We start from the raw sequence: 461,373 nt of genomic DNA, 5'->3' as shown, positions 1-461,373 counted from the left end.
CGAACCATATTAGCTTTACCATGAGCTGAACTTGCGCCAAAACGTACTGAGCGAAATATGCCGGTTAAGAAGGTCGTGTAGTAATCTTCAAGTGTGCCTTCGGTAATAACATTTTTCGCTAGCAATTGACGGATCATATAAAGACCTAATATATCAGCTTTGCCTTCTTCTAAAGCTGAAGCATGCTCTTTTAATGATTGGCGAACGCTGCCTTTGTTATTAATGGTGTTTTTAATACCGAGTCCGTGTGCGACTTCATGGAACATAGTATTGGCAAAAAAGGCCGTGAATGTTACATTCTTACGTTGTTCGGGTACGATCAATGTTTCGGCAATAGGGCTCATTATAGCGTCAAACTTTGCTCGCATAGCATTCTTTAATTGTAAGCGTCGAGTCCCCTTTTCTAATTGAACCTGTTCGTCATTTGGCAGGTTTATAGCGATTGTTTTACCACCAGCATTAGCATGACCCGCGTAATAAATAACATCATAAGCATTTAGGTCAGCATCTGAACCAGGCACTTCGGCTTTATATTTTTTGCTAACGGGTAAGCCACGTTGTAGCTCAGGCAAATACTCAGCGTATTTTGCAAGTTTTTCACTCCATGACATATCTTTGATCAGTACATATGATTCAAACGCTGCGCGATAACCAAAAAGCTGATCTTCATAAGTCTCAATCGGACCTATAACAATATCAATTGGGTTGCTTTTCATGTCCATCCAAGCAAAATCTGATGCTTGAAAGTCGTCATTACGAATCGCTTTAGCGCGCATATTTAGATAGTTAGCAAATTCTTTATTATCTGCGAAAGTAGCTGCTTTTTCTAAAATGACGGCAATACGGTTAATTTCATCACTGTAGGCTTCTGAAAAAGCAATGGTACTTAATTCACCATTTTTATTTCTGAGTACTAATGAATACAAGCCATTTTTATCTTCGAATGTGGCTTTTTCAAATTCTGCTTTGCTCATGTCGCTAGGGTAAAATTGAGCTCCAGGGCTTTTAGCTTTTATATTACTTAAAAAAGCTTGGTCGCCATTTAAGCGATCCCAAGGTCCATAATTAATACGAGCAAACTCTCTTACTTTTTCATCACTTATTGATGCTAAAAAGCTGTTTTTATCTTGTCCGAATGCTTGTTGCCAAAATAAACCATCAATAATGTCTGAAGCTTCAATCAGCAAAGACAGCATTTTTTTCTGATTACTGGATAGGTGCGATAGGTCAGCTGTCAAAGTAACGGTTTTATATATATCTAAGCGATCTTGATATTGAGGTAAAAGGTTAACAGTAGCCGATGTTGTTATTTCGGTGTTGTTGCCACCGCAAGCGGTTATTGTGCCAGCGATGAGTAGCATTGAAGCTATTTTTGAAAGTTTCATGTAAAGTTCTCTTTATAAATACCGGCTAGAGATTAACAAAATCTTTGATAAGCGCAAGTTTCAAGAGAAATTAAATACTATGGTTGAGGATTTTTAGACATAAAAAAACCGGCATAAGCCGGTTTTTTAATTCTTTATAAAAATTAAAGCGCTTTAATAGCAGCGTTTAAACGGCTCTTACTACGAGCGGCTTTATTTTTATGAATAAGACCTTTGCTTGCATAACGATCTAAAATCGGTGCAGCAGCAGCAAATTCTGTAGATGCTTTTTCTTTGTCACCGGCTTCGATAGCAGAAATTACTTTTTTAAGTAAAGTACGCATCATTGAGCGACGGCTTGCATTGTGTTGACGGCGCTTTTCAGATTGTATTGCGCGCTTCTTAGCAGACTTTGAGTTAGCCAAGGTGAACTCCTAAAATTGAATAAATATTGCCTAAATTTAAGGCGACGAAATATGCCTGTTTTTAACTGGTTTGTCAAATAATTTACTGCTTTAATTTGACCGTTCGGATAATTACCCGTTTGTATAAATAAAACCAATGGCGCATTCTAAAGTTTTTAGTTAAAAGTTGGAAGTGTTGTTGTACTTTGATTTAAACATTTTTTTAATTATTTTTAATTTTTATATGCATTTTATTAATAAAACTCCTGCTAAGCCTTATTTGGTGGGAGATCATGTTATTTATGACACAATAATTGTTAGGGCATTAAAGTATTGTCTATCAATTTGTAAAAGCCTCATAATAGGTGAATATCAGCTACTGGGCGGCAATTTACGGTTTTCTCGATTACACAATCTTGATATTAGCTGATTAATTAGGCGTTCCTATATCAAAAATATATCAAATAAAAAAATTAAAAAATAATGTTGAGGTTATCTGTTTGAGTAAAAAATTAATTAAGTCGGGACTTATTGTTAGTGCAATGACATTAATTTCTCGTGTTCTTGGCTTAGTACGAGATATTGTTATTGCCAACATTATGGGAGCGTCTGCATCGGCAGATGTGTTCTTTTTTGCAAATAAAATACCTAATTTTTTCCGTCGACTTTTTGCCGAAGGCGCTTTTGCTCAAGCCTTTGTTCCGGTATTAAGCGAATATCACACGCTTGATGAGGAACACACCACTAACGAAACTCGAAAACTTATTGCTCAAGTGTCAGGAACCTTAGGTGTTATTATCACACTGGTGACTTTATTTGGGATGATAGCTTCGCCGTTAATAGTGGCTTTATTTGGCTTTGGTTGGTTTTTAGATTGGCTAAATGATGGTCCCGCAAGTGATAAATTTGATCTAGCCAGTGTCTTACTAAAAATTACCTTTCCTTATTTGTGGTTCGTTAGTTTTACTGCACTTTCAGGGGCAATATTAAACACCTATGGCCGTTTTGCTGTATCAGCATTTACGCCTGTATTATTAAACGTAGGTATTATTGCCTGTGCTATTTACCTAGCACCTAACATGGAAAATCCTGCTTTCGCACTTGCTTGGGGGGTGTTTTTAGGTGGTTTTATTCAATTTGCATTTCAATTACCTTTCCTCTATCGCGCAGGTGCTTTGGTTAAACCTACTTGGTCATGGCACTCTCCTGGCGTAACAAAAATACGTAAGTTAATTCTTCCTGCTCTGTTTGGTGTCTCGGTAACACAAATTAATTTACTCCTAGATACTATTATCGCCAGTATGCTGATTACTGGCTCTATCAGTTGGTTATATTACGCGGATCGCTTATTAGAATTTCCTTTGGGTTTATTTGGCATTGGTATTGCGACTGTCATACTGCCCAGTTTAGCTAAACTTCATACAAAAAAAGACACGCAAGAATTTAGCGATACGGTAGATTGGGGACTAAGAATTGTCTCACTATTTGGCTGGCCGGCTCTAGCGGGGTTAATGGTGTTAGCACAACCCATCATTATGGTGTTGTTTATGCGTGGTGAGTTTACACAGTTTGAAGTTCTACAAGTGTCATACGCCTTGTTCGCTTATCTTTCTGGCCTGTTAAGTTTTATGTTCATTAAAGTGCTAGCGCCAGGTTATTACGCCCGCCAAGATACTAAAACACCCGTTAAGATAGCTATTAAGGCTATGGTGGCCAATATGGCCTTTAATTTAATGCTAGCACCGTTTTTTGGTTATGTAGGCTTAGCGATAGCGACCACGTTATCAGCCACACTCAATGCTATGATGCTTTATCACGGTTTAAAATCGGCTAATGTTTTTCAACTTTCAGGTAAAACTTGGTGGTTTATTTCTCGGCTGATCTTTTCAGCAGGGGTAATGGCGTTGATTGTAAATTATTTGTCACCTGAGTTTGATATTTGGCTTTCATATGGTTTCGTTAAGCAAGTTACACAACTTTTGATCTGCATTACTAGTGGTGTAGTGAGTTATGTCATTTGTTTAATATTATTGGGTGTGAGACTTTCAGATATTAAAGTGGCACAAAAAAACAGCTAATTAGCTTAATTTTTATCGTAAAATAAGTGCGGCTAAAGGCTGATTCTTATGACGGACTAATATATAATTCAGCGGTTTTTATTCTTTAATGATTTCGCGAGTAGTAAAGCGCTATGAGCAGTAAGGTTTTTTAATTTCATGCAATTAACACGTGGCATTCATAATATGCGTATTAGTGACGATAATAATCGTCAGGGTTGCGTGTTAACGATCGGTAATTTTGACGGCGTACATTTAGGTCATAAACAAGTCATTTTAGCGTTAGTTGCTAAAGCAAAAGAATTAAATTGTGAAGCAGCTGTGTTGGTATTTGAACCACAGCCACAAGAGCTTTTTTCTCCAGAAACCGCACCCGCAAGATTATGTCGATTACGCGATAAATATGTCTTATTAAAAAACTTAGGTATTGATAGATTAATTTGTATCAATTTTAACAAGAAATTTGCTAGTCTAACCGCCGAGACTTTTATTGAAGAGTTGTTAGTCAAACGCTTAGCTATTAAACACTTGATCGTTGGAGATGACTTTCATTTTGGTCAATACCGCCAAGGTGATTTCTCTATGCTTAAAGCCGCAGGCGAAAAGTTTGCTTTTTCAGTATCAGATACAGCAAGTCACAAGCTAGCGGGTTGCCGAGTTAGTAGTACAGCCATTAGGCAGTTGCTAGAAAATGATGACTTAAGCGGTGCGCAAACCATGTTAGGGCGTCCATACTCTATTATTGGAAAAGTATTTCATGGCGATAAACGTGGCCGTGAAATGGGCTTTCCAACCGCTAATATAAAATTAAAACGCCGTGTATCGCCTGTTTCAGGGGTTTATGTGGTACAAGTAAAAAGCCAATTTGGTGAGCATTATGGTGTTGCCAATATAGGTTCAAGACCGACAGTTGCCGGAATTAGGCAGCAATTAGAAGTACATATATTTAATTTTGATAACAATTTGTATGGTGCAATCATCGAAGTGGTTATGTTGAAAAAACTACGTAGTGAACAAAAATTTAGTTCGCTGCCTGCATTGATTGAACAAATTGGCATTGATACAGAACAAGCTCGCACTTTTGTGCAACATTTAGCGACAACTTAACACAACTATTTCAGATTGATAAACTAGTGATATGTTAAGTACCAGAATATAACACCACACTGAGCCAAGCTTTAGTGAGACTATGACAACGGATATTTATTTTAATGAGTGATTACAAGCAAACCCTAAATTTGCCCGCTACTTCTTTTGCAATGAAAGGTAACATGGCGAACCGTGAACCTAACATGCTAAAAGAATGGGCTGAAAAAGACTTATATGGTCAAATTCGCGCTGCTAAAAAAGGCAAAAAGTCATTTATATTGCATGACGGACCACCTTATGCCAATGGTGATATTCATTTAGGTCACTCTGTTAATAAAATTTTAAAAGACATTATAGTTAAGTCAAAAACTTTATCAGATTACAATGCGCCATACGTTCCAGGTTGGGATTGTCATGGTTTACCGATTGAATTGATGGTTGAGAAAAAAGTTGGTAAACCCGGTCATAAAGTATCAGCGAGTGTTTTTCGTGAGAAGTGTCGCGAATATGCTGCTAAGCAAGTCAGTGCACAGCGTGAAGATTTCAAACGTTTAGGTGTTTTTGCTGATTGGAATAATCCGTATCGTACGATGGATTTTGATACCGAAGCCAACATTATACGTTCATTAGGTAAAATTGCTGAAAATGGCCATTTACACCAAGGGTTCAAACCTGTGCATTGGTGTACAGATTGTGGTTCTTCTTTAGCTGAAGCTGAAGTTGAGTATCAAGATAAACAATCACCAGCGATTGATGTAAAATTTACTGTTGTTGATCAAAGCGTTGCTGACAAATTTAATCACCCAGAAGATCATCCAGGTGAAGGTTTAGTCTCCGTTGTTATCTGGACAACAACTCCATGGACCTTACCTGCTAACCGCGCAGTTTCAGTTAATGCAGAGGTAGAATACACCTTAGTACAATGTGATACCGAGCAAGGGAAAGAGCGCTTTATCTTAGCCTCTGATCTAGTGACTTCATGTATGGATCGTTTTGGTATCAGTAAATACCATGCATTAGGTTTTTGTAAAGGTAGCGATTTAGATTTAGTGCAACTTAAACATCCATTTTATGATTTTACCGTGCCGGTTATTTTGGGTGAACATGTTACCACTGATTCAGGTACCGGTTGTGTACACACCGCACCAGGTCATGGTGTAGAAGATTTTGTTGTTGGTAAGCTTTATAACTTAGAAGTTGCTAACCCTGTAGGCGCTAATGGCGTTTATTTAGAAGATACGCCATTGTTTGCTGGGCAACATGTTTTTAAAGCCAATGCAAATGTCGTTGAAACTTTAAAAGAACATGGCACATTAGTGCATCATCATGCGCTAGAACATTCTTATCCTCATTGCTGGCGTCATAAAACGCCATTGATTTTCCGTGCGACCCCGCAATGGTTTATCAGTATGGATAATAAAGGTTTACGTAAAGACTCTTTAAGCGAAATTGAAAAAACTCAGTGGATCCCTGATTGGGGTCAACGCCGAATCGAATCTATGGTAGAAGGTCGTCCAGATTGGTGTATATCACGCCAACGTACGTGGGGCGTGCCAATGGCATTATTCATTCATAAAGATACCGGTGCCTTGCATCCTCGCAGTATCGAACTGATTGAAACCGTTGCTAAGCGTGTTGAAGATAAAGGCATTCAAGCATGGTTTGATTTAGAAGCTTCAGAGCTGATAGGCAATGACGCACAAGAATACGTTAAAGTGCCTGATACCCTTGATGTTTGGTTCGACTCAGGTACAACGCATTACTCCGTTGTAAAAGCCCGTGAAGAATTTGATGGCATTGCTGATTTGTACTTAGAAGGCTCAGATCAACATCGTGGTTGGTTTATGTCTTCAATGATTTCGTCTGTGGCGATGAATGGCAAAGCACCTTATAAACAAGTGCTAACGCATGGTTTTGTGGTTGATGCTAAAGGTCATAAAATGTCGAAATCTTTAGGCAATGTAATTACACCTAAAGAAATTACCAACACACTAGGTGCTGATATTTTACGCTTGTGGACAGCATCGGTAAATTACACACAAGAAATCACTGCAGGCGATGAAATATTTAAACGCCAAGCAGATGCTTACCGTCGTATTCGCAATACGGCACGCTTTTTACTGTCTAACTTAAATGGCTTTGACCCTAAAACAGATTCAATTGCTTTAGATGATATGGTTGCACTTGATCGTTGGGCTTTAGATAAAGCTGCACAGTTACAAGCCGATATTATTGCCGCTTACGATGAATATGAATTTCACGTAGTCGTGCACAAGTTAATGAACTTCTGTACAACTGAGCTAGGTGGTTTTTATTTAGATATTATTAAAGATAGACAATACACAGCTAAAGAAGACAGTGTTGCACGACGTTCATGTCAAACGGCGATGTATTTAATTGCCGAGGCAATGACACGTTGGATGGCACCAATTTTGTCTTTTACTGCACAAGAAATTTGGCAGGCGCTACCAACAGCTTCAGATGAGACTCGTGAAGAATTTGTCTTCACTGGTGTTTGGTTTGATGGCTTACCAAAAACTTCAACCGACAGTGCTTTAAATAACGATTATTGGAACGAGCTTTTATTAGTGCGTACTGAAGTCAATAAAGCCTTAGAAAATGCTCGAAAAGAAAAGCAAGTAGGTAAAGCGCTAGAAGCCGCTGTAACATTGTATGCGACAAGCGAACTTGCAGAAAAACTACAGCAATTAGGTGAAGAGTTACGTTTTGTCTTAATCACTTCTAAAGCCGTTGTTAACGTCGTTGAAAGTGCACCTAAAGACACACTAGCTACTGAAGTCAAAGGTTTATGGTTAACTGTTGCACCAGCTGAAGGTGCAAAGTGTGATCGTTGTTGGCATGTTACTGAAGATATTGGTCAAAGCGAACAACACCCAGAGTTATGTGGACGTTGTATTAGCAACGTAGATGGCGAAGGCGAAGTACGTAAATTCGCTTAAGTTCAACCTGTGTTAATGCGATTAAAACTAAAACGTGCAGTGCTTTAAATAAGTCTGCACGTTTTCTAGTTATTAAAAGCTTGAAGTATTGCGTATTGAGCGCGAATAATAAAAGTGAAGTTTTTGTGTTATGAAAAATTTATTTACCCAAACAGGCTTACGTTGGTGGTGGTTAACCGCTATTTTTTTAATAGCTGATCAAGTAACTAAGCAATTAATAGTCAGTAATATGGACTTATATCAATCTATCGATATTTTGCCATTTTTCAACTTAACTTATGTACATAACCTTGGTGCAGCATTTAGTTTTCTTGCTGATCAAGGCGGTTGGCAACGTTGGTTTTTTACCGCAATCGCTGCCATTGCTAGTATCGTTTTTATTGTATGGTTAGCAAAAACACCTAAACAACAAGTGCTGTTGTCGGTGGCATTTGCGTTCATGTTAAGTGGCGCTGTTGGCAATCTTATTGATCGAGTATTATTTGGCTATGTAATCGACTTTTTAGATTTTTATGGCTTTGGTTATCATTTTCCTGCTTTTAATATTGCCGACTCCATGATTTTTATTGGTGCCGCTTTGATGATTTTTGATTCATTTAAAAACGGTGAGTCAAGCAAAACAAAACAAGATATTAACTCTTAAAGAGAACATTACATGACAAATTTAGTGACGGCATCATCAGAAATTATTGCTCATATTACAATGAAGCTAGCCGATGGCTCTGCGGCGGACAGTACCAAAGTTAATAAAAAGCCAGCAAAAATTATTATGGGTGATACTAGTATTTCACCAGCATTTGAAGCACAGTTGCTTGGTATGTCAGCAGGTGAAAGTAAAGAGTTTGTGCTAGCAGCAGTTGATGCCTTTGGTGAACCCTTACCAGAAAATATTCATTATATGGATATCAGCAAGTTCAGTGAAGAAGCACCAGCGAAAGTGGGCAATATTATAACTTTTACCCAACCGGGCGGTGAGTTACCTGGCATGATAAAAGACGTTTCAGGAAGTTCAGTGACTATCGATTTTAATCATCCTTTATCTGGACAAGAAGTTACTTTTGTAATTGACGTAGTCGACGTTATATAAGTAATCTAGTTAATTAAGTTAAGCAATTATTTAAGTTAAGCAATTATTTAATTTAAGACCTTATTTAAGTTACGCAGTTTAATAAGTTAAGCAACAATGAGAATGTTATGGAAATTATTTTAGCTAATCCTCGTGGATTTTGTGCTGGTGTTGATCGAGCGATAAGTATCGTTGACCGAGCATTAGATTTATTTGAAGCACCAATTTATGTCCGTCATGAAGTCGTTCATAACAAATTTGTGGTCAATGGTTTAAAAGATCGCGGTGCAGTATTTGTTGATGAATTAAATGAAGTGCCAGACGATAGTACCGTTATATTTAGTGCTCATGGTGTGTCTAAATTAGTGCGTAATGAAGCAAAAAATCGTGGATTAAAAGTTTTTGATGCAACTTGCCCATTAGTCACTAAAGTGCATATGGAAGTTTCAAGAACGAGTAGAAAAGACATTGAATGTATTCTTATCGGTCACGCTGGACACCCAGAAGTTGAAGGTACTATGGGGCAATATGAAAGTGTAGAAGGTGGTATTTATTTAGTTGAATCTACTGAAGATGTGGCAACACTTGAAATAAAAAATCCTGAAAAACTTTATTACTGTAGCCAAACTACATTATCTGTTGACGATACAAGCGATGTTATTGACGCACTAAGAAAGAAATTCCCATTAATTCAAGGTCCGCGTAAAGATGACATTTGTTATGCAACGCAAAATCGTCAAGATGCAGTAAGATCTATTGCAGAACAAGTGGAGTTGTTACTTGTTGTGGGTGCTAAAAATAGTTCAAACTCTAATCGATTACGAGAATTGGCTGAAAAAATCGGCACCACTTCTTATTTAATTGATACCGCCGCTGATATTGATGTTTCATGGTTAACTGATGTTAAAAAAATTGGTGTAACCGCTGGAGCTTCAGCACCTGCAATACTGGTTCAGCAAGTGATAGAAGCGCTAAAATCCTTTGGTGGACAAGAGGTTATTGAATACCCAGGGAAAGAAGAAAATACTGTATTTGCGGTGCCGATAGAATTACGCTAGTCTTAGGGTATATTATTTGCAGCTATTGCCTGTATTGGTTTTCTAAATTTTTTGAAATAAGAGACCATTTATATCTGCAAATTAACATTTTCGAGTAGTAAGGGCTAAAGTAAGAGAAATTACTCGTCATAATAAATTAAGGTATGGGTTAATGAAGTTCACCAATGTGATTTTTAACACATATAAATTACTGTTAAGTAGTGATTTTTCAAGTCCCTATCAAAACTTTTCTTTGTCTAGAATAAACCCTTTTAATCTATTTCTTTTTGCAATAATAACAACATTGTCTATATTTTATTTATTCATATTTGAAGGGAGATTAAATATTGAACAATACATTTTCACGTGTTCCCTCTAAAAAACCCTCGGTAAATAAAGGACTTACATTTATTGAAGTGTTGGTCGCTGTTTTCATTTTAGTAACCGGAATTTTAGGTGCTGTGGCTATGCAGGCATCAGCAAAGAAAGGCAGTTTTGATGCAATGCAACGTTCTGTTGCATCAGCGTTAGCACAAGATATTGTTGAGAGAATGCGAAGTAATAATGCAACGGCTCTCGCCGGATATGCAGCGACAGACTATGGTGTACAACTCGATACACCACCCGATAAACGATGCAATACAATTGCGGGACTATGCTCTCCAGCCGAAATGATGGGGAATGATAGATATGAATGGGAAGTTTCTCTTATGGGGGCTGATGTTGTTAATGGCGGCAATAACCGTGCTGGCTTAACGGGCGTTCGGGGATGTATTAGCCAAGCAGCAAATGCGGTAACTGTTGTTGTAAGTTGGGAAGGTCGAACAGATATTGCTGATGCTAAAAAAGATAGTTGTGGCACCGCTAGTACCAAAAGGCGACAAGTTATTGTTAAGGCGTTTATAAATTAATATGAAAAAACAACTCGGTTATACCTTAATTGAAATATTTATTTCCTTGGCTATTGGCTTAGCACTTTTTGCTGGTATTTTAAGTGTTTTCGTGGGTATGAAAACGACTACTCAAGAAACAGCAACTTATGGCGAATTACAAGAAAACGGTCGTTTTGCATTAAGTGTGCTAAGTGATGACTTATTAAGACAAAATTTTTGGGGCGATTATACCGGTACATTAGATAACTCAATGCTAAATTCAGTGCCGGGTGCACCAGGTAATGAATGCCTTGGTGAGGGCTTAAATAATGGTACTTTTCCTAACGCGATAGGGCACTTTAGAACTATATGGGGCCAAGAAGTAACATCTAGCGCTATTATGGGATGTATCGACGATGCAAAAGTAGGCTCTGATATTATTCAATTAAAACGCGCTATATCTAATCCATTAGCATTAAGCTCAAACGATAACTATTATATTGTTTCAAACCTAAATGAAGCCGAAATTTTCACAGGTGGAGCGATTCCATTGGTTGCTAATAGTCAGCTGTGGGAATATCAACATCATATATACTACGTAAGAGATGAAGCGCAAGGTACTAATATAGTACCCGTTTTAATGCAAGGTCGCTTAACGACTAATATGACATTCGATCCTATTATTGATGGTATTGAAAGAATTCGCTTTATGTATGGCATAGATACCGACATTCCAGGAAATTCTGGTTATGGAATTGTTGATACCTTTGTATCTGCAGATAACATGACGTTAGCCCAATGGGATAATGGTAATAATAACCGGATATTAGCCGTACGAATTTATGTGTTGGCCAGAAGTATTCTCCCTGATATCAAATATACTAATACCAATACCTATAATCTGGGTGATGTGCCCGTTACGTTTAATGACAACTATCGTCGATTACTCTTTAATTCAACCATAACTTTATATAATGCAGGAGTCGACTCATGGTAAATCATAATTATGAGCGTAATGTATTTAATAATAATCGAAGCTTAGGTAAACAAACTGGAGTTGTGTTAATTGTTGCGCTTGTTTTTTTAATTGCGCTAACCGCAGTTGCTGCGGCTTTGATGCAAAATTCAACCACTGATATGAAAATGTCAGGTGCAAGTGAAGAAAAAGTTGTTGCTACACAAGAAGCTATAAGTGCTAGTGACGAGGTGATATTTCGACAAGTGAATGCCGATGTCGGAAATAATAGATTTGCATCACCTGTCGTTCGTTTTCAAGACGACGATTTTAGAAATGTTACTGGTAGTTTAGGTATTACAAATACTGGTAATGATACTACGGCAAATATCGATATTGCCAATAATGAACTTGAGCTAGAACCGGATTGCCCCCACTCCAGATCTGCTTCATCAGCCCAAGTATTTACTTGTAATGTTATACGCGTGCAAGTGGTCCGTAAATATGGACGAAAAAACACCAACGAAGTTGAAGTAAATACAGGTGTTGCCCAGCAACTTTTACGATAATTTTTTGGTGTTCAGCTAAATACTGGAGTTAATAAAATGAAAAAATTTCTGTCTACTAGTCTACTGCTTTTAGTCTCAACTGTATCTTTTAGTGAGGATATAGAATTATACGTTAGCAATGCTGTAAAGCTTGCTGGTAGTAAAACCCAAGTCCTGATTATTTTTGATAACTCAGGTAGTATGGGGACCACACTTTCTGTAAATGAAGACTATGATCCTTCGGTAACTTACCCCGCGATCGGCAATGACAACTCATTAGATGAACGTTTTATTTACTTTACAAAAGGCGGAAGTGATGGAGGCTCAGGTTTACCTGTACCGGATAAAAATAATGAATCCCGTCGTTTTCTAGCATCCATTAATAGTTGTGAAACAGCGAGAAAAATTTTAGATGAAACTGGATTTTACTCAGGGCATATTCGAGAATATAGCTTTAAAGGCACATCGGGTAGTTGGAATGAAATTCCGGATAATAATGGCGCTAATATAGATGTTATTGATTGTGAAGATGATGTTTTAAAATCCGATCCTAACAATATTGACAGTTTACCTGATGGTTACCCGATTGATTATCTTGGTACTAAATTTCTCCCTATTTATCATAGTCCTTTACTAGCAACTTCTAACGTTGAATGGTCTGGTCAGTATGTAACACTTTATTCTGATAATTATTTACGTTGGCATCATGGCGAAACTATTGCACAAACACTGACAACGCGCATGGAAATCGCGAAAAAGAGTATTGCTAATGTAGTTAAAGCTGCGCCATCGATCGATTTTGGCTTAGAAGTGTTTAATTATAACTACGGTGATGCTGCTAACCATCCTAACGGAGGGCGTGTTGCTTTTGGTATCCAACAAATGAACGATACTAGCGAAGCTAATTTTCTCGATATTGTAAATAATAAAGTTTCTGCGAGAACTTGGACGCCTTTGTGTGAATCGCTTTATGAGGCTCAACAGTATTTTGCGGGTAAAAATGTTGAATTTGGTGATGATGATGTTGACCTTTATTATCAAGGTGGAGGTCTTGCCTATAGAAAAAATGTTCCGCCTCGGGATACTACAATAGAGTCATCAGGAAAATATAATAGCCCTTTTTCAAGTTGTAGTAGTAAAGCCTTTGTTATTTTAATTACTGATGGTGCTCCTACTTATGATAATGGTGCCGATAGTAAAATTGAAGCATTAACCACCGTTGATGAAGGTAAAACAGTTAACTTTAGTGGTAGTAAGTTTGGTGGTAACTATTTAGCGGGTCTTGCTGAATGGATGAATGAGAATGATCTCAATACTACTCTACCAGGTAGACAAACAGTTTCAACTTACACCATAGGTTTTAGTGAAGGGGCACTTGATGCTGCGCCGTTATTAAAAAGAACAGCTAGATTAGGTGGAGGAGACTATTATCCTGCTACAGATAGTGCTCAACTTACCTCAGCACTTTTGAATGCATTAGAAAGTTTAGAGCCTAGTAATGATAGTTTAACTTCTGCATCTGTAGCTGCGAATAACTTTGACCGAACTGAAACCTTAAATTCGGTTTATTATGCCATGTTTCAACCTGAGAACGGACCGCGTTGGCAAGGTAACCTTAAAAAATATAAGGTGGTTGACGGTAATCAAATCGGTAAGCATGGCAACTTAGCGCTTGATGCAAGTAGTGGTCATTTCTCTCCAGATGTAACGAGCTTTTGGTCGACAGATAATGCCAAAGATGGTGATGATGTGCCAGATGGTGGCGTTGCAGATATGCTACGTAACAAAACTAATCGCGTAGTTTATAGTGATATTGGCACAAGTGGTGCTTTGGCATTATTAACAAAAACACAGGCAGAAACTTCGTTTGGAGGTAGCACAGAGCTAGCTACAGAAATGGATGTGCATGTTGATGATGTAGATTCTTATTTAAGTTGGGCCAAAGGTACTAATGTCGATAATGTAAAATTACCCGATGGTACTGAGCCCACTATTCGTCCCGATGTTTTTGCTGATCCTCTTCATTCTAAACCCCTTGTAGTTAATTATGGTGATAGCATTCGTATTGTTATTGGTACTAATGCCGGTATGCTTCACATGTTTGAAGATAAAGGTGACTCAGTAGATGAAAACTGGGCTTTTATGCCAAAAGAGTTTCTCAAAAACATTAAGCCATTAAGACAAAACTATTCTACAGCTGAAAAAATTTATGGTGTAGATGGCAATATAACGTCATATACACAAGATAAAAATGGTGATGGTATTATTAATGGTACAGATAAAGTTTGGATCTTTTTTGGTCTTCGTCGCGGAGGCACTTCATATTACGCGTTAGATATTAGTGACCCTAGTGCGCCAGGCAAACTTTGGCATATCGATGCTTCATCAACTGGCTTTGGTGACTTAGGGCAATCATGGTCTCAACCTAAGCTCGGTTATTCTAAAGCAAATATTTCCGGTTCAGGGGATTCTGCTGTTGCCGCACCGGTACTGTTTTTCGGTGGTGGTTATGACGCAGGCAAAGATGCAAGCGGTCCTGGGACCCCAGATACCAAAGGTCGTGCTATTTATATGGTCGATGCTCAAACCGGAACGCTAAAATGGAGCTTAGCAGCTGAGAATGCAAGCACAACGTTCAGTGGCACCGATAGTATTCCATCGAGCATAGCGATTCTTGATAGTGATGGAGACGGTTTAACAGACAGACTTTATACCGGTGACACGGGTGGTAATGTTTGGCGTGTCGATATGCCAAGTGGAAATCCAGGTGACTCAGAAGACCCATGGACAGTGTTTAAATTAGCTGAGTTGGGTGGAACTACCAATAGTAATGATTTACGCTTTTTTAATGAACCATCTATTGTACGTACTTTTGTTAGTGAAACTATTGAAACTACCGTTACAGATAAGGATGGTCAAACTCAAACAATCGTGAGTCACCAAGAAAAACCCTACGATGCCGTTCTTATAGGTAGTGGAGACAGATCCAACCCGTTGGGTGACGACACAAGTGATACATTTTTTATGATTAAAGATGAGCACATAAAGACTAAATCATTTTTTACTTCGGTTGAACCTGTAGCACCGGCTGCGCTTTTAAAAAGTGATTTGTATGACTACACAGATAACCCTTTTGGTCAAACTCTGACTACTCAAGCGCGAGAAACATTAGCTATTGCAGTGAGTAAAAAGTCTGGTTGGTATATCGAACTAGAAGGCTCAGGTGAAAAGAGTACGGCAGAAGCCATTGTTATCAATGGTGTCGCTTTTTTTACAACATTTATTCCACCTAATTTAGATCCTAATATTGTGCGATGTGAGCAGCCTAACGGTACTGGCCTGTTATACGCTGTTGATTTAGCTCTAGGTACGGCAGTATATAACTGGAAGACAAATGATGGAACTGGTGATGGTACTGGCGTTGGTGATGGTACCGGCACTGTTGAAGGTCCGCCTGCAGATGCTACAAGGAGTATAGTTATTAGTGAGCAATTTTTAGGTGCACCTACACTCATTGTGGTTCCTGATGCAGCAGGGGAAACTATAGGTAATATTATTGTTGGCCGAAAAGTTGTAAATACTCCTTTTACCCTGCAAACGATGAGAACCTACATGTATATTAAAGAGGAGCAATAATGCAAAAAGTAAAACGGATTAATGGTTTTACATTAATAGAGTTGTTAATAGCAGTTGCTATAGTTGCTATTCTAGCCGCTGTAGCATTTCCTTCTTATACTGACTTTGTCGCCCGCTCAAATCGCACAGAGGCTCAGCGAGAGTTACTAAGAATTGCTAATATGCAAGAGCAGTTCTTCGTTGATACCAGAGCATATACCTCAGATATGAATAACCTGGGGTTAGGTAACGATCCATTTATCACTGAAAATGGTTATTACAGTATAGATGCGGCCTTAGCTAATGGTGGTTTTGTACTAACGGCAACGGCACTTGAGCCGCAAAAAACTAATGACAGCAATTGCCCAACCTTATCCGTGAGTGAAACGGGGCAAAAATTACCGGCAAGCGCCTGTTGGGAGCAATAACATGAAAATGAAAATATACTTAATTACCTTAATCGTTTTAATAAATGCGAGTTTTGAAGTTTCTGCTGCTAATAAAGTGGATAAAAATTATAACGTAGATGCTAAATGCTATGTAGAACTTGCTGATGGTGAAAGAGTAATTTATTTGGCTACTGTAAAAGAAAATCAAGTTAATAAATTAGTTGATACCTTAGCGGGTAAAAAAATACCGACACCTTATGCTAAAAAGAAGCAGCAGGTTCAACTGGCATTTGAATGCGTATTACTTGAGTCAAAATTCAACTCAAGTAAAGCAAATGAATTATTTGAAAAGCAACCGAGATAAGTCGTCGATATTGTTAGTTGTTACTAAATTAATTTAGTTAACGTCGTTATTATAAATGCCCAGTAACATTACTGGGCATTTATGTATTAACTACATGAAACTGATGTGCCATTTCTATTATTGTCTTTACCATCACTATTCGTATCTGTCGTCGCATAAACGCGTCCAGACAAGGATACCTCAACACCGCGAGAAAAATCATTATTGTCTTTAGGGCAGTAACTAAAGTTGCCATTACCGCCTGATACTAATCGACCCGTCGGGGCAAATATTATAATATTTTGGCTAAACTGTAGCGTATCACCGTTGGATATTTTTCCTTTCACCTTTATTAACTCTTCATTGGCGCTAACATAATTACTGTTATTCGCTAATGTATTATCACTATTAATAAAGACACTAATTTCATTTTGCCAGTTTGTAGTACATATTGTGCCACTTAATGGGCAAATAGTGACATTTTTACCACTATTTATAGCACTATTTCTTGCGGCTAATAATAGCCGATGTATTTCGCTTACTTCATTATCGACTCTTGATTGCACCATAAACTGACCTAAACTTGGTCCTGCAATAGCGGTTAATATGCCAATAATAGCAATGCCAATAAGCAACTCGGCGATTGTGAATCCTTTAATAAACTTAGGACTTATAGATTTTTTTATAGATAACTTAGACATAACTACAGCTACAGTTAAGGTTGATGCTTTATTTATAACATTGTTACTTATGCTCAGCTAGCAAATTCTATTTAAGGAAGTGCTGTTAATCTGGGCCTGATGCTAATAATTTATACTTAAGCTTAATAAATATTATTTTCTAGTCTCTGATTTTTAGCTTCTGTTAAACAACGGCTGAATGGTTGTCATACTTGTCATAGCAGCTAAGTTTATTACTAATAATCATTAGAAAAATGTAATATATTTATCTCTTTTAGCACATAGCAAGTGTCATTAAGTTTAGTTATAACACTTAATTTTTGCACCGCTACGTCTAATGTTTTTACTGTTACTTTTATTTGCAGCACTTGCATAAGCTCTTCCAGAGGTAGCTACTACAATACCTCTGTTTTTGTCATTATGATATTCAGGGCAGTAACTAAATGTGGCGTTTTGTCCCCAACCTGATAAATGGCCAGTGGAAGCATAAGTTAAGCCAATGCGTGTTTTGCCATATTGTAATTTATCACCGGTTTTTATTGCCGCTTTATTTGCGACAATTCGTTCATTTAATTCAGGTTCAAATACTTTGTTATTATTACCGTCAGTAAATACACTTAACTCTTGATGCCATAGGTTTTTACATTTGCTTTGGCCATTTAATGGACAGAGTGTAACACTGGTGTTATGAGTTAAAGCGCTATTTCTAGTAATTAAAATCAGCCGGTGGAGGGTTGATATTTCATTGTTAACACGGGTGACAACAATGAAATTATTGAGGCTAGGTATACCAATGGAGAGTAAACTCATTAAAATCGCTAGCGCGACCATTGTTTCGATAATTGTGAATCCATTACACTTTAACATGACAACTATTCCTTTAGTTGAATAAACTTTTCAGTGCTAGGTATAGTCAAAAATATCGAGATTTTCCAAATTTAATTAACTAATTTTCATATATTGTTGGAATTGCTGTGCGCTTATGTTGAGTTTTCATGTAGATAGCGATAATTTTTTCTTCTACTAATTTATCCGTGTTTTTACCTTCTAAAAAGTCATCTAACTGATCATAACTTAGGCCTAAGGCATCTTCATCTTTTTTACTGGGGGCTAACTCTTCTAAATCAGCTGTTGGTGCTTTATCAGTTAATTGGCTAGGAGCGCCTAAAGTGCTAGCAATTTGTTTGACTTGACGTTTGGATAGTCCAAATAATGGTGCCAAGTCACAAGCCCCGTCTCCCCACTTGGTAAAAAAGCCTGTAATATTTTCTGCCGAGTGATCTGTACCTAATACTAAGCCACCCAATATACCTGCAATATGATATTGCATTACCATGCGAGAGCGTGCTTTAACATTTCCTTTAGAAAAGTCTATTTGAGCGGCAGATGCTGAGAGCAGTTCTGCATTTTGAAGAGCATTAATGGTCTCATTATGAATACCTTCAGTACCAGCCAAGATATTAGTGGTTAAACTATGTGTAGGCTTTATAAACTCAAGAGCCAACTGTGCGTCATCTTCATCTGCTTGGATATCAAAGGGAAGTCTTACAGCAATAAATTGATAAGTATTCGGGCTTTCACTGTTTAAAGCGTCAACAGCGAGTTGAGCTAAACGGCCACAAGTAGAAGAATCAACACCACCACTTATACCTAAAACTAGTGATTTAAGGCCTGATTGAACTAGCTTGTTTTTGATAAAATCTACTCGACGTTCAATTTCAAACGTTGGATTAATTTCAGGTAATACTTTCATTTCATTGATTATTGCCTGGGTGCCCATAATATTTCCTTTTGGTGAGAAGTAGATTATAAATTTTAAGCTGCTTAAATGCCGCAATTAAGGCAGTGTAGCAAAGTCTTACTTCGATTAGAACTTTTGCACTATAGCTGTACAATTACTTGATATTATGTAGATAATGATAATTATCAAAATGCTCCGATGCGTAAATCAACTTATAGGCTAGAAAGATGAAAAAAATAGAAGCGATAATTAAACCATTTAAAATGGATGATGTACGTGAAGCACTTGGCGAAATTGGTGTTACGGGTATGACCGTGTCTGAAGTTAAAGGCTTTGGACGTCAAAAAGGGCATACCGAGCTTTATCGCGGCGCCGAATACATGGTGGATTTTTTACCGAAAGTAAAGCTCGAGATTGTGGTGAAAAAAGAAAATGTTGAACGCTGTGTAAATACTATTTTAGAAACTGCGCAGACGGGTAAAATTGGCGATGGTAAAATTTTTATAACCGATGTAGAACGCGTAATACGTATTCGTACTGGAGAAGAAGACGAAGAGGCTATTTAAGTTTATTAATTCCCCCAAAAAAAATACCAGCAATTGCTGGTATTTTTTTTGGGGTTATTGATGTCTATGCAACAATATTTAACCTAGAGCTGAGACTTTTATCTAGAAACTAAAGGGTTATTTGGGTAGTTTGCAGCTAATACTTGTTTAGCATTAACTTGCAAATCATTTAAGCCCAGCTTTTCGTAACAGACAATCATAATCTCTAATGCTTCTTCTGTTTCTGCGCTAGGAGAAAAGTATTCAACAATATATTTTCCACGGTTAGCTGATGAAACATACGCTTCACGCTTCAAGTAATAACGTGCAACAGATAATTCATACTTCGCTAATCGTGATTTAATTGCGATCATGCGTTGACGTGAGTCAGCAGCATATTTACTGTTAGGGTATTTCTCTAATAATATCTTTAAATCTTTAAATGCATCGCGAGCTGCTGAAGGATCACGGTCTGAACGGTCAATACCTGCCAGATTTTGGAATAAATTTTCTTGAGTAGCAACATTGATTAACGCACGCATATAGTAAACGTAGTCTATGTTTGCATGTGAAGGGTTAAGTCTTAAGAATCTATCTGTTAAGGCTAGACCTTGCGCAGCATTACCACTTTTATAATAAGCATAAATTAAATCTAATTGTACCTGATGAGAGATAGGACCATAAGGAAATCGAGAATCTATCGCCGATAATATTTGTATAGCCTTTTGATATAATCCATTGTCAAGTGATTGTCTAGCATCAGAAAATAATGCTTGAGCAGACTTGTCCGGCACCTTTTTTATATCTTTTTCGTTTGTGCCCGAGCAACCAGTTATTGCTAACACGAGTGCAAGGCACATTATTTTTATTGTCACTTTTTCCATAGACTTCAATATCACTACTTTGTTTTAGTTAAAATAAATATCTTCCTCGCTATAATTACTTAATGTAATTGCTTTAGCAAAGAGGTAAAATAAGCACTGGCATTCTAACCTAGCAATCCTGCCTTGCACAGTGCTAATTAATAGAGAGTTTAATGGCTGAGATAATTCAACACCGGGACACGGTTCCCGAATCATGCTTAGGTAAACGTTTCGACCAGACTTTGGCCGAAATGTTCCCTGATTATTCACGATCACGTTTAAAAGAATGGATTTTAGCCGGTCATGTTACGGTTGACGACGTTGTAGTCGATGTACCCCGCGAAAAAATGTTCGGTGGTGAGCTTGTTGCCATCAATACAGAAGTTGAATCGGAAGTGCGTTTTAAAGCGCAAGATTTACCACTAAATATTGTCTACGAAGATGACGATATTTTAGTGATCAACAAACCTGCTGGCTTTGTTGTGCACCCTGGTGCGGGTAACCCAGATGGTACAGTGCTTAACGCCTTACTTCATCATTGCCCTCAACTAGATGTTGTGCCACGTGCCGGTATTGTTCATCGTTTGGATAAAGACACAACCGGCCTAATGGTCGTAGCAAAAACTATTGCTGCTCAAACCAACTTGGTTGAATCACTTCAAGCGCGTGAAATTACTCGTGAATATGAAGCTATTGCCAGTGGTATTATGACCGCTGGTGGTTTAGTTGATGAGCCGATTGGCCGTCATTCTACAAAGCGTACACATATGGCAGTAACCTTTTCAGGCCGTCCTTCGGTGACGCATTACCGTGTAATGGAAAAATTCAGGTTACACACACGTTTACGTTTGCGTTTGGAAACTGGGCGCACACATCAAATACGCGTGCATATGGCACATATAACGCACCCACTTGTGGGTGACCCTGTGTATGGTGGTCGACCTCGTCCACCTAAAAATGCATCAGAAGAATTACGTGAAATGTTACGTCAATTCAAGCGTCAGGCCCTGCATGCTGCAATGTTATCTTTGTATCATCCGATATCGGGCGTGCAAATGACATGGCATGCTGATGTACCTGATGATATGGTCGCGTTAGCTGAAATGTTACGTACAGACACAAAAAATAATCTTGTCGATAGTGACTTTTAACGCTTCAGACAATATACAGTATATTAAATGGCCAACAGAACGCGTGTTGGCCTTTACTACCAACCGATTACCAACTCAAAAGAAACTGCTGCCTAGTAAAGCAGAGTCTTCATCGCCCATAGTCACAAATGAATATGAAGCTTCGACAACTTTGACACCAGAGTTTGATGCTTTTAATTTGGGTGATCATGTTGGTGACTGTCCTGATCTAGTTATTCAAAACAGAAAGCTACTTTTAAAGTACCTACCTTCTGAAACTAAAATTCAATGGTTAACTCAAGTTCATGGTAATAAAGTAGCTAAAGTTGAACATCATGATAATAACCCGATTGTAGCTGATGCAGCGATAACTCGCAGCCAAGGAATTGCTTTAGCAATTATGACTGCAGACTGCTTACCTATTTTATTATCAAACAGGGATGGCAGCGAAATTGCCGCAATTCATGCTGGTTGGCGACCTTTAGCTGCAAACATTATTGAGGAAACCATTACATTAATGCAAAGCTCAGTAAATGACATTGTAGTGTGGATGGGACCTTGTATTGGGGAACAGGTTTTTGAAGTTGGACAAGAAGTAAAACAAGCTTTCTGTCAGGTTTCCACACAGTTCGAGCAAGCTTTTAAACTTATAAAATCGCTCGATGACGATCCAATAAAATATTTAGCAAATTTACACTTGATTGCTCAATTGCAACTTTTGAATTTAGGTGTAAAAAATATTACTACATTGAATGAATGTACTCATACCTTGCGTGATAAGTACTATTCTTATCGCCGGGATGGCCAGACCGGGAGAATGGGCAGCATCATAGTTATAAAATAAATTGTTTAATTTCAAGCTCCCTAATATTCCATTAATTGATCTTCATCAAAGTTTTAGTTTCCCAATGCTTGAAAATACGTCTAAGTGTCCTTATAACATAGTTAACTATACTGTAAGCCCAGTAACATGGCATTAGGAGAACGTTAATGCGTTTAGATCGATTTACACAAACATTTCAAGTAGCAATATCTGATGCACAATCTATAGCATTAGGTAAAGATCACCAATTTATAGAGCCTATCCATTTAATGCTTGCGTTATTAAACCAAAACGCGAGTAGTATTATTCCACTTTTAAAAAGTGCGGGTATAAATGTTCGAACGCTCAGAACACAAGTTGAAGCTGCTATTGATGAATTAGCACAAGTGTCTGGTACCGGTGGCGAAGTACAATTGTCATCGGCGATGGGTAATATTTTAAACCTTTGTGACAAGTTTGCACAAAAGCACGGCGATAAGTTTATTTCTTCAGAAATATTCATGCTGGCAGCGTTACAAGACAAAGGTAAACTTGGACAGATCCTTAAAGGTTTAGGGGCGAGTGAGCAACGCTTGCAAGACGCAATTGTCCACATTCGTGGTGGTAAAAATGTTGACGATGTTAATGCCGAAGAAGTACGCCAAGCGCTCGATAAATATACCGTAGATTTAACCGAGCGAGCAGAGCAAGGTAAATTAGATCCAGTTATAGGTCGAGATGATGAAATCAGACGAACTATTCAAGTATTGCAACGACGCACAAAAAATAACCCGGTACTCATTGGTCAACCTGGTGTTGGTAAAACCGCTATTGTTGAAGGGTTAGCTCAACGTATTGTTGATCACGAAGTGCCTGAAGGTATTCGAAACAAGCGAGTCTTATCACTCGATATGGGCGCGCTTGTTGCTGGTGCTAAATATCGTGGTGAATTTGAAGAGCGCCTTAAAGCTGTACTTAGCGAACTAAACCAGCTTGAAGGGCAGGTCATACTATTTATTGATGAATTGCATACTATGGTCGGCGCTGGAAAAAGTGACGGAGCTATGGATGCAGGAAATATGTTAAAACCTGCGCTAGCAAGAGGGGATTTACATTGTGTTGGTGCTACTACCTTAGATGAGTATCGTCAATATATTGAAAAAGATGCGGCTTTAGAGCGTCGTTTTCAAAAAGTACTGGTTGATGAACCTAGTGTAGAAGATACGATTGCCATTTTACGTGGTCTTAAAGAACGTTATGAGTTACATCATAATGTTGAAATAACCGATCCTGCTATTGTTGCCGCTGCAACATTATCACATCGGTATGTAAGCGACCGTCAGCTGCCTGATAAAGCGATTGATCTGATCGACGAAGCCGCGTCGAGTATTCGTATGCAAATGGATTCAAAGCCTGAGAATTTAGATAGATTAGAGCGACGTTTAATTCAGCTAAAACTTGAACAAAGAGCATTATCAAAAGATTCTGATAGCGCCTCCAAAAAACGTTTGGAGCTGATTTCAGAAGATATAGCAACTTGCCAATTAAGTTATGACGAATTAGATGAAGTGTGGAAAACCGAAAAAGCTGCACTTCATGGTACGCAGGCGATTAAAACAGATCTAGAGAAAGCCCGCATTGAACTCGAAGCTGCTCGAAGAGTCGGCGATCTAAATACCATGGCAGAGCTACAATACAGTCGTATCCCCGATCTTGAAAAACAGCTTGATCTTGCTTGCCAAGCTGAGATGCAAGAAATGACTTTACTTAGAAATAAAGTCACTGATGTTGAAATTGCAGATGTATTGAGCCGTGCTACAGGTATTCCAGTAGCAAAAATGCTCGAAGGTGAAAGCGATAAATTACTACACATGGAAGACAATCTTCACAAACGTGTTATCGGACAATCTGAAGCTGTGGTATCCGTATCAAACGCTATTCGAAGATCAAGAGCAGGTTTGGCGGATCCTGATCAACCTATAGGTTCCTTTTTATTCCTCGGACCAACTGGCGTAGGTAAAACAGAATTAACCAAAGCATTAGCTCATTTTCTTTTCGATAGTGAAGATTCATTAGTGCGTGTTGATATGTCAGAGTTTATGGAAAAACATTCTGTTGCGCGTTTAGTTGGTGCACCTCCTGGTTATGTTGGTTATGAAGAAGGAGGGTATTTGACTGAGGCGGTAAGGCGTAAACCTTATTCTGTTATATTACTTGATGAAATCGAGAAGGCACACCCTGATGTTTTTAATATCTTACTGCAGGTATTAGATGATGGAAGACTAACGGATGGTCAAGGGCGCACTGTTGATTTTAAAAATACTGTGATCATTATGACTTCAAATATTGGTTCCGATATTATTCAAGAGTTTGGCGATGACAGTCAATACCAACAAATGAAAACGCGTGTGATAGCTGAACTGAGTCACCACTTCAAACCTGAGTTTATAAACCGTGTCGATGAAACTGTAGTTTTTCATCCGTTGCTCTCTGAACAGATTAAAAGTATTGCGAGTATTCAAATATCAGCTTTAATCAAAAGATTAGAAGTAAGAGATATCAGCATGACTGTTTCAGATGAAGCATTATCGTTTATTGCCGCTGCAGGGTTTGACCCAATTTTTGGTGCTAGACCGTTAAAACGAGCTATTCAACAGGAGATAGAAAACCCACTTGCACATAAATTGTTAGCGAACGAGTTTTCAGCAGGGGACCATATTTTTGTAGAGCTAAGTGACAATAGCTTAAACTTCACTGTTAATACTGTGAAGAGTTAAGCTATTTAATTTAGGTTTTAGCTAGTTTTAAACTAAGCAGGTAGGAGTATGGAGTTTGTTACTCAGTACAATAAACTTCTACCTGCTTTTCATTCATTGCTAATTGTTGTTGTTTTTCTAAGGCACCTAATACTTTCACATTACCTTTTTCATCTTTATATTGAATTTTATCAAAATTCTGTAAAGTGCTTAAATTATCTCGTGCGGTAATACACTTATCCTGGTTAATATTATCAATTGCATCACTATTCTCTTGTGCGGTAACAATAGACTTATCAGCAGATTGTGAATTTAAAGCAGACGTATCTTTTTCAATTGTGGCTGCAGATTTTTGATTTTTTGCCATACTAATTTCAATATAGTCATCATGTGGTGGTTGGTTTTGACTAAAATGAACAACATCTTCCTTGTCAATCCAACGATAAATGGTGATCTGCTCGGCTGCGAAAACATCGGAATACACTAATATCATCGAAAAAAACAACAATGTCTTAATGTTCATAACGGTACCTACCCATAAATTAATACTAACATTACTAACATTTAATCTCGTTTGAAATGAATACGCACGATATAAATGTAATATCTACTGTGTTTTATAGCAACACAGAGGCGAGTTTACAAATTTTTATCTTTTTATTAATCATTCATTTGTACTACAGCTACCGTTAATAAATAAACTTATGCTAAATTACCACTATATAATTCATTTTAACTTATTTCGGTTTAATTTATGCCAGACAAAAACAATGAAGGCTCGCTTCAAACTCGCGGTATTTATCTGTTACCTAATTTACTCACTACAGCAGGTCTATTTTCTGGGTTTTACGCTGTCGTATCATCGATGAATGGTCACTTCATCAGTGCAGCAATTGCTATATTCATTGCCATGATTTTTGATGGCTTAGATGGCAGAGTTGCAAGAATGACAAATACGCAGAGTGAATTTGGTGCAGAATACGACAGCATGGCAGATATGTTGTCGTTTGGCATAGCGCCAGGAATAGTGGCATATAATTGGGCGCTTTCGAGTTTTGGTAAATTTGGCTGGTTAGCCGCATTTGTTTATGTTGCTTGTGCGGCCTTACGTCTTGCTCGTTTTAATACCCAAGTTGGCATTGCTGATAAACGCTACTTCCAAGGGTTAGCTAGTCCAGCTGCAGCAGGCGTTGTTGCCAGCCTTATTTGGGTTGGCAGTGAATATCAAATCAACGGGCAAGATTATGGCTACATTATTGGTTTAATTACTATCGTGCTTGGTCTGTTAATGGTCAGCAACTTTAGGTACAACAGTTTTAAAGAAGTGGACTGGAAAGGTAAGGTTAATTTTGTTGTCGTACTATTAATAGTACTCGCCTTTGTGGTTGTCGCTTCTAGCCCTGAAAATATTTTGCTCATTATATTTGGCTTATATGCTTGTTCGGGGCCGTTCACCACTATCCGCTCAGTAAAAAAATTAAAGTTAGAGCATGTGCTTGGCGACGATCAGGACGCGGACTTTATGCGCGATAGCGAAACTAAAGCGCCAGGGAATAGTGATGCAAATGAAAAATCAACGAATAATGACCTAAATAAATGAGCTTGGTAAACCTTTTGCTCTAATAGAGCTAAATTTACAATGCTCAATGAAAGTATAATTTCGTTCTAATAAAATAACAAAAGCGCTTTAATAGCGCTTTTGTTATTTTATTAGAACGAAAATCCAACGGCTTGCTTAATTAAAAAGCAAACAGACACATTATCGAAATTAAATGCACTTTAGGTGTTGACGTGAGACGAGAAATCTCTAAAATGCGCTCCAGTTCCAAGGGGTCACCCCAACGAACTGTTTTAATAAGTTATCTAGCGCGGTTTAGGCTGAGTTGGTTAACTTAACGTTTTAAAGATAGGTTTTGAAAGTTTTAAAAACTTTTAAAATAAATTCAAATAAAACGTTGACATTAAAACTGAGTTGCGTAGAATGCGCATCTCGCTTCAGGCAAGGCCTGCAGCAACGAAGCAAAGCGAATGAGATTTTGTTTCGGTTAGTTTTTTACTTCGAGTATCGACTAACGTTCTTTAACAATTAGTTATCATGCAATTTGTGTGGACACTCACATTAACGTTGATTTTACATAGTTACCTTCGGGTAACAAAAAAACAGCTTAATATGATGTCACACAAAAAATAAGTATCATTTAGACTTTCGAGTTTAAATATACGTTTTATGTAGTTACTTTCTTCTTTAGTCGGATAGGAAGTAACACGACAGAATTCATTGAGCAGATGTATTTTCTTAGTTAACTTCGGTTCGTTAAGGTGAGCATCACAAACGATTTTTAATTGAAGAGTTTGATCATGGCTCAGATTGAACGCTGGCGGCAGGCTTAACACATGCAAGTCGAGCGGTAACAGAGATAGCTTGCTATCTGCTGACGAGCGGCGGACGGGTGAGTAATGCTTGGGAATATGCCTTTGAGTGGGGGACAACAGTTGGAAACGACTGCTAATACCGCATAACGTCTACGGACCAAAGGGGGGGACGCTTCGGCACCTCTCGCTCATTGATTAGCCCAAGTGAGATTAGCTAGTTGGTAAGGTAATGGCTTACCAAGGCGACGATCTCTAGCTGGTTTGAGAGGATGATCAGCCACACTGGGACTGAGACACGGCCCAGACTCCTACGGGAGGCAGCAGTGGGGAATATTGCACAATGGGCGAAAGCCTGATGCAGCCATGCCGCGTGTGTGAAGAAGGCCTTCGGGTTGTAAAGCACTTTCAGCGAGGAGGAAAGGTTAGTAGTTAATAACTGCTAGCTGTGACGTTACTCGCAGAAGAAGCACCGGCTAACTTCGTGCCAGCAGCCGCGGTAATACGAGGGGTGCAAGCGTTAATCGGAATTACTGGGCGTAAAGCGTGCGTAGGTGGTTTGTTAAGCAAGATGTGAAAGCCCTGGGCTCAACCTGGGAACTGCATTTTGAACTGGCAAGCTAGAGTTTTGTAGAGGGTAGTGGAATTTCCAGTGTAGCGGTGAAATGCGTAGAGATTGGAAGGAACATCAGTGGCGAAGGCGGCTACCTGGACAAAGACTGACACTGAGGCACGAAAGCGTGGGGAGCAAACAGGATTAGATACCCTGGTAGTCCACGCCGTAAACGATGTCAACTAGCCGTCTGTAGACTTGATCTGTGGGTGGCGTAGCTAACGCGCTAAGTTGACCGCCTGGGAGTACGGCCGCAAGGTTAAAACTCAAATGAATTGACGGGGGCCCGCACAAGCGGTGGAGCATGTGGTTTAATTCGATGCAACGCGAAGAACCTTACCATCCCTTGACATCCAGAGAAGAGACTAGAGATAGACTTGTGCCTTCGGGAACTCTGTGACAGGTGCTGCATGGCTGTCGTCAGCTCGTGTTGTGAAATGTTGGGTTAAGTCCCGCAACGAGCGCAACCCCTATCCTTATTTGCCAGCGCGTAGTGGCGGGAACTCTAAGGAGACTGCCGGTGATAAACCGGAGGAAGGTGGGGACGACGTCAAGTCATCATGGCCCTTACGGGATGGGCTACACACGTGCTACAATGGCAAGTACAGAGGGCAGCAATACCGCGAGGTGGAGCGAATCCCACAAAGCTTGTCGTAGTCCGGATTGGAGTCTGCAACTCGACTCCATGAAGTCGGAATCGCTAGTAATCGTAGATCAGAATGCTACGGTGAATACGTTCCCGGGCCTTGTACACACCGCCCGTCACACCATGGGAGTGGGTTGCAAAAGAAGTGGCTAGTTTAACCCTTCGGGGAGGACGGTCACCACTTTGTGATTCATGACTGGGGTGAAGTCGTAACAAGGTAACCCTAGGGGAACCTGGGGTTGGATCACCTCCTTATCTTGAAGTAAAACAGCTTAATGGAAACCTCGGTTTCAGAGTGTTCACACAAATTACATGATAACAAATTAGAAGAAGAAAACGTAAAACCCTAGCATAATAAGGGGCTATAGCTCAGCTGGGAGAGCGCCTGCCTTGCACGCAGGAGGTCAGCAGTTCGATCCTGCTTAGCTCCACCACTTATTATGTAGTATCGATTTTTGATACGATGCAGGTCTGTAGCTCAGCTGGTTAGAGCGCACCCCTGATAAGGGTGAGGTCGGCAGTTCAAGTCTGCCCAGACCTACCAATTCTTCTTCATAAAGAAAGAGACCAAACTTAAACTATCTCAAGTTGATAAGTTAAGTTTGGTTTTTTAAACCAAGATTTATACCGAATGCGCGTATGAATTTAGTTCTTTAACAATCTGGAAAGCTGATATAAATACCGGTATTTATATGGCAAACACGGTGTCGCGCTGTTGTTTGTAAATTATAAATACCAAGCTGTTGTTGACGGGAATATCGCCTGTTAATGATGGTGATTACGGTTCCTCCTCGGAAACGTAATCAACCCGGTAGTAAATTTACTTTTACGAGTTGAATTTATTACCACTCTTATTCAAGACACACTTTGTGTGCGTGAAAATGTCAGACTTTACAATTGAGCAGGTTTTGTCACCTGCTTGTACCAAATAGGAAACTACTTGGGGTTGTATGGTTAAGTGACTAAGCGTATGTGGTGGATGCCTTGGCAGTTAGAGGCGATGAAGGACGTGTTAATCTGCGAAAAGCTTTGGTGAGGTGATAAAAACCGTTATAGCCAAAGATGTCCGAATGGGGAAACCCACCCAAGGTAACTTGGGTATCATTAAGTGAATACATAGCTTAATGAGGCGAACCGGGAGAACTGAAACATCTAAGTACCCCGAGGAAAAGAAATCAACCGAGATTTCGTTAGTAGCGGCGAGCGAACGCGAATTAGCCCTTAAGTGGTTTGTAAGTTAGTGGAATCTACTGGAAAGTAGAGCGATACAGGGTGATAGCCCCGTACACGAAAATAAACTTATCATGAAATCGAGTAGGTCGGCACACGTGAAACGTTGACTGAACATGGGGGGACCATCCTCCAAGGCTAAATACTCCTAACTGACCGATAGTGAACCAGTACCGTGAGGGAAAGGCGAAAAGAACCCCTGTGAGGGGAGTGAAATAGAACCTGAAACCGCATACGTACAAGCAGTGAGAGCCGGATTTAGTCCGGTGATTGCGTACCTTTTGTATAATGGGTCAGCGACTTATATTCTGTAGCAAGGTTAACCGAATAGGGGAGCCGTAGCGAAAGCGAGTGTTAACTGCGCGTTTAGTTGCAGGGTATAGACCCGAAACCCGGCGATCTACCCATGGGCAGGTTGAAGGTTGAGTAACATCAACTGGAGGACCGAACACACGTATGTTGAAAAATGCGGTGATGACTTGTGGGTCGGAGTGAAAGGCTAATCAAGCCGGGAGATAGCTGGTTCTCCCCGAAATCTATTTAGGTAGAGCCTCGCACGAACACCATTGGGGGTAGAGCACTGTTAAGGCTAGGGGGTCATCCCGACTTACCAACCCTTTGCAAACTCCGAATACCAATGAGTGATATGCGGGAGACACACTACGGGTGCTAACGTCCGTTGTGAAGAGGGAAACAACCCAGACCGCCAGCTAAGGTCCCAAAGTACTAGTTAAGTGGGAAACGATGTGGAAAGGCATAGACAGCTAGGAGGTTGGCTTAGAAGCAGCCATCCTTTAAAGAAAGCGTAATAGCTCACTAGTCGAGTCGGTCTGCGCGGAAGATGTAACGGGGCTAAACTAGTCACCGAAGCTGCGGATTTGTTCTTAGGAACAAGTGGTAGGGGAGCGTTCTGTAAGCCGTTGAAGGTGAGTTGTAAAGCTTGCTGGAGGTATCAGAAGTGCGAATGCTGACATGAGTAACGATAAGGGGAGTGAAAAACTCCCCCGCCGAAAGACCAAGGTTTCCTGTCCCATGTTAATCAGGGCAGGGTAAGTCGGCCCCTAAGGCGAGGCGGAAACGCGTAGTCGATGGGAAACAGATTAATATTTCTGTACTTCTATATATTGCGAAGGAGGGACGGAGTAGGCTAGGTGAGCACGGCGTTGGTAGTCCGTGTGAAAGTATGTAGGCGGTTGTCTTAGGTAAATCCGGGACTTCATTCAACGCTGAGATACGAGACGAGACTCTACGGAGTTGAAGTCATTGATGCCATGCTTCCAGGAAAAGCTTCTAAGCTTCAGATATATAGGAACCGTACCCCAAACCGACACAGGTGGTTAGGTAGAGAATACTAAGGCGCTTGAGAGAACTCGGGTGAAGGAACTAGGCAAAATAGTACCGTAACTTCGGGAGAAGGTACGCTCTCTCGTGTGAATCCCTTGCGGAGTAAGCACAGGAGAGTCGAAGTAACCAGGTGGCTGGAACTGTTTATTAAAAACACAGCACTGTGCAAAATCGAAAGATGACGTATACGGTGTGACGCCTGCCCGGTGCCGGAAGGTTAATTGATTGGGTTATCTTCGGAGAAGCTCATGATCGAAGCCCCGGTAAACGGCGGCCGTAACTATAACGGTCCTAAGGTAGCGAAATTCCTTGTCGGGTAAGTTCCGACCTGCACGAATGGCGTAATCATGGCCACACTGTCTCCACCCGAGACTCAGTGAAATTGAAATTGCGGTTAAGATGCCGTATACCCGCGGCTAGACGGAAAGACCCCGTGAACCTTTACTATAGCTTGACAGTGAACATTGCTCCTACATGTGTAGGATAGGTGGGAGGCTTTGAAACCGTGTCGCCAGATGCGGTGGAGCCAACCTTGAAATACCACCCTTGTATGCGTGATGTTCTAACCTAGGGCCCTTATCGGGCTTGGGGACACTGTCTGGTGGGTAGTTTGACTGGGGCGGTCTCCTCCTAAAGAGTAACGGAGGAGCACGAAGGTTGGCTAAGTACGGTCGGACATCGTACGGTTAGTGCAATGGCATAAGCCAGCTTAACTGCGAGACAGACACGTCGAGCAGGTACGAAAGTAGGTCATAGTGATCCGGTGGTTCTGTATGGAAGGGCCATCGCTCAACGGATAAAAGGTACTCCGGGGATAACAGGCTGATACCGCCCAAGAGTTCATATCGACGGCGGTGTTTGGCACCTCGATGTCGGCTCATCACATCCTGGGGCTGAAGTCGGTCCCAAGGGTATGGCTGTTCGCCATTTAAAGTGGTACGCGAGCTGGGTTTAGAACGTCGTGAGACAGTTCGGTCCCTATCTGCCGTGGGCGTTTGAGAATTGAAGAGGGCTGCTCCTAGTACGAGAGGACCGGAGTGGACGAACCGCTGGTGTTCGGGTTGTTATGCCAATAGCATTGCCCGGTAGCTACGTTCGGAACTGATAACCGCTGAAAGCATCTAAGCGGGAAGCAGGCTTTGAGATGAGTTCTCACTGGAGCTTTAAGCTCCCTAAAGGGTCGTTGGAGACTACAACGTTGATAGGTTGGGTGTGGAAGTGCTGCGAGGCATTGAGCTAACCAATACTAATTACCCGTGAGGCTTAACCATACAACACCCAAGTGGTTTTGTTGTATGAAGTTTGACAAAAAGTGTAGGAATACACACATCACGCATGACAATTGTGTGAATAAGAGAAGCGTCGTTCTTTGGCATCCATGCCAACACGACATTAGTGCATCCGTGCACGTCAAAACGTATTTATTATCATTGAGACACGTCTTAATGAACGGCTTTCAAGATTGTACCCTTTTTGTCTAGCGACAATAGCGACATGGCCCCACCTGATCCCATTCCGAACTCAGAAGTGAAACGTGTTAGCGCCGATGGTAGTGTGGGAGTTCCCATGTGAGAGTAGGACATTGCTAGGCTTCTATTTAGAGAAACCCGTAGCTGACGCTACGGGTTTTTTGCTTTCTGGCATTTTAAAAAAATAAAGTTATGAAAGTATCGTGACAACAGTAGTGTGGCTTATATAAGTTAAGCCCATGTGAGGTCTTTCCTGCACATCCATGTGCTCACGGCATTAGTGCATCTCGGTAATTGCTCCTGCATTACTCTACTAACCTACATCCATGTAGGAACTTGCACGTCATTGCTAGGCTTCTATTTAGAGAAACCCGTAGCTAACACTACGGGTTTTTTGCTTTCTGAAGAGGTAAACAACATACGAAAATTTCTATGGTTTAACTTGTTCTAAGAGAAAATAGAGAATTCAATTCAAATTTAATCCTTTAAGCTGATAATAAACGCACATTAATTGTTATTTTTAGTAATTACATCTACGCAAATGACGTCTGTCGAAGTAAAATACTGATACATAAGTATTCTATCGTAAGTATTATGAATAACACCGAAACTACTCTTCAACCTTTAATTGACTCAGATACAAAAATTGCCATTATTGGTGGTGGTGTTGCGGGTTCAACTATTGCTTTACGTTTTGCTGAGTTAGGTATTGATACTACGTTAATAGAAAAAGGGCCGAGTTTAGTTAATGGCCCTCCTTTTTGTCACTTACATGCTGGTGGAAATTTATATCGTGAAATATCAGAACAACAATGTTTTACTTTATTAAAGCAATCGATAGATACAATAAAAGTATATCCACATAGTATTAACTTTCGTCCAACTATAATCGCTTTACCTAAAACGGATAAAGGTGAAGTTGTTGATTTTTTACCACGTTTAAAAAAGCTCAGTGAGTATTATGCTCAGTTGGTATCACAAGATCTTAGTAATAAAGTGTTAGGTGATCCGGCACAATATTTTTTGACCTTTGATCGTAGTGATCTAGACCGATTAAGGAAGAAGGAACAGCCAACAATAGCTAACAGTAACGAAGACTGGTTAGTAGCTTTTGCCCAGCAGGTTGATCTAGATAAATTGAAATACCCTGTGTTATTAGTGCAAGAGTATGGTTGGTCTGCTTTTCGACTAGCAGCTATCGCAACCCTAGCCATTGAAAAACTGCCTCGTTGTCAAATTAAGCTTAATAGCCAAGTTATAAAAGTCACTCAATTGGTTGATGATGAAAAGTGGCGGCTAACTTATAGCGTTGATCAAATTAATGACTCAATTGATGAAGATTTTGATTACATAATTAATGCCTGCGGTTTTAAAAGTGGTGAAATTGATGACATGCTACAAGCGAAACGCCAACGTATGGTTGAATTTAAAGCCGCATATGTTGCACATTGGCCTGAATGTAAAGGACTATGGCCTGAAGTTGTTTTTCACGGTGAGCGTGGTACACCTAATGGCATGGCACAATTGACACCATATCAAAATGGTTATTTTCAATTGCATGGTATGACTCAAGACATTACCTTATTTGAAAAAGGTTTGGTGACGAGTGGTGAGCAAAGTGCCCAACCTATATTAGCTGAACGATTTATAAAAAAGATTGATCAACAATGGCCATCAACGATAGTAAACGATAGAACATTAGGCTCTATCGGACATCTTGCGAGATATATTAAAAACTTTTCACAAGCAAGGGTTGCGGCAAAGCCTATGTTTGGTGCTCAACAAATACCGGGTGATGATGCTAGTTTACGTGCAGCTGATGTATCTTTTCATGGTAAACATTACGCGCGTACTGAAATAGTAAAAGCATCCTCAGCATTAGCGGCTGCAGATGAAATTTTGCAAAACTTACAAAATGTTGGTTTAGTTAATAAAACTCTATTGGGCAAGCATCTTCATGAACACTATTTCCCCGTTACATTAAAGTGTACAGATGCTGAGGTAACAAATTTAGCGGTTACTTTAGCTAAGCAACGCCAATACCCTGAAGAGTTAGCTAAAAACTTTATCTAATAATGGTATTAATTCAGGGAATGTATCTAAACACCAGTCAGGCTTATGTGTATTAATATCTTCGCCATAGTTATACCCGTAAGTTAACCCTATGCTCTGCATATTTGCGGCTTTAGCTGCTAATATATCGTTTTTAGAGTCACCTATCATGATACATTCATCTGTGGAAACGTTTAACACCTTACAAGCGTGCAACAACGGGAGAGGATGTGGTTTACGCTCTTTCAAACTGTCTCCGCCAAGTTGTAACTCGAATAAATCAGTTAAGTTATAACTCGCTATAATAGGTGCAATAAATATTGTTGGTTTATTAGTAATAATCGCTAAACGATACCCCTGTTTTTTTAACGCTAATAAGGTTTTTTTTACACCGTTATATAATACAGACTCAACACAGAGCTTCTGTTGGTAGTATGTTAAAAATATTGCTAAGGCGTTATTTATTTCAGCTTCACTAAATTTTCTATTTTCAGACTGGTTATTTATAGAATGTAATAAAGCACGCTCAACTAAGGTTTTAGCACCATTACCTACCCAACCACGGATAACTTCTTGTGAAAATACTTTTAAGCTGAGTGAAATTAACATTTCATTTATTGCTGCAGCAAGATCTGGTGCACTGTCAAGCAAAGTACCGTCTAGATCGAATAGCAGTACAGTTTTATTGCCTTTTTTCATCTGTACATTCCTGTATGTTCATGAAGAGTTCTTTAAAAATAAACACTTTGTTATCACTTAGTGTTGACAACGTAGTTGTATCTAGCTGGAAATTAATTGTTGTCACGAGGTTCAAATCATCCTTGCCAGTAACGATAGACAAGTCAGTTTCAATAACTGTTTAAAGGCAAGTTAAATTGTAATATGAGTATTAGATCTAGACCATCTTTATAGTGTCCTAATGTTTAATTAGATTCAATACAATATCCTTTGTTTAGGTTGATATGATCTTCAGAATCGAGCCAAGGGATGTTTTAAGCAGCTAAATGCCATGGAGGCTAGGTATTATTACTGTTTGAATGGAAAAGTGTGGCATTTATAATGAGCAAAAAAAAGAGAAAGTACATTGTACTTTCTCTAATTACTACACTAGTTGGGATCTAGTTATCAATTATTTATGGATTGTACGTAACATCTAAGCTAACACCACTTGCTGCAGAGTATCCGTAAATACCTATGTGCCATGTATCAGCTACTGGATCAGTAAATGCACATGCTTCTGAGTTACCGCTTTTATATGGGCGACAGTCATATGTAGATGTAGTTGGCTTAGCACCACGACGGATGTATAAATCTGCATCACCTGTACCACCACTCATATTAAAATCAAGTGTAGACATACCAGCTGGTACATCAATTGTGTAGTAAGTCCATGCACGACGAGCTACAGAAATATCAGTTACAGAAGCACTACCACCTGTAGCAACACCACCTGTTGTAGGTTCAGTAAAGCTACCAGTCAAGCTAACACCAGTAAAAGCTGAATAACCAATAACTTTCACATGGTAATTTCCTGCTTGTGCTGTTGCAATTGGACAAGACTCTGCATTACCACCTTTGTATGGACGACAGTCATAACTTGATGTTGTAGGAGCAGAACCAAATTTAACGTAAAGGTCAGCATCGCCCGTACCACCAGCCATATCAAAGTTTAGATTTGTTGCACCGGCAGGTACAACCATTGTAAAGCTTAGTTCTTGTGAAGCTGAGCCAGCTAAGTTTGTTATAGCAACACTATTTGAAAGCTCATTACCACCACCTGTAGGAGGAGGAGTGGTTGTTCCACAGCTTGCTGCTAATGCATCAGATGCCGCTTTAGCTTGTACTAAGCCAAAACCGGTTTTGTCATCACGTCCAGCTGCACCTAAGTCAATCGCTGTTGCTTTTAATGCATTTCGAACTTCTGTTGCACTACAGCTTGGGTTATTACTCCAAACAATAGCAGCAACACCTGAAACATGAGGTGTAGCCATTGAAGTACCGTTGTAATAAGCGTAATTTTGATTACCTACTACATTCAAATTAGCCGATACGCCTAACTGGTTCATAAGTTGTAAACCTAAAGCACGATTTATTGAAACTGTTGGTACAGTTACATCAGTGTTAGCATCAACTAAAAATGGGTTTTGTAAACCTGGACGAGCACTATTACTATAAACAATAACACCAGAGGCACCTGCATCAGCACAAGCTTTTGCTGGGTTTATTTCTGGGTAGTTACTACCTTTTTGGTTGTCATTACGTTCAGCCAAACAAATATTACCTGAAACGTTTGAACAGCTATAAGTGCTTCCTGAAAGTGTACAAGCGGATAAAACACCATTAGCCGAGCTATTTACATTGCTTACTGTAAAGCTACCTGCGCTTTGTACATAATGTGTTTGAGGTACAACTTCATCATTACCATATGTAGTAGAACCCAATGAGATATAACCTAGACGACCGTCACCGGCAACCGTAGACAAAATAGCTTCACCTGGAGCTGAAATTTCAACTTGTGGTGTATATTGAGAGAATTCTGCATGTTGACGACCCTGATCAAGTGCACCTACCGCCATAACAGCATCGTATGAAGCAGGGTAAGATAGAGTTGCATCACCGTCATTACCTGAAGCAGCGATTAGTAAAACGCCTGAATCTGCAGCCGCTTGTAATGAATTTTTTTCAGCAACACTTGAACCAGCGCCACCTAAACTCATGTTAATAACTTTAGCGCCATTATTAACACAGGTATCAACAGCATCAACTAGTTCACCAACATAACCCCAGCCAGCCTCGTTAAATACTTTGATAATGTGTAAGTTTACATTAGTATTAGGCAAAATACCGACAACACCTTCAGAGTTATTTACAGCAGCAATAGTACCTGCAACGTGTGTGCCGTGTGAACCACCATTTTGGTACCAGTTACCTGTACCTGAGTTATTAGTACCTGAGGCATTGTTAGCATTTAAATCTGGGTTAGAACGTTGATAGCCTGAATCAATAATACATACAGTCATGTTTGCTGCATCATTATCAGTAAGTTGATCAGACTGAGTATCAGCGATACCCCAAGGCTGATTTTGTGCCATTAAGTAGCGTTTAAAATCTGGTTCTGCAAACTCTACGTCTGCATGACTATTAAGCTCAAGCGCCATCGCTTTTACGTCATTAATATGTTTTTGCTTGCCGATTGAAATAACATGGCGACCATTTTTAAGCTTCTTTAAATGTTTTAAGCTCTGGCCTGCTTTTTTAGCTAGACCTTTTGGCATCGCTTTTTCTGAAGCAAAGCCATTCAGTGCTTGTGCTTCAAAACCATTTTTATATTTAACAATAATGCGGTCAGTAAAGTTATGGCTTTGAACTTTTTGATCTTCGCGCCATTGGGTAAAGTCAGCATTAACTGCTGTCATCGTATTGTTTGCATTAACAGGGGTAAGCTGTAATTCAGTTGCTTGAAAAGTCTGCGCGTTGCTCGTTGCAGCAATTATAGAAAGTGTTAAAGCACTTAATCCTAATGTTCTGTTATTTATCATCTAAAGGTAACTCCAATTGTTTTTACGCTGAATCCAGTAATTTAATACTACATCGGACGTATTATTTTTCTCGTAGGATGATTAATCATCGAAATTAAGCTTGGCGTTTTTAAAGAGATTGTAATAGCAATTAAAAGACTTTTTTTAATAAAAAAACGACAAGTAATATAAATGCTAATTTATTAAAGTCATTGGTTCTATTGTGTTTTATTAATTATTGTCGCTTTTTTATGAAAAAACGTCGCGTTTATACTAGAGGGTTTTTGTGTTGCTGATAGTATCGAGTAGTACTTAAGACAAGTTTCTTAACAGCAAAAAAATAATAATAAGTTATTTACTACATAAACAGCTGGAGCATCTATGAAAATTTCTAAATTTACAAACTCTATAATTGCCATTGCAGTAACATCTGCATTTACAGCCCAAGCAGCTGATGATAGATACATCATCAAAGTTGATGAAAGTAAAAAAGGAATTGTGAAAGCGTTAGCTAAAAAACTTAATGCTGACTTGAAAATCGATGGTAACGGATTTATTGCTGCTTCTTTTGCTGGAAAATCATTAGCAGAAGTTAAAGGGTTAATGAACAATCCACATATTCAAATGATTGAAGAAGATCAACGCCGAAGTGCGAGTGCTTTATACAACGACGATATTGGTAACGCGATGACTGAACAGTTAACGCCTTATGCGGTATATCAGTCACAGGCAAATCAAGTGGTTTTTAATGCTAATGCAGGCATGAAAGTGTGTGTTATTGACTCAGGTCTAGATCGTTCTAATTCTGACTTTATATGGAACAATATTACCGGTGATAATGATTCTGGTACTGGTAATTGGGATGAGCATGGTGGTCCTCACGGTACACATGTGGCAGGTACTATTGGTGCGGCAGATAACAATATTGGTGTGGTAGGAATGGCGCCAGGTGTTGATATGCATATTATAAAAGTATTCAACGCTGCAGGTTGGGGTTACTCTTCTGACTTAGCATTCGCTGCTGACAAATGTAGTGCGGCAGGTGCAAATATCATTAGTATGAGTTTAGGTGGTGGTGCTGCAAACAGCACTGAAGAAAATGCCTTTAAAGCTTTTACTGACGCTGGTGGTTTAGTCGTCGCTGCTGCAGGAAACGATGGTAATAATGTACGCTCTTATCCCGCAGGTTATTCTTCGGTGATGATGATCGGTGCAAACGATGCCAATAACAATATTGCTGATTTTTCACAATTTCCTAGTTGTACAGTAACTACAGGACGTGGCAAGAATGTAAAGACCACAACTGATGAAACCATTTGTGTTGAAGTAACAGCCGGAGGTGTGGACACACTTTCTACATATCCTGCAGGACTTGCAACAAATGCCTCAATGAGTGCAGACGGCACAGCATATGCTTCTTCTTCTATGGAAAATATCGGAAATGTTAACGGTAGCACTTATTATATGGGGACTGCTGAAACAACGGATAGCGCTGCCAATGGTAATGTCTGCGTGATTGACCGTGGTGTTATTTCATTCCACGACAAAGTTCAAAACTGTCAGAACTCTGGTGGTATTGGCGCTGTTTTGATTAACAACGAAGCAGGTATGTTATACGGAACTTTAGGTGATACAAATGCTACAACGATTCCTGCTGTAGGCGCGGCGTTTGAAGATCGTAGTGCTCTGTTAGCAGCTACAACGGTTAATATTTCTATCGGTGCAACAGATTATGGCTTTATGAGTGGTACATCGATGGCGACACCGGGTGTTTCAGGTATTGCCGCATTAGTTTGGTCAAACCACAATGAATGTACAGGTACAGAAATTCGTGAAGCGCTAAAAGCAACAGCAGAAGATAATGGCGCTGCCGGTAAAGATGTATATTTTGGCTACGGTATTGTTAAAGCGGCAACTGCAGATGCATACTTAACTACTAATGGTTGTGCCGGTGGTGTTACGCCTCCTCCAGCAGGCGGTGATATTAGCTTAACTACTAATGGTTATCGCTCTAAAGGCAAAAACAAAGTTGATTTATCATGGTCTGGAGCGGTAACAAGTAATGTTGATATCTTTAGAAATGGCTCATTAAGATCAACAACAGCTAATGATGGCTTATTTACTGACAGTTTTAAAACTTCAGGTACATATACTTATAAAGTGTGTGACCAAGGTACTGATAACTGCTCTTCAGAATCAAGTGTTTCATTTTAGTTAGTTAATAGTAAGTCATTAAAATATCCAGCTTTAAATTACGCTGGATATTTTTGTTTACTCAACAGGGGAAACAAATGTAATTATCTAGTTAAAAGATATTAAATGGTGTGATAGTGTTTACAAATCGCTTGAGAAAAAGTGATTAAATAAAGTGATATTGACATGACTTAAGTCGTTGTTAGTGTATGTAAACAAATGAAGTTATTCACCTTACTGTTTTTAAATAAAGTTTAAAAAGATGTAACGGGCAAAGGGGATTAAAATGTCGTTCACTTCGAACCAAAATAAAATAAGAAATTTTTCAATCATTGCAGGTTTATTTACTTTGGCAATGGTCATAGGTTTTAAATCTGTAGCTGACACAGATAAAGTCGCAAAGTCTTATATAATAAGTGCTAAGAATTTTTCTGTATTGAAAAATAACCTAAAAGCATTAGGTGTTACACCTACGCATGAGTTAAAAATAATTGACTCAGTTGCCGTAGATTTAACAGATAAGCAACTAAGCAACTTACAAAATAAACAAGAGATCACTGTAAGTTCCAACTATAAAGTTGAGTTAAGTGGGCTGTCTTATGGTCAACGTAGATGGCAGCCTCAATCGGTTGTTACTGAACAAGTTGATGCCACCTATGTTCACCAAATGGGAAACTTTGGTGAAGGTGTAACCATTGCATTTTTAGATACGGGTCTTGAACATTTATCCGGTTTATCCACAGACTTGCAAGGTCGTGATAAAGCTTGGGGCACTTATGATGCGATTAATGATACTGTCAGTAATACTGGTAGTGAAGAAAGTGGTCATGGTACACATGTGGCTAGTATCGCCGTTAATAGTGATTATGATAGTTCTGGCAGAATATATGGTGTTGCGCCCAATGCGGCACATGTCGGTATAAAAGCTTTTGATGCTGAAGGAAAAGCAACGTATGCAGATGTTATTCGCGGCATAGGTTGGGCACTTGAAGTTAAAGAACAAATAAATTTACGTATATTAAATATGTCGTTTAGCGGTCCAGTTCGCTCCAATTACTGGGAAGATCCGTTAAACAAAGCAGTAATGAAAGCCTGGCAAGCTGGAGTGGTTGTCGTTGCGTCAGCAGGTAATAAAGGCTCTGAACCAATGACCATAGGCGTGCCAGGGAATGTACCTTATATAATTACTGTAGGTGCCATGACCGATGACTATACCGCTTTTAATTATTCAGATGATAAAGTAGCAAGTTTTAGTGGCGCTGGACCTACTGCTGAAGGGTTTGTTAAGCCAGATATTATAGCTCCGGGTGGACACATTTCAGGATTAATGGCGTTTGATTCTCAAATTGTTATAGATCACCCTGAATTTCATGATGGTGGACGTTACTTTGAAATGTCAGGTACATCACAAGCGGCGGCAGTCGTTTCAGGTGTGGTAGCTTTATTACTGACTGACAACCCAGCGTTAACACCAGATCAAGTTAAGTGTAAGCTTATAGCCAGTGCTTACAGTGCGAATAATAGTGATGGCAGCAGCCGATATAGTGTGTTTCAACAAGGTGCGGGTCTAGTTAGTGCCTATTATGCGATGGCTAGCGCTGAAACTAATTGTGCTAATAAATCATTAGATATAGCTAAAGACTTGAATGATGAAGAACATTATTCAGGGCCTGCTAATATAAATGAAGATGGTAACTTTTATGTTGAAGGCTTAGGTGAAGAATTTATTTGGGATATAAATGATCCCAATTTTGTAGGTGATGGTATGCTTTGGAAAACTTCTCTGCAACCATATAGTGCTTGGCAGGATACGGCTACTACAGATGGTATGTTATGGAAGACTAACTTTGAAACTGACGGCATGTTATGGAAAACAGGTTTTGGTACAGATGGTATGCTATGGAAGACCAGCTTCGAAACTGATGGTATGCTATGGAAAACGACAATAGACATTAATAGTTGGGTTGAGCCACAATAATGCAATAGAAGCTAAAAAAGTCACTTATCATAAGTGACTTTTTTAGTTAAACACTTAACTATTTTATTAGATTTATGTGTTTTAAAATAGTTAGGCTTTACTTCACTTTTAAGCAAGGTAATATTCTTCATAGGATTTATTTAAGCTGATGTGTTTGCTGTTTAATGCCATCCTTTATAAAATTGATATTACTTTTTCTTTAACTAAAACACTTTCACACAAGGTGTTTTATGCCAGGCAATAATTCCAATAAGTCATATAAAGTAACTTCTAAGTTTTTCTATTCAAATTACAGGTTAAAACTAACTAATGCTTAAGAATTTCTCCTTCTGTTTTACTTTACTATTTTGCAATATGCTTTTTGCCCAAGAAAGTAAATTGTTTAAGAGTTTTGCAATTGATAACCCAATGTCCTACAAATTTGTCATGACTATTGCTCAAGATAAAGACGGCTTTATGTGGTTTGGCGGTCAGGAGGGGTTACACAGATTCGATGGTCACCAATTATTGAGTTTTTACCATGATACATCAATTGAAGGCTCATTAAGTTCGAATGTTATCGGACGTATAATTATTGATAAGAGCCAACGAATTTGGATTGGGACTCGTGGTGGTGGCCTTAATCTTTACTACCCTGAGTCTAAAAGTTTTCGACATTTAACGACCAAGACAAAAAATGCTCAAATTAGTAACGACGGTATTAATACTTTATTTGAAGATAGTGAGGGTAAAATATGGATCGGGACAGAAAATGGTTTAAATATTTTATCAATCAAAGGTGAAAATTGGGATGTAGTTCAAATACAGCAAAAATTGGATAACAAACATAGCCTATCTCATAATATTGTACACGCGATCATTGAAACAGATGAACATGAAATTTGGGTCGGTACAAATGGTGGTGGAATATCGGTTTTTGATTTAGCTGGTAACTTTAAACGTACAATAAAGTATGCTCCTAAAGAGGATGATAGTTATATCAATAAATATATCAATGCGCTCTTTAAGGATAAACAAGGAAATATCTGGGTTGGTACAGTTGATAATGGATTATTAAAGTATTCGGTAAATGACAATAATGTTGTGCATTTTAAGTATGACGAGAGCGATACAAAATCACTCAGTAGCAATACTATTCATAATGTGTATCAAGATTTCGAAAATAATATATGGATAGCAACGGATAATGGTTTATCTATTTATGATATTGAAGCTAAATCATTTGAAAGGTTTAATCATTCTGCAAGTAATGCTTATAGTGTAAGCAGTAATTACATTATGAACTTCTATGAAGATCAAAATAATTTGATGTGGATTGGTACTAATAATGGCTTAAATCGTTGGGATTCAACGATGACAACATTCAGACAATATACCGCTAGGGAATATCCAGCTCTTGATCGATCTAATATAACCAGTTTTTCACAAGCATCATCCCAGAAGATATTTTTTAGTGCTTATAATGGGCGAATATATCAATTATCAGTAAGTAATAATGAGATTATTGAACTCGATTTAGAAAAATATTTTGAAAATCTAAGGGTGATGAATTTATTTTATGATGGCAAATATCTTTGGGTAGGTACAAGAGCATCAGGTTTGTATCGAGTGAATTTACATGATAAATCAATTAAGTCCTTTATCCACAATGAATTTATTTCCTCATCAATATCAGCAAATAGTGTAACTGACATTATTAAAGATAGAGAAGGAAGGTTATGGGTATCTACATTTAATCAAGGCCTTAATCGACTTAATGAAGATGGTAGCTTTACTCGATATATTAGTAATAAAAATACTCCTGAAGAGGGCCCAAATAGTAATTCAATTTTACATCTATTAGAGGATGAGAAAGGAATTATATGGGTCGCTACTTATGGCAGTGGACTGAGTCGATTTGATCCAACAACAGAAAGTTTTCATCATATTACTTATGATGAAAGTGATCCAAATAGCCTATCCAGTGATCTGTCTTGGTTTATATTTTTAGATAACGATAAAAACCTCTGGGTCAGTACTCAAGCAGCAGGATTAAATGTATTATCCTATGAGAACAGAGTTGCGAAAAACTATAAATTTAAACGCATCGGCACAAACGATGGCATGAAAAGTCAAACAGTTTATGGCATGATTCAAGATAGCTATAACGATATATGGTTAAGCTCAAATCAAGGTATAACAAGGTATTCAGTCAACTCTAAAGTTTTTAAGCACTTTGATCTAAGCCACGGATTGGTTGATTTAGATTACAATCATGGTGCAATTTTTAAAAGTGTCGATGATGTGATTTACTTTGGCGCAGGGAAAGGCGTTTCAAGTATTCAACCCAGTAAAAATCGAAATAAAATACAGCCTCCACAAGTACGATTAACCAATGTATTTAAGCTTAATGAACCTATGGCGTTATCAACAGCCATCACAGATCTTAAAAGCTTAGAACTTGATTATGATGATCAATTGATTTCATTTGAGTATGTTGGGCTTAATTACGCTTATCCTGAGTCTACTAAATATAAGTATCGCTTACTTGGCTTTGATCAAGCTTGGCTAGATGCAGGCAAGTCACGCCGTGCTACTTATACCAATCTGCCTGCAGGTATGTTTCAGCTGCAAATAATAGCGGGCAATAGTGACAATGTATGGAGTGAACCAGGCTATACCTTAGATATAATTGTGAAACCAGCACCATGGAATACGTGGTGGGCCTATATTTTATATACTTCTGCTGTGGCGTTAGCTTTATTGTTTTATTCTCGTTTATTAAATCGTAAATTAGTTGTTGAGCAGCAACAAAAACTCTATTTAGAACAGCAGGTTTATGATAAAACTGAGAAGTTTACATCTAAAAACTTAGAGTTAGCTCAAGCCAATAAACAATTAGAAAAAGCGGCAATTGTTGATAAAGTTACGGGCGTAAAAAGCCGTCGCTATTTAGATATATATATTGAACAAACTAGTCAATTAATGAACCAAATGCACCAAAATTTATTACCTGTGCAAAGAGAAATGTTGCCACGGCTTTATATTTTAATGGTACGTCTTAAGAGTAAAGAAGCGGTGAGTAATAGCCAGTTAATCAATCTTACTGATTTATTGCATTATAGTAGAAACAACGATGATCTCGTTATTCGTTGGTCGAATGATACTTTTGCGGTTATTGGCTATGAAAAGGGCAATAATGCCAATGAATTAGCTGCGCGTTTATCAGGTAGATTAAAAAGCGTGGTTGATGTTGATGACGCTACGGCCATTAATATGGCCTATTCATTCTTTCCATTTAGTCGAGAAAATCCTCTAGACTTATCTTGGGATCAAATCAGTGTGATGATAGAACAAGCATTAAATTATACTGATGAAAATAAGCAGCTTTCATGGTTAGGCTTATGTGGACCAAAATCTAATGTTTTTGACTATTTACAGTTGATGAAAAAAAGCAGCCTCACTAACTTAAAAGAACAAATAATTATTAAGTCAGGCTTAGTCTGATGTTCGTTGCTCTTTTTGCTTCTGTTGCTGATATTGCTTCGGCGTGGAGTCAAACATTTCTTTAAAGCAACGGCCAAAATAAGTCTGCGACGAAAAGCCAACATCAAGTGCTATACGACCAATTTGAGAGCCATTTTGTAATAGCACTTTTGCTTTGTTAAGGCGAAATTCTTTTATGAAGTTATTCGGTGTTATGCCTATTAATGCTTTAATTTTACGTTGCAACTGACGCTCGCTCATTGCCATTCTGGCTGATAACTGTGTAATGTCTAGATCAGTATCTGTATATACCTCAGCGGTTATCGATTCGAGCTTTTCTAAAAATTTATTGTCAAGTGTGACATCCTCATCACTTGTATAAGCTAAGTCTGCGACGTTTTCAATGCTATTAACTTTTCTACTTGTTTGCAGGTTTTTATTAAAGCTTTGTAAATAACTTTTTTGTAATTCTTCTCTATTAATAATTAAGTTATCAATGCGTGTTAATAGCTCTTGATGGTTAAAAGGTTTACTCAAGTACTCATCGGCTTGTAAATTTAAACCATGTAAGCGGCTATCAAGATCAGAACGGGCTGTTAATAATATCACCGGAATATGAGAGGTTAATTCATGGCTTTTAAGTTGTTGTAACACGGCAAAACCGTCAATGCCGGTGAGCATAATATCGCAGACGATAACATCAGGAATGTATTCTTGGGCAAGTGTTAATCCAAGTTCACCGCTACCCGCTATCAAGCTATGATGTTGCTGCTCTATTACTTGTTTAATATGGCTTTGCATATCCAAGTTGTCTTCTATAATTAAAACAACCTTTTGACTATGGTTTCTAATATCTTGAACTGAATTGTGAGGTTCAATTAACAAAGAAGATACTTCAGTTTGAGAAATACTTGTTGGTGTTAGCTTCTCGTCAGATATGGCAGTGGCACTAGGAATAATTAAGGAAAATTTACTACCTTTACCATACTCACTAAAAACATTAATTTTCCAATGATGTGCTTTAACCAGTTCATTCACCAAAGATAAACCAATACCAACACCGAAAACGCCTTTGTTTTGTTCGTCATCTGCGCGTTGAAAACGCTCAAATATTTTACTTTGTGAGGCTGTATTTATACCTATCCCGGTATCAATAATATCTAAGATAAAGTTGTCATTGTTGCTGTGAGCAATAACTTGAATACTGCCACCCGCTGGCGTGTATTTAATGGCGTTCGCTATTAAATTAAAAATAATTTTTTCAAATGCTTGGGCATCACAATCTAACCAAATATGTTCTGGGATATCGCAGGTTAAGGTCAAGTTGTTTTGAGTGGCAAGACGCGAAAACGAGTCTGCTGGCATCGACATTAATGTTTGCAGTCGATAGGTCGCCATAGTTAATTGTGGGTTATCAGATAAGCGAGATAGCTCAAGGAGTTGTTCAACCATACGAACTAAACGTAAACCATTGCGCTTCGCTGTTTTAAGCTCTTTACTCTCTTCCTCTGTTTGAGCTTTAACCAAGTAGCGATCTAAAATTCCATTAATAATTGTTAACGGAGTCCTAAACTCGTGGGAAATATTGGCAATAAACTTATCTTTTAAATCTAACGCTTGTTGTTCTGCAAGTTTACGTGCAGTGAGGTTAATAAAGGTAATCACAACTAAGGGTTGCTCTTCTCTTTCTGCCCATTGTAATTCTGCTTGTACAGGGAATTGAGTACCGTCTTTTCGGGTAGCCGTACACTCTATCGATATGCCAGCCTCTTTTCGTTGTAAAGTATAAACATTACTTTTGAAGTCAAAAAAGTAATGCATTTGATCATCTGTCGAGAAAAAATCGCTAACACTTGTGGCAATAATTTCACGCTCTAAACATTGAAAAAGTTGTACAGCGGCGGGGTTTGCTGAAAGTACTGTCCCATCTGTGCTAGTGGTTAATATGGCATTACTTGAGACATTAACTATCGCTTTGTCTTCACTATTAAGCATTGCACTGGTTAACACTTGATTAAGCTTCACTAATGTTTGCTGTTCGGTATTTTGTAACTCTATTTTCTTTTGATTTTTATACCCTAAACGATTTTTTCGATAAACAATCGTCATTAATAACGTTAAAGCAATACCGAGCCAAGTGGCAATTAATATCGACTGCAAATACGAGTTTATATTGTAATGCAGGTTTAACTCGGTACCCGCTAAATGCATGAATACTGAACAAGCTATTAATAAAATCAAATAAAGCTCAGACGTAAATTCTGGTGTTACTTCTGTTGGCGGCTCATCAGTTATTACAGAGTTATTAGCTGCAATAATGAGCGAGCAATACGGAATAAGCACTAACAACGTTAGTAAGTATTCTGGTAAATAAATGATGAACCAATTGTTCAGATAATCAATCATGTTATCTAACAATAATGCAGCCGCGGAAATTGCGAGAACGCCATAAATTTTGCGCCAAAAATTACTATGACATTGAACACAATTTGTCGCTAAACGAATGAAAATAAGTACAGCTATTAGCAAATGGAACAATTGAGATGAAGCTACTTTATTTTCAATCTTATTTGAAAACTCTATAGGGAGTAAAACGAAATAACTAAAACATATCAGTGTGAAGAATATGGCGGCTACACGGTTACTGATATTTTTATTACTTTTAGTTTCATTATTATGAGGGTTAGTTTCTATTGCTAGAATGACAAAAAAATAACTGCAAAGTGTGAAGAAATCTCGGATCAAAAGGTCATCACGTAAGAGACTAAAACTGAAAAGTAAGTTAGATATCAAAGCAGAAAGCAGGGCGAGGGTTATAAACTGCCAAAAAAGTTTTAGTTCTCGTGTGTTAATACGCAGGTAGCTATTAACAATGAACCCTACACTGAGCAGTTGTAAAATAAGTAGCGGGCCTTGTAAACGCCAGACATCACTTAAATTAAACATATCGTTTATTAAAAAATATGGCAGTAAAGTGAGTACAACACTAGCAGTGAGCAATAGTTTTCTATTTTTTATCTGCAAATTTGCAACCCAATATTATATGACAACAAGTGTATTTTTATATTTAATTTGTTGGCATTTATTTAACTTTTTACATTATACAGTATGTTAATGCTTTGTGAATAATCATAATTGATTTAGTCATTACCCAAAGCATATTACTCATTTATACAAAGTAAAAAGCTTCGCTAGGGTTAAGGTGATTTGTAAATACAGCCATTTGTTTCAAGCTCTGTAAGATAAATACGCGTCATTAATTCTAATTGATGATAATTAGGTAACATATGTTGGCACAGTTGATAAAAAGCCTTGTTGTGGTCTTTTTCTTTTAAGTGAGCAAGCTCGTGTACCACGATCATATTTAATAAAGATAGTGGCGCACGTTTGAACATACTACCAATACGAATTTCATTTTTACTTTTTAATTTACTTCCTTGCACACGAGAAACATAAGTGTGTAACCCTAATGCATTGTTAATAATATGAATTTTATCGTCATACTTTACTTGGCTCAAGGGCGCAGATTTTTTTAGGTATTGTTGCTTAATCGCAAGAGAATACTCTCGTAATGCTTTGTCTGATGTAATCTCATGTGGTTCAGGAAACTGGGTTAATAAATAAGTCTTTAAATTACCATCATTAATAAGCTGAATAACTTGTTGTTGAGTTTCAGCGGAGTAATGAGATAAGTACTTTAACGGAGTGGTCATTGGACTATTAATATTTCTAAATTTTGGTTTCAGCGATTATTACACAGCTTACGCTATTTTTATTTTAACGTTCAGTATTTTTTTTACTGAGTTTTAACCTAGTTCTGACCCACTACTAGATAAAAGCTAGAGCATAAAATGTTTAAAAACCTGTACTAGTTGTACAGGGGAAGAGTGCCCCAAAAGAATTAAAAATTGAAAGTGATGATATGGTGGAGTCCATTCGCAGTGGCGGTACTTATGTTGGCTATTTAGTGTTTGACGATGAAGGTCACGGCTTCAGTAAAAAAGCGAATTGAATCAGTGCTTCAAATAAGTTTTTAAGCTTTTTAAATGATCACTTATAAGTTTTTAAAAGTGTGATGTAAAAATAGCGAACATAGTGTTCGCTATTTTTTTCTGAGGCTATTGAAAGTTTATTACTTATAACTTTGATAAAAATTAATTAAGCCAATGGTCGAGCTGTCATGCTGATCATTTAAGTTTCCAGATGATAACTCTGCTTGAATATTGTTGGCTAAACCTTTACCAAGTTCTACACCCCATTGGTCGAATGAACAGATTTGTAAAATAATGCCTTGCACAAATATTTTATGCTCATACATAGCAATTAAACTGCCTAGTGAACGTGGTGATATCCGTTTCATTAATATGGTGTTGGTAGGGCGGTTACCTTTATGAACTTTGTGTGGGGCAACTTTATCAATGTAATCTTGTGTACGACCCTTTGCTTTTAAATCCGCACGCACTTGAGTTTCATTAACACCCTGCATAAGTGCTTGAGTTTGAGCGAAAAAATTTGCCATTAAGGTTTCATGATGACCATGTACGGGCGTAACACTCTCAACTGAGCCAATAAAGTCTGCAGGCACAACATTATTGCTTTGATGTAGGTATTGGTAAAAGGCATGTTGACCGTTAATTCCTAATTCACCCCAAATCGACGGTACAGTGGGATATGAAATAGAGTCACCATCCCACGAAACAGACTTACCGTTACTTTCCATCTCAGCTTGTTGTAAATATGCTGACAACATGTGTAAAGTCTGGTCATAAGGCAAAATAGCTTGAGATTGCGCACCGAGAAAAGTACAGTTCCAAACACTGAGTAGTGCCAAAATAACAGGTGCATTTTCTGCTAGTGGAGTATTACAAAAGTGTTGATCAATTTCATGCGCGCCTTCCAGTAATTCAATAAAGCGTTCAAAACCTAAGTCGATAGCGATAGGTAAACCAATAGCAGACCAAAGTGAGAAGCGACCACCTACCCAGTCCCACATATCAAAAATATTTTCTTCAGCGATACCAAATTCCATGGCATTCTTTTTATTTGATGATACGGCAACAAAGTGCTGAGCAATGGCTGATTGATCAAAAGATGAAGATACGAGCCATTTCATAGCCGTTCTGGCGTTGGTCATTGTTTCTGTGGTAGTAAAGGTTTTACTTGAAACAATAAATAAGACCTTTTCTGGATTCAAAGGTCTAAGTACATTAGCTATTTGGGTACCGTCAACATTGGAAACATAATGGACATTCACGCTATTATCACTGTATTGGTCTAGTGCTTCAGTGACCATTTGTGGGCCTAAATTTGAACCGCCCACACCAATATTTACTACATCAGTAATACGCTTTCCTGAATAACCACTCCATAAACCTTGGCGAACTTTCTCACTAAAGGTTTTCATCTTATCTAGAGCTAATCGCACATCAATATTAATGTTTTTACCATCGAGCATTATTGGTGTTTCGCTGCGATTTCTTAACGCTGTATGCAATACTGCACGGTCTTCTGTGCGGTTAATACGTTCTCCGCTAAACATTTTTTCTCGCCAAGCTTCAACATCGCACTCTTTCGCTAAATTGAACAGCATATCCATTGTCGATGCTGAGATAAGGTTTTTTGAATAATCGAGAAGAAAAGGCGCAAGTTGAATTGAGAATTGCTCAAACCGTTTTGGGTTTTGTTTAAATAACTCACTCATATGTTGAGACTTCATATCAAGTGCATGATTTTCAAGTTTTTTCCAGCTAGGTAATGAGGTTCTATCTTGCATTACGGCTCCATTGTTTAGTTTAATTACTTAATTATAATTTGTTAAATAATATAAAGTTTAGGTCGATAAAATTATTGCGCTATAACAATACTATTTACTATATTTAGCGAAGTGGCTAATAATTAATTAGTATAGTTAGCTAGAGATTGGTTATGTAAAAATATGTATTTAACTTATTGTATTATAATAGTTATATTTTTATTTTTATATTCTTATTTAATGTTTCTAGGATGATTTATTACAACAGGGGTTACAAAACTTACACTCGCTAGAATTTCTAGCGAAAAAATATTTTTACTTTGTTGTTAATCAATTAACCACAAAATTTCATTAATAAGGTGGGGTGTTTTTAATCTGTCTGTTTAAACGATTGTCGCTTTGCTGAAATATGGCGGAGAATAATCAATAGGAATAACTAACAGGTTGAAGTTGAGGCTTTAAATACGGCCATTAAATTTTCTACAAAGGCTATATTGTTGTGTTCAGATACAGATACTGTAATGCCAAATGGTGCAAAATGTAAGGTTTCAGCTAAGTCATCTGCTGTTAACCCCGTTTTTTTAAGTGTTAAACGATTAGCTGATATTTCTTTTTCAATTCTCAAACGAATACTTTTTTTGATAGCACCTTCTTCTGCTTGAATAAGATCCTTACAAAATGCCTGACCCGCGTGTAACAAGTTAGATCTCACGAGATTACTAGACACGTCGTTAAAGAAGCCTTCACAACGTTGAATAATTAGCGCTTGTGTTTCCTGCCAAAAGTTTTTTTCAGACTTACGGTATAGATCAATCAAAATATTGTGTTTTTGAAAATGTTTCTCTACAACCGCTCTAAAAAGTACCTCTTTTGATTTGAATTGTTTATGTATCGTCACACGAGATACACCTGCATGTCGACTTACCATCGATATGTTTGCGGTATCATAGCCGTGTTGAAAAAAACACTCCATTGCGGTATCTAAAATTTTATCGGTAGTACTGGGCAAATTTTCTACTCTTTATATATTAATGACTATTATATTAACGTGAGTTGTTACATTACACAACAGGTTTACATTAGTTGTTAATGTGTAAACCTGTGTTATGATTAGTGTACTTATTTTAAATTTTACTTATATTTTGAGGTTACCGTGAATCGAATTTTTATACTTGCTACAATTTTTGTACTGCAAGCTTGTTCAGAACCAACAGAAGTAAAGAAAGAAACTGCTCCGGTTGTTGTTCAATTGACGAGTGCTCATGTAACAAGTTTAGCGAATAATTATGAGTTTCCAGCGATTGTTTCTGCAGTGAAGAGTGTTGACCTTAAATTTGAAGTGTCAGGGCGCTTAATATTTGAAAACTTGATTGAAGGCAGTGAAGTTAAAAAGGATCAAATTTTAGCTAAAATTGACCCTAAGCCTTTTCAACGTAAAGTAGAAGAAAGCCGAATTCGTCATGAAGACGCTCAACGAAATTTAAAACGTATTAAAGATGTTTTTGATAAAAATGTTGCTTCACAACGCGACTACGATGAAGCTAAATCTCAGTTTTCTATTACAAAAATAGTGTTAGAAAATGCGGAACAAGATTTAAGTTATAGCACGATAAAAGCACCATTTAATGCTGTTGTGGGCGCTAGGTATATCGAGAATGATAGCTTGATTAGAACCGGAGATTCACTGGCTAATTTACAAGATAGATCAGAGCTATATTTTACCTTTGAGGTACCTGAACGTATTATGACCGCTAATGTTGGTAATCGTGATGTTAAAGCGACGGCTCATATTATTGGTCAGGAATCAAAAGTATATGATATTCAATATGTCGAACATAAAACCACGCCAGATCCTATTACACAAACCTATAGCGTAACCTTTGCTCTGAAAAATGAAGTTGCTAATGCCTTCTATCCCGGCTCACGAGCCATTGTGAATATTATGCCAAATAACAACCAATTACAGGCTTTGATTGTGCCATTAAGTGCGTTGATGGGTAACAATGATTCAGGCTTTAGTGTTTGGCGATACAATGAGCTAGACAGTAAGTTAACTAAAACTAAGGTTAATATTTCTAAATTCAAAGGTGAATTCGCCTTAATATCTTCTGGCCTCACGGATGGTGATAAAGTGGTCTCAGCTGCGGTAGGTCAAATGCGCGAAGGGTTAGTCGTTAGAGAATATAAGGCGACATATTAAGATGGATATAGCACGTTATTCTCTGACTAAACCCGTTAATATCTGGCTGATGTCAATATGCTTTATTATTGGTGGCATTGTTGCTATGAGTAAAATAGGGCGTTTAGAAGATCCCGCATTTACCATCAAACAAGCGGTTATTTTTACCTACTACCCAGGTGCAAGCGCAGAAAAAGTTGAAAAAGAAGTAACCGAACAGCTTGAAATAGCGCTGCAACAAATGTGGCAATTAGATATTTTACGATCTGTTAGTAAGCCCGGTTTTTCTCGTATTACCATGGAAATACAACCTCATATTGACGGACCATTATTACCTCAAATATGGGACGAATTACGTAAACGTTTACGAGATATTCAGCACGACTTACCCCTTGGCGCTAGTGCGCCTGTTGTTATAGACGATTTTGGTGATGTTTACGGTATTTATTATGCGTTATCGGCACCTGACTTTAGTGCAGACCAAATGCGGGAGTTTTCAAGGATAATACGCCGTGAAGTGTTAACCGTTGACGGCGTTGCTAAAGTGAAAGTAGGCGGCATTTTAGAAGAAGAAATTGTCGCAACTATTGATAGTTATCAAATTTCTGGTTTGGGTCTTTCTTTTCCTGACCTTCAGCAAGTACTCGCCAGTAACTTAAAACCCTTCAGTGGTGGTCGGTTATATGTCGGTGATAAACAGATCAGGATACCCATCGAAAGTTCCACCAATAAAATAGAAGAAATCGAAAACTTATCTATTGTTGTGCCAGGAAAAAATGCCTCTATAAAAATAAAAGACATTGCTGAGTTAACGCTTCAACCTGTTGCTATTCCAACGGGCTTAAAGCGTTTTAATGGTGAAAGTGCAATAACCCTCGCCATTTCGGCACAAAATGATATTAACATTGTCGATGTTGGTCATAAAATTGATGCTAAATTAGCTGAAGTGTTGGCAAAGTTACCTACGGGTATTAATGTTTCAACAATTTATAACCAAGCCAAAATTGTTGATGAATCAGTCGATGGTTTTATCTTGAATCTTGAAATGTCAGTGGTGGTTGTAACTCTAGCACTGTGCTTATTTATGGGGTGGCGTTCGGGTATTGTTGTTGGCGGCACTTTATTGATTACCGTTTTAGGTACGGTACTTATAATGTGGCTTTATGACCTTCAACTTGAGCGAATTTCCTTAGGTGCTATGGTGATAGCAATGGGCATGTTAGTCGATAATGCTATTGTAGTTGCCGAAGGTATGATGCTGCGAATGGAGAAGGGCAAGTCAGCTATGGAGTCAGCTAGCTTTATTGTTAAGCGAACTCAATGGCCATTACTTGGCGCAACCGTAATAGGTATAGCAGCATTCTCTGGTATTGGTTTATCAGATGATGCAACCGGTGAATTCTTATTTTCATTGTTTGCGGTAGTACTTATTTCTTTAATGCTCAGTTGGATTCTTGCCGTAACATTAACTCCTTTACTGGGTAAGTATTTTTATAAGGTTGGAGATAAAGAAGGGGCTGAAGAGTCGCATTCTTTATTTCATAAAGCTTACTTAGTCGTTTTGCGTAGTGCCTTGCATTGGCGAGGTGTTACCTTGGTAATATTGGTAGTTATTACCATAGGTGCATACGCGAGCTTTGGACTTATCAAACAAGGATTTTTCCCACCTTCCAATACTCCAGTATTTTTTGTTCATTATTGGGGACCACAAGACTCAGATATACGAGCCACTGAAAAGTATATGAAAGCGGGTGAAAAGTTAATACTTGAAACCGAAGGTATTGAATCATTAGCAACGTTTATTGGTGAAAGTTCTGAGCGCTTTACGTTGGTATTCGCACCTGAATTACCCAATGAAAGTTATGGATTGTTTTTAATTCGTGCCAAAAATGCTGCAGAAATACCTCGTTTAGCGCAGGAAATTTCAACTAAGTTAAAACAAGCAAACCCTAAGGTAAATTTTTACGCCGAAATTATGCAGTTTGGGCCAGGCGCTGGCGCAAAAATACAGGCAAGATTTTCTGGTGAAGACCCAGCGATTTTAAGGGAATTAGCAGAACAAGCCAAAGCGATATATTTCGAAGATGGAATGGTTAGAGATATTCGTGATGACTGGCGTGACAAAGGTATTGTTTTAGCCCCTGAATATGATGATATTGCCGCTGGTATCGCCGGAATTTCAAGAAGTGACTTCAGCCAAGCTATTAAGTTTTATACTGATGGTTTGCAAATCGGTCAACTTCAAGATGGCGATTACCTTTATCCCATCATCGCGAGGAATAGCAATAACAACCAAGATCAACTGGTTGGTTTAGAAAATAGCTTGGTGTGGAGTAGTAGTCAAAGAACCTATATTCCCTTTAAACAAGTTAGCGGAAAAATGAACTATTCAAGTGAAGAATTGCTAATTAATCGACGCGATCGCGTACGCACAATTACGGTTAAAGCTGAGGCTGGTTATAGTGAAACCACAGGTGAAGCATTTAGTCGTACACAAGCAAAAATTGAAGCAATCCCTTTACCTCAAGGTTACAAACTTGAATGGGGTGGAGAGTTTGAATCTTCGCGCAAGGCACAAGCAGCTTTAGGGCAAGGCCTACCATTGGGCTTTTTAGTTATGTTTATTATTAGCGTATTACTTTTTGGTAAGGCAAGACAACCGCTTATTATTTGGCTAATTGTACCAATGGCAGTTGTAGGTGTGGTGGCTGGTTTATTAATAGCAGACTTACCTTTCGGCTTTATGTCATTACTTGGTTTTTTAAGTTTATTTGGAATGCTAATTAAGAACGCCATTGTGTTGCTAGAAGAAATAGACTTGCAAATAGCCGAAGGTAAAGAAAAAGCATTAGCAATTGTAGAAGCTAGCTTAAGTCGTTTAAGGCCAGTTTCATTGGCGGCTATCACGACTATTCTAGGGGTTATGCCGCTAATACTCGATCCTTTCTTTGCTGACATGTCGGTAACTATAATGGGCGGTTTAGCGTTTGCCACCATCTTGACCATGATTGCAGTCCCTGTACTTTACAGTGTTCTCTATAAAATCAAGGTGGATAAAATTTAGCTTGTATAGCTTGTATAGCTTGTATAGCTTTTAGGTAAAGTTAACCTTCTAAGCAATCGATGAAAACGAGCAATTATTTGCTCGTTTTTTATTTACGCTATTATTTAATTGATTCACTCCATGGTGAATCTTAACAATGACTTAAAAATTAGAATTGAGTTGTTAAGTGTAATTACTAAGGTAGGTCGTTTATGGACTCTAACTTAATACACTAAACTGTTAGCGTTTAAATAAGTTGAAAGAAAAGTTAATTGCTTTAGGTCTTATTTGTATACACTAAATATAATTAAAAAAGAGTAAGGATTTATGTTATGACAGGTCGCCAGGGTTTTGTTGCGTTTGCCATTGTTACACCAATAATTATTTATGCACTTAGTTTTCTTAGCCCAAGTTTTTTTTGGGCTTTTTTAGTGGTAGGCCCTTTAATCGTCATCGGCCTTTTCGATATGTTTCAAACAAAACACACGATTAAACGTTTATATCCGATATTTGGACGACTTCGTTATATATTGGAATCTTTTCGTACTGAAATTCAACAATATTTTGTTGAGTCTGATCTTGACGGAACGCCAATACCTAGAGAGTTTCGCTCGTTAGTTTATCAACGCGCGAAAGGCAACAGAGATACTCGTCCTTTTGGTACTATTTTTGATGTTAACGCTGCAGGTTACGAGTGGGTTAATCATTCGATACACGCCAAACATTTATCAGATTATAAGCCAAGAATTAAGTTTGGTGGTGATGAATGTACTAAACCTTATATGGCATCACCGCTTAATATTTCAGCTATGAGCTACGGAGCCTTAAGTAAAAATGCCATTATGGCCTTGAATAGAGGCGCTAAAATGGGGGATTTTTCTCACAACACAGGTGAGGGAAGTATGAGTCCTCACCATCTAAAACATGGTGGTGATATAGTTTGGCAAATTGGTACGGGTTATTTCGGCTGTCGCGATCATAAAGGCAACTTCAATCCTTTAACTTTTCAAGAAAATGCGATTAAAGACGTCGTAAAAATGATCGAGATAAAACTGTCTCAAGGTGCTAAACCTGGTCATGGCGGCATATTACCTGCAGCAAAATTAACTAAAGAAATATCTGAAATTCGAGACGTTCCCATGGGAGAAGATGTTATCTCTCCTCCCTCACATTCTGCATTTTCTAGTCCTAAAGAGTTATTGCAGTTTATTGAACAATTAAGAGAGTTATCAGGTGGTAAACCCATTGGCTTTAAATTGTGCGTGGGTCGAAAAGATGAGTTTCTCGCTATATGTAAAGCGATGCTTGAAACAGGAATAAAACCCGACTTTATCACCGTTGACGGTGGTGAAGGTGGCACAGGGGCGGCCCCCGTTGAGTTTACTAATTCGGTTGGTACACCGATTAAAGACGCATTAGTTTTTGTTAATAGCGCGCTTATTGGCGTTGGTTTAAGAGACCAAATTCGTATTATCGCCGCAGGAAAAATGTTGTCTGCATTCCATATTCTTCGAGCTATGGCATTAGGTGCAGATGCTGTTAACTCAGCTCGAGGTATGATGCTTGCCTTAGGTTGTATTCAATCACGTACATGTAATACCGACGAATGCCCCACAGGTATTGCAACGCAAAATCCCGGACGTAATAAAGGCTTAGTTGTGACAGATAAAGCGCAACGCGTCGCTAATTTCCACCGTGATACCGTTAAGAGTTTAGTCGAGCTAATTGGTGCTGCTGGCTTAAATAATTTAAATGAATTACGTCCTGAACATATTAATCGACGAATACAAGGAACAGATGTAAAAAACTATGCTCAGCTATATCCTGAAATTATTTCAGGCAGTCTTTTACAAGCAAGCACTGTTGATCCAAGCTGGAAATATGATTGGGATAAAGCCAATGCGAGTGCTTGGTAGACACCCAATGGTAATACAGCGTTTCACTATGTACCAATTAGGCATCTTTTAGATCAGCGTGTGGAAGTAATAGATTGAAATGACTATCTTTATAATCGTGTTATGTCTTATCTTTGCCTTAGGTTTTTTAGCTCAATATACCGGTCTTTGCATGGTGAGGGGCGTGAATGAATGGAAAAATGGCAACCCTTCCTTTTTGCTTGCCATTATTTTTAGTGGTGTGCTGTCTTGGGTGGCTGTTGTTACTGCATTTATTTTAGATCTGCCGCTTCAATTTAAAGTTTATGAACCCAGTATCTTGTTCGCGATAGGCGGGGTTTTGTTTGGTTTGGGTAGCGCTATTAATAACGGGTGTGGTATTTCTACTTTAACTCGCTTATCAAAAGGAGAGTTTGCCTATAGTGCTACGATTGTAGGCTGGTTAATCGGGTGGTCTATTTTGGCTACTTGGCGTCCTGATGTGTCTGTAATAGCGCTGCCTTTACCTACTAATGTGACTTATGGCGCTTTGATAATAATTTCATTAATGATCAGTGTTTGGGTGGCTTTTGGTAATAATGCCCGTAAAAAGGTTTGGTTTGGCATGATGGGAATAGGCTTACTTAGCGGCTTTATTTTTTTATATCAACCTAAGTGGCCACCGAGTGCGCTTTTACATGATTTAAGCAATTTGATAACAGGTCAAGATAATGCTATTTGGCCAGATTTAACGCGGTATTTGCTCTTTATAGCGTTATTAATTGGTATGTTCTTTTCTGCATGGAAAGCAAAACGATATTTTATCGTTTTACCACACATTAAATACTGGTTAATACACTTATTAAGCGGTGTACTTATGGGGATAGGTGCATCACTTGCAATGGGTGGGAATAGCTTTCAACTTTTAATGGCTTTACCTGTATTTTCAGTTGCTGGAATTATTGCTATTTTGGGAATAATCGTCGGTATATTTGTTGGTGTAGATATTAAGCGAAAGTACTTATAACTTTGATTATCAGCTTTGGCTGATGTTTTTAACCCACCGTAATTTTAAGCGTTTGAGTCTGAAGATAACTTTATTCTTAAATTGTTGAAATAATTTATCAATTTCCCCTCTCTTTTACTAAAGAATCATTTGTGAAGGCGAAAATACCCAACAGCCTTACAGAGCCTGAAACACAATGTCTAAACTTATAATAACAATGCTTCTATAATATTTTGCTTTTCTAGACTAACTGTAATGCAATAAAACTGTAGTGTTAGTTCTGTGAAACTTTTAATTATAATACTCAGAATTTAAGAGAGATCCTTATGAAAACAGTTTTAATTTTTTTAATCCTTACATTACCGACCTTTTTATCCTTTGGTGAAAATGTTTTACATATGGCTGAATCTAAGTCTATTACAAAAGCGGAAGTAGAATCGCTTCCTATTGCAATGCATGGATATGACGTATTGAGCTACCATGTCGACTCGGGTGCTATTGTCGGTTCAAGTACATATCAGGCGGTATATAACGGTCAGCGTTATTTGTTTGCTAGTAAAGAGAATCAAGAACGTTTTTCTAAAAATCCTGAAAAATTTCTTCCAGAGTTCAATGGTTATTGTGCACAATCTTTGGTAGAAGATAAATTAGTTGAAGCGGATCCAAAATTATTTTTAATTGACGAAGGAAAGCTTTACTTCTTTAGTAAGCCTCAGGCTTTAGCAAAGTGGCAATTGGAAAAAGAGTCAAATTATACTCGTGCCAATAAACGCTGGAAATATGAAGCAGTTAAACTTGCTGAGCAGAAAGAAGCGAGAAAAAAGTGGATGAATGAAGGTAAGGTGCAATTATTTACTTTTTAAAGGCACAACTATTTATATAGGCAGGATCAGTCTAAATTTAGCACTTTAAAATGGACCTAAATGTTGTTTAAAGTAGTGCTACTGTTCTTAAACTTTCTCTGATTTTGGCTGTGTTAGCAAATTACGTGAAGGCATTGTTTAACAACTATATCATTGAACTTAATAAAAAAAAGGTGCTGTATAACAGCACCTTTTTATTTAATTGAGGTAATTCAATAGTAAGAACTTACTAACATCTGACAATGTTAAGGACGAGGCGGTGGGCCACCTGCACCCGCACCTGTATCACAAGAGCCAAATGAGTTATCAGGTATTTCACCTTTAAATCTTGGCCCCATCATAAAAGGAAATGAAGGAGTTAAAACGCCAGCGTCTTCTGATAGCGTTAGGTGGTAATGGTAACCTTTACCATCATTGGTATCATGACCATTATGCTCATCTAATACTGCGCCTGTAACTTCAGCTTGAGCGTAATAATAATCTTCCAAATAATAACCATCTGTAGCTGGTATAGAATTTCCTGATAATGTACTAACGCTTTGACCTATCGTTGGTCCATCGCTGGTTGCATCAACTACACCTTCAGAGATATCGTATTGGTTTACTAACACACAAGTACGCTCGCCCGCAGTACCACAACCGCCTTCAGTTGTAGCCGCTGCATAGTCACGTTTTTGCCAACCACTTACCGCTAACTGTTCATCACTTTCATAAGGGCCATATAATGGGTAACCATCAGCGGCAAAACCATAAAGAGGAGAATGGTCATCGCCTGCATCACCTAAAAGGGTTGCTAAACAACTGGTATAAAAATGATGATGATACTCACCGTTAGCGGCATGACCACCACAAATACCTACATCATATTGTTCAGCAAAAGGTGCTAAGTTATACCACTCGTTTGTGCCATAGCTCATGCCATCGCCCCAATTGAAAATTGCAGCACCATTGACCATTAAACCAATAGTACCTAAACCTGTTTCACAAACTTCATCTTCCGCTAACTCAGTCGGTTCATTGACAATATAGGCTTCCACCGTTTGCTTTGTAGGGCAGCCTGGGCCTGGAGGCCAATAGCCATCTCCACCCGTGTCAGGACAGTTTTCAGTACTACTGTTATAACCAATATTTGCACCAAACTCTACAAGTTCGCCAGCCACAGCGGTAGTTGCACCAGCAATAAAGTCTGAAGAGGCACGAGGGCGACTATTTAAAGTATCAATCATGTCTTGTGTGATAGTAACGTTATATTTAGGAATGCCAGTAGATTCAACGTAAGTGTACTCTACATTATCCACGGTTACAGTTTCAGCCGACTGCACATCTTCAACGGCATTATCCATATAGGTTGAAGTGGTTGTATTATTAATTATCCAAGGAGAAGCAGTGGCAACAGTATCAATATCTGAAACAAGGATACTTACGGTATCGGTTACCGCAGTATTAACTCCATCATCAACACTAGCTTGAAAAACAAGAGTGGTATCTGTGTCAACACTTGGTGCAGTGAAGGTTGGTGAATTAACACTGGTATCAGACAAGATAACACTAACACCTGACTGTTGTGACCAGGTTACTGTTATAGTGTCGTCATCTGTTACGGTTAAGTTTAATGTTACAGATGCTCCTTCATCAACGGTTTGGTCAAGCCCTGCATCAACAACGGGTGCTAAATTATCTGTAGTATTATCAGTAGTAGTATCATCAGATGATGAGCCACCACAAGCTGTTAAAGCCAATAACAACACACTACTAAATGCGTATTTTAAAAAAGTATTTTTTATCATTTTACTGCCCTAATATATAAGTCGTAATGATTGTAGAATATGAATGTGTAAACAAAGTGCACATGGCCAAAAAAACTCAGTTGATTATTGATTTATTTTCTTAATCGGAAAACTTTCAAATATATAGGTAACAAAAGGCGTTTTATCTTGATCTACATAAAGAGTAGCAACTACCTTTTTGTCTTTAGCAACCCAATACATATGCCCATGATTATTCAATGTGACCGAAATAGTATTAACGCTAGATTTAAATAAACTGTCAGGTAAGTGTATATTTTCCCCGTATATGCGTTGAATTTTAACCCCGTTAATATATAAATGAGCATGGCCCTCAATAAACCCTGAAGAAGGAGAAATGGCGGCAGACATTAAATCAGCCATTGAGAAACCTTCCGGAGGAGGCATTAACTCATAACGCTGTAATTGTAATGTTAAGTTATATCCAGACATTGCATCTTTACTCAGGTGTAGACTTAAAGCCGGAATTTTTGCATTAGTTGGAACATTAATTGGCATATGAGAGTGGTCCATAACCATCTCTTGTCCTGTAACGTTAAAAATACTCATGAATAATAAAATAAAACCAATAATAAACTTCATAACACTCTCTTAACTCTTTAAATACCAGCGTGACATGAGTATATAAGATGAATGTGCAAAAAAAATGCAGATGTGGAATATTTAAATTAATAAAAATTTAAGTTAATAAATATGATTAAATAAGAACTCTAGAATGACAAATAAGGGCTCTAGGATGTTGGATTTGTGTTGGTGATAACGAGTTACGCTAAAGGCTGTAATATTTGATAAAACGACTGGTAATTAATAGCTTGGAAAGAGCGCTATTCAGCCTTTTCCTTTACGGTGTCAGGACAAAATGGGTCAATCTCTTGATTTTCCGGAAGGTACTTTACCACCGAGGCTTAAGTCGACTGCACTCTGAGCGCTACTAAAGCTAGGAACGCTTGCAAGTGCTAAAGCGTTTTTACATAAAGTGCTTTGCAATTTTCATTCACCGAACAATCTCCGCTCATTGAGTATTTAGGCTTTGATTATTCAGGGTTTGAGTTAATGGGGTATTTATATGATTTTAATAGAATACCCCAGCTGACTTTACGTGATTAGTATAAAAAATTTATTGACCATTTAAATATGTTTCAACTGCTTCAGCTCGACTTTGTGCATGTTGATTAAGTTGCTCAACTGCATTGTAAAAGTCATTGCTACTTTCCAAATAAGAGTAGCCCGATATTTCAGTTGTAGCATAAGGTTCAATAAGTGCAGAATAACTGTCATAAGCGGCTTGCATACTATTAGTATTAAACGAATCGCCTATCACTGCTAATACATAATCGTTATAGCGAGTCTTGTAAACATCATCAGCATATAGTTTTGAAATTAATGGCCAGCTACTTGAATCAAGATTAGAAAAATCTAGGCTTAATGCACCACCTTGTTTTCCATCTTGCAATGCTTCGTTATTGTCCCACGGGATCCACGTTAGTTTCGATGTTTCAGGGTTGTTATACAAATAGTAGTTATGAGTCATTCTGCCATAGGTATCCCAATTTTGAATAATGCCATTGACTGCTAGATACTTTAAAAATCCATCAACGTCGAAAACAGCCTCTAGGTTTTCTCTCCATGTTGCAGGCGCTGTGGTTGCTGTATCGTCATGTAATGCATCAAAAAGTGCGATTATATCAGACCAGTCTTCATCATCTTCGTTAGTCTTTTTCTCAAAATTCTCTTCGTTGAACGAACCTTCAACAAAGTTTGCTCCACCGTCTTCTGGCTTATATAAATTGCCATCATCGCTAGTAAACTGTGTTTCGATAAGCGTATCGTCAATTTCTTCAACTAAGGTATATAAACCAAAGTATTCTGGACCATTGCCATGATCAACATAGAGGGTGTAAAACCCGGTATTAGATACTGCTAGGCCAGCTTTTTTAAATACGTCAGATGCCACTTTTTCACGTAAAAGAGATTCGTCGTCAAAGTTGTTTTTTAAGCTGAATTTTTTGAAACCATAAAAACGCTGGTTATCAATTTGTGGGTAATCGTCTTCGAACTCATCAAAATCTAACTTAAAAGATAGTTTCAAAATACCTGCTTGCCAACTGCTTTGTAGCGAGGAATTACCTTTAAATCGAATTCCAACTCGGTACCATTGAGTGTCTTGATAATAGACATCAGCGGGCACAAATATTGGATTTTCATCGCTATCAATTAAGCCGTTGTTATTAGATCGTTGCCCAAATTCGCCATAAGTTGCCGTCATATCATCGAGCATACTTTGCCAACGTTCTTCAGTGACGACAAAATCCAAACGTTTCACTTGGTTATCGTCAAACACTTCTTCGAAATTTGGATCGACGTTCTTACTATGAGTTTCTTCAGTCCAATCAGTTGCAACAAAGTCGGTATCAGTAATTTCAGTCGACGTATCAGTCGGCGTTTCTGCAATGATATCTTCGACGACTTCCTCATCAATTGAGCTATCACTGCCTCCACAAGCAGTTAGCAAAAGTAATGAACCTAATGTGATAACAAGAATATTTCGTCGTAATGTTTTACTCAAAGTATGAGAAGAGCTTAAATTTAATCGATTTAACATTAAAAATCCTAGGGTTGTTTTCAAGCATTGTGCAATTGCATTAAGACGCATAATGCGATGTGCCGTAGAAGGTACTAAACAAATGTGCAGACACTGTGCAAAAAAAGTGAAAAGAATAAGGAAATTATGGATGGTTAAAGGTCAAAATGTATTTTAGTCTCCAAGCAATAGCGTAAGGGTTTTGACCGGGAATTTAATGAGGAGGTGCGCTAAGATAATTTTATTTCGTTATATAATCAATGGATTGGCTGGTAATCCAAATGCAATCAGGTATGTAAAATTAACACTATTTACTGCCAGTGTTAAGTGCTAATCACTGGCATAGACAATAGAATTATGTAGAAATTAAAGTATTTACCTTTGCTGTCATGCAAGCTCGGAAATACTTTATCTATCTCTAGTAAGTTAATCAATTAGTCGATATTCAGCACTTTTTTCAATGGCCCTAAATACGGTTCAAAATAACGCCATTGCTCAGTGGCACTTTTATATATAGGTTGACGAACTTGCTCTGAACTTGGCGTTTTGATGTTACGTTTTGTTTTATGAAAATCGACACACGATTGTTCAAACTCTAAGCCTACAAAATCAAGCATTCTTCTGACTTGTGTTTCTAAATCATCGACTACATCTTCATGGTTCACGGTTAGCACATGGCCCGGCAATACGGCATCCCAGTGCGCCATTATTTTTAAATATGCTTGGTAGTAACGGCCAATATCTTCAAGGTTGTAACTAAAATCTTGTCCTTCAGCAAATAACTGTTTAAAACCACTAAAACAACAAGCCATAGGAGAGCGTCTGGCATCAATAATTTTCGCATTCGGCAGTATTAGTCGTATCAAGCCAATGTGGATAAAGTTGTTTGGCATTTTGTCGATAAATAAAGGTGCTTTTTCTCGGTAGACTTGTGTTTCATCAATAAACTGTTGACCAAAGCGCTTGAAATAGTCGGGATTAATTTCAGCTAAATTTTTAGGGTATTGTGCTTCTTCATCATTTTGGCTTTTACTACGGCCACGTAATCTTGATGCTAAGCCTAATATATTGTGCAACTCCATTGTGCCATCAACTTGGCTATGAGAAGCCAATATTTGCTCGAGTAGGGTTGAGCCTGCACGTGGTAAACCCAAAATAAAAATAGGGTCGGGCACGTTAAGCCCTAAGTTGCCGCGGTTTTTAAATAGCTCAGGTGTACAATATTTAATTTGTTCGGCGACTTGTTGCTCAAATTTCGTTATATCAAAGCCATTATGTGCATGCTGTAATTCATTACCTTTTTGGTAGGATTTAAAGGCTTGATCATAGTCTTTTCTATCTTCAAAGGCTTTACCAGTAGCAAAATGTAGTTGAATGCTATCAAGTAATGCTAAGTCTTCATTATTTTGTTGAGTTTGCATTTGAGCAATTTCGCTATCGCTAAAACGATAGGTTTTAGTATTGGCTAAACTCCAAAACGCATCGCCATAACTTGGACTTATTTGATAAGCTTTTTGGTAAGAAGAGATGGCCTTTTCAATTTCACCTTTGGTTTTTAACGCATGGCCTAACTGTAAATGAAAACCCGGCACTTGATCGTTTTCTGCAACCACTTGCTCAAACAAGCTTTTGGCTTGCTCTATTTCACCTAAGCCTGTTAAAGCACTTGCTTTGGCTATTTTAAAACTTAAATTGTCAGGTTGAGCTATGAGTAAAGGTTCAACTTGTTGTGCTGCTACTTTGTATTTACCTAAACGGATAAGTAAATTGAGGTATAGCGAACGGGCATGAATATGGTTTGGGTCTAATTCGAGAGCACTGGCTAACAAAAACTCGGCATCGTCATAAATTTTTAGCTCTATGCCAATTTCAGCAAGCATACACATGCCATCAACATGGCGTTTGTTGTTTTGTAAAAAGTGTCGACAAATTTGCTCTGCTTTTAATAGTTTACCTTCATGCATTAACTCAGTAACCGCGAGTAAAGCCGGGGGAAGTTTTTTTAGTTTTTCTAGATGATTTGCCGCTTTTTGGATATTGTTTTGTTGATTTTCGTCACGGTATAGTTGAATCAATGCCTGCCAACTAGCGACTAAGCTTGGGTTGAGCTCTACAGCTTTTTCAAACGATTTCTTAGCCAGTGTTGTTTCATTTAACGCTAAATAGATAAAGCCTTTTTCTTGATTTGCTCGACTGTGTTTATTTTCAAGTTTAAGTAATTCATTAATACTGGTTAATGCCAGCGGTAATGTTTTTGCATAGCGCTGGGCAACGGCAATTAAATACCATAGCTCAATATTATCTTGTGAGTCTGTGCTTTGCGTTTGTAACTGTTTACATTGTTTTATAGCTTCGTCGAACTTTGTCGTTTGGATTAATTTTTGAATTGATTTTAATTGGCTTTCAATTGAAGGGTGAGATGTATTGTCCAATGACTTAGCTCCGAAGCAAGTGAGGGTATTATTTATATTTTAGATTTGCGGGTACTTTACAATAAAAAACCGCTTGATACAGATATCAAACGGTTTTTATTTCGATCATATTAACTTTTTAGATTTCGATTACAGCTTAATAAAAGTCGTAAGAGAATCTAAAACCAATAGTACGTGGTCTGTTAGATACAACTTTTGGCGTGTATTGTTGAGTATCAACATACAATATTGCACTTTTATCTGTTAAGTTGTCGATGAAAAACTCAGCTTTCCATTCGTCGTTTGTAACACCAAAGCTTATGTTAGCCAAAACATAACTATCTTGCACATAACGACCACCTGCAAAGGTTTCGCCGTTACTATCTTGGTAATTAACACCAGAAAATACGTCAGATTCTTTTTCAATGCTTAAACCAGAGCCTGTGCCATAGATTAAATTGGTAGCATCTTCAATCATATAAGCGTCCATCACCATACCCGCAAGTCTTTCGCCGGTATAACTAATTGAACCGTTTACATAGCCTGTCATATCTCCCGAAATAGGGTAGAAGTACTGTGCTTGTAAGTTACCTGAAAATTTAGCTGAATAAGGTAATCTACTGCCTTCTGGAGGCGCAATGCCGTCAAGTTGTGCATTGATTGACGTTAACTCAGTATCAATTAAACTAAACGCACCAGATATAACTAAATTATCTGTAGCTACCCAGCTGAAATCACCGTCAATACCTTTAATTTCTGCATCACCTACGTTGTCAGTAAATACTAAAAAGCTAATGTTTGTTGGGTCATAGCGAGAAGTTTGTAGATCAGATATTTTTGAATAATAAGCTGTGGCATTAAAGCGCAGGCTTTGATCAAGTAAAGTTGATTTAAAACCAATTTCAACGTTATCTAAGCTATCTGTTGTTGAGTAAACAGGTATACGGAAACCTTCAAATGCACCTTCTTGGTTAGCAGCAGAACCACCACCAACACGGTTAGTAACCGGCGGTCTAAAGCCTTCTGAATATGATGCAAATACCATTACATCGTCATTTATTTTCCAGTCAATAGAGGTTTTGATGATAGTGTCATCAACCGTTAGCTTACCGTTGCTATCAAGTAAGTCAGTTTCTAATTGACCACTAGCAATAGCTGCTTGGATAGCTGCGGCTTCATCAGCGCCAAAAAATTCAGTTAAAGCAGCATCGCTACCGTCGCCGAATGCGCGTAATCGACCACTTACATCAGCGGTAGTTGTAGCGCCTTTATAAATGTCATCAATTTGATACCAACGTGCACCAAAACTTGCGGTAACCGTATCAGTAATGTCGTACTCTAATTGCCCAAATACGGCGATTTGATCAATAGTGTGTGTAACATCGTTAACAAAGCTCACCTCAGAAGAGAAAGGACCGCCATTACTGTTAATTCCTTCAGTACCTGCTAATTCTCTAGCTAGGTTAGGGAAAAGTTCAGTGTTGGCTATTTTAAATTGACCAACAGTTGATAGCTCTTGCGTGTCATAAAAAACACCAGCCGTAACGCGCCAGCGGTTTTCAGCTGAAGTATTCATACGTAATTCGTGCGTTGTGCGTGAGCTACTTGTTTCTTCTTTGTAAAACTTCGTTGGGTCAAAACACTCTTGTACATCAGGCGCACTTGCATAATTACAAACGTAATAAGAAGAGAATTGGCCACCATTAGTGTAACCGGTGTAATCAATAGTTGAGTTGATATCACGGTCTAAATAACCACCAGTATAAACAACAGTAAGGTGTTCAAGACGACCTTCTAATGTCCAAGTAGTTAAACCAAAGTCATCGTTGTTGTTTTCAGGTGTGAAACGGTTGGTTGATGTTTCACCGTCAAGGTTAGGATCGTAAGAAAACACACCTTCAGTATCAAGAGACTGTTGAGTATGTTGAACAAGAAGATCCCATTCGTTGTTAATCATATAAGATAAACCGAAACGTGCGCCCGAGTAATCAGCAGTGTTGAAGTCATCTTCTACTAATGCATCATTTTGCGGTATGTTAACTGGCGTGTTTGCAGGATCTGCTAATTTAGAGAAACCAGCTGAGATTCTATCAATAACTATGGCACTACCGGTATAACCACCATTGCTTGGGTCGTTTTGAATATTATCAATCCAACCACCTTGATGGTCGTTATAAGCTGCAACACGCACAGCAAGATTGTCAGTTAAAGACATATTAAAATATGCTTCAACCGAGTTACTCATATCGCCGCCTTTGGTGAAGCTAGTGCTGGTATCAAAACCTGCAGCAAAACCATCATGTGTCGGCTTGTTAGTAATTAAGCGTACAGTACCCGATTGTGAGCTAGCACCAAAAAGTGTGCCTTGTGGCCCCGGAAGTACTTCTATACGCTCAACATCAGTCGCGTAAATATCTAAGTTACGACCTTGCATTGAAACAGGTTGTTCATCTAAATAAAAGGCAACAGACGGTTGCAAAGCTTGTACTGATGAAACAGAAATATTGGTTTGAGTCGTTGCTGCACCACGAATATAAATTTCATTTTGACCAGGGCCTGTGCCTTGGAAAACTACATTTGGTAAAAATTCTACATATTGATCGAAATTAGAAACACCTAATATTTCTAGGCTGTTACCTGTTAATGCTGTAACCGTAACAGGTACATCTTGAATTGACTCTGAGCGTTTAGTCGCGGTAACTTCAATAGTTTCTATTGATGCTTTCTTTGTAGTTTCTTCTGCGTAAATAGTACCTGACGATGCTAGTGCTGTTAGCACTGCACAATGCAGTTTAGTAAGTTTCATATAGATTTTCCCTAGGTGTTTTTTTTTGGTAGATAAGTTGTCAAATATAGTTAGTGTTCTAATTATTGTAATAGTTAGAGCACTAACTATATTTGGACTGGTGCTATGTTAACAAAATATACATTTGTTTACAAAAAACATAACTAATAGCGGTTTCTTACGAGAAAGGGTAAAACTAACTATTGTTTACATTGGAGGCTATTTACAGCTTGATTAACAAGATATAATATCAATACAAATAAAAATAAGGGGAAGGCTTTGTCTTTATCCGCTAGTAGTCAATTAAATAAAAAAGTATTTGTTAGCGCTTCAGCTATTATTATTGCTCTTTTATTGTATACCGCCGCATTACCTAAACAGGCACAAAGTTTGTTTAGTATTATACAGTCCAGCATTGTTGATAATGGCAGTTGGTTTTATGTGTTAACCGTTGCATTCATTTTCTTTTTTGTGATCTTTTTAGGGTTCTCTCGTTATGGTGATATTCGCTTAGGACCAGACCATGCCACCCCTGATTACTCTATGTTGACTTGGCTTTCTATGTTATTTGCTGCAGGAATGGGCATTGGCTTGATGTTTTTTGGCGTAGCAGAGCCTCTAATGCACTATTTGTCGCCACCTACAGCTGAAACTGGCTCTGTTGCTGCGGTTCAAGAAGCAATGAAAATGACCTTTTTCCATTGGGGTCTACATGCTTGGGCAATTTATGCCATTGTTGCCTTAGTACTTGCTTATTTTAGTTATCGACATAACTTACCTTTAACATTACGTTCTGCCTTATATCCACTTATTGGAGATAGAATTTATCAGTGGCCAGGACATTTAGTTGATGTTTTTGCCGTTGTCAGTACTGTTTTTGGTGTTGCTACTTCTTTAGGGCTAGGCGCATCTCAAGTTAATGCTGGTTTTAGTTATTTATTTGGTATTGATGTTTCTACTACCAATCAAATTATTATCATGACAGGTATCATCGGACTTGCCGTTATATCTGTTGCTACTGGCTTAGATAAAGGCATTAAAATACTCTCTGAAACGAATATGGTTTTAGCCGTTATTTTATTAGTATTGATTTTTGTTCTGGGTCCTACGGTATTTTTACTACAAGCTTACTTACAAAATATAGGCGATTATCTCGCTGATATAGTTCATAACACGTTTAACTTATTCGCTTATAAGAAAACCGAATGGATAGGTGGTTGGACAATATTCTACTGGGGTTGGTGGTTGGCTTGGGCACCTTTTGTCGGTTTGTTTATTGCGAGAATATCTCGTGGTCGAACGATTAGAGAGTTTATTGTTGGCGTGATGCTAATTCCCACCGTTTTTACATTATTTTGGATGACTATCTTTGGCAATAGTGCCATTGATTTAGTGCATAACCAAGGCGTTGTTGAACTAGGTGAAATGGTTAGTAAAGACTCTTCAGTGGCGTTATTTGTTTTCTTAGAGAACTTCCCATTATCAACATTACTGTCTTTTTTCAGTGTGTTAATGATCGTAATATTTTTTGTCACCTCATGCGACTCGGGCGCAATGGTTGTAGATATGCTGTGTTCTCATGGCAGTAACAACACACCGTTATGGCAGCGTGTTTATTGGGCCATAGGCATAGGCTTAGTGGCTGCTATTTTACTCCTTGCTGGCGGACTTAATGCATTACAAACCATGACTATTGCAAGTGCATTACCTTTTGCTGTGGTATTGCTGCTTGCTATTGTTGGCTTAATTAAAGCGTTGAGGGTTGAGGCTTTTAAGCAAGAAAGCCAACTCATAGCCGCAGTTCCTTATGCCAGTAATACCAGTAATTTAAGTAACGATAGTTGGCAAGCACGGTTAAAAAATATTGTTGATTATCCTAATAAAAGCAATGTGAACAAGTTTATCAGTCAAACGGTTTTACCTGCTTTTGAGTCTGTTGCTGAAGAGTTACAAAAAAATCAGATTAATGTGGTTGTTTCCCAAGAAGATGGACTGAGTTTACTGGTTGATCATGGAGAAGAACAAAAGTTTGTCTATCGTGTGCTTGCGCGTAAGCATTCACAGCCTGACTTTGTTGTTGAAATAGACGAAGATGAAGATGAACAAAGTTACTACCGTGCTGAAGTTCATTTAGGAGAAGGTGGACAAGATTATGACATTATGGGTTGGTCAAAAACGGCAGTGATCAATAATGTTATTGATCAATACCATAAACATTTACACTTTTTACACTTGTTGCGTTAACCCTTGGAAGCGTCAGTTTTATTTATATTACTGACGCTCATGGTATTTTCTAAGTGCCGCATGAATCTCATCTGCGGCCTTCACTTTAGCTTTTTCTCGATTGAAGCCAGTAATAATGATTACAGCTATGGCGCTACATTAGCAATTTTTTTCAATGAAACGTTCTTACTGGGTATTCAGTAAAATAATCTTTTGCTGAGGTAAAGTCCCATATCTTTCTCTTAGGTACCACAAACTATGGCATCTTGACTGATATTGTCTAATTTATGCAGAACATTAGTGATAGCTGCAGAGTTCAAATTAATTTTTCACTGCTGACTTAAGTTTTATGCTCTAGGTTTGTCTAATAAAAGTTTTTAGGTTAGGAAGAGGGAGGCTATTTTTTTGCTTGTTTTTAAACGCAACATTTTAGTTATGAGTACAAAATAGTCCTATGTAATAAACCTACGATATGCCGAAAAAAAAGGCCTTTGAAGGCCCTTTAAAATTGCTTATATGTCGTTCCAATATTATTGTGCGGGTTCAGTCACAACATTTTGATCTAATGTCACTGCTGTTTGTGATAATAATCTGCCATTGACTTCTGCACCTGTATTTAGCGTGATGCCTTTTTCAGCCAACACTATGCCTTCAAAATGAGCTGTAGTACCAATAGCGACACCTGTGCCACCACCAACCTGCCAAAAGATATTTTTTGCTAATGCACCACCAGCTAAAACAATGCTACTGGCATCGGCTTGGGTAATATCTCCAGAAATTTGAAAAATCCAAACATCATTAGCGCCACCAGACAGTGTTACATCCGTTGAGATCAACAAACCTGAACTCCATTTATAAAGACCAGGTTCTAATGTCATACCACTGATATCACCAGCACCTAATTCGGTGAAATCTGGTAAAGTTCGGCCTGCAGCATCGCTATAAGCCGTTCCCATATCAAGTACCGCATTGGCAACTAAGGTATTATCTGCAGCTGCGCCAGCAAAACAAGTTATAGCACCGCTACCGGTATATGCTGCATCTGACCCATATATTGTTCCACTTATTTCACTACAAAATACGTTATCCATCGCAGCGGCAGTGATAGGGCTAGCGCCAATATTACCGGTTATCGCTGAAGTCGGTACATTGGTGATGCCGGTTTTAGATAAAATGGCGAAATCAGCACTGGTTTGTAAATTAATTGGGTTAGGCCCCGCGGCAACGCTTGCACTGGTGGTAAAACTCCAACTAAAGTTAGCCGCCATTGCATTGCTCGGACTCGCTAAATCAGTGACCTCAGTGGTTAATGTCGCGGTGTAGAGAGTATTAATCGCTAAGTTTTCATTCGGATTTAATGTCGCAGTAGTACCCTGAAAACTAATAACGCTTGCTACTTCATTAGCACCATCACTTAAGGTAAAGCTATCTGTATTGACACTATCAGGGTCGAGCGCTTCATTAAATTCAACGGTCAAATTTCTATTGATAGCAAAATCAACACTTAAATCAACAGGGTAGTTTGACACAACCACAGGCGCGGTAATATCTGGCGCTGCAGAAGTAGTGAATGTCCAGGTAAAATCATTAGCAAGCGCAATACCTGCCACGTTAGTGACATCAGTGGTGATTAGTGCCTGATATGAAGTGTTAGAAGTAAAGTCGCTGCTGGCTGCAAATACTGCCATTTTACTACTTTCATCGTAGCTGACCGTTCCTGCAACAGTTGTGTCGTTCGGGTCGGTGACAATAAAGCTACTATTAATTATCGTTGCACCATTCATTGCTTCACTAAAGGTTGCGGTGATCTGTTGATTGATCGGCACATCAATAGCTAGGTTACTCGGATTGTTAGCGCTAATGCTTGGTGGAGTATCCGAACTACTATCACTGCTACCATTATTACAAGCACTGACTAATGTAAGCAGCACTATAGTGCCAGCCCAAATCTTTTGCTGAAAATATTTACGTTTCGTATTCATAATATATCCTTTAAAAATATCTAAGGTCACAATATAAAAATATCGTTGACGTAGAATTGGCTTAATTTTTTATTTAATTGATGTTCAATTGTTTGACATCATTTATCGGTTGAAGAGACAAGTGTTTAGCTACCTGTCTCCTCTATTACTATGTGACGTTCACTATTAACTTATTGTGCTTTAGTAACGGCGTTAGCATCTAAAGTAACCTGTTCCGTAACCGCTAATAGTCGACCACTTACGCTGGCGTTAGTCAGCACATTCACTTGTGACCAAGCGAATACGTTGCCAGAGAAACTTGTGCCCGTGCCAATAACAGTTGCGCCGGCGGTTCTCCAATATACATTCTTTGCCTGCGCGCCATTGATAAGAACAATGTCGCCGCCTGGAGCACCCGAAGTTAAGTTGCCTCCAATGCTGAAAATGAACACAGAATCAGCTTCTCCTTGGGCATCGAGAGTCAAAGTACCGGTCTGAATAGTTACGTCAGCTGCTGTTTTGTATACACCACGAGTTAGTGTTAGATCACCGAGTTCAATTGGGAGAACCTGAGTAGCAGCGTTTGGATTAGGATCCGCCGCGAGGAAGTTATAGGCGATACTGAGATCGGTTCTCGACTGGTTGATAAATGCAACCATTGATGCATAAGGTACAGGCACGCTATATGGCGGCGTAGTATCGTCACCAGCATAAGATAGACCATTGCTTAGCTCAACAAATTCACCGGCATTAACATCTGCGGTAAAGCCGGCGTAAAACGAACGTGCTTGGTCAAGAATAGCCATATCGCCGTCGACAATGGCAGAGCCACTGGTAGTGGTTATGGTTTGCGATGCAAGGATAACAAAACGTTCTACTTCACCTAATTCAGGTGCTAAAGGATTGTTCAGTAGCGCAGCTTCGACAGTTAACGTCGATGAAGCCGTAAGTCCTTCGAAAGTTGCTTCAATGAGTGAAGTGCCAATTGCAATACCACTAGCGCGACCACTGTCTACTTGTTCATTAGCATTCATTGTTGCGACCAGAATATCCGAAGAAGACCAGATGACTGATGCAGTGATATCAGCGCTACTCGCGTCGGAATAATTACCGGTGGCTACAAAATTTTGTTGAGTGTCTTTAAGTATACTCGGGTCGATAGGTGTCACATCAACAGACACCAATGTCGCCGCAGTTACCATCAGTAACGTACTGTCTGACAATGTATTTAGCGTAGCCGTAATATCTGACTGACCGGCAAGCTTACTGGTAACAAGGCCATTAGCGTTAACGGTTGCAACTAGTGTATCTGCAGATGTCCAGGTGACCGACGTTGTAATATCAGCAACAGAGCTGTCGGAATAATTTCCTGTAGCAGCAAACTGTTTATTCACCCCAACTGGCATACTAGGCTCAAGCGGTGAAACCACAATTGATACTAAAATTGCTGATGTGACGGTAAGGGTACTACTAGCGGATTGCTCGCCTGAAGTAGCGGTAATTATCGCTGTACCTGCATTAGTACCACTTGCCAGTCCTGTCGGATTTACCGTTGCAACGTCGGTATTTGCAGATGACCATATGGCTGAATCTGTGATATCAACTATCGTGTCATCAGAGTAAGTCCCACTAGCGGTAAACTGCTCGGTACCACCTTTGGAAATGCTAGGATCAATGGGTGTCATTGCAATTGAACTTAAGGTTGCATCGGTAACCGTTAACATTGAAGTTGCTGATTGAGTTTCAAAAGTAGCACTAATAACCGCTGTACCGCTGGCAAGAGTACTAGCAAGACCACTTGCATTGATTGTTGCAATTTGCGTATCTGACGATGACCAAGTCACTGAACTGCTGATGTCTGTCGATATACCATCTGAATAGATACCGGTCGCGGTAAATTGTTGGCTGATACCTTTAGCAACACTTGGATCTACAGGCGTTAATGTAATAGAATTCAACACTGCATTGGTAACCGTTAGCGTTGCCATGGTTGACTGATTTTCAAATGTAGCGCTAACTACCGCTGTACCTGTGCTAATCGCACTCGCAAGGCCATTAGCATTAACCGTTGCTACGAGCGGATCTGAAGAAGACCAAGTCACAGATGAACTCACATCAGGTGAGGTCCCGTCTGAATAGGTACCTGTGGCGATAAACTGTTTTATCAAACCACTGGCAATGCTTGTTTCAGCTGGGGTAATAGCCAGAGCACTTAGCGTGGCATTGGTAATGGTCAGCTCGGTCGTTGCTGTTTGCACGCCTGAAGGTGAGTTACTTGATGCAGTGATTACCGTAGAGCCTATCGACAAGCCCGTGGCTAGGCCACTAGCATCTATTGTTGAAATAGCTAAGTTTGCCGATGACCAGCTTACCGAGTTGGATATATCAGACGATGTGCCATCATCATAAGTACCCATCGCGGTAAATTGTGCACTTAAACCGTTCGGAATACTGGCATTATCTGGTGTGAGCACAATGGCAGTAAGCTCAGCACCATTGTCGTTGCTACCACCATCATGATTACAACCAGCTAAGAGAAAAACTCCTATTAGCATAGTAAATATAAGATAAGTCTTTTTGATTAATTTATTCATATAACTCTTCCTTAAAACTTAGTGACATTATGGTTATTTCTCTGTCCTAGCCCGCACCGATTGCATTTACTGTTTTTTGTGAATAATGAATACTAAAAATCAGCTGTCTTATCATTTAAAAGGTTCTTTTAATAAAAAATAAGCGTTAAAACGGCTCTTTCTGGGGTAATTATTGAGAATGTTAGAAGGGGTATTGCAACTTAGCGGCCAAAGTGTATTTAAAGATGAGATTTATAATTTAAACTATTTAATAACAAAAGCTTATTTCGTTAATTTGCAAAGTTATGAGTTTGTATACTAGTTACTAATCCATCATATATGAAGGAATTGTCATATTTGACTGTTTCTGTTTTTGTGGGTGGTAAATAATGCGGTTATTGTTGGGATAACTTTAGTAGTCAGCTAGCAATAAATGCTATATTCGATCGACAAAACATAACGGCCAGTATCAAAAGTGTACTGCGTTATCGTTCTAATAATACTCAGATCCCGGAAATTTCGTTTTGACTCTGGGCCGCCATGTAGGTCATATCGACCAAAATCAACGGATGGTCATTGAGATAAATAATGAAAAATAGTAATAAAAGTAGAAAGTCGCCTGCCACGAAGCAAGTGGCTCGAGCTGGAAAAGAAACATTACAGAGTGAGATAAAGGCGAAAAAAAACCAGTTAGGGGGGAAAGATAGCACTGATGTTGACTTACATGATGCTGCAATTGAAGAAATCACCAAACGCCGACAAGCTGAAGAGGCGCTTTTAAACGCTGGAGCGCTGCAACGAGCTATTTTTAACAGCGCCAATTTTTCCTGCATTGCCACTGATGCTAAAGGGGTAATTCAAATTTTTAACGTCGGTGCCGAACGGATGTTGGGTTACTCTGCCGATGAAGTCGTAGACAATATTACCCCTGCCGAGATCTCTGACCCATTAGAGGTTATCGCTCGTGCTGAAGCGCTGAGTGAAGAGCTCAATACGCTAATAACACCAGGGTTTGATGCCCTAGTGTTCAAAGCACGCCGGGGAATTGAAGATATATACGAACTGACCTACATCCGTAAGGATGGTAGTCGTTTTCCTGCGGTAGTGTCAGTCACGGCGCTGCGCGATGAGCAGGAAACTATCATCGGTTACCTGTTAATTGGCACCGATAATAGTGTTGGTAAACAAGCAGAAGAAGCGTTGCAAAAAGCCGGAGCCTTGCAGAGCGCTATTTTCAACAGCGCGAATTTTTCCAGTATTGCGACCGATGCCCATGGCGTAATTCAGATCTTCAATGTCGGGGCAGAGCGCATGCTCGGCTATGCGGCGGAAGAAGTGATGAACAAGATCACGCCAGCTGATATCTCAGATCCACAAGAAGTAATCGAGCGCGCTAAAGTACTCAGTATTGAACTTGAAACCGCTATCACCCCAGGTTTCGATGCCTTAGTATTTAAAGCGCGTCGTGGTATTGAGGATATCTACGAGCTAACCTACATCCGCAAGGACGGTAGCCGCTTCCCTGCGGTGGTATCGGTCACGGCACTGCGTGATGCACAAGGCGCTATTATTGGTTATCTGCTAATTGGTACAGACAATACTGCTCGTAAGCGCATTGAGGAAGAGCAAAAGGAACTGGGTCGACGTTTACAAGATCAACATTTCTATACCCGTAATTTGATTGAATCTAATATTGATGCGCTAACTACCACGGATCCGGCCGGTATTATTACTGATGTTAATAAGCAAATGGAGCAGCTTACGGGGAATTCTCGTGACGCCCTGATCGGGACACCATTCAAAGACTATTTTACTGATCCTGCCTTTGCTGCGGCCGGAATTAAAAAGGTGCTAAGTGAAATGATCGTCTCTGATTATGAACTTACTGCCCGAGCAAAAAATGGCACAGAAACGGTGGTTTCCATTAATGCGACCACATTTTATCACCGAGACAATAAATTACAGGGGATTTTTTATGGCGCCCGTGATGTTACTGAGCGCAATCGGCTAAATCAAAAATTGTTAGATAAGAACATCGAACTGGAAAATGCTAAGGCCGTGGCCGAGAAAGCTAATCTTGCCAAATCGGACTTTCTCTCCAGTATGAGTCACGAGTTGCGTACACCGCTAGGCGCTATTCTTGGTTTTGCTCAATTGATGGAGTCGAGTACACCAGCACCAACTGTCGCGCAAAAACGTAGCATTGGTCAGATCCTCAAAGCCGGCTGGTATTTACTAGAATTGATTAATGAAATACTCGATTTAGCGTTGATAGAATCCGGTAAGTTACCGATGTCTATGGAAGCTGTGTCGTTAGCCGAAGTCATGAAAGAGTGTGTATTAATGAGTGAGCCTCAAGCTAAAAAACATGACATTAAAGTCGTTTTTAGTCGCTCCAAAACACCTGATTTTATTAACGTCGATCGAACTCGACTTAAGCAGGTCATTATTAATCTGCTCTCCAATGCGATTAAATATAACCGAGCTGGGGGCAGCGTTTTCTTGGAAAGCCACCAAAGTAGCACTGATATGATGAGGATCAGCGTTCGAGATACTGGCGCAGGATTATCCGCGGAGCAACTTGGGCAACTCTTCCAACCGTTTAACCGCCTTGGGCAGGAAGCCAACAACCAAGAAGGCACAGGGATCGGTCTGGTGGTCAGTAAACGTTTGGTCGAATCGATGGAAGGTATCATCGGCGCAGAAAGCACCGTTGGCGTTGGTAGTGTGTTCTGGTTTGAACTCAAGCGGACCGATGAACCCGTATCAGACCTTGAAAATGACGCATCAATTATCAAGGCCGCGCAACAATATCAAGATCCAGACCTATGGCAAACCTTACTCTATGTCGAGGATAATCCGGCCAATTTGATGCTAGTGGAGAATATCATTTCTCGTCGGCCCAATCTGGGTTTTCTCAGTGCAGCGGACGCAGTGCAGGGCATCGAGATGGCGCATAGCCATCAGCCCGATGTTATCCTGATGGACATTAATCTGCCGGGGATCAGCGGCTTAACCGCGTTGAAAGTGTTAAGCGAAGATCCTAATACTGCGAGAATTCCGGTGGTGGCACTTAGTGCGAATGCCATCCCTCGTGATATAGCCAAAGGTCTAGATGCCGGCTTCTTCCGTTATCTAACCAAACCGATCAGGATAAAAGAATTCATGCAAACGCTAGACATTGCGCTTGAATATGCCAAAAGCAAAGACCGAAGACAATCTACCAGAGATAAGGACTGAAGATGACAATAACCGCCGCCGATATTTTCCAAGCCAAAATTCTCATTGTCGATGATCAAGAGCCGAATGTACTTTTGCTCGAACAACTATTGTTTGAAAGTGGCTATACCAGCGTGACGACTACCATGGATCCTCAAGCTGTCTGTGCGCAACATCAGGAAACAGACTTCGATCTGATCTTACTGGATCTGCAGATGCCAATAATGGATGGTTTCGAGGTCATGGCAGCGCTGAAAGCTGACGATGCTAACGGCTACCTGCCTGTGCTTGTGCTTACTGCTCAACCTAATCATAAATTGCAGGCTTTACAAGCGGGCGCTAAAGATTTTATCAGCAAACCTTTTGATTTAGTTGAAGTTAAAACTCGCATATATAACATGTTGGAAGTACGTTTGTTGTATAAGCAACTCGAGCATACGAATAATACCCTGGAAGAAACGGTGCAAAAACGAACAGCAGAGCTGACTCGGAGCAATTTGCAACTAACTCAGGAAATAGAAGAGCGCAAAAAGGCCGAAGCTTCATTGCGCGATAGTTATACTCAAATCAAGCAATTGAAGGACAAACTGCAAGCAGAGAACGTTTATCTGCAAAAGGAAGTATCGCGGCAGTACAATTTTGACGAAATCATTGGCAGTAGCGAACTACTCTCGCAGGTTTTTCAGAAAGTAGAGCAGGTTGCGCCGATGGATGCAACTGTGCTGTTGCTAGGTGAAACAGGTACAGGAAAAGGCGTTATCGCTCGTGCTATTCACAGCCGAAGTGTACGAAAAAATCGACCCTTGATCACGGTTGACTGTACTACCTTGCCGGCAACGTTAATAGAGAGCGAGCTGTTTGGCCGAGAACGAGGCGCTTTTACCGGTTCAGATAGTAAACAAATAGGCCGATTTGAGCTAGCCGATGGAGGAACGCTCTTCCTGGACGAAATTGGCGAGCTGCCATTAGATATGCAAGCAAAACTGCTTAGGGTCATTCAGGATGGTGAGTTTGAGCGTTTAGGCAGTCCACGCACTATTAAGGTTGATGTTAGAATTATTGCCGCGACTAATCGTAATATTATTAATGAAGTACGTAACGGTATGTTCCGTGAAGATCTATTTTACCGCCTCAATGTTTTTCCGATCACATTGCCACCACTGCGACAACGTAAGGAAGATATTCCACTACTGGTCAAACATTTTGTTATTAAGTTCAACAAGAAAATAGGTAAGCAGATTGATATTATCAGTACAGAGGCACTAAATGCTTTACAAGAACACCGTTGGCCTGGCAATGTGCGCGAGCTGGAGAGTGCGATAGAACGAGCGGTAATCCTCAGTGAAGGTAACTCATTGCAGGTTTTAGATCGCTTTGAAACTTTTGATAAACAGCCTGATAGCGAAGAGACTTCGGTTAAAGCATTGGTTGATCTTGAACGTGACCATATTGTTAACGTATTAAAGCAAACTAGCTGGCGTATCGAAGGACCTAAAGGCGCCGCATTGATCCTAGGGCTCAACGCCAGCACATTACGTGCCCGCATGCGTAAATATGGTATCGTGCGGGAATAATGTCCATATATAAAAAAAGTGTACGGCCATAGCGATAAGTAGCCTAAGTCAGTGCTACTTGTCCCATCATCTATTTAAAGTTTCGATGGCAGTAAACCAAACTAAGTAGCAACAGAGGTTGTTCATGGTCAGGTATGGACCTAAATAAGTGTTGCAGACAGAACGCTAGTATAGAACTTTCTCCTTTGGCCTTGTTTATACGCCTTTAGTTCACCTTATGCAGGTTAAGTACAACCTATCACATATGGTAGATCTCGCTAATATTTCTGCCAATAATGATGGTTTAGTCATGTAGATATTTCATCATGTGTTCAAGTTTATTTAAAATACACTTTAATATCAGACAGTTAATTTCGTTCTGTTGAACTGATTATGTTGGCGTGTTCGTTGCAATCCTCTTGTTAAGACGAAAGTGTTCGTAATGCGAACACTGTCAAATTTAACGTTCCTGTTGGAGGAAGTATTGATGAATATGCTAAAAAATAATACCAAAAAGTTACTGTTGCCATTAGTTATTGCTGGCTTGTTTACCGGAAATGTTATGGCTGCGGGTCCGTCAGCTGTTGATCTTAGAAGCGCTGGTGCATTCGCTGTGTTGAGTCAATCTGGCATTACCGATGTCTATCGTTCAGCCATTGTTGGCGATGTGGGTACTAGCCCAATCACCGGTGCTGCCTTGTTACTAAGTTGTGATGAAGTGACCGGTGATATATACACGGTTGATGTTGCGGGCCCACTTCCATGTGCAATATACTCTCCTAATCATTTGGACTTGGCTATAGGTGATATGGGCAACGCATATGATGATGCTGCCGGACGAGTATCCCCTAATTTTATTGAGCTTGGCGCGGGTGAAATTGGCGGGTTAACGCTGGAACCAGGCCTTTATAAATGGTCTACCGATGTAACAATTAGCACCGATATTACACTCTCGGGCAGTCCGACTGATGTTTGGATCATGCAAGTTTCTGGTAATTTGAACCAAGCTAATACAACGAGAATTACACTAGCTGGCGGTGCTTTAGCTAAAAATATTTTCTGGCAAGTAGCTGGTTCTACTACTCTTGGTACCAATGCCCATTTTGAAGGTGTTGTTTTGAGTAAAACCTTAATTGCCGTCAATACAGGCACTTCGGTCAATGGTAGATTATTGGCGCAAACGGCAGTAACTTTACAGATGAATACTATTAATCAGCCTGCAAAATAAGCAGGCACTACTATCGCTCGTCAATAGTAATATAATCGCTTGCTTAGTTTTGCGCTAAGACCTTTTTCAAGTTCAAATGGAATGGGTCTTAATCTGTATATACTGACTTCATACTGAACTAAATTTAGTAAAGCATAAAGCTATCATAAAGGAGAATATTAAACTCCTGCTGTTGTCTTTGTAGCTTTCAATCAATTGGTTCGAGAAAGATGACTTAATAGAGGTATAAATCATAGATACGCGTTCTATCCTTGCTTAGCCTTTAAATTTGCTCTTTAGACTCGTGGGCATAAAGCGCTCTAACAAAATACTGCTAGTTTTTTGTAAAATCAATCATTGTAATTAAGTCTTCACAACGGGACTATGTCGAGGAGGTTGTCGACGATGAATAAAGGTATTTATTATTGAGCAGAAGTGCATTTAGGTAAGAGGTGGCTAAGATTATGACATTATGGGTTGGTCAAAAACGGCAGTGATCAATAATGTTATTGATCAATACCATAAACATTTACACTTTTTACATTTATTGCGTTAACTTTTAGGGGCGTCAGTTTTATTTATACTGCTGGCGCTCATTGCATGCAACTCTAATAGTGGTGCGGCATCTATTTCATCCGCATTCATCATTTCTGATAATCGTTCCATTGAAGACAACAATTGAGATTGCTCCCATTGAGCCAAGCTAGAAAATTTTTCTATAAAATGTTCTTGCAAAGCTTGTGGAGCATTAAGTAATAATGCTTTACCGTCATCAGTTAAATATAAACCTACTTTACGTTTATCTTGTGTGTCACGTACTCTTAAAATCAGCTTTTTGTTTTCTAGCCTATCAAGAATATTAGTGACAGTTGCAGGGCTTAAATTAACATTTTTTGCCACTTGGCTTGAATTTATACCTGAGGCTTTGTCAATTTCTAACATAATTAATAATTGCGGGCTGGTTAAGCCTGATGTTTTATTAAGATGTTTTGAATGTAAATCAATCGCGCGAATCACTTTTCTTAAGGCGATTAATAGTTCCTGGTGTTTTTCCATAACAATAGGCTTATATCAGTGAATTGCGGTAGTTTAATCAAAATTATAAGATGCGACTAGGGTATTTGTGTAATTTAGCAGTATTACTTGGTTATTGGCTTTCATGGTAATAATAATTAGATGAATAAAACAGGCTTATGCTTATCCTCTTTATGACAAGATAAGCCATTAATTAATACAGTTTATCTCACTAAAATCCTTTAACATTTATTGATATGATAAATAAAAGCACAACTGACATATAAAAATAATAACAATCACAAGGTAGGTAAATATGAGACTCCCAAAAATAGGGCCAGCATTTTTAGTCACGGCAGCGTTTATTGGTCCAGGTACTATTATTACTGCATCAATGGCAGGTGCAAATTATGGTCTTTCATTAGTGTGGGCTTTATTATTTGCTATGGTTGCGACCCTTGTTCTACAAGAAATGGCGGCAAGACTAGGTATTGTTAGCCAGCAAGGCTTGGGTGAAAACATTCGACATGCCATCAAACAACCATTGATTAAGGCATTGGTGATTATGCTAGTTGTTAGTGCTATTGTCGTCGGTAATGGTGCATATCAAAGTGGTAATATCTCAGGTGCAAGTTTAGGCTTGGTTAGTGTGGTTGAGCAACTAGGTTGGGAGGTATCTTACGTTAATTGGTTATTTCCATTATCGATTGGTGTAATTGCCTTTTTGTTATTGATCACGGGTAGCTACAAAGTTATTGAAAGTGCTTTAGTACTTTTGGTGGGCTTAATGAGTGTGGCGTTTATCGTCACGTTTTTCTTAAGTGACCCACAGTGGCTTGAGTTAGGTAAAGGTTTTATTGCCTTTGACTTACCTACAGGCGCAACCCTCACCGTTATTGCACTTATTGGTACTACAGTCGTCCCCTATAATTTGTTTTTGCATGCTTCCACAGCAAGTAAAAAATGGCATTCAGTAGACGACATTTCAAAGGCTCGACAAGATTTGTTTGTGTCCATTCCACTTGGTGCTCTAATCTCGGTAGCTATTTTATCCACCGCTGCTTCTGCGTTTTTTGGTAAACAAATTAGTTTGCAAAGCGCCGCCGATATTGCGCCTTCTTTACAACCATTGTTTGGTGACGCTGCCAGTATATTTTTAGGCTTTGGACTTTTCGCTGCAGGTATATCATCAGCGATTACAGCGCCTTTAGCTGCGGCTTTTGCATTGAGCGGTATTTTAAATTTAGATAAAAGCTTAAATGGCTTTGGCTTTAGATTAACGTGGATAATTATCTTAATTTTAGGCGTGCTAATCAGTAGTGCTGGCTTTAAACCGGTAACCATCATTTGGTTTGCGCAAATTGCGAATGGCCTGCTTCTACCTTTGATCAGTATATTTTTATTATGGATTGTTAATACTCAAGCGTTAGGGGAGTACCGAAATAATCGCTGGCAAAATATTGCAGCAACAGCGGTTATTTTTATTACTTTGTTATTGGGCGGTCGCAGCTTGATGTCAGCTTTTGGTTTGCTATAACTATAACTATTAAAAAGTATTTAAAAGAGCAAATACATAATGTTTATATTGGCTCTTTTTGAAAATAATAACCTAGCACGAACTTAAGTTTGGTAGCCTACTCACCTTTAGCCATAACCTAGTCATATTTAGCAAAGTAAATTATTTTTCACTGTCAAAAGCGGCTTTCAAGTTATTTGCAAAGGCGATAAATTTTTCTTTAATCGTTCTTTTAATTGAAACACTTAACGAGCCTAATACGACTTTACCTTCAATCGTAATAACCGGCGCTTGCTTATTCGCCATGGAAGGGGCTTTATTTTCAATGCTACTAATAATACCAAAAGATTTACAAACAACATTAATGTTTTCAGGTACATAAACTTTGTTGCTGCCTAAGATGCAGTTTAACTTAATTGTCACATGCTGGTGTTGAAAAATAGCATCGGTAAAGTCGAGTACCGCTTCCCCTAAAATACTATTGATGATGATAGTTTTTGGCACATTCCATTGGCCGCTTCGTTCGACATTACCTAAAATACTATTCAGGTTTAAATTGTCGTCGCTGTCTCCTTTCGTATAACTAGGCGTAAATTGATGCTCTTTATTGTCATTATATTTAGTGTCAGCTTTTAACGTTAAATCAGCAACGAGATCGACAATTTCTTGGTGAGTATCACTACTCATCGCATCATCTAGCCGGCGCTCGAACGCTTCTGCCGAAATAACGCCGTGACTATAGTTAAATATTAACTGATCTATCGTTTCTTCTCGTACTTGTTCAATTGGTCGATCTTCAAGAATTACTGACATGTGCTACTCCGTTATTTATATTTTATTTTCCAAGTATGCCTATGTAATTAATAGTAGCAAAGATAACGCCAAAAATTAAAACATATAAAATACAATTAGTTAATTTAATAGATTTTTTGAGTTACTGTGAAATACACCAATATTTAGTAGAAAAGTTAATAATTTATCAGTTCGATATTATATTTTTTAAGGCTGTGAACCTCTATTTATTATTTAGATTACTTACTTTATATTTACTTAGCGTGCTAACTAATGTTAAAATTTTACATATTAGTTAGCACGCTAAGTAGTTAGAGGTAGTTATGGTTATACCCACACAAGTTCCTTATCACGAATCCCTTGATTTAACATTATGCGGCGATATGGGCCGTGTACATCGTTTATGCCGAGATGTAGTGACAATTGCCGTTGAGCCACTTGGTTTAACGCAATCTCGTTGGACAGCTTTAATACATATTAATATGCTTAACGAAGGTGTTACCCAGCAACAATTAGCCCATAGTTTAGGTATAGAAATGCCTTCACTTACTCGTACAATAAAACAATTAGAAACCCAGTTACTCATCACCCGATGTGTAGATGAGCATGATAAACGCAGCAAAAATATCTACTTTACTGAGCAAGGCCATAAAACTTTACATACACTAAAAGAGAAGATCGCTGAAGTTAAAAAACAGCTTTATCATGGTTTCACCATTTATCAATTAGATTTAATGGCCCAAGGCTTAATAAAAATGGAAACAAACGCTCAAAACTGTATTGAAAATCACCTTAAGAATAAGGCAAATAAATGACACCAGATGAAACGTTTTCGCGTTACGTAAGACTTTCCCTTATCGGATTTGTTTTCGTATTCATTTACTATTTAATCGCTGATATATACTTACCTGTTACGCCGCAAGCACGTGTTTATCATCCTGTAGTGCAAATATCGCCACAAATTAATGGTCGCGTAGTTAAAGTGTTAGTTAGTAATAACCAACAAGTAAAAGCAGGTGATGTATTATTTAGCATAGATCAAGGCCCATATACCCTAGCATTAGAGCAAGCAGAGTTGATGCTTGATGATGCCAAACTTCAAAACAAACGTCTCGATACCAATGTAAAAGCGATTGAGGCAAACATTAGTGCCGCAAAAGCCAAACAGCATGAACAAAAACTGTTAAAAAATAGAGGAGAGCAACTCTATCAAAATAACTCTATATCGGAGCAAGCGCTTGAAAGCATTCGAGCTAACTTTGAGGCAAGTAGAGCCAATGAAGCTGCATTAACTGCGCAATTAGCTGAAGCGGTTTTAGCACGTGGTGAATCAGGTGAGCATAACCTAGCAATACGACATGCTGCTAATAAACTCGCCCAAGCTGAGCTTAACTTGTCTTACACGCAAGTACGCTCGCTGAGTGATGGCGTAGTGACTAATTTACAGCTGCTTGAAGGTGCATATGCTTTAGCTGGTAACCCTTTACTCGCCATTGTGGCAAAAAAGGCCGACTTAGTGGCTGACTTTAGAGAAAAGTCATTACTCAATATGAAACCCGGTAGTTTAGCTAGAGTGGTTTTTGATAGTCGCCCAGGCGAGGTGTATAACGCGAAAATTATGACTTTTGAAGCGGGTGTTAGTAATGGTCAATTAAGTGCGAACGGTATGCTAAGCATAACTGAAACTAGCAACCGTTGGGTACGTGATGCACAACGCCAACGTATTCACCTTAAACTAATAAATGATGAAGAGTTGATCACCAATATGCCAAGTGGCTCGCGCGCAACGGTGCAATTATTACCTGAATCAATTATTGGCCAGTGGTTTGGTGCTGCACAAATTAGATTTATTAGTTGGTTACATTACATATACTAATGGAACATTATGAGTAAAGTTGCTAGCAACTCACCAGAGTTAGATGTTAATGGCTTGCGCCAAGCATTGCGCATTGCAGGAGGCTGCACTCTTGGTTTTGCCTTAAGTAAATTGATGAATTGGCCTAATGGTATATTTTTTACTGTTTATCCTATGCTGTTATTAGGTATGGTGCCAACGCTCAACCGAAGTATTATTCGACAATTCTTTGCTTCTGCCGCGTTTAGTGCCTTTATGGTGTTGATAATACAAGGCTTATTTTCTCATGTACCCGTAGTGATGACGTTATTTGCCTTTAGCGCATTTTGCTTTTTATTTCATAAAATGAGTAATGGCAGTGCATTTTTATTTGGTGCGCTAGGGGTTGTTAGCTTATCGATACAGCTGAATTTCTCTAGTTATATCGATCAAACTAGCAGTATTTATCCTATTCTTTTAAGTAATGGTTTGGCCATTTTTATGACCGTGATTATTGCCGCGGTCATGCATGCTATATTTCCTGATGCTACTGCGAGATTGCCACGCCCCATGCCCGCTAAAGCAAAAGAAAGTATTCGCCATGAAGTTATACTCTGCGCGACTGTCGCTACGCTTTCTTTTGTTGTTTTTCAGGTGTTAGATTTAAAAGATTCTATTTCAGCACAAGCTGCATCGGTACTGATTTTATTTTCACTGTGTTGGAAAGCGGCAGGTATGGCTGGTTGGCAACGGGCTATTGGCACATTAATAGGTTGTAATGCCGCGCTTTTATCGCAATTGTTTTTATATAACCATAGCGATTTTTTATTATTTCCTGTTTTTATTTTATGGATTTTGTCATTTGTATTTTCTCGCTTTCATATTTTGGGAGGTGGTGCACCGGGTATTGGATTTGGCGTGTTAACTACATTTGGGATTCTATTTGGGCAATCTTTAGGGCCAGGGCAAGACTTAATTTATAGTGCGTTATACCGTTTTACATCTGTGTCTGTGGCAATTGTTTTAAGCTTATGTGCGATATATATTATGCACCATTTTCTTAACCGCTTTAGTGTTACTCGCCATCATACTTTCGAGTAAGCTCTTGTCAGGCTCTAAAGCTTTAAAAGCAACAAGTGTTTAAGCTGAGCTTTCTACTAAATAAATGAATAAATAAATAAAGCGTACTCTTATCAAATGAAGGTTGCTGGTGATAAATATCACAACCAAATAACTCAACTATCACTTGATACAAAAAAGCCGTTAAATCATAAGATTTAACGGCTTTTTAATCGTGCTAGTTAAATGTTAAAAGCCACATTGCTTGCCTTGGTTTTTATCTTTCAACCAAGTGTGTAAAGGTGCGAAGTAATCCAAAATGGCAGTTGCATCCATTTGCTCACTACCCGTTAGCACTTTATAGGCTTGCTGCCATGGTTGGCTTGAACCCATTTCAAGTACAGTATTTAGAGCAGCACCGGCATCTTTGTTGTTATAGATAGAACAACGATGGATAGGGTCGGTATTACCTGATATTTCACACAAGGCACGGTGAAATTCAAACTGCTGTATATGGGCTAAGAAGTAGCGTGAATAAGGCACGCCACCAGGAACATGATATTTAGCACCGGGATCAAAGGCATTTGTTTCACGCTCAACTGGTGCTCTAACACCTTGGTATTTTTCACGTAACTCCCACCAAGCTGTATTGTAATTTTCAGGAGTAACTTCACCAGAGTAAACTTTCCAACGCCATTGATCGACCATTAAACCAAAAGGAATAAAGGCGACTTTATCCAATGCCATTTTCATGAGTAAACCAATATCTTTAGACTCATCTGGAATGGTGTTAATTAAGCCAATTTCTTTTAAGTACTTAGGTGTTACCGAAAGGGCTATAGTGTCACCAATGGCTTCATGAAAACCGTCGTTAGCACTGTTTTGATAATAAACTGGTTGGTTTTGGTATGCGCGTTGATAAAAGTTATGTCCTAGCTCGTGATGTATAACTGAGAAATCTTCACCCGTTTTTTGGATACACATTTTAATGCGAATATCGTCTTTAGAATCTAAATCCCATGCTGATGCATGACAAACAACATCTCTGTCGGCAGGTTTAGTAAATAATGAGCGCTGCCAAAATGTTTCTGGTAAGGCTTCAAAGCCAAGCGATGTAAAAAAGCTTTCAGCTCCTTTTACCATTTTAATTTCGTCGTAATTATTTGCGGCGAGTTGTTTGGTAAGATCATAGCCAGGATCGGCATTTTCTGGCGCAACTAAGTCGTAAATATTACCCCATGATTGAGCCCACATATTACCCAGTAAATGCGCAGGAATAGGTTGATCTTGTGGTACTTTATCTTCACCATAAGTTTTGCCTAGCTCTGTGCGCACATAACAATGCAGATCATCATATAAAGGTTTAACTTGTCCCCATAAGCGGTCAAGTTCTGTGGCAAATTCATTTGCTGACATATCGTAATTAGAACGCCACATTGCGCCTAAGTCTTCATAGCCTAAACCTTGTGCACCTTCGTTACCCAATTCTGCTTGTCGAATATAGAGAGGTTTCATGTCAGGACTAATTGTTCGCCAGCCTTGCCACATTTCTAATAACTCATCGTAGTTACGTGACGTTGCCATTGTTGCCGTCATTTGGCCTAAGCTTAACGTTTCACCTGATTCAGCCTTATATTTTCCTTTGCCATACATGCTATTTAGTTCAGCACCAATTTTTGATAAGTCTGCTGATTTTTTAGCATCTTGAGGGGCTGGCATCACTAAACTTTGTTTTAATATATTCAGCTTTCGGCGTTGATCTGTATTGACTTCAACAGCATCAAAGTTAGCCGCTTGCATGGCAAAACGAACACCAGCTTCAGTCGATTTTTGATCGGCAGCGGCGGCTAGCGCAGAAGTATCTTCAGTAATAAAGTTAGCATTGATCCAAGCGGCACGAGCACCCACGGTATTAAGTTGAATTAATTCCTTCTCAGTGGCGGCCAAAAATTTATCCGCATCTTTCATGGTTAACGTTTTGCTAGGTTGGCTAGTGGCTTTAGTGTCAATTTTTACTACTTTCTCGCCATTACAGGCACTTAAGCTAGTGGCAACTATAATCGCTGCTGTGGTTAATTTAAACGTTGGTTTCATAAGTATCCATTTTATTTTTGTTAGCGCTTATTTCGCGATTTAGTCAACTTAATATAAATTCTTGATTAGTGTAGTTTGAGATGAGTATCTTGGCAACAGAATTGCTCTGTTGGTGTTGTGTATAGGGTAAAATCCTGAAGTTACTAAATTTTAGACAAAAAAAAGCTCAGCGAAAGGGATGCTGAGCCATTATATAAATATACTAGGGAAAGTATGAAATTTGCGTTTCACAAAGCTCTTCATGCAACGCCAAAATATAATAGCTATTTTAGGTGTTTTTAACTGTGTTTTTTGTGTAAAACTTTGTAATCATATAACGGCTAAAGCCTTATTTATAAGGTAAGTGGAGTGGGATAACTCAATAAAAGCCAACAAAATAATTTAAACGTTATAAGTAAGGATAATATTGTTATCTATTTTCTAGTTTTGAGCGAGTAATAATTTGTAAACTAACTATTGTTAACATAAACATTTAAGGCTTTTCTTGTCTTTTATTTTATAAGGTTTTTATTCTGAGTTGCGTTATTTTAAACGCTTGTTTAAACTGCTTGTATTAATTTTTTATTAAACCAGAATTACGGCGCTATTTATTTATGAGTACGAAGAATAAAATACTAGATGCAGCAGAAAGCTTGTTTGCAGATAAAGGTTTTAATGGCACCTCTCTGCGTGAAATCACCAGTCAGGCTGAAGTAAATTTAGCCGCAGTTAATTACCACTTTGGTTCGAAAAAGGAATTAATTAAAGCCGTTATGTCACGTTACATGAACGAGTTATCTCCACGGTTAGAGCTAGCCTTAACTGAAGTTTGTGAGCAAGAGTCACCAAGTTTAATTGAAGTGTTTTCTGCTTTTATTGATCCATTATTATCATTAAATGACTTTAAAAATAACGGTACAAGTAATTTTCTCCAGTTACTCGGTCGAGGTTATACCGACAGTCAGGGTTTTTTACGCTGGTTTTTAACTACTCAATACCCCGGTGTAATTGATAATTTTGTCATCGCCGTACAAAAAGCCTACCCAGAACTAAGTGCTGAAGAGATGTTTTGGCGATTGCACTTTACTATGGGGACGGTGGTTTTCACTATGTCATCAAGTGATGCTTTAATCGATATTGCGAAAAGTGATTTCAAACGTGAGCTACAAATATCAGATGTGATCAGAAATGTTATCCCTTATGTAGCTGCTGGTGTTGGTGCTCCCATGCCTAAAAAAATTAACGACTAACCACTTTATTTGAAAACGTAGTGTATTTTCACGCTACGTTCAGGATGTTTTAGGCATATTTTAAAATTACTAAAGGTATAAAAAAACTTAGGTTGATGGTTGATATATTTAACCAAGCAACTTTGTTTATTGATGTTATTTAGGTAGAGTAGCAGCATCTTAACTTTTCAAAGTGTTGTTATGGGTCCAGTCATGCTTGATGTGCAAAGCACATCATTGTCTCAAGAAGATAAAGAAATTATTCAACATCCATTAGTGGGTGGTTTAATATTATTTACGCGCAATTATCAATCCCCTGAACAAATTGCTGATTTAAACCAACAAATTCGTGTTGCCGCCAAAAAGCCCATGTTAATAGCCGTAGATCACGAAGGTGGTCGCGTACAGCGCTTTCGAGATGGTTTTTCGTTGATCCCGGCAATGGGTAAACTGTGGAAAATGTCAGATGCGAATCTTGATTTAGCGAAAGAACTTGCTAAACAAAGTGCGATATTAATGGCATTGGAAGTGCAAGCTGTTGGTATCGATATTAGCTTTGCACCTGTACTAGATATTAATAATATTAGTGACGTTATAGGCGATCGCTCTTTTCATCAACAACCTCAATATGTAACCGAGTTAGCTGAAGCTTTTATTAATGGTTTACATCAAGTTGGTATGAAAGCAACCGGAAAACATTTTCCGGGTCACGGTAGTGTTAAAGCCGATTCACATGTCGATTTACCTATAGACACACGCTCAAAAGCAGAAATATTTCAACAAGACTTAGTGCCTTTTCAGCAACTTATTGCTAAACAAAAAGTTGATGCGCTGATGCCTGCACATGTTATTTTTCCTGATGTTGACAGCCAAGCTGTTGGTTTTTCTCGTTATTGGCTGCAAGACATTCTACGAGAAAAACTTGGCTTTAATGGTGTGATTTTTAGTGATGATTTATCTATGCAAGGCGCTGCAAGTGCAGGTGGATATGTTGAACGCGCTGAAGCAGCACAAGATGCTGGCTGCGATATGTTGTTATTGTGTAACAACCGAGACGGCTGTGTTGATGTACTCGATAATGCCAATATTTCAAACTTATCAATCAGTAGTGAACGACTTAAAACGTTATTGAAAAAAGATAATAATCATTGGTCTTCATTAAAGAGTAATACTTCATGGCAACATGCCAGCCAATACTTGAAAACCTATAAATAACATCGTTTTGCAAATTAATGAATTGGTTTGTTATCAAAAAACAAGTCAAAACCGTAGATATAAATAATAAATAATAAATAATAAATAATAAATAATAAAAAATAGAATAAATTTATGAAAGTAACTCGACAATTATTCATTCCATTGGGGCCTATTTTAGCAATATGTTTCTACTTCTTCTTACAAGCCTTAGGCATGGAGAGCAAAGCATCTGTTGCCGCGGCTATTACCCTGTTAACTGTAATTTGGTGGGTTACAGAAGCACTGCCTATACCCGCAACATCATTAGTGCCATTTGCCTTGTTGCCACTTTTTGGCGTTGTTGATCACAAAACGGTCGCATCTGCTTTAGGAAGCCACGTCATATTGTTGCTTATGGGCGCATTTATGCTCTCAAAAGCTATAGAAAAAAGTGGGGCACATGAACGTTTAGCTGTTTACATGGTGAGAATGGTTGGCGTAAATAGTGGCAGGCGCATGGTGCTAGGGTTTATGGTAGCAAGTGCATTTTTAAGTATGTGGATCTCTAACACCGCAACAACCCTCATTATGTTACCCATAGCTTTGGCTATTCTCAAACATATTGACAATAAGAAGCTTAAAGTGGCTTTAATTCTTGGTATTGCATATGCCGCCAATGTTGGTGGTGTTGGTACACCGATTGGTACACCGCCAAATGTTATTTTTATGGGTATTTACGAGGAACAAACTGGCATTGAGTTTGGCTTTTTAGAGTGGATGAAAATAGGCGTACCTATTGTCGTTCTAGCGGTGCCCATTATGGCTTTTTGGTTAACTAGAAACGTTAAGCTTGAACAAGAGATACATTTACCAGAATTAGGGGCTTGGCGTGTAGAAGAGTCTCGCACATTATGGGTTTTTGGGCTAACAGCACTTGCATGGATAACCCGTTCAGAACCTTTTGGCGGTTGGAGCGGTATTTTCGGCGTTGAAATAGCTGGCGATAGTACCATCGCATTATTTGCCGTTGTATTGATGTTTATCGTACCGAACGGAAAAGGCTCTCGCTTATTGGATTGGGACAGCGCCAAAACTATTCCTTGGGGATGCTATTACTATTTGCTGGTGGTATTGCATTAGCTAAAGGTTTTGTAGCATCTGGATTAAGTGACTTATTGGGTCAGTGGCTTGCTACATTTTCCAATTTACCAGCAATCATTATGATTGTGACTATTTGTTTGGTGGTGACTTATTTAACAGAAATAACCAGTAATACCGCAACGGCAACTTTATTGATGCCAATTTTAGCGGCAGCGGCCATTGCTTCAGGCTACGATCCCAAGGTGTTAATGGTACCTGCAGCAATATGTGCGAGTTGTGCTTTTATGTTACCAGTAGCAACGGCTCCAAATGCTATTGCTTATGGAACGGGTGAAATAGAAATTCAACATATGGTGAAAGAAGGGGCTGTACTGAGCTTTATTATTGCCTGTTTAGTGGGAATTACCTGTTATTTATTACTGCTTTAAAAGCAATGAACTAAGCTGAAATATAAGTGTATAGAGTTTTGCTATGTTAGATAGCTTGGATAAGCTCAAGGGTTAACAGTGACCAATAACATAAGTATTGGTCACTGTTGCTTAATTATTAAAGCCTTTTTTCTTTTAGTAATCTTGTTAACAAAACGATAGTAAAGGCAGTGCTATAAGCTGCAAATATAACCAGCATAACTTGTGGCATACTAAAACCTAAAAAATCCCACTTAATATCACCACAATCACCACTGGCTTCAAATAAAGCCGGTAACCACTGATGCAAAGGCGCCCATGAAGGAAAGTTTGGTACTATTTCACAGCTAAACAAAAATGACATAGTTGAAGATTGCATATCAACATGCTCTAAAGCAATGATAAAGCCCCAAATAGCCGCTGTAGCCCATAAACCGTAAGCGACAATACGCATTACCAAGTGTTGGCAACCGAATGCGCCAATAACACCAGCTAAGAATATTCCCCATACTGCCGTTCGTTGATAAATACACATAATGCAAGGCTCAAGCCCCATAAAATATTGAAAATATAATGCGATGAGTTCAAAACATAATGCGCTAATGGCGAGCAATTGCCATGCTCTTTGGTTTAAAGATAATTGGCTTATAAAATTCACGAAATGGTACCTACGACTGAGTTGTTGTTAATCCACTTTGGATCATGGGTTTAGGAAGTATTAATGCATGCTATCAATAAACAAAAAACGCCACAAGGGCGCTTTTGTTAGATTTTATATCTACTTATGACTAGGGTAACACTTAGTGTCCACCTGGTGCCTTAGTTACTGCTTTGCCATCATGATGTTGTATTAAATCTATCTCATAAAAGTAATCAGTATATTTGCTTAACTGTCCTGTTGAAATAGCCAACAAACCTACAATAGTTAACACTATTGTGTACGGGAAAGCCATGATAACCATACGACCATAAGACAATCTAATTAACGGTGCTAATGCTGAAGTTAATAAGAACAAGAATGCAGCTTGACCATTTGGTGTTGCTACACTTGGTAAGTTAGTACCTGTGTTAATTGCAACGGCTAATAAGTCAAATTGGTCTCGGGTAATTTGCCCAGCAGATAACGCTTTTGTAATTTCTGTAATATAAACTGTACCAACGAAAACGTTATCACTAACCATAGATAATAAGCCGTTTGCTAGATAGAACATAACAAGCTGCATATTACCTTCAAACGTTAACACCCAAGTAATAACTGGTGTAAATAAGCCTTGGTCTACAATCACAGCAACAACAGCGAAAAATACGGCTAATAAAGCAGTGAAAGGCAACGCTTCTTCAAAGGCATGGCCAATTTGATGCTCTTCAGTTACACCGGTAAAAGCGGTTGCTAGAATAATAACAGATAAACCAATAATACCGACCGGCGCTAAATGCATTGCCAGACCAACAATTAACCAAACGGCAATAGCACCTTGGATAACAAGCTTGGCATTATCAAGTGTATTGCGTTTTTCACTTTCGGCAATATCAAACTCATTAAGTACGTTATAAACATTTTCTGGTAAGGCAACACCGTAACCAAACCATTTTACTTTTTCTAATAAGAAACAAGTAAACAAGCCAGCAAAAAATACCGGGATAGTTACTGGTGACATACGAATAGCAAATTCTAGGAATTCCCAACCAGCTTGTTGACCAATAACTAAGTTTTGAGGTTCACCAACGATAGTACATACACCACCTAACGCCGTACCAACACCTGCATGCATCATTAAATTACGTAAGTAGCCGCGAAATTGCTCTAAGTCATCACGTGAATATTCAGCTAATTCGTTGTCACTAGTGTGATCATGTTCAATCAGTACATCTTTACCTGAAGCAACTTTGTGATATACAGAGTAAAAGCCAATAGCAACACTGATGATTACAGCAATTACTGTTAAGGCATCAAGGAAGGCTGATAAAAAAGCGCCTGAGAAACAAAAGAGTAATGAAACCATTACTTTGGATCGGACTTTAGTGACTATTTTAGTAAACAAAAACAGTAATAAACTCTTCATAAAGTAAATGCCGGCAACCATGAAGATTAATAATAATATTACTTCAAAGTTTAAAATCATCTCATGCATTACTTGCCCTGGGCTGGTCATTCCGATAGCAACTGCTTCAATGGCCAACAAACCACCTGGCTGTAATGGGTAACACTTTAATGCCATGGCTAAAGTAAAAATAAATTCAACCACTAAAGCCCAACCGGCAATATAAGGGTCTACAAAGAAAAACAATACGGGGTTAATGACTAAAAATGTAATTATTGCGAGTTTGTACCATTCTGGCGAATTGCCAAGAAAGTTTTTGTAAAACGCATTCATGAATGATTGCTGCATAATGAACCTTTTGAAAAATTAAGAGCTTGGGTTAGTGCGACTGTGCTTTTTATAATTATTTTATATAAATTTAATGCTCTCATGAGTTTAAGCGTAAAATTAACTATTGTAAATATGTGTGATTAACCAGTTTTATTTTGTAATAGCCTAGAGAGTGGCTTTTTAACTGAGGAATATATAATAATGCGATTAAACCTGTCAAAAAAGTCCAAATAACAGTGATTATAGCGATATTGTATCGTTAAATATCTTGATAAAAATTTGTATTAATATAATTAAAACGCTTAATTTAAGCCTTGAAAATAGACAAATGTGCGTTCAAAAAAGCTGAAAGGGTTAATGATTCATAATTAATGAGATCGTTAATTAATTTGGCTAACTTAATATAGTGTCAAAAAAGGCAAATGTTCTGTTTAATATTAGTAGTATAACGGCATTGATAACTAGAACTCAGTAATTCTGATTATTAAAAGAGAGACAGTACTGAGCAATATTTCAGTGCTAAGTACTGTCGATGTAATCGCGAAATTAGTTTCTTCGACTAGATTTAGTTTATTTATCTTCGAATACAACCTGGAAAGCTACATAACATTTCAAAGATTAAGTTAGCTGCTAATAAAGACGTATTGCCGGTTGTATCATAAGGTGGAGAAACTTCTACTAAATCAGCTCCGACCAAATTAGTACCATAAACACCACGAATAATTTCTAATCCTTGTGATGATGTTAATCCGGCAGGCTCTGGTGTACCAGTTCCTGGCGCGAAAGCTGGGTCTAATCCGTCAATATCAAAGGTGAGGTAAGTTGGCGTTTCTTCGCCAATTAACGCTCGAACTTCAGCCATTAAAGGTGTTAATGATTTAAACCAACATTCTTCGGCTTGAACGACACGAACGCCACGATCAACTGCCCATTGAAAATCTTGTGAACTATAGCCAGTTGCTCGTTGGCCGATTTGCACCATTTTTTTCGGGTCAACTAAACCTTCTTCAATAGCGCGTCTAAAAATTGTGCCATGACACTCTTTTTCTCCAAACATGCTGTCATTAATGTCGGCATGAGCATCAATATGGACAAGCGCCATGGTGCCATGCTTTTTATATAACGCACGTAAGATAGGTAAGCTAATGGTGTGATCGCCACCAACAGTAACAGGCTTAATATCTTTGGCCATAATATCGTCGTAGTGCGCTTCAATAATTTTAATCGAATCAGCTAAGTTAAAAGTATTAATTGCGGTATCGCCAATATCGGCCACTTGAAAGCTGTCAAATGGCGCTGCTTTGGTATACATGCCATAAGGTCGCACTAATACTGATTCATTACGCACTGAACGAGGACCGTAACGTGTACCACTGCGGTTACTTGCACCAATATCTAATGGTACACCAACAATGCCGATATCAAGTTCGGCGGCATCATTGCTGTTTAAGTCACAGGCAGGTAAACGAAACATGGTACCTGGGCCGCCAAAACGTGGCATTTCATTGCCACCCATAGGTTGGTTAAATCTAGGCTGGTTAATTGGGGGCTTATTCGCGTTACTCATTTTATTCACCTTCTTCACAAGTATTAGTGGTATATATTATGGCTTTTGTTTCAAGGAATTCTTCAACACCCATAGCGGTGAATTCTCTGCCATTGCCTGATTGTTTGTAGCCGCCAAAGGGGCTGAATAATTAAATTCACCACCATTTATCATGCACTGTCCGGCGCGAATTTTTGTGGCAATTTTAATTGCCGCGTTATCATCTTTGGCAAATACCGCAGAAGACAAACCAAAAGGTGTATCATTAGCAATTTCAATAGCTTCATCCATTGTTTGGTAAGGGATCATACACAAAACAGGACCAAATATTTCTTCTTGAGCTATGCGAATTTTATTATGCACGTTAGCAAAAATTGTTGGCTTAATGTAAAAACCTTTATCTAAACCTTCAGGACGTTCAAGGCCACCGCAGACTAATTTTGCGCCTTCATCAATACCCAATTGAATATAGCTTAGTACGCGATCTTGATGTGCTTTTGAACTTACTGGACCTAAAAAAGCATCTTCTGTCATACCAAGTTTTAATGACTGAGCTATGGTTTGAGCTAATGAAACAGCTTCATCATAAAGCGCTTGTGGTACTAGCATTCTGGCCAGTGTATTGCAGCTTTGGCCACTGTTTAACATTACATCTTCAACGCCATACTTTACCGCATCAGCTAAGTTTGCATCTGGAGTAATAATAAAAGGTGACTTGCCGCCAAGTTCCTGCATTACCCGCTTTACTGTCGGTGCAGCGGCTTGCGCCACTTTAATCCCTGCTCCAGTAGAGCCAGTAAACGAAATCATATCAATATCTGCATGACGACTTAAGGCATCACCAACAACAGGACCTGTGCCTGGCACCAAATTAAATACGCCTGCAGGGGCGTTAAACTCTGCTAATACCGAGGCAATAATTTCGGCCATGATAAAATCTTGTATAGGCGTTTGTTCAGAGGGTTTAACCACCATAGTACAACCTGCAGCAAGCGCAGCGCCAACTTTACCGACAAACTGATGCAAGGGGAAATTCCAAGGGTTTATAAAACCACAAACACCAATTGCCTCTTTAACAATAATGCACTTATCGCCTTGCTCTTGAGTTTCGGTTATCGCAGTGTGATCAGCAAATAATGCCATGGCGTAAATAGCGCCTTCAATTTGCAACCAGCTAGCAATGTGCTCAGGGCAACCCATAGTTTGTGATACCGCCGTTACTAATTCATCTTGACGGCGCTCCATTTCACTGGCTATTTTTTTAATAATATCACTGCGTGTTTTTGATGATGTATTTAACCAAACGGGAAAGGCTTTTTTAGCTGAACTTACCGCTGCATTAACGTGCTCAATATCACCACAAGCCACTTGAGCGATAGCAACTTCAGTGGCAGGGTTTATAACATCGAGGACATTACCATTGGTGTTATTAAGCCATTGACCATCAATATAGTATTTATTTAAATTAAGCATTTAGCTTGAGTCCTTATCTATGTGATTGCACCATAAACCACCCACAGCATCTAGATATTTATTACCATCGGTATCTTCAATATGTATGCCTGATGCTTTTTCGATAGGCAAAGCCCCTTCGGTTTTATAAACATCAAATACAGTCCAAGGGTGCATAAAATGTGCTTTGTCTTTTTGCACAATTTCTTGCGTATAATTTTTACTTGGCATATTTACTTTATCCTCTTGAAGGTTTGGCATTACCGTATAAATATTATAGGAGCGGAGCGAGGGGAGATAAATCCCCTATATAGGGGATTCATTCAGGTGAGTTTAGGTATTATTGTTTAGTAATAGTCATACTTGAATGTAACACCAAATGTTGCCGGTTTTTGACGATACACTGTACGTCCTGCGAAACCAGTAAATGAATAGGTTTCAGCGTCGTTATCTAGTATGTTTCTTGCCCAAAGTGATACTGACCAACCTGCATCATCTGACGTTAAGGAAACTAAACCATTTAAGGTACTGATTGAACCATACTTAGCATTACTATCTGCAAGCTGTGCGTATTGCGAACCAGAGTAGCTATAGCTTGTTTGGAATTTTAAAAACAAGTCATTCTCTAGTGGCATATCATAAGCAACTAAGGCGTTATAACTCCACTCTGGTGCTTGAGATAATGCTGTGTTTTTATTTAATTCGTCGGCAAGTGCATCGACAAAACCAAATCCGTCTTCACTAGCTTGATCATTCACTGAAGGGTCGGTGTTAATGCCACGCAAATCTTCAGTATTTGGCGCTTTAGTTACTTTCGAGTCTAAATAAGCAACCCCTGCCTGAATGGTTAACTCGTCAGTCGGTAACCAACGTAAGTCAAGTTCAAAACCTGAAGTTTGAGATTCAGGAATATTGGCTAGCGTGGTATCAGCAACAGCGAAGCCACTAAAATCACTAAATTCATCAGCGACATAGGTTAATAGTGATTGACGGTTCTCATACTCTAACGCAAAGAGTGCGCCGTTAAGTTGCATACTGCCGTCTAGTAAAGTCCACTTAAAGCCTAGTTCAGAAGAGAGTACATCTTCTGGTTTTACATAACTCCATGCATCAGAGTCTAGTATTGCTCCACCATAGTAAACGCCACTTTTGTAACTTGTTGATACATTACCAAAGACCAATAAATCATCATTTACTTTCCAGTCAAGACCGATTTTACCTGTTACAGCACTCTCATCATTTGTTTCATTTAATGATGTTACAGGGAAGGTATCACCAAAACTTTCATTGGTTGCAGTACCATTAAAGCTTCTTTCATCATACGAATAACGAATACCTGCAATGAATTTCCAATTGTCATTAAGCTGAGTTTCAGTGTGCAAATATAAACCATAAGAATCTGTTTCTTGTACATAATCGGCAATAAATCTATCTAAACCAAAAGCATTAATATCTTCTGGGTATAAAGTGCCGTCAAATGCTGAGTCGGTAACAAAGAAAGAGTCATCAAAGAAGTCATAAGCTTCGACGTTTTCATTGGAAATATTAGCACCCGCTACCCAAGTAAAATCGTCATTATCTGTGCTAATAAAACGTATCTCTTGTGACCATTGCTCTAATTTATCATCTTGCACTAGCGTCATAGTTGAAACAGCACTTCCATCATAATTATCAACAACGGCACGGTCATATTGATCCCATGAGCTAATTGAAATCACGTCAAACTTGTCAAAACTATAATCTAAGGTTAATGCAACGCCAGATCCTGATTCATCACGACTAACGTCAAGTGCGCCAACACTAACGTCGTCAGCAGCGGCAGGAGAATTTAATGCTGCAAAAGAGTCATCACCAAAACTATCTTTAATGCCTTCACTGTCAGGAGTCAAAGGCTTTGATTTATCTTGATTGGCATAAACACGGAATAAGGCAGTGCCACTACTGCCCAATTCAAAGCCAAGTTGACCTCTAACCGCAAACGTATCGATTAAACCAAATTCTTCACCGGTACTATTGTCTGTTTGCCAACCCTCATTAGATTTAGCGTAGTTAAGAGAAAAGCGACCATTAACTGTATCAGTTAACGCACCACCTACAGCGGTTGTAATTTCAAGTGTTTGATAACTACTGTAATCAGCTTCGATAAAAGCTTCAAAATCTTCAGTAGGTTTACGGGTAATAAAGTTAATGGCACCACCTGTTGTATTTTTTCCGTATAAAGTTCCTTGCGGGCCTTTTAATACTTCAACGCGTTCAATATCAAATAGTTGACCGCCTAAATATGCAGGGCTACTAGCAAAAACTTCATCAGTATATACACCAACACCACTTGTATTGTTCGGGCTGAAATCGTCAAGGCCAATACCACGAATGGCAAAAATAGGTGTACTGCCTGACGTTGAGTTAACGGCGACTAGGCCTGGAGTGTGATCACCTAAATCAACAGCACTTTCAATGCCTAACTCTTCAAGCATTTCACCATTAAAAGCGGTGGTTGTAACACCCACTTCATTGATGCTTTGTGTACGTTTTTGCGCTGTTATTTGAATTTTTTCAATTTCAGCACTATTTGCGGCAGGTGCTAATGTGGTAATAATTGCCAGTGCGATGACTGACTTAGAAAAAATATGATGTGTTTTCATCGTCTCACTCCAAGGTATAGTATTTTCTGTAAATTCAGTCGTTAATCATTATTAGTAGCAACTAGGTGATTTTGCTGAATATGTTTTTTATGTTCTTCTTAGACTATTACAGGTTAAGCTATGTTTGTTTATCCCCTAAAAAGGGGAGCACATGTATTGTGTAAACTACGTTATGTTTTTGATTTTAAAATTAGGATAAAAAAGGCTTATATGAATAGTTCGAGTAAGTTAATTAACTGGCATGAGTCATTAGCAATGGTGATAGCTAAAGATTTTAGCTCAGAGGCTATTGCAGAACTGTTAAAAGGTATTGAAAATTTAGTCAATGGTAGTAGTGGCTTAGTGACTATTTTTGAACATTCACAACCCCCACAAACTTCTCACCATCGTTTACTTGCCAATGAAGATCCGCAATACCAAATTGATACTTATGACGCTGGTGCGTATTTGTTAGATCCATTTTACCGTAAAGCCTTAGATGAAAGAGTTGAAGGACCTTTTACCGTAAATTGTGTTGGCCCTGAAGGTTTTGAAGACTCAGAGTATTACGATTTATTTTACAAAAAATTAGGTTTTATTGACGAGATGTGTCTTTTATTTCAGTTTGAAGATAAAGCTATTGTCAGTGTTTCAATGGTTAAGCATGCAGGCGAAAACCCTTTTTCTAAAGCTGATTTGAAACAAGTTGCTATCATTTTTCCTTTGATCAAAAGTATATTGATCCGGTGGCGAAAAAACATTACAAAAACTAAAGCACCCAACTTAGAGTGGCAACTGGACAACGCTTTAGTCAACTTTGGTAATTCACTATTAACGCCAAGAGAAAGTAAAATACTTCATCTTGTTTTGCATGGTTATTCTATTAAACACATAGCTGAAAAGTTAACTAATAGTGTTGAAACAATAAAGCACCATCGTAAAAAAATATATAATAAACTTGATGTTAGCTCACAATCTGAGTTGTTTTATTTATTTATAGCGTCATTGAAAGCCATGCCTGAAGGCGCGATAGTTGACCCCTTAACTTTTTTGAAATAATCGTTTTACCAGTAAGCTTCACCTTATGAGGGGATATTTAAATTACTCATTTTTTGAAATAGTTGTTTCATACTTAATGTAATCCATTTGAACGAGTAACGACCCATGACAACTAATTTGCATGCTAAACAGGCACTATTAAAAACAAAGTTTTTCCCTTATTGGTTAGATAATGAAGCTGCACCTGAGCCAGAGCCTGTGTTAGAGGCGAATATAAAGTGTGACTTACTTATTGTTGGTGCTGGTTTTACAGGATTATGGGCTGCTATTCACGCCAAAGAAGCAAACCCAGAACGTGATGTTGTTATTATTGAAGCCCAATCTATTGCTATTGGCGCTTCAGGTCGCCCTGCAGCGATACTTTCTACCTCAGTAATGCATGGTTTAGCAAATGCCAACCGCTTATTTCCTGAAGACATGGATGAGCTTGAGCGCCTAGGTAAAGAGAACATGGATTGCTTTCAAGCGACCATTGAACGTTACAATATTGATTGCGATATTGAGTGGGGCGGTGAATTAACGGTCGCCATTGGTGATGATGGTTTACCCGATATTGTGAGTGAACATAAGCTGTATACAAAATATGGCCATGACGCGCATTTATTGGATAAAGAAGCTACTCAAAAAGAGATCAACTCACCTTTATTTCATGGTGGTTTATGGTCAAAAAAACGTAGCGGAACAGTACACCCAGCCAAGCTTGCATGGGGATTGAAGAAAGCTGCAATGAAGTTAGGGGTTAGAGTCTTTGAAAACACCCCACTAGAGTCGTCAACCCATCTTAAACCAGGTGTGCTAGTGGTTACTCCACAAGGCAGTATTAAAGCTAATAAAGTATTACTTGCTACAAATGCTTTCGCCGCGGGTAGTAAAAAAATTACCCGAAGAGTGTCAGCAATTCGTGATCGTATTGTGGTTAGTGAGCCGTTAACCGCTGCTCAAATGAAAGAAATTGGCTGGCAGAATCGTCAAGGTGTATACGATACACGAACGCAATTAAACTATATGCGTTTAACGGCTGATAATAGAATATTATTTGGTGGACGTTTAGGTTATTTCTTTAACAATAATACCGATCCAAAAGCAGATAAAACTGCCGATAATTTCTACCCATTGGTTGAAAACTTTTATAAGACTTTTCCGTATCTAACAGGCATTAAATTTTCTCATGCTTGGAGTGGTCCTATCGCTTTAACTACCCGAATGGCAGTGCATTACCAGCATTATTATCAAGGTGATATGATTTATGCCGGTGGTTATTCTGGCTTTGGTGTTACCGCTACGCGCTTTGGTGCGCGAGTAGGATTAGGGGTTTTAGATCAAAGCGGTATACCTGAAGTTAAACTTAAGTTTGCTACTACATTACCTGGGTATATTCCACCAGAGCCATTTCGCTGGATTGGTGCAAAAATAACGATGTATGCCTTAGATACGCTTGACGAAAAAGGTGGCTGGCGTAAACCATGGATAAGCCTAGTTGAAAAAATGGGCTTTCCAGTCACGCAGAATGAACAATAAACATGTACCTAGCTAGTCTAAATCATTTAAAGGAAGCTGTTCTTATCATACTCTGCTAGACACAGATTGAGTTACAGGGTAGGTTCAGTAGGTGGTTGTTTTTAAGTTTTTTTTACAAAAAAATAAGTTGGTTTTGCTAAGTAATCAAAAAATGGTGTTCTATACAAGTCACTCAAAAGGGTAAATAACAGTTAGTTGTTTACTCCTTCGTTACTTATTTTAACCAACGATTATTAACCTTTTAATATGACGTTAGATATCAAATCAATCACTGGAGGATTTATGACAAAATTGGAATTTGCGGACAAATTGGAAACATACTATAAAAGCAAACGATGAATAAGTGGTTATTTTTTATTTTGGGAGTAGTTTTTATTACTTTTGTTTTTATGCCTAGCATTATATTGTCTATTGATGAAAACATGTTTGGATTCACTTCAACAACTCTAGCTATTTTCGGTGGGCTTCTCTTAGGTAAAGCGTGGGATATTAAAAGGGGTACAGAAGAACACGAGCTTTTAGTTAATGCATTAGACTTACTTTCTGATAATAAGGATACTTAAATAGGGTTTTTAAGTCGAACTCTTAACAGTTTGCTCGGTTCCACTTCATTGCACATTATAGCAAGCTATTAATCGTCGCTTAAAACGGCGTTATGTTTTTGTAGAAGCTTGTAGTTCCAAAATCTGTACTTTTATTTTTTCAGCTTCAGCAGTGATCATTGCGTAAGATTTCATATCACCTTTACGCTGGGCATACATAGCTTCTTCAAGTTTACTTTCATAAAGTTTGTCCAACTTTTTAATTGAGCCTTTCTAAATATATGAAAACATATTCATTAACTTTTAATTTAATATCTAAGTTTATAGGTTACGTTACGTAATGTGTTTTGGTATAAATAAATACTAAATAAAATGAGCAAGCTAAATGAAAAAAATCACAGCGTTAATATTTACCGTTTTACTCTCCTCCTGCACATATAAACCTTATGCTCAGACTAACGCTCCTTTTGATGGTGTTAAATTTGATAACATTGAGCCTTTTGAAGATAAAAGTATATTTGATCTACTCAGTTGGAAAATGGGGAGCATGAGTGAATCTACTCCTTGGCCAGATGAAATTGACTCCAAGCAGTTTAAACCTGCTAGCCAAAGATCAGTAGAGCCAATTATTACTGTCATCAACCATGCATCAGTTCTTATTCAGGTTGATAATTTAAACATATTAACAGATCCTCATTATTCACTCAGAGCTTCACCTGTTCAATTTGCTGGACCCAAGAGAGTCATTAAACCTGGTATTGCCTTTGATGATCTGCCTTCAATAGATATCGTTCTTATATCTCATAATCATTATGATCACTTAGATCTTGATACGCTCAAGCGCTTAAAAGATAGAGATGCTCCCAAAGTCGTTGCAGGGTTAAAAACGAAGTCATTTTTAGAAGATAACGGAATTAAAGCCGCTATTGATCTGGATTGGTGGCAAAGCATAACAGCTAATAAAACTAAAATTACTTTTGTTCCCTCACAGCACTGGTCGGCCAGAGGCATATTCGATAAAAGAGAAATGCTTTGGGGTGGGTTCTATATTGAAAATTCTTATAAGATCTACTTTGCTGGGGACACAGGATACGGGAAATTCTTTAAAGGAATTAAAGAGAAGCTCGGTGCGCCCGATCTTTCTTTAATTCCAATTGGAGCTTATGAGCCTAGATGGTTCATGAAAGACGCTCATCTTAACCCAAAGGATGCTCTGCAAGCATTTAAAGACCTAGAGAGTAAAAAGATGATCGGAATCCACTTTGGGACTTTTAAGTTAACCGATGAGGGATATAATGATCCTATAGAAACTCTTAATGAAGAAATTAAGTCATTAAACATGGATCCTCTAAAAGTAATTATTCCTATTTTTGGAAAGGCGTATTCAATTTAGTTTGTATTATAGTTAGCTGATTATTGATAGCACTTATGTATTTTGAGGTTAACAAACATACAAGTTATTAAAGCAGGACAAAAAAAGTTGGCTTATGCTTATTCGTCGCTTATTTTAGCTAACTATTATTTGCCTCTTAAGGAGGCGTTATATTGCCAAGGATGCTCATGAAAAATATTAATGTCTTTGTTATAATTTTACTTTTTTCATCGTTTGTTAATGCAAATGATGAGTGCATTCCTAAAATACAAATTCAAGAAATGCTCACTTCAGGAGCTTTTGATTCAATATTTAAAACCAGAGTTACTCTTGAAGAGCAACTTAGTAACTTGGAAATGATTAACCTTATCAGATCTACTTTAGACTCAAACGATGAAGGTCAACTTTCAGCCTTAATCCTTATCGATCAAAAAACTAACATGGAATTAGAACAGATTGCTTTTGCAGTCACTTTGCAAGAGAATCAAGAATTATTTTTGTCTAAAAAGAAGCGTATTTTACTTGTTACTTCAGCTATAAGAGGCTTAAGAGAAGATTCTAAATCAAAAGTTGTTGTTGATGAAACGCCATTAAATAACCTTGAAAGCCTGTTCGGTGAGTAAGGCCATATAACAAACTGTTCAAGCAGGACAAGTAACTGTTGGCTTATGCTCCTGCGTCGCTATTATAGCCAACAATTTTTTGCTCTTTATTAGGTCGTTAGGGAGATTAAATTGTATCGGATACTTATTCTAATTTTTGTTGCATTATTAAGTGGGTGTACATCTTCAGATTATGGAACATCATCATTTACTGGCTCAAAGCCAATGTATGATCGTTTTGAAAAAATTAGTGATAATACTTATTACATTGAAATATCAGGAAATGGATTTTCAAATTACGAAATGCTTGAAAAATATTTTCTAATTAGAGCAGAACTACTTTGTAAATCAGAATTCACTCATAACTTTAAGCGTACCACTCAGTGGCCAGGTGGGCGCTTACCTGATGTTAATTTAGATTGTGACAAAAAGTGGTGCAGTGGTGACTGGGCAAACTTTCCATTAGTACATGGTAGCGTGGAGTGTACATCTTCTTAACAATGCACTCAAAAAGACAAAAACAGTTGGCTTTTTGCTCCATCGTCGCTAATTCTAGCCAACAATTTTTTTCCTCATAGTGTGGCGTTATGTGCTCGGAGGTGTATTTGAAGTTTCTAGCTGTTTTATTCATATCAATACTTTCAGGTTGTAATGTAATAGTAAATGATAAAACTAATGAGCCAATGGCAATTACCCTTATTGGAAGTTATTTCATGACATCTAAAGATGGCTTTTTGTATGAAGCAAGGTGTGCTGATATTAATGCAACTGTGCAATCAACTGAATGGTGTACAGGAGTTCAAATTTTTAATTCTGGTAACCAATATGCTACAACCCCAGATAACTACCAAGCATATAAATCATCTCAAAAAAAATGGGATGAAAAGCTATTTACAAAGCTAGCTTTTGAAAAACAACGTTCTATAATTTCTCCTTTACCGAGAGGAGCTATTTTAAAAATTACTAAATTAGTTCGATATCCTTGGCGAACAAAACGGCTATTATTGGGCAATTAGAGCTACGACGACTACACCTGAAGGAAATCAATTAGAAATAGAGTTACCAACAAATCGAGTTCTAATTTTTCCTACTTGGCTGCAAGATTATGGCGTTCAGGAATTACCAAGGCTTAAATCAGAACTCTTAACAGTCTGTACAAATGTAAGGTGTACCTAATAAACAAGGATAAAAACAGTTTTCTGTTTTCGTCCCTCAACATTTTAACAAACTATTTTTTGTCTGTTATTATGGCATTAGGCCTTCGGAGGATGAAATGGATATTGACGGAGAAAACAAACTTGAAGCACTATTAAGACTGGCTGCTGATGAGCCAGCTCATCGCCCTGAATTTTGCTCAGTTTTATTACAATCAACAATTTTTGTACTTGGTGATACTGGAGAACAGCCCACAGAATTAGATGAAATAGATCTACTTGCTGGGAGTAAAATAAACATTCAAAATTGGGAAAAACAAGATGGTGACCCCGTTATTCCTTTTTTTTCGTCTTTGGATGTTTTATCTAAGGCTCTTGATAGTGAGCAATCTTATATAGAATTACCAGTAAGATCGCTATTTGAAATGACTATGGGGTCTAATCTTTTCCTTAACCCTAAATCTGACTATGGGAAGGAGTTTATTCCTCAAGAAATCGAACAGCTTTTAAATAACGGTATCAGTCAAGTACCATCTCAAAGAGTTGTAGAAAAAGAAACAAAAGTTCTACTTGGTCAACCGTCTAATTATCCAACCAAAATGGTCGATTCGTTAACTCAACTTTTAGTTAAACATAAAGAAGTTAAAAAAGCCTATGTTGCTCTAATGCATGATCGCTCTATTGATGAAAAACCTCATTTACTTGTTGGGATAGAAGGGGATGGGGATTTAGAATTAGCAATGCGTGAAGTTGGGCATGTCGCTGGTGATACTGCTCCTGCAGGTGAAGCTGTAGATTTATTCATTGTACGGCCAGATGAAGCTGGAGTGAGTCAGTATCTTATTAATTTAGCTCCTTTTTATGAACGAACTTGGGGTAAAAAGTTGCGTTCATTTTTTGGTGTAGGAAAAGCCTGATAAAGTGTTCAAACGGACAAGTAACAGCTGGCTGTTGTTCGTGCCTCACACATTTTAGCCAGCTATTATTTGCCGCTTAACGTGGCGTTATGAGTATTAATTAGCATGAATGTAATCTTCGAAGAGTACCCGCAATTATTTCCACTTTTTTTTGTTGGATTGTGGAGTATTGTCTGCTTTATTTTATCAAAATTTGGCGGATGGAGTTATTTAGCAAAACAATACCCATGTAGGGAGAGTTTTAAAGGGGAAAAGTCTTACTTACGTTCCATGAAAATGGGATTAGTGAATTACAGTAATTGTGTTACCGTCGGTGTAAATAGCTCTGAACTCTACCTAGGAATTATGTTTCTATTTCGTATTGGTCACGAACCAATTAAGGTACCACTAGTTGAGGTAACTGGTAAAAAAATCGAAGGAACTATTTTCGATCACGTAGTATTGAGCATTAAAAACGTTGATATTAAAATACCTAAAAAGCTAGCGGACAAAATAGTGGCCGCTTCAAATGGAACTTGGCATTACGGCGACTTATAACAAGCTAATTAAGCGGGTGTTGATCCTCCCCCGATAAAACTGACACCAAAATCTAATTCTAAGCTTTGTTTGGTGCTTATTACCTAATGTCCGCAATGTGCGCATTGCGGACTCTAGCAGTTTTTATTCTAACGTCCGCTTAACTAATAAAGCGGTCATTAGCATCGAAGATAACCTTGTGACTTCTGTTAGCCAATTGCGGACATTAAGCTTTTGCAAATTCAGGAACATATTTAGGCAATATTAGCTAAGATTTTCTGCTCACTTGTGGGGCTGGTTTAAGCTCAAAGCATACGTTGGTTATGTATTTTTTAAAGTTAACTCTGAGTTCATTTTATGGAGTTAAATGGAACTTGATAAATAGTCGGCATCGTCAAAGCTGACATTTGAATATTCAACGTTTATTCTCACAAAGCGTAAATACAATCGAGTTAAAGTGAAATATTAAATTAATAGTTATTTAGACAATAATAAACGGTATTTATTCATTATACCGCAGGAACCTAATATGAATATTGTTAATCTGATGCTCTCGGTTTTAGCAGGTAATTTACGAATACTTTTGTACTAATCATTTCACAACAACTACCCGAATAAAAAAACAAAGCACAGACACCATTTCCAAAAGTTAATATGAATATATAACCGTAAAAACACTAAATACCGATTGCCTGTCGGTTTTTAGTATGTCAATATCACACCAGAATTTATAGCAATGAAAAAATCTATGCAACTCGGTGAATTAGAAAAACAAGTTTTAGAATATCTATGGAAAATACAACCTGCTGATGCTAAACAGGTATTTAGTTATTTTGAAAAAAATAGAGGTGGATCACTAAATACTATACAAAGTACTTTAGAGCGATTGTTTAAAAAGGATTTACTTGGCAGAGAGAAAAGCGGCCATGCTTATCAATACTACCCCAAAGTTGAACGTCATGAATTAATAGGCCAACTTATCAAAAATGTTACTCATGATTTTGTTTCTAAAGATGAGAATAGTGTCATTGCTGCCTTCTCTTCTATTTCAGAAGATTTAGATGAACAACAGCTTGATAAGTTAGAGGCAATGATTGAACAGCAACGTCAAAAACTACAGAAGAATGCCGAATAATGATTTATGACCAATGGGCATTAGCATTTAATTTACTTGCTGTAGGGGTATTAGCCTTTATAGTAGCTAACATATTTGTTTCAGCAGTATTTTGGTCTCTAAAGGGAAGATTAGCTGATTATGCTGTCACTACACGTAAATCATTATTATGGTTATCTGTGCTCACTCCTTGGTTTATTGCTGTATGTGTCACACTTGTTTTTAGTCCATTATTTCAAGATGATTCGACATCTAATTGGCTGACTGACATAGCGCATTGGCATCATTCAGATATTTTCTATTTCCTGAGTTGGCATAGTATTAGTTTGCTCATTTTCGTTGGTTTCAGTCTATATATTTTTACAAAAAAAATAATTGTGCTTTATCACAACCATCAGCAGATCAGTCTTTTGCGTAGATTTGGGACAGAGAAGCGTAAACAAGTATTTATCATTGAGTCACCTCTACCAACAGCATTCACAGGAGGGATGCTCAATCCTTCGTGCTTTATGTCAACGGGTCTTATTGAGCAACTAGGCGCTGATGATATAGAAATCATCCTTCAGCATGAGCTAGCTCATGTACACCATTATGATCCAATGAAAAAATGGCTTTTTTCATTTTTCTCAGCTTATTTTGCAACTAATATTAAGCATTTATTACTATCCATGATGTCTCTATCTATGGAACAAGACGCTGATTCTTTGTTTGTCAAAAACCAACAACAGTCAAACAATGTCGCTAGTACCATGATAAAATTTACGAAATTGGCAGCTAACTATTCAATTCACCCACAATATAACAGTGAGTTATTTGTTCATTTTTGCCGACACGCTATTGAACAACGAGTACTACATTTACTCAATGACAAACAGTTCAAAACATTTCCCAAGGGAGGTGTTTTGATAGCCATACTCTTTTTAGTTTTGATTTCAACAACATCTGTAGATAGCTTACATCACGTTATTGAAACCCTATTTACGCATTAAAACACTCATCTAAAGTCTTACGCTAAGGTATTAACAATGAAACGCTACTTTAAAATGCGCACTTGCAAAAAGCCGATTGGCAGTCGGTTTTTTGCATGTGTTAACCTCAAACATAAGAGCATCATGCTTATATTCATATCACTAGTGCCAACTGCTATTTTTGCTCAACAAAGTCCTTTGCAAACCATTGATTTAGAATCTGCTATTTCACGAACCATCAGTATGCATCCTGAACTTAAATCATTTGCACTTAAAGCAGAGGTTTACTCAGGTTATGCTCAACAAGCGGGAGTTCAGTCTAGACCACAAATCGGCTTTACAATTGAAGATGCCTTAGGTACTGGTGAACATAGTGGCTTTAAAAATGCTCAGTCAACCTTGTCGATATCTTGGTTATTAGATGGGGAGTTAGTGAAACGTAAAATGGCAACGGCTAAACAGTATGGCTCAACTGTTGCCTTAGAGCGTGAAGTAAAAGCCTTGGATTTAGCGGCACAAACGGCACGATACTTTATACAAGTTCTCGTTGATAAAGAACGATTGATGTTAGCAAAATTCAGCCTAAAACAAGCGAATAATTCATTAAAATCCATAGAACAACGCGTGAAAGTGGGAAATTCATCCCGAATAGATAAATTAAAAGCTCAAGCTGAAGTTGCTAAGCGTGAATTGGACGTTGAAGATTTAACTCACGAAGTTGACGTAAGTAAATATCAACTGTTTGCTCAATGGGGTGGACAAGTTCAAGCAGTAAATCTTAGTGAACAGCATAAGAAGAGTAGGGTGATTGGGTCATTATTATCTTTACCAAACTTATCGTTAGCGACTGGTTCTGATTTTAATTCTTTAGTTAATAAACTTAAACAGACGCCTTCTGTTAGCCTTTTCGCCACCAAAAAACGAATTGCTCAGTCTGAAATTGAGCTTTCACGTATTGAGACTAAACCCTTATGGCAATTTTCAACTGGTTTACGTCGTTATCAAACAACTGATGATTTCGGCTTAGTAGCTGGGGTTTCGATCCCCTTTGGTGATACGAATCAAAATGAAGGGAAAATAAGGGCATTACATGCCACTCAAAATGAACTAGAAGCAGAGTCACTAGCCCTCGTTCATAAGCTCAATACACAGTTATATGTGCTGATCGAGCAAATGAAACACAGCCAGCATGTTATTCACGCAGTAACTGAGAAAGTCATTCCATTGTTAGAACAAGCCTTTAATGAAGCCGAGCAAGCTTACAACGCGGGTATGTATAGTTATACCGAGTGGATGAATACGCAACAAGCATTAATAAATGCTCAAGCAGATTTGATAGGCGCTTATCAAAATGCGCATTTAAACAATATTGAAATAGAGCGGTTAACGGGTACGTCCCTAGTTGCCATCAATAAAGCCTCTAATGCTCCTTTTAACAAAACAAGTAACGAGAAATAACCCATGAGATCAACATTTAAAATATTAATGCTAATAGGCACGCTATGCTTTGTTGGCTTAAGTGCGAGTTTCTCTAGCTTTGCCGTTTCAGAGCAAAAAGTAGAAGAATCTGAACCAGAGAAAGGCCCTAATCGTGGTCGAATGCTGAGAAAAGGTGATTTTGCTATAGAGTTAGCCATTTTTGAAACAGGTGTTCCACCAGAATTTCGCGTGTGGGCAACAATGGATGGTAAAGCTATAGATCCATCAAAAGTAGAGCTCAATGTAAAATTAACTCGGTTGGGCGATGGCATAGATGACATAAACTTTTATCAGGAAGGAGAATACCTTCGTGGCGACATGGTTATTTATGAACCTCACTCATTTCTGGTTTCACTTTACGCTAAATATCAGGGACAAACTTATGATTGGCAATATGACAATTTTGAAGGTCGTACCAAAATTGCGGACGATATTGCCCAGGCAATGGAAATTGTCACTGACTTTGTAGCACCATCCACATTTCACGAAACTGTTGAAGTCTATGGCAGGTTAACCTTGCCTGCTGATGCAACTAGCAACGTGTATGCTCGCTTTGATGGGCTTGTTGAAAAAGTACATGTAAAACTGGGTGATTCTGTCACAAAGGGGCAACTACTCTTTACTGTAGAAAGTAATGAAAGTCTGCAATCTTACAAGGTACTTTCTGCCCAAAATGGCATAGTAACGAAGGTTAATGTGACTTCTGGAGAGCAATCAAAAGGTCGTTCATTACTACAAATCACCAACGATAAAACATTAATTGCTGAGCTAGCTGTTTTTCCAAAAAACTTATCAACTATACGCCTTGGTGCCAAAACCACGTTGACGATAAATGGTGTTGAAGCAAAACAAGTCAGCACCATTGATAGTCGAATTCTAAAAGTAAGAGATGATCAGGCGAAACTATTTCGTGTGTTAGTTAACAATCCAGACTCTGTGTTATCAGAAGGTTTATTTGTTAGTGCCGACATTGAAATTGACTCATACGATGTTGCTATGGCAGTTGAACGTAAAGCGTTGCAAAGCTTTCGAGACTTTACAGTCGTATATGCCAAAGTGGGTGACGAATATGAAGTAAGAATGCTCGAACTAGGCCGAGTAGTTGGCGATGAAATAGAAGTGCTAAGTGGTATCTCCATTGGCACTGAATATGTCACAGAGAATAGTTATATCCTCAAAGCCGATATTGAAAAATCTGGCGCCTCACACGATCATTAAGGATTATTAAGGTTTAATTATGCTCGAATATTTACTTAGATTTTCTATCCGTAAAAGTTCTATCATTATGTTAGTCGTACTAGCGCTTGCAGCACTAGGTATTTGGAATTTCACTAAATTACCAATTGATGCCGTTCCTGATATAACTAACGTACAGGTAATGATCAACACAGAATCACCTGGTTATACTCCGCTTGAAGTAGAACAACGGGTAACTTACCCTTTAGAGACTGCGTTAGCTGGCATACCTAATTTAGTAAGCACACGTTCTGTTTCTCGTTACGGTTTATCGCAAGTTACCGCCATATTTAGTGATGAAACCGATGTTTATTTTGCAAGGCAACTTGTTAATGAACGACTGCTTTCAGCGAAATCTGATTTACCTTTTGGTTTAGAGCCTGAACTTGGTCCAATAGCGACCGGATTAGGTGAAATATTTATGTTCACTGTTGATGCCGAGCCAGGCGCACGTAATGATGAAGGTGAACTTATTACTGCGACGGACTTAAGGACTGTACATGACTGGATTATTCGTCCTCAGTTAATGCAGGTTCAAGGGGTAGTTGAAGTTAACCCTATTGGCGGTTTTAAACGTGAAATCCTCGTTGCATTCGACCCTAAAAAGTTGCTGACTTTTGGTGTTAGTCAGCAAGATGTTATTCAAGCAATAGAAAACAATAATGATAATAAGGGTGCAGGGTTTATTGAAAAAAATGGTGCTCAATGGCTATTACGTATTCCAGCACAAGCCAAAAGCTTAAAAGACTTAGCTAACATACCTGTTAAATCTACCAATGGTAGCGTGGTCCGTATTTCGGATGTTGCTAATGTTGGGGAAGGGAAAGAATTAAGAACAGGTGCTGCCACTCAAAATGGTAGAGAAGTGGTGATGAGTACTGTCTTTATGCTCATTGGGGAAAATAGCCAAAGAGTTGCTAAAGCTGTCGGCTTAAGATTGGAAGAAGTGAAAGAAAGTTTACCGACAGGGATAACCGTTACCGCCGTTTATGATCGTACTAAATTGGTCGAAAAAACCTTAGATACGGTAAAAATGAACCTTTTAGAAGGCGCATTATTAGTTATTGTCGTGCTATTTTTATTATTAGGGAATATGAGAGCCGCTTTACTCACAGCTGCCGTGATCCCTTTTGCCATGCTAATGACGATTACAGGTATGGTACAAACTAAAGTTAGCGCCAACTTAATGAGCTTAGGAGCCTTAGACTTTGGCCTATTAGTAGACGGTGCCATTATTATTGTTGAGAACTGTATGAGAAGGCTTAGTGCAGCCTCTTCAAATGGACGTTCTATGGAATTAAATGAACGTTTATCACTCGTATTTGATGCCACTAAGGAAGTTATTCGACCGGCATTATTTGGTGTATTTATCATTACAGCGGTTTATTTGCCGATCTTTGCACTAACAGGGGTTGAAGGGAAAATGTTCCATCCTATGGCAATAACCGTTGTTATCGCTTTATGTTGCGCTATGTTTTTATCAGTAACTTTTGTACCTGCGGCTATTGCTATTTTATTCAAAGGTCCAGTAAAAGAAAAAGAAAACATCATTATTAAATCCTCACTTGCACTTTATCGACCTTCGTTGACTTTTGCGCTTAAGGTTCGTTGGTTTGTTGTTATAGCTGCAATTGGTCTTGTTGGAGTCGCTGGCTTTTCAGTCAACAAATTGGGCAGTGAATTCGTGCCAAATTTGGATGAAGGTGATATAGCTATGCACGCATTACGCATACCTGGTACTTCATTATCACAAGCAGTTGAACTTCAAAAAGTCTTGGAAGAAAAAATCAATCAGATGCCAGAAGTTGAGCGTGTGTTTGCCAAAATTGGTACCGCAGATGTTGCAACCGATGCCGTGCCACCGAGCGTTGCTGATAATTTTATTATTTTGAAACCACGTAGCGAATGGCCTGATCCTAACAAGCCTAAATCGCAATTTGTCGAAGAGCTAGCAGCAGTAGTAGAGCCTATCCCAGGTAATCGCTATGAGTTTCTTCAACCTATTCAAATGCGCTTTAATGAGTTACTTGCCGGTGTTAGGGCTGAGCTTGCCATCAAGGTTTTTGGTGATGAGTTTGAAACATTAACGACATTAGGCAACAGTATCAATGCCGCTATTGCTAACGTAGAGGGAATAGCTGATGTTCAAGTTGAACGAACAACAGGCCTTCCTATGATGACCATTAACCCGAACCATGAACAACTGGCAAAATATGGCATTAGTATAAAAGACTTACAAGATCAGCTGGCAACTGCCTTAGGTGGCACCATTGCAGGTAAGTTTTATCAAGGTGATAGGAGATCCGATATTGTTGTTCGTCTTCCTGAAGATCTAAGAACAGATGTTGACGCTCTAGCTTATTTACCAATAGCACTAAGTGAAGGTAAGTATGTGCCCTTGCAAGAAGTAGCTGAACTTGAATTGGTTGAGGGAGCAAATCAAGTCAATAGAGAAAATGGCAAACGTAGAGTGGTTGTTACTGCTAACGTCAGAGGAAGAGACTTAGGCTCTTTTGTTCAAGATATTCAGGCCGCTATTGAAAGCTCAGTTGAAGTACCTGCGGGTTACTGGATTGAATATGGTGGCACCTATCAGAAACTGCAATCTGCATCAAAAAGACTATCCGTTGTAGTGCCCATTACTCTCGTGATGATCATCGGTTTATTATTCTTAGCACTCGGCTCTTTTAAAGATTCGATGATTATATTTACAGGTGTTCCCTTGGCATTAACCGGTGGTATTTTTGCCTTGTTACTGCGCGATATTCCGTTTTCAATATCAGCAGCTGTTGGCTTTATTGCCCTATCTGGCATCGCCATATTAAACGGATTAGTTATGGTGTCATTTATCAGAGAATTGCGACGTGAAGGTGCTGCACTAGATATCGCCATTATTGAAGGGGCTTTGACAAGATTTAGACCTGTGCTAACTACTGCACTTGTTGCCTCACTAGGTTTTGTACCTATGGCACTTAATACTGGTATTGGCTCTGAAGTGCAACGTCCGTTAGCAACAGTTGTCATTGGTGGAGTAATTTCATCTACTTTATTAACCCTATTTGTACTACCTGCTTTATACCGTTTATTACACAGCCACAAAGAAACCTTTCCTAAAGGGACAACTTCTTCAACCGCTGACACAAAGGAAACAGTGAATGTTTAATAATTATCAGCGATATGGCTTATTAAGCCTTATCGCTCTTATGGCGCTATGGCTACCAATAGAAGCATTTGCTCATGGTGTAGACGATAGTACACGTGCATTTTTACAACAAAATACGGGTGTGCAGATAATTCCATTTTTATACATCGGTGCTAAGCACATGGTGACAGGGTACGACCATTTATTATTCCTTGTAGGTGTGTTGTTCTTTTTATATAGAAGCAGAGATGTTTTGCTATATGTCAGCATGTTTACGCTAGGCCATAGCATAACCTTGTTGTTCGGTGTGATTAGCGATATTCAAGTTAACGCTTACTTAATTGATGCCATTATCGGTCTGTCTGTTGTCTATAAAGGCTTTGATAACTTAGGAGGATTTAATCGGCTTTTTGGCAAATCACCTAATGCTAAATTAGCGGTATTAATTTTCGGCCTTTTTCATGGTTTCGGATTGGCAACTAAGCTGCAAGAATTCCAAATTCCCGATGACGGTTTAATTACTAATTTAATCGCCTTTAATGTTGGGGTTGAATTAGGGCAATTTACCGCCTTGGCTTTTATATTATTAATTATTAATTTTTGGCGTACGCATAGCAGCTTTACTCGCTTTGCGAAAAATACGAACTGCTTGTTAATGAGCGCTGGGTTTATGTTGGTCGGTTTACAACTTACGGGCTATTTCATTAACTAATTGATTAAATTTTACGATTCAAATTTTACCTATTTTAAGAGATAAGACTATGCAAGATAAAGGGCAAGAAAAAATGCAACAAGCAACGCCACAAACGATGGTATTAACAAACTCTGCGCTGCTCAAATATACGATTTTCAGCATAGTATTCGCAGCATTTACACTGTTAATCATTATATTGCCTGCTGAATATGATATAGACCCTACCGGAATTGGGCATGAACTTGGCTTAACTATTTTTCATCAAGGGAAGGATGCAAGTGCCGATCAACTCTTAACACCAGAAGCACCAAAAAAATCAAAAGGAGATTCAGAAACAATAGAAGTGCTTGTTCCTGCCGGTCGTGGTGTTGAGTACAAATTTATCATGGCGCAATATCAAAAACTTGAGTACGAATGGATAACCGATGGTTCTGCATTGTATTTTGACCTACACGGAGAACCTGAAGGCGACAAAACAGGCTATTTTGAAAGCTATGCCATAGCAACTTTGAGTGAGATGAAAGGTAGCTTTACAGCGCCATTTTCTGGCTCTCAGGGCTGGTACTGGAAAAACACTACTGATACACCGATTACTGTACAGCTTATTGTCAAAGGCGAATATGCGCAGCATGGCCTTAAATAATCACTATCAATACACTTTAAATTTGAATTAAACAATTGGAGTTACAAAATGAAAAAACTAATTATAGCCCTATTTATTACATTAATGCTTAGCACAAGCTCAGCATTTGCACATTCTGACCATGGGAAAATAAGCCCCAATGCAGCGATAGAAATTGCAACTAAAGTCACTAAACAACTTACTTTCAAAGACTTGGGCTTTAAAGTTGGAAAGTTAGGTGATAATTGGAAGAATTTGACTACAGAAAATTTCAAACTTCATGCGACAGAAGCTAACCGCTATGTTGTTAGTGCGAACAATGTGTCAGAAAATAAAACAATTTATTTTCTGATGACAATGTCTGGTGATGTATTAAAGGTTAACTCTGAAGCTAAATTCTAATATAGAAAATGGAAGGGGGCAACATGCCCTCCTTCCAATAAAGCTAATGAACAAAAACACTTATAATTAATAATCATTTGAACGTATTATAAATTTAACCAAATGGGAAAGTACAACCATGAAGTGTAACTTACCAATATTAATGACTATTGTAGCTATGCTATACGGCTGTGCAGGTATTCCAATAAATACCGAAATTCTCAATCAAAACTCTCAAACATGGAAGATTGAAAATGTCACTGCCTTCAAATCAGGTGGAGCAATTAATGTAAGTGGCTATTTTAAGAAATCCAAACGCTTTGCTGCTCGTAATGGTCACATTGACGTTAGTGCATTTTCCAATGAAGGGAAATTGCTGCTGCACATTATAGTGCCTGTAGCTCATCGAAGTATGCGTAGAGGTGGTGATTATTTCTCCGTTAATTTGCCAAGAAAGTTACCCGAAAATTTATTAATTAAAGTTGAATTTCATGATCAGAACTCTCCTAACTTTCAAAGTAGCCATTAAATACTTTTCTGTAAGGACACACCAATGTAGAAAAGTGACGAGAACCAGGCTCGCATGAAACAGTTAGGTTGCTGTATAAATGAAATAAAAGCTGACAAAGTAATAAATGTGTATCTCATCTTAATGCGCTATTAGTTAAATAACATAGGAAGAAATTTATACTTGGCATTTTGTTCATTTGTATCTGAGTTTCAAAAAAACAAGTAGACTTTCCGTCAAAAACTGAACCCTAATGACTTATTTGATTCAATAAAGCATTAGGGTTCAGTATAACTGTTTTGTAAATTGGATTTGGACTGACAAATATAAAGCTGTCGGTTGATTGTGAAACTATCTCGATTTTTTGAAATAGAATATTATTCTCGCTAACGGTCGCAATCGCAGGTCCTCCTTGATGATAGGTAAGTGCTGCTAAAGGCGCATTCCATCTTGGCCTCTCAAGTTTAGTGTTTTTGATTGTAAAGTTGATACTCCCGTTAAGACCGGTTGGTAGATTATGTTTACTATTATCAAACTCCGCTTCAACTTTCATTGTTCCAGTTGCCACATTTATAGCGTGCGCCATGCGAGTAATGGTCGCAGATACAACTATCTCCTCATACCCTGTAAACGTGGCATTGATAGTATCCCCAATTGATATTTTACTAACTTCGTTTTGTGGTACGTATGTAATCAACTTCAAATCGTTGATATTTTGTAGTTTATAAAGATAGTTATTTAATGGGTTGCTACCTCCATTGATCATGTCGCCTATCTCAATATTTTTATCGGTAATGTATCCAGCAATTGGTGCCGTTATAATGAGTAATGATTGTTGAAATTGGTTTTGTTCTTTTTGTGCGAACAAACTCGCTATTTTAGCCTTTGATTTTTCTGTTTGAATGGTCAGCCTATCTAATTCAGCTTTGCTAATTAAGTTATCTTTTATTAACTGCTTGGCTCGTTTCAACGTTAATCGATTTAATTCATGCTCGGCTTTGCCAAACTCAATGTCAGCCAGTATTTGTTGCTCTTGCAGTTTAATCTCAGGAGCGTCAATTACTGCAAGTACATCGCCTTTACTGACAGCACTACCAATTTCTACATATTGTTCTTTGATATAACCACTGGCTCTAGAATATAACTTTGTCGTTTGTTTAGCCTGAGAAACAGTTGGCAAACTCACCGTTTTTTGATCTAAAACTTTTGTTAGCTTAGCGGTTTGATAACTTGATTGGGAATTCGTTTCTGCTTGCACAGTCAATGTTGGCGTTAATAAAAGTAAGCCAATAAGTACAATGTTATGCTGAATTTTATGCAATGCAGTACATTGGATATTAGCTTGAGTACTACTTTTTATTTTACATTCTGTCATTTTAGTTTTCCTCGAGATCTTGAAACATTGGCTTAGTTCGAAAGCTCAGTATTAGTGGTACTAATGTCAAAGTTGTTGGTGTGCCAAAAATTAAGCCTCCAATAACAGCTCTTGCAAGAGGAGCGTTTTGTTCTGCTCCTTCTCCCAATGCTAATGCCATGGGGATCATGCCAACCAACATAGCTATAGCTGTCATAATTACGGGTCTAAACCTGGTCTTTATCGCAGATAATGCTGAGTTTTTTGCTAGTTTTCCCGCAAGCATTTCAGCTCTGGCAAAGCTGACAACTAAAACACTATTTGCCGTGGTTACTCCTATTACCATAATCATGCCCATAAATGCGGAGACACTTAACGGCGTATTTGACAGGAATAGAGCAAGCAGAGAGCCAGTAATGGCCATAGGCATTGCGCTTAAAGCCACAAGTGGCAAGGCCCAAGATTGGAAATTTATTACCATCAGTAGAAATACTAAAATTGCAGCCATCGCCATACCCTTAGCTAAGTCACTGTAGGCTAGTAGCATGTCTTGTGCTTGTCCTTCAATGGTGATTTTATTGCCAGCTTTAAGAGTAGCCTTTGTCGACGCAACGTTGTTTGCGATGTCGGTATAAACCGAACCCAAATCGCGTTGATCAATGTTGATCAATATACTGATGTTGGGGGCTAACATTTGACGTTTAATTAACGCTGGACGAGCGCGTTTTTCTACACTCACTAGACTTTTTAATAATAGGGTTCCTTGAGCTGAATTAGTGGCCTTAACTGGTGTATTTAACAAGGTGTTTAACGAGTCTAAACGATAGGGCGGAACCTGAGCCGCAACAATATAACTGATGCCATTATTTGCCCATGTGTTGGGGAATAAGTTTGCACTAGAGCTTAAACTCACTAATAGGGTCTGACTTATGTCAGTCATATTCACACCTAGTTTTTTTGCAAGTATTCTATCAATATTGAGATTGATATCAGGCCAGGCCGTAACTTGATCAATGATAATATCAGCAACACCTTCAACATTTTTTAACTGGCTCATTAGTTTTGTTGCGGCTTGTAAGTTTCCTTTTATGTCTCGGCCCGTAATTTTTACTTCAATGGCAGAACTAGCCGTGCCATTAAGTGTTTGGGAAATAATATCAGCAGGACGAAAGAGCGCTTGGTAGTCAGGGAATTGTAACGCTAACTGAGATCTGATTTTTCGAATATAAAGGTCAGTTGGTGCATGACCAGGGGTTAACTGTACTAATATCTCGCCTTCAGAAGACGTGCTAATCATAGAGCTAATCCAAGTTCGGTTTATAGCATCTGGTGGCCCAATATTCTCAACAATGGCCTGAATTTCGTTTGCAGGGATTATCGTTCTAATTAATTGATGAACATTCGCGAACTGTTTTGCAGCTTCTTCTAATCGCACACCATTTTCAACTCTAAGGTGTAGTCGAATTCCACCCGCGTCAGATTTAGGAAAGTAGTCTTTTCCTAGCATCATAAACGTAGAGGCAAATATGATACTGGCCACGATACTCACACCAGTGAGTACTAAGATGCGGCATCTCAATAGTCGCTTTAAGTTTAATAGATGCACCGCAATAATACGGTCTAATTTGTTTTCAACGTTAATGTGGACTTTATGCACTAACGAATTTCGATTTACATTTTCACGTTCATTCTTCAGTAATAAAAATGCGAGTATGGGCACCAATGTTCTTGAGAGTATAAATGATGCAATCATAGCGAGCAGAACCGCTAAGGCTAAAGGCTCAAAAATGTATGCGCTTGTACCACTTAACAAGAATATAGGCATTAAAACGATACATATGCTCATCGTTGAAACAAGCTCAGGAAATACCACCTGCTTCGCACTATCTATTACGGCTTGTCGAATTGATTTGCCGCAGTCTAAGTTACGGTTAATATTCTCAATTTCAACCAAGGCATTATCAACTAATATACCGATTGCTAACCCTAGCCCTCCTAGTGTCATGAGGTTTAATGTGTGGCCAAAAAGCGTTAACCCTGTAAGAGAAGCCAAAAGGGCTAAAGGAATAGAAGTAAGCACAATGGCCGTGCTGCGAACACTGCCAATAAAAATTAAAACGACTAGAGCAACTAATAGGGCGACTATTACCGCTTCAATTAACACTGCATTTCTAGAAGCCACAACAAATTTAGATTGGTTAAATATAGGTGTTAAGGTTAGGCCTTTAGGCGCAGCGTTTTGTATGTTTGGTAAACGACGGTTGATTTCATTAATGATATCAACGGTAGATGAGTTTCCTAGTTTTAAAATAGAAACAATAACGCCTGCTTGCCCATCTACACGAGCTAAACTCGTTGCAACCGCGCCACCATCACGAACCGTTGCAACATCTTGAAGTTGAATTAGACCATGTTCGCTATTTTTAATGGGATAGCTTTAAACTCAGCTACACCTTCCGGACTGCCATTAGTTGAAACGGTAAATGCCACTTTTCCTTCACGTAAAATACCAGCAGGTAACGTAATGTTTTGTTGCGAAATAGCCATAGCTACTTCTTTTGCTGTTAGTCCATGCACCTGTAATCTATCGGGATCGATATCTATCATTAGTTGTCTAGGGGCACCACCAAAAGGTAGGCTCAATCGTAAGCCCGGTATTGACTGCAATTGTCGTCTTAGTGTTAGTCGAGCGTAATCATACAGCTGTGACTGAGTCATTGTTTGAGAAGAAACGGCGAGTTGAAGTATAGGTACGCTTGACGTCGTATAATTTACTATTAACGGTGGAGTCATTCCGTTTGGTAGCCGCTTTAGTATGGTTTGCGAGACACTGGTAATTTGCGATAGTGCCACAGCTAACTTTGCTCTGGGGTGAAAACTGACTTGGATGAGCGAGTAGCCATTACCATTTTCAGATTGAACACGCTTTACATCGTCAACATTATTCATGATGGCAATTTCACTAAATGATGAAATTTTTGACGCCATTTCAGAGGCACTAAGACCTGGGTATTGCCACAATACGTTGACATAGGGAATATCAATTGAAGGTAAAATGTCAGTAGATGTTTTTTGTAAAGACCTAATGCCAAAAAGCAACAATAATATAACCAATACGCCAACCGTATAACGTTGACGAAGCGCGAGCTTAACTAACCACATTTATTTAGCCTCTGTTAATAAAATATAATTCATCTGACTAAACTCTACTTACCGTCATTTGGGGCAAAAATATCGGCTAATATTGACTCAGGAGGCAAGCCGATTTGTTTATTAAACTCTCCGTTTGCATTTAGATAAAAAGTAGCTGGAGTCGCGCGGGCACCTAAAGACAGCATGGTTTTATAGTTGTTAATTAGCTTGTCACGGATCGTTTTTTCTGGGTTTTCTATTGGTTTTATAGACTGAAATAATCCTGAGCCGGCTAATTTTTTCAATTGTTCTTCAGGATTATCAGCGCTTAATATGGCCGCGGCTTTTCCTAGGCTATCTGCTTTTAAAATGCCGACTAAAATATGACGAATTTGCACTTTTCCTGAATCAACCCAAGGCCGTGCCTTATGCCATAACTGTTTACAATAAGGACAATTGGGATCCGTAAAAGTGTAAACAATACGCTTGGCTGACGCAGAGCCATCTCTTACCCAATGACTGTTCTCAAGGGCTTGCCAATTCTTAACCGCCTTTGGACCATTAACATAAGCATTCAGCTTTTCTTCACCTACAGAATTACCTTCAGCATCCATTAATGGGCCTGTAAATAAGTACTTTTCGTCTTCAGTGACATACAAAGTAATAGTCTCATTTTGAAAGTTAGCGATATAGCCAGTCATATTTGCCGGCGCTTCAAAAGAACTGACCACTTCACCACCTTGCTGAGTGAATAACGTTAAGGGGCAGGGTAGTTAACGGTTTCTGCAGCAATAAGATTTAACGGCAGCAGAAATGTAAAATAAATTGAAATCTTCATAGGTTTATCCTTTTATTTAAAGGTACGACGGAATTAATTTGATTAAGGTAATAACGCAAGCTAGCTTGAGATAATTCGCCCATATGGCTAGTAACTAACTGCCCTTTTTCATTATAAAATAATGTGGTTGGTAGCCCTGCGGCGCCAGTTTCTCGGCTAACGTTGCTAGTAGGATCGATGAAAACATTTTTTAAATCCAACGCTGTTGAATCAATAAAACTTTTAACACTAAGCAGACTTTCACCTTGATTCACAAAGACAAAAACAAGCTCAGGGTTATGTTTTTGAGCGGCTTCTAATACCGGCATTTCTCTACGACAAGGTGGGCACCAAGACGCCCAGAAATTTATAACAACAGGCGTGCCCTTATAACGTCTTAAATCGACTTCATGGCCTTCAATATTGCGTAAAGGTGAGCTGGGCAGTTCGACTGCTGCTTGATAAATAACAGCAAAAAAAGCAGGGATAATTAAACAGAAAAAAGTAATTAATGCCGATGTAAAATAAGCTTTAATGAACAATTTATTACGTCTAGCATAAAATATCAGTACCAAAGCACCAGCTCCCCAACCTGTGCTAGGTATAAAGCCACCGTCACTTATATTTAGTAATTGCCACCAATTCTCTTGATAGCTTTGCCACATAACGATTATAAAGGTCAATCGTGCAGTTAAAAAACCGACAATAATGGCTGTGAATATATAGTCTATAAACTGTTTCTGTTGTGCATTATTACGTGTTTGAAGATAAGTTATTCCCCAAAACATAAATAATCCTACCAGAGTAATTAATTGTGAAATTGAGATAACTATCGGCCCTACAGCTATACTTAGCATTTATTTACCACATCTTTTTTCCATTAACTTACCAATGATAAATCGCTAATATTAAGCCAACATTAAGAAAAACTTCATTCGCTAAACCCGGCTAAAAACTTAATTTATCGCTTGTTCTCCTGCGCTTTTTCACGTTAGTCTTAGCGGCATAAGAATTGTAATTGAGCAAAAATGTATATTTTATTAGTTGAAGATGATGCCGTTATTGCTGATGCCATTAGCATTTTTTTATCGGGTGAAGGTCTGGCTGTGGAGCATGTTGCTTCAATAAGTCATGCAAAAAACATCTTGAATAAAAGCAACTTCGATCTCTGTATTCTTGATCTAAATTTACCGGATGGAAATGGTATAACGTGGCTGACATGGCTGCGAAAAAATCAACACTCGTTGCCGGTACTAATACTCACAGCGAGTAATTCAATTGACGACAAACTAACAGGATTAAAGAATGGCGCTGATGATTATTTGGTTAAGCCATTTGACTTAAGAGAGTTATTAGCGCGTTTGTACAGTATAAAGCGACGCACAACTGACAGGCTAACAAACACCATTTCACATGGCTTGCTGACTTATCATTTAGAACAACACAAATTATTAATTAATGACAAACATATTCCCTTATCTCGGAACGAAGATTTACTTTTAAAAATATTTCTTAACAATCCACAACGTATTTTATCTGAAAGCCAATTAAAAGATGTTTTATACGGCACATGTGACGACGTAGCCAGTAACGCCCTGAATGTACATATATTTAATTTACGTAAAAAAATAGGAACTAAAGGCATCGAAACTATTCGGGGTTTTGGATTTCGACTAGGCTCAATTGAAGTAACTGAACAATGAGCTTGCGCCTTCGCCTAACAATATTAGTGGCAGCCGTATTTATTGGTTTTTGGCTATTAGCCAGTGTTTGGATGGTGACAGGTCTTAGTCATAAATTAGACGTCAGCTTTGATAAACGTCTAGAATCTACCGCTATAATGCTAAGTAATATATTAGCGCATGTGCCACAAAGTGCTATGTCAGCCTCTTTACCAGCAATAATGGAAGCCAATGAAGTGGGCACGGCGAAGGGATTAACCTGTCAAATAAGCTCTTTGCACGGCAGTATTATAGCAACAAGCAATAGCAGTACTTTTCCCAATAGCACAACAGTTGAGTCTGGGTTCCATTATATCCAAGCTGAAAGTACAGCGTGGCGTACGTTCACTTTAATCACCAGCCAACATAAAATAACCATTGCAGATAAAGTTTCTGAGCGTGATTCTTTATATTATGATCTGCTTAAAAGTATTCTTATTCCGCCTGCATTAGCGATTTTGATTACGCTAGGTTTATTATGGTTTGCTATTGGTACGGGTATAAAACCGATAATGCTACTAACTTCTGCACTCGAAAAACGCGGTAGTGAAGACCTTGCTCCCATTCAAATACAGCAACCATTAAAAGAGCTGCAACCACTGATCAACAGCCAAAATGCACTAATGGCACGATTAGCTGAAGTTATATCAAGAGAGAAACAATTTACCAGCAATGCTGCACATGAGCTGAGAACACCGTTAGCCGGCATATTGGCTCAAGCCCAACTTGCTGAACTAACAACCGGAGACAAGCAACAACGAGCTTTATTGCAGGTAAGTAAAAGCACAAAGCGTTTAAATTCTATATTAGACAATTTACTTTTACTGGCAAATATTGAAGCAAGCACTCAAGTTAATACTGACGAAAGTTGGTCTGTTGAATTACTCATTAAAAACATGATAAATGAAACAACGCAAGGCAGTGAACGTATAGCTTATTCACTGCAAGGAAAAGAACTCATATCTGTTATTCCATCGGCTATGATCGCTATTGTTTGCCGTAACCTAATCGATAATGCTTTAAAATACAGTCCTCCAGAAACACCTATTTTAATGGCTATTAACGCTACAGAAAGCCTTTTAAATATTAATGTAAGCAATACGGCAAATGTTAGCGCCACAGACATTTCCAAAATGACCACGCGTTTTTGGCGTAGCGGTACAGCAGGGGGGGCCGGCCTTGGTTTGTCTATTGTAGAAACCATAGCGATAAACTATAAAGGCTCAATTACACTGACAAATAATGGCAATACTTTTGTAGCTCAGTTCTCAATACCTTTGACAGCCAACGAGTTTTCCATTGTATAAAAACGCAGCAATGTTAGATCTATCGGTTATCGAGCTATGTGTAAAACGGGTGATTAATTCCCTGTTAATTTACTAACAAAATGCCCGTAAATTTATTAATTAAAGTTGAATCTCATGTTCGGAATTAGCTTAACTTTCAAAGTAATGATTATGTACTTTTCTATTAGGACAGAGAAAATTATGTAAAATCACGGCGACTAGGCTCGAAATTAACGTTGAACAATAGGAATGTAAGGTGGGTAATAAACTTGTGTGACCATTCCTACAGATATTTTTTTAACTTCCCAAAACACTCATAATAACTTCTAAATACCAACTGTTTTAGGTCACATTTAGCCGTGAATTTTAATGTCTGCTTAGTCGGAACACTTGTCGCTAGATATACCAAGGCTAGCTTCCGCTATCGTATCTTTGTAGCCTAAACGGCCCTGATTTTGAGGTCTAATTTAGGTCAGCAATGTGGCAGATACTGAAGATTTAGAAGCCATCAATTCACGATGCTATTTACAGACGTTTATTGGCATGATTTACTTAACCTGTTTTAGTTAAATCGTTATCTAACATAAACGACATTTATCATAATAAAAAAGGAATAAATATGCTCAGCTATGCAACCATCGGTGTAACCGATTTAGAAAAATCAGAAGCCTTTTATAATGAACTATTAGCACCAATTGGCGCGAAAACGCTGATAAAAATGGAACGCATTATATTTATTGGTAAAAGTATGAAAGAACCCATGCTCGCCATTTGCATTCCATATAACGAAGATGTGCAAAACTGTGGTAACGGCAATATGCTAGCTATTGCTCCAGGTTCGAAAGAGAAGTGTGACGAGATGTATCATAAGGCAATAACCTTGGGCGCAACCTGCGATGGTGAACCAGGACAACGTATTCCTGATGTCTTTTATGGTGCATATTTCCGTGATTTAGATGGTAATAAAGTTGTTTTTAATCACTTCGGTTAATACTTCCTGTTAAATCATAACCTATCGTTGTGCTTGATCTTACTTTATCATTAATCCCCTTTATGGCTAGTCGTTCTCCAACCAATATTTTTTAACCGCCTAGCAATATCCGCTTTAGGTCAAAGAAGTCATTAATCAATGTTTATGACTTCTTTGTCGGATCTGCTGACGTTAGTTATGCAGATTATAACGATAGCTATGTACAAAGTGCTGTTATGTATATGCTTAATTGTCGCGCTGCTCCTACTTATTTTAGCATTGCTATTGCTAATAATTGTTAAACTCCAACGATTATGGCTTAGAGTAAACCTAAACTTGATAACTCTATACATTCAACTAAGCTAATAGAATTTGACCATCGCTATGATAAAAATTAACTCTTCAATGCAATTAATAATGACGGCAGCTTTTACTGTAGAGTTGTATATGATCATACAGATGCTTGTATTTTTATTTGTAGATACAAATTCATGGGTCATTTACCAAAATCAAGAAGTCGCCGAACCATACAAATCGATAATTAACGAACCAGAAGCATATTTACCCTGGTTAATTGGCGAGCAAAAATTAGTGTCCATTTCAAATTACGTATCATTCTTAGGCTTGGCCTTTGGCTATAATTTAGGGGCAATCGCTTGGTTTAAATTATCAGTTGTATATAAAGAAATATCCCACTCGTCAATAGAGCATAAATTGGAAGATCTCAAGCTAGAGCCATGGATTAGTAAGCTTCTAAAAATACAGATTGATAAAGCCTTAAATTCCTTGATCTTCGAGCGTATAGTATTTGTTTTCATTATAAGCCTATTAGCATTAATAGCAGCGCTCATTGTTTTATTCGAAGCTATGTACCCAATGATGCAAGTATCTAACATTACAATGAATACAGTGATTCTATGTATGTTTTCCTTTGTTCCTGTCGCATTTCTTCTTGCTAAGTATTTGTTGAAAACACGCACTAGTGATTGCCACAATTTAATCAACTGGTATAGAAGCACATATCATCGAAGTTCATAGTTCAAATATATATAAAGACATCGACAACTTTTTACTTATACGTAAAAGTTATTCTAAAGGGGGTGACTATTTATTGTGAAGCAGATTGAACTCTACAGATTGGTTCCATTCATTTAGGAGAACATTGAACTCCTTTAATTCATTTTTTGTGGCTGTTTCAGTAATAACTTTTTCAGAAAGAAAATTTAGACGATCAAAATCATCATGATTCATAATTAAACATTCCTTGTTCATCGGTATGAAAATCATGGTTGATAAATGTACTTTTGTCAAAAATCAGTGCAAAAATACATATGGAATCATTAGGTTTAACAGATGTAAATTAATACTCTGTCCAATCAAATTTTAACCACATAAAATACATAGATGCCTAAATCCACTCAACTCTTAGCTCTCCTAATTTGTATTCTGACAAGCTTCTTCAACAAATGAATTACCAAGACCTTGTGACTGCTCTATCCGTTTATTTCGCAGGCATTCCCATTCATCCACAGGATCTAACTTATCCCAAAACAAGTACATTGTAAGTTCATCAGCTGGTATCTGTGCAGCATGAGTTTTAATCATATGGAAATATGTACGTGCAATATTGCCTTTAACACTATCAGGCGGCTCAGTAACATCTTTATCGAAGTCTATTTCAAAGTCGCACTGCCCATAAGCCCTTTCTTCACCTTGAATAACCGCAAAAGAAAAATTAGAGCGGTCACCATTCAGTTCACCTACTGCTGGCGTGAGGTTATTCATATCATCATGGCCTTTCTTAAATGCTGGATTTAGCTTGTACGCACAATCACGACCGCTAATAAATTTACCATTTGATTTTTCACATTGAGAGTAATTTCTTTTATTTTTCCACTCATCTAAATGTCCACCTATAACATGTGCAGGTACGATATGCTCCCATTCAATGCGGCTTACTCTAGAATTTTCTTTACCTTTTTTAGTGATTGGGTTTCTCGGCTTATAGCCACAGTTTTCAGGATATACCATCGTTTCATGTGTATTTCCGTCACCATCTTTATCTTCAATATCATCAAACACATAGTCACAATCACAATAAAATGTTGTGTGCTTATCAAAATACACCGTCTTTTCAGCTTTTGATTTTGCATTAGAAAAGCTGGTTGGGTAATCAGCGTGGGCTGTAAAAGCCATTACAGAGAGGGTTAACAGATATATTCTAAACATTTAAATCACCTTGGATAAAAGTTTTATCACTTTAGTTGTAACGGACTTTTAGTATTGATTGCTTAATTAAATCAATAAGTTTACTACACCTGCTTGATTACAAATATAGTATAAAACAGTAAGGAGGACATTAAATCATACCCTGTGATTGGCGCGTTAATTAGTTATCGTCTAATATCATTATTGAACTCAATAACTGCAAGGATGACAGTATGACTCAATCACCACCACCATGGGCTCTTGTCAAAACATGGTTAGACATAATTCAACAAAAAGATATCCCTCCATTTGTAAAACAAAAGCGTCAAACACTTATAGACTATTATTTCGGCTCAATTGAATTTGCAGACATGTATGTTGAGCAGCATCAATATTGCTATCAAAAGGTGTCGTAGCGCCTGAGACGAATAACCAATTTAAAACTATAAACTTCAATGAAGCTCTTTTTAGGGTGTACATATGCACGTAAGTTATCACTTGTTTGGAGTGTAAAAACAAGTGATAACTTTCTATTATATTCTTTATTGGACAATTACATCAGTTGTGCCACTCAGTATCATCAGAAATACCTGTCATTATTATCTAACTCTGCCATCTTATGACATTTATAGTGACCACTACATAACATTAGGTTTCCACTGATAAATATGATCACTTTGTGCGCATTGAAGAGGTTACAAGTGACTAAATCAATACTTCAGCTCTTAGCCATAAGCAGTCATTAGCTTTTGAGTTACTAATGACAGTTTTGAGCCTAAAGCCGACCTAATTTAGACATGTATTTATCAAAGCAAATAGTTCACTTTACCACCAACAAAACCTTTTAAGCTTATCGGAAACCTAGCTTGAAAGTTAGCTGTTATGCACTTGATATTAAAAGTCAGAACAGTCATCAAGACAAGTCACTGGTTTTGGTAATCTAATTGTACAATCTTCAAAATCTTTACATGAAAAAGATGGTGTTAATCCAAAATTATGTCGAGTTTCTGTTGGCCAGTTAAGAGACTTTGCTGTGTTGAAATGGAAAGTTGTTAATGGTATCTCTCCTTCAGCTTTTGCATTAACCAGCCTTTGGGCAGATACAAAAATATTAATTTCATGGTCTCCAGCAGTTAACTCAAAAATTTCTTTAATAAAAAATAATGAGTCTCTTCTTTCCCCAAAGGACATAAATGCTTCATATGAACCATCAAATACCACACTAACGTCAAACTTAATATTTAAACCTTCCTTAATTCCATCGTCATTATCATCAATCATAGTTATAGTAGCCTGATGCTGATGAACGGTGATTAATGGCCTTTCAAATACTTCAAAAGAATATGATTTAGTTTCACCAATGTACGGAATTTCCTGAAGCCTCCCCAGGAATATTCATCGTCAGCCATTATAACTACATTAACTAACCTCAACTTTCCTGATTGGTGTTTCTTTGCAATATCTTTACCTTTAAATTCAACAATGACTGCGGTATGTGAGCTATCAATAATAGTTTTTTCAAAAGCAATTATATTTGACTCTCTAGCCTGAGATAAATGTTTTTTATTATTAATGACAAAGCTTGTGTTTGTAATGATGTCACCTATGCCGTTGTACTGTTTATTTCCTAAGCGCACCCATACTCTGTATTTTTCGTTATTTCCAATGTTTGCTTTAAAGGGAAGAGTAACCCTAAGTGAGTTCGCTAAACCATTGTCATCTGAATCAATCAACGACTCTATAATCTCACCCGTAAACTTGATTTCAGGGTTAGGTATAATGTAAATGTCTTTACGTCCTATATGGCTAACTTTCCTTCCTTCCATGTTTAAGGATCGTGCCTCAATAACAATTTGATATTTTCCCTTTTCATCTAGCTGGATACTCTTTACAAAATTTCTGCTATATATCGTTTCATCTCCCTCAGTATCACTTTCTGTTGAACTCTGCTCTTTCATTGAATAATCTGAAATAAATTTATTATTCTTATAAATAGATAATGTTACTTGCCAATTCAATTGACTTACTTTTTCCCTTTTCTTAATTTGATAACGGATAGTTCCTGATTTTCCGGTTTTTATTGGCTCTGGCGTTTCAATAAAAAAATATAGCCTTTCCCCTTCAATTATTTTTGACACTTGATTAATATATTGCTCTCTCGCTTTTTCGAAAGCACTTTTTTTGTCTTTTTGTACTTCTTCTGATAGAGATAACGCTGAAAATAAAGTTAATATAAAAAAGATAAGGGTTGTGATTGAAGTATTACGAAAAAAACATTTTTGATACAGATGCGCTTTATATTTCATTCCTTGAGTCCTAAAGTAACTTTTTATGTGATAGTTTAGTTATCATAACAATGCATTCATCTTTTTGCCTAACGCCTTATTTAGACTCAGTGGCGCCCCGAGCAGCATAGCTCTTAAGTCTACTGTCGGTAAAAAGTTATCTTTAAATAGAGCTGTGTTAATGACATCAATGTCGGAAAATTTGTCACTAGATAAGCCAAAGTTAACGTCCGGTTTCGTATCTTTGTTAACATTGAGTTAGTGATTATTGGAGACTTCTTCAGCTAGCCATAAGCAGACATTAGCTTTATATTTAAGTAATTCAACTGCCATTATAGATCAGTGGCCAAATTAACTATGCCACTATAGGGTGACTGAATTTAGATGACTAGGTCATATAGAGGTTTAGCGTATTGTGAATCTGTAATGAACTATTGCTGGTGGATAATCCCTAGCAAACAGGTTGTTTGAAAAATTCCCATGCCGTACGGCAAACACATATGTACCATTACCGCGCACTGTGACTGACTCAGAGGCTTTAACAACCTCCTCATTTACCAAGTAAGCTCCTTTTAGTCCTTTAAGATTAGCTATGTAAATATTTCTTTCGTATTCCTTTAAAGGCGCTATGAAAAAATCTACTGGCTGACCATTCAAAGATACAACATCGACTGAAACCTGTTTACTGCCGTTTACATTAAAGGTAATACGACGATGCTCTTTCTCTCCTACACTAACTTCTTTTTCCGTGGTTTGCCCTACTGGTCGTTTAGAAGATCCTCCACCACCATTAAGTGGGACATCTTTAAACACAAAAATAAGCAAGCCAGCAATAATCCAAGGCCACCAGCTATTCCAAAAACCAGAGCCAGATTTTTGTGGAGCAGACATAATAATTCCTCCAGTAGGAATGTTGGGCTAGTTGATTACAGATGAACATTAATACAAAATTATCGCAGACTTGTTGTTCAAGTGCCTTATACATTTATGAAGCTAACCTAGGATTTGTTAATTGATCCATGGTTATCTGAATGTTAGCGAAACTCCTTTGATAGATATCACCGTATTAGGGTCGCCTCTTTTTAGAATAATTTGAATATAGTAAAATCCCTTTTATCTTACGGTCAAGTAATAACTATAGTTTAGGTAAGTATTTAATCAAATTTAGTTATTAGATTATTATTTAATTCGCCCTTGATAAGCTTTAAAATATGCTGAAAATCAAACTTTTGATACAATAAACCATGCAGGCTTCAAAAGTGGGATAAGTGGCCTTAGTATCAACTTTGGAGTGCGATAAATGTTAGCAATGTTTTCGGCATCTTTACGTCTTTTTATATACCAACAGTTGAAATAAAATTTTGAACGCTGTTTCCGACCGCTTTGTCGGATCACTTGTCGTTAGATAAGCTAAGGCTAATGTCCGTTTTCGTATCTTAGTGATCACTAGGTGGCCTGATTGATAACAAGTCAATCCGTCTGCTTTGGGTTTTAGCTAACCTTTCTATCTCAACCAGATAGTTTCAAATTACCAAAATCGTTGAACCATACTTATAGTCTCTTTAACCAAAGGAGCACTATTATGTATAACATCATTCCTTACACCCCAAAACCTAGCTGGAATAAAGGTAAATTAGTTGGTCAAAAACTTCCTCTTAAGCTTGAAGAAGTATGGTCTATAAGGACAAGACTTGATTTAGCAAATAACCTTCGCGAACTTACTATGTTCAATTTAGCATTAGATTGTAAATTACGAGCGTGTGATTTTATTAAACTTAAAGTCATGGATATCGCTCATGGGAAAAGTATTCAATCTAGAGCAATATTGATTCAACAAAAAACAGGTACTCCTGTTCGATTTGAAATAACTAAAAAGACCCAAGAGTCGCTTAAAGAGTGGATCGCATTAAAATCGCTTCATTCTAATGATTATTTGTTTGGTAGTCGGATAAGAAAGGGGTGCCACCTAACAACCCGTCAATACGCAAGGATTGTCAAAACATGGGTTGCAAGTATTGGTCTCGACATTACATCGTATGGTACTCATTCGATGAGAAGAACCAAAGCATCTTTGATCTATAAAAAAACTAAAAATTTACGGGCTGTCCAAATATTACTTGGTCATACAAAATTGGAAAGTACTGTACGTTATCTTGGTATTGAGGTCGATGATGCCCTTGAATTATCTGAGGCTATAGATATCTAAACTATAAAAAATCAGGAAGAATGGACTCTTCCTTCCACGAATATCTCAAAGCGGTCATTATAGACCCTTCTGAATCACCCCAACAATGGATCACTAAGATACGATACCGGACGTTAGCATTAATAGATGTTTAAGCTGTTTATAGTGTTCAATCTATCTTGTTACTGACTGTGAGCTAAGCCACCATAGCGGTCGTTCATCATCAAATTATTAATGCTAACTTTGTGCGCTAAGCGGACTTTAGCCCAAATAATTTAGTCATATATTTTTTAATAAATTATTTTATATTACTGAAAAGTCTCAGTAATATCTAAGCACAACGGATCTCTTCAACTTTAATCTTTCTAATTTGTTGAAATTTTAAAATAATAAGCTTTAATTAATCATAACTATGGAACGGATATTACTGAGAAGTATCCATAATACACTGTTAGTTGTACCCACTAGTTCCTGTAATATTTCAAATTTGGCATTTGTTACTGTTGTTTTCTGTCAAGCTTATGTTTTATATGGCTATATTGGTGTTTTTTGCTTAACCGTTTTCGCCTTTTGTCAGCTTGGTAATTTCAGCCAGAAAAAGTGTTAAAGGCTCAAATTTAAGGTTGGGCACAATAGTGCTAGTGGGTGTTGTTAAACGATAATTACCTTCAATTTACTTTTACTAATTGTTGCGGGGTTAGCGCTTTTGACTGGCAGCAACTAACAATGATTCCAAGCGGGACAAAATACAATTGGCTTTCTGTTACTCCGAACACTTACTTTAGCCAGCTACATTTTCCCCCATAAATGGGCGTTATAGCTCATCAAGGAGGAAGTTATGAATAAATATAGACTTTTAGCATTAATCTTACTCTCTTTCATTTTAAGTTCTTGTACCGGATACACTTGGTGGAATACTTATGGGAATGATGGACATGGGAATGAGTGGTCGAACAAGAAGTGTTCAACGCATTGTAGGACGTTTTCTGAAGATGGTAATACCTGCATTGTTTATCATCGCAATGTACAACCATATTGTGATATTTGGGTAGATAACTAAGGTGACTATTATGAGATATATAGCTATATTATTTGTTGTTTTTGCATTGTCTGCTTGCGTACATTCAACTTTAGGCTATGCGGATAAAAAAGAGAATGGTGTTTCTAAGGAAAGTTACGAAACATGTATGGCAAATTGCTTAGAGCGTTCTGAGAATAGTGGGCATTGTGTGAAATTCTCATCTGGCATGGCAAAGGTTTGTAAAGATTTTCGCGGATAGTACGTTATAACAAGGCTACCCAGAAGGACAGTTTGTTCGGTTCCGCTGCGCTACACATTTTAGCTAGCATTATTTATGCCCATTATTTTGGTGTTAACGATGCAAAAACCTAATCCTAAACATTGATTGCCGCTTATTAGCTAATGTCTTCAAAGTGAGATGACCTGAACTGTGTTGATGATTGCTCTACTTCCGCTTTTGACTATCAGTTGACCTAAAGAAAAATCAGCATCTATCGCCAGTTAAGATACGATTGCTGAAATTAATGAATTCAAGAGTAAAGACTCCTCCGTGCGCTAAGCGGAAGTAATATTTCAAAATTTTTAGTGCTTATCGAGGTCAACTAAACACCAGTTAGTTGACTTAAGCATGTAGGCAGCCAACTTGATAATCATTGGCATAGCAGACGTTCCAAAAATTGGCTTTGAGACTAATATCATGATCAAAAAATCAAAATACAGTTATAGAACGAGAACAATATTTATGACTGTTCCAAGCTCATTATAGACGGTGGCATTTTTAAACTATGAGCAGCACAGAATAGAATCTGTCATTAAGCTTTTGTGAAATCCTAAACATATTCAGGGCAATATTAACGAAAATTTGCTATTTGTTTATACGGCAATCTCAAGGCTGGATTCTGATTAACATTTAAACTTTAGATGTTAAAATTTTCTTCGCTTTGAACTAACAAACATTAATAGCACACAGAGACCAAGAATCGAAATAGTGCTAGGTTCAGGTACAGTCGCAGCGCTTCTTTGCATCATATTTGAAAAATCAAAACGAATGGATGTACTATCATCTCTTTGATTAGTATTAGGATCTATAAATCTTAAACTCACACTAGAAAAATTATTCAGCGTTTCTGTTAAATTGGTGTCAGAAGGTAGTGTATTCTCTGTTAATGGACTACTTCCGCTATCCCATTTAAATTGTAAAACGAAGTATTCTGCTGTGAGTCCATTGATTACAGGAGCGCTTATTTGGCTTTCTACAGCACTAATTAGTAGCTGATCTGAGTAGGTAAAACTATTAGCATTTCTAATTATTTCAGGAAAGATATTAGCGGTAAATGTATAGAATCCTCCTATTGTAAAAGAAAGTTCACTGCCACCATATTGTACCAAGTCACCAAATGTAGCAGAATTACTAGTCCGGATAATATTATCGTAGTCAATCGCTACGTATCCAGAAATCGCTGTTCCCAGTGCAATGGAAGAAGGTGAATTGCTATTAATTTGTGAAACTGAGCCAGTGAAATCATAGTAAAGCAAGCTGGCTTGTGCTGAACTGCAAAAAAAAACGAGAATAATAAATCTAATTATTGAACTTGTATTAGATGACATGAGAATTCCTTTGCTCAAAAAAATTATGTATTTAGAATATAAATTTAGGTGTTATTTTTGATAAAGCAAACAAACGCCCACATTTATTTACATTTACGGCTAATAGGCAATAGCCTATCTACTGAAACTTCAGAATGGCGGCTATGTGGCTTTGTTGCCAGTCAATGAACTTAAAATTGACGGGGATATATACATCAAGCACACGTTTTTTTATCTATGTAGAACGTCCGCTATCAGTAAGCGGCTAAGGTAATGTGGTTGTAAAGCCATGTCCGCTGTAGATCAAAACATACGATAATTTTTAGTAAAAATTATCGTATGTTAACTTCCGCAAAGTGGCAATTACAGTCTATAAATCTTCTATCCTAATGACCGGTTTGTCGGAATTACTTGCCGTTTTAGTCTAAAACTTCAATGAACGTTTTGGAGGGTTTTTCGACGGTCAAGTTAGGTTTAATAAAATGATATTTACTCAGAGTATGTGTATTTTTGCACGTACTCATGACCTTTAAGGTAAAATGTTTAAATATGTTAATTACTTTAGCATGCCCAAAGCTGCGCAAAATGTAATTGCACCTCATGACTATAATGTCGGGTTAACGACAAAGATGATTAAGTTGGGTTGAGTGTGTAGAAGTCTTAGTAAACCCCAAAAATATGCATTGAATTAAAAAGTTTATATAGTGCATTGCTCATATAAGGCTTTAATAAGTGCACTCCACCTTAGAAACACCCTTAACTAACCATACTTACATGTAGATGAATCAGCACCTTTAATTATGCTTATATGTAGGTGTAACAGTGCCTTAAACCATGTTGGCTGTAATTTACTGGTCAATTGCAAAAATAAAAATTCTCAACCTGCCTCGAATTCTCAACTTAAGTGGCACTCGCCACACTTAATAGGCTCTATTGCGCTTGTGTCAACTGATTGTTCTGGTACAATCAGTTTCAGGTACAGTTAACTTTAAGTGATGTGGAGCCCCATGGTTATAAAAGCGCACAGTCCAGCAGGATTTGCCGAACAATATATTGTTGAATCTATTTGGAATGGTGGATTTCCACCGGGTACAATTTTACCCGCTGAACGTGAATTATCAGAACTTATTGGTGTAACCAGAACAACCCTTCGTGAAGTATTACAACGATTAGCTCGCGATGGCTGGTTAACGATTAAACACGGTAAACCGACTAAAGTTAATAACTTTTGGGAAACATCTAGTCTTAATATTCTTGAAACTTTAGCACAGCTTGACCAAGAGGGTATTCCTGACTTAGTCGAAAATTTATTGTCTGCAAGAACTAATATTAGTGCAATATACGTGCGTGGTGCGATTAAAAATAATCCTGAAAAAACTATCGAGTTATTGTCTGCTATTGAATCAGTGGAAGATACTGGTGAAGCTTTTGCTGAATTTGATTACAAGCTTAACAAAGAACTAGTGGTCGCTTCTGGTAATTCTATTTACTTACTTATTCTGAACGGCTTTAGAGGTTTATATTCTCGTTTAGGTAGTTTGTATTTTGCTCACCCCCGTGGTCGAGAAATAACCAGAACTTACTATAAAAAATTGGTTGAGTTAGCTGAAAATAATCAATTTGATGAGTCTGTTTATGCGGTAAGAAAATACGGTGTTGAATCGGGTAAACTTTGGTATGAGTTAAAAGACGAAGTATTAAAAGAACTCGCTGAGTAATAAATAACTAAAAAATAAATAGTTATTACAAATGGAGGCAACTGTGCTTAATATTAAGCTGAGCAGTTGTCTTTTTTTTATCTGATTGTTTAATTTTCTCCTTTTATCCTAAAACCTAAAAACTAAAAGCTATTCTTACTCAATGATAAGCTATTCAACGATCAACTACTCAATGATGATCTACTTAACGGTGAGCCACTCCATTACTCACGCTAAATTTAAGCAAAAAAAAGCCAGCAATAATGCTGGCCTTTGATATTTAAATTAACGTGCTCTAGCGATTAAGCGAAGTTTGCTGAAGCAAAATCCCAGTTCGCTAATGCCCAGAAACCTTCCATGTAGCTAGGACGAAGGTTACGGTAATCAATGTAGTAAGCATGTTCCCATAAATCTACTGTGATAAGTGGTGTTACACCTTCATCAGTAAGTGGCGTTGCTGCATTTGATGTATTAACGATAGCAAGGCTGCCGTCAGCATTTTTAACTAACCAAGTCCAGCTTGAACCAAAGTTGTTAATTGCGCTATCTGTGAATTTAGCTTTAAATTCAGCAAATGAACCAAAACTTGCATTAATAGCTGTTGCTAATGCGCCAGTTGGTTCGCCGCCGCCGTTAGGGCTTAAGCTGTTCCAGTAAAACGTATGGTTCCAAATTTGTGCAGCGTTATTGAAAACACCAGCAGAAGATGTTTTAACGATATCTTCTAAAGACTTTCCTTCAAAATCAGTACCTTCGATAAGGCCGTTTAACTTAACAACATATGTGTTGTGGTGCTTACCATAGTGAAACTCTAAAGTTTCTTGTGAAATATGTGGTGCAAGTGCATCCATTGCATATGGTAGTGCTGGTAATTCGATAGCCATTATATACTCTCCAGTATGTGATTATAAAAAATTATTCTAATGCTAATTTAAAGAAGTAGTTTGTTTTTGTCTAAAACCTAGTAAACTACTCGGGTATTAAAGCTTTATATAGTCTACCCAAGTATATAGGTATTACCATAGGTTTTATCAAGGCTATTAAGTTTTAATATATAAGTTTTTTGCTTAAGTATTTATTGTTCTGTTTATATTCGTCAGTTTTACTTTAGATATTGAGCACAATAATACCAAAATGAATTAATAACTTTCATTATATGAAATGTTATCATTAGTCTAATTGGTATAAGTATTAATTTTTGAGGATATTATGGAAACAATTGACCGCATTAAAGAACAAATCAGTGAAAACACAATTCTCCTTTACATGAAGGGTTCACCAAAGTTGCCAAGTTGTGGTTTTTCTTCACAAGCTTCTCAAGCGTTGATGGGCTGTGGTGAAAAATTTGCCTATGTTGATATCTTACAAAATCCTGATATCCGTGCAGAATTGCCTAAATATGCCGATTGGCCAACATTTCCACAACTATGGGTTGACGGTGAACTTGTCGGCGGTTGTGACATCATCATGGAAATGTATCAGCAAGGTGAATTACAAACTTTGATCACTGAATCTGCAGCTAAAAATAGTTCGGCAGAAAGTTCAGAGTAACTATTGAATTATCACTTAACGCCACCATACTAGGTGGAGTTAACTTTAGATAACTTAAATTTATTTTAAAAAAATTGGAGAGTATAATGAGTGTATTAGTCGGTCGCGCAGCACCAGATTTTACAGCAGCAGCAGTTTTAGGTTCAGGCGAAATCGTTGATAGCTTTAACCTTGCAGAAGCAATTAAAGGTAAAAAAGCCGTAGTTTTTTTCTACCCACTTGATTTTACTTTTGTATGTCCTTCTGAGTTATTAGCTTTTGATCACCGTATGGAAGAATTCAAAAGCCGTGGTGTTGAAGTTATTGGTGTTTCTATCGATTCACAATTTTCTCATAACGCGTGGCGTAACACAGCAGTAAACGATGGTGGTATTGGTCAAGTACAATACACTTTAGTTGCTGATGTAAAACATGAAATTTGTAAAGCATACGACGTTGAGCATCCAGAAGCTGGCGTTGCATTTCGTGCATCATTCTTAATTGACGAAGAAGGTAGTGTTCGTCATCAAGTGGTTAACGATTTACCACTTGGCCGTAACGTAGATGAAATGATCCGTATGATCGATGCGTTACAATTTCACCAAGACCACGGTGAAGTATGTCCAGCTGGCTGGAACAAAGGCGACAAAGGCATGACAGCAACAACAGAAGGCGTTGCAGCTTACCTTACAGATAACGCTGATAAACTTTAATTCATAAGTTTACTGCAGTAAAAAAAAACCGCTTTTAGCGGTTTTTTTATGTCTGATATTTGCTTATTACCCAGTTAATTAATTATCTGCCTATTTATAATGATCAGAACAAGTAATGATTTAGTAAGGTTTATGTTTTGTTTTTTATTAATTTTAGCTCATAAAAAATTGCTCACTTAATGAGTGAAATGAATATTAAATATTTAAAAAATTTATGTAAAATACTGTTTTACGGCTAATATAATAAACAGAGTAGGAATAAGTATTCCTTTATTAGGTGAGTTAATGTCAAAAAGGACTGTTGATGTATTACCCAAAGTTTATTTATGAAAATTTACCTTACGCATATTTTTTAGTGTGTGCTTATTTACTTGCCTTTTATGATAGTTGGCCAGTATTTGTATCTGTGGGGTTACTTTATTGTGCTGGGTGCATAACCTTAGTTACTCGCTCTGAATATCGTCGGGTTGATCGTCGTAAATCTGATGATGATAATTCCATCAAGAAGAATAAATTACCTGAGTGGATATACGAATATTTACCTTATGGGTATTTTGCAGTTGCTATGGTTATTGTATTAAAAACAACGTCATCAGCTTTACAGTTTATTGCATTTTGTTTAATGATTTTGGCGTTAAGAAATTTGCTTTTCAGGATGAATAATCGTCGAAAAGCAAAATCTTTGTTTTAATAACTGTTTAGAAGCGTCAGTGCTAGGCTTCTTTTTGAGGTGGGGTGTTTAGTTCTTCTTCAGCTTCTACTTCTGTCTCTATTAGTGGCCAGCCGCCTAATTGTTGCCATTTATTAATGATAAAACAAAATAGCTCTGCGGTTTTTTCCGTATCATATAACGCAGAATGTGCTTCATTATTATTAAAATCAATTTTTGCAGCTATGCAGGCCTTTGCTAACACAGTTTGCCCCAAAGCTAAGCCTGATAACGTTGTAGTATCGAAACTTACGAAAGGGTGGAATGGCGAACGTTTAATTAAGCAACGCTCGGTAACCGCGTTAACAAACCCTAAATCAAATGCTGCGTTGTGCGCTACAATGATAGCGCGCTGACAACCGGCTGCTTTCATTTTTTTACGTACAAGTTTAAATATTTCAGTGATTGCCTTTTTCTCATCTACCGCACCACGAAGTGGGTTGGTTGGGTCGATACCGGTAAATTCTAATGCGGCTTTTTCGAGGTTTGCACCTTCAAATGGGTCAACATTAAAGTGTATTGTTTCATCTAAACTGAATTGTCCACTGACTTCATCTAAAGTAAGTGTTGTTGCAGCAATTTCCAGTAAAGCGTCGGTTTGAGCATTAAAACCTGCGGTTTCAACATCAATAACAACGGGGAAATAGCCTCGAAAGCGTTGAGCAAATAATGATTTTTCTGTGTTTTTATTACTTGCTGTTGAATTATCAGACATAAAGGCAGTTGGTATTAGTTATTATAAATATTGCTGGAGATTATCGCAGAAATAATCACTTAAGGCATCATTGAAGATGACAACCATTACATTTAATTTTGGGAATATGCGAATAAACTGTTAAAGTTATTCTTGATTTTGTCGATAGTAAAGATGTCGCTATTAAATCCACATTAATTTTATGAAAATTAATTTTATGAAAAAAATTATAACGCTAGTTACATTATCATTACTCATTTCCCAGACCAATGCGGGTATTAGGCAGTATAGTGCCGATATTGAAAGCTCTTCGTGGCAGCTAACCGATGACTCTCGGCTGCAATGTACGCTGTCACATCAAATTCCTCGTTACGGTAAAGCTAAATTTTATAGTTCAGCAAGCCGTAAAATGAATATGGAGTTTGAACTAGAAATGATGCGGCTGCCAGACAGTTACTCTTTAGCTGAAGTTCGCTCTGAAGCGCCCAATTGGCGACCCGGTGTTGCCGGCAGAGTGCTTGCAGATATGAAGCTACATAAACAGTTTTCTCCAAGTTTACCGAAGAAAATTGCTTGGAATATGCTTAATGAACTTGACCAAGGTATGAGCCCAACATTTTATTATAATGATTGGTATAGCGAGAGTGAAAAAATTACCGTTGGTTTATCAACCGCTCGTTTTCAAAAGGCCTATCAAGCTTTTGTCAGTTGTGTAAGTAACTTACTCGATTTTAATTTTGATGATATTTCTTATACGGTGCTTAATTACCAATTTGGCTCTGACAAGCTAACTAAAGCCTCGCAAAAACGTATGAATATGATCGTTGAATATTTAACGCTTGATTCTCAACTTGAGCTAGTATTAATTGACGGTTATTCAGATAGTTACGGTGGCCGAAATACTAACCTTAAAATGTCAGAACGTCGTGCAAATAAAGTACGTGACCTTATTGTAAGTAGCGGAATTGACGCGAGCAGAATTGAAGCCAATGGCTATGGCGAAAAACGTCATGTAGCTTCTAATGAAACGGTTATTGGCCGCAGTAAAAACCGTCGAGTTGTTATTCGTATGGAACAGCCTTAAAGGTTGGCTCAACTATCCTAATAGATATAATTAGCACTTGAAGAGGCCTGTAGATTCACTGTAATCTACAGGCCTCTTTTGTTTTGGATACATTTTATGAAATTTTCTATTCGTCTTGTCGCCATATTGTGTTGCGTTGTGCAACTCTCATGGGTTCAATCAGCTAGTGCACAAGTTAGCGATGCATTAACTTATGCAAATTATGATCAAGTAAAAATTAGTCACCTTTATTTGGATCTAGATGTCGATTTTGATAAAAAATCATTAAAAGGTTTTGCTGAGTTAAGCCTTGATTGGCTTAGTGATGATGTTGTAAATGTAATATTAGATACACGTGATTTAGAAATTGATCGTGTTATGGCTAAAAATACCAATAATCAGTGGGTAAAATTAAATTACACACTGGCTAAGCGTGATGATGTTATGGGATCAAAACTCACCATAAACACACCTTTTAAAACGCCTACACTTAGAGTGTATTATAACTCGTTACCTCAAGCTTCAGGCTTACAGTGGTTATCACCTGAGCAAACGGCCGGTAAAGACAAGCCCTTTATGTTTAGTCAAAGCCAAGCTATCCATGCTCGTTCATGGATACCCGTACAAGATACGCCAAGCGTGCGTATGACATACAATGCCCGCATAACAACCACAGATGATTTACTTGCTGTAATGAGTGCTGATAATGCACCTGATACATTGCGAGATGGCGATTATTCGTTTTCTATGCCACAAGCCATTCCAGCTTATTTAATTGCTATAGCGGTGGGCGATTTAGAATTTAAAGCCATGAGCAAGCAAACAGGTATTTATGCTGAGCAATATATCTTAGACAGAGCCGTTGCAGAGTTTGATGATACTCAATTGATGATCGATGAAACTGAAAAGCTATTTGGGGCTTATCGTTGGGGACGTTACGATTTATTAATATTACCGCCAAGCTTTCCTTTTGGTGGCATGGAAAACCCTCGTTTATCATTTATTACCCCAACGGTTGTTGCTGGTGATAAAAGTTTAGTTAACCTTATTGCTCACGAACTAGCTCATTCTTGGTCTGGTAATTTAGTCACGAATGAAAGCTGGCGCGATTTATGGTTAAACGAAGGTTTTACCAGTTATGTAGAAAACCGCATTATGGAAGCGGTATTTGGTGCTGATAGAGCCTTAATGGAACGCGCTTTGGATGCACAAAACTTAAGTTATGAAATTGCAGAGTTACCACCAGGTGATACGCAACTATATATCGACCTTCAAGGTCGTGACCCTGATGATGCTTTTTCGGGTGTACCTTATACTAAAGGGCAATTATTTTTAGTGTATTTAGAACAGAAATTTGGCAGAGATAAATTTGATACTTTTATCATGCAGTACTTCGACGACCATGCATTTCAAAGCTTAGGTACCAAGAGCTTTGTTACTTATTTAAAAGCTAATTTAACGCATAAATTCCCTAATGTTGTTAGCGATGTAGAGCTTAACGAGTGGATTTATGAGCAGGGTTTACCGGCTTACACGCCAAAACCTCGCTCAAATGCTTTTGTTAAAATTGATAATATTATTTCGAAATGGACTAGCGACCAACTTAAGCTAGCGCAAATACCAACAAAAAAATGGACATTGCATGAATGGCTTCACTTTATTAATAATTTGCCATTAAACATTTCTAACGAACGTATGAAAAGCTTAGATAAAGAGTTTAATCTAACTAATAGTACCAATGCTGAAGTTGCTCATGCATGGTATTTGCTTTCATTACGCTCTGGCTATGACGCGGTTTACCCAGCAATGGCAACTTACTTAGAATCGATTGGGCGTCGTAAACTCATTGTGCCTTTGTATAAAGAGCTTGCAACATCTGCCAAAGGAAAAACATGGGCACAAGCGGTTTATAAAAAAGCACGTCCAGGTTATCACCCGTTAGCACAGGGTACAGTAGACGCTATTTTATTAAAATAAGCGTTAGCCTAGCTCAACTTAGTCAGGTTTATTTAAACTTAAGTTGAGCCTTCAACAATATTATTAATTAACATTGTTGATAAAACTCAGACATAAAAAAACATCGCAATTAGCGATGTTTTTTTATGTCTGCAACCAACGGATAAAAGCGCTAATACTATGGAGCTATTAGCCGTTTATCGACGATAACATCCACTTGGCGCAATTTATTTTGTTGTGAAATAACCACACGTATTTGCTGTAAATCGTGTTGATAATTTAAGGTTAAACGACCACGTTTACGTTCGCGATCTATCGGTTCACCGTAACTTTTGTTGTAAAAATCTATCACGTTATCTTCGGTGTTAGTGGTGAAGTAGTTGATAACCGCGGGTGTTTGTTCATCAAACTTAGCAAATACGCGCGCGCCTTCAATAACAGGTATATTAACCTTCTCCGTCATACTTTTATCTGTATCAGTGGTTTCTGCGTTGATACTACAGCTGAACATAAGCAATAATAAAGTACGAGATAAAGTTAAACTCTTTGGTATAAAGCGTAATGCAGGCATTACCAGATCCTTTTAAGTTTTTGGGATTATATAAATAAACAAACTAACAATATATTGAGTGTGCACGTTGATGTTTTTACTGTCAAACTTTAGTAAAAATGTCCGCTTAGTTCAATGGTTACTATTTAAACGTGCGATCAAACAAGCAACAAATTATGGGTAAAGCTTATGCTAACTGTTTATTTGTTGCTAACATACTGATTATTATTTGATTTGCTATGCACGGTCAACAAATTCATTGCGGTAATGATCAACCCATAATGCCGTAGCACCACAAATAGCGACTGGCATCACGACTAAATTCACTAACGGGATCATTGAAAAAACCGCGGTGGTTATACCGAAGCTGTAACTTAATCCTTGACGTTGTTTCAAGGCTTGACGCATTCTAGTAAAGCTAATTTTGTGGTTATCAAACGGATAATCTTTATATTGCACTGCCATCATCCAAGCAAGAAATAGAAACCAAAGTATCTGTCCTACAACGGGTAAAATCCAATAAAGTAAAAAGAACCCCGCTGCACGTGGCAAATAATAACCCAGTTTACTCACCTCGCGACTTAGCGTTCTAGGAATATCTTTTACCACATCAAACGCACTACCTTCATGTAAGGGTTGATCTGTTAACAAGGCTTCTACTTTTTCTGAGAGCAGTCCATTAAAGGGGGCAGCTAACCAATTGGCGACAGAACTGAAGATAAATGAAAATACCACTAAAATAAATAATACTGCTAATGGCCAAATGAAATTGCTTAGCCATGAAAACGACTCACCTAACCAATCTTCTAGGGTCAACATGTAACTTTCTAGCTGTAAAAACATATAATAAAAAGCATAGCTAAACAGCACTAAATTTACCGATAATGGAATAAATACGAAGCGACGAATTCCAGGGGTACGGATCAACTCAAAGCCTTTGATAAAATATCCGGCACCACCGTTTGCTAAATGGGGTTTGCTATTATTGTTCATTGTTGTTTTATTAACCTAACTAATTGATATTCATAGCACGATTATAGGATCCTTAGCATGATATGAACAGTATTGTGATGTTACAAAATACATCAATGTCTGATACAGTGTCGATAGTTACTGATGTTTAATGTTAATTCTATTAGGTTACAAAATTTTAACCAATAGATACTGTGATTAGGTTTTTCGATTTAATGCGACTCAAGCATATAAAATTGGCAGGTTTTAAATCCTTTGTCGATCCCACCAAAGTCCCCTTTGAACAACAAATGACCGCAATTGTTGGGCCAAACGGTTGTGGAAAATCGAATATTATTGACGCCGTTCGTTGGGTATTAGGCGAAAGCTCAGCGAAAAATCTTCGCGGCGAAGCCATGACTGATGTTATTTTTAATGGTGCAGCCAGCAGAAAGCCTATTGGCCAAGCTAGCGTTGAACTTGTATTTGATAATACCCAAGGCCGCATTCAAGGTAACATGGCAGATCGTACTGAAGTCTCAGTACGCCGAGTGGTTAACCGTGAAAGTACTAATACCTATTTTTTAAATGGTACAAAGTGTCGACGACGCGATATTACCGATATTTTTTTAGGAACCGGTTTAGGTCCTCGCAGTTACGCTATTATCGAGCAAGGCACTATTTCTCGCTTAATTGAGTCCAAGCCGCAAGAATTACGCATATTTATCGAAGAAGCGGCTGGCATTTCAAAATATAAAGAACGTCGCAAAGAAACAGAAACCAGAATACGACATACCCGAGAAAACCTAGCTCGACTCAACGACATTCGCCTTGAGCTTGATTTACAAATTGATAAACTGCATCAACAAGCACAAGCAGCTAAACGCTTTCGTACACTAAAACAACAAGAACGAAAATATAAAGCTGAACTGGCCGTTTTACGCTGGCAAAAATTTGATCAACAACGTCAACAGCATCAAACACGTATAGTTGCACTTGAAAATAAAGTGGCAAGCCAAAATGCTGAGCAAAGTCAAAATGATGTTGTGATCATTGAACTAAAAGCAACCATGAATGCGTGTAATGATAATAACCAAACGTTGCATCAACAAAAGCTTAATGTCACCCAAGATATTGCTCGTGCAGAGCAGCAAGTTAAATACTTAAAAGAACAATCAGACAAAACTCAAACCGATAATGAACTTACTCAGCAACAATTACTAAATGCACAACAATTAATATTAGCTGAACAAGAACAATTAACGTTGTGCAATACACAACTGAATGAACAACAACCTGAGTTACAAACAATAGAAGCGGCTTTAGAAGCTTGTCAAAGTGAATTAACGCAACATCAAGCTCAACTAAAAGAGTTGCAAAGCCAATGGCAGCAAGAACAGAAAAAACGTAATGCGAACCAACAGCAAAAACAAACCTTGCAGGCTAACATTACTCAACAAGAAACCATTATCGAACAGGTTAAGCAGCAAGTAACTAATTTGCGCGAACAAATCGCCTTGCAACCTTTACTTGAAAATGGCGGAGAGCAAGCGTTACAACAACAGAAAAATAACGTTGTAGCCGCCTTATCAAAACTGAAAAATCTGCATAACGAGTTAGCCGAGAAAGAAACAAAGCTACAAAAAACATCAGTAGACTTAAACCAACAACTTGCGGTGATTTCAGCTCAACTTACAGTGAAATATCAAAAAATAACAGAGTTGCAGGTAAAGCTTAGCGATAAGTCTCCTTGGAGTGAAAAACAAGCCACATGGTTTAATCAGCAAAATATGACCGACTTTGTGACATTACAAAGTCAACTTGATGTAGAAGAAGGTTGGGAGCAAGCGACCGAAGTAGTGTTATCTCACTGGTTAGCTGGGCATGTGGTTAATGGTTTACCTAACGCGGATGCAGAAGGTAACTTAAGTGCGGAAAACTTGTGTTTTATTTACCAGAGCATAGAGCAAGCTATTGACCAAAGCTCTGAGCAAAATAGTGCGAATAATGGTCATAGTAATCCGGTGATAAAAACTAACACTTTAGCCAGTAAAGTCAGTGGAGTTAACGTTTTAACAACATACTTCAACGGTATTTTATTGGCAGAGAACTACCTTGAGGCCAAGCAAAAACTATCAAGTTTAGCGAGCCATGAAAGTGTCATTTGTCCGGATGGAACATGGTTACATCATCATATGTTAACCAAAGGGAAGCTTGAACAAGGCTATGATTATATTAGCTTACAGCGTCAGCTTGATACTGAGCAATTAGCGCTTGAACAGCTTATCAACAGTCAACAAAGCATTGAGCATAATCAAAAACAAATAACTGAAAAGCTAGCCTTATTAACGCTGGAAAAAAATGCTAATAGCGAAAATATCACGCTACAACAAACTAAGCTTAACGAATGCGATAATGCTATTTCACTAGAAGCTCAGGCGAATCAACAACAACAAAGTCAGCAATATAAATTAACTCAGGAAGTAGAAGCACTGCTCAAAAGTGAATTGTCGGCTAAGCAAAAGTTAACTGAATTTCAACGTCAATTAACTCAAGTATTCGATAACACTGCACCTAGCGTTGATGATTTCTCTCAACAACAAACCGAGTTGCAGCAAACAATAGAAGTAATACAAGCACGAAGCCAAACATTACATCAAAGCAGACATCAGCTGAGTTTAGTGGTTGAGCAGCTTAAAAGTCAGCGTTTGCAGCGCGAGCAGAGTATTCGCTCAAATCAAGAAAATGTTAATTTACTAACTCAAAGGTTAACCAGTAATAGCCAAGTTTTTACTGACAACAGCCAACCAATTCAAGAGTTTGAACTGCAATTGCCACAATGGCTTGATAATTTAACGGCCATTAATGAGAAATTGCAATTTAATCAAAAAACCTTGAATGACAGCCAAACACGTTTAGCTGAATTAGAAATACAACAAAAAACCAGTCAAAATAAAATCAGTGGTCTTAATGAGCAATTAGCACGCTTACAGCTAGACAGTGAAGGTTTTAAATTAAGGGCTGAAAGCGCCTTAGAGGTGTTAGCTGAACTACAACAAAGTATCGACAATGTGGTTGAGGCTATGCCTGAAAACGCTAAAGAGTCAATTTGGCAGGCGCATTTAATCAAGTTGGCTAAAGACATACAAATGTTAGGAGCAATAAATTTAGCCGCCATTGAAGAATACGAAACACAGTTTGAACGTAAAAGTTATCTTGACCAACAAGATCAAGACCTTAATAATGCAATAACTACGTTAGAAGCGGCCATAGCTAAAATTGATAAAGAAAGCCGTCATAAGTTTAAATTAACCTTTGATCAGGTTAATAAAGACCTACAGGTGCTATTTCCTAAGGTCTTTGGAGGAGGTCAAGCGTATTTAACGTTAACAGGTGAAGACTTACTGGAAACAGGAGTTACCATCATGGCTAGACCGCCAGGGAAAAAAAATAGCACAATTCATCTATTATCTGGTGGAGAAAAAGCGCTGACCGCATTATCATTAGTGTTCGCGATTTTTCGATTGAATCCTGCTCCATTTTGTTTACTTGATGAAGTGGATGCACCTTTAGATGATGCAAATGTCAGTCGTTTTTGTAATCTAGTGCGAGAAATGTCGCAAACAGTGCAATTTATATATATAAGTCATAACAAAATAGCTATGGAGATGGCGTCACATTTAACCGGAGTAACCATGTTTGAACCAGGTGTTTCACGTATGGTAGCGGTAGATATTGACGAAGCAATCGCCATGGCAGAAGTATAAGAATAGGTTAGGTAATGGAAGATAATTTCAGAAATACATTAATTATTATCAGTGCTATCGTGATAGCAGCCATTTTTATTCATGGTTACTGGACCATAAGAAAAAATAAAAATCCTTATAAATTGAAAGCTAAGGCGGAGCCAGTTGTGCCTCAGTCGCGCGGTTTCGATGGTTCTGGATTTGATCAAGATGGCGTAAGTAAACCTAAAGTGGTCGGTTCAAACGCTCAAGCAGATGGTGTTGTAAAATCTCATCAGGTTGAAAGCCATGCTGATTTCCACAGTGATGAACCTATGCCTAGCGCAATTCCTCCTCGAAATTTTGAAGACAAATTTCATGAACAAGGTGATAACTTTGGTGAGTTACTCAATGATACCGAAGCTGTACCTGAGCATTTAAAACAGCAAGCCTTATCAGATGCACCTAATTACGGCGAAGAGTTACTTTCTGAATCTGAGGTTGATCTTGAAGATAGTAAAGAAGTTATTGTTAAAAAACCGATATATTCTGAACCGGTTTATCAACAGCCTGTGACTCAAGCAAAGCCAGAAATACTAATAAATAAACCCGTTTCACGTAAAAAAAGCGTGCGTAAACCTGTTGTTAAACGCAACCAAATGGAAATTAACTTTGGTGATGAAGCAATAAAGGATATGCCGAGTATATCGGCGACCAATGAAAACAAAAAACCAGCGCCTGTTGAAATTGAGCCACAAGTTATCGTGTTATCTGTTGTCATGCCAGAAGGGCGAAGTATGTCGGGTGCTGCGTTATTACCCTCATTGTTGACCTTAGGCATGAAATACGGCGAAATGAATATATTTCACCGTCATCAAGATAACGCAGGTAACGGTAAAGTTACTTTTAGCTTAGCGAATATGATGAATCCAGGGACATTTAATTTAGATGATATCGAAAACTTTAGCACGCAAGGCATCACACTTTTTATGACCTTACCTAACCCTGGTGATGCTTTTGAAGTATTTGAGCAAATGTTAAATGCGGCAAAACAGCTTGCCGTAGAATTTCGTGGGCAATTACTAGATCACAAGCGCAGTGTAATGACCAAACAAACCGAGCAACATTATATTGGTCTAATTCGCGAGTTTGAGCGCAAAAGTCGTATCGGCTCACTTTAATATTCTTATCGCTAAAATTTATCGTCAATAATATAAGTTAAATAAAAATATATTGTTGACGGTAAAATATTCACCTTCAAAGTAAATAAATCTTATGTCTGAACAAACCGTTATTAATCGAATCACTGAAATTTGTCAGTTGATCAATCACTATAATCATCAATACTACGTGCTTGATGAACCTAGTGTGCCTGATGCAGAATACGACCGATTAATGCGTGAGTTAACAACATTAGAAACAGAGTATCCGCAGTTAAAAACTGTTGATTCGCCAAGTCAGAAGGTTGGAGGAGCAGCGCTAAAATCGTTCAGCCAAGTGACACACCAATTACCAATGCTGTCGCTAGATAACGTGTTTTCTGAACAAGAGTGGTTGGCATTTGTTAAACGTTTAGGCGATCGTCTAACTAAAAGCGGTGTGAAATCAACGCTCGATTTTGCTATTTGTGCAGAGCCAAAACTTGATGGTTTAGCGGTGAGTATACGCTATGAAAAAGGTGTTTTTGTACAAGCCGCAACCCGTGGTGATGGAACGGTTGGTGAAAATATCACTGAAAATGTTCGTACCATAAAGTCGATTCCATTACGTTTACAAGGCAGCAGTTTTCCTGATGTTTTAGAAGTGCGTGGTGAGGTTTTCATGCCCAAAGCGAGCTTTGAAGCGTTAAATAAGCAAGCAATTAAAAAAGGCGAAAAAGGTTTTGCTAACCCACGTAATGCTGCCGCTGGTAGTTTACGACAATTAGACTCTAAAATTACTGCAAAACGAAATTTAGCTTTTTACGCTTATGGCATTGGTTATGTTGGCGCATTAGCCGATATAGATAATACCTTAGCTGGCGAAGCTGAAAGTATTGACGAACGTTGGCTTGCTAATTCTCATCACCAACGCTTATGTCAAATAAAAGCATTGGGTCTACCTATGTGCCCTGAAGTTCGGTTATTGAACAATGCCACTGAGGTGGAAGCTTTTTATCAAGATATTTTACAACAACGTGAAGCATTAAGTTATGAAATTGACGGCACCGTATTTAAAGTTGACGACATTTCATTGCAACAAAAGCTTGGCTTTGTAGCACGAGCACCGCGTTGGGCCACGGCCTATAAATTTCCAGCTCAAGAAGAACTCACCATACTAGAATCGGTCGACTTTCAAGTGGGCAGAACAGGTGCAATTACGCCTGTGGCACGTTTAAAACCGATATTTGTTGGTGGGGTTACTGTGAGTAATGCTACGTTGCATAATCAAGACGAAATTGACCGTTTAGGCATACAAATAAACGACACGGTTATTATTCGTCGTGCGGGAGATGTTATTCCTCAAATTGTTAGCGTTGTACTTGAACGCCGCCCTGATAATGCCATCGCTATTGCTTTTCCAAGTGAGTGTCCAGTGTGTCAATCAGCTGTGTTAAAAGCTGAAGGTGAGGCTGTTTTACGTTGTACTGGCGGTTTATATTGTCAAGCCCAACGTAAAGAAGCAATAAAGCATTTCTCTTCTCGTAAAGCACTAGATGTTGACGGTTTAGGTGATAAATTAGTAGAACAATTAGTTGATGAAGGTTTAATTAAAACCCCAGCAGATTTATTCAAATTGACCGAACTTGATGTTAGTACCATGGAACGCATGGGACAAAAGTCAGCGACTAATTTAATTAAAGGACTAGAAGCGGCTAGAACTACAACGTTGGCAAAATTTGTTTATGCGTTAGGTATTAGAGAAGTCGGTGAAACAACGGCGGCCAACTTAGCGCAATATTTTCTGAACTTTGATGCAATTAAATCGGCAAACGCAGAGCAATTACAAAAAGTTCCTGACGTTGGTGTCATAGTTGCAAAAAACATTGTCAATTTTTTTGCTCAAGATCATAACGTTGAGGTAGTTGAAGAGCTTGAAAATATTATGTCTTGGCCTGATATTGAGCGTAAAAGTGATGATGAGTTACCCTTAAAAGATCAAACTTTTGTGTTAACAGGCACCTTAAGTAAAATGGGCCGAAATGAAGCCAAAGCTGTACTACAAGCGCTAGGGGCGAAAGTTTCAGGTAGCGTTTCTGCAAAAACAGATTATTTAGTGGCTGGTGAAAAAGCGGGCTCTAAATTAGTAAAAGCACAAGATCTTGGTGTCAGTGTTTTAACCGAAGATGAAATGATCACACTGCTAAGTAGCTAAGATAGAGAAACAGTTAAATAGCTAAGCGGATAAAAGCATAAATAAACAATACTATTGGCAAGGGGAGTAACACCGTAAATAGTATTGTTTCACACCACTCTATGGCTCGATAAAACTTAAACAAAGACACATTCTCCTCTCGAGTTGAAGGTAGCACCTGAAAGAAAAACATAAACGCAGCCACTATCAAGCTTTCAATCGCAATAAATAATATTAAGATCGCTAACCAAACTAATACACTCGGTGTTTTAAGTTGAATTTGTGTCTGTAAACCAATAAATAATATGAAGAAAAAACAACTCCACGCTAAAAGTTGCCATTTAAATCGGGCAAATGTAATGGCAATATAATTAAAAAGTTCTGGACTGATGGAAGAAAGCATTAAGTAAAGAATAACTCCTGCTGGATATTTTTTTAGTAAAGAAACATAAACGGGTGAAAACTCAGGTGAGGAGACAAAAGTTTATGTTTTTGTAAAGTTGAAAATATCAACGTACCTGAAGTATATCGATTAACGCGATGAAATGTCAGTGATAGGTTACTATTACAGAATAAAAATTAACTTAGGTGTATATGCTGATGTAAATTTTTTCGTGCAGACTTTCGACTGCTCTTGTCATAAAATAGTAGCATTAACTTGAAAGCACGAGTTTAAAAATATTAACTTAAGTGCATGAATTTGCATCACTCAATAAACTAGGTCATTGAATGAATATTAATTTTAAAATTACGGCTTTATCTGCGCTATTTGTAACGCTTAGTGCTACAAATATTGTGGCTACGGCAAGTGGATATATTGAACAACTTAACGCTGATAAAGAAACTGTCTCGGTTATATCAGAACATAAAAAATCGTTATTAATAAATAACGATATGACTAAAAATGTTGATACTGAAGTAAAGCATAAACAACTTACACAACAACAAAAATCGACACCATTAGCTAGAGCACTGGCGCAGTCGGATAATAAACTGACAGAAAAATCGTTTTACGAAGACAGAACCCTAAACCTTGAGATTAGTGAGCTTAGAGATAACAGCGGTTTAGTTTATTTAGGCGGTAAAGTTTCAGATGCTGAGTTAAGCGGCTATTTAGAGCAATTGAAAGCTGAGTTAGGTGAAGAACAATTTGCTATATATCGACAGCACCAAGCGGCACGTGATCATCAATCTTTCCATGTTACTTTAATAAACCCTTACGAATATCAAACCATTGATAAAGCTAAATTAGCACCAAAGACACAATTTCGTGTTATTTTACATGGCTTAGGACGAGTCGAAAAAGACGAGAAAAAGAGCTACTTTGTTGTTGCCTCTTCACCTGATGGACAATTTATTCGTCAAAACTTATTGTTAAAAAATAAAGACTTCCATGTTACTTTAGGTTTTTATCCAGAAGACATTTTTGGCGTGAGTAAAGGTCGAGACACGCTAATTAACAAATAAATTTCATTACTTTTAAATTATAAAATTGTGACACATTTGTGATAACTCTGTGAAAGTTTAGCAATGTTTGCTTTGCATACTAAGTGCGTAATCATTTAGTCATCAAGGGAAACTTATGAAACTTATTAAAACTGCATCTGCTATTGCACTGGCCTGTTCAAGCTCGGTGCTAATGGCACAAACTATTGATATTCAAATTACCAACCTCACACATGCTCAACACTTTACGCCACGTTTAGTGATAGCGCATGACAATACAGTTGACGCTTTTGAACCTGGTGTTGAAGCAACATCTGCTTTAGCTTGGCTTGCCGAAGCTGGCGTGATTGATGATGCTCAAAATGCTGCATCTTCAGGGCAGAACTTTGAAGCGCTTTTAGGCCCAACTGATACTGATAATAGTTCAAATACTTGGCATCGTATTGATGGTTTAAGCGCACCATCAACCACTGAAAACTATACCTTTGATACCATGGATAAAACGCATCTTTCTATTTTAGCCATGTTAATACCAACCAATGATGCCTTCGCTGGCTTAGACAGCATTAAAATACCTACTACACCTGGCACTTATACTTATATGGTAAACGCCTATGACGCAGGTACAGAATTAAATGACGAATTAAATAGCACGCGAACAGATATTGTAGCGCAGGGCGGTACACCATTAGGTGGCTATGGCGCACCAGGTGTTGCGGGTGCAGGTGCATCTCCAGTGCCATTAGGTGTTGGTGGTATGGGTGTTGCGGCCAAGGTAGGTTTTGCAGAAGATGGTAGTGCCATTGGTGCTAACGAAGTGGTAGATGGTACAGACGGCCCAGTACATATTCATAGAAATGTTTTAGGTGATACCAGCCTTACTGATGGCGCTAGTGATTTAGTGTCAACTGAACACCGCTGGTTAAACCCTGTTGCACGCGTAACTATTACTATCCCAGCCTCTTAATTTAGGGAGAATTGATCATGAATATGAACAAACTAACGTTAGCTTTGCTGCCTTTAATTGCAGTTTTAGCAACTGGTTGTGGTGGCGATGATGGCGAAAGCGGCGCTACAGGTCCTGCAGGTAGTGCTGGTGTTGATGGTACAAATGGTACCGATGGCACAAATGGCTCTGACGGCACTAATGGAAACCTTGCCGTTTTCACTGTACAGGTCACTAATTTAACTTATGCTCAACCATTTTCACCGGCGGCTGTAGTGTTACATGAGTCTGGTTTTAATACTTTTATCGATGGCGAAATGGCCAGTCTAGGTTTAGAACAGCTGGCAGAAGGTGGCGACCCATCAGGGTTAATATCAGAAGCTTTAGCTGCGACTCAGTATTTAGATGCTGTAACAACCCCTGGTGCTACATCGCCTAAATCTATCGGTGCAATGTCGACACTTTTAGTGCCGCTTTTAGATGTTGACGACTTACGCATTAGTTTTACCACTATGCTAGTTAATACTAACGACGCCTTTACGGGACTAAATGCTGCAGACATTAGTAATATGACAGTGGGTCAAACTATGAGCTTTATGGCACCGACTTGGGATGCTGGTACCGAAGCAAATACCGAAACAGCTGACACAATGCCAGGGCCAGCAGCCGGTGCGGCAGGCGGTGGTGGAGCCAGTGCAGGTTTTAATGCTGAACGTGATGATCTTTTTGATAGTGTTCATTTTCATCGTGGTGTTATTACTAACGAGAATGCAGCTGATGAGAGTAAAGAAGGTTTAAGTACCTCGGTACTTACCGAAGCTGATCGTTGGGACAATCCAACCGCGCGTATTGTTGTAACTCGAACACGATAATGAGTAGGGCGTTTTTAAACGCCCTCAGATTTTAAATTATTGATGTCATTGTTATTGAGTTTAAATAACTCGCTTTATTAATAAAATCACGAAAGTATTTCTGTGCTGGCAAGTTCTTATGTAAAAGGCACAGAAATATATCGAATTTTATTTGTAAGACAAAAATCTTTTACATAATTAAAAAATTCTTTACATACCTATTGGAGTTAATTCAGTCTGTGCTAAGTTCTTGTGAAAAAAACATAATAACGGAGCAGAACATGGATACCATTTTGGTAGTTGAAGATGATCAAGACATTGCAGATTTAATCAGCTTAAACCTGCAAGAAATTGGTTTAACCGTTGAGCATTGTTTATCTGGCGAAGTAGCGTTAGAGAAGCTAGCAAATAATCAATATGATCTTGTCATGCTTGATGTCATGTTGCCGGGCATATCAGGCTTAGATGTTTGTCGGCAATTACGTGAACAAAAACCCGAGCAAGTCATTCTAATGGTAACTTCAAGAAACAGTGAAATTGATCGTGTACTTGGCCTTGAGCTAGGCGCTGATGATTATATGACGAAGCCATTTAGTGTTCGTGAATTGCAAGCTAGAGTGCGCAGTCAATTGCGGAGAGTACATTTGTTATCAAAAATTAGCCAACAACAAATAGAAAAGCAATCGCCAGAACAGTATTTGACCTTAGGAGTACTGAAGATAGACTGTGTTTCTCATTTAGTTACATTAAATGGCAATAATGTTGAATTGACATCAACCGAATTTGACTTGCTTTTTTACTTAGCTTCTCACCCAGACCAAGTATTTTCTCGTGAACAATTACTAAGCTCAGTTTGGGGATATCACCATAGCGGTTACGAGCATACGGTAAATTCACACATTAATCGATTACGTAATAAAGTTGAAACTAATGCCACTAAACCTGCAATTGTACAAACTGTATGGGGTGTAGGATATAAACTTTGTCGTCATGGTGTTGCAGCGTGAGATTATCACTTTACCACAGACTATCGTTGTCACTGTTAGTGGTATTTATTGTCATTATTAGTGTGTTTTTTGTTTGGGCAGAAAATTTAGAGCAAACAACACGCTATGAGTCAGAACAAAACTTACATCTATCACTTGCCGCTAATTTAGCTCGTGATAACCCGCTGTTACAGGAAGGGGCTTATGACCATCAAGCCTTAAAAAACCTTTTTCACACCTTAATGGTATTAGGGCCCGCATTTGAATTTTATTTTATTGACCCTAATGGCGTTATTTTAACTCATTCAATTACACCGTCATTAATTAAACGCGATCGTATTGATCTAAAACCATTAATTCAGCTAACACAAAATGAGATCAGCTTACCTATTTATGGTGATGATCCACAGCATGAGAGCCGTGAAAAAATATTCTCAGCAGCCCCTGTTTTTAATGGTAGCCAGTTAATTGGCTATCTGTATGTTATTGTCACCGGAGAGCGTTATGAGTCTGCTTATAACCGTGTAGACTCTGACCGACAAGCTGAACTTTCTATGGTTATGCTGGTGGGAGCATTGGTATTTCTTTTCATTGTTATGCTGGGCATTTTTTACTACTTTACTCGACCACTTCGTCGCCTTAACCATGATATTCAGTTATTAAAAAATGCAGGCTTTGATAAATCATCGCTAAAGTTAACCTCGTGGATGCCTAATAGCAGTAATGAAGTACATCAATTGGGCGTGGCTTTTGAAGAAATGGTTAATCAACTCAATGAGCAATTAAACCTTTTACAACAAAGTGATGTGAAACGAAGAGAGTTGTTAGCTGATATTTCTCATGACTTACGAACCCCCTTGTCATCATTACAAGGTTATATTGAAATGATCGCCCATAAAGGCAATGAGTTAACGGCTGAGGTACGAGAAAAGCACATTAATACCGTACTAAAAAATACCCTACAGTTGAAGTTACTCATTGATCAAATATTTGAGCTTACACACCTTGAAGGTGGTCAAGTTACCTTAAACTTTGAAACATTTAATCTAGCCGAATTGCTCTACGATATTATGGCAAAGTTTAATTTGCAGACCAACGCAAAGCACATCGATATTTCAGTAAAACCCAACAGTTCTTATACTCAAGTTTATAGTGATATTGCTAAACTTGAACGAGTGATCAGTAATTTATTAGAAAACGCTATTCGCCATACTCAAGAGAGAGGAAAAATTGAGTTAATTATCGAAGAGTTAAATGAAAATCAATGTAGCCTTACAATTTCTGACAACGGAACGGGTATAAAAGCAGAAGAGCTATCGTATATTTTTGACACCCGTTATCGCGCAAGTAACGCCATACAAGATAAAAATAAACATACGGGCTTAGGGTTAGCTATTACTAAAAAGTTATTAGAATTATTGAAATCTGATATCAAAGTAAAAAGCACCTTAGGCAAAGGTACTGCGTTTTCGTTTAACTTAAGACGAGTAATACCAATAGAAGAAATTAAGTAACTAAATAAGTAGGTCAATTGATATAGCTTGCACTGACCTTAACGCTTTGAGTCTTTAAGACTGTAATTTTATTATTTTGTCGTTAAAAAATCAGAAAAAAATTCATTGTGCATAAATATAAACAGCAACAGCGATACAAATATATTCGATAGTGAGTTCATATTAGCCGCTCGGTTGAACTCTTACCGCTCATCACTAGACCTTAATCCAATAAATAATAGATATTTAACTTTTCATTACTTAGAATAAGCTATTAACGTATTTATTTTAAAGTAAATTTTTTTAGGAGAGCAGATGAAAATTAAATTGGCGATATGTTTAGCAATAATCACCTTAACCGGTTGTACCAAATCTTCAACAGGTCGTTCGCAGTTAATGATGATGTCTGCAGACGAACTCAATAAAATGGGTAGCGCATCTTTTGAAGAAATGAAAACCAAAGAAAAAATAAGCCAGTCACCTGAAATCAACCGCTATGTGCAATGTGTTGCTAACGCTATTACTGTCAATGTACCAAAGTCTGCACATGACGGCGCGTGGGAAGTGGTGGTATTTGACTCCGAACAAGTTAATGCCTTTGCATTACCCGGTGGAAAAATTGGCGTTTATACTGGCATATTAAAAGTAGCTGAGAACCAAGATCAATTAGGCGCTATTATTGGTCATGAAGTGGGTCATGTTATTGAGCAACACTCGAACGAGCGTTTATCATCAAGTCAAGTGAGCCAAATGGGCCTTTCTATTGTCAGTGTAGTGCTTGAAAGCCAGAATGTAGAAAGTCGAAATATGATGATGGCAGGTTTAGGTTTAGGCGTGCAGTATGGGGTATTGATGCCATATGGTCGTAGCCATGAAAGTGAAGCAGATATTGTCGGCCAAGATTTAATGGCTAAATCTGGTTTCGATCCTAAAGGTAGTATTAAACTTTGGCAAAATATGGCTAAAATCTCAGCAGGTTCGCCACCTGAATTTATGTCGACTCATCCATCAAATGAAACGCGTATAAAGCAGTTAACTGAACATTTGCCGAAATCACTGCCTATTTTTAAAAAATCAACACCGCCTAATTGTGTTAAACCCACTATTTAGCATTACGTTGTAATGTTTAATCGCTTGGTATTTTGATTAGTTAACGTTGAATAAACTAACTTCTTATTGAAAGAAAAAGCCCGTTAATTCGGGCTTTTTGTTGTTAAGTGTAGGAAGAATTAAAAGAGATAAAGGTTATTTTCTGGTAATTCGCCAAAAAGCAAAACTAGCCACGAAAAATAAAATCATAGGGTAGTAGGCATTTGCCACTACGTCTAAAGGGGATATTTTTAAAGTCGCGCCAAGCAGCAAAGCTTGTGCTCCATAGGGTAATAAACCTTGGTTGATACAAGCAAAAATATCTAACATGCTGGCGGAGTGAGCAGGGCTGAGCTCTCCATCTTGTGCTAAGCCTTTAGCCGTTTCACCAGTAACAATAATAGAGACGGTATTATTGGCAGTAAAAAAGTTACAACAAAAAGCTAAAGCGCCTATACCAATGCCTGCGGCACGCTTTTTGTTATGAGGACTAACCTTTAGGGTTAACCGTTCAATACTTGCTGTTAGGGCACTTAATCCGCCTTGGCGTTTAATTAGCTCACTTAAGCCGCCAATAAATAACGACAAAATAAAGATGTCTTGCATGCTGGCAAAACCTTTATTGATATCGCTTACCCATGTTGCTAATTGATAGTCATTGTTCAACATGCCAATAACGGCTGCCAACACTATTCCGATGATCAGCACCATAAAGACATTCATACCTGAAAGTGCCAGTGCCAGAATAACGATATAAGGCAAAAAACCGATAACGTCGAGTTCTTGGCTAGCTACATGGCTTATTGTAACGCCATTAGCTGCGAGTAGTGCTAAACAAATGAGTGCGGCAGGAACAGCGAATTTAAAATTAACTCGAAACTTATCTTTCATTTGCGCGCCTTGGCTTCGCGTCGACGCTATGGTGGTGTCAGAAATTATCGATAAGTTATCACCAAAAATAGCACCCGAGATAATACAGCCGGCAATCAAGCTAGCATCAATATCGGCAGACTCTACAAATCCTAAGGCAATCGGTGCAATAGCGGCAATGGTGCCCATTGAGGTTCCCATGGCTGTAGCAAGAAATGCCGCGACTAAAAATAAACCAGGCAAGAGAAAATAATCAGGAAAAAGTGACAATCCTAATTGTACGCTAGCATCTACACTGCCTGTTGCTTTAGCAACCGCCGCAAATGCGCCAGCGAGCAAATAGATAATACACATGGTTATAATATTTTGGTGCCCAGCCCCCGCTATAAATTGATTGATTTGCTCGTTGACTGTTTCTTTGCCCATATAAATAGCCAGTAATATGGCTGGAATAATGGCAATACTGGCGGGGAGTTGGTAAAAGGCAAAATCAGCCCCTTGGAGCGTTAGTACTATACCCGTTCCAAGAAATATCCCCAGGAAAGCACCAAAAGGTATGAGGCTTTTCAAGCTAGGCGCTGAACTGCTTTTGTTTGATGAGTTTGATGCTGGTATTGGCGAATTATTGTTGGTCATTAATCAAATCTTTTCAGTTATTGTTTTTATTCAAAGTAAACAATAACTTTTTCTCAAGGAATGTCTATGTTGGATTGCATTATATGACGTTTAAATTGCTTGTCAATCTAGACGTCTAGAAGTTTAAATTTGATAATTCATTAGTGATGAGATATTTTTTTTATTTATGCTTTATTTGTATTCGAGCTTTAATGGTAATTTTTATAGCTAACTTAACTATATTGAAACTTGCAGATTTTTGTCTTTGAACAAAGTGATTATTAAAAAGTAATAAATTATTATATATTTATTTTCTATAGGTTATTACCAATATTACAAAGTAACCAATAGCCTTTTTACTTGTTTATTCATTTTTAATGTCACTTTAAGTACGCTATATTTTATGTGCTTATTTGATGGTGGCTCTGTTTTTTATTTTGTTAGTGGTTGTATTTACTATTTAATTTTTACGGTCTTTAGGGCGTGTGTTGTTAAGTGAATACTGTGTTTTATTGTTGTTTAAAATATCACCACGTAACCTGTGTTAACTTTTTGTATTACCAAAATTCATATGCCTTTAATCGTTATTGGTAATGTTGGATTGTAATGTAAATGTAACCAATGTATAAGTAATCCCTAGATTGAAAACTTTTGTATATATTCACATTATTGATATAGCGGCTGGTAGGGTTAGATTTGAAATAGAGCAGGTCAATTTACTGAGCTCATTTATGCTAAATAAATAATCAAATCAACAATATTAGTTCTTCAATAGAAGTTCTATAATAAATACAATGGACATAAAAAGCATAACGACAACTAATGGAGTTAACAACATGACATCGATAAAAAATAATATTGCCCCAGGTGTAATTACCGGCGACGAAGTTCAACAACTTTTTGCCTATGCAAAAGCCAATGCTTTTGCATTGCCAGCTGTAAATGTTACAGGAAGCAATACTATTAATGCTGTGTTAGAAACCGCTAGTGAAATTAACTCACCAGCCATCATTCAATTTTCTGGCAGTGGTGCAGCATTTTATGCTGGTAAAGGATTAAATAACGATAATTTACGTGCTTCTATTGCGGGTGCGGTAGCTGGTGCTAAGCATGTTCATGAATTAGCTCCACTTTATGGTGCACGTGTGATGACTCATACCGATCATGCCGCCAGAAAATGGTTGCCTTGGATTGATGGCTTGCTTGACGCAGGCGAAGCTTATTTTAAGCAACACGGTAAGCCGTTGTTTACTTCACACATGATTGATTTGTCTGAAGAGCCACTCGAAGAGAATATTGAAACGTGTAAGCGCTACCTTGAGCGCATGAACCGTATGGGCATGACGTTGGAAATAGAGTTAGGCATTACCGGTGGTGAAGAAGACGGAGTCGATCATTCTGACGTAGATAGCTCACGTTTATACACCCAACCTGAAGAAGTCGCTTATGCATACAAAGAATTAGGTGAAGTGAGTAACAAGTTTACTGTTGCGGCTGCCTTTGGCAATGTGCATGGTGTTTATAGTCCAGGTAACGTTGAATTACGTCCTACTATCTTAAAAGATTCACAACAATATATTCAGAAAAAATTTGCTACGGGTGAGCAACCGGTCGATTTTGTTTTTCATGGTGGCTCAGGCTCAAGTGCTGCAGACATTAAAGAGGCGATTGGTTACGGCGTAATAAAAATGAATGTCGATACTGATTTACAATGGGCATTTTGGAATGGTGTAAGAGAGTACTCTGCTGAAAAACATGCCTTTCTACAAAGCCAAATTGGCAACCCTGACGGTGAGCATAAACCTAATAAAGGAAATTATGACCCGAGAGTTTGGCTTAGACATGCTGAACAGTCATTTAAAGAGCGCTTAGTTTTGATCTGTAAAGATTTAAATAATATCAACTCGTTAGGTTAAGGTGACATAAATTGCATCAGTACATAAATATATTTAACGACTTTAGCCACGTACAGCAAAGTGAGATATTATTTTGAAAGCCAATGATGACATAGCACTGCGATTACTCGCGAGTGAATACCCGTCAATAGCTTCTGTAACCGATGCAATAAGTAAACTCGAAGGTGAATTGGACCTGCCAAAAGGAACAGAGCATTTTGTTTCTGATTTACATGGCGAGTATGAGTCTTTTTGTCATGTTATTAAAAATGGCTCAGGTTCAATCGCCCAGTTAATTAGTCAATTGTTTCACAAGCAATTAAGTGCTGATGAGCAGCACCAATTAACGGCGTTAGTTTGTTACCCAGAAGAAGTACTTTCGTTTAATAGCGAAGGCAGTGACCAAGATGCAAAATGTTCAATGCAGTCACTGGTAAATTTGGTGCTAATTTGTCGTAAATATAGTCAAGTGTATGCGCGTTCAAAAATTCTAGCATTACTGCCTGATACCTTTACTAAAGAAATAGCAACGCTAATATACGAGCCACAATCGGACATGGGTTTGTCTGAGAGCGGCCATACGACTCAAGACAACTTAGATACTCCTTCAAACAATACTATCTCAGACAATATTATCTCAGACAATATTCTCACAGACAATATTCTCACAGACATTGTTAGCTCAGATCAGACTAAAGCATTTACTTTTGCCGTTGCAGAATTGATTCAAAAGCTAGCAATATCAAAGCTGCATGTTGTTGGTGATATTTATGACCGTGGTCCAGGTGCTCACCACATCATGGATATGCTAATGAAATATCATAGCGTTGACGTGCAATGGGGCAACCATGATATTTTATGGATGGGGGCTGCTGCAGGTAGTGAAGCATGTATTGCCACCGCGATTAGGATTGCGTTGCGCTATACCGACCTTGAAACACTACAAAGTGGTTATGGTATTAATTTACTGCCACTTGCTGCTCTTGCCGTTGAACTTTATGGTGATGACCCTTGTGAACAATTTCAGCCTAAAGTACCTGAAGATCAGACGTTAGAGAATAATGAACGTGGTTTATTAGCGCAAATGCAAAAAGCGATAGCGATAATACAATTGAAACTTGAAGGTCAAATCGTCAAAAGACGCCCGCAATATCAAATGGATGATCGTTTGTTACTCGACAAGATTGATCATGCTGCAGGTACGGTTAGTATTAACAAGGTTTCTTATGCATTAATTGATCAACATTTTCCTACCATTTCGGCTGATGACCCGTATACCCTGAGCAAAGCAGAACAAGTTGTTATTGAACAACTAAAACAGGCATTTTTGAATAGTAAGCATTTACAGAAGCATACACGTTTTCTTTATAGTCATGGTGCAATGTATCATGTTAGCAATGACCATTTGTTATTTCACGGCTGCGTAGCGATGAATGATGATGGTTCGTTTAAATCATTTAAGGTCGCAGGCGAAGAGTTTTCAGGAAAGGCATTTGTCGACAGAGTAGATACACTGGCAAGACAAGGCTACTTTGCACCTGATGGGTCAACAGAGAAAACTTATGGCGAAGATGCCATGTGGTACTTATGGTGTGGTGAACAATCGCCTTTATTTGGTAAACAAAGAATGGCGACCTTTGAGCGCTATTTTATTGCTGATAAAGCCGTACATTCAGAAGGTCGTAATGCTTATTATGACTTGCGTAACGAAGCAGAGTCAGCGAAAAAAATATTGCACGAATTTGGTGTTAACTCTGATGACGGACGCATTGTAAATGGCCATGTTCCCGTAAAGGTTAAAAAAGGCGAAAGTCCGATTAAAGCCGATGGTAAGCTATTAGTGATTGATGGTGGTTTTGCGAAGGCTTATCGTGGAACAACAGGTATTGCTGGTTATACGCTAGTGTCTAACGCTGATGCATTATCATTAATAGCGCACAAACCGTTTGAGTCGATTGATAGCTATATAAAGCGTGGTCCTCAGGTTGATTTTGATATCGAATGTATCGAGACTATGACTCCTGCACTTAAAGTTAAAGACTGTGATGAAGGCATTGAAATCAATAAGAGCATTGTTGAGCTGAAAAATTTACTCAATGCTTATCAAAGTGGACAGCTTTAAAAGCTTTAACAGCAATAAAGTCTATTACTCTACAGATCTTACTAAGCGCTTAATAACCTCCAATCATCATTAAATACCTAACCTTTTTTATATGACATAAAAAAGGTTAAATACGAGACATTTACCGAAAGTCTATCTAACTAGAAGTTTTACTCCTATTATTTGAAAGCTTCAGCTGCATTTCTGCAAACTCCTGAGATTCAATGAGTGCCTCTATTAAATTCTTTTTCTTCAACAACACCTTACATATTTGTAGTCCTAAATAATTGCCAATGGAGGGGAATTCAGGAATATTTACAAATTGAATACCTTGATAAGGACTATTTTTAGACGATGAATTAACAGTACTCGCACGTACAATTTCATGAAAAACAAAGTCACTAAACGGAGCGCTGTTTTTATAATGTGGATTTTTATAGGTTGAATAGCGTGTGCCCGGGGGGATAGAGATCCAGTTACTTTGCTTAGCGACTTCATTTATGTATTTTTTCGATGTTGCCCATTCAATAAAATTTTGGGCATTATCATATGAACTTGATGAAGCCGGTATTGCTAGGGCCCAAGTCCATTGCCAGCTTGCCCCTTCAGCAGTCACTTCATAAGGCGCAGCTGCAAATCCGGTTTTATCGTGTACAGTAGAGTTTTTAGGATTAAACAAAGTACCCGCAGCTACGGTAGCATCGACCCATATCGCACATTTACCTTGGGAGAATAATTCAAGATTTTCTTGATACCCTAAAGTATTAGCGTTTATTGGACCATATTTTTGCATTAAATCTATGTAAAGAGATACTCCTGCTTGCCACTCTTTCGATGTTAATTGTGGTTGCCAACCTTGGTTAAACCACTTGCCACCATAGCCGTTAACAATGGTTGCTATTAAAGCAATATTTTCTCCCCAAGCTGGTTTTCCACGTAAGCATATGCCGTTTATACCTTTGTTTTTATTATTTAACTTTTTAGCCATCGCATAAATTTGAGACCATGTCGGTTGACTAGGCATGTTAATTTTTGCCGCTTCAAATAAGTCTTTACGATAGTATGTCATCGAGCTTTCTGCATAAAATGGTAATGCATAAAGTGTATTTTTATAACTTAAATCATCTTTAATTGAAGAAATAATATCAGAGACTTCATAATCGGGCTTTAGGTCTTTTATTGGATGTAACCAACCCTTTTCTGCCCAGAGCATGGCTTCGTATGCTCCTATAGTTATAATGTCAAATTCGCCCCCAGAAACCGCAAGATCACTCATTAATCGTAATCTTAATACCGACTCGTCTAGAACACGCCATTCTAGTTTTATATTAGGATGATGAGCCAGGTATTGATGAGATAATTCTTTCATCATTAACAGCTCTTTATTGTCAACGGTGGCTATTCTAATGGTGTTTTTATCATGTTGACTTTCAAACGCTAACAAGCCGTGCTTGTATAAAATTTTGCTCACTAATCCAGTTGCACTAATGTGTTTAAGCCCTTGATTAAATGCTGCTAAAATTTTCTCTGTTTCTGAGGCGTTGTGTTTATAAAACGCTAAATGTACACTTAAATAATCGCTGCTAGCAGGAACAAAATCTAATTGACCAATCAAATAAGGCAGTGTTTTTACAATTAAGTCAGACGCTGTGTGTTTATCTATAAGAACATAGTCTAGCCTTCCCACATCTAACATTTTCAGTAACTGTTCGAGACTATTTACTTCTACCATAATGGCGTTTTTAAATTCAGACTTTACTACTTTAAAAGTCGTGCCTCTTAGTACACCAATGTGCTTTGAATCGTATGATTTGAAAGCGGTATTACTTTTTTTCTTCAATAATCCTAACTGAATGCCGGGTAAGGGATCTGAAAGAGCATAGTTTTCAATTGATACTGTGTTTTCTATAACCGGAAAAACACCTAAATATTTTTTACTGTTTTTTATCGATTTGGCTCTAGCGGCAGGAAAATAAGATATTTTTATTTTGTTATTGGATTGCGCAAATGCCGAAGCAATAATTTCTACAATCGCACCTTCTTGTTCCAAGGATGCTCCTACATATGGCTCCATCTCATAACTCGCAAAATTTAATTCTTTACCGTATACCTTCTGAGTAAATATTGATAAGAAAAAAATAATGTAACTTAAGAATATAAAATGTGAACTACGCTTCATATATTTTCCTAAAATGAATAAGCCTAAATGAGCATTTAAGCGGCTAACTTATTGCATGTACTACTGACTATGAATCTCAACTTGTTGGTTTTAATTCGACATTGAGGAGGGACTTGCCAACTAAATAAGAAAAGTTGCTGTAAATTACTAAGGGAATAAAAGATGAGGTTTATGATTTTGATTGGAAAATACTTTTGCTGGGATTTTAATATACTGTTTCTATTTAATAAACTAGCGCGAAAATTAATTTCAGCTAAGTAGGTGTTGAAAGTATTAGCTGTATTGGTATTTTTCATTGGTTAAACTCCCTTTATATTGAACGATAAACCTTAGTTTAATTGACTGAGATTTAAAGTTCATACTGTAGAAAACAGGTCGCTGTTTTCAACCCTTTTAAATCATGACTTTATTTTATTGTAATATAACTACTATTATCACTTACTCTTGAGTATAGCGACGAATTCGTCATTAGCAAAAACTATATTTAGCTTTATGAACAATGTCTTACCCTGTGGTATTGCTAACGGATATTACTTTTTAAAATTTATGCTCTCTACCTAGATTTAGGTTAATTTAACACAAGGTTATGTGATATTTGAGGTTATCTAATTATCCATATTAATGACAATTTATTACTATTTTAATGCATTTTTTAACGAGGTATTGTGAGTGTTAATTTTGTTGGAAAGGTTAAGAGCACAGCCATTAATCTTATTTTTATTGTACTAGCTTACATATTTATAAATAGATAATTGGAGGGGTTAACAATCGATAGTATTGATGAACATTGATTGCGTCATGAAAATTAAATTAGCCCCTATAACAAATGAGTTACAGAGGCTAAAAGTTCTATTTACTTAGTGCTTAATTAACTGATGGTGCGTCTTTTACGGCAAATGTTAATCAAGCCTTTAGTTGAACCATCCATATTTAGCGGCATATCAATATTAGAAAGCTTACTAAATATTTCATTACCCAATGCTTTACCTAATTCTACACCCCATTGGTCAAATGAGTTTATTTGCCAGATCACACCTTGCACAAATACTTTATGTTCATATAAAGCAATCAGGCTACCCAAGGCTTTAGGGGTTAATTTTGGCATTAATAGGGTATTACTAGGTTTGTTACCTTTCATGACTTTATGAGATGACAAATAGCTTATTTCATCAGTGCTACATTTTGCTTTAGTCATGGCTGCAATCACTTGTTCTTGTGATTGACCTTCCATTAACGCTTGGCTTTGACCCAAGCAATTAGCAATGAGCATGTCATGATGATCTGAAATATCAACATGCGGGTTCAGTGGCAAAATAAAGTCGACAGGAATTGGCGTTTTACTTTGATGAATCAATTGATGAAATGAATGTTGCCCATTTGTACCTTCACTACCCCAAATAATTGGTCCTGTATCGTAATTAGTTTCGTGGTTATCTAAATTAACCGATTTGCCGTTACTTTCCATATCAAGCTGCTGTATGTAGGCAGGCAAGCCTCGTAAATAATGATAGTACGGCAATAATACTTGCGATTGAGCACCATGGAAGTTTCGATACCAAACACCTAGAAGCGCCATAATTACCGGCATATTTTCTTCATAAGGGGCTTGTCTAAAATGCTCGTCCATTTCAAATGCGCCATTTAAAAACGCTAAGTAATTATCATAGCCAATGCCTATGGCAAGCGGTAAACCAATGGCTGACCAAATAGAGTATCGACCACCGACCCAATCCCACATTGGAAATATATTTTTCTCGTTGATACCAAAGCTTTTCGCCGCTTTAATATTACTCGAAACGCAGGCAAAGTTATGTTCAATATCAGTAACTTTAGCTTGTTTTAAAAACCATTCTTTCGCCGATTCAGTGTTTCTCAGCGTTTCTTGAGTAGTTAATGTTTTTGATGAGGTGATCACTAAGGTGGTTTCTGGATCTAAAGTCGATAACACATCGTGAATATGACAACCGTCAACATTGGCAACGTAGTGCACATTTAAATGTTTTTGGCGGTAAGGCTTTAATGCCTCTGACATGATTTTAGGCCCTAAAAATGACCCACCAATACCAATAGCCACAATATCTGTAAAAGCTTTACCGCTATAACCTTTTGTAGCACCAGACGAAACATCATTAACAAAGGTTTTAATTTTTTCTAAGGTACCTTTAACCAATGGCATAATATTTTCGCCATCAACATAAACCGGCTCATCAGAAAAGTTACGCAAAGCGGTATGTAAAACAGGGCGGTTTTCAGTGGTATTAATTGGCGCACCAGAAAACATCTGCTCTATTTTTTCTTTAACACCACATTGCTCGGCCAAATCAACCAACAATTTTTTTGTTTCGGGTACTAAATGGTTTTTTGAGTAATCTAGGGTGAGCCCTGATGCTGTTATGGTGAATTTATCAAATCTTTCAGGGTCAATTCGAAACAAAGACTTTAAATGAATTGTTTTACTATCTAAGTAATGAATTTGTAAGTTTTGCCATGCCAGAGAATTAGTTAACATGTTTAATAAGCCTTATAAAATTTAAGTTTGTTTCAAAAAATAAATGAGTAGGTAACTAAAATAATTTATTTCAGTTTAGCTTTACGCGCAGCCAAGCTCATCTAATTTACTTAATACTTCTGCATGTGTTGGCGGTTGACAACCAATTTTAGACACATTGATTGACGCTGCAAGAGAACCATATTTTAATGCATATGCTAAGTGTTCTTTCTCAGCAGCAGGGGTTAGTGCATTATCTCGTAATAACTGAGCCAGCATGGATGAAAAGAAAGTATCTCCTGCACCTACAGTGTCACCCATAGGGACTGCTTTATAAACAGCCTGCTTAATATTTATATTTTCAGTAATGATATGAGCGCCAGCTTCACCTAATGTTAGCACTACCATTCCATTGGTCATATCTTTAAGCATATTACTTGCAAGTTCTTGAGGATCACCGACTAAATCTTGTAAAAGTAAATCTTCGTCACTGACCTTAACAATATCTGCGTAAGTAATTAATTGTGCAATAGCGCTAACATATTTAGCGTGATCAATTTCAACACCTTTGCGCACATTTACATCAATACTAATTTTTACACCTTTAGATTTCAATGCAGTCATTACAGGAATTAATACGTCAAGCATTTCAGGCACAAGCGCTAAAGAACCCGTATGAAAAAGGTCTAAATCTTCAGGTAAATTGCTTAATAATCTATCAGCACTTATATCTAAATCGGCTACAGATTTACGGTATAACCTATAATCAGGGTTACCTTGTTCATTTTTATAAACTAACGCTAAAGACGTGGCTTGAAAAGAGCGGTTATTCTGCGGCAAACGGATGTTTTCAATGGTTGCCGAATTGTAAATTTTATCCCCAAAGCTATCATTAGAGATTGGAGACAAGTAGTTGCAATCGAGCCCTTGTCTAGAAAAACTTCTTGCAACATTATAAGGTGATCCACCAATAAAAGGACGGTAATCGCCATTTTCTTGCTCAATCATATCAAATAGAGCTTCACCGAAAACCGCTACTTTAAATGTCATTTTAATTCCTTATTTTACGCGTTACTATTTTGTTATTAGTGGAGGTTAATTTTTAACTTTTGAAACAACATTAAATACAGTTAATACTAATCTATGCTCAGTAAACGTTCAGCTGTGTATTCATTCGTTATTAAACCATTAATTAATTTTGATCTAAGTGCGCCTAATATGGCAAATACTTTTTCTTCTCCAGCAGCAATGGCATATACCGCTTTATCGGAGTTTACTTTTAGCGGTGTACTGGCAACACGATCGTTAACGGCACAGTCAATTAAATTACCGTTGATATCTAAAACCCAACTAATTAATTCGCCGACTGCACCTTTAGTTTGTAATTCTTTTAGTTCTTCAGGGGTAACAAAACCGTCTATATGAAGTGGCGAGTTAATGGCTAAATTGCCAACGCCGACAAAAGTCACATCTGCTTGCGCGGCTAACTTTAAGTTACTCGCGATATAGTGTTGTGCGTGTAACTGTTCTTTTTCTTTTTTACTGCTTGGCAGTACAGGTAATGGCATTGGGTAATGTTTAGCGTTAATGTGCTCAGCCATTCTCATAACAACGTCATAGGACGAAGCAGAGCCATCCATTGCCATGTTACCCAGCAATGCGACTATTTGGTGTTGCTCACAATTCAATAACGCGAGTTCTTCCACACAAGCACGTAAAACACGACCAGTGCCCATTGCGATTACTTTAGGCTCTGGCGATTTTAAATGTAACTCTATTTCACTCGCACCGGCTTGGGCTAGGCCGAGTGTTGAAGAAGACTCACCGTCAGCGCTTGGCACAACAATACAAGATTTCAGTCCAAATCGCTGTTTAATTTTAACTTGTAGATCCATGCACTTAGCAATAGGGTGCTCAAGCCTTACTTTTATCAAGCCTTCGCTTACCGATAAGGCAACCATACGTTGTGCAGACTGGCGTGAAACATTGAGTTTTTTCGCTATTTGCTCTTGTGTATGCCCAGCAACGTAATACAACCAGCCAGCTTTAGCTGCGTCGTCTAGCTTTCTGATTTCTGCATTAGATCTTTTTAACACCGTCTACTTCTCCGTTCCAATTGATGAACTAAGTGAAGGTACTTGCTCAAATAACTGGTTCCAATGTCCTATTGTACTAACATCGTCAGGTATTTGAGTAGTAATATCTCTATTTTTCAAGTGACTAGCACCCACATATCGTATGACATGCATTTTGGCCGCTAATCCAGCACGGATACCTGCGTTTGAATCTTCAATCACTAAACAGTTTTCAGGCGCTACGCCCATTTTGTTTGCAGCATGTAAAAATAAATCGGGTGCTGGTTTGCCATTTTTTACTTCAGATGAGGTAAATACACGACCATCGAAATACTGATCAAGTTTGGTGTAATATAATGAATGTTTGACTTTTTCAGGGCTACCACTAGTTGCAACACAACTTTTGACGTTAAGTTGAGATAATAGCCACTCTAATTGTTCGGTTTTTTGCAGTTCTTGGGCAAAAGTCTCTATCAATGCTTCACGATAACGTTGTCGAAACTCACTTGTTAGCGTTACACCATAGTCAGTTAAAACCTTAGCGGTAACATGTTCGAAATTAAAACCTAAGAAGTTAGTAAGGAAATACTCTTCTGACGCCACAACACTTAGCTCATTGAGCATGCTAAGTAATACACGTTGACTGAGTATTTCACTGTCTACCAATACACCGTCGCAATCAAAGATGACCAAATTTATAGCATTACTGCTTGATAAAGGCTTAGATTTAGTCATCTTTGTACTTCCTATTGTGTTGTTATTTTAAATAGTGCTTTAGAGTAGCAAGAGTACCCACATCCCAAAGCATTTCCAACCAAAAGGTAAAGTTTTTTGCAAAGTTATCGTTATTACCAAGATTTCCAAATATATCATTCATTTGTAGAAATATTGACGCATTGTCTTTAGCTAAAGTGGCTTGTGTTATTAACCTTGCTGATTGCGGATCATCAAGCGTAAAATCACTTTCAGTATTACCGCCTTCAAAACAAAGACGGCACCATAAAGCAACCACAAGTGCGAGGCCTTTACAGTCTCTATTACTTGCTATGTTAGCCGCTATAATTGGCAAGATAAACTTTGGTAAACGGTTTGATGCATCTTGGCAAAGCCTAGGCACAGTATCGCGTACTTCCGGATTAGCGAATCTTGATTCTATTATCGCAAAGTATTCGTCAAAGCTAACACCAGGTACGGGTGCAAGCGTTGGAATAACTTCTTCACTTACTAACTTTTTAAGGTATTGACTGATCATTGGATCAGCCATTACATCATGTACAAACAAAATACCTAATAGTGCCGCAGGATAGGCAATAGATGCATGTCCGCCATTTAGAATTCTCAATTTCATTAATTCAAATGGGGCTACATCTTTGACAAACTCTACGCCGACGTCCTCTAAAGGAGGGCGACCATTGACAAAATTGTCTTCTAGTACCCATTGTCTAAAAGGTTCACAAAAAACTGGCGCTTGGTCTTCAATATCAAACAATGTTTTTAAACGTTCACGCTCTTGTGCTGATGTCGCTGGCGTAATGCAGTCAACCATTGAGTTGGGAAACGTAACATTTTTGCTGATCCAATTTGCTAATTCAGGGTCAATGGCCTTGGCCATTTCATTAACAGCACGTTGTGTAACATCACCATTGTGTGGAATATTGTCACAAGACATCACCGTGAAAGGCTTAATTTTTTTCGTGCGACGGTTTTTAAGTGCCGCAATAATTAAACCAAATACCGTAGAAGGGGAGTCGACATTAGCAATGTCGGCTTGAATTTCTGGATGAGCCAGGTTAAATGCACCTGTTTTATCATCCATAAAGTAACCACCTTCAGTAATGGTTAAAGATACAATACGAATTTCGCTTTCACTGAGCGCAGCAACTAAGGTAGCTGCATCATTTTCAATAAAATCGGTCATCGCTGCAGTTACCTGAGCGGTAAGATTTTTATCATCTAATTCAACAACGGTAGTTAACCAGTCTTGTTGTATTAGTTTATCGCGCATAGCGGCATCGTATGACTTGATACCGGCACCACGAATGGCCCAATCGTGAGCTACTCCGGTGTTGAATAATTTATGCATGTACATCGCTTGATGCGCACGATGAAAATTACCGACACCGATGTGAATGATCCCAGGTGATAGAGATTCTCTGCTGTAGTTAGGTTTTTTAACCTTACTTGGCAGCGTATCAAGGGTAAGATTGTTTAGCTTAATTGACATAGGTATTTGCTCTTAGTTTCCAACAGGCTATATAGAAATAATGCTAGCGTGTGCTTGTGGCAAAGTGACACCAGCGGCATCAAAATGAAGCATTTTGTTGTCCATAGCACTTAGGAAAATTTTGTCGCCATAAACAAAAGGACAATCACCACCGGCTTTAACGGTGAAGGTGCCGCTGCCTTCAATATGCACATGTAAAAAGGTTTCTGATCCAAGGTGTTCAATTACACCCACTTTACCTGCCCACATGCCTTCTTCTGTTGAAATGTTAAGATGCTCAGGTCTTATGCCTAAGCTGCAAGTTGGGTCACCATCTACCGGGTCAATATCGATAAAATTCATTTTTGGTGAACCAATAAATCCAGCAACAAACTTATTAACAGGGGTGTTATAAAGCTCTAACGGGCTGCCAACTTGTTCGATTATCCCAGCATTAAATACCGCAATACGATCGGCCATTGTCATTGCTTCAACCTGATCATGTGTTACATAAATCATGGTTGTTGCTAGTGTTTTATGTAGCTCAGAAATCTCTAAACGCATATTAACGCGCAAAGACGCATCAAGATTAGACAAAGGTTCATCAAATAAAAATGCAGAAGGCTGACGTACAATGGCGCGACCTATGGCAACACGTTGGCGTTGGCCACCTGATAATTGCCCAGGTTTACGCTCTAGGTAATCAGACAAGTTGAGTATTTTTGCCACATTAGCAATTTTGCTTTCAATTTCTTCTTTGCTCACTTTTGCACGCTTTAATGGAAAAGCGATATTGTTGCGCACCGACATATGCGGGTACAAAGCATAAGATTGAAATACCATAGCTAAACCTCGTTTAGCTGGGGTGTAGCTGTAGCATCTTCGCCATCAATTTCTATGTTGCCGCTTGTGGTGTCTTCTAAGCCTGCAATCATTCTTAATAATGTTGATTTACCACAACCTGATGGACCAACAAATACGATAAACTCGCCGTCTTTAATTTCTAGATCAATTGGCTTAATTACGCTTACATCACCGAAATCTTTAGTTACTTGCTTTAAATTAATACTACCCATTTTCAAATCTCCTATTTAACTGCGCCGAAACTTAATCCACGCACTAATTGTTTTTGACTAAACCAACCAAGTATTAAAATTGGCACAATGGCCATTGCTGACGCTGCAGACAACTTGGCATAAAATAAGCCTTCTGGGCTTGAATAACTGGCGATAAATGCGGTTAGCGGCGCTGCATCTGCGGCGGTTAGAATGAGGGTCCAAAAAGCTTCATTCCACGCTAAAATTACATTTAACAATAATGTTGAAGCGATACCGGGTAAGGCTATCGGTAACAGAACATATAATATTTCTTCGCCGATAGTTGCGCCGTCCATTCTTGACGCTTCCAGTACTTCACTTGGGATCTCTCTAAAGTAGGTATATAGCATCCACACCATGATAGGTAAGTTGATTAAGGTCATCACAATCACCAAACCTATTTTAGTATCGAGTAAACCAAAATTACGGAACAACAAGTAAATTGGAATAAGCACACCTACTGGCGGTAACATTTTGGTTGAAAGCATCCACATTAATAAGTTTTTAGTGCGCTTAGTTTGGACAAATGCCATCGACCAAGCGGCTGGAACGGCAATTAACAATCCTAAAATACTTGAACCCAATGAAATCACGATAGAATTCCAAAAATGGTTAAAGTAAGGAGAGCGTGCTAACACGTCCTCATAGTTTTCTAATGTCCAGTCAAACATGAATAAACTTGGGCTAGAAGATATAGCTTCGGCTTCTGTTTTAAAGCTGGTGATCAAGGTCCATAATATTGGAAAAAATATTAAGCTACTGATTGTCCAAGCTAAAAAGGTATAAATTAATTTTGATTTATGACTCTTATTTATCGACATAACTTAATTCTCCAAGTTCTTACCAATTAATCGCATTAAGAATATTGCAACTATATTGGCGATAATAACGGCAACAATGCCACCTGCTGAACCACCACCTACATCGAACTGTAGTAATGATTGTGTGTAAATTAGATAGGTAATATTGGTTGACTCATAACCTGGTCCACCGCTAGTCGTTACTAGAATTTCAGCGAAAATAGACAGTAAAAATATAGTTTCTATTAAAATTACCGCGGTAATTGCTCGACCTAAATGAGGCATAACGATGTAATAGAACTTACTGAATGGTCCAGCACCATCTAAATCTGCTGCTTCAAGTTGCTCACGATCTAATGATTGAATTGAAGTCAGTAATATTAGCGCTGCAAAAGGTAACCACTGCCATGAAACAATGATAATAATTGACAATAATGGTATTTGAGCAAAGAAATCTATTGGGGTAACGCCAATCCAATCGGCAAAATGAGCGAATAAACCATTAACAGGGTTCATCAACATATTTTTCCACACGAGAGCCGAAACAGTCGGCATAACGAAAAATGGCGCCAGTACCATAATACGGACATAGTTACGTCCCCATATAGCTTGATCAAGCAATATTGCTAAACCAATACCACCGCCTAGGGTGATCAATAAAACACCACCAACAAGTAAGATTGTATTAAAAAATGAAGTAAGAAATGCTGGGTCTGTTAGGAAAAATTCATAGTTTAAAAATCCGATGAATTCATTATTTCCGGGCGTAAGCAAATTGTAATCTAAAAACGAAAAATACAATGTCATGCATAACGGCACCAACATCCAAGCCAACAGCAAAACTACTGAAGGAAATAACATTAACCGAGCGAGTGTGCGTGAGTTTGTTGTCGCCATCACAGAGACCTTTTAAAAGTAAGTAATTGGGTAAGCACTTGCGGCTTACCCACCAATAACCAATGAACTATTTCGGATAACGTGCTTTTCTCATTGCACGTTCAACTAGGCGTTGAGAAGTTTCTAACGCTTCTTTCACTGTCATTGTTCCAGTTAATGCTGCAGAGAACTGTTGTCCAACTGCTGTTCCTATTCCTTGAAACTCTGGGATAGCAACAAACTGCACACCGACATAAGGAACCGGTTTTACGGTTGGGTTTTTAGGGTCTGCTGATTGAATTGAATCTAAAGTAATTTGTGCAAAAGGAGCTGCAGCCATATATTCAGGATTTTTATAAAGTGAAGCTCTTGTTCCTGGAGGAACATTTACCCAACCTTTTTTGTCTGCTACTAATTCAGTGTATTCTTTAGACGTTGCCCAACTAATAAACTTCATTGCAGCGTCAGACTTCTTACTACTTGCAGGTACGGCTAAAGTCCAAGCCCATAACCAGTTACCACGTTTACCTAAATTATTATGAGGGGCTAAAGCAAAACCTACTTTATCAGCGACTAAAGAGTCTTCTTTGTTAGTAACAAATGCACCAGCAACGGTTGCATCAATCCAAATACCACATTTACCTGTTTGGAATAGCGCTAAGTTTTCATTGAAACCGTTTGCTGAAGAGCCTGGAGGACCCGATTCTTCCATAATATCGACATAGTATTGTAATGTGTCATGCCACTCTTGCGTGTCAAACTGTGGTTTCCAGTTTTCATCGTACCAGCGAGCACCGAATGAGTTAGACATAGCGGTAATAAGTGCGATGTTTTCACCCCAACCTGCTTTACCACGTAAACAAATACCGTAAATGCCTTCTTCTTTATCCGTCATTGCTTTTGCTGCTTTGCGAATAAAATCCCAAGTTGGGCTTTTAGGCATTTTAAGACCGGCTTTTTCGATAAGGTCAGTGCGGTACATTACCATTGAGCTTTCACCATAAAATGGTGCAGCAAATAGTTTATTATCAAAGGTTAAACCACTGCTAATTGCAGGGAGTAAATCTTTTATGTCATAGTTAGCGCCTAATTTATCAAGCTCTGTTAACCAACCCTGTTTTCCCCAAATTGGTACTTCATATGTACCTATGGTCATTACATCATATTGCCCACCGCGTGTAGCAACATCAGTTGTCACACGTTGGCGAAGAATATTTTCTTCTAGTGTTACCCATTTCAGTTCAATGCTCGGGTTTTTGTCAGTAAAATCACTACTAAGTTCTTTCATGGTGATCATGTCACCATTGTTTACCGTAGCGATAGTGATTGTTTCTGCTGAAACAGCAGCGCTCATGGTCATAACGCCGCAAGCCAACATAATTAATCTGTTCATCATCTGGTATTCCCCATATTCAAAATTAATGTCTCACTTAAGGGTGATAAATGAGACTGTTATTGTATTTTTAATTTTTTTTAGTCTAGGTAGACTGGAGCCGCATTACAATGCTAAGCCCCTTACTTACTAAGTTAAATTAGCCAACTTAAGTTGGCAGATAACTTAAAACTTAACCGATATTTCTGACGTAAATCCGTCAAAACCTGTACCGATTTGACCGCCTGAGTTAACACCTTCTTCTTGATCAACATATTCAAACTTTAATAATGTTTTGTCATTGAACCAGTAACCAGCGGCTACTTGAATACGCTCTACATTGTTGTCAGTTTGTGCAATTAAATCTGAAGTGTTTTCAGCATCAGAGTAACGAGCTGCTACATAGAATTTGTTAGGAATAATGTAGTGTTGTGCTTCAATGGTATAGTACTCAACAGAAGTATCACCTTTAATTACGGTATTTGAATCAAAGGTTGTTCCGTTAGCATCAGCAACGCCATTATCGCCGAAGTATGTAACACCCGCTACTGCATTACCTGCAGCATCTGCGAAAGTGTAATCATCAGTTGATTTACCAACCATTAAAATAACACTGGTATCAGGGGTAGGTTGATATGCTAAGTTTAACTGAATAATAGATTGTTCTAGTCCAGGCATTACGCCTACATGTGTATCACGTTCGCTAGAAGGGCCAGCAGAGAAGTTGTAGTTTTCACCATCACCAAAGCGGTAATTAGTTGTTGTTACACCAGCCAAGCTTGCTACGCCGTTTTCAAAGCGTAATTGATCGCCTTGATTAGCTTGGAAATAATTTAAACCTACTTTAAAGCCACCTTCAAATTCAAGCGTACCTTGAATACGGTAATTGAAACCACGATCTTCTTGGAAAGCTTCGCCAAAACTTGAAGTAGTAATATGACCTGCAACATTGTAGCCACGGATAGTACCGCTATCATAAGACTCGCTGTAGCTTAATTGCATGCCATTTTCTGCTGTTGCATAGTCAGTGATACCGTTACCAATTAAGGCATTACCTTGGTTATCAGCGCCATCTTGAAAACCTTTAAATTGGAAAGGAGCTGCACCAATGTTACCTAAACGGAGTGTTAGGTTTGCGTTTTCACGTGCTTGACCGCTTAGGCCAAGTAATTCAAATTCGATACCTGCAAAATCTTGGTGAAAGGCAAAATCTCGGTCACCGTTGTTACCGAAATCATTTGGCTCTTCTGCAATGTCGACATCGGCTACGATATGCTCGTTGATGTGAAACTTAAGTTGTAAGTTTACTCTTAAACGACCAAAGCCAGAAGATTGTTCTTCATCAACAGGACGAAAAGCTCCTTCTTTTGCTTGAATTGATTGGTAATTTTGTAATGCTAAAAAGTTAACTTCTGCAAGACCATCTAGAAATTCAGCAGATTGCACGTATGCAGGCGATGATGCTGCCATTACCGCTGCAGCAAGCATACCTAGTTTACCAAATTTCGATGTTGACTTGTTGTTAAGAGCTTTGTGTGTTTTTGAGTTAGACATGTATATTTCCCCTTTCTACCTAATGGCAGAGTTAGTTTTTTTATACCTCATTCAAACTAAAGTATGAATAAGAGCAAAGTATGAATATTTTATATTTTATTAATAATTCTACTGCTTTTACATTGTTTCTATTGATTGGCATAAAGTCCGGTTAGGGCAATTGCTCAATGCATGGTCATATTCCCACGAGGAGTTTTTGTCGTCAACCAGTTTGTTCGAAAAATATGCGGTATATTTGAATTAAATTTTATATTTGTTTTTATTCAGACAGTTATAGTGTTCATTTATTTTCAATTAAACAGATTTATTGTTTTACATAGTTAATATGATGTTAATAGAGGCTTTCTTATATAATAAAAACGTATAAAATTTTAAATTTCACAGTCAAAAATACATAAAGTTACTTGGCATCTCTGGCTGTGATATAAATATATTAAATATAAGTATAGACAGTGATTATTAGCGGATTATAAAAAATTTATTAAGTTAAAATTTGCCAATGTAAATTGTAATAATTTAACAATAGCGAATTAGAATATGAGCAATATGATGTTTGTTTTTGTACCGATTAAAATTACATAAGACTAATAAAATCATGAAAGCCTTCGGCAAGTGTTTTTACATCTTTGGGATAAAATTTTACATGCGGCATTTCAGACATATCAATGTATTCAACACTTATTGGTGACTGTATTTTTATTAACTCTTTACTTGCGGGATGGGGTTTTTGAAATAAACGCAGCAGATCAACTTTAAAGTTAATAACCCCCTTTGTTGTCATGATTTTATTAGGTATGTCAAAATTGAGCTCGGTATAACTTTCGTCGAAGCCAATATGGTAGACCAATGGAAGTTGGCTGTTATCTATTGTTAACGTACCTTCTAATAACAAAAATTTATAACCGACTTGCCAGTTCCAGGCCATTCTACTGTTTGGGTCTAGATCACCTGAAAACATAAGTGAGCCATTTGCTTTTGGGTCTATACCAACACCAAATGTTAATTGTTTAAGGTTACTAATTTCTATTTTTGGGATAACAATTTGGTCGAAAGTCTTATTCCCGTCAAATCTAACAAGATGATAGCTTTCTTGTTCCGTAAGGCTTTTAGCCGGAAAGCTTAGGCGAATATTACTAATGAATAACTGAAAGTCTCTGATTGAAAATTCGCCATTACCACCGGGGTTTTTATAGCTTTGAGTGTTCAGCACCAAAGGTTTATTGCCAACAAAGGGGTGAAAGCGCAAAGTTAAGTCTTGTGGAGAAGGGCGAAGCCAAACTGAAATCACCACTAATACAAGTGCTAGCATTAATAGGCTAAAAAACACTTTGCTCTTATTAATTTTGCTGTTGTTAGATTTAGTCATCACTATTCTCGGCGATAAAAGGGTTTGAAAAAGCACGGTTAGCTAAGAATTCTTCATCAGTTAACGTATGTAAAAATGCAATAATGGCGGTTACTTCATCATCATTGAGGTTTAAGCTAATATGATCGTTTTGTGTTTTTGGAATATTATCTGCTTCAATAATTAATGGGCTGAGCGTTTTACTGCGCTTAATGCCGCCATTATAATGCGCTAAAACCTCATGCAAAGTAGCAAAACGGCCATCATGCATATATGGAGATGTAACCGCTATATTGCGTAATGTGGGGGCTTTGAATAAGCCTCGATGCGCTTCATTTTGCGTTAACGTAAATAAGCCAGGTTGTAATGTTTGATCATTATCTAAGCCATTATTGCTAAAGCCATCAAACATAGTGCCAAAGCCGCTGGTGAGAAATTGGCTATGACAATCAATGCAATTTCCCCCACGTAATACCACTTTAGTATCAGGATGGGCCATAAAAAGCTTACGACCTTGTTCTTCTATGGCGGTTAGAGATATTTCGCCACGTAAATATTGGTCGTATCGTGAATTAGCTGAAATCAACGTTCGCTGAAAGCTTGCTAGCGCTTTCGCTATATTTTGTGCACTTATATTTCCAAAAGCTTGTTTAAATAGCTTTTTGTAGGTCTCATCATTATTTAAATCAACGATCAGTGTTTCGATATTACACGCCATTTCATCATGGTGTGTAATGGGAATAATTGCTTGTTCTTCAAGAGATGAAGCACGACCATCCCAGAAAAAATGCTTGGGTCCCCACATTAAATTCACTAAGCTCATAGAGTTGAAAGCAAGAGTAGTTCCTGACACGCCTACGGATGTTTTTAAACCGTCAGTAAAGGCAAGTGCTTGCTTATGGCAGGTCGCGCAAGACACTTTCTTGTTGCTAGACAATATTGGATCATAAAAAAGCCTTCTGCCAAGTAGTACTGATTCTTGGGTTAAAGGATTACTTTCTGGCACGGTAAAACGGCCAAAAATAAAAGGTGCCGTGAATTCGACAAGGTGAGTGGTCGGCTTTTTATTTTGTAAGTTGTAAATAGTTGCCGCTATAAATAGAAAAGCGATGGCGACAACTATTGCGGTGATTTTCATGACAATTAATGATGATGCGTAAAGCCTGAGCCAAATAATGCTTCAATATTATCGATACCTTTTTTGTACTTTTCTTTGAAGTTTATTTCGCCCAATCGCTCGCCCGTAACAAGATCATGTACGGTGACCGAGTGGTGATTTAGTTTCACCAGAAAATCTATGTCGGTGGGGTCATTGTCTTTAGCGTCACCTAAATTTAATAAATTGTTTTGTACGGCAATGAGCTTGCGACCGGCTGCGGTTTTATAAAATATCATGTGATGCGCACCGCTTTCTGCCTTTATATCTTCGCCTGAAGATACTAAATTGGGTAACTGTTTTAAATCGTAGCGTTTAACTATACCGGGCACGCCATGACTGATAAATAATTCATCTTCATTACCATAAAACTCTAACGGTACTGCTGTACCTGCTGTGGCTCCGTCATATAACTTTTCTGGCGTATTAAACGTTTTAGTTTTCTCGTTATAAGGCACTTTCCAAGTCTCAAAACCGAATAAAGTATTAACCAAAATAGCTGGCTCCACCCCTTCGACAATACTGGGACGAACAAAAAGCACTTCGACAGGCGATGAAGGGAAGCCCACAGGCTTGGCATCTTCAATAACAATAGTTTCGATTGGTTTTAAAGTATTTAAATCGATAATGGTTATGGAATTACCAACTTCTGTGGCAATGGCTGGGTGAGTAGAAGATGTGACTACCATTCTATCCCCATAAGCTGAAATGCCATGTGGGAACATGATATAAGGCTGACCTGCTTCTACTTGAGACTTTCTTGCTTCAATAATTTTAATGACTTCATTCGTTTGGGCATTGAATACGCCGACCGTACCTGCGTCAATTTGAGTTAAATCAGAGCCGCCCATAAAGGTAACGAACATCGTTAGCTCACCATTGACGTTATGCCACATAATATCTTCTCCAACATTTTGTCCGTTGGTGTTTAAGCATTCAAAATTACTAATTATCGGCTCAGCTTTTGCGTTTCTGACCAAGTCAATTTCAGCTAAGCTACATTGAGAGCCCAGCCCCGTGGCATACAAACGTCCGTTAGGGCTGTAATAAAGGTGGTGCATAGGTGCATCAAGTTTGGGGAGTGGGTAGTCATAAAGTATATTGCCAAAATTGGCCGAGTCGGGATCCATATCAATAATAGCGATGCTATCGGAAGTACCTAAGGTTGGCAGACCACTAAGTAATACCATTGCTTGAGTTTCTTCAATATTAATAGCATCATTTTGTGTAGTTGTTTGTTCTTTAGTCGCTTTACTACTCGTTTCAGTTTTATCAATTGTTGCAGTACTCGATGTTTTGCTGGCATCGCCACAACCACTGAATAAGACTATAGCTAAGGCAATTAATATAACTTTGCTCATGATAATGTCCCTTGAGTTATTTGTTTGTATTATATTTTTGAACAAACTCATAAAAACAGATAAACATTACTCCATACCCCTTAATACAATTGAATACTGCAATTAAACGTATTTCTGTTTTTCTAATACTATCTATGTTCTTGTAAATTAGATGTCGTAATTTCATCTATAGTGATGAAACCGTAGTTACAACCCATAAGTTTAGTTGAAATCATGGGTATCACAAATTGTTGTTATTTAAATTTTAGCCCTGAAGCGTCTGATCATTTGAGTATCTTCATGATAAACTTCACCCTAAATTAGAACTAAAAGGATGAGTGATGCATTTTGTTATCGTTGGCTGTGGTGCTGTTGGTGGTTATTTTGGTGGCCGCTTAGCGCAGCACGGTGAAAATGTTACGTTTGTTGCCCGGGGCGAGCAATTTAAAACCATGCAAACATCGGGATTGATGATCAAGAGTATAGAAGGTGATGTTCAGCTAAATAATGTTAATGTGGTTGATGGCGAAAGCTTAACGATTAATAGTTTAGCAACACCTGCCGATGTTATATTTATCTGCGTAAAGTCTTATCAATTAAATACAGCTATTGCACAAATAAAACCATTAATCGTAAATAATACCCGCGTAATACCTTTGTTAAATGGTGTTAATGCTGCTGATATAACGCAGGCTCAGGGCATCCCACGTGAAAATATTATTGGCGGTTTAGCAAAAATTATTGCTGAAAAATCGGCTACGGGTGTGATCAATCATACCGGCGCAAAACCTCATATCACTTTAGGTGCTTTTATTAATAAACCCATAGTAGATAATACGGCTTTAAAAATGAATGAGCAGGGTGCTGCCTTGCAAGCTGATGAAACTGAACGGCTTAGTGCAATAGCTAAACGCTTAAAATTAGCAGGTATTAGTGTCGGGGTAACGAGTGATATAGAACTGGCATTGTGGCGAAAGTACATACTTGTTGCTGCCTGGGGAGCTTTAGCCTCAGCGAGAAAATTGAATTTAGGCGAAATTCGTTCACAAAGTCATATCGCATTTTTATTAGAGCGTATTGTTAATGAATATGCAGATATTGCTCGAAAATCTGGCGTAAACCTTGGCGATAAACATATTAAAGAAACATTGAGCTTTTTATCACGCTTACCCGACAGTAGTGAAACCTCAATGCAACGAGACTTGGCAGCGGGGAATAACTCCGAATTTGATGTACTCGTTGCTTATCCAATGATGCTAGTAAAAGAATTTAATTTATCAGCCCCAGTGTTAACGCAGTGTTATCAGAAAATTACTGAAGGTTAGATAGAGTAAAAGATGATTGCAGGCAAAACGTGTCAAGTACAATTAAAGATAAAAAATTTATAATAAATAACAAAATCGCTAACGCTAGCCCTTCAGAGGGCGTGAAATTTATGCTATTGTATCGCGAATTTTTATCGTATAAATTAAGTGAAGATTAAATAATGTCTGAAAATAAATTTGAAACAATTGAACAACGCGTAAGCTATGGCGTAGGTCGTCAACTAGGTGACCAACTTCGTAACAACCCTTTTAAAGACTTTGACGTATCAGCTGTACAAGCTGGTTTAGCAGATGCTATTGCAAATGCTGACAGCCAAGTATCTGATGAAGATTTAAATGAAGCATTTGGTATTGTATCTAAAAAAATGCAAGAACTAGAGCAAGCTGAAGCTAAAGTTAAAGCAGCTGAAGGCGAAGAGTTTTTAGTTGAAAATGCAAAACGTGATGAAGTAACAACAACTGAATCAGGTTTGCAGTACGAAGTAATCGCAACGGGTGAAGGCGAAACGCCAACTGCTGCAAGCACAGTACGCGTGCATTACCATGGTACATTCATCAATGGTGATATTTTTGATAGCTCTGTTGAACGTGGCCAACCTGCTGAATTTCCAGTAGGCGGTGTTATTGCTGGTTGGACTGAAGCATTACAATTAATGACTGAAGGTTCGAAATGGCGTTTATACGTACCTTACGGTTTAGCTTACGGTGAGCGTGGCTCTCAAGGTGCAATTCCTCCGTACGCAACCTTGATATTCGACGTTGAGTTGTTATCAGTTGTTAGCTAAATAAGATTTTTTTAAAAGCCCTCAGTTGAGGGCTTTTTTATAAGCTTAATTAATCAAATTGGTTTAACCAAGTTTGAGTTATACCCAGTAGGTATTAAGTAACCAATGCAAAAAACAGTTATCGAAAAATTATTTCAACGTTATATCGCGGCGTTTCATCAGCAGAATATGGCAGAAACACAACAGTGTTATCAACTGCCATGTACTTTGCATACACCTGATAAAGTTGTTTTAATTGATAACGAAGAAGCCTTCAAACGAGAATTCATAGATATATTTACTGTACTCAGTCATGCAGAGATAAAACATTTCATCCCATTAAAATCGAGTTTTAGTGTGTTAAAAGACGATTTAGTACTGGCTTGTATTGATTGGCAGTTTATTGACTCTAAAGATGAAGTTTTTACCGATTTCTCTGCTTTTTATCATTTGCTTTTAAAAGAAGGCCAATGGCGAATATTTAATGTAGTGTCACAAGAGCTTAGTCAATCAATTGATTTAAATACCCCTTTTAACATTGCTTATAAGTCAGCTTATAGCATTAGCGTTTAGGAATACGTTTTCATGAAAGTAAAAGTAGCTATTTTAGGTTGTAGCGGGCGTATGGGCCGCAATTTAATTCAGGCAGCAATAGAGCATAAATCTGTTGAGCTTGTTGGTGGTAGTGTTCGAGTTGGTTCTTCATTCGAAAATTTTGATTTGGGCGAAATAGCGGGTATTGGCGCTATTGGCAAAAAAACAACCACAGATTATCAAACATTATTAGCGGCAGATGTGTTAATTGATTTTACCTCAATTGAAGCTACGCTAGAGCACATTAACTGGTGCAAGCAACACAATAAAGCGCTTGTTATTGGTACCACAGGTTTTTCAGATCAACAAGTAGAGACGATTAAGGATGCCGGTAAGAGCATACCGGTTGTTTTGGCTCCAAATACCAGTGTTGGCGTTAACTTATTGTTTAAGTTACTTGAGATTACGGCTAAAGCGATTGGTAGCTATACTGATATAGAAATTTTTGAAGCGCACCACAGATTTAAGAAAGATGCACCGTCGGGCACGGCTGTGAAAATGGGCCAAGTTATTGCTGATACCTTAGGACGTGACCTTAATGAGGTAGCCGTATATGGCAGAGAAGGTATTACGGAAGAGCGCAGCCGAGAAACAATAGGTTTTGCAACGGTTCGCGCTGGCGATATTGTTGGTGAACATACTGCATACTTTGCTGATATTGGTGAACGATTAGAGTTAACCCATAAAGCAAGCTCACGCATGACATTTGCTTTAGGCGCTATGCGCGCTGCTTTTTGGTTAAGTGAAGCCAATAACGGCTTTTATGACATGCAAGACGTACTAGGTTTAAAAGATTAGATAAATTACTTTAATTAATATAAACCTGACTAAATGGTTAGTATTTACGGGTGGTTTTTAGAGTAAAGTGTTGTTTTTGAGGTCTTTGTATCAATTACGTCAAAAACAGAGAGTTTTTTACAATTATTACTAGACGAAAGAAGCTTACAAGCGTAAAATAAGTGGATTTTGTCAAAAATTTACAGTTCATGACGTTCATGAGTAAAGTTTTGGCAATTTTTGTACGTATCGCTTTTATCATTAATGGTTAAGTTATTAGTTGTTTGACCATTAATTTTCTTTCTTCTTAACGGAGGTTACATTGACTAAATCTGCCATTTTAGTGCTTGAAGACGGCACTGTATTTAAGGGCACCGCTATCGGTGCAGAAGGGGCGTCTGTTGGTGAAGTAGTTTTTAATACTTCAATGACTGGCTACCAAGAAATTCTGACTGATCCCTCTTATGCAGAGCAAATTGTTACCCTTACTTATCCACACATAGGTAACACAGGTACCAATAGTGAAGATGAAGAATCTAACACTATTTGGGCAAAAGGTTTAGTAATTCGTGACTTACCATTATTAGCAAGTAACTTTCGCAACGAGCAAAGTTTAGGCGACTACTTAAAAGCAAAGAATATCTTAGGTATTGCCGATATAGACACCCGCAAACTTACGCGTATTTTACGTGAAAAAGGCGCGCAGAACGGTTGTATTATCGCCGGTGATATTACTGATGCAAGTGTTGAAGCTGCTAAAGCGTTATCTCAAGCGCAAGCATTTCCAGGCCTTAAAGGTATGGACTTAGCTAAAGTTGTTTCAACTAAAGAATCATACCAATGGACAGAAGGCAGTTGGCAGCTAGGAAAAGGCCATATTACACCTGAAAAATCAGAGTTTCATGTGGTTGCCTACGATTTCGGTGCTAAACGTAATATTTTACGTATGTTAGTAGACCGTGGTTGTAAACTTACCGTAGTACCTGCACAAACGTCGGCTGAAGAAGTATTAGCGATGAACCCTGATGGCATTTTCTTATCAAATGGTCCAGGTGATCCAGAACCTTGTGACTATGCTATTACGGCAATTAAAAAATTCTTAACAACAGATATCCCTGTATTTGGTATTTGTTTAGGTCATCAATTGTTAGCGTTAGCCAGTGGTGCTAAAACCATTAAAATGAAGTTTGGACACCATGGTGGAAATCACCCAGTAAAAGACTTTGAGCGCAATGTTGTGATGATCACCGCTCAGAACCATGGTTTTGCTGTTGATGAAGATAACTTACCTGAAAATTTAAAAGTGACGCACTCATCATTATTTGATGGTTCTATTCAGGGTATTCATCGTACAGACAAACCAGCATTCAGTTTCCAAGGCCATCCTGAAGCGAGCCCAGGACCAGCAGATGCTGCACCATTGTTCGATCATTTTATCGATTTAATCGTTGCTTCGAAAAAAGCTTAGCCCTTAGACAAGAGAAGAGAGAATAGAAAATGGGAAAACGTACTGATTTAAAAAGTATCTTGATCTTAGGCGCAGGGCCAATTGTTATTGGCCAAGCATGTGAGTTTGATTATTCAGGTGCACAAGCGTGTAAAGCACTGCGCGAAGAAGGTTACCGAGTTATTCTAGTAAACTCGAATCCAGCAACCATTATGACCGACCCAGAAATGGCTGATGCCACTTACATCGAGCCAATTCACTGGGAAGTGGTACGTAAAATTATTGAAAAAGAACGTCCTTGTGCGGTATTACCGACTATGGGTGGTCAAACCGCATTAAACTGTGCGCTTGAGCTCGAAGCTAAAGGCGTATTAAAAGAATTTAATGTTGAAATGATTGGCGCTACAGCAGATGCAATTGATAAAGCTGAAGATCGTAGTCGTTTCGACAAAGCAATGAAAGCCATTGGTTTAGACACGCCAAGAGCTGAGATTGTACATACACTTGAAGAAGCCCACGCAGCAAGTAAAAACTTAGGTTTCCCTTGTATTATTCGTCCATCTTTTACCATGGGCGGCTCGGGTGGCGGTATTGCTTATAACCGCGAAGAGTTTACTGAAATTTGTACGCGTGGTTTAGACCTTTCGCCGACTTCTGAATTATTAATCGATGAATCATTAATCGGTTGGAAAGAGTATGAAATGGAAGTGGTTCGTGACAAAAATGATAACTGTATCATTATTTGTTCGATTGAAAACTTTGACCCTATGGGCATTCATACCGGTGACTCAATCACGGTTGCACCAGCACAAACGTTAACTGATAAAGAATACCAAATTATGCGAAATGCATCGATTGCGGTATTACGTGAAATTGGTGTTGAAACGGGTGGCTCGAACGTTCAGTTTGGTATTTGTCCTGATACTGGTCGTATGGTTATTATTGAAATGAACCCACGTGTTTCACGCTCTTCGGCGTTAGCATCAAAAGCAACGGGTTTCCCAATCGCTAAAATAGCAGCCAAACTTGCCATTGGTTATACGCTTGATGAATTAACTAACGATATAACAGGTGGCGCTACACCAGCTTCATTTGAACCGACAATCGATTACGTTGTGACAAAAATTCCACGTTTCAACTTCGAGAAATTTGCCGGCTCTGAAGACAGACTAACGACGCAAATGAAATCAGTTGGCGAGGTTATGTCTATTGGACGTAATCAACAAGAATCATTACAAAAAGCCTTACGCGGCCTAGAAGTTGGCGTAAACGGTTTTGACCCTATGGTTGATGTGACTCAGCCGGGTGCTAAAACTAAAATCATGCATGAACTGCAAGAAGCCGGTTCTGATCGCATTTGGTATATCGCTGATGCCTTTCGTTTAGGTTTATCAGTTGATGATATTTATCGTTTAACTAAAATTGACCGTTGGTTCTTAGTTCAAATTGAAGATATTGTTTTAGAAGAAGCAAAAGTAGAAGAAGGTGGCTTAAAAATATTAACACCTGTGTACTTGCGTCAATTAAAACGTAAAGGTTTTGCTGACTCTCGATTAGCTGACTTAATTGGTGTTGGTGAAGCTGAAATTCGTAAAAAGCGTCATAAAGCGGGTATTTTCCCTGTTTACAAACGAGTAGATACTTGTGCTGCTGAGTTTAGTTCCGATACAGCTTACATGTATTCAACTTACGATGAAGAGTGTGAAGCTAACCCGACAGACAAAGAATCAATTATGATCTTAGGTGGCGGTCCAAACCGCATCGGTCAAGGTATTGAATTTGATTACTGTTGTGTACATGCCGCATTAGCATTACGTGAAGACGGTTATGAAACCATTATGGTTAACTGTAACCCTGAAACAGTTTCTACCGATTACGATACCTCAGACCGATTATATTTTGAGTCAATTACTTTTGAAGATGTACTTGAAATCGTGCGCATTGAAAAGCCTAAAGGCGTTATCGTGCAATACGGTGGTCAAACACCACTGAAACTAGCTCGTGCTTTAGAAGCGGCAGGCGTGCCAATTATTGGTACTTCTCCTGATGCAATTGACCGTGCAGAAGACCGTGAGCGTTTTCAACAAGCAGTTGACCGTTTAGGTTTATTACAACCGGAAAATGCTACCGTAACATCTCTAGAAGAAGCGATGGCTAAGGCCGAAGCTATTGGATTTCCATTAGTGGTTCGCCCATCTTATGTTCTAGGTGGCCGTGCAATGGAAATCGTTTATGACTTAGATGATTTACGTCGTTATATGACTGAAGCGGTAAATGTATCGAACGACTCGCCAGTGCTGCTTGATCACTTCCTTGATGACGCGATTGAAGTTGATATTGATGTGGTTTGTGATGGTACAGATGTGGTAGTTGGCGGCATAATGCAGCATATTGAACAAGCAGGTGTTCACTCAGGTGACTCAGCATGTTCACTACCAGCGTATAGCTTAAGCCAAGAAATTCAAGATGTAATGCGAAAGCAAGTAACAGACTTAGCATTTGAGCTAGATGTTATTGGTTTAATGAATACACAAATGGCTGTTAAAGACGGCAAAGTGTACTTAATTGAAGTTAACCCAAGAGCTGCGCGTACGATTCCATTTGTTTCGAAAGCTACTGCTGTGCCATTAGCTAAAATTGGTGCTCGTGTAATGGCGGGTAAAACTCTTAAAGAGCTAGGTGTTACTAAAGAAGTTATTCCACCATATTTCTCTGTAAAAGAAGTGGTTATTCCGTTTAACAAATTCCACGGTAGTGACCCATTAGTTGGGCCAGAAATGCGTTCAACGGGTGAGGTTATGGGTGTCGGCGAAACATTTGAAGAAGCTTATGCTAAAGCCAACCTAGGCGCAGGTGTATCGGTTCCTAAAGATGGTCGTGCATTAATATCTGTGCGTAATAGTGATAAAGAACGTGTAGTTGATTTAGCAAAACAAATGGTCGCATTAGGCTATGAAATTGATGCAACACACGGCACCGCTGTTATTCTTGGTGAAGCGAATATACCTTGTCGTTTAGTTAATAAAGTACATGAAGGTCGCCCACATATTCTTGATAGAATTAAGAATGGTGAGTACACCTACATTATTAATACCACAGAAGGTCGTAAAGCGATTGAAGATTCAAAAGTTTTACGTGGTGGTGCTTTACGTTACAAAGTCGCATATACTACAACATTGAATGCCGCATTTGCCGCTTGTCAATCGCACGCAGCAGATGATCGCAATATCGTAAATTCAATACAAGAGTTACACAAACGCTGTAAATAAGTTACTTGAATCGTTAATTTGTTCTGAAATATAAACAAATTAACGATAAAGTCAGTTTAAGCGAATAATTTTCTAAAGGTGGTTACCTTCTATTATTTAGTATAGGTAAACCGCCTTTCTTGTTAGAAAAAGAAGAGTAAAATGACAAAATATCCGATGACATTGCTTGGTGCCGAGCAATTAAAAGAAGAATTGAGAATATTAAAAACCGAAAAGCGTCCACGTATTGTAAAAGATATTGCTGATGCTCGTGAACATGGCGATTTGAAAGAAAATGCAGAGTACCATGCTGCTAAAGAAGAGCAGGGTTTCTGTGAAGGTCGCATTCAAGATATTGAAGGTAGATTATGTAATGCGCAAGTGATAGACGTTACAAAAATTCCTAATACCGGTAAGGTGATTTTTGGCACAACGGTGACTTTACTCAATATTGATACTGAAGTTGAAGTTACCTACAAGATTGTTGGTGATGACGAGGCCGACTTTAAAACTGGACGTATATCACTAAACTCACCTATTGCCCGTGGTTTAATTGGCAAAGAAGTTGATAGTGAAATTGAAATAACTACACCAGGTGGTGTAGTTGAATATGAGATTGTTGGCGTAGAACACCTTTAATCTTTAATCTTTAATATCAGCATTAAATAAGCCTAGTAGAGTAGACTTAATGTCTGCTCTCCACTGTGCAAAATAATAGTTTAAGCCAGTAAGCTCAAATTTATTTAGAGTTTACTGGTTTTTTTGTGCCTGACAAACCTCGTCATGCGATCCACTAATTGCTTTTACATTTTTATAACCAATACGCTGCAATTGTTCTGCCGCTAACGTCGCACGACCACCAGAAGCACAATGCAGGTATATTGGTGTTTCTACATCTGCACAGTATTTAGTGATATTCATTTCTAAAACACCGCGAGGAATAGCGATTGAGTTTTTTACTGGCGAAGAGGCTGTTTCTTCAGACTCTCTAACATCAATAAATATCGCATTTTTTTGAGTGAAAGCGTGTGCTGCACTAACACAACTAACTGATGCTTTAGCTTGTGCGACTAATTCAGGTACTGACAAAATCATTTAAAAGTCCTCATAAAATATAGGTAATGAGAATATTGTATGGCAAGTTACATTTTTTGTATATTAGTTTTTTCTAATGTAGTGTTTGTTACTGATAGCATAACATTCGCTCTATAATTTATAATAAAGGTTTACGATGGCTTGGAATGACAAGTTTATAAAAATAGATCACAAAAAAAGGGCATAAGCCCTTTTTTGAAAAACCAAAGCGTTTTATCACTATTTACATAAAGCCAAAGTAAACTTCAACTAAATAGAAATAACTTAAACTTTCGGAATACGAATTTTCTTTTCTTCCGTTTGACGGAAAATAACTAAGGTTTTCCCGATCACTTGCACTTTAGTTGAATTTGTTTCACGACAAATAGCTTCAACAATAAGTGCTTTGGTTTCACGATCATCCGTAGGGATTTTAATTTTAATTAATTCGTGGTGATTTAAAGCGAAGTCGATTTCGGCAACTACAGCTTCTGTTAGGCCATTGTTGCCTAGCAATACCACGGGTTTAAGGCTGTGTGCTAAGCCTTTTAAATACTGAATTTGTTTTTTATTTAGGTTCATTAACAATTTTCGTTACAAGTTAGCTTGAATTATCACTATTTTACCTCCATCTAGTTTGTAATACTAATATTGTTTACAAACTGTCTGCTTTTTACCGTACTTTTCTGTTTTATTATGGTTAAAATACACCTGTTACTTTTTTGGTGACGCGTAAAGTGAACAAGTTACCAAACAAGTACCTTTGAATAGCAACAATATATAAGTGGATTGAATGAGCAAGAATAAAGTCAGTGTCAGTAGTGCTCGATGGCTAAAAGAGCACTTTGATGATGAATATGTAAAAAAAGCACAACGATTGGGCTTACGCTCTCGTGCTGTTTTTAAAATTGAAGAGATAAATAATAAAGATAAGTTGATCAAACCTGGCATGAAGGTGGTTGATTTAGGTGCGGCTCCTGGCGGTTGGTCTGAATACGCCACGAAAGTGGTTGGTAATAGTGGGCAAGTTGTTGCATGTGACATTTTAGCAATGGACCCTATTGCAGGCGTAGATTTTCTGCAAGGTGACTTTCGCGAAGAAGCGGTGCTAGATGCTTTATTAACTCGAATTAATGGTAAAAATATTGACGTTGTTATGTCTGACATGGCAGCAAACTTTACCGGTAATGATGCAGCAGACGCGGCACGCAGTATGTATTTAGTCGAATTAGCACTAGATATGTGCAATCAGGTGTTAAAGAAAGATGGCGCTTTTGTAGTAAAAGTGTTCCAAGGAGAAGGCTTTGAGCAATTTATGAAAGACGCTCGAGCCGCATTTAAAACCGTTAGAACTCGCAAGCCTGAATCGTCACGTGCTCGCTCACGTGAAGTTTATCTTGTGGCTACGGGCTTTAAATTGTAGTAAATTAGGTGGAATTATTTCATCGCACCATTTTTAACATTATCAAGAGGTCATTAAGTTGAGCGATATGGCAAAAAATCTTATTTTATGGTTAGTTATTGCAGTTGTATTAATGTCTGTTTTCCAAAGTTTTACCCCTGGAAGCGGCAAAGAGCAACAAGTGGATTACACACAATTTGTTCAAGACGTTCGTCAAGGGCAGATTAGAGAAGTTGACGTTGACAGAAATGGCGTTATTAACGGTATTAAACGCAGCGGTGAAAATTTTGTTACCGTTATTCCTGGTGGTTATGATCGTGATTTAATCAACGATCTCGTTAAGCAAGGTGTTAACGCATCTGGCGAATTACCAGAAGAACCTAGTTTCTTGATGACCATATTTGTTTCTTGGTTCCCAATGATACTGCTTATTGGTGTATGGATATTCTTCATGCGTCAGATGCAAGGTGGGGGCGGTAAAGGCGCAATGAGTTTTGGTAAATCAAAAGCGCGTTTATTAGGCGAAGATCAAATTAAAACTACTTTTGCTGATGTTGCAGGTTGTGATGAAGCAAAAGAAGAAGTATCAGAACTAGTTGATTACTTAAAAGATCCGTCACGCTTTCAAAAACTTGGTGGTCGTATTCCATCGGGTGTTTTGATGGTAGGACAACCAGGTACAGGTAAAACGTTATTAGCAAAAGCTATTGCCGGTGAAGCTAAAGTTCCTTTCTTTACTATTTCAGGTTCTGATTTCGTTGAAATGTTTGTAGGTGTTGGTGCTTCTCGTGTTCGTGACATGTTTGAACAAGCTAAAAAATCAGCACCATGTATCATCTTCATCGATGAAATTGATGCAGTGGGTCGCCAACGTGGCGCAGGTATGGGTGGTGGTCATGATGAACGTGAACAAACACTTAACCAAATGCTAGTTGAAATGGATGGTTTTGAAGGTAATGAAGGCGTTATTGTTATTGCCGCTACTAACCGTCCTGACGTGTTAGATCCAGCGTTATTACGTCCTGGCCGTTTTGACCGTCAAGTTACTGTTGGTTTACCTGATATACGTGGTCGTGAGCAGATTCTTAAAGTGCACATGCGTAAAGTGCCTTTAGGCGACGATGTTAAAGCATCAGTAATTGCTCGTGGTACTCCTGGCTTCTCAGGTGCTGACTTAGCTAACTTAGTTAACGAAGCAGCTTTATTTGCTGCACGTGCAGAGCGTCGTGTTGTAGGTATGGCTGAGTTTGAAAAAGCTAAAGATAAAATCATGATGGGTTCTGAACGTCGTTCAATGGTAATGAGTGAGTCAGAGAAAGAAATGACCGCATACCATGAAGCTGGACATGCAATTGTAGGCCGTTTAGTGCCAGATCATGATCCAGTTTATAAAGTGAGCATTATGCCACGTGGTCGTGCACTAGGCGTTACTATGTACTTGCCTGAACAAGACAGATTTAGCCATAGTAAGCAGCATCTAGAAAGTAACATTTCATCTTTATACGGTGGACGTATTGCTGAAGAAATGATTTATGGTTTTGAAAAAGTATCAACCGGTGCTTCAAACGACATTGAGCGTGCTACACAACTTGCACGTAAAATGGTAACACAGTGGGGCTTTTCTCAAAAAATGGGTCCAATGTTATTTGCTGAAGAAGAAGGTGAAGTATTCTTAGGAAGAACATCTTCTAAATCATTAAATATGTCGGATGAAACTGCCCGTGCCATTGATGAAGAAATTAAAGACTTTGTTAATCGTAACTATGAACGAGCAGCAACTATCTTAAAAGAAAATGAAGATATTCTTCATGCAATGAAAGACGCTTTAATGGAATATGAAACCATTGATGCATTGCAAGTTGATGACTTAATGAATCGAGTTAAAGTTCGCCTACCGGCTGATTTTGAAGCAAAAGACTCTGACGATAAGTCAGACAAAAATGCCGATTCAAGCAAGCCATCAGCTAAAAAAGATGAAGAAGTAAAGGAAACTAAAGAGCCTAAAAGCTCAACTGATAACTCAGACATTCCAACTTCGTAGCTGATACAGTAAATTATTAAAGCCTCAATGGGTTAAATCTAACGATTTAATGCATATTGAGGCTTTATTATTTTAACTTTTTAAAACCGCTAGTCTGTTTCAGAAGTTAAAATAATAAAGAACTCGTGATAAAAGAGAATGCAGTGCGTAATCAACTTAATTGCCCTAACTCAGTACTCGATTTAGCAACCCCTCAGGTAATGGGTATTTTAAATGTTACACCTGACTCCTTTTCAGATGGCGGCAAGTTTGCAAATTTTGAACCGGCATTAGCACAAGTTAAGCGTATGATCACCGATGGCGCTACCATTATTGATATTGGTGGAGAATCTACTCGCCCTGGTGCTGCAGAGGTTAGTGAGGCAGACGAACTTGCACGTGTTATTCCTGTATTAGAAGCCATCAAAGAACGCTTTGACGTTTTAGTGTCTATTGATACAAGCAAAGCTAAAGTGATGAGTGCTGCTATCGCGGCAGGTGCTGATATTATTAATGATGTGCGTGCTTTACAAAACGATGGCTGCTTAGCTGCTGTTGCGAACAGTAATATCCCTGTTTGTTTAATGCATATGCAAGGCTTACCCAGAACAATGCAGAACAGCCCAAACTATGATGATGTTATTACCGAGATTATAGTTTTTTTTCAACAACGAATTGATGCATGTATAAGTGCGGGTATTGCGCGAGAGCGAATAATTTTAGATCCAGGTTTTGGCTTTGGTAAAACACTTGAACAAAATTTTCATTTACTTGCGCATTTATCAAAGTTTTCGGTACTCGATTTACCCATATTAGCTGGGATATCACGAAAGTCGATGATTGGTAATTTATTAAATCGAGATGTTGAGCAACGGCTTGCAGGCAGCATAAGCACCGCCATTATTGCTGCTCAGCAAGGAGCTCATATAATTCGTGTTCACGATGTTCAAGAAACTGTGGATGCATTAACTATATTAAAAGCAGTGACTGATAATCGATAATCGATAATCGCTAATCAGCTAGATAAATTAGTCACGATAATTTTTAAGATGAATAAAATAAGCATAGTGAAATAAAGGAAGATAAAAAATGTCACAAAGAAGATATTTTGGCACCGACGGAATCAGAGGTTTAGTAGGCCAATATCCAATTACACCTGAGTTTGTCATGAAATTAGGTTATGCAGCTGGTCGCGTATTAGCGGCACAAGGCACTAAAAAAGTATTAATAGGTAAAGACACCCGCATTTCAGGTTACATGCTAGAGTCTGCATTAGAAGCAGGCTTCTCTGCAGCCGGTATTGATATTGGACTTTTAGGACCTATGCCGACTCCAGGCATTGCATATTTAACTAAAACCTTCCGTGCTGAAGCAGGCATAGTTATCAGTGCTTCACATAACCCATTTTATGATAATGGTATTAAGTTTTTCTCTCAAGATGGTCAGAAATTACCTGATGATGTTGAATTAGCGATTGAAGCTGAGTTAGATAAAGAGATGAGTTGTGTTGACTCTGCTCATTTAGGCAAAGCAACACGTATTGCCGATGCAGCAGGTCGTTATATCGAGTTTTGTAAAAGTAACTTCCCAAGCCAATACTCATTAAAAGGTATGAAAATCGTAGTTGATTGTGCTCATGGCGCAACCTACCACATAGCACCAAACGTTTTTCGAGAGTTAGGCGCTGAAGTTATCGAAATTGGTACTTCACCAAATGGTACGAATATTAACCACGAATGTGGCGCAACATCGATGGCAGCAATTAGTGCAGCCGTAGTTGAGCATCAAGCTGACTTAGGTGTTGCACTGGACGGTGATGGCGATCGCTTAATGATGGTTGATCATACCGGTTATGTTATAGACGGTGATGAAAGTGTTTATGTTATTGCCTGTAATGATTTACAAAATGGCAGTATTGATGGTGGTGTTGTTGGCACATTAATGAGTAATATGGGCTTAGAACTGGCGCTTGCAGATATGGACGTACCATTTGCACGTAGTAAAGTTGGTGATCGCTATGTTATGGAAATGCTTAAACAAAAAGGTTGGAAATTAGGCGCAGAAAACTCTGGTCACGTTATTAATTTAAACCATACTTCTACAGGTGATGGTATTATTGCCGCGTTAAATGTTTTAACCGCCATATGTAATTCAGGCAAAACATTATATGAATTGCGCCAAGGTATGACTAAATTACCACAAGTCCTCGTCAACGTTAGATTCTCAGGAGACAGTGATCCGTTAGTTAATACTGAAGTGTTAGCATCGGTCGATCGCGTGAATGAAAAACTTACGGGTCGTGGGCGAGTACTTTTAAGAAAATCAGGTACTGAACCACTGATTCGTGTCATGGTAGAAGGCCCTGAACATGATGAAGTTACAGCCTTAGCAAATGAAATTGCCGACGCTGTAAAACAAGCTTTTTAGATAAAAAGTTCGATAGAGTTTAAAGTCGAATGAATAATGAGCAATTAAACATGATATTGCGTGAAATACTTGTATCTTGTCGACAGGTTAGTTAATATCTCGCCGCTTTGATTTAGGAATGATAAATGAATAGACTTTCGATAGTTGCAGCAAACTGGAAAATGAACGGCAGTTTGGCTTTAGTCAACTCAATGGTTTCAGAATTACATAACGTAACGTTAAACGAAAACGTTGAAGTAGTTGTTTGTCCTAGCTTTCCTTACTTAGCGGCATTTAGTGCAGCAAGTAAGAGTGTAAATTTATCATCAGCATTTAGTTTAGGTGCTCAAAACTTAAGCGAACATACTAAAGGTGCATTTACTGGCGAAATTTCAACGTCAATGTTGCAAGAAGTTGGAGTTAACTACGTTATTGTAGGGCACTCTGAACGTCGCAGTATTTATAATGAATCAAGCGCTTTAGTTGCAAAAAAAGTTAATGCGGCACTGACAGCAGGACTTAAACCTATTTTATGTATAGGTGAGAGTGAAGCCGAACGTGTAGCAAACCAAACCGAAGTTGTTTTAGCGGCGCAATTACAGCCCGTTATTGATGAAATAGGTATTGAAAATTTTAAAAATGTTGTTATTGCGTACGAGCCTGTTTGGGCAATAGGTACTGGAAAAACAGCATCGCCAGAAATGGCACAGGAAACCCATCAATTTATACGTGAATTTATCGCAAAAGTTGATGAAAACGTCGCAGTTAAATTGCCATTGTTGTATGGTGGCAGTGTCAATGCGAGTAACTGTGAAGAATTATTTGCACAAGCTGATATCGATGGTGGATTAATCGGCGGTGCTAGTTTAAAAGCCGAAGAATTTAAAATAATTTGTTCGGCAGCAAAGGGAAAATAAAATGTTGTATCAAGTGTTAATTGTAGTGTATTTGATCGTTGCTTTATGTTTGATTGGCTTAGTGCTAATTCAACAAGGTAAGGGTGCTGATATGGGCGCATCTTTCGGCGCTGGTTCTTCAGCCACTATTTTTGGTTCAAGCGGTTCTGGTAACTTCTTAACTAAGTCGACCACGTACTTAGCCATAGCATTTTTTGCTATCAGCTTAGTATTAGGTAACCTAACGGCAAACCGTGTTAAAGCAGGTGCCGACTTTGATGATCTAGCTGTGCCAGTAGAACAAAGTATTCCAGCTGATTCATCAGTTGTCGAACCAAAATTTGATAACGCTGATGTACCTGCAAGCGACGCTTCTGCAGAAAAAGGCAGCGACGTACCAAACTAGTTTTAAAATATTTGCAGATATGGCGGAATTGGTAGACGCGCCACCTTGAGGGGGTGGTGCCTTAGGGCGTGAGAGTTCGAGTCTCTCTATCTGCACCAAATACAGGTTCGATTAGAACCGATAAAGACCGGAATAACCTTTATAATAAGGTGTTCCGGTTTTTTTATGTCTTATAGCGTCCTATGACGGTTTGCAATATCCTATATTTTTAGTAACACTACAAGTAACATTGATGGTTCAAAACGAGACGGGTGTTACATAAATGGGTAGATTAACTAAACCACTTACCAATACAGAAGTAGATAGGGCTAAACCCAAAGATAAAGAATACAACTTGAGCGATGGCAGCGGGTTATCACTTAGAGTTAAAAAAACGGGTACGAAAAGCTGGTTATTTAATTACTTTCACCCACAAACTAATAAGCGAAAAAACTTAAGCATTGGTCAATATCCTTCGATTAGTTTAGCTGCTGCCCGAAAAAGCCGCGAATCAGCGAAAGAGTTATTAGCTCAAAAGATTGATCCTATCGAATACAAAGCTGATCAGTTACGTCAAATGTCGATAGAAGCTAGTCTCACATTAGAGGTAGTGGCTCGTGATTGGTTTACCGTTAAAAAAACGAGTATCGCTGAGAGTACAGCTAAAAGCTTGATTCGAAACATCGAAAAGCATATTTTCCCGATAGTAGGCCATCGACCTATCAATAAAGTTTCAGCACCAGAAATTATACAAGCATTAAAGCCAATTGAGGCAGCAGGAAAATTAGAAACATTAAGTAAGTTGATCGGCGTTTTAAATGAGATTATGACGTTTTCAGTGAATACAGGAGTTACTTCACATAATGCACTAAGTGGTATTAGAGCTGCATTTGAGGCCCCAAAACCTGTCCATATGCCAACGATTAAACCTGAAGGACTACCGTCGTTAATGAAGGCCTTATCGTATTCAAGTCTAGATCTAGTGATAAGGTGTTTGGTAGAATTTCAACTGCATACGATGTTAAGACCAGGCGAGGCTGCTGGTGTTGAATGGTCAGAAATAGATTTTGATGAGCAAACTTTGACTGTTAGAAAGGATCGAATGAAAAAAAACCGTACACATATTGTACCGTTAACAAAACAGACTTTAGAGCTATTAGAATTAATGAGACCAATTAGTGGCCATAGAACTTATGTTTTCCCAGCAATAAGGCAGCCTAATCGTTCTTGTACCAATGAGGTTGCTAATAATGCACTAAAACGGATTGGGTATGGAGGCATATTAGTTGCACATGGTATGCGTGCTTTAGCTAGCACAACATTAAACGAACAAGGGTTTAATAAAGACGTAATTGAAATGGCCCTATCGCACGTTGATGACAACAAAGTTCGCAAGGCCTATAACCATGCAGAGTATTTAACTCAAAGACAAGAAATGCTGAAATGGTGGTCATCTCATATAGAACAGGCTAAATATACTCTGATCGGTCTAAATTCTTAGAAAGCTATTGCAAAACATGGCTTATTCTAACTATGCTTCAGTGAATTAAAGTTTAAGAAAGCCTTCTTGGAACACAACATTTTATCAAAGGGTTAACCAATTTTTTAACAATAGTAGATATAATGAAACATTATATCTACTTTCCCTCTCTAGGCCTCACCCTACATACTTCTATCTGACGAAACCACCCTAAGTTATTGTTTTATGTACACAGTTGTGTACAAAAAATAATATAAAACGTCGCTTGAATAAATTATAGAACAAGGCAAGATAGGTGTAGTTCTTAAAAAAACCTCTTAGGAACTCAAACGACATTAGCGGTACTAAAACCACTAAATTTAAAAAATATGTTGGTAGGTGCGCCCCTCGGACGGCAATCTGAGAGGCGCGGGTCTTACTAACAAAAATAAGGAGTCACGCGAATGACACCCAACGCAAATGTACCCGATCCCCGTGTTCAGATCAATGACCTTGATGGTCGAAAAGCTACGAGTAACACCAGTTACTACCATTCAGTAACCGCCAATATAAGCACATCATCAGCAAGTATAAAAGAAGCCTGCTTATCGCGTGCTGGCAGCCTTAGTTTGATTAAAAAGACTGAAGTGCTTGATTTGGCATGTATATCGAAAAGCACCCTACATTTACGTATTCAAAGTGGTCTAATGCCACCATCAATATCACTAGGAGGTAGAAGTGTCGCGTTCGTTCAGCATGAGATACAAGCTGTATTGGCGGCGCTTGTAGCTGGCCAATCAAATGAAGAGATAAAGTACCTGATAACTGTATTAGTCAGTGTACGACAAGATATTTTTTCTAAAGAGGTGCTGCAATGCAATATGTAAACGAAATGATTGCTGCAATGAAGAGTGACGGCTTACTTGTTAATAATTTAATTTTTGATGATCTAGTCCACCGTGTTCCCACGATAGCAAAACCGAACCAAAAAGATGGTTATTATGTTGCTTTTTCAGGTGGTAGTTCAGTGTATTACGGTAATTGGATAACAGGTGTTGAGAAGGCGCATTCGTTTCAAACCAATGTTACCGCTCGTGATAACTCTTTGGCCCTTAGAGCCGCTAGAGCAGCGTATAAAGAAGCACAGCTTAAAAAGCAGCTAGCAAGTGCGAAGCAATGTCGAACTCAATGGGAAAATGCTCGCGCAGTTTTAACGCACCCATACCTTGTGATAAAACAGATTAACCCATACTCGATTCGTGTCGACAAACACAATAATTTGCTTGTACCAATCATGGATGAACAAGGTGAGTTAATTAACCTGCAATATATTTTTCCTCAAGGTGATAAACGTTTCAATACAGGTGGGCGCGTTAAAGGGGGTGCTTTACAGCTAGGCACTTTAACAGAGCAAACAACGCTATTAGTGTGCGAAGGCTATGCTACCGGCTGCTCTTTACATGAAGCTACTGGTTTACCCGTCGTTGTGGCGTTTAACGCGGGTAACTTGGAAAGTGTTTGTATTCGTGTAAAACAGCTAAACCCAAGATTACGTATTATACTTTGTGCTGATAATGATCATCAAACCAAAGTGAAAACCGGTCACAATATTGGCCTAGAAAAAGCTCAATCTATTGCTGATAAAACTAATGTTCAAGTTTTGTGGCCAAATTTCGAAAGTAATAATTCAGGTAGCGATTTTAACGATATTCATTGCCAATTTGGATTAGAAACACTTCGTTCTATGCTGTTATCAGCAATTAATGTAGGTGCGAAATAATGGCCATTAAATTCAAAATGGATTACGCGGACGAAGTGAAGAAGCGCGGCTTAGAACACATGCTTCAACCAACACCTAATTCAAATGCCGAGCCTATTCCTAATCAAGCTGAAACTGAATCATCACAAGTAACTATTGCAAATAACCCATCGCTTGGTGAAATTCCGCCCCAAAATTTGGGTATGAGAACAATACCTAACGACTTTAACCCCGCTGATATTCCCCCGCGAAATTGGATCATAAACAAATATATTCAAGGTAATTACATAACACTTATAGCCGCTGCTGGTGCAACCGGTAAGTCTATATTTACATTAACATTGGCCGTATCTGTAGCACTAGGTAAAGATTTACTCGATATAGGAACTACCGTGCAAGGTAATGTGCTTGTAATCAATAATGAAGATGATGACGTTGAATTAGACCGCAGGTTAGCTGGGATTTTTAAACTTTATCGGATTAGAAACCATGAAGTCAATAATAGGCTTTTTTTGAAAAGTGGTTATGGTAAACGTATTACGATTAGTACTAAGAATGGGCAAACGATGATTAGGTCGCCTGACGTAGATAAAATAATAGCCGAGATTAAGCGTTGTGACATTAAGGTTCTGATTATTGACCCATTTGTTAGTACCCACCAAGAGCAAGAAAATGACAATTCAGCACTTGATGAAGTGATGAGTTACTACCGGCAGATTGCGAGTGAAACAGGTGTAGCGATTGTACTTGTTCACCATACTCGAAAAAATGGTGATGAATCCGATAGGTTCGCGGGTGATGTAGATTCAATGAGAGGTGCAAGCTCGACTAAGGACGCAGCAAGATTGTGCTTCACATTAGCGAAGATGGGGGAAAAGTCAGCAAACGACCATGGTATTGAATGGCGTGAACGTCACCAGTTAATACGCTTAGATGATGCAAAAAACAATTTCACTTTAAATGCAGGTAAACCTAGGTGGTTAAAGCTGGAAAGTGTACTTATTGCCAATGGTGAATGGTTAGGTGTTCCTAGAGCTTATGATTTACCCAAGCCCGAAACTTCCAATAAGGCTACAGCAGAATCAAAAGAGCATACCATTTTTAGCTATATCGTTCGTGGGGTGCTTGCGGTGAATGGCAATGAAGGTGGTGGTGTAAAACGTCCCATACTGTTGGAACAACTGTTAAAAGAAACCACACATGGTAAATCTAAAATCGAAGGTGACTTAAAAGGGTTACCCATCGGTTCATCTAAATCTAGAAGGGTGAACGTAGATGGTATTTTCTATCGGGTTCACCAAGTAGATGGTACACATGCCAACGCAGCTAAGACCGTTTACGTGATTGTTGATTAATAGATACCCAGTTACCCGTATTTTACCCAGTTATATGCGGGTAACGTGTTTTTATTGGCCTAGGGGATAGTTTACCCGCTTACCCACTAAAACCACAGGGTAAGCCCGTGAAACATGCCGTGAAACCACTGTAAATGCTGAATACCCACGTACCCACTTACCCGTCTACTACGTAGATGAGCCTAAGGTGGGTACGGCTCAACTGCCGTAGTAACATGAATGTTATGTGTATCAAATGAATATTAAAAGTAGAGGTGGACCATGCAAGAGTTAAACACTAAACAAACGCGTTTTGTTGAAGAATTTACGGTTGATTTTAACGCGAGTCAGGCAGCCGTTCGCGCTGGTTATTCTGAAAAGTCATCTCGCGCTATTGGTTGTGAGTTGTTGACAATACCTAACATCAAAAAGGCTATCCAAACGCGGGTAAAAGAGCTATCTAACGACGCTTTAGTTAACCGAGAACTCATTATTAGTGGTTTACTTGCTGAGGCGACTAACTATAGCGATAAGAGCTCTCATGCGGCTAGGGTTAGCGCTTGGTCACAGCTTGCTAAAGTGTCAGGCCTTAACATAGAGAACAAGCCTCATGACGATGTTACAGAGTTCTTACGTGACTTAACAGAGCGAAACGCGGCCAGTCGGGCAGTAAAAGGGTTGTTGCCTAAGAACCATATTGATTTAGACAATTACGACAACTATGGCAACCGCATAAGGCAGTAACGTTACAAAAAAGGGTACCCAGCCCCCCCCATGGACCAAATTCAAAAATTTGGCGGGGGCATTTATATGATAGATGGTTGTAGATATATATCGATGCTTTAAGAAACGTCAAAATGTAGTTTTTGGTGTTTTAAGTGTGAACCAGCGAAATAAAAAATATTAAGTATTTAAAGTGGAATAACAATGATTGAATCCGATAATGACTTAGCAAAATGGTTTTCCGAGGAAATATTTGTAGAATTTAATGAAGCTAAAGTGTACCAGAGTTGTTTACCAGAATTTAGCCTGGTAAAAATACGAACAGGTGTAGAGTTGCTTATTGACTATCTTTACGGTGATTATGATAGTGGAAGTAACAATTTGTTGTTCGATAAAATCAATCAACTACATAAAAGTAATATCATAAATCCGAACATTACGTCACTTTTACATACAATAAGAAAACTTGGCAATACTGGTGCACACAAGTTTTCTTTTACAAAAAACGTAGATAAAAATCAAAGTGGCGACATTAATAAAAATGCTATTCAAGCTGTAAAAACATTTAGAATATTATTAGAAGATGTATATACGAGCCAATCAGGCAATTTTATTAATGAATTAAAGGTAGTTCATACGGAACTAAATCTAGAACACTACCTATTAAAGGTGTTCATAATGGGTGAAAGAGATCTACAAACAATTACAGATTTAGTTGTACTTCTATACGCCAAGGCTAGCAGTAATAAAACTAAAGACAAATTTCTATTAAATAGAGCAATAGATATAGCTAAGTCCAGTAATAATAAATGCCCTCAATTGAGCTTTTTGTTAGGTAAAATGATCTTAGATGGTTGTTTTAATGATAGTAGGCTTGATGAAGGCTTAGATTATTTAAGGCTAGCAATATCATTAGGCAATATAGATGCTTGTATACGTTTTGCATTAATTTGTGGCGAGAAAGATATATGTGTTGATGAGGTCAAAACCTATACAGATATAGCCTATGAAGCCAATGTATTTGATTCTTTTAACCTAGTTTGGCGAGTATACAACGGATCTTTTAAATCAGTACCTATGAACATGGACCTTTGTATAGAAGCTCTTGAAAAAGGTGCAAAAGGCACGTGTGAGTGGGCAATTAGCTTTAATTGTCTTTTAGCTCAAATTTTTACAGAAGAACAGTATGGAATTGTTGATTTTAAAAGAGCTTATGAGTGTCTAAATAAAGTTAAATTGTCAGATAAAAAAATGGCCAACAAGATTGAAAAAATAGTTAAAAGCAATTTTTATAAGATAACGGAAAATAAAAAAGTAAAAGAGCTACCAGGATTTAATACAATGTTAAGAGCATCACCTGTATCAAATGCTCTATCACCGTTATCAAATGCTCTATCATTGGTTAATTATAAGCACTACCTTAGGTGATTAAAACTCGATATGCGACTTTAAATTTTAATCTCACCCTCAAAAAAGTTACCACATCGGTCGTTCGACATAAAACATTAAAGGGTAACTTTGTGCGCTAAGCGGAATAAAACCAATCAAAATATCAAACGTCAATTTTCTGATCACATAGCGGACATAATTTATTTGTTCTATCTCACTATGGGGCAAAAGCCCCCTAGGAGATCATCTTACACTTTATGAAAGCTAAAAATTAAAGACCTTCCCCCACTCTCTTTCAATAATTAGTTGCCCAACTATTGGTGGGCACTGCATAATTGTGTATTTTGTGACTGTAATCTACAAAACACCAAGACATTTTGGTAAGTAAAATAGAGCTAAAATCATGATATATTTGGTATAATCACTCAGTGCAGAGGATCGGAGGGCGTATGGTCGAAATCAACAAGAAAAGCTTAGAAGCAAAGAAAAATCATCATCATGTTTGGGCTAGTTATATGAGGCGGTGGGCATCCGATAACAAGAACGTTTTCTACACCACCAAAAAGAACAACAACATTATTCGAAATGACAGCGTTAAAAGCATTGCTGTTGAGCGTGATTTTTATCGAGTTCAGCCACTTACACCTGACCATGTGGAAGTTATAAAAGGATGGTCATCTAAAAGCCCCGAAGACCTACATGAACTGCATATGTCTTATCTAAATGATTATATGAAAATGCAATATATGGAATCCTTGTATAAGCAGAGTGGCATTAAAAACGAAGAAGCAGATAAAATGCTTGAGGCTTGGAAGTGCAACGGTATTGAAAATTTTCACACGGCTCATGAAGATGAGGTTAAAGATGTATTAAAAGCACTGGCAAATCGTGATTTATCTGTACTTGATAACGACCGGAATATGATTTATTTCTTGCAGTTCTTCGGTCACCAGATTGCTAGAACCAAGAACTTTAAAGATTCGATAGGTGCTGGACTGGATAAATCTAGACCTAGTTTAGATAAAGCCACGGAAGAACAGGTAAACCATATAATGAAGCTGACTCAAGAGTCTTGGTGGTTCATTGGATATATGTTTGGAATGAGTATGGGGCGGTCACTGTACTTAGATAGAAAAGACGATATTCATTGCTTGCTTATCAATGATACAGATACACCGTTTATTACCTCTGACCAGCCGATTGTAAATATTCATCAAGTATTGACTGACGAGATTAAAGCACCAGAAGACCATGAGTGCGACTTCTACTACCCAATATCACCAAACGTGGCTTATATGATTAACAAATCGAATCGTTTTCCACGCGGTAGAGTTCAAGTATCGGTTGATGACGTAGAAGAAATGAACATCAAGCTGGCTAAAAAAGCCAATTTTCATATTATTGGTGACAGTAAAGAATCACTTAAGCCATATAAAAAATATGTAAAAACCAACCTCAATGCTATTAAAGACCTTGTGGAGTAAATTTGTACATTTTTCATATATGGTGTAACGGGGCAGGTCTTTAATTTTGAAATAAAATCTTCAATTTGTGGTTTATAAGTCGCAATGGGGCGAAAGCGCCATAGAAAAATCACCTATTATGTCAACTCCCCCTGAAGATAGCTGACATAAAAATAGAGTTGATTACTTTAATAATTAAGTCGGTTTTGTGGCAGTAGTTATCTTTTCAAACTAAGCCGTATCTGTCAGCTTATGGCTATCAGTTAACCTAAAGAATAGCCAACAGCTAACGTCAACAATGCGCACTTTGAAGCCAAAGTGCCAAACGTCCATTTTAGAATCTTAGTTTCACAGATTTTCATGGGGGAAAAATAACTGAAACCGCCCCCCACTACCTCAACCTAAGTCAAAGTAGCGGGGGATTTTGGCCTCGGTCATGGCTGATCTCAGTTTTCGCAAGAGACGGTCAGCCTGACAATCGTTTGAGGGGTAGGAGGGAGTATTTCGACCGAACTTCCGGCAGGAGGCCAATTTCTGACATAAAGATTTAATAAGCGCTTTATTCTCCGTTATTGAACAATAATTTAAATTTAGAAAGAAATTCTTCTTTATTTAAATATACCCTGCTAAAAATTGATTAATTGGTAATCTTCTCCTATATGTTATTTAGTCAAAATTAACACAGAGCCACATTACGAATATTATTTTGCAGAATTAAATTATTATGTCATCGAAACTTCAAATTCATTTAAAAGAGTAAAATTTAATAATAAATAGAAAATCAGTACTTTTAAATACACATTTAACATTTATCATTCACGTTATTTAAGTAGTAAAACCTAATATAGGTGTGCATGAAAAATTTAGAAATATGAGAATATAACTAAAGGAATGCACATGAATAAAATACGCTTGTCATCTCCACAGCTAATTAAAACTAAGATCATTGCTTTAGTGTTAGCTACATTAACTTTAGCAATGGCACCGGCAAAAGCTGAGATTGTAATCAACGAAGTTGACGCCGACCAAACAGGCACAGATAGCGCCGAATTTATTGAACTTTATGATGGTGGTGTTGGATTTTCTGACTTATCAGGCTTATCTATCGTGCTATACAATGGCTCTGATGATGCTTCTTATTTAGCATTTGATTTAGATGGTTTTAGTACAAACGCTGATGGTTATTTTGTTTTGTGTGGTAATTCAGCCAATACAGCCAATTGTGATTTAGATGTTTCACCCGAAACGAATCTTATTCAAAACGGCGCCGATGCTGTGGCATTAGTCACGGGAGATGCCGCTAATTATCCTAATGATACGCCCGTATCAACAACCAACCTCCTCGATGCTCTCGTCTACGATACTAATGATAGGGACGATACTGGGTTACTGGTTTTACTTAACCCAGGCCAACCACAAGTTAATGAAGATGGGACGGGTAATAAGGATACAAATTCGAGTCAACGTTGTGCAAACGGTTCGGGAGGTTTGCGTAACTCAGACACTTACGAGCAACATATACCGACACCGGGGTTTTCGAATACATGCGGGGTTACTGATATTTTGATCAATGAAGTTGATGCTGACCAAACGGGTAGTGACAGTGCTGAATTTATTGAACTTTATGATGGTGGTGTTGGATTCTCTGACTTAACCGGCTTGTCTGTCGTGCTATATAACGGCTCTGATGATGCGTCATATTTAGCATTTGATTTAGATGGTTTAAACACTAATGCGAATGGCTATTTTGTACTTTGTGCGAATGCCGCGACTACGCCAAATTGTGATTTAGATGTTTCACCCGAAACGAATCTTATTCAAAACGGCGCCGATGCTGTGGCATTAGTCACGGGAGATGCCGCTAATTATCCTAATGATACGCCCGTATCAACAACCAACCTCCTCGATGCTCTCGTCTACGATACTAATGATAGGGACGATACTGGGTTACTGGTTTTACTTAACCCAGGCCAACCACAAGTTAATGAAGATGGGACGGGTAATAAGGATACAAATTCGAGTCAACGTTGTGCAAACGGTTCGGGAGGTTTGCGTAACTCAGACACTTACGAGCAACACTCTCCTACTCCTGGTTCAGAAAATGTCTGTGGCACTACTCCTCCTACGAATAACTTTGGCGTATGTAATGACATCGCAACGTTTATCCATGATGTTCAAGGTGCAGGCACAGTTGGTCCATTAAATGGTAATACAGGCGTTATAATCGAGGCAGTAGTAACAGCTAATTACCAAAGTAGTGGTTCGTTAGGTGGGTTTTATGTTCAAGAAGAAGATACTGAAGCTGATGCAGACGCAACTACTTCTGAAGGACTTTTTGTATCTGATATTACAAATGCGGTAAACGTTGGCGATGTTGTTCGAGTTCAAGGTACAGCGAACGAAAGCTTTGGCCTAACAGAGATTAATAATGTTTCACAATTAGCTGTTTGCGGTAATGGAGCCGTGAGTGCGTCTACCATTACTTTACCTGTGATTTCACTCGATGAGCTTGAAAGTGTTGAAGGAATGTTGGTTTCTTTATCTCAACCGTTAACGGTAAATGAGAATTTTAATCTAGCGCGTTTTGGTGAAATAACTCTTTCAGACAGCAGAACATATCAATTTACTCACAACAGTTTACCTAATGTTGCGGGCTATGCGTCACATCTTGCAAGTCTGTCGCTAAATCAATTGATTTTGGATGACGCTAATACATCTCAAAATCCAGAACCCGTTATTTATCCAGCCCCAGGTTTGAGTGCGAGCAATACTTTACGCAGTGGTTACACCACGAGTTTAACAGGGATAATGAGTTACGGATTTAGTAAGTACCGGATTCAACCGACAGAAGTTGTTAACTTTAGTGCAGATAATTCTCGTACTCCTATGCCAGAAGACGTAGGAGGAGACTTCAAAATAGCAAGTATAAACGTGTTGAACTACTTTACAACGATAGATACCGGTGGCGCGCTTTGTGGACCTTCTTCTATAGGTTGCAGAGGAGCAGACAGTGCTTTGGAATTTACCCGTCAACGAGACAAAATAATTAATGCTATTAACACCATTGATGCAGACATCTTAGGGCTGGTCGAATTAGAAAACAACGCAACTGCGTCATTAGCTGATTTGGTCAGTGGCCTTAATGCGGTTGCCGGTGCTGGAACTTATGCTTATTTAAACACCGGTACTATTGGAACTGATGCGATAAAAGTTGGGTTTATTTATAAACCAGCAAGTACTTCACCAAGTGGCGCGTTTGCAATACTAGATAGCTCAGTTGATCCCTTGTTTCTTGATACCAAAAACAGACCAGCACTGGCGCAAACATTTAGTCTGCCTAGTGGCGAAAACTTAACCTTAGCCGTTAATCACTTTAAATCTAAGGGTTCAAATTGTGACTCCATTGGAGACGTTAATATAAATGATGGGCAGGGCAACTGTGCTGGAACTCGTGCAAATGCAGCGACGGCATTGGTCAACTGGTTAGCAACAGATCCAACAGGGAGTTCTGATCCTGATTTCTTAATACTGGGTGATTTAAATGCTTACGCGATGGAAGACGCTATAACTAATATTACTAATAATGGCTATACTAATCTTGTTGATGCGTTTATTGGTTCAACAGCATATTCCTTTGTATTTAGCGCTGAAGCGGGGTATTTAGATCACGCACTTGCCAGTGCAAGCTTAACCGACAAAGTTAGTGACGTTACCGAATGGCATATTAATGCCGATGAACCTCGGGCGCTTGATTACAATACTGAATTTCAAACACCAACACAGCAAAGTAACTTTTACGCGCCAGATGTTTATCGAATGTCAGATCACGATCCTATCATTATTGGGTTTAATTTTGCTCCTATCGTAGTGGAACCTGATACCGACGGTGATGGTGTACCTGATAACTTCGATAATTGCACGCTAAAACCGAACCCTGCACAAGAAGATACCAACGGCGACGGTTTCGGTAACATTTGTGACCCAGACTTAAATAATGACAGTATTGTTAATTTTACCGACTTCAATATGATGCGAGCTGTGTTTTTTACTAATGATCCTGATGCTGATTTGAATAGCGATGGTGTCGTTAATTTTATTGACCTTGGAATAATGAGATCACTGTTTTTCCAACCACCGGGCCCCAGTTTATTGGTGCCATAGCATTACTTAGTCGAACAAAGGCTTAAAAGAAAAGCAGTATATTGCTGAATAATAATATATAAAAACAATAAGTAAGGAAGTGAAATGAAGTTTATAAAACGAATAAAAATAACGAGTGTACTAGTATTGGCGCTTTTAATGAGTCCGTTTGCCGCGCAAGCAGGGTTTATTACCTTGTCGCCGACAACAATAGTGACAAACCTTAATGATGGTGATTTCATCACTATGGACATTTTGATAGACTTTACAGCTGAGCCGACAATAGGTGGAGGCTTTGATATTGTCTTTGACCCTTTGGCATTGGGTTTTCAAAACCTACTCATACCCCCCTTCGCTGATCCACTTTTTTTTCGTCCACCTGATCTTTTTCCTGGGCTGCTTTCTGGGTGGGCATTTGGTGATTTTAATGGCTTAACAGGCTCTGCGGTATTGGGAAGTATTACATTTCAAGTGCTTTCAACAATGGGGGCTAGCACCAGCGTATCGACACAAGAAAATCTCTTCCCTGTGGGGCCTTTTGTAAGTGCAGTTACGTTTCGTCCAATGCCTGTGACGTTCAATAGTATTGATTTAACCCGAGCATCTGCACCACCGACAGTCCCAGAACCATCTACACTAGCTATCTTCGCATTAGGCATTATGGGCTTAGCATCACGTCGCTTTAAGAAAAAATAGCGTATAGCTTTACATGCGAGCCATTTAAGCACCTTAACCGGTGCTTTTTTGTTGGTGCTCTTCTATTATATGAAAAAGGGGCGGGTGACCGCTTAGCAAGTTTAACTAAACAGTTTTATTTTATGAGGTGTTAATATGATTACGTTAGGCATGTACAGACCTTAAAGGGACTCCTGAGTGTTGCATAAGATAAGTTGTCATTGGCAGAGTTGAATAACTGTCTATATCTGAACTAGAACAAACCTTATTTAACGCTTAAATATCGAGGCTAAACCTGACTTTCGTAGTAAGCTCAAAGCTGCAACTAATCTTTACCTCTAAACGCTCACTTATGCCACTTTGCTGACATTAGGAATTAATATTGAAATGAAGTTTTCGATTATATTTTCTATTACTGACTAGTGTTCATGGCTTTTTTAATTCATTTATTTTCTCATATGTTAAAGTTGTTTTTTAATAATTATTTTATCTTGTAAAGGACTACCTATGCTTTCTCCCGTAGAACCAACAAATATACAGTTAGCAGCTTCCTATATAGGAATAGCTAAAGACCTAGGCTTACTATTTGCGGGAGTTACAGCAGGTGTTGTTGCTATCAAAAGTTTCAATAGGTGGAGAGATGAAACTACTTTCAAGGCTAAGTTTGAGTTAGCTAAAGAAGTTATTGAAAATACTTATAAGATACGTGACCACCTGTTAGAGATTAAAACACCTAACTGGTTATTTAGAAAATGTATATCCGGTGTGGGTTATAGCCATTACAACCCAGAAAATATAGCATCAGAAAGATATACCAAGGTTATCGAACCAATCAAAGACACAATGCAACATTACCAATCCTTAAGTTTACAAGTCGAAGCATTACTAGTTGATGGTAAAGCCAAAGATATGAGGGAATTAACCTTTCTAGCAGACCAAGTTATTAGTAGTTTGGATCGCTGTTTATCTGTTGCCGCCTATTCAGATAAGATAAAGCAGAATCTAGAAGAAGCTACTGACGATGAAAGGAAAGCCGTTTGCTCTAAGAAACTTAAGGAGTCTATGGTTACCTTAGACTCCTTAAGAAGAAGGCATATTAACTTGGAGTTGGGTTTTGATACAAGTAGTCATATTCGTCACACTGATGGTTATATGAGGGATAAGCCAGATTGTGACAACTTAGAGTACTGCATTAATAATGTTGTTAATTGTATTAAGCCATATTTAAAAGGTGAGTAATATATGGTAAAAATTTTTGAACAATGTCCCCTTAGCACACTTTGCTGACATTTCACTATTTCGGTTTTATGACTTCTCTGTGCGCATTGAAGACATTAGCCCAAAAGTATTTGCCATATATTTTCTCATGGATCTTTTAGGTCTATTACTAAGCCGGCTCAGTAATAGACCTAAAACACGACAACAAACGTCTATTTTATTGATCTTATTGTAATTAATACATTTTTCTATGAGGGATATTACTGCGCGGGCTTAGTAATCCACTATTTTTGATAAAAAAGTTGATTACAATGGTTTCTAATGCTTTGAAGTTATGGGATATTAATGTGAATTAAATAAAAAATTATGAAACGGATATTACTGAGCCGTATACGTAATAAGCTGTTAGGCATACAAGGAGTATCAGAGAATGTGGGTAACTCAAACGTATTTAGGAACTGTTGAGCCAGAAGCGAAAGTTTTTGTTTATTATCTTTTTGAAGACTACAACACCGATCAATCAGACTTTACTAATGCAGTTCAAATTGAATTAGAGAAAATTGGGGCTGTACATGAATCTAATGTTTCATTACTTATGCCTAATCCAAGGTACGCTGCGCGTATCGAGGCAGAAGTCCGCAGTATAGAAAAACTCTGGTGGTCTTTATCAGGAAAACTTCCGGGCTTGTTAGTTTCAACTAAGCCATTGTCCGAGTTTAAAGAAAGTATAGGTAACTATTATTTTGCTTCATTCGAGAGTACATCTCCTTATAAAGCCGCGGAAACTCTTCAAGAAGTTCGAAAGTTAGCGAATGAACAATTGGCTTGGGAACATAATAACAAGCCCGTAGAAGCTCAAAAATCATTCTTTAAAAAACTATATGACGCAATTGAAGCGAAACCTGGTGTAGCTGGATTCAATATTGATTTGAAAAAATTAAAAGGTTGAGCATAGTATGCCTAACAAGGCACTTAAACGAAACTAAAACAGTGGGTTACGTTTCGCTGCGCTACACATTTTAACCCACTGTTTTAGTCCGCTTAGTGCGGCGTTAGGTTTATCCATCATAGTGGAGTAAGTCTTGAAGTTTCGAGAAATAAAACCAGAAGTGTACGGAATTACATTTGGTGTTTTTGTTGTTGTCCTTTTTGTTTTTCTTATGCAGTTATCTGAAAAAATAATTAATCACCCTATGCTAGATGATTACATTACTCGCCTTTTGGATGGAAAGGAGAGCCTGATACCAATTACAGTTATTGTTGCTGTTACTTTGTTCATGGTTAAGGAAGTACTTGAATATAACCGTAAAGAAAAAGCAAATAGTCGGAAATTAAATGCTTATAGGATGTTACTTGCAGAAGAATTAGAATTAAACTTTGGGGCTTTAAAATCTATAGATGGAACTTGTAGCGAGCTAGAAAGTAATAAAGATGAATGGCGAGGGGCAACATACGAAGCAAAGTTTAAAGAGTCAGACAGTTTGTATGTTCATGCTACCTACAATGGCGATTTAGTACTTTGCAACCCTGTACGTAAAGTCAGGATGCAGTAATATGACAAACTATTGGTGAGTATTGCTGAACTTGATGAGGATTTTTACTTTAAAGTTAAGAATGGCTATAAATATGTTACTGAATTGGAACATCTATATTCAAGCATTATTAAAGGATTACAGGCAAAGGATAATTATGAGCCATTCCCATCGGACATTACTCAATCAGGCTTTTTAGGTTACGCTTTAGCCGAAGTAGGTCGTATTGAACCAGAGCTAAAAAAACTATACAAGGAATGCGCAGGCAGTATTGAATTGAAAGCTCGTATAAGATAAACATAACAACATTTAAACGGAACAAAAACAGTGGGTTAAGTTTCGCTTCGCTACACATTTTAACCCACCATTTTTGTCCGCTTAATGCGGCGTTATAAAGCAAATGGAGATCGTGCATGAGTCAACAATATCTTGATAGTACTATCAGCCTTTATGCAAAAATAGAACTTCAGTTAAAATATTTCGCAAATCGAGGAAATGCTATACAGAACACTTTATTAGTTATTGGTGTTCTAACATCTGGGGGACTTTGGCTCTTGGTGGCTCAAGTTTTGCCTCAAGTATTAATGTGGCTTGGAGCTATATTTAGCACTTTAACGACAGGGTTAACTTTGTATATGTACTCTTCAGGAGTGAATAAAAAGCGCCAAAAAGCTATCGAACTGCACTCAGAAGTATCAGATTTATTGGGTAAAATACGTGGAAATCCTAAACTTACAGATAATGAGTTCTGGCCAATATATAAAGACTTGGAACACAAAATTGATACATTAATGTTTGGGCTTGAGTAATGCTTTATAACAAGTTGCTCAAGTTCGTTCGAAAACTCACTGGGACAATTAACAGTTGGCTTTGCGCTTCGCGCAAGTATAGCCAACAGCCAGTTGCCCCTTAGCAAAGCGTTAGAACACAAGGTTGAATATGAACTCCAAAGAATCGATTAAATATGAGTTAAATAAGCTTGGTACTGATGCGAAAGATATATCTGATATATTGAAAGGTAAAATAACAGATAAGAGTTTTAAAATTGAATATCAAAAGTGGTATACCAAAGCTATTGGGTTAGTCTCATTTCTTGCTCCTGATCGCGCCTCAGAATTTAAATCATATTATGAAATTGATCCTAAAAGAAAATCCTTGTCTTGGGGGACATGGGTAATTCAAGATTATGTCAAAGGAGTCGCTCCAATTCTTAATGGGTTTGATTCAGCAGAACAGGCTGGTAGCTGTTTGTTTAATCAACACTCATTATTGCAGTCACTAAATTCAAGAATCGATGGGGTTTTGGCAAATGCAGAATTAAGCATTTATGCAGAAATTAAAGATGCCGAGTTATCGTCATGTAATCAGTTGATAAAAATCAGCCCTAGAGCTGCTGGCGCCCTAGCTGGAGTTGTGCTGGAAGGCTACCTCCAAAAAGTTGCGGAAAATCATAATGTAGTAATTAAGAAAAAGTCACCAACGGTAGCTGATTTAAATGATCCGCTAAAAAAAGAGGATATATACGATATTCCTACATGGCGTAAAGTCAGCTACCTAGCAGATATTAGAAATTTATGTTCTCACAAAAAAGATGACGAGCCTACAAAAGAGCAAGTTAGAGAGTTAATTGACGGTGTGAATTGGGTTACTAAAAATGTGTTCTAACAAGTCAATTAAAAGGGCTGAAAACCTCGGGATATCTAGCTTCGCTCGTAATTTAGCCCACAACTTTTAGCCTCTTATGGAGGAGTTCTAAGCCTAGTTATAGTTTGGAGTAACATGGATTTATTTAGTCAACAAATAGGACTTGTAGATGACTGTCTCAGAGCTTGTGTCTACTCTGACTTTATCTGGAGACAAAGTCCTTCAGAAGATAGTGCTTGGTTGAGTATTGCTGATATGTGCTATGCCGACCTAGTCATAAGTTGGAATAGTCTATTTGGTCAAAACAGCCAAGAAACACATTGGAAAAACTTTGTTGGTCAAATAACTTTAAATGAAAGCAAAAAATTAAAATTATTTGATAAAGAAATGCTTATTTCTTATCTAAATATTACAGAGTCCGAATGGGCTGCTTACCATAAAGAAATGGTAAATACACGTAATACGCGTGTAGCACATTTAAATGTAGCAAAGTCTATCAAGCAACTTCCCAACTTAACAATCGCCATGCATTGTTGCTATTTGTATCGTGATTGGCTAATGAAGTTATTACAATTAAAACAAAATGACGGTTTAGCTGTAAAAGTCAGCGGACAACGTTCTAAAGATGCTGTAAAAATTTATAGTCAACAAATACAGTCAGCATACTCCGGCTTATAAGTCATTAAAGCAGGAAAATTTGCAGTTGGCTGTTTTCACTGCGTTCAACATTATAGCCAACTATAAATTTCCTCTTAATGAGGCGTTATCGATACAAAAACTAATCTGAATTCAATTCTAGCCAGTAAGTGCTAATGACCGCTTTGTGGCAGTAGTTATCCTTTCAAACTAAGTCTTAATGTCTGCAATTGGCAAGGAGCTGAAGTATTGATTTAGTCACTTGTAACTTCTTCAATGCGCACAAAACAGTCTTCTCTACGCTGCTTCTGTTTTGCAAATTGGCAAAAGTTAGTGTTTCAAAATGTCTTGCCAAAGGCGGCATTGATCTTATTGCTGAGGGTCAGCTTGGTTAGCTTGATATTAAAAAATATCTATTTAAGTCTGAGCTATAACAAATAAATTGGCGTCTAAATTAGACAGAGAAATGATAGAGCTAACCTAATCAACTTTATGTTTAAGTTAGCTAATTTTGAATGTGTACGTTTAGCTAAACTTTAGTACTTACTATTGGAGTAGGTTGATGTTCATGCTGGTGTTCATGTGCACTTTTATGCTCTTCATGGCCTTTAGCATTGTTAGCGAAAGGTTGTCCATTATGATAGTGATAACCTTCGCATAAGCCCTTTTCAACTGACTTCTTACTACAGTTATGACCGCCGTTTTTATCCGTTCTACCACTATGTGCTGATGCTTGACTAGTTAAAAGTACAATAGCAACTAACCCAATTAAGATTTTTTTCATACTTATTCCTTGTGATTATTATAAATAATATCCTATATATTAAGCAGATAACTTTCATACATTTGGAAAAGGATGTCAACAGCTTTTCATTCAACATTTAGTGGCTACGAACAGTGGTATTGTTATAAAGACTTAGCTTTGATCCGCACAGCCATGAAAGAATTTCAAGATACGGACAGTTAAGTTGGTGGCATAAAGATCATACTAACGGCTTGAGTGTTAAAGGTTCGTCATTGTTCCCGCAAAGCGCTACTTACCTTTATATTTTTACAAAAGTGACGAGTAGCATTTTGGAGTATTTAGATATTAAGTCTAAAAGTTTAACGGTTTAACGGTTTAACGGTTTTATGTAGTGGCCAACTCTTTTTGGCCACAAATTTATATTCAAGCCATATCATTTCTCTGACTCATTTTTGTCTAGCACAGAATATAAGGCAAAAAATAAAGGCGACTTGACGGTATACTAAACTTTAATATTATTGCTCTTAACAAACTTAACTATTGACTCCAAGTCACCAAAAGTGTCTAAAAGCATTTTCATTGCGTGCGTCCTTACTTGCTCGTCTTCATCTCTAGCCAGAGTGCACCAAGTTTTAATTAATACGTTAGGGGGATTTAACTGTTGTTTTTTAACCTCGATATGATTACTCATGATAATTCCATTTATTGAGAGTCCATACATAAAAAGTAGTAAACATTTTTCGTTTCTGCAATAGTGATAAAAACTACTAGCTCCGAGGCATGAACATTGAAATCATTCTATTTTCTTCTATTGGTAACAACTTTATTAATTAACTCGGCAAATGCTCATAATGTCCCTAGCTCATGGACTAAGACCAAGCAGACCGCGAGGGATAAAGTGTACTTCGATCATTCAGTCACCAAATATTGCAGTTGTCCTTATGAATCTAAAGGCACTAGCGGCGGTGTTGTCGATACTGAAACCTGCGGTTATGAAGGCTCTCAGGCAAAATATAAGAATGCTATTAACGTCCTCGATTGGGAGCATGTAGTACCAGCTTCATTAACGCCTGCTCGACAAATGGACTGTTGGGTTAATGGCAACCGCAATCAATGCGAAAGAACTTCACAAGAAGCCAAGAATATCATCTTTGATTTGCATAACCTTGTGCCAGCAGTAGGACAAGCTAACCGTATAAGGTCTGACTCTCGCTATGGAATAATCCAAGGTGAAGAAAGGCAGCTTGGGACCTGTGATTTTGAATGGACTAACGAGATCGTAGAGCCTTCTGATGTTATTCGGGGTGACCTAGCGAGGGTGTGGCTATATATGAATCATAAGCACAATGTAGCTATCTCTGAGGATGAACTATTAATGTTCCTTAAGTGGTCACGCATAGATCCGCCTAGTGAATGGGAATTTATTAGGAATGCTAGGATTAAAGAGATCCAAGGTAACTCTAATGTTTTCGTGGATATGTTTTATGATTAACTACTTTCTCTGGCATAGCGGTCGTTCAAGGTAGATGATTTTAAGACTGTAATTGCCACAAAGCCGACCTAATTTAGGCGCAAATTTCTCAAAGTAAATAGCACCATTGCAGACGTTCAAACTTAAGGATTTAAAGGCGATTTATTCGACAAAGAAGACATTAGCTGCTTTTCAGTAACAGTCGTCAAAGTCACATTTCTGGGATTCACAGTAGCAGTAAGAATAATAGCGTGTAGCATCAATTTTAAGTATTAACCGGCTGAAATTATTTGTAGTATTAGGCTCATATATAACATTGGAAGTAATTCATGAGCGTACTACAAGAAGCGAAGGATTTTATAATTAACAGGGTGTTTGAACCAGGGCTTAGTTCCGACAAAGTTTCAGGAAAAATAAAGAATGTAATTAACAATCAACGGCCCTGGGTAAATAGCTTTGCTAAGGTGGGAGACCTATATCAATATCTTGAACACACAGCCTTAAAAGGTTATGAAAACGAAGCATATCAACAATTAACTGGGTTAGGACTTGATACATATGAAAGCGTATTAGGTGAATTTAGAAAGCGTTTTAATGTTCACTTAAATGATAAAACCTTAATTAAAGACTTCCTTATAAATAATGAGTATTCAGCTAGAGAGTTATTATCACCTTTGGGTAAGTATGATACTCGTTTAGGTGGAATCCAGCTTAATAAAGTAAACGGCTTAGTTACTGAAATCGTTATTAAAGCGACTTTGAATAATGGGAAGTATCCTAATCAGTGGTTATCTGAAAATAAATTACTAAAGTACTATTTAAAAAGCATGAAGCAAAAAGTCGAGGGGTTTGAAGAAAAGCAGGATGTATTTAAAGAGTCATTCGAAGATAACGCTGCCATAATTAACTCAGCCAATATCCCTATTTATACATTTGTAAGAAATACTGATAGCGGGCCATTTACCTACAAAGGTGTTTTTAAGTCTTTAGGTCATATAACAGATACAGATGGGAAAATGTGGTTTCAATTAGCTGGCGCTGATACAGATGCAGCTATGTCGATTATAAGCTACCAGAAAAGCTTTCAAGATCAAGTAAAGCAATCTTTAGTTGATTCATCTGTAGAGCGAAAAAAACGCCTTAAAAAGGCGGCTAAGAAGCCTAAGCCAAAAGCTAGGGTAGTGACTACAACTGTTTATGACCGTAACCCTGATGTAGTGGCAGATGTACTGGAAAGGGCTAATGGTTTTTGTGAGGCTGAAAATTGCAAAACACCTAATAGAAAGGCGCCTTTTATACGTAGAAAAGATGATACGCCTTACTTAGAGGTTCACCATAAAATTAAGTTAGCAGATGATGGTGACGATACGGTAAACAATGCGATAGCACTTTGCCCTAACTGCCATAGACAAGAGCACTACGGGTGATATTATTTATGGTATGAGTACTTAGATAAGAACCATTTACAATTGTCTTCTTTTGTTCAGTTCTCTATCCTTCTGAAGCGGACATAAGGGTTAACCAGTTGAAAATGACTCCAAAACGCCACTATGTCGTCTGCTTTAGGTTGCTTTCTAGTTTTAATACGAGGCCTGCAAAGTGCTAGAAGTTAGTCTATCAAGATGATGAAAGCCAAGCAGTTGGCAAGGTTGATTGGGTTGTTAAGTGATAACGAACAGTGAGTAAATTAAACGGCCTATATGGTCGTTTTTTTATGCCTGAAATACGTGTACACGAAATGCCATTTTATATACATGAAAATAGAACGTGCATAGAAAAGCCAATAATTTAAGCATGATAACCGTGACAAAACCGCAATTTAAGATGATTAAAACCCGTAACTTGGGCGCAATTTAAGGTGTTTCACTTGCTGTCAGTTTTGTTAGTGATTGGCTATAGGCTAGTAAGCGCGCGGTGTTCAGCGTGTTACACTTGTTTTTAGTTATTTATGATTTTAATATTTTAGAGTATATACTTCAAACAGGGCTACAGACCAGTGTATATAAGGGTTTGGGTTTAGTTTCTAGGGGTTCGTTAGTTCTGCGCGGTATACTTTGTGGGATTACTTTTGAGCCGCTTGCGGCTTGTTCGGCGTGACATATTGGAAGTTCCTTCCCTTTGTCTCGTCCGACAAAAGTATCACATGAATACAAAGACCGTCAAGGCTTGGGAGTGTGTTTGAATAATTATTTTTTGTACATAAGTGTGTACATAATGTAAGTAAATAGCAGTGGTTCTGAATGTGGAGTTAAGTTTATAACAGTTAATATACTTATGAGTTATACTGTTTTTATTTACAGTGGTTGATGGCTGAAATGAAAGTTATTCCTGTTTACATTGAAGCTGGTATCTCTGGCTTTGAATCTCCTGCGGCTGAATATAAAGAATTAGGTTTGTCACTTGATGAGCTTTTAATTGCTCACCCAGATGCTACCTTTATTGGCTTAGCACAAGGGCAGTCTATGCAAGGTATTGGTATATTCGATGGTGATTTATTACTGGTTGATCGTAGTGAACAGGTAAAAGATGGTGATGTGATCGTAGCAAATTACAATGGTTGCTTTACGTGTAAATTTATTGATAAAACGCATGCTAGGCTTCTATCTGCTTCTGTATTACATAAACCCGTTAGTATTACACCAGAGGATGAGTTTCAAATAGAGGGCGTTGTAACTCGGTCAATTAGGTTACATAGACCGGTAAAGGAGCTAAGTGCATGTATGCGTTAGTTGACGCGGTGTCTTTTTATGCTTCTTGTGAAAAGGTGTTCGATCCGTCAATTAGAAGTAAACCCGTTGTTGTTATGACTAATAACGATGGCTGTATTTGTGCCGTGTGTCCTATTGCCCGTCGTTTAGGCGTGCCTAAGTTTAAGCCGTATTTTCAAATAAAAAATTTTCTAGCAAAGCATAATGTGATTGTGCGTTCTTCTAACTATGAACTTTATGCCAGTCTAAGTGAACAGATGATGAACGTTATCGGGAGATATTGCGATAACCAATATGTCTATTCGATTGACGAGTCGTTTTTACAGTTTAAAAATTACCAAGAGGTAATTAAGGACTGGCATAGTTATGGTGCTGAAATACGCCGTGCAGTTTGGAAAGAAACACGCTTACCTGTTGGTGTGGGTTTTGGCTCTACGCCTACATTAGCAAAAGCGGCCAATCATGCGGCTAAAAAATTACCAGGTTATAACGGTGTAGCTGTAGTTGTCGATAAAGCTTCTCGTAAAGAGGTATTATCTCAAATGTCTGTAACTGACGTGTGGGGTATAGGTAATCGTCTTGGTAAGCGATTAAATGTTATGGGTATCAGTAACGCTTGGGATTTAGCTAACCAGTCACCTAAAGTTATGCGTAGCCAATTTAGTGTTTTGGTTGAACGAACAGTGAATGAACTTAATGGTATCGTTTGTTTAAATTGGGACGAAATTAAGCAGGCTAAAAAAGAGATATACTCAACAAGAAGTTTTTGGTCAGCGAGTGAGTGACAAGCATTCACTTAAAACGGCGCTTGTTTGTCATGGTGTTATTGTTGGACGTAAAGCTAGGAAACAGCAGTCGCTAATAAAAAGGTTGGTTATTTTCGCTGCTAGCTCGCCTCATGATGATAACTATTATAGCAAGTCGATTGTTTATGAGTTTCCCGTTGCCACAGACAATACTTTAAGCATTGCTAACGCTATATCGGCTGCATTTGATTGTATTTTTATAAACGGCGTAAATTTTTATCGTTGTGGCATTGGTGCTATTGAACTTGTAAACCAGCAATTTCAACAACACGACTTATTTTCAATTAACGATGATAAGCCAGAGTTGATGCAATGTTATGACGGCATCAATAACATATACGGTAATGATACTTTGCAATTAGCTGCGCAGGGTAGAGCTGAGAAGTGGCGGATGCGTCGTGAGTTTCTCTCACCAAGTTATACGAGTAAGTGGCGAGATATACCGAAGATCAGTTGTTAATATTCCATAATCATTATAAAATTTTGCTATATAAAAGATTATATAAAATGTTTTCGTTATATAGATATTTCATCAATGACTTTATATTTTAGTAACACTGCAAGTAACACTCTCGTAGTTGTATTTTATTATTTTAATTGTAAAACAGTTGCTTATATGCCTTTTTCGAGTCTCTCTATCTGCACCAAATACAGGTTCGATTAGAACCGATAAAGACCGGAATAACCTATATAATAAGGTGTTCCGGTTTTTTTATGTCTTAATATTCTTACAAAAAGTAACCTAGTGTGCAAAGTAACTTTATAGCGCTATAACTGCTTTTTTACTTTTTGGATATGCATGAAGCCATTGAGCAATTATCACTAAAAATATATACATTATAAATGGTATTAACAAGCTAACGCTCGGTTCAATCAAGCTGTAATTCATGACATAACCTGTGTCAGGGTCATGGCGTAGTATACAAAAATCAACTTATCTTATTTAATAACACCTTAAGTAATATAAATGTGAGAGTTAATGATAACTGAAGAATGTACTTTATTAACTTGATAGGTAAGGCTATGCGCTGTAAATGGATGTTAACGTTGGCTTGCGTTAAAGTACGTTTTTATAAATTTCCGCATCAAATTGTGTTACTTCTTCATAAACATTTTGCCCCAATAATTAAGTGCTAAATGCTTTACGCTCTGCAATGATAATAAGTATGAGTAAAGAGCCTATCAATAGACAAATATTAAGTTGTTTTAACCTAGCGCTAAATACCTCTACTAGATTTACTTTTATTAATAATCATAACAATTGATATGTTGACGTTACGGCTTAAGGGCTTTAAATCGCTGCCAACACAGTTTATTAATGAATTGCTGGGCGCTGTATAAGCGAAGGTGTTTAATGGCTTAAAATTGGCTTCTAGTTTGCCTCGTTATGCTTTTTTATAACGAGTATGATTTATGATTGTTTATATTTATGGAACACTTTACTGAAAAATTACACATTAGGCATGTCAAATTTAATAATACTCTTTATATAATGCCAACTAAGGTGATTAATCTTTTGGATTACAGATAAAACTGAACTGAAATTGCTCAAAGGCGAACGTATTGATAAACGTACTTTTAAGCTGATGAGAAATTATGGGGTTTGTAATTGATACTAAAGAAAGGAAAACTTGGTCGAGATATACTTTATTTGTACTAGAAGCCTCGCTCATATAAAGCCTCATAAAACGAAATACCTATTACACTTCGTTTTATGAGCGCCATCTTACACAACTAACTATATTCGTTATTTAATGCTTTCTAATAACGCTTTAGCTTCATCTCGTTCGGAAAAATTAATATCGCTAGAAAGCGCACGGCCTAATTCTCTTTTTGCTTCCTCAACTCGATTAAGTTTCATTAATGTGTAGCCTAAATGGTAGTTAATTGCGGGATCATTAGAGTTCATGGTATAGGCTCTTCTAAGTAAGGTTAAGCTTTCTTCAAACTCTCCTCGTAAAGCTTTTATCCATCCGTAAGTATCTAATATAGCAGAAGATGTATCATCTAGTGCTAATGCGTTGAGGGCATATTGTTCAGCTAAAGTTAGATCTTCCTTTAATAAAATATTTGCTAAGTTATTTAACACTTGCGCTTTATTTGGCAGTTCTTCGACTTCTTTTAAAATTTCATAGTGAACTTTAGTATTTACTGTATCACCGATATTTAAGTAATGATCTGCTAAAAGGTTACGCATAAAATGAAAATTTTCGTTTTTGCTCAAAATTTCATTGGTGAGACTTTGAAATGCTTCATGACCAAAGCCTAATGTTGTCATTTGGTACAATTTTACTAATGCTTGAATAAAATTGTGGTCTAATGAAAGCGCTGCTGCATATTTTTCACTGGCCAGAGTTAACTTTTCTTGTTTTGCTAGTAAATCACCACGAACTAAAAGAACATTAGGGTTATTTGTATAGGCTTTTTCGATAGCAACAAGCTTGCTGTCGGCTAGTTCTAGCGAATTTAATTGAATATCTAACCTAACTATTTGTAATTGTATCAGTAAGTTTTCAGGGGCTAATATAAGTGCTCTTTTTAATACTGCTTGCGCTTTTAAAGGCTCATTAGTCTTGGAATATAATTGGCTTAGTTCATAAAATGCTCTTGGACCTTCTACTATTCCTTCAAGTATTTCAATTTGCTTTATAGCTTGCTTTGTATCTTTAATAGCTATATAGATTTCAATTCTTTGCTTTATATATTCAGGGTTTAAAAACACTAACTTATTGAGGTTGTCTAATTCGTTTAGTGCTGATTCATAGTCACCTTGTTGCATATAGATATCGACTAAAACCTCAGAGGCTTTGATGTTAGTTTTACTCGCACTGGTTAATTTTGTCAGTTTCTCAAGAGCAAGGGCGGTATTGTCCATGTCTCGATCTAGCTTGGCGTCTAAAATAATTAAGGGAGCAAATGCTGACTGTGTTTCTAAAAGTTTTGTTGTTATAACTTTAGCATCCCCAAATTCACCTAATGCCGCTTTAGCGTTAGCAATATTAAAAAGGCTGTTAAAGTCTCCAGGTTTAATAGATAAAACTTGCTCAAATGTTTTAACCGCGGGGTTCCATTGCTGCTGTTGTAACAACAACACACCTTTAAAGGTTAAAAAATCGGAATTTAATGGTTGTGCTTCTAAGAGAGTGTCGGCAATTTCATTTGCTTCTGCTATTTTTTTATTGGCACGGTAGACAAGACCCTTAGTAAGCAAAAATATACCATTAAATTCTTTTGGTTGATGTTGGTCAAGTAAGGTAATTGCGTTATCAAATTGCTCTATTTTTGATAAGTAATTCACTTTCGCAAATATTAACGCCTGGCTGTTTTTAAATTCGTCTTCTAAGGTTGTTATTAATCGCTCAGCTTTATAAATTTTTTGATTGTTTAAATATAAATCTATTAGTTTTGTTGCTAACGGTAAGTTGTTAACAATCAGTTTTTCTTTCGCTTCAAGTAAATCTAAGGCTTTATCTTGTTGGTTTTGGCGTAAATATATGTCAACTAACATTTTTATAGCGGCAAAGTCTTGTGGTACATCTCTTAAATAGGCGAGTAGTTCTTTTTGAGCCACTTCAAAGTCATTTTGTAAATATGCCGCAGCACCAGCAACATAGGTTAGTGAGGCGTTAGTACTTTTTTGCTCGTCGGTATATAAGGATAATTTTTGGCTGATGTCTATAAGCACGGCTTTAGCTTCTTCAAACTTAGCTGTATTGGCTAAGAGTTCGCTTTGAAGTAATTTTGCCATAGGATCATCAGGTGTATTAATTAAAATTTTATTAACCAATAAGAGTGCTTCTTCAAACTTGCCAGCATTAGTGTAGGCATTGGCGAGTGAGCGCTGCACAATAGGGTCGTTATTATCAATGTTATAGGCAGTTTCGAAGGCATTTAAAGCACTTTTATTATCTTTTTTACTTATGTATAGCTGACCTTTAAGATGCCAAATTCTGCTTTGTTCAGGATATAAAGTAATGACTTGATCAATTAATTTTTCTGCTGAGCTGTAATTTTTTTGGTTTAATTCAAATGCGGCGAGAGAACCCAGCGCTCGATCATTTGTTGGTGCTAGGCTTAGCGCAAGTTTAAAATATTTACGAGTCTCCTCTATGTTGTCTAGCGCACGATAAGCGTTAGCCGACAATAGATACCATGTAAGTTTATTTTCGGTATTTAACGATTTACTTTTCCCTAAATCAATGACTTGTTGATACTCTCGAGCGATAATCAAGGCACTGCCTAACTCATTTAAGAATAAGTTAATATCAGCGCCTTCAATTAATGCTTCATCGAGTATCGCGATGCCGTCACCAAAATATTGTTTATGCATTAATACTTTACCCATTAATACTTTAGCCGAAAGGTTTTCAGGTTCGTCTTGCATAACATTCTTTAAATGAATATAAGCTTCTTCAATTTGATTACTATTATAAGCGGTGAGGGCTTTTTCAAAGTTGTTGGCAGCAGCTGTAATAGAGCTGATAAGAAAAATACTGAATAAAAATAATCGCATGGCAATCCAAAATATAAAGAGTGAATAAACTAACATAAGTAATTATTGCTTAATCTAGCCTATTCTAAAAGGAATAATAAGTTAAATTAACGTGATGAGAAGAGTAATTATAAAGCTTTGGGCATAAAAAAAGATGGCTTAGCCATCTTTTTTCTTAAGAAATATTTATTACTTTAGCTTCTTACGACTAGAGGCAAATAAGCCTGCAATAGCTAAACCAAACAAAGCAATTGAGCTCGGCTCAGGTACGCTGGTTGCTGGAGATTGTGAACTTGTAGTAAAAGTAATGCCAGCTAACTTCATGCCGTCATCACCTTCCCAACTTGTATTACCACCAAATACTGCGGCATTTAATGCACCAATCAACCAGAAATTTGAGCTTGTATTCGCTAAGTTTGAAGCGTTACCACTACCTGTTTGACCAAAGTTAGTATAGTAAGCTTGCTTATCAGTGCCAGAATAACGCATTTGAGACCAGTTTGAAGCGATTGTCTGATTGTCTTTAACATCTTGCCAAGTACTTTGGTCAAGTGAACCTGAGCGTAATGCAGCTACACTAACTTGGTTAGACGCGGTTGCTTCTGATTTAGTTTCTGTATATACATAACCATTTGAGGTGTGTGTGTAATCTCTGTGTCTCCAACTATAATCTGCACTATTTAGTGTCACAGCCTCTGAAAACTCTAATAGGAAAAAATCGTAATCTTGGTAATCACATCCAGAACCAAGGTTATCTGCTGAATGAGAGTAACCGCAGTTACCTGAGCTCGATTCATCAGTATTTTTCATTGACCAACCGTTGCCATATTTTTCGAAATCTACGGCCCGCTCGATAATTGGATCTAAGTCATTGCTGTTTGATGGGTTAGATGAAACATTGCCGGTGTCAGACCAACCAGAAACTTTAACATCGACGCCACCGAAATTAACTTCAAATTGATTGAAGTTGTTACCAGTATCAGAAACGCCACCAAAATGACCTGATGTAGTTGTTACACTTGCCATAGCTGACGATGATACTAATAACGCAGCGATCAAACTTATATTTTTTATGTTATTTAACATATAAACTCCATTTACCTTACTAAGACTACTATTTAGATTTATTTAAACCTAACATAGAGATAAAATTATATATTGTACTTATAAGCAAATAGCGCGCCAAATAAATTAATTCATTTTTATACAATAAGTTACTAGTAATTAATTGTTTATTTTTAAGTACTATTGTAAATTATTCTGACACTTTCTATTTCCATATTTCGGTCAATTATAGCGCAATAATAAATAAAATCATAGTGGTTATACCAGTTGGTGTAATAGTCTTGCTTAGTATTAGACTCTAGTGCTTCTTGCATCCAACACAATAGCAATAAAGTTAGTTACAGTTAAATCACTCATAATGCGTTTTTTGTTTTTTTGCACATGCACTTATTTAACTAGTACTAAGGTAGCACTTCTTTTAGATGCATTGTTTATTACAGTTAACCTTGTTCATTAAATGAACATTCGAAATAACTATAATTAATAAGCGAGCCAAACATGAAATCAATACCCTTAAAAGCATCAAGCAAAATACTACTTTCTCTATTACTGACTTTTGCAACTCAAAATGTTTATGCCGCCTGTGTTGACAGTGTGGTGTTAGTGCATGGTAATACCGGTACACCATCTGACTGGGATAACACCTATGATTTACTTAAGGCAAAAAATTATAAAGACAGCGAGGTTTTTCGGCCATCTTGGGGCGGGTCTTCAGCTAGTTATAACAATCATAGTGGCTCAGAAGAAACGCCCGTTAACAATGCGATTAACAGTGCAATAGCCAGTTCTTGTACAGGTAAAATTGATATCATTGGTCATTCAATGGGCGTTACTCTAGCCGCGCAACAAGTTATAAAATTGGGCAAAAGTAATAAGGTAGATGCCTTTGTTGGTGTAGCTGGTGCATATCGCGGATTATGGACCTGTGGCGCTTATCCTTGGAATGTCTGGACACCTACTTGTGGTGCTAGTGGTTTATCTGTGTCGAGCCCATTTTTAGATTGGTTAGAGGGGAAAACAATTGCAAGCCGAGTTTATTCTATCAAGAGTTGGAGTGATCAAATAGTTTGTGGCAGTGGCACATGTCGTGTTGGTGGTATTCATTCTAGCCAAATTGATAATGAAAATGCGACCTATAGTTATAATTTAGATCATTTTGGCTTGCAAACATATACGGCTCAAAAACAATACGATCTAATTAAATAAGTCTAGTGTATCAAGCTTAACGTTAACTTTTGGCGTTGTGCCCAGGTTAGTGACTAAATTGTTGGCTAATTTTTGTCAAAAGGCATTTTTAGTAATGACAACAACGTCGCAGTTTTATTATCGGCCTTATAGCTGTTAAGGCCGATATCTAAATCTTCATCAGGCTTCTTAGCTTGTGATTTATAACTCCCAAATAACCTGTCCCACCAACTGACACTAAAACCATAATTACTATTAGTTTCTTCAACCACTTGGCTATGATGGATACGGTGTAATACTTGCGTTATCAGTATGGCGCGTAATGGGTACTCTAACCAACGAGGTAGTCGAATATTTGCATGATTAAATAATGCAAAACCATTAAGGGCTACTTCAAAAATAATCACAGCAATAGCAGGTACTCCGAGTAATAGCACAGCTAAGCCTTTGAGTAATATGCTTAACAAAATTTCAATAGGATGAAAGCGCAAACCTGTACTGGCATCGATATGACTATCAGCATGATGTACTTTATGAAAACGCCATAACATGGGCACAAGGTGAAATATTCGATGCTGCCAGTAAATCATTAAATCTAATAACAATACGCTTAAGGTGATGATCAGCCAGTTTGGTAAGTTAATATTATTGAATAGCCCTAACCCTTGTGATGAAGCGTATAGGGCAATGCCGGTAACACCAATAGGCACTAATAATCTAGCGACGACTGACGATATAATTAAAAGTGAAAAGTTACCTAACCAACGTACGCGCTTAGTCAGTTTGCTTTTTCGTGCAGGAAAACAACTTTCTAGCACGAGCATAGCGAGTAAAACAGTAAAAAATATACTTAATCGTATACTGGCATCGGTCATTTAGTTATCCGTTTTTATATTGTTTGTATCTGCATTTTCTTTAGCAGAGGCTTGAATATTTATCGTCTGTAATTTCAAGGTATGATAACCACCATACACCCTTGTAACTATTGTTATACCCGCTAAAAAAGCAAAACCATAGGCGAGTTCAGCAAAATATTGCGGCCATAAACAAAATGCAACGAAGATGGCAATGGTTTCGGTGCCTTCGGTTAAGCCGTTTAAATAATAAAAACTTTTGTAAGCAAATTGGGGTTTTTCTAAGTTGAATTTTTCTGCCGGAATAGCAAAAGCTAAAAAACTAGAACCTGTACCAATAAATACCGCTAATAAAACCGCAGCAGCTAATGCATTATGTTCAGGATTGGCTAGAGCAAAGCCTAAAGGTATAGCGGCATAAAACAAAAAGTCGAGGCAAATATCTAAAAAGCCGCCAGCACTTGTGCTGCTATTTTGGTGCCGCGCTAGTGCACCATCTAAACCGTCAAATATTCGATTTAAAATAATGGCTGCTAAGGCAAGATCCCACAAATTAAAAGCCAATAAAGGCACGGCAAATAAACCGATGATAAAACCAATAACGGTGAGTTGATCAGCCGTTACGTTTTTTTTATCTAAAAGACTCACTACTGGATGTAATAAGGGTTTTATCACAGGTGTAATATATTTATCTAACATGAAATTTCTTCTTAACTACTTTAATGTTTATGGTCATCTGCGTTGATATTAGCTCATTCGCTGACTAATTTATCGACTAGTTCATCGACAAGTGAATAATTTTACCGTTAGCGGCAATCGCATCAGACTCATCATGGGTCACCATTATAGCGGGTAACTTGTGTTGCTTTATTTGTTCAAAAACTAACTGTCGGGTTTCTTGGCGTAATTGGCTATCTAACTTACTGAACGGCTCATCTAATAATATAGCTTTAGGTTGACTTAATAACACCCTTAAAAGTGCCACTCGTGCTTGTTGCCCGCCTGATAAACTGTCGGGATGACGATGATCTAAACCTGCTAAACCAACTTCAGCGAGGGCGAAGCTAATTTTTGTTGCCCGAGCTTTTTTATCACCTTTTGGCATGGCAAAAGCAATGTTATCAGCAACTGATAAGTGCGGAAACAACAATGCGTCTTGATACAGCAAACCCATATGGCGTTGATAACTTGCTGTGTGGGTAATATTAGCGCCATTTAAATGTACGTTACCATCAGCATTAAATCCTTTAGGTAACATTCCCGTTAGCCAGTTCAATAAGGTTGACTTACCACTGCCAGAAGGGCCCATAATGGTTAATACTTCACCACCTTTTATTGTTTCATTAAGTGATAATAGCGGGGCTTTATCTCGTGATATGGTCAAATTTTCGATCTGTAAACTGTTGTTCTCACCAGTGGGGTTCATAAGGTAACCTCGTTTTTCATCTTGTGCGTTCTTTGTTTGTTTTGTCGTGTCGATACTAGCCATATCATTGAAAAAGCAATGGCGGGTAATAGCATTTGTATGAGTGCATATACGGCACTGGTGCGACGACTAGCGCCATTGGCTAAACTTACAGCTTCAGTTGTCACCGTATTCAATCGACCACCGCCCACAAGTAACGTGGGTAAATATTGACTAAAGCTAATGGCAAGTCCTAAAGCACTCGCCATTAAAATAGGCATAAGTAGTTGCGGTAAACTCACCTGTAAAAATATTTTTAATGGTGAGGCACCTAGGCTTGCAGCAACTTGGGCATAACGAGGATCAAGTTTACGGTAACTAGTCGCTAAAGATAAAAATACGTAGGGTAAAACGAACAATAGATGTGCCAAGGCGACATTTATAAAGGTTGTTTTACTGTGCAAGGCTTCTTGCAACCAAACTAAACCAAATAAAAAAGCAATGCTAGGGATCATCAGCGGTAAATATATAATCAAACTACTGTAATTTGAAAGTTGAGCACCATTTTGTTTTTCATACTCTAAGGTTAATAAAGTTAAAATGACCGCAACACTTGTTGATACAAAACCGATACTGAGCGAGTTTATTATAGGTGTTTGCACTTGAAGTAGAGCAGATTTCCAATGCAGTAGCACCCATTGCTCAGGTAAGGCTAGCGGAAACTGCCAGTAGCCAGCAAACGACCAAAACACCATACCAAGTAATGCTAACGCGATAGAGCTGATCAACAAAGCGGTAAAAACACTGATGACTTTAGCCCACACAATATCGCCGTACTGGCGTTGACCATTGCTGAGGCTTTTGCAGGTTATAGCCAGTGTTAACCTTTCTAATATCCACCATGTAATGAGTACTGCAACGGTAATCAGTAGCTGCAATAAAGCTCCCGCAGATGCTTTTATTCGCAAACTTAAATCAACATCATGAAACCAATTCATTATCGCAACAGCTAATGTTGGTGGTGTATTTGGGCCTAGTATTAATGGCATTTCTACACTAGCACTCGCGTAGGCGAGTATGGCTAATATGGGTAAGCGCATTAATGGATATATGTTTGGCAATACCGCTTTGAAAAACGCGGTCATTGGGTAATAACCTAAGCTAAGGGCGAGACGATATTGAGCGCGCAACTTAATATTGAGCGCTGGTTGAGCAATAGCGCTTAACGTCATTAATAATAAAAAGGGCAGTTCTTTTAGTGTTAACCCCATGATAATGCTTATACCGTATGGGTCGTGAGGCAGTAACCAGTCAATTGGGCTTTGCCATCCGGTTATCCATGGCGAAAGTAAACGGGCGATCATACCCGATGGCGTAATTAAAAATGCAATGGCTATTGCAGCTGCCGCATGTGGAATAACTAAAATGGGCCCTAGTAAACGCTGGATGCGCGCTAACCAAGGGCTATCGAAATATGTTGCGATTAATAATAATGTGATAATAAACGCTAGCAAGCCACTGACAATACTGCTGAAAAAGCTCAAGCCTATCATCTGCACTATGCCGGGTGTTTGCATTAATTGCTCAAACCCTTGTAGGTTGAATTGGGTTTTATCCAAAGCAGGAAGCCAGCCAAACGCGGGTAAAATTACGCCGAGTAAGCCGCCAAGTACTGGCAAAATTAATATGGCCATTAACAGTTTAGGGCTAATTTTAACTATCGTGCTAAAAAAGCTATCACGCGTTTTAGTTTTAGTGATCAATGAATTGCTCATAAATTATTGCGCCCCATAGCGTTTCAGCCATTCACGGCTGATGAGTTTAGACCAGCTAGGGTGAGGTTCACTTAATGCTTTTATTTTACTGCTGATTGGTAATGCACTTGGAGACTGCTTATTTGTACTAAACAATAATTGTTGCGGTGACGGTAATTGTGAAACATCGATAACGGTACTATCGCCCCAAACTTCAGCTTGTTGTTTTTTAGCTTGTGCTTCAACGCTGAGCATAAAATTAGCAACTATTTTTGCTGAGTTACTATTCGCTGCATTATAAGGAATAGCAACAAAATGTATATTACTTAAGCTGCCATCTTGCATAACAAAACTTCGGGTGTTTTCGGGTAAGTTATATCGCGCGACAGACGCTGGAATTTGCGCCGCAGAAAAGGTGAAGCCAAGATTTATTTCACCATCACCCACAAGCCTTTGCAGTGCAGTGCCACTGGCAACAAAGTATTGTCCTTGGTGCCATAAGTTAGGGTGTAACTTATCTAAGTAGTGCCATAAAACGGGTAACAACGCAGCTTGGCTTAGTGGTGTTACTGCTTGATACAAACCTGATTTTATTTGCTCTGGTTGAAATTGGTTTAATGCGATAAGCGCATACTTAAGAAAACTTAACGATAAAAAATCAGGCGGTTTGGGGTAAGTAAAACGCCCAGGATTTTGCTCAGCCCAAATGAGTAGCTGGTTTATATCTTTAGGCGCATGTTGAATACTCTCTTGATAGGTACGCTGTGCAAAATTAAATTCATTGCTTTGATGCGTCGGCGTGTAATAAAAAGTCAGCGATGCTTGCCCCCAAGGAGCTTCCATACCTTGTGTTGGTAAGCCAAAATCTCGGGTCATGGCCTCGTTTTCATGCGGATTAGTTAACGAAAAATTAGGTAATTGTGCAACCCAGTCTTTGGCTAAAAGTTGATATTGAGCCATTGATGCAAAATTTTCGCCGTTGATCCAGACTAAATCAACTTGTCCTTGCTGATGATTTTCTGCCGATTTTTCTGCTAACACACGGCTAACAGCTTCACTAGTGTCGGTTAGTTTTACATGGTGTAAGTCGATATTATGTAATTGTTTTACTCGCTTTGCTAACCACTGAATATAACTATTAATTTGTGGGTCACCGCCCCAAGCGTGAAAATATACGGAATGATTTTTACCTGATAACTCAATGGTATTCCAACGAGTTTTTAAGGTTGTTTTGTGGGTTAATACTTCAGGCGATTTTACTGTTGATTTTTCACCAGGCATTTCACCAGATAATTCATCTGATATAGCGGTTTGATCAGTGATTACAGCTGAAGAGATTTCGGCATAACTTAATGATGATAAGGATAGTAGGGCGACTAATATAATGGTTAACTGCCAAAATCTCTCAATAAAGGCTTTTATTTTTGAGGTTGTAGGACGTTGTTCTTTTAAGCCAGATGTTTGTTTACTGGTTAATGAAATAATAAATTTATTCAGACAAACATAAGTAAAAAGAGTCGTTAAACGACTCTTTTTACTACTCATTAAATGCTGTAGCTTACCTAGCTGCATTGAGTGCCCAGTCATAATTTAAAAAGTTATTATCCATATTTTCAGACTTTAATAATGCTTGTTGAGCAGGTGTTAAATTTAATGCTTGATGATAAAGCAAAATAAAAGTCGGTAAAGAGTTACTGCCACGAAAACCTAAAGTGAAGTCATCCCCATACCATTTAAAAATAGCAGAAAGCTCCATTGAACTGTCGTTAAAACGGTTACGGCTTGTATCTGTTAAAAAACGCACCGTTTGTTCGTTTAACTGTTGCTCTAATTTTTCTGCACTATAAGCTTCTTCACGCAAAGCAGGACAACCAATACTGGCACAATTAACGGCAAAATGAATACGTGGGTCACCATATTTATTATCGCCACGAATTAATTGGTGTTCAATATTATCTAAGCTGCGTGTTTCACCCAGTAATGGAATAAACTTTTTACTCCATGGTGAACTAAAAAAGCTACCCAAATCTTTAATTGATGCTAAGTCTGGATATGCGGTTAAAATAAACTCAACGGTCCAAGCATTATAGGCGTTGATTAAAAAAGCCAATTGCTTAGGTGCTGACCATTGATCAAACACGCCTTTATCAACTGAACTAAGAGCAGCTAAATAAGTTTTTAACTGCGCTCGTTCCATTTTCATGCCCGCATAATCTACTTGGCTTGAATGGCCATTATTTATCGGCTTTACATGCTGAGCTAATAACGTCTGCCATGGTTGATGCAAGGTTTCTTGCGCCACACTAACAGCGCTATAAACTGTGCTTAGCAGTAACAATAAAGCTAACGGTAAAGATTTAGCCCTTAACAGGGCTTTGTTTAAGTTAACCATGAGTATTAACCTCTTCTCCACGTATGAAACTTCTCTAACCAGCTTAAAACAGTTTCAGGTGCATGGTTACGTTTCCATTCGCCAGCGGCGTATTTATTACCTTCAGCCCATGTTGGGTAACTGTGAATGGTGCCTAATATTTTGTTTAATCCTAAACCATGTTTCATCGCTAAAACAAATTCTGCAATTAAATCACCTGCATGCTCAGAAACAATAGTGACGCCGAGTATTTTATCTTTACCTTTTGGTGTAATAACTTTGATAAAACCGTTAGCTGCACTGTCAGTAATAGCTCTGTCTAACTCTTCAAAGTCAAAGCGGGTTATTTCGTAGTCAATACCTTGCTCTATCGCTTCTTGCTCATTTATACCAACTCGCGCTACTTCCGGGTCAATAAATGTCGCCCATGGGATAACACGATAATCGACTTTAAACTTCTTAAAAGTGCCAAATAATGCATTAACTGCAGCATACCAACCCTGATGAGCGGCAACATGAGTAAACTGATAAGGACCAACAATATCGCCCGCCGCAAATATATTAGGGTATAACGTTTCTAAGTAGTCATTAGTTTGAATAGTACGATTTGTTTCGATACCTAATTCTTCAAGACCGTAACCTTTCAAGCGGGCAGAGCGGCCAACAGCACACAATAACTCGTCGTATTCAATAGCCATTTCTTCTTCTTGCTCTGAACCTTGCTCGTGCTTAAGGTTTTTAACAATGATGAATTTTTTACCATCGCGTTGCTCACAACGTAAAGCTTGATGTGAGGTCAGGATATTAACACCACTTTTTTGTAAAGACTGACTAGCAAATTCAGAGACTTCCAAGTCTTCTCTGATCATTATGCGCTCAGCCATTTCAATTTGTATGACTTGTGAACCTAAACGAGCGAAACTTTGTGCAAGTTCACTGCCTATAGGTCCGCCGCCTAAGACGACTAATTTTTTCGGCGCGGTATCGAGTTTGGCAAATTCTGTCCATAAAGTATCACTGGTAACGTAACCACTGTCTTCAATACCTGGCAATGGCGGTACAAATGGACGAGCGCCTGTTGCAATAACAATACTGCGAGCAGTAAGTGTTTGCATGGTGCCATCGTTAAGTTTAATTTCTACCGTCCATGGGTTAATTAACTTTCCGTAGCCTTTAATAACTTCTACACCTAAGTCAGTGTAGCGTTCAACACTGTCATGCGGGGCAATATCAGCGATAACTTGATGAACACGAGCCATGACTTTCTTGAAAGAAAATTGTGGTGTAGCATTTTCTAAACCGTAGTGTTCACCATGTTTAATTTGATCGACAATTTTTGCACTTTTAATGATCGCTTTACTGGGTACGCAACCATAGTTTAAGCAGTCGCCACCCATTTCACCCGCTTCAATTAACGTAACTTTTGCTTTTACTGCTGCTGCAATATAACTCGTTACTAAACCACCAGCACCAGCGCCGATAACTAATAAGTTGCGGTCAAAACTTTTTGGTTTTTGCCACTTTTTATAAACTTTACGTTGCTTTATTTTATTAACAACCGCTTTGCCAATTAAAGGTAAAAGCCCTAATAAAACAAAAGAGAAGATAAGCTTAGGCGATAATATACCCGACAAGCTTTCTATGTCAGCCAGCTGAGTACCCGCGTTAACATAAACTACAGTTCCGGCAAGCATACCTAGTTGGCTTACCCAATAAAACGTCCAAGCTTTTATGCCAGTAACGCCCATTAATAAATTGACTAAAAAGAATGGAAAAACAGGTACTAAGCGCAATGTAAATAAGTAAAATGCGCCTTCTCTTTGAACGCCTTCATCAATGGCTTTTAAGCGTTCAGGAAATTTCTTTTTAATGCTTTCACGTAATAAATAGCGTGAGACTAAAAAGGCTAATAGTGCGCCAATGCTTGAGGCGAATGAAACAATAATAAAGCCTTCAACCAAACCAAATAAAGCACCTGCAGCCAAGGTTAAAATGGCCGCGCCAGGTAACGAAAGTGCAGCGACTAAAACGTACAAGGCAAAGAAACCACCAATGATTAATATTGGAGATTGTTCACGCCACTCGCCAAATTGATCCATTGAGCCTTTTAGGCCTTCTAGCGTAAGTAATTGGTTTAAATCGTAATGAAAAAACAATGCCATCAGCGATATGGCGATAACTAATAATAATACTTTCTTAAACATGAAAGGTGTCCTTAAAAACTGTGCGTTAAAGTGAGTTTGGCATTGATAGGCAATTCAGGGAAAACTAATGTTGAGCCAAAATATCCCCCTTCAAACACGGGGCGCCAATTTTTTTGATTAGTGACGTTATTAATATCGAAACGCACTTTAGTGTTTTCGGCTATGGTATAACTGGTATTAAGACCTAAGGTGTATTGATCGCGTATGTTCACCGTTGCCAAATAATCTAGCGGGTAACTAGAAGTATATAACGCGGCAAAACCTGCTTGCCAAAATTCGGTTAGATAAATGCCACCATTAATACTTAAAGATTGCTCTGGAATACCTTGTACACGTCTAGTTGATGGAGCGAATGCAGTAAAGCTTGGCGCACCAACACTGGTACCTTGAATAATATCAGGGCGTGAATTATCAAAGGCATCGGCTATTTGTGATGAGCTTTGACTGCTAGCTGAGTTATCATATCGAGCATCAAGATAGCTGTAACTAACGTTAAACCAGTACGGTGCAGCGTCATAAAAAACTTGCAGTTCAACACCTTTGGTTTTTATACCTGTGTTACTACCGTCGCGATTACGTAGACTACGGCGTTGATTAAATATTGAACCATCAACATACCAAGCACTATTGTCTGGGATATATTTAATACCGATTTCATTGAGGGTGTTTTCAGTGGCAAAGTTCTGCTCACTAATTAAATTGTCAGCGCCAAGTGAATTACCACCGGCCATACTGTTTGATGTTGCTTCGTTGTAGCTAGTTGCCGCATAAATAGTTAAATCAGTATCAAGCTTATAATTAATACTAGCTTGTCCTGAGTGTAATATTTTATTAATGCTATCTTGGGCTGCTACTTGACCTACAGGTGCAATGGGATCTCTGGCTTCTACGTCATAAAAGTCGATACGGTAACCAAAGTTTGTTCTTAAACGTTCGCTCCATTGACTGTCTTGTTGAATAGCAAAGCCTGTCTGCCAGCTGGTAGAGTCGGTAGTATCAGATAATGAAAAATCACCTACGTTGTCATTATTTATATCATATTGTCCACCAGGTGAAACAAACACACCGGGGCTGAGTTCTACAAGTCTAGCTTGTTGTTCAGGTGTAAGTGGAATGCGTCGGTTTTCAATGGGCCCTGTTAAATCGATAGGGTCGTCAGCCTCGGTAGTAAATTGGCTATAACCGCGTACTTTATTGTAACGAACATCAAAGGCGAAAATGGTTTGTTGTTGGTTGTTCCAATCATGACTTAGTTCTAGTCTATTTTGTGCAGTATCTGCGGCATCTATAATTTCCACAAAGCTATTTTGAGCAATTTCATCACGGGTTAAATGTTGATAATAAGTGCTGTTTTTTAGTCGTGTTTGTCCACTTAATTCGCGCGTATATATACTGTGAAGTAAAAATGTTTCGGCTTCGTTTGCGTTATCAGGGTCTGTTAATACAGTACTGCGACTGATTTGCACCTGTCCAGTAGGTGATATGATGGCACCAGCACCGGGTATAAGGCTGCCGTTAGGCTGCACGCCTTGGCCCGTTATATATAAGCCATTATCGATAAGTGCTTGCGTAGGTCGGTTGATACCAGCATTGTCAGTAAATTCAACTTGGTAAAATTCAAAGTTTATATCCCAAGTGCTTTTATCATCTGGTAGAAACCTAAATGCGGCATAAAGACTGTCACTTTCGAAACTTGAATGATCGTAAAAGCTGCCATTATCAATATGCTCAGCGCTGATCCTAAAGCCACTTTCACCTTTAACAATAGGAGCCGATATATCAAGTTGTGCACTGTATTGGTCCCAACGACCAGCAGTAAACTTTACTTTTGCTGCACTTTCTTGCGTTGAAGCTCGTTTAGATTGTAAATTAACAAAACCGCCATTACGTTGGCTACTACCAAATAACACGGGTGGCGCACCTTTTATAACATCAAGCTGCTCAACAGAATTAAAAGAAAGTGGCACACCAAAGCCATTATTACCTGCTTGACGACGCATTCCATCTTGAAATAGTTCGCCAAGTTGCCCACGTAACGTTGGTAGGCTCGGTGCACCAAAACCACTTGCTGAATAACTGCTTGGTGTGATTGCTAATATATCTTGTAAGTCAGTTATATTTAATTGTTCCATCATGGCACTAGTGATTGGTGTCATTGAACGTGCAATATCAGCTAAACCTAAGTCATCACCGAACGGACCATTAATCGCAGTATTTTTGGGTGAAAAGCCATGATTTATAATACGTTCACCTGAGACTTCAATTACTTCAACACCCGTTTTTTCAACTTCTTGAGCAATGGCTGTTTGAGTTTGAAAGATAAAGTGAATACTAAGGGCGATTAAACTGTACTTCATTTGTCTACCTAATTTGTTGTCATTAACCATGGATTGAAAATCAATTTATAATTGCTATGAGAGACTAGACCTGAACTAAAACTAATAAATTTCAAGTACATTTAATTACATTACGGTTAAACTTAATTTTAGTTCACTGAAATGATTAAATATAGCCGTCGCAGGTTTCTAAAATAAAGACCCAGACAAAGGGGGACCGTGATGTTTACTATGTAAAAAAGAAGGAAGGGACTTAAAATTTTATTAGTTTTAATTAAACTAAATATAGAACAATTTGATGAAATTGCATTTTAAAGTGATTGGATTTTTATATTCTAAAGTTTAATTTCTGTCGGTATCCACTTATTTTAATGGGTTAACCTAGTAATTGAAGTTTTTAGTCATTTTTAATGTGGCTGAATTAACAGGAGAAGAGTTTAGCTGTTTTAACGTTATTTCAGGTTTTTTTACTTCTGGCGAAGTGGTATTAATGTTTTGTTGAGTGCGCAATGGATATGAAGATGCTTGCTCATTAATATTAATATTTTTATTAATAAAGTCTAATGTAGATTTACTTACTTTTCTCATCATAATCCTTTTAAATTTATAAAAATACCCAACTTGTTACGGGCAGTAAATTCTGCAAAGTAAGTCGGTTGGGTATGTATTTAGATTTTCGTTTATTCAGAACGCAGTGGATTAATTCACTTCGTTCTGAATAACAAGTCAGTAAAGACTATTTAGTTACTACTTTTTTAGCGCTTGTTTCAATTTTAGCTACTACGCGACGGTTCAACTGGTTAGCCGTACGAGTATTTTCTGTTGATAACAACTGAGACTCACCGTAGCCTTTAGATGTTAGTCGACTAGCTTCAATGTTAAACTTGTTAATTAGAACGCTTTTAACTGCGTCTGCACGCTTCTGTGAAAGCATTAAGTTATAGTTGCTATCACCTGGCGCTGAACTATGGCCTTCTATTTCAACTGAAGTACGCGTGTACTCATTCATGAAATCAGCTAAGCGTCTAATATCATCAACTAACGCCGGTTGAATTACTGAACTGTTATTAGCAAAAGCGATGTTAAGCTTAATTTCAACTGCATGCTCAGAATATAAAGTACAACCTTTAGAGTCTACTTTAACTGTTGCTGGGGTATTAGCACAGCGGTCCATGTTGTCAGCAACACCATCGTTGTCAGCATCTAAAACTTTAACTACCGCTTTTGGAGCAACAGGTTGAGCTACAGTTTCAGGCTTGCTCATTACTGGAGCTTGCTTAACATCACCAAATGCATATTTAACACCTAGTTTTAAACCTTGGTCGATAAAACCATAGTCAACATCTTTGTATACAGCGGCTTCGGTATAAAATGATAAACGGTCATTAACTGGGAAGTTATAGCCTGCACCAACATTTAATGCATTGTAGCTTCTTACGTTACTGAAACGTTTTACACCAGCAAACATATAAATATTGCTGTCTTCTAATTTGTAAATAGCGTCGATACCACCACGAATGCCGTAGTCTTTATCGCCACCGTTATTTACGTCGTAACGAGTTTTAGCAATTTCAACACGAACATCCCAGTAATCATTGATAACTTTTTGTAAGTCAATACCAATTGATTTACCGGCTTCAATTCGGTCCCAATCCAAGTTTGCTTCTTTGTTAGTGCTCGACTTCATATATTCGCCAAACACACCGAATTCCCATGTTTTATCAATGTTTTCGGCAGCTAATGGTGAACTGATAAGTGCTGCAAGTAGAGAGATTTTAAATGCTTTCATTGGTAATTCCTTGTTTAAGTCTACATAAATTTAATTAATTTCTGTCTTGTATAACGAGTGAGTCTGAAAAAAGTCACAAATTAATTTAATTTTTTTAATTTAATCATCTTTTAAAAGTATGTATTAACAATAATGTTATATACAACGGCTGCCAGTACGTTACTACTTTTGAAAAAGATCATATTAAAATAGAAAATTTTCAATTAATTACTGACAAACTTTTTAATAACTAGCGTAGAATCCGTTTCAAGGCATGTTGTGCTTATTTTTGTCACTAAAAAAAATAAAATTATTGTGACTTTTTACTTTAAAAATCGTTGTTATTAATGGCAGCAAAGTTATAGCTAGGGGAAAAAGATGAACAACATAGAACAAAATCTGACAGAAGCGCTTCAATGTGAAGATGATATTTCTTTTGTTACGTCAGATGAAGAATTATTTAAACGTGCTGAGTCTTCAGCCAATGTGCAACAGGGCAGTAAAGATTTAATTTCGCTGGGTATGGCCTCTATTTGGGTGGTATTTGCTGGTTTATTTATCAATGTATTAAAGCCAACATTAAATAATAAGGCTGATACTAGAGGGAAAAGTAATGGACACTGAAAACATTACCGATAAAACTTATAATGGGCTTATCGCCATATGGCATAAAATTGTTACCTTTATGCCGGACTTAATTGTAGCACTTTTATTTTTGCTGGTTGGTTGGGTTATTGCAAACATAATTAAAGGCTTGCTGAATAAGTCATTAATCAAAATTGGTTTTAATACCTTTTTAGACAAACTCGGTTTAGAAGCTTTGCTAAAAAAAATGGATTTAAAAGTTCAAGGTAGCCAAGTTGTAGCCAGTCTTATTTCTTTCTTTATTTTTCTAATATTTTTATTAGCTGCGTTAGATATAGTCGGCCTTGATATGTTGTCGGGCTTAATTGATACACTTGTATTGTTTTTACCCAAGCTACTCGCGGCATTAGCCGTTTTACTTTGTGGTTTTTTTGCCGCGCAAATTGTTTATAACGCGGTGAAAATCGCCTCAAAAAATACGGGTGTTGACTATGGTCGTTCTGTGGCGGAGGTTTGTCGTGGAATAATTATCATCATAACGGTATCACTTTCTATCACACAACTTGATGTAGATGTATGGCTATTAAATAGTATTATTTCAGTAATAATTGCCAGTGTTGGTTTAGCTGCTGCCATTTCTTTAGGTATAGGTACAAAGTCTATGGCACAAGAGATTGTTGCGGGCGTTTATCTTAGGGATATGTATCAAACAGGCGATAATATTGAAGTACAGGAAGTAAAAGGCGCACTTGTTTCTATTGGCAGTGTTGCTACTAAGGTTATAGGGGAAAACGAAACGATCATTACCATACCTAATACTTTTTTATTAGCGAACAAAGTTACTAAGCAATAGGTAACTGTTGATTTGAATTCGTTTAACGAACGCCAACTCGTTGCTTTAGTGCAAGAGGGGTTACCTTATGACACGCAGTTTTTTCAACAGCTGGTCACACCATACTTGCCTAAATTAAAAGGTTATTGTATTAAGGTGCTTGGTAATCAGTCTGATGCTGAAGAAGCAGTACAAGAAACTATCATTAAGGCTCTGACAAATTTGAAAGGGTTTAAGTGGTTAGTGTCATTTCAATCTTGGCTATTTAAAATTGCACATCATGAATGCATAAATAAAATGAGAGAACGTCGTTGGGATATAATGCAATACGATGATGATTACCTCGACAGCCTGGAAGCTAAACAACCTGAAGAAAACGACATAACCACGTTAATTTCAACAATGTTAGAGAGTCTATCTTTTGATGATCGTAATATTATGTTGTTACGTTACCGTACGGGTTTAGATTTTCAGGAAATTGCTGATATTTGTGAGATGAAACTCTCAGCAGTTAAAATGCGTCACAAAAGGGTTCTTGAATTTTTGACTGATCATATGAATTCTGATTAACATCAATGCCAAGCTTACTCAGTCGATTAAAGTAATTGAGTTAATAAATGCAGTGATAGATATTAATTGGCGTACATTTTGATTAAAAGCACGTTGAATCGGGTAGAGTTAAATAAAAAGGGGGCAGATTCACCCCTTGATAAGGTTAAAAGTCTATTACTTCTTAACCCATTGTCCTGCCGAATTTTGAATAAAATGACCTGATTGAGTTTTACTAATGGCTTTCTCTCCTGCTAATGCCATTACTTGCTCCATTGTGATTTCATTTTTACGTGCTAAATTTAGATAAATATTTTTACGTTTTTCGTTAATATCATTAACTAAGCTTTGTGTTTCAGTACTGTTGACCACTACACCTAAGTATCCATTTTTCATTTCGCCAATGAGGCCTTGTTGTTTAGCATCGTCAAGTGAAACAGCCCAAGCAGAAAAAGCCATTGTGGTGGAAAATAGTGTAAAAATAAACTTTTTGGCTATGTTCATGGTTATGTTACTTATAAGTTTGCTCATTAATTACTCCTTAAAATACGTCGCTATTGTCACTAAAAATGTCATCAAGTTGTCTATCAACTTTCACTTTGATCTCATGATCAATTTTTAAATTTAAATTAATCGTGATGGGTTCTTTGGCGCTAACTTCTACCCGGTGAGTACAGCCACTGATTATAACCATAGCTAAAAATGTGGTTAGTATTTTATTCATATTTACTCCTTATTTATTTGTAAACCTTTGATGATTTTCTCTTCAAATTGCTTGGTAATTGACATTGATTCCAGCAAGCCTATTAAGTCATAACTTAAATTTAAGTTGAGGTTTACATCATTATCGATGTCAGGGTTGCGACCTTTAATAACGGTTTCCAATAACATATAGCCATCGTCTGCCATCGAAACATCAGAGGATAGTTGGTTGTAATGTAAATTCTGTAACGCATCAAAAGCTAACTGCAATTGGGTATTACTGGCCTTAAGTTTCGATACCGCCGGATTATTCATTATTTGTATTAGGCCATTACTGACATTATGTAGTTCTCCATTTTCCATAGTGTACTTTTCGCCATCATAAAAAATAGGTAAATGCCCTGAAATATTGCCTGTAACTACAATACCTTGCTTTTCGTCTAACGCCAATACTTGTGCTAAGTCTATATGAGTAAGCTGAACGTCAACTGAATGTTTATAATCGAGAGGCCATTGAATTTTGGGAATAGCGAAACTACCGCCTAAAATATCACCACTGAGTTTGGTGGCTGAAATTTTAAATTCTCTTTCATAATGCCAACGGGTATTAATTGAAAGCTTTGAGATTGGTGTCGGCGTATCTATTAATGCAACCGTAAGATTCTCTTGAGCGGGAGAGTTTTGTTCGCTCAGTGAAGTTAACACACCATTTAAAAGTTGAAAATTTTGCTGCCAATTTAACTCTTGTACCCAAATATTGGCTATTTCACCACTGAGTGACGCCACATCAACAGATAAATCTAAAGTTGAGTTTTGAACATTATTTAAATCCGTTATTTGACCTTTCACACGGTAACTTAATGTACCTTCAACTAATTTTACATCTGTGGGTAATTTAATATTGAGCGCGAGTAGGTCGTTAAGTGGCAATTGTTTTGCTGTTAATTCCAGTTTAGGTTTGTTGACTGCACCGGATACCACTAGGTTCCCCAGAGGTAAGTTGTCGGCAATAACAGCAGCATGTATTTTAATATCATCGATATTACCGATAATATTGCTATTAATAGACAATGAGTTGATTTCAACCACATTTGCATAGCGTAATTTATTAACCTGACTATTCAAATGTAGATTAACATCAATGGTCTGTTTTACTTCTAATTGGTCATTGCTCAGAACGCTCTTTTTTACTTGCCCAGGCATGCTTGTTGCGATGTTCCCCTGTATTTGCATAGCAACTTGTTTGATTGTCAGCTGTTTATTATTTGTTGCTATTTGGTTTGCAGGTATTGATATTTTGTTGCTAGTTAGTGTTGAACTGTCGTCAAAGCTTACGATGATTTTTGTTTGTTCTTGGTGCATAACACCTTGGAGATTTAGTATTACTGGCGAATGAGTAAAGCCTTTCAGTGCTGAAACAAGTAAGGGCATTTCAAACTTAAAATCTAATTCAGCCGTTGGCAATATTTCATCTAATTTTTTTTGCTGGTTATTATCATTGCCTGTACTGCTCAATTGATTTTGTTGTGATTTATTGGCTTTTACTTGGGTGGATAAGCTCTGAGGAAGGAGGCTGTTCTCGCTTTGTAAATAATGATTTAAGTTTATATTAATATTACTTAAGGCAAGCTGATTAACCTTAGTTTCATTATTTTTAATCGCTAAGTTGAACGTTACGCCGGTTAATGAAAGCCTCTTGTCATTTAAATCATAGGATAAATTACCATATGGATTCACTATGACTTGCTGAATAACGTTGTCGTTTAAAAGCGTAATAAGTTCTGGAGAAAGTGATGTTTTGCTAAGGTAATTAAGTAAATGTTGATGACTAAATTTTGCCTGTAAACTGTTTTCTTTTTGAAATTCAATATCAAGTATTGTTGCTGGATTAGTCGATGGTTCAGTCGATGTATTATCTGACGCTAAATTTATTTTGCTATTTAGGTTAAGTGCGCCAGTTAGTGCAAATGGGCCACTGTTTTTAACACCCTCAATTGATGATATCGATAATGCTTTTAATTGACTCGATAAAGATAATTGCTCTGCTTGATAATGTAGTTCACTTTCAAAATCGCCATTAACAGCTATTGATTCTAATGTCTCTAATGTTGCAGGTGGTAAGGGAAGTTCATGTGCTAATAAAAATTGTTTTAAGGGGGCTAACTGACTTACAAAGCCAACCTGAAGTTGATTTCTTGCAAGTTTAGCTGCTATTGATTGGTTAATAGAAATATTAGCTTTTATTACGGTATTTTGTTGATGATCTGCGATTGAAAACTTTAGCGTATTATTTATCGCTGAAAATTTTCCGATATAGTATTTTTGTATTGATGAGTGTTGACTCTTAGTTTGACTCTTAGTTTGACTCTGGATGCCTGTGACGCTTTCAGGTGCAAAAGGTAAATAAGTAAATTCTTTAACATTAATGCTAAAAGGTAAATTAATCTCAGAAAGTTGCGTTAAATAAGCTTTCAGTTGCTGCTTAGCTGTAAGGTCTTGATTGTCCAGTGAGGGCTCTTTTAACGTATTAAAAAGGGTCGTTGTACCCTGAATTGACATGGAAGAGATGTTGATATGCTTAATTTTTTGTTGAGCGGCTAAGTCAAGTGTTAGGCTGATATCTTCGAACTTAAGATCTGCTTGTGGCGTTTGCAGGCATAAACGGTTTATTTTTACCGATAAATCTATGCTTATTGTAAAATCTATACAGTCGATACTGGTGTTGTAAGGCTTAAGTTTTTCTTCGCTTAAGCTTTTTATGATGGCTACGCGTGATAAGTAAGCGAGCACAATAAAGAGAAAAATTACGCTAATAATAAAGGTAAAGGCGAGTAAGCTTTTTTTGGCTAATGTCATTAGTTTAGTTCAGTCCTTCTAACAGGGTTAAGCCCGTTTAAATCCATTTTTAATCAACTTTATACAAACTACTTTATTGCTGTTAACTGATAGTATCAATCAAAGCCATTGATTTAAATACAGGGTTGAAAATAGCGCAGGTTAACTTTGTTGTTTTACCTAGTCAGTGGATATTTTAATTGCACCGAAGACACGTTATGATATCGACATTTTTACAGTAACAATTATAAAGAGAGAAGTATGTCTGCTGCCCCATTAGAACGAATTACCATCGAACCTACTTTACCTGCTACCGCTTGTGTTATTTGGTTACATGGCTTAGGCGACTCAGGTGCAGGATTTTCACCTATTGTGCCAGAGTTAGGCTTACCTAAAAACCATCCGGTACGTTTTGTTTTCCCACATGCGCCAGAGCAACCCGTAACGATTAACCAAGGTTATGTTATGCGTTCATGGTACGACATTAAAAGTATGGATTTACATAACCGTGCTGATATGCAAGGTGTACTTGAATCTGAAGTTAAAGTAAGAGCATTAATTTCTGAGCAAATTTCTGCAGGCATTCCAGCAAGTAATATTGTTTTAGCCGGCTTTAGTCAAGGTGGTGTGGTAAGTATGTTTACAGGTTTACGTTACCCTGAAAAGCTTGCTGGCGTTATGGCGTTGTCATGTTACTTACCTAATGCTGACGCCTTGCCTGAGCAACTTAGTGAAGCTAACCGTGAGACTGATATTTTACAACTGCATGGTGAAAATGATGATGTAGTGCCACTAAGCGCAGGTAAAATGGCGAATAAATTACTTAATGAGCACGGTTATCCGGTTACTTGGAAAACTTATCCTATGGCTCATAGTGTTCATCCAACTGAAATTCGTGACATTGCTTCATGGTTAGTTACGCGTTTAGATTTAGTTTAATAATCATTAATAGCCAAATTTAAATTATAGGATAATAGAATGCCAGAAGTTACCGTGAAGCTCGCTTTTGAAAAAGAGAATAAAAATAGTATCCGATTTAAGGAAGTGCCAGAACCTGGTAAAGCTGAAGCTGTAGGCAGCGTATATTTACAGAAGTGGTTGGCGGGTGATGCTAAAACAATTGAAATTACAGTAAAGATCCCTGATTAGTCATTGAAGTTCACGCTTTAATTCCCAGGGGCATGTTTTAATAAAAGAGGTTTATACTTCAATTTAACGCTCAGCTTTAATGCGTTTTAACCAGACTTATCTATAAAGCAAAAAAATGCGCTAGTTATTATTAGCGCATTTTCATTTCTACAGTGAAGTTTCAATATATTTATCACTTAGCTTATCTTTGTAAATTCCAGTAAACGATTATTAGCAGGCATGACGTGATCGTGTTCCAGAAACAAACCCGCTTGTTCAGCTAATGCTTTTATAGCTTCAAAATCGCGAATAGCACTTTGGCTATCACGCTCTTTAAGCCAGATATCAAAATCGGCATTACTATCACTGCTGTACTTGCCTTGATAATTAAAGGGCCCATAAATACAGAGCTTTCCTTGTTGATTTAAATGTTGAGATACCCCACTAAAGAATGCTTGAACTAAAGGCCAGCTAACAATGTGTAAGGTATTGGCGGTGTAAATGGCGTCAACTTTTTCAATTGGCCATGGGTGGTTAAGATCAAGCTCGATCGGATATAGCAAGTTCCCTGCAGGATACTCCTGTAACCATTGCTTGATAGCTTCATGATTTAAACGTATATCACTGGTTTGCCAACTTAACCACGTCATGTTTGGTGCAAAATATACCGCATGTTGTCCGGTACCTGAGCCAACTTCTAAAACGCTTTTACTTTTACTAAAGGCTTTGGTTAACAAAGCGAATATAGGTGATTTATTATTTTCACAGGCTTGGGAGAAAGGTTTGTTCATGATTTATTACTCAAATTATGACTTAAATTACTGTTGAATTGAATGTTCAAAATTTCACTCATTTTATCTAGGGTGTAATTAACGATTTTCATCGTTCGAATTAAACGGTAATAGCTGTTGGCACTGTGCTTGATAAGTCCGCATTTGCTGTTGTTCTTGTAAACAAAAAGCTTTAATTGCTGGTCTAAAACCCGCATGTTTAATCCAATGGTATGACGTGGTTAGTTTTGGTTCAAAACCACGTTGTATTTTATGCTCGCCTTGCGTACCCGGGTGGAACAAGCTTAATTTATGCTCAATACAAAACTCGATACCTTGGTAATAGCATAATTCAAAGTGCAAATTATTAAAGGATTTAGTGCAACCCCAGTAGCGACCATATAAGTTGTTGTCGTCAAAAAAGAACCAAGCACAGGCAACGTCTTCACCATTACAATTAGCGATAATCAGTAAAATATGTTCAGGTAATTTTTCTATTGCCGATCGAAAAAACTCAAACGATAAATGTGGTGTGTGTCCGCGCTTTAGATAAGTTAGTTGATACGTTAAATAGAAAAAGTCTAACTCTTCTTTACTAATGTCTTTGCCAATTATGCGCCTTACTTCAATGTGTTGTTGTATTATTGAAAGGCGCTCTTTGCGGGTGTTTTTTCTTTTTCTTGCCGTAAAACGTGATAAAAAATCGTCAAAATCTCGGTAGTTATGATTAAGCCAATGAAATTGAACGGTGTTTCGTTGATAAACATCTTTAGCTTGGTGCTGCGTTGGTGAGCAATACAATAAGTGCCAGCTATTTAATTGTTGATGTTGGCAATGATGAGTTAACACGTTAAAAATGTCAGCAAGTACAACCTCACTGGATAACAACTTATTGCTGGTTACTGGAGTAAAAGGGGTAGTAGCCACTAGTTTTGGATAGTAGGGAATATTATGTTGCTGGTATGCATCGGCCCAAGCCCAGTCAAAAACATACTCTCCCCATGAATGAGATTTAATGTACATCGGTAATATAGCGTTAATTTCACTCTCATCGTTATTACGTAACTGTAAATGATGAGGTTGCCAACCTTGGGTATCAGACACTGAGCCACTGTCTTCTAAACATTGAAACAATTGATAATTTGAAAATACCGACGACTCAGTATTTAGTCGCTGCCAGTCTTGTTCAGCAATGTCTGAAATATTATTTAAAATTTCAATTTTCAATGATTATTCTGTTTGTTATTTATGTATAGATGAAGCTTAACAGATGGCTAATTTAATAGGTATACTCTATTTTATACGAGACACAGTATTTGTTTAAGACCCTAGTAAATCATTAAACTTTAGCCTTAACGTTTAGACAAATACAGCAGAATATACCCAAGAGATTAAGAGAATATCATGTGTGGCAGACTTAATATTATTAACCATTCATTATGTAAAATTGTCAGTGACACTGTAGGGTTTAACTTTTACAGCGACAGTAATGATAATTTGTGTCCAAGTGAGACAATAGCCACCATTGTTGAGTCGAACCAACACTTGAGCCAAGTAAATATGCGTTGGGGTATTCAGCCTTCATGGTCAAAGCGTTTATTAATAAATGCTCAAAGTGAAACGGTAGCCACTAAGCCAACATTTAGTCAGGCTTTTGCTGCAAATCGTTGTTTAATCCCTATTAGTGGTTGGTACGAATGGCGAAAAGAGGGCGCTAAAAAGCAAAAATATTATTTTAGTCATGGGCAAGCGTTACCCTTATATATGGCAGGTATAAGTTATTATGGCAATAACACACAACCTCAAGTGGTAACACTAACCACTAAGCCAAATCCATTGTGTGAACAGTTCCATCATCGTATGCCCGTGCTTGTTTTACCTGAGCATATTAACGCATGGTTAGCGCCGGAAAACTCGCAAGCGAATTTATCATCATTAATGTCAGCAATTTCCGATGAAAATCTCTGTGTCACAACAAGCTAGCAGCTAGCATTAAAATTCACGTATAATATATAAAACGTTATTAAGGTATTAAAACCAATGAGCACAGAAACAACTTTAAAGTCATTTTTAAATCAAGTTAAAGACACTCAAGAAATTTGGGCCCTGCAAGATAAAGATAGCCAAGACTGGGTGGTACTTGATTCAGTAAATTTTGAAAACACTGAGGTTATGCCTCTATGGTCAACCGAGGCACTGGCTAAAAGTCATTGTGTACAAGAGTGGGCAGATTATGTTCCTGCTGCTATATCTGTTGCTGAATGGATGGAGTTTTGGGTTGAAGACTTACTCGAAGATGGCGTTATTATTGGCCTTAATTGGCAAGAAAATGAAGCATGTTTTGAATTAGAGCTTCCTGAGTTTACTCAAGCATTAGCAGAAGTGGAAACCTTATAGTCCTTAACGTAAAACCTATGCTAGTTTAAAAAAATACAAAAATTAACACGTATTTATTGGTCAGATTCGGCTATTTATTAGCTTTAGTTATCTAAATGTTTTGAGAGTGCAACAATGTTGTACTCTCAAAGTATTTGTTGAATAGCACTCATTTACCCCTCCCATTGACGCACTTTTTACACTCTACTTATTGTTAGAAAACTATTTCTTATACGTATTAACATGTAAATAATGAATTTTTTGATTAAATAAAAAAATAAATAATTATTTTTTTTTAACGATTTTTATTCAGTTATACATAATTTCATTATTATTTAAGTGTTTACTGCCTCATATCAAAATATATCCCATAAATTCAAAATAATATTTTTTACATTTAGTTTCATGTGTTTACATAAAGTTACATGATGCTAGTGTTACTTTTTATCGCTATTTTATTAATTTTTATCACGTTGAACTGACAAACCGTATTTATATTTCAAAAAAATCATTGATTTTTTTCAGTGTGTTTAAGGCTAAAAAATAATGAAATGGTTATAGAACTTACAAGGTCAAATTAAGCAGTGTCCCATACTTCGATTTAATCCAATTATTTGGGCAAGGCAATTTTGAATTAGATTTGAACTAGAATTAAACATTAAACATTAAACATTACATTTAAGCGAATAGGAAAATAACATGGTGAAAACAATATTGGAAAAAGGTTACAGCATTTTAAATGCGACTAAAAAAATGGACTTCATTGCGCCTCTTTTAATGCGTTTATATTTAGTGCCTATTTTTTGGATGGCGGGTACGCATAAAATAGATGGTTTTGACAATATTGTGCAATGGTTTGGTAATGATGATTGGGGATTAGGTTTACCATTTCCATTTATTCTTGCGATATTAGCTATAGGCGCTGAAGTTATCGGTGCTATTGCTTTGTTGCTAGGTTTAGGCGTGCGCTTAATGGCTGTTCCTATGATGTTTACCATGATCATAGCCATGACATCTGTACACGGACAATATGGTTGGCAAGCGATCGCAGATGCTAATGCGCCGTTTGCTAACGAACGAGTAGAGGCAACAGTTGAAAAGAAAGAGATGATAATTTCTATCTTGCAAGAACACGGTAACTACGAGTGGCTTACCAGCAGCGGAAATATCACCATTTTAAATAACGGTATTGAGTTTGCTGCAACATATTTCATTATGCTATTAGCACTATTTTTTATCGGTGGTGGCCGTTATGTCAGTCTTGATTACTGGTTCAAACGAAAAGTATTACCTAACGCATAAATAATTTTTACATACTTAATACAACACAATAAATGGAGAATAATATGAACACTAAAACTAAATTTCAAGGCGCGGCAGTTGCACTTGCTGTTGCAGGTTTAATGGGCGCTTCAGCAGTATCAGCAGAACCAGCTAACAAAACAGCAAAAGGCAACACTGCTGAAATGGCGCATTGTTACGGCGTGAATAAATGTAATGGTCATAACGACTGTAAAACGGCTGAAAATGCCTGTAAAGGTCAAGCTTCATGTAAAGGTCACGGCTTTGTAGCTATGTCTGAAAAAACCTGTGGCGATATTGGCGGCACGGTTAAAGATGATTGGCGTGGTGAAGTTAATACTGCTGAGCTAACGCATTGTTACGGTGTAAATGTTTGTAAAGGTCATAATGATTGCAAAACGGCTGAAAATGCCTGTAAAGGTCAAGCATCATGTAAAGGTCATGGTTTTGTAGCACTTGCGGCACAAACATGTGACGATGTTGGAGGTACGGTTGGCGAATAATCAACCTATTGACAATATGACAGGAGAGCGCTCGCTCTCCTTGTCTAATGTCCCCGTGCCAGAACATTTTCTTGGCTTTGGTCTTGGCCTAAGAACCGAGCACTTTCAAGATGTTCTTAATGATAAAATTAATATTGATTGGTTTGAAGTTGTCTCAGAAAATTTTATGGTAGATGGCGGTAAACCTAAGCATTATCTGCACAGTATTCGTGAACTTTACCCTATGGTGATGCACGGTGTGTCTTTATCTATAGGCTCAACCGATCCGCTAAACTTTGACTATTTACGTAAGTTAAAAGTACTGACTAATGAATTACAGCCTGAATGGATTTCAGATCATTTATGTTGGACAGGGGCGCACGAAAAAAACAGTCATGATTTATTACCTTTGCCATACAATGATGAAGCATTAAACCATGTTTGTCAGCGGGTTGAGCAAGTACAAGAATTTCTTGGACGGCCGATACTGCTGGAAAATGTTTCAAGTTATTTAACCTATAAAAATTCAGAAATGACCGAGTGGCAATTCTTTAATGAAGTAGCGCGTCGCTCTGGGTGCGAAATATTACTCGATATTAATAATATTTATGTCAGTGCTCGTAATCATGATTTTAATCCACAAGATTATCTAAATGGTATTTCAAAAGATAAAGTTAAACAGTTTCATTTAGCCGGTCACAGTGATTATGGCGACTATGTTATTGACACACATGATCACCCTGTGGCCGATCCTGTCTGGCAGCTCTACGAAAAAGCACTACAACGTTTCGGTTGGATAAGTACCATGATCGAACGAGATGATAATATTCCACCGCTAGCGGAATTATTAGCAGAAGTGGAAACTGCGCGCAATATTGCCACGAAAACGTTAGGCTCGTTAAGATAATCTTATACGAGTGAAAAATGATGAAAAGAATAAGAGCAAATATAGTGTGAGTAAACTTTCATTACATTCTCTGCAGCAGCAGATGATTAATTATTTAACTGACGATAAACCTGAAATTGCGCAACATGTTGCAGAACATGGCGGTATTAGTCGTGAAGCTCGTTTGCATATATACAAAAATGCTTATCAAATGCGCTTTAAAGAAACTATTGATAATGATCACCAAATATTGGGGATGTATTTAGGTGATGACTTATTTGATCAAATGGTCAGCGGCTATATTAAAGCTTACCCATCGAACAAAACATCATTAAGACATTTTGCTGATTTTTTACCTATGTTTCTTGCCAATCAAGCACCGTTTAAAGATTATCCATTGATTAGTGAGTTAGCTCATTTTGAGCGGTTATTAATGGTGGCGTTTGACGCAAAAGACGCGAATCGCTTTACTCGTGAGCGCTTGCTGGAAATTCCACATGAACAGTGGCCTAGTTTAGTTTTTCGTTTTCACCCTAGTGTACAAATTGCTATGTTTAACTTTAATACCGTAGAAACTTGGCAAGCATTAAAGCAAGAGCAAGCGCCAGAGCCTGCAAAGCAAACGGCTAATATTTGGTTGCTATGGCGAAATAATGAACGTTTAACCCAGTTCAGATCAATATCGCAGCAAGAACACAACTTGCTTAATCTGATGCTTAAGGGCCATGACTTTGCAAGTCTGTGTGATAGCCTGTTATCACAAAACCCTAACGAAGATATTAGTCAGCTAGCATTGAATTATTTATTGTCATGGATAGATGACGGTATACTTTCTAGCCACTAGCCACTAGCCACTAGCCACTAGCCACTATTTTCTAAGTTCCTAAGTAAGGTTATTAATAGCGAGAAAATCACTATAGCAGGCTTGATTGAGTTTTGGCTTTCTCATCATTTTAACCTAAGGTTACTTCAGACAAACTTCTCATTAATATACCTTTAGTATTATTTAAATAATTACGGTAATATTATGAAAACAGTAATTTATTACTACTATGAGGAGTGACTGTCTGGTGAACTATGGATAAAATTAGACTGTCAAAAAACATAGTATTAGATTGCTTGAGTAGTGCTTTAATTATTGACAATAATGCTCAAAATATAGTTCCGCTTGATAACCTAGAATTTCAAGTATTAAAATACCTCGTTGAACACAAAGAAGTTGTTGTAACTAAAGACGAATTGCTGGCGCTATGGCCATCACGCGTCGTCATGGATCACTCTCTTGCTCGCGTAATGTCTATTTTGCGCAAAAAATTAGGTGACTCTTCTAAAAATCCTACATTTATTAAAACCCTTAATCGTCAAGGTTATCTCTATATCGGCCTAAACTCAGCGGTTACTGACACGCAAATAGCCAGCGAAAAAATTAAACGTAGCATCCCAATATTGCCGATAATTTTTGCCGTTAGCCTATTGTTACTATTATCGACAATTTGGTATTTCTCGTCAGACAGTCGTCCGAATGAGCAATTTATTTACCAAACAGAAATTATTGTAGACCCTGACACCCAAAAACAAGACTTGAGCATTAATCAAAGTGGCAGCCATTTGGCATATTCGGCAAGAACTTTGGGTCAAGAATATTGGTTTTTAAGAGTGAAAAGTTTACGTACTAATAGCGTTATTGATCACAAGATTGACGATGTAAATACTTTTCACCCCATTTGGCTTGATGACAACACACTGGTATTTCAGCATAAATCAGAAAATGAGTGCTTGATAAAAGAAATATCTTTACTACCGACAGGACAATTATCCGACGTAAGTAACATAACGTCATGTAATAGAAATAGTGCAAGCCAAACCATGGCAGCACTCACCAACAGTTCAGTCTTAGTTGCTGAAGTATCGCCACTGAATGGTAGATCATTAATACACTTGTTAGATATTGCATCGGGGAAAAAAAGCGTTATTGAACAAAGTGAAAATGATGATAGCGAAATTTATTTTCTTCAGACCAGCCCTGATAGAAAGCATTTGGTGACGTTGAGCACCGCTAATTGGTTTAGTACGACGATTAAACTCTATGATATTGATGATTTTAAAAATGAAATTTGGCGTAAAGAAATAAAAAATATTCTTTACACTGTAGCGCTAACCAATGAAAAATTAACCTACATCAACGAATATGGTGGTGTTAGTGTGAGCTATTTCAACAGCAACCAAGTTGAGTCATTAAATGCTATTTTTACGTCTAAGGTCTATAGCCCAATGGCCCATGAAAATAATATTTTTTTATTGGAAGGTTTGTACGCTTCAACTAACCTAACACTGGTTAATTTCCTTACCAACAAAGTTAAAGACATCAGTCACTTCAACGGTGCCAATATGACTTTGCCAAAACAAGTTAATAATAAAAAGTTTTTATTTGTTTCCAATCAATCGGGAAAAAACCAACTGTGGTTAGCCAGTATCGATAGTGGAGAAGCTAAACAACTTACCGTTTTAGATCGTTCCTATAACATCAGTTCGTATGACGTTGATGGCTTATTAAACCGTATTGCCATGACAACACAATTTGGGGTATTAGTGCTAAATAAAGAGAATAATGGCCAATATAAAGTATTAACATCTATCCCTGATGCTCAAGATCCAGTGATATATGAAGGTTTACTCTTTTATACGAAAATCCGATCTGATGGCACGGATATCTATCAATATGATCTGTTAACACAAGTTGAGCAACTCTATATTAAAGACGGTTATAAACTGGTGCAAGATGCAGGATATTTTTATTATATAAAGTACTTTCAGCCTGGCATTTGGCGCGTTAGCATTAATGACAAAAATCATTTCTTTGAAACGCCACTTGAGAGTTTAACGTTAGAACAATGGTATATAAAAAATGGTGAACTTTACTTGTTAAATGAAAGCCAGATGATTAAATATAACTTGGAGCAGCAAACACTACAGTCGTTTGAAAATACACAATGCAGTGAGCCAGAGGTATGGAGAACGAACTCTTGTATAAATATTCAGGACGCGCCACGAGCCAACAGAATTATAAAAATATCTAAAAAACGTCTGCCTAAAGGAAAGTAAAGTCTTTTAAACCATCAACGCCCCAAGTGCTATAACAGCTTTTGCATGAATAACTTGGAATACGCGAGCCTAATGATATTATTGGTCGACGAATTGAGATTATTTGTTGATTTAAAATAGCTTGAATAGATGGTGATTCTATAACAATAACTTCGATGTTGCTTTTTGGCCACACACGTTCTTGTTTTGCATTTATTATCACAGGTTTTTTTGCCATTGCTTGCAGCAACAACGGAAAGTTATCCGACGTTATATCTTCTTTCTCTTCAATTATATCAATAACTTTTGGTAGGTCTGGATGTAGATCTTGATAAGCTTTTGCTAAATATTTGTCTGCTTTTTCTTGATTGTATAAACCAAAGCTCTTATTTAAATACACTATCCCTAATAAGAAAGTAGAGTTCAGAAAATCTTTTCGTGCAGATTTTTCTAAATTGATCATACCTTTTTTTACATTTTTGTATTTTTTATCGCTTAAATAGATCAAGCCCGTTTTATATAAAGCTCTGACATTACCATGTCGGGCAGCTTTTCTAAGGTTTAAAAAACCTTTGTCTTTATCAATATTGGTGCCAAAGCCATGATAATAAAACTCACCCATAGTAGTTAATGCACTGATATGGCCTCGCTTAGCACCTGCTTTAAATTTATTGAAATAATCGACACATTGGTCGGTATCACATGGAGTAAGTTTCATAGCCGTAGCAGGGCTATTCACCATAAAAAGCGTAATGGTTAAAAATAATAATTGAATTGTTTTATTCATTAATTTTCACTTTTAAATAACTTACTATGACTGGACGTTCGGATAAATGTTCACTTGTTCATTTATGAACAGAATATGAGACATTACATAAGCGTTGCTAATGATACTTTTTATACAAGATGTAACATCATATCAAGGTAAAGCTTTGTTGTTGTATTGATTTAACAATAACGTATTAAGATCATCATTAATGGCTAAATCATAGCATTTAACAAATGTTGAATGCCAATATATCTCAAGATGATTAAATGAAAGGGCTCATTCTCAATATCAAAAATATAATCAACCAAGGAAAAATACTTAGCTGATTATATTTACTTTTTAAGGCTAATTATTATCTTGCGGAAATACCACCACCACCTGAGCCAGTTGCATCAACAATCATTAACATTCCTGGAGAAAAACCACTTAAATCTCGACCTAATGACTGATTACAACCGATGATTTCACCACATGACTTACCAGGGATTCTTGAGCCCGTAGTAGTAATAGCCTTGCGAAAAGCGATTAAGTTTTCATTCAAAATCTGTGTTAAAGGAGGTGATGTAATGGTTAAAACTTCAATTTCTTCTTCAGGCCATTCAATAGCGCCGTTGTTAGTCACCACTAGCGGAGTTTTAGCTAATTCTTGAAACAATAAAGGAAAGTTACTGTTATCTAAAGAAACTTTAGCTTTAATATTAGTAATGACTGCTGGAATCTTGGGGTGGCGCTGTTGATATGATTTACTCAAGTATTTATCAGCTAATGCAAAGTTCTGTGGTGTAAATTGATTATTGTAATAAATGGTGGCGAGTAAAATGTTAGCATTTTCATCGTCTTTATTAGCTGCTTTCTCTAAATACTTAATGGCATCGTCAAGATCATAATTTTTTTTACTAGTTAAGTAAATTAAACCTAATTTATATTGCGCATTTGTATCTGCATATCGAGCGGCACGCTTAAGGTACTTAATAGCTTGATCTTCATTGGGCTCTGTTCCGTAACCATTATAATAAAATTGCCCTAAAATCGCCATGGCACCTGAATGGCCTCTTTTGGCTGCCTTTTTATACATCTTGAAATAACTTTTACATTCGTCAAGTTGGCAATAGTCCATAGATGAACTCGACTGACTTTTTGTTACTTGCCCATCACCATACGAAAAAGGTGTAAAGCCAATTAAACAAAATACGGTACCCAATATTATATTTTTCATTTTATTAATTCCATTTGAGTGTAGCTTGCAATGTTATTGATAGTGCTTATGTAAATAAATAGTTCAAACACTAGTGATTAATCGTGTGCGTTATACGCTTTAATGAGCACTACCTAACCTTTACAAAATTAAGGTTGAAATTGAAATGATAAAAGTTAATATTTTCTTATGTAATAGTTAAGTAGCTATAAATTATGAGTTTATTTTTATGTTTTGTTTTCATTTTTAAGAGTGATAAATATTAAATCCTCGATCCAAACGATGATTTTCCGTTGTTTTATGGTGCTCTGTATTTTTATAGTCTTGTAACTATGGCGCTATTAATGAGCCACATTACTTGTCTGTGCAGTAAAAAATTTCATGACCTAAAATAAACTTATTCAATGGTTCTAATGACTCGCTAAGTACATCTTTATACTCATCACGTTCATCATTTTGGCTGGGCAATTCGTAGATATTTTTAAAGCTATGATAGCTAAATGGAACGAGATAGAGCAATACAGTTTCAATAAAAAACTTAGTGCGAGATTGCTCAGCGATTACCGCAACTGTGTATGCTAATTACTTCTGCGTTGCATCAAACATCAAAGACCACCGAGCTTAATAAAGGGTGCCAAGCCATATAAATTTCCGCCCAATGACTGTAAACAACCGATGACCTCACCGCAAGACTTACCTGGAATTCGTGAGCCCGTGGTAGTAATAGCTCTGCGATAAGCGATTAAATTCTCGGTTAGGATCTTAGTTAAAGGTGGAGAGGTAATGGTTATTACTTCAATTTCATCTTCTGGCCATTGAATCGCGCCATCGTTTGCTACTAAAAGTGGGGTTTTGTTTAACTCTTCAAACAGTAAAGGAAAATTACTATTATCCAACGAAACGTTGGCCTTAATATTACCAATAACCGCCGGAATTTTAAGGTGTCGCTGTTGATATGATTTGCTTAAGTACTTATCGGCTAATACAAAATTTTGTGGTGTAAATTGATTGTTGTAATAAATGATACCTAATAAAAGGTTGGCCCTTTCATCGTCTTTTTTTGCGGCTTTATTTAAAAATTTAATCGCAGCATCAAAATCATAATTTTCTTTACTGGTTAAGTAGATCACGCCTAATTTATATTGTGCACTTGTGTCGGCATATCTTGCAGCGCGCTTGAGAAATCTAATGGCTTGTTCCTCGTTGGGCTCAGTGCCATAGCCAATATAATAAAATTGACCCAAAATCGCCATGGCGCCTGCGTGCCCTCGGCTAGCTGCCTTTTTATACATTTTTAAATAGCTTTTACATTCATCGAGCTGGCAATACTTAATCAAAGAGCTTGATTGATCTTTTGATATTTCAATATTAGCGTATGCCGAAGAAGTAAAAGCAATTAAACAAAATACCGTACATAAAATTATACTTTTCATTTTATTAATTCCTTTTGAGTGTTGCTTGTAATGTTATTGATAGTGTTTTGACATAACTAGATTGTTCAAACACAAGGGATTAACTGTGCTCGTTATGTTTTCCTGAACACAACCTTTGCAAAATAACGGTTGAAATTGAAATGATAAAAGTTAATATTTTCTTATGTGATAATTAAGTTTCTGAAAAGTAGTGCTTTATTTTAGTGTTTAATGTTTTTTTTAGTTGTGTGACAATGATAGCTATTAGCATATTCATGCTCAAGTTAAGCGGTATATAAAGTTATTCTTACATTTTAACCACAAAGTAATTATTGCTACTGGTAAAAAATAAGATTACTTTTGTGTATAACAAAGTAGTTAATGACGTAAGGCGATTGATGCATAATAGGGTCAATAATCCATCAGAATTATGTTACGGAAATAAATTAATTCAAATGATCAAATCACTTGCTAAGTACATTCTTTTAACCGTCATGTTTATCGCTTTGCCTGGTTGCAGCTCTTTGCAATTCGCTGATATTTTTCAAGGCTATAGTAGCCAAATGAAATCAGTGAAAGCAGCGCAACGTCGAGGAAACTTTGTCATGGCGCAAAGTCTATTGAACGAGCGGTCAGCTAGCAATGGTAGCTATGTATTAGGTTTGCTAGAAAGAGGGCGGTTAGAATTTTTAGCTAATAACTGGTCAGCTAGCCAGCAAACATTTGCCCAAGCGTATATCGAGATTGAGGAACAACGCAATAAAGCTAAAATTCAAATTAGCAAAGGTATTGAGAAACTAGGCGCTGTGGTGAGTAACGACAATGCTATCTCTTATCAAGTTCCGTATTACGAACAAGGTATGTTACACAGTTATCAAGCACTTAATTACTTATTCCAAGATGATTTATCTGGTGCGTTAGTTGAAATTCGTCGCGCAAATTTAGTGCAAGAAACGGCTTTGAAAGTCTATAAAGACGAAATTTATAAAGCCCAAAATGAGCTGCAAAATTCAGGCATGAGCACCGACAGTTTGCAAGGTGGTTACCCGAATATGGACAAGGCTATTGGTAAAGTAAAAAATGGCTTTCAAAATGCCTTCACTTTTTATTTATCGGGGATTTTGTATGAAGCCAGTGGTGAATTTAATGATGCATATATAGACTTTAAACGTGCGATAGAAATTTATCCAGAAAACCCTTACTTGCAACAGGATGTTTTAAGGTTGGCCAGCAAACTGGGTATGCAAGACGATTTAATTAGCTTTCAACAACGTTTTGGAAAATATCAATCAAAAGAGTCAACAGGACAAGGTAAAATCGTAGTGCTTGTTGAGCGCGATATTGTGAACAGTAAGCAAGATGTCGGCTTAAACTTACCAGTAGGTAGCAGCAGTTATGGCTTAAAGTTCTTTAGTTTTTCTTTACCTGTTTATGAAGGAGCTTTATCGCAACACAATAAGCTTACGCTACAGAATGCGGGACAAAGTTATCAAACGAATGAAATTGTGCGAATTCAGTCGTTGGCGGCGAAAGATTTAAAAGATCAATTACCGTCACTATTAACCCGACAAGTCGTGCGAGTCGTTGCCAAAGAACAAGTTCGCCAAAAACTTAGCCGTGAAGCTGGCAATGTGGGTAATATTTTAGCGAGTATTTATAATATTGCTTCTGAAAAGGCCGATACTCGCAGTTGGAGCACGCTGCCTGACCAAGTTGATATCATTCGTTTCGATACCTCTTCAGGTAAACAAGTATTGCAAATGCAGGTAGATGGCCAACAAAAATCGATTGAAATTGATGTTCAACCTAATAGAATTACTTTAATCAATATTTCAGCTATTGGTAGCCATTTTGGTTATCAAACCGTTAATTTATAACTTACGTTAAATAATAATGAATCAGGAGGTAATATGTTTAATAGCAAAATTACTATGAGTACGGGTCAAAAAATCACCAGCAGTTTAGCGGTGATATTGCTTAGTACTATTGTTACAGCTGGTTGTGCCAATAAACAACCTCCTGTCACTGCTGGTACAGGTACTAGTGCCATGACACAAGGTGATGACTTTAGTAAACACTTAGAGGTGCATAATACCGACTTAGCGAAGCGGTTATTTATAAGCGACGTTAAATCTCGTAAAATTAATGACTTAATGGAAATAAATTTAACACTAACCAGTCGTTATGAGAAATCACAAAAATTACAATATCATTTCAACTGGTTTGACGAAGCCGGCTTTGTTATTGAGGCTGGAAAAACACCTTGGGTTCCTTTGGAGCTTCATGGCAAACAATCAACAACTTTACGAGGGTTAGCTCCGAACATTAATGTCAGCACATTTAGTGTTTATGTTCGCGAAATCCCGGAAAAAGCATACAAATATTAATTGTTAAGGAACTGTATTATGAATAAATTAGCACTAGTAACCACTCTCGGCTTGACCCTAGTATTTGCAGCGGGTTGTGCTAATAAATCAGTTGTTCGCTACGGTGATGCTACCGCAGTTGAAACTACTGATATTAATTTTGGCTCTACAGATTTACAAAAAGTTGCCGCCCAAATGACCGACTCGTTATTGTTGTCACCCGTTGTTGGCACGTTAACGCAAAATACGCGCCCGGTAATGTTTGTTGAACGCTTAAAAAACAAAACCAGCGAGCATATTGACACTGAGTCAATCACAGACTCTATTTCTACTAAGCTTTTACGTTCAGGCAAGTTCCGCTTTGTTGATATGGGACGAGTAGAAGCTGCTCGAGAGCAACTTAAGTTTCAACATGACGGCGGTATGGTTGACCCAAGCAAAGCCACACAGTTTGGTCGCCAAATTGGTGCTCAGTACATGTTATACGGTAACTTATCGAGTATAGTAAAAAGTAACCAAGATAAAACTGATGTTTACTACAAATTCACGCTTCGTTTAATGGACCTTGAAAGTGGCTTAGTTGAATGGGCCGACGAAACCGAAATTCGTAAAACTAAAGCTAAAGAATCTGTAGGCTGGTAAATTTTAAGGTTGAACGTTTTTATCAACGCTATCTTTCTACTAAAATTTATTAAATAAAAGGTGGGAAAAATGAAAGCAATTTATATATCGATAATTTTTTTGTTGGCTATTCCCTTTGCAAATGCAGATTATGAACGCAATAAAGCTGTGCCAGTCGAAAAGGTATTATTTGGTCAGGTGTTGTCAGTTCGTAATATTACTGAACAAGAGCTGATACAAGATAAAAATCAAGGCTGGAAAACTTTTGGTGGTGCACTTATTGGTGGCGCAATAGGAAATCAATTTGGTAGCGGTAGTGGTCGGAGTATAGCCACTATATTAGGCGCAGTTATTGGCGGCTCTATAGCGCATGATCGCAACCCTATATATCAAGAGAAAACGCTGCTTTTAGTTGAATTAATGATAAAGGTAGATAATGGCGATGAATATATGGTGATACAAGACTTAGATCACCGTATGCTCTTCGAGCGAAAAGATGCGGTTAGGATGGTTTATCTCGCCAATGGCACAGTACGTATTGATAAACAAATGTAAATATTTCAGAACCTAAGTGAAAATTAATGATAGTAAAATGGCTGAGTAGTAATACTTAGCCATTTTTTTAGAAATGTTATGTAATTCGCATAGATTTATTCTGTAAAGTTTAAATGCTTACGTTGCTTGATATGTTTTAAATTATTACTTATTAAGGTGTATGCTACCCAAGTTAATGATTAATAAGTCAGTTGTGTATTAAAACTGCTATGTAGTAAAAATCAATTTACACCATCAAAATAGTAATCACCATTCACTTCACTCTGCTGGCGTTGGTACATCATTTTTACTCACTTGTTGTTCATCAGTGATTTTTTCTGACCATTTTACTTCTTCTTTCTCAGGTTTTATGCCTTCTTGTTGATTACCTAACGGTGAAGTAAATACCAACCTTGTTAGTAAAGGAAAATGATCTGAGTCGATAGACGGCATACGTTGAATATCGCGTAGCGTAAAATGCGAACTGTGAAATAAATGGTCTAATGGCCAGCGAGCAATGGGATAACCTGCGTGAAAGGTGTTAAATGCGCCACGACCTACTCTAGGGTCTAACAAACCGCTAATTTTGCGAAACAATCGTGTGGTTGCAGACCATGCTACATCATTAAGATCGCCAGTTACTATCACCGGTTGATGACTTTTAGCAACGCTTTTCGCTACCATGACTAATTCCGCATCTCGCTCTGTTGATTCTTCATTCTCTGTTGGGCTAGGTGGTGCAGGGTGGAGAAAATGAGCACGCACTTTATCACCGGTTCGAAGCGTTAAGCATACATGTATCGAAGGCACGTCTTGTTCAACTAAATAGCATATTTCTTGTTCGTCTAACGGTAGTCGAGAATAAACGTGCATACCATAAAGATTGTCGAGCGGGCATTTCACACTATAAGGCATGTCAGCTTCTAGTACTTGAAGCTGATCTTGCCACCACTGGTCTGACTCTAATGTAACTAGTACATCGGGTTTATGTTGTTTGACTAAATCAATTAAGGCTTTGGCGTTACGATTAGGGGTAAATACATTTGATGTTAGTATGCTGAGCTGTCTTTTAGCTGTGTTGTCACTTGAAGATATTACCTCTTTTCGCCATAAAGGCGTAAAAGGCAATATCCACCACAATTGCCATAGTAAACAGCTTGCAGTAGCAAAAATTAAGATTTGAGCGGTTATTGTTTCTCGGTCTAATAGCAGCAGGTGCCCAATTAACAATGCCGCAGCAAATATCATAAATTGTAAACGCGGGAAGTCCATGCCTCTGATAAACCAATGTGGATGTCGTGATAATGGCAACAAGGTAAGCACGAGAATGAGCAGTGTACAAAGGCAGAGTATTAGTAACATATAGATTTTGTCTTAAATAGTGAGTTTTGTATTATACCTATAGGACTAAATAATTGTGCTATCTAGGTGAATTTAAATATTTTATTGAAAATAACCAACGAATCAATTGTTTTTATAAAAAGTATTCTAAATTAAAACTAAAAAGCATTTTACACCGTATAATCTTTTTTAACGCACTTACTCATTAATGAGCAATTTATTATGTTTTCAATCTTTAAGTCAGACCCATTAAAAAAATTAAATAAACGTTACGAAGCTAAGTTAGAGCTCGCTATGCATGCCCAGAGAAACGGCGATATTAAAGGTTATTCAATGATCACTGCTGAAGCGGAAGAAATAGCAGTGCAAATAAAAGCACTAGAAGTTTCGAAAAAATCTTGAATATATCAAAATATGATTAGGCAAAATTCAGCGTTTAGTGATGAAAGATAGTCTACAAAAGCTTGTTAATGAGTGTTGTTATCTCAGCTTAGTCTTATTTCGCTGAGATAACACTTCACTCTATCGAGGGTTACATTAAACTATTCTGTTGTATCATCTTGCTTCTGATCAGTATTAACACTAATAGGCTGATTAAAAGTGAGGGTACGATAAGGAAAAGGTATTTCAATTCCTGATTTATCAAGTGCTGATTTTACTGCTGCGACAACTTCGTCTCTCGACTCTCTAATGTTTACTGGTTTTGAGCCAGTCCACCAAGTCACTTCAAAGTTTATAGATGAGTCTGCAAACTCGTTAGCAAATATTTGTACTGGTCGAGAATCACTGATAACAGTTTTACAATCGGTAACGGCTTGTTTTATAACTGATCTTGCTTCGTCAACATTTTCACCATAACCAACACCACAAATAATAGTGGTTCTACGCTGATCAAGATCTGTACGAATTGTGAGTGGGTTCTTAAATAATATACTATTAGGCAGTATTACTAACTCGCCATCTGGTTGGCGAATATGTGTTTCACGAACGAGTATGGCTTCAACTGTTCCTTCATACCCTTCACAGGCGATAAAATCATTAATGCGCATTTCTTTTCGAAGTAAGATGATTATACCCGCTAGAAAATTTTCAAATATATCTTTAAAAGCAAAACCAATCGCAACAGAGCCAATACCGAGTCCAGCAAGCATTTTAGTAGGTGTTAGCCCAGGGAAAGCTATAATAGCGGCAATCATGATGCCAATAATCCAAATAGCAATCGAAGAGAATAAAATTAATAAATTGATTAAGCTCTTACGCAGCTTAGTTTTCTTCAAAATACGTTGCGCTATGTTTCTTGCTAATTTAGCGAAAGCGTAAGTTAGTAAGATTATAACTAATGCTATTAATAGTTGAGGCATAACTTCAATAGCACCTCGAGCTATTTCACGAAGTTGGGTTACTAAAATATTAAGGGGTTCCATTTTACTTCCTTTTAATACGATAGAGGCTGTCTTATTTATCAAGACTCTTGATAACGTATCCTAAAATTAATGAATTTCAGCCTTTAAATCAAGATAATTTACGGCATTAAAAACTAAATTCATAATAATTTAGGCATTAATAATAAGTATGATAAGTGATTATAAATCGTTAATCTGGTGTGTAAGAAATACCTACTTCTGCCTGTTCAAATTCAAGACAAGCTTCATTGCTAATAAGCTCTTTAGCGATAACTTTTTAACTTAATAGGTTAACACTCAGTATAACTCCAGTTTTTATTTTTAAAACTTTCATTCTATCGTTATTTATTATGAAAAGTAGCCAATGCTAATATTGGCTATTCAGCACTAGGCGTGATGTGTAATCTATAAAATTATGAGATAATTTCGCCCTCTTTATTCTATCAATCCTTAAAGGATGCATTAGTGTTAGCTAATTCTATTGTTGTGCTCGATTTTGAAACCACAGGTTTATCGCCTGATCAGGGTGATCGGGCGATTGAAATTGGAGCAGTGAAGCTTGAAAATGGAATAATTATAGATAGATTTCAAGCCTTGATGAATCCAGGTCGACGTATTAATAGTTTTATTGAAAATTATACTGGTATCAGTAATAGAATGTTGGCGGTAGCACCCACTTGTGCAAATGTAATGACTGATTTTGCAGACTTTATCGGCGATAGTAATTTACTAGCTCATAACGCTTCATTTGATTCTCGATTTTTGGGTGCTGAGTTAGCACGATTAGGTCGTTCAGTTTTGGGCGAGTTTACTTGCTCGTTATTAATCTCACGTCGTATTTATCAGGATGCGCCAAACCATAAGTTAGGCACTTTAATTAATTATAAAAATATCGTCGCCACTGGCAGTTTTCACCGTGCGTTATTTGATGCTGAAATGACCGCTGAATTATGGATTATCATGTTAGACGATATAAAAACACGCTATGAATTAGAGCACATTCCTTTTAGTTTAATTAAGCGACTGTCTAAAACGCCAAAAGCACAAATAGATAAGCTCTTAACAAATTACATAAATAAAATTACGTAAATAAAATTAATTAATTCAATAAATTTAAGTAGTATTTTTACTATGTAAAAGTCAAAAATGGTAAGTTACTATTTTGTATTATTTGCTGAAAACTATATTCAATAAAGGTTTTATTTTGCTATGGGCAAAAACATTACTAAACAGCAACACCCTCCAGCAAGTCTTGCGACAAAAGAACTGACCAAGTTTCGATATAGTGCAGAAGGTAAAACTCTGCAGCTAGATCAAGTCATAATAGAGCAACCGTTACAAATACGTTTGAAATGGCAGCTAGGTAATGACGAACCTTATCAAAGCCAAATATTTTCCATTACTATGCGCACGCCGGGTGACGATAAATCTCTGATCATCGGTTTGTTACAATCAGAAGCCGTTATTCAGCACTTTCAACAAATTGACAGTATTTTACCTGAACAGCTAGATGATCAAGCTTCAAGTGAAGTCAGTATTGAAAATCAATGGGAAGTTAAACTAAAAGCTGGGGTTATACCGGATATTAAATCACTTGAGCGTTTTCAAGTAACTTATAGTAGTTGTGGCTTGTGTGGTACTACCTCGTTGAAGTCATTGGAAATGAAAACCCCACCAAGCTTAGATGAAAACCAACATTGGTTAGCGTTTGAGGTTATTTCTGCTATGCCAAAAATTATGCGAGCAGCGCAGTCTCAATTTGTACAAACGGGTGGCTCTCATGCTGCAGCTTTATTTAATAAGCAAGGAGTGCTGGTCGATATAAAGGAAGACATTGGTCGTCACAATGCATTAGATAAATTACTTGGCGCGAGCTTAATGCATCGCCATATTAGTCAGTCTCAATACAGTATTTTAGTGAGTGGCCGTATAAGCTTTGAGATCGTACAAAAAACGGTTATGGCTGGCGTTGCTGTGTTAATTGCGGTTGGCGCACCTTCTGAATTAGCAATTTTAGCCGCTAAAAGATTTAATTTAACGTTAATTGGTTTCACTAAAAACAGTAGTTTTAACCTTTATCACGGCGATTGGCGTTTGATGCCTTTGGTCGAAAAAGGTTAAAGGCAATAACGACCCTAATAGCATTTACCTTAGTGTTAATCATCGTCATCGGCTTTCATTGCTTCAATATTAACAATAGTTGAACGGTTCAAGGTTATTTTATATCTTTGCATACGTTGCAAATCTTGTTTATCTGTTTGCATTAATACCACGTTTATTTGGTAGCGACGCTCAACCGCTTGTTTTGTTATTTTACTGCCATCGAGCGAATATAAGCGACCTTCACCTTTTTTTAGAAAACGAATAAAGGGGGTAAGGTTAAAAAATATACGTTGTTGGATTTCATCGTAGCCGGGCATAAAGCTTTTTGCATTTACCTTAGTGTCACTTCTAAAATGCAGTAATTGCGCTGCCTGTTTGTTTTGATGACGCCTATTTTGAAATAACTTATTAACTTGTTTGGGTAAATCTTTATCTCGTATGTATTCTAGCCAAATGGTTTGGCTTGCAATGCGAGTTTTATTAACACTGTTGGTGTATATATTTCTCCACTTGGGTAAGCCTCTTTGAATGCTTCGCCAAATGACTCGGGTAATATCATCTTTAAATATTTCCCTTAATCCATAAATAAAACCTAACATGCCCACTAGAGCAATAGTGACTTCAGTAAAGTTAGCACGCGCATTGAGCACTAACATCATGACAAAAGCCATAATAATGGTCGTTACTGAGCCACTAACAATACGTTTTAAATTTTGATTAAGGCTTTTAACTTCTTGCTGCAATACTACGCCGTATTCAATTAGCCTTTGTAGCAAACGCATTTTATTGGTAATACGATTAGGATCATCTAAGGTTGTTTGCGAGTTATATTGGTTTGTTTCTCGGTACTCATTCTCACTGCGGCAAAGAGCAAATAAAAAGTTTCTCTCAGTGGTAAAGTCGCTACTTTTAGGGCCACGAGATAATAGCCTTAAAAAAGACTGCTCTACTTGCCAGCTAAGATAATTATCAGCATTTTCAAAAAAAGGGCTTAATTTTTTATCAGGTGGAGTGTACCTTCTTAGCTTTTTTAATAAACCTGAAATTTGTTCAGCTAGTACGATAGCTTGAGGATAAAAGCTTTCACTTTCTCTAAGTTTAATGGTTTGTTTTATATCATTATCGAGAGCGATTCTAATTTGATAAGAAAATAAATTAAGGTTAAGCCGATAATCACTTTGCTCACCTTTTGTTTGACTGATAAAGCGGCTTCTCACTAATGGTATGTGCAGCTGGTCTGAGTAATAGGCGCTGTGGCTTTCAATACTGCTATGAAAGTAATGTTCTTCGGCTAAGGTTTTAGGACCAATACCCATTTCAACCGGCAAAGAAAAGTATAAATCTAGTCGTTGATGATCATTCGGCAATAACTGGTAGCTGACCTTTATGGATAGGTTTTCGTCTTGAGTAAGTTTGGTGTTTTTCACTTATATCCTCTGCTCCTTTCAGTTTATTGCCATAACAGGAGTACTAATTATGCCTGAAAATATGTTATTTTCATAAAGATATTATTTACTTATAGTTGAATTAATTTAACCTAAAATAGCTATAAATTAATGATTAACATAGTATGTTTTTTAATTAACTTAGTTACTGTTTCAAGGTAAATTATTCACCTTAAATATCTTATTCGCTTTCTCAATAAGGGGTGGGACAGCGGTGTTGTTGTGCTTGATTTAAACACCCATTAAAAAAGCCGTGTATAATATTTTTTATAGATACTGTATAAATGCAAGCTAAAATTAAATTAGCCCATGATGTTACAAAATTATGTTGAGAACCAATGCGTAAATCAGATAAAAAATTAGATAATCAGATTGTTAAAGCACTCACTCAAGTTTGTCATTCAGCGCTAGAAGATATTGATGGCTTTGAATGGTTAACCCATACCGTTAATTTTGATAACTTTCCTGAAAGCTTAAAAGTTGTTTGTGTTTTTGATCGTAACGCCAAGCTAGCGCATTATTTAAAATCAAGTAATAAGGATAGCTTAGCGATAATGATTACTAAAAGTCTGGTTGATATTGGTGTTGAGTTAAAAAATGCACAAAATCAAATAGAGCTAGACAGCGAGGAGAATTGCACCTTGTATCATGGTGGAAATTGGCGCAAAAGACTTGCCTAGTTCACTATAAGCTCTTAAATAATGACCACGCTATTGCGCACATAATTAGCCCAACGACTATGTCTATCATTCTTTTAATCTTAGCTTGATTCAACCAAGGTGACATTTTAGCTGCGGCTCCCGCTAAACTATAAAACCAAAGTATAGATGCCAACATAGTACCTAAAGCAAAAGCGACTTTTTCATTACCCTCGAATTTTCCTCCTACACTACCCAATATTAATACAGTATCTAGATAAACATGTGGGTTTAATAGTGTTACAGCTAATGTAGAAGCAATAACTAGCCAAGGTTTATTATTTGCTTTTACCGCTTTGTTTTGCAATTTATGATAGTTATTAAGCCAAGCTTGGCGAAAAGACATTGCGGCATATCCACATAAAAACAATATCCCTCCCCAAGAAATAGCTATTACTAAGTTTGGTGAAGTAGCAATAAGCTTAGCACCACCAAACACACCCAGTGCAATAAGTATTACATCACATAGCATACACACTGAGGCCGCTAAAAAGTGATGATTTCTGTTGATACCATGATTAAGTACATGAGAATTTTGCGCACCAAGCGGAATAATCATACTACTTCCTAAAAACAGGCCTTGAAGAAGTGGGGAAAACATTTTTGCACCTAAATATTATTGTCTGTTGAGCGAATATGGTTAATTTAACTTACAATGATATATAAATATAATTAATGTTTTTCATCTTTGATTAGTTTTGCTAATGTTGAGTGCGGTAATTAAATTAATTACGATATAGGAGTAAGTAGCCTTGCTAGATTACAAATTGTTGCATGCACTGAGTGTGGTGGTCGATGAACAAAATTTTGATAAAGCGGCATCAGTTTTAGCTATTACACAATCGGCAGTATCTCAGCGGATTAAAAGCTTAGAGCATGCTATAGGTCAGCCCGTATTAATCCGATCTCAGCCTATAGTAGCTACCCATATTGGTAAAAAATTACTAGCTCATTATCAACAAGTTAAATTACTCGAACAGGATATTATTCCTGATCTTTCTGGTGATAAAAAAAATGAAACTATAACAGCGAATATTGCCAGTAATGCAGATAGCCTAGCTACTTGGTTAATTCCTGCCATTGGTGATGTTTGTCATGAATATAATCTTGCCGTGAATTTTCGTCTTGCTGATGAAAATAGAACCATTAATTATTTAAAAGACGGGGAGGTTTTTGGTGCCTTGAGTACCCATGCTCAAGCTTTACCCGGTTGTACATTAGAAAAACTAGGCGATATGCAGTATTTATTAGTCGCTTCCCCTGGCTTCATTTCACGCTATTTTCCTCAGGGTATTAATGTTCAGGCACTGGCGACAGCACCGGCTGTAGCTTATGATCAAAAAGATGATATGCATATTAAATATATTGAGCGCATTTTTGGCTTAAAAGGAGGCGCTTACCCATGCCATACTGTAAGGTCTTCAGAGGCTTTTGTTAACTTTGCTAAACACGGCATTGCATATTGCTTGATCCCAAAGTTGCAAATACAAGCAGAACTTGCCTCAGGAGAGCTGATCAATTTATTGCCAGAACATACCATTGTAAGACCACTATACTGGCATCATTGGGTATTACTAAAAGGAGTATTTAAAGCGTTCTCAAACGCTATAATTTTACGAGCTCAGCACGCGCTGAGTAATCAATAATGGTATTTAATATTATATGCATTTACTATTCAGCCAACAAAAAAATTAATCAGGAATAAACGTGAGCAATTTAGTCGTAAGAAAAGCAACAGCAGAAGATACTAGTATATTATTTAAATTTATTATCGATCTCGCTATTTATGAAAAAGCTGAACACGAAGTACTCGCGACAGAGCAAACGATTAAAGACAGTATTTTTACTGAAAATAGTCATGTTTATGCTTTAATTTGTGAACTTGATGGTGTGCCGGTTGGCTCAGCTATTTACTTTTTTAATTATTCTACTTGGTTAGCAAAATCGGGCCTTTATCTAGAAGACTTATACGTAATGCCAGAGTTTCGAGGCAAAGGTGCAGGTGTTAAACTTCTAAAAGCAATGGCTAAAATTGCTGTTGAAAAAGATTGCGCAAGATTTGAGTGGAGTTGCCTAGATTGGAATACGCCTTCAAGAGAGTTTTATCATTCTCTAGGAGCTGTCGCGCAAGAAGAGTGGGTTGGTTATCGTATGACAGGTAAAACCCTTAGTAACTTTGCAGCTGATCTGACTGAATAATTGTAATACCTGATGGCGGATGCTCAGCGTAAGCTAACATAGCATTTGCCACCTTTTCTGCTTGAATCAACTGATACTTTTTAGGGATCATAAAAGCGAACGCTTTCATTATTAGGCTTCCTAATTGCTCACCAAGCCTAAACTCATCACGATGACCCGCTAACATTGAAGGGCGAAATAGCCCAAGATGTTGATAACCAATATCACGTAACGCTAACTCTACTTTTCCTTTAACTTGATTATAAAATAGCGAAGAGGATTCATTAGCTGCCATAGCCGTTACGATGGCAAATAACGCGGTGTGTTGTTGGTAAAAGTGCTTGGCGATAATTAAAGGGTATAAATAATCAATTTGATTAAAGGCTGATTTAGAGCCTGCTTTTTTTATCGTACTGCCTAACGTAAAAAATATATGATCAACTTTTGATGGAAAATTTTCTTTATCCGAGGTGTTTTCCTGCTTTATTAAAGGCTGTGATAATTGACTTAACTCGTTAGCTAAATTTTCGAAATCGATTTTCTTTTGTATCAGTTTAGTGTGGCTAATTGGCAGCGGATTACGCACCAAGGCAATCACTTGACTGTAATGGTTACTGGCTAATAATTTTAACAACAAATGCTGCCCGACTAAACCGCTAGCGCCAATAATTAGCGCCACTTTAGGTGTATGTTGATTGTTTTGACTGTTTTGACTGTTTTGGTTGCTTTGTGTTGTCATTGTTAACTAACGCCAATAAATTAAATATCTTAGCACTTTAATCTATTCAGCGACCACTTTGGAGTCAATACTATTTTTTGTAATTTCTGCCCTAACTCAGCTAAGGCAATACTACTATCTTAAATTGATAGTAAGCGAATCTTAATATCTTCTTCTGCAAGTTCTTGTTTTTTGGCTGCTATTGCTACCTGATCTATACTTTCGCTCATTATTTCGATACTTGCTTTTGTTTGAGAGAGTCTTTCGAAGCTAGTGCTTGTTTTATCTATAGTATTGGTAATTGAATTTTTATTGGCATCCAGTGTTTCTACTGCTTTATTTACATCGATTTGCAAGTTGTCAATTTAATTGCTGATATCTTGAGTAGAGGTTTTGGGGCGACCTGCCAAACTTCAAACTTCATCAGCAACAACCGCAAAACCTTTTTCTTGCTTCCCAACTCTTGCTAACGATATTGCTGCGTTGAGTGCAAATAGGTTGTTAACAGATAAGCTGTCTATAAATAAGCATATAAATTTAAAATTGGCCTGTTTTGAGGGCATATTCACTGGTCTGTAATACGAATATCTATTCGTTTTGAAAGCCATTTAAAAAGAAATTGTAAGCGACTAATTTAATATTTTTAGCGTTAGCCGTAGCTGGGTTCAAATTGAAAATAATTATAGATACTAATTTGATGGGAAAATTTGATGGGAAAATTTGATGGGAAAATTTGAAAGGGCCAAAGAGAAATTCTTTATTGGTCTGGCCCTATTTAGTTTGACTAGTTAAGGAAATAGTCTTATCTAATATCATTATAAATTTTAACGATAAAATGCTTCAACAGTACCTTTAACTGACACTAAAAGGGGTTGTCCACGGCGATCTAAGGCTTTAGCCGCTGCAACTTTTATCCAACCTTCGCTAATACAATATTCTTCAACATCAAATCGTTCTTTACCATTGATTTTTATACCAATTTCATGTTCAAAAACGGCAGCGACATGATGTGGGCTACGTGGATTAATAGAAAGACGGTCAGGTAAAGTAGGTTGGGTGTTTGTATCGGTCATTATATATTTCTGTAATTGATAAAAGTGCGTTATTGTAGGCAATATAGCTGTGTCGCTCAAGTACTGAAAGTTGATTTTTAACGTATTAATTTTAATAATACGCTTAGCTCTAGTGTCGCTTTAAAAGAACAATCAATATTATTCTGGAGTGTAGGGCATTACAGTAAACCTTAGACAGTGAAATATTGTTTTTATCCTATCAATATGACCAGCCAATAATGTTAATTTATTTAAGCCTGTTCTTTATGTTAACCTTCTGTTAATACTAACTATTACGTTAATCTTGGTTGTAATTTTTATAACACTTAGGTAAGTTATTTAAACTAGCTATATAAATTTCATTCTATAAAGACTATAAAAGCAATTTACATAAAAGACCAAGTATACATTTTATAGCTAAATCTAATGGTGTTTTTGATTAACTAACTAAAACTATTTTTATTACAGGTAGTTAACTAAATATCTATAATAATTAAGTCTACCATGTAAATTTCTTTACTCATTTGTAAAAATTTCTTCTTGGTTTGTATTTCATGGATGTGTATTTATATTTTGACCAGACTCCTCACTGACCTCAAGTATCATTTTTAAGGTGATAAATAAGTGTTTTTTTATATGATAAAAGAATGGAAAGAAAAACTTTGAACGGAATTCATACACTAGTAAATAGAATGTTGATGTTATTTGTCATTTATTTAATTTCTATTAACTCTGCTTTTGCCAATGATTTGAGCATTACATTAAATAGCATTCAACCATCTCATAATTATGTATGTCCTGTGGATAGTGTACTAAGTGATAAAGTTGAATCTTTCTTAGCTAACTCACCAAATTTATCTAATCAAGCACGCTCGAAACTACTCTGGCAAAAATCTAAAGCTATTTTTTGTGAATTTGGCATGAGTGAAGATTACTTAAGGCAGTTGAAAAATATTACACTTCTACCTATTGATGAAATTAACCATAATATTTTAAGCATCGCTATTTATGATTTGACATTGTTTTATTATCGTTACTCACCCAAAAAAGCATGTGATTTTTTATATGAAAATCGACTTAAATTAAAGAATGTATCACAAGTTTTTTTAAAATATTTAGATATGGCTGATGTTCAGTATTGCTCTGAATTAACGCCGGTCGAAAAAATAAGAACCTTTGTTAGGTTACAACAATTAAATAAAGGTGATGATTTTTTTGTTGGTAATATATACATTTCTATAGCTGAAATTTATTCTTCTATCGGTCAATTTAGTCTTGCGGCAAACGCTTATAAAAGACAGTTGTCTTTCATAACTGACGATTCCGATTTGCATTGGACATATTATGCAATAGCAACAGAGTTGATTGATGCAGGAGAGTTTAAAGAAAGTAAACAATATTTTAAAAAGTTTGAATTAAGTAAAAATTTGCTTATGGATTATCAATATTACCAAGTTTTATTACTGACTTTAAAAATAAAGTTTGCCTACATAGAAAAAAAATTCGATAAAATGTTAACTCTTCTAGATAATTTCGAACCTTATCAAAATAGTACCGAAGCGCGCTATAAAAATAATAAAATGATGCTTTTTAAGGCTATTGCGTGTTTAGAAAATAATAGAATTGAATGTATTAATGAGTTTATTTTGAATAAAGAGTTATTAATTGAGCAAACCAATGAGACAAATTTGCAGTATCTTTACGAGTTTTTAATTAAATATTATATTGCTCAAAACCAAACTCATTTAGCTCAACAATATTTTGAAACGTATATTGATATCAAGCAAAATTCTTTAAACAGCCATCAAAACTCTGTATCTATTCTAGGTTTTGCTGAGTTACAACAAGATATTGTTGCCCTAGAACTTGGCTTGATCTCTACTAAATTAGAACAGTCAAAAGTCACATTACTCTTGTCCGGTGTATTTATTTTTTTGTTAATCGCTATTTGCCTATACGTGTGGCATCTAAAAAACAAACAAACAATATTATCAGAAACCGACGAGTTAACACGTATTTTCAATAGACGTGCAATATTCGAACAAATAAACAATCTTAAACACACCCAAAATAATGATGTTCACGCTATTATTTTATTTGATTTGGATGAATTTAAATCAATCAATGATAAGTATTCACATATTTGTGGCGATAAAGCACTGAGACATATAGTTAAATTAACTAAAATGAATGTCAGGCAACAAGACCTCTTTGGTAGAGTTGGAGGTGAAGAATTTATTGTGTGCTTAAAAGATTTAGAAAAAATCTCTGCACAAATTATTGTCGAGCGCATTCGAAGTAGCTTCGAAAATAATACTATGTTTTTAGATAGTGGCGAAAAACTAACTATTACCGCTAGCTTCTCAATAACTTATGTTGAAAACTCTACATCGAGTTTTGAAATGCTATATCAAAAATTAGATAATGCGCTTTATAAGGCAAAAGACTTGGGTAGGAATAGGGTCGTAGAAGTTTAAGTTAGCTTATGTGCTATTTACCTCAGCCTAGGCTTTGAGCTTTGTAAGTTCATCTTTAGGTGAGTTCTTTAAGCAATTTCTTTAAGCTGAAGTATATTATGAGCCCACTAATTATATTGATATTAATTCGTGGTGCTTTATTCTCGATAGTATCTTGTCTTGTGTTTAAAGCTTCATTTTATACCATCAGCTTAATCGCATTACTTGATGGTATAAAATGATATTTATCTCAATCGTTTATCTCTTTATTTACTGAGCAACTATCTAGTAATGTTATGCGTATATCGTTTTTGCCCAACGGGTTAAACCAGCGGTAACACTACCAAAATGATCGCCAATTACAATCGGTATATCTTGAAATTGCTTTTGTAAAAATGTATTTAGCACTGGTGATTTAGCACTACCGCCGGTGACAAAAACCACATCTGGCTGGCAATTTGCCTGCGTAATAGCGTCTGTCATTAGTACCGCAATAGCATTTAGTTCACGTTTACATGCCGTTTCAAAGTCCTCATTGTTTAGCTTAATATTGAGTCCGTTATCGATATCAGATAAATCTATTTTTTGCTCACTTGTTTCAGTTAAGCCAATCTTACTTTGCTCAGCAGCATTGACCACACGGTAACTCAACTTTTGTTGTTGAACGGTCAATAAACGCGTTAATAGTTCTGGGTTTTCTGAATCACGTATAAGCTGCTCTAAAAAGCGAGTGTTAGCGGCACTGTAGAACTCAGTTTGATGGTTAATGTTGTTAATTGCCATTGCTTGCCAGTAACTATTGCTTGGCATCGGTTTTCCGGATTTAAGTAAACTATTTAAACCAAAGCTAGGCATAATCCCCTTAAGCGCAAAAGCAATGTCGAAATCATTACCGCCAACACGTTCGCCGCTGTGGCTTAGCAGGTCGCGGGCTCTATCTGTTAATAATGCTTGTTTAGGTCCCATTAAAAGCATAGAGCAATCAGTAGTTCCACCACCAATATCGACCACTAAAACTTTCGTTTCGCTCGTTAGGCTTGCTTCATATTCAAAACCAGCAGCTACAGGTTCAAATTGAAATTCAACATCTTTAAAGCCAACTCGCTTAGCCGCATTTGTTAGAATTTTTATGGCTTGTTGGTTACTCTCTTCACCACGTAAACCTTGAAAATTAATCGGGCGGCCGATAACGGTTTGACTTACACTTCTGCCTAATACAGTTTCAGTCAGACTTTTTACGTTACTCATCATTGCAGCAACGATATCTTCAAATAATTCGATTTGTTGGGGTAGTAAGCCGCTGGCACCTAGAAACGATTTAGGTGATTTTATGTAATAGCCTTCGTCAGGCTCTTGCAGATAATTGTTTAATGCTTGTTGACCGAACGACAGATCAGTAGGGTAACCGTCAAGAGTTAACTCACGAATTGAATTTTTACCCTTTTGTAATTGATTCTTTCGTTGTAGTTGAAAATTTAATTGCTCAGATTCTGAAAGGTTTTTGTGCAACCAGTTAACAATAACGTCGCGACTTGGTGCATACAAGCTTGACGAAATATAACGACCATGATCACCTAAAGACAACAGTTTTGGGCTGTTGTTTTCCATAACGCCGACAGCGCAATTTGAGGTGCCGTAATCAAATCCAATCATGTGAACTCCAGTGATAAAAAGGCCGCGTAGAATACTGATATATTGGTCACTAGGCAAGGTATTTTAAGCCCTGCACAGGTAAAACTACTTTTTAAGCGTGCTTTAAAGCTTTGTTTTAAATATATGTTTTAAATAAGTGTTTTCAAATCATTGGTAGAGAATAAATCGCGTTAGCTAATGTGGAGGGAAAGTTATAACAATATATTAACGTTATATAATAATAGAGCTTTGATTTAAGAAAAATAATTAAAAGTAGAATTAACTACCTTTAATTATTTTATGTGTAGCAGGTTGTTACAAATCTAACCAGACGTCATAGCTAATATAGTTTTAATATCTAGCGTTTCTTGATATTGCACAAAGCCTTTAGTGCACTTTACTCTGGCTAACACTGCCATTCTGTCTGAAAGTTCATTCCCTTCATTATTTGAGTGGCCTTTAACATGACTAATAATCAAATTATTTTTTAGTGCTTGGTAAAGGGTAAAACATTGCTTAATAACCTCAAGGTTTTTAATCTCTTCACCTTTACCACGTGTCCAGCCTTTAGCTTGCCATCCTTTTGCCCATTTAGTAATGCATTCAATTGAATACTTAGAGTCAGACAGTACTTGTACTGTTTTACCTTGTGCAATATGACCTTGAGCATATTTAAAAGCTGCAAGCATGCCATTAAGCTCTGCAGTATTATTGGTGCCCATAGGCTCGTATAAACCATACCAAAGTTCTACTAGCTTTTGCTGATGATAAACTGCCATGCCGGTACCAGACTTGCCTGGATTAGGTGAGCATGCACCATCGCAGTAAATATTAATGTCGGAAACTTTAGCTGATACAGGGCTTGTCTCAGCTTTAACATAAGCGGCGGAAGCTGTTGGCTTAGTTGTGCCATCTTTGCTCATTGAACGCTTGGTCAATGCTTTAGTGTAAGTTGACTGAAAAGCAGCTTCAGCTTCTGCCTTTGATGGAAAACCCATATATTGTGCATCTGCACGTCCTTGGGTGTGGTTTTTAACATCATTCCATTGTTCAAATACGCCTGTTTTAGCGCCTTTCCATACTACGTAATATTTTTTACTCATAAAATGTTAACCATAACCTTAATGTTTAATCTTAATTAGTTTTGTTGTTGTTTTTAACTGACCAAATAACTAACAATATACCCGCGATAAAAAATGGAATACTCAACATTTGTCCTGCAGTTAACGCAATGTCAGCGGTATAAGATGCTTGTTTTTCTTTCAACATTTCAATAAGAAAGCGTGCGGTAAAAATTAAAATTAAGAAAATACCTAAAATAGAACCTTTTGGTGTTTGTGCTTTTTTAATCTTATAAATAAACATCAAAACAAAAAATATACTTAAATAAGCAAAAGCTTCGTAGAGTTGAGAAGGGTGTCGGGCAACGTTATCGATACGGGCGAAAATTACAGCCCAAGGTACATTACTTGGTGTGCCTAAAATCTCTGAGTTGACAAAGTTTGCACTTCGAACGAAAAAACCAAATAAAGCGGTACAAATGGCAAGTCTGTCGAGTAACCAAAGAAAGTTCATTTGATACTTTTTACTATAAATACCTGCTGCGATAATAGCGCCTAATCCACCGCCGTGGCTTGCTAGTCCGCCTTCCCAAATGGCTAATATTTTCAGCGGATTAGCAAAGTAATAACCCGGTTCATAAAAGAAACAGTGTCCTAAGCGAGCACCCACAATTACGCCTATCACTATGTAAACCAACAAATTATCTAATGCGGCCAAATCTTGCTTTTCGCTTTGAAAAATCCACTTCATTACTTGCAAGCCAGATAAAATAGCTGTGGCGAATAACACGCCATACCAATGTACAGTTAATGGCCCAATCGAGAAAAAAACAGGATCTAAGTCCCAAACTAAATGATGCAAAGCGTAACCCTTAATATTGCTAATGTTTAATAATGTTAAGTGGCTCTTTATTAATTAACCACATATATGCCGATATTCTATCAAGCTACTTGTTGTTGTGGTTAATTAATTTTACCTAAAGGCATAAGGACAAATAAAGGTTGTTAAATTTTGTTTTAAACTTGTTCAAAGAATAAATGCGTTAAATTGATTTATTAAATGCTCACAGAGGTAAGTAAGTTAAATAAACATAGAGAACATTATTTATAAGATCCGGTTTTAGTGACTATGAAATAGATCTGTGCATACGTATTCAGTGATTAATCATAAGTGTATATATCGTCAGGATTGATGAATAAACGAATGAAATAATTATTTCATTGCCCAATTTAACTAAGGACCAAGGCAAATTGCACTAAGAAAGTGCCTGTTGTTTTACAAACTAATACCCATTTAGTGATATTTTTGAATACGTATGCACAGTCTGTGCATAGATTAATAAGCTCTCTATATTAAAGTTGTTAAGAATTTAATGACGATGAATTAATAAACAAATAACTAATAACAAAAATAAAAACTCAAGATTAATATAGGGGAATGTCTAGTATGTTTAAATCCAAGCCTAACAAGCTCGCATTGGCTATTTCTTGTGGATTATTAACGTTAACTGGGGCTGCATTTGCTCAACAAGTTGATGATGAAAAAGAAATTATAATCACAGAAAGAATCACAGCAGATAACGAAATTGAAGTGATAGAAGTGACAGGTTTTCGGCGTTCACTTATCGAGTCGATTAATCAAAAACGCTTTGCTGATACGGTTTCAGAACAACTAACCGCTGATGATTTAGGCGGTTTACCTGATGTGTCTATGGCAGATGCATTAACTCGCTTACCCGGTATTTCTGCGGTGAGAACTGGTGGGCAAGCGGCCGAGATTAACATTAGAGGTATGTCGGGTGGTTTTATTTCCACCACACTTAATGGTCGCGAACAGGTCTCAACGAGTGGACAACGTAGTGTTGAGTTTGACCAATATCCTTCTGAACTTATTTCTAATGCTGCGGTTTATAAATCACCAAAAGTATCGCTTATTGAAGGCGGGGTTGCTGGTACCGTTGAATTAAAAACCGCGAGTCCATTAAAAAATGAAAAAACACATGCTTTTACCGTTAATGCCCGCGGTATGTTCAATGATTTAGCCGGTGATATCCCTGATGCCGCGTCTAGCGGTCATCGTTTTAGTGTTTCTTATCAAGGTAAGTTTTTCGATGATAGTGTTGGCGTTGCATTAGGTTATGCACGCTTATTCCAACCGAGTGCCACCACACAATTTGTCGGATTAGCGTATAGCAAATCTAAAGATGTTGATAACATTGAAAATGATTCTGGCGGTCCAGAAGATTGCCCTGAGTGTGAGTACATTGGTGAAGGTTTTGAATTACAACATAAAGGTGGTGAAGAAACCCGTGATGGTTTCGTTGCGACTCTAGAGTGGCAGCCAACGGATAATTTTAATTTAAAGTTTGATGGTTTTTATTCTAAATTTGACTCAGAAGAATTTGCCCGAGGCTATCGCGTTAAACTCGAAGGCGATCAAGCCGCCATTAGTAATCCTATTATAGAGAACAATGCCGTTATTGGCGGGAGTTTTAATCGAACGTCAAATAGCTCAACGCGCATAGAAATCGTTAATGATGATAATACTGATTATGATGAAGTAAAAAGCCTAGGCTTAAATGCAGATTGGGATATTACGGAAAGGCTCAACATGAATGTTGACCTTTCTTATTCTTCCGCTACAAGTGAATTTAGAAATGGTTTGATTTGGGCGTTAGTGGCTGAAGATGCAAATGCTGACTCACCTAACTTTGATAACAATGTATCGATAAACTACTTGCTCAATGGTCTTAATTTACCTGATGTCGGCTTGAATCAAGCCGATGCTTTTACTGATTTGAACCGAGTAATGGTCTCAAAATATGGCATTTACCCTTATATAAATAAAGATGAGGTAAGCGCTGTTCGCCTTGATTTTAAATACCAATTAGAAAATGATGTTTTCTCTTCAATTGAAGTTGGCGCAAGATATTCTGAACGAGAATACAGTAATGACCGATCTGTTTTTGAATATGGTAGCGACAGCGGTTTTAATTTATTAGAACCCCCGTTAAATATTACTGAAGATATGGCCACTGTGGTTAATTGGCAAGGAGACTTTTCTTATTTCCCAAGCTATTTAGCGCTTGATCAAGATGCAGTTCTTAATGCTTGGTTTCCAAACGGAATTCCACAACCTGTGCAAACTTGGGGACCCACGGCAGGTGGTGTTGTTAACGGTGCCGGTCGAGGTGAAGGTAATACTGATTGGACACTAAAAGAAAGTGGTCAAGTATTTGAAGATATATTTGCTGTCTACATTATGGCTAACATTGATACTGAGATTGGTGGTTTACCGGTTACGGGTAATATTGGTGTTCGTATGGTTGATACTAAACAATCAGCGACTTCTTTACAGGATGTTGGTGGTGATATTGAACTCGGTGCGCAAAATATTACCGATGAAGTGGGCTTAGTTAATAATCGCTATTTACCGACGGTGATCAGCAACAGTTACATTGATTACTTACCGCAGATGAACTTGAATTTTAAGTTAACGGATAATGATCAAATACGTATTGCCGCAGCAAAAGTAATGAGTCGACCTAATATTGATCGCTTGGCATCAAACAGTAGTGTCAATATCAACAAAGTAATTACTGAAAATGGCTCATTCGCAGAGGTCAGCGGTAATGCCAGGAATAGCCCACATTTAAAGCCTTTTTACGCCAATCAATATGATTTGTCTTATGAGAAGTACTTTGTCGATACCGACGGGTCTTTCGTTGCTGCTGTGTTTTATAAAGATATTGAGTCTGCCGGTATTATAACGCAAACCATCAGCGAATATGACTTCGCTGGTAACGGTTTAGTTGTACCAGATGAATTTATAGACCCGCTAAGTGGTGTCCCCTTAACTATTCGAAATGGTAATTTTGAAACGGCATTTAACGATGATAAAGGCGGATACATCAAAGGTATTGAAGTTGCCTATACGCAAATATTCTCCTTTCTACCTGAACTTTGGTCGGGCCTAGGCTTTACCGCTAGTTATTCTCATACAAAAAGTGAAATACAGCAAATTTCTAAGTTAGGCGCTCAAAATTTACCTATTTCGTTACCAGGGTTATCCGAAAATGTAATTCAAACGACCGTTTTTTGGGAGTATCAAGGTTTTGAAACACGCGTCAATGTGCGTTATCGCGATGCTTTTGTTTCCGAACAGGTGGCGGTTGAAGCGCAAACGGTTAATTACGACGATGAAATGATTATCGACTATCAAGCTTCATATCAAATAAATGAAAATTTTGGCGCTGTATTCCAAATTAATAATGTTACCGACGAGCCTACCAAAAGTTACTTTGGCTTTGAAGCACAAACGGGCACGTTGCAGTATTTTGGTCGTCAATTCTTTTTGGGGCTGACTTATGCGTTATAAGCACAGAGTTAATGGAGTAAATTTTATGTTTAACAAAAACTCAATGTTACAGCTGCTGGCTATAACTTTAATATCGTTCATTTTATCAGCCTGTGGTGGGTCAGAAACAACTAAATCGGGACAACAATTATTAACTTGTGATGTGCCTTTGGTGCCAAATGCAACGGGAGATAGTTGTGTGGCACCTGAGCCTATTCAATGTCCGGTGCCAACGGTACCTGATGCAAAAAATGAATCTTGTGTGGTGGGTGTTGATCCTAATGCACCAGCACCAATATTTTTCCCTAGTGAAAACCAAGCTGTGCTTTATTTTAATCGAGCAGATGCCGCTTATGATGAATACAAACTGCATAATTGGAATACGCCTGAGTGTGACGCCTATGCCCCTGATTCTATAGCTTCAAGTTGGGATAGTGGTCTTGTGCATAGCGGTGTTGATCCTGTTTATGGCGCCTATTGGATTTTGAATCTGATAGATGACTTTACTGAATGTGGTAATTTCATTATTCATAAAGGCACTGATGATGCTGGTAAAGAAATGGGCGGTGGTGACTTTAAAATGCCACTTAAACAAGATGATGCCACGTATCAACGAATGAACTTTACCTTCTCTGGTGTTGCTTCTGTTTTTGAATATCCTGTCGTTTCCTTGGGTGTACAACCGTTGAAAATATCGGGTTATTCTGCACATTGGATTGACAGCAATACTTTTGTTTGGAATGCACCAGAAGAAGTTACAGATGTTAAGTTACACCATTCTGTTAATGCTGGCATTGCTGCAAATGACGACGATGTAGTTAGCGGTAGAATCGTAGCTCTGACTGAAACTATCTTGTCAGATGAACAAAAAGCAATGGCTCCACAAGTTGCACAGTGGCCTGGGTTTTCAGCTGACTGGAGTAAAGAAACGGCGAAAGGTTTATTAAAAAATCAATTAGTTTTAGTTGGTTACAATAGCGAAGGTAAAGCTATTGCTGGAACTTATATACAAACCGCTAAGGTATTAGATAATTTATATACCCAAGGTGATGCTGATGCCGATGAAGCCAACTTGGGCCTTAGCTATAACAGCACCGGCATTAGCGTCGCATTATGGGCGCCAACGGCTCAAAGTGTCAGTATTAATATGTATGATGCTAATAAAAGTAAGTTAACTAGCGCCGTAATGAGTGAAGATACTGATACCGGCATTTGGTCATATCAAGGCGATGCTAATTTAGATCGTATGTTCTACCAATTTGAATTATCGGTATATCATCATCAAAACCAACTAGTAGAAACATTAACAACAACAGACCCTTACTCTGTAGGTTTGTCTACTAATGGTGATTATTCGCAGTTTGTTAATTTAGCCGACAGTGAACTCATGCCTGATGGCTGGGAAAATGAACAAGTTCTCAGCACTAAATCATATGAAGATGCGGTTATTTATGAAGCACATATTCGTGACTTTAGCGCTTTAGATGAAAGTACGGATGAAGCCAATAGAGGTAAGTATTTAGCGTTTACCGAAACAAACTCTCTACCGGTACAGCATCTACAAAAACTGGTTGATAATGGTTTAACCCATTTTCATCTCTTGCCTGCCAATGATATTGCGTCTATTGATGAAGACCCAGCAAAGATTGTCGATTTGACTAATACCGTTGCTGAACTTTGTGCAGTTAGAGCCGAAGCACCTGTATGTGGTGTTGAAAGCGCTGATAAAACACTGTTTTCTGTCCTTGAAAGCTATAACACTTATTCAAATGATGCCGCTGATTTAATCAACGTATTACGTGATGTAGATAGTTTTAATTGGGGCTATGACCCAAAACACTTTAACGTACCTGATGGTATTTATGCCTCAGATGCCGATGGTGTAGCTCGTATTATAGAAATGAGAGCTATGATCCAAGCCTTACATGACTTAGGTTTACGTGTTGTTTTAGATGTTGTTTATAACCATACCAGCTCTGCAGGTATATCAAGTAACTCTGTTCTAGATATGGTTGTACCGGGTTATTATTATAGTCGTGAAATCGAAACCGGAGCGGTAATTCAATCCACTTGTTGTAATGATACTGCACTTGAACATCGTATGATGGATAAGTTGATGGTTGACTCACTGAAAAGTTGGACGCAACATTATAACTTCGATGGTTTTAGATTTGACATTATGAGCCATGGTAGTAAAACACAAATGTTAGCTGCCCGAGATGCTATTCAAACAATTGATAGTGACACGCACTTTTATGGTGAAGGTTGGACACGTGATGACCGCGGTTTTGAGCAAGCCAATCAGTTTAATATGGCAGGTACTGAAATCGGCACCTTTAATGATCGTCTGCGTGATGGTATTAGAGGTGGTAAATTTTTCAGTAACAACAGCGAAGATACTGATGTATTTAAGCAACAAGATATTATTAAACTTGGGCTAGCAGGTTCACTTGCTGACTATGTTTTAAAAAGCGCCAGTGGAACTAGTGTTTTAGGGAGTGCATTTTCACCGAATATGTACGCTAAAGACCCTGCAGATGTTATTAATTATATCTCAAAGCATGATAACGAAAGCTTATGGGATCAATTACAGTTTACCCTTACACCTACCATGGGCATGCAAGATAGAGTCAGAGCACAAAATGTTTCTCAATCCATTGTCTTATTTTCACAAGGCATTCCATTTTTACAAATGGGCGGCGACTTTTTACGCTCTAAATCATTAGACCGTAATACTTATGATGCTGGCGATTGGTATAATTTTGTTGATTTTACTTACAATAGCAACAACTGGAATAAAGGCTTACCACTCGATAAAGGTGGACGTAGCGACGAAGATTTATTGCGCTTTGGGCTCAACGCTGACAGTAATGTTGGCATGAATGAAATATCGTTCGCTTCAAATGTCTTTAATGAGTTTTTGAACATTCGTACATCAAGCCCGTTATTTAAGCTGACTACCAGTGCAGATATAGTTAACCGTGTCGGTTTTCATAATATTGGCAAAAACCAAACTCAAGGGCTTATTGTTATGAGCATTGATGATGGTATTGGTTTTGATGATTTGGACCCTGCTAATGATGCAATAGTGGTGGTGGTAAACGGTTCAAATACAGCATTGTCGCATACTGTGTATACTGCTGAAGGCTTTAGCTTGCATGGTGCGCAATTAGCTTCAGTTGATAGCACAGTTGCCAATGCTAGTTTTAACCAAGGCGAAGGAGAGGGCACTTTCACTGTGCCGGCATTAACAACGGCGGTATTTGTTAAAATACAAGGTGAACAACAAGGCGCAGGTTTATCAGCAATTGCTACGGCAGGTGCTCCTGATGTTGTACCTTTTGGTGACACTACAGTTTATGTGCGCGGTGGAATGAATGGTTGGGGCGAAGTTGACTCCTTTATTTATCTTGGCGAAGGTGTATATCAAACTTCGATTAAACTAACGGCAAACGATTATGAGTTTAAAGTTGCCTCAGGTGATTGGTCGACCGCTAATTTTGGTGCACCCAATACCGGTAATATTGTGGAAGAGGGTGTAGATTTTACTTTAACCTCAGGTGGCGACAACCTAGCGATATCAATTAGTGCAGACTCTACGTATATCTTCACCCTTGATGCCTCAAATATCGATGCGCCGATATTAACGGTGAAGAATGAAGAGCCTTTTGTCGGTACAACTGTGTATATTCGTGGTGACATGAATGGCTGGAATGAGTCAAACCCTTTCACCTATGTTGGTGGTGGTAAGTATTCTGCGACATTTATTGTCGAGGCTGACACTTATAGTTTCAAAGTTGCCTCAGCAGATTGGTCGACAGTTAATATGGGCGCACCAGCGAATGATACTGAAGTGCTTATAACAGAAGAGCAATTATTATTACCTAGCAGTAACGATAATTTAACGATAACTTTCCCGGACACTCAAGAATACACATTCACCTTTGATGCCTCAAATTTGGATGCACCAACGCTTTCTGTGTATAAATCAGAGATGTTTGGTGACACTAGCGTATATATTCGTGGTGATATGAATGGTTGGGGTGAAGTCGACACATTAACTTATCAAGGTAATGCAAGCTATTCGGTTGAGATTGAATTAGCGGCTGCTAGCTATGGTTTTAAAGTAGCATCAGCCGATTGGTCAACCTTTAACTTAGGCGCAGGATCTGATGGAGGGGTTGTTAACCTTGATCAATCTTTAACATTGTCAGCAGGATCAAATGATAATTTATCATTTTCTGTCGATGAAGTAGCAACCTATGTATTTACGGTCACAGGGCCTAACCCGAATGCACCGACGGTAACGGTTACGAAAAAATAAAGCCTTTATTTAAACTCGCGGCTAACGGTATTTAAACCGATAATATTAGTCGCTATTTTATTTTTATCATTGTTCAAGTAATCGCTAACAATGAAAATAAATACTACAGCTAACAAATAAAATTTAAACGCCCTAGCTTGCTAGGGCGTTTTTTTTATTACCACCTAGGCTTTGTATCGGTTTGTATTAGCTAAATCTGCAGATGTTTGCATACGTATTCAAGCTTGTTCAGAGGACATTGAAACTGATGCCTCTGGAAATTAATAGCATTGAGACAAGTTGCCAGCTCATGGATAGGGTAAAACTGAAAATGGTTTGTGTTAATGTAACTTAACTATTGTATTACAAGGACTTTATTTGAGTTTGTCTGGTTTTCGTTATGGGTAATATTTTAAGAGACGTTACTCACTTTGATGTAAACAATTTGGTAAGTTACTTATTAACAGCAGGATAACAAAATACTTTCTTGTTTTTACTACCTTGAGTGCTTGATGAATACGTATGTAAAGTGTATTCATCATCAAGCGTCCGCTTTATATTATGATCGTCTGCAAAAATATGCAGAGACAAATACTAATTAACGACATCAGCGCCGGATCGCTGAATAATAATTAAAGCATGGATGTATAGGGGAGTTCACCAGTGTTAAATTTTAAACCAAGCCGAGTAACTTTGGCATTGTTATCAAGCGGTTTCATCGCACTAAGTATGCCACTGCTTGCTGAAGAAGTAACAGTTGAAACAGCGAAAGAAAAAGAAGTAGAAACAATCACAGTTACAGGCATACGTGGAAGCTTACAAAGAGCTCAAGCAATTAAAATGAGTTCAAGCTCTATCGTTGAAGTTTTATCGGCGGAAGATATTGGTAAATTACCTGATACAAGTATTGCTGAATCATTAGCACGACTTCCTGGTGTAACAGGGGAAAGAAGAAATGGCCGTACTAGTGGCTTATCTGTTCGTGGTTTTAATGAAAACTATGTCGGTACTTCACTTAATGGCCGTGAGTTACTCGGTATGGGTGACAACCGCGGTGTAGAATATGATTTATACCCAACTGAAATCATATCTAATGTTGTTGTTTATAAAACTCCCGAAGCAGGATTAGTGTCACAAGGCATTGGTGGTACGGTTGATTTACAGACAGTGAGTCCACTTAATTCAGATTCTGTCATGGCGTTTAATGTCAATTTTGAACAGAATGAAAAAGATTCAGCAAACCCAGATTATGACAATGATGGACACCGTTTTTCATTCAACTTTGTTGATAAGTTTATGGATGATACCTTAGGCGTTGCTTTAGTCTTATCTTCTTTAGAAACACCACGCCAAGAAGAAAACTTCCGCGCATGGGGTTATGCAGATACACCTGAAGGTAATAAAATATTAGGTGGTCACGACTCATTTGTTCGTTCAGCACTTTTAGAGCGTGATTCAATTGCTGCCATTATCGAATATGAACCAACAGATGCATTAAAAATTCAATTCGACGCTTTATATATAGATTTTAGTGAAAATGATGTTCGCCGAGGCCTTGAAGAAGGTGGCCCAGTTTGGGGTGGCGTAAACTATACAGAAACTAATGTAGAAGATGGTTTAGTTACTTCTGGCTACTGGGATGGCTTTCAATCGGTTGTTCGAAATGATGCCCGTACTCAAGATTCTAAACTAACCACATTTGGTTTAAATGTTGAGTACGTTTTGAGTGAAAACTGGACTGCTGAACTAGATATTTCAACAGGCTCTGTTGAAAAATCAATTATTGATGTAGAGAGCTACTCTGGTGTTGGACGTGCTGGCATTGATGGTCGACCTGGTGCTGCACGCTCTTGGGAAATGACTTCAACAGGCGTTATGTATAGTGATCATCCAACACTAGCGGGTGTTGATTATACTGATGAAAACCTTATGCGTTTAGCAGGTCCTCAAGCTTGGGGTGCTCCTATCATTGGTAGTGACGCACAAGATGGCTTTATTAATCGTCCAGAGTTTGAAGAAGATTTAGACAGTGTTCGTTTACAAGTTAATGGTTTACTAGAATACGGTATCATTTCAGGTATTGAAGCTGGTGTACTTTATTCAGACCGCACCAAAGAAAAAATCAATGAAGGTGATTATTTAACTTCACCTGAATATCCAAATGATGGTCCAATCCCTAATGTATTAGGTGTCGCTGATTTAGGCTTTATCGGTATTAACGGCGTTTTAGCTTACGATAGTATTGGTTTATATAAGAGTGGCTACTACACTGAAACTGCTGCTTCGTTAGTGCAAACTGATCGTTTAGGTGATACTTACACTATTAATGAAGAACAATTATCTGCTTATGTAAAACTAAATTTAGAAGCTGAAATTGGTGATGTGTTCATGAGTGGTAATATTGGCTTGCAAGTCGTTAATATTGACCAAAAATCAACAGGTTTCTCGGTTGTTGATAATGCCACTGGTTTTGTTGATGCTACACCGGTAAGTGGTGGAGATTCATATACTGACATTCTACCCACTTTAAATTTAAGCTTTGAAATTGCTGAAAACCAATTTATTCGTACAGCAATGGGTAAAGTATTAAGTCGTCCTCGTATGGATGATATGCGTCCTAATAATAGAGCAACTTTCTCATTCAACGATAACAATATTAATAGCACGGATCCTGAAAATGGAGCATGGTCAGGAAGTAGCGGAAATCCAACACTTAAACCATTAGAAGCAAATCAATTTGATATATCTTACGAGAATTACTTTACAGAAGATGGTTACTTTGCCTCTACATTTTTCTATAAAGATCTAAAAAATTGGCATCGAAGTGGTCAGGCATTAACAGATTTCTCAGATGTCTACATTCCTGAGTACCATCAAGGGTCAACTGGTCAGGCACCAGCAAGCTTTTTAGGTTTTGTTGATTCAACTGAAGACGGTTTACAAGGTTTTGTACGCGGTTATGAATTTCAAGCAAGTGTGCCATTTCGCTTAGTTCACGAAAAGTTAGAAGGCTTCGGTATTGCCGTTAGTGCAACCTTCATTGATGGAGAATTAGAAGACGGTGGTCGTATTCCTGGTCTTTCTGAAGAAAGCTATTCATTGACAGCATATTATGAATACAAAGGTTTTGAATTCCGTATTGCTGGCACTAAACGCGATGAATTTTTAACTGAAACTCGTGGTTTGAGCCTTGCGCTTGATGAAACTGAAGATTTAGGCTCAGAGATTTGGGATGCCCAAATTAGTTACGACTTTAAAGAGTCGGGTGTTGAGTCTCTTGAAGGGTTGCGCATTACATTACAAGCGCAAAACTTAACAGATGAAGATACATTACAAGCTGAAGCGACTGACTCTCGACAAATTAGGTCTTATCAATCGTTTGGTGCAAACTACTCATTAGGTCTTAATTACAAATTTTAATTATTAGGTGTAATTATTAGGTTTAATTAAATAAACGTTTGTAAAATAAAAACCTGCTAGGCTTCTAGCAGGTTTTATTATTTGGACCCTGATAAAGTTTAATATTGAATTTATGTAGCAGTAATATAGTAGAGAATTACACATGACAAATAAAATTAACAAAGTCGTTGTTCTAGGCGGTGGTACTGCAGGTTGGATGTCTGCCTCATTAATTAAAAAGCTCATGGGCAAGTCAGTTGATGTTGAATTGGTCGAGTCAGAAGACATAGCGAGTGTTGGTGTTGGTGAAGCGACTATTCCTCCAATTCGTTTATTTAATAGTGTTCTTGGTATTAATGAAGCTGAATTTTTGCGAGAGACTAAAGCGACTATCAAGCTTGGCATTAAATTCGAAAATTGGAAAAACACCGAAGAAAGTTATTTTCATACTTTTGGTGCCGCAGGAAAAAGTTTACCTTTTTGTCACTTTCATCATTATTTAAAACGTGCACAAGATGCCGGACTAAAAGATAATTTATGGGATTATGACCTGAATTATCTATGTGCAACCCAAGGGAAATTCGCGCAAATAAAGTCCAAAGATCCCATTATTGATATTCCTTACGCTTTTCACTTTGATGCTGGTTTATACGCACAGTTTTTAAGAAAGTTTAGCGAAAAAATTGGTGTTAAACGTACCGAGGGTATGGTTGAAAATGTTGAGCAATGTCAAAAAACGGGTAACGTAAAATCATTAGTACTAAAAGATGGCGAGGTAATTAAAGGTGATTTATTTATTGATTGCTCTGGTTTTCGCGGTCTGCTAATACAGCAAACACTAAATACCGGTTATGAAGATTGGGGGCATTGGCTGCCTTGTGATCGAGCCGTGGCAGTGCCTTCTAAAAGATTTGCTGAAACCGTGCCTTATACTCGCTCAATTGCACATGCAGGTGGGTGGCAATGGCGTATACCGCTGCAACATCGCAATGGTAATGGTCTGGTCTATAGCAGTAAACATTATAGCGATGAACAAGCTAAAGCACTGTTATTAGGCAATATTGAATCAGAGCCCTTAGCTGAGCCTCGCGTGATAAAATTTACCACCGGGCGTCGACGTAAACAGTGGCACAAAAATGTAATCGCTATAGGGCTATCGAGTGGATTTTTAGAGCCGCTTGAGTCAACCAGTATTCATTTGATTCAATCAGCCATTGTTCGTCTGATTCATATGTTCCCACAAAAGGGTATCAGTACAGCTCAAGTTGATGAATATAATCGTCAATCGAAAATAGAGTATGAGCAAATTCGAGACTTTATTATCTTGCATTATCATGTAAACCAAAGAGATGACAGTCAGCTGTGGCGTGATTTACGTGAAATGGACATACCTGAGTCTTTAGCGGAAAAAATTAAACTCTTTAAAGAAACCGGCAAAATATTTCGAGAGCAAAACGACTTGTTTAATGAAGGTTCATGGTTACAAGTGATGTTAGGGCAGGGCATAGAACCAGAAGATTATCATCCTTTGGCGAATGATATGCCGCTTGAGCAGCTCAACTCAATGTTAGCGAAAATTAAAGCTATCAAACATGAGCCGCTAACAAAGCTGCCAAGTCATGATGAATATTTAACTAATTTTTGTCGGTTGTAGTGATTAGTTATATTACTTATTTTAGTTATTTTTAAATTCCAATTGTTAAACAGAGTGATCAATGAAACACAGTAAACTAGGCAAATCGACTATCGAATCATCACGTTTTATCTACGGCTGTATGCGTATTGCCGGCGACTACAGCACGAGCGATCGTAGTAAAGGTAAACGAGCGATAATGACGGCGTTGGATGCAGGCTATAACCATTTTGATCATGCTGATATATATGGTGGTGGTGCAAGTGAAAGTATTTTTGGAGAGTTATTAGCAGAACAACCGCATTTACGTGAACAAATGATTATTACCTCGAAAGCGGGTATTCGACCAAAAAATAATGATGATAGCTACGCACCTACTCGTTATGACTTTAACCAAAAATATTTATTGGCCAGTGTGGAAGGTTCATTAAAACGTTTAAATACCGATCATTTAGATCTGTTTTTGCTGCATCGACCTGACTATTTATTTGACGCTAATGAGGTGGCAGAAACCTTTGCGCTATTAAAAGCCAGTGGCAAGGTTAAGCATTTTGGAGTCAGTAACTTTAAACCTTCGCAGCTAGCGTTATTAAAGTCGGCTATGTCTATGCCATTGTTGGTTAATCAGGTTGAAATTAATATTCACAATATCGATACCTTACTTGATGGCACGTTAGATCAATGTCAGCAGCATGGTATTACGCCTATTGCCTGGTGTCCGCTGGGTGGCGTTGCTTATTCTGCTTGGGGCAACACTTTTTCAGTTGAAGATGAGCAAAGAATTGAAAGCGAGCTAAACAACCAAAGTAAAAGGTATGGTTGCGCACCTTGGCAAGTTATTCTCGCTTGGTTGTTAAAACATCCTGCCAATATTTGCCCCATTATAGGTTCAACGACCCCAGAGCGCATTGTTGCGGCTAAACAAGCCTTAGCAATAGATTATTCGCGTGAAGATTGGTATCGCTTGCTAGAAGCTAGAAATGGCCAAGCAGTGCCGTAGTGTTTCTTTTTAAATAAAGACTTAAATTAACCATCAAAAAAGCCAATCATTTACTTTTGTACTTTATAAGCATAAGTAAATAAGTGGCTTTAATTTTTTTCACTAACTCATTATTAGTTATCTACAAACCATTATGATATTGAATATTCGTTGATTCAGGCACTAAATTATTAAGTTGTTGTTTTACTGGTGATGCTTCATCTTGTGATTTATTAGACAATAGTTCTTCAAATTGGCTGATCAACAAGGCTTTATCAGGAGAGGCTTTATCGCCGGCGCCAATGTTGGTTAAATCAATCATAAAACTGTCGAATAAATCAGATAAATCTTCAATAATTTCCATATTTAAAAACTGATCTTGGTTATAAATACTAGGATAACCCGCTTTTTGCTTATCAATGGCAAACGACACACCCTTAAGGTTAGTGATGCTAGTCGACTTATCACAAGACAGCATACAACCATTGTCGATGCGTGGTTTCTCACAGCCAACACTTTGTTGGAAGAAACACTGTCGGCTAGTCATCAACAAAATAGGGTGGTAAATGCTGTAAAACAATTTAAAGTTTTCAGGGCGTGCAATATGCTTCATTTGCATGGCATTAATTTCGTTTGAAATAAACGCGCCACTACAGTCAAAGTCTTCTTTCATGGCTAATAACGCATATGAATTGGTGGTGTTTAAAAACGGGCCAGCAATCCATTTTATGCCTAGGGCATTCGCTTTATAAGCAATGCCTGTGTTATTCGTGACGATAAGTTCAGGTTTTACTTGCTCTAAAATCGTTACGGCTGCATCGTAATCTTTACCGATAAGTACGGCAGGAAACCATGGAATTAAACGTGGATTGTCTCGTAAAAAGCCAACATACTTAGTGCAGCCACGTTTGTAAGCATCGGGTAATTTAAAGTAAATATCGGCATCAGTAACCTCTGTAAGCGCAACATCGGCTTCGTCACAAATTAAAATTGATAGTTCAGCTTTGCTTGCCTTTGCAGTATCACTTTTAGGATAACTAACCAACTTAGGTAACGTCACCTCAGGGATAATATCAACCGCATTATTTAACGTGCTAGCAATTTGGTTTTTAAGTGCGGTTAGTTCTTTAAAAGGGATACTTAAACCGGCATTTAACTTGTCGCAGTTTAGCTCGTTAAGTAAAAACTCAGCATTATTAAAGCTTTTAAAGCGTTTTTCGATGGTTGCTTTATCAATACTGGCGTTATCACTGGCGCGTAATAAGCTAGTAGATTGCACGGTAAAGGTGTTTTGCTCAATAGAAAAGCCAGTGGTAGTCACAGTAACCGTTAATGGTTGCTCTAGTTGGCCTGAAAAGCTTAAGGTTAACGGTACTTTTTCAATACTTAAATGCTTTATTTTCTCAACCACTTCCGCTTCAATGTCGTTTTTATCTGTTTGCAGATTTTGCTCTACATCTTGAATTTGAACGACTGAAATTGCTTGGCTTTCGTCAGCTTTAAATTTACTGACCGCATGTACTTTTGAGTTATCGCGCGGATTATCAATAAACATCGATTGATTTAAATCACCGCGTAAAAAGGCGTTGGAGAAATCGCGATTAAATACTTTGTAAAGGCGTTCGCCATCTTGTGTTAATTCACCAGTATTAAGAAAACCATCGATTTGTTTACGGAAACTATCGACGACCGTATGGACGTAATTTGCCCCTTTAATACGGCCTTCAATTTTGAACGAATGCACACCTGCGTCGATTAAAGCCGGTAAATCAAAAAAGGCTGAGTTGTCTTTAATATTTAGTGGGAAGTTATGACCAGACGGTGTTGTTTCATACTCTTCACGACAGGCTTGGCTGCAACGGCCACGATTACCTGAATTACCGACACTAGCTGAAGTTGAATAACAAAGCCCTGAAAAGGCTACACAAAGTGAGCCATGAACAAATACTTCGGTGAGCACATTATATTCATTACAAACTTCTGTGATGGCGGTTATTTCACGTAAGTTTAATTCTCGAGATAAATTAACTCGCGAAGTCCCTAATTTTTTCAAAAATGGAATTTGGCCAATATTATGCGTGGTTAACTGGGTTGAAGCGTGAATATCTAGAGTTGGAAAATGCTTCTTAATAATATTAAACATGCCGATATCTTGCACGATAACGCCGTCTAATGTGGTGTTAACTAATTTACTTAATAATTTAGCAATAGACTTAAATTCACGCTCTAAAATAATAACGTTTAAGGTCAAAAATATTTGGCATTCGTACTGATGAGCAAGACGAATGATGCCAATAAGTTGTTCAAAAGATATATTAGCAGCGCGATTACGGGCATTTAGTGTGTCTAAACCGCAATATACAGCGTCGGCTCCAGCTATAATGGCCGCTTTAATTGCGTCAACATCGCCACCGGGGGCTAATAATTCTATTTTATGATCCATTTGTACAACTTTTTATTCGCTAAATTTCAAAGCAGGGATTTTACCCGTATATTTCCCTAATGAATACCGTTAAAGTTGCATGATTAAAGAAAATGCATGCATTAAGAAGAGCCCATGGCACTCCCAATCCTTTATTCGTTAAGAAACTGCCCTTATGCAATGCGAGCGCGTATTGCTATTTTTAAGTCACATCAACCGGTTGCACTTCGTGACGTGGTGTTAAGTGATAAACCCCCTGAAATGATTTTAGCTTCAGCTAAAGCTACGGTACCAATTTTAGTGATATCTCAAACTGACAACTCAATCAGTAAAGAAAACGCAAAGTGCCAAGTTATTGATGAAAGCTTAGATGTTATGTTATGGGCACTAAATAGCGCTGATCCTAACGATTTACTTCATCGTGATAGCCCTGAAGTACTTACGCAAATGTTAGCGTTTATTACTGAATTTGATGTGGAATTTAAACGTTGTTTAGAAGCTTATAAATGCGCCAAACGCTATCATGAAACTAATATTGATGAGTGCCGTACGGCTTGCGAACATTATATACAAATGTTGGAGTTACGCTTAACTGCGCATAAATTCTTATCATCAGAACGAGAAAGCTTATTGGATATTGCCTTATTGCCGTTTATTCGCCAATTTGCGCGTATAGAGCGACAATGGTATTTACAATCGCCTTATCCAAACCTTAAAGCTTGGCTTAATAACTATTTGCAAAGCCCTATGTTTACTAAAGTGATGGCAAAATATCCGTTGTGGCTAAATAGTGGGGAAGAAGTGGTATTTGTAGGTAAGTAATTAATCGTGGCATTGTTTTACTTAATTCTAAATCAAGTTCAGTTAGCTACTCATATAATTGAGCAGCTAACTGGAGCGATTGGCAAAATATCGCTATTACAATAAATGACTAGAGATTATTTTAGATACTTCTAGCATTGATGTTTTGCCTGAAAACTCAAACCTTACTTTACCTATGGCTGAAAAATAAATTTCTAACTCTGAATCAAGGTCAAAGGTGCCTGATGTTTCAATAGAGTAAGCAACAATATTTTTGTAAGGCAGTGAAGTAAAATCTTTTTTACTGCCGGTAATACCTTGAACATTAACCGCAATGATACGTTTAGTGGTAAAAACCACGCCGTCTCGCATGGTTTTATATGAGTCAACAATCTGCTCATCATCTAAAAGTAAATCTGCTACTTTTTCGCCATAATCGGCATCTTGCTTTAGTTTAAAAAAACCTTTGTTGTCAAAATCTATCATTGAACATCCTTATGTAGGAGAAAGTTTACTTAAGATCTCTTATTGTTATATGAGAGATATAATCGTTATCACTGAGAGAACAACGTTCACGACCTTATCATTATTTAAAAAAATGTTAGGCAAGATGATGAAAATATAACTTATTTTCTTGTAATATCGACTTATACAATTTACAAGGATTTACTCAGTTCTTGCTTAACAGTGTACTTAAATTCACTATTTTTACAAGTTGGTACAAGGAGTTTATCGAGTCATTTGTGAGACGAAATAGTGACTAAATAATTTGAATAAGTCATCAATATAAGCAATTAAAAACTACAAGTTTAATCACAAATGACATGCTTGGGGCTCAATAGGTAGTTCAATAGCTAGCTCAATGGGTAGCTCAATGGGTAGCTCAATGGGTAGTTCAATAGGTCGCTTAATCGGGAGTTTAAAACCAATATCTTGGGTAGTGCCTTAATGGGCTTTTAGATAAATTATTTATCACTAAGGCGATCACTAATAAAATGAGTGTGCCAATGGCAACTGGGGTTATAACAAAGTAATAACCGGAATTGTGTAACTCAGTACTACCAATAACAGCAATTAAAGCGGTTGCGCCTCCTGGGGATGCAGCGTACGTGTAAAATGCATGGCGACAATTGATATTGACACAGCCAGAGCACCTAATAATGCGATATCCAAGGTTAAATACTTTTGCAATGTAACTCCGATGAAAGCTGATATTATATGGCCACCAATGAGATTTCTTGGCTGTGAAAAATCAGCTTGTGGTGCACCATAAATAAGTACTGCAGATGCGCCAAATGAACCGACAAGGAACATGCTTTTTAAAACATCAACTTCAGTCAGGCTACTTAAAATAGCGACAAAGTACATGCTAAGAAATGCACCTAGCCAAGACCATGCAACTTTTGAAATGGGTACACGAGGAGGACAAATATCACCACCTCTCATTCTAGAAAAAATTACTCTTATCATGGTAAAAAAATACGTCCGTTAAACTTATAACCTTGTCACTTAATTTATGGGCGGCATTAACATATAAAACTAATGCTTACTCTAATGACTAGCCATTGTGGCGTGCCATATATCACAAACTTCGCTAATATCACTTATCGTCTGTTTTTTGTGAGTATCGAAGATGGTTACTAACAGATAGGAGTTGTGAGTAACAATTTTCTTAATACCTTTAATTTCAGACAATCTTTGATAAAAAATGTCTTCATCAGCCTGGCATTTAAATACCGCACCTAAAATTGCAATTTCTGTATTCATTGAATCGAACCCAGTAAGTTTGTTTGCATTTTGTAATGATTACCTGTGTCATTACAAAACTTTGCGTAATGTTGCATATTGTCTTAAATATTGAAAATAATTTATCCTTGTTCGTTATCTCAATTCGCTATTAGTAAAAATTTGTAATCAGTGTTCTGTGAAGGAAGAGATAGCGCTATTTTTATACTCATTATGGTTGAAATAGTTAATTGTAGGCATAAAAAAAGTCCACATCTAGCAGCTAGTTGTGGACTTAATAAATTTATACTAGGTGAAAGAGCTTAGCTTTTTTATTTAGTTTTTATTTGGTTTTTCATAAATTGCGAAACCTAATGCTGGTACTTCGATGCTATAAACATTTTCACCTGACTTTATTAGCTTGCTTTGGCCAATCACTAATTTATAAGGTTTCTCTTGCAGCGAAATACTCGCTTTAGCTGGCGCATCAGAAGTATTAAAAATGATTAACATTTCTGAGCTTGGTATAGCCGTATTTTCATGCTCTTTAGTTAAGGTGCGTGTAACGGCAAAAATAGCATTTTCATCAGATTGAAATACAGTTTTTTGCTCGCCTCTGCGCAGTGCAGGGTATTGGTAAAAAATATCTGCATATTGTGCAAAGCGTTGATAAAGCGGATGCTTAGTATCAAAGTTGTCGTCAGCTGTGGTGGCATCGGTTCCTAGTAAGTCGTCGTCATTATAACTATCAACAAGTGATGGCATCATATCTTGGCGCGAAGCTTGGTCGCCGCCATCACCTACAAAGCCTTGTTCGTCGCCATAATAAATAATCGGTACGCCGCGCATAAAGTACGTCATGGCATGTGCAAGCAGCGTACGTTTGATCATTTGATCTTCCGTATAATTAAACGCGCTTTGTTTGAGCATAAAAGTAAAACGCCCCATGTCATGATTACCCGTAAAATTCATTAACTGATTAGCGTTACTGTCATGATCAAGGTAGTCAATATCATTAGTGAAAAGGCTTGATAATACCTTAGTGCCTTTTTGTTCGATTAAACTTTGTACCATAGCGCTTTGAAAACCAAAGTCTAGCACTGACTGCATGTTACCCGTGGTTGTATATTCGCTAAGCTCTTTGCTGGTAAAGCTATAAACTTCGCCAAACATGAAGAAGTTTTTTATGCCTAAGCCCTGCGCATGATTCACTAAAGCGGGGGAGAATTCAGCCCAAAATTCGGTATTAACATGTTTCACTGTATCAATACGAAAGCCATCAGGTTTGAACTCAGTGATTAGGTTTTTGAAAATATCGATCATACCTGCTAATACTTCAGGGTTGTTGGTGTCAATATCGTCAAGGCCTGCGAAGTCGCCACGCTTTGAACTTTCACCTTGCCAGAATGAGTCACCCTGGTTGTGGTAATACTTAGGATCGTTCAACCAAGCTGGCGTTTTTAATTGCTCATGACCTTTTGGAATTATCGGGGTGTATTTTTCGCCATTTGCTAATTGCTCCGACGATTTAAATGGACAACCTTTGTCTGATTTAACTAGCCATTGCAAGCCGTCTTCGCCATGGCATTCAACATATTTAATTACATCGGCGGTATGGTTGGTAATAATATCAAAATAGATTTTAATGTTTTCTGCGTGCGCACTGCTAATAAGATCTTTTAAATCGTCATTACTGCCTAAATGCGGATCAATTTCGGTAAAGTCTAATACCCAATAACCATGATAACCTGAACTGTCAGCTTGCATGGCTTGGTTACGTAAAATAGGTGTTAACCAAATTGCAGAAATGCCGAGCTCTTTTAAGTAAGGTAATTTGTCTTTTAAACCCTGAATGTCGCCACCATGAAACATGCCTTTATGGCTTTTATCAAAGCCACCTGCAGAAATTGGTTGGGTTTTTGAACCTAAATCGTTATCGGTATTGCCGTTATTAAATCGGTCGGGCATAACAAAGTAAAACACTTCTTCTTGCACGTCACGATCGAGATAATGCGGTAAATCTGCGGCAGTTTTATAGTGCTTTTGAGTTGACATTGAAGCAGAACTTGAAGATAGCTTTTGTTTTTCAACAAGTGTTTGTTCAACCCGTGCCTTTTCAGTTTCTGTTTTTTTATCGACTTCATCACTACCACATCCAGCGAATGCTAATGTTGATATTGAGGCTATGAGTAAAGCGGATAGTTTATTCTTTTTAAACATAATTTTATTATCCAAGGTTAACAAATATAGTGGCGATTACGATCGTGGTCTAGCAGCGTTCATTGCTGTGGCTAACTCATTCACTGAATCAGTTGTATCAAATGCTTCAATTGTTACCGGTAATTTTTGCAACCAATTTGGGTGTTCATCAATTGTGCCGGGAATATTAACTTGTTCAACAATTTCTAAGGCATCTTCTAGCGGAATTAATTGAATATGACTTGGTGCTTTTGCCATATATTTTTGTACGCTCAAGCTCAATTCCCTATTCATTTTAGCGGGTGCTTGAGCTGGGGCTTTACTGATATCCATGACATTAAGATCGTATAATGCATCGATAAGTAATTGGCGATCTTTAATGCGGCTGTCACGCTCGTTTTGACCCATTGCTTCATTAGGATAAAGACTAAGCTTTTGACGCCATTCAAGATCTTTACCTGTCCACCAACCTGTTAATGTCGGTAAGTCATGAGTTGATACGGTAACCATAGATTGTGCAGGGTAAAGCTCAGGACGCATAAAAAAGCCTGAATCCCAACGTTCAAAAAATAACACTTTGTAAGATAATAAGCCTGCTTTTGCCATTATTTCGCCAAAACCGTCTGGCACAGTTCCTAAATCTTCTCCAATAACAACACAGTTATTTCTGCGAGATTCTAAAGCGATTATGCGTAAAATGTCTGCTAGCGGAAAGGTGATATAAACACCTTCATCGGCTCTCATTCCTGGAGCGACCCAATATTGGCGCATTAACCCTAAAATATGATCGATGCGCAAGGCTCCAGCATATTGCATATTGCTTCGTAAGGCCTTAACCAACGGCTGATATCCTTGTTTTTGAAGTGCAACAGGATTAATTGGCGTTAGTCCCCAATCTTGTCCTATGGTATTCATTGCATCGGGTGGTGCACCTACCGCAGCACCTGCCACATACACATCTTTGTCTGACCAAACATCAACGCCTGAGCCATCGCAACCTACAGCTAAATCGAGATATAAACCGATAGGCATACCTGATTTTTTCGCTTGCACAGCAATTGATTTTAATTGTCTATGGGCTAGCCATTGTACAAAACAAAAATAGTTAATACGGTTTGAGTGCGTTTGTTGAAATGCTTTTACTTCATCACTATCAGGTGCTTGAAAAGCAACTGGCCAATCGGGCCAACCATAAGTGTTTTCATCAATTTTTCTAAAGTGTTCGTAAAGTGCTTCAAAGGTAGCAAGCTGTAATAAATCATTACCTTGACTGGTTTTAAAGTCAGTAAATTCGGTTTGTTGCTCGAGTGATAAGTTACTAATGTCTTGAAATAATATTTCTAAAATATCAAACTTAATATCGGCAACAGCAGGGTAGTCAATGAGCTCTGTTTGTTTTGCATAGGCAATTTTGTTTTGAATTTCGTCACTGTTAAAGCGTGACTGTGCCGCTTGGCAAGTTGAAAAATTTGGTACTTGCTTTAAGTCAATGTACAAGGTGTTTAGAAAGCAACGACTGGTCGGAGAATATGGACTGCGATGCGCCGGATTATTTTGATATAACGGGTGCAAAGGATTTAAACCAATTGCTGAGGCTTTTTGCTTAGCTGATTTTTCAACCAGTTTGGCTAAATCACCAAAGTCACCCATACCTAAGTTATCTTCACTGGTTAGTGAATATAACTGCGCAGCATATCCCCACATTTTTTCGCTAGAGGCTTCTTGAGGGCTATAACAAGTTTGTGGCGCATATATTAATGGGCAACTGGCACTAGCATCACCATATTGCAGTGTAATTTGATGATAACCCTGCGCTAGATTTGGCAATGGCAGTGTGTATTTATGATAGGTTGCGTCGCTAAACCTAACGGTTTCTTTTAAGGTTAATGACGTTAAAGCCACGTTATGACTAACTTTTTCACCAGACTCATCAGTAATATCATATGACAATTTTGTTAAGGCAGACTCAACAATGCTAATGATGATTTCATGATGCGTGGCTTCAAGTTTTTCTACGTGCGATGGTGGCAGCATGTTGCGCCAGCTAATTTGTTCTAACTCGGTTATGCTGTTAGCTATTTTTTCATCACAAGACAAATCATAACCCATGGCATTAAGTAACGAATGTCTCGCCTCATCTTGAGCGTAAACTTGCTCGCCAAATGAATTGGTGTAGGTTGCATGAAAGCCAACAAGTTCTGCAAGTTTCTCAATTAAATTCATTCTATGTTTCTCTTTGCTTTTCGCTTAGCACGTGTGTGCTAGCGATTTTATTTTTAAAGTGACGACCTGATCACGCAGTCGTGTTATTCATTAGCGGCTGCAATACTTTTATTCGACACAAGGCGCTGAGTTTATTTTCAGCAATAAATGCTTTTTAAAAAAACTGATGAACGGGCATTAATTTTGATTTAACAATCTCGTTACTGATTTAATTAAACTTAGCCGTACATTTTGGATTAACTACAAACTGTGTATTGTCATTGTTAAAACCCTGCAACCGATGGTTTGCTTGTTATCAATTAATCGGTTGCGTTAACATCAGATATCTTTATCACTTAGCTTACTTAAACTTTTTTAGTTCTTTAGATTAGCTCGTTAGATCTGCTAGGAGTTAAGTGCCAAATATTTTTTACGTAATCTTCAATAGATCGATCCGAGTTAAACTTACCCATTAAAGCGGTATTTAAAATTGCCATTTTGGCCCACTTTTGACGATCTTTATATGCCATACCTAATGCCTTATGGGCATTCGCATAGCTTTGAAAATCAGCTAATACTTTGTAAGGATCTCCACCCGCTAAAAAGCAGTTTTTAATGGCTGATAACTCACCAGGTTTGCCTGGGGTAAAATAATCGGTATCTAGCCAGTCTAAACAAGCGCGAATTTCGGTATTATTTTCATAGTAGTGATAAGGGTTATATCCGTTCGCATCAAGCGCTTTAACTTCATCTACAGTTAAGCCGAATATAAATATATTCTCATTGCCTACTTCTTCGGCTATTTCAATGTTTGCTCCGTCGAGTGTGCCGATAGTAACAGCCCCGTTCAGTGCTAACTTCATATTACCGGTGCCAGAAGCCTCTTTGCCTGCGGTTGATATTTGCTCAGAAACATCAGAGGCAGGAATGATTTTTTCTGCCAAACTTACGCGATAATTAGGTAAGAAAATTACTTTGAGCTTGTCTTGAATTCGTTCGTCATTGTTAACTTTGTCTGCAATTTTATTGGTAGCGTAAATAATCTCTTTAGCTAATTGATAGCTAGGTGCTGCTTTAGCACCAAAAATAAATACTCTTGGTTGCATGTCGAGTTCAGGATTTTCTAACAATTGACGGTAAAGCGAAATGATATGTAAAAGGTTTAAGTGCTGCCTTTTATATTCATGTAAACGTTTAATTTGAACATCAAAAATTGCATCAGGACTAACGGTTACACCCGTTAAGGTTTTTATTTCTTTGGTTAAGGCAATTTTATTTTGCTGTTTTATGGTCATAAACGCTTTTTGAAAATCAGCATCATCAGCCAATGCAGCTAACTGACTTAAGCTGTTAAGGTTTTTAGCCCAATCACCTTCTATGGTGTTATCAAGTAAATTAGCGAGTAGAGGATTACAAGCTTTTAGCCATCTGCGAGGTGTAATACCATTAGTAACGTTAGTTAATTTTGTTGGCCATAATTGGTTAAATTCTGGGAATAGATCTTGTTTGACTAAGTCAGAATGAATTTGCGCTACACCGTTAACTTTATGTGCAGTAACGACACAAAGGTGTGCCATGCGAACTTTAGGTTCATGGCCTTCTTCAATTAATGATAATCGGGCGCGCATGTCATCATTATTCGGCCATAACGCGTTAACCTCGTTATTTAGAAATGCTTCATTAATACGATATAAAATCGATAAGTGGCGTGGTAATACTCGCTGAAATAATGTTACAGACCATTTTTCAAGCGCTTCAGGTAATAGCGTGTGGTTGGTATAGGCAAATACTTTTTGACAGATAGCCCAAGCGTTATCCCAATCAATATTATGGTTATCAATCAAGGTGCGCATTAATTCTAAAATAGCGACAGTAGGGTGGGTGTCGTTGAGTTGAATGGCAACTTTTTCACAAAATGTAGACCAATGGTTTTTATCTGAAATACTGCCATATTGATTTTCAAAACGGGCAATAATATCTTGTACAGAACAAGCACAGAAAAAGTATTGTTGAATAAACCGCAACTCTTTGCCTGCATCATGCTCGTCATTTGGGTAAAGCACTTTTGAAACGGTTTCAGCGAAAACTTGTTGTTGATGAGCTTGCAAGTAATCGCCTTGGTTCAACAATTCCCAGTCAAAAGCACTATCTGCACGACATTCCCACAAACGCAAAGTGTTAACGGTTTCACAATTATAGCCAACAATTGGCACGTCCCACGGAACACCTTTTAAGTTTTTACCAGCATGCCATAAGGGCTTAGTGGTGCCATCGGTTTGGGCAACATCTTCTACATAACCATATAATGCAATGTTTTGACTAGATTCTGGGCGACAAATTTCCCACGGGCTACCAAATTCTCGCCACATATCAGGCGTTTCTATTTGTTGACCGTCAACAAAGCTTTGTTTGAATAAACCATGTTGATAATGCACGCCATAACCCATTGCGTTGTAATCTAAGGTAGCAAGCGAATCTAAAAAACATGCCGCTAAACGACCTAAGCCACCATTACCTAAAGCGAGATCAGCACCTTGCTCACACAAGTCTGCTAAATCAAAACCCATTTGTTTTAGCGCAACTTGTGTCGGGGTGTATAAGTCTAAGTTATGTAGGTTGTTTGAAAGTAAACGACCCATTAAGTATTCAAGTGATAAGTAATTAACTGATTTTACTTCACTTTGCTGTTGGCGAGCTTTTGTGCTTTGTAGTTTATCTACAATAATATCATTGAGTGCTAAGGACGTTGCTCGCCAGTAGGCCGATTTTTTATCACAATCGATTTGATCACTCTGGGTGAACTTTAAATGATGCTTTATACGCTGGCTTATGTCAGCAACGCTCAGTTGTGGCGCGCTCTTGTTTGTTGCTGACAGCGTTTTATTAGATGTTTTTGTTTTGGTGATCATATAACTACAAACTCTTTAATCGGACATTGTAATGTCGGTAAATTTTCACTTTATGATTTACGGTAAAAAGTGAAGCTTCGTCATGTCTGTTTTTAATCCGTTAACCAAACAGCATGTAATCAATGGCGCGACCATTGTGTGATTATGTTTGCTCTTTTATAAAGCGTTCCTAAGTTTAGGAATTAAATTAGCGCGTGAATTTATTATGCCGATGTTAGTTATTAGAGCAATGAACTACATACGTATGCACAGAAAAAACATCAGTAAATATGCATGCATACGTATGTATTTATGACTTTTAAAAGCAATAAATATTTAAAACATGAGCAGCGACAATTTTCAGTTAAGCATTTGCCTACTTGTGTTTGTTGCATGAGTTACGTGATGGTTTATTATTAAGCGTTGTCACAGCTAAAGACTTTATTGCAACGCCATCGTCAATTAAATTATGTACTTAGATTAATCCCTCAGTTAATATGAATTAGAGTTTTTCACTTATAGGTTTGCTGTGAGATCAAAACAAACATCATTTGATATCGCTTATAAAGCAGGAGTTTCTCAATCAACAGTATCGCGTGCATTGCGAAACAGTCCGTTGGTTAATGAGGAAACCCGTCGGCGTGTGCAAGAAATTGCCAAAGAGCTAAACTACAAAGTTGATAAAAATGCCAGTAGTTTACGCACTCAACTTAGTGGCACAATTGCCTTATTATTATTTGAAGATCCCACCAATGATGACTCTTTAATTAATCCATTTTTCTTGTCGATGCTGGGAAGTATTACTCGAGCCAGTGCAAAAAAGGGTTACGATTTATTAGTGTCGTTCCAACAAATGAGCAATGACTGGCACGCTGACTTTGAAGATACCCGCAAAGCGGATGGCATTATTTTACTGGGCTATGGCGATTATACCGATTACGAAGAAAAGCTGGTTCAACTGATCAAACAAGAAACCCATTTTGTGCGCTGGGGAGCTGACGTTAAAGGGCTTTCTGTGGTTTCTGTGGGTTGTGATAATTTTCATGGCGGCTACCAAGTAACAGAGCATGTTATTAAGAATAATCGACAACACTTTGCCTTTTTAGGTGGGGTAAGTACCGGCTCTCCTGAGTTTTTAGAACGCTACTCTGGCCACTGCAAAGCATTAAAAGATCATAACCTTAAAGTAGATAGCAACCTGCAAATTGATGCTATTTCTACTGATGAGTCTGGCTATCAAGCGGCTCAACAACTCATTGCCAGTGGCATAAAATTTGATGCTATTTGTACGGCAAGTGATTTAATTGCTATTGGCGCAATGCGCGCGATACAGGAAGCTGGTTATAACGTACCTGGTGATATTGCTATCGTGGGCTTTGATGATATAGCTACGGCTTGTTCAACTTCGCCGGCATTAACCACCGCCAAACAAGACACCGTATTGGCTGGTGAGCTTTTAGTTGATAAGTTACTGCAATTAGTGAGCGGAGAAGAAACACAAACACAATTAATGCCAGCGACATTAGTGGTAAGAAAGTCTTGCGGTAGTTAGGTGATTGAGTGGATTTTTAGCTTTTATTTAATGGCTTAAAGTCTATTGAGTTACGAGTTAGCTATGTACCCGACATTAATGTTCCCATAAAACTATATTCCCATAAGGCTATGCTCCCGAAAATTTAACACCTGCAATCTTAGCATCCATAATCTTTGCATCAGTAATCTATATTAGTGAAAAATCAGCTACCGCGCCTTGATCACACTTAATACAATTAAGTTTTTGCCCCAATTTTTCATCCCTCGTTGACTGTTTTAATACCCATGGACGATTAATAAAAGGAGGTTGGTGTCGAACATGTTGAAAATGTCCGCAAGCTAAACGAGCAACCCAATGATTTTCATCATCGAGGTGATAACCGATAATTGGCGTTAACATTTGAAACTATCCATCGTTATATTGTGCCTAGTTCATCTTTAATTGGGTATTGTACTTACCTATTACTCGATAAAAAATAAAACGTAATATAATTACTGCACCTGATTGCTTAAAGCCTGATATCGATACTTTTCGTTATCAGGCTTTATTGTTTTAACAAGGAGCGAATTGGTTAATATTCTGGCTCTTTAACTCGTAAAGTTAATAAACCTGCAAATAGCATGCTTGCGCCACCAACAACAAGTGCATACACAGGCTGATTGTCGAAAACTTTGGTGATTAAAAAGCCTAGAATACTAGCCGCTAATATCTGTGGTAATACGATAAAGAAGTTAAATATTCCCATATATAAACCCATTTTTTTAGCCGGTAAGGCATTCGCTAAAATAGCGTAGGGCACCGATAAAATTGACGCCCAAGCAAAGCCAATACCAATCATAGAGACAATAAGTAAGGTAGGGTCATTAATGAAAAGGAATGAGATAAAGCCAGCACCACCTAAAAATAGATTGATCATATGGGCAATACGTAAATTAAAGTATTTAACCACCATAGGAATACATATTGCGGCAAAAACTGAGGTTAAGTTGTAAGCTGAAAATAGTACGCCTACCCAGTCAGCCCCTTCATTAAATGCTGCTGATGTTACATCAGAGCTGCCGAAATGAAATTCAGTCACTGCGGCTGTGGTGTAAGTCCACATAGCAAAAAATGGAAACCAAGAGAAAAACTGCACAAAGGCGAGTTGCCTCATGGTTTGTGGCATTGAAAATAGGTCTGACATTACTTGGGCAAAGCCATTGTTACTATTGTTTTTTGCCATTAAGCCAGCCACCAACTGACAAATTGCAAAGAAACAAAAACCACCGGCAAGAATAAATAAACTTTTATCGAGTTGCTCAACATTAAGCGCGATTATCACAAAGCTGATTAATCCTAACAATAACCAAGCAGCAGCACCGGTAAAGTATTTTTTTGCTGTGCGAGGAGTAAAAATTTCTTCACTTAGCGGTTGCTCTTCTGCGTTTTGAAACGCTTCTAGCTGTTCAGGTGAATATTCTTTTGTTGAATATATGGTCCACAACACGGCAAGCAGGAATATTACACCACCAGCATAAAATGAAAATTTAACAGTATCAGGCAGTAGACCTGGCGCTGCGACATTGCTGATATCGAACCAATTTGCCATCATCCAAGGCAATGATGAGGCAACTACAGAGGCAACAGCAATGAAAAAACTTTGCATTGCATAGCCCATAGCGCGTTGTTTTCTCGGTAACATATCGCCAACAAAAGCGCGAAATGGTTCCATTGAAACGTTAATCGAGGCATCCATTATCCATAGCATACCCGCCGCAACCCATAAGGTAGGGGAATTAGGCATTATAAATAAAGATAAACTCGCGGCTATTGCGCCATAGAGAAAGTAGGGCTTGCGTCGTCCGAGCCTATTCCAAGTATTATCACTAAAGTAACCAATAATTGGCTGAACGATAAGTCCAGTAATGGGGGCTGCAATCCACAGAATAGCCATGTTTGAATAATCGGCCCCTAAGGTTTGAAATATTCGACTGACATTTGAATTTTGCAGGGCAAAACCGAACTGTATTCCCATAAAGCCGAAACACATATTCCAAATTTGCCAAAAATTAAGTTGTGGTTTGGTGGTCATAAACTAACTCTTATTGTTATAAATCGAAGTTAACGGTTATTCATTTAGGCTTAGGTATTTGATTTGCCAAAATAGTGGTTAACGGTTGTGATTTCCATCTTAGCAATAGTCTTCAATTTACAACATTAACTGCATACGTATTCACCCTTGGTTCAATATCGCGGCTAAGTTTTAGTCGCAGTTTTTAGTAGGTGAAATAATATTGCGCCATTGCTGTTCGTCGATTGCATCACTTTCATGGTCTAGTCGTTCGATAAAAGTAATACCATCGAGATGATCTAATTCGTGCTGAAAAATTCTAGCTAGAAAGCCGGTCAGCGTTTGAGCATGTTTGATACCATTTTCATCAAGGAACTTAACCTCGATGCTAGTATATCGTGGGACTAGGGCTCGCTTGCCTTTGACACTTAAACAGCCTTCCCAACCTAATTCTTGCTCATTGTTAGTATGAGTTATTTCTGGGTTGATGATCACTGAAGGTGCTAACAATGGTGCGTCAGGGTAGCGCTCGCTAGGCGCAGAGCACATAATAAATAGTCGCAAGCTTTGTCCTACTTGAGGAGCTGCAATACCGACACCTTTTGCCAAAGCTACGGTGCTTTTAAGATCAATAATCAGCTGTTTTATTTCAGCGCTATCAATATTATGTATTGGCTTTGCGATTGCAGATAACACTGGCTCGCCACGTTGTAAAATAGTTAAAGTGCTCAAGTTTATACTTCGCTTTGTTGAATGATTTTTTGCTGAGCATTAGCCACTGCATTGGTGGATGCTTGATTGATTTTTTCACGCTCTTTTTTAAAGTAAAACCAACTAACAGCAAATAAGATAATAATAAAAGGTAAACTGGTGATTACTACAACATGCCAACCGGCTTTGAATAATATCCAACCGGCCATTAAAGAGGCGGCAGCTTGAAAGCCAAAAATTATAAAGTCGTTAAGCGCCTGAACTTTATGGCGTTCGCTAGGGTGATAGCTTTGCGGTAATAATGACGTGCCAGTAAGAAAAAGAAAATTCCAGCCAATACCTAATAAAACCAATGCCCACCAATAATGCATAACTTGTTCACCCGACAAAGCAATAACGGTAACTACCGTATAGATTAAGGTGCCAGCTAACATTAAATTCTTCAAACCAATACGTTTAACTAATAAAGCGGTGAATAGTGATGGAATAAACATAGCGGCAATGTGACTTTGTATCACCCATTTTGTATCGTTTAAACTGTGCCCATGTAGTTGATACATACTCAATGGTGTGGCGGTCATAAGATAACTCATAAGCGCAAAGCCAATGGCCGCTGATAATATTGCGATAATGAAAATGGGCTGTTTTATGATCACACTTAAAGGGCGAATTTCACCATCATTATCACTGAATTTTATTTCTGGATTTTTGAAGCCTAACATCAACACCATGGCAATAATAAATAACCCTGAGAGAAATAAGAATGAGCCAGCATAACCATAAGGGGAGCTTAACCAATCTTTGGCTGTTACGGCAATTTCAGGGCCTAAAAATGCGGAAAAAATACCACTGAGCATTAGAATTGAAAGTACTGTTGGTACTTCATTACTGTCAGTGACACTTTCAATTGCGGCGAATCGTAACTGTTGAATAAAGGCGGTGCTGATGCCGAAAAGCAAACTGGCTAATACCAGTAATTCGAAACTACCATTTAACGCGGCAAAGGTTGCTAGCATCGTACCTGAAAAGCCTAAACTAAAACCGGTGAACACGGCAAAGCGTCGACCTTTCTTTTTAGCCAATAAAGCAGCAGGAATAGCGCCACTAGCAACACCGAGTATCATCACAGTAACCGGTAAAGTAACGAGTGCGGGGTCAGCACCCATGCTAGTAGCCAGTATTCCGCCAATAAAAACAATCACCGGCGATGCTGCCATCACCAAAGGTTGTACTAAAAATAATAACCAGACATTTTTTGGTAGCGTAAACATCCGTTGTAGGCCAATAAAACTTAATATCAATAACGCTAAAGTAATGAATATATTGGTTAGCATGATCGGCCTTATTAATGCTGTCGCTAATGTTTCAATGAAGAAGATTTTTATTAGCACCATCATACTGAAATTTAAAAGTTATGGGTGAAATTACTATGTTTGAAGTGAAAAAATTCTTTTTAATAAGTTATTATCAATCTTTAAACTCAATGATAAACTCCGTTGCAAATATTATTCATTTACTTAACATTAGGTAAATGAAAACCAATTAAGCCAAGAAAGAGTCGTAATGAAATTTAGCCCGTTAGTTCAAGAACTTATTGATTCATTAAAATGTTTACCCGGCGTAGGTGGCAAATCAGCACAACGTATGGCTTTTCATTTACTTGAACGCAATCGTCATGGTGGCAGCAAGCTTTCTCAAACGTTAGCTCGCGCCATGGAAAACATAGGCCATTGTGAGCAATGCCGTAACTTCACAGAAGAAGCGTTATGTGATATTTGTCAAAGTCCAAAGCGTAAAATAGCAACACAGTTGTGTATAGTTGAATCGCCAGCTGATGTTATCGCCATTGAACAAACGGGTGAATTTCAAGGGCGTTATTTTGTTTTGATGGGGCATTTGTCACCACTTGACGGAATTGGCCCTGATGATTTAGGTTTAGATGTGCTAGAAAAACAACTAGCAACAGGTCAGTTTAGTGAAGTTATATTGGCCACTAACCCCACTGTTGAAGGTGAAGCTACCGCACATTTTATTGCGGAGCTTACCCAAATCCACGATGTTGAAATCTCAAGGATTGCACATGGTGTACCCGTTGGCGGTGAACTAGAATATGTTGACGGTAATACCTTGTCACATGCTTTGTCGGGGCGAAAAAATTATATTTTTTAGTTGCTTTAAAATAGACTGAAAAATCATTTTTATTAACTAGGTGTATCACGAGCAGAACATACTAAATCTGCTCGTTTATTCGCTATTTACACCTAACGTTTATCCATTGTTTTTCATACCAAACGCTTCATCTTTCAATTTAAGTTTAAATTAAAGTTAAAGACAACGTTAAAGTTTACGTTTCATTTTCTACAGGCATTTTAGGTACTAAATTGGTTTGGGCGTATTTAAGTAATAATATGCCACAACATACAATAAAAGCAGTGAGATAAAGTGCCGCGTTATAGTTTTTAAATTCTGCGATTAATGCCACACAATATAACGGTGCTACGACTTGTCCAACACCGTATGCCGCGGTGATCAAACCCATAATGAAAACCGGGTTTTTACCTGCCAGTTGGCCGCCATAATTCATAAACAGTGATACAAGGCCAATAAATGTTGCGCCGAATAACATACCGCTAATTAAATTAAGATAAATGTTAGCTGAAAATGTTGGTATTAAAATACCAACAACCTGCAGTGCCATCGCCACCATCATAATATCGATACTGTTATATTTATGCGCTAAACGCATCCATATAATACAAGAGGGAATACCCGCTAAGCCAACCGCTAACCAAGCATAGCCACCGTAGCCGTTTAAACCAGGTAGAGAATTAACAATATCAGGCAAAAATGTTGCTTGTACTACCATGCCTACACCTTCGGTAAAATAGGCAAGGGCGAGTACAATAACTAATGGAGTAAATAACGTTCGATCAAATTTGTGTTTAATAACTTGATCCGCTGTTTGTTTTTCAAAACTTAAAATATAGCCTGAATAACAGGCGAAAAGTGCGCCAGCAATCGCTAACGCTAACCAAGCATGTTGCCAGTTTTCACTGTAGGTAAAAACACTGCGCATGATTAAATCAGAGACTAAAATAGAAAAACCTAAGCCACTAAAATGAATGCCCATTGCTTTGGTTTTATTTGTGTTTTGTAGCTTTGACATGACAATGGCAGAGCCCACCACTAACGCCATAGCTGCACCAAAGCCCGCTAATAATCGAGACAGTAACCAAATAGTGTTATTTTCGCTGAAAGCCAACAGTAGCGAGGTAATAACGCACAAAACTAAGCCAATTCGAAAGTATTTAACCTTGGCATGAATATCTTTAATGAAAATAGAAAAAATCGATCCTGTCAAATAACCCACATAGTTAATTGACGCGAGTACACCAGCAAAAGCAATACTTAAGTGATTTTCTAGCATAGAGGGCAATAACGAGGTAAAAGCAAATCGCGCGACACCAACGCCAACCACTAAAGCTAGAATACCCGCTAGTAAAATAGCGGCATTGTTGTTTCGATCAAAAAACATCTTCAATACCTATGTCATTACTTAAGTAAACATTCATGAAATAAAAGCGCCTGTATCGTCTGGAGGAGGGGCATCAGAAAAACTTAAATGTAAGGAGTAAAGTGATTGAAAGCAAATCATTATTTTTGATGTGGACTATGCAAAAAGGTTTGTCGATAAAACTTAGCGCTTTATATCAACATAAGCAGGGAGAATGTTTAATGTGAAAAATTTTAATCTTTTGCTTGAAAATGTTTTCGCTACCCCCACATGTTAACTATCGAGTGAGTATTGAATAATAATGTTTGATACCCGCGACAAATATTCGTTTTCAACCAGTAAATGTAGGATAAATTTCACATGTCAGAAACAGGCCAAAAAGAAAACCATCAGTTTGCAACTGATAACGCTAAGCTTCTAAAATTAATGATCCACTCTCTTTACTCAAATAAAGAAATTTTCTTACGTGAGTTAGTTTCCAATGCTGCCGATGCCGCTGACAAGTTACGCTTTAAGGCATTATCTAATGCTGATTTATATGAAGGCGAGGGTGATTTACGTGTTCGTGTAAGTTGTGATAAAGAAAACAATACGCTTACTATTTCTGATAACGGTATTGGTATGACGCATGACCAAATCGTTGATCACTTAGGTACGATTGCAAAATCAGGTACTTCAGAATTTTTCTCACAGCTTTCTGGTGATGAAGCATCAGACTCACAATTAATTGGTCAGTTTGGTGTTGGTTTTTACTCAGCATTTATCGTTGCTGACTCGGTAACTGTGCGTTCACGCGCTGCCGGTGTTGCTGCTTCTGAAGGTGTTGAATGGACAAGTACTGGTGAAGGTGAATTTACCACCGCTAAAATTGAAAAAACTAATCGTGGAACTGACATTATTCTTCAATTAAAAGCAGAAGAAAGTGAATATGCTGATGATTGGCGTTTAAAGTCGATTGTTACTAAATACTCGGACCATATTTCTGTGTCTGTTGAAATGTTAACACCAGAAGTACCTGCCGTTGAAGCCGTTGCTGAGACAAAAGACGACGAGGGCAATGTTACTTCACCTGCTATAGAAGCGCGTGAAGCTGTTCCTGCAATATGGGAGCCAGTAAACAAAGCTACAGCGCTTTGGACACGTGAGAAATCAGAAGTTTCAGACGAAGAGTACAAAGAATTTTACAAGCACGTTTCGCACGACTTTGGTGACCCGCTTTTATGGGAACACAATAAAGTAGAAGGTAAAACTGAATATACGTCATTACTTTATATTCCGTCTAAAGCACCGTTCGATATGCACAACCGTGAAAAACAACATGGTTTAAAGTTATTTGTTCAACGCGTATTCATTATGGATGACGCTGAGCAATTCATGCCAAGTTATTTGCGTTTTGTAAAAGGTTTATTGGATTCTAATGATTTACCTTTAAACGTATCACGTGAAATTTTACAAGATAATAAAATCACTGAAACAATTCGCAAGGGTTGTACTAAACGTGTTTTAAAAATGCTTGAAAAATTAGGCAACAAAGATGCTGAGCAATATCAACTGTTCTGGAACGAATTTGGTCAAGTACTAAAAGAAGGTCCAGCAGAAGATTCTGCTAATAAAGATGCGGTTGCAAAACTTCTGCGTTTTGCGTCTACTCATCAAGATAACAGCATGCAAAGTGCCTCTTTTGCGCAATACATTGAGCGTATGAAAGAAGGTCAAGACAAAATTTATTACGTGGTTGCAGATAGCTTCGAAGCGGCTAAAAATAGCCCGCATTTAGAAGTATTTCGCAAGAAGGGCATTGAAGTATTCTTGATGTCTGATCGTATTGATGAATGGTTAGTTAGCCACTTAACTGAGTTTGACGGTAAGCAATTACAATCAGTCACTCGTGGTGGTTTAGATTTAGGTGGTATGGACGACGCAGAAACGAAAGAAGCACAAGAAAAACTTGAGCAAGAATTCGATTCAGTTGTTACTCGCATAAAAGCAGCACTTGAAGGTAAAGCTAAAGACGTTAAAATTTCACAGCGTTTAACTGACTCTCCAGCATGTATCGTTGCTGACGAACATGATATGAGCAGCCAAATGATGAAGCTGATGCAATCGGTTGGTCAAGACGTACCAGACTCATTGCCAATCTTTGAAATCAATGCTGAACATGACTTGATCAAACATGTTGCTGAAGAGCAAGATGATGCACAGTTTAAACAATGGGCAGAAGTTTTATTTGAACAAGCTATGTTAGCTGAGCGCGGTAGCTTAAAAGACCCTGCTACATTTGTGTCACGTTTAAACAAGCTAATGTTAAGCCTGACTAAATAGTACCAACTCAGGTTGAATACTACTTAAGTCATAATGTCGTTAGACTTTAGTCAAAAAAAGGAGCTTTTTAGCTCCTTTTTTGTTTATTTACAGTGCTTACCACTTGTTTGCACCCCTTTGAATATGTATAGTGTTTGCACTTTCAAAAACCAATTCATTTATTAAATAGGGTTATACTAAATGCGCATTATTTTATTAGGTGCACCTGGTGCCGGTAAGGGTACTCAAGCACAATTCTTAATGGCTAAATTTGGCATTCCGCAAATCTCTACCGGTGATATGCTTCGCGCTGCAATTAAAGCAGGCACTGATCTTGGTAAAAAAGCTAAAGCAGTAATGGACGCAGGTCAGCTCGTTTCTGATGAATTAATTATTGGTTTAGTTAAAGAACGTATTGCTCAAGATGATTGTAAAGCAGGTTTCTTACTTGATGGTTTTCCACGCACTATACCACAAGCTGACGCGATGAAAGAGAATGGCGTTGCTGTTGATCATGTTATTGAATTTGACGTGCCAGATGAAGTGATTGTTGAACGTATGGCTGGACGTCGTGTTCATGCTGGTTCAGGTCGTGTTTATCATATCGTTTATAATCCACCAAAAGTGGAAGGTAAAGATGATGTATCTGGTGATGACTTAGCTGTTCGTCCAGATGATGAAGAAGCCACTGTTCGTAAGCGTTTAGGTATTTACCATGAACAAACTAAACCACTCGTTGCCTACTACCAAGCTGAAGCTAAAGCAGATGCTTGTGCTTATTTAACTATTGACGGTACTCAACCCGTTGAACAAGTTAGCGCATTGTTAGATGAAAAATTATCTTAAGTTAAATCCTTTAAGGTTAACTTAAAAATGAAGAAGCTCGCCTAGGCGAGCTTTTTTTGTGCGTAGCGCTCAAATTTGCTATGAAATGTTTATCAAGTAAGCTGTCTAGCTCTACCATTTATTGAGTTAATTGAGACAGCCATAGTTAATATTTTTAAATACTACTGCACTTAATAGTTTGTCAGTATATTTCATTACTGACTTTTAATGGCTTGCTCTATCTCCCCAGATTTCTTCTAAACGACTATCTCGACCACATCTCCAACGATAAGTGTTGTAACGTATAGGGTTGTTCTTATAATAATCTTGATGATAGCTTTCCTCTCCTTTAATGGGATAAAAAGTACTGGTGTTTAAAATAGGCGTAACAACCGTTTGATTAGGAAACTCTGCTTTGACAGCTGTTCTTGTTTGTTCAGCGAGTCGACGCTCTTGCTCGTTAGCTACAAAAATAGCACTTAGGTAACTCGGTCCTTTATCACAAAATTGGCCTTTAGCATCAAAAGGGTCAATATTTACCCAGTAATGATCAAGTATAGCTTGGTAGCTTACTATATTTGGATCGTAAGTTATTTCGACTGCTTCATAATGACCGGTATGATCCCCGTTGTAGGTTGGATTTTTAATTTTTCCACCTGTAAAGCCTGATACAACATCAGTAACGCCGGTGAGTTTTTCGAAGTCTGATTCCATGCACCAAAAACAACCGCCAGCTAAAATGGCTTTTTTGGTTTCATTTGTATGACCCAGCGATGCATACAAAAGTATTGATGAGGTTAAAACTAAGCTTAATATTTTTTTCATAAGAATCTCGCTTTAAAAGGATGAGAGTATCATGGGTTATGTTGTTATACGTAATAGACCTGCTATTGATCAATGGTATTTCATTTTTTGATTATTAATTTAAAAAGTCTGGTTATAATTTTTTTAATCAGAATAATTTCTACAAAGCATTATTTTACTACATACCAGAGTTAACAGGCTGTATAGCATAAAGTGTAAATACTGCTATTAATTTAAGCACTTAATCGGTAGTATTTCGCATAATATGAAACTTAATGACTTATTAAAATAGTACTGAGGAAAAACAATGGTAACGCTTTCATTAACTGGTTTTTATGCCAGTTTATTAGGACTTTTATATATAGGATTATCTATAAATATTATTCGCGTACGTTTGAGTGCGAAAATTGGCATTGGTACCAGTGGCAATGAAACTTTAGCCAAGCGGGTACGAATTCATGGTAACTTCTCAGAATATGTTCCACTAGCATTAATATTACTAGGTTGTTACGAAGTAAATGGCGCATCTGCTTTGATGTTACATATATTAGGTGGTGCGTTATTGCTAGCTCGTTTGTCGCACGCTATAGGTTTAAGTAAAACGATTGGCAGTTCAAAACCACGCCAAATTGGTGTGCTTGTAACATTCCTTGTGCTATTAGTTTTATCGATAGAGAATATTCGTTTATTTATGCTTGCTTAAGCAATAAAAACATTAGCAAATTCATACAAAGCCAACCTTGCTAAAAACAATGTTGGCTTTTTAGTTAGTCATTTTTCCTGCAATATTAGCGTATTTTCAACATAGCGATATGCGGAATATCATCTTCTAAATACATATCACTCACACGTTCAAATCCATGCTGATTGTAGTATTTTTCTAAATGCTCTTGCGCTGATATTTTTACAGTATCATTTGGAAAGTCTGTTAAGCACAGTGCTAAAGCTACGCGCATTAATTCATGACCAAGCCCTGTACCACGAGCACATGGAGCGATTACCACTCGGCCAATACTAATGTAATCTGTATAAGTTAACCCTTTAGGGAGAATACGCAGGTAAGCGGTCATAACACCTTTTTGATAACAAAATAAGTGTTGGGTTAATGGGTGGCGGTCGTGATTGTCTAAGTCAGGATAAAAGCAGGTTTGCTCAACAACAAAGATATCAATTCGTAGTTTAAGTAAATCGTAGAGTTCATCAGTAGTTAGCTCTGAGAAAGTTTTATTTTTCCACATGTTATCTGTAAGCATAATAATTTGATTGGCAATGTTTTTTATATCATTTCACGGTACTTTAATTAAGTACAGCACAGCGATAAGGTATTTTATAATTGAGTTGAAAATACTAATATAACTGTGCAAGCTATATTGATATAAAACTTTGTTAGCAGGATTTTTCGTTGATCAGTAATTGTTCAAAATCAATATCTGACATTGGCTTAGCTAATAAGAAACCTTGACCGTAAAGGCAGCCTGCCTGTATTAGGAATTGTTTTTGTTGCTCAGTTTCAATTCCTTCTGCAATAACATCAATATTTAGCTTACTTGCCATGACAATTATCGCTTCACATAACGCAGAATCTTCATTATCTGCTGACATATTTTGTACAAAACTTTTATCAATTTTCAGGTAATCAATCGTATAGTTTTTAAGGTATGAAAATGAGCAATAGCCAGTGCCAAAATCATCAATGGAAAGCGCAACACCTTTTTTACGAATTTGCTCAAGCACGCTAACGACTTCAGCTTGATTTTCCATTAACAAATTTTCAGTTATTTCAATGGCAATCGCTTTAGGAGAAATGTTTCGCTCTTCTAGAGAATTGACCCAAGCACTTATTTGCTCTCCTTGATTTTTATATTGTACTGGTGAAGTATTTATACTGATCATTAACTCCTGGCAATATGCCTCGCGCCAGTATTTAACTTTTTCAGTGACTTCATTAAATATCCATTCACTGATCTCTACGATTAACCCTGTTGATTCAGCAATCGGGATAAAATCTAGCGGGGAAATTAAGCCTTTTTCAGGGTGCTGCCAACGAATAAGCGCTTCAGCTTTAATTACTTTATTGTTCGATAAGTTAACAATGGGTTGATAGACCATATGAAATTGTTGTTGTGTTATAGCCGTGCGTAAATCTTTTATTATTTCCATGCGCTTTAGAAAGTCAGTGCGCATATTTTCAGTAAAGAAGTGAATGCTATTGCGACCTTGATTTTTAGCGTTGTACATTGCTTGATCAGCATTTCTTAACAGTGAATTAATGTCTATAGCATCATCGGGATAACTGGCAATACCTATACTGGCTGTGCAATGAACACTTTGCTCATTAATGGTGTAGGGTTGTGCAAACGTGGTTAATAAATTTTGCCCAATGTTATCTATATCTTTTGCAGTAGTGGTTCCCAGTAACACTATAATAAATTCATCACCACCTAATCGCGCAACAATATCATTTGCTCTAATACAACTTTTTATACGTTTTGCACTTTCAATTAATAATTCGTCGCCAACATTATGACCAAGAGAGTCATTTATATCTTTAAAGTTGTCGATGTCTAACATGGCAATGGTTAGTTGTTTTTTATCTCGTTTAGCGTTCTCAAGCGCTAAAGTTAGGTGTTCCTTTAATAAGTTACGGTTAGGTAATTGTGTCAAGTTATCAAAGTTGGCTTGATGCCATATAGTTTTATCCGCACTATCTCGCTCAATGGCGATACGTACAAGGTTTGATATTTGTTCAATTAGGGCGAAATCTGCTTTTTTTGGTGTGGATTTTTTACGATGATAAATTGCAAATGTACCAATTAATTCACCTTTACTATCGATAATAGGCTGTGACCAACAGGCACCTAATTGAGCTTTTTTAGCTATTTCAGCCCATGGAACCCAATAAGGATGGCTTGATATATCGCTAACAATAACTCTTTCTTTGGTGAACGCTGCTGTACCGCATGAACCATTTCCTTTACCTATTTGAACACCGTCGACCGCTTGATTATAAAAGTCAGGTAAACTTGGCGCAGCTCCTAGCATTAAATGTTCACCCGTATTATCGATTAGTAAAATACTGCACAACATTTCAGTATGCTCTTTTTCAATGCCATTTATAATAGCAGGTAGTATTTGTGATAGAGGGGCTGAGCTGGCAATTAATTCAAGAATATTATTACGCAGTTTATTTAAATTGTCACTTTGGGATAATTGTCGATTTTTATTCTGCATAAATACAGAAAAAGCAGATGCAAAAACATTGGTTAATATCATGGTTACAATGATTCTAACCAGTATAAAACTATCAAGTTGTTGATGAGTTATATAGCAGATACTGGTAATTAAAACGCCATTAAAAATACTAGCTGTCAAAGTGGGTAGTAAGTAAAAACTCGCTACTATCACCGGAAAAGTCCAATAAATTAATTGTTCACCTTTGAGTTCAACAGCAACTAAAATGATGATTTGAGAAAACACCGCAAGTGAGTAACTAAAAAATTTTGTTATATTTTTTTTATTGGTGAGTAAAACACCCAAAAAAATAATAAATATCGTTATCATACCTGTTAATGACAGGGCTATTTCTGTGATATCTTGAGCGATTATGCTAAAAAATAGAATGGGGATAAAACCAAAGACAGCTGCAGCGCTAGCGGTTAATAGGATTTTGTTTTCTATAGAGCGATGTTTAATTTTAGCTATCATACAACATTAACTTCTTATGCTTGAGTTTTGTTTTTGAAGCGTGGTTAGATTTACTTATACGAATAAAATATCGAAAAAGATCCTCGTATTAAATAAAAATAGCAGAAATAATAAATAGCGTATATAGAAAGGTAGTGAGTTATGTCCAATTAACTTATATGGATGCTTGTTGATTAGTTATTGGCTAGTAACTGATTCGATATCAGTTAAGTTTACGTTCAAACGTTGAAAGTATTCGCCATATTTTTTTCGAGAAATATAATGATTAATTTCTATTGTATATTGTTCAATATCGAGTTCTGGATACTCAATATATATTACATTTTTTAAATCATTTTTTTCTAAATAAAGTAAATATGCTAATGGTAGATATTTAGGGTTAAAGTTTTTTAGATAAACAGTAGATCTAACCTCGGAAGGGGTATAATATTTTTTTTCACCAAAACGACTTTCAAGTGCTGGCATCAATTTAGCACCATATTTTTTGATTGCGCGAAATTTTAACAATGTGCTTTCCTTAGCCTATATTATCGTCATGAAAAAATATTGCGCGAATTATATACAGCAAGACATTGATGGTCAACCTAATCCTCTTTAAGCTCAGACTTATTTTATTTATGTGCGATAGCGTGAATAGTTTAGGTAAATGATGCTGTTGTTTTACCTACTAACAATAGCTTTAAAATAACTAAGTCATTAGATAAATAAAAAAGATAATGAAGGAAATAGCTAACTAAAAAATAGTTAGCTATTATTTGTTTGGTATTACTTCTTTGAATGTCTAGAAGCTAATACTGCCATTACTTCGCTTAAATCAATGTTCTGATCTTGCAGCAATACGATTGTGTGATAGAACAAATCGGCACACTCACCTAATAAATCTTCTTTAGTTTCTGCCACTGCTGCTAAGGCAACTTCAACACCTTCTTCACCTACTTTTTGCGCCATTTTGGTGGTACCACGTGAAAATAAGTGCGCAGTATAGCTGTCTTCAGGGGCGTCATTTTTGCGACTGGCGATAACTTGCTCAAGGTGGCTTAGAAAATTTTGTTGGCTAATTTTTTGCTCAGGGAAACAAGATTCTGTACCAAGGTGACAAGTAGGCCCTTGCGGACGACAGGCAATTAATAAGCTGTCTTGATCGCAGTCAGTTACCACTTGACTCACTTTCAAAAAGTTACCGCTTGTTTCGCCTTTACACCATAATGCTTGTTTCGCGCGGCTATAAAAAGTGGCTAAACCTGTACTTAACGTTTTCTCTAAGGCTTCAACATTCATATAGCCTTGCATTAACACCGCACCAGTATCTTGGTGCTGAATAATTGCTGGGATCATGCCCGACATTTTATCCCATGCCAATTGGCTAATATTGTCATTTGTAATTAGCATAATCTGATCTCTACTTTTTCATTTTTAAGGGCTTGCTTTAATTCGTCCATCGGAATAATACCTTTATGGAAAACACTGGCAGCAAGGGCGCCATCAACATCTGCTTGTTGAAATACATCAACAAAGTGTGATATTTCGCCCGCGCCACCTGAGGCAATTAGAGGGACTTTACACAAATCTCTCACTTGTTTGAGCTGTGTAATATCATACCCTTGGCGAACGCCGTCTTGGTTCATGCAGTTAAGTACAATTTCGCCAGCACCTAGTTTTTGCACTTCTTGGATCCAATCTAAGGTGCGCCATTTAGTTTTTTGCGTTCGGGTTTCATCTCCAGTGAATTGATAAACTTGATATTCACCAGCGCCATTATTAGCGTCTTGATTGAAAAAGCTGTCAACACCGATAACAATACATTGTTGACCAAATACATCAGCTAAGCGCGAAATTAAACTTGGATCTCTTAATGCCGGAGAGTTGATCGATATTTTATCTGCGCCCATCATCAGTATTTGTTTTGCGTCTGCTTCGGTTTTTATGCCGCCTGCGACACAAAAAGGAATATCGATAACTTCGGCAATGCGACTAACCCAGCTTTTATCAACAACGCGGTCGTCTGAACTGGCAGTAATATCATAAAAAACTAGTTCGTCAGCACCAGCTTGTGCATACTTTTGTGCCAGCGGTACGATGTCGCCAATAATCTCATGATTACGAAATTGAACACCTTTTACTACTTTACCGTCTCGAACATCAAGGCAAGGAATTATGCGTTTGGCCAACATGCGATTGCCTCCTCTAAGGTAAATTTACCTTCAAGTAACGAGCGGCCAAGTATTACGCCATCAACGCCAGTAGGAATTAGTTCTTTAATATCATCTAAAGACCCAATACCGCCTGAAGCTTGCCATTTAATGCTTGGGTATTGCTGGCATAACTCTTGATACATACCAACGTTACTGCCAGTCAGGGTGCCGTCTTTACTGATATCTGTACACAGCACATGAATTAAACCTGCTTCAATGTAATCATCTAATAATGTTTCTAAGTTAACGCCACTGTCTTTTATCCAACCGTGTGTAGGGAGGGTTTTATTGCCCATAGCATCAATTTTTACATCTAATGCGAGTACAATTTTTTCACCACCAAATTCTGTTATCCAGGTACGAACTAAATCAGGTTCTTTTATCGCGAGTGAACCAATAACAACACGGTCTGCGCCTAAGTTAAGTAACTGTTGTACGTCTTCTTTACAGCGCACGCCACCACCTACTTGTATGATCATAGTATCGTGCTTGACCAAAGTTTCAAGCAAGGTTAATTGGCGTTTGTTGCTATCTTTTGCGCCGTCTAAGTCAACAAAGTGCATGACCGTTGCACCCGCTTTAGCGTAAACGTTTTGTCGTTCTTTTGCGGTATATTGATAATTAGTCTTTTGCTGGTAATCACCTTGAAATAACCGTACGACTTCACCGTCGATTAAATCAATTGCTGGGATCATCATGGCTTACATCTCCAAAAAATTTTTAATGATTTTACTGCCAAGCGCGCTTGAGCGTTCTGGATGAAATTGGCAACCGATAAAATTGTCTTTTGCTATTGCCGCTGAAAATTCACTGCCGTATTGGCAGCGGGCAACTGTATATTCTGAAATAGGGGCAGCAAAGCTATGCACAAAATAGAAATAATCATCAGCGCTAATACCTTTGAATATTGCATGCTCGCTTACTTGCGTTAGGGTATTCCAACCCATGTGCGGCAAACGTAAACCGTTTGCTTGCAAGGGAGTAATATCGGTTGGAATCAAACCTAAACATTGCACTACTTCGTCTTTACCTGCGCCTTCAACAGACGTACGCGCCATTAATTGCATGCCTAAACAAAAGCCTAATACCGGTTGGGTAAGTTGCTGTAATGTTTGTACTAAACCTTTCGATACTATGTTTTCCATCGCATGGCGAGCACTACCTACACCGGGTAATATAACTTTATCGGCATTCTTAATCACATCAAGATCATCAGAAATAGTGATAGAAAAACCTAAGCGCTCAACGGCAAACTTTACTGATGATAAGTTTGCACAACCAGTATCAACAATCACAAAGTTAGCTTGTTTGTTCTCGCTCATGCTATAGGCACCCTTTGGTGCTTGGTAAGTCGTCACCGGCAACGGTTATAGCTTGGCGAAGTGCACGGCCAAATACTTTAAATAAGCTCTCAACTTGGTGATGACAGTTGCCTTCCGTGGTTGAAAGGTGCAGGGTGATTGCCATTGAGTCAGCTAACGAACGGAAAAAGTGCGAGACCATTTGTGTCGACATTTGGCCGACCATGTTATCACTAAAGTTGGCGTCAAACTCTAACCAAGGACGACCAGAAAGATCAATCGAGCACTCGGCGCGACACTCGTCCATCGGTAATACAAAACCAAAACGACCAATGCCACGTTTGTCACCTAGTGCTTGTTTTAGCGCTTGGCCTAAAGCTAAAGCGGTATCTTCAACACTGTGATGTTCGTCAATGTGGTAGTCACCATCAACAGCTACTTGCATACTAAAACCGCCATGTGCAGCAATTTGTTCAAGCATATGGTCGAAAAAGCCTAAACCGGTTTTAATGCTAATATCGCCCACTTTATCTAAGTTAATAGCGACATTAATATCGGTTTCTTTTGTGGTACGCACTACTTTTGCAACTCTTGGGTTATTCAGTAGTTGTTCAGCAATATCATCCCAATTAAGTGTTTGGCGATTATATTTAATGGCTTTAATACCCATGTTAGCAGCAAGACCAACATCGGTATCGCGATCGCCAATAACATAAGAGTTGGCAAAGTTAACTTTACCTTGTTGTAAATAGTCGCTGACTAAACCGAGTTTAGGCTTGCGACAATTACAATTGTCTGTTTCGAAGTGTGGGCAAAGTAATACGTCATCAAAGGTAATACCTTGTGAAGTAAAAATCGCCATCATTTTATCATGCGGTAGGTCAAAATCGCTTTGTGGATAGCTTGTTGTGCCTAACCCATCTTGATTAGAAACCATGACTAATCGAAAGCCTTTTTTCTGTAAGGCAATTAATACTGGAATTACGTTTGGCTCAAACACTAACTTTTCTAAGCTATCGACTTGTTTATCAGTAATTGGCTCTTCTATTAACGTACCGTCTCGGTCAATAAATAAAATGTTTTCTTGGCTCATATTAATTCTCTTGTGCCAGCGTTTGGGCTGTTGTAGTGGTAAAACTATTAATAATAGTTTGTTGTAATAGTGAAAGTTCGCTTTCACTGCCAATGCTAATGCGTAAACAATTTGCTAAGTTTTGTTGCTTTGATTGGTCGCGTATTAAGATACCTTGCTCTACTAAACCATTAAAAATAAAGTCTTTTAATTCGGTACTTTTACAGCGAAATAAAACAAAATTAGCATCACTGTTAAATACTTCGCTACACCATTGTTGTGCGTTTAACCATGTCGCTAATTGTGTTCTTAGTGTATCAGTTTCATTTACGCGAGTACGCATATGCTCAAGCCCTGGATTTGCTAAAGCTTCACTTGCTATATCAGCAACGGGCGTTGAAATAGGGTAGGGAGCGATAACTTTGCTGAGCATGGTAATAACATCTGTATTCGCAAGGGTAAAACCACAGCGTAAACCGGCCAAGGCAAACGCTTTTGAAAGGGTTCTTAAAATCACCAAATGCGGATAATGTTCAAGCCAATTTGCTACTGTTTGCGCTGGGCTAAATTCGATATAAGCTTCGTCAACCACCACAATAGCTGTTTCAGCAAAAAGCTCAAGCGCGGCTTTAATGTCTTGCTGCGCGAGTAAGTTGCCAGTTGGATTACCAGGAGAGCATAAAAATACGACTTTGGCTTGGCCAACTTGTGCTTTTAATCCTGTTAAATCCAAAGACATTGTCGATGTTAATGGCACCTTAATAATATCAGCACCATGGTTTTCAGCACTAATAGCATACATACCGTAAGTAGGAGGACAAATAATAATGCTGTCTTGATATGCTTGGCAAAAAGTTCTGATGATTAGTTCAATACCTTCATCAGCGCCACGTGTTGCTAACAAGTTTTCTGGCGCTATTTCACTGTATTGGCTATAAGCATTGATCAGCTTTTGTGGCTGAAAGTCAGGGTAGCGATTAATGCTGTCACTGTTAACTTGATAACTACCGGTGCCAGAAGCTTCGTTGGCGTTGAGCCAAACTTTGCCTTGTGTTGCGCCGCCGCTAGCAAAAAGTCTGCGAGCTGACTGATACGGCACCATATCGATGAGTTCTTTACGGGCTAACTTGTTGGCAATACTCATTTACGACTCCGTGCTTATTGTTGATGAATTATCAATTTCAGCTTCTAAGCGAATGGTTACTGCGCGTTTGTGAGCATCTAACCCTTCTGCATCGGTTAACTCACAAATACATTCAGCGATTGAACTAAGGCCTTCGCGTGTTATTTCTTGTACGGTAAAACGTCTTGAAAAATCAGCAAGTGATAAACTACTAATCACTTTGGAATAACCGTAAGTTGGTAATACGTGATTTGTACCACTGGCATAATCACCGGCAGATTCTGGCGTATAAGCGCCCACAAAAATAGAACCTGCGTTACGTAAACTTGTTAATAGCTGCTGAGCATTGTCGGTTTGAACAATCAAATGTTCTGGACCATATTCATTAGACACTTCAACAGCTTGCTCTAAATCTTTGGTTAAGATTAAACGACTTTGCTGTAATGCTTGGCGAGCTATGGTTGCTCTAGATAACGTTGCAAGTTGTGCTTCTAAAGCGAGTTGCACGCCATTTATTAAAGTTTCGCTGTCAGATAATAAAATAACTTGGCTATCAGGCCCATGTTCGGCTTGCGAGAGTAAGTCGGCAGCGACAAAGCTAGCATTAGCATTGGCGTCTGCGATGACCAGTACTTCTGATGGTCCAGCAGGCATGTCAATCGCAAAGCCATTGACTTGCTGTGACAACTGTTTTTTAGCTTCAGTAACATATTTATTACCTGGGCCAAATATTTTATTTACCGCGGCAATACTTTCAGTGCCAAAGGCTAACGCTGCACAGGCTTGTGCGCCGCCGACGCTATAAATTTCATCAATATCACAGAGTGAAGCTGCTACTAATATTTCGTCAGCTAATTGTCCGCTTTTATTTGGAGGACAAACTAATACTTTACGTGAACACTTGGCTAGTTGGGCTGGTACACCTAGCATAAGCACTGTTGATGGTAATGGAGCACTCCCTGCTGGAATGTACAAACCCACGCTATCAATGGCTTCAGTTTTTAAAGTACATACAACACCTGGGGTAGTTTCAACACGAATATCTTCACTGATTTGTGCTTGGTGAAAACGTCGTATTTGACCATAAGCTGTTTCAATTGCTTGCAAACGCTTTACTGTTAGTCGCGCTTTTGCTGCAACAACTTGTGCTGAGGTTACTTTGAGTGTGGTAAGTTTAACGCCGTCAAATTTTTCAGTTAAATCAAATAAGGCTTTATCACCATTTTCTCTAACATTAGCGAGAATGTTTTCAACTTGTTGAGACAATAATCCGCTTTCTGCAATAGCGGGGCGTGCAAGCGCAAAACCCCGTTCGCTATCAGACAAATTTTCCCAAACAATTAAATCTTTTAGTTTGGTTGTGTCTTGGTTATTTATGCTCATTGTTTAGCCCATCATTTTTTCAATTGGCATAACTAAAATAGAGTTACAACCTAACGCGTTAAGTTCCTCCATTGTTTCCCAGAAAAATGTTTCTGTAGCCACAACGTGCACAGCAACAAGATCATCACGACCAGCTAATGGCAGTATCGTTGGCGTTTCTTTTCCTGGCATTAATGCGCTAACTTGAGCAATTTTATCTTTTGGTGCGTGTAGCATAATGTATTTACTTTCTTTTGCTTTCATTACGCCTTGAATACGCGGTAATAAAGTATCAAGAATAGCTTGTTTTTCAGGTGCTAAGGTACTTGCCGTTTGAATTAATGAGGCTTTGGATTGAAATATTTCTTCCACTTCAACCAAGCCATTAGCTTCTAAAGTTGCACCGGTTGACACTAAATCACAAATACCGTCTGATAAACCTACACGTGGCGCTACTTCAACAGAGCCTTTTAATAAACAAAACTCGACGTTTATGCCATTTTTCTTAGCATAACGGTTGAGTAATTGTGGATAAGTTGTCGCAAATCTTAAACCGTCTAGACTTTTTATCCCTTTATAATTAAAACCTTCTGGCATAGCGATTGATAATCGACAACCGCCAAAGTTTAAACCTGTTGTGCGAATGTATTTTGATTTTTGTTCCATTAAGGCACGTTCTAACGCTGCTTCTTCTAAGGTATTGTCGCCGACAATACCTAAATCACAAACACCATCCATTACTAAACCTGGAATATCGCTACTACGCACACGCATAATATCTATTGGCATATTGGTAACATGAGCAAGTAAACGGCGATCAGTAACATTAAGTTTAAGGCCACAACGCTTTAATAGCGCTTGTGTGTCGTCGCTCAAGCGACCTGATTTTTGCATTGCAATGCGTAAGCGTGGTTCTGATGACATGTTATTTTCCTATTAAATTTTTAAATTCTTATACTATTTAGTCACATTTAATATGGTGAAATTAATCATGTATATACAATTGTATAGCCATAAAAATGCGAAAACCCCGAGAGAGGTGAACTCTTTCGGGGTTTAGAAATTAATTTTCATTTATCTTACACCGCTGAAAGGTTCAAAGCCCCCCAGCGAAAAAACCTGAGCAGCTAGTCCGTATGATGGTGATGATGATGGATGGCGTTCAGATTTAAAGTCATGTGTTATTTACTCTTTATGAATAATAATTTAAGTGTGTAAGTTAATTATCTAGCTTCTTATTAAATTAAAGTAGTTACTTTAATTAGTCTTTACATTACGTTGATTTTTGGAGCAGATCAAGGGATTAATACTCACTCGCTATGAAATTTTGAACTAAGCTAGTACTGTTTAGTTCTAAGTAATATAAAACAGCCCGATTAAAGGTTGGATTAGTCTTGTCGATATATGTATAAGTCTAAATAATCTGGCAATAAGGATCACTGATGGATATTTTTACAACAGTACTAACTCGTGTTGTTCCGGTGCCCATAAAACCCGCTGACTTAAAGGTTAAAGCATTAACTAAGGGGCAGCGGCAAATGCTGTTTCTGATGATATAGCTGGTTTGGAAGAGCAACCTTTATATCATACAAAAGTGGCCAAAGAAAAGTCACCTGATAAAGAAGATAATGCAAACGACTCATCAAAAGAAGCCGTTGAGCCATCAACGGTGCCTACCGATAACACGGGTCAGCATATTGATATATTTGATGATAGTGAGAGCACACCCGAAGAACAAGATGATAAACCTCACTTAGATATTTACATTTAACATCACGCCGCTGTTTTAATCCTAAAAATGCAGCACAGATATTATTAACCACCTTGTGGCTTATTTTATTGCTATAGAATAACTATGATTGCCAATATTTCTCCTGTTATTTTTAACTGTGATGATTATAATGAGCGCAAATTAATTAATGCCGTATCCTTATGAGTGCTGTTGAACATGCGTTTTCACATCAAGGAGCTTTAGCAAAAGCTATTAATGGCTTTTCTCCTCGCCAAGCTCAGCTCGATATGGCACTAGAAGTATCTAAAGCTATTGCGCAAAAAAGCAGTTTAATCGTAGAAGCAGGTACAGGAACGGGCAAAACATTTGCTTATTTAATTCCAGCGCTTTTAGCGAATAAAGCCAATGCTGAAAATGATGCCGGACAGATAAAAATTATTGTTTCAACCGGCACTAAAAACCTTCAAGAACAGCTATTTCATAAAGACTTACCTTTAATACGAAAAGCACTCGCTAGTAATGCTCAGGTGGCTTTATTAAAAGGACGCGCTAACTACCTTTGTATTTATCGTTTAGAACAATACCAGCAATCGCGTGGCCAACTTGACGCCCAAACATTAGCTGACTTTGTTAAAGTTCGTGCGTGGGCAAATGGCACACACAGTGGCGATATTGGTGAGTTGGTTAATGTCACTGAAGGCTCTCCTGTTTTCCCGTTTGTTACTAGCACCGTTGATAATTGCCTAGCAAAAGATTGCCCAAATATTGAAGATTGTTATTTAATTAAAGCACGAACAAAAGCCATTGATGCCGATTTGGTGGTGGTTAATCATCATTTATTCTTTGCTGATATGGCGCTAAAAGACAGTGGCTTTGGTGAGTTGATCCCGAAAGCTGATGTTATGATTTTTGATGAAGCGCATCAAATAGCTGATATCGCTAGTGAATATTTTGGTGAAGCGTTTTCTACTCGCCAGATGCTTGATCTTTGTAGCGATGTGTTACAAGTGTATCGCACAGAATTAACCGACGTAAAACAATTAGCAAAAGCAGCAGAAAAACTGTTAAAAACCAGTCAAGAATTTCGCTTGTTATTTAGCTACGATCCAGAGCGTGGTAACTGGCGTGAAAAACACCAGCAGCAACAATTTTCGCATGCCTTTAAACTGTTAAAAACTGATTTAGATTTTCTTTACCAAGTGATTAAACTCTGTGTTTCTCGCAATGAAGCTATTGATAACTGTTTTGACCGAGCGGTAAACCTATTAGCACAATATGAAGTAATGGCTGATGTAGATGCTATGGGTATGAGCTTTTGGTATGAAACTACGCCACGCCATGTTGTGCTGCATAAAACGCCATTATCAGTAGCTGACAAGTTTGGTACGTACGTAAAAGAGTCAGGTGCTGGCTGGATATTTACCTCGGCAACTCTTGCTGTTGATGGCGCATTCAAACATTTCTCTAGCCATTTAGGCCTTGAAGATTCGGCCAGCTTATTACTTGATAGCCCGTTTGATTATGCTAAACAATCGCAATTAATAATACCGCGTTATTTGCCAGCCGCTAATGACATGAACCGTGCTAAAGCGCTATGTGAACTGGCTATTCCTTTGATTGAAGCCTGTGCAGGCGCATGTTTTATGCTATTTACCAGTTATCGCGTTATGCATCAGGTTGCTGAGTTATTAAACGAGCAAATTGATAACCCATTACTCGTGCAAGGGCAAATGGGTAAACGAAAGTTATTAGAAGAGTTTGTTGAGCAAGACAGTGCCGTTTTATTAGCTACGGCGAGTTTTTGGGAAGGCGTAGATGTTAGAGGCGATAAACTAACTTGTGTGATCATCGATAAATTGCCTTTTGCTTCACCCAACGACCCTTTATTACAAGCACGTAGTGAAGATGTAAAACGTCAAGGAAAAGATCCGTTTGCTCAAATTCAATTGCCGCAAGCGGTTATTGCATTAAAGCAGGGCGTAGGGCGTTTAATTCGTGATGTAAATGATAATGGTATACTCGTTATATGTGACGACAGGTTAGTTAATCGACCATACGGAGAAGTATTCCTTAAAAGTTTACCCGATATGAAACGCAGTCGAGATATTACCCAAGCCGCACAATTTTTAGCCCAAATTGCTGATCGAGATTAGTGTTAGTCAGTAAATATTTTTAATATTATAAATTGATACTGGAAAGCCTTTTGGCTAAAGAATTCTGGGATTAATATAAAATAATGTTAAACTCTCCCGCACAGAAAAACAGTAATTTTAAAAGGTTTTTAACGTGAATTTTTTGGCCATTGATGCCTCAACTGAAGCTTGTTCAGTTGCAATTAGATATAACGATAAACAGTTTAGCGAATACGAACTGTGTCCTCAGTCGCATAGTTTGCGTTTGCTCCCTATGATAGACAGCGTGTTAAAACAGGCTGAAGTTAAATTAACTGATCTTGATGGTATTATATTCGGGCAAGGGCCTGGTAGTTTTACCGGAGTTCGTATTGGAATAGGTGTAACACAAGGTTTAGCCTTTTCTGCTCAGTTGTTTGCTCGTGGTGTATCTACCTTACAAGCAATGGCCCAACAAGCTTTTGATGAAAAAGGAGAGCGTAAAGTTATTGCAGCAATAGACGCTCGAATGTCAGAAGTTTATACCTGCTACTTTGAAGTTGATGATCAAGGGATCATGCAACCGCAAACTGAAGAAACCGTGCTTGCACCTAGTCTTGTCGCTCAATATTATCAACATTTAGCACTGCCCGCTTATGGTGTTGGCACCGGTTGGGATGCTTATGCTGAACTCGTCAGTTTAATGTCTAATTCATCCGCTTCACCTGATATTTTATATCCAACCGCATTAGCCATGTTAACGATTGGACAAGTCGACTTTGACAAACACTGTGTTGATGCTGAACACGCACAACCCAAATATGTTCGTGATACCGTTTCATGGAAAAAGCTTCCTGGGCGATAAGTTAACTCGCACTGAACAACGCCACGATGCGTTTAATAGTTTTGTTATCGCTTTTTAATTCAACGTTAACCTGCTTATATCCGTTATCTTAGGAAAGGTAAACGTTAGCTATCGATTGTGTTTAACGCTAAGTGGATAAAAAGTAGTGTTCACTTGAACAAGAATTTGTTAAATTAGCTTTTATGCAAGTAAACAATACCGCAAATTTAGCGGCCCAAGCGGCCCTATCGCTTAGAAATAGTAGCGCTATTCCTGCTCAGGAACAGCGTGTAAGCACAATTGCGCGTGAAAAGTTTAACAATGAAGAAAGTCAAACCCAAAAATCACAGGCCGAAACTGATGGCCGTCAACGTTTAGATATTGACGAACAAGCTATTTCACTTATTGAACGAGAGCAACTTTCTCAATTTGACAGTCGAAATAACTCACAAAGAAATAATCAGCAAGGCGAACAGTCAACTAACTATAATAGTGGTTATGATTCACCTTCTAATCAAAATCGATCAGCTGTAGCGGCATATCAGTCAGTTGGTGCTATTGCTCAACGTGACGATATTCAACAAATTTTTGGCGTTGACCTGTTTGCCTAATTTGTTTACCTGATTTTTATAGGATAATAACTATCACTCCTGCTTTAAAACTCCAATAATGCACATTAAACCTAAATACCATTTTTGGTTAATGTTATTAATCGCATTAATTATTTTACAACTGCCTTTTATTTCGATCCCTTTTAAATGGTTAGAAAGTTATTTTCATGAAATAAGTCATGGTTTAGCAGCACTAATAACCGGCGGCAGTATTGTGAAAATTCAATTGTTTCCCAATGGTGCTGGCTTATGCACAACTCGTGGGGGCTCAGCATTTTTTATTAGCTTGATGGGATATGGGGGCGCGATATTGTGGGGGAGTTTAATCTTCTATTTAGCATCTAGTCATCAAAGAGTTGCCCAAGTGTTTTCTGTTCTGCTAGTGGTATTATTAGCCAGTAGCATTTTATTGTGGGTGCGTGATTTATTAACCTTATTTATTGTATTAATTTTACTGGCTTTGGTATTCGCACAAATAAAATACTCTTCTCATAAATATTTGCAAAAATTATTACAAGTTACAGGTTTGTTAGTGCTGATCAACAGTTTGATGAGCCCACTCTATTTACTTGATGGTCAATCCCGCGGTGATGGAGCGGCTTTAGCTGATCTGACTTATATCCCCGAGATAATTTGGGTTGTTATTTGGTTTTTTGCAGCATTATTTGCAACTTACAGGCTCAGTAAGATTTCATTACGCAGCTCACGTTAGTCAACAGCACAACATTATGGCATACAGCGTTCTCTTATCTCTGTGGTCAATTAAAGGATTTTTATGCCAAGTGATTACACAGTTAAAGCCGTAACATTTGAAGTTAACGGCCGAAAAATTAGTGGTATAAGTAATGGCAATGAGCAGGGTAAATTGCTGTTATGCTTGCACGGTTGGCTTGATAATGCCGCAAGTTTTCAGCCACTACTACCTTATTTAACCAACTATCATGTTATTGCTATTGATTGGCCTGGGCATGGTTTATCTGATCATCGAAGTACTGATGCACATTATCACTTTTTAGACTGGGTCTATGACTTAATTGCGTTATTTCGAACACAGCAATGGCAAGCTATTGATATTGTCGGCCACTCTATGGGGGCTATGGTTGCTTGTTCATTCGCAGCAGCATTTCCTGAGCATGTAAGGACATTAACGTTGATTGATGCCATTGGTGTGTTAACTGCAGATGAAGCAACGACAACAACGCAATTGCGAAAAGGCCTATTAAGCCGTTTATCGCGAAACATAAGCACTAAAAAATATCATAGTAGTCTTGCTTCAGCTGTTGAAGCTAGAATGCAAGTATCAGATTTAGATAAAGCCAATGCCAAAATCATTGTTCAACGTGGTATTGAGCAAACAGTACAAGGATTTAAATGGCGCTCTGACAATCGATTACGTTCGACATCACCTTATCGATTAAGCATGACACAAGCAGAGCAAATTGTTGCCGATATAAAAAACCCTGTACAGCTGATTTATGCCAATAAAGGCATGTCTATGGTTGCTAAAGGCTTGAAACGCTTTGGTCCATTGTTTAAAACGTTAACCGTACATAAGTTAATTGGTGGTCATCATGTTCATATGGAACAACCTGAGCAAGTTGTAACACGAATAAACGCGTTTATTCATCAACAAGAATTTAAAGAAGAGTAGCTAATTTCGATTAAGATCGTTAAGCGTGTTTTCTATCTATTCGACTATAATAAGTTGTCTCATTATCCAGTTAATTTAAACAAGTGTTTAAATTAACTGGATCGACCAGTGAAAATTTGTTAAAAAGTATCATTAATAAAGAATAAGAATTTAAAGAGGAAAGGTACTGTGGGAAAAATTTGGCTTGAGAAGAGTTATCCACCCGGCGTTCCATTTGAAATTGATCCTGATAAATACGCTTCAATTGTCGATATGTTCCATAAATATACTGAGGTTTATGCTCAGCGTACTGCCTTTATTAATATGGGCGCAGAAATAAGTTACTGTGAACTTGCCGAGCAGGCTACAGCTTTTGCTGCGTATTTGCAGCAAGACTTAGGTTTAGTCAAGGGCGATAAATTTGCCATTATGGTGCCTAACTGCTTACAGTATCCAATTGCACTTTTTGGTGCTTTGTTAGCCGGTTTAACTGTCGTTAATGTTAATCCGTTATACACAGCAAGAGAATTAGAGCATCAATTAAATGATTCGAATACTAAAGCAATTTTAATTATTGAAAACTTTGCGAGTATTTTAGAAAAAGTAATTGATAAGACCGCTGTTGAAAAAGTTATTTTAACGTCACTGGGCGACCGCCTAGGCACAGTTAAAGGTGCGATTGTTAATGGTGTCGTTAAATACATTAAAAAAATGGTACCAGCCTTCAACCTTTCAAATATTGTACGTTTTAATAAGGTACTTGCTCAAGGTTCAAAACATCAATTTACAGCGGTAAAACTTAAAGGTGAGGATTTAGCCTTTTTACAATATACCGGTGGTACAACAGGTGTTTCTAAAGGTGCCATGCTTACACACCGCAATATGGTTGCTAACTTAGAGCAAGCCAAAGCGGCGATTGCACCACAACTTGAAGAAGGAAAAGAACTAGTTGTTACAGCGTTACCGCTTTATCATATTTTTGCTTTAACGGCGAATTGCTTGACCTTTATCACGTTAGGTGGCACAAATTTATTGATCACTAACCCGCGTGATATGCCGGGTTTTGTCAAAGAGTTAGCGAAATACGACTTTACCGCTATAACGGGTGTAAATACGCTATTTAATGGTTTATTAAACACTCCTGGCTTTAGTGAGTTAGATTTTTCTAAGTTAAAATTATCACTAGGTGGTGGCATGGCTGTTCAGCGTCCCGTTGCTGAAAAGTGGGAAAGTGTTACAAAAACTCGCCTACTTGAAGGTTATGGTTTGACTGAATGTGCGCCATTAGTCACCTTGTGTCCTTATAATCAAAAGCATTACAGTGGCACTATTGGTTTACCAGCTTCTTCAACCGATATTAGAATTGTGTTAGAAGATGGCAGCGATGCAAAGATTGGTGAAGCGGGTGAAATGTGGGTTAAAGGCCCACAAGTAATGAAAGGCTATTACAACCGACAAGAAGCAACGGATGAAATTCTAAAAGACGGTTGGCTAGCAACAGGTGATATTGCTTGTATGGACGAAAATGGATTTTTCAAAATTGTAGACCGCAAAAAAGATATGATCATTGTTTCTGGCTTTAATGTCTTCCCGAACGAAATTGAAGAAGTTTTAGCGAGTCATGCTGGGGTGTTAGAAGCTGCTGCAGTAGGCATTCCTCATGAAGCAAGTGGTGAAGTGGTTAAAGTGTTTGTCGTGCGCAAAGATCCTAATTTAACTGAAGCTGACTTGATTAAACATTGTCGTGAAAATTTAACCAATTATAAAGTGCCAAAATTGGTAGAGTTTCGTGATGAGTTGCCAAAAACTAATGTCGGTAAAATTTTACGACGTGAATTGCGTTAATACTGCTTTCGCTATTTAACTTTACTGCAAAAAGTTACACAAAAAAGGCCAACATTAGTTGGCCTTTTTTGTGTTTAGAGCTTGCTCAGATAACCTGACTTCCAAGGCACTAGTCAATCCTATGCGTTAATGAATGGTCAGTTTTTTCTGATAAGACTACTGAATTGATATATCAGCAAATAACTATTGTGCGTTTAGTCGTTGGCTGTTAATTGCTTTACTGTCATCGGCCATAAGATATACATACAGTGGCATAATATCTTCTGGAGATGCAATAGTCGTTTTATCTTCAGCAGGGTATGCAACCGAACGCATATTAGTATTTGTAGCACCAGGGTTAATTACGTTAGTTCTCAGTGCACTATTTTCATACTCATCAGCAATAACTTGCATCATGCCTTCAGTCGCAAATTTAGAAATACTGTATGCGCCCCAATAAGCTTTACCTTTGTTACCTACACCTGAAGAAGTAAAAACTAGTGATGAACTTTGAGCTTTAAGCATTACAGGTATCAATGCTTGTGATAATAAAAATTGCGCATTGATGTTAACTTGCATTACGTCTTGCCAAGTTTGATGATGTATTTGGTTAAACGGTGTTAACTCGCCTAATATTGAGGCATTAAGTAATGCGCCATCTAATTGGCCAAATTGACTTTCAATTGTTGAAGCTAAATCAATATAGTTCTGTTTCGTTGCACCTTTTAGATCCAACGGTACTATAGCGGGTTCAGGGTAACCTTTAGCGAGAATGTCATCATAAACGGCTTCAAGTTTTGCAACGGTTTTACCTAATAAAATTACTGTGGCGCCTAACTCTGCATAAGTTAATGCGGCTTGGCGACCTATACCAGCACCTGCACCAGTAATTAAAATGGTTTTGTTCGCTAAAATTTGTGGTGTTATTGCGTATTCAAACATATGATTAATTGCTAAAAAAATTTGTTAATAATTCTACTACTTTCATTAGTAGGCTGACGAGTTTTTTTCGATAGAATTCACCATTTACAGCATAAAACTGTTAATAAATAAAAAAATCACTAGCACTTGATCTATTCTTGAGTTAAGTTTGACTGGTCGAACAAGTTGAAGTTAATGCTAGGATAAGTATAAAAATCAACAATAATGAAGAATAATAAATATATGCTCTGAAAATTTCTTAGCTTATAAAAATAAAGACTAGAACGTGGGGAGATAAAATGAAAAAGCTAGTACTCAGTCTCGCAATAGCCAGCACATTAGGTTTAAGTGCTTGTGGAGACGAAACAATACAAGATGTCGAAAATGAAGTTGCTGAAAATGGCTCAGCCGTAACAGCGACAGCACGTGTTAAATTTGATCCCGCAGCAGGCGCTGCAGGGCTTTCTATTCCAAATGATTTGATTTTCTCTGGCACGCTTGATGGCACTTTAGAAATACCGGTTGATGATCCAACTGATGGTTCTGATCCTTTTGTTGCTATTAGTGCTCTTGATGGCTGGTCTATCTCTCAACCTTTTTCACTGGGTATTGAGTTTCCTGCAGGCACTTCTTTAGAAGCCAGCAGCGCTTCAGAACCAGCTTCGGTTAGAATTTTTGAAGCTATTATGGGCGGCGATGCTAATGACAGCGATTGTACCGCGGTTACACGTGGGCTAGCTTGTAAAATTGTAGCTGAACTAACCTTTGGCGTAGATTTTGTTACAAGAGGCTCAGCGACTGGCGTATCTGTTATTCCAACACAACCTCTAAAAGCTGAAACTACCTACATTATGATGATGTCAAATAATCTTCGTGATAATAACGGTAAAGCTATCGCAGGTTCTAGTACCTATGAATTAGCACGACAAGATATCAACACATTGCCTTTAGGTAATGAGTCACAATTAGGTCTACAAGCCGCAATCAATAGTTACGAAGCTGCGCTTGTTTCTGCAGGCGTAGATAGCAACACTATTATTTATAGTGCAGCGATGACGACACAGTCAACAACTCGAGTTTTGAGTACGGTTAAGTCGTTAATGGCAGCTGGCGTACCGCAAATGGTGGCGAATGCACAAGCGGGTAATCCTGCGGTTGCTGTTACGGATACCGGCATTTCAGTTGCTACAGTATTGACTGGTTTTATTCCAGCAGAATTAGTGCCGCTATATTCAGCAGCTAATTATATTCGCGGTTCTATTACATTACCTTACTATTCAGGCATACCTTCGGCTGAAAACCCGCTTGCACCGGTTAATGATTGGTGGCGTGCGCGCTGTGATTCAGGCGCAACACTTGCCGGTTTAGCAGCTGCTAACCCTGCGGCAATTCCAGCTGGTCCGTTAGATGCTAATGATGGCTTTTGTATGAATTTTGGCTTACGCGATTTAAGTTCAGTTATGGCGATTGATACCGAACGTAACTTAACTAAGTTTAATCCAATTCCAGCTACAAGTGCGATGTTACCTATTGATGTACAAATGACCACGCCAGATTTAGCTTGGGCTAACCCGGTACGTGCAAATATGGGATTACCAGCCTTAGAAGAACCTGAAAATGGCTGGCCTGTAGCTATTTTAGTACATGGTATTACATCAACTAAAGAGCAAATGTTACCAATTACCGGTATTTTATCCGTATTTGGTATCGCTACTATTGCGATAGATCAACCCTTACATGGTAGCCGTGGTTTTGACTTAAACGGTGATTCTGTTGATGATATTAACACCAGTACCGTATCAACCTTACATTATGTGAACTTAGGTAGCATGCTAACTATGCGTGATAATACGCGTCAAAGTACTGCTGACTTATTAGGTTTACGTTTAGGTATGAACTTCCTAGGTGGTGTTCATGTTGAAGGAAATCCGGTTAAAATAGATAGCTCTAAAGTTCACCTTTTAGGTCACTCATTAGGTGGCATATATGGTATGAATACAGTTGGTTTAGCGAATACTGAGTTAAGCCCACAAGTAGACGGCTTATTTAACATTGCTAGCACATCTTTAGCTATGCCTGGTTTAATGTTAGCTAATTTTGGTATTGATTCACCGGCATTTGAAGGTTTAGCTAAATCTAACCTTACCTTGCAGTTATCGCCTGATTTTAAAGCAGCGGTTGACGCAACTTTACCTGCTGGGTATACCCAAACGGAATTGAGTGACTTCTACTTTGCTTTTTACGATGCCTTAACAGTTGAACAAAAAGCAACATTAGATGCTGGTTTTGCGCAGTTTACATTTGCTGCACAAACGGTGACTGACTCAGGCGACCCAATTGCTTATGTGCAAACACTAGCCGCTACTCAAACCCCGACACATTTAATTGAAGTAGTGGGCAATGGTGCTGATAACCTTCCAGACCAAACAGTGACTAATACGGCACCATTTACGCCAATGGGCGGTACTGAACCTGCGATTGCTTTCCTAGGCTTACCAAGTGTTAGCGAAACAACACAAGGTTCTGGTGCGGTAAGGTTTGTTAGTGGTCATCATAGTTCAATATTGAACCCACTTCCTGATGCAGCAGGTGCTTCGCCTGACGCTGAATTAAGTGCTCGAGCTACGCAAGAAATGCAAACGCAAGTTGCGACATTCTTTGCAAGCATGGGACAACTAATTACAGTTACAGACGCTGCAGTTGTAAAACAAGACTAAGTTTACCTTAAGTCAAAAAAAGCCCTCATTAGAGGGCTTTTTTATTGGTGCTTATTTACAAGGTTAACTTTATTGAATAATTTGAGCATAGACCTTTATTTATAAACTAATTACCCCATATTGTTAGATAGAATAATTTTAAAATTAATACATAACAGCAAGGTTATTAAACGTTAGCTTGTTGGTTAGGAGAGAAGCATTGGAATTTTTGTATGAATACGGTTTGTTTTTAGCGAAAGCTATCACCTTCGTTATAGCAGTCATTGCTATCATTATTGCTATAGCATCATCAGCAATGAAACAGGGTGGTAAAAAAGGTGAATTAGAAATTATTGATTTGTCAGAGCAATATAGTGAAGTTGAAGAAGATATTATTCATCACTTATTATCGAAAGATGAGTTAAAAGAAAAAGAAAAGAAAGATAAAAAAGCTGATAAAGAAAAAGCAAAAATTGACAAAAAAGCAAGTAAAGACGAAAGTGAAGAAAAAACACTTACCCCACGCTTATTCGTTGTAGATTTTAATGGCAGCATTGACGCGAAGGAAGTTGGCTCTTTACGTGAAGAAATTAGCGCAATATTAACGGTTGCTCAACCAAGTGATGAAGTATTCGTACGTTTAGAAAGTGGCGGCGGTATGGTACATGGCTACGGTTTAGCTGCTTCGCAACTTGATCGTGTGCGCCAAAAAAATATTCCATTAACGGCCTCTGTTGATAAGGTTGCTGCAAGTGGCGGCTATATGATGGCTTGTGTCGCTAATAAAATAGTATCAGCACCTTTTGCTATTATTGGTTCAATTGGCGTTATAGCTCAAGTACCAAATTTTCATAAACTGCTAAAGAAAAATGATGTCGATTTTGAACAATTTACTGCTGGTGAGTTTAAACGCACGGTAACAATGTTTGGTGAAAATACTGATAAAGGTCGCGAAAAATTTGTTGAGGAGCTTGAGGAAACTCACGTGCTTTTTAAGGATTTTGTTAGTGAACACCGTCCAAGTCTTGATATTGCTAAAGTGGCAACGGGTGAACATTGGTTTGGTACGCAAGCTAAAGAGTTAGGTCTTATTGACGAACTACAAACCAGTGACGACTACCTGCAAGCGCGTTGTAAGTCTCATAAAATCGTTCAAATTAAGTATGCGACTAAAAAAGGCCTTGCTGAAAAGTTTTCAAAAGCAGCATCTTTATCATTTGATGCCATTATCAGCAAAGTTTGGCAAAATAACCGTGTATTCCCTGGTTAATTGTTGTCGTAGGCTAAAAATAAATGCCGTGGCATATGCATAATGAATAACAGCTTTTGGCAGAAATGTTGGGAGCGCAACCTGTTGGGTTTTCATCAGCATGATGTGCACCCATTTTTGGCTGAATACTTCGATAAAAGACTCTTGGCTACTGATAGGCATGTGTTTGTACCTTTATGTGGTAAAACGCTTGATATGGCCTATTTAGCCAAGCTTATGCAAGTGACAGGCAATGAGTTAAGTGACATAGCTTGTCGAGACTTTTTTATAGGAAATAATATTGCCTATCAAAAGCATAACGTAGGTGAATTCGAAAAGTATACATGTCAGCAACTTACCTTGTTGCAAGGTGACTTCTTTAAGCTCTCGGCCAACGCCATTGATCGCATAGATTGGATATATGATCGTGCGGCACTAATTGCATTGCCAACAACTATGCAGCAGCAATATGTAAATCATTTAAAAACTTTCTTTTCGTCGCAGACTCGTTTGTTTTTAGTGACCGTTGAGTTTCCAATAGAGCAACTGATTGGGCCACCATTTGCTATAACCGAAACTGATGTGAAAAGCTTATTCTCGGGCTTTAAGATTGAATGCATAGCCACTCATGAGATAAAAGATAAACAATTTGCTCAACGTAAACTTGATGTAGATTACTTGCTAGAAAAGCTTTATATCATCTCAATCGATGACGCGAACGGGCAATAGGTTATTAAGACAATAGATAAAGAATTTAGATCGTGAGATTAGTAAGGCAGCAAAAAAAATAGCCAATAAAAAAGGTGCCATCGAGCACCTTTTTTAATGAACAAAAACCAACTTATTCAGCAAGTGGAATACTTTTACTGATGGTCTGTCCGTTTATGTTAATTTTAACTTCGTTCATTGCGACTTGAGCACGAGCCGTTTTTTCGATAGGGTTAAATGCTATCGTATTTAACTTAATAGACTCTTCTAAATGTAATTTGGTTGTTGCCATAAGTTCAATGGCGTTAATAGATTGAGCTTCTACTAATTGTGTAGCTTGGCTGCTGTTTGCCATTAAAGCAAACATAGCAATGGTTGATAATTTAATAATGTTTTTCATAAGTCACCTGTAATAAAACGTCAATAGTATTTATAGATGTTTTTGGGACTCTTTCTTTTCAATTGCAAACAAGGGTTGGGAGCCTGTTTGATTATAGCCGATTATGTCGGGGTAAAGATGAAGTCCTTCATCTATTGAGGCTATAATACGGTAATGCTGGTAAATGTTAAACTGACTAATTATAATGACATTCATTAGAAAAACTAATCCGAAATGGTTATGCAAATTATTTGATAAAATATGCATGACATGACTCGTTACTTATACAATTCAATAGGTGTATCTTGGCAAATAGACTCCCTCCACTTAACGCTATCAGGGCTTTTGAAGCTTCTGCGCGACAATTGAGTTTTACCAAGGCTGCTGAAGAATTATTCGTCACTCAAGCGGCTATCAGTCATCAAATAAAAGCGTTGGAAGATAATTTAGGTATAAAATTATTTATGCGTAAAAATAGGTCATTGTTGCTGACTGAGGAAGGGCAGTCTTATTATCTCGATATTAAAGATGTTTTTAATGCCTTGCATGATGCAACCGAAAGGCTATTAGCCCGTGGCGAGAAAGGTGCCATTACCGTTAGCTTGCAACCTAGCTTTGCAATACAGTGGCTGGTACCTAGGCTAAATACATTTAACTTATTACATCCTGATATAGATGTGCGAATTAAAGCAGTTGATCAACCTGAGAACTCATTGACTGAGGATGTTGATTTAGCCATATATTATGGCCGGGGACGCTGGAAAGGTATTCATGCTGAGCAACTACATACGGAATATTTGATCCCCGTTTGTTCACCATTGTTACTTGAAGGTAAAAAACCGTTAAATTGTATTGAAGACTTGGCAAATCACACGCTATTACATGATACTTCTAGAAGAGATTGGAAAAGATGGTTTAAGCATGTTGATGTAAAAGGGGGGAATGTGAACCACGGCCCAATATTCAGTCATTCGGCTATGGTTTTACAGGCTGCAATTCACGCACAAGGTGTTGCCCTAGCGCACAGTGTATTAGCTAAACCTGACATTGATAACGGTCGGTTAGTTTGTCCATTTAAAGAAGTACTAGTCAGTAAGAACTCATATTATATCGTCTGCAGAGAACAACAATTAGAATTAGGTAAAATAACGGCATTTCGTGAATGGGTCTTGCAAACGGTGGCTGATGAACAAACAATACTTGATGAAGGACAATTGTTATGAGCCATAATAAAACGATTGATAATCACGAAATAAACGCAGTTACTCCAGTAAATATTAGTCATGAACTATGCGAGGTTAAAAACGCGAAAGCTTTGGTGATTTTTGCTCACGGTGCGGGTGCAGATATGCATCATCATTATATCGAAGATCTCGTAGAAGAAATGCATTCACAGCAACTGAGTGTTTTACGTTTTAATTTCCCCTATATGGATAAGCGAAAACTCGATGGCAAAAGACGCCCGCCAGATAGAATGCCAAAACTTGTCGACTGCTATAAGTCGATAATCGCTAATTTTAAAACAGATTTACCGATAATTATTGCTGGAAAATCGATGGGAGGCAGAGTAGCGGCAACTTTGGCTGGTGATAAGCCATTAATGGACGCGCATAATATTAAAGGGGTTATTTGTTTAGGTTACCCATTTCATCCGGTAAAAAAACCAGAAAAATTACGTTTAGCACCCCTGCAAGAAACACAATTGCCCGTACTTATATTGCAGGGAGAAAGAGACGCTTTGGGTAGCGAAATAGAAATTAATGATTATGAAATTTCTTCACGTTGCCAATTACATTTCTTTAATGATGGCGACCATGATTTAAAGCCGCGGGTTAAATCTGGTCAAACTTTAGCACAACACAAACGTGCTGCGGTTTTTGGAATGAGGAGTTTTATCGATGAAATTAATAATGACTGCTAAACTACTGATGATATTTGTTGGTATCAGTGGTTGTTTTTCTGTATTATTCGGCGCTTGGTTAGCCCATGGTGGACAATCGCTACCTTTGGCGTCACAAGAACGACTAATGACAGCATTAACGTATCAGTTTTTTCATACGTTGGCGCTTATGCTAACCATTATCTTATACAAGCTTCATTCAAAGGCTATATTATTGAGCGCAGGGATATTATTTGCACTCGGTATCGTTTTTTTCAGTGGTAGTTTGTATATCAAAACTATATTCGATGTTTTGAGTATTGGAAAGCTGGCGCCATCAGGCGGCCTGTCATTTGCACTTGCATGGCTATTGGTCGGATTTGCAGGTACTAAAATGTTTGATCAAAAGTTAGGTAAATAATCAATATGACTGCAATAGTGCTTTATTGTCGCCCCGGATTTGAAAAAGAATGTGGCGCAGAAATTCAAGAAAAAGCTTCATGGAATGAAGTATACGGCTATCTAGAGTTAACTAAAAATCAGGGCGTGGTTTATTTTCATCTAAATAATCCAGAAGAGGGTGAAGCCCTAATGGAGAAGATTCCATTACGCCGACTTATATTTGCTCGTCAGTGGTTCGTTACTGTTACCGAAAAAATTGAATTGCCTGATTACAACCGCGTTGAAGCGATTGTAGAAGCATTAGGTAAAGAGTGGCAATATGCAGACTTGCGTATGGAAACACCTGATACTAATGATGGTAAAGAGTTATCAAAATTTTGTCGAAAATTGGCTGTTCCGTTACGACAAGCATTGAGAAAAGAAGCAATATTGACCGAAAAAGGCAATAAAGATGGCGCAGTTTTACATGCGTTATTTTTGTCAGGAAAAGAGGTCATATTTGGTTTTTCTCTTGCACGAAATACTTCACCACATGTTATGGGTATTCCGCGTTTAAAATTTCCTAATGCTGCACCGAGTCGCTCAACACTGAAACTAGACGAAGCTTTTTTGTATTTCATTCCCAAAGAAGAGTGGGATATACGTTTAACTTCAGGCATGAATGCCGTTGATTTGGGTGCTGCACCTGGTGGTTGGACTTATCAATTGGTGCGTCGCGGCATGATGGTAACATCAATCGACAATGGCCCGATGGCAGAGTCTTTAATGCAAACGGGTCAAGTAAAGCATCGCACTATGGATGGCTTTAAATATGTACCGCAAAAGAAAAACGTTTACTGGTTAGTTTGTGACATGATTGAGAAGCCTCAACGTGTGGCAAAATTGATGAGCGAGTGGTTATTAAAAGGTCAATGCCAAGAAGCTATTTTTAACTTAAAACTACCTATGAAAGGTCGATACCAACAAGTTAATGATGATTTGCAAACCATGAAAGATGCGTTTTCTCATTACAATGTTAAATATGAACTGTTTGCTAAACATTTATATTATGATCGTGAAGAAGTCACTGTTCACGCTAGGTTACTTTCTCCTCCACCAACAGAGTTGTAAGTTAGACTGTTGTAAAAAAAATTGTAAACGCCCGACATGACTACTAACGCAAGTTAATATAACGAGTAATAATGTCGGGCGCTTTTCTATTTTAATTATCAATCTTTCAATAACAAACCAGTACAAGTGGTGTTAATTAATTTTTAATCGCCGAGACAATGGTTGGTTTGTCATAACAAAAAGTAATGTGAAGAACATAAGTACTAATGGTGTCGGTTCACTCACCACTACGGCATTATTTTCAGCTTGTAGCACAACATTTTGAAACGCAATAACCTCGCTATCACTGTTAACTTTAGCTTTTAACTCAATAGTTAATAAATTCCCAGTGGTTAAATTAGGTGAAGCGAATGTGGTAAATTTATTGCCTAATAATGTTGAGTTTACAGTCATGGGGTCGAAAAGTGTGACTGAACTGCCATCGGCTAAATCGTACTGCTGAAGAGTACTATCATTAGTTATTCCCTGAAACAGTCGAGTAAATGGTTTGTTGTCTACACTATAGCGCCATTCGAACCAATCACTACTCTCAAAGTCACCCATTGCAGCCATATCGGCTAAAAATGTAATGGCTGACAAATTGGCAATATTTATTTGCCAAGTCGCTACAGCGTCACTGCTTGTGTTGTCTTGGTTAACAGTATCAACAATACCAAAGAATGCGTCTTTATTGCTTTTAGTTACTATACCTAAGCTATCTTTAGTCACTGCTGTGCCTTTATCTAATAAATTTCTAGGTATATTGAAGGTCTGATCTTGTTGATATATTTGAAATCCATCCTTACTACTGCTAAAAGCATTGGTGAACTGATTGCTATAACTGATATTTGTTGAAGCATTGGGTGCTAATAGGTCGTAACTTATTAATGATGCTTGGCTATTACTTACCATGAAAAAAATGGAGAGTAAGGTAATAACTTTTAAACTTTTTGGTTTCATAACAAAATCCTTTTGTTCTGATTTGTTTGTTTTATTAGCCCTTAAGAAGTTCGCTTTATACGAAAAATGAGTATTTAACTGCATTACTATAACTACTTTCATCCTTGGAGCAGTTCAGTGTTAAGTTTATATAGCGCTAATATAGGAAGTAGCCTATAAAACTTAACAAAGTATAGTGAGGGTTTTAATAAATGCTAATTAGTTACATTTTAAAGATTACGTGATGGGAGCTTTGCTGATAAACGCCGTTCTAAATATTTGGTGATCTTAGCTGTTAGCCAAGTTGAATAACCAATACCATATTATCTGAAATAAGCAGCACATAAAAAAACCAAGTCGTAGACTTGGTTTTTTAGAATGATTATATAGAGTTAACTAAGTGGATTATCGGGTTTATAAACGCTCTAATACCGACTGAGTGAAGTCTGAAGTACCATGTGTACCGCCAAGATCACGTGTTGTACGATCACCAGACTCTATTACTTCTGTTATTGCACGACGAATATTGTTAGCTTTTTCTGCCATACCTAAATACTCTAACATTTGAATGGCGGCTAAAATAACTGAAGTTGGATTCGCTAAATTTTTACCTGCAATATCAGGCGCACTACCATGTACTGCTTCAAATATTGCACAACTCTTACCAATGTTAGCGCCAGGTGCCATACCAAGACCACCGACTAACCCAGCACATAAGTCTGATAATATATCACCAAATAAATTGGTAGTAACAATAACATCAAACTGTTCAGGGTTCATTACCAACTGCATACAACAGTTATCTACAATCATTTCTGTTGATTCTATTTGCGGATAACGAGTGGCTACTTCACGGGCAACTTTTAGAAATAAACCTGAAGTAGATTTTAATATATTTGCTTTATGTACAGCCGTTACTTTTTTACGACCTTCTTTAATCGCGGTTTCGTAAGCAAAAGTTACTATACGCTCAGCACCTTCTCGAGTAACAAGGCTTCTTGCTTCTGCATAGTTTCCGTCTTCTGAAAGCGTTTGACCTAAACCTGAATACATACCTTCGGTATTTTCACGAATAGTAATGATATCAATATCTTCATAACGCGCTTTAGTACCTTTAAATGATAATACCGGGCGAACATTAGCATAAAGTTGAAAATGCTTACGTAATGTCACGTTAATCGAGGTAAAACCATCACCGACCGGTGTAGTTAATGGGCCTTTTAGAGCTATCTTGTTTTTTTCGATCAGTGCTAATGTAGATTCAGGTACTAAATCACCATGATTCTCTAATGCTGTTAGGCCAGCATCTGCATACTCATATTCAAAATCACAGCCGGCTTTATCAAGTATCTTGATCGTTGCGTCTATAATATCTGGACCTATACCGTCACCAGGGATTACTGTTATGGTTTGTTTTGCCATTGTTAAACTACCTTTTGAATATTACTGTTTTAAAGTTGTGAGAAGAGCGCGCTAATGGTAAATATAAAGCAATTTTAATAGGCATATTGATGCCGCGCTGATTATGTTGATTCAATTAAATTGAGTGAGTCATTATAGCAACTAATCCGAGCAGTTAGTAAGTTTTAGCGTTAAACTTTAGTCTACAATCATACTTTCTTAATTTGGACTGAATTTAAACGAAATAGACCTAACAATCGCATAACGATCAACATTAATACTCGATAATAAATATATTGAAAATAAGCTACTCATTTAAGTGCTAAAGCTTAAATAACTGTTCGTTAATGATATTTAAAGAGTTTTGAATTGTTCATACGCCGTGTTACCAATAGCGGTAAGAACGCCATTAGTAAATAACAAAGCGGTGCATTCATCTTGCGTTGTGATGCCGTCAGATTTTACATGTTGAGTTCGGTAAAAGCTGACTTGATAGCTTGTTTCATCAACTAATTTTGCTTCTGTAATATCAGGACTACCTAATTGCTCTATAGCACTGTTGAAATTGAAGTTTTTTAATTCAAGCTTAGCTATAAACTGTCTGTTATATGCTTCTCTATCTTCCCATTGCATTTGTGCTGGGCTGTCATCGTAAAAATTAACCACGAGTGCTACAAATATACCGTATGCTATTAATGCAATTAAGATCCGAGCAATAACTTTTTTATTCACTTAAATTCCTTGAACCTACTTCAACGAGGCTTTGATATTTTTTTGTCATTTGAGTATATAAACTTAACTCAACATAAATATATTGGCTTATAAATCACTATATTTATGTTTGAAATTAGAGATTGGCAATCAAAAATCACCTAGTTTTTTCAACATGACTTTTGTTGAAAACTCAATACACATTGATAGGTTTTGATGTTACCAGATTGTTAACTACTGGCAAGTGCATTTTCACAAGGAAGTCTGATATCTTTTAAATTAAAGCCTAATGGTATATCTATTTTTAATGTTAATAGCCGGCGACTTAGTGATATTTGTTCATTATGCTGCGATAGCTTTTCGCTGATGCTGTTCTTTAAGTCTGTAGCATTGAGAATACTTTTAATGGAGCCATATTGGTTTAATAGTTGAGACGCTGTTACTTGCCCAATACCCGCAACTCCCGGTATTTTGTTGGTGTTATCGCCTGTTAAAGTCCATAAGTCCATTAATTTATCTGGTTTTACGCTAAATTTATTTAGCACATATTCTTCATCTAAATAGCGACGATTAAAGTAATCGTATACCCGTATATTAGGATTTAATAACGATAAAAAACACTTATCAGTAGATACTACCGTTACATTTTGACCGCGTAACGCGACTTTGATGGCTAAAGTTGCAATTAAATCGTCTGCCTCATCAGTTTCTGACACTAAAGAGTCGACGGAGTGGATCATAAAGCGGTCTTGAATATCAGCTAATTTATTGGCCAAATGCTCAGGCATTTTCTTACGGCCCTTTTTATAGTCTGGATAAACATCATATCGCCAGCATGGTGTTTGAGAATCAAAAACAGCAAGTGCGTGAGTCGGTTGTAACTGTTCTAGTATTTTTTCTAAAGCTAGTTCGCATGCTTTCTCGGTATTAAATAAAACTTGTTGTTTGGTATTCTCTGCTAATTCATTATTTAATAAGAATGGTCGCTCTTGCACAGCATAAATTCTTCTGATCAAGTTCAGCGCATCTATTAATACCAAATTTACAGTCATCAATTAGCCTTCAATAACGGTATAACAAGGTATATATTCACTGCCAGGCAATTTCATTCTTTGTTGTTTTACGAAAGATTTTAACAGTGTATCCATTAAGGCCATTATTTTACTGTCACCACTAATTTCAAAAGGACCTTTTTCACGTATTGCCTTAATACCACTTGCTTTAACATTACCCGCGACGATACCCGAAAATGCTCGGCGCAAATGAGCCGCTAATGACGCGATATTTTGTTCGTAATGTAAATTTAATGCAGCCATATTCTCGTGGCTTGGCTCAAAAGGTTGCTGAAATTCAGCTTCGATAACTAATGACCAATTAAAATGGTAAGAATCACCCGTAAGTTTTCGATGTGCGACAACATCTTCGGTGGTGGCTTTTAATGTTTTTGCGACCTGTTCAGGATCGTCAATAATAATTTCATAAAGTGCCTGAGCCGACTCACCAAGAGTAGCACCAATAAAGGTGTCAAGTTGTTGAAAGTACTCAGCACTTTCAATTGGCCCAGTTAAAATAATAGGTAACTTTTGAGATTGATTTTTTGGGTGCAGCATAATACCTAATATATACAGTAATTCTTCTGCTGTTCCTGCGCCACCAGGGAAAATGATAATGCCATGTGACATACGTACAAAGGCCTCAAGGCGTTTTTCAATATCAGGCATAATAACCAATTCATTAACTATTGGGTTTGGTGGCTCTGCTGCAATTATGCTAGGTTCAGTTAAGCCTAAATAACGCCCAGTAGTGTTTCGTTGTTTTGCATGGCCAAACGTAGCACCTTTCATTGGACCTTTCATTGCGCCCGGTCCACAACCTGTACAAATATTAAAACCACGCAAGCCAAGATGGTAGCCAACTTTTTTGGTGTATTTGTACTCAATACTATTAATTGAATGACCACCCCAGCAGGTGATCAAGTTAGGTGAACTGTCAGGTATGATCGCATTTGCATTGCGTAACATATCGAAAGTCATATTGGTTGCGCTATCGGTAGCCTTAGTATTAGCTGTGTAACAATCGCCAATAAATAAAATGTCTCGTAATACGGCTGAAAGGTGTTCTTGAATACCTTTAATAATTACGCCATCAACAAAGGCATGCTCAGGCGGGTGATCTAACGCTAATTTAACACCACGCTCACGGCGTAAAACTTGAATTTGAAAATCTTGAAATTGTTGATATATATCTTCTGCATTGTCGGTATGACTACCCGCATTTAGGACTGCCAGAGAACAATTACGAAATAGGTTATAGAGCTCACTTGTAGCTGACTGCTGTAAATGGTCAACTTCTGCTTGAGACAGTAAGTTCATTTTACCTACGGGATTAACTTGAGTGTGCATAATTCTACTTCCTCGTTTTTTTACCCGTAAACTACTTTGTTTTTACCTTCATGTTTTGCTCGGTATAGTGCGGTATCTGCACGTTCAAAAGCAGAATGAACAATATCATCTCTTTGAACTAAAGTTACACCGATAGATAGCGTTATAGTGACGCGTGTGCCTTTAAAGGTAAATGGTAAGCTTGCTACTTTTTTACGTAACATATTAAGTCGATTCATTACCGTTATTTTATCAACATCTTTAAAAATTAAAACAAACTCTTCACCACCATAACGGCTAATAAAAACATCATTACCCATAACTTTTGTTAGGGTATCAGCAATAACCTGTAGGGTTTTATCACCCGCGGTATGGCCGAAAGTATCATTGATGCGCTTAAAGTCATCCAAGTCGATAACAGTAATGGCGAGATCAAATTGTTTGTGATGAAATCTAACCAGTTCTTTAGCAAAAAACTCATCAAACGATGCTCTATTAGCTAACTTGGTCAAGGCGTCTTGAAAGCTTTTGGCTTGAACTTCCTGTATGCGTTTTTCAAAAATTTTACTTTGTTGTTCTAGTTTTTCAACTTTTGCTGACATGCTGTTGAGTTTTTCATTCAACTCTATATTTTGGCTATTTTCTAATTCAGCTTTATTTTGCAGGGTTTTGGCAATTTGCTGAATTTTATCGTTAACATCGACTTTCATTTCAGTTAACGAACCTGCATCGTTAATGCCGATGCTGACTTCTTTTATCTTTTCAGTTAGCTCTAAATTAATTGCAGCATGTTGATCGTTTGATTCAGATGAAGTTGCAATGGTTGCTGTAACTGACATTTGAACAGATGTAAGTGTTTCGCTAATGGTAGATAAAAACACTTTAGCTCGACTACGCTCTTGTTCAAGATCTTCAATCATGAAATCAAAAACATTGAGACATTCAGTCATTAAGTTCTGGTTCGAAATTTGGCCGTGTAAGCTAGACTTAATTTTACTTATATCCGCTTTATGTTTTTTAGAGATGACTAAGGTATTTAAGATCGAACTAAATCTACCCAGTAATTCCTTTGGGGCCTTTTGTTGAATAGCTACTGTGTTACTTTCTGGTAAGGCTTCAACTTCAACATGATTAATTTTATCAAGTATGACAGGTTTACTGGTATTTGTTGTTTGAGATTTTTCTCCAGCCAGTTTAATTTGACTGTGTATTATACTCTCATAAAAAACGATAATTTCGCTCATTAATGGTATGTATTGAATTAATGACCCATGGCCTTCTTCTGCTTTAGTTATTAGGGTTTGAAGCTGACGACGGCTTTCTTTTGGAAAGTTTTTACTTTTTTGCAGGCCAGTACTGGAATTATTTAATTGTTCATGTATTTCAATTCTGTTTTTATCATTCTTTAGCGAGTACTGTCGAAGAAGTGTGGAAATCTTTTTTATATCTTTTTCAAGAGCTGTAAAACTTGTTGCTGTTTTTAGGGTAGATCTTAAATTTGCTAATTTGTTATCAAGCAATATATCTGTGCCTTTACAAGCTTGAGATAGTTTGCCAATAAAGCTAGTTAACAGGGATGATTGCGCACTAAATTCGTTTTCTAATAATGTGCGAGAGTTTATAGCGGATTTAAGTCGAGACCTTAAATCTTTAATAGTTTTATCTCCGACTGAGTTTTCAGTCATATAAATCTTCCCTAAAATGCAGCACAATGGAAAATTAGCACTGTTAATGCTAATTAAAATAGAGTCTTAACAACAAAAATAAAGCTATATTTTCAGTATATATTAATAATAAACATTCCAGTATAAAAAGCTAGTATTAGTGCATAACTAATGAATTTTAGTTCAAAAAACAAGCACTCTTGTTGGTTATTGTCTCAATGTTCTCAATGCAGGTGCTTTGTTTTGCGTTGTGGAGCGAAAAGGGTTTATGTCTAAACCACCTCTGCGTGTATATCGAGCAAATACTGTGAGGCTTTCTACTTGACAAAAATGCTGAATATCACAAAAAATACGTTCCACACATTGTTCATGAAACTCATTATGTTGTCGAAACGAAATCAAATACTTTAATAAAGTGGCATGACAAATTTTCTTGCCATTGTATTTTATATAAATACTGGCCCAGTCTGGTTGATTTGTAATTAAGCAATTTGACTTTAATAAATGACAAACCAAATACTCTTTTACATTCTCTCCATTGTCGTGACAGGCATTCTGTAATAGCTCAGGCGTTAATTGATATTGATCTATTTCAATATCAATATCATCAATACATACAGCGTTATCAACAGATAACTGCAGTGCAGGACAATTATTTACTGTAAAGAGTTTTACTTCAGCATTTGCGCCAGCGGTAGCGGATAGGTCTTTTACTAAAGCTGACTCGACAGATTGCCATGATGAAAACTTAGTCTGGTTAAAACTATTTAAATAAAGCTTAAATGACTTTGATTCAACAATGTTTGGGCTAGTACAAGGAAAGCTGAACTCAGCAACAGCAACAACTGGCTTACCTTTATCATTGAGCCAAGAAAGTTCGTAACCATACCAAACATCTTCACCTTTAAAAGGTATATTATCCATTGTTAAGCCCAAACTATCTCTATTTAGGCTTCTTGGCACTGCTTGCAGCAATGTTGGGTTATATTGGCTACAATACTCTGTTGCTTTTCCAAGGGTTAATTTACTGAGTGCTTTTGCGTTTGTATAAGTGCTCATTTTTGAGTATTTTCTTCTCTGGTTGTACAATATGAATAAAATTTTCTTTATTTTATAGGAATTAATCGTTAGATGAAAATATCAAATAATTCACTCAATGAACTGGTATGGAATTTTTCACAAGATTACTTACAAGCATATCAACACAGGTTTGAACATTTACCCATAACACATCAAGTTGAAGATTGGCCTTCACCTTGTGAGCAAGGTATTCATGAAGAAGAGTTTTCACTCTGGCATCCCATTAAACTTGAAGAAACATTAACCTTTAATAATGTTGAAGCAGCTTTAGAAGTCACGATTCATCATGATATTAAACAGTACTTTACCACTATGTACAGTGACAGTTTAGACGCTAGCTGTGCAGAAGGGGATTTGTCGCTTTTATTTGCTTGGAGCGCAGAAGACTTTGCTCGTTTACAAGAAAATATTATCGGCCATATTTTAATGAAAACGAAATTGAAACAAAAGCTAACGATCTTTTTTGCCACTACCGATGATGATAACCATATTATTTCACTAGACAATGATACAGGTGAAATTTGGGTGGAAAAAGTGGGCTGTGAACCACATAAAAAAATAGCAGATACGCTGGTTGAGTTTATCTCACAACTTGCGCCAAGGATCCCTCCAAAAGCTATCGAAGAGTAATAACCAATTATTTATTAATCCCATTTAATTTTTACGTACTAATTTAAAATTAATATGCATCTTTTAGATGTTTATATTTAATTAGCTAAGTTATCGGTTAGCGCTTTTACTTGCTGTTTTAATTCCGCAATTTCATCTTTTAGTGGTGCTAAGGCTTCTGCGATAAGCAAACTAAGCTCTTCGGAGCCTGGTTTTACTTCTGTTGATTTTTCAGATGAAGTGACCTGATGTGATGCTTTAATAAAGTCAGGCTCGTGATGCCAGTTCTTTAGAGCAGAAATAATTTTAGGCAAAGGAACCGCTTGACTCAAGTGGCCTTTAATTAATGCAACACTCGGTACTTTTCCTTCATTGGCAAGTTTGTTGGCGATGATTGAAATTTCATCAAATATAGTCATTAAGCTTAACTCAGGTGTTAAAGAGACAATATTTTAGCGAAAATTACCAATTAAGTCTTGCTTTGTTTTTGGTTTTTTTATTAATTTATAATTTAATCAATTGGTTACATAGTTGGTTTGGCAATTGCAATTAAGTTTTTATACTATTACTTTTGATGAGAGAAGAAAAAATGAAAAAATCGTTATTAGCACTAATTATAATCGCGCCATTAACTTTGAGTTTAACTGGCTGTGTTATAGCAGTTGGCGGCGAAGATGGGCATTCTATGTCAGGAAGTTTTGAAGATAAAGAGTTCGAAAATAGAAAGAAAATTGCTAACATTCAGTTAAATACTACATTTTCAGACGTTGCACGTGAGATGGGTGTAGCGGATTTTAACGAATCATATTTAGATGATGGCAAAGCCGTGAAAGTGGTTTATTACCGAACACAACGGTTACATAAAGATGGCTTAACAACAAAAGACGAATGTACAAAATTAGTCTTTGTAAATAATAGTTTGACGGCGATAGAGCAAGGGATTTAATTACAATTTAATTTACTGATTTATTACAAAGTTTAAATAGGAAAGGGCGATATCATTTATTGATATCGCCCTTTTTTAGGTAAAGATAATACTATCTATCAGTATTTTCTAAAGCATCGTTAGCATAAAAATTTATGACTTATGTTTTAGCTTTTTACGACGTTTCTTACCTAGTTTTCTCGTTTGCTTCTACTATGGTGTGAACTGTTATTATGACTTTTTTGTCTGTTATCGCTAGAACGCTTTCTCATGTTTTTTTCACTTTTTGAACTGCGTCTTTCGTGGTATGTATCTTTACTTGTAGTGTTCGGTTTAGCGTAATTATTTTCCGAACTTCTACTATGATTAACTGTTTGTTCACGTTGTTTTACGTGCACTTGTTTATCGACATTTCTTACTGTTTGGCGCTTATCTACATAGTATTTATTTGATGACTTAACAGGCTCAGAACTTCTTACCTTATTACTATGTTTAGTTTGAGATTTATTTTGCTGCCATTCCTTATTTTTATAGGGCTCATGCTTAGCCATAGATTGTTTTTTTACATGTGTTTTGTCAATTTTAACCGCACGATTCACCTGCAGCTTATGCCTAATATTATCGCTTTTATCACTTTTGTATTTACGCTTGTATTTAGAGTTAGCATGCTGAGTAATAGACTTGTTTTTATTACTAAAGTGCTTTTGCTCTGCTCTTAAATTTTTATGCTGCTGAACACTCGGAGTATGACTACGGTATTTTTTTTGTATATTTGAACTACGATAAGCCACACCTTTTCTATGGCGTGGATTGTGCTCCCAACGTTTTGCCTGATAACTTGTTGAGACTTTTTTCTTGCTATGACGTTTGTAATAGCGAGATTTGTGATGATTAACTACCACATGTCGGTTGTTCCAATGAACAGCACCAAAAAATAGTCCTACAGTAAGGTGAACAGGGTTATGCCAGTAATAAGGACCGTGATGCGATACATAGTGAACAGGGTGGTGCCAATACACCGGAGGGTAATGGCTCCAACGCCAATCGCCATAAACTAGCCTAGTATCGTAATATGGCACATAAATAATATCAGGTTGGCTTGATTCAATAATAATTGTTTTGGTTTCACGAACCACATTCACGTTATTCATGTTTTGAAGGTTGCCGGCTTGGTCGGCCTGTTGACGCAATGCTTGAACACTGGCCAGCACTTGTGCTTCATTTTGTAAAAAAGCATCGCCTAAATTGCGCATCCATCGTAAATCTTCACTTAATTTTTTAAGGATGTTTGCAAAAGGTAAAAGTGCTTTAACACTGGCGTCCCAATCTTGATTTTCAGCCGCGTCGGCGAGTTCTTCAGTGCTTAATTGAGTGTTTTTGTTTAACCAGCGTTCGGCGTCAACTACTTCAATAGGGTAAGTTGAAGCAATTAGAATATGGCTAAGCAACGCGTCTGGATATAATGCGATAGGAGCTAGCATTTGTTCAAGCTCAGCCTCAGTAAAACTGTTCACTTGTTCTGTATAAGACTGTTCAACATTTGCCATCACAGGGCTAGCTGTGTTATTCGCTATACTTGGCGCTGAAAATATCAGTGCACTTGATAGTGATATAATTAAATAATTCAGTGACTTGCTAAGTTGTACTTTTTGCATGTTACTTCTCCTAAACATCGTATGATGAAAATCCCCTTGAAAAAATAGCGTCTAGAGTGAGCTACAAGGTGACTTTTTAAGTTATGCATACAATATTACTCTGTGTAAACTGAACGATAGCTGAACAAATTGTAAAGTTAGTCATTAAACTCTTTATGATGGGAAATTCAGCGTAAATTTAGCGCCTTTAAGGTGCTCAGATGTTTCAATAAGCATAGTTCCTTGGTAACTTTTTACTAAGTCACGCACTATGGCTAAACCAATGCCGTGGCCATGTTGATAAGTATCTGCACGAGTTCCACGTTGTAATATACTTTCTCTAAGGGCGGGTTCTATGCCTTTACCGTCATCTTCAATAATAATAGTCATACTATCTTGGTGTTGACTAATATCAAGGTGGATCTCTTTATTTGCTGCTTTACAGGCGTTGTCTAGGATATTGCCGAGTATTTCTAAAAAATCGGCCTCATCACCTTTAAAGTTAGCATCAGGTGCAATAGTTACCGTAAAATTGAGTGACTTGTCTCGATATATTTTGGTTAAACTATTGAGCAGTTTTTGCACGATGGGAGCTACAGCAGTACCTAAGTACCATGAAGATTGTCCTGCACTTTGAGCTTTACGAAGTTGATACTCTATAATGGCATTAATAATATTGAGTTGCTCTTGTGTGAGTACCGATAACTCTTTTTGAGTTTGCATAACAGCTAACGGTGTTTTTAAGCTATGAGCAAGATCTGAAAGTGCGTTACGATAACGCTGACGTTGTTTTTGTTCCGCATTTAATAACAAATTTAATTGTTCTGTTACTTGAGTTAACTCGGTTGGGTAAACTTGCGAAAGTCGTTCTATTTTACCCTGCTCAACGTCACTTAATTCATTGGTTAAGTTTTCTAATGGCTTTAAAGTCCATATTGACCAAAGGTATTGAATGATCAAAAGTACCAACATTAAGCCTGCTAAACCTAGCAGAAGTTGTCGATGAAACTCTGCCATCATCAGTGTTAAATCATTTTGTTGTTTAATTATATGCAATGTCATGGGTAAAGGCTGAGCTTCACTGCCAAAACTTACACTTAAGCTATAGACAAAATGCTTATTGTTATCGATATCAGCTTCATAAAATAAACTTTCCCCTAGCGCAGGTTGTTTAAAGCTTGATGGTTGCCATGGTGAAAGTAATGACTGAGAACTCCATAACTTTTCTGTTAACTGTGGTTTGTTAGCCGTGGAATTTTGTTGCCATAATATTGAGTTGGAGCTGAGTACAGCATATAAGCCTGATTGGCTAACATTAAATTGGTTTTCTAATAATTGTTCAGGCATTACCAGGCGGTTATTATCGACTTCAATTATAGCTAAAATAGAGTATGAATAGGCAGAGAGTTCATTCTCTAAGCTAGCAACCATATGCTTTTCGTAGGCATTACTTATAATGAGCCCAACGATGGGCAATAAAATAAATATCATCAACAAGGCGCTAAATAACACTCTTGTTTTTAATGAATTAAATAACTTCTTTAGCGAATTAAACAACTATAAATTGCCTTTCTTTGATTTATTAAAGTGCTTATACACAAGAGAAAAAATTAAATTAAGTGAGATAAGTCTTTTAATAAGTAGCCTTGACCACGCAATGTTTCAATAAATTGATATTGATTGTCGGGATCGAGTTTTTTTCTCAATCGGCGAATAAACACTTCAATTACGTTTGAATCTAAATCAAAGTCTTGATCGTAAATATGTTCAGTTAATTGAGTTTTTGATTTAACTTCACCTAAATGATGCATTAGGTATTCAAATAGTTTGTATTCATAACTACTTAACGAGATAACTTTTTCATCAACGCTAACTTGCATACTAGAAGTGTTAATCGTAAAAGGGCCATTTTCAATTAACGGACTCGCTTGTCCTGTACTGCGACGAATTAAAGCATTTAATCGTGCTAATAATTCTTCAATATGAAACGGTTTAGTTAAATAGTCATCTGCGCCAGCATCTAACCCAGACACTTTATCTTGCCAACTACCGCGTGCAGTAAGTATTAATATAGGGTAGGTAAAACCTTGTTCACGTAACGATTTTACTACGCTAACGCCATCAAGTTTTGGTAAGCCTAAATCGATAATAGCGGCATCATAGGGAAACTCTTGACCCTGAAATAGCCCTGACTCGCCATCATCAGCGACATCAACGCTATAATTGGCCGAAATTAAATGCTCTTTTACATGAAGTTGTAAGTTTTCATCGTCTTCAATGAGTAATATTCTCATCAATTAATTCCCTGAAATACGGCCAGATTGGCCATCAACACTGACAGAAATTACATGGCCATTATCTTTTAGCAACTTCACTCGATAACTAGGATTTTTTTTAGAGCCACTATTGTTTACTTTCAAAACCTTACCACCGAATTTATTTTTAACTATACGTGCTGCTTGCTGAGCACTAATTGACTTGCCTTTATCTGGCTGACCATATCGAGTGTTTTCTATCTTTATATGATGAGGTACTCCATTAATCTTAGCCATGACTGGGAATGCTAATAGTGAAGCTATTATGCTTAGAATAAATAAGTTTGTTTTCATTTAAGTACCTTCTTAAAACTACTTTATCAGACAGTGTAAAATATTGAATGCTGTAATCCAAGTAAGTGTTATTTTAAAGTAGTTAAGCTGAATGCTCTATGAACATAAATACACTAATTATTGAAAATAATTAACTGTAGTTCCGTTTGATTTAGTGTTCAGCTTCGGTTCAGATTAACTTTGGTTAAATGACAGTCATACTATAAATAGAGGCTACTCTTATGTTTGATAAAATATTTAACACAATGCTTATAAAAACGTTAACGAAGACGTTAATTATTAATTTTACGGCGACATTATTACTGTTAAGCCCAATGTCTTTCGCAGAATCAGCAACTGAACTTGGACATACAAGTCAATCCTTTGGCGGGTTAACAAACAACTTAACGACAAAAGAGAAAAAACAACAAATCTCTCAAACTAACAGTACTATTAAACCAAGAAATTTAGCTTATAAAGGTATGAGCAGAACTGATGTAAATACGGCACGCCAACAGCAAATTAATTCAGTATCAATACTTTCAACAAAGTCTAATGTTGAAAGTAATTCGGCTTTTTATCACAGCTTTGCTATTTATAGTGGTTACAGCCAACTTATTGAAGACATTGATGAAGATGGATATTACCAGACATTTAGCGTGAGCTTCGATGCTGATATTTTATCACCCATAATGAATGAACAAGCTGTTGTTTATGCTGATCTATATTTAAGTGAAAATGGCGGTCCTTGGGTTTTATATTTCTCTACCGATGATTTTGTTATTACGGGTGATGAGACTGCTGATGAGTTTGAAGTTGTTACTCAGTTAGACTCTGGCTACATTCCAAATCACTATGACGTTTTAATAGACTTATATGAAGTGGGTTATAATGATGTTGTCGCAACATTTAGTTCAGATGATAGTAATGAGCTTTATGCCTTGCCTTTGGAAAGTAGTGACTATGATCTTGAGTACATAGAAGTTGAATACTACAGTGAGCATGGCGGTGGCAGTGCAGTGTTATTTTGTCTGATTATACTTTCATTATTCTACAGAAGAGTTTTTGTTAAGCAGTAAACTTGATAAACCTTGTAAGTGTGAATAGTAAAGAGGTTACTTTATTGTTCGCCTTATTGGGTTTCTGATTCAGCGATAAAGTTTGACCTTATTTCTCATATCCTGATATGGTGAAGGTATAAAAATAATAATAATTATCACCATTTATGAGGGATTTTAGATGTCATCAGATGCCATTGATAGTAATCAAGTCGATATAAAAGCCGCTTATCTGTCGGCACAAGATTTAAAGTTAGCTGCATCATTACTTTACCAAGCGTATCATGATGATCCAGTGTTTTTGGAAATATTTTCATCTGACAAAAGTGATTATGAACAACGTCTTCGTGCAGCAATTCGTGAAGAATTAAATGCATTTTGGCAAGCAAAACAGCCAATGGTGGGTTTATATTTAGGCGATAATATTGTTGGTGTCGCTTGCTTAAATAATCCTGAAGATGGTGTTTCTTCTGAACGATTTTGGCACTGGCGCTTAAAAATGTTGCTTGGTGCAGGGTATTTCAGTACCAAACAAATGATTGAAAAAGAGAAAATTGTTTTAGCTGCTGTGCCATTGAAAAAATTTCACATGCTATCTTTTATTGCTATTCATCCACTGCATCAACATCACGGCTTTGGTCATTACTTAATGGCGGCAGTCAATACGATCTTAGATGAACATAAAGAAAGTGAAGGTGTTGCTGTGTATGCAACAAGCAAGAAATACAAAGCTTTTTTTAAGAATGTAAACTATCAATTTATAGAAGAAGTCGAAGTGGGTAATGTCTCAGGTTCTTTGATGGTTTATTATCGAGAAACACCTGAAAGTTAATATTGAATAATTCATTTCACTAACTTATGTAAGCTATAAGCTGCAATCTCTATGAGTTTGCAGCAGACTTTAAAAATAATTTAACGTAATTTATTTAATAACCTCCCAAAAGCTCCCTACCTTTGTAAGACATATCCTACATTAATGTAGGATATAGTGTTCTTTGTATTACTTTAAATCTACCATTCTAGCTTAACTTATTGTAATTAAATGAAAATAATTAAATCGTTCAAGTAAAAAGATAAGTCGTGTTTATTTTTTTGAATTTAAGCACTTTTTAAAATTAGTGCTTAGTCTAATATTATCCCTGTCAGGAAGACAAAGGGATTACAAATAATGGTATGGATAACCAACAGGATGCTTAGATTAGCAAAGAGATTGGATGTCTCACAAGGATAGAAGGAAAAATTGTCAGGGAATTGTTATCAGGATGATAAGAATAGACAATTGATGTAACTAGGACAGTTACTTTTAAGGATAATATGGACAGCAAATGGTTTGCTAGGAAAGGCAAGGGATAGCTCTTTATGGATGAAGCGGGATCATTATATATTTATGCAGGATGCATATAAGCTAGTTATAAAAAAGCGGTTCAATGAGCCGCTTTTTTTTGTCTGAAATTTGATGAAGCCTTTATTAGGCATAATCATTGGCTGTATGTGACTGATGATTAATGACATAACAAGTTTATAAAATCTCTCTACCTGATTAGCGCCTGCCAAAATACCTCATCGTCTTTTATTATTTCTAGTAATTCAAAAGTAGATAAGTAAGTTAGTTTAATGTATAGCACTTTTAGACATAACACTTTTAGGCATAGCACCTTTTATGCACAATAGACTCTTTGCGGCTTGTGACCTTCATTAAGTACTTTATTCTTGCACTTAGAGATCAGCTTAGTATAAAAATAGTTAAAATGGATATTTGCTAAGAATATACGTGTTCATTTGCCTTTGCTTACCTGCTAATATAGCCTTTTGTTATCTGTTTTGAGCCTCTTTTGTCAACAGTATTTTCCGCATCGACCACTACGACTAAAAAAATGAATAAAAACCTTACCTTAAAATCACTTTTCGATCTTCTCGATCAGGTTAAATCATCTGATAAAACGCGCATTAGAAACCGCTTATTAGGCGTTAAAAAAATAACTGATCAAGTGAAACAAGATAAAGCTTTGCAGCAAATAGCTAAAACGATCGAGCAATCTATAGCAAACAAGCAACTTCGCCTGACTAGTTTACCTAAAATTAGTTACCCTGAAGGTTTGCCAGTTTCACAAAATGTTGACGTAATAAGCAAAGCTATTCATGACAACCAAGTCGTGATTATTGCGGGCGAAACGGGATCAGGTAAAACAACTCAAATTCCAAAAATATGTTTAGAATTAGGTCGAGGCATTGATGGCCTTATTGGTCATACACAGCCCAGACGTATTGCTGCAAGAACTGTCGCTAACCGAATAGCGGATGAGCTGAATTCAAAATTAGGTGATGCGGTTGGTTATAAAGTTCGCTTTAACGACCAAGTGGGTGAACAAAGTTATATTAAACTCATGACCGACGGTATTTTACTTGCGGAAATGCAAAAAGATCGTTTGTTACGCCAATACGACACATTAATTATCGATGAAGCGCATGAGCGTAGTTTAAATATAGATTTTATTCTCGGTTATTTACGGCAAATTTTACCTAAACGTCCTGATCTAAAAGTGATTATTACCTCGGCGACAATTGATCCTGAAAAATTTGCACAACATTTTGCTAATGCCAGCGGTGTTCCTGCGCCAATTATTGAAGTGTCAGGCAGAACCTTCCCAGTTGAAATGCGTTATCGCCCACTGAATGAAGACAGTGACAGCGATGCGGATATTATTTCGGGTATTCTCAATGCCGTTGATGAGCTTAGTACAGAAAACCGTGGCTCAGAAAGTGATGGCGATATTTTGGTTTTTCTCAATGGTGAACGAGAAATTAGAGATACCGCACGGGCATTAGAAAAAGCTAATTTACGCCATACTAATGTTTTACCGTTATATTCTCGATTAACTGTTGCCGAACAAAACTTAATATTTAAACCACATAGTGGCCGTAACATAGTGTTAGCCACTAACGTTGCCGAAACGAGTTTGACGGTACCCGGAATTAAATATGTTATTGACCCAGGTACAGCAAGAATTTCGCGCTACAGTTATCGCACTAAAGTACAACGTTTACCTATAGAAGCCATTTCTCAAGCCAGTGCAAATCAGCGAGCCGGTCGTTGTGGTCGAGTGTCTTCAGGTGTTTGTATTCGCCTTTATGCTGAGGACGACTTTTTAAATCGTCCGGAGTTTACCGACCCTGAAATACTTCGCACAAACTTAGCGACTGTTATATTGCAAATGTTGGCCCTAGACTTAGGTGAAATTTCCGACTTTCCGTTTGTACAACCACCCGATAATCGTAACATTAATGACGGCGTGAAATTATTAGAAGAATTGGCGGCGATTGATGCTGATTCAACTCAAGTTAAGTTAACACCAATAGGGCGCTCGTTATCTAAATTCCCTATTGATCCACGTTTAGCTAAAATGATTTTAACCGCGGCTGACTTAGGGTGTATTGAACAAATATTCATTATTGTAAGCGCTTTAAGTATTCAAGACCCACGCGAACGTCCGCATGAAAAACAGCAAGCTGCAGATGAAAAACATGGCCGATTTAAAAACAAACAATCAGATTTTGTGAGCTTATTAAAACTGTGGAGTTATGTTGAGGAACAGCAAAAGCTTTTAACAAATAATCAATTTCGCCGTTTGTGTCAGAAAGAGTTTTTGTCGTATTTACGTATTCGTGAGTGGCAAGATATTTATAGCCAGCTAACGCATTCATTGCGAGAGCTGAAAATACCAATGAGCCGTATCGACCTAGACTTATCAGAAGAGGCTGAAAAAAATGCCACTAATTCGAATCTAGATATCGTACATCAAGCTATTTTGTCAGGTTTGTTGAGTCATATCGGCCAACAAGATGAAAATCGAGAATACAAAGGATCTCGCGGCAGTAAATTTTTTATCTTCCCAGGCTCAGCGCTGGCTAAAAAGTCACCCAAATGGTTAATGGCAGCAGAATTAGTTGAAACTAGCCGTTTATTTGCTCGTATGGCCGCTAAGATAGACCCGTTATGGCTTGAACCTCTAGCACCGCACCTAGTTAAACGCAGTTACAGCGAACCTCATTGGGAGAAAAAGCAGGGCGCTGTAATGGCGTTTGAACAAGTAACACTTTACGGTCTGATTATCGTTGGTAAGCGCAGTGTTAATTTCAATAGAATTGAACCTGATACCTGTCGTGAGATTTTTATCCGTGAAGCTTTAGTTAATGGCGAAAGCACGATTAAAGAAGCATTTTTAAAAGAAAATCGCCAACTGGTTGACGAAATTGAAGTTTTAGAGCAAAAAGCCCGACGTAAAGATTTCTTGATTGAAGAACAGCAGTTAGTCGATTTTTATAATGAAAAACTGCCCGAAACTGCTATTTGTCAGCGTAGCTTTTTAGCCTGGTGGAAGAAACAAAAACAATCTGATGCTAAGTTATTAAACTTCACCAAAGCTTTTTTGTTAAAAGAAAGCGCGGTTAAATTATCAGCTAACGAATATCCGGAAACATGGCAACAAGGCAGTTTAACACTGCCGCTCAGTTATCATTTTAGCCCAGGTGATGCGGACGACGGTATTAGCGTCATGATACCGGTAGGTATTTTAAATCAAGTAGAAAATACAGGTTTTGATTGGTTAATTCCGGCTTTACGACTTGAGCTAATTACCGCATTGATCAGAAGCTTACCTAAGTCATTAAGACGTAACTTTGTTCCTGCACCAAACTATGCAGAAGCGTGTTTGGCGGCAATAACTAACACGGACATAACGTTAATCGCAGCGCTTGAAAAACAGTTACTAAGAATGACTGGCGTTCGCTTACCTGAAGACGCTTGGCAAGGCTCAGAGCTTGTGCCACATTTATTAATGAATTTTAAAATTATTAATGAAAACGGTAAGTTACTTAAAGAAGGGCGTAACCTTGATAGTTTAAAAGATAATTTACAAGGTAAAGTTCAAGCGTCAATTAAAAAGGTAGCTGATAAAGGTATTGAACGTAGCGATATTGCTCAATGGGATTTTAAAAACTTACCTAAAAGCTACGAGAAAAAAGTTGCTAATATCACCATTAAAGCTTTTCCTGCTTTAGTGGATAAAGACAAGTCAGTCGCTATTGAGTTATTTGAACATGAAAGTTTAGCAGAGCAAGCCATGCTTGATGGCGTAAGCCGTCTGATATTGTTGAACATACCTTCACCATTAAAATATTTGCAAGAAAAATTGCCTAATAAAGCCAAGTTAGGTTTGTATTTTAATCCTTTTGGTTCTATCAATGATTTATTGGATGATTGCATCGTTGCTGGCTGTCATTTTTTAGTTAATCAATACGGCGACTTACCACGCGCTGAAACTGAGTTTACGGCATGTAAAGAACATGTTCGTGGCGAAATTGCAGACTGTGTATTAAGTGCGGCAATAAAGGTCGAGCGGGTGCTGAGTTTAGCGCATGACGTTAGAAAGAAAATGAAAGGTAAAATGTCATTAAACCTAGTGCAATCTCACGGCGATATTAAAAACCAATTAGAAAGTATGGTTTTTAAAGGTTTTATCACTAAAGCGGGATATCAACGTTTAGATGATATTGCTCGATACTTAACCGCTATGTTAAGACGTTTAGAGAAATTACAAATAGACCCAAATCAAGACCGTTTGAAAATGATAGAACTCGAAAAGGTGCAAAAAGCGTTAGATGCTGTTGTTGCTCAACAACCTAAGGGCAGCCTTTAAGTAAAGCATTAGCCCAAACTTACTGGATGATTGAAGAATTACGCGTTTCACTTTTTGCGCAAAATTTGAAAACACCGTTTCCAATCTCAGCTAAACGAGTATTAAACTACTTAAAAGAAAATGCTTAATTTCAAGACACAATGATTTGACAGTGATGGTCACGATTAGTATAAGTAATACAAACTATAAAAAACATTGGAGTAGTAATGGTTAATTACGATGACAAGCGCAACTTTTATCGCATGATGCTAAACAGTGAAGTGACCGTAACTATTATTGATGATGAAGCGAACAGTAAAGTGTTGGCTACATGTCGTGACTTAAGTGCGACTGGCATCGCCATTGAGATGGAACACCCGTTAGAAATGAATACGGCGGTACGTATCAGTGTTCAGTCTGCTAACAATGCAATACAACCTTTAGATGCTAAAGGTAAAGTGGTTAGGATAACTGAAGAGAGCGCAAACTGTTATTTGATTGGTGTTAATATTACTGAAATTGATTAAGTCATGATTAACGATAGTATATAGCTGTAGCTAGACTTAATACTCGCTACAGCTGGTAACTTTCAATCACTATTCAACTTGGCAAACAAGGCCTTTAAGGTAATAACCTTCTGGGTAATTTGACGATACTGGGTGATCTGCTGCTTGGTGCAGTCTATCGACAAAATACGCATTTCGTTTCGCATCTAAAGCCGCATCGGCAACCACTTTTTGAAACAAACTAGACTCCATTAACCCCGAGCAAGAGAAGGTTAATAAGATACCATTTGGCTTAAGTAACTGCATTGCTAACATGTTTATGTCTTTGTATCCTCTACAAGCACCGGTCAGTTGAGCTTTTGACTCTACAAACTTTGGCGGATCTAGAATGATCATATCAAAGGTTCGTTTTTCTTCGCGGTATTGACGCAATAATTTAAACACATCGGCTTTAACGAATGAAATATCTTTATCGCCTAAATTATTAAGTTCCACGTTTTTCTTAGCAAGTTCGAGCGCTGACTCAGAAACATCAACATTAATTACTTCTTTAGCACCACCCGCCGCACAATGTAAGGCAAAAGTACCAGTATATGAGAAGCAGTTTAATACCGACTTATCTTTGGCATATTTACCTGCAGCAAGTCTAGATTCACGTTGATCTAAATAAAAGCCAGTTTTATGACCTTGGGCAATATCAACATGAATTTTAACACCGTGTTCTTCAATAACACATTCTGTTGACGCTTGTGGCTCTGTTAACCAACCTGTTACAGGTTCTAAGCCTTCTTTTTTACGTACATCAACATCAGAGCGTTCATAGATATGACAACCCGGGTAGAGTTTCTTAAGGCACTCAACTAAGGTGTAGCGATGATAGTCAGCTCCAGCACTAAGTAATTGGCAAACAATAAAGTTGTCATATTTATCTATTGTGATCCCAGGCAGTCCATCAGACTCACCCGCAATAAGTCGATAACCGGTTAAACCACCTTTTTCGATAAACCAATCGCGTCTTTTTTGTGCGCTTAACAATTTATTACGAAAAAAATCACTGTCAATTTCTTCATCAATATCAAAACTCCAAACACGAATTCTAATTTGAGATTCAGGTGAGTATGCGCCTTTAGCTAGCCAGTTTCCCTTATTGTCATAGACATCGACTGTATCTCCAAGTAAAGGGTTACCTTTAATTTTGTTGATTGCTTGAGAAAAAATCCAAGGATGTTTTCTGCGTAATGATTTTTCACGAGCAACTTTTAAATAAATTCTTGCTGACATATGGCTATACTTATAATTAACAATGATAATGGCGCGATTTTAGTCAATGCAGGACATGGGTGCAATGTTCTATTTTAACTATTTTTCATTTCAAAAAAGATAATGGAATGAAAATCAAAAATAACAACAACAATTAGTTTGTTTTAAGGTGGAATATAATGAATGAATGTTACATGGCACATGTGAGTGGAAAGGTACAAGGAGTTTACTTTAGAGCCTCTAGTCAGCAAATCGCCATCGAGTATAGTTTAAGTGGATATGCGCGTAATTTAGCCGACGGTGATGTAGAGGTGTTAATGTGTGGTGAAATTCAAAATATAGAAAAAATGATCGAATGGCTTGAGGTTGGGCCACCAGAAGCCGAAGTTATAAATGTTGCCGTTAATAAAGTACCATGGCAAGAGCATCACTTTTTTTCAATTAGTTAAGTGTGGTTAAATAAAAAATACGTTAGCGCTGATATTGCAATTCAATTAAGGCAAACTATCAGGTCATTCAATCATTCATTCAATCAATTAATTAATGGGAAAGATATTGCGTTATATAGCATTTAATGAACATCAAGAACTCAGTTTTAAAGAAACTGAAAAGCCCACCATAAATACTGATGAATGTTTGATTAAAGTCAGAGCTGTAGGTGTTAATCGCGCGGATATTTTACAAAAACAAGGCAATTATCCACCACCACCAGGCGAGTCAACTATATTGGGTATTGAAGCCTGTGGCGAACTCGTTGCTATGGGTGATCAACACAGCGATTGGCAAATTGGTGACAAGGTTTTCGCTATTGTTCCCGGTGGGGCATATGCACAATACGTTAAAGTTAAAACGGCTCACTTAATAAAGCTTCCTGAAAATTTAACTTATGCACAAGGGGCTGCAATAGCTGAAGTTTTTTTAACGGCTTATCAGTGTTTATTTACAATTGCTGAGTTAAAACCTAATGCGAAGGTGCTGATTCATGCAGGTGCGAGCGGTGTTGGTACAGCTGCTATACAATTAGCCAAATATTTAAATTGCCATGTAACGGTAACCGTGGGTAGTGATGAAAAAATAGTTGCCTGTAAGGCGTTAGGCGCTAATGAAACGATAAACTATCATCAAGTAGACTTTGTTGAATGGGCAAAACAGCATAAACAAAGTTTTGATGTAGTTTTAGATGTTGTGGCAGGCGAATATGTTAATAAAAATATTAACGTATGCGCACTAGATGGGCATATTGTTATGCTTTCTATGCTAGGTGGACGGTTTGCCAATAACATTGATATAGCTAAAATGTTATTGAAACGAGTCAATTTGCACGCGACGACTTTGCGCAGCAGAAGTGATGAATATAAAACCAAACTCATTAACGCCTTTATTCAAGATTTTTATCAGTGTTTTGAATTAGCTTCAATCAGTCCGGTTATATACAAACAATATAGCTGGCAAGAAGTAGACGTTGCTCACCACGTTATGTTGAATAATGAAAATATTGGCAAAATAGTATTAACGATAGATTAAAGTTATTCATTGGGTTTATTGATGATAACTTTGGTATCTAACTTTCTTACTTTTACATCAACACCCGCTGATACTAAGTTTTCAAAAAAGTCATATATCTGGCAACTGCTAACTTGTTTGCAGATAATTTCATATTTTAGAATTGCGGGTTTATGGCTTTGTAACGAGGCTTGGTTTAGCCAATACAGTGCCTTGTTAAGATCTTTTTCAACATATTGCCCGTTAATATACATTTCTGCTAAGTTTACCTGTCCCGCAGCAAAGTCGTAATTTGCTGATTTAGTAAATAATTCAAATGCTTGTTGCAGGTTAGTTTCACTGAATCGTTCGTTAAGAAAAGCTTCACCTATTAAATTATCTCTGCGCCCTTGTATGTATATACTGCTACGTATTTTTCTTTGTTCTGGACTAATCCGTTGGCCGAAAAGCTTATCGCGCACTGGGCGCATGGCTTGATAAATTGCACCATCATCGAGTTTTTGTAGGATTTGTTGGTGTTTATAATCATAGCGTTTAACTTCGAAATATTTTTTATAGGTTAATTGACCATAGTAAAGGCTATTAATCACCGCGTGGTGGTTTGGATAGTAAAAACGGCCATACGTTAAGGTAATAATATCACCGGTTATATCAACTACCTTGGCAAGTCGGTACTTTTCATTCGGTCTGAGATCATGACTTAAAAGGCGAAAATCTAAAAAATAAATATCATTAACTTTTGGCGAGGAGATTATTTCAAACGTTTGTTGTTTTTCTTGATTGTTTTTATAAATGGTATGGTAGCTGTAATAGGCTAAACAAAGTAATAAGGGGATTATAAATGATTTTCTTAACAATATTATCTGTTGTAATGATTGCAAAAAAGTGGACAGTTTGAGTATTTTTATTGGCTGAAAATCGTTACCTTTGTTCGCACTTACTTTAACCATTGTATGTCCTTATAAATGTTGATTAGCCTAGTGCTACTTTATGGGCAAAGCATCAATTTAACTTGAAGTTGTACTTTTTGTTGGTGGAATAAATAATACTAACATCTTCGTAATCTATAATGAATGTTGAAAAATAATACTATTTTATTAGCTTAAATTTTCTTCATAAATATAGAGTAAGGGCTATTTTTAATTATCTTCATTGGCTTGACGATGCAACTGAATGGAGAATGATCTCTCGCCTTTACCATTGACTATTATCTGCATAATTTTATTACTAATTAGTGGATACTCAAGCTTGTTTGGAAAGTCATGTAATTAGTTTGCAAAGATAAATAATTTATCTTTGCATTCGATTAATTTAAAGGCAATGATGGCTAGCACCTGCCTTTTGGCCATAGTTATTTACCCGACATATTCAAAACGTTTGATTGTCTTACCTTCTCTTTCAATGGTCTCGTCAAACATGGACAGTGGTCTAACCCAAATCGCACGTTCGCCATATTCAGGTTGATATACCACCATAGTTTCTTCGGTTTCACTGTGTGTTGCTAGGTGAAGCACTTGGTAAAAGTTACCTTTAAAATGTTGATAACGTCCGATTTTTAGCATGAATATCTCAATATGTTTAGTTGGCTTGGTCGTTGGTAAGTTTTTTTGACCATTGTTGAGAAACCTCATTGTCGCTAGCTTTGGCTTCTAGCCATTTGCTACCTTGTGAGGTGAGTTCTTTTTTCCAAAATGGTGCTTTGGTTTTTAGAAAGTCGATAAGAAATTCGCAAGCAGCAAATGCCGCCTTACGATGTTGGCTAGTTACACCAATAAAAACAATTTGTTCACCAAGCTTTAAATCGCCAACGCGATGAATAATGATGATTTTATTAAGCGGCCAATGCTCGCGAGCTTCAGTTTCTAGGTTCTGTAACACTTTTTCTGTCATGCCTGGGTAGTGCTCTAAAGATAAGCCTTGAACACCAAGCCCTTCGTTAAAGTCTCTGACTTTTCCGACAAAAGTGACTATGGCACCGTCTTGGTTGTCAGTGGCGAGTTTTTGATACTCATCAGCAACCACAAAATCATTTTGTTGTACGTAAATCATATTAGCCGCCAGTCACCGGAGGGAAAAAAGCAACTTCATCACCTTTATTAATTTTGTGTGACCAGTCAGTGATCTGCTGATTAACAGCAACAAGTAAACTATCTGCAGCCATAACCTTAGCCCATAAATCATCCGTTTTAGCGAGTTGCTGACGAATATCTTCTGTGGTCATGTTTTCGCTTGCGGGTACTTGCATGCTATCGGTTGACAATTGTTCGCGAAGGCGAGCAAAAAATAATACCTTTATCATCATCGCTCCTTTATTTAGTCACTTCATTGTGAAAATAGCTGCCAGACTTTCCACCTTGCTTTTCACATAAGTGAATATTGGTAATTATCATATCTTTTTGTACGGCTTTGCACATGTCGTAAATGGTCAGGGCTGCAGTTGAAGCTGCCGTTAATGCTTCCATTTCTACGCCAGTTTTACCTGATAATTTACATAGCGCAGTAATTTTAACGCGATTATGTTGAGGCTCGGCTACTATATCAACTTCAATTTTGGTTAACATCAAAGGGTGGCACAGTGGGATGAGTTCACTGGTTTTTTTTGCCGCCATAATACCGGCAATTCTTGCCGTAGCAAAAACATCACCTTTGTGGTGTTTACCTTCAACAATCATTGCTAGCGTCTGCGCTGACATTTCAATGTAAGCTTGAGCGATAGCCGTGCGTTCCGTGACTTTTTTTTCAGTAACGTCAACCATATGGGCATCGCCGTCGGCATTAATATGAGTAAATTCGTTGCTTTTCAAAAAATAATCTCTTTTATTGTTAGCTATATAATAGCTTTTCTAAAAATACATCCTTTATATTATACCAATTTGACTAATTAAGTGACCTACTTTTTTATGAGGAAAAATGAATAAATACAAGGTGTAAAATCTATAAATAGTTATTCTACTTATAAATTTTACAATACCGGCGTTTATTATTTTACCCTTTAAAAATGAGCAGATACTTAATCCATTTCGTTTTGCCTTATCTCAGCGCTCTACCTACCACCGCTAACGATACTCGGATTGGTCAACCTATTGCTTGTGTTGATAAGTTTATTTTTGTAGATTTGGACTATCCAGAAAATGTTGCAGAGTCAGGTATAGAAGTACCTTATGAGCCTGTTTTACTGAAAAACATTACCAAATGCATATTATTCAAAGTTCAGGCTATAAATAAAAATCCTTTGTGCCTAGTTGTTCAAAGGGTTTTTTATTGGTAGTGCGCTTAAAATAACTATACATTCTATTGTAATATAAATGTAATCAGTTCTTTAAGTGTGTATATCTATTTCCCATGCTTTTTACTCCTGAACAATAAACATCATCAGCATTATTTATAAGGGTACACCATGTTAAAGATCGTCGACTTTGAGCACAACAAGTTAAGTATTCATGACTGGGAGATTATTGATAATCAAAGTTGGTGTATTTTAGGAAGAAATGGCTCAGGTAAACAATATTTAGATCAAGTTCTAACAAGAGAGCTAGTTGCGGAGTCAGCACAAACGTGTATTTTACCTGACAAAGATAAAGTCGCTTTGATTTCTTTTGAAAGCCAGCAAGCTGTTTATGAACATGAATTAAAAATGGACGCGACTGATTTTATAGACTCTAACGACATTGGTACCATAGCGAGAGACTTTTTACCTAAAGATAAATGGTCTGATCCGTTGATTGTTGAATTTGGTTTAACGCACCGACTTGATAGTGGTTATCGACAGTTAAGTACTGGCGAAGGTCGAAAACTACTTATTTTGAAAGCAATCTTTGAAGGTGTTGAGTTTTTAGTATGTGATAACCCTTTCGATAGCCTTGATAAAGACTCTTGCTTAACATTATCTAAATCATTAGAACAACTTAGTGCTAAAGGTATTACTGTTTTATTGATGTTAAGCAATAGACAAGATATTCCTAAGTGGTGTCAACAAGTTGCTTCAATTGAAAATGGCCGATTTCATAAAATAGGACAGTTAAATGATGCTGAAACTAAAAAGCAGCTAGATAAAATTTTTTCATCGCCTCATGATAATAAAGAATGGCCTATTTCACCTTACAAAATGGTCGAATATAAGCATCAATATTTAGTAAAACTTAATAACGGTAAAGTGCAATATAGTGGTTACGTTATATTCGATAACATGAATGTTAGTATTAAACCCTTACAACACACTTTAATTACGGGTGCTAATGGCAGTGGTAAATCTACGTTAATGCAGTTAATCACCGGTGACTGTACGCAGTGTTATAGTAACGATATTGAAGTGTTGGGCTTTAAAAGAGGTTCAGGAGAAAGTATTTGGCAAATAAAAGAACAAATGGGTATTGTTAGCTCAGAAATGCATCGGCAATATAGAGTAAATGGAAGCTTACTTACTGTAGTGTTGTCAGGTTTTCATGATTCTATCGGGTTATATAAACAACCAGAAAAACATCAAATAGAACTCGCACGCCAATGGTTAAACCAAGTTGGATTATTGGATGTTCAAGACATTCCATTCCAACAATTAAGCTATGGCGAGCAGCGATTGGGCTTAATTGCTAGAGCATTAGTTAAGTCACCCTATTTATTAATATTAGATGAGCCAACACAAGGTTTAGATGAAATAAATCGCCATAGAGTGCTTGATTTTTTAATGGAGTTGTCGGCACAACAGCACAGTACTATTTTATTAGTTAGCCACCGAGAAGATGAATACTTACCCATGTTTAAACAACATATTAAACTTTAATTACATGAGTTAACTGTCTAAACCTGGACCCTGGTAGTGCGCGACCCGACAGGGCCTTATAACTACTTCAATTCATGGTGGCATCCTTATCTTCAGTACGGAAAACTACACACGATGCAATCTGTTACCAAGAGCGTTGTTTCAACGGTTATAGGTATTGCTGTCGGACGAGGTGATTTCCCTGATCTTGATACACCAGTTCTTAAGTACTTTGAGTCGGGCTCAGTGGATAACGTTGATGACAAAAAGCGTCAAATGACCATACGGCACCTACTCATTATGACAACAGGCTTAGAATGGAATGAAGATTATCCATACAGCGACCCCAGAAACACAGCCGCAAACATGCAGGGGGTTCCAGACTGGGTTAAATTCACTATGGATAGGCCTATGTCGAAAGAACCTGGGAAGCCTTTTCAGTACAACAGTGGTGCTACCCTGATTTTGGGTCATCTATTTAGTAAAGCAACGGGTATGGATATCGAGGAATATACTGTTAGATATTTGTTCAACCCCTTAGGAATCGACAACTTTTATTGGAAGCGCACACCGTTTGGTCTCGCCGAGACCCAAGAGGGCCTCTATGTTTCGAGTCGTGACATTGCTAAGATTGCCTACCTGTATTTGAAGCAAGGGATGTGGGAAGACAAAAGCATTGTTCCTAGAACGTGGGTCAATGTGTCGATAACACCATTTGTCTTTATAACAGATAATCGTAGTGTCGAGTATGGCTAAAGTTGGTGGCTCTTGAACTACGAATATAAGAGACAAGTAAGTAGGGCGTTCGCAGGCATCGGCTTTGGTGGTCAGTACCCCATAGTTATCCCTGAGCTGGATTTGGTTATCGTGTTTACCGGCTGGAATATCCTTGCTGAAGGCCCTAGAATGAGTTCACAGGAAGCGATCAAACGTATCTTAGCAGCTGTTATCGAGCCATGAACCCAAAATGAGTGGCAGGAAAGTCTAACCTATGGAGTAATTACATGGATTTAGTTCATATCAACCTAGTCCGGCTATTGAGTCTGATGCTCTATAACTTCTCAACAAATTTGACTCAGATGTCACATCGTTTTATGGTCAAATAAAATATAAGGCTTACCTTCAATGTCGAGTGAAATTACACCGCTGCTAAGAAAGCGAAAAAAGATAGTCAGCTCAAATGCTTTCTACCAACAAATGGTTATATTGTTGTGCTGTGTATTTATCATTTCACCAACCAGCGCCAATGTTAAAAAAGAAAATAGCATTAATCACAAGCTTGATGTGATAGTTGACCTTCCATTTGAAACTGCCTTTGAGCGCAAGGATATTAACCTCCTCAATTGGCAGCATTGGCCTCATAGCCGTTATGCGAGTCATCATCCGCGAGAATTTGTCACGATGGCGACCATTCACTCTGACCCTGAAGCCCCAGCGCTTAAAGAAATTAAACAAGACCCTTTTAACCTCATGACGCTGAAGGTTAGTGTTGGTAGGGAAAAAGAGTTTGGGTTACTAGAGCTTCTAAAGTCAATACAAATGAAAGGCTTTGCTGTAATGCATGATGGCAAATTAGTTTTTGAAACTTACGACCAAGGAATGCAAAAGCACGATATTCAAGTTTTACAATCTTCCTCAAAAACCTTCACTGGTATGTTGATACACAAACTGGTAAAAGATGGCCTATTAGATTTAGAAGCTAATGTGAACGAATATTTACCTAATTTAGGTGCCGGTGTTTTCATAGGTTCTACCTTGCAAAATCTGCTTGATATGGAGGTAGGGTACCCTGATTTTGGCAGTTGGCACAAAGCCGGAGATTATGGTTATATGAGTGAAATTCATATGGGGCTAAAGCCGAAAGTGTTAGGTGTTGAACACCGCTCTATTTTGTCATTTATTCAACAGTTTCAAAAGCCTACTTTCGCTCCTGGCACCCAATTTTTATATAATGATATGAATACACAGGTGTTGGCTTTGGTTGCTGAGCAGGTTACAGGTAAGCGATATGCTCAGTTGATAGCGGAAACCTTCTGGCAGCCCCTGCAAGCTCGCTATGATGGCGCTATTGCAATTGATGATGACGGCAATTCAGGCGCTAGTTGGGGTATGGCATCAACACTAAGAGATGCCGCTAGGTTTGGGCAAATGATGCTAGAGAGAGGTAGTTATCAAGGCAGAAGAATAATCCCAGAAAGTTATTTTCAATCAACACTTAGCGAACCTATTACTGCACCACGACCAACCTATGAGTTGCTTGGGCAAGTAGAGGATTACAGAAATCACGTCTGGATGCTACGAGACGACAACTTGATATACACTTCGGGTTCATTCGGCCAGTATATTTTTGCTGATTACAACAACCAAACCGTAATCGTCTTCATGGCAAACTGGTCAAACAATGGTCATTTAGAAAACAATGAAAATTACCTGCGAATTGTTCGTGCTATTGGCGAACGTATCAGTCAAAAAGATATTAACTAATCGTATGCCAAGATTATCCAAGCCGTTAAACTGAATAGTTCCTGTTAGAGAGCATTTACAAACATTTATAGCGACACTTGAATCTTAGTACCTCTAAGCGGAATTTAGTGTACTTAACCTCAATGCCCACTGACTAAACCTTAGCCGCCTCTCAAAATACTGTGCTGAAATATTCGCTTCTATTTAAAGTAAATATTAACGAGATCAAAACGTCGCTTAAGACAATTTTCTTGTCAGTCAATAACGCAAAATTCAACAAAAGCTAACATCAGCTAACAGGCAGTTTTACGCTTTAACCAAAATTAGCCAACAGCCCCATTAGGCGACCCATCTCCGTTGACTAATTTTGTTTTAATCAACATTCTCAGGTCAAAATCAGACGTTTCATCGGCTCTGGCCCCTCAAGTTTTTTAAAGCGAAACACAATTTCACTCGATATAGACCTATACTACAAGCTAGTTAATAAGCAAAAAACTCGAAGATAACACAACTTGTTGCTCAGAGCAGGGTTGTCAATTATTATTAATACTCTTAAAAAAAGGGAGTGCAAAATGACGACATGCCTTTCGAAAAGCGCGTCTAAAACAATGCGTTTGTTGACCGTTGGTGGCTTGGCGGTTTTGATGTTGGCTTGCGCAGTCCCTCAAAACGACGAGGCAGTCCCTGCTAGCCATTCCGATTACGTTTCAGATATTTCATGGCCGCAAGAAGAATGGGAATACTCAACCCTTGCAGTGGAAGGATTCGATCCCGAGCCCATTAATCAGTTTATCGAGGATCTGGTTGCGGAAGAGTACGGCCGCGTTGATTATTTTCTACTCATACGACACGGCCGCATCGTCGCCGAAAAAAAGATCGAGCGGGACTATGCCTTGCTGGCGGCGAACCTTGCCCCAGACGAGCTATTAACGCCAAACTTTAAAAATCCAATCTACAATTACGACGATGCTAATCTGCATCCTTATTATCAGGGTACCGATCTGCATACTGTCCAGTCAGTTACGAAGAGCATTAATTCCGCTGCATTCGGTATCGCGATCGATGAGGGATTTATCGAAGGAACCGATGTCTTGGCATTGTCCTTCTTTGAAGACTACGTATTCGATAGATCTGACCCGCGCAAAGAGCGAATTACGATTCATGATCTTCTGACCATGCGAACCGGTATCGCGTGGAATGACATCAATGGTTTCGGATCTGAAACCGACAGTACTTACGCGCTTGAAAACTCTGAGACATGGATCCAGTTCATTCTTGACCAACCTATGTATGAAGAGCCTGGCAAAGTATTCAAATACAATGACGGCGTGAGCGTTCTCCTTGGCAAAATTCTGCACGAAGCGACCGGTCAACGCGTCGATGCTTGGGCGAAGGAAAAGCTATTTGGCCCAATTGGTATTGATGAGTTTCATTGGAAAATTACGCCCGATGGTGAAGCCGATACTGAAGGTGGGCTCTACCTTACAGGGCATGACATGGCGCGGATTGGTTACCTTTACTTGCGAAATGGGCTTTGGGACGGCAAGCAAGTCATATCCGAAGACTGGGTGCGCCGTTCTGTAACACCTTATATTGCTGACGCCTCAAGCGAGATAAGCGACGACTTCACTGAATACGGCTATCAATGGTCGATACCTAAGCCGAAGAACGGAGGTGCATTTGTTTTCGGAGGATATGGACTTGGGGGACAGCGGATCATGGTGTTCCCTGAGTACGATGTCGTCGCTGTGTTTCAGGGTTGGGACCCTGTCTCCGAGTATTGGAAAGCCAACAACGCCTTCCAAACGACCGTATTGCCATTGTCTCTCAAAAAACCGGAATAAGGCTGGTTTTCATGCTCCGCAATCGTTTGGTAGCACTACTCGATATTTCATAGCATCAGCTGTGGGATGATTTTGAAACACGACCATTTAGCAGCTCTTATTCTTGCTGCGCTTAGAGAAAGCTAGCAACTCGTTAATCCTAACGTCCGCTTCAAGCTCAAAGGAGGCATTGGTATTTTAGTTCAAACATTAAGCTATGTCACATTGCATTACTTGTAGCCTTGTACTAATGTTTTAATGTTTTAATAAACTGACTATAAAAGGCCTTATTATGAAAAAGTTTCCTTATTACTGCCTAGTTGCACTGATGAGTGTTTCATCATTTGCTTGGACCAGTGATTTAAGTTCAGCAATCAAAGCAAAAAATGATAAATACATAGAGTTGTTCAATGAAGGAAAGGCTGAGCAATTGTCCCAAATGTTTACAGAAGATGCATTATATTTAAATGATGGTTTTTCAATAATTCAGGGGCGTAAAGAAATAGCCAAACAGCTCAAAATGGAAATGTCGGCAGGGCCAGCAACCATAACTTTAAAAACTGTTGAACTAAAGCGTGATAATAGAACTGCAACAGAGGTCGGAGTTTGGGAAGTCACCATAAAAGGTGAAAAATCTAATGAAAAAATATTAGGTAATTACTTAGTCGTTTGGCAAAAACAATCTAATGGCCAATGGCTGATTTATCGTGACGTGATTAACTATTCAGAAAAACATCAAACCCTATAGAGCAACATAGTGCTATGACAGCTATGACTCCTGCAATGTAAAAGGCGAATTAATAAATTCCAACATCAAGTCCGGCAGCCATTGTCATACCTAGTTCTTCACATTGGTCAAGAAACGTTGACTGCCAGCCACCACGGCACACTAATGGTGGTCGAATCCAATTCCAATGCAAACCTGTACAGATCGATTCGACTGCCCGACAAGTACCAGTTCCATCATTCCCAGCACGAACATATAAAGCACAAGGCAATCCCTACTTTACTTCCAGACAAGGGTAATAGCAGCGATCAAAAAAATCTTTCAAAGCTCCACTCATATAACCGAGATTTTCAGTCGTCCCCAAAATTATCGCATCACATACTAATACATCCTCAGGTGTAGTTTCTAAAGGCGGTATCCAGCTTGTTTTAACCTGTTCAATATCAGAATGCTGTGCACCTTTCAAGATCGCTTCAACCATTAATTGCGTATTTTCTGAAGGAGCATGCGCTACAATTAAAAGTTTTTTCATTGGTCAACTCACTTTGACTTAAAACACCCCTTTGGAAATAAAGGTTCATCGAAGCTTAGTCCGTTTATAGTGACATAGTCAATTTAGCCACAAAGTTAGCATTAACAGTTTGATGACGAATGACCGCTGTGGTGGCAAACCCGACTCTTTATTGTGATAAATATGTGTCTAAATTAGGTCGGCATTTGGCAGTAGTGATCGTTCTTAGTAATAATCGTTACGACCGCAAAGTCGGAAGAGTTGTGGCTAGTGAAAAAAGCCAATATTAGCTAAGCTCAGAATGAACTTAATTTATTAGCGGCAAACCGAATGCAACTGAGTGGTCACAGTTAATGTTGTTGGGTGCCCGTTTTAGATGATAATACCTGGCATTTTGATGTAATAGGGTGGCATAACTCATGTAATTAACCAGTTAAGGTAAAATATTGACCCGTTTTCGTATTATTTTATTCGAGGTTATTCCAAGTGTTTAATTATAGTGAAGGTCTAAACTTAGATAAAAGTTATATATTTTAAAATGAGAATAATTGCCATGTTATTGAGTTTGTCACGATGTAGACGCAAGAGGGGGTTTGTACTAAGTTAATTAATCAGATTGGTATTAGTTTTGATTAAGTATTTAAGAGAAGTTTGAAGTTTAAACTATCAATTATTCTTATTTATAATAAGGTTAGATTTTTTGAACTATTGAGGTTGTTTTGATTATTTGAATTATGTTTTTTATTAAAAAGCTAATGTATTAATTAAAATAATTAAATCAGAGAATTGGTTGTGAGAGTAGGATTTGAACTTGCTATCTTTGGCTAGTTATAAAGAGTAGACCGACGAATTGAACTTTTAGACTGCTGAATCACGCATGGGAATAGTCTAATAAGCTAGACAAGCCAATTTATTTTAATTCAAACTTCAGAATTGGTTGCGGGAGCAGGATTTGAACCTACGACCTTCGGGTTATGAGCCCGACGAGCTACCAGACTGCTCCATCCCGCGTCCGAATGGCCTAAGTTAATAGGCAAGCCAAGTTGTTTTAATTCAAACTTAAGAATTGGTTGCGGGAGCAGGATTTGAACCTACGACCTTCGGGTTATGAGCCCGACGAGCTACCAGACTGCTCCATCCCGCGTCCGAATGGTCTAATAAATTAGACAAGTCAAGTTGTTTTAATTCAAACTTAAGAATTGGTTGCGGGAGCAGGATTTGAACCTACGACCTTCGGGTTATGAGCCCGACGAGCTACCAGACTGCTCCATCCCGCGTCCGAATGGTCTAATAAATTAGACAAGCCAAGTTGTTTTAATTCAAACTTAAGAATTAATATTTATTTACATTCTAATATTATAAAGAATTGGTTGCGGGAGCAGGATTTGAACCTACGACCTTCGGGTTATGAGCCCGACGAGCTACCAGACTGCTCCATCCCGCGTCCGATTGGCCTGTTTTAATTCTAGCTTGAAGAATGCTGCTAGGTGGCAATTACTTGCTACCTGAAAGCGAGGCGTATAATAAGGATACATCAGCTGATTTGCAACCTGTTTTAAGTTTATTTTAGGTATTAATTTGATTTATTTTATAGTTGCTGTTTTTTTACTCTTGAATGACTCGTAATTCAGACAATTAGCTGAAAATTGACTAAATTTGAAATAAAACAGCATAACTTCAGAGATAGTTGGCGCTAATTTGTAAAATGCCTATAAGTAGAACGTGTCTTTGTTTATAATCGCGGCATAAATTAGATTGGAAAACCTATATGCAGCAATTTTTAGCATTAACCTCTCCAGGTATAGAAATATTACTGGCGCAAGAACTTAAAGATTTGAAAGCCGAACAAGTTGTTCAAAAGCCTGAAGGCGTTTATTTTACCTCAACTATCGAGCATGCCTACCATATTTGTCTGCGCTCTCGCTTATCAACTCGCATACTCTTAAAGTTGGGCGAAGGTGATGCAGTTAATAAAGACGAACTTTATGCTGTAGCGAAGTCGATTAACTGGTCGGAACTATTTTCTGTTGATAGTACCTTCGCGATTGACTTTGTTGGTACTAGTGATGAAATTCGAAACAGTCAGTTTGGTGCTTTAACAGTTAAAGATGCTGTTGTTGACCATTTTCGTGATTTAAACCAGGAACGTCCGTCAGTAGATAAATCTACTCCACAGATAAGTTTTCAAGCGCGCTTATTAAAGCAAAAAGTAGTTATTTATTTAGACTTCTCTGGTCGTAGCTTATTTAAACGTGGTTACCGTGAGCATTCTGGTGCTGCACCATTAAAAGAGCATTTAGCGGCTGCCATCATCACGCGTTCTGGTTGGTTAGATGATACAACTAAACCTTTAGTTGATCCTATGTGTGGTTCGGGCACGATAGTTATCGAAGCGGTACTAATGGCTGCCGGTTATGCGCCAGGTATTGATAGAGCACAATGGGGTTTTGATTTTTGGTTGGGACATCAAGCTGATGCTTGGAAAGCTGCCAAGTCTGCCGCCATTGAGCAATCTCATGTTGGTTTAACACAACTTAAAGCTAAAGTGTTCGGTGTTGACCTTGATAGCCGAGTATTAAAAACTGCACAGCAAAATGCTAAAAATGCCGGCGTACAAAGGTTTATCGAGTTTTCTTGTAAAAATGCCAATGACATGAAAAACGCTTTTGGTCCAAAGGGTACTATTTTATTTAACCCGCCATACGGTGAACGAATAGGTGAATTACCTGAGTTAGTGGAAAGTTTTGCCTTATTAGGACAAACGTTTAAAGCACAATTTGTTAATTGGCGTATCGCTGTTTTAACCGCTAATGTTGAATTGTTAGCCATGATGAAAATGGTAACTTTAAAACGCTATAAGTTTAAAAATGGTCCATTAGATTGCCAATTTGCGCTTTATAATTTAGATGACAAGCAAGTATCGAGCAGTAATGTTAATGCTGAGTTTGAACAAAAAGATTCAGATTTTGGTAATCGTTTATTAAAAAATAAAAAGAATTTAAAAAGCTGGCTCAAACAAGAAAACATTGAATGTTACCGCTTATATGATGCTGACATTCCTGAATATAATGTCGCTGTTGATGTATATGGCGATCACCTAGTTATACATGAATACACAGCCCCAGCGATTATTGATCCTGAGAAAGTCGCGAAAAGATTACAAGAAGTCGTTTATTTTGCCCCCAAAGTGCTTGGTGTTCCTACTGACAAAGTCATTATTAAAACGCGCGCAAAGCAAAAAGGTAAAGAACAATACCAACGTGTTGAGCAAACCAAAAAGTCGATGGTAGTGCATGAATACGGCGCTAAGTTAAAAGTGAACCTCTGGGATTATTTAGATACCGGGCTTTTCTTAGATCACCGTAAAACGCGTCAAATTGTTGCTAAAAAATCTACCGGTAAATCGTTGTTAAATTTATTTGCCTATACGGGTTCGGTTTCTTTGCAAGCGGCATTACATGGTGCCGATACTGTAACAACGGTTGATATGTCTAATACTTATTTAAGTTGGGCGCAAGATAACTTCGTATTGAATAACCTAAGTGGTCATAAATATGATTTTATCCAAGCAGATTGTTTGCAGTGGTTGAAGAAGAATGAGCAAAAATTTGACGTGGTATTTATTGACCCACCTACGTTCTCTAATTCAAAGCGAATGGGGGAAAGTTTTGACGTTCAGCGTGATCATATTAGTTTAATCACCGATGGTGTTGCTTCGTTAGCTGATGGTGGAGAGTTAATTTTCACCAATAATAAACGCAACTTTAAAATGGATTTTGATGCTATAGCGGCATTAGGATTAAAGGTTCAAGAATTAAGTGATAAAACCCGCGATAAAGATTTTCAGCGTAATAAACAGATTCACAATAGTTGGTTGATCACCCGCAAGGCTAGTTGATATGTCGGTAAAATTTAAACTTTATGGCAGCGAAGGCTGTCATTTATGTGAAGACGCTTTAGCATTATGTATGACCGTTATGCCAGCAGCAGAACTTGATGTGGTAGATATTATCGACGATGAAAAGTTACTTGAGCTTTATCGTATCAGTATTCCTGTTTTAGAGCGTGTATCAGATCAAGAAAAATTATTTTGGCCATTCGAACAGAAACAAATTTTGGAGTTAGTGTAGTTTATGGAATTAATTCGTATTTCCCAAGGTGAATTAGCCTTTGGTGAAGACAAGGTCCTTGATAAAACGGACTTAAGTATACAAACAGGCGAACGAATTTGTTTAGTCGGTAGAAACGGGGCTGGAAAATCTACATTAATGAAAGTATTAATGGGTTTTCAAGTTTTAGATGATGGCCAGATACTTAAATCTAACACTATGCAAGTAGCTATGTTGGAACAAGATCCACCAGAGTCATCAGATATCAGTGTGTTTGATTTTATAGCTCAAGGCGTGAAAGAAAATGCCGATTTAATTAAACGTTATCATGCGATTATTCATGACGTTACTGAAGACCCATCAGAAAAAAATCTCACTAAAATGGCGACCATTCAAGAACAACTTGAAGTGGCAAACGCTTGGCAGGACGAGCAGCGCATCGAACAAGTGATGACAACGTTAGCTTTAAATCCTGATGATAAAATTTGCGATCTTTCAGGTGGTTGGTTACGAAAGTTAGCATTAGCGAAAGCATTGGTAACGGCTCCTGATATATTACTTTTAGATGAGCCTACTAACCATTTAGATATTAAAAGTGTTTTATGGCTAGAAACATTCTTAAAAGACTTTGCAGGTACCATACTGTTTATTAGTCATGATAGGGCTTTCATCAGGGGCGTATCGACACGTATTATTGATCTTGACCGAGGTATTTTGAAAAGTTACCCAGGTAATTATGATTTATATATCGAGCAAAAAGCCCATGACTTGCAGGTAGAGTCACAGCAAAATTCGTTATTTGATAAAAAGCTTGCTGAAGAAGAAGTTTGGATCAGACAAGGTGTAAAAGCCCGACGCACACGTAACGAAGGTCGAGTAAGAGCACTTGAGAAATTGCGTGGTGAACGTCAAGCTCGTCGTGAAGTTCGTAATCAAAGTACGATGAACATTACGCAAGGTGATCGTTCAGGTAAATTAGTCTTTGAAGCGGAAGATATAAGTATCGCTTTTGATGACAAAGTTATTATTAAAAACTTAGATTTACTTATTACACGTAACGATCGCATTGCTTTTATAGGTGCCAACGGAACAGGTAAATCGACCTTAATAAAAATGATCATGGGCAATCTTGAAGCCACAAGTGGAAAAATGCGCTCAGGGGTTAATCTAGAAGTTGCTTATTTTGACCAACATCGCGATGCCTTAGATCTTAAGCAAACTGTACAAGAGATTGTTGGCGAAGGTAAACAAGAAGTTATAGTGAATGGTAAGCCACGACATGTATTAGGTTATCTACAAGACTTTTTATTCAGTCCTAAACGTGCCCGTACGCCAGTAAGAGCATTATCAGGTGGTGAGAAAAACCGCTTGTTGCTCGCTCGTTTATTTCTGCGCCCAAGTAACTTATTGATTCTAGATGAGCCAACCAATGATTTGGACATAGAAACATTAGAGTTATTAGAAGAAGTCGTTGCAAATTATGCAGGAACGGTTATTTTAGTCAGTCATGATCGTGACTTTGTTAATAACTGTGTAAGTAGTTGTTTATACTTTGATGGAACGGGTCATATCTCACAAATTGTTGGCGGTTATGATGATGTTGATAGTTATCTTGAACATAAAGATAAACAGCGTCAAGCCATGGCAAAGCCGATTATTAAAGCTAAAGAAAATGAAAATGCAGGTAAAACTGAACACAAAGTTGCAATGCCAGCCAAGAAAAAGCATTCTTTCAAAGAAAAAAAAGAGTTAGAAGAATTACCAGGGCAAATCGATAAGCTTGAAAATTTGATTGCAGAGTTACAAGAAAAAGTGAATCAAGCTGATTTTTTTAGTCAAAGCCCAGAGCAAAGTAATAAAATATTGAACCAGTTAGCCATTAGTGAGTCCAAACTCGAAGTTGCCTACGCTAGATGGCAAGAATTAGATGATTAATAACGATAGTGAGTTTAGTAGTTACATGAACAAATTTTTAAAATCAATTGTAGCATTAGGTATAACTAGTGCATTAGGATTATCCGCCGTTAATGCAGCAACATACCAAGTTATTGATAAAGGTGATGTTTCTTCATTAAAATATACTTATTCACAAGAAGAAAATAATAACGGTGAAGCTGCTATTTCAGGCACCGATATATATAATTTTCCTGTACAGTTTCAATATCTTGACGAAGATGATTATAACTTCATCGTTCTCTTAGCTGAGAACAGCCATGAAGGTGTTCATGACTTAGAAAATATTGAAGATGAAACCGCGCTTCGGGCAGGTAACCCAACAGCAAACGATCTTTCTTGGGTCATTAATTTTTTACAATCAAGAGCTGGTAATAGCCTGTATCAACAAGTTGGCGATATTTATGCCATGACTAACTTCAATGGTGATACAGAGCTTTTTAATGTTTTTGATGAAAAGTTAGTTGGCACTGATATTTATACCCGCTCAACTAAAGAATATATTAGTGGTATAACTAATGAAGGTTGGGTTTACGGTAATGCGTCAGCACCTTATTTACCGGTAGATTTTACTAATAGTAATGATGAGCAATTAACCTATTGGTTACGTGAATTTACTACGCGTGGTTTTTTCTCTTCGGATGGTGGTGCGAGTATTATTGAAATTATTCCGCCGAGTGAAACCGATTTACCCGAAGAGCAGCGTTTTGGCGGAGAGTCAGCCATATTAGATATCAGCGATTCTCATTTTGCCGTTGGTTATGCTAGTACAAGTATTGATCAAAATGCTATTGATTTTTTTGCTGATGAAACCGGCGGTTGTGCTGATCCTGATGTACTTGATGATTTGCCTTTTAAAGCTTGTGTTCAACAAGTTGTTGAAGAAATTTATAATACAGAAGCAATCAAATGGACCATTGATGAGCAAGGTATCATTACATCAGAAATTTTAGGGCAATTAGTTACTCCGCATGTTGATGACATTCGCGAGTATGTTAATTACGCTCAAGCAATTAATAACCAAGGTGTTGCTGTTGGCTATGCACATGGTTGGGTTGACGAAAATGAAACCAACCCAAGCGCAAGTGAAGCTAGAAGTTTATATGCTGTTGTTTATAAAAATGGTCTAGTTAGCGACTTTACTGAAGATCATGGTAAATATTTTGATTCGCGTGCTTATGATATAAATGACGCGGGTATCGCGGTAGGTCATGTTGCTACCTATGTAAATGGTAACTTACGTACTAAGTTCTATCATGTTGATACTAACGCAGAATCGATGGAAATGATTTTACCAACAGATTTCTTTACTGGTAGTTCGAGTACAGCTCGCTCGATTAATGAAAGCGGTAAAATTGTAGGTGAAGGTGAAGTTGAAACACATAACGACAATACCAGTACGCCAAGAAGAACGCATGCTTTTATTTATGACACTATCAGCAAAACTTTTACTGATTTAAATGACTTTTTAACTTGTGAAACTGATTACACTATTATCGAAGCACGTGCTATTAATGATGATGATGAAATTTCAGCTACCGCATTAATTCGAGTTCCTCGCCATGATTCAAAGGGCGTATTAATGCTTGATGACAAAGGCGAACAGTTATTTGAAGATGTGGTTCGCGCGGTTACTTTACAGCCAATAGCGGGTGAAGTTGAAAACTGTAGTGCTGTTGAAGAAAAAGTTGAACGACGAGGTGCAGGTTTTGGTTTAAGTAGTATTTTCTTGCTAGCACTTGTAGGTTTACGTCGCAGATTTACTTTTAAATTGAGTTAAACTGTTTTTATTCGACTGTCGAATATTGATAAAAATAAAGCCAGCTTTTAGCTGGCTTTATTGTATTTTCAGGCGGGTGGATCGAAGGATAAACTTTAGGCTAGGTACTTATTCGCGAAGCCTATTCGTTAATCCTATAAAGTTACTGCTTTATTCTAAGCGCCTTCTCACCGCGAGCAATACCCACACAGCCTGACCTTACTGACTCTATAATTTCTGTTTCATTCGCCAGCGTGCAAATAAAGGCATTAATTTTATCGGCATTACCCGTTAATTGAATAGTATAGACTTGTTTACCAATATCAATAATGGAGCCCCTAAAAATATCCGTTATACGCATAACTTCACTGCGAGACTTTTCGTTCATCGCCAATACTTTAATCAACAGTAATTCACGCTCTACGTGGCTACGTTCTGTTAAGTCGGTAATTTTAATAACATCAATAAGTTTATTAACTTGCTTTACTATTTGCTCAAGTATCTTGTCATTCCCTTTAGTCACAATAGTAATGCGAGATAGAGTATCGTCTTCGGTTGGTGCAACCGTTAAGCTCTCAATATTAAATGCTCTTTGAGAAAATAACCCAACAATGCGAGAAAGTGAGCCTGCCTCGTTCTCTAGTAATACGGCTAAAATTCTTCGCATTATGCTTTTACTCCTTTTTTAATCCACATTTCATCAATGGCGCCGGTACGAATTTGCATCGGGTATACATGCTCGTTTTCATCGACTAATACATCAACAAAAACTAATCGGTTTTTAATGGAAAAAGCTTCCTTAATCTTTTCATCTAATTCATCAAGATTATTAATTTGCATGCCGACATGGCCATAGGATTCTGCCAATTTAACAAAATCAGGTAAAGATTCCATGTATGAAGAAGAGTGTCGGCCACCATAAACCATATCTTGCCATTGACGTACCATGCCTAAAGAACGATTGTTTAGTGAGATAATAACCACGGGTAAGTTATATTGCAGACAAGTAGATAGCTCTTGTATATTCATTTGAATAGAGCCGTCGCCAGTAATACAGATAACATGGCTTTCAGGAAAAGCTAATTTCACCCCCATTGCAGCAGGTAAACCAAAACCCATAGTGCCCAAGCCGCCAGAGTTTATCCATTGGCGAGGCTTAGCAAAAGGATAGTATTGCGCGGCAAACATTTGATGCTGGCCAACATCAGAGCAAACATAAGCTTCGCCTTGTGTGGCTTTGTACATAGACTCAATAACACGTTGGGGTTTTATTTTATCGCCAGATTGATCATAACTTACACTTTTAACTGCGCGCCATTGCTCAATTTGTTGCCACCATAATTGGTTTTCTTCTTGGTTAACACTAAACTGTTGTTCTTCAAGTTCAACAAGTAACTGCTCAATAACAATATCGACTAAACCAACAACCGGAATATGTGCGTTTATGGTTTTTGAAATTGATGTGGGGTCAATATCAACATGAACAATAGTGGCATCAGGACAGAATTTCTTAACATTGTTCGTTACGCGGTCATCAAATCTTGCACCTAAAGCGAGAATAACATCAGCATTAGCCATAGCTTTATTCGCTTCTAGACTGCCGTGCATACCTAACATTCCGATAAAATTGTCATGTAAACCAGATACGCCGCCTAAACCCATTAAGGTATTGGTTACTGGTGCATTTAATTTTTCAACCAAGGTTGTTAGTAACTCGGCAGCGTTAGCGATGATTATGCCGCCACCAGAGTATACAACGAGCCTTTTTGCTTTTTTAATTGCCTGCACTGCTTTTTTAATTTGGCGATGATGACCTTTTATTGTTGGGTTGTATGAACGCATGCTAACGTCGGCATTAAATACAAACTCTGCAGTAAACTGCGGCATTAAAATATCTTTAGGTAGTTCAATAACCACAGGACCTGGGCGTCCAGTACTGGCGATATAAAAAGCTTTAGCTATGGTATTTGGAATATCAACAACACTTCGGCAATTAAAGCTATGCTTTACGATTGGCCGTGAACAACCGACAATATCGGTTTCCTGAAACGCATCGTCACCAATTAGGCCGGTAGGCACTTGGCCAGATAACACCACCATAGGAATAGAGTCCATATACGCTGTGGCTATGCCTGTAATACAGTTTGTAGCACCAGGCCCTGATGTTGCCAATACCACACCAACTTCACCTGTTGCTCGGGCAAAACCATCTGCCATATGAGTTGCCGCTTGCTCATGACGAACAAGAATATGCTCTACGTCATCTTGTCTAAAAAGCGCATCATAAATATCTAGTACGGTGCCGCCTGGATAACCGAATAGATACTTTACCTTCAATGCTGATAAGGCTTTTACTACCAGCTCAGCACCTGAGAATAGCTCTTTTGTCATATGTAATCCCTTTCTTAATTAAGTCAATGAGTATAAATAGCGATAAAAAAACCCCCGTTCTTTTCAGAGCGAGGGTTAATTGTTGTTATTTTTTTACTTTATTTTTACACACAATATCGTCCACGCTTGGGATTTAAGACCAAGACGAGAATGAGGAGAGAAAAAAGTGTGTTAGCTAAGTTCATATATAAATATTGTGTAAAAGTAATACCTACAGTTTTAAGGGGTTTACCTATTACTGTCAATGGTAAATTGGAAAATATATATAAGTTTTTAAACTTTATTATAGCCAAATGAAAAATAGGGAGTACAAAAGCTAAATATTTGTGTGTCATAAAGTAGAGGTTAGTCCGGTCATTTAGTTAGCGAGGAAAGATTTGGGGAAAGGTTTAAAGTATTAATAAGTTAAATACTGCGTTTAAATTAATAACTCACCTCTGTTATTAATCTTGAATGGTAATTAATAAAAAAATCAATCAAATGGCGTTAAATTTTTAAACAGTTTACCTTGGTATTTATGATAACCTGTAGGGTAAGTTAAACAAATCGAAGTTGTAAGGAAGGATTTATGCTAAAAAATAAACTAATCATGATGTTAGCACTTGTAGCAATCGCTGGGTGTACATCAACTCAACAGGCTAGAGTTGACTTTGATCGCAATAGTGAAATAACGACATCACATTATAAAACATTCGCTTGGCTAAATGAGACAAAGGTTTTAGCTGAATCTATTGATGCTAACCCTGTTATGAAAGTTAGAATTGATAACGCGATTGAACAAGCTTTTATTGCTAAGGGTTATGCATTAGTCAGTGATGCTGAAGCTGCTGATTTTACTATTTCATACACCATGGGAAGCAGAGATAAAGTAAAAGTTGATACCTTACCTCTGATGTATAGAACCAATTTTTTATGGGGACATCGTTACTACGGTGGTATAGGTCTTAGTTCAGATACACGTGTGCGAAACTATACCGAAGGGAAATTGGCGATAGATGTGTATGACGTTAAAAGCCATCAGCCGGTATGGCATGGTTGGGCGATAAAACGCATTAAAACATCAGAGCAAGATAATCCGAGCAAAGCCATTAAAATGGTTGTTGAGCAGGTTGTTGCTCAGTTCTAATTAACACTATGCTAATGCTTCATTAAAAAAGCGCAGATCCTCTGCGCTTTTTTTGGTCAAAATTATAGCTAAAAATACACAACCAAATCACCGAGGTTGTTAAGTTGTGCTTTTTATTTTTTGGGAGAGTAAGCGAACTCAATTCGATTACCACTAGGTTCACGAATTATCATATGAACCGTTGGACCTTTACCATTAAGTTCAGGTGAAAACTCAATGACGATATTGGGTAACAATTTAAAGCGTTGATGTAACTCCTCAAGTATTTTTTCGCTAGTTACCGTTAAGGCAAGGTGGTGTAAACCGACATTGTTCTTTCTATCAAATTCTATAACGTCATGTTTATTTTTGGTCTGCCATAAGGTGACAAAAACTTGCCCATCAGTTACAAATACCGATGGGTATTCTGGATAACCACCTGCAACTTTCCAACCTAAAGTATTCACAAAAAAATCTTTTGAGGCTGATAAGTCCTTAACCGTTAAACCCAAGTGGTTCAAACCTGATGTCATTACTTTAGCGTCATTACCTTTAGCATTTACGCCAGAGGATACTATTGAGAGGAGTACGATGGATATTAAAAAAAAGCGTATTAGCATGTTTTATCTCGTTAAGTTATATTTATGTTTTATATGACTATTGACCGGAAATTTAACCTTAGTTATTCATTTTAATTAATTAACGGGTAATTTTTATTTTAGATAAGATACCCATACATTTTTATCAAAGCACGCTAAACTTATTAAAAGTTAAGCTTTACAGATTGTAGGAACACTTATGAAGTTATTATGTAATATTTTTATGCTGTTAATCGTCATTGCTATTAGCCTGTTTGTTCCGAAAAGTTATAGTTTTAATGTTGCACAAAATATTTGTGAATATATTGCAGTTGATGACAAAGGGCGGTTAAGAAAACTGTTGAAGTCAAATCGATTAAAATTACGCGCAGTGTTTAAAGATGTGAGTTGTGACAATAGCAATATTCTAATCTTTGCCGCGAAAAATAATGCCAATGAAATAGGGCAACTGCTGATCAAAAAGTTACCGAAAGCTGTAATAGAAGTTGAGTTAGAAAATTTAGCTACTCAATCAGCATCTTTAGCTGAAATTGCAAAAGCACGAATTAACTAAATTCATTTAAAATTCAGCTGTTTATCATCGAATTAACCTAAGCCTTAAACGGGTGTTCTACAAGGTTGAACGTAGCGTTATTGTCACCAAAAACATAGACGTAGCATTGTTGCCAAGTGTCAGGGATTTTCCAAGTGTTATTGTTTTCAATGGAATAAAGGTGACGTTTATTTGCACATCGTATATCCATTTTAGTGAGTTTTCCGGTAATGTTTGTCAAGGTAAATTCATTTCGAACTAAGGCATAATGCCAGTACTCATCTTGACGAATATCAGCACTGATCACTAAATTTTTATCTGAACGAATAAACTCATCAATACGCTCAAGCAGTACTTTATAATCAGCTAAATAAGGTTCATCAGCGGCTAGTTTTTCCAAACGTTCAAATGTGTAATATGCAGATTTTAAGTGGTTTAGTTTTATTTGCAGCAGTAATTTTTGTTTAAGGGTAGATATGAGTTGCTGATTATTGCCTGCTTCAATAGGGAATGCTGTTTTGTTCAAGTGCGAAAGTTCGAGAGCAGGATCACCAATTTCATTTGCGTATTGTGCACTCAATAACTGTAAAAAGTTATTTTCAGATAAGTGCATTTTTTTTATTTTGTTAAATCGCCCCAATAACTCTTTGGCTTGAGCATAATCTTTGGCTGTTATAGCCGCTTGTGTTTTACTGTACAAGTGTCTAAAACGCCTAGTAACCCCTGATTCTCCCGCTTGTTTATGCATTCTAAAGTTAAGCATTACACTATTTGCACACTGTTGTATTGGCTCACCATTTTCTAATACAGGATCGTATTGCCATTGCATTACGGCCTTTTTAGCTGCAAGGGTAATGTCGTCACTACCGGAAGTTTCTTTAGTGATAACATTAGAAACGCTACCGTCTTTTTCAATAATAAAACTAAAAGTCGCCCAACCCTCTCGGCCATTCTTTGCTGCATTGACAGGATATTTGGGTTCAACTCTAACTTTAGGTATTGGTGCTGCTGTAGTGCTTAAGTGCTGAGATATTTCGATTGCTTGGCTACTATTGCAAAGTAATAGTATAGGTAAAAACGTAAAGGTAATTGAATTTTTCATTTAAACATCCTTGTTTTTATTTAAGATAATATTTTACTAATATTTTAAATTAGTTGTTATTTTTATTATGATTAACTCGCCAAGAGTTAAAAGCTTTTTTAACGGTGGAAATCATTTCTGGCGACGAGCTTTTACTCAGCGCCATACAATGTTCTGTACTGTCGTTTGGGTGTAACTTAAAACCTACTTTTAAGTCATCGATGCTAAAACCTGTATCTTGCAAGCGATAAATTAAACTTTCTTTCGATTGAATAACAGCATCTATTCTTCCATTAAGTAAGTTTTTTATATTGTTTTCTTCACTCGAAGTAACGATTAAGTTTCGACCTTCAACAAAGCCATGCTCTAGCATGTAATTATGGCTATTATCACTTCTTAATACACCAATAACTGTGTCACCCAAAGTTTCTAACGCAGAGATATCAGCCTTGTTCTTTTTTAGTTTATATATGTTAATGGGTGTTTTGGCGTGTATAGGACAAAACCACTCAAAGTAGGGCGTTCGTTCTTTAGTTTTATAAATGGAATAAATGAGCACATTGGGCTTATTCATCGCTAAATAATAACTACGCGCCCACGGATAAGTCCTAATGGTGTAATCAATGCCTGAAGGCGCTAAAATATCATTAATTTTTTTTGTCACGCTGCCTGAAATATCGTTTCTATTTTCAGGGTTTTGTATTATAAATGGCGGCCAATGTTCACTAACTACTTCTAAAGTTAGTGCAGTTACTTTTACGCTAAATATTGAAAAGATGAGCAATACGCTAAGTAAAAATTTCAACAATAAAACCCTCTTCGACGATTGCCGTTATATTTAAAAACACAATAATAAATTTACACAGTAAGAATAATTAACCTATCAGTAATATGCTTTTATATCAATTTCTGGTGCTTATAATACTCGTTAACTTTTCAGCTGTTTCGTTCGGCTCTTCCATTGGAAAACAATGAGTTTTACCAAACTTTTGCCATTGAATGTTTTTATTAATTTTAGCGGCTCTTTTAACTGCTTTTGGTATAAAAAAATAGCTGTTATGTGCGACTAATATTTCTACTGGTACTTTAATGTTATAAATCGCCCGCCAAAGGCCTTTTGGGTACGAGCCAAAGATTGAAGCTTCCCAGCTTGGCTCACAACTCAGTTGCACGGTACTATCGGCATTAATCGATGAGGAAAATTCACAGTAATCGTTAATCACTTGCGAATGCCAAGTTTTATAAAAGGCTTTACTGGCAATACTCTCGTTCATTGCAGCAATGCTTGGCCATGTATTGGTACGATTAGCGACTGATTTTACTAAAGTGCTTCTACGCCATGCTCCGGTTACTCGCATAAGTTGTTGCGCTATTATCATCTCAGTTTGGAATAACACTGGGTCGAGTAAAATTATTTCGCTGAATAAATCTGGGTATTTAACTGCAGCTAATAACGTTAAAACACCCCCATAGAGTGCCCAATACCTATTAAAGGACCATTTTCTTTAACATTGGCTTGTGCATAAATAGCATCTGCAACCGTATTAGCCATTTTTTGCCAGTCAGGCATACGTTTTGATGGCTGTGTGGAGTTACCATGCCCGGGCACATCTGTTAACCAAATAGACCAGTCTTTTGGTAGTTGCGATGCCATTACCGCTAAGGTCATTGCAGAGAAACCGGTGCCATGCAAAATATGAATACGTTTGGCGTCTTTAGCACCAGCACGATAGTAGCCGTTTACCGTATTTTGACTCTTAGATTTTTGTTGCCATTGCTGTACATTCTCAAGAGAAAGTTTACGAGTCGAGAGTGTTGCTTTAGAAGATGAACTTTCAGACATTAGGAGGCTGTTAAGGAAATAAAAAAGTATAAATAACATAACAATTTACTGGTCTGATGTGAATGGTTTTCTAAATCTTTAATTTATTTTGCAATGGCGTTGCACAAGTTCAGTAAAATGGACTGTTCTGCCTTATATGTTGTCGTAAATGAGCGTAAGTTTACTTATATTTCGCTTTATATAGGAGAATTTATATTCTTTAGGTGCGCTTAGGTTAATTCTATTGATATAATATCTTCAATTATGTTATTTAAATTTTTACTATTTTAGGGGTTTTGTGGATGTCGGAAGTAGAAAACCGTCCTACCAATTTTATTCGTCAAATTATTGATGCTGATCTAGCTAGTGGCAAGCATAGTCAAATACAAACACGTTTTCCGCCTGAGCCGAATGGTTTTTTACATATTGGTCATGCGAAATCTATATGTTTAAATTTTGGTGTTGCTCAAGATTATCAGGGTTTATGTAATTTACGCTTTGATGATACTAACCCTGAAAAAGAAGATATTGATTACGTAAACTCTATTCAAGCAGACGTTAAATGGTTAGGTTTTGAATGGGCTGGCGATATTCACTATTCTTCAGATTATTTTGACCGCTTGTATGGTTATGCTGTTGAGCTTATCGAAAAAGGTTTAGCTTACGTTTGTTTTTTAAATGGTGAAGAAACGCGTGAGTACCGTGGTACGTTAAAGCAACCAGGTAAAAATAGCCCTTATCGTGATACTTCTGTTGAAGAAAACCTCGCTTTGTTTGCAAAAATGAAAGCCGGTGACTTTAAAGAAGGTGAGTGTGCATTGCGCGCTAAAATCGATATGGCATCGAGCTTTATGTGTATGCGTGATCCTATTATTTATCGTGTTAAATTTGCCCATCATCACCAAACAGGGGATAAATGGTGCATTTATCCAATGTACGATTTTACTCATTGTATTTCTGACGCCATTGAAGGCGTAACGCACTCATTGTGTACCTTAGAGTTTCAGGACAACCGTCGTTTATATGACTGGGTTATCGATAATATCTCGATTGAAACTATTCCACATCAATACGAATTTTCACGCTTAAATCTTGAATATACCGTAATGAGCAAGCGAAAATTAAATAGCTTAGTGGAAGATAAGTTAGTACATGGTTGGGATGACCCGCGTATGCCAACGATTGCGGGTTTCCGTCGTAAAGGCTTTACACCCGGTTCACTGCGTGAATTTACCAAACGTATCGGTGTAACTAAAATGGATAACACCGTCGAAATGAGCGTGTTAGATGCTTGTATTCGTGAAGACTTAAATGACAATGCTCCACGTGCAATGGCCGTTTTAGACCCTATTAAATTGGTGATTGAAAACTATCCTGACGGGCAAGTTGAAAACCTTGATGTTAAAAATCATCCAAGTGACGAAAGCCATGGCTCGCGTGTTGTTCCTTTTTCTAAAGAACTTTACATAGAAGCAGAAGACTTTCGTGAAGAAGCTAATAAGAAATATAAACGTTTAGTATTAGACAAAGCTGTTCGTTTACGTGGCGCTTATGTTGTTACGGCTACTCGTTGTGATAAAGATGCAGAAGGGAACGTGACTACGGTTTATTGCCAGTACGATCCAGAAACCTTAGGTAAAAATCCTACTGATGGTACTAAACCTAAAGGTGTTATTCATTGGGTTTCTGCTGAGCAAAGTCTTGATGCAGAAATTCGTTTGTATGAACGTTTATTTACGGTGCCAAATCCAGGTGCAGCAGAAGACTTTCATTCGGTGATTAACCCTGACTCACTAACTATCATCAGTAATGCAAAAGTTGAACCTTATTTAGCTAATGCAAAGCCTGAACAAGCATTTCAGTTTGAACGCCAAGGGTACTTTTGTTTAGATAATAAAATCTCAACAGAAGATACTGCCGCAGGTAAACTCGTATTCAACCGTACCGTTGGTTTACGTGATACTTGGGAAAAAAAATCAGCATAGTTATTATTTAATCACTGGCTAATAGCCATTGATTTAGAAACTAAGAGGCAATAAAAAAAGCTCATAAGTTAAACCTTATGAGCTTTTTTATGTTCAAACCGAACCACTTTTAACTGATAGCTGTTAACTCAAAGCTGCTAATTCAAAGCTTAGTCGCCAGTTTCATCGCGATAACAAAACTCGCTAATTCGGCTAACATTTTGTCATTATCATCGAGATTATTTTCAATTATTTTGACCACAGCAGAGCCACTAATAGCACCTTTTGCCCCTGTGGCTAATGCCGCTTCTACTTGTTCAGGCTTTGATATACCAAAACCAATAACCGAAGGCGCAGCTTGGTGTTTGTCTAAAATATCAATCAGCTTATGACCAGTCATTTCAGCTTCAGTTTCTGTACCTGTTACGCCAACACGACTTAATACATAAGTATAACCAGAACCGTAATCAGCGACTTTTTGTAAAGTTGCTTCACTGGCATTAGGCGGAGCAATAAAAATAGGTGCTACATTATTGGCAATTGCCGCCTGTCTAAAAGGCTCACTCTCACGAATGGGTAAGTCAGCAATTAGCACTGAGTCAACACCCGCAGCAGCCACATCACGATAAAAATTATTAATACCGCGAGCAAATACTAAGTTGCCATAAAGTAACAAACCAATTGGAGTGTCAGGCGAATAGGCACGAACTTTGGCTAAAATATCTAAACAAATGTCGGTATTCGTATTAGCTTTTAATGCACGAAGAGCAGCCATTTGTATGGTTAAACCGTCGGCACTTGGGTCTGAAAACGGTATGCCTAGCTCTAAAGCATCTGCGCCAGCATCAATAAGGGTTTTAATTATTTCAAAAGACTGTTCAGGGTTTGGATCGCCGATGATCACAAAAGGAATAAATGCTCCTTCTTTTTTGGCTGCGAGCTTTTCAAACGCTTGGTCATAACGAGTACTTACATTAGTTATGTTAGTTGCTTGGCTCATTATGCTTCTCCTCTGTGTTTAACGTTACTTTTCTCAGCAGTCTCGGGTGATATAATCGCGTTAACATGCGCTAAATCTTTATCTCCTCGGCCTGATAAATTAACCAAAAAGATAGTTTCCTCGGTTACTTTATCAGCCATTTTTAAAGCATGCGCTAAGGCGTGAGATGACTCTAAAGCCGGAATTATACCTTCGTTACGCGCTAACAATTGAAATGCTTCTAATGCTTCATCGTCATTAATTGGCACGTATTGAGCACGACCAGAATCCTTTAATTGTGCGTGTTGTGGACCTACCGCAGGGTAATCAAGACCAGCCGATACTGAGTAAGACTCTTCAATTTGTCCAGCCTTGTCTTGCATAATGTAGGTGTAGTTACCATGTAACATGCCTTTAGTGCCTGCAACTAAGGTTGCACCGTGGTGTGCGGTATTAATGCCTTTACCGCCAGCTTCAACACCGATGAGCTTAACGTTTTCATCGCCGATAAAATCGTTAAACATACCAATAGCATTTGAGCCACCTCCAACACAGGCAATAACGTAATCAGGTAAACGACCTTCTTCTGCTAATAACTGTTGTTTTGCTTCTTCGCCGATCATTTTTTGAAATTCACGTACAATCGTCGGGAACGGGTGAGGACCCGCCGCCGTGCCTAATAAATAGTGCGCGTTTTCATAATTTGCTGACCAATCACGTAAAGCTTCATTCACCGCATCTTTAAGTGTACCGCTACCAGCTGTTACGGGAATAACTTCTGCACCCATTAATTGCATACGAAAAACGTTCGGTTGCTGACGCTGACAATCAACTGCGCCCATATAAACTTTACATTTTAAACCTAATAACGAGCAGGCTATCGCAGTAGCAACACCATGTTGACCCGCGCCAGTTTCTGCAATTATTTCTGTTTTCCCCATGCGCTTGGCAAGTAAGGCTTGTCCTAACACTTGGTTGGTTTTGTGTGCGCCACCGTGCAGTAAATCTTCACGCTTTAGGTAAATTTTAGCTAATGGGTTTTTAACAATATTACGACACAATGTTAGTGGCGTTGGTCGGCCAGCATAGCTAGTTAATAATTTGTTGAACTCGGCTAAAAAAACTTCATCGGTTTGCGATTCAATAAAGGCTTGCTCTAGCTGTTCTAAAGCAGGCACTAACAATTCGCCCACAAACATGCCACCAAACTCACCGAAGTAGGCTGGTAAGGTTTTTTTAGGCTGATTTTCACTTGTAGATTTTAACATCTTAATAATTCCGTATTTGGGCGAAAACTTCATTGAGCTTTTCGCGACATTTAATGCCTGGGCTAGATTCAACACCTGAGTTGATATCTAAGCCAAATAATTCGTGGTTGTTCAATTGCCCGCACGCTTGGGTGATATTATCTTGTTGTAAGCCGCCAGCTAAAAAACAACGCGATAAGTCTTGCTCGCTATCAGCTAACGCTTGCCAGTTAAAAGCCTGACCGCTGCCAGCATTTTTACCGTCGAGTACAATATGGTCGACATTACTGGGTAAAGTTGGCACCTTGTTTTCAACAGGTAGCGCTTTAAATATTTGACAATGTTGAAACAACTTTTCTCTTAAACTATTAATGTATTCTTGGCTTTCTTGACCATGCAATTGTACCGCTGATAATTGCAATTCATGTGCGAATTCAAGCACAGTATCTTGCGAATGATTAACAAATACACCAACATATTTTAAGCTTGGGTTATCACTGATAATAACTTTTGCCTGTGCTTTATCAATACACCTAGGTGATTTCTCAGCAAAGATAAGTCCGCCAAATTCTGCACCCGCATTAATTGCAAACGAAGCATGTTCCGGGCTTGTTAAACCACACACTTTATTGTGACCAAATATTAATTGCCGACATGCTAAATCAATATCATCTTCAGCCATAACCGAGCTGCCAACTAAAAAGCCATCAACGGCTGGGGCAAGCTCTCTCACTTGTGCATTATTATATATGCCTGATTCAGAAATAACGATGCGATCATCAGGTAATGTTGGCGCTAAGTCAAAGGTACGTGAAATATCGGTTGAAAGATCACGTAAGTTGCGATTATTAATACCAATGAGTTTTGCATTTAAGCTAATCGCGCGTTCGCATTCTTCTTCGTTAGAAACTTCAGTCAAAATAGCTAAGTTTAACGACTGTGCAACAGCTGCCAGCTCATTGTATTCTTCGTCATTGAGCACGCTCAGCATAAGTAATATTGCGTCGGCGCCATAATGTCTGGCCAAATAAACTTGGTAGGTATCAAAAAAGAAATCTTTATTCAGTACTGGGCACTTAACGAAATCACTAACGGTTTTTAAATAGCTAAAGTCGCCTTGGAAATATTTATGCTCGGTCAGTACTGATATTGCCGCCGCGTAATTATCATAAATACCGGCTATTTCTGCGACATTAAAATCAGCTCTGATCAAACCTTTTGATGGTGATGCTTTTTTACATTCTAAAATAAAGCCAGCGTAAGGTTTTTCTGCTGTACGCGTTAGCGCTTGATACATATCTTTTTTTGAAGGTGTTAAATCATCAATAAAGCTTGCTAACGGTAATTCTTTCTTTAAATGCTCTATCTCAATACGTCGATTTTCAACGATTTGCTCAAGAATATTACTCATTATGCTGTTACTCCTGAGTTCGATATTTGTACTAAATCTGCTAATGTTTTTGTTGCTGCACCCGAGGCGAGTACCTGAGTGGCGTGTTGTGCCGCTAACAATAACGTATCGGCTTTACCGTTAAGCTGCTCGCGATGTAAATAAAGTAGTGCTGCACAATTAATAATAACTGCGCTGTTATGGGCAGCTTGGCCTTTACCGGCTAATATGGCTTGAATAAATTTGGCGTTTTCTTCAGGCGTTCCACCTTTTATATCTTCTAGGGTGTAGTTTTCTAAACCAAAGTCTGCAGGCGTAACTTCTTTCTCGGTTAATTCACCATGACTTATCTCAGTAACTTGTGTTTTCCCATGTAACGCTATTTCATCTAAGCCACTACCATGAACTACCCAAGCTTGTTTTACACCAGTTAGCATCAGAGCTTGTGCAATCGGGGTAATTAATTCAGGAATATAAACACCTAACAACATAATGTCGGGCTTTGCCGGATTAACTAACGGCCCTAAAATATTGAATAGGGTTCGAATAGCCATAGCTTTACGCACCGGAGCAGCATGCTTGAAGCCAGTATGGTAAGCAGGAGCATATAAAAAGCAGATATTGGCTTGCGCTAAACATTCACTTGCCACTTCAGGTGACATTGTTAAGTTTACGCCGAGTGCTTCGAGTAAATCGGCAGAGCCAGACATACTTGAGACACTTCTGTTGCCATGTTTTGCCATTTTTAAGCCACAAGCAGCCGCTAAAATAGCCGCAGTGGTAGATATGTTTATGGTATTTGCGCCATCTCCGCCTGTGCCTACGCAATCAGCCACACTTGTGCTCTGGCTCGGGAAAACACTAGCATTGGCGCGAATAGCAATCGCAGCACCAGCAATTTCAGCTGGCGTTTCACCTTTAATTTTTAGCGCAGTCAGTATTGCCGCTAAACGTTCTGGCGCGACAAAACCATTGATCACTTGTTCAAACACATCATGACTTTGCTGTTGTGTTAGTGAATTACCATCAACTAAAGTATTGAGTGCACTATGCGTAATGTCATCGTTACTCACGGGCTGAGTTTTTGGTGAATTTTCGCTACTTAGTTCAGTGGTTGTCATGAGTATGCCCTTGTGCTTTATAAATAGTTTGGTTAGCCAAAGCGGATAAATGATTAAGGCTTTGGGCTAATAAATTGGTGCCATATGTGGTTAATATCGATTCAGGATGAAACTGAAAACCGATGGCCGCATCGCTACTATGCTCTATTGCCATAGGTAAGGTAATTTCATCATTGTCAGTGGATAAATTAACATAGGCTGTCATGGTCAGTTGCTCTGGCATTTTGCTGGCAACAAGTGAATGATAACGCGCTACAGGTAAAGGGCTATCAATATTATCAAAAGCGCCTAATCCGTTGTGGGTAATATTAGACGACTTTCCGTGCACTACTTCAGGTGCGCGTGCTATTACACCGCCATAATGTTGGATTAATGCTTGATGCCCTAAACAAATACCTAAGATAGGAAATTGTCCGGCGCATAATTTAATTAAAGGCATTAAACAACCTGCATGCGTAGGATCGCCAGGTCCGGGTGAAAGCACTAAAATAACGCCAGCGTTATTACTTTGTTGCTTCTCTTGTAACTTTTTAAAAATAAAATCAGCACTGATAGTATGGCGATAAATGGTCAGTTGGTAACCTAAACAACGAAACTCATCGACCAAATTATAAGTAAATGAGTCAAGATTATCTAACATAACAATTTCTGGTAAAGCGATAGGTAAAGCATCAGTTGATTTCATTATTTCGTTTCCTTGTGCATAACATCGCTGTTAGTTAAATTTTTTCTTACCTGATGAGAGATAACTAATACTTTACCTTCTGCTTCTTTAATCGCACTGATCACTGCTTGAGCTTTTTGTCTGGTTTCATTTGTTTCTGATTGTGGGTCTGAGTCAAAAACCACTCCTGCGCCAGCTTGTATTTGTGCGCGATTATTTTGTACGAAGGCTGAACGTATAACGATACAAGTGTCCATATCACCATTGCCGGTTAAGTAACCCACTGCGCCGCCATAACTACCTCTGCGTTTTCCTTCTACTTCACGAATAAGTGAGGTTGCTTTTACTTTAGGTGCACCAGACAATGTGCCCATATTCATACAAGCTTGGTAAGCGTGCAGTGCATCTAATTCGATTTCTAATGTGCCACAGACCCGAGAAACAAGGTGCATAACGTGTGAATATCGGTCGACTTTTAATAGCTCAGCCACATGACGAGTACCAGGCTTGCTAACGCGCGCGATGTCATTACGTGCTAAATCAACCAACATAATATGCTCGGCTAATTCTTTTTTATCTAATCGTAAGTCTAACTCTATTCGACTATCTAAATCAGGCGATAAACTGCCGTCAGCGTTAAAGCCACGAGGACGTGTACCGGCAATTGGGTAAATCTCTACTTGTCGATTACTTTGTTGATACTTAAGTGCTGACTCTGGCGAAGCGCCGAATATACAAAAATCACTGTCTTGCAAATAAAACATATAAGGGCTTGGATTACTGTGTTTTAGTGCTTTATAGGCGTTAAGGTTATTTGAGCAGGTCAGGCTAAAAGTGCGTGACGGTACTACTTGGAAAATGTCACCGGCTAAAATATTCTCTTTTAAGTCATTAACTATTTGGCAAAAAGCCTCATCGTCAATATCACAGCTTAATGGCAGCTGTTCATCTTCTTTTGACGCAGTGTTGTTGTTATCGGCGTTAACTGGTTTAGGTTCAAATGAAGCGGTTATATCAGTACTTAAACGTGTTTTTATTACGTTAATTCTTGCTAATGCTGCTGCTTTAGCTTCTTCGTATCCAGGGCCGGTAAATTGATTGGTAATTACATCACTTGATTGTTTTTCATGGTCAATAATAATCAGCGTTTCAGCGAGATAATAAACAAAATCTGGGCAAGTATTTTCGCCATCAGCAACTTCAGGTAATGATTCGCTCATCGACATCATATCGAATGCAAAAGCACCCCCTAAAAATACCGCAAACGGGTGTTGGGTTGTATTATCTAGTTGACTGAATAAACGTAAGCTTTGAAAAGGGTTAATTGCAAGCAATCGAGAACGTTCATCTAATTGTTCGTTAATGTCAGAAAATGTGGCACTAAATGCCTGATTGTCGTCACTACCGTTTTCGGTGATTGCTGCATTCAATGCTAATGCTTGTTTCGCAAACGACAGGGCATTTTCACCGTTTTTATTTAATGCAGTAAAGTGAACAGTATTACCATTACAAACAATTTTAACGGCGGTGTCGGTAAGCAGTAAACTTTTAAGTTGATGCTTTTTATCAATTTCTGCTGATTCCAGTAATAACGTATTTTCTTTATCAGCACATAGAGTGTGAAAAACAGCTAAGGGATCACTTTGATAGCTTAAGGTATCGGTAATAGTAACAACCGCACCCGGTTGTTGATGGTTTATCACAGCTTCAGGCTGCATTTTTTCAGTTTTATATTCTTGGGTATTGCTCATGGGTATTCCTACTAATAATCTATTTAAAAAACGGTCATCCAGCGTAAATAGGCAAAAGCCACCATAAGAACCAACGTTTAACTTTAATGCGCAACATACTTATTACTCTCGTTCAATTATTCAAAATTTTAAAAACAAAAAACCCGCAATAGGGTGCGGGTTTTCGAAGTTTTTACTTACAAGTAAACATCACAACCCACTTATGTAGAGTTATGCCACCACCAAATCATAGAAATAGTTTGTTTTACTTGTATCATTATCTGTTTTATCTCAGTAAAATTGTTTTATTCACTTGCCTAATTAGTGACTTGACTATGTTATTAGGTAGTTTTAAGTCCCTATAGAAGAACCGATTCGCGTAATGATGTCAACCACTGATTTTACTAAAGATAAAGATTTTTCAAACTTACGGGTTGATCTACACAGCCACACTAATTGCTCGGACGGTGCATTAACACCAAAAGAGCTGATAGAACGGGCGGTTAACTTCCAAATTGACGTATTGGCGATCACAGATCACGACAGCGTTAAAGGCCTTGATAGTGCAAAACAAACTATTTTAGATCAAAATATTCCATTAACTTTGATTAATGGCATTGAAATATCAACCCAGTGGCAAGGTTTTGAAATTCATATTGTTGGTCTAAATATTGACCCTGAGCATACACAATTACAAAGCTTAATATCAGCGCAGCAGCAACGTCGAGAAGACCGCGCAAAAACCATGGGCGAGAAACTCGAAAAATGTGGTTTTAGTGATGTTTACAGTCAAGCCAAAGCAATGGCAGGTGATGGTTCTATTACTCGCGCACATTTTGCAAGAGTGCTTTTACATCGCGGTATTGTCAGTAAAATGCAATCAGCTTTTGACAAGTATATTGGCAAAGGCAAACGTGCTTATGTTAATCCTAATTGGTGCACCATTGACGAGGCCGTAGCAACTATACACGCCGCAGGTGGTGTTGCAGTGATGGCGCATCCTATAAGATATGACTTAACCGCTAAATGGTTAAGGCGTTTAATTGTTGATTTTAAAGCGGCTCAAGGCGACGGTTTAGAAGTCGTGTTACCTCAGATGAATAACGAGCAGCGTAAAATAATGCTAAACTATTGTTCAGAATATGATTTACATGCATCGATGGGCTCTGATTTTCATCAGCCAAGTCGATGGAGCGATTTAGGACGAAACTTAATAATGCCAGAGCAAGCTAACCCTATTTGGCAACTTTGGCAAAGTGAAGGTATTCGGTAGTTATTGATTAACAGTGTATAAGTTAAAATGTTACTCGGTGGATATTACATTATGTTGATAAACTTGAAATTTAGATGGAGCTTATTATGAGCCAGTTTTTTTATGTACACCCAGATAACCCTCAAGGTCGCTTAATGAAACAAGCGGCTGCTATTATCAGCCAAGGTGGTGTTATTGTTTACCCAACAGACTCTGGTTATGCCTTAGGTTGCCATATTGGTGATAAAAAAGCCTTGGAACGAATTTGTAATATTCGTGACATAAATAAAGAACACAACTTTACCCTGATGTGTAGCGATCTATCTGAGTTGTCAGAATATACGCGTGTTGATAACAGTGCTTTTCGCTTATTAAAGAACAATACGCCTGGGCCTTATACCTTTATTTTTAAAGGTTCAAAAGAGGTACCTAAGCGTTTATTAAACCCTAAGCGTAAAACTATCGGTATACGAGTTCCGGATAATAATATCGCTCAAGCGCTATTAGCAGAGCTGGGTGAGCCAATAATGTCGACAACACTTATCATGCCTGGCGCTGAAACAGCAGAGTTTGACCCAGAGCATATTCGCGATATTTTAGAGCACCAAGTTGATTTGATCATCAACGGTGGTCATTTAGGTGAACGCCCGACAACGGTTATCGACTTTTCTAATGATGAGGTTGAAATACTTCGTGTGGGTGAGGGCGATCCAACCCCTTTTCAATAATAATTACCTGAAGTTATAGTTATTGTTATTGTTAATAAAAGTTAAATTATGAAGCATAAAATTCAAATGTTGAAAGTAGCTGATGCCTGATAATTCAGTTAAGTTATCCAAAGATACTATGTCAGGTATAGCGCCAGATAAAACCTCAGGCTCTGGCGTAATGCTACAGCAAGTCTTACCGTTCGCGTTATTACGCGGCGAAGCCATTATAGAAAAGCCTCAAGATCTATTTATACCGCCCGACGCTTTAGAAGTTATTTTAGAAATGTTTGAAGGGCCGCTCGACCTTTTATTGTATTTAATTCGAAAACAAAAATTTGATATTCTAGACTTACCCATTTCCCCCATCACTACGCAATACATGACCTATGTTGATTTAATGAAAGACATTAAATTGGAGTTAGCGGCTGAGTATTTAGTGATGGCGTCAATTTTAGCGGAAATTAAATCACGGTTATTATTACCCAAACAAGCGGTTGAAGAAGAAGAGGGTGATCCACGGGCAGAGTTAGTTAGAAAATTACAAGAATATGAAGTGATTAAAAAAGCGGCTGAAAATATTGATGACCTACCTCGTGTAGACCGCGATAACTTTGTAGCAAAAGTTGAGTTAGCTGAAAACTTTGTCCCTGAAGTTCTTAATAGTCAAGTTGATCTCGCTGAGTTAGTCAATGCTTTACAAGGCATAATGAAGCGTACACAGGCTTATGAACATCATCATATTCAAAAAGAGTCATTGTCGACTAGAGAACGAATGGCGCATATTTTATCGGTATTAAAAAACACAAGTCAGGAACAACCTTACTGTGATTTCAGTGACTTATTTACTATCAAAGAAGGTAAACAAGGTGTTGTCGTTACTTTTTTAGCTATTCTAGAGCTGATTAAAGAATCACTAATCGAATGCATACAAACAAAAATTTATGGCGAAATAAGGGTTTGTTTACCTAAGCAAGTTTAAAGTAAATTATGAGTAAAATTACTAGCAAGAGTGGCTGTAAAAATATGGGTGAAATGAGCAACAATGATCACGGATAAAATACGCCATAAAGATATTGATGATGCCAAACTTAAACGTCTGGTCGAAGCAGCGTTGTTTCTTGCTGAAAAGCCATTGTCGGTGCAATTACTTAAACGCGATTTTTTAATAGAATATCGTGTCAGTAACCTACGTATTCGTGATATCATTATCGCTATCCAAGCTGACTTTAAAGGCCGTGGTGTAGAACTCAATAAAGTCGCTTCTGGCTATCGTTTTCAAACACCGTCAGAGCTTAGCGAAGATTTAGCGCATTTATACAAAGAAAAAGCACCAAAATACTCACGTGCTATTTTAGAAACATTAGCGTTAATTGCTTATAAACAACCGATAACCCGTGGAGAAATAGAAGACATTCGCGGTGTTGCTGTTAGTAGTAATATTATTAAAACGCTAACCGATAGAAATTGGATAAAAACAGTAGGTCAAAAGGAAGTGCCCGGTCGACCTGTGTTGTATGCGAGTACACAAGAGTTTCTTGATTACTTTTCACTGACATCACTCGACCAACTGCCGGCATTAATGCCAATGGAAGATTTTACCAGTTAAGCGTTTTTGAAAGAAACGTTAAACTAAAAAAGCAGGGTATTTACCCTAACCTTAAAGAGACAGAGACGTAAAAGTGAATCAGATAATTCTGATTCACTGTAAAGTTACTGACGTAAGAGAGTTAAGACCTATGTCTGAAAAATTACAAAAAGTATTAGCACGCGCAGGTGCTGGTTCACGCCGAGAAATGGAAACCTACATTAGTGCGGGACGTGTAAGCGTTGAAGGCAAAACCGCTTATTTAGGCGACCGTGTTGAAGGCAATGAACTTATTCGCGTCGACGGCCATCAAATTAAACTAAAACCTTTAGCTGACGATTTGTGTCGTGTTTTAATGTACAACAAGCCTGAAGGCGAAATGTGTACACGTAAAGACCCTGAAGGCCGCCCAACTGTTTTTGATCGCTTACCTAAACTAGACGGAAGTCGCTGGGTTGCCGTAGGTCGTTTAGATATTAACACCTCAGGCATGCTGCTTTTCACTACTGATGGTGAACTTGCCAACCGTTTAATGCATCCTTCTAAACAAGTAGAGCGTGAATATGCGGTACGTATATTTGGTGAAGTTAATGAGGCAATGTTACAAACACTTCGCCACGGCGTTAAGTTAGAAGATGGCCCGGCTAAGTTTCAAAAAATCACATACAAAGGTGGTGAAGGCCGTAACCATTGGTTCCATGTTGTATTATCTGAAGGACGTAACCGCGAAGTTCGTCGCCTTTGGGAAAGCCAAGATGTACAAGTTAGCCGATTAATTCGTGTTCGATACGGTGATATGGAGATGAAACGTCAATTACCTTTAGGTGGTTGGACTGAGTTGAATCTTCAAGATGTAAACTACTACAGAAAACTCGTTGATTTAGCACCTGAAACACAAAGTAAGGTGAAAGTAGACGAGAAAGCGATGGATAACGCGAAAAGTCGTCGTATTCGTCGTTCAGTGAAAAAGCATCAGCATCGCAGCCAACAGGCTACTAGACGCAGACGTTAAAAAGCAACAAATTGCTCGGTACATCATAATGACAAGTTCAACTAATCTCGAACTTGTCATTTTTTATTTGTATTGAACGGTTGAATTACACTCTGATATTGGTTAGAAAATAATTATTAAAATAAGATATGGTAACGGCTAAGCTCAAGCTTATTATTCACTTTAAGGTGGCTAAACCGCACCACCTGTGTTTTTGTTACTTATTTAAGTTATTTGTTTTATATAGGACATGACGTGCAAGCAACTATTGAAAGAATTTATATCGAAGACTCCGAGCAATTACACCTAATTTGTCAGCGCTACGCCCAAGCCAAAATTCTTGCGATCGATACTGAGTTTGTGCGCACACGAACACTTTATCCTAAGTTGGGTCTTATTCAGATAAACGATGGTGAAACCTTAGCGTTAATCGACCCTGTTGCCGTTTCAGACTTAACCGTATTTTGGCAGCTACTAGAAAATCCAAATATTCAAAAAGTATTACATGCCTGTTCAGAAGATTTAGAAGTTTTTTTAACTGCGGGTAATTGTCGCCCAGTAAATCTTATTGATAGCCAAATTATAATGGCCTTTTTAGGACATGGAATTTCAATGGGTTATGCTGCTATGATTGCCCATTATACGGATATTGAGTTAGATAAGTCTGAGTCGCGTACTGATTGGATGAAAAGACCGCTAACACAAAAGCAATTGGACTATGCTGCTGCAGATGTGGAGCATTTATTTAATATATTACCTTTATTGTTTGCTGATATTGAAAAGGCAGGTTGGCTAGATGCAGCACAAGAAGAAAGTAATGTCATGGTTGATCGCAAGTTCAGCCCTATTGACGAAAGCCAGTTGTATCTTAATCTAAAAATGGCTTGGCGCTTAAATCCTGTGCAACTTTATCGACTACAGCAGTTAACTATTTGGCGTTTTCAACAAGCTAAAATAAAAGACAGGCCAATTGGTTTTATTGCCAAAGATCATACCTTATTTGCGTTAGCGCAAGTAAACCCAACGAGTGTGGGAGCTATGTCAGGTATTGAAGGCGTAGAGGTACTTGATATACGCCACAAAGGTAATGTTATGCTAACAGTGCTAAAACGCGCTACCGAAGCAAAAAACGCTACATTACCTGAGCCTATAATTCGACTTGATGAATATCCAGGCTATAAACAAAACTTCAAAAAAGTTAAAAATGCCATTACGGAGTTCAGCACTCAAACTAACTTGTTGCCAGAGAACTTTGCTTCTAAAAAACAAATAAACCAATTTATGTCATGGCATTTTAAGCTCAACGGCGCAGAGAATAATCCGCAATTGGTCGATATTATGCGCGGTTGGCGTAAGTCATTATTTGGTGATAAGTTGCTTGCATTTGTTGAAAATGACTTTAAATAAGTCGCTTTAATATTGACTGATAAGTTGTTGAAAACAATCTTAACAACACCCGAAACCCCTTTAATCATAGGTCTGCATCATGTTGTGTAGTGTTTATAAAAGTTCTAAAAAAGTACAAACTTATCTTTATGTAAATAACAGAGATGACTTTTCTGATGTACCTGAAGCGCTAATGAAAATGTTTGGTACGCCTGTGATGGTAACGGTGCTGAATCTTTCATCAAAAGTTAAATTGGGTTTTGCTGATTTAGAAAAAGTAAAAACAAGTTTAGCTGACCAAGGTTATTATCTGCAGTTAACACCGCAAGAAGAAGACATGCTAAAAGGCCACAAGGCCAGCATGAATAGTGCGGGTGCCAATAAAAGCGAAGGAGAAATATCATAATGCGCTATACCCATTCAGTAAATATCATCGTACTTTCATTATGTTTCGCGCTATTTTCTCAAATAACGATGGCTAATGACAAAAAAACAACATCAGAGGCTAAACCTAGCTTCGAACAATATATTATTAAGTTAAAGCAAGAAGCCATTGCAAAGGGTTATGATCAAACGTTAATTGACGATTCATTCGCTAATGTTATTTTTCATCAACGAGCAGTAAAAGCTGATCGTAATCAACCAGAAACAGTTGAAACACTCGACACCTATTTGCCAAAACGTGTACCTGATTGGAAAATAAAACGTGCTAGAGCAAAATATAAAGAGCATGAAGCACTACTGAAAAATATAGCTGCAGAATATGGCGTGCAACCACGGTTTATCATTGCGCTTTGGGGGCTAGAAACAAATTTTGGCAAAATTATGGGCAACTATAATGTTATTTCTGCGTTATCAACCATGGCCTATGAAGGACGCCGCGAAGCATTTTTTAAAAAGCAGCTATGGGCCGCGTTACAAATATTAAAAGAAGGCCATATTGATATAGCGAATATGAAAGGCTCATGGGCTGGCGCTATGGGACAAAATCAATTTATGCCTACTTCTTTTGTTGGTTATGCTGTTGACGGTGATGGTGACGGAAAAAAAGATATTTGGGGTAATCAAGCCGATGTTTTTGCTTCTATGGCCAATTACCTGAAAAAAGAAGGCTGGAGTGACGAAATAACATGGGGACGTCAGGTTAAACTCCCGAGCGATTTTGATACCTCATTAGCGATACCCAATAATACCGGTGGTCGTAAGAACTGGTTAAAAGCTTGGGCTAAAACCGAAAAAACCTTAGCTCAGTGGCAAGATCTAGGCATTCGACGCACCGATGGTAGTAATCTACCAAAGGTTGATGTTAAAGCGGCATTGGTATTTCCTGATGGTGTTAAAGGGCGTGCGTATTTAGCTTACAATAACTATAAAAGTTTAATGCATTGGAATTTATCTTATTACTTTGTAAGCTCGGTTGGGCATTTATCTGATCACATTAAATTTCCGCCTATTCAGTAATAATTTATCGTCATCTAAATTAAGTAATTATCACAATAAACAGTCATAAGTAGCCATATGAGTAAAAACAATAATCGTTCGAGTGCAAAGTCAAAAAAAGTGGTTGTTGAACGCTTTTGGGAAACTAAATCATTAAATGAAATGTCTCGTACTGAGTGGGAATCATTATGTGATGGTTGTGCTAAATGTTGTCTGAATAAGTTTATTGATGACGATAGCACCACCGATGAAACTGAGCTGATGCCAACCACGCATATTGCTGAAGGTGAGCAAATGAGCTACTCGAACATTGCTTGTCATTTACTCAACGATAAAACCTGTCAGTGTTCTAAGTACGAACAACGAACCGTGCTGGTACCCGATTGTGTGCAGTTAACACAAGAGAACTTGGATGATGTGTTTTTTATGCCGCCAAGTTGTACTTATCGACGCTTAAAAGAGGGCAGAGGTATGCCGTCTTGGCACCCGTTATTGCACAATGGCAAAAAATCAGCCATGCACCAAGCCGGTATGTCAGTGCGTGGTAAAATTATCAAAGATAACGACGTTGAGTTAGACGATTTTGAAGACTATATCGTGTTGTGGCCACTGAACGATATTGATTAAGGTGGCAGTAAAATTTACAGCACTATTATGGCGATAGTATTATCTTATTAAGAAGATAAACTAAAAATACTAATGACCTTTCATTTTAGTTTATTGACTTGCACCAGTTTTTCTAAAAAACAACAGATTAAATAACTCTTTTACACTGATGGTTAGCAACCAATAACTTGAACGCTTTGGTGCTTTTATCTTTGTTGATGTTTTTTTTGTTCTCAAATGATTTTTATCTGAAGATATTTTAGCTTTTTCTGCTATTTTAATATTATCTCTTCGCTCTTGTGCAATATTGGCACGTTCGGTAAAACGTTGTCTAGATTCTGCAGACATGCTTGATAAGAAACTGGCACTTGTTGCGCTTTTTCCTTTAACTTTTGTTCTTGGCTTTGGTGAACTACACATATAAACCTCAAAATTAGCTTTAATTAACGGTGCAAAACTTATAATCGCACTAAAAAACGTAACATTTAATGAAGGTATATTTTTAATCTTCATCAATGGTCTGTATATATAGACCAGACAGTTAACGAAAAAATTCGCATATTAGCCATTAAAGTCGTATTAAAAACAAGAGAGACTTACTCTGTATATTGATATCGATTACAAGTGAGCTCTTAGCGAGGAAGGTAATTGTCTGAACTTTTTAGCTTTAACACTTTAACAATTAAATAAATTCAGACAAAAAATATTGAAGCTAATCTACTTGCTGTAATTCTTTTAAATAGCGTTCGCCATTTTCAACATAGTGCATAGCAGATTTTGTAAACATTTCGCGGGTTGACTCATCAAGTGGTTTAATAATTTTAGCTGGAGAGCCTATAACAAGGTGTCCGTCTGGTACTTGCATATTCTCAGTGACTAAACTGTTCGCGCCTATTAAACAATTTTTGCCAATATTAGCACCGTTGAGTACAACAGCATTCATACCAATTAATGTATTATCTCCAATAGTGCAGCCATGTAGCATAACTTTATGGCCTACGGTGACCTTATTTCCAATCGTCATTGGATATTGAGCATCAACATGCAAAATGGAACCGTCTTGAATATTAGTATGCTCACCAATGTTAATACTGGCGACATCGGCGCGAATGACCACATTAAACCAAATACTGGTGTGCTCACCTAAAGTAACGTCTGCGATAAGTGTGGCATTGGGGGCAATAAAGTTACTTTCATTTACGTTGGGGACTAAATCAGCTAAACGATAAATCATCTATTGTTCCTTACATTAAATTTGTCTCTTCATATTAATCTATTTATATCTCAGAGCAAACTAGACCTTAGGGCTATACCCGATAAAACTATAAACGCTAACATATACTGAAAATAAATAAGCTTGATGTATGAAAATTAAACAATTAATGGTAAAACATTAATCTAGTTAGTAATAATAATAATTTTTAACGTTCAATCGAATCAAATTCTCACAAGTAGCTCAACAGAAGTTAGTTAAATATTGGGTTACTTAGCAAGGGTTTAGATGAAATAAAGGTGATTTATGATTATTGGTATACCCAAAGAAGCATTATCAGGTGAGAACCGAGTCGCTAGCGCGCCAACCGCGGTAGTTTCATTGCTCAAGCTCGGCTTTGAAGTGCAAATACAAAAAGGTTGTGGCACAAAAGCAAGCTTTACAGATCAAGAGTTTATTGACGCAGGTGCAAGTGTCGCGACTAAAAAAACTGTTTGGCAATCCGATATAATATTTAAAGTAAATCCTCCCACTATTGAAGAAATAGCGACCATGAAGGACGGTGCATATTTAATTGGTTTTATTGCACCAGCTCAAAATGAAGATATTTTGAATGCGCTAAAAGAAAAGTCAATTACGTCGTTAGCGATGGAAATGGTGCCAAGAATGACCCGCAGCCAATCAATGGATGCATTAAGTTCAATGGCTAACATTGCCGGTTATCGTGCCGTTATTGAAGCAACTCATCATTTTGGACGATTTTTAACAGGTCAAATAACCGCTGCAGGTAAAATGCCACCAGCAAAAGTTATGATTATTGGTGCTGGTGTTGCGGGCTTAGCAGCCATAGGTACAGCGAGTAGTTTAGGGGCGATTGTTCGAGCGTTTGATACTCGCCCTGAAGTAAAAGAGCAAATAGAAAGTATGGGCGCTGAGTTTCTAGAGCTTGACTACGAAGAACCAGAAGATACTGGCTCAGGCGATGGTTATGCAAAAGAAATGAGCAAAGCCTTTATCGATGCTGAAATGGCATTGTTTGCCGCACAAGCAAAAGATGTTGATATTATTATTACCACCGCGATGATCCCCGGTAAACCTGCCCCTAAGCTTATTACAGCGGCAATGGTTGAATCGATGAAAACCGGTAGTATTATTGTAGATTTAGCCGCTGCGGGTGGTGGCAACTGTGAATTAACTGAAGCGGGTAAAGTGGTTAATGCCAATGGCGTAAAAATAATAGGTTACACCGATTTAGTATCTCGCTTACCTAACCAGTCGTCACAACTCTATGCCAATAACTTAGTCAGTTTGACAAAACTGTTGTGTAAAGAAAAAGACGGTACGCTTAATATTGATTTTGACGATGTCGTTATTCGTAACATGACCGTGGTTAATCAAAACGAAATTACTTTCCCACCACCGCCAATACAGGTGAGTGCGGCTCCAGCTAAACCTAAAGTAGCACCAGTTAAAGCTGCTGAAGTGAAAGTTGAAAAACCCATGAGTCCCACTAAAAAATACGGCATGATGGCAGCTGGCGCATTACTGTTTGGCTGGGTTGCTAGTGTTGCCCCTGCTGATTTTCTGTCGCATTTTACCGTGTTTGTTTTAGCCTGTGTTATTGGTTACAACGTGGTGTGGAATGTTAGTCATTCGCTGCATACACCATTGATGAGTGTAACCAATGCCATTTCGGGCATTATTATCGTTGGCGCAATTTTACAAGTGGGTAATAGTAGCCCGTTAATTCAATTGCTCGCCGGTGTCGCAATACTTATTGCCACTATCAACATTGTTGGTGGCTTTGTTGTCACTAAACGTATGTTAAAAATGTTTAGAAAATAAGGGACACTGTAATGGAATTTTCTCAAGGTTTTATCAGTGCAGCGTATATTGTTGCCGCGTTATTATTTATTTTTAGTTTAGCTGGATTAAGTAAGCAGCAAACCGCTGAAACAGGCAATTGGTATGGCATTGTCGGTATGGCTATCGCACTTATTGCCACCATTGCTGATCCTCGTGTTGACAACGTTTGGATTATTTTAGTCACTATGGTGGTGGGTGCCATTATCGGCTTGAAGCTCGCTAAACAAGTTGAAATGACTCAAATGCCAGAACTTGTCGCTATTTTGCATAGTTTTGTGGGTTTAGCTGCAGTAATGGTTGGCTTTAACAGCTACTTTGAAATGGATCATTCATTAACTGCTACGTTCACCGAGAGCCAACTAATGGCTGTTAACATTCATTTAGTTGAAGTTTTTCTAGGTGTGTTTATTGGCGCTGTAACCTTTACTGGTTCAATTGTTGCGTTTGGTAAATTGCGCGGTGTTATTAACTCAGCTGCATTAATGTTGCCTCATCGTCATAAATTGAATTTTGCTGCTGTCTTGTTATCTTTTATGCTCTTAATCAGTTTTGTTGAGCAAGGTGGTGGTGATAGCACATTATATTTTATGGCCTTAATTGCTTTAGTGTTTGGTTGGCATTTAGTTGCATCAATTGGTGGTGCAGATATGCCCGTGGTTGTTTCAATGCTTAACTCTTATTCAGGTTGGGCCGCTGCCGCTGCTGGTTTTATGCTAAATAATGATTTATTGATTGTTACTGGCGCATTAGTTGGTTCTTCAGGGGCAATTCTTTCTTACATTATGTGTAAAGCGATGAACCGTTCTTTTATCAGTGTTATTGCCGGCGGATTTGGTACCAATGTTGTTATCGACACCGACACTGATTATGGCGACCATGTTGAAATTAATGCAGAATCAGTAGCTGATATGTTAAACGGAGCAAAGTCAGTTATTATTACTCCAGGTTACGGTATGGCTGTAGCGCAAGCGCAGTATCCTGTATATAAATTGACTCAAGCACTAAAAGATAAAGGCATTGAGGTTCGCTTTGCTATTCATCCAGTAGCAGGGCGCTTACCTGGCCATATGAACGTACTGCTAGCTGAAGCAAAAGTGCCTTACGATATAGTATTGGGCATGGAAGAAATTAACGATGACTTTCCTAAAACTGATGTTGTGTTAGTTATTGGGGCGAACGATACAGTTAACCCAGCCGCAGCTGAAGATCCTACCAGCCCCATAGCAGGTATGCCTGTATTAGAAGTATGGCATGCGAAAAACGTGGTTGTATTTAAACGCTCAATGAATACGGGTTATGCTGGAGTGCAAAATCCATTATTCTTTAAAGACAATACACAAATGTTGTTCGGTGATGCGAAGGAAAGTATTGAGCAAATATTTAAATATTTCTAATATTTTCCTTTAAATATCAAGTGGTTATTAATGTGAAGAGTTCAACGGTAAAAGGTTCTACGGTAAGAGGTTTTTGGTGATGCTAAAGACTCTGTTGAAGAGATTTTTAAAGCATTATAACTTGCTGGCTTAATGCCAAGTTAGATAGCTGAAATTGCATATTAAATAGCCGACACCTGTTGTCGGCTTTTTTAATTCCAACATTTAACTGCTTGGCTTCGTTTAATAAGCATTACTCATCACGCATTGCTATTGATTTTATTCGCTATTTCTTCTCTATTTCTTCGCTAATTCGGATAAAAATTACATATAAGGTAAATAATTTTGTTAAAGTACTGAAGATAAGAATTATTAGCATTTAACCCTTCGGAGAGTAACGTGGTAGAAGCCAGTATAATTGAACCCAGCATCATTGAATTGTGGGTCGGAACTATTAACGGTTACTTGTGGGGTAGTATTTTAATTTACTTACTGAGTGCCTGTGGGATCTGGTTTACCTTTCGATTGAAAGGTTTACAAATCACCCGTTTTTTTCATATGTTTACCATTTTAAAAACCAGTCGTAAAAGCTCAAGCCAAGGTATTTCTTCTTTCCAAGCACTTTGTACTTCTTTAGCGGCGCGTGTAGGTACCGGTAATTTAATGGGGGTGGCAGTCGCTATTTCATTAGGCGGTGCTGGCGCAGTTTTTTGGATGTGGTTAATTGCCTTAGTTGGCATGGCAACGGCATTTGCTGAAAGCACTTTAGGTCAGCTCTATAAAGAACGTGATAGCAAGGGCAACTTCCGTGGGGGTCCAGCTTATTATATGAGTAAAGGCTTAAAAAATAGAAAATTAGCGATAACTTTTTCGCTGTGTTTGTTTTTTGGTTATGGTTTTGTCTTTAGTGCAGTACAAGCAAACTCTATTACTAGTGCCTTTAATGGTTCGTATGGTTTTGACCCTCTTTATACGGGGATAGTAATTACTATTCTTGCCGGTTTTATTATTTTTGGCGGACTAAAAAATATTGCCCGCTTTGCTGAACTCACAGTGCCTTTTATGGGCTTGCTTTATTTACTGGTGTGTTTTGCGGTTATTTGGATAAACATTGAAAGAGTTCCTATGGTTATTAGCGATATTTTTGCTTCTGCTTTAGGATTAAAAGAAGCAGGTAGTGGTCTTGTGGGGGCTGCAATTGTGCAAGGTGTTAAGCGTGGCTTGTATTCAAATGAAGCCGGTATGGGTAGTGCACCTAATGCCGCGGCGGCAGCTGAACCTTATCCTCCACATCCGGTTTCTCAAGGCTATATTCAGATGCTAGCGGTGTTTTTTGATACCATTGTTATCTGTTCTTGTACGGCAATTTTGATCTTACTATTTAAAGATACCGGTGGTGAAGCACAAGGTATTCAATTAACTCAACAAGCACTTGCTTATCAAGTGGGCTCTTGGGGCAGCGACTTCATTACTCTTGCTATTTTGTTGTTTGCTTTTACCTCTATCGTGGCAAATTTTGCCTATGCTGATAATAATTTAAAATATTTGAATATGGATAACGTCATCGGTCGTTGGTTTTTACGTATTGGTTTTTTACTGATGTTAGTGTTTGGCTCCGTAGCTACGTTACCTGAAGTTATCGCTTTAGCAGATTTATCTACCGGCTTAATGACCATATTTAATGTCACGGCGTTGTTTATGCTTTCTAAAGTGGTGGTTAAAATAACTAAAGACTACCATAGCCAACAAGACAAAGGCTTGTTACCAACATATGAAGCTGATGAAGCTGAAGAAAAGCGCTTAAATTTAACCAAAGGCATCTGGCTTAAAAAGTAGGATTAACACGCTTAATATTTAATACAAGCAACTGTTACCAAAGCTGCTATAATGCGCGCCTTAATATTTTGGCGCAATACTTTTAGTTATGCGCGTTGTTTACGATAATACAGAAATGGTGATGTAATGAGTGTGGATTCAATAGGTTTATCGGCTAACTTACTTAAAGCGGTAAAAGCCTGCGGGTATAAAAATTTAACCCCGATTCAACAAATAGCTATTCCTGTTATTCGTACCGGTGTTGATGTTTTAGCAAGTGCTCAAACAGGTACTGGTAAAACAGCCGCTTTTACTTTGCCGATTCTTGATAGTTTAGCAAATAAAGTTAAGCCAAACGCAGATGGCTTTGACACTGCCACCACGATTAAGGCCCTTATTTTAACGCCAACTCGTGAGCTAGCAGCACAAGTTGAAAAAAATGTTAAAGCCTACAGCGAATTTTTGCCGTTACGCTCTGGTGCTATTTTCGGTGGTGTAAATATGCCTCCTCAAACTAAAATGCTTAAAAGTGGCGTTGATGTATTAGTTGCAACACCTGGTCGTTTAATTGAACACCTTGAACAACGCAACTTGGATTTATCGCAAGTACAGTACTTGGTATTAGATGAAGCCGATCGTATGTTAGATATGGGCTTTTATAACGATATTGAACGCATTGTGGCAATGATCAAAGCCAAGCATCAAACCTTGATGTTTTCGGCTACTTTTTCGAATAAAGTTAAAACATTAGCAAAAAAAGTACTTAAAACACCAAAAACTATTGAAGTTGCGCGTCAAAACTCTACTTCAGGCAAAGTAAAACAGTCAGTATATTGGGTTTCTGAAACCCGTAAAGCTGAACTATTGTCTGAACTTATTGGCGTTAATAACTGGCAGCAAGTGTTAGTATTTGCTGGTACTAAAGAAAGCGCTAACATTTTAGCGGCAGAATTAAAGCTCGACGGGATAAAAACCGCTTTATGTCATGGCGATAAAACCCAAGGTGCCCGTAATAAAGCACTTGAGCAATTTGTTGATGGCAGTGTTCGTGTATTAGTCGCCACTGATGTTGCTGCTCGCGGACTCGATATTGCGAACTTACCTTACGTGGTTAACTTCCATTTACCTTTCCTACCAGAAGATTATGTTCACCGTATCGGTCGCACAGGTCGAGCAGGTAAGTCAGGTACGGCTATATCATTAGTAAGTCCTAAAGATGAGCAATTTCTTGATAATATTGAAGCATTAATCGAGCGTAAATTCGAGCGTATAGTGGTCCCTGGTTACGAGTTAGACAGACCTTTACCAGCACACTATGATGCTAAAGATGATGCGCCTTTAAAGAAAAGTCGTTATAAAGCCACGCAAGAGAAAAATCAGTTAATTGCGCGCAAAAAAGCTGATGCAACACCTGCAGCCCAACGCAGAGCAAAAGCAAACAAGAAAAATAAGCCGGTAAGTAAAACAGTTAACAAAAAACGTAAATAGTCAGTTAATCTATTATAAACGCTGAAGTTACTTATGTTTGATGATACTTATATCGACGTCCCTTTTAATTTTCGACACCACTGTTGGTTCTGTTCAGAGCCAGCAGGGCATTCTTTTACCTTCCCACATTCAGCCCATTTGGTTTTCGATTGTCCGCACGAAGCACTGACTATACCCAGTTGTTTAGAATGTTCACGTGCGGCAAACAAAGCCGAAGTTCGTTCAATTTGGCAAGTTGAAGAAAGTGTTAAAGTATATTTGATTAACAAATATCGCAAAGACTTAGCAATAGGCCTTAACTGGACAGAAGAGTCTTTAGCTAATTCTGGCTTTGAAGGTGGCAGTTTTGCTGGTTTTCAAAAGAGTGCTTGGTTTATGTATCAAGTAGCAAAAGATAGAGTTAATTTTCGAGGCTGGCCGCTAGTGCTTAATGGTGTTGAATTAATTAACGAAGACGTTGACAGAGAATTTTGCTTTGACGGGGTCAGTTATCCCAATATTGACCAAGCTATTGAGCACTATAGTCTTAATTTTAATTTAGACGCTGATTTTCTTCGCCGAGTACTGGCAAAAATTGGTCTACAATACTTTGCAAAGGCGGTAAGATTTTGCCGCTTGTATGTAGGTGCAACGCCGAGTGAAAAATCACAAGCGTTACGAGAGTTCAGTTAACACTCACTTTTCTGTCATATTTAAGCAAAGTCAGAGGTAAATTGATAACTATCTGGGTATTAATGGCGTTTTGTTAAAGAGCTGCTTCATTGTGCTGCTATTTAACTCATTTGATTAGCTTACCTCAACGTTATCAACTTTGAGAAACAATACTTAACTTTTGTGGAATAGCCCTTTTTTGTGAATATAGAGCATTATCTGCTCGTTTAAAAAAGCTTGTCGCATTATCAGCTCTATTCATGAAAGCTAATCCTAAACTACTGGTAACATTGTACTTTGCTAACAAAGCATCACGCGATATGGCATGATAAATTCTCTGCTCTATAACAGCAAGTGACTGTTCAGTTGCATCTGCTACTATGATTGCAAACTCATCACCACCAAAGCGGAAAACAGAGTCAGTATCACGAACACTTTGACGTAATGCCTCAGCAAACTGTATTAATACATTGTCGCCTATATCGTGACCATAGTTATCATTAATTGCTTTAAACTTGTTGAGATCACTCAAAATTAACCCTGCACGTGTATGTCGACGACAGGCTTGTGCCATGGTACGTTTAATTTGTTCGTCAAAACTACGTCGGTTTCCTAATTGCGTTAAGCTGTCTTGCATCGCCAACTGCATAGCTTGGTAGTACTGAACGGCATTATTTAGTGGGTTAATCAATAAGTCATGTAACTCAGTTAACACTTTAAAGTTGGCGATACTAATCGGCATATTAACAGCGTAAGTAATAATGCCAAAAAACTGACCATTAAGTTTTAACTCAAATTGGCGCTCAGATTTTGCTTGCCTGCTGCCTCTAGCGGTCGCACTTATATCGGCATGCTTGAAATACAGGCCACTAAAATCAAGATACTTGGCTACTTCTATCGCAAAAATGTTGATCAGCTGCTTAACATCTAATGTAGTTTGTAACTGCTCAAGCAAGGCCAAATTACGTTGGCTTTGTTGTTCACTGTGTTGAAATAACGTGAAGGCATTAAATTTTGAGTTAGGGTGATTAACAACATTGACTGTTCGCATAGTTTTTCCCAGCTAATTTTGACGTTTAAACTTTCTGCGTTAACTAAAGCAATAATCATACCTAATATAAAAATGTTGTTAATATTACTTGCGAGCTTAATTAATTACCTCTAATAAACACGCTATACCGCAAGCTTAAAATAATGGAGTATATTGGGGGACTGTAAGTTAAGTCGTCGTTTTTAAGCGCTTTTTCCTAACCTAAATATAAATAATTTAGACAAAAGGGTATCTAGAAGGCTACACTGATATCACTGTAATCATTCATCAACCAGTAAAAATTCACCATTATCTGTTCATCGCTCTGTAAGGAATACATGTGACAAGCCACCTTGAATTACTCGCCATATTATCTAGTGCTGTACTTATAGTCTGGCTATTTCGTCGCTTGCAATTGCCTGCCATATTAGCTTACTTAGTGGCTGGGGTTTTGGTCGGTGAACATGGCCTAGCCTTAGCTCAAGAACATGTAGATTATGAACATTTTGCAGAGCTTGGTATCGTATTTTTGTTATTTACCCTCGGGCTTGAATTCTCATTACCTAAATTACTGGCCATGCGGCATTTAGTGGTTACCGTGGGGAGCTTACAAGTTATTATTTCCCTTGTGCTCTTTATGTTAGTGGCTATGTTTTTTGGTCAAAGTTTTGCTGCGGCCATAACCATAGGCGGTATTTTAGCGCTATCTTCAACGGCAATCGTTATACGGCAATTAAGTGAAAGTGGCGGTATGAAGAAAAAGTCAGGGCAATTATCAGTCGCTGTTTTGCTGTTTCAAGATGTTGCCGTTGTGCCTTTGTTAATTGTTATTCCATTATTAGCCCAAGGTGGCGACTCTTCTTTTATCATGGCGCTACTTTTTGCTTTGGTTAAAGGCGTTTTCGTCGTTTCATTGTTATTATTTGCTGGTAAATGGTTACTGCCAAGACTATTCAACTTAGTGGCGCAAGTTAGAACCGATGAATTATTTGTACTAACAACACTACTGGTAACCCTAGTCGCTTCTGCATTAACGCAATGGTTTGGACTTTCTATGGCCTTGGGTGCATTTTTAGCCGGGATGATGCTTGGTGAAAGCCAATATAAACATCAGCTTGAAGCCGATATTAGGCCATATCGCGATATACTGCTTGGTTTGTTTTTTGTGACTGTTGGTATGAAGCTCAACGTTGGTGTGGTTTTTTCTTCACCTTTGATTATTATTTCGCTATTAATTTGCTTTATGGTAGTAAAAATATTGGTGGTTGTTTTACTAGCAAAGCGGGCTGGAGAGTCATCAAAAGATGCTTGGGCTGCCGGTATTATGTTGGCGCAAATGGGCGAATTTGGTTTTGTGTTAATTGCCTTAGCGAGTCAGGTAGAAGTATTACCAGATACAACCGCATCAATTCTATTAGGCACGGGAGTGTTGAGTATGGCAATTACGCCATACATGATAAACCATGCAAGAACTTGGGCACTTTGGCTTAGCAAAGAAAAGCAGCTAGATACGAAAGCATTAGAAGAGTTACCTCAAAATACTTCATTACATGATCACGTTATTATTTGTGGTTTTGGCCGAATTGGACAAACGGTTAGTCGATTTTTAAAGCAAGAATCTATTGATTTTGTTGCCATTGATATCGACCCATTAAGAACAACAAAAGCACGAGAGGCCGGCGAAAATGTACTTTTTGGTTCATCACGTCAGGCTGAGTTATTACATGCGGCAAAACTATCAAAAGCTAAGCTTGTTGTTATTGCCTTTGGTGAAGACAAACAATCGCTCGATGTTATTCAAAAAGTACGCGCTTTAGCGCCAGATGTGCCTATTTTAGTTCGAACTCGAAATGATGATCAATTAGACGAGTTACATGCTGCAGGTGCAAACGAAGTAGTGCCAGAGAGCTTAGAAGGCAGCTTAATGTTAGTTTCACAAGTACTGTCATTATCTGGCGTACCTTTTTCAAGAATTGTTCGCCGTGTGCAAAAAGAACGTAAGAATCATTACAACCATTTGCATGGCTTCTTTCAAGGTGAACATACCGATATGAGCCCAGATGCGATTGATCGTATCGAGTTTGCTCATGCGATAATTTTGGTCGACGACTCGTTTGCTACCGGTAAATCTATTCGGTCATTAAAATTAGATGAAAGTCGCGTATTTGTTATAGCGCTTAGACGAAACAATATTGAAAGTGAAGAGCCAGATTTAGATACAATACTTTTAGCACAAGACACCTTGATTGTTCGAGGTAAGCCCCGTCGTGTAGAACGCGCTGAACGTTTTGTGCAAGAAGGGCATTAACAATCTACATAAACGTTAACTCACTTTAATCGTTAATGTTTAGCTTCGTTCTCTTTTTAACTTTGCAGAGATTAAGGCGAGTGACGTCAACAGCATATTATAGGTTAGAGAGGTGCAGTCGAAAATCGAACTAATACTAAAAGGAACTACATCGACTAGCTTTATTAGATGTTAAGGAATTGACGTATCTTAGTTTCTTGTTCGAGCGCATCGTTAAAACCTAGTTTTATTAATTCTTTACAGTAGGTTTTCTCAAATAATAAATAGCTAAGCAAACTTGATTCTGCATCATTGCTTATGCCAATTCCGCGCAATAATAACCGAATCGACATAGGCAGTTTATCGTAATGCTTAACGGCAATACTGTTAAAGTTATGGCTAGGGTTTATAACATAAGATTCAATGGTTTTTAAACCTGAGGTATTTCTTTTAGTTTCGTCGGGTATTAAAGACAAGGTATGGTTAACTCGTTCCATACGCTCTATATCACTTTGTAAAGTATCTGAAAAAACAGAATCGAGTAAATGCCCTGCAATTGAAGCTGTGGTTGGCGGATGAGGGTTATTCTCTTGTGCGTGTATAGGCTCTTTGGGTTGTTCTACACCCACAATAAATATTTTATCAGCACCTAAATGAATAGCAGGGCTTAAGGGGATAGTTGATGTACTGAACCATCACCCAAATGATGATTTTTTACTTTTTCAGACGGAAACACAAGCGGAATGGCAGCAGATGCCATTAAGTGTTGGCTGTTTAATTGTGTTGGCTCACCACGTCGCTTAGATCTAAACCATGGTGAAATAGAGTCTTCTGATTGAAAAAAACTAATAGAATCGCCGCTTGAGTAACTTGATGCAGTAACCGATACAGCAGAAAGGTAACGGCGTCTAATGTTTGTATCGATTCGGCTAAAATCTACAACGGTTTCTAGTAGTTGCCTTAGCGGTGCGTTGTTTAATAAACTGCGAGCACTTTTATTGGCATAATCTGCTTGGAATCCACCCAAAAAACCACCAATTATGTGGCTAGATACACGCATAGGATCGGTATGATAAATTCTGCATGGATCTAAGTTATTCCAAACCCACTCTAATTTTTTTACCGCTAATTGGAAACATGAAGCATAGCAAGCGAGTGCAGTTGAGTTTATAGCGCCTGCTGAAGTACCACAAATAATTGGAAAAGGCACTCCGTGAGTACGTGGCATAAACTTCGCTATTGCAGATAAAACACCCACTTGATAGGCTGCTCGAGCACCACCACCGGTTAATACTAGGGCATTATTACTGTCTATATAGCTGCGTTTATTGCTCATTCATGAAACCGATTTTTATTAATAGAAAATATTGACGTGATTTTAGTCAGTTTTCGCTAGCGTTACTAGCTGAAATTAGTTTTTGGTGATTTTCAGGTGAAAAAAAGGCCAGCTAAAGCTGACCTTTTTAATGACACAGAATTATTAACTAATAAAACATAGAACTTACGATAAGTTAAACGCCTATAAGAAAATAAATATCTAACTGCTAACGCGTTCGTTTGCAGCGTCGATTAATGGTTGCGATCCATTTTGAATAAGCGCTAAGTTAGCTGAAATCGTTTTCTTTGGTAATTTACTAATCATCAAAGAGCCGGTTTTAACTGAACCTTTAGTAGCTGCGAATTCTAACAAGTTTTGACCGTTACACATAATACCTGAGAAGATATTACGAATTTTTAATTTATTCGTCTTTAAGAATGAACGCATACGTTTCTTGTCGTCAGCAGCAACATACTCACAAACACTTTGTGCTACGTTAGCAGCTTGTGCTTTCGGGGCGGATACAATAGACGTCATCGTTAAAGCAGTAATGGTTGTAACTAGTAATAATTTTTTCATTTTAATAACCTTTATAATTATAAATTAGAGTTAGTAAAAGAAAAAACCACAGGATGTACCTAATAACACGGTAACTCCGCTGTCATAGATAAACGTTATGTTTATCCTTAGACCGGTGGTTTTGCGTAACACGTTTTCGCGTGTTTTGCCTTTTCTTTGTCAATTTCAGTATCCCTAAAATCTTAACCAATTGCAACCTAAGTGTAACTTTTTGTACAAAAAAAGTAAGGTTTTTAATGATAATATAGCCATTTGAAATAAAACTTTGGGAATAAAAAAGGGGCTGATGCCCCTAGTTATGTTATTGATTTAGTTGCAAGTATAATTTTTACAATTGCATCTCAGGTACTTCACCTTCAACAACAAGTTCACCGTCAGTTAATGAAATTATCTCTTCAACAGATACACCAGGTGCACGTTCTAATAGGTAAAACTTACCATTTTTAATTTCTATAAAAGCAAGGTCAGTTAACACCTTTTTAATGCAACCTTTACCTGTTAACGGCAGGGTACAATTACTCAATAATTTAGAAACACCGTGTTTTGAAGCGTGGGTCATGGTAACTATAATATTATCAGCACCGGCAACAAGGTCCATCGCGCCGCCCATGCCTTTAATTAACTTGCCTGGGATCATATATGAAGCAATGTTGCCGTTTACATCAACTTCAAATGCGCCTAAAACAGTTAAATCGACATGGCCGCCGCGGATCATGGCGAATGATTCAGCGGAGTCAAAAATAGAGGCGCCTTTTGCCATGGTTACTGTTTGTTTGCCTGCATTAATTAAATCAGCGTCAATTTCATCTTCAGTGGGGAATTGTCCCATGCCAAGTAAACCATTTTCCGATTGCAGCATAACTTCCATGCCTTCAGGAACATAGTTTGCCACCAGTGTTGGAATACCTATGCCTAAGTTTACGTAGTATCCATCTTGTAGTTCTTGTGCAACGCGCTGTGCTAGTTGCTCTCTTGATAAAGCCATAAATTACTCCTTACTAACTGCGAATTGTGCGCTGTTCAATGCGTTTTTCGAATGTGCCCAAAATTAAGCGGTTTACATAAATACCCGGTGTGTGGATTTGATCTGGGTCTAACTCGCCCGGTTCAACTATTTCTTCCACTTCTACCACGGTTATTTTGCCAGCTGTTGCCGCCATCGGGTTAAAGTTACGCGCAGTTTTTCTAAACACTAAATTACCATAACGATCAGCTTTCCATGCTTTTACAATCGCAAAGTCACCTTTAATTGCCGGTTCTAAAATATAATGTCTACCGTCAAATTCACGTTCTTCTTTGCCTTCAGCTACAGGAGTTCCGTAACCTGTAGCAGTGAAAAAAGCGGGAATACCAGCACCACCAGCACGCATTTTTTCTGCTAGTGTACCTTGTGGTGTTAATTCAACGTCGAGTTCACCATTCATCATTTGGCGTTCAAATTCGGCATTTTCACCAACATAAGAGGCAATGATTTTTTTGATTTGACGGTCAGGAAGTAAAATACCAAGACCAAAATCGTCAACGCCGCAATTATTTGATACTACGGTTAAACCTTTGGTACCTTTGCGTTTAATTTCATTAATTAAGTTTTCTGGAATACCACATAAACCAAAGCCACCTGCAATAACGGTCATATTGTCTTCAAGACCTTCCATTGCTTCTTCATAGCTTGACACTACTTTGTCAAATCCTGCCATTGTTTGATCCTCAATAAAAATTGTTGTCTTTATTCTTGTTGGCTAACTCATCTAATATTTTCATAAATGAATTAGCAAAATTACTTTTAGTTTTACTTAAGTGCTCAATCTAGCGCAGAAACAAATTAACGTGCTATTTAGCACGATATGCCACCGAAACTTTCGATATGGGGGCTTTACCTAACTTGTCGCTAATAAACCAACCCGCGTTGAGCAATTTGTCGAAATCAATATTGGTTGTTATGCCTAAGCCGTTAAGCATGTACAACACGTCTTCAGTCGCAACATTACCTGATGCACCTTTAGCATATGGGCAACCACCTAGTCCTGCAATAGCACTATCGACTACCTTTACACCCGCGTGTAATGCGGTGTAAATATTGGTTAACGCTTGACCGTATGTATCATGGAAGTGTACGGCTAATTTTTCAACCGGTACCTTAGTACTAACCACACGTAACATTTCACTTACGCTGGCCGGTGTACCAACACCAATAGTGTCGCCAAGTGAAATTTCGTAACAACCCATTTGGTATAGCTTCTCGGCAACTTTGGCAACTTGCTCAGGTGCTATTTCGCCATCGTAAGGACAGCCCACTACACAAGAAACATAACCACGAACGGGAATATTAGCTGCCTTGGCGGCCAGCATAATAGGTTCGAAGCGCTGTAAGCTTTCGTCGATTGAGCAATTAATGTTTTTTTGACTGAAGGCTTCAGAGGCTGCGCCAAAAATAGCCACTTCATTAGCATTAACAGCCATGGCGGCTTCAAAGCCTTTCATGTTAGGTGTAAGTGCCGCATACGTAACACCTTTTTTACGATTAATGCCGTTAAAAACATCGCTAGACGTTGCCATTTGTGGCACCCATTTAGGTGAGACAAAACTGCCACTTTCAATGTAGCTAACACCTGCATCGGCTAATTGTTCAATTAATTCGATTTTATCTTCGGCGCTGATTTGCACTTTTTCATTTTGCAGGCCATCACGTGGACCAACTTCGACAATTTTAACTGACGTTGGTAACGACCTTTGTTGTGTAGGTTTAAATACAGCGCTCATTATTCGTCCTCAGCAGTAAAGGCGACTAATTCAGCGCCACCGTCAACCATATCACCATCGTTATAATAAATAGCATCTATAACACCGTTGCTTGGAGCACGAATGGTATGTTCCATTTTCATCGCTTCCATGATCATTAATGGTTGGTCAGCAATAACACTGTCGCCAGCTTTAATTAATACCGACACCATAGTGCCATTCATCGGAGCGACTAAACCACCGTGGTTATCATCGCTACTATTATCGCCACAATCAGGCAATATATGCGTGAAGTTAAACACGCCATTTTGAAGATAAAGGCTAATTTGGTTAGCATGTTGTGCAATGGTTGCATGGCTGCGATAACCGTCAATACTGACGTGCAATGTATCGTTTTCTATACGACCTTGGCAATCAACAGTTTTGCCATCAACGGTAATTAAATAATAGCTACCACTGCCTTGGCGTTTCTGCTCAACAACAATAGGGTATTCGGTGCCATTATGAGCCAATACGATATGATGAATATTGGCTTCATTTAAGCGCCATGCATTGGTCATATTCCAAGGAGAAAATGGGTCGTTAGTTTTCGCCGCTTTTACTTGCGCTTGTTGTGCTTGCGATAACACTAAATACAATGCAGCCATTGGTAATTCGCCAGCAAGGGCTTGCTCATCTTCATGAAATATTAATGCTTGGTTTTTCTCGATAAAACCGGTATCAATTTCGGCGTTAACAAACGGAGCAGACGTTGCTAAGTTGTAGAGAAAATCAATATTGGTGGTAACACCACTGATACGGTATTCAGATAAGGCTTTTGCCATGCGCTGCAAAGCTTTTTCACGGTTTTCGTCCCAAACAATTAACTTTGCAATCATTGGATCGTAAAACACGCTAACTTCGTCACCTTGGCGAACACCCGTATCTACACGAACAAATTCACTTTCTACTGGAGGTTGTAAAAACTCTAATGTGCCGGTTGCAGGTAAAAAGTCGTTGTTTGGGTCTTCAGCATAAATTCGCGCTTCAAAAGCATGACCGTTAATTTTTAGTTCATGTTGAGCTTTAGGTAATACTTCGCCTGCCGCTACGCGCAGTTGCCATTCTACTAAGTCTTGTCCGGTAATTAATTCAGTAACAGGGTGTTCTACTTGTAAGCGGGTGTTCATTTCCATAAAGTAAAATGAACCGTCAATATCCAGTAAAAATTCAACTGTACCTGCACCTTGGTAACCAATGGCTTGAGCTGACTTAATTGCAGACTCACCCATTTGTGCACGTAGCTCTTCGCTCATGCTAAAGGCAGGGGCTTCTTCAATTACTTTTTGATGACGACGTTGTACTGAACAATCACGTTCAAACAAGTAAACGGCATTTTGATGATTATCACAAAATACTTGTATTTCTACATGACGAGGCTGGGTTAAGTATTTTTCAACCAACATGGTATCGTCGCCAAACGATGATTTTGCTTCGCGCTTAGCAGCAGCAAAGCCTTCAGAAAACTCACTTTCGTTCCATACTTGGCGCATACCTTTACCGCCGCCACCTGCGGTAGCTTTTAGTAATACCGGATAGCCCATATCGTCAGCGGCTTTTTTGATAACAGCTTCAGATTGGTCGTCACCATGGTAGCCAGGTACTAAAGGTACGTTTGCTTTTTCCATGATATTTTTAGCCGCAGACTTAGAGCCCATCGCTTCAATGGCTGCTACAGGAGGGCCAATAAAGGTAATTCCTTCTTTAGCACACATACGACAAAATTCAGCGTTTTCAGAGAGAAAACCATAACCTGGGTGAATAGCTTGTGCACCTGTGCGCTTAGCTGCTTCAATGACTTTTTCAGATAATAAGTAACTTTCACGTGATGGTGAACCACCGATGTGAATAGCTTCATCAGCCATATTTACGTGCAGTGAGTCAGCATCAGCATCAGAATAAACCGCAACGGTTAATATACCCATTTTTCGTGCAGTTTTAATAACACGACAGGCGATTTCACCACGGTTGGCAATTAGTATTTTAGTAAACATGAGTATTATCCTTCGCCTTTATTTGTTGATGTTGCTAAGTTGTTTGGCGCGGATTGCCATGTAGGCTGGCGCTTTTCAAAAAATGCCGTAAGGCCTTCTTGACCTTCTGCTGATACGCGAATGGCAGCAATACGCTCACTGGTATTTTTTATTAATGCTTCGTCAATATCTTGGTAAGCAACATCGAGTGTTAATTGTTTTGCTTGTCGCACGGCTGATGGCCCGTTAGCCAATAAGGTATTTACCATGGCAGTAACGGCGGTATCTAACCCTGATAACGGATAAATTTCATCAACTAAACCTAGTTGCTGGGCTTTATCAGCAAAAAATCGCTCAGCAGTTTGAAAATAACGTCGGCTCGCTTTTTGGCCGATGACATTAACCACATAAGGGCTGATAGTTGCTGGAATTAAACCTAGCTTTACTTCACTCAAACAAAAGCTAGCTTTATCACTGGCGAGCACAATATCGCAACAACTGGCTAGCCCAACGGCACCACCAAAAGCAGCACCTTGCACTTTAGCTATGGTAGGTTGTGGGAGAAAATTTAGATTTTTTAGCATTTGCGCAAGGGCGTTAGCGTCTGACAAGTTCTCTTCATAAGAGTAAGATGCCATGCGCTTCATCCAGCTTAAATCTGCGCCTGCAGAGAAGCTTTTACCTGTTGATGCTAGCACCATGATATTAATATCATCACATTGTGCTATTGCTTTAAATAGTTGGTTTAGGGCGTAAATAATAGTGTCGTCAAACGCATTATGTTTATCGGCATTATTTAAGGTCACGGTGGCAACACCACGACTGTCAACGCTGAACAGTACTAATTCGCTAGAACTTTTTATATCGGTATGTGAAAACATATGTAAATACCCCTACATTCTAAATAGACCAAACTTGGTCTCTTTAATAGGTTTGTTTAATGATGCTGAAATAGCTAAACCAAGTACTTGACGAGTATCTGCTGGGTCGATTACGCCGTCATCCCATAAACGGGCAGACGCGTAATATGGATGACCTTGGTGTTCGTAATCATCAATAATCGGTTGTTTGAAGTTTGCTTCTTCTTCAGCACTCCATTGTTCGCCAAGTTTTTCTTTTTGATCACGCTTAACTTGTGCTAAAACGCCAGCGGCTTGCTCGCCACCCATGACTGATATACGTGAGTTTGGCCACATAAATAGAAAACGTGGGTCGTAAGCACGGCCACACATGCCGTAGTTACCTGCTCCAAAACTACCACCAATTAAAATAGTAAATTTTGGTACTTGCGCGGTGGCAACAGCGGTTACCATTTTTGCGCCGTGTTTTGCGATACCGCCAGCTTCATATTGCTGACCCACCATAAAGCCAGTAATGTTTTGCAAAAACACCAGTGGAATTTTTCGTTGTGCACAAAGCTCGATAAAATGAGCGCCTTTTTGCGCTGACTCACCAAATAATATGCCATTGTTAGCAACAATACCGACAGGATAACCGTAGATATGAGCGAACCCACAAACTAAGGTTGTACCGTAAAGCGCTTTAAATTCGTCGAATTCACTACCGTCTACAACACGGGCGATAATTTCACGAACATCAAATGGCTGACGCGCATCTTTTGGTACGATACCGTAAACTTCGTCGGTGGCATAAGCCGGTTCAACCACTTCTTTAATTGCCATTTGCACGGGTTTAACACGGTTTAAGTTACCGATAGCGCTGCGAGCAATTTCTAAGGCGTGATGATCATTTTGTGCCATGTGGTCGGCAACACCTGAGGTACGACAATGAACATCTGCACCACCTAAATCTTCAGCACTCACCACTTCACCGGTTGCCGCTTTAACTAATGGCGGACCCGCTAAGAAGATAGTGCCTTGTTCTTTAACGATAATAGACTCATCAGCCATGGCAGGCACATAAGCACCGCCTGCGGTACAAGAACCCATAACTACGGCAATTTGTGGAATGCTTTGCGCCGACATATTGGCTTGATTGAAAAAGATACGTCCAAAATGTTCTTTATCAGGAAAAACGTCATCTTGGTTAGGTAAGTTTGCACCGCCTGAATCTACCAGATAGATACAAGGTAAATTGTTTTCTTGTGCAATAGTTTGCGCGCGTAAATGCTTTTTAACCGTTAATGGGAAATACGTGCCACCTTTTACCGTTGCGTCGTTGGCAACAATAATACATTCTTGGCCACCAACGCGGCCAATGCCTGTGATAATACCGGCAGCAGGTACGTTATCTTCATAAACTTGATAGGCGGCTAATTGTGATAATTCAAGAAAGGCCGAGCCGGGGTCTAGTAGGGCGTAAACTCGATCTCTAGGTAAAAGCTTTCCACGCGATAAATGACGTTCGCGGCTACGTTCACCGCCTCCGAGTTTTATTGCCTCTAGCTTTATTTTTAAATCATCAACTTGCACTTGCATATGAGCAGCATTTTCGATGAATTCAGGGCTGCGGGGATTAATTTTCGATATTATCTTAGCCACGGTATAACCTTTTATTGTTAAACGCTGTGTAATGCGTTCTGTTAATCTTTTGCTTCGTCAGAGCATATTAATATTGTTGTCGATTCACTGATTTTAACTTCAGCACTTAGTTTAGTATTTAATTCTCTACTTATATTAGTCAGCTAATTAAGTACTTAGTGCGATATTTCATTAGTCATAAGTGTTCAATAGCAATAGTCACTGAAGGACTTTTTGTATAAAAATTTAACTTTGATCGAAGCCAATGAAGCGAGCTCTCGGAAAATACTACGCATAGTTGTCCGCGTAAGTATTTTGCACCGAGAAGTCGCGCTCATTGGCAATGAGAAAAAGTTAAATTAAACTGATTCGTTGAACAATTCACGGCCAATTAACATGCGGCGAATTTCTGATGTACCTGCGCCAATTTCATATAACTTAGCATCACGTAATAAACGACCTGCAGGGAACTCGTTGATGTAACCGTTACCACCAAGTAATTGAATCGCATCTAGTGCCATTTTTGTTGCTAATTCAGCAGAGTATAAGATGACACCTGCAGCATCTTTACGTGTTGTTTCACCGCGATCGGCTGCCATAGCACATAAATATGCATAAGATTTTGCTGCATTCATTTGCGTGTACATGTCAGCAATTTTGCCTTGAATTAATTGAAATTCACCTATGGCTTGGCCAAATTGTTTTCTGTCGTGAATGTAAGGTACAACTAAGTCCATACAAGCATCCATAATACCTAGAGGACCGCCAGTTAATACCAAACGCTCGTAATCTAAGCCTGACATTAATACGCGCACGCCTTTGCCTTCTTCACCTAAAATGTTTTCAGCAGGTACTTCACAATCTTGGAAAACTAATTCACAAGTGTTTGAGCCACGCATACCTAATTTATCGAGTTTTTGATGACGTGAAAAACCTGGGTAGTCACGTTCAACGATAAAGGCGGTAATGCCTTTTGAACCCGCGCTAGTATCGGTTTTTGCATAAATAATAAATACATTGGCGTCAGGACCGTTAGTGATCCACATTTTGTTGCCATTTAGAATGTACTTGTCGCCTTGCTTTTTAGCCGAAAGTTTCATGCTAACCACATCAGAACCAGCATTAGGCTCAGACATCGCAAGTGCGCCAATATGTTCACCGGTACAAAGTTTAGGTAAGTACTTTTCTTTTTGCTCATGGCTACCGTTTTTGTTTAATTGGTTTAAACATAGGTTAGACATAGCGCCGTAACTTAAACCTACAGAAGCAGAAGCACGTGAAATTTCTTGCATAGCAACCATGTGCTCTAAGTAGCCTAAACCAGAACCACCATATTGCTCATCAACCGTCATACCTAATAAACCTAAATCGCCAAACTTGCGCCATAAGTCGTTAGGAAATTCATTATCAATATCTATTTGAGCTGCACGCGGCGCAATTTCGTCACGAGCAAAAGCGTTTACCGTATCGCGGATCATGTCAACGGTTTCACCTAAGTTAAAATTCATTGATGAGAAAGTAGAAATCATAGTATTACCTTTAATAATTATTTATCGTGTTAACGCATTGTAGCTGGCGCCAGTTGTTACTCGTTTTTAGCTTGTTACTAATCAATTGACGCAAGTGCATTTTGACAGTTAGTTTCTAAGCCGGTTAGTTCAATCAACACCGCTTGAATATCTTCTAACTGTTGATTTAAGTCATTCTTTTTATTTGAAATTAAGTCCATAATTGTTTTTAATTGCGTTGCGCTAGATTTATCGGCATCGTAAAGCTCAAACAAACGACCGGTTTCGGCAAGTGAAAAACCTAAGCGTTTACCACGTAGAATTAACTTTAGTCGAACTCTGTCTCTTTGGTTGTATATTCTTGTTTGTCCTTTACGAGTCGGAAGTATTAGGCCCTGATCTTCGTAAAAACGGATACTACGAGTAGTAATATCAAACTCTCTCGCTAACTCACCAATAGAGTAGGTGACGGGGGTAATATCGCTCATTGTTATTGCTCGAAGTTAATTTGGTTTTTATCTATGCAACACCTTACAATAAGTTTACGTTAACGTAAAGTGTAACTTTGTGTGATTTTATATATTTTATTGCCACTAAAGCACCTACAAAATTTTGTTTTTAATATCTCTAGAAATGTACACTGCTGTAAAGAATGCGTGGCAAATTTGTCAACAACAACGAAAAGTAACACTAAAGGACTATAAAGTTTACGTTGGCGTAAACTAGGTTTTGCGGTAAAGTGTTGCGCAATTCTTATCGATATTTGTAATTAAGCATTTTACTAATATCGAACAACACCTTATCGGAGAGCCTTATGTCTACTCAAGATCCTATTGTTATTGTTGCTGCAAAACGTACCCCTATGGGCGGTTTTATGGGCGGTTTATCAGCAGTTAGTGCTACCACTTTGGGAGCGACTGCGATTCGTGGCGCTATGGATGCAGCTAAATTATCGAATGATCAGGTTGATGAAGTGATCATGGGTTGTGTTTTACCTGCTGGCTTAAAACAAGCACCAGCGCGTCAAGCGGCTCTAGAAGCTAATTTAGACCTTTCAACGGCATGTACCACCATTAATAAGGTTTGTGGTTCAGGCATGAAAGCGGCAATGCAAGCACATGATGCTTTATTAGCTGGCTCTATTGATGTTGCCATTGCTGGCGGCATGGAAAGTATGACTAACGCACCACACTTATTACCTAGTGGTCGCTCGGGTATCAAAATGGGCCATGGCCAAGTGCTTGACCATATGATGACTGACGGTTTAGAAAATGCCTACGACGGTATTGCCATGGGGTGTTTCGCGCAAGCTACTGCAGATGAATCTGCATTTACTCGTGAAGACATGGATGCTTATGCAATTCGTTCTTTAGAACGTGCTAACGCTGCCATTGCCGATGGTGCATTCGTTAATGAAATATCGCCAGTAACAATTAAATCTCGTCGTGGTGATTCAGTGTTTGAAATTGATGAACAACCCGGCAATGCGCGCCCAGATAAAATTCCTAGCTTACGCGCAGCATTTAAAAAAGACGGTACCATTACAGCCGCTAACTCAAGCTCTATTTCAGATGGCGCAGCTGCATTAGTGATGATGAAACTATCAGAAGCACAAAAACGTGGTTTAACACCGCTATGTAAAATTGTTGCTCATGCAATGCACGCTCAAAAGCCTGAAGAGTTTACCGTAGCACCTGTTGGCGCAATGAAAAAAGTATTAGCTAAAGCTAACTGGGCAACAACAGATGTTGATTTGTTTGAAATCAACGAAGCCTTTGCCATGGTCACTATGCTAGGTATTAAAGAACTTGACCTAGACGTTACTAAAGTAAATGTTAACGGTGGTGCTTGTGCATTAGGTCACCCGTTAGGCGCCAGTGGCGCTCGTATTATGGTGACGTTAATTCATGCTTTGAAAAACCGTGGCTTAAGTAAAGGCCTTGCGTCTTTATGTATTGGTGGCGGTGAAGCAACGGCGATTGCTATTGAAATGATGTAAACATTATAATAATTAGGAGCCCACTTATTTGTGGGCTTTTTTGATCTTGTGTAACTGACTTTTCAAGAGAATTTGTTTTATTTTTTCAAAAAACTAATTAAAAAGAAACACCTAGTAACATTTGTTCAAGTAATTAATATTGAACTACTTACGCTTTTTTAGGTATAAAGAGTGAGTAGTTAATAAACCGACCAGTAAAATAATAATAAGGAATTTATTACATTGAATATTCTTCAACCCTCGAAATTAGCACTGCTAACACTTACTTTTACGCTCTCATTTACACAAACTGTTTGGGCCGATAGTTTAACTGATTTACAACAAGCGTTAGTTAAACTCGATGGTAGCCATCCGGTATCTGGTGTTTTAAAGGTTTCATTTTCTGAGTCGAGAGGCGAAGGAAAAGACAAAAAATTAAAGACTGGTGCGATTAAATCAACACTTTCTGAAAGTATGGAAGGTTTAGATATCCGATATTCAAAAGATGTTTTAGTACAAATATCAGAAGAAAATCGTCTTAAATTAGCTGATGAAGAAGTCGACACGCCAGCATTAAATGGTGCAGAGATATTATCGGCCTCTTCATTAATTCCCATACTTTCATCGGCACAGAAAATTTTAGATGCTATCTCAAAAGGTAAGTTAAGAGGAGAGAGCCAAATTGAATATTTTGACCAGCAAGTTAGGGTGCTAGATTTTGAATTACCTTTAGATAGTTTTATCGATGATAAAAAAACCCGTGGTTATGTTAATAAATTTAAAGGCAGCTATAAAGTGTTGATTAATGATCAAGGTGTTCCTGTTGAAACACGTTTAACATATTCAGGTAAAGGGAGTGCTTATCTCTTTTTCTCTATGTCGGCTGAGAGTGAAATAACCTCTCAATTTAAAGTTGAAGGTACGCGTTTGGTTAGAATTAATAAAACCGTTGAGTCGAGTTCTTCTTCTACGTTTAATGACCGTACCTATAGTGGTAGTTGGACATTAGCTTTGCATTAACCTTGCACTAGCTTCAGCTATACAAGTATTCAAGGATTAGCTGTTATGAGTAATTTATGACTATAAAATTCAGTCCGCTTTCAAAAGATGACATTAACTATTTTAATGTCATCGAACTCTATAAGGAAGCTTTCACAACCGTTCGACGTGTACCATCATGGATGCTTAGATACATGATGAGAAAAGGTAAACCAGGTTTTAGCGTGCTTTATGAAAATGATACTTGGATTGGTTTAATCTATATAACTCAGTATAAAGATATTGTATTTGTTCACTTTTTTGCGATCGATGCATCCCATCGTTCAAAGGGCTATGGCAGTAAAGTATTAGATTCAATGAGAGAAGAGTATTCTCAAAGCAGAATTGTACTTAATATTGAAGAGCTTGGAGATCACTTTGAAAACGCGCCACAGAGAGTAAAGCGAAAAGCGTTTTATGAAAATAATGGCTTTAGTTCTTCAGGGTATCTTATTAAAGAGCCTGAAGAGCGACTTGAAATGCTGATACTCGAAGGAAATATCAGCAAAGCAGAAATAAAAGCCATGTATAAGAGCCTTTTTGGGGGAGTGCTTGGCTTTCTTTATCGACCTAAAGTCATTGAAATTTGTAGCAAGGACGATAAGTGATTTTCGTCTTTACAAAAACCACTTATTAAGGATTAGTTACCTGCATTATTAAGCATATGTATTTTTGGGGGCTTTGCTTTTATCTATTCTCCACATTGTGGGTAAGCAACCACTGATAAATGCTCATATCATAATCATCAAATCTATTATCATAAACCGCTTGAGATAAGCCTCCTACTAATGCTTCAAGATTAAAAACAGCATGATGAATCGCATGCTCAGCACCAACCACAATAGATAGTTTAGGTAATACTTCTGGTTGGCAGTTATTTAATATCGAATTGTAAACCTTGATTGAATTATTAAAAGGGATAACTTCGTCATTAGTGGCATGAAACATCCATAGAGGAACACGTTCTATATCGCAAAAGTTATTTATTGTAGGATCTACATTATCAGCAAAAGCGGGTGATACTGCGGCAATAGCGGCAATTTTTTCAGGAAAATCTTTTGCGTAAGCGGCACTTAGAAAGCCGCCTTGACTATAGCCTGTTAAATATACCCTTGAGCTATCAATATCATAGGCACGAATAGCATACTCGACAAAAGCGTTTAGTCTTTCTTTATAACCCGCGCTTGGAACCGCACCTAAATGCGGAGCTAACACGACAAACGGTAAAGTATTATCCCATTCACCATCTTCAATAAGTTTTGGTATGCCATAATTATCAATCACGGCTTCAAGCGCTAACGTTGGATCTTTAGTGTTTGTAAACTCCAAGTTCCCGCCACCGCCATGTAAATAGATAATTAATGGCGCTTGCACCGTTGTTTGACCATACTCAACAGGTAAATGTTCAAGGTAGCTAAAGTTTGCGATAGTACTGCCAATAGGGCGGCGTGAAAAATTTTCTAAGGTATTGCTAATAACACGAATAATGCGCGTTTTTTCTAAAGCTAAATTTCCATCACTGTCAGTTACAGAGTACCTCACTAAATAATCACCCACTGCAGTGGTATTAACTTGGCTATTAATCTCAACTTGTGACGTTATATCTCCATCTTGTTGGTCTTCTGCCATCGCCCCAGATTCTATGTAATTATCTCCAAGAGCAAGTATGACCGTCTTTTCGCCAAGCAATGTAATGTTAGGTCTGTCGGGTTGATCGGAAAAATCGGTAATGGGCGCATCCCACCAAATCTCAACTGGAGGTGGATCAATAATAAGGCAAGCATCTTCTGAGCGGGCACAAGGTCTTTCGTCTGAGCCTCCACCACAACCGGGTACTAAAATGAAAAAAATAAAGATTGCTGATGTTTTAAGCAGAAGGTTGGATATTGATTTCAAGGCTTTAGCCTTTTGTATGTATTGCATTATGAGGTGTCGAGAATTGATCATTAGAATTATTTTCCTTTATGTTGAGCACATCACAGAGTAACAATTTTTTAACATCTTAGCACGAACGGTTATAATTTATAGTTATCAGCTAAACAATATCTCTTGCTGAAATGTTAAGATGGTAAGTGACTAATAAGCAGTGTTAATTTAAGTCATATTTAGCTTAGCAACAGTTTAGCATCAGTTTAATAGCGCAATAATTTTCTCACCATAAAGCTCCACTTTAGTTTTGCCTAAGCCATTAACCTCAAGTAGTTGCTTTGATGTTTTTGGGTTTTTTTTAGCTATATCCATTAATGTTGCGTCATGAAAAACAACATATGCAGGTACGTTTCGCTCTTTTGCCCAGAGTGTTCGTTGTTGTTTAAGTTTCTCAAAGCTCGATATTTCTGCTGTCGTTAATTCATTTTGAATGGCTTGTTTTTTATTTTGAGCTGGTTTGGACTGTTTATACTTTGGCACTTTTAGTTGAATAGTACTTTCGCCTTTTAATAAAGGTCGTGCTTTTTCGGTTAATTTTAACACGCCATAATCCATTTCAACGGCTAAATAACCCATGGAAATAAGTTGTCTAAACACCGTTTGCCATTCCATTGCTTTGAGCTCGTTACCAATATTAAAGGTTGAGAGTTGTTGGTGATTTAAGCTGGTAATTTTTGGGGTTACTTTCCCGGTTAGTACATCAATTTGATGACCAACACCAAATCTTTGACCTGTTCTGTAAACTGTTGAAAGCGCTTTCTGGGCGGCACTGGTGCCATCCCAAGTGGTTGGAGGGTTTAAGCAGTTATCACAATTACCGCAGGGCTCTGCTAATGATTCTCCGAAATAATTTAATAACACTTGTCTGCGACACGAACTGACTTCACAGTAACCCAATAATGCGTCTATTTTACGCTGAGTTATAAATTTAAACTGTTCATTACCGTCACTTTGACTTGCCATTTGTTTTAGTTTTATAACATCTTGCATGCCATACGCTAACCATGTGTTGGCATGTAAACCGTCTCGGCCCGCGCGTCCGGTTTCTTGGTAGTATGCTTCGATACTTTTTGGTAAGTTTAAATGTGCTACAAACCTAACATCTGGCTTATCAATGCCCATACCAAAAGCGATAGTGGCAACAATAATAATACCGTCTTCTCTAAGAAATCGTTGTTGGTTACTATCTTTAACCTCATTAGCCAAGCCTGCGTGATAAGGCAAGGCTGTTTTTCCTTGTTCACATAACCATTGAGCGGTTGTTTCTACTGATTTTCGAGACAAACAATACACAATACCTGCGTCATTTTCGTGTTCGGTATTAATAAACTGCAATAACTGTTCTTTACTATTTTTTTGTTCACTAATGCGGTATTGAATATTGGGTCTATCAAAGCTGTGTACAAACGTTTTAGCACCCGTTAAGTTCAAAACTTGAATGATTTCATCTCGAGTTTTAAGATCTGCTGTTGCGGTTAAGGCAATTTTGGGTGTATTCGGGTATCTATGCCCTATGATAGAAAGTTTTTGGTACTCAGGTCTAAAATCATGACCCCACTGTGAGACACAATGCGCTTCGTCGAAAGCAAATAACGCGATATTGATACGGTCAAGAAGGGAGAGAAAATAGTCACTTAATAGTCTTTCTGGCGCCACATACAATAAATCAACATTGCCTGAGGTTATAAGTTGTTCTACACGGCGCTGTTCATCATGGTCTTGAGAAGAGTTTAAAAACTCAGCTTTTACCCCTTGCAGTTTTAACGCGTCCACTTGATCTTTCATCAAGGCGATAAGGGGCGACACCACAATACCCACACCTTGCAACACAATAGCTGGAATTTGGTAACACAGTGATTTACCGCCACCGGTTGGCATAAGGGTGAATACATCTTTACCATTAATGATTTCACTAATGATATTCGCTTGTTGATGACGAAAATCTGCATAACCAAATGTGTTTTGTAATACGGATTTTGCGGTGTTGATATTCAAATTAAGTCCCTTTGTTAGCCAGATAATTTAAATCAGCTGAGTTGATTAGCGAACAACCAAATTTTCGAAAAAAACCTTCGGATATAAGCCTATTTTAATAAGCTATTTTTGTTCTATTTAATTAGCAATTTAGTTAACAATTTAGTTAGTAATATATAGCATACGAAATACTTGGCGAAGATATCATTTATTTTTCAATAAATGAACAGGGACGAACATTTGCATAGTTGCTGATTATTGTGTGAGCCAGCCTACCGGTTAATGATTATAGCCTGCTATATGAAGTACGTAATCAATAGGGTGGGTGACGTGATATCAAATTTTATAGTGCGTGATATCAAAAGCTTTTAGATGATTTTTATATCAAATATATGCCCAATTAACTGTTCTAAGTATTTACCTTGTAACGTTTATTCAACGTATAACGTTTTAATGGGCTCAATTGTACTGAGGGTTAATTTATCCAGCCTTATTTACATATAAATACAAACACAAGTACGAGTGCAAATAAGATCGATTATCATTTGCGTTTAGTGTTTTAGTTAGTTAATATCTAAATCCTCACTAATTAAGACATTAATATAAAAGTAAAAAACATGAACTCTCAACTAAAACCTCATCAAAAAAACAAAATGACATTAGGTGCACAAGCCGTAGCTGCGGCATTGGTATTTAGTGGTACATCGGCATACGCTGAAAATAACGTAGAAAACTGTGAAACAGACAGTGCAGTTATTTGTGAATCGAAAGAAATTAATAAATCTGAAGAAGCGATCGAATTAATTAAAGTTCATGGCGCTAAAACTTCAGTATATTTACATGATGAATCTGGCGATATTCGTCGTGTTGCCGAACTTGTTGATACACCGCAAATGATCACCGTTTTGACACAAGATCAAATCATAGAAGCGGGTAAAACCGATCTTAAAGATATACTTTCTGCACAAGCGGGTATTACTTTAGGTACAGGCGAAAATGGTAACGCTTTTGGTGATCGTTATATTATTCGTGGCCATGAAGCACGCAGTGATGTTTTTGTTGATGGTTTAAGAGACCCAGGAATGAGCACACGAGAAAGTTTTGCTACTGAACGTGTTGAAATTACGAAAGGGCCAAGTTCAACTTTTGCGGGCCGTGGCTCATCGGGTGGTGCGGTTAACAGCATTACTAAAAAGGCTTCTGTAAACTATAACTTTGGTCGTGTTGATGCTGGTTTAGGTAGTGATGAATATAAACGTGTAACACTAGATTATAATTTACCCTTGTCAGAGAATACTGCAGTTCGACTTAATGCCTTGATTTCTGATGAAGATAAGCCTGACCGTGAAGGCGTTTCAAATGAGAGAAAGGGTGTACAAATATCAGGTGTATATCTTCCAACACAAGCGTTATCAATTACCGCTGATGGTTATTATTTAGATGCTGAAGATGTACCTGATTTAGGCAGTTATTATGATCAAAGTGCACGTGCACCTGTAAAAGATATTCCGGTATATTCACAAGCGTCGGACTTTTTAACATCTGAGGTGAAAACATTTACGTTACGTACTGAGTATGAAGTTAACGACAATATCTCCATATATAATGCTACTCGTTTTGGTGAGACTAAAAATGGTTACATTACGACAGGGGCAAGTGGTACAACTCGCGCCGATTCTGATACTGAAGCTCCTGGTGCAGCAACTATTGGTTTAAGTACACACCAAGGTTATCAAGATGTTTCATACGCGAGTACACAGTTTAACTTGTTCTGGAACACTTCTGTTTTTGACGTAGAAAACAACTTTGTTTTTGGTTTTGAATACAGCGATGAAAGTGTTAACAACGGTGTATATGATATTGAATATAATAACCCAACCAATTGTATAACCTCGGGTCGACGTGGCGATAGTGCCGGCTACTGTATTATCGACGGTGCAGGTGAGCAGCTTGATAACCTTGATCAATTGATGAGACGAACTTATAGCCGTGGCGATAACGACGCAGTACTAGATATTGAAACTGTGTCAGTTTACATGCTTGATACGGTACATGTAACCGATCAACTTGATGTGTTTTATGGCGCTAGATTAGATAATTTTGATTACAGTAATGAAGCAACAAGTGGCGGAACATCAGCGCTCTATGCTTATTCAGATACTATGTACAATGGTAATTTTGGTATAATCTATGACTTTTCTGAAGACGTTAATGTGTATGCAAATTACAGCACAGCAACTAATATTAATGGTGGAGAAACTGATTTAGGCGCGAATTGTGGCTATGGCGGAGTTTGTGGTAATGCAACACAAGTACCAGATTCGGATCCTGAGCGTGTAGAAAACATTGAAATTGGTACAAAGTTAATGCTACTTGACGATAACTTTATGTTCAGTGCGTCTATCTTTCAAATAACTAAAGATGATGTTATGGAAAGTGTAGGTGACGATGATTATGCTACTTTAGGTACGTTAAATACTGGCGAGAATAGAGTTCGTGGTATTGAAGTTGGCTTTGTTGGTAATATAACTGAAAACCTTAGTGTACAGTTCTCTGCTACGTCAATGGACTCTGAAGTGTTAGACTCAATAAATGATGAAAGTATTGGTTTAGCGTTAAGTAACTTCGCTGAAAAAAGTGTTTACTTACAGCTAAGATATGAGCTTAATGAATCGTTTGTTGTTGGTGGTGATTATGCTTACCAAAGCGAGATGTATGCGGGTCAACCAGATACAGCTGCAGGTTATGACAGCGAAAATAGCCGATACAGCGTTGTTGTACCAAGCTACCAAGTTGTTAACTTATTTGCTAACTACTACGCGACTGACGATTTAACCTTTAGATTAAATATTGGTAATGCATTCAACGAAGAGTATTTTACAGCAGCATATCGCTCGGGCGCATTTATGTATTTAGGCAGTGCTACCAGTACAAAACTTACCGCAACATATGAGTTTTAATAAAACTAAATCCATGGTATTAGTTTCTGATAGAAACTTAGTAGAATTGAGTTAAACAGGTAAAGTAATCGTAATGATTGTTATAGAAAAAATATTATCTAAAGAAGAAGTTAATGCTTATCGTCAACAGCTTGCTAACGCCCCTTGGGGTGATGGTGGCAATACAGCGATGGGTATGGCGGCTTCGGTGAAAAATAACAATCAAGCTGATGCCACTGATAACCATGTGCGTCAATTAGCTAACCAGCTATTGTCGCGCATTGGCGAAACACCGAAAGTTGTATCAGCTGCTTTACCTAATAAAATATTTCCACCTTGTTTCAATCGTTTTAGCGAAACTCAAGAATATGGCTATCATGTTGATGCTGCAATAATGAGAGTTCCAGGTAGCTCTGAAGTATTACGCAGTGATATGTCAATGACCACATTTTTGAGTGAGCCTGAAGAATATCAAGGTGGGGAGTTAATTATATCTACCGAATTTGGTCAGCAGTCAATTAAACTGCCTGCTGGCTATGCGGTAGTATATCCGTCAAGTAGCTTGCATAAAGTCACCGCTGTAACACAAGGGCAACGCGTTGCCGCCATTACTTGGATGCAAAGCATGATTTCAGATGCCACTATTCGTCAAAATCTTTATCAGTTAGATCAAACGATACAAAACCTTATTAAAGAAAATAAAACCTCAAGAACTGAATTAGATAATTTGCACAATGTTTACCACAACCTAATTCGACAGTTTGCGCAGTTGTAGTAAAACTTTTGCTTTTTATCGCTAAAAAACAACTCAATACAACGCTAACATCAGTAAAATGCTAATTAAATAAACTATTTACTAGGTTAGCTATGTCGTTAGATATTCAGCGCAAAGCTCAACAATACCCGTTTTCCCGACTCAATTTTAGATACACTGTGTTCATATTTATCTGGGCGAAAAAGATATACCCGATTAAATAAATTTATAATGCAGTTTGAGCATTCAAACACGCCACCGACTTTAGCTTTCACCAACACAAAATTAAGTTTGTAATAACGTCCTTTCTGTACCGGATCACTGTGTTTCATCACACTATGGTGAGTAGGGTAGGTGACAAAATTAATAGAAAAAATTCTACTAGCAAAAATTGCTTTGTTTGTTACTTTGGCGATCATAGCCACTCCATTATTTTGAGCTTAATAGTCAATATCTATAACACTCAGACCCAATAATATTGGGTTAAACAATGTCAATTACAAGCGATGAAACGTCAATGAGTTTATTTAGTTATTTAAGAATGAACCATGGCTTGAATAAACCATGGCTTGAATAAACCTAAGTTGCCGTTATATAAAGCCAGTTAACACCTAGCATAAAAATGCTCAGTGTTGATAGGGTTGTCTGAAATGTCAGAGTCTAACAAACTATTGCGCACAAGATCTAATTTTTATGAGCTATGGCGAGAGTCACGATATTGTTTTGGTGAAATACCGACTAATTTCTTGAACAAGCGAGAGAAATAGTAAGGGTCGCTATAGCCTAAGCCACTAGCAATGTCTTTAATGGCAATATCGCTATTATCGAGTTGTGAACAAGCATGCTGAATTTTCATATTAATAAAGTGTTGAATAGGGGAGCTGTCGGTTAACTCCTTAAACTTTTTCGCAAAATGAAATTTAGATAATTGGCTATAATGCGCTAACGTATCTAAGCTCAATTCTTGATGCAAGCTGTTACGCATCAATGCTTCAACCGCCTCTAAATCAAAGCTCGAACTGTTGTTAAACATGGTTAAACGTAGTTGCAATGCGAGAAAGCTTAAAGCTTGCTGTAAAATATGCACGGCATGAATAACGTTGGTTGCTGTATAGCCGCGCGCCCCCAATGCGAGTAGATGATCAAAATCGCCGACAATATTATTCAGCACACCTACGTGCGCGACACCATTATCCATTTTCATTAGCAGTCGATCGGCAAAGTCTTGTGCTAACGTACCTGTAAAGTTAATCCAGTAAACAATATTGTTAGTCGCTTTGCTATCACGGTTACTGAGTTGCTTTTCACTGTGACTAATTTTAGCGGCGATATGTTTAGATTTTTCAAGCGTAAAGTTAAAAGGGGTGTTGGCATTGATAATAACAAGATCGCCACGTTCTATTATTTTTTCTTTACCTTGGTAGTATAATTTACCCGTACCTGACAAACAATAAATCAAGCGATGGCAATGGCTATTATCGTGTTGCAACTTATAGTTGTTATTGGCCTGTGTTATGCCTAAAGAAACTGGATATAGCCCGTCAGTTAACCGGTGCTTAGATAACTTTTTTAATAAAAATACAGGTATAAATAAACGAATATCAGTTAAATTTTTTTGTTTGATAGTTGACATATCAACCTATAATTATTGTCGGTGTTATCTTGGTGGTCTAATCACAATATAGTCCATTAAATTGACAATAAAATCAATGTTCATTGCATTTTCAGTGTGTTCTAATTTCTACATTAAGTTTCCATTATCGAGTTTTACGACTAAAACTAGTGCATGAGTACTAACTAGGTTGTGAATTTAAGGTAATTATTGCTTCATGATGTTGCTGTTAACTATTTCCAAAACCGAAGCAGCTATTATGAAACAGCGATTTTGACAAATAAGAGAGTATGAGATGAATACTGAAAGATATCAGTTAAAAAATAAAATTCGCATTGTAACAGCGGCATCATTGTTTGATGGTCACGACGCGGCTATTAATATTATGCGTAGAATTTTGCAATCAAGCGGTGCTGAAGTTATTCATCTTGGTCATGATCGAAGTGTTGAAGAAGTGGTAAATACCGCGATTCAAGAAGACGCGAATGCCATTGCCATGACCTCTTATCAAGGCGGCCATAACGAATATTTTAAATATATGTATGACCTGCTCAAAGAGCGCGGTTGTGAACATATTCGTATAGTAGGCGGCGGCGGTGGCGTTATTCTACCTGACGAAATTAAAATGCTGCAAGATTATGGTATCACTCGTATTTACTCACCTGATGATGGTCGTGCTCTTGGTTTACTTGGCATGATTGACGACATGTTAGAACGCTGTGATTTTAAAACTGGCGTAAACGTTAAAAAAGATGACGTTGCCAATTTAAAAAAAGGCGTGCCACTACAAGATAAAAAACAAGCCATTGCGCGTTTAATTTCAGCGGCAGAAAACGCACCAGAAGAAAATAAAAGCGACCTGACTAAAATTCGTAAGATTGCCGCGATCAGTAAAACTCCGGTATTAGGTATTACTGGCACCGGTGGTGCAGGTAAATCATCTTTAGTAGATGAGCTTATTCGACGCTTTTTAATGGCAACCGATGATAGCAAAATAGCTATTGTGTCGGTTGATCCGTCAAAGCGTAAAACGGGTGGTGCTTTACTCGGTGACCGTATTCGTATGAACGCGGTGAATAACGACCGTGTTTATATGCGCTCGCTAGCAACACGTCAGTCTAACTTAGCCTTGTCAGTGTATGTGAACGACACGCTCGATATTTTAAAAGCGACTGACTTTGATTTAATTATTTTAGAAACTTCAGGTATTGGCCAGTCAGACACCGAAATTGAAGAGCATTCTGATGTTTCTTTATATGTGATGACACCAGAGTACGGTGCGGCAACACAACTTGAAAAAATCGATATGTTAGATTTTGCTGACATTATCGCATTAAACAAATTTGATAAACGTGGCGCACTCGATGCACTGCGTGATGTGAAAAAACAATATAAACGTAACCGTGGCATGTTTGAAGCCGGCGATGATGAAGTACCCGTATACGGTACTATCGCGTCACAATTTAATGACCGTGGCATGACCGAGTTATACAACGCGGTGATCACAGCGTTAAATACAAAGTCAGGCTTAACCGTTGGTGATCTTTTATCTACTGAAGGCACGTTAGCGAATAAGAGTAGTGTTATTCCTGGCAACCGTATTCGTTATTTATCTGAAATATCAGAAAGTAACCGTGGTTACGACGCTTGGGTTGAAAAACAAACAACCGTTGCTCAAAAACTTTATGGCATTCATCAAGCGATTGAAACAGCAAAAGAAACTGAGACAGATGTGTCAGCAGGTTTAGTTGCTCAACTTGAAACATTATATACTCATGTCGAGTTAGACTTAGATCCAAAAAATAAACTATTACTAGAGCAATGGGCAGATAAAGTTCAGCGTTATAAAGACCCTGAATTTAAATTTAAAGTACGTGATAAAGAGCTTTCAATTCAAACGCATACAAAATCGTTGTCAGGTAGTGCAATTCCAAAAATCAGCATGCCTAAGTATCAAGGCTGGGGTGATATTTTAAAGTGGAATCTACAAGAAAACGTACCCGGTGAATTCCCATACACCGCTGGTTTGTTCCCATTTAAACGTGAAGGTGAAGATCCAACACGTATGTTCGCCGGTGAAGGTGGCCCAGAACGTACTAACCGTCGTTTTCATTATGTCTCTAAAGGAATGCCAGCTAAACGTTTATCAACCGCGTTTGACTCGGTAACCTTATACGGTAACGATCCCGCTATTCGTCCTGATATTTACGGAAAAATTGGTAACGCCGGTGTTTCAATTTGTTGTTTGGATGATGCTAAAAAACTTTACTCTGGTTTTGACTTAGCCCATGCCATGACTTCAGTTTCAATGACCATTAATGGTCCAGCGCCAATGTTGCTAGGTTTCTTCTTAAATGCCGCCATTGATCAACAATGTGAACGTTTTATCACTGAAAATGGTTTAGAAAAAGAAGTTGCTGCAACGATTAAAAAAATCTACCAAGGCAAAGGCTGTGAACGTCCGCAATATCAAGGCAACTTACCAGAAGGTAACGACGGTTTAGGCTTGATGTTATTGGGTGTTACGGGCGATCAAGTGTTGCCACCAGAAGTCTACAAAACGATAAAAGCGAAAACATTAACCTTGGTTCGCGGTACAGTACAAGCGGATATCTTAAAAGAAGATCAAGCTCAAAATACCTGTATTTTCTCTACTGAATTTGCATTGCGTTTAATGGGTGATGTACAAGAGTATTTTATTGATAAAGGTGTGCGTAATTTTTACTCAGTATCCATTTCTGGCTACCATATTGCAGAAGCTGGCGCGAACCCGATCACTCAATTGGCGTTAACTTTAGCGAATGGCTTTACGTTTGTAGAATATTACTTAAGCCGTGGTATGGACATCAACGAGTTTGGTCCAAACTTATCGTTCTTCTTCTCAAACGGTATTGACCCAGAATATGCGGTAATTGGCCGAGTGGCTCGTCGTATTTGGTCAAAGGCGATGAAGAATAAATATGGGGCTAATGCCCGTGCACAAATGTTGAAATACCATATTCAAACCTCTGGCCGTTCATTGCATGCACAAGAAATTGATTTCAATGACATTCGTACTACTTTGCAAGCGCTTTACGCTATCAACGATAACTGTAACTCTTTGCATACTAATGCTTATGATGAAGCAATCACAACGCCGACTGAAGACAGTGTTCGTCGTGCAATGGCAATTCAATTAATTATCAACCGTGAATTAGGACTTTCTAAAAATGAAAACCCAATTCAAGGCGCGTTTATTATTGAAGAGTTAACCGATTTAGTCGAAGAAGCAGTATTAACTGAATTTGACCGTATTAATGAACGTGGTGGTGTACTGGGCGCGATGGAAACTATGTACCAGCGTGGAAAAATTCAAGAAGAAAGTATGCATTACGAGCACTTAAAGCATTCAGGTGAGTTCCCTATTATTGGTGTTAATACCTTCTTAAGTTCAACTGGGTCACCCACAATTGTGCCTGAAGAAGTTATTCGTGCCACTGAAGAAGAAAAAACCTATCAAATTGAAATGTTAGCAAGTTTAAATAAAGCCAATGAAGCTGAAGTAGAAGTATTACTTAAACGCTTACAAACAGCGGCAATTAAACATGAAAACATTTTTGAACTGATGATGGATGCTTGTAAGGTTTGTTCTTTAGGACAAATTGTAAATTCACTATTTGAAGCAGGCGGCCAATACCGTCGCAACATGTAATCTGTTTTCAATAACCTAATGAGTGCGAATGATGAGTAATTACCAAGCGCCAATGCGCGATATGCAATTTTTGTTACACGAAGTTTTTAACGCTGAACAGCTCTGGACAACCATGCCTGCTGTAGCAGAGTTGATTGATAAAGACACGGCAGATGCCATTTTGTCTGAAGGTGCGAAATTAACCGCTGAAGTGATTGCGCCGTTAAATCGAAACAGTGATGAACAAGGTGCTACTTGGTCAAACGGTGAGGTAACTACACCTGACGGTTTTGCTAAAGCATATCAAATGTATTGCGAAGGCGGTTGGGGGCGTTAAGTGGCGATCCTGAGCATGGTGGTATGGGTATGCCAAAAATGCTGCAATCGTTTGTCGAAGAAATGACCCAATCAGCCTCTATATCATTCGCGTTATATCCCATGCTAACAGCTGGCGCTAGTTTAGCGCTGAGTGCACATGCCAGTGAAGAAATGAAGCAAACTTACCTTGAGAACATGTACTCTGGTAAATGGGCTGGCACTATGTGTTTAACTGAGCCACATGCCGGTAGCGATTTAGGTATTATGACCGCAAAAGCGGAAGCGTTAGATGATGGTAGTTTTGCTTTATCGGGCACCAAAATATTTATTACTGGCGGTGAGCAAGACTTAACTGAAAACATTATCCATTTAGTGTTAGCAAAAATACCGGGCGCACCAGAAGGCCCTCGTGGTATTTCTATGTTCGTAGTGCCTAAATTTTTATTAAAGGATGATGGCAGCTTAGGCGCTAGAAATACGGTTACTTGTGGTTCAATTGAACACAAAATGGGCATTAAAGGTTCAGCAACTTGTGTGATGAACTTTGATACCGCTACAGGCTTTTTAGTTGGCGAAGAAAACAAAGGTTTAAATTACATGTTCACGATGATGAACTATGAACGTTTAGGCATGGGCATTCAAGGCGTTGGTGCGGCTGAAACCTCATATCAACAAGCGGCAGAATACGCCATTGAACGTATTCAAGGCCGCAGCGCTACAGGTGTTAAATCAGCGGATAAAAAAGCTGACTCGCTTATCGTTCATCCTGATGTTAGAAAAATGCTGCTAACCATGCGTGCCGTCAACGAAGGTGGCCGCTGTTTCTCTACCTATGTAGCTAAACAACTCGATATTGTTAAGTTCTCGCATGATGATGTTGAAAAACAACAAGCCGAAGCCTTAGTTGCATTATTAACGCCGGTTGCTAAAGCATTTATGACCGATATGGCTTATGAAAGCTGTAACTTAGGGCAAATGGTTTTTGGTGGTCATGGTTATGTGCGTGAATGGGGCCAAGAACAACTCGTACGCGATGTGCGTATTGCTCAAATTTACGAAGGCACTAATGGCATTCAAGCATTGGATTTACTCGGACGTAAAGTCGTTGCCAATAAGGGTAAGTTTCTTGATGTCTATTTTACTGAGATAACAACATTTATCGACCAACATACCGATAACCAAGCATTGACTGGTTTTGTTCAACCTTTAGCTGTTGCTCTAGAAAAATTAAAAGCAGTGACAGGGTTAATTATTGCTGAGCATGATCAAGATAAAAATATGGTTGGTGCCTCGGCAAGCGATTACTTAGCCGCCTTTGGTTTACTAAGCTATGCCTATATGTGGGCTTTGATGGCAGAAAAGTCATCAGCACATAAAGATGAAGATTTTTATCAAGCAAAGCTTTATGTTGGTGTATTTTTTAATGAACGATTATTGCCAAGAATTGATGGTCATATTCATGCCATTGAAGCCGGTAGTAAATCATTAATGGCTATGCCAGAAAACCTCTTTAATTATAACCATTAAGGTTTGCTAAATCACTGGGCTAAACTGAGCTAAACGGGACTAAAGTTTAATTGTTTTGGTCTATGTTTTATTGAATGCTAATTGATTTTAACATTACGTAAATCTACTTTATTAATGGCTGAATTTCATCACGAAGTTCAGCCATTAATATTATGTATAAAAAGGCGCTTAATATGCTGAACATACCAGAAAAATTCACCGCATTTCGTATTCATAAAAATGATAAAAACATTACCAGCGGTTTCGAGCAGATTAGTCTAAACGACTTAACCGCTGGCGAAGTGGTTGTTAAGGTTGCTTATTCAGACATTAACTATAAAGATGCGCTAGCAGCAACGGGTAAAGGTCGCATTTTAAGAACTTACCCATTAGTCGGCGGCATTGATTTATCAGGCGTTGTCGTTAGCTCTGAAGACTCGCGTTTTCAGACCGGCGATAAAGTGCTAGTTTGTGGCGCGCAATTATCAGAGCTTTATGATGGTGGTTATAGTGAATATGCCCGTGTTAAGGCAGACTCAATCGTTAACTTGCCTATTGGTATGAGTTTACGTGATGTTATGGCGCTAGGCACTGCCGGTTATACTGCGGCGCTTGCGATACAGAGAATGGAAGATAACGGTCAAATACCAGAACGAGGCCCAATTGTTGTTACGGGTGCTACGGGTGGTGTCGGCAGTTTTGCGATTAACATGTTGTCGAATATTGGCTATGAAGTTATTGCCTATACGGGTAAAACAGAACAAGAACCCTATTTAAAAGCGTTGGGAGCAAGCAAGTTAATTAATCGTCATGATATTGAAATGGGTACCAAGCCATTAGAAAATGCCCAATGGGGCGGGGCGATTGATAATGTTGGTGGTGATACTTTAGCTTGGTTAACTCGCACAACAAACATTTGGGGCAATATTGCTTCGATTGGCTTGGCTGGTGGTTACAAACTTGAATCAACGGTTATGCCTTTTATTTTACGTGGTGTTAGCTTGCTTGGTATTAACTCAGTTGAAATGCCCTTATCGGTTAGAACACAAGGATGGAAGCGCTTAGCTAGCGATTTAAAACCTACTAAGCTCGATCTTATTTCTCCTACCACCATTAAATTTGCTGATTTATCTCAAGCGTTTGACGCTTATGTCGAAGGTAGTGTTACTGGACGAACCGTAGTTGAAATTGATGCGAGCCTAGATTAACCGCCATTTATTCAAAATATAATATGTGTAAATACAAAGTTAAGGATTAATATGTCACCGGTAATATTTAGCGAAATAAAGACAAAAAATAATAAGCGCATTGCATTTGCAGAATTAAATGCCCCAAAATCGCTTAATGCTCTTAACATGAGTATGTTTGTGTTATTGCATAAACAACTACTGGCATGGCAAAGCAATGATGAAATTGCCATGGTAATTATTCAAGGGGCAGGAGATAAAGCTTTTTGCGCTGGTGGTGATGTTGTTAGCTTATGCCATGCGCTTAAAGAGGAAAGAGAAAATAGCGCTAACATTGAGTCGAATTACTTAACACAAACATCGGCTAGTATAATCAATGACGAAACTATTATTGCATCTTTTGGGCATGAGTTTTTCTCACTAGAGTATCAAGTAGATCAACTGATACACGAATTTACTAAACCCATTTTAGTTTGGGGTGACGGGTATATCATGGGCGGTGGTATTGGCTTATTTGCTGGTGCGAGTCATAAAGTGGTTACCGAAAAAACCTTGCTAGCCATGCCCGAAATCACGATAGGTTTATATCCCGATGTTGGTGCAAGTT

General features: G+C 37.9%; 365 protein-coding genes, 7 tRNA genes, 3 rRNA genes, 11 pseudogenes and 1 riboswitch (2 of these 387 only partly in view). Of the genes and pseudogenes, 211 read left to right on the top strand and 175 right to left on the bottom strand.

Annotated features, from left to right (window positions below; genetic code table 11):
- Together DBO93_RS12750 and rpsT are read right to left on the bottom strand one after the other, a co-directional pair.
- Positions 1 to 1,385, bottom strand: a pseudogene (locus tag DBO93_RS12750) (Zn-dependent hydrolase); it reaches 273 nt to the left of the window's first position.
- A gap of 143 nt (positions 1,386 to 1,528) precedes the next feature.
- Complete coding sequence (gene rpsT, locus DBO93_RS12745) at positions 1,529 to 1,789, bottom strand: 30S ribosomal protein S20 (RefSeq protein WP_108456683.1); 261 nt, start codon at positions 1,787 to 1,789, stop codon at positions 1,529 to 1,531.
- A 479-nt stretch (positions 1,790 to 2,268) separates the two neighbouring features.
- On the opposite strand from rpsT, the gene murJ reads away from it, so the two are divergent.
- The 12 genes from murJ to DBO93_RS12685 all read left to right on the top strand — a co-directional run bounded on the left by murJ (position 2,269) and on the right by DBO93_RS12685 (position 16,720).
- Positions 2,269 to 3,846, top strand: a complete 1,578-nt coding sequence (gene murJ, locus DBO93_RS12740; RefSeq protein ID WP_108456682.1) for a murein biosynthesis integral membrane protein MurJ — start codon at positions 2,269 to 2,271, stop codon at positions 3,844 to 3,846.
- 138 nt (positions 3,847 to 3,984) lie between these two features.
- Positions 3,985 to 4,932: a bifunctional riboflavin kinase/FAD synthetase gene (ribF, locus tag DBO93_RS12735; protein ID WP_108456681.1), complete on the top strand. Its 948-nt coding sequence runs from the start codon at positions 3,985 to 3,987 to the stop codon at positions 4,930 to 4,932.
- A 104-nt stretch (positions 4,933 to 5,036) separates the two neighbouring features.
- Complete coding sequence (gene ileS, locus DBO93_RS12730) at positions 5,037 to 7,874, top strand: isoleucine--tRNA ligase (RefSeq protein ID WP_108456680.1); 2,838 nt, start codon at positions 5,037 to 5,039, stop codon at positions 7,872 to 7,874.
- Between the two features lie 130 nt (positions 7,875 to 8,004).
- Positions 8,005 to 8,517, top strand: a complete 513-nt coding sequence (gene lspA, locus DBO93_RS12725) for a signal peptidase II (protein ID WP_108456679.1) — start codon at positions 8,005 to 8,007, stop codon at positions 8,515 to 8,517.
- Between the two features lie 12 nt (positions 8,518 to 8,529).
- On the top strand, positions 8,530 to 8,961 hold the full coding sequence (gene fkpB, locus DBO93_RS12720; RefSeq protein ID WP_108456678.1) for an FKBP-type peptidyl-prolyl cis-trans isomerase: 432 nt from the start codon (positions 8,530 to 8,532) through the stop codon (positions 8,959 to 8,961).
- Between the two features lie 107 nt (positions 8,962 to 9,068).
- Positions 9,069 to 9,998, top strand: a complete 930-nt coding sequence (gene ispH, locus DBO93_RS12715) for a 4-hydroxy-3-methylbut-2-enyl diphosphate reductase (protein WP_108456677.1) — start codon at positions 9,069 to 9,071, stop codon at positions 9,996 to 9,998.
- A 326-nt stretch (positions 9,999 to 10,324) separates the two neighbouring features.
- Positions 10,325 to 10,888 (top strand): type IV pilus modification protein PilV, encoded by a 564-nt coding sequence (gene pilV, locus DBO93_RS12710; RefSeq protein ID WP_162533786.1) that lies wholly within the window; start codon positions 10,325 to 10,327, stop codon positions 10,886 to 10,888.
- A gap of 1 nt (position 10,889) precedes the next feature.
- Positions 10,890 to 11,846 carry a PilW family protein gene (locus tag DBO93_RS12705; protein ID WP_108456675.1) on the top strand — a complete coding sequence of 319 codons (957 nt, stop codon included), beginning with the start codon at positions 10,890 to 10,892 and terminating at the stop codon, positions 11,844 to 11,846.
- Positions 11,840 to 12,373, top strand: coding sequence for a pilus assembly PilX N-terminal domain-containing protein (locus DBO93_RS12700; protein ID WP_108456674.1), 534 nt, complete (start codon positions 11,840 to 11,842; stop codon positions 12,371 to 12,373). Before DBO93_RS12705 ends, DBO93_RS12700 begins: the two co-directional genes overlap by 7 nt.
- Positions 12,374 to 12,409: 36 nt before the next feature.
- A complete protein-coding gene (locus DBO93_RS12695) occupies positions 12,410 to 15,988 on the top strand; it encodes a PilC/PilY family type IV pilus protein (protein ID WP_108456673.1) in 3,579 nt (1,192 codons plus the stop codon).
- Positions 15,988 to 16,395 (top strand): type IV pilin protein, encoded by a 408-nt coding sequence (locus tag DBO93_RS19120; protein ID WP_108456672.1) that lies wholly within the window; start codon positions 15,988 to 15,990, stop codon positions 16,393 to 16,395. Before DBO93_RS12695 ends, DBO93_RS19120 begins: the two co-directional genes overlap by 1 nt.
- 1 nt (position 16,396) lies before the next feature.
- A complete protein-coding gene (locus tag DBO93_RS12685; protein ID WP_108456671.1) occupies positions 16,397 to 16,720 on the top strand; it encodes a TapY2 family type IVa secretion system protein in 324 nt (107 codons plus the stop codon).
- A gap of 86 nt (positions 16,721 to 16,806) precedes the next feature.
- Here DBO93_RS12685 and DBO93_RS12680 read toward each other — a convergent pair whose 3' ends face one another.
- From DBO93_RS12680 to nadE, 3 genes are all read right to left on the bottom strand, one after another.
- Complete coding sequence (locus DBO93_RS12680; protein ID WP_108457837.1) at positions 16,807 to 17,400, bottom strand: GspH/FimT family protein; 594 nt, start codon at positions 17,398 to 17,400, stop codon at positions 16,807 to 16,809.
- Between the two features lie 279 nt (positions 17,401 to 17,679).
- Entirely contained in the window at positions 17,680 to 18,246 is a 567-nt protein-coding gene (locus DBO93_RS12675; RefSeq protein ID WP_108457836.1) for a GspH/FimT family pseudopilin, read from the bottom strand.
- A 79-nt stretch (positions 18,247 to 18,325) separates the two neighbouring features.
- Positions 18,326 to 19,159 (bottom strand): ammonia-dependent NAD(+) synthetase, encoded by an 834-nt coding sequence (nadE, locus tag DBO93_RS12670; RefSeq protein WP_108456670.1) that lies wholly within the window; start codon positions 19,157 to 19,159, stop codon positions 18,326 to 18,328.
- A 188-nt stretch (positions 19,160 to 19,347) separates the two neighbouring features.
- Here nadE and glnB point away from each other — a divergent pair, with 188 nt between their 5' ends.
- A complete protein-coding gene (gene glnB / locus DBO93_RS12665) occupies positions 19,348 to 19,686 on the top strand; it encodes a nitrogen regulatory protein P-II (protein WP_077287161.1) in 339 nt (112 codons plus the stop codon).
- A gap of 98 nt (positions 19,687 to 19,784) precedes the next feature.
- Here glnB and DBO93_RS12660 read toward each other — a convergent pair whose 3' ends face one another.
- Positions 19,785 to 20,549: an outer membrane protein assembly factor BamD gene (locus DBO93_RS12660; RefSeq protein WP_108456669.1), complete on the bottom strand. Its 765-nt coding sequence runs from the start codon at positions 20,547 to 20,549 to the stop codon at positions 19,785 to 19,787.
- A 152-nt stretch (positions 20,550 to 20,701) separates the two neighbouring features.
- On the opposite strand from DBO93_RS12660, the gene rluD reads away from it, so the two are divergent.
- The 3 genes from rluD to clpB all read left to right on the top strand — a co-directional run bounded on the left by rluD (position 20,702) and on the right by clpB (position 25,237).
- Entirely contained in the window at positions 20,702 to 21,679 is a 978-nt protein-coding gene (gene rluD / locus DBO93_RS12655) for a 23S rRNA pseudouridine(1911/1915/1917) synthase RluD (RefSeq protein WP_108456668.1), read from the top strand.
- Positions 21,669 to 22,502, top strand: coding sequence for a peptidoglycan editing factor PgeF (gene pgeF / locus DBO93_RS12650; RefSeq protein WP_239059207.1), 834 nt, complete (start codon positions 21,669 to 21,671; stop codon positions 22,500 to 22,502). Before rluD ends, pgeF begins: the two co-directional genes overlap by 11 nt.
- A 146-nt stretch (positions 22,503 to 22,648) precedes the next feature.
- Complete coding sequence (gene clpB, locus DBO93_RS12645) at positions 22,649 to 25,237, top strand: ATP-dependent chaperone ClpB (RefSeq protein WP_108456666.1); 2,589 nt, start codon at positions 22,649 to 22,651, stop codon at positions 25,235 to 25,237.
- 58 nt (positions 25,238 to 25,295) lie between these two features.
- On the opposite strand, the gene DBO93_RS12640 is transcribed toward clpB, so the two are convergent.
- Positions 25,296 to 25,739 (bottom strand): DUF4124 domain-containing protein, encoded by a 444-nt coding sequence (locus DBO93_RS12640; protein WP_108456665.1) that lies wholly within the window; start codon positions 25,737 to 25,739, stop codon positions 25,296 to 25,298.
- Between the two features lie 231 nt (positions 25,740 to 25,970).
- On the opposite strand from DBO93_RS12640, the gene pssA reads away from it, so the two are divergent.
- The 7 genes from pssA (at position 25,971) to DBO93_RS12605 (ending at position 34,961) form a co-directional block, all read left to right on the top strand.
- Positions 25,971 to 26,816 (top strand): CDP-diacylglycerol--serine O-phosphatidyltransferase, encoded by an 846-nt coding sequence (gene pssA / locus DBO93_RS12635; RefSeq protein ID WP_108456664.1) that lies wholly within the window; start codon positions 25,971 to 25,973, stop codon positions 26,814 to 26,816.
- A 740-nt stretch (positions 26,817 to 27,556) separates the two neighbouring features.
- Positions 27,557 to 29,100 (top strand): 16S ribosomal RNA (locus DBO93_RS12630).
- A gap of 103 nt (positions 29,101 to 29,203) precedes the next feature.
- Positions 29,204 to 29,279 (top strand) — tRNA-Ala (locus DBO93_RS12625).
- A gap of 33 nt (positions 29,280 to 29,312) precedes the next feature.
- Positions 29,313 to 29,389 (top strand) — tRNA-Ile (locus DBO93_RS12620).
- Positions 29,390 to 29,797: 408 nt separating this feature from the next.
- Positions 29,798 to 32,690: ribosomal RNA gene (locus tag DBO93_RS12615) — 23S ribosomal RNA — on the top strand.
- Between the two features lie 205 nt (positions 32,691 to 32,895).
- A 5S ribosomal RNA gene (gene rrf, locus DBO93_RS12610) occupies positions 32,896 to 33,010 on the top strand.
- The 16S, 23S and 5S rRNA genes sit together here with 2 tRNA genes alongside, the layout of an rRNA operon.
- Positions 33,011 to 33,482: 472 nt before the next feature.
- Positions 33,483 to 34,961 (top strand): FAD-dependent oxidoreductase, encoded by a 1,479-nt coding sequence (locus DBO93_RS12605; RefSeq protein WP_108456663.1) that lies wholly within the window; start codon positions 33,483 to 33,485, stop codon positions 34,959 to 34,961.
- Here the strand turns inward: DBO93_RS12605 and DBO93_RS12600 are convergent.
- Complete coding sequence (locus DBO93_RS12600) at positions 34,941 to 35,639, bottom strand: phosphoglycolate phosphatase (protein WP_108456662.1); 699 nt, start codon at positions 35,637 to 35,639, stop codon at positions 34,941 to 34,943. The two genes, DBO93_RS12605 and DBO93_RS12600, sit on opposite strands and share 21 nt — an antisense overlap.
- 434 nt (positions 35,640 to 36,073) lie before the next feature.
- Positions 36,074 to 38,479, bottom strand: coding sequence for a S8 family serine peptidase (locus tag DBO93_RS12595; RefSeq protein ID WP_108456661.1), 2,406 nt, complete (start codon positions 38,477 to 38,479; stop codon positions 36,074 to 36,076).
- 360 nt (positions 38,480 to 38,839) lie between these two features.
- On the opposite strand from DBO93_RS12595, the gene DBO93_RS12590 reads away from it, so the two are divergent.
- The 3 genes from DBO93_RS12590 (at position 38,840) to DBO93_RS12580 (ending at position 46,115) form a co-directional block, all read left to right on the top strand.
- Positions 38,840 to 40,672, top strand: a complete 1,833-nt coding sequence (locus DBO93_RS12590) for a S8 family serine peptidase (RefSeq protein WP_108456660.1) — start codon at positions 38,840 to 38,842, stop codon at positions 40,670 to 40,672.
- A gap of 265 nt (positions 40,673 to 40,937) precedes the next feature.
- Entirely contained in the window at positions 40,938 to 42,629 is a 1,692-nt protein-coding gene (locus DBO93_RS12585; protein ID WP_108456659.1) for a S8 family peptidase, read from the top strand.
- A gap of 408 nt (positions 42,630 to 43,037) precedes the next feature.
- A complete protein-coding gene (locus DBO93_RS12580) occupies positions 43,038 to 46,115 on the top strand; it encodes a two-component regulator propeller domain-containing protein (RefSeq protein ID WP_239058983.1) in 3,078 nt (1,025 codons plus the stop codon).
- On the opposite strand, the gene DBO93_RS12575 is transcribed toward DBO93_RS12580, so the two are convergent.
- The 4 genes from DBO93_RS12575 to DBO93_RS12560 all read right to left on the bottom strand — a co-directional run bounded on the left by DBO93_RS12575 (position 46,107) and on the right by DBO93_RS12560 (position 52,855).
- Complete coding sequence (locus DBO93_RS12575; protein WP_108457835.1) at positions 46,107 to 49,040, bottom strand: ATP-binding protein; 2,934 nt, start codon at positions 49,038 to 49,040, stop codon at positions 46,107 to 46,109. The genes DBO93_RS12580 and DBO93_RS12575 overlap by 9 nt on opposite strands.
- A gap of 251 nt (positions 49,041 to 49,291) precedes the next feature.
- Entirely contained in the window at positions 49,292 to 49,807 is a 516-nt protein-coding gene (locus DBO93_RS12570) for a M48 family metallopeptidase (RefSeq protein ID WP_108456657.1), read from the bottom strand.
- A gap of 419 nt (positions 49,808 to 50,226) precedes the next feature.
- A complete protein-coding gene (gene pgi / locus DBO93_RS12565; RefSeq protein WP_108456656.1) occupies positions 50,227 to 51,867 on the bottom strand; it encodes a glucose-6-phosphate isomerase in 1,641 nt (546 codons plus the stop codon).
- A 415-nt stretch (positions 51,868 to 52,282) separates the two neighbouring features.
- Positions 52,283 to 52,855, bottom strand: a complete 573-nt coding sequence (locus DBO93_RS12560; protein WP_108456655.1) for a TetR/AcrR family transcriptional regulator — start codon at positions 52,853 to 52,855, stop codon at positions 52,283 to 52,285.
- 144 nt (positions 52,856 to 52,999) lie between these two features.
- Here DBO93_RS12560 and DBO93_RS12555 point away from each other — a divergent pair, with 144 nt between their 5' ends.
- From DBO93_RS12555 to DBO93_RS12535, 5 genes are all read left to right on the top strand, one after another.
- Positions 53,000 to 54,046 carry an efflux RND transporter periplasmic adaptor subunit gene (locus DBO93_RS12555; RefSeq protein WP_108456654.1) on the top strand — a complete coding sequence of 349 codons (1,047 nt, stop codon included), beginning with the start codon at positions 53,000 to 53,002 and terminating at the stop codon, positions 54,044 to 54,046.
- Between the two features lies 1 nt (position 54,047).
- Positions 54,048 to 57,089 (top strand): efflux RND transporter permease subunit, encoded by a 3,042-nt coding sequence (locus DBO93_RS12550; RefSeq protein WP_108456653.1) that lies wholly within the window; start codon positions 54,048 to 54,050, stop codon positions 57,087 to 57,089.
- Positions 57,090 to 57,400: 311 nt separating this feature from the next.
- Positions 57,401 to 58,984 carry an FMN-binding glutamate synthase family protein gene (locus DBO93_RS12545; protein ID WP_204100622.1) on the top strand — a complete coding sequence of 528 codons (1,584 nt, stop codon included), beginning with the start codon at positions 57,401 to 57,403 and terminating at the stop codon, positions 58,982 to 58,984.
- A 163-nt stretch (positions 58,985 to 59,147) separates the two neighbouring features.
- Positions 59,148 to 59,969 (top strand): YeeE/YedE thiosulfate transporter family protein, encoded by an 822-nt coding sequence (locus DBO93_RS12540; protein ID WP_239058982.1) that lies wholly within the window; start codon positions 59,148 to 59,150, stop codon positions 59,967 to 59,969.
- Positions 59,970 to 60,274: 305 nt separating this feature from the next.
- On the top strand, positions 60,275 to 60,811 hold the full coding sequence (locus DBO93_RS12535; protein ID WP_108456650.1) for a YHS domain-containing (seleno)protein: 537 nt from the start codon (positions 60,275 to 60,277) through the stop codon (positions 60,809 to 60,811).
- 245 nt (positions 60,812 to 61,056) lie between these two features.
- Here DBO93_RS12535 and DBO93_RS12530 read toward each other — a convergent pair whose 3' ends face one another.
- From DBO93_RS12530 to DBO93_RS12510, 5 genes are all read right to left on the bottom strand, one after another.
- On the bottom strand, positions 61,057 to 62,598 hold the full coding sequence (locus DBO93_RS12530; protein WP_108456649.1) for a YHYH protein: 1,542 nt from the start codon (positions 62,596 to 62,598) through the stop codon (positions 61,057 to 61,059).
- An 84-nt stretch (positions 62,599 to 62,682) separates the two neighbouring features.
- Positions 62,683 to 63,198: a hypothetical protein gene (locus tag DBO93_RS12525; protein WP_108456648.1), complete on the bottom strand. Its 516-nt coding sequence runs from the start codon at positions 63,196 to 63,198 to the stop codon at positions 62,683 to 62,685.
- A 535-nt stretch (positions 63,199 to 63,733) separates the two neighbouring features.
- Entirely contained in the window at positions 63,734 to 65,218 is a 1,485-nt protein-coding gene (locus DBO93_RS12520; protein ID WP_108456647.1) for a CotH kinase family protein, read from the bottom strand.
- Positions 65,219 to 65,631: 413 nt separating this feature from the next.
- Positions 65,632 to 67,629, bottom strand: coding sequence for a tetratricopeptide repeat-containing sulfotransferase family protein (locus DBO93_RS12515; RefSeq protein WP_108456646.1), 1,998 nt, complete (start codon positions 67,627 to 67,629; stop codon positions 65,632 to 65,634).
- 136 nt (positions 67,630 to 67,765) lie between these two features.
- Positions 67,766 to 70,414, bottom strand: a complete 2,649-nt coding sequence (locus DBO93_RS12510) for a TonB-dependent receptor (RefSeq protein WP_108456645.1) — start codon at positions 70,412 to 70,414, stop codon at positions 67,766 to 67,768.
- A gap of 258 nt (positions 70,415 to 70,672) precedes the next feature.
- Here DBO93_RS12510 and DBO93_RS12505 point away from each other — a divergent pair, with 258 nt between their 5' ends.
- Positions 70,673 to 72,637: a BCCT family transporter gene (locus DBO93_RS12505; protein ID WP_108456644.1), complete on the top strand. Its 1,965-nt coding sequence runs from the start codon at positions 70,673 to 70,675 to the stop codon at positions 72,635 to 72,637.
- 509 nt (positions 72,638 to 73,146) lie between these two features.
- Here DBO93_RS12505 and DBO93_RS12500 read toward each other — a convergent pair.
- Together DBO93_RS12500 and DBO93_RS12495 are read right to left on the bottom strand one after the other, a co-directional pair.
- Positions 73,147 to 74,598: an ice-binding family protein gene (locus DBO93_RS12500; protein ID WP_108456643.1), complete on the bottom strand. Its 1,452-nt coding sequence runs from the start codon at positions 74,596 to 74,598 to the stop codon at positions 73,147 to 73,149.
- A gap of 170 nt (positions 74,599 to 74,768) precedes the next feature.
- A complete protein-coding gene (locus tag DBO93_RS12495; RefSeq protein ID WP_108456642.1) occupies positions 74,769 to 77,171 on the bottom strand; it encodes an ice-binding family protein in 2,403 nt (800 codons plus the stop codon).
- A 567-nt stretch (positions 77,172 to 77,738) separates the two neighbouring features.
- Between DBO93_RS12495 and DBO93_RS12490 the strand changes: the two genes are divergently transcribed.
- The 3 genes from DBO93_RS12490 (at position 77,739) to DBO93_RS12480 (ending at position 83,150) form a co-directional block, all read left to right on the top strand.
- Positions 77,739 to 80,390, top strand: a complete 2,652-nt coding sequence (locus tag DBO93_RS12490; protein WP_108456641.1) for a PAS domain S-box protein — start codon at positions 77,739 to 77,741, stop codon at positions 80,388 to 80,390.
- A gap of 2 nt (positions 80,391 to 80,392) precedes the next feature.
- A complete protein-coding gene (locus DBO93_RS12485; RefSeq protein WP_108456640.1) occupies positions 80,393 to 81,943 on the top strand; it encodes a sigma-54 dependent transcriptional regulator in 1,551 nt (516 codons plus the stop codon).
- A 466-nt stretch (positions 81,944 to 82,409) separates the two neighbouring features.
- Positions 82,410 to 83,150, top strand: coding sequence for an ice-binding family protein (locus DBO93_RS12480; RefSeq protein ID WP_108456639.1), 741 nt, complete (start codon positions 82,410 to 82,412; stop codon positions 83,148 to 83,150).
- A gap of 531 nt (positions 83,151 to 83,681) precedes the next feature.
- Here DBO93_RS12480 and DBO93_RS12475 read toward each other — a convergent pair.
- The gene (locus DBO93_RS12475; protein ID WP_108456638.1) at positions 83,682 to 84,185 is read right to left on the bottom strand and encodes a MarR family transcriptional regulator; all 504 of its coding nucleotides are present in this window, start codon (positions 84,183 to 84,185) and stop codon (positions 83,682 to 83,684) included.
- Between the two features lie 274 nt (positions 84,186 to 84,459).
- On the opposite strand from DBO93_RS12475, the gene DBO93_RS12470 reads away from it, so the two are divergent.
- Entirely contained in the window at positions 84,460 to 85,680 is a 1,221-nt protein-coding gene (locus DBO93_RS12470; RefSeq protein WP_108456637.1) for an Nramp family divalent metal transporter, read from the top strand.
- Positions 85,681 to 85,821: 141 nt separating this feature from the next.
- On the opposite strand, the gene DBO93_RS12465 is transcribed toward DBO93_RS12470, so the two are convergent.
- A complete protein-coding gene (locus DBO93_RS12465) occupies positions 85,822 to 86,472 on the bottom strand; it encodes a LiaF domain-containing protein (RefSeq protein ID WP_108456636.1) in 651 nt (216 codons plus the stop codon).
- Between the two features lie 308 nt (positions 86,473 to 86,780).
- Here DBO93_RS12465 and DBO93_RS12460 point away from each other — a divergent pair, with 308 nt between their 5' ends.
- From DBO93_RS12460 to DBO93_RS12450, 3 genes are read left to right on the top strand one after another with little or no spacing between them, the layout of a single operon-like run.
- On the top strand, positions 86,781 to 87,266 hold the full coding sequence (locus DBO93_RS12460) for a MarR family transcriptional regulator (RefSeq protein ID WP_108457834.1): 486 nt from the start codon (positions 86,781 to 86,783) through the stop codon (positions 87,264 to 87,266).
- Positions 87,263 to 88,327, top strand: a complete 1,065-nt coding sequence (locus DBO93_RS12455) for an HlyD family secretion protein (protein ID WP_108456635.1) — start codon at positions 87,263 to 87,265, stop codon at positions 88,325 to 88,327. The genes DBO93_RS12460 and DBO93_RS12455 overlap by 4 nt, the downstream gene beginning before the upstream one ends.
- A 9-nt stretch (positions 88,328 to 88,336) precedes the next feature.
- Positions 88,337 to 89,386, top strand: coding sequence for a DUF2955 domain-containing protein (locus DBO93_RS12450; protein ID WP_108456634.1), 1,050 nt, complete (start codon positions 88,337 to 88,339; stop codon positions 89,384 to 89,386).
- A gap of 207 nt (positions 89,387 to 89,593) precedes the next feature.
- Here the strand turns inward: DBO93_RS12450 and DBO93_RS12445 are convergent, their stop codons facing one another.
- Entirely contained in the window at positions 89,594 to 91,438 is a 1,845-nt protein-coding gene (locus tag DBO93_RS12445) for a M2 family metallopeptidase (protein ID WP_108456633.1), read from the bottom strand.
- Positions 91,439 to 92,031: 593 nt separating this feature from the next.
- Between DBO93_RS12445 and DBO93_RS12440 the strand changes: the two genes are divergently transcribed.
- The 3 genes and pseudogenes from DBO93_RS12440 to DBO93_RS12430 all read left to right on the top strand — a co-directional run bounded on the left by DBO93_RS12440 (position 92,032) and on the right by DBO93_RS12430 (position 95,351).
- Positions 92,032 to 92,667, top strand: a complete 636-nt coding sequence (locus tag DBO93_RS12440) for a TetR/AcrR family transcriptional regulator (protein WP_108456632.1) — start codon at positions 92,032 to 92,034, stop codon at positions 92,665 to 92,667.
- Between the two features lie 180 nt (positions 92,668 to 92,847).
- Positions 92,848 to 93,861, top strand: coding sequence for a beta-N-acetylhexosaminidase (nagZ, locus tag DBO93_RS12435; protein ID WP_108456631.1), 1,014 nt, complete (start codon positions 92,848 to 92,850; stop codon positions 93,859 to 93,861).
- Between the two features lie 114 nt (positions 93,862 to 93,975).
- Positions 93,976 to 95,351 (top strand): annotated as a pseudogene (locus DBO93_RS12430) (SLC13 family permease).
- Between the two features lie 118 nt (positions 95,352 to 95,469).
- On the opposite strand, the gene dsbB reads toward DBO93_RS12430, so the two are convergent.
- From dsbB to DBO93_RS12400, 7 genes and pseudogenes are all read right to left on the bottom strand, one after another.
- Positions 95,470 to 95,988 carry a disulfide bond formation protein DsbB gene (dsbB, locus tag DBO93_RS12425; protein ID WP_108456630.1) on the bottom strand — a complete coding sequence of 173 codons (519 nt, stop codon included), beginning with the start codon at positions 95,986 to 95,988 and terminating at the stop codon, positions 95,470 to 95,472.
- A gap of 142 nt (positions 95,989 to 96,130) precedes the next feature.
- Positions 96,131 to 97,720: a sodium/proton antiporter NhaB gene (gene nhaB, locus DBO93_RS12420; RefSeq protein WP_108456629.1), complete on the bottom strand. Its 1,590-nt coding sequence runs from the start codon at positions 97,718 to 97,720 to the stop codon at positions 96,131 to 96,133.
- Positions 97,721 to 98,276: 556 nt separating this feature from the next.
- Positions 98,277 to 99,269: an agmatinase gene (gene speB / locus DBO93_RS12415; RefSeq protein WP_108456628.1), complete on the bottom strand. Its 993-nt coding sequence runs from the start codon at positions 99,267 to 99,269 to the stop codon at positions 98,277 to 98,279.
- Position 99,270: 1 nt separating this feature from the next.
- Positions 99,271 to 99,351 (bottom strand): annotated as a pseudogene (locus DBO93_RS19115) (hypothetical protein); the annotation flags it as partial.
- Between the two features lie 116 nt (positions 99,352 to 99,467).
- Positions 99,468 to 100,721, bottom strand: a pseudogene (locus DBO93_RS12410) (aldehyde dehydrogenase family protein); the annotation flags it as partial.
- The gene (locus tag DBO93_RS12405) at positions 100,722 to 100,931 is read right to left on the bottom strand and encodes a hypothetical protein (protein ID WP_108456627.1); all 210 of its coding nucleotides are present in this window, start codon (positions 100,929 to 100,931) and stop codon (positions 100,722 to 100,724) included.
- 116 nt (positions 100,932 to 101,047) lie between these two features.
- Entirely contained in the window at positions 101,048 to 103,342 is a 2,295-nt protein-coding gene (locus tag DBO93_RS12400; RefSeq protein WP_108456626.1) for a TonB-dependent receptor, read from the bottom strand.
- Between the two features lie 210 nt (positions 103,343 to 103,552).
- Between DBO93_RS12400 and DBO93_RS12395 the strand changes: the two genes are divergently transcribed.
- The 3 genes from DBO93_RS12395 (at position 103,553) to DBO93_RS12385 (ending at position 106,461) form a co-directional block, all read left to right on the top strand.
- On the top strand, positions 103,553 to 104,380 hold the full coding sequence (locus tag DBO93_RS12395; RefSeq protein ID WP_162533784.1) for a helix-turn-helix transcriptional regulator: 828 nt from the start codon (positions 103,553 to 103,555) through the stop codon (positions 104,378 to 104,380).
- 105 nt (positions 104,381 to 104,485) lie between these two features.
- Complete coding sequence (locus DBO93_RS12390; protein ID WP_108456624.1) at positions 104,486 to 105,898, top strand: FAD-dependent oxidoreductase; 1,413 nt, start codon at positions 104,486 to 104,488, stop codon at positions 105,896 to 105,898.
- A gap of 335 nt (positions 105,899 to 106,233) precedes the next feature.
- Positions 106,234 to 106,461 (top strand): hypothetical protein, encoded by a 228-nt coding sequence (locus tag DBO93_RS12385; RefSeq protein ID WP_108456623.1) that lies wholly within the window; start codon positions 106,234 to 106,236, stop codon positions 106,459 to 106,461.
- 90 nt (positions 106,462 to 106,551) lie between these two features.
- On the opposite strand, the gene DBO93_RS12380 is transcribed toward DBO93_RS12385, so the two are convergent.
- Positions 106,552 to 106,704 (bottom strand): DUF6435 family protein, encoded by a 153-nt coding sequence (locus DBO93_RS12380; protein ID WP_239059206.1) that lies wholly within the window; start codon positions 106,702 to 106,704, stop codon positions 106,552 to 106,554.
- A 121-nt stretch (positions 106,705 to 106,825) separates the two neighbouring features.
- Between DBO93_RS12380 and DBO93_RS12375 the strand changes: the two genes are divergently transcribed.
- The 15 genes from DBO93_RS12375 to DBO93_RS12305 all read left to right on the top strand — a co-directional run bounded on the left by DBO93_RS12375 (position 106,826) and on the right by DBO93_RS12305 (position 121,166).
- The gene (locus DBO93_RS12375) at positions 106,826 to 107,833 is read left to right on the top strand and encodes an MBL fold metallo-hydrolase (protein ID WP_108456622.1); all 1,008 of its coding nucleotides are present in this window, start codon (positions 106,826 to 106,828) and stop codon (positions 107,831 to 107,833) included.
- Between the two features lie 167 nt (positions 107,834 to 108,000).
- Entirely contained in the window at positions 108,001 to 108,435 is a 435-nt protein-coding gene (locus DBO93_RS12370; RefSeq protein WP_108456621.1) for a hypothetical protein, read from the top strand.
- Between the two features lie 111 nt (positions 108,436 to 108,546).
- Positions 108,547 to 108,912 carry a hypothetical protein gene (locus DBO93_RS12365; protein WP_162533783.1) on the top strand — a complete coding sequence of 122 codons (366 nt, stop codon included), beginning with the start codon at positions 108,547 to 108,549 and terminating at the stop codon, positions 108,910 to 108,912.
- Positions 108,913 to 109,019: 107 nt separating this feature from the next.
- Complete coding sequence (locus DBO93_RS12360) at positions 109,020 to 109,430, top strand: hypothetical protein (protein WP_108456619.1); 411 nt, start codon at positions 109,020 to 109,022, stop codon at positions 109,428 to 109,430.
- A 257-nt stretch (positions 109,431 to 109,687) separates the two neighbouring features.
- A complete protein-coding gene (sseB, locus tag DBO93_RS12355; protein WP_108456618.1) occupies positions 109,688 to 110,485 on the top strand; it encodes an enhanced serine sensitivity protein SseB in 798 nt (265 codons plus the stop codon).
- Positions 110,486 to 110,590: 105 nt separating this feature from the next.
- A complete protein-coding gene (locus DBO93_RS12350; RefSeq protein ID WP_108456617.1) occupies positions 110,591 to 111,022 on the top strand; it encodes a hypothetical protein in 432 nt (143 codons plus the stop codon).
- A gap of 727 nt (positions 111,023 to 111,749) precedes the next feature.
- Complete coding sequence (locus DBO93_RS12345; protein WP_108457833.1) at positions 111,750 to 112,136, top strand: BlaI/MecI/CopY family transcriptional regulator; 387 nt, start codon at positions 111,750 to 111,752, stop codon at positions 112,134 to 112,136.
- Positions 112,136 to 113,104 carry a M56 family metallopeptidase gene (locus DBO93_RS12340; RefSeq protein WP_108456616.1) on the top strand — a complete coding sequence of 323 codons (969 nt, stop codon included), beginning with the start codon at positions 112,136 to 112,138 and terminating at the stop codon, positions 113,102 to 113,104. Before DBO93_RS12345 ends, DBO93_RS12340 begins: the two co-directional genes overlap by 1 nt.
- A 123-nt stretch (positions 113,105 to 113,227) precedes the next feature.
- Positions 113,228 to 114,541, top strand: coding sequence for a TolC family protein (locus DBO93_RS12335; protein ID WP_239058981.1), 1,314 nt, complete (start codon positions 113,228 to 113,230; stop codon positions 114,539 to 114,541).
- Between the two features lie 3 nt (positions 114,542 to 114,544).
- The gene (locus DBO93_RS12330) at positions 114,545 to 115,780 is read left to right on the top strand and encodes an efflux RND transporter periplasmic adaptor subunit (protein WP_108456615.1); all 1,236 of its coding nucleotides are present in this window, start codon (positions 114,545 to 114,547) and stop codon (positions 115,778 to 115,780) included.
- A gap of 19 nt (positions 115,781 to 115,799) precedes the next feature.
- Positions 115,800 to 118,961 carry a CusA/CzcA family heavy metal efflux RND transporter gene (locus tag DBO93_RS12325; protein WP_108456614.1) on the top strand — a complete coding sequence of 1,054 codons (3,162 nt, stop codon included), beginning with the start codon at positions 115,800 to 115,802 and terminating at the stop codon, positions 118,959 to 118,961.
- Positions 118,954 to 119,652, top strand: a complete 699-nt coding sequence (locus tag DBO93_RS12320; RefSeq protein ID WP_081153518.1) for a HupE/UreJ family protein — start codon at positions 118,954 to 118,956, stop codon at positions 119,650 to 119,652. Before DBO93_RS12325 ends, DBO93_RS12320 begins: the two co-directional genes overlap by 8 nt.
- A 49-nt stretch (positions 119,653 to 119,701) precedes the next feature.
- A complete protein-coding gene (locus DBO93_RS12315) occupies positions 119,702 to 120,277 on the top strand; it encodes a hypothetical protein (RefSeq protein WP_239058980.1) in 576 nt (191 codons plus the stop codon).
- 48 nt (positions 120,278 to 120,325) lie between these two features.
- Positions 120,326 to 120,658 carry a DUF6488 family protein gene (locus DBO93_RS12310; RefSeq protein ID WP_108456613.1) on the top strand — a complete coding sequence of 111 codons (333 nt, stop codon included), beginning with the start codon at positions 120,326 to 120,328 and terminating at the stop codon, positions 120,656 to 120,658.
- Between the two features lie 118 nt (positions 120,659 to 120,776).
- Positions 120,777 to 121,166 (top strand): hypothetical protein, encoded by a 390-nt coding sequence (locus tag DBO93_RS12305; RefSeq protein WP_108456612.1) that lies wholly within the window; start codon positions 120,777 to 120,779, stop codon positions 121,164 to 121,166.
- A 229-nt stretch (positions 121,167 to 121,395) separates the two neighbouring features.
- Here DBO93_RS12305 and DBO93_RS12300 read toward each other — a convergent pair whose 3' ends face one another.
- The 4 genes and pseudogenes from DBO93_RS12300 to DBO93_RS12285 form a co-directional block, all read right to left on the bottom strand.
- Positions 121,396 to 122,520 carry an efflux RND transporter periplasmic adaptor subunit gene (locus tag DBO93_RS12300; protein ID WP_108456611.1) on the bottom strand — a complete coding sequence of 375 codons (1,125 nt, stop codon included), beginning with the start codon at positions 122,518 to 122,520 and terminating at the stop codon, positions 121,396 to 121,398.
- A 1-nt stretch (position 122,521) separates the two neighbouring features.
- Positions 122,522 to 125,661: pseudogene (locus DBO93_RS12295) on the bottom strand (efflux RND transporter permease subunit).
- A gap of 44 nt (positions 125,662 to 125,705) precedes the next feature.
- Entirely contained in the window at positions 125,706 to 126,362 is a 657-nt protein-coding gene (gene dsbG, locus DBO93_RS12290; protein ID WP_239058979.1) for a thiol:disulfide interchange protein DsbG, read from the bottom strand.
- Positions 126,363 to 126,465: 103 nt separating this feature from the next.
- Positions 126,466 to 127,305, bottom strand: coding sequence for a TlpA disulfide reductase family protein (locus DBO93_RS12285; protein WP_108456610.1), 840 nt, complete (start codon positions 127,303 to 127,305; stop codon positions 126,466 to 126,468).
- Between the two features lie 171 nt (positions 127,306 to 127,476).
- On the opposite strand from DBO93_RS12285, the gene DBO93_RS12280 reads away from it, so the two are divergent.
- The 4 genes from DBO93_RS12280 (at position 127,477) to DBO93_RS12265 (ending at position 131,463) form a co-directional block, all read left to right on the top strand.
- Entirely contained in the window at positions 127,477 to 128,151 is a 675-nt protein-coding gene (locus DBO93_RS12280; protein WP_108456609.1) for a response regulator transcription factor, read from the top strand.
- The gene (locus DBO93_RS12275) at positions 128,148 to 129,476 is read left to right on the top strand and encodes a histidine kinase dimerization/phospho-acceptor domain-containing protein (protein ID WP_108456608.1); all 1,329 of its coding nucleotides are present in this window, start codon (positions 128,148 to 128,150) and stop codon (positions 129,474 to 129,476) included. The genes DBO93_RS12280 and DBO93_RS12275 overlap by 4 nt, the downstream gene beginning before the upstream one ends.
- A gap of 598 nt (positions 129,477 to 130,074) precedes the next feature.
- Positions 130,075 to 130,446, top strand: a complete 372-nt coding sequence (locus DBO93_RS12270) for a VOC family protein (RefSeq protein WP_108454964.1) — start codon at positions 130,075 to 130,077, stop codon at positions 130,444 to 130,446.
- 396 nt (positions 130,447 to 130,842) lie between these two features.
- The gene (locus DBO93_RS12265) at positions 130,843 to 131,463 is read left to right on the top strand and encodes a hypothetical protein (RefSeq protein WP_162533782.1); all 621 of its coding nucleotides are present in this window, start codon (positions 130,843 to 130,845) and stop codon (positions 131,461 to 131,463) included.
- A 396-nt stretch (positions 131,464 to 131,859) separates the two neighbouring features.
- On the opposite strand, the gene DBO93_RS12260 is transcribed toward DBO93_RS12265, so the two are convergent.
- Positions 131,860 to 132,654: an endonuclease gene (locus DBO93_RS12260; RefSeq protein ID WP_108456606.1), complete on the bottom strand. Its 795-nt coding sequence runs from the start codon at positions 132,652 to 132,654 to the stop codon at positions 131,860 to 131,862.
- Positions 132,655 to 132,866: 212 nt separating this feature from the next.
- On the opposite strand from DBO93_RS12260, the gene DBO93_RS12255 reads away from it, so the two are divergent.
- Complete coding sequence (locus DBO93_RS12255; RefSeq protein WP_108456605.1) at positions 132,867 to 133,049, top strand: hypothetical protein; 183 nt, start codon at positions 132,867 to 132,869, stop codon at positions 133,047 to 133,049.
- Positions 133,050 to 133,527: 478 nt separating this feature from the next.
- Here DBO93_RS12255 and DBO93_RS12250 read toward each other — a convergent pair whose 3' ends face one another.
- The 3 genes from DBO93_RS12250 to DBO93_RS12240 form a co-directional block, all read right to left on the bottom strand.
- Positions 133,528 to 133,914 carry a hypothetical protein gene (locus tag DBO93_RS12250; protein ID WP_108456604.1) on the bottom strand — a complete coding sequence of 129 codons (387 nt, stop codon included), beginning with the start codon at positions 133,912 to 133,914 and terminating at the stop codon, positions 133,528 to 133,530.
- 32 nt (positions 133,915 to 133,946) lie between these two features.
- Positions 133,947 to 134,939 carry a hypothetical protein gene (locus DBO93_RS12245; protein WP_108456603.1) on the bottom strand — a complete coding sequence of 331 codons (993 nt, stop codon included), beginning with the start codon at positions 134,937 to 134,939 and terminating at the stop codon, positions 133,947 to 133,949.
- A 384-nt stretch (positions 134,940 to 135,323) separates the two neighbouring features.
- Positions 135,324 to 135,809, bottom strand: coding sequence for a hypothetical protein (locus tag DBO93_RS12240; protein WP_108456602.1), 486 nt, complete (start codon positions 135,807 to 135,809; stop codon positions 135,324 to 135,326).
- 691 nt (positions 135,810 to 136,500) lie between these two features.
- Here DBO93_RS12240 and DBO93_RS12235 point away from each other — a divergent pair.
- Both DBO93_RS12235 and DBO93_RS12230 read left to right on the top strand, forming a co-directional pair.
- Positions 136,501 to 137,124 (top strand): tyrosine-type recombinase/integrase, encoded by a 624-nt coding sequence (locus tag DBO93_RS12235; RefSeq protein ID WP_108456601.1) that lies wholly within the window; start codon positions 136,501 to 136,503, stop codon positions 137,122 to 137,124.
- Positions 137,125 to 138,173: 1,049 nt separating this feature from the next.
- Positions 138,174 to 138,383, top strand: coding sequence for a hypothetical protein (locus DBO93_RS12230; RefSeq protein WP_108456600.1), 210 nt, complete (start codon positions 138,174 to 138,176; stop codon positions 138,381 to 138,383).
- Positions 138,384 to 139,048: 665 nt separating this feature from the next.
- On the opposite strand, the gene DBO93_RS12225 is transcribed toward DBO93_RS12230, so the two are convergent.
- Positions 139,049 to 139,732, bottom strand: a complete 684-nt coding sequence (locus tag DBO93_RS12225; RefSeq protein WP_108456599.1) for a PEP-CTERM sorting domain-containing protein — start codon at positions 139,730 to 139,732, stop codon at positions 139,049 to 139,051.
- Between the two features lie 986 nt (positions 139,733 to 140,718).
- Here DBO93_RS12225 and fadR point away from each other — a divergent pair.
- The gene (gene fadR, locus DBO93_RS12220; protein WP_108456598.1) at positions 140,719 to 141,429 is read left to right on the top strand and encodes a fatty acid metabolism transcriptional regulator FadR; all 711 of its coding nucleotides are present in this window, start codon (positions 140,719 to 140,721) and stop codon (positions 141,427 to 141,429) included.
- 281 nt (positions 141,430 to 141,710) lie between these two features.
- On the opposite strand, the gene sodB is transcribed toward fadR, so the two are convergent.
- The gene (gene sodB, locus DBO93_RS12215) at positions 141,711 to 142,292 is read right to left on the bottom strand and encodes a superoxide dismutase [Fe] (protein WP_108456597.1); all 582 of its coding nucleotides are present in this window, start codon (positions 142,290 to 142,292) and stop codon (positions 141,711 to 141,713) included.
- A gap of 325 nt (positions 142,293 to 142,617) precedes the next feature.
- On the opposite strand from sodB, the gene DBO93_RS12210 reads away from it, so the two are divergent.
- The 3 genes from DBO93_RS12210 (at position 142,618) to DBO93_RS12200 (ending at position 144,342) form a co-directional block, all read left to right on the top strand.
- On the top strand, positions 142,618 to 142,959 hold the full coding sequence (locus tag DBO93_RS12210) for a Grx4 family monothiol glutaredoxin (RefSeq protein WP_081180633.1): 342 nt from the start codon (positions 142,618 to 142,620) through the stop codon (positions 142,957 to 142,959).
- A gap of 86 nt (positions 142,960 to 143,045) precedes the next feature.
- Entirely contained in the window at positions 143,046 to 143,651 is a 606-nt protein-coding gene (locus DBO93_RS12205) for a peroxiredoxin C (protein ID WP_081152703.1), read from the top strand.
- A gap of 304 nt (positions 143,652 to 143,955) precedes the next feature.
- The gene (locus tag DBO93_RS12200; protein ID WP_108456596.1) at positions 143,956 to 144,342 is read left to right on the top strand and encodes a hypothetical protein; all 387 of its coding nucleotides are present in this window, start codon (positions 143,956 to 143,958) and stop codon (positions 144,340 to 144,342) included.
- Between the two features lie 22 nt (positions 144,343 to 144,364).
- Here DBO93_RS12200 and rnt read toward each other — a convergent pair whose 3' ends face one another.
- The gene (rnt, locus tag DBO93_RS12195; protein ID WP_108456595.1) at positions 144,365 to 145,075 is read right to left on the bottom strand and encodes a ribonuclease T; all 711 of its coding nucleotides are present in this window, start codon (positions 145,073 to 145,075) and stop codon (positions 144,365 to 144,367) included.
- Between the two features lie 196 nt (positions 145,076 to 145,271).
- Here rnt and DBO93_RS12190 point away from each other — a divergent pair, with 196 nt between their 5' ends.
- Both DBO93_RS12190 and DBO93_RS12185 read left to right on the top strand, forming a co-directional pair.
- Positions 145,272 to 146,138 (top strand): OmpA family protein, encoded by an 867-nt coding sequence (locus DBO93_RS12190; RefSeq protein WP_108457830.1) that lies wholly within the window; start codon positions 145,272 to 145,274, stop codon positions 146,136 to 146,138.
- Positions 146,139 to 146,234: 96 nt separating this feature from the next.
- The gene (locus DBO93_RS12185; RefSeq protein ID WP_108456594.1) at positions 146,235 to 148,094 is read left to right on the top strand and encodes a M1 family metallopeptidase; all 1,860 of its coding nucleotides are present in this window, start codon (positions 146,235 to 146,237) and stop codon (positions 148,092 to 148,094) included.
- A gap of 157 nt (positions 148,095 to 148,251) precedes the next feature.
- On the opposite strand, the gene DBO93_RS12180 is transcribed toward DBO93_RS12185, so the two are convergent.
- Both DBO93_RS12180 and cysZ read right to left on the bottom strand, forming a co-directional pair.
- A complete protein-coding gene (locus DBO93_RS12180; RefSeq protein WP_108456593.1) occupies positions 148,252 to 148,644 on the bottom strand; it encodes a hypothetical protein in 393 nt (130 codons plus the stop codon).
- A 216-nt stretch (positions 148,645 to 148,860) separates the two neighbouring features.
- Entirely contained in the window at positions 148,861 to 149,616 is a 756-nt protein-coding gene (gene cysZ / locus DBO93_RS12175) for a sulfate transporter CysZ (RefSeq protein ID WP_108456592.1), read from the bottom strand.
- Positions 149,617 to 149,810: 194 nt separating this feature from the next.
- On the opposite strand from cysZ, the gene smc reads away from it, so the two are divergent.
- From smc to ligA, 3 genes are all read left to right on the top strand, one after another.
- Positions 149,811 to 153,341, top strand: a complete 3,531-nt coding sequence (smc, locus tag DBO93_RS12170; RefSeq protein WP_108456591.1) for a chromosome segregation protein SMC — start codon at positions 149,811 to 149,813, stop codon at positions 153,339 to 153,341.
- A 14-nt stretch (positions 153,342 to 153,355) separates the two neighbouring features.
- On the top strand, positions 153,356 to 154,480 hold the full coding sequence (gene zipA / locus DBO93_RS12165) for a cell division protein ZipA (RefSeq protein ID WP_108456590.1): 1,125 nt from the start codon (positions 153,356 to 153,358) through the stop codon (positions 154,478 to 154,480).
- Between the two features lie 94 nt (positions 154,481 to 154,574).
- Positions 154,575 to 156,653 (top strand): NAD-dependent DNA ligase LigA, encoded by a 2,079-nt coding sequence (gene ligA / locus DBO93_RS12160; RefSeq protein ID WP_108456589.1) that lies wholly within the window; start codon positions 154,575 to 154,577, stop codon positions 156,651 to 156,653.
- A 13-nt stretch (positions 156,654 to 156,666) separates the two neighbouring features.
- Here the strand turns inward: ligA and DBO93_RS12155 are convergent, their stop codons facing one another.
- Positions 156,667 to 157,035: a hypothetical protein gene (locus DBO93_RS12155; protein WP_108456588.1), complete on the bottom strand. Its 369-nt coding sequence runs from the start codon at positions 157,033 to 157,035 to the stop codon at positions 156,667 to 156,669.
- 326 nt (positions 157,036 to 157,361) lie between these two features.
- On the opposite strand from DBO93_RS12155, the gene DBO93_RS12150 reads away from it, so the two are divergent.
- The 6 genes from DBO93_RS12150 to DBO93_RS12125 all read left to right on the top strand — a co-directional run bounded on the left by DBO93_RS12150 (position 157,362) and on the right by DBO93_RS12125 (position 163,464).
- Complete coding sequence (locus DBO93_RS12150; protein ID WP_108456587.1) at positions 157,362 to 158,099, top strand: hypothetical protein; 738 nt, start codon at positions 157,362 to 157,364, stop codon at positions 158,097 to 158,099.
- A 115-nt stretch (positions 158,100 to 158,214) separates the two neighbouring features.
- A complete protein-coding gene (locus DBO93_RS12145; RefSeq protein WP_108456586.1) occupies positions 158,215 to 159,045 on the top strand; it encodes a spondin domain-containing protein in 831 nt (276 codons plus the stop codon).
- 17 nt (positions 159,046 to 159,062) lie between these two features.
- Entirely contained in the window at positions 159,063 to 159,896 is an 834-nt protein-coding gene (locus DBO93_RS12140) for a spondin domain-containing protein (protein ID WP_108456585.1), read from the top strand.
- Positions 159,897 to 160,156: 260 nt separating this feature from the next.
- On the top strand, positions 160,157 to 160,882 hold the full coding sequence (locus DBO93_RS12135) for a response regulator transcription factor (protein ID WP_108456584.1): 726 nt from the start codon (positions 160,157 to 160,159) through the stop codon (positions 160,880 to 160,882).
- Complete coding sequence (locus tag DBO93_RS12130) at positions 160,879 to 162,375, top strand: HAMP domain-containing sensor histidine kinase (RefSeq protein ID WP_108456583.1); 1,497 nt, start codon at positions 160,879 to 160,881, stop codon at positions 162,373 to 162,375. The genes DBO93_RS12135 and DBO93_RS12130 overlap by 4 nt, the downstream gene beginning before the upstream one ends.
- A gap of 294 nt (positions 162,376 to 162,669) precedes the next feature.
- Positions 162,670 to 163,464: a M48 family metallopeptidase gene (locus tag DBO93_RS12125; protein ID WP_108456582.1), complete on the top strand. Its 795-nt coding sequence runs from the start codon at positions 162,670 to 162,672 to the stop codon at positions 163,462 to 163,464.
- Positions 163,465 to 163,599: 135 nt separating this feature from the next.
- On the opposite strand, the gene DBO93_RS12120 is transcribed toward DBO93_RS12125, so the two are convergent.
- Entirely contained in the window at positions 163,600 to 164,949 is a 1,350-nt protein-coding gene (locus DBO93_RS12120) for a Na+/H+ antiporter NhaC family protein (protein WP_108456581.1), read from the bottom strand.
- An 815-nt stretch (positions 164,950 to 165,764) separates the two neighbouring features.
- Here DBO93_RS12120 and fbaA point away from each other — a divergent pair.
- Both fbaA and DBO93_RS12110 read left to right on the top strand, forming a co-directional pair.
- The gene (fbaA, locus tag DBO93_RS12115; protein ID WP_204100621.1) at positions 165,765 to 166,844 is read left to right on the top strand and encodes a class II fructose-bisphosphate aldolase; all 1,080 of its coding nucleotides are present in this window, start codon (positions 165,765 to 165,767) and stop codon (positions 166,842 to 166,844) included.
- A gap of 73 nt (positions 166,845 to 166,917) precedes the next feature.
- Positions 166,918 to 168,945 (top strand): fructose-1,6-bisphosphatase, encoded by a 2,028-nt coding sequence (locus DBO93_RS12110; RefSeq protein ID WP_204100620.1) that lies wholly within the window; start codon positions 166,918 to 166,920, stop codon positions 168,943 to 168,945.
- A gap of 136 nt (positions 168,946 to 169,081) precedes the next feature.
- Here DBO93_RS12110 and DBO93_RS12105 read toward each other — a convergent pair whose 3' ends face one another.
- From DBO93_RS12105 to DBO93_RS12040, 14 genes and pseudogenes are all read right to left on the bottom strand, one after another.
- Complete coding sequence (locus DBO93_RS12105; RefSeq protein WP_108456579.1) at positions 169,082 to 171,103, bottom strand: extracellular solute-binding protein; 2,022 nt, start codon at positions 171,101 to 171,103, stop codon at positions 169,082 to 169,084.
- Between the two features lie 868 nt (positions 171,104 to 171,971).
- Entirely contained in the window at positions 171,972 to 173,612 is a 1,641-nt protein-coding gene (gene pgi / locus DBO93_RS12100; protein ID WP_108456578.1) for a glucose-6-phosphate isomerase, read from the bottom strand.
- Positions 173,613 to 173,693: 81 nt separating this feature from the next.
- Positions 173,694 to 174,641: a PfkB family carbohydrate kinase gene (locus tag DBO93_RS12095; protein ID WP_108456577.1), complete on the bottom strand. Its 948-nt coding sequence runs from the start codon at positions 174,639 to 174,641 to the stop codon at positions 173,694 to 173,696.
- Positions 174,642 to 174,727: 86 nt separating this feature from the next.
- A complete protein-coding gene (locus DBO93_RS12090) occupies positions 174,728 to 175,687 on the bottom strand; it encodes a sugar-binding transcriptional regulator (RefSeq protein ID WP_108456576.1) in 960 nt (319 codons plus the stop codon).
- Between the two features lie 3 nt (positions 175,688 to 175,690).
- A complete protein-coding gene (locus DBO93_RS12085) occupies positions 175,691 to 176,401 on the bottom strand; it encodes an HAD family hydrolase (RefSeq protein ID WP_108456575.1) in 711 nt (236 codons plus the stop codon).
- 22 nt (positions 176,402 to 176,423) lie between these two features.
- Positions 176,424 to 177,890, bottom strand: coding sequence for a mannitol dehydrogenase family protein (locus DBO93_RS12080; protein WP_108456574.1), 1,467 nt, complete (start codon positions 177,888 to 177,890; stop codon positions 176,424 to 176,426).
- Positions 177,891 to 177,917: 27 nt separating this feature from the next.
- A pseudogene (locus DBO93_RS12075) lies at positions 177,918 to 178,945 on the bottom strand (ABC transporter ATP-binding protein).
- An 11-nt stretch (positions 178,946 to 178,956) separates the two neighbouring features.
- On the bottom strand, positions 178,957 to 179,787 hold the full coding sequence (locus tag DBO93_RS12070; RefSeq protein WP_081149847.1) for a carbohydrate ABC transporter permease: 831 nt from the start codon (positions 179,785 to 179,787) through the stop codon (positions 178,957 to 178,959).
- Between the two features lie 3 nt (positions 179,788 to 179,790).
- Positions 179,791 to 180,663, bottom strand: a complete 873-nt coding sequence (locus DBO93_RS12065; protein WP_108456573.1) for a sugar ABC transporter permease — start codon at positions 180,661 to 180,663, stop codon at positions 179,791 to 179,793.
- A gap of 67 nt (positions 180,664 to 180,730) precedes the next feature.
- The gene (locus DBO93_RS12060) at positions 180,731 to 182,038 is read right to left on the bottom strand and encodes a sugar ABC transporter substrate-binding protein (protein WP_108456572.1); all 1,308 of its coding nucleotides are present in this window, start codon (positions 182,036 to 182,038) and stop codon (positions 180,731 to 180,733) included.
- Positions 182,039 to 182,200: 162 nt separating this feature from the next.
- On the bottom strand, positions 182,201 to 183,568 hold the full coding sequence (locus DBO93_RS12055) for a hypothetical protein (RefSeq protein ID WP_108456571.1): 1,368 nt from the start codon (positions 183,566 to 183,568) through the stop codon (positions 182,201 to 182,203).
- Positions 183,569 to 184,142: 574 nt separating this feature from the next.
- On the bottom strand, positions 184,143 to 184,934 hold the full coding sequence (locus tag DBO93_RS12050; RefSeq protein ID WP_108456570.1) for an MbnP family protein: 792 nt from the start codon (positions 184,932 to 184,934) through the stop codon (positions 184,143 to 184,145).
- Complete coding sequence (locus tag DBO93_RS12045) at positions 184,927 to 186,051, bottom strand: cytochrome c peroxidase (RefSeq protein ID WP_108456569.1); 1,125 nt, start codon at positions 186,049 to 186,051, stop codon at positions 184,927 to 184,929. Before DBO93_RS12045 ends, DBO93_RS12050 begins: the two co-directional genes overlap by 8 nt.
- Positions 186,052 to 186,056: 5 nt before the next feature.
- Complete coding sequence (locus DBO93_RS12040; RefSeq protein WP_108456568.1) at positions 186,057 to 187,430, bottom strand: hypothetical protein; 1,374 nt, start codon at positions 187,428 to 187,430, stop codon at positions 186,057 to 186,059.
- 320 nt (positions 187,431 to 187,750) lie between these two features.
- Between DBO93_RS12040 and DBO93_RS12035 the strand changes: the two genes are divergently transcribed.
- From DBO93_RS12035 to greA, 7 genes are all read left to right on the top strand, one after another.
- On the top strand, positions 187,751 to 188,734 hold the full coding sequence (locus DBO93_RS12035) for a 2-dehydropantoate 2-reductase (protein ID WP_108456567.1): 984 nt from the start codon (positions 187,751 to 187,753) through the stop codon (positions 188,732 to 188,734).
- A 161-nt stretch (positions 188,735 to 188,895) separates the two neighbouring features.
- Positions 188,896 to 189,519 (top strand): FKBP-type peptidyl-prolyl cis-trans isomerase, encoded by a 624-nt coding sequence (locus DBO93_RS12030; RefSeq protein ID WP_108456566.1) that lies wholly within the window; start codon positions 188,896 to 188,898, stop codon positions 189,517 to 189,519.
- Positions 189,520 to 189,624: 105 nt separating this feature from the next.
- Entirely contained in the window at positions 189,625 to 190,071 is a 447-nt protein-coding gene (locus tag DBO93_RS12025) for a hypothetical protein (RefSeq protein ID WP_108456565.1), read from the top strand.
- 12 nt (positions 190,072 to 190,083) lie between these two features.
- A complete protein-coding gene (gene dapB / locus DBO93_RS12020; protein WP_108456564.1) occupies positions 190,084 to 190,890 on the top strand; it encodes a 4-hydroxy-tetrahydrodipicolinate reductase in 807 nt (268 codons plus the stop codon).
- 301 nt (positions 190,891 to 191,191) lie between these two features.
- Positions 191,192 to 192,337: a glutamine-hydrolyzing carbamoyl-phosphate synthase small subunit gene (carA, locus tag DBO93_RS12015; protein ID WP_108456563.1), complete on the top strand. Its 1,146-nt coding sequence runs from the start codon at positions 191,192 to 191,194 to the stop codon at positions 192,335 to 192,337.
- A gap of 29 nt (positions 192,338 to 192,366) precedes the next feature.
- Positions 192,367 to 195,585 (top strand): carbamoyl-phosphate synthase large subunit, encoded by a 3,219-nt coding sequence (gene carB, locus DBO93_RS12010; protein WP_108456562.1) that lies wholly within the window; start codon positions 192,367 to 192,369, stop codon positions 195,583 to 195,585.
- A gap of 141 nt (positions 195,586 to 195,726) precedes the next feature.
- Positions 195,727 to 196,203, top strand: a complete 477-nt coding sequence (greA, locus tag DBO93_RS12005; RefSeq protein ID WP_108456561.1) for a transcription elongation factor GreA — start codon at positions 195,727 to 195,729, stop codon at positions 196,201 to 196,203.
- A 111-nt stretch (positions 196,204 to 196,314) separates the two neighbouring features.
- Here the strand turns inward: greA and DBO93_RS12000 are convergent, their stop codons facing one another.
- Together DBO93_RS12000 and yhbY are read right to left on the bottom strand one after the other, a co-directional pair.
- Positions 196,315 to 196,659, bottom strand: a complete 345-nt coding sequence (locus DBO93_RS12000; RefSeq protein WP_108456560.1) for a rhodanese-like domain-containing protein — start codon at positions 196,657 to 196,659, stop codon at positions 196,315 to 196,317.
- A 264-nt stretch (positions 196,660 to 196,923) separates the two neighbouring features.
- Positions 196,924 to 197,220 (bottom strand): ribosome assembly RNA-binding protein YhbY, encoded by a 297-nt coding sequence (yhbY, locus tag DBO93_RS11995; RefSeq protein ID WP_108456559.1) that lies wholly within the window; start codon positions 197,218 to 197,220, stop codon positions 196,924 to 196,926.
- Between the two features lie 211 nt (positions 197,221 to 197,431).
- Between yhbY and rlmE the strand changes: the two genes are divergently transcribed.
- The 23 genes from rlmE to DBO93_RS11880 all read left to right on the top strand — a co-directional run bounded on the left by rlmE (position 197,432) and on the right by DBO93_RS11880 (position 221,761).
- Positions 197,432 to 198,061 carry a 23S rRNA (uridine(2552)-2'-O)-methyltransferase RlmE gene (rlmE, locus tag DBO93_RS11990; protein WP_108456558.1) on the top strand — a complete coding sequence of 210 codons (630 nt, stop codon included), beginning with the start codon at positions 197,432 to 197,434 and terminating at the stop codon, positions 198,059 to 198,061.
- 67 nt (positions 198,062 to 198,128) lie between these two features.
- On the top strand, positions 198,129 to 200,081 hold the full coding sequence (gene ftsH, locus DBO93_RS11985; RefSeq protein WP_204100619.1) for an ATP-dependent zinc metalloprotease FtsH: 1,953 nt from the start codon (positions 198,129 to 198,131) through the stop codon (positions 200,079 to 200,081).
- 200 nt (positions 200,082 to 200,281) lie between these two features.
- The gene (folP, locus tag DBO93_RS11980; protein ID WP_108457828.1) at positions 200,282 to 201,061 is read left to right on the top strand and encodes a dihydropteroate synthase; all 780 of its coding nucleotides are present in this window, start codon (positions 200,282 to 200,284) and stop codon (positions 201,059 to 201,061) included.
- A gap of 88 nt (positions 201,062 to 201,149) precedes the next feature.
- Positions 201,150 to 202,487 carry a phosphoglucosamine mutase gene (gene glmM / locus DBO93_RS11975; RefSeq protein ID WP_108456556.1) on the top strand — a complete coding sequence of 446 codons (1,338 nt, stop codon included), beginning with the start codon at positions 201,150 to 201,152 and terminating at the stop codon, positions 202,485 to 202,487.
- A gap of 125 nt (positions 202,488 to 202,612) precedes the next feature.
- Positions 202,613 to 203,383: a triose-phosphate isomerase gene (gene tpiA / locus DBO93_RS11970; protein ID WP_108456555.1), complete on the top strand. Its 771-nt coding sequence runs from the start codon at positions 202,613 to 202,615 to the stop codon at positions 203,381 to 203,383.
- Positions 203,384 to 203,387: 4 nt separating this feature from the next.
- Positions 203,388 to 203,768 (top strand): preprotein translocase subunit SecG, encoded by a 381-nt coding sequence (gene secG, locus DBO93_RS11965; protein ID WP_182254733.1) that lies wholly within the window; start codon positions 203,388 to 203,390, stop codon positions 203,766 to 203,768.
- Positions 203,769 to 203,781: 13 nt separating this feature from the next.
- A tRNA-Leu gene (locus tag DBO93_RS11960) sits at positions 203,782 to 203,866 on the top strand.
- A gap of 164 nt (positions 203,867 to 204,030) precedes the next feature.
- A complete protein-coding gene (locus DBO93_RS11955) occupies positions 204,031 to 205,248 on the top strand; it encodes a tyrosine-type recombinase/integrase (protein WP_108456553.1) in 1,218 nt (405 codons plus the stop codon).
- A 422-nt stretch (positions 205,249 to 205,670) separates the two neighbouring features.
- On the top strand, positions 205,671 to 206,093 hold the full coding sequence (locus DBO93_RS11950) for an AlpA family phage regulatory protein (RefSeq protein WP_108456552.1): 423 nt from the start codon (positions 205,671 to 205,673) through the stop codon (positions 206,091 to 206,093).
- Entirely contained in the window at positions 206,081 to 206,986 is a 906-nt protein-coding gene (locus tag DBO93_RS11945) for a toprim domain-containing protein (protein WP_108456551.1), read from the top strand. The genes DBO93_RS11950 and DBO93_RS11945 overlap by 13 nt, the downstream gene beginning before the upstream one ends.
- Positions 206,986 to 208,320, top strand: a complete 1,335-nt coding sequence (locus DBO93_RS11940; RefSeq protein ID WP_108456550.1) for an AAA family ATPase — start codon at positions 206,986 to 206,988, stop codon at positions 208,318 to 208,320. The genes DBO93_RS11945 and DBO93_RS11940 overlap by 1 nt, the downstream gene beginning before the upstream one ends.
- A gap of 261 nt (positions 208,321 to 208,581) precedes the next feature.
- Positions 208,582 to 209,043 (top strand): terminase small subunit, encoded by a 462-nt coding sequence (locus DBO93_RS11935; protein WP_108456549.1) that lies wholly within the window; start codon positions 208,582 to 208,584, stop codon positions 209,041 to 209,043.
- Between the two features lie 183 nt (positions 209,044 to 209,226).
- Positions 209,227 to 210,450: a DUF4145 domain-containing protein gene (locus tag DBO93_RS11930; RefSeq protein WP_108456548.1), complete on the top strand. Its 1,224-nt coding sequence runs from the start codon at positions 209,227 to 209,229 to the stop codon at positions 210,448 to 210,450.
- A gap of 410 nt (positions 210,451 to 210,860) precedes the next feature.
- On the top strand, positions 210,861 to 211,895 hold the full coding sequence (locus DBO93_RS11925) for a DUF4238 domain-containing protein (RefSeq protein ID WP_204100618.1): 1,035 nt from the start codon (positions 210,861 to 210,863) through the stop codon (positions 211,893 to 211,895).
- An 876-nt stretch (positions 211,896 to 212,771) separates the two neighbouring features.
- On the top strand, positions 212,772 to 216,035 hold the full coding sequence (locus DBO93_RS11920) for an ExeM/NucH family extracellular endonuclease (protein WP_162533781.1): 3,264 nt from the start codon (positions 212,772 to 212,774) through the stop codon (positions 216,033 to 216,035).
- Positions 216,036 to 216,119: 84 nt separating this feature from the next.
- The gene (locus tag DBO93_RS18990; protein WP_239058978.1) at positions 216,120 to 216,710 is read left to right on the top strand and encodes a PEP-CTERM sorting domain-containing protein; all 591 of its coding nucleotides are present in this window, start codon (positions 216,120 to 216,122) and stop codon (positions 216,708 to 216,710) included.
- A gap of 486 nt (positions 216,711 to 217,196) precedes the next feature.
- Positions 217,197 to 217,928 (top strand): hypothetical protein, encoded by a 732-nt coding sequence (locus DBO93_RS11910; RefSeq protein WP_108456546.1) that lies wholly within the window; start codon positions 217,197 to 217,199, stop codon positions 217,926 to 217,928.
- 409 nt (positions 217,929 to 218,337) lie between these two features.
- The gene (locus tag DBO93_RS11905) at positions 218,338 to 218,856 is read left to right on the top strand and encodes a hypothetical protein (RefSeq protein WP_108456545.1); all 519 of its coding nucleotides are present in this window, start codon (positions 218,338 to 218,340) and stop codon (positions 218,854 to 218,856) included.
- Positions 218,857 to 218,989: 133 nt separating this feature from the next.
- A complete protein-coding gene (locus DBO93_RS11900) occupies positions 218,990 to 219,460 on the top strand; it encodes a hypothetical protein (protein ID WP_108456544.1) in 471 nt (156 codons plus the stop codon).
- A 15-nt stretch (positions 219,461 to 219,475) separates the two neighbouring features.
- On the top strand, positions 219,476 to 219,736 hold the full coding sequence (locus tag DBO93_RS11895; protein ID WP_108456543.1) for a hypothetical protein: 261 nt from the start codon (positions 219,476 to 219,478) through the stop codon (positions 219,734 to 219,736).
- 116 nt (positions 219,737 to 219,852) lie between these two features.
- Positions 219,853 to 220,248 (top strand): hypothetical protein, encoded by a 396-nt coding sequence (locus DBO93_RS11890; protein WP_108456542.1) that lies wholly within the window; start codon positions 219,853 to 219,855, stop codon positions 220,246 to 220,248.
- 130 nt (positions 220,249 to 220,378) lie between these two features.
- On the top strand, positions 220,379 to 221,104 hold the full coding sequence (locus DBO93_RS11885) for a hypothetical protein (RefSeq protein WP_108456541.1): 726 nt from the start codon (positions 220,379 to 220,381) through the stop codon (positions 221,102 to 221,104).
- Positions 221,105 to 221,218: 114 nt separating this feature from the next.
- Entirely contained in the window at positions 221,219 to 221,761 is a 543-nt protein-coding gene (locus DBO93_RS11880) for a hypothetical protein (protein WP_108456540.1), read from the top strand.
- A 487-nt stretch (positions 221,762 to 222,248) separates the two neighbouring features.
- Here DBO93_RS11880 and DBO93_RS11875 read toward each other — a convergent pair whose 3' ends face one another.
- Entirely contained in the window at positions 222,249 to 222,503 is a 255-nt protein-coding gene (locus DBO93_RS11875) for a YHYH domain-containing protein (protein ID WP_108456539.1), read from the bottom strand.
- A gap of 463 nt (positions 222,504 to 222,966) precedes the next feature.
- Positions 222,967 to 223,155, bottom strand: a complete 189-nt coding sequence (locus DBO93_RS11870) for a hypothetical protein (protein WP_108456538.1) — start codon at positions 223,153 to 223,155, stop codon at positions 222,967 to 222,969.
- Between the two features lie 96 nt (positions 223,156 to 223,251).
- Here DBO93_RS11870 and DBO93_RS11865 point away from each other — a divergent pair, with 96 nt between their 5' ends.
- The 4 genes and pseudogenes from DBO93_RS11865 to DBO93_RS11850 all read left to right on the top strand — a co-directional run bounded on the left by DBO93_RS11865 (position 223,252) and on the right by DBO93_RS11850 (position 227,909).
- Positions 223,252 to 223,956: an endonuclease gene (locus DBO93_RS11865; RefSeq protein WP_108456537.1), complete on the top strand. Its 705-nt coding sequence runs from the start codon at positions 223,252 to 223,254 to the stop codon at positions 223,954 to 223,956.
- A gap of 308 nt (positions 223,957 to 224,264) precedes the next feature.
- Positions 224,265 to 225,362, top strand: a complete 1,098-nt coding sequence (locus DBO93_RS11860) for an HNH endonuclease signature motif containing protein (RefSeq protein ID WP_108456536.1) — start codon at positions 224,265 to 224,267, stop codon at positions 225,360 to 225,362.
- Positions 225,363 to 226,250: 888 nt separating this feature from the next.
- The gene (locus DBO93_RS11855; RefSeq protein WP_108457826.1) at positions 226,251 to 226,664 is read left to right on the top strand and encodes a S24 family peptidase; all 414 of its coding nucleotides are present in this window, start codon (positions 226,251 to 226,253) and stop codon (positions 226,662 to 226,664) included.
- Positions 226,652 to 227,909: pseudogene (locus DBO93_RS11850) on the top strand (Y-family DNA polymerase). The gene DBO93_RS11855 and the pseudogene DBO93_RS11850 overlap by 13 nt, the downstream one beginning before the upstream one ends.
- 1,287 nt (positions 227,910 to 229,196) lie before the next feature.
- On the opposite strand, the gene prsT reads toward DBO93_RS11850, so the two are convergent.
- Positions 229,197 to 231,962 (bottom strand): XrtA/PEP-CTERM system TPR-repeat protein PrsT, encoded by a 2,766-nt coding sequence (gene prsT / locus DBO93_RS11845; RefSeq protein WP_162533780.1) that lies wholly within the window; start codon positions 231,960 to 231,962, stop codon positions 229,197 to 229,199.
- A gap of 168 nt (positions 231,963 to 232,130) precedes the next feature.
- Positions 232,131 to 233,027 carry an exosortase-dependent surface protein XDP1 gene (gene xdp1 / locus DBO93_RS11840; protein ID WP_108456534.1) on the bottom strand — a complete coding sequence of 299 codons (897 nt, stop codon included), beginning with the start codon at positions 233,025 to 233,027 and terminating at the stop codon, positions 232,131 to 232,133.
- A gap of 477 nt (positions 233,028 to 233,504) precedes the next feature.
- Here xdp1 and DBO93_RS11835 point away from each other — a divergent pair, with 477 nt between their 5' ends.
- Positions 233,505 to 234,212, top strand: coding sequence for an alpha/beta fold hydrolase (locus DBO93_RS11835; RefSeq protein ID WP_108456533.1), 708 nt, complete (start codon positions 233,505 to 233,507; stop codon positions 234,210 to 234,212).
- A 65-nt stretch (positions 234,213 to 234,277) separates the two neighbouring features.
- Here DBO93_RS11835 and DBO93_RS11830 read toward each other — a convergent pair whose 3' ends face one another.
- The 10 genes from DBO93_RS11830 to DBO93_RS11785 all read right to left on the bottom strand — a co-directional run bounded on the left by DBO93_RS11830 (position 234,278) and on the right by DBO93_RS11785 (position 246,904).
- Entirely contained in the window at positions 234,278 to 235,066 is a 789-nt protein-coding gene (locus DBO93_RS11830; RefSeq protein ID WP_108456532.1) for a sterol desaturase family protein, read from the bottom strand.
- Positions 235,067 to 235,744 (bottom strand): CDP-alcohol phosphatidyltransferase family protein, encoded by a 678-nt coding sequence (locus tag DBO93_RS11825; protein WP_108456531.1) that lies wholly within the window; start codon positions 235,742 to 235,744, stop codon positions 235,067 to 235,069. It lies immediately after the preceding gene.
- A 76-nt stretch (positions 235,745 to 235,820) separates the two neighbouring features.
- Positions 235,821 to 236,471, bottom strand: a complete 651-nt coding sequence (locus DBO93_RS11820; RefSeq protein WP_108456530.1) for an ATP-binding cassette domain-containing protein — start codon at positions 236,469 to 236,471, stop codon at positions 235,821 to 235,823.
- The gene (locus DBO93_RS11815; RefSeq protein WP_108456529.1) at positions 236,468 to 238,225 is read right to left on the bottom strand and encodes an ABC transporter permease subunit; all 1,758 of its coding nucleotides are present in this window, start codon (positions 238,223 to 238,225) and stop codon (positions 236,468 to 236,470) included. Before DBO93_RS11815 ends, DBO93_RS11820 begins: the two co-directional genes overlap by 4 nt.
- A 3-nt stretch (positions 238,226 to 238,228) precedes the next feature.
- Positions 238,229 to 239,749, bottom strand: coding sequence for an ABC transporter substrate-binding protein (locus DBO93_RS11810; RefSeq protein ID WP_239058977.1), 1,521 nt, complete (start codon positions 239,747 to 239,749; stop codon positions 238,229 to 238,231).
- A 13-nt stretch (positions 239,750 to 239,762) separates the two neighbouring features.
- Positions 239,763 to 240,596 (bottom strand): DUF547 domain-containing protein, encoded by an 834-nt coding sequence (locus DBO93_RS11805; protein ID WP_108456528.1) that lies wholly within the window; start codon positions 240,594 to 240,596, stop codon positions 239,763 to 239,765.
- A gap of 5 nt (positions 240,597 to 240,601) precedes the next feature.
- Entirely contained in the window at positions 240,602 to 242,779 is a 2,178-nt protein-coding gene (locus DBO93_RS11800) for a bifunctional TVP38/TMEM64 family protein/FAD-dependent oxidoreductase (protein ID WP_108456527.1), read from the bottom strand.
- Between the two features lie 11 nt (positions 242,780 to 242,790).
- On the bottom strand, positions 242,791 to 245,136 hold the full coding sequence (locus DBO93_RS11795; RefSeq protein WP_108456526.1) for a TonB-dependent receptor: 2,346 nt from the start codon (positions 245,134 to 245,136) through the stop codon (positions 242,791 to 242,793).
- 360 nt (positions 245,137 to 245,496) lie between these two features.
- A complete protein-coding gene (locus tag DBO93_RS11790) occupies positions 245,497 to 245,706 on the bottom strand; it encodes a hypothetical protein (RefSeq protein ID WP_162533779.1) in 210 nt (69 codons plus the stop codon).
- Positions 245,707 to 245,851: 145 nt separating this feature from the next.
- Positions 245,852 to 246,904: an OmpA family protein gene (locus tag DBO93_RS11785; RefSeq protein ID WP_108456524.1), complete on the bottom strand. Its 1,053-nt coding sequence runs from the start codon at positions 246,902 to 246,904 to the stop codon at positions 245,852 to 245,854.
- 357 nt (positions 246,905 to 247,261) lie between these two features.
- On the opposite strand from DBO93_RS11785, the gene DBO93_RS11780 reads away from it, so the two are divergent.
- The 3 genes from DBO93_RS11780 to sigX are packed head-to-tail and all read left to right on the top strand — an operon-like array spanning position 247,262 to position 248,870.
- On the top strand, positions 247,262 to 247,507 hold the full coding sequence (locus tag DBO93_RS11780; RefSeq protein WP_108456523.1) for a hypothetical protein: 246 nt from the start codon (positions 247,262 to 247,264) through the stop codon (positions 247,505 to 247,507).
- The gene (locus DBO93_RS11775) at positions 247,497 to 248,321 is read left to right on the top strand and encodes a mechanosensitive ion channel domain-containing protein (RefSeq protein ID WP_108456522.1); all 825 of its coding nucleotides are present in this window, start codon (positions 247,497 to 247,499) and stop codon (positions 248,319 to 248,321) included. Before DBO93_RS11780 ends, DBO93_RS11775 begins: the two co-directional genes overlap by 11 nt.
- A 12-nt stretch (positions 248,322 to 248,333) precedes the next feature.
- Positions 248,334 to 248,870 (top strand): RNA polymerase sigma factor SigX, encoded by a 537-nt coding sequence (gene sigX / locus DBO93_RS11770; RefSeq protein WP_108456521.1) that lies wholly within the window; start codon positions 248,334 to 248,336, stop codon positions 248,868 to 248,870.
- A gap of 156 nt (positions 248,871 to 249,026) precedes the next feature.
- Here sigX and DBO93_RS11765 read toward each other — a convergent pair whose 3' ends face one another.
- From DBO93_RS11765 to DBO93_RS11755, 3 genes are read right to left on the bottom strand one after another with little or no spacing between them, the layout of a single operon-like run.
- The gene (locus tag DBO93_RS11765) at positions 249,027 to 249,353 is read right to left on the bottom strand and encodes a YdbL family protein (RefSeq protein ID WP_108457824.1); all 327 of its coding nucleotides are present in this window, start codon (positions 249,351 to 249,353) and stop codon (positions 249,027 to 249,029) included.
- Between the two features lie 37 nt (positions 249,354 to 249,390).
- Positions 249,391 to 249,573, bottom strand: coding sequence for a YnbE family lipoprotein (locus tag DBO93_RS11760; protein WP_108456520.1), 183 nt, complete (start codon positions 249,571 to 249,573; stop codon positions 249,391 to 249,393).
- Positions 249,574 to 249,575: 2 nt separating this feature from the next.
- A complete protein-coding gene (locus DBO93_RS11755; RefSeq protein ID WP_108456519.1) occupies positions 249,576 to 252,407 on the bottom strand; it encodes a YdbH domain-containing protein in 2,832 nt (943 codons plus the stop codon).
- Positions 252,408 to 252,647: 240 nt separating this feature from the next.
- Here DBO93_RS11755 and DBO93_RS11750 point away from each other — a divergent pair, with 240 nt between their 5' ends.
- Together DBO93_RS11750 and DBO93_RS18785 are read left to right on the top strand one after the other, a co-directional pair.
- Positions 252,648 to 253,325 (top strand): alpha/beta hydrolase-fold protein, encoded by a 678-nt coding sequence (locus DBO93_RS11750; RefSeq protein WP_108456518.1) that lies wholly within the window; start codon positions 252,648 to 252,650, stop codon positions 253,323 to 253,325.
- Between the two features lie 39 nt (positions 253,326 to 253,364).
- On the top strand, positions 253,365 to 253,535 hold the full coding sequence (locus DBO93_RS18785; protein WP_204100617.1) for a hypothetical protein: 171 nt from the start codon (positions 253,365 to 253,367) through the stop codon (positions 253,533 to 253,535).
- A 176-nt stretch (positions 253,536 to 253,711) separates the two neighbouring features.
- On the opposite strand, the gene DBO93_RS11745 is transcribed toward DBO93_RS18785, so the two are convergent.
- Positions 253,712 to 254,305 (bottom strand): DUF938 domain-containing protein, encoded by a 594-nt coding sequence (locus DBO93_RS11745; RefSeq protein WP_108456517.1) that lies wholly within the window; start codon positions 254,303 to 254,305, stop codon positions 253,712 to 253,714.
- A 78-nt stretch (positions 254,306 to 254,383) separates the two neighbouring features.
- The gene (locus DBO93_RS11740; RefSeq protein ID WP_108456516.1) at positions 254,384 to 255,511 is read right to left on the bottom strand and encodes a GNAT family N-acetyltransferase; all 1,128 of its coding nucleotides are present in this window, start codon (positions 255,509 to 255,511) and stop codon (positions 254,384 to 254,386) included.
- Between the two features lie 177 nt (positions 255,512 to 255,688).
- Here DBO93_RS11740 and DBO93_RS11735 point away from each other — a divergent pair, with 177 nt between their 5' ends.
- From DBO93_RS11735 to DBO93_RS11705, 7 genes are all read left to right on the top strand, one after another.
- Positions 255,689 to 256,267 carry an SOS response-associated peptidase gene (locus tag DBO93_RS11735; protein ID WP_108456515.1) on the top strand — a complete coding sequence of 193 codons (579 nt, stop codon included), beginning with the start codon at positions 255,689 to 255,691 and terminating at the stop codon, positions 256,265 to 256,267.
- Positions 256,268 to 256,324: 57 nt separating this feature from the next.
- Positions 256,325 to 256,681 (top strand): DUF2750 domain-containing protein, encoded by a 357-nt coding sequence (locus DBO93_RS11730; RefSeq protein WP_108456514.1) that lies wholly within the window; start codon positions 256,325 to 256,327, stop codon positions 256,679 to 256,681.
- Positions 256,682 to 257,359: 678 nt separating this feature from the next.
- On the top strand, positions 257,360 to 257,962 hold the full coding sequence (locus DBO93_RS11725) for a DoxX family protein (protein WP_108456513.1): 603 nt from the start codon (positions 257,360 to 257,362) through the stop codon (positions 257,960 to 257,962).
- 44 nt (positions 257,963 to 258,006) lie between these two features.
- Positions 258,007 to 258,465, top strand: coding sequence for a hypothetical protein (locus DBO93_RS11720; protein WP_108456512.1), 459 nt, complete (start codon positions 258,007 to 258,009; stop codon positions 258,463 to 258,465).
- A 16-nt stretch (positions 258,466 to 258,481) separates the two neighbouring features.
- Positions 258,482 to 259,351: a DUF692 domain-containing protein gene (locus tag DBO93_RS11715; RefSeq protein WP_108457823.1), complete on the top strand. Its 870-nt coding sequence runs from the start codon at positions 258,482 to 258,484 to the stop codon at positions 259,349 to 259,351.
- Positions 259,352 to 259,397: 46 nt separating this feature from the next.
- Positions 259,398 to 260,174 (top strand): DNA-binding domain-containing protein, encoded by a 777-nt coding sequence (locus DBO93_RS11710; RefSeq protein ID WP_108456511.1) that lies wholly within the window; start codon positions 259,398 to 259,400, stop codon positions 260,172 to 260,174.
- 233 nt (positions 260,175 to 260,407) lie between these two features.
- Positions 260,408 to 262,432 carry a winged helix-turn-helix domain-containing protein gene (locus DBO93_RS11705; protein ID WP_108456510.1) on the top strand — a complete coding sequence of 675 codons (2,025 nt, stop codon included), beginning with the start codon at positions 260,408 to 260,410 and terminating at the stop codon, positions 262,430 to 262,432.
- On the opposite strand, the gene DBO93_RS11700 is transcribed toward DBO93_RS11705, so the two are convergent.
- The 3 genes from DBO93_RS11700 to DBO93_RS11690 form a co-directional block, all read right to left on the bottom strand.
- Entirely contained in the window at positions 262,419 to 263,198 is a 780-nt protein-coding gene (locus DBO93_RS11700; protein ID WP_108456509.1) for a sel1 repeat family protein, read from the bottom strand. The two genes, DBO93_RS11705 and DBO93_RS11700, sit on opposite strands and share 14 nt — an antisense overlap.
- A 334-nt stretch (positions 263,199 to 263,532) precedes the next feature.
- On the bottom strand, positions 263,533 to 264,396 hold the full coding sequence (locus DBO93_RS11695; RefSeq protein WP_108456508.1) for a tetratricopeptide repeat protein: 864 nt from the start codon (positions 264,394 to 264,396) through the stop codon (positions 263,533 to 263,535).
- Between the two features lie 584 nt (positions 264,397 to 264,980).
- Positions 264,981 to 265,808 carry a tetratricopeptide repeat protein gene (locus DBO93_RS11690; RefSeq protein ID WP_108456507.1) on the bottom strand — a complete coding sequence of 276 codons (828 nt, stop codon included), beginning with the start codon at positions 265,806 to 265,808 and terminating at the stop codon, positions 264,981 to 264,983.
- 434 nt (positions 265,809 to 266,242) lie between these two features.
- Here DBO93_RS11690 and DBO93_RS11685 point away from each other — a divergent pair, with 434 nt between their 5' ends.
- From DBO93_RS11685 to DBO93_RS11670, 4 genes are all read left to right on the top strand, one after another.
- Positions 266,243 to 267,664 (top strand): hypothetical protein, encoded by a 1,422-nt coding sequence (locus DBO93_RS11685; protein ID WP_108457822.1) that lies wholly within the window; start codon positions 266,243 to 266,245, stop codon positions 267,662 to 267,664.
- A 33-nt stretch (positions 267,665 to 267,697) separates the two neighbouring features.
- Complete coding sequence (locus DBO93_RS11680) at positions 267,698 to 268,174, top strand: YcfL family protein (RefSeq protein WP_108456506.1); 477 nt, start codon at positions 267,698 to 267,700, stop codon at positions 268,172 to 268,174.
- An 18-nt stretch (positions 268,175 to 268,192) separates the two neighbouring features.
- On the top strand, positions 268,193 to 268,795 hold the full coding sequence (gene lpoB / locus DBO93_RS11675; protein WP_108456505.1) for a penicillin-binding protein activator LpoB: 603 nt from the start codon (positions 268,193 to 268,195) through the stop codon (positions 268,793 to 268,795).
- A 69-nt stretch (positions 268,796 to 268,864) separates the two neighbouring features.
- The gene (locus DBO93_RS11670) at positions 268,865 to 269,329 is read left to right on the top strand and encodes a glycine zipper 2TM domain-containing protein (RefSeq protein ID WP_108456504.1); all 465 of its coding nucleotides are present in this window, start codon (positions 268,865 to 268,867) and stop codon (positions 269,327 to 269,329) included.
- A gap of 258 nt (positions 269,330 to 269,587) precedes the next feature.
- Here the strand turns inward: DBO93_RS11670 and DBO93_RS11665 are convergent, their stop codons facing one another.
- Positions 269,588 to 270,670: an endonuclease/exonuclease/phosphatase family protein gene (locus DBO93_RS11665; protein ID WP_108456503.1), complete on the bottom strand. Its 1,083-nt coding sequence runs from the start codon at positions 270,668 to 270,670 to the stop codon at positions 269,588 to 269,590.
- A gap of 201 nt (positions 270,671 to 270,871) precedes the next feature.
- Between DBO93_RS11665 and DBO93_RS11660 the strand changes: the two genes are divergently transcribed.
- On the top strand, positions 270,872 to 271,051 hold the full coding sequence (locus DBO93_RS11660) for a DUF6435 family protein (protein WP_108456502.1): 180 nt from the start codon (positions 270,872 to 270,874) through the stop codon (positions 271,049 to 271,051).
- A 140-nt stretch (positions 271,052 to 271,191) separates the two neighbouring features.
- Here DBO93_RS11660 and DBO93_RS11655 read toward each other — a convergent pair whose 3' ends face one another.
- Complete coding sequence (locus DBO93_RS11655) at positions 271,192 to 272,073, bottom strand: mechanosensitive ion channel family protein (RefSeq protein WP_108456501.1); 882 nt, start codon at positions 272,071 to 272,073, stop codon at positions 271,192 to 271,194.
- A 444-nt stretch (positions 272,074 to 272,517) separates the two neighbouring features.
- Between DBO93_RS11655 and DBO93_RS11650 the strand changes: the two genes are divergently transcribed.
- Positions 272,518 to 273,141 carry a 3'-5' exonuclease gene (locus tag DBO93_RS11650; RefSeq protein ID WP_108456500.1) on the top strand — a complete coding sequence of 208 codons (624 nt, stop codon included), beginning with the start codon at positions 272,518 to 272,520 and terminating at the stop codon, positions 273,139 to 273,141.
- Between the two features lie 120 nt (positions 273,142 to 273,261).
- Complete coding sequence (gene fdhD, locus DBO93_RS11645) at positions 273,262 to 274,173, top strand: formate dehydrogenase accessory sulfurtransferase FdhD (RefSeq protein ID WP_108456499.1); 912 nt, start codon at positions 273,262 to 273,264, stop codon at positions 274,171 to 274,173.
- Between the two features lie 35 nt (positions 274,174 to 274,208).
- Here fdhD and DBO93_RS11640 read toward each other — a convergent pair whose 3' ends face one another.
- Positions 274,209 to 275,582, bottom strand: a complete 1,374-nt coding sequence (locus DBO93_RS11640; protein ID WP_108456498.1) for a hypothetical protein — start codon at positions 275,580 to 275,582, stop codon at positions 274,209 to 274,211.
- A gap of 356 nt (positions 275,583 to 275,938) precedes the next feature.
- Here DBO93_RS11640 and DBO93_RS11635 point away from each other — a divergent pair, with 356 nt between their 5' ends.
- Positions 275,939 to 276,280, top strand: coding sequence for a Fis family transcriptional regulator (locus DBO93_RS11635; protein ID WP_108456497.1), 342 nt, complete (start codon positions 275,939 to 275,941; stop codon positions 276,278 to 276,280).
- A 4-nt stretch (positions 276,281 to 276,284) separates the two neighbouring features.
- On the opposite strand, the gene DBO93_RS11630 is transcribed toward DBO93_RS11635, so the two are convergent.
- On the bottom strand, positions 276,285 to 276,899 hold the full coding sequence (locus tag DBO93_RS11630; RefSeq protein ID WP_108456496.1) for a LysE/ArgO family amino acid transporter: 615 nt from the start codon (positions 276,897 to 276,899) through the stop codon (positions 276,285 to 276,287).
- 151 nt (positions 276,900 to 277,050) lie between these two features.
- Here DBO93_RS11630 and DBO93_RS11625 point away from each other — a divergent pair, with 151 nt between their 5' ends.
- Positions 277,051 to 277,944: a LysR family transcriptional regulator ArgP gene (locus tag DBO93_RS11625; protein WP_108456495.1), complete on the top strand. Its 894-nt coding sequence runs from the start codon at positions 277,051 to 277,053 to the stop codon at positions 277,942 to 277,944.
- Between the two features lie 61 nt (positions 277,945 to 278,005).
- Positions 278,006 to 278,497: a GNAT family N-acetyltransferase gene (locus DBO93_RS11620; RefSeq protein ID WP_108456494.1), complete on the top strand. Its 492-nt coding sequence runs from the start codon at positions 278,006 to 278,008 to the stop codon at positions 278,495 to 278,497.
- Here the strand turns inward: DBO93_RS11620 and DBO93_RS11615 are convergent.
- The 4 genes from DBO93_RS11615 to DBO93_RS11600 form a co-directional block, all read right to left on the bottom strand.
- Positions 278,466 to 279,215 carry an SDR family oxidoreductase gene (locus DBO93_RS11615; RefSeq protein ID WP_108456493.1) on the bottom strand — a complete coding sequence of 250 codons (750 nt, stop codon included), beginning with the start codon at positions 279,213 to 279,215 and terminating at the stop codon, positions 278,466 to 278,468. The genes DBO93_RS11620 and DBO93_RS11615 overlap by 32 nt on opposite strands.
- A 119-nt stretch (positions 279,216 to 279,334) precedes the next feature.
- Positions 279,335 to 279,550, bottom strand: coding sequence for a hypothetical protein (locus DBO93_RS11610; protein ID WP_108456492.1), 216 nt, complete (start codon positions 279,548 to 279,550; stop codon positions 279,335 to 279,337).
- A gap of 57 nt (positions 279,551 to 279,607) precedes the next feature.
- Entirely contained in the window at positions 279,608 to 279,757 is a 150-nt protein-coding gene (locus DBO93_RS19110; RefSeq protein WP_275403651.1) for a methyl-accepting chemotaxis protein, read from the bottom strand.
- 261 nt (positions 279,758 to 280,018) lie between these two features.
- The gene (locus tag DBO93_RS11600) at positions 280,019 to 280,267 is read right to left on the bottom strand and encodes a DUF3297 family protein (protein ID WP_108456490.1); all 249 of its coding nucleotides are present in this window, start codon (positions 280,265 to 280,267) and stop codon (positions 280,019 to 280,021) included.
- Positions 280,268 to 280,893: 626 nt separating this feature from the next.
- Between DBO93_RS11600 and DBO93_RS11595 the strand changes: the two genes are divergently transcribed.
- Positions 280,894 to 282,723 (top strand): GGDEF domain-containing protein, encoded by a 1,830-nt coding sequence (locus DBO93_RS11595; RefSeq protein ID WP_108456489.1) that lies wholly within the window; start codon positions 280,894 to 280,896, stop codon positions 282,721 to 282,723.
- 273 nt (positions 282,724 to 282,996) lie between these two features.
- On the opposite strand, the gene yegD is transcribed toward DBO93_RS11595, so the two are convergent.
- The 3 genes from yegD to lgt all read right to left on the bottom strand — a co-directional run bounded on the left by yegD (position 282,997) and on the right by lgt (position 286,257).
- Positions 282,997 to 284,355: a molecular chaperone gene (gene yegD, locus DBO93_RS11590; protein WP_108456488.1), complete on the bottom strand. Its 1,359-nt coding sequence runs from the start codon at positions 284,353 to 284,355 to the stop codon at positions 282,997 to 282,999.
- Between the two features lie 302 nt (positions 284,356 to 284,657).
- A complete protein-coding gene (locus tag DBO93_RS11585; protein ID WP_108456487.1) occupies positions 284,658 to 285,437 on the bottom strand; it encodes a ribonuclease H family protein in 780 nt (259 codons plus the stop codon).
- Between the two features lie 31 nt (positions 285,438 to 285,468).
- Complete coding sequence (lgt, locus tag DBO93_RS11580; protein WP_108456486.1) at positions 285,469 to 286,257, bottom strand: prolipoprotein diacylglyceryl transferase; 789 nt, start codon at positions 286,255 to 286,257, stop codon at positions 285,469 to 285,471.
- A gap of 585 nt (positions 286,258 to 286,842) precedes the next feature.
- Here lgt and DBO93_RS11575 point away from each other — a divergent pair.
- The 5 genes from DBO93_RS11575 to DBO93_RS11555 all read left to right on the top strand — a co-directional run bounded on the left by DBO93_RS11575 (position 286,843) and on the right by DBO93_RS11555 (position 300,087).
- The gene (locus DBO93_RS11575) at positions 286,843 to 289,773 is read left to right on the top strand and encodes a TonB-dependent receptor (protein WP_108456485.1); all 2,931 of its coding nucleotides are present in this window, start codon (positions 286,843 to 286,845) and stop codon (positions 289,771 to 289,773) included.
- Between the two features lie 25 nt (positions 289,774 to 289,798).
- Positions 289,799 to 294,076 carry a pullulanase-type alpha-1,6-glucosidase gene (pulA, locus tag DBO93_RS11570; protein WP_108457821.1) on the top strand — a complete coding sequence of 1,426 codons (4,278 nt, stop codon included), beginning with the start codon at positions 289,799 to 289,801 and terminating at the stop codon, positions 294,074 to 294,076.
- 642 nt (positions 294,077 to 294,718) lie between these two features.
- Positions 294,719 to 297,475, top strand: a complete 2,757-nt coding sequence (locus tag DBO93_RS11565) for a TonB-dependent receptor (protein WP_108456484.1) — start codon at positions 294,719 to 294,721, stop codon at positions 297,473 to 297,475.
- Positions 297,476 to 297,617: 142 nt separating this feature from the next.
- Positions 297,618 to 299,108, top strand: coding sequence for a tryptophan halogenase family protein (locus DBO93_RS11560; protein WP_108456483.1), 1,491 nt, complete (start codon positions 297,618 to 297,620; stop codon positions 299,106 to 299,108).
- 61 nt (positions 299,109 to 299,169) lie between these two features.
- Positions 299,170 to 300,087, top strand: coding sequence for an aldo/keto reductase (locus DBO93_RS11555; protein ID WP_108456482.1), 918 nt, complete (start codon positions 299,170 to 299,172; stop codon positions 300,085 to 300,087).
- 121 nt (positions 300,088 to 300,208) lie between these two features.
- Here the strand turns inward: DBO93_RS11555 and DBO93_RS11550 are convergent, their stop codons facing one another.
- Positions 300,209 to 302,509: a peptidase U32 family protein gene (locus DBO93_RS11550; protein WP_108456481.1), complete on the bottom strand. Its 2,301-nt coding sequence runs from the start codon at positions 302,507 to 302,509 to the stop codon at positions 300,209 to 300,211.
- A gap of 114 nt (positions 302,510 to 302,623) precedes the next feature.
- Here DBO93_RS11550 and DBO93_RS11545 point away from each other — a divergent pair, with 114 nt between their 5' ends.
- Complete coding sequence (locus DBO93_RS11545) at positions 302,624 to 303,310, top strand: glutathione S-transferase (RefSeq protein ID WP_108456480.1); 687 nt, start codon at positions 302,624 to 302,626, stop codon at positions 303,308 to 303,310.
- Between the two features lie 96 nt (positions 303,311 to 303,406).
- Here DBO93_RS11545 and DBO93_RS11540 read toward each other — a convergent pair whose 3' ends face one another.
- From DBO93_RS11540 to DBO93_RS11515, 6 genes and pseudogenes are all read right to left on the bottom strand, one after another.
- Entirely contained in the window at positions 303,407 to 303,775 is a 369-nt protein-coding gene (locus DBO93_RS11540) for a PH domain-containing protein (protein ID WP_108456479.1), read from the bottom strand.
- A gap of 433 nt (positions 303,776 to 304,208) precedes the next feature.
- Positions 304,209 to 304,603: pseudogene (locus DBO93_RS11535) on the bottom strand (HPP family protein).
- Positions 304,604 to 304,840: 237 nt separating this feature from the next.
- Complete coding sequence (locus DBO93_RS11530) at positions 304,841 to 305,056, bottom strand: hypothetical protein (RefSeq protein ID WP_108456478.1); 216 nt, start codon at positions 305,054 to 305,056, stop codon at positions 304,841 to 304,843.
- A gap of 294 nt (positions 305,057 to 305,350) precedes the next feature.
- The gene (locus DBO93_RS11525) at positions 305,351 to 307,234 is read right to left on the bottom strand and encodes an alpha-amylase family glycosyl hydrolase (RefSeq protein ID WP_239058976.1); all 1,884 of its coding nucleotides are present in this window, start codon (positions 307,232 to 307,234) and stop codon (positions 305,351 to 305,353) included.
- Between the two features lie 36 nt (positions 307,235 to 307,270).
- Entirely contained in the window at positions 307,271 to 309,436 is a 2,166-nt protein-coding gene (gene malQ, locus DBO93_RS11520; protein ID WP_108456477.1) for a 4-alpha-glucanotransferase, read from the bottom strand.
- A 362-nt stretch (positions 309,437 to 309,798) separates the two neighbouring features.
- The gene (locus DBO93_RS11515; protein WP_108456476.1) at positions 309,799 to 312,324 is read right to left on the bottom strand and encodes a glycogen/starch/alpha-glucan phosphorylase; all 2,526 of its coding nucleotides are present in this window, start codon (positions 312,322 to 312,324) and stop codon (positions 309,799 to 309,801) included.
- Between the two features lie 508 nt (positions 312,325 to 312,832).
- Here DBO93_RS11515 and DBO93_RS11510 point away from each other — a divergent pair.
- Complete coding sequence (locus DBO93_RS11510; RefSeq protein ID WP_108456475.1) at positions 312,833 to 313,855, top strand: LacI family DNA-binding transcriptional regulator; 1,023 nt, start codon at positions 312,833 to 312,835, stop codon at positions 313,853 to 313,855.
- A 168-nt stretch (positions 313,856 to 314,023) separates the two neighbouring features.
- Here the strand turns inward: DBO93_RS11510 and DBO93_RS11505 are convergent, their stop codons facing one another.
- From DBO93_RS11505 to DBO93_RS11490, 4 genes are all read right to left on the bottom strand, one after another.
- Entirely contained in the window at positions 314,024 to 314,236 is a 213-nt protein-coding gene (locus DBO93_RS11505) for a DUF3565 domain-containing protein (protein WP_108456474.1), read from the bottom strand.
- Positions 314,237 to 314,408: 172 nt separating this feature from the next.
- Positions 314,409 to 315,908: an MFS transporter gene (locus DBO93_RS11500; protein ID WP_108456473.1), complete on the bottom strand. Its 1,500-nt coding sequence runs from the start codon at positions 315,906 to 315,908 to the stop codon at positions 314,409 to 314,411.
- Between the two features lie 171 nt (positions 315,909 to 316,079).
- The gene (gene def / locus DBO93_RS11495) at positions 316,080 to 316,619 is read right to left on the bottom strand and encodes a peptide deformylase (protein WP_108456472.1); all 540 of its coding nucleotides are present in this window, start codon (positions 316,617 to 316,619) and stop codon (positions 316,080 to 316,082) included.
- Between the two features lie 2 nt (positions 316,620 to 316,621).
- Positions 316,622 to 317,932, bottom strand: coding sequence for an MFS transporter (locus tag DBO93_RS11490; protein WP_108456471.1), 1,311 nt, complete (start codon positions 317,930 to 317,932; stop codon positions 316,622 to 316,624).
- Between the two features lie 229 nt (positions 317,933 to 318,161).
- Here DBO93_RS11490 and recR point away from each other — a divergent pair, with 229 nt between their 5' ends.
- Positions 318,162 to 318,767: a recombination mediator RecR gene (recR, locus tag DBO93_RS11485; RefSeq protein WP_108456470.1), complete on the top strand. Its 606-nt coding sequence runs from the start codon at positions 318,162 to 318,164 to the stop codon at positions 318,765 to 318,767.
- Between the two features lie 175 nt (positions 318,768 to 318,942).
- On the opposite strand, the gene DBO93_RS11480 is transcribed toward recR, so the two are convergent.
- Complete coding sequence (locus DBO93_RS11480; RefSeq protein WP_108456469.1) at positions 318,943 to 320,133, bottom strand: YbfB/YjiJ family MFS transporter; 1,191 nt, start codon at positions 320,131 to 320,133, stop codon at positions 318,943 to 318,945.
- A 339-nt stretch (positions 320,134 to 320,472) separates the two neighbouring features.
- On the opposite strand from DBO93_RS11480, the gene htpG reads away from it, so the two are divergent.
- Together htpG and adk are read left to right on the top strand one after the other, a co-directional pair.
- On the top strand, positions 320,473 to 322,434 hold the full coding sequence (gene htpG / locus DBO93_RS11475; protein WP_108456468.1) for a molecular chaperone HtpG: 1,962 nt from the start codon (positions 320,473 to 320,475) through the stop codon (positions 322,432 to 322,434).
- A 180-nt stretch (positions 322,435 to 322,614) separates the two neighbouring features.
- Positions 322,615 to 323,259, top strand: coding sequence for an adenylate kinase (adk, locus tag DBO93_RS11470; protein ID WP_108456467.1), 645 nt, complete (start codon positions 322,615 to 322,617; stop codon positions 323,257 to 323,259).
- Between the two features lie 204 nt (positions 323,260 to 323,463).
- On the opposite strand, the gene msrA is transcribed toward adk, so the two are convergent.
- Positions 323,464 to 324,063, bottom strand: a complete 600-nt coding sequence (gene msrA / locus DBO93_RS11465) for a peptide-methionine (S)-S-oxide reductase MsrA (RefSeq protein ID WP_108456466.1) — start codon at positions 324,061 to 324,063, stop codon at positions 323,464 to 323,466.
- A 286-nt stretch (positions 324,064 to 324,349) separates the two neighbouring features.
- Between msrA and DBO93_RS11460 the strand changes: the two genes are divergently transcribed.
- Positions 324,350 to 324,745 (top strand): MAPEG family protein, encoded by a 396-nt coding sequence (locus DBO93_RS11460; RefSeq protein WP_108456465.1) that lies wholly within the window; start codon positions 324,350 to 324,352, stop codon positions 324,743 to 324,745.
- Between the two features lie 85 nt (positions 324,746 to 324,830).
- Here the strand turns inward: DBO93_RS11460 and DBO93_RS11455 are convergent, their stop codons facing one another.
- From DBO93_RS11455 to hisG, 11 genes are all read right to left on the bottom strand, one after another.
- Positions 324,831 to 325,295 (bottom strand): GNAT family N-acetyltransferase, encoded by a 465-nt coding sequence (locus DBO93_RS11455; RefSeq protein ID WP_108456464.1) that lies wholly within the window; start codon positions 325,293 to 325,295, stop codon positions 324,831 to 324,833.
- Positions 325,296 to 325,428: 133 nt separating this feature from the next.
- A complete protein-coding gene (locus DBO93_RS11450) occupies positions 325,429 to 327,747 on the bottom strand; it encodes an EAL domain-containing protein (RefSeq protein ID WP_108456463.1) in 2,319 nt (772 codons plus the stop codon).
- A 177-nt stretch (positions 327,748 to 327,924) separates the two neighbouring features.
- Positions 327,925 to 328,254 carry a hypothetical protein gene (locus tag DBO93_RS11445; RefSeq protein ID WP_108456462.1) on the bottom strand — a complete coding sequence of 110 codons (330 nt, stop codon included), beginning with the start codon at positions 328,252 to 328,254 and terminating at the stop codon, positions 327,925 to 327,927.
- Between the two features lie 258 nt (positions 328,255 to 328,512).
- Positions 328,513 to 329,136: a bifunctional phosphoribosyl-AMP cyclohydrolase/phosphoribosyl-ATP diphosphatase HisIE gene (gene hisIE / locus DBO93_RS11440; RefSeq protein ID WP_108456461.1), complete on the bottom strand. Its 624-nt coding sequence runs from the start codon at positions 329,134 to 329,136 to the stop codon at positions 328,513 to 328,515.
- Positions 329,130 to 329,918, bottom strand: a complete 789-nt coding sequence (hisF, locus tag DBO93_RS11435; RefSeq protein ID WP_108456460.1) for an imidazole glycerol phosphate synthase subunit HisF — start codon at positions 329,916 to 329,918, stop codon at positions 329,130 to 329,132. The genes hisIE and hisF overlap by 7 nt, the downstream gene beginning before the upstream one ends.
- The gene (hisA, locus tag DBO93_RS11430) at positions 329,900 to 330,637 is read right to left on the bottom strand and encodes a 1-(5-phosphoribosyl)-5-[(5-phosphoribosylamino)methylideneamino]imidazole-4-carboxamide isomerase (protein ID WP_108456459.1); all 738 of its coding nucleotides are present in this window, start codon (positions 330,635 to 330,637) and stop codon (positions 329,900 to 329,902) included. The genes hisF and hisA overlap by 19 nt, the downstream gene beginning before the upstream one ends.
- A 3-nt stretch (positions 330,638 to 330,640) precedes the next feature.
- Positions 330,641 to 331,261 (bottom strand): imidazole glycerol phosphate synthase subunit HisH, encoded by a 621-nt coding sequence (gene hisH / locus DBO93_RS11425; protein ID WP_108456458.1) that lies wholly within the window; start codon positions 331,259 to 331,261, stop codon positions 330,641 to 330,643.
- A 1-nt stretch (position 331,262) separates the two neighbouring features.
- On the bottom strand, positions 331,263 to 332,333 hold the full coding sequence (gene hisB / locus DBO93_RS11420) for a bifunctional histidinol-phosphatase/imidazoleglycerol-phosphate dehydratase HisB (RefSeq protein ID WP_108456457.1): 1,071 nt from the start codon (positions 332,331 to 332,333) through the stop codon (positions 331,263 to 331,265).
- 1 nt (position 332,334) lies between these two features.
- Complete coding sequence (hisC, locus tag DBO93_RS11415; protein ID WP_108456456.1) at positions 332,335 to 333,456, bottom strand: histidinol-phosphate transaminase; 1,122 nt, start codon at positions 333,454 to 333,456, stop codon at positions 332,335 to 332,337.
- Positions 333,457 to 334,818 (bottom strand): histidinol dehydrogenase, encoded by a 1,362-nt coding sequence (hisD, locus tag DBO93_RS11410; RefSeq protein ID WP_108456455.1) that lies wholly within the window; start codon positions 334,816 to 334,818, stop codon positions 333,457 to 333,459.
- Between the two features lie 3 nt (positions 334,819 to 334,821).
- A complete protein-coding gene (gene hisG / locus DBO93_RS11405; protein WP_108456454.1) occupies positions 334,822 to 335,721 on the bottom strand; it encodes an ATP phosphoribosyltransferase in 900 nt (299 codons plus the stop codon).
- Between the two features lie 640 nt (positions 335,722 to 336,361).
- Here hisG and DBO93_RS11400 point away from each other — a divergent pair.
- From DBO93_RS11400 to fadD, 7 genes are all read left to right on the top strand, one after another.
- On the top strand, positions 336,362 to 336,568 hold the full coding sequence (locus tag DBO93_RS11400) for a hypothetical protein (protein WP_108456453.1): 207 nt from the start codon (positions 336,362 to 336,364) through the stop codon (positions 336,566 to 336,568).
- Between the two features lie 161 nt (positions 336,569 to 336,729).
- Positions 336,730 to 338,682, top strand: coding sequence for an ATP-dependent DNA helicase (locus tag DBO93_RS11395; protein ID WP_108456452.1), 1,953 nt, complete (start codon positions 336,730 to 336,732; stop codon positions 338,680 to 338,682).
- 133 nt (positions 338,683 to 338,815) lie between these two features.
- The gene (tsaB, locus tag DBO93_RS11390; protein ID WP_108456451.1) at positions 338,816 to 339,505 is read left to right on the top strand and encodes a tRNA (adenosine(37)-N6)-threonylcarbamoyltransferase complex dimerization subunit type 1 TsaB; all 690 of its coding nucleotides are present in this window, start codon (positions 338,816 to 338,818) and stop codon (positions 339,503 to 339,505) included.
- 182 nt (positions 339,506 to 339,687) lie between these two features.
- Positions 339,688 to 340,095: a hypothetical protein gene (locus DBO93_RS11385; RefSeq protein ID WP_108456450.1), complete on the top strand. Its 408-nt coding sequence runs from the start codon at positions 339,688 to 339,690 to the stop codon at positions 340,093 to 340,095.
- A 58-nt stretch (positions 340,096 to 340,153) separates the two neighbouring features.
- Positions 340,154 to 340,807: a M50 family metallopeptidase gene (locus DBO93_RS11380; protein ID WP_108456449.1), complete on the top strand. Its 654-nt coding sequence runs from the start codon at positions 340,154 to 340,156 to the stop codon at positions 340,805 to 340,807.
- Positions 340,808 to 340,870: 63 nt separating this feature from the next.
- The gene (locus DBO93_RS11375; protein ID WP_108456448.1) at positions 340,871 to 341,746 is read left to right on the top strand and encodes an alpha/beta hydrolase; all 876 of its coding nucleotides are present in this window, start codon (positions 340,871 to 340,873) and stop codon (positions 341,744 to 341,746) included.
- A gap of 168 nt (positions 341,747 to 341,914) precedes the next feature.
- The gene (gene fadD, locus DBO93_RS11370) at positions 341,915 to 343,570 is read left to right on the top strand and encodes a long-chain-fatty-acid--CoA ligase FadD (RefSeq protein WP_108456447.1); all 1,656 of its coding nucleotides are present in this window, start codon (positions 341,915 to 341,917) and stop codon (positions 343,568 to 343,570) included.
- 183 nt (positions 343,571 to 343,753) lie between these two features.
- Here fadD and DBO93_RS11365 read toward each other — a convergent pair whose 3' ends face one another.
- The gene (locus DBO93_RS11365; protein WP_108456446.1) at positions 343,754 to 344,491 is read right to left on the bottom strand and encodes a YciK family oxidoreductase; all 738 of its coding nucleotides are present in this window, start codon (positions 344,489 to 344,491) and stop codon (positions 343,754 to 343,756) included.
- A 278-nt stretch (positions 344,492 to 344,769) separates the two neighbouring features.
- Here DBO93_RS11365 and DBO93_RS11360 point away from each other — a divergent pair, with 278 nt between their 5' ends.
- The 3 genes from DBO93_RS11360 (at position 344,770) to DBO93_RS11350 (ending at position 349,144) form a co-directional block, all read left to right on the top strand.
- Complete coding sequence (locus DBO93_RS11360) at positions 344,770 to 347,187, top strand: VolA/Pla-1 family phospholipase (protein WP_108456445.1); 2,418 nt, start codon at positions 344,770 to 344,772, stop codon at positions 347,185 to 347,187.
- A 199-nt stretch (positions 347,188 to 347,386) separates the two neighbouring features.
- Positions 347,387 to 348,436, top strand: a complete 1,050-nt coding sequence (gene sohB, locus DBO93_RS11355) for a protease SohB (RefSeq protein WP_108456444.1) — start codon at positions 347,387 to 347,389, stop codon at positions 348,434 to 348,436.
- A gap of 42 nt (positions 348,437 to 348,478) precedes the next feature.
- Positions 348,479 to 349,144 (top strand): thiopurine S-methyltransferase, encoded by a 666-nt coding sequence (locus DBO93_RS11350; protein ID WP_108456443.1) that lies wholly within the window; start codon positions 348,479 to 348,481, stop codon positions 349,142 to 349,144.
- Between the two features lie 112 nt (positions 349,145 to 349,256).
- Here the strand turns inward: DBO93_RS11350 and DBO93_RS11345 are convergent, their stop codons facing one another.
- Positions 349,257 to 349,523, bottom strand: a complete 267-nt coding sequence (locus DBO93_RS11345; protein WP_108456442.1) for a hypothetical protein — start codon at positions 349,521 to 349,523, stop codon at positions 349,257 to 349,259.
- Between the two features lie 284 nt (positions 349,524 to 349,807).
- On the opposite strand from DBO93_RS11345, the gene DBO93_RS11340 reads away from it, so the two are divergent.
- From DBO93_RS11340 to rlmM, 4 genes are read left to right on the top strand one after another with little or no spacing between them, the layout of a single operon-like run.
- Positions 349,808 to 350,725 carry a transcriptional regulator GcvA gene (locus DBO93_RS11340; RefSeq protein ID WP_108456441.1) on the top strand — a complete coding sequence of 306 codons (918 nt, stop codon included), beginning with the start codon at positions 349,808 to 349,810 and terminating at the stop codon, positions 350,723 to 350,725.
- Positions 350,722 to 351,423, top strand: a complete 702-nt coding sequence (locus DBO93_RS11335) for an alpha/beta family hydrolase (RefSeq protein WP_108456440.1) — start codon at positions 350,722 to 350,724, stop codon at positions 351,421 to 351,423. Before DBO93_RS11340 ends, DBO93_RS11335 begins: the two co-directional genes overlap by 4 nt.
- Positions 351,401 to 351,802, top strand: coding sequence for a DUF423 domain-containing protein (locus DBO93_RS11330; RefSeq protein WP_108456439.1), 402 nt, complete (start codon positions 351,401 to 351,403; stop codon positions 351,800 to 351,802). The genes DBO93_RS11335 and DBO93_RS11330 overlap by 23 nt, the downstream gene beginning before the upstream one ends.
- A gap of 5 nt (positions 351,803 to 351,807) precedes the next feature.
- Entirely contained in the window at positions 351,808 to 352,893 is a 1,086-nt protein-coding gene (rlmM, locus tag DBO93_RS11325; protein WP_108456438.1) for a 23S rRNA (cytidine(2498)-2'-O)-methyltransferase RlmM, read from the top strand.
- 132 nt (positions 352,894 to 353,025) lie between these two features.
- Here rlmM and DBO93_RS11320 read toward each other — a convergent pair whose 3' ends face one another.
- The 7 genes from DBO93_RS11320 to queF all read right to left on the bottom strand — a co-directional run bounded on the left by DBO93_RS11320 (position 353,026) and on the right by queF (position 361,027).
- The gene (locus tag DBO93_RS11320; protein ID WP_108456437.1) at positions 353,026 to 353,832 is read right to left on the bottom strand and encodes a hypothetical protein; all 807 of its coding nucleotides are present in this window, start codon (positions 353,830 to 353,832) and stop codon (positions 353,026 to 353,028) included.
- A 393-nt stretch (positions 353,833 to 354,225) separates the two neighbouring features.
- On the bottom strand, positions 354,226 to 355,233 hold the full coding sequence (locus DBO93_RS11315) for an isocitrate dehydrogenase (RefSeq protein ID WP_108456436.1): 1,008 nt from the start codon (positions 355,231 to 355,233) through the stop codon (positions 354,226 to 354,228).
- A gap of 333 nt (positions 355,234 to 355,566) precedes the next feature.
- A complete protein-coding gene (locus DBO93_RS11310) occupies positions 355,567 to 355,944 on the bottom strand; it encodes a DUF3192 domain-containing protein (protein WP_108456435.1) in 378 nt (125 codons plus the stop codon).
- A gap of 209 nt (positions 355,945 to 356,153) precedes the next feature.
- Complete coding sequence (xni, locus tag DBO93_RS11305; RefSeq protein ID WP_108456434.1) at positions 356,154 to 356,975, bottom strand: flap endonuclease Xni; 822 nt, start codon at positions 356,973 to 356,975, stop codon at positions 356,154 to 356,156.
- A gap of 3 nt (positions 356,976 to 356,978) precedes the next feature.
- Positions 356,979 to 358,325: a nucleotide 5'-monophosphate nucleosidase PpnN gene (gene ppnN / locus DBO93_RS11300; protein WP_108456433.1), complete on the bottom strand. Its 1,347-nt coding sequence runs from the start codon at positions 358,323 to 358,325 to the stop codon at positions 356,979 to 356,981.
- A gap of 20 nt (positions 358,326 to 358,345) precedes the next feature.
- Entirely contained in the window at positions 358,346 to 359,989 is a 1,644-nt protein-coding gene (locus tag DBO93_RS11295; protein WP_108456432.1) for a GGDEF domain-containing protein, read from the bottom strand.
- Positions 359,990 to 360,175: 186 nt separating this feature from the next.
- Positions 360,176 to 361,027 (bottom strand): NADPH-dependent 7-cyano-7-deazaguanine reductase QueF, encoded by an 852-nt coding sequence (gene queF / locus DBO93_RS11290; protein ID WP_108456431.1) that lies wholly within the window; start codon positions 361,025 to 361,027, stop codon positions 360,176 to 360,178.
- A gap of 72 nt (positions 361,028 to 361,099) precedes the next feature.
- Between queF and syd the strand changes: the two genes are divergently transcribed.
- Positions 361,100 to 361,678: a SecY-interacting protein gene (syd, locus tag DBO93_RS11285; protein WP_108456430.1), complete on the top strand. Its 579-nt coding sequence runs from the start codon at positions 361,100 to 361,102 to the stop codon at positions 361,676 to 361,678.
- 77 nt (positions 361,679 to 361,755) lie between these two features.
- Here the strand turns inward: syd and DBO93_RS11280 are convergent, their stop codons facing one another.
- Positions 361,756 to 362,076, bottom strand: coding sequence for a hypothetical protein (locus DBO93_RS11280; protein WP_108456429.1), 321 nt, complete (start codon positions 362,074 to 362,076; stop codon positions 361,756 to 361,758).
- Positions 362,077 to 362,246: 170 nt separating this feature from the next.
- Here DBO93_RS11280 and DBO93_RS11275 point away from each other — a divergent pair, with 170 nt between their 5' ends.
- Complete coding sequence (locus DBO93_RS11275; protein ID WP_162533778.1) at positions 362,247 to 362,603, top strand: DUF3192 domain-containing protein; 357 nt, start codon at positions 362,247 to 362,249, stop codon at positions 362,601 to 362,603.
- A gap of 170 nt (positions 362,604 to 362,773) precedes the next feature.
- Here the strand turns inward: DBO93_RS11275 and DBO93_RS11270 are convergent, their stop codons facing one another.
- The 4 genes from DBO93_RS11270 to DBO93_RS11255 form a co-directional block, all read right to left on the bottom strand.
- Positions 362,774 to 364,237, bottom strand: a complete 1,464-nt coding sequence (locus DBO93_RS11270; protein ID WP_162533777.1) for a DUF3300 domain-containing protein — start codon at positions 364,235 to 364,237, stop codon at positions 362,774 to 362,776.
- 153 nt (positions 364,238 to 364,390) lie between these two features.
- The gene (locus DBO93_RS11265) at positions 364,391 to 365,773 is read right to left on the bottom strand and encodes an ATP-binding protein (RefSeq protein ID WP_239058975.1); all 1,383 of its coding nucleotides are present in this window, start codon (positions 365,771 to 365,773) and stop codon (positions 364,391 to 364,393) included.
- Between the two features lie 53 nt (positions 365,774 to 365,826).
- Positions 365,827 to 366,510 carry a response regulator transcription factor gene (locus DBO93_RS11260; protein WP_108456426.1) on the bottom strand — a complete coding sequence of 228 codons (684 nt, stop codon included), beginning with the start codon at positions 366,508 to 366,510 and terminating at the stop codon, positions 365,827 to 365,829.
- Between the two features lie 3 nt (positions 366,511 to 366,513).
- The gene (locus DBO93_RS11255) at positions 366,514 to 366,825 is read right to left on the bottom strand and encodes a PepSY domain-containing protein (protein ID WP_239058974.1); all 312 of its coding nucleotides are present in this window, start codon (positions 366,823 to 366,825) and stop codon (positions 366,514 to 366,516) included.
- A gap of 221 nt (positions 366,826 to 367,046) precedes the next feature.
- On the opposite strand from DBO93_RS11255, the gene DBO93_RS11250 reads away from it, so the two are divergent.
- The 4 genes and pseudogenes from DBO93_RS11250 (at position 367,047) to DBO93_RS11235 (ending at position 374,064) form a co-directional block, all read left to right on the top strand.
- The gene (locus tag DBO93_RS11250; RefSeq protein WP_108456425.1) at positions 367,047 to 367,883 is read left to right on the top strand and encodes a choice-of-anchor H family protein; all 837 of its coding nucleotides are present in this window, start codon (positions 367,047 to 367,049) and stop codon (positions 367,881 to 367,883) included.
- Between the two features lie 160 nt (positions 367,884 to 368,043).
- The gene (locus DBO93_RS11245; RefSeq protein WP_108456424.1) at positions 368,044 to 368,694 is read left to right on the top strand and encodes a GNAT family N-acetyltransferase; all 651 of its coding nucleotides are present in this window, start codon (positions 368,044 to 368,046) and stop codon (positions 368,692 to 368,694) included.
- 1,042 nt (positions 368,695 to 369,736) lie between these two features.
- Positions 369,737 to 373,686, top strand: a pseudogene (gene hrpA, locus DBO93_RS11240) (ATP-dependent RNA helicase HrpA).
- A gap of 78 nt (positions 373,687 to 373,764) precedes the next feature.
- On the top strand, positions 373,765 to 374,064 hold the full coding sequence (locus DBO93_RS11235) for a PilZ domain-containing protein (RefSeq protein WP_108456423.1): 300 nt from the start codon (positions 373,765 to 373,767) through the stop codon (positions 374,062 to 374,064).
- 69 nt (positions 374,065 to 374,133) lie between these two features.
- On the opposite strand, the gene DBO93_RS11230 is transcribed toward DBO93_RS11235, so the two are convergent.
- Positions 374,134 to 375,324, bottom strand: coding sequence for a class I SAM-dependent methyltransferase (locus DBO93_RS11230; RefSeq protein ID WP_108456422.1), 1,191 nt, complete (start codon positions 375,322 to 375,324; stop codon positions 374,134 to 374,136).
- A gap of 158 nt (positions 375,325 to 375,482) precedes the next feature.
- Here DBO93_RS11230 and DBO93_RS11225 point away from each other — a divergent pair, with 158 nt between their 5' ends.
- Complete coding sequence (locus tag DBO93_RS11225; protein ID WP_108456421.1) at positions 375,483 to 375,752, top strand: acylphosphatase; 270 nt, start codon at positions 375,483 to 375,485, stop codon at positions 375,750 to 375,752.
- Positions 375,753 to 375,858: 106 nt separating this feature from the next.
- Positions 375,859 to 376,827: an NAD(P)H-quinone oxidoreductase gene (locus tag DBO93_RS11220; protein ID WP_239058973.1), complete on the top strand. Its 969-nt coding sequence runs from the start codon at positions 375,859 to 375,861 to the stop codon at positions 376,825 to 376,827.
- 2 nt (positions 376,828 to 376,829) lie between these two features.
- Here DBO93_RS11220 and DBO93_RS11215 read toward each other — a convergent pair whose 3' ends face one another.
- From DBO93_RS11215 to moaC, 5 genes are all read right to left on the bottom strand, one after another.
- Positions 376,830 to 377,756 carry a tetratricopeptide repeat protein gene (locus DBO93_RS11215; RefSeq protein WP_108456419.1) on the bottom strand — a complete coding sequence of 309 codons (927 nt, stop codon included), beginning with the start codon at positions 377,754 to 377,756 and terminating at the stop codon, positions 376,830 to 376,832.
- Positions 377,757 to 378,161: 405 nt separating this feature from the next.
- Entirely contained in the window at positions 378,162 to 378,368 is a 207-nt protein-coding gene (locus DBO93_RS11210) for a DUF1653 domain-containing protein (protein WP_081152807.1), read from the bottom strand.
- Between the two features lie 16 nt (positions 378,369 to 378,384).
- The gene (gene moaE / locus DBO93_RS11205) at positions 378,385 to 378,855 is read right to left on the bottom strand and encodes a molybdopterin synthase catalytic subunit MoaE (RefSeq protein ID WP_108456418.1); all 471 of its coding nucleotides are present in this window, start codon (positions 378,853 to 378,855) and stop codon (positions 378,385 to 378,387) included.
- A gap of 1 nt (position 378,856) precedes the next feature.
- Complete coding sequence (gene moaD / locus DBO93_RS11200; RefSeq protein ID WP_108456417.1) at positions 378,857 to 379,105, bottom strand: molybdopterin synthase sulfur carrier subunit; 249 nt, start codon at positions 379,103 to 379,105, stop codon at positions 378,857 to 378,859.
- 10 nt (positions 379,106 to 379,115) lie between these two features.
- Positions 379,116 to 379,610: a cyclic pyranopterin monophosphate synthase MoaC gene (gene moaC, locus DBO93_RS11195; RefSeq protein WP_259366291.1), complete on the bottom strand. Its 495-nt coding sequence runs from the start codon at positions 379,608 to 379,610 to the stop codon at positions 379,116 to 379,118.
- A 593-nt stretch (positions 379,611 to 380,203) separates the two neighbouring features.
- Here moaC and DBO93_RS11185 point away from each other — a divergent pair.
- The 5 genes from DBO93_RS11185 to DBO93_RS11160 all read left to right on the top strand — a co-directional run bounded on the left by DBO93_RS11185 (position 380,204) and on the right by DBO93_RS11160 (position 386,596).
- Positions 380,204 to 381,583, top strand: coding sequence for an ATP-binding cassette domain-containing protein (locus DBO93_RS11185; RefSeq protein ID WP_108456415.1), 1,380 nt, complete (start codon positions 380,204 to 380,206; stop codon positions 381,581 to 381,583).
- Positions 381,584 to 381,697: 114 nt separating this feature from the next.
- Positions 381,698 to 382,318 (top strand): serine hydrolase, encoded by a 621-nt coding sequence (locus DBO93_RS11180; protein ID WP_108456414.1) that lies wholly within the window; start codon positions 381,698 to 381,700, stop codon positions 382,316 to 382,318.
- A gap of 369 nt (positions 382,319 to 382,687) precedes the next feature.
- Entirely contained in the window at positions 382,688 to 384,046 is a 1,359-nt protein-coding gene (locus DBO93_RS11170) for a serine hydrolase (protein ID WP_108456412.1), read from the top strand.
- Between the two features lie 551 nt (positions 384,047 to 384,597).
- Positions 384,598 to 385,869: a serine hydrolase gene (locus DBO93_RS11165; RefSeq protein ID WP_108456411.1), complete on the top strand. Its 1,272-nt coding sequence runs from the start codon at positions 384,598 to 384,600 to the stop codon at positions 385,867 to 385,869.
- A gap of 271 nt (positions 385,870 to 386,140) precedes the next feature.
- Positions 386,141 to 386,596, top strand: a complete 456-nt coding sequence (locus tag DBO93_RS11160) for a nuclear transport factor 2 family protein (RefSeq protein WP_108456410.1) — start codon at positions 386,141 to 386,143, stop codon at positions 386,594 to 386,596.
- A gap of 49 nt (positions 386,597 to 386,645) precedes the next feature.
- Here DBO93_RS11160 and DBO93_RS18980 read toward each other — a convergent pair whose 3' ends face one another.
- From DBO93_RS18980 to DBO93_RS11135, 6 genes are all read right to left on the bottom strand, one after another.
- Complete coding sequence (locus DBO93_RS18980; protein WP_239058972.1) at positions 386,646 to 386,846, bottom strand: hypothetical protein; 201 nt, start codon at positions 386,844 to 386,846, stop codon at positions 386,646 to 386,648.
- Between the two features lie 3 nt (positions 386,847 to 386,849).
- Positions 386,850 to 387,107 (bottom strand): hypothetical protein, encoded by a 258-nt coding sequence (locus tag DBO93_RS18975; protein ID WP_239058971.1) that lies wholly within the window; start codon positions 387,105 to 387,107, stop codon positions 386,850 to 386,852.
- 913 nt (positions 387,108 to 388,020) lie between these two features.
- Positions 388,021 to 388,097 (bottom strand) — tRNA-Met (locus DBO93_RS11150).
- Positions 388,098 to 388,153: 56 nt separating this feature from the next.
- Positions 388,154 to 388,230: transfer RNA gene (locus DBO93_RS11145), tRNA-Met, on the bottom strand.
- Positions 388,231 to 388,286: 56 nt separating this feature from the next.
- A tRNA-Met gene (locus DBO93_RS11140) sits at positions 388,287 to 388,363 on the bottom strand.
- A 90-nt stretch (positions 388,364 to 388,453) separates the two neighbouring features.
- Positions 388,454 to 388,530, bottom strand: a tRNA-Met gene (locus DBO93_RS11135).
- 324 nt (positions 388,531 to 388,854) lie between these two features.
- Here DBO93_RS11135 and rlmKL point away from each other — a divergent pair.
- The 4 genes from rlmKL to DBO93_RS11115 are packed head-to-tail and all read left to right on the top strand — an operon-like array spanning position 388,855 to position 394,928.
- A complete protein-coding gene (gene rlmKL, locus DBO93_RS11130; protein WP_108456409.1) occupies positions 388,855 to 390,984 on the top strand; it encodes a bifunctional 23S rRNA (guanine(2069)-N(7))-methyltransferase RlmK/23S rRNA (guanine(2445)-N(2))-methyltransferase RlmL in 2,130 nt (709 codons plus the stop codon).
- A gap of 1 nt (position 390,985) precedes the next feature.
- Positions 390,986 to 391,216, top strand: a complete 231-nt coding sequence (locus DBO93_RS11125) for a glutaredoxin family protein (RefSeq protein ID WP_108456408.1) — start codon at positions 390,986 to 390,988, stop codon at positions 391,214 to 391,216.
- Positions 391,217 to 391,219: 3 nt separating this feature from the next.
- Entirely contained in the window at positions 391,220 to 393,130 is a 1,911-nt protein-coding gene (locus DBO93_RS11120) for an ATP-binding cassette domain-containing protein (protein WP_108456407.1), read from the top strand.
- A 25-nt stretch (positions 393,131 to 393,155) separates the two neighbouring features.
- On the top strand, positions 393,156 to 394,928 hold the full coding sequence (locus DBO93_RS11115) for a DUF3466 family protein (RefSeq protein WP_162533776.1): 1,773 nt from the start codon (positions 393,156 to 393,158) through the stop codon (positions 394,926 to 394,928).
- Positions 394,929 to 395,070: 142 nt separating this feature from the next.
- Here DBO93_RS11115 and ilvN read toward each other — a convergent pair whose 3' ends face one another.
- Both ilvN and DBO93_RS11105 read right to left on the bottom strand, forming a co-directional pair.
- On the bottom strand, positions 395,071 to 395,574 hold the full coding sequence (gene ilvN, locus DBO93_RS11110; RefSeq protein ID WP_108456405.1) for an acetolactate synthase small subunit: 504 nt from the start codon (positions 395,572 to 395,574) through the stop codon (positions 395,071 to 395,073).
- Complete coding sequence (locus DBO93_RS11105) at positions 395,574 to 397,298, bottom strand: acetolactate synthase 3 large subunit (protein WP_108456404.1); 1,725 nt, start codon at positions 397,296 to 397,298, stop codon at positions 395,574 to 395,576. The genes ilvN and DBO93_RS11105 overlap by 1 nt, the downstream gene beginning before the upstream one ends.
- 568 nt (positions 397,299 to 397,866) lie before the next feature.
- Here DBO93_RS11105 and DBO93_RS11100 point away from each other — a divergent pair.
- Positions 397,867 to 398,424, top strand: coding sequence for a DUF4136 domain-containing protein (locus DBO93_RS11100; protein ID WP_108456403.1), 558 nt, complete (start codon positions 397,867 to 397,869; stop codon positions 398,422 to 398,424).
- Positions 398,425 to 398,537: 113 nt separating this feature from the next.
- Here the strand turns inward: DBO93_RS11100 and DBO93_RS11095 are convergent, their stop codons facing one another.
- Positions 398,538 to 399,023 carry a VOC family protein gene (locus DBO93_RS11095; RefSeq protein WP_108456402.1) on the bottom strand — a complete coding sequence of 162 codons (486 nt, stop codon included), beginning with the start codon at positions 399,021 to 399,023 and terminating at the stop codon, positions 398,538 to 398,540.
- A gap of 178 nt (positions 399,024 to 399,201) precedes the next feature.
- Between DBO93_RS11095 and DBO93_RS11090 the strand changes: the two genes are divergently transcribed.
- The gene (locus DBO93_RS11090; RefSeq protein WP_108456401.1) at positions 399,202 to 399,555 is read left to right on the top strand and encodes a DUF3718 domain-containing protein; all 354 of its coding nucleotides are present in this window, start codon (positions 399,202 to 399,204) and stop codon (positions 399,553 to 399,555) included.
- Between the two features lie 37 nt (positions 399,556 to 399,592).
- On the opposite strand, the gene DBO93_RS11085 is transcribed toward DBO93_RS11090, so the two are convergent.
- The 4 genes from DBO93_RS11085 to DBO93_RS11070 form a co-directional block, all read right to left on the bottom strand.
- Positions 399,593 to 400,636: an energy transducer TonB gene (locus tag DBO93_RS11085; protein ID WP_108456400.1), complete on the bottom strand. Its 1,044-nt coding sequence runs from the start codon at positions 400,634 to 400,636 to the stop codon at positions 399,593 to 399,595.
- 49 nt (positions 400,637 to 400,685) lie between these two features.
- Positions 400,686 to 401,420, bottom strand: a complete 735-nt coding sequence (locus DBO93_RS11080; protein WP_162533775.1) for a transporter substrate-binding domain-containing protein — start codon at positions 401,418 to 401,420, stop codon at positions 400,686 to 400,688.
- Positions 401,421 to 401,517: 97 nt separating this feature from the next.
- Complete coding sequence (locus DBO93_RS11075; protein ID WP_108456398.1) at positions 401,518 to 401,973, bottom strand: hypothetical protein; 456 nt, start codon at positions 401,971 to 401,973, stop codon at positions 401,518 to 401,520.
- A gap of 98 nt (positions 401,974 to 402,071) precedes the next feature.
- The gene (locus DBO93_RS11070) at positions 402,072 to 402,458 is read right to left on the bottom strand and encodes an alpha/beta hydrolase (protein WP_162533774.1); all 387 of its coding nucleotides are present in this window, start codon (positions 402,456 to 402,458) and stop codon (positions 402,072 to 402,074) included.
- 281 nt (positions 402,459 to 402,739) lie between these two features.
- Between DBO93_RS11070 and glnS the strand changes: the two genes are divergently transcribed.
- On the top strand, positions 402,740 to 404,422 hold the full coding sequence (gene glnS / locus DBO93_RS11065; protein WP_108456396.1) for a glutamine--tRNA ligase: 1,683 nt from the start codon (positions 402,740 to 402,742) through the stop codon (positions 404,420 to 404,422).
- Between the two features lie 142 nt (positions 404,423 to 404,564).
- Here glnS and trpA read toward each other — a convergent pair whose 3' ends face one another.
- Genes trpA through DBO93_RS11035 form a run of 6 tightly spaced genes read right to left on the bottom strand, consistent with a single transcriptional unit; the run spans position 404,565 to position 411,520 of the window.
- Positions 404,565 to 405,401, bottom strand: coding sequence for a tryptophan synthase subunit alpha (trpA, locus tag DBO93_RS11060; protein ID WP_108456395.1), 837 nt, complete (start codon positions 405,399 to 405,401; stop codon positions 404,565 to 404,567).
- Entirely contained in the window at positions 405,401 to 406,648 is a 1,248-nt protein-coding gene (gene trpB / locus DBO93_RS11055) for a tryptophan synthase subunit beta (protein ID WP_108456394.1), read from the bottom strand. The genes trpA and trpB overlap by 1 nt, the downstream gene beginning before the upstream one ends.
- A 1-nt stretch (position 406,649) precedes the next feature.
- Positions 406,650 to 408,038: a bifunctional indole-3-glycerol-phosphate synthase TrpC/phosphoribosylanthranilate isomerase TrpF gene (gene trpCF / locus DBO93_RS11050; RefSeq protein ID WP_108456393.1), complete on the bottom strand. Its 1,389-nt coding sequence runs from the start codon at positions 408,036 to 408,038 to the stop codon at positions 406,650 to 406,652.
- Positions 408,038 to 409,138, bottom strand: coding sequence for an anthranilate phosphoribosyltransferase (gene trpD, locus DBO93_RS11045; protein WP_108456392.1), 1,101 nt, complete (start codon positions 409,136 to 409,138; stop codon positions 408,038 to 408,040). Before trpD ends, trpCF begins: the two co-directional genes overlap by 1 nt.
- Positions 409,125 to 409,823 carry an aminodeoxychorismate/anthranilate synthase component II gene (locus DBO93_RS11040; protein ID WP_108456391.1) on the bottom strand — a complete coding sequence of 233 codons (699 nt, stop codon included), beginning with the start codon at positions 409,821 to 409,823 and terminating at the stop codon, positions 409,125 to 409,127. The genes trpD and DBO93_RS11040 overlap by 14 nt, the downstream gene beginning before the upstream one ends.
- Positions 409,823 to 411,520, bottom strand: a complete 1,698-nt coding sequence (locus DBO93_RS11035; RefSeq protein WP_108457817.1) for an anthranilate synthase component 1 — start codon at positions 411,518 to 411,520, stop codon at positions 409,823 to 409,825. Before DBO93_RS11035 ends, DBO93_RS11040 begins: the two co-directional genes overlap by 1 nt.
- A 394-nt stretch (positions 411,521 to 411,914) precedes the next feature.
- On the opposite strand from DBO93_RS11035, the gene DBO93_RS11030 reads away from it, so the two are divergent.
- From DBO93_RS11030 to DBO93_RS10990, 9 genes are all read left to right on the top strand, one after another.
- Entirely contained in the window at positions 411,915 to 412,805 is an 891-nt protein-coding gene (locus DBO93_RS11030) for a PHP domain-containing protein (protein WP_108456390.1), read from the top strand.
- An 86-nt stretch (positions 412,806 to 412,891) separates the two neighbouring features.
- A complete protein-coding gene (locus DBO93_RS11025) occupies positions 412,892 to 413,512 on the top strand; it encodes an L-threonylcarbamoyladenylate synthase (RefSeq protein WP_108456389.1) in 621 nt (206 codons plus the stop codon).
- Positions 413,513 to 413,672: 160 nt separating this feature from the next.
- Positions 413,673 to 414,473 carry a ScpA family protein gene (locus tag DBO93_RS11020; RefSeq protein WP_239059205.1) on the top strand — a complete coding sequence of 267 codons (801 nt, stop codon included), beginning with the start codon at positions 413,673 to 413,675 and terminating at the stop codon, positions 414,471 to 414,473.
- Positions 414,474 to 414,536: 63 nt separating this feature from the next.
- Positions 414,537 to 415,100: an SMC-Scp complex subunit ScpB gene (scpB, locus tag DBO93_RS11015; protein ID WP_108456388.1), complete on the top strand. Its 564-nt coding sequence runs from the start codon at positions 414,537 to 414,539 to the stop codon at positions 415,098 to 415,100.
- Positions 415,101 to 415,230: 130 nt separating this feature from the next.
- A complete protein-coding gene (rluB, locus tag DBO93_RS11010; protein WP_108456387.1) occupies positions 415,231 to 416,091 on the top strand; it encodes a 23S rRNA pseudouridine(2605) synthase RluB in 861 nt (286 codons plus the stop codon).
- Between the two features lie 234 nt (positions 416,092 to 416,325).
- Positions 416,326 to 417,477 (top strand): ribonuclease D, encoded by a 1,152-nt coding sequence (gene rnd, locus DBO93_RS11005; RefSeq protein ID WP_239058970.1) that lies wholly within the window; start codon positions 416,326 to 416,328, stop codon positions 417,475 to 417,477.
- Positions 417,478 to 417,556: 79 nt separating this feature from the next.
- Positions 417,557 to 417,862, top strand: a complete 306-nt coding sequence (locus tag DBO93_RS11000; RefSeq protein WP_108456386.1) for a YcgL domain-containing protein — start codon at positions 417,557 to 417,559, stop codon at positions 417,860 to 417,862.
- A 68-nt stretch (positions 417,863 to 417,930) separates the two neighbouring features.
- Positions 417,931 to 418,917: a lytic murein transglycosylase gene (locus DBO93_RS10995; protein WP_108457814.1), complete on the top strand. Its 987-nt coding sequence runs from the start codon at positions 417,931 to 417,933 to the stop codon at positions 418,915 to 418,917.
- A 57-nt stretch (positions 418,918 to 418,974) separates the two neighbouring features.
- A complete protein-coding gene (locus DBO93_RS10990; protein WP_108456385.1) occupies positions 418,975 to 419,523 on the top strand; it encodes a YcgN family cysteine cluster protein in 549 nt (182 codons plus the stop codon).
- Between the two features lie 90 nt (positions 419,524 to 419,613).
- Here DBO93_RS10990 and DBO93_RS10985 read toward each other — a convergent pair whose 3' ends face one another.
- Both DBO93_RS10985 and DBO93_RS10980 read right to left on the bottom strand, forming a co-directional pair.
- A complete protein-coding gene (locus DBO93_RS10985) occupies positions 419,614 to 420,015 on the bottom strand; it encodes a hypothetical protein (RefSeq protein ID WP_108456384.1) in 402 nt (133 codons plus the stop codon).
- Between the two features lie 199 nt (positions 420,016 to 420,214).
- Positions 420,215 to 420,736: a gamma carbonic anhydrase family protein gene (locus DBO93_RS10980; protein WP_108456383.1), complete on the bottom strand. Its 522-nt coding sequence runs from the start codon at positions 420,734 to 420,736 to the stop codon at positions 420,215 to 420,217.
- 285 nt (positions 420,737 to 421,021) lie between these two features.
- Here DBO93_RS10980 and DBO93_RS10975 point away from each other — a divergent pair, with 285 nt between their 5' ends.
- From DBO93_RS10975 to DBO93_RS10955, 5 genes are all read left to right on the top strand, one after another.
- A complete protein-coding gene (locus tag DBO93_RS10975; protein ID WP_108456382.1) occupies positions 421,022 to 422,560 on the top strand; it encodes a Re/Si-specific NAD(P)(+) transhydrogenase subunit alpha in 1,539 nt (512 codons plus the stop codon).
- 11 nt (positions 422,561 to 422,571) lie between these two features.
- Complete coding sequence (pntB, locus tag DBO93_RS10970) at positions 422,572 to 423,975, top strand: Re/Si-specific NAD(P)(+) transhydrogenase subunit beta (protein ID WP_108456381.1); 1,404 nt, start codon at positions 422,572 to 422,574, stop codon at positions 423,973 to 423,975.
- A gap of 378 nt (positions 423,976 to 424,353) precedes the next feature.
- Positions 424,354 to 425,790, top strand: a complete 1,437-nt coding sequence (locus DBO93_RS10965; RefSeq protein WP_239058969.1) for an alanine/glycine:cation symporter family protein — start codon at positions 424,354 to 424,356, stop codon at positions 425,788 to 425,790.
- A 126-nt stretch (positions 425,791 to 425,916) separates the two neighbouring features.
- Entirely contained in the window at positions 425,917 to 427,257 is a 1,341-nt protein-coding gene (locus tag DBO93_RS10960; protein ID WP_108456380.1) for a DEAD/DEAH box helicase, read from the top strand.
- A gap of 33 nt (positions 427,258 to 427,290) precedes the next feature.
- Entirely contained in the window at positions 427,291 to 427,929 is a 639-nt protein-coding gene (locus DBO93_RS10955; RefSeq protein WP_108456379.1) for a hypothetical protein, read from the top strand.
- A gap of 133 nt (positions 427,930 to 428,062) precedes the next feature.
- Here the strand turns inward: DBO93_RS10955 and DBO93_RS10950 are convergent, their stop codons facing one another.
- Positions 428,063 to 428,959, bottom strand: coding sequence for a GGDEF domain-containing protein (locus DBO93_RS10950; RefSeq protein WP_108456378.1), 897 nt, complete (start codon positions 428,957 to 428,959; stop codon positions 428,063 to 428,065).
- 319 nt (positions 428,960 to 429,278) lie between these two features.
- On the opposite strand from DBO93_RS10950, the gene DBO93_RS10945 reads away from it, so the two are divergent.
- The gene (locus tag DBO93_RS10945) at positions 429,279 to 431,246 is read left to right on the top strand and encodes a monovalent cation:proton antiporter family protein (protein ID WP_108456377.1); all 1,968 of its coding nucleotides are present in this window, start codon (positions 429,279 to 429,281) and stop codon (positions 431,244 to 431,246) included.
- A 164-nt stretch (positions 431,247 to 431,410) separates the two neighbouring features.
- Here DBO93_RS10945 and DBO93_RS10940 read toward each other — a convergent pair.
- From DBO93_RS10940 to DBO93_RS10895, 10 genes and pseudogenes are all read right to left on the bottom strand, one after another.
- Positions 431,411 to 432,561, bottom strand: a pseudogene (locus DBO93_RS10940) (patatin-like phospholipase family protein).
- Between the two features lie 201 nt (positions 432,562 to 432,762).
- Positions 432,763 to 433,122 carry a DUF3718 domain-containing protein gene (locus tag DBO93_RS10935; RefSeq protein ID WP_108456376.1) on the bottom strand — a complete coding sequence of 120 codons (360 nt, stop codon included), beginning with the start codon at positions 433,120 to 433,122 and terminating at the stop codon, positions 432,763 to 432,765.
- Between the two features lie 66 nt (positions 433,123 to 433,188).
- Positions 433,189 to 433,282, bottom strand: a riboswitch (cyclic di-GMP riboswitch).
- A gap of 168 nt (positions 433,283 to 433,450) precedes the next feature.
- Positions 433,451 to 434,107 (bottom strand): 3-oxoacid CoA-transferase subunit B, encoded by a 657-nt coding sequence (locus DBO93_RS10930; protein ID WP_108456375.1) that lies wholly within the window; start codon positions 434,105 to 434,107, stop codon positions 433,451 to 433,453.
- Positions 434,108 to 434,120: 13 nt separating this feature from the next.
- Complete coding sequence (locus DBO93_RS10925) at positions 434,121 to 434,819, bottom strand: CoA transferase subunit A (protein ID WP_108456374.1); 699 nt, start codon at positions 434,817 to 434,819, stop codon at positions 434,121 to 434,123.
- Positions 434,820 to 434,952: 133 nt separating this feature from the next.
- Positions 434,953 to 435,882: a hydroxymethylglutaryl-CoA lyase gene (locus DBO93_RS10920; protein WP_108456373.1), complete on the bottom strand. Its 930-nt coding sequence runs from the start codon at positions 435,880 to 435,882 to the stop codon at positions 434,953 to 434,955.
- Positions 435,882 to 437,894 (bottom strand): acetyl/propionyl/methylcrotonyl-CoA carboxylase subunit alpha, encoded by a 2,013-nt coding sequence (locus tag DBO93_RS10915; RefSeq protein ID WP_108456372.1) that lies wholly within the window; start codon positions 437,892 to 437,894, stop codon positions 435,882 to 435,884. The genes DBO93_RS10920 and DBO93_RS10915 overlap by 1 nt, the downstream gene beginning before the upstream one ends.
- Positions 437,895 to 437,899: 5 nt before the next feature.
- Entirely contained in the window at positions 437,900 to 438,754 is an 855-nt protein-coding gene (locus tag DBO93_RS10910; protein ID WP_108456371.1) for an enoyl-CoA hydratase/isomerase family protein, read from the bottom strand.
- 12 nt (positions 438,755 to 438,766) lie between these two features.
- Complete coding sequence (locus tag DBO93_RS10905) at positions 438,767 to 440,374, bottom strand: carboxyl transferase domain-containing protein (RefSeq protein WP_108456370.1); 1,608 nt, start codon at positions 440,372 to 440,374, stop codon at positions 438,767 to 438,769.
- Between the two features lie 338 nt (positions 440,375 to 440,712).
- The gene (locus DBO93_RS10900; protein WP_108456369.1) at positions 440,713 to 441,882 is read right to left on the bottom strand and encodes an isovaleryl-CoA dehydrogenase; all 1,170 of its coding nucleotides are present in this window, start codon (positions 441,880 to 441,882) and stop codon (positions 440,713 to 440,715) included.
- A 77-nt stretch (positions 441,883 to 441,959) separates the two neighbouring features.
- Entirely contained in the window at positions 441,960 to 442,349 is a 390-nt protein-coding gene (locus tag DBO93_RS10895; RefSeq protein ID WP_108456368.1) for a MerR family DNA-binding transcriptional regulator, read from the bottom strand.
- A gap of 326 nt (positions 442,350 to 442,675) precedes the next feature.
- Here DBO93_RS10895 and DBO93_RS10890 point away from each other — a divergent pair, with 326 nt between their 5' ends.
- From DBO93_RS10890 to DBO93_RS10880, 3 genes are all read left to right on the top strand, one after another.
- Entirely contained in the window at positions 442,676 to 443,860 is a 1,185-nt protein-coding gene (locus DBO93_RS10890) for an acetyl-CoA C-acyltransferase (protein ID WP_108456367.1), read from the top strand.
- 222 nt (positions 443,861 to 444,082) lie between these two features.
- Positions 444,083 to 444,859 (top strand): hypothetical protein, encoded by a 777-nt coding sequence (locus DBO93_RS10885; RefSeq protein WP_108456366.1) that lies wholly within the window; start codon positions 444,083 to 444,085, stop codon positions 444,857 to 444,859.
- 56 nt (positions 444,860 to 444,915) lie between these two features.
- The gene (locus DBO93_RS10880) at positions 444,916 to 445,485 is read left to right on the top strand and encodes a GNAT family N-acetyltransferase (protein WP_108456365.1); all 570 of its coding nucleotides are present in this window, start codon (positions 444,916 to 444,918) and stop codon (positions 445,483 to 445,485) included.
- Between the two features lie 79 nt (positions 445,486 to 445,564).
- On the opposite strand, the gene DBO93_RS10875 is transcribed toward DBO93_RS10880, so the two are convergent.
- Together DBO93_RS10875 and recQ are read right to left on the bottom strand one after the other, a co-directional pair.
- Complete coding sequence (locus DBO93_RS10875; RefSeq protein WP_162533773.1) at positions 445,565 to 446,773, bottom strand: alpha/beta fold hydrolase; 1,209 nt, start codon at positions 446,771 to 446,773, stop codon at positions 445,565 to 445,567.
- A 231-nt stretch (positions 446,774 to 447,004) separates the two neighbouring features.
- Positions 447,005 to 448,801 (bottom strand): DNA helicase RecQ, encoded by a 1,797-nt coding sequence (gene recQ, locus DBO93_RS10870; RefSeq protein ID WP_239058968.1) that lies wholly within the window; start codon positions 448,799 to 448,801, stop codon positions 447,005 to 447,007.
- A 596-nt stretch (positions 448,802 to 449,397) separates the two neighbouring features.
- On the opposite strand from recQ, the gene DBO93_RS10865 reads away from it, so the two are divergent.
- Entirely contained in the window at positions 449,398 to 451,740 is a 2,343-nt protein-coding gene (locus DBO93_RS10865; RefSeq protein WP_108456362.1) for a TonB-dependent receptor, read from the top strand.
- Positions 451,741 to 451,813: 73 nt separating this feature from the next.
- Entirely contained in the window at positions 451,814 to 452,494 is a 681-nt protein-coding gene (locus DBO93_RS10860; RefSeq protein ID WP_108456361.1) for a Fe2+-dependent dioxygenase, read from the top strand.
- Positions 452,495 to 452,592: 98 nt separating this feature from the next.
- On the opposite strand, the gene DBO93_RS10855 is transcribed toward DBO93_RS10860, so the two are convergent.
- Together DBO93_RS10855 and DBO93_RS10850 are read right to left on the bottom strand one after the other, a co-directional pair.
- Positions 452,593 to 452,892, bottom strand: coding sequence for a hypothetical protein (locus DBO93_RS10855; protein ID WP_108456360.1), 300 nt, complete (start codon positions 452,890 to 452,892; stop codon positions 452,593 to 452,595).
- Between the two features lie 272 nt (positions 452,893 to 453,164).
- Complete coding sequence (locus tag DBO93_RS10850; RefSeq protein ID WP_108456359.1) at positions 453,165 to 454,106, bottom strand: AraC family transcriptional regulator; 942 nt, start codon at positions 454,104 to 454,106, stop codon at positions 453,165 to 453,167.
- Between the two features lie 274 nt (positions 454,107 to 454,380).
- Here DBO93_RS10850 and DBO93_RS10845 point away from each other — a divergent pair, with 274 nt between their 5' ends.
- The 4 genes and pseudogenes from DBO93_RS10845 to DBO93_RS10830 form a co-directional block, all read left to right on the top strand.
- Positions 454,381 to 457,776 carry a methylmalonyl-CoA mutase family protein gene (locus tag DBO93_RS10845; RefSeq protein ID WP_108456358.1) on the top strand — a complete coding sequence of 1,132 codons (3,396 nt, stop codon included), beginning with the start codon at positions 454,381 to 454,383 and terminating at the stop codon, positions 457,774 to 457,776.
- A 31-nt stretch (positions 457,777 to 457,807) separates the two neighbouring features.
- Positions 457,808 to 459,600, top strand: a pseudogene (locus DBO93_RS10840) (acyl-CoA dehydrogenase C-terminal domain-containing protein).
- A gap of 173 nt (positions 459,601 to 459,773) precedes the next feature.
- On the top strand, positions 459,774 to 460,787 hold the full coding sequence (locus DBO93_RS10835) for an oxidoreductase (RefSeq protein ID WP_108456357.1): 1,014 nt from the start codon (positions 459,774 to 459,776) through the stop codon (positions 460,785 to 460,787).
- A 51-nt stretch (positions 460,788 to 460,838) separates the two neighbouring features.
- Positions 460,839 to 461,373 carry the beginning of an enoyl-CoA hydratase/isomerase family protein gene (locus DBO93_RS10830; protein ID WP_108456356.1) on the top strand. 632 nt of this gene lie beyond the right edge of the window, so 535 of the gene's 1,167 nt are visible here — the first part of the coding sequence; the start codon lies at positions 460,839 to 460,841; the stop codon falls past the right edge of the window.

It is taken from the genome of Colwellia sp. Arc7-D (assembly GCF_003061515.1).
GTDB lineage: Bacteria > Pseudomonadota > Gammaproteobacteria > Enterobacterales > Alteromonadaceae > Cognaticolwellia.
Note: the sequence above shows the minus strand (reverse complement) of the source record. Positions and strands in the feature narration are given on the sequence as shown.

Bases quoted from the DNA above. Each gene is read 5' to 3' on its own strand.
- DBO93_RS12155 (WP_108456588.1), bottom strand. From the start codon at position 157,035: ATGCTTTCTTCCATCAGTCCAGAACTTTTTAATTATATTGCCATTACA.
- ispH (WP_108456677.1), top strand. From the start codon at position 9,069: ATGGAAATTATTTTAGCTAATCCTCGTGGATTTTGTGCTGGTGTTGAT.
- DBO93_RS12205 (WP_081152703.1), top strand. From the start codon at position 143,046: ATGAGTGTATTAGTCGGTCGCGCAGCACCAGATTTTACAGCAGCAGCA.
- hisC (WP_108456456.1), bottom strand. From the start codon at position 333,456: ATGAGTATTGCCAACAAGTTAGCCCGTAAAGAACTCATCGATATGGTG.
- DBO93_RS12530 (WP_108456649.1), bottom strand. From the start codon at position 62,598: ATGATAAAAAATACTTTTTTAAAATACGCATTTAGTAGTGTGTTGTTA.
- DBO93_RS12255 (WP_108456605.1), top strand. From the start codon at position 132,867: ATGACTCAATCACCACCACCATGGGCTCTTGTCAAAACATGGTTAGAC.
- DBO93_RS10900 (WP_108456369.1), bottom strand. From the start codon at position 441,882: ATGATTTCTACTTTCTCATCAATGAATTTTAACTTAGGTGAAACCGTT.
- DBO93_RS12600 (WP_108456662.1), bottom strand. From the start codon at position 35,639: ATGAAAAAAGGCAATAAAACTGTACTGCTATTCGATCTAGACGGTACT.
- DBO93_RS10995 (WP_108457814.1), top strand. From the start codon at position 417,931: ATGGCTAATGACAAAAAAACAACATCAGAGGCTAAACCTAGCTTCGAA.
- xdp1 (WP_108456534.1), bottom strand. From the start codon at position 233,027: ATGTTAAATAACATAAAAAATATAAGTTTGATCGCTGCGTTATTAGTA.
- yegD (WP_108456488.1), bottom strand. From the start codon at position 284,355: ATGATTGGATTTGATTACGGCACCTCAAATTGCGCTGTCGGCGTTATG.
- DBO93_RS11860 (WP_108456536.1), top strand. From the start codon at position 224,265: ATGAGCGTACTACAAGAAGCGAAGGATTTTATAATTAACAGGGTGTTT.
- rnt (WP_108456595.1), bottom strand. From the start codon at position 145,075: ATGTCTGATAATTCAACAGCAAGTAATAAAAACACAGAAAAATCATTA.
- folP (WP_108457828.1), top strand. From the start codon at position 200,282: ATGGGTATTTTAAATGTTACACCTGACTCCTTTTCAGATGGCGGCAAG.
- rlmE (WP_108456558.1), top strand. From the start codon at position 197,432: ATGAGCAAGAATAAAGTCAGTGTCAGTAGTGCTCGATGGCTAAAAGAG.
- pgi (WP_108456656.1), bottom strand. From the start codon at position 51,867: ATGCAAGATAGAACCTCATTACCTAGCTGGAAAAAACTTGAAAATCAT.
- DBO93_RS11800 (WP_108456527.1), bottom strand. From the start codon at position 242,779: ATGTTTAAGAAAGTATTATTATTAGTTATCGCCATATCGCTGATGGCA.
- DBO93_RS11815 (WP_108456529.1), bottom strand. From the start codon at position 238,225: ATGAGCAATTCATTGATCACTAAAACTAAAACGCGTGATAGCTTTTTT.
- DBO93_RS12300 (WP_108456611.1), bottom strand. From the start codon at position 122,520: ATGACAGAATGTAAAATAAAAAGTAGTACTCAAGCTAATATCCAATGT.
- DBO93_RS12375 (WP_108456622.1), top strand. From the start codon at position 106,826: ATGAAAAAAATCACAGCGTTAATATTTACCGTTTTACTCTCCTCCTGC.
- DBO93_RS11120 (WP_108456407.1), top strand. From the start codon at position 391,220: ATGGAATTAATTCGTATTTCCCAAGGTGAATTAGCCTTTGGTGAAGAC.
- DBO93_RS10960 (WP_108456380.1), top strand. From the start codon at position 425,917: ATGAGTGTGGATTCAATAGGTTTATCGGCTAACTTACTTAAAGCGGTA.
- DBO93_RS12055 (WP_108456571.1), bottom strand. From the start codon at position 183,568: ATGTCTAACTCAAAAACACACAAAGCTCTTAACAACAAGTCAACATCG.
- DBO93_RS12050 (WP_108456570.1), bottom strand. From the start codon at position 184,934: ATGACTAAATCTAACAACAGCAAAATTAATAAGAGCAAAGTGTTTTTT.
- DBO93_RS12250 (WP_108456604.1), bottom strand. From the start codon at position 133,914: ATGATTGATGATAATGACGATGGAATTAAGGAAGGTTTAAATATTAAG.
- DBO93_RS12235 (WP_108456601.1), top strand. From the start codon at position 136,501: ATGTATAACATCATTCCTTACACCCCAAAACCTAGCTGGAATAAAGGT.
- DBO93_RS11530 (WP_108456478.1), bottom strand. From the start codon at position 305,056: ATGAATACAGAAATTGCAATTTTAGGTGCGGTATTTAAATGCCAGGCT.
- trpB (WP_108456394.1), bottom strand. From the start codon at position 406,648: ATGTTAAAATCTACAAGTGAAAATCAGCCTAAAAAAACCTTACCAGCC.
- xni (WP_108456434.1), bottom strand. From the start codon at position 356,975: ATGACTGTAAATTTGGTATTAATAGATGCGCTGAACTTGATCAGAAGA.
- DBO93_RS10985 (WP_108456384.1), bottom strand. From the start codon at position 420,015: ATGAAGATTAAAAATATACCTTCATTAAATGTTACGTTTTTTAGTGCG.
- hisG (WP_108456454.1), bottom strand. From the start codon at position 335,721: ATGTCATCAGAACCACGCTTACGCATTGCAATGCAAAAATCAGGTCGC.
- carB (WP_108456562.1), top strand. From the start codon at position 192,367: ATGGGAAAACGTACTGATTTAAAAAGTATCTTGATCTTAGGCGCAGGG.
- DBO93_RS12040 (WP_108456568.1), bottom strand. From the start codon at position 187,430: ATGAGCAAAGTTATATTAATTGCCTTAGCTATAGTCTTATTCAGTGGT.
- DBO93_RS11075 (WP_108456398.1), bottom strand. From the start codon at position 401,973: ATGCGAGTAACCGGAGCATGGCGTAGAAGCACTTTAGTAAAATCAGTC.
- DBO93_RS11350 (WP_108456443.1), top strand. From the start codon at position 348,479: ATGAATAACAGCTTTTGGCAGAAATGTTGGGAGCGCAACCTGTTGGGT.
- nhaB (WP_108456629.1), bottom strand. From the start codon at position 97,720: ATGCAGCAATCATTCATGAATGCGTTTTACAAAAACTTTCTTGGCAAT.
- DBO93_RS11905 (WP_108456545.1), top strand. From the start codon at position 218,338: ATGTGGGTAACTCAAACGTATTTAGGAACTGTTGAGCCAGAAGCGAAA.
- DBO93_RS11380 (WP_108456449.1), top strand. From the start codon at position 340,154: ATGCACATTAAACCTAAATACCATTTTTGGTTAATGTTATTAATCGCA.
- DBO93_RS11460 (WP_108456465.1), top strand. From the start codon at position 324,350: ATGGTAACGCTTTCATTAACTGGTTTTTATGCCAGTTTATTAGGACTT.
- DBO93_RS11810 (WP_239058977.1), bottom strand. From the start codon at position 239,749: ATGAGTAGTAAAAAGAGTCGTTTAACGACTCTTTTTACTTATGTTTGT.
- DBO93_RS11250 (WP_108456425.1), top strand. From the start codon at position 367,047: ATGTTTGATAAAATATTTAACACAATGCTTATAAAAACGTTAACGAAG.
- DBO93_RS12030 (WP_108456566.1), top strand. From the start codon at position 188,896: ATGTCTGAAAATAAATTTGAAACAATTGAACAACGCGTAAGCTATGGC.
- DBO93_RS11635 (WP_108456497.1), top strand. From the start codon at position 275,939: ATGCGTAAATCAGATAAAAAATTAGATAATCAGATTGTTAAAGCACTC.
- DBO93_RS11670 (WP_108456504.1), top strand. From the start codon at position 268,865: ATGAAAGCAATTTATATATCGATAATTTTTTTGTTGGCTATTCCCTTT.
- DBO93_RS11345 (WP_108456442.1), bottom strand. From the start codon at position 349,523: ATGAAAAACATTATTAAATTATCAACCATTGCTATGTTTGCTTTAATG.
- DBO93_RS11715 (WP_108457823.1), top strand. From the start codon at position 258,482: ATGACAGGAGAGCGCTCGCTCTCCTTGTCTAATGTCCCCGTGCCAGAA.
- DBO93_RS10925 (WP_108456374.1), bottom strand. From the start codon at position 434,819: ATGGCAGGATTTGACAAAGTAGTGTCAAGCTATGAAGAAGCAATGGAA.
- DBO93_RS11165 (WP_108456411.1), top strand. From the start codon at position 384,598: ATGACGACATGCCTTTCGAAAAGCGCGTCTAAAACAATGCGTTTGTTG.
- DBO93_RS12350 (WP_108456617.1), top strand. From the start codon at position 110,591: ATGAATGTAATCTTCGAAGAGTACCCGCAATTATTTCCACTTTTTTTT.
- DBO93_RS11275 (WP_162533778.1), top strand. From the start codon at position 362,247: ATGAAAAAATCGTTATTAGCACTAATTATAATCGCGCCATTAACTTTG.
- DBO93_RS11755 (WP_108456519.1), bottom strand. From the start codon at position 252,407: ATGACATTAGCCAAAAAAAGCTTACTCGCCTTTACCTTTATTATTAGC.
- DBO93_RS12550 (WP_108456653.1), top strand. From the start codon at position 54,048: ATGGATATAGCACGTTATTCTCTGACTAAACCCGTTAATATCTGGCTG.
- DBO93_RS11365 (WP_108456446.1), bottom strand. From the start codon at position 344,491: ATGTTTGAATACGCAATAACACCACAAATTTTAGCGAACAAAACCATT.
- DBO93_RS11525 (WP_239058976.1), bottom strand. From the start codon at position 307,234: ATGTTTAAAAAGAATAAACTATCCGCTTTACTCATAGCCTCAATATCA.
- DBO93_RS11100 (WP_108456403.1), top strand. From the start codon at position 397,867: ATGCTAAAAAATAAACTAATCATGATGTTAGCACTTGTAGCAATCGCT.
- DBO93_RS12465 (WP_108456636.1), bottom strand. From the start codon at position 86,472: ATGTCAGTAATTCTTGAAGATCGACCAATTGAACAAGTACGAGAAGAA.
- DBO93_RS11890 (WP_108456542.1), top strand. From the start codon at position 219,853: ATGAGTCAACAATATCTTGATAGTACTATCAGCCTTTATGCAAAAATA.
- DBO93_RS12135 (WP_108456584.1), top strand. From the start codon at position 160,157: ATGGATACCATTTTGGTAGTTGAAGATGATCAAGACATTGCAGATTTA.
- fkpB (WP_108456678.1), top strand. From the start codon at position 8,530: ATGACAAATTTAGTGACGGCATCATCAGAAATTATTGCTCATATTACA.
- DBO93_RS11210 (WP_081152807.1), bottom strand. From the start codon at position 378,368: ATGCTAAAAATCGGACGTTATCAACATTTTAAAGGTAACTTTTACCAA.
- DBO93_RS12475 (WP_108456638.1), bottom strand. From the start codon at position 84,185: ATGGAAAAACACCAGGAACTATTAATCGCCTTAAGAAAAGTGATTCGC.
- DBO93_RS12180 (WP_108456593.1), bottom strand. From the start codon at position 148,644: ATGCCTGCATTACGCTTTATACCAAAGAGTTTAACTTTATCTCGTACT.
- DBO93_RS12000 (WP_108456560.1), bottom strand. From the start codon at position 196,659: ATGATTTTGTCAGTACCTGAATTAGTCGCACAAGCTAAAGCATCAGTT.
- DBO93_RS11035 (WP_108457817.1), bottom strand. From the start codon at position 411,520: ATGCAGCCTGAAGCTGTGATAAACCATCAACAACCGGGTGCGGTTGTT.
- DBO93_RS11125 (WP_108456408.1), top strand. From the start codon at position 390,986: ATGTCGGTAAAATTTAAACTTTATGGCAGCGAAGGCTGTCATTTATGT.
- DBO93_RS11030 (WP_108456390.1), top strand. From the start codon at position 411,915: ATGATGTCAACCACTGATTTTACTAAAGATAAAGATTTTTCAAACTTA.
- DBO93_RS11950 (WP_108456552.1), top strand. From the start codon at position 205,671: ATGACACCCAACGCAAATGTACCCGATCCCCGTGTTCAGATCAATGAC.
- cysZ (WP_108456592.1), bottom strand. From the start codon at position 149,616: ATGAACAATAATAGCAAACCCCATTTAGCAAACGGTGGTGCCGGATAT.
- DBO93_RS12260 (WP_108456606.1), bottom strand. From the start codon at position 132,654: ATGTTTAGAATATATCTGTTAACCCTCTCTGTAATGGCTTTTACAGCC.
- DBO93_RS12245 (WP_108456603.1), bottom strand. From the start codon at position 134,939: ATGAAATATAAAGCGCATCTGTATCAAAAATGTTTTTTTCGTAATACT.
- DBO93_RS11885 (WP_108456541.1), top strand. From the start codon at position 220,379: ATGAACTCCAAAGAATCGATTAAATATGAGTTAAATAAGCTTGGTACT.
- DBO93_RS11375 (WP_108456448.1), top strand. From the start codon at position 340,871: ATGCCAAGTGATTACACAGTTAAAGCCGTAACATTTGAAGTTAACGGC.
- moaE (WP_108456418.1), bottom strand. From the start codon at position 378,855: ATGATTTACGTACAACAAAATGATTTTGTGGTTGCTGATGAGTATCAA.
- DBO93_RS11880 (WP_108456540.1), top strand. From the start codon at position 221,219: ATGGATTTATTTAGTCAACAAATAGGACTTGTAGATGACTGTCTCAGA.
- msrA (WP_108456466.1), bottom strand. From the start codon at position 324,063: ATGAAAAAAATATTAAGCTTAGTTTTAACCTCATCAATACTTTTGTAT.
- DBO93_RS12480 (WP_108456639.1), top strand. From the start codon at position 82,410: ATGAATATGCTAAAAAATAATACCAAAAAGTTACTGTTGCCATTAGTT.
- DBO93_RS12265 (WP_162533782.1), top strand. From the start codon at position 130,843: ATGACGGCAGCTTTTACTGTAGAGTTGTATATGATCATACAGATGCTT.
- DBO93_RS12545 (WP_204100622.1), top strand. From the start codon at position 57,401: ATGACAGGTCGCCAGGGTTTTGTTGCGTTTGCCATTGTTACACCAATA.
- DBO93_RS12585 (WP_108456659.1), top strand. From the start codon at position 40,938: ATGTCGTTCACTTCGAACCAAAATAAAATAAGAAATTTTTCAATCATT.
- DBO93_RS11225 (WP_108456421.1), top strand. From the start codon at position 375,483: ATGAATGAATGTTACATGGCACATGTGAGTGGAAAGGTACAAGGAGTT.
- pntB (WP_108456381.1), top strand. From the start codon at position 422,572: ATGGAATTTTCTCAAGGTTTTATCAGTGCAGCGTATATTGTTGCCGCG.
- DBO93_RS10835 (WP_108456357.1), top strand. From the start codon at position 459,774: ATGCTGAACATACCAGAAAAATTCACCGCATTTCGTATTCATAAAAAT.
- DBO93_RS12510 (WP_108456645.1), bottom strand. From the start codon at position 70,414: ATGAAACTTACTAAACTGCATTGTGCAGTGCTAACAGCACTAGCATCG.
- DBO93_RS11490 (WP_108456471.1), bottom strand. From the start codon at position 317,932: ATGCTAACCAATATATTCATTACTTTAGCGTTATTGATATTAAGTTTT.
- htpG (WP_108456468.1), top strand. From the start codon at position 320,473: ATGTCAGAAACAGGCCAAAAAGAAAACCATCAGTTTGCAACTGATAAC.
- ppnN (WP_108456433.1), bottom strand. From the start codon at position 358,325: ATGCACACTCAAGTTAATCCCGTAGGTAAAATGAACTTACTGTCTCAA.
- DBO93_RS11540 (WP_108456479.1), bottom strand. From the start codon at position 303,775: ATGATAGATTTTGACAACAAAGGTTTTTTTAAACTAAAGCAAGATGCC.
- DBO93_RS11920 (WP_162533781.1), top strand. From the start codon at position 212,772: ATGAATAAAATACGCTTGTCATCTCCACAGCTAATTAAAACTAAGATC.
- smc (WP_108456591.1), top strand. From the start codon at position 149,811: ATGCGACTCAAGCATATAAAATTGGCAGGTTTTAAATCCTTTGTCGAT.
- rlmM (WP_108456438.1), top strand. From the start codon at position 351,808: ATGACTGCAATAGTGCTTTATTGTCGCCCCGGATTTGAAAAAGAATGT.
- DBO93_RS10950 (WP_108456378.1), bottom strand. From the start codon at position 428,959: ATGCGAACAGTCAATGTTGTTAATCACCCTAACTCAAAATTTAATGCC.
- fdhD (WP_108456499.1), top strand. From the start codon at position 273,262: ATGGGCAAAAACATTACTAAACAGCAACACCCTCCAGCAAGTCTTGCG.
- moaD (WP_108456417.1), bottom strand. From the start codon at position 379,105: ATGATAAAGGTATTATTTTTTGCTCGCCTTCGCGAACAATTGTCAACC.
- DBO93_RS10990 (WP_108456385.1), top strand. From the start codon at position 418,975: ATGAGTAAAAACAATAATCGTTCGAGTGCAAAGTCAAAAAAAGTGGTT.
- DBO93_RS10895 (WP_108456368.1), bottom strand. From the start codon at position 442,349: ATGAGCGATATTACCCCCGTCACCTACTCTATTGGTGAGTTAGCGAGA.
- DBO93_RS12590 (WP_108456660.1), top strand. From the start codon at position 38,840: ATGAAAATTTCTAAATTTACAAACTCTATAATTGCCATTGCAGTAACA.
- DBO93_RS12395 (WP_162533784.1), top strand. From the start codon at position 103,553: ATGAATAGTTCGAGTAAGTTAATTAACTGGCATGAGTCATTAGCAATG.
- DBO93_RS12285 (WP_108456610.1), bottom strand. From the start codon at position 127,305: ATGCTAAGTATAGCTGTAGGGCCGATAGTTATCTCAATTTCACAATTA.
- lspA (WP_108456679.1), top strand. From the start codon at position 8,005: ATGAAAAATTTATTTACCCAAACAGGCTTACGTTGGTGGTGGTTAACC.
- DBO93_RS11835 (WP_108456533.1), top strand. From the start codon at position 233,505: ATGAAATCAATACCCTTAAAAGCATCAAGCAAAATACTACTTTCTCTA.
- DBO93_RS11765 (WP_108457824.1), bottom strand. From the start codon at position 249,353: ATGAACATAGCCAAAAAGTTTATTTTTACACTATTTTCCACCACAATG.
- DBO93_RS11185 (WP_108456415.1), top strand. From the start codon at position 380,204: ATGTTAAAGATCGTCGACTTTGAGCACAACAAGTTAAGTATTCATGAC.
- DBO93_RS12580 (WP_239058983.1), top strand. From the start codon at position 43,038: ATGTCCTACAAATTTGTCATGACTATTGCTCAAGATAAAGACGGCTTT.
- yhbY (WP_108456559.1), bottom strand. From the start codon at position 197,220: ATGAACCTAAATAAAAAACAAATTCAGTATTTAAAAGGCTTAGCACAC.
- DBO93_RS11090 (WP_108456401.1), top strand. From the start codon at position 399,202: ATGAAGTTATTATGTAATATTTTTATGCTGTTAATCGTCATTGCTATT.
- DBO93_RS11550 (WP_108456481.1), bottom strand. From the start codon at position 302,509: ATGGATCATAAAATAGAATTATTAGCCCCCGGTGGCGATGTTGACGCA.
- DBO93_RS12280 (WP_108456609.1), top strand. From the start codon at position 127,477: ATGTATATTTTATTAGTTGAAGATGATGCCGTTATTGCTGATGCCATT.
- DBO93_RS11705 (WP_108456510.1), top strand. From the start codon at position 260,408: ATGGATAAAATTAGACTGTCAAAAAACATAGTATTAGATTGCTTGAGT.
- DBO93_RS12095 (WP_108456577.1), bottom strand. From the start codon at position 174,641: ATGACATTTAAAGTAGCGGTTTTCGGTGAAGCTCTATTTGATATGATT.
- DBO93_RS11085 (WP_108456400.1), bottom strand. From the start codon at position 400,636: ATGAAAAATTCAATTACCTTTACGTTTTTACCTATACTATTACTTTGC.
- DBO93_RS11760 (WP_108456520.1), bottom strand. From the start codon at position 249,573: ATGAATAAAATACTAACCACATTTTTAGCTATGGTTATAATCAGTGGC.
- DBO93_RS12270 (WP_108454964.1), top strand. From the start codon at position 130,075: ATGCTCAGCTATGCAACCATCGGTGTAACCGATTTAGAAAAATCAGAA.
- DBO93_RS12305 (WP_108456612.1), top strand. From the start codon at position 120,777: ATGAAGTGTAACTTACCAATATTAATGACTATTGTAGCTATGCTATAC.
- DBO93_RS12575 (WP_108457835.1), bottom strand. From the start codon at position 49,040: ATGTTTAATTTAAGTGATGTCTGGCGTTTACAAGGCCCGCTACTTATT.
- DBO93_RS12400 (WP_108456626.1), bottom strand. From the start codon at position 103,342: ATGAAAACACATCATATTTTTTCTAAGTCAGTCATCGCACTGGCAATT.
- ileS (WP_108456680.1), top strand. From the start codon at position 5,037: ATGAGTGATTACAAGCAAACCCTAAATTTGCCCGCTACTTCTTTTGCA.
- DBO93_RS12490 (WP_108456641.1), top strand. From the start codon at position 77,739: ATGAAAAATAGTAATAAAAGTAGAAAGTCGCCTGCCACGAAGCAAGTG.
- fbaA (WP_204100621.1), top strand. From the start codon at position 165,765: ATGACATCGATAAAAAATAATATTGCCCCAGGTGTAATTACCGGCGAC.
- DBO93_RS12140 (WP_108456585.1), top strand. From the start codon at position 159,063: ATGAATATGAACAAACTAACGTTAGCTTTGCTGCCTTTAATTGCAGTT.
- DBO93_RS12060 (WP_108456572.1), bottom strand. From the start codon at position 182,038: ATGATGAACAGATTAATTATGTTGGCTTGCGGCGTTATGACCATGAGC.
- trpA (WP_108456395.1), bottom strand. From the start codon at position 405,401: ATGAGCCAAGCAACTAACATAACTAATGTAAGTACTCGTTATGACCAA.
- fadR (WP_108456598.1), top strand. From the start codon at position 140,719: ATGGTTATAAAAGCGCACAGTCCAGCAGGATTTGCCGAACAATATATT.
- DBO93_RS12275 (WP_108456608.1), top strand. From the start codon at position 128,148: ATGAGCTTGCGCCTTCGCCTAACAATATTAGTGGCAGCCGTATTTATT.
- sodB (WP_108456597.1), bottom strand. From the start codon at position 142,292: ATGGCTATCGAATTACCAGCACTACCATATGCAATGGATGCACTTGCA.
- DBO93_RS11235 (WP_108456423.1), top strand. From the start codon at position 373,765: ATGGTTAATTACGATGACAAGCGCAACTTTTATCGCATGATGCTAAAC.
- ftsH (WP_204100619.1), top strand. From the start codon at position 198,129: ATGGCAAAAAATCTTATTTTATGGTTAGTTATTGCAGTTGTATTAATG.
- DBO93_RS12445 (WP_108456633.1), bottom strand. From the start codon at position 91,438: ATGAAACCAACGTTTAAATTAACCACAGCAGCGATTATAGTTGCCACT.
- hisH (WP_108456458.1), bottom strand. From the start codon at position 331,261: ATGAGCGAGAACAAACAAGCTAACTTTGTGATTGTTGATACTGGTTGT.
- DBO93_RS11025 (WP_108456389.1), top strand. From the start codon at position 412,892: ATGAGCCAGTTTTTTTATGTACACCCAGATAACCCTCAAGGTCGCTTA.
- DBO93_RS11615 (WP_108456493.1), bottom strand. From the start codon at position 279,215: ATGACAACACAAAGCAACCAAAACAGTCAAAACAGTCAAAACAATCAA.
- zipA (WP_108456590.1), top strand. From the start codon at position 153,356: ATGGAAGATAATTTCAGAAATACATTAATTATTATCAGTGCTATCGTG.
- DBO93_RS12705 (WP_108456675.1), top strand. From the start codon at position 10,890: ATGAAAAAACAACTCGGTTATACCTTAATTGAAATATTTATTTCCTTG.
- DBO93_RS12440 (WP_108456632.1), top strand. From the start codon at position 92,032: ATGAGTACGAAGAATAAAATACTAGATGCAGCAGAAAGCTTGTTTGCA.
- DBO93_RS12660 (WP_108456669.1), bottom strand. From the start codon at position 20,549: ATGGAAAAAGTGACAATAAAAATAATGTGCCTTGCACTCGTGTTAGCA.
- DBO93_RS11095 (WP_108456402.1), bottom strand. From the start codon at position 399,023: ATGCTAATACGCTTTTTTTTAATATCCATCGTACTCCTCTCAATAGTA.
- hisIE (WP_108456461.1), bottom strand. From the start codon at position 329,136: ATGCTAATTACAAATGACAATATTAGCCAATTGGCATGGGATAAAATG.
- DBO93_RS12405 (WP_108456627.1), bottom strand. From the start codon at position 100,931: ATGCCAAGTAAAAATTATACGCAAGAAATTGTGCAAAAAGACAAAGCA.
- DBO93_RS11730 (WP_108456514.1), top strand. From the start codon at position 256,325: ATGAGCACAGAAACAACTTTAAAGTCATTTTTAAATCAAGTTAAAGAC.
- DBO93_RS12390 (WP_108456624.1), top strand. From the start codon at position 104,486: ATGACAACTAATTTGCATGCTAAACAGGCACTATTAAAAACAAAGTTT.
- DBO93_RS12325 (WP_108456614.1), top strand. From the start codon at position 115,800: ATGCTCGAATATTTACTTAGATTTTCTATCCGTAAAAGTTCTATCATT.
- DBO93_RS11450 (WP_108456463.1), bottom strand. From the start codon at position 327,747: ATGATAGCTAAAATTAAACATCGCTCTATAGAAAACAAAATCCTATTA.
- clpB (WP_108456666.1), top strand. From the start codon at position 22,649: ATGCGTTTAGATCGATTTACACAAACATTTCAAGTAGCAATATCTGAT.
- DBO93_RS11805 (WP_108456528.1), bottom strand. From the start codon at position 240,596: ATGGTTAACTTAAACAAAGCCCTGTTAAGGGCTAAATCTTTACCGTTA.
- glnB (WP_077287161.1), top strand. From the start codon at position 19,348: ATGAAAAAAATAGAAGCGATAATTAAACCATTTAAAATGGATGATGTA.
- DBO93_RS10890 (WP_108456367.1), top strand. From the start codon at position 442,676: ATGTCTACTCAAGATCCTATTGTTATTGTTGCTGCAAAACGTACCCCT.
- DBO93_RS11820 (WP_108456530.1), bottom strand. From the start codon at position 236,471: ATGAACCCCACTGGTGAGAACAACAGTTTACAGATCGAAAATTTGACC.
- nadE (WP_108456670.1), bottom strand. From the start codon at position 19,159: ATGGGCACCCAGGCAATAATCAATGAAATGAAAGTATTACCTGAAATT.
- DBO93_RS11680 (WP_108456506.1), top strand. From the start codon at position 267,698: ATGTTTAATAGCAAAATTACTATGAGTACGGGTCAAAAAATCACCAGC.
- DBO93_RS11775 (WP_108456522.1), top strand. From the start codon at position 247,497: ATGGACACTGAAAACATTACCGATAAAACTTATAATGGGCTTATCGCC.
- DBO93_RS11925 (WP_204100618.1), top strand. From the start codon at position 210,861: ATGGTCGAAATCAACAAGAAAAGCTTAGAAGCAAAGAAAAATCATCAT.
- DBO93_RS12105 (WP_108456579.1), bottom strand. From the start codon at position 171,103: ATGAAGCGTAGTTCACATTTTATATTCTTAAGTTACATTATTTTTTTC.
- DBO93_RS10855 (WP_108456360.1), bottom strand. From the start codon at position 452,892: ATGATCGCCAAAGTAACAAACAAAGCAATTTTTGCTAGTAGAATTTTT.
- DBO93_RS11795 (WP_108456526.1), bottom strand. From the start codon at position 245,136: ATGAAGTACAGTTTAATCGCCCTTAGTATTCACTTTATCTTTCAAACT.
- DBO93_RS11070 (WP_162533774.1), bottom strand. From the start codon at position 402,458: ATGTCTGAAAGTTCATCTTCTAAAGCAACACTCTCGACTCGTAAACTT.
- DBO93_RS11595 (WP_108456489.1), top strand. From the start codon at position 280,894: ATGGAAAGAAAAACTTTGAACGGAATTCATACACTAGTAAATAGAATG.
- ribF (WP_108456681.1), top strand. From the start codon at position 3,985: ATGCAATTAACACGTGGCATTCATAATATGCGTATTAGTGACGATAAT.
- DBO93_RS12370 (WP_108456621.1), top strand. From the start codon at position 108,001: ATGAAAAATATTAATGTCTTTGTTATAATTTTACTTTTTTCATCGTTT.
- lpoB (WP_108456505.1), top strand. From the start codon at position 268,193: ATGAATAAATTAGCACTAGTAACCACTCTCGGCTTGACCCTAGTATTT.
- DBO93_RS11455 (WP_108456464.1), bottom strand. From the start codon at position 325,295: ATGCTTACAGATAACATGTGGAAAAATAAAACTTTCTCAGAGCTAACT.
- DBO93_RS11720 (WP_108456512.1), top strand. From the start codon at position 258,007: ATGAACACTAAAACTAAATTTCAAGGCGCGGCAGTTGCACTTGCTGTT.
- DBO93_RS12335 (WP_239058981.1), top strand. From the start codon at position 113,228: ATGCTTATATTCATATCACTAGTGCCAACTGCTATTTTTGCTCAACAA.
- DBO93_RS11685 (WP_108457822.1), top strand. From the start codon at position 266,243: ATGATCAAATCACTTGCTAAGTACATTCTTTTAACCGTCATGTTTATC.
- DBO93_RS10850 (WP_108456359.1), bottom strand. From the start codon at position 454,106: ATGTCAACTATCAAACAAAAAAATTTAACTGATATTCGTTTATTTATA.
- DBO93_RS10880 (WP_108456365.1), top strand. From the start codon at position 444,916: ATGACTATAAAATTCAGTCCGCTTTCAAAAGATGACATTAACTATTTT.
- DBO93_RS11930 (WP_108456548.1), top strand. From the start codon at position 209,227: ATGATTGAATCCGATAATGACTTAGCAAAATGGTTTTCCGAGGAAATA.
- DBO93_RS11500 (WP_108456473.1), bottom strand. From the start codon at position 315,908: ATGACCACCAAACCACAACTTAATTTTTGGCAAATTTGGAATATGTGT.
- DBO93_RS12035 (WP_108456567.1), top strand. From the start codon at position 187,751: ATGCATTTTGTTATCGTTGGCTGTGGTGCTGTTGGTGGTTATTTTGGT.
- DBO93_RS11750 (WP_108456518.1), top strand. From the start codon at position 252,648: ATGTCTGCTGCCCCATTAGAACGAATTACCATCGAACCTACTTTACCT.
- DBO93_RS11630 (WP_108456496.1), bottom strand. From the start codon at position 276,899: ATGTTTTCCCCACTTCTTCAAGGCCTGTTTTTAGGAAGTAGTATGATT.
- queF (WP_108456431.1), bottom strand. From the start codon at position 361,027: ATGAGCACTTATACAAACGCAAAAGCACTCAGTAAATTAACCCTTGGA.
- DBO93_RS11395 (WP_108456452.1), top strand. From the start codon at position 336,730: ATGAGTGCTGTTGAACATGCGTTTTCACATCAAGGAGCTTTAGCAAAA.
- DBO93_RS11855 (WP_108457826.1), top strand. From the start codon at position 226,251: ATGAAAGTTATTCCTGTTTACATTGAAGCTGGTATCTCTGGCTTTGAA.
- pgi (WP_108456578.1), bottom strand. From the start codon at position 173,612: ATGTTAACTAATTCTCTGGCATGGCAAAACTTACAAATTCATTACTTA.
- DBO93_RS12070 (WP_081149847.1), bottom strand. From the start codon at position 179,787: ATGTCGATAAATAAGAGTCATAAATCAAAATTAATTTATACCTTTTTA.
- DBO93_RS10845 (WP_108456358.1), top strand. From the start codon at position 454,381: ATGAATACTGAAAGATATCAGTTAAAAAATAAAATTCGCATTGTAACA.
- nagZ (WP_108456631.1), top strand. From the start codon at position 92,848: ATGGGTCCAGTCATGCTTGATGTGCAAAGCACATCATTGTCTCAAGAA.
- recR (WP_108456470.1), top strand. From the start codon at position 318,162: ATGAAATTTAGCCCGTTAGTTCAAGAACTTATTGATTCATTAAAATGT.
- DBO93_RS11825 (WP_108456531.1), bottom strand. From the start codon at position 235,744: ATGTTAGATAAATATATTACACCTGTGATAAAACCCTTATTACATCCA.
- DBO93_RS11280 (WP_108456429.1), bottom strand. From the start codon at position 362,076: ATGACTATATTTGATGAAATTTCAATCATCGCCAACAAACTTGCCAAT.
- DBO93_RS10860 (WP_108456361.1), top strand. From the start codon at position 451,814: ATGATTGTTATAGAAAAAATATTATCTAAAGAAGAAGTTAATGCTTAT.
- DBO93_RS12225 (WP_108456599.1), bottom strand. From the start codon at position 139,732: ATGTCATCTAATACAAGTTCAATAATTAGATTTATTATTCTCGTTTTT.
- DBO93_RS12200 (WP_108456596.1), top strand. From the start codon at position 143,956: ATGTATTACCCAAAGTTTATTTATGAAAATTTACCTTACGCATATTTT.
- DBO93_RS11790 (WP_162533779.1), bottom strand. From the start codon at position 245,706: ATGATGAGAAAAGTAAGTAAATCTACATTAGACTTTATTAATAAAAAT.
- hisF (WP_108456460.1), bottom strand. From the start codon at position 329,918: ATGTTGGCCAAACGCATAATTCCTTGCCTTGATGTTCGAGACGGTAAA.
- DBO93_RS11725 (WP_108456513.1), top strand. From the start codon at position 257,360: ATGGTGAAAACAATATTGGAAAAAGGTTACAGCATTTTAAATGCGACT.
- ilvN (WP_108456405.1), bottom strand. From the start codon at position 395,574: ATGCGAAGAATTTTAGCCGTATTACTAGAGAACGAGGCAGGCTCACTT.
- DBO93_RS12695 (WP_108456673.1), top strand. From the start codon at position 12,410: ATGAAAAAATTTCTGTCTACTAGTCTACTGCTTTTAGTCTCAACTGTA.
- dapB (WP_108456564.1), top strand. From the start codon at position 190,084: ATGAAAGTAAAAGTAGCTATTTTAGGTTGTAGCGGGCGTATGGGCCGC.
- DBO93_RS11160 (WP_108456410.1), top strand. From the start codon at position 386,141: ATGAAAAAGTTTCCTTATTACTGCCTAGTTGCACTGATGAGTGTTTCA.
- hisB (WP_108456457.1), bottom strand. From the start codon at position 332,333: ATGAGCCAAGAAAACATTTTATTTATTGACCGAGACGGTACGTTAATA.
- DBO93_RS12485 (WP_108456640.1), top strand. From the start codon at position 80,393: ATGACAATAACCGCCGCCGATATTTTCCAAGCCAAAATTCTCATTGTC.
- DBO93_RS11655 (WP_108456501.1), bottom strand. From the start codon at position 272,073: ATGGAACCCCTTAATATTTTAGTAACCCAACTTCGTGAAATAGCTCGA.
- DBO93_RS11785 (WP_108456524.1), bottom strand. From the start codon at position 246,904: ATGAAAGCATTTAAAATCTCTCTACTTGCAGCACTTATCAGTTCACCA.
- DBO93_RS10915 (WP_108456372.1), bottom strand. From the start codon at position 437,894: ATGTTTACTAAAATACTAATTGCCAACCGTGGTGAAATCGCCTGTCGT.
- DBO93_RS12685 (WP_108456671.1), top strand. From the start codon at position 16,397: ATGAAAATGAAAATATACTTAATTACCTTAATCGTTTTAATAAATGCG.
- DBO93_RS11260 (WP_108456426.1), bottom strand. From the start codon at position 366,510: ATGAGAATATTACTCATTGAAGACGATGAAAACTTACAACTTCATGTA.
- DBO93_RS18785 (WP_204100617.1), top strand. From the start codon at position 253,365: ATGCCAGAAGTTACCGTGAAGCTCGCTTTTGAAAAAGAGAATAAAAAT.
- DBO93_RS12120 (WP_108456581.1), bottom strand. From the start codon at position 164,949: ATGACCAACAATAATTCGCCAATACCAGCATCAAACTCATCAAACAAA.
- DBO93_RS10930 (WP_108456375.1), bottom strand. From the start codon at position 434,107: ATGGCTTTATCAAGAGAGCAACTAGCACAGCGCGTTGCACAAGAACTA.
- DBO93_RS12240 (WP_108456602.1), bottom strand. From the start codon at position 135,809: ATGTCTGCTCCACAAAAATCTGGCTCTGGTTTTTGGAATAGCTGGTGG.
- DBO93_RS12125 (WP_108456582.1), top strand. From the start codon at position 162,670: ATGAAAATTAAATTGGCGATATGTTTAGCAATAATCACCTTAACCGGT.
- DBO93_RS10935 (WP_108456376.1), bottom strand. From the start codon at position 433,122: ATGAAAAAATTATTACTAGTTACAACCATTACTGCTTTAACGATGACG.
- sseB (WP_108456618.1), top strand. From the start codon at position 109,688: ATGGATATTGACGGAGAAAACAAACTTGAAGCACTATTAAGACTGGCT.
- DBO93_RS11105 (WP_108456404.1), bottom strand. From the start codon at position 397,298: ATGACAAAAGAGCTATTCTCAGGTGCTGAGCTGGTAGTAAAAGCCTTA.
- DBO93_RS11945 (WP_108456551.1), top strand. From the start codon at position 206,081: ATGCAATATGTAAACGAAATGATTGCTGCAATGAAGAGTGACGGCTTA.
- DBO93_RS11780 (WP_108456523.1), top strand. From the start codon at position 247,262: ATGAACAACATAGAACAAAATCTGACAGAAGCGCTTCAATGTGAAGAT.
- DBO93_RS11295 (WP_108456432.1), bottom strand. From the start codon at position 359,989: ATGACTGAAAACTCAGTCGGAGATAAAACTATTAAAGATTTAAGGTCT.
- DBO93_RS11215 (WP_108456419.1), bottom strand. From the start codon at position 377,756: ATGGTTAAAGTAAGTGCGAACAAAGGTAACGATTTTCAGCCAATAAAA.
- ligA (WP_108456589.1), top strand. From the start codon at position 154,575: ATGTCTGAACAAACCGTTATTAATCGAATCACTGAAATTTGTCAGTTG.
- DBO93_RS12340 (WP_108456616.1), top strand. From the start codon at position 112,136: ATGATTTATGACCAATGGGCATTAGCATTTAATTTACTTGCTGTAGGG.
- DBO93_RS12680 (WP_108457837.1), bottom strand. From the start codon at position 17,400: ATGTCTAAGTTATCTATAAAAAAATCTATAAGTCCTAAGTTTATTAAA.
- DBO93_RS11040 (WP_108456391.1), bottom strand. From the start codon at position 409,823: ATGAAATCAACTGATGCTTTACCTATCGCTTTACCAGAAATTGTTATG.
- DBO93_RS11180 (WP_108456414.1), top strand. From the start codon at position 381,698: ATGCAATCTGTTACCAAGAGCGTTGTTTCAACGGTTATAGGTATTGCT.
- rluD (WP_108456668.1), top strand. From the start codon at position 20,702: ATGGCTGAGATAATTCAACACCGGGACACGGTTCCCGAATCATGCTTA.
- DBO93_RS10975 (WP_108456382.1), top strand. From the start codon at position 421,022: ATGATTATTGGTATACCCAAAGAAGCATTATCAGGTGAGAACCGAGTC.
- glmM (WP_108456556.1), top strand. From the start codon at position 201,150: ATGTCACAAAGAAGATATTTTGGCACCGACGGAATCAGAGGTTTAGTA.
- DBO93_RS12085 (WP_108456575.1), bottom strand. From the start codon at position 176,401: ATGACTAAATCTAAGCCTTTATCAAGCAGTAATGCTATAAATTTGGTC.
- DBO93_RS12470 (WP_108456637.1), top strand. From the start codon at position 84,460: ATGAGACTCCCAAAAATAGGGCCAGCATTTTTAGTCACGGCAGCGTTT.
- speB (WP_108456628.1), bottom strand. From the start codon at position 99,269: ATGAGTAACGCGAATAAGCCCCCAATTAACCAGCCTAGATTTAACCAA.
- DBO93_RS11170 (WP_108456412.1), top strand. From the start codon at position 382,688: ATGTCGAGTGAAATTACACCGCTGCTAAGAAAGCGAAAAAAGATAGTC.
- DBO93_RS19110 (WP_275403651.1), bottom strand. From the start codon at position 279,757: ATGCCCTCAAAACAGGCCAATTTTAAATTTATATGCTTATTTATAGAC.
- DBO93_RS11735 (WP_108456515.1), top strand. From the start codon at position 255,689: ATGTGTGGCAGACTTAATATTATTAACCATTCATTATGTAAAATTGTC.
- DBO93_RS12145 (WP_108456586.1), top strand. From the start codon at position 158,215: ATGAAACTTATTAAAACTGCATCTGCTATTGCACTGGCCTGTTCAAGC.
- malQ (WP_108456477.1), bottom strand. From the start codon at position 309,436: ATGAATTTAATTGAGAAACTTGCAGAACTTGTTGGCTTTCATGCAACC.
- DBO93_RS11230 (WP_108456422.1), bottom strand. From the start codon at position 375,324: ATGTCAGCAAGAATTTATTTAAAAGTTGCTCGTGAAAAATCATTACGC.
- pulA (WP_108457821.1), top strand. From the start codon at position 289,799: ATGTTTAACAAAAACTCAATGTTACAGCTGCTGGCTATAACTTTAATA.
- DBO93_RS12385 (WP_108456623.1), top strand. From the start codon at position 106,234: ATGAATAAGTGGTTATTTTTTATTTTGGGAGTAGTTTTTATTACTTTT.
- DBO93_RS11315 (WP_108456436.1), bottom strand. From the start codon at position 355,233: ATGGCAAAACAAACCATAACAGTAATCCCTGGTGACGGTATAGGTCCA.
- DBO93_RS11555 (WP_108456482.1), top strand. From the start codon at position 299,170: ATGAAACACAGTAAACTAGGCAAATCGACTATCGAATCATCACGTTTT.
- DBO93_RS12345 (WP_108457833.1), top strand. From the start codon at position 111,750: ATGCAACTCGGTGAATTAGAAAAACAAGTTTTAGAATATCTATGGAAA.
- DBO93_RS11335 (WP_108456440.1), top strand. From the start codon at position 350,722: ATGAGCCATAATAAAACGATTGATAATCACGAAATAAACGCAGTTACT.
- DBO93_RS11940 (WP_108456550.1), top strand. From the start codon at position 206,986: ATGGCCATTAAATTCAAAATGGATTACGCGGACGAAGTGAAGAAGCGC.
- DBO93_RS11830 (WP_108456532.1), bottom strand. From the start codon at position 235,066: ATGACCGATGCCAGTATACGATTAAGTATATTTTTTACTGTTTTACTC.
- DBO93_RS11935 (WP_108456549.1), top strand. From the start codon at position 208,582: ATGCAAGAGTTAAACACTAAACAAACGCGTTTTGTTGAAGAATTTACG.
- DBO93_RS12045 (WP_108456569.1), bottom strand. From the start codon at position 186,051: ATGAAAATCACCGCAATAGTTGTCGCCATCGCTTTTCTATTTATAGCG.
- DBO93_RS12210 (WP_081180633.1), top strand. From the start codon at position 142,618: ATGGAAACAATTGACCGCATTAAAGAACAAATCAGTGAAAACACAATT.
- adk (WP_108456467.1), top strand. From the start codon at position 322,615: ATGCGCATTATTTTATTAGGTGCACCTGGTGCCGGTAAGGGTACTCAA.
- DBO93_RS11020 (WP_239059205.1), top strand. From the start codon at position 413,673: ATGCTACAGCAAGTCTTACCGTTCGCGTTATTACGCGGCGAAGCCATT.
- DBO93_RS11515 (WP_108456476.1), bottom strand. From the start codon at position 312,324: ATGATCACCAAAACAAAAACATCTAATAAAACGCTGTCAGCAACAAAC.
- DBO93_RS11575 (WP_108456485.1), top strand. From the start codon at position 286,843: ATGTTTAAATCCAAGCCTAACAAGCTCGCATTGGCTATTTCTTGTGGA.
- DBO93_RS11560 (WP_108456483.1), top strand. From the start codon at position 297,618: ATGACAAATAAAATTAACAAAGTCGTTGTTCTAGGCGGTGGTACTGCA.
- DBO93_RS11255 (WP_239058974.1), bottom strand. From the start codon at position 366,825: ATGAAAACAAACTTATTTATTCTAAGCATAATAGCTTCACTATTAGCA.
- DBO93_RS11245 (WP_108456424.1), top strand. From the start codon at position 368,044: ATGTCATCAGATGCCATTGATAGTAATCAAGTCGATATAAAAGCCGCT.
- rluB (WP_108456387.1), top strand. From the start codon at position 415,231: ATGTCTGAAAAATTACAAAAAGTATTAGCACGCGCAGGTGCTGGTTCA.
- DBO93_RS11745 (WP_108456517.1), bottom strand. From the start codon at position 254,305: ATGAACAAACCTTTCTCCCAAGCCTGTGAAAATAATAAATCACCTATA.
- DBO93_RS11910 (WP_108456546.1), top strand. From the start codon at position 217,197: ATGCTTTCTCCCGTAGAACCAACAAATATACAGTTAGCAGCTTCCTAT.
- DBO93_RS11505 (WP_108456474.1), bottom strand. From the start codon at position 314,236: ATGTTAACGCCAATTATCGGTTATCACCTCGATGATGAAAATCATTGG.
- DBO93_RS12455 (WP_108456635.1), top strand. From the start codon at position 87,263: ATGACACCAGATGAAACGTTTTCGCGTTACGTAAGACTTTCCCTTATC.
- DBO93_RS12450 (WP_108456634.1), top strand. From the start codon at position 88,337: ATGAGTAAAGTTGCTAGCAACTCACCAGAGTTAGATGTTAATGGCTTG.
- DBO93_RS19120 (WP_108456672.1), top strand. From the start codon at position 15,988: ATGCAAAAAGTAAAACGGATTAATGGTTTTACATTAATAGAGTTGTTA.
- DBO93_RS10865 (WP_108456362.1), top strand. From the start codon at position 449,398: ATGAACTCTCAACTAAAACCTCATCAAAAAAACAAAATGACATTAGGT.
- DBO93_RS12700 (WP_108456674.1), top strand. From the start codon at position 11,840: ATGGTAAATCATAATTATGAGCGTAATGTATTTAATAATAATCGAAGC.
- DBO93_RS12025 (WP_108456565.1), top strand. From the start codon at position 189,625: ATGCAAAAAACAGTTATCGAAAAATTATTTCAACGTTATATCGCGGCG.
- DBO93_RS12675 (WP_108457836.1), bottom strand. From the start codon at position 18,246: ATGTTAAAGTGTAATGGATTCACAATTATCGAAACAATGGTCGCGCTA.
- greA (WP_108456561.1), top strand. From the start codon at position 195,727: ATGACAAAATATCCGATGACATTGCTTGGTGCCGAGCAATTAAAAGAA.
- DBO93_RS18975 (WP_239058971.1), bottom strand. From the start codon at position 387,107: ATGAAAAAACTTTTAATTGTAGCGCATGCTCCTTCAGAAAATACGCAA.
- rlmKL (WP_108456409.1), top strand. From the start codon at position 388,855: ATGCAGCAATTTTTAGCATTAACCTCTCCAGGTATAGAAATATTACTG.
- scpB (WP_108456388.1), top strand. From the start codon at position 414,537: ATGATCACGGATAAAATACGCCATAAAGATATTGATGATGCCAAACTT.
- DBO93_RS12640 (WP_108456665.1), bottom strand. From the start codon at position 25,739: ATGAACATTAAGACATTGTTGTTTTTTTCGATGATATTAGTGTATTCC.
- DBO93_RS12595 (WP_108456661.1), bottom strand. From the start codon at position 38,479: ATGATAAATAACAGAACATTAGGATTAAGTGCTTTAACACTTTCTATA.
- DBO93_RS12500 (WP_108456643.1), bottom strand. From the start codon at position 74,598: ATGAATACGAAACGTAAATATTTTCAGCAAAAGATTTGGGCTGGCACT.
- DBO93_RS12535 (WP_108456650.1), top strand. From the start codon at position 60,275: ATGAAAACAGTTTTAATTTTTTTAATCCTTACATTACCGACCTTTTTA.
- DBO93_RS11665 (WP_108456503.1), bottom strand. From the start codon at position 270,670: ATGTTACTAATACTCTGCCTTTGTACACTGCTCATTCTCGTGCTTACC.
- DBO93_RS11270 (WP_162533777.1), bottom strand. From the start codon at position 364,237: ATGCAAAAAGTACAACTTAGCAAGTCACTGAATTATTTAATTATATCA.
- DBO93_RS12525 (WP_108456648.1), bottom strand. From the start codon at position 63,198: ATGAAGTTTATTATTGGTTTTATTTTATTATTCATGAGTATTTTTAAC.
- DBO93_RS11660 (WP_108456502.1), top strand. From the start codon at position 270,872: ATGTTTTCAATCTTTAAGTCAGACCCATTAAAAAAATTAAATAAACGT.
- DBO93_RS10955 (WP_108456379.1), top strand. From the start codon at position 427,291: ATGTTTGATGATACTTATATCGACGTCCCTTTTAATTTTCGACACCAC.
- DBO93_RS12570 (WP_108456657.1), bottom strand. From the start codon at position 49,807: ATGACCACTCCGTTAAAGTACTTATCTCATTACTCCGCTGAAACTCAA.
- DBO93_RS12605 (WP_108456663.1), top strand. From the start codon at position 33,483: ATGAATAACACCGAAACTACTCTTCAACCTTTAATTGACTCAGATACA.
- DBO93_RS12185 (WP_108456594.1), top strand. From the start codon at position 146,235: ATGAAATTTTCTATTCGTCTTGTCGCCATATTGTGTTGCGTTGTGCAA.
- pssA (WP_108456664.1), top strand. From the start codon at position 25,971: ATGCCAGACAAAAACAATGAAGGCTCGCTTCAAACTCGCGGTATTTAT.
- trpD (WP_108456392.1), bottom strand. From the start codon at position 409,138: ATGACAACCACTGAACTAAGTAGCGAAAATTCACCAAAAACTCAGCCC.
- DBO93_RS12495 (WP_108456642.1), bottom strand. From the start codon at position 77,171: ATGAATAAATTAATCAAAAAGACTTATCTTATATTTACTATGCTAATA.
- DBO93_RS10910 (WP_108456371.1), bottom strand. From the start codon at position 438,754: ATGTTTTCACATACCGATATAAAAAGTTCTAGCGAATTAGTACTGTTC.
- hisD (WP_108456455.1), bottom strand. From the start codon at position 334,818: ATGAGCATAAATAACCAAGACACAACCAAACTAAAAGATTTAATTGTT.
- DBO93_RS10920 (WP_108456373.1), bottom strand. From the start codon at position 435,882: ATGAGCGCTGTATTTAAACCTACACAACAAAGGTCGTTACCAACGTCA.
- DBO93_RS11115 (WP_162533776.1), top strand. From the start codon at position 393,156: ATGAACAAATTTTTAAAATCAATTGTAGCATTAGGTATAACTAGTGCA.
- DBO93_RS12315 (WP_239058980.1), top strand. From the start codon at position 119,702: ATGCAAGATAAAGGGCAAGAAAAAATGCAACAAGCAACGCCACAAACG.
- DBO93_RS12065 (WP_108456573.1), bottom strand. From the start codon at position 180,663: ATGGCGACAACAAACTCACGCACACTCGCTCGGTTAATGTTATTTCCT.
- DBO93_RS11360 (WP_108456445.1), top strand. From the start codon at position 344,770: ATGAAAAAGCTAGTACTCAGTCTCGCAATAGCCAGCACATTAGGTTTA.
- DBO93_RS10980 (WP_108456383.1), bottom strand. From the start codon at position 420,736: ATGATTTATCGTTTAGCTGATTTAGTCCCCAACGTAAATGAAAGTAAC.
- syd (WP_108456430.1), top strand. From the start codon at position 361,100: ATGAAAATATCAAATAATTCACTCAATGAACTGGTATGGAATTTTTCA.
- DBO93_RS11690 (WP_108456507.1), bottom strand. From the start codon at position 265,808: ATGAAAAGTATAATTTTATGTACGGTATTTTGTTTAATTGCTTTTACT.
- DBO93_RS12320 (WP_081153518.1), top strand. From the start codon at position 118,954: ATGTTTAATAATTATCAGCGATATGGCTTATTAAGCCTTATCGCTCTT.
- DBO93_RS12150 (WP_108456587.1), top strand. From the start codon at position 157,362: ATGAATATTAATTTTAAAATTACGGCTTTATCTGCGCTATTTGTAACG.
- DBO93_RS11330 (WP_108456439.1), top strand. From the start codon at position 351,401: ATGAAATTAATAATGACTGCTAAACTACTGATGATATTTGTTGGTATC.
- hisA (WP_108456459.1), bottom strand. From the start codon at position 330,637: ATGATGATCCCAGCAATTGATTTAATCGACGGTGAAGTCGTACGGTTA.
- DBO93_RS11875 (WP_108456539.1), bottom strand. From the start codon at position 222,503: ATGAAAAAAATCTTAATTGGGTTAGTTGCTATTGTACTTTTAACTAGT.
- tpiA (WP_108456555.1), top strand. From the start codon at position 202,613: ATGAATAGACTTTCGATAGTTGCAGCAAACTGGAAAATGAACGGCAGT.
- DBO93_RS11320 (WP_108456437.1), bottom strand. From the start codon at position 353,832: ATGAAACCAAAAAGTTTAAAAGTTATTACCTTACTCTCCATTTTTTTC.
- DBO93_RS11870 (WP_108456538.1), bottom strand. From the start codon at position 223,155: ATGAGTAATCATATCGAGGTTAAAAAACAACAGTTAAATCCCCCTAAC.
- DBO93_RS12080 (WP_108456574.1), bottom strand. From the start codon at position 177,890: ATGTCAATTAAGCTAAACAATCTTACCCTTGATACGCTGCCAAGTAAG.
- DBO93_RS11385 (WP_108456450.1), top strand. From the start codon at position 339,688: ATGCAAGTAAACAATACCGCAAATTTAGCGGCCCAAGCGGCCCTATCG.
- prsT (WP_162533780.1), bottom strand. From the start codon at position 231,962: ATGCGATTATTTTTATTCAGTATTTTTCTTATCAGCTCTATTACAGCT.
- DBO93_RS11545 (WP_108456480.1), top strand. From the start codon at position 302,624: ATGGCACTCCCAATCCTTTATTCGTTAAGAAACTGCCCTTATGCAATG.
- trpCF (WP_108456393.1), bottom strand. From the start codon at position 408,038: ATGAGTAATATTCTTGAGCAAATCGTTGAAAATCGACGTATTGAGATA.
- DBO93_RS12190 (WP_108457830.1), top strand. From the start codon at position 145,272: ATGAAAAAAATTATAACGCTAGTTACATTATCATTACTCATTTCCCAG.
- DBO93_RS12520 (WP_108456647.1), bottom strand. From the start codon at position 65,218: ATGTTAAATCGATTAAATTTAAGCTCTTCTCATACTTTGAGTAAAACA.
- DBO93_RS11000 (WP_108456386.1), top strand. From the start codon at position 417,557: ATGTTGTGTAGTGTTTATAAAAGTTCTAAAAAAGTACAAACTTATCTT.
- DBO93_RS11585 (WP_108456487.1), bottom strand. From the start codon at position 285,437: ATGAGTAAAAAATATTACGTAGTATGGAAAGGCGCTAAAACAGGCGTA.
- glnS (WP_108456396.1), top strand. From the start codon at position 402,740: ATGTCGGAAGTAGAAAACCGTCCTACCAATTTTATTCGTCAAATTATT.
- DBO93_RS11955 (WP_108456553.1), top strand. From the start codon at position 204,031: ATGGGTAGATTAACTAAACCACTTACCAATACAGAAGTAGATAGGGCT.
- DBO93_RS18990 (WP_239058978.1), top strand. From the start codon at position 216,120: ATGAAGTTTATAAAACGAATAAAAATAACGAGTGTACTAGTATTGGCG.
- DBO93_RS12330 (WP_108456615.1), top strand. From the start codon at position 114,545: ATGAGATCAACATTTAAAATATTAATGCTAATAGGCACGCTATGCTTT.
- DBO93_RS11600 (WP_108456490.1), bottom strand. From the start codon at position 280,267: ATGACCGATACAAACACCCAACCTACTTTACCTGACCGTCTTTCTATT.
- DBO93_RS11700 (WP_108456509.1), bottom strand. From the start codon at position 263,198: ATGAATAAAACAATTCAATTATTATTTTTAACCATTACGCTTTTTATG.
- DBO93_RS11695 (WP_108456508.1), bottom strand. From the start codon at position 264,396: ATGAAAAATATAATATTGGGTACCGTATTTTGTTTAATTGGCTTTACA.
- DBO93_RS12230 (WP_108456600.1), top strand. From the start codon at position 138,174: ATGAGATATATAGCTATATTATTTGTTGTTTTTGCATTGTCTGCTTGC.
- DBO93_RS11480 (WP_108456469.1), bottom strand. From the start codon at position 320,133: ATGTTTTTTGATCGAAACAACAATGCCGCTATTTTACTAGCGGGTATT.
- DBO93_RS12310 (WP_108456613.1), top strand. From the start codon at position 120,326: ATGAAAAAACTAATTATAGCCCTATTTATTACATTAATGCTTAGCACA.